General features: G+C 71.4%; 399 protein-coding genes, 8 tRNA genes, 3 rRNA genes, 1 other RNA gene, 1 pseudogene and 3 riboswitches (2 of these 415 running past the window's edge). Of the genes and pseudogenes, 165 read left to right on the forward strand and 247 right to left on the reverse strand.

Translation table 11 applies throughout. From position 1 onward, the window contains the following. Both OG462_RS17050 and OG462_RS17055 read left to right on the forward strand, forming a co-directional pair. On the forward strand, window positions 1–209 hold the 3' end of the coding sequence (locus OG462_RS17050) for a hypothetical protein (protein WP_406058455.1). The gene continues 2,089 nt to the left of window position 1, outside the view; 209 of the gene's 2,298 nt are visible here — the last part of the coding sequence; its start codon lies beyond the left edge, outside the window; its stop codon occupies window positions 207–209. Beyond that, entirely contained in the window at window positions 210–782 is a 573-nt protein-coding gene (locus OG462_RS17055; RefSeq protein WP_406058457.1) for a hypothetical protein, read from the forward strand. A 341-nt stretch (window positions 783–1,123) separates the two neighbouring features. Here OG462_RS17055 and OG462_RS17060 read toward each other — a convergent pair whose 3' ends face one another. Then, on the reverse strand, window positions 1,124–2,758 hold the full coding sequence (locus OG462_RS17060) for a beta-N-acetylhexosaminidase (RefSeq protein ID WP_406058458.1): 1,635 nt from the start codon (window positions 2,756–2,758) through the stop codon (window positions 1,124–1,126). 193 nt (window positions 2,759–2,951) lie between these two features. On the opposite strand from OG462_RS17060, the gene OG462_RS17065 reads away from it, so the two are divergent. After that, window positions 2,952–3,227 (forward strand): hypothetical protein, encoded by a 276-nt coding sequence (locus tag OG462_RS17065; protein WP_030210307.1) that lies wholly within the window; start codon window positions 2,952–2,954, stop codon window positions 3,225–3,227. Between the two features lie 70 nt (window positions 3,228–3,297). Continuing rightward, on the forward strand, window positions 3,298–5,115 hold the full coding sequence (gene glmS / locus OG462_RS17070) for a glutamine--fructose-6-phosphate transaminase (isomerizing) (protein WP_406058460.1): 1,818 nt from the start codon (window positions 3,298–3,300) through the stop codon (window positions 5,113–5,115). Between the two features lie 146 nt (window positions 5,116–5,261). On the opposite strand, the gene OG462_RS17075 is transcribed toward glmS, so the two are convergent. Further along, entirely contained in the window at window positions 5,262–5,825 is a 564-nt protein-coding gene (locus OG462_RS17075) for a GPR1/FUN34/YaaH family transporter (RefSeq protein ID WP_406058462.1), read from the reverse strand. A 175-nt stretch (window positions 5,826–6,000) separates the two neighbouring features. Next, complete coding sequence (locus tag OG462_RS17080; RefSeq protein WP_055643330.1) at window positions 6,001–6,522, reverse strand: universal stress protein; 522 nt, start codon at window positions 6,520–6,522, stop codon at window positions 6,001–6,003. Between the two features lie 343 nt (window positions 6,523–6,865). Here OG462_RS17080 and OG462_RS17085 point away from each other — a divergent pair, with 343 nt between their 5' ends. From OG462_RS17085 to OG462_RS17100, 4 genes are all read left to right on the forward strand, one after another. Beyond that, entirely contained in the window at window positions 6,866–7,252 is a 387-nt protein-coding gene (locus OG462_RS17085; protein WP_406058464.1) for a hypothetical protein, read from the forward strand. 482 nt (window positions 7,253–7,734) lie between these two features. Next, complete coding sequence (locus OG462_RS17090; protein WP_406058466.1) at window positions 7,735–8,904, forward strand: helix-turn-helix domain-containing protein; 1,170 nt, start codon at window positions 7,735–7,737, stop codon at window positions 8,902–8,904. Window positions 8,905–9,085: 181 nt separating this feature from the next. Beyond that, window positions 9,086–9,688 (forward strand): oligoribonuclease, encoded by a 603-nt coding sequence (gene orn, locus OG462_RS17095; protein ID WP_015033785.1) that lies wholly within the window; start codon window positions 9,086–9,088, stop codon window positions 9,686–9,688. Window positions 9,689–9,806: 118 nt separating this feature from the next. Continuing rightward, window positions 9,807–9,879, forward strand: a tRNA-His gene (locus tag OG462_RS17100). A 64-nt stretch (window positions 9,880–9,943) separates the two neighbouring features. On the opposite strand, the gene OG462_RS17105 is transcribed toward OG462_RS17100, so the two are convergent. Then, window positions 9,944–11,284, reverse strand: a complete 1,341-nt coding sequence (locus OG462_RS17105) for an endo-1,4-beta-xylanase (protein ID WP_406058468.1) — start codon at window positions 11,282–11,284, stop codon at window positions 9,944–9,946. Next, a complete protein-coding gene (locus OG462_RS17110) occupies window positions 11,269–11,568 on the reverse strand; it encodes a cellulose binding domain-containing protein (protein WP_406058470.1) in 300 nt (99 codons plus the stop codon). Before OG462_RS17110 ends, OG462_RS17105 begins: the two co-directional genes overlap by 16 nt. A 102-nt stretch (window positions 11,569–11,670) precedes the next feature. On the opposite strand from OG462_RS17110, the gene aspT (OG462_RS17115) reads away from it, so the two are divergent. The 3 genes from aspT (OG462_RS17115) to OG462_RS17125 are packed head-to-tail and all read left to right on the forward strand — an operon-like array spanning window position 11,671 to window position 16,749. Then, window positions 11,671–13,353 (forward strand): aspartate-alanine antiporter, encoded by a 1,683-nt coding sequence (aspT, locus tag OG462_RS17115; RefSeq protein ID WP_406058472.1) that lies wholly within the window; start codon window positions 11,671–11,673, stop codon window positions 13,351–13,353. Window positions 13,354–13,363: 10 nt separating this feature from the next. Then, window positions 13,364–15,067: an aspartate-alanine antiporter gene (aspT, locus tag OG462_RS17120; RefSeq protein WP_406058474.1), complete on the forward strand. Its 1,704-nt coding sequence runs from the start codon at window positions 13,364–13,366 to the stop codon at window positions 15,065–15,067. Between the two features lie 32 nt (window positions 15,068–15,099). Next, entirely contained in the window at window positions 15,100–16,749 is a 1,650-nt protein-coding gene (locus OG462_RS17125; RefSeq protein ID WP_406058476.1) for a bifunctional aspartate transaminase/aspartate 4-decarboxylase, read from the forward strand. A gap of 123 nt (window positions 16,750–16,872) precedes the next feature. Here OG462_RS17125 and OG462_RS17130 read toward each other — a convergent pair whose 3' ends face one another. The 3 genes from OG462_RS17130 to OG462_RS17140 all read right to left on the reverse strand — a co-directional run bounded on the left by OG462_RS17130 (window position 16,873) and on the right by OG462_RS17140 (window position 20,670). Beyond that, on the reverse strand, window positions 16,873–18,402 hold the full coding sequence (locus OG462_RS17130) for a cellulose binding domain-containing protein (RefSeq protein ID WP_406058478.1): 1,530 nt from the start codon (window positions 18,400–18,402) through the stop codon (window positions 16,873–16,875). Window positions 18,403–18,562: 160 nt separating this feature from the next. After that, a complete protein-coding gene (locus OG462_RS17135; protein WP_406058480.1) occupies window positions 18,563–19,972 on the reverse strand; it encodes an ATP-binding protein in 1,410 nt (469 codons plus the stop codon). Further along, window positions 19,969–20,670, reverse strand: a complete 702-nt coding sequence (locus OG462_RS17140; protein ID WP_406058482.1) for a response regulator transcription factor — start codon at window positions 20,668–20,670, stop codon at window positions 19,969–19,971. Before OG462_RS17140 ends, OG462_RS17135 begins: the two co-directional genes overlap by 4 nt. Window positions 20,671–20,749: 79 nt before the next feature. Between OG462_RS17140 and OG462_RS17145 the strand changes: the two genes are divergently transcribed. Next, the gene (locus OG462_RS17145; RefSeq protein WP_406058484.1) at window positions 20,750–21,328 is read left to right on the forward strand and encodes a hypothetical protein; all 579 of its coding nucleotides are present in this window, start codon (window positions 20,750–20,752) and stop codon (window positions 21,326–21,328) included. Window positions 21,329–21,392: 64 nt separating this feature from the next. Here the strand turns inward: OG462_RS17145 and OG462_RS17150 are convergent, their stop codons facing one another. Both OG462_RS17150 and OG462_RS17155 read right to left on the reverse strand, forming a co-directional pair. Next, entirely contained in the window at window positions 21,393–22,259 is an 867-nt protein-coding gene (locus OG462_RS17150) for a spermidine synthase (protein ID WP_406058486.1), read from the reverse strand. Between the two features lie 129 nt (window positions 22,260–22,388). Next, entirely contained in the window at window positions 22,389–22,862 is a 474-nt protein-coding gene (locus OG462_RS17155) for a hypothetical protein (protein WP_406058488.1), read from the reverse strand. A 223-nt stretch (window positions 22,863–23,085) separates the two neighbouring features. Here OG462_RS17155 and OG462_RS17160 point away from each other — a divergent pair, with 223 nt between their 5' ends. After that, the gene (locus OG462_RS17160; protein WP_406058490.1) at window positions 23,086–24,372 is read left to right on the forward strand and encodes a tetratricopeptide repeat protein; all 1,287 of its coding nucleotides are present in this window, start codon (window positions 23,086–23,088) and stop codon (window positions 24,370–24,372) included. A gap of 96 nt (window positions 24,373–24,468) precedes the next feature. Here OG462_RS17160 and OG462_RS17165 read toward each other — a convergent pair whose 3' ends face one another. Then, entirely contained in the window at window positions 24,469–25,062 is a 594-nt protein-coding gene (locus OG462_RS17165; RefSeq protein WP_406058491.1) for a histidine phosphatase family protein, read from the reverse strand. Between the two features lie 145 nt (window positions 25,063–25,207). Between OG462_RS17165 and OG462_RS17170 the strand changes: the two genes are divergently transcribed. The 7 genes from OG462_RS17170 to OG462_RS17200 all read left to right on the forward strand — a co-directional run bounded on the left by OG462_RS17170 (window position 25,208) and on the right by OG462_RS17200 (window position 31,510). Further along, complete coding sequence (locus OG462_RS17170) at window positions 25,208–26,047, forward strand: phosphatase PAP2 family protein (RefSeq protein WP_406058493.1); 840 nt, start codon at window positions 25,208–25,210, stop codon at window positions 26,045–26,047. Beyond that, window positions 25,980–27,110 (forward strand): hypothetical protein, encoded by a 1,131-nt coding sequence (locus OG462_RS17175; protein WP_406058495.1) that lies wholly within the window; start codon window positions 25,980–25,982, stop codon window positions 27,108–27,110. Before OG462_RS17170 ends, OG462_RS17175 begins: the two co-directional genes overlap by 68 nt. Then, the gene (locus OG462_RS17180; RefSeq protein ID WP_406058496.1) at window positions 27,101–28,705 is read left to right on the forward strand and encodes a hypothetical protein; all 1,605 of its coding nucleotides are present in this window, start codon (window positions 27,101–27,103) and stop codon (window positions 28,703–28,705) included. Before OG462_RS17175 ends, OG462_RS17180 begins: the two co-directional genes overlap by 10 nt. After that, window positions 28,702–30,072, forward strand: a complete 1,371-nt coding sequence (locus OG462_RS17185) for an AAA domain-containing protein (RefSeq protein WP_406058498.1) — start codon at window positions 28,702–28,704, stop codon at window positions 30,070–30,072. The genes OG462_RS17180 and OG462_RS17185 overlap by 4 nt, the downstream gene beginning before the upstream one ends. Window positions 30,073–30,220: 148 nt before the next feature. Beyond that, on the forward strand, window positions 30,221–30,577 hold the full coding sequence (locus OG462_RS17190) for a hypothetical protein (protein ID WP_406058500.1): 357 nt from the start codon (window positions 30,221–30,223) through the stop codon (window positions 30,575–30,577). 242 nt (window positions 30,578–30,819) lie between these two features. Continuing rightward, window positions 30,820–31,446, forward strand: a complete 627-nt coding sequence (locus tag OG462_RS17195) for a hypothetical protein (protein WP_406058502.1) — start codon at window positions 30,820–30,822, stop codon at window positions 31,444–31,446. Beyond that, window positions 31,437–31,510, forward strand: a tRNA-Lys gene (locus OG462_RS17200). The genes OG462_RS17195 and OG462_RS17200 overlap by 10 nt, the downstream gene beginning before the upstream one ends. Window positions 31,511–31,588: 78 nt before the next feature. On the opposite strand, the gene OG462_RS17205 is transcribed toward OG462_RS17200, so the two are convergent. Further along, a complete protein-coding gene (locus tag OG462_RS17205) occupies window positions 31,589–32,878 on the reverse strand; it encodes a M6 family metalloprotease domain-containing protein (protein WP_406058504.1) in 1,290 nt (429 codons plus the stop codon). Window positions 32,879–33,204: 326 nt separating this feature from the next. Here OG462_RS17205 and OG462_RS17210 point away from each other — a divergent pair, with 326 nt between their 5' ends. Continuing rightward, window positions 33,205–35,172: a putative bifunctional diguanylate cyclase/phosphodiesterase gene (locus OG462_RS17210; protein ID WP_406058506.1), complete on the forward strand. Its 1,968-nt coding sequence runs from the start codon at window positions 33,205–33,207 to the stop codon at window positions 35,170–35,172. Between the two features lie 117 nt (window positions 35,173–35,289). Here OG462_RS17210 and OG462_RS17215 read toward each other — a convergent pair whose 3' ends face one another. Together OG462_RS17215 and OG462_RS17220 are read right to left on the reverse strand one after the other, a co-directional pair. Further along, the gene (locus tag OG462_RS17215; protein ID WP_406058508.1) at window positions 35,290–36,990 is read right to left on the reverse strand and encodes a glycosyl hydrolase family 18 protein; all 1,701 of its coding nucleotides are present in this window, start codon (window positions 36,988–36,990) and stop codon (window positions 35,290–35,292) included. 384 nt (window positions 36,991–37,374) lie between these two features. Further along, window positions 37,375–38,448, reverse strand: coding sequence for an LLM class flavin-dependent oxidoreductase (locus OG462_RS17220; protein ID WP_406058510.1), 1,074 nt, complete (start codon window positions 38,446–38,448; stop codon window positions 37,375–37,377). Between the two features lie 427 nt (window positions 38,449–38,875). On the opposite strand from OG462_RS17220, the gene OG462_RS17225 reads away from it, so the two are divergent. Both OG462_RS17225 and OG462_RS17230 read left to right on the forward strand, forming a co-directional pair. Further along, window positions 38,876–39,634: an IclR family transcriptional regulator gene (locus tag OG462_RS17225; protein WP_406058512.1), complete on the forward strand. Its 759-nt coding sequence runs from the start codon at window positions 38,876–38,878 to the stop codon at window positions 39,632–39,634. 102 nt (window positions 39,635–39,736) lie between these two features. Then, window positions 39,737–39,810 (forward strand) — tRNA-Lys (locus OG462_RS17230). A 61-nt stretch (window positions 39,811–39,871) separates the two neighbouring features. On the opposite strand, the gene OG462_RS17235 is transcribed toward OG462_RS17230, so the two are convergent. From OG462_RS17235 to OG462_RS17265, 7 genes are all read right to left on the reverse strand, one after another. After that, window positions 39,872–40,552, reverse strand: a complete 681-nt coding sequence (locus tag OG462_RS17235) for a response regulator (RefSeq protein WP_406058514.1) — start codon at window positions 40,550–40,552, stop codon at window positions 39,872–39,874. Then, window positions 40,465–41,787 carry a sensor domain-containing protein gene (locus OG462_RS17240; protein ID WP_406058516.1) on the reverse strand — a complete coding sequence of 441 codons (1,323 nt, stop codon included), beginning with the start codon at window positions 41,785–41,787 and terminating at the stop codon, window positions 40,465–40,467. The genes OG462_RS17235 and OG462_RS17240 overlap by 88 nt, the downstream gene beginning before the upstream one ends. Before the next feature lie 127 nt (window positions 41,788–41,914). Then, complete coding sequence (locus OG462_RS17245; RefSeq protein ID WP_406058518.1) at window positions 41,915–42,427, reverse strand: hypothetical protein; 513 nt, start codon at window positions 42,425–42,427, stop codon at window positions 41,915–41,917. 20 nt (window positions 42,428–42,447) lie between these two features. Continuing rightward, window positions 42,448–44,121, reverse strand: coding sequence for an AMP-binding protein (locus OG462_RS17250; RefSeq protein ID WP_406058519.1), 1,674 nt, complete (start codon window positions 44,119–44,121; stop codon window positions 42,448–42,450). A 68-nt stretch (window positions 44,122–44,189) separates the two neighbouring features. Beyond that, complete coding sequence (locus OG462_RS17255; protein WP_406058521.1) at window positions 44,190–44,783, reverse strand: lytic polysaccharide monooxygenase; 594 nt, start codon at window positions 44,781–44,783, stop codon at window positions 44,190–44,192. Between the two features lie 129 nt (window positions 44,784–44,912). After that, a complete protein-coding gene (locus OG462_RS17260) occupies window positions 44,913–47,588 on the reverse strand; it encodes an SPFH domain-containing protein (protein ID WP_406058522.1) in 2,676 nt (891 codons plus the stop codon). Between the two features lie 25 nt (window positions 47,589–47,613). Next, entirely contained in the window at window positions 47,614–48,993 is a 1,380-nt protein-coding gene (locus tag OG462_RS17265; RefSeq protein ID WP_406058524.1) for a peptidoglycan-binding protein, read from the reverse strand. A 184-nt stretch (window positions 48,994–49,177) separates the two neighbouring features. Between OG462_RS17265 and OG462_RS17270 the strand changes: the two genes are divergently transcribed. Then, window positions 49,178–49,251: transfer RNA gene (locus OG462_RS17270), tRNA-Lys, on the forward strand. A 92-nt stretch (window positions 49,252–49,343) separates the two neighbouring features. Here OG462_RS17270 and OG462_RS17275 read toward each other — a convergent pair. The 14 genes from OG462_RS17275 to OG462_RS17340 form a co-directional block, all read right to left on the reverse strand. Continuing rightward, the gene (locus OG462_RS17275) at window positions 49,344–49,640 is read right to left on the reverse strand and encodes a hypothetical protein (RefSeq protein WP_406058526.1); all 297 of its coding nucleotides are present in this window, start codon (window positions 49,638–49,640) and stop codon (window positions 49,344–49,346) included. Between the two features lie 207 nt (window positions 49,641–49,847). Further along, entirely contained in the window at window positions 49,848–50,516 is a 669-nt protein-coding gene (locus tag OG462_RS17280; protein WP_406058528.1) for a class F sortase, read from the reverse strand. A gap of 2 nt (window positions 50,517–50,518) precedes the next feature. After that, a complete protein-coding gene (locus OG462_RS17285) occupies window positions 50,519–51,169 on the reverse strand; it encodes a hypothetical protein (protein ID WP_406058530.1) in 651 nt (216 codons plus the stop codon). A gap of 74 nt (window positions 51,170–51,243) precedes the next feature. Further along, window positions 51,244–52,023, reverse strand: a complete 780-nt coding sequence (locus OG462_RS17290; protein WP_406058532.1) for an HAD-IIA family hydrolase — start codon at window positions 52,021–52,023, stop codon at window positions 51,244–51,246. Window positions 52,024–52,134: 111 nt separating this feature from the next. Continuing rightward, window positions 52,135–53,670, reverse strand: a complete 1,536-nt coding sequence (locus tag OG462_RS17295; RefSeq protein ID WP_406058534.1) for an alkaline phosphatase family protein — start codon at window positions 53,668–53,670, stop codon at window positions 52,135–52,137. Window positions 53,671–53,834: 164 nt separating this feature from the next. Next, on the reverse strand, window positions 53,835–54,893 hold the full coding sequence (locus OG462_RS17300) for a 2-aminoethylphosphonate ABC transporter substrate-binding protein (protein WP_406058536.1): 1,059 nt from the start codon (window positions 54,891–54,893) through the stop codon (window positions 53,835–53,837). A 33-nt stretch (window positions 54,894–54,926) separates the two neighbouring features. Next, on the reverse strand, window positions 54,927–55,724 hold the full coding sequence (locus OG462_RS17305) for an ABC transporter permease (protein WP_406058538.1): 798 nt from the start codon (window positions 55,722–55,724) through the stop codon (window positions 54,927–54,929). Beyond that, window positions 55,711–56,532 (reverse strand): 2-aminoethylphosphonate ABC transporter permease subunit, encoded by an 822-nt coding sequence (locus OG462_RS17310; protein ID WP_406058540.1) that lies wholly within the window; start codon window positions 56,530–56,532, stop codon window positions 55,711–55,713. The genes OG462_RS17305 and OG462_RS17310 overlap by 14 nt, the downstream gene beginning before the upstream one ends. A gap of 100 nt (window positions 56,533–56,632) precedes the next feature. Continuing rightward, the gene (locus OG462_RS17315; protein ID WP_406058542.1) at window positions 56,633–57,685 is read right to left on the reverse strand and encodes an ABC transporter ATP-binding protein; all 1,053 of its coding nucleotides are present in this window, start codon (window positions 57,683–57,685) and stop codon (window positions 56,633–56,635) included. Further along, window positions 57,682–58,368 carry a phosphonatase-like hydrolase gene (locus OG462_RS17320; protein ID WP_406058544.1) on the reverse strand — a complete coding sequence of 229 codons (687 nt, stop codon included), beginning with the start codon at window positions 58,366–58,368 and terminating at the stop codon, window positions 57,682–57,684. Before OG462_RS17320 ends, OG462_RS17315 begins: the two co-directional genes overlap by 4 nt. 5 nt (window positions 58,369–58,373) lie before the next feature. Further along, the gene (locus tag OG462_RS17325; RefSeq protein ID WP_406058546.1) at window positions 58,374–59,510 is read right to left on the reverse strand and encodes a TIGR03364 family FAD-dependent oxidoreductase; all 1,137 of its coding nucleotides are present in this window, start codon (window positions 59,508–59,510) and stop codon (window positions 58,374–58,376) included. 135 nt (window positions 59,511–59,645) lie between these two features. Next, entirely contained in the window at window positions 59,646–60,413 is a 768-nt protein-coding gene (locus OG462_RS17330; protein WP_406058548.1) for a GntR family transcriptional regulator, read from the reverse strand. 50 nt (window positions 60,414–60,463) lie between these two features. Then, on the reverse strand, window positions 60,464–61,414 hold the full coding sequence (locus OG462_RS17335; protein ID WP_406058550.1) for a hypothetical protein: 951 nt from the start codon (window positions 61,412–61,414) through the stop codon (window positions 60,464–60,466). Window positions 61,415–61,569: 155 nt separating this feature from the next. Next, on the reverse strand, window positions 61,570–62,634 hold the full coding sequence (locus OG462_RS17340; RefSeq protein ID WP_406058552.1) for an ROK family protein: 1,065 nt from the start codon (window positions 62,632–62,634) through the stop codon (window positions 61,570–61,572). Window positions 62,635–62,719: 85 nt separating this feature from the next. On the opposite strand from OG462_RS17340, the gene OG462_RS17345 reads away from it, so the two are divergent. Then, window positions 62,720–63,841, forward strand: a complete 1,122-nt coding sequence (locus tag OG462_RS17345; protein WP_406058554.1) for a Gfo/Idh/MocA family oxidoreductase — start codon at window positions 62,720–62,722, stop codon at window positions 63,839–63,841. Next, window positions 63,838–64,326, forward strand: coding sequence for a heme-degrading domain-containing protein (locus OG462_RS17350; protein WP_406058556.1), 489 nt, complete (start codon window positions 63,838–63,840; stop codon window positions 64,324–64,326). The genes OG462_RS17345 and OG462_RS17350 overlap by 4 nt, the downstream gene beginning before the upstream one ends. Before the next feature lie 22 nt (window positions 64,327–64,348). On the opposite strand, the gene OG462_RS17355 is transcribed toward OG462_RS17350, so the two are convergent. The 5 genes from OG462_RS17355 to OG462_RS17375 all read right to left on the reverse strand — a co-directional run bounded on the left by OG462_RS17355 (window position 64,349) and on the right by OG462_RS17375 (window position 68,729). After that, window positions 64,349–65,842 (reverse strand): choice-of-anchor A family protein, encoded by a 1,494-nt coding sequence (locus OG462_RS17355; RefSeq protein WP_406058558.1) that lies wholly within the window; start codon window positions 65,840–65,842, stop codon window positions 64,349–64,351. 88 nt (window positions 65,843–65,930) lie between these two features. Then, entirely contained in the window at window positions 65,931–66,788 is an 858-nt protein-coding gene (locus OG462_RS17360; RefSeq protein ID WP_030324860.1) for a fumarylacetoacetate hydrolase family protein, read from the reverse strand. A gap of 137 nt (window positions 66,789–66,925) precedes the next feature. Then, window positions 66,926–67,666: a YidC/Oxa1 family membrane protein insertase gene (locus OG462_RS17365; RefSeq protein WP_406058560.1), complete on the reverse strand. Its 741-nt coding sequence runs from the start codon at window positions 67,664–67,666 to the stop codon at window positions 66,926–66,928. A gap of 150 nt (window positions 67,667–67,816) precedes the next feature. Continuing rightward, window positions 67,817–68,113 (reverse strand): DUF6412 domain-containing protein, encoded by a 297-nt coding sequence (locus OG462_RS17370; protein ID WP_406058562.1) that lies wholly within the window; start codon window positions 68,111–68,113, stop codon window positions 67,817–67,819. A gap of 76 nt (window positions 68,114–68,189) precedes the next feature. Continuing rightward, window positions 68,190–68,729, reverse strand: a complete 540-nt coding sequence (locus tag OG462_RS17375) for a winged helix-turn-helix transcriptional regulator (protein ID WP_406058564.1) — start codon at window positions 68,727–68,729, stop codon at window positions 68,190–68,192. Window positions 68,730–68,825: 96 nt separating this feature from the next. On the opposite strand from OG462_RS17375, the gene OG462_RS17380 reads away from it, so the two are divergent. Continuing rightward, entirely contained in the window at window positions 68,826–70,298 is a 1,473-nt protein-coding gene (locus OG462_RS17380) for an MFS transporter (protein ID WP_406058566.1), read from the forward strand. Here the strand turns inward: OG462_RS17380 and OG462_RS17385 are convergent. Genes OG462_RS17385 through OG462_RS17395 form a run of 3 tightly spaced genes read right to left on the reverse strand, consistent with a single transcriptional unit; the run spans window position 70,261 to window position 72,757 of the window. Next, the gene (locus OG462_RS17385) at window positions 70,261–71,772 is read right to left on the reverse strand and encodes a sodium:solute symporter (RefSeq protein ID WP_406058568.1); all 1,512 of its coding nucleotides are present in this window, start codon (window positions 71,770–71,772) and stop codon (window positions 70,261–70,263) included. The genes OG462_RS17380 and OG462_RS17385 overlap by 38 nt on opposite strands. Then, entirely contained in the window at window positions 71,769–71,936 is a 168-nt protein-coding gene (locus OG462_RS17390; protein WP_406058570.1) for a hypothetical protein, read from the reverse strand. Before OG462_RS17390 ends, OG462_RS17385 begins: the two co-directional genes overlap by 4 nt. Before the next feature lie 14 nt (window positions 71,937–71,950). Then, a complete protein-coding gene (locus OG462_RS17395; protein ID WP_406058572.1) occupies window positions 71,951–72,757 on the reverse strand; it encodes a class E sortase in 807 nt (268 codons plus the stop codon). 63 nt (window positions 72,758–72,820) lie between these two features. Between OG462_RS17395 and OG462_RS17400 the strand changes: the two genes are divergently transcribed. From OG462_RS17400 to OG462_RS17425, 6 genes are all read left to right on the forward strand, one after another. Then, entirely contained in the window at window positions 72,821–73,816 is a 996-nt protein-coding gene (locus tag OG462_RS17400) for an SEC-C metal-binding domain-containing protein (protein ID WP_406058574.1), read from the forward strand. Between the two features lie 122 nt (window positions 73,817–73,938). Next, window positions 73,939–75,480 carry an ATP-binding protein gene (locus tag OG462_RS17405; protein ID WP_406058576.1) on the forward strand — a complete coding sequence of 514 codons (1,542 nt, stop codon included), beginning with the start codon at window positions 73,939–73,941 and terminating at the stop codon, window positions 75,478–75,480. Then, entirely contained in the window at window positions 75,477–78,425 is a 2,949-nt protein-coding gene (locus OG462_RS17410; RefSeq protein WP_406058577.1) for a Z1 domain-containing protein, read from the forward strand. Before OG462_RS17405 ends, OG462_RS17410 begins: the two co-directional genes overlap by 4 nt. 47 nt (window positions 78,426–78,472) lie before the next feature. Beyond that, complete coding sequence (locus OG462_RS17415) at window positions 78,473–79,444, forward strand: NaeI family type II restriction endonuclease (protein ID WP_406058579.1); 972 nt, start codon at window positions 78,473–78,475, stop codon at window positions 79,442–79,444. Window positions 79,445–79,451: 7 nt separating this feature from the next. Further along, complete coding sequence (locus OG462_RS17420; protein ID WP_406058581.1) at window positions 79,452–80,393, forward strand: NaeI family type II restriction endonuclease; 942 nt, start codon at window positions 79,452–79,454, stop codon at window positions 80,391–80,393. 6 nt (window positions 80,394–80,399) lie between these two features. Then, window positions 80,400–80,882, forward strand: a complete 483-nt coding sequence (locus OG462_RS17425) for a very short patch repair endonuclease (protein ID WP_406058583.1) — start codon at window positions 80,400–80,402, stop codon at window positions 80,880–80,882. Here the strand turns inward: OG462_RS17425 and OG462_RS17430 are convergent, their stop codons facing one another. Next, the gene (locus tag OG462_RS17430; RefSeq protein ID WP_406058585.1) at window positions 80,883–82,070 is read right to left on the reverse strand and encodes a DNA cytosine methyltransferase; all 1,188 of its coding nucleotides are present in this window, start codon (window positions 82,068–82,070) and stop codon (window positions 80,883–80,885) included. It abuts the gene before it with no gap. A 172-nt stretch (window positions 82,071–82,242) separates the two neighbouring features. Here OG462_RS17430 and OG462_RS17435 point away from each other — a divergent pair, with 172 nt between their 5' ends. After that, entirely contained in the window at window positions 82,243–83,001 is a 759-nt protein-coding gene (locus OG462_RS17435; RefSeq protein WP_406058587.1) for an HNH endonuclease, read from the forward strand. On the opposite strand, the gene OG462_RS17440 is transcribed toward OG462_RS17435, so the two are convergent. Further along, a complete protein-coding gene (locus OG462_RS17440) occupies window positions 82,977–83,636 on the reverse strand; it encodes an ATP-binding protein (RefSeq protein WP_406058590.1) in 660 nt (219 codons plus the stop codon). The genes OG462_RS17435 and OG462_RS17440 overlap by 25 nt on opposite strands. 193 nt (window positions 83,637–83,829) lie before the next feature. On the opposite strand from OG462_RS17440, the gene OG462_RS17445 reads away from it, so the two are divergent. The 3 genes from OG462_RS17445 to OG462_RS17455 are packed head-to-tail and all read left to right on the forward strand — an operon-like array spanning window position 83,830 to window position 85,474. Next, window positions 83,830–84,675, forward strand: coding sequence for a helix-turn-helix domain-containing protein (locus OG462_RS17445; RefSeq protein WP_406058592.1), 846 nt, complete (start codon window positions 83,830–83,832; stop codon window positions 84,673–84,675). After that, on the forward strand, window positions 84,676–84,903 hold the full coding sequence (locus OG462_RS17450; RefSeq protein WP_406058594.1) for a DUF397 domain-containing protein: 228 nt from the start codon (window positions 84,676–84,678) through the stop codon (window positions 84,901–84,903). It abuts the gene before it with no gap. 1 nt (window position 84,904) lies between these two features. Continuing rightward, entirely contained in the window at window positions 84,905–85,474 is a 570-nt protein-coding gene (locus OG462_RS17455) for an HD domain-containing protein (RefSeq protein ID WP_406058595.1), read from the forward strand. Here the strand turns inward: OG462_RS17455 and OG462_RS17460 are convergent. Both OG462_RS17460 and OG462_RS17465 read right to left on the reverse strand, forming a co-directional pair. Next, window positions 85,462–85,929, reverse strand: a complete 468-nt coding sequence (locus tag OG462_RS17460; protein WP_406058597.1) for an NUDIX hydrolase — start codon at window positions 85,927–85,929, stop codon at window positions 85,462–85,464. The two genes, OG462_RS17455 and OG462_RS17460, sit on opposite strands and share 13 nt — an antisense overlap. Then, complete coding sequence (locus OG462_RS17465; RefSeq protein WP_406058599.1) at window positions 85,916–86,692, reverse strand: XRE family transcriptional regulator; 777 nt, start codon at window positions 86,690–86,692, stop codon at window positions 85,916–85,918. The genes OG462_RS17460 and OG462_RS17465 overlap by 14 nt, the downstream gene beginning before the upstream one ends. A 98-nt stretch (window positions 86,693–86,790) precedes the next feature. On the opposite strand from OG462_RS17465, the gene OG462_RS17470 reads away from it, so the two are divergent. The 5 genes from OG462_RS17470 (at window position 86,791) to OG462_RS17490 (ending at window position 90,302) form a co-directional block, all read left to right on the forward strand. Then, a complete protein-coding gene (locus OG462_RS17470) occupies window positions 86,791–87,483 on the forward strand; it encodes an HAD family hydrolase (protein WP_406058601.1) in 693 nt (230 codons plus the stop codon). A gap of 108 nt (window positions 87,484–87,591) precedes the next feature. Further along, window positions 87,592–88,494, forward strand: coding sequence for a radical SAM protein (locus OG462_RS17475; RefSeq protein WP_406058602.1), 903 nt, complete (start codon window positions 87,592–87,594; stop codon window positions 88,492–88,494). Next, on the forward strand, window positions 88,487–89,125 hold the full coding sequence (locus OG462_RS17480; RefSeq protein ID WP_406058604.1) for a hypothetical protein: 639 nt from the start codon (window positions 88,487–88,489) through the stop codon (window positions 89,123–89,125). Before OG462_RS17475 ends, OG462_RS17480 begins: the two co-directional genes overlap by 8 nt. Then, window positions 89,043–89,690, forward strand: a complete 648-nt coding sequence (locus OG462_RS17485; protein WP_406058606.1) for a class I SAM-dependent methyltransferase — start codon at window positions 89,043–89,045, stop codon at window positions 89,688–89,690. The genes OG462_RS17480 and OG462_RS17485 overlap by 83 nt, the downstream gene beginning before the upstream one ends. Before the next feature lie 24 nt (window positions 89,691–89,714). Then, entirely contained in the window at window positions 89,715–90,302 is a 588-nt protein-coding gene (locus OG462_RS17490; protein ID WP_406058608.1) for a class IV adenylate cyclase, read from the forward strand. 977 nt (window positions 90,303–91,279) lie between these two features. Here OG462_RS17490 and OG462_RS17495 read toward each other — a convergent pair. Beyond that, complete coding sequence (locus OG462_RS17495; protein WP_406058610.1) at window positions 91,280–92,008, reverse strand: aspartate/glutamate racemase family protein; 729 nt, start codon at window positions 92,006–92,008, stop codon at window positions 91,280–91,282. 527 nt (window positions 92,009–92,535) lie between these two features. Here OG462_RS17495 and OG462_RS17500 point away from each other — a divergent pair. Further along, window positions 92,536–93,345: a hypothetical protein gene (locus OG462_RS17500; RefSeq protein ID WP_406058612.1), complete on the forward strand. Its 810-nt coding sequence runs from the start codon at window positions 92,536–92,538 to the stop codon at window positions 93,343–93,345. 37 nt (window positions 93,346–93,382) lie between these two features. Then, complete coding sequence (locus OG462_RS17505) at window positions 93,383–93,685, forward strand: hypothetical protein (RefSeq protein WP_406058614.1); 303 nt, start codon at window positions 93,383–93,385, stop codon at window positions 93,683–93,685. A 252-nt stretch (window positions 93,686–93,937) separates the two neighbouring features. Here OG462_RS17505 and OG462_RS17510 read toward each other — a convergent pair whose 3' ends face one another. The 5 genes from OG462_RS17510 to OG462_RS17530 form a co-directional block, all read right to left on the reverse strand. After that, entirely contained in the window at window positions 93,938–94,930 is a 993-nt protein-coding gene (locus OG462_RS17510) for an immunity 49 family protein (RefSeq protein WP_406058616.1), read from the reverse strand. Between the two features lie 252 nt (window positions 94,931–95,182). Beyond that, window positions 95,183–96,451: a DUF445 domain-containing protein gene (locus OG462_RS17515; RefSeq protein WP_406058618.1), complete on the reverse strand. Its 1,269-nt coding sequence runs from the start codon at window positions 96,449–96,451 to the stop codon at window positions 95,183–95,185. Window positions 96,452–96,463: 12 nt separating this feature from the next. Continuing rightward, window positions 96,464–97,444 carry an ATP-binding cassette domain-containing protein gene (locus tag OG462_RS17520; protein WP_406058620.1) on the reverse strand — a complete coding sequence of 327 codons (981 nt, stop codon included), beginning with the start codon at window positions 97,442–97,444 and terminating at the stop codon, window positions 96,464–96,466. A 6-nt stretch (window positions 97,445–97,450) separates the two neighbouring features. Beyond that, window positions 97,451–98,356: an ABC transporter permease gene (locus tag OG462_RS17525; RefSeq protein ID WP_406058622.1), complete on the reverse strand. Its 906-nt coding sequence runs from the start codon at window positions 98,354–98,356 to the stop codon at window positions 97,451–97,453. A gap of 1 nt (window position 98,357) precedes the next feature. Then, window positions 98,358–99,158 carry an ABC transporter permease gene (locus tag OG462_RS17530; RefSeq protein ID WP_406066581.1) on the reverse strand — a complete coding sequence of 267 codons (801 nt, stop codon included), beginning with the start codon at window positions 99,156–99,158 and terminating at the stop codon, window positions 98,358–98,360. A gap of 155 nt (window positions 99,159–99,313) precedes the next feature. Between OG462_RS17530 and OG462_RS17535 the strand changes: the two genes are divergently transcribed. Then, a complete protein-coding gene (locus OG462_RS17535) occupies window positions 99,314–101,590 on the forward strand; it encodes a transglycosylase domain-containing protein (protein ID WP_406058624.1) in 2,277 nt (758 codons plus the stop codon). Here the strand turns inward: OG462_RS17535 and OG462_RS17540 are convergent. From OG462_RS17540 to OG462_RS17550, 3 genes are all read right to left on the reverse strand, one after another. Then, complete coding sequence (locus tag OG462_RS17540; RefSeq protein WP_093800677.1) at window positions 101,584–101,904, reverse strand: multidrug efflux SMR transporter; 321 nt, start codon at window positions 101,902–101,904, stop codon at window positions 101,584–101,586. The two genes, OG462_RS17535 and OG462_RS17540, sit on opposite strands and share 7 nt — an antisense overlap. A gap of 32 nt (window positions 101,905–101,936) precedes the next feature. Further along, a riboswitch (guanidine-III (ykkC-III) riboswitch) is annotated at window positions 101,937–102,006 on the reverse strand. A gap of 46 nt (window positions 102,007–102,052) precedes the next feature. Then, entirely contained in the window at window positions 102,053–102,391 is a 339-nt protein-coding gene (locus OG462_RS17545) for a co-chaperone GroES (RefSeq protein WP_015033852.1), read from the reverse strand. A 46-nt stretch (window positions 102,392–102,437) separates the two neighbouring features. Beyond that, window positions 102,438–102,758: a DUF3618 domain-containing protein gene (locus OG462_RS17550; protein ID WP_406058626.1), complete on the reverse strand. Its 321-nt coding sequence runs from the start codon at window positions 102,756–102,758 to the stop codon at window positions 102,438–102,440. A 125-nt stretch (window positions 102,759–102,883) separates the two neighbouring features. On the opposite strand from OG462_RS17550, the gene bcp reads away from it, so the two are divergent. The 4 genes from bcp (at window position 102,884) to OG462_RS17570 (ending at window position 104,923) form a co-directional block, all read left to right on the forward strand. Next, a complete protein-coding gene (gene bcp, locus OG462_RS17555; RefSeq protein ID WP_406058628.1) occupies window positions 102,884–103,351 on the forward strand; it encodes a thioredoxin-dependent thiol peroxidase in 468 nt (155 codons plus the stop codon). Window positions 103,352–103,499: 148 nt separating this feature from the next. Next, window positions 103,500–104,141 carry an HNH endonuclease gene (locus OG462_RS17560; RefSeq protein WP_406058630.1) on the forward strand — a complete coding sequence of 214 codons (642 nt, stop codon included), beginning with the start codon at window positions 103,500–103,502 and terminating at the stop codon, window positions 104,139–104,141. Further along, window positions 104,138–104,818, forward strand: a complete 681-nt coding sequence (locus tag OG462_RS17565; protein ID WP_406058632.1) for an HNH endonuclease — start codon at window positions 104,138–104,140, stop codon at window positions 104,816–104,818. The genes OG462_RS17560 and OG462_RS17565 overlap by 4 nt, the downstream gene beginning before the upstream one ends. 20 nt (window positions 104,819–104,838) lie before the next feature. Continuing rightward, window positions 104,839–104,923: transfer RNA gene (locus OG462_RS17570), tRNA-Leu, on the forward strand. A 56-nt stretch (window positions 104,924–104,979) separates the two neighbouring features. Here OG462_RS17570 and rdgB read toward each other — a convergent pair. The 4 genes from rdgB to OG462_RS17590 form a co-directional block, all read right to left on the reverse strand. Further along, the gene (gene rdgB, locus OG462_RS17575; RefSeq protein ID WP_406058634.1) at window positions 104,980–105,582 is read right to left on the reverse strand and encodes an RdgB/HAM1 family non-canonical purine NTP pyrophosphatase; all 603 of its coding nucleotides are present in this window, start codon (window positions 105,580–105,582) and stop codon (window positions 104,980–104,982) included. Window positions 105,583–105,590: 8 nt separating this feature from the next. Next, window positions 105,591–105,971, reverse strand: coding sequence for a hypothetical protein (locus OG462_RS17580; protein ID WP_209495048.1), 381 nt, complete (start codon window positions 105,969–105,971; stop codon window positions 105,591–105,593). Window positions 105,972–106,061: 90 nt separating this feature from the next. Continuing rightward, window positions 106,062–106,793 (reverse strand): ribonuclease PH, encoded by a 732-nt coding sequence (rph, locus tag OG462_RS17585; protein WP_189503640.1) that lies wholly within the window; start codon window positions 106,791–106,793, stop codon window positions 106,062–106,064. 249 nt (window positions 106,794–107,042) lie between these two features. Continuing rightward, a complete protein-coding gene (locus OG462_RS17590; RefSeq protein ID WP_073914414.1) occupies window positions 107,043–107,315 on the reverse strand; it encodes a glucose PTS transporter subunit EIIB in 273 nt (90 codons plus the stop codon). Window positions 107,316–107,511: 196 nt separating this feature from the next. On the opposite strand from OG462_RS17590, the gene OG462_RS17595 reads away from it, so the two are divergent. Both OG462_RS17595 and OG462_RS17600 read left to right on the forward strand, forming a co-directional pair. Then, window positions 107,512–108,810, forward strand: a complete 1,299-nt coding sequence (locus OG462_RS17595; protein ID WP_406058637.1) for a PTS transporter subunit EIIC — start codon at window positions 107,512–107,514, stop codon at window positions 108,808–108,810. 288 nt (window positions 108,811–109,098) lie between these two features. Continuing rightward, window positions 109,099–110,364 carry a PTS transporter subunit EIIC gene (locus tag OG462_RS17600; protein WP_406058639.1) on the forward strand — a complete coding sequence of 422 codons (1,266 nt, stop codon included), beginning with the start codon at window positions 109,099–109,101 and terminating at the stop codon, window positions 110,362–110,364. Window positions 110,365–110,435: 71 nt separating this feature from the next. Here OG462_RS17600 and OG462_RS17605 read toward each other — a convergent pair whose 3' ends face one another. Further along, window positions 110,436–111,188, reverse strand: coding sequence for an MBL fold metallo-hydrolase (locus OG462_RS17605; protein WP_406058641.1), 753 nt, complete (start codon window positions 111,186–111,188; stop codon window positions 110,436–110,438). 204 nt (window positions 111,189–111,392) lie between these two features. Here OG462_RS17605 and OG462_RS17610 point away from each other — a divergent pair, with 204 nt between their 5' ends. Continuing rightward, window positions 111,393–111,878, forward strand: a complete 486-nt coding sequence (locus OG462_RS17610; protein ID WP_406058643.1) for a type II toxin-antitoxin system PemK/MazF family toxin — start codon at window positions 111,393–111,395, stop codon at window positions 111,876–111,878. Window positions 111,879–112,034: 156 nt separating this feature from the next. Here OG462_RS17610 and OG462_RS17615 read toward each other — a convergent pair whose 3' ends face one another. From OG462_RS17615 to clpS, 10 genes are all read right to left on the reverse strand, one after another. Further along, a complete protein-coding gene (locus OG462_RS17615) occupies window positions 112,035–112,985 on the reverse strand; it encodes a PLP-dependent cysteine synthase family protein (RefSeq protein ID WP_266892318.1) in 951 nt (316 codons plus the stop codon). Between the two features lie 5 nt (window positions 112,986–112,990). Then, complete coding sequence (locus tag OG462_RS17620; RefSeq protein WP_406058645.1) at window positions 112,991–113,269, reverse strand: MoaD/ThiS family protein; 279 nt, start codon at window positions 113,267–113,269, stop codon at window positions 112,991–112,993. A 92-nt stretch (window positions 113,270–113,361) separates the two neighbouring features. Then, the gene (locus tag OG462_RS17625; RefSeq protein WP_406058647.1) at window positions 113,362–113,478 is read right to left on the reverse strand and encodes a putative leader peptide; all 117 of its coding nucleotides are present in this window, start codon (window positions 113,476–113,478) and stop codon (window positions 113,362–113,364) included. Window positions 113,479–113,522: 44 nt separating this feature from the next. Then, window positions 113,523–114,308: an ABC transporter ATP-binding protein gene (locus OG462_RS17630; RefSeq protein ID WP_406058649.1), complete on the reverse strand. Its 786-nt coding sequence runs from the start codon at window positions 114,306–114,308 to the stop codon at window positions 113,523–113,525. 46 nt (window positions 114,309–114,354) lie between these two features. Next, window positions 114,355–115,440, reverse strand: coding sequence for a FecCD family ABC transporter permease (locus OG462_RS17635; protein WP_406058651.1), 1,086 nt, complete (start codon window positions 115,438–115,440; stop codon window positions 114,355–114,357). After that, the gene (locus OG462_RS17640; protein ID WP_406058653.1) at window positions 115,437–116,408 is read right to left on the reverse strand and encodes an ABC transporter substrate-binding protein; all 972 of its coding nucleotides are present in this window, start codon (window positions 116,406–116,408) and stop codon (window positions 115,437–115,439) included. The genes OG462_RS17635 and OG462_RS17640 overlap by 4 nt, the downstream gene beginning before the upstream one ends. Before the next feature lie 61 nt (window positions 116,409–116,469). Beyond that, window positions 116,470–116,543, reverse strand: a riboswitch (cobalamin riboswitch). A gap of 31 nt (window positions 116,544–116,574) precedes the next feature. Next, window positions 116,575–117,003: a Mov34/MPN/PAD-1 family protein gene (locus OG462_RS17645; protein WP_406058655.1), complete on the reverse strand. Its 429-nt coding sequence runs from the start codon at window positions 117,001–117,003 to the stop codon at window positions 116,575–116,577. A gap of 123 nt (window positions 117,004–117,126) precedes the next feature. Beyond that, window positions 117,127–118,554 (reverse strand): amino acid permease, encoded by a 1,428-nt coding sequence (locus OG462_RS17650; protein WP_406058656.1) that lies wholly within the window; start codon window positions 118,552–118,554, stop codon window positions 117,127–117,129. Between the two features lie 334 nt (window positions 118,555–118,888). After that, the gene (locus OG462_RS17655) at window positions 118,889–119,470 is read right to left on the reverse strand and encodes a DUF2017 domain-containing protein (protein WP_406058658.1); all 582 of its coding nucleotides are present in this window, start codon (window positions 119,468–119,470) and stop codon (window positions 118,889–118,891) included. Beyond that, on the reverse strand, window positions 119,470–119,775 hold the full coding sequence (clpS, locus tag OG462_RS17660; RefSeq protein WP_030222252.1) for an ATP-dependent Clp protease adapter ClpS: 306 nt from the start codon (window positions 119,773–119,775) through the stop codon (window positions 119,470–119,472). The genes OG462_RS17655 and clpS overlap by 1 nt, the downstream gene beginning before the upstream one ends. A gap of 146 nt (window positions 119,776–119,921) precedes the next feature. Between clpS and OG462_RS17665 the strand changes: the two genes are divergently transcribed. Then, window positions 119,922–121,250, forward strand: a complete 1,329-nt coding sequence (locus OG462_RS17665; protein WP_406058660.1) for a nicotinate phosphoribosyltransferase — start codon at window positions 119,922–119,924, stop codon at window positions 121,248–121,250. A gap of 114 nt (window positions 121,251–121,364) precedes the next feature. After that, the gene (locus OG462_RS17670; protein WP_406058662.1) at window positions 121,365–121,964 is read left to right on the forward strand and encodes a nicotinamidase; all 600 of its coding nucleotides are present in this window, start codon (window positions 121,365–121,367) and stop codon (window positions 121,962–121,964) included. A gap of 110 nt (window positions 121,965–122,074) precedes the next feature. Here the strand turns inward: OG462_RS17670 and OG462_RS17675 are convergent, their stop codons facing one another. Together OG462_RS17675 and OG462_RS17680 are read right to left on the reverse strand one after the other, a co-directional pair. After that, a complete protein-coding gene (locus OG462_RS17675; protein WP_406058664.1) occupies window positions 122,075–122,386 on the reverse strand; it encodes a hypothetical protein in 312 nt (103 codons plus the stop codon). 133 nt (window positions 122,387–122,519) lie between these two features. Next, on the reverse strand, window positions 122,520–124,958 hold the full coding sequence (locus tag OG462_RS17680) for an immune inhibitor A domain-containing protein (protein WP_406058666.1): 2,439 nt from the start codon (window positions 124,956–124,958) through the stop codon (window positions 122,520–122,522). 323 nt (window positions 124,959–125,281) lie between these two features. Between OG462_RS17680 and OG462_RS17685 the strand changes: the two genes are divergently transcribed. After that, entirely contained in the window at window positions 125,282–125,560 is a 279-nt protein-coding gene (locus OG462_RS17685; protein ID WP_406058668.1) for a hypothetical protein, read from the forward strand. 54 nt (window positions 125,561–125,614) lie between these two features. Here the strand turns inward: OG462_RS17685 and OG462_RS17690 are convergent, their stop codons facing one another. Together OG462_RS17690 and OG462_RS17695 are read right to left on the reverse strand one after the other, a co-directional pair. Next, window positions 125,615–126,355 carry an RDD family protein gene (locus OG462_RS17690; RefSeq protein WP_406058669.1) on the reverse strand — a complete coding sequence of 247 codons (741 nt, stop codon included), beginning with the start codon at window positions 126,353–126,355 and terminating at the stop codon, window positions 125,615–125,617. Window positions 126,356–126,453: 98 nt separating this feature from the next. Beyond that, entirely contained in the window at window positions 126,454–128,007 is a 1,554-nt protein-coding gene (locus OG462_RS17695; protein WP_406058671.1) for an RDD family protein, read from the reverse strand. Window positions 128,008–128,306: 299 nt separating this feature from the next. On the opposite strand from OG462_RS17695, the gene OG462_RS17700 reads away from it, so the two are divergent. Further along, window positions 128,307–128,798, forward strand: coding sequence for an SsgA family sporulation/cell division regulator (locus OG462_RS17700; RefSeq protein ID WP_406058672.1), 492 nt, complete (start codon window positions 128,307–128,309; stop codon window positions 128,796–128,798). 149 nt (window positions 128,799–128,947) lie between these two features. Here the strand turns inward: OG462_RS17700 and OG462_RS17705 are convergent, their stop codons facing one another. After that, window positions 128,948–130,315, reverse strand: coding sequence for an FAD-binding oxidoreductase (locus OG462_RS17705; protein ID WP_406058674.1), 1,368 nt, complete (start codon window positions 130,313–130,315; stop codon window positions 128,948–128,950). Between the two features lie 98 nt (window positions 130,316–130,413). On the opposite strand from OG462_RS17705, the gene OG462_RS17710 reads away from it, so the two are divergent. Beyond that, on the forward strand, window positions 130,414–131,838 hold the full coding sequence (locus OG462_RS17710; protein WP_406058675.1) for a tetratricopeptide repeat protein: 1,425 nt from the start codon (window positions 130,414–130,416) through the stop codon (window positions 131,836–131,838). Window positions 131,839–131,903: 65 nt separating this feature from the next. Here OG462_RS17710 and hppD read toward each other — a convergent pair whose 3' ends face one another. After that, entirely contained in the window at window positions 131,904–133,049 is a 1,146-nt protein-coding gene (hppD, locus tag OG462_RS17715; protein WP_406058677.1) for a 4-hydroxyphenylpyruvate dioxygenase, read from the reverse strand. Window positions 133,050–133,170: 121 nt separating this feature from the next. Here hppD and OG462_RS17720 point away from each other — a divergent pair, with 121 nt between their 5' ends. The 4 genes from OG462_RS17720 to OG462_RS17735 all read left to right on the forward strand — a co-directional run bounded on the left by OG462_RS17720 (window position 133,171) and on the right by OG462_RS17735 (window position 135,945). Then, window positions 133,171–133,638: an Lrp/AsnC family transcriptional regulator gene (locus OG462_RS17720; protein ID WP_406058679.1), complete on the forward strand. Its 468-nt coding sequence runs from the start codon at window positions 133,171–133,173 to the stop codon at window positions 133,636–133,638. A gap of 120 nt (window positions 133,639–133,758) precedes the next feature. Next, the gene (locus tag OG462_RS17725; RefSeq protein ID WP_406058681.1) at window positions 133,759–134,340 is read left to right on the forward strand and encodes an ArsR/SmtB family transcription factor; all 582 of its coding nucleotides are present in this window, start codon (window positions 133,759–133,761) and stop codon (window positions 134,338–134,340) included. Between the two features lie 19 nt (window positions 134,341–134,359). Beyond that, window positions 134,360–134,572, forward strand: a complete 213-nt coding sequence (locus OG462_RS17730) for a hypothetical protein (protein ID WP_406058683.1) — start codon at window positions 134,360–134,362, stop codon at window positions 134,570–134,572. Continuing rightward, window positions 134,569–135,945, forward strand: a complete 1,377-nt coding sequence (locus tag OG462_RS17735) for an MFS transporter (protein WP_406058685.1) — start codon at window positions 134,569–134,571, stop codon at window positions 135,943–135,945. Before OG462_RS17730 ends, OG462_RS17735 begins: the two co-directional genes overlap by 4 nt. Here the strand turns inward: OG462_RS17735 and OG462_RS17740 are convergent. Beyond that, entirely contained in the window at window positions 135,878–136,672 is a 795-nt protein-coding gene (locus OG462_RS17740; RefSeq protein WP_406058687.1) for a S16 family serine protease, read from the reverse strand. The genes OG462_RS17735 and OG462_RS17740 overlap by 68 nt on opposite strands. 59 nt (window positions 136,673–136,731) lie before the next feature. Next, window positions 136,732–137,886, reverse strand: coding sequence for an alpha/beta fold hydrolase (locus OG462_RS17745; RefSeq protein WP_406058689.1), 1,155 nt, complete (start codon window positions 137,884–137,886; stop codon window positions 136,732–136,734). An 84-nt stretch (window positions 137,887–137,970) separates the two neighbouring features. Here OG462_RS17745 and OG462_RS17750 point away from each other — a divergent pair, with 84 nt between their 5' ends. Beyond that, window positions 137,971–139,002: a helix-turn-helix domain-containing protein gene (locus tag OG462_RS17750; protein ID WP_406058691.1), complete on the forward strand. Its 1,032-nt coding sequence runs from the start codon at window positions 137,971–137,973 to the stop codon at window positions 139,000–139,002. Between the two features lie 55 nt (window positions 139,003–139,057). On the opposite strand, the gene OG462_RS17755 is transcribed toward OG462_RS17750, so the two are convergent. The 5 genes from OG462_RS17755 to OG462_RS17775 all read right to left on the reverse strand — a co-directional run bounded on the left by OG462_RS17755 (window position 139,058) and on the right by OG462_RS17775 (window position 144,189). Further along, window positions 139,058–139,699, reverse strand: coding sequence for an IclR family transcriptional regulator (locus OG462_RS17755; protein WP_041129456.1), 642 nt, complete (start codon window positions 139,697–139,699; stop codon window positions 139,058–139,060). A gap of 445 nt (window positions 139,700–140,144) precedes the next feature. Beyond that, window positions 140,145–141,935, reverse strand: coding sequence for a DEAD/DEAH box helicase (locus OG462_RS17760; RefSeq protein ID WP_406058693.1), 1,791 nt, complete (start codon window positions 141,933–141,935; stop codon window positions 140,145–140,147). 104 nt (window positions 141,936–142,039) lie between these two features. Beyond that, window positions 142,040–142,432, reverse strand: a complete 393-nt coding sequence (locus OG462_RS17765; protein ID WP_406058694.1) for a type II toxin-antitoxin system death-on-curing family toxin — start codon at window positions 142,430–142,432, stop codon at window positions 142,040–142,042. Further along, complete coding sequence (locus tag OG462_RS17770; protein WP_030221768.1) at window positions 142,429–142,629, reverse strand: ribbon-helix-helix protein, CopG family; 201 nt, start codon at window positions 142,627–142,629, stop codon at window positions 142,429–142,431. The genes OG462_RS17765 and OG462_RS17770 overlap by 4 nt, the downstream gene beginning before the upstream one ends. 45 nt (window positions 142,630–142,674) lie before the next feature. Then, a complete protein-coding gene (locus OG462_RS17775; protein ID WP_406058696.1) occupies window positions 142,675–144,189 on the reverse strand; it encodes an MFS transporter in 1,515 nt (504 codons plus the stop codon). A gap of 213 nt (window positions 144,190–144,402) precedes the next feature. On the opposite strand from OG462_RS17775, the gene OG462_RS17780 reads away from it, so the two are divergent. From OG462_RS17780 to OG462_RS17795, 4 genes are all read left to right on the forward strand, one after another. Beyond that, window positions 144,403–144,474, forward strand: a tRNA-Cys gene (locus OG462_RS17780). A 328-nt stretch (window positions 144,475–144,802) separates the two neighbouring features. Next, complete coding sequence (locus OG462_RS17785; protein ID WP_406058698.1) at window positions 144,803–145,693, forward strand: serine/threonine protein kinase; 891 nt, start codon at window positions 144,803–144,805, stop codon at window positions 145,691–145,693. Between the two features lie 79 nt (window positions 145,694–145,772). Continuing rightward, on the forward strand, window positions 145,773–147,950 hold the full coding sequence (locus OG462_RS17790; RefSeq protein WP_406058700.1) for a protein kinase domain-containing protein: 2,178 nt from the start codon (window positions 145,773–145,775) through the stop codon (window positions 147,948–147,950). Window positions 147,951–148,039: 89 nt separating this feature from the next. Beyond that, the gene (locus OG462_RS17795) at window positions 148,040–150,139 is read left to right on the forward strand and encodes a protein kinase domain-containing protein (protein WP_406058702.1); all 2,100 of its coding nucleotides are present in this window, start codon (window positions 148,040–148,042) and stop codon (window positions 150,137–150,139) included. 6 nt (window positions 150,140–150,145) lie between these two features. On the opposite strand, the gene OG462_RS17800 is transcribed toward OG462_RS17795, so the two are convergent. The 16 genes from OG462_RS17800 to OG462_RS17875 form a co-directional block, all read right to left on the reverse strand. Then, entirely contained in the window at window positions 150,146–150,793 is a 648-nt protein-coding gene (locus OG462_RS17800) for a hypothetical protein (protein ID WP_406058703.1), read from the reverse strand. Window positions 150,794–150,809: 16 nt separating this feature from the next. Then, window positions 150,810–151,472 (reverse strand): hypothetical protein, encoded by a 663-nt coding sequence (locus tag OG462_RS17805; RefSeq protein ID WP_406058705.1) that lies wholly within the window; start codon window positions 151,470–151,472, stop codon window positions 150,810–150,812. Window positions 151,473–151,477: 5 nt separating this feature from the next. After that, complete coding sequence (locus OG462_RS17810; RefSeq protein ID WP_406058707.1) at window positions 151,478–153,796, reverse strand: hypothetical protein; 2,319 nt, start codon at window positions 153,794–153,796, stop codon at window positions 151,478–151,480. 61 nt (window positions 153,797–153,857) lie between these two features. Next, complete coding sequence (locus tag OG462_RS17815) at window positions 153,858–154,274, reverse strand: hypothetical protein (protein WP_406058708.1); 417 nt, start codon at window positions 154,272–154,274, stop codon at window positions 153,858–153,860. A 51-nt stretch (window positions 154,275–154,325) separates the two neighbouring features. Continuing rightward, on the reverse strand, window positions 154,326–155,567 hold the full coding sequence (gene mycP / locus OG462_RS17820; RefSeq protein WP_406058710.1) for a type VII secretion-associated serine protease mycosin: 1,242 nt from the start codon (window positions 155,565–155,567) through the stop codon (window positions 154,326–154,328). A gap of 17 nt (window positions 155,568–155,584) precedes the next feature. Continuing rightward, window positions 155,585–157,102, reverse strand: a complete 1,518-nt coding sequence (locus tag OG462_RS17825; protein ID WP_406058711.1) for a WXG100 family type VII secretion target — start codon at window positions 157,100–157,102, stop codon at window positions 155,585–155,587. Window positions 157,103–157,146: 44 nt separating this feature from the next. Continuing rightward, window positions 157,147–157,626, reverse strand: a complete 480-nt coding sequence (locus tag OG462_RS17830) for a hypothetical protein (RefSeq protein ID WP_406058713.1) — start codon at window positions 157,624–157,626, stop codon at window positions 157,147–157,149. 139 nt (window positions 157,627–157,765) lie between these two features. Next, window positions 157,766–160,090, reverse strand: a complete 2,325-nt coding sequence (locus OG462_RS17835) for a xanthine dehydrogenase family protein molybdopterin-binding subunit (protein ID WP_406058715.1) — start codon at window positions 160,088–160,090, stop codon at window positions 157,766–157,768. Continuing rightward, window positions 160,087–161,532, reverse strand: coding sequence for a (2Fe-2S)-binding protein (locus OG462_RS17840; RefSeq protein ID WP_406058717.1), 1,446 nt, complete (start codon window positions 161,530–161,532; stop codon window positions 160,087–160,089). The genes OG462_RS17835 and OG462_RS17840 overlap by 4 nt, the downstream gene beginning before the upstream one ends. Further along, on the reverse strand, window positions 161,529–162,404 hold the full coding sequence (locus OG462_RS17845; RefSeq protein WP_406058719.1) for an FAD binding domain-containing protein: 876 nt from the start codon (window positions 162,402–162,404) through the stop codon (window positions 161,529–161,531). Before OG462_RS17845 ends, OG462_RS17840 begins: the two co-directional genes overlap by 4 nt. A gap of 248 nt (window positions 162,405–162,652) precedes the next feature. Continuing rightward, entirely contained in the window at window positions 162,653–164,287 is a 1,635-nt protein-coding gene (locus OG462_RS17850; protein ID WP_406058721.1) for a beta-N-acetylhexosaminidase, read from the reverse strand. Between the two features lie 4 nt (window positions 164,288–164,291). Further along, entirely contained in the window at window positions 164,292–165,131 is an 840-nt protein-coding gene (locus OG462_RS17855) for a carbohydrate ABC transporter permease (protein WP_406058723.1), read from the reverse strand. Further along, window positions 165,128–166,090, reverse strand: a complete 963-nt coding sequence (locus tag OG462_RS17860) for a carbohydrate ABC transporter permease (RefSeq protein WP_406058724.1) — start codon at window positions 166,088–166,090, stop codon at window positions 165,128–165,130. The genes OG462_RS17855 and OG462_RS17860 overlap by 4 nt, the downstream gene beginning before the upstream one ends. 5 nt (window positions 166,091–166,095) lie before the next feature. Further along, window positions 166,096–167,439: an extracellular solute-binding protein gene (locus OG462_RS17865; RefSeq protein WP_406058726.1), complete on the reverse strand. Its 1,344-nt coding sequence runs from the start codon at window positions 167,437–167,439 to the stop codon at window positions 166,096–166,098. Window positions 167,440–167,690: 251 nt separating this feature from the next. Beyond that, on the reverse strand, window positions 167,691–167,978 hold the full coding sequence (locus OG462_RS17870; RefSeq protein ID WP_024761666.1) for a DUF3039 domain-containing protein: 288 nt from the start codon (window positions 167,976–167,978) through the stop codon (window positions 167,691–167,693). Window positions 167,979–168,030: 52 nt separating this feature from the next. Then, entirely contained in the window at window positions 168,031–168,591 is a 561-nt protein-coding gene (locus OG462_RS17875) for a YqgE/AlgH family protein (protein WP_406058729.1), read from the reverse strand. A 312-nt stretch (window positions 168,592–168,903) separates the two neighbouring features. Here OG462_RS17875 and murA point away from each other — a divergent pair, with 312 nt between their 5' ends. Further along, window positions 168,904–170,244: a UDP-N-acetylglucosamine 1-carboxyvinyltransferase gene (gene murA / locus OG462_RS17880; RefSeq protein WP_189829864.1), complete on the forward strand. Its 1,341-nt coding sequence runs from the start codon at window positions 168,904–168,906 to the stop codon at window positions 170,242–170,244. 169 nt (window positions 170,245–170,413) lie between these two features. On the opposite strand, the gene OG462_RS17885 is transcribed toward murA, so the two are convergent. The 6 genes from OG462_RS17885 to OG462_RS17910 form a co-directional block, all read right to left on the reverse strand. After that, window positions 170,414–170,695, reverse strand: coding sequence for an HU family DNA-binding protein (locus tag OG462_RS17885; RefSeq protein WP_017237029.1), 282 nt, complete (start codon window positions 170,693–170,695; stop codon window positions 170,414–170,416). Between the two features lie 312 nt (window positions 170,696–171,007). After that, window positions 171,008–172,438: an NAD-dependent malic enzyme gene (locus tag OG462_RS17890; protein ID WP_406058732.1), complete on the reverse strand. Its 1,431-nt coding sequence runs from the start codon at window positions 172,436–172,438 to the stop codon at window positions 171,008–171,010. A gap of 411 nt (window positions 172,439–172,849) precedes the next feature. Beyond that, on the reverse strand, window positions 172,850–175,198 hold the full coding sequence (locus OG462_RS17895) for a HelD family protein (RefSeq protein ID WP_406058734.1): 2,349 nt from the start codon (window positions 175,196–175,198) through the stop codon (window positions 172,850–172,852). Window positions 175,199–175,750: 552 nt separating this feature from the next. Then, the gene (locus tag OG462_RS17900) at window positions 175,751–176,887 is read right to left on the reverse strand and encodes a uroporphyrinogen-III synthase (protein ID WP_406058736.1); all 1,137 of its coding nucleotides are present in this window, start codon (window positions 176,885–176,887) and stop codon (window positions 175,751–175,753) included. 84 nt (window positions 176,888–176,971) lie between these two features. Further along, a complete protein-coding gene (locus tag OG462_RS17905; RefSeq protein ID WP_406058738.1) occupies window positions 176,972–178,330 on the reverse strand; it encodes a nitrate/nitrite transporter in 1,359 nt (452 codons plus the stop codon). Window positions 178,331–178,505: 175 nt separating this feature from the next. Beyond that, entirely contained in the window at window positions 178,506–179,504 is a 999-nt protein-coding gene (locus OG462_RS17910) for a LysR family transcriptional regulator (RefSeq protein ID WP_406058740.1), read from the reverse strand. An 83-nt stretch (window positions 179,505–179,587) separates the two neighbouring features. Here OG462_RS17910 and OG462_RS17915 point away from each other — a divergent pair, with 83 nt between their 5' ends. From OG462_RS17915 to OG462_RS17925, 3 genes are read left to right on the forward strand one after another with little or no spacing between them, the layout of a single operon-like run. Then, the gene (locus OG462_RS17915) at window positions 179,588–180,892 is read left to right on the forward strand and encodes an MFS transporter (protein ID WP_406058741.1); all 1,305 of its coding nucleotides are present in this window, start codon (window positions 179,588–179,590) and stop codon (window positions 180,890–180,892) included. Window positions 180,893–180,929: 37 nt separating this feature from the next. After that, a complete protein-coding gene (locus OG462_RS17920; RefSeq protein ID WP_406058742.1) occupies window positions 180,930–181,205 on the forward strand; it encodes a type II toxin-antitoxin system Phd/YefM family antitoxin in 276 nt (91 codons plus the stop codon). Continuing rightward, entirely contained in the window at window positions 181,202–181,459 is a 258-nt protein-coding gene (locus OG462_RS17925; protein WP_406058744.1) for a Txe/YoeB family addiction module toxin, read from the forward strand. Before OG462_RS17920 ends, OG462_RS17925 begins: the two co-directional genes overlap by 4 nt. A gap of 88 nt (window positions 181,460–181,547) precedes the next feature. Here OG462_RS17925 and ssrA read toward each other — a convergent pair. The 5 genes from ssrA to ftsE form a co-directional block, all read right to left on the reverse strand. After that, window positions 181,548–181,940, reverse strand: a transfer-messenger RNA (tmRNA) gene (ssrA, locus tag OG462_RS17930). 99 nt (window positions 181,941–182,039) lie between these two features. Continuing rightward, window positions 182,040–182,579 (reverse strand): SsrA-binding protein SmpB, encoded by a 540-nt coding sequence (gene smpB / locus OG462_RS17935; RefSeq protein WP_406058746.1) that lies wholly within the window; start codon window positions 182,577–182,579, stop codon window positions 182,040–182,042. Window positions 182,580–182,597: 18 nt separating this feature from the next. Further along, window positions 182,598–183,782: a S41 family peptidase gene (locus tag OG462_RS17940; protein ID WP_406058748.1), complete on the reverse strand. Its 1,185-nt coding sequence runs from the start codon at window positions 183,780–183,782 to the stop codon at window positions 182,598–182,600. Window positions 183,783–183,860: 78 nt separating this feature from the next. Further along, window positions 183,861–184,778 carry a permease-like cell division protein FtsX gene (gene ftsX / locus OG462_RS17945; RefSeq protein WP_406058750.1) on the reverse strand — a complete coding sequence of 306 codons (918 nt, stop codon included), beginning with the start codon at window positions 184,776–184,778 and terminating at the stop codon, window positions 183,861–183,863. Window positions 184,779–184,801: 23 nt separating this feature from the next. Then, window positions 184,802–185,491, reverse strand: a complete 690-nt coding sequence (ftsE, locus tag OG462_RS17950) for a cell division ATP-binding protein FtsE (RefSeq protein WP_030223113.1) — start codon at window positions 185,489–185,491, stop codon at window positions 184,802–184,804. 235 nt (window positions 185,492–185,726) lie between these two features. Between ftsE and OG462_RS17955 the strand changes: the two genes are divergently transcribed. Beyond that, window positions 185,727–185,912: a hypothetical protein gene (locus OG462_RS17955; protein ID WP_030324454.1), complete on the forward strand. Its 186-nt coding sequence runs from the start codon at window positions 185,727–185,729 to the stop codon at window positions 185,910–185,912. Window positions 185,913–186,030: 118 nt separating this feature from the next. Here the strand turns inward: OG462_RS17955 and OG462_RS17960 are convergent, their stop codons facing one another. The 4 genes from OG462_RS17960 to OG462_RS17975 all read right to left on the reverse strand — a co-directional run bounded on the left by OG462_RS17960 (window position 186,031) and on the right by OG462_RS17975 (window position 191,344). Continuing rightward, window positions 186,031–186,735 carry an LPXTG cell wall anchor domain-containing protein gene (locus tag OG462_RS17960; protein ID WP_406058752.1) on the reverse strand — a complete coding sequence of 235 codons (705 nt, stop codon included), beginning with the start codon at window positions 186,733–186,735 and terminating at the stop codon, window positions 186,031–186,033. Between the two features lie 392 nt (window positions 186,736–187,127). After that, window positions 187,128–188,231, reverse strand: a complete 1,104-nt coding sequence (prfB, locus tag OG462_RS17965) for a peptide chain release factor 2 (RefSeq protein WP_056558169.1) — start codon at window positions 188,229–188,231, stop codon at window positions 187,128–187,130. Between the two features lie 29 nt (window positions 188,232–188,260). Beyond that, the gene (locus tag OG462_RS17970) at window positions 188,261–189,499 is read right to left on the reverse strand and encodes a serine/threonine-protein kinase (RefSeq protein WP_406058755.1); all 1,239 of its coding nucleotides are present in this window, start codon (window positions 189,497–189,499) and stop codon (window positions 188,261–188,263) included. Between the two features lie 108 nt (window positions 189,500–189,607). Next, on the reverse strand, window positions 189,608–191,344 hold the full coding sequence (locus tag OG462_RS17975) for a serine/threonine-protein kinase (RefSeq protein ID WP_406058756.1): 1,737 nt from the start codon (window positions 191,342–191,344) through the stop codon (window positions 189,608–189,610). A gap of 547 nt (window positions 191,345–191,891) precedes the next feature. On the opposite strand from OG462_RS17975, the gene OG462_RS17980 reads away from it, so the two are divergent. The 4 genes from OG462_RS17980 to OG462_RS17995 all read left to right on the forward strand — a co-directional run bounded on the left by OG462_RS17980 (window position 191,892) and on the right by OG462_RS17995 (window position 199,668). After that, window positions 191,892–195,923 carry an FtsK/SpoIIIE domain-containing protein gene (locus OG462_RS17980; RefSeq protein ID WP_406058758.1) on the forward strand — a complete coding sequence of 1,344 codons (4,032 nt, stop codon included), beginning with the start codon at window positions 191,892–191,894 and terminating at the stop codon, window positions 195,921–195,923. Window positions 195,924–196,046: 123 nt separating this feature from the next. Next, entirely contained in the window at window positions 196,047–197,411 is a 1,365-nt protein-coding gene (locus tag OG462_RS17985; RefSeq protein WP_406058760.1) for an ABC transporter substrate-binding protein, read from the forward strand. Window positions 197,412–197,422: 11 nt separating this feature from the next. Next, complete coding sequence (locus OG462_RS17990; protein ID WP_406058761.1) at window positions 197,423–198,751, forward strand: carbohydrate ABC transporter permease; 1,329 nt, start codon at window positions 197,423–197,425, stop codon at window positions 198,749–198,751. After that, window positions 198,748–199,668, forward strand: a complete 921-nt coding sequence (locus OG462_RS17995; RefSeq protein WP_406058763.1) for a carbohydrate ABC transporter permease — start codon at window positions 198,748–198,750, stop codon at window positions 199,666–199,668. Before OG462_RS17990 ends, OG462_RS17995 begins: the two co-directional genes overlap by 4 nt. Window positions 199,669–199,675: 7 nt before the next feature. On the opposite strand, the gene OG462_RS18000 is transcribed toward OG462_RS17995, so the two are convergent. After that, a complete protein-coding gene (locus tag OG462_RS18000) occupies window positions 199,676–200,275 on the reverse strand; it encodes a TetR/AcrR family transcriptional regulator (protein ID WP_406058764.1) in 600 nt (199 codons plus the stop codon). A 151-nt stretch (window positions 200,276–200,426) separates the two neighbouring features. Between OG462_RS18000 and OG462_RS18005 the strand changes: the two genes are divergently transcribed. The 3 genes from OG462_RS18005 to OG462_RS18015 are packed head-to-tail and all read left to right on the forward strand — an operon-like array spanning window position 200,427 to window position 203,678. Further along, a complete protein-coding gene (locus tag OG462_RS18005; protein WP_406058766.1) occupies window positions 200,427–201,389 on the forward strand; it encodes an ABC transporter permease in 963 nt (320 codons plus the stop codon). A gap of 52 nt (window positions 201,390–201,441) precedes the next feature. Further along, a complete protein-coding gene (locus OG462_RS18010) occupies window positions 201,442–202,263 on the forward strand; it encodes an ABC transporter ATP-binding protein (protein WP_406066583.1) in 822 nt (273 codons plus the stop codon). 26 nt (window positions 202,264–202,289) lie between these two features. Continuing rightward, window positions 202,290–203,678, forward strand: coding sequence for a glycosyltransferase 87 family protein (locus OG462_RS18015; RefSeq protein ID WP_406058768.1), 1,389 nt, complete (start codon window positions 202,290–202,292; stop codon window positions 203,676–203,678). 58 nt (window positions 203,679–203,736) lie between these two features. Here OG462_RS18015 and OG462_RS18020 read toward each other — a convergent pair whose 3' ends face one another. After that, entirely contained in the window at window positions 203,737–208,710 is a 4,974-nt protein-coding gene (locus tag OG462_RS18020; protein WP_406058770.1) for an NAD-glutamate dehydrogenase, read from the reverse strand. A gap of 434 nt (window positions 208,711–209,144) precedes the next feature. Here OG462_RS18020 and OG462_RS18025 point away from each other — a divergent pair, with 434 nt between their 5' ends. Beyond that, a complete protein-coding gene (locus OG462_RS18025) occupies window positions 209,145–209,699 on the forward strand; it encodes a DJ-1/PfpI family protein (protein ID WP_229314013.1) in 555 nt (184 codons plus the stop codon). 58 nt (window positions 209,700–209,757) lie between these two features. Here the strand turns inward: OG462_RS18025 and OG462_RS18030 are convergent, their stop codons facing one another. Continuing rightward, entirely contained in the window at window positions 209,758–210,429 is a 672-nt protein-coding gene (locus OG462_RS18030) for an HAD family hydrolase (RefSeq protein ID WP_406058771.1), read from the reverse strand. A gap of 49 nt (window positions 210,430–210,478) precedes the next feature. Further along, window positions 210,479–210,985, reverse strand: a complete 507-nt coding sequence (locus tag OG462_RS18035; protein ID WP_406058773.1) for a DUF6912 family protein — start codon at window positions 210,983–210,985, stop codon at window positions 210,479–210,481. Between the two features lie 275 nt (window positions 210,986–211,260). Between OG462_RS18035 and OG462_RS18040 the strand changes: the two genes are divergently transcribed. Continuing rightward, window positions 211,261–211,818: an Rv3235 family protein gene (locus OG462_RS18040; RefSeq protein ID WP_406058775.1), complete on the forward strand. Its 558-nt coding sequence runs from the start codon at window positions 211,261–211,263 to the stop codon at window positions 211,816–211,818. Between the two features lie 69 nt (window positions 211,819–211,887). Here the strand turns inward: OG462_RS18040 and secA are convergent, their stop codons facing one another. Then, entirely contained in the window at window positions 211,888–214,701 is a 2,814-nt protein-coding gene (secA, locus tag OG462_RS18045) for a preprotein translocase subunit SecA (protein WP_406058777.1), read from the reverse strand. Window positions 214,702–214,940: 239 nt separating this feature from the next. Between secA and OG462_RS18050 the strand changes: the two genes are divergently transcribed. Together OG462_RS18050 and OG462_RS18055 are read left to right on the forward strand one after the other, a co-directional pair. After that, window positions 214,941–215,531 (forward strand): GNAT family N-acetyltransferase, encoded by a 591-nt coding sequence (locus OG462_RS18050; RefSeq protein WP_406058778.1) that lies wholly within the window; start codon window positions 214,941–214,943, stop codon window positions 215,529–215,531. 252 nt (window positions 215,532–215,783) lie between these two features. After that, complete coding sequence (locus tag OG462_RS18055; RefSeq protein WP_406058779.1) at window positions 215,784–216,947, forward strand: winged helix-turn-helix domain-containing protein; 1,164 nt, start codon at window positions 215,784–215,786, stop codon at window positions 216,945–216,947. Here OG462_RS18055 and OG462_RS18060 read toward each other — a convergent pair whose 3' ends face one another. The 6 genes from OG462_RS18060 to mtrA form a co-directional block, all read right to left on the reverse strand. Then, window positions 216,948–217,700 (reverse strand): response regulator transcription factor, encoded by a 753-nt coding sequence (locus tag OG462_RS18060; protein ID WP_030556504.1) that lies wholly within the window; start codon window positions 217,698–217,700, stop codon window positions 216,948–216,950. It abuts the gene before it with no gap. A gap of 208 nt (window positions 217,701–217,908) precedes the next feature. Next, a complete protein-coding gene (hpf, locus tag OG462_RS18065) occupies window positions 217,909–218,589 on the reverse strand; it encodes a ribosome hibernation-promoting factor, HPF/YfiA family (RefSeq protein WP_406058782.1) in 681 nt (226 codons plus the stop codon). A 295-nt stretch (window positions 218,590–218,884) separates the two neighbouring features. Further along, window positions 218,885–219,694, reverse strand: coding sequence for a ComF family protein (locus tag OG462_RS18070; protein ID WP_406058783.1), 810 nt, complete (start codon window positions 219,692–219,694; stop codon window positions 218,885–218,887). Window positions 219,695–219,864: 170 nt separating this feature from the next. Then, window positions 219,865–221,628, reverse strand: coding sequence for an LpqB family beta-propeller domain-containing protein (locus tag OG462_RS18075; RefSeq protein WP_406058785.1), 1,764 nt, complete (start codon window positions 221,626–221,628; stop codon window positions 219,865–219,867). A 172-nt stretch (window positions 221,629–221,800) separates the two neighbouring features. After that, window positions 221,801–223,819: an MtrAB system histidine kinase MtrB gene (gene mtrB, locus OG462_RS18080; RefSeq protein WP_406058787.1), complete on the reverse strand. Its 2,019-nt coding sequence runs from the start codon at window positions 223,817–223,819 to the stop codon at window positions 221,801–221,803. 1 nt (window position 223,820) lies between these two features. Next, window positions 223,821–224,498, reverse strand: coding sequence for a two-component system response regulator MtrA (gene mtrA, locus OG462_RS18085; RefSeq protein ID WP_010356958.1), 678 nt, complete (start codon window positions 224,496–224,498; stop codon window positions 223,821–223,823). Between the two features lie 330 nt (window positions 224,499–224,828). Between mtrA and OG462_RS18090 the strand changes: the two genes are divergently transcribed. Genes OG462_RS18090 through OG462_RS18110 form a run of 5 tightly spaced genes read left to right on the forward strand, consistent with a single transcriptional unit; the run spans window position 224,829 to window position 230,248 of the window. Continuing rightward, entirely contained in the window at window positions 224,829–226,049 is a 1,221-nt protein-coding gene (locus OG462_RS18090) for a hypothetical protein (RefSeq protein ID WP_406058789.1), read from the forward strand. Between the two features lie 4 nt (window positions 226,050–226,053). Continuing rightward, window positions 226,054–226,746: a DUF4129 domain-containing protein gene (locus OG462_RS18095; protein ID WP_406058791.1), complete on the forward strand. Its 693-nt coding sequence runs from the start codon at window positions 226,054–226,056 to the stop codon at window positions 226,744–226,746. Then, entirely contained in the window at window positions 226,743–227,945 is a 1,203-nt protein-coding gene (locus tag OG462_RS18100; RefSeq protein WP_406058792.1) for a DUF4350 domain-containing protein, read from the forward strand. The genes OG462_RS18095 and OG462_RS18100 overlap by 4 nt, the downstream gene beginning before the upstream one ends. Further along, the gene (locus tag OG462_RS18105; protein WP_406058793.1) at window positions 227,942–228,925 is read left to right on the forward strand and encodes an AAA family ATPase; all 984 of its coding nucleotides are present in this window, start codon (window positions 227,942–227,944) and stop codon (window positions 228,923–228,925) included. The genes OG462_RS18100 and OG462_RS18105 overlap by 4 nt, the downstream gene beginning before the upstream one ends. A 12-nt stretch (window positions 228,926–228,937) precedes the next feature. Then, window positions 228,938–230,248, forward strand: a complete 1,311-nt coding sequence (locus OG462_RS18110; RefSeq protein ID WP_406058795.1) for a DUF58 domain-containing protein — start codon at window positions 228,938–228,940, stop codon at window positions 230,246–230,248. Between the two features lie 98 nt (window positions 230,249–230,346). On the opposite strand, the gene rrf is transcribed toward OG462_RS18110, so the two are convergent. From rrf to OG462_RS18130, 4 genes are all read right to left on the reverse strand, one after another. Further along, a 5S ribosomal RNA gene (gene rrf / locus OG462_RS18115) occupies window positions 230,347–230,463 on the reverse strand. Window positions 230,464–230,537: 74 nt separating this feature from the next. Then, window positions 230,538–233,656, reverse strand: a 23S ribosomal RNA gene (locus OG462_RS18120). A 288-nt stretch (window positions 233,657–233,944) separates the two neighbouring features. Beyond that, window positions 233,945–235,470: ribosomal RNA gene (locus OG462_RS18125) — 16S ribosomal RNA — on the reverse strand. Together the 16S, 23S and 5S rRNA genes form the textbook arrangement of a ribosomal RNA operon. 589 nt (window positions 235,471–236,059) lie before the next feature. After that, window positions 236,060–237,067, reverse strand: a complete 1,008-nt coding sequence (locus OG462_RS18130; RefSeq protein ID WP_406058797.1) for a stage II sporulation protein M — start codon at window positions 237,065–237,067, stop codon at window positions 236,060–236,062. A 119-nt stretch (window positions 237,068–237,186) separates the two neighbouring features. On the opposite strand from OG462_RS18130, the gene OG462_RS18135 reads away from it, so the two are divergent. Beyond that, entirely contained in the window at window positions 237,187–238,113 is a 927-nt protein-coding gene (locus tag OG462_RS18135) for an RDD family protein (RefSeq protein WP_406058799.1), read from the forward strand. A 3-nt stretch (window positions 238,114–238,116) separates the two neighbouring features. On the opposite strand, the gene OG462_RS18140 is transcribed toward OG462_RS18135, so the two are convergent. The 8 genes from OG462_RS18140 to OG462_RS18175 all read right to left on the reverse strand — a co-directional run bounded on the left by OG462_RS18140 (window position 238,117) and on the right by OG462_RS18175 (window position 247,505). Continuing rightward, on the reverse strand, window positions 238,117–238,731 hold the full coding sequence (locus OG462_RS18140) for a hypothetical protein (protein WP_406058800.1): 615 nt from the start codon (window positions 238,729–238,731) through the stop codon (window positions 238,117–238,119). Between the two features lie 152 nt (window positions 238,732–238,883). Next, window positions 238,884–240,335 (reverse strand): adenosylhomocysteinase, encoded by a 1,452-nt coding sequence (gene ahcY, locus OG462_RS18145; RefSeq protein WP_406058802.1) that lies wholly within the window; start codon window positions 240,333–240,335, stop codon window positions 238,884–238,886. A gap of 305 nt (window positions 240,336–240,640) precedes the next feature. Beyond that, complete coding sequence (locus tag OG462_RS18150; protein WP_406058803.1) at window positions 240,641–241,606, reverse strand: cation diffusion facilitator family transporter; 966 nt, start codon at window positions 241,604–241,606, stop codon at window positions 240,641–240,643. Window positions 241,607–241,672: 66 nt separating this feature from the next. Continuing rightward, window positions 241,673–242,824, reverse strand: a complete 1,152-nt coding sequence (gene manA / locus OG462_RS18155) for a mannose-6-phosphate isomerase, class I (protein WP_406058804.1) — start codon at window positions 242,822–242,824, stop codon at window positions 241,673–241,675. Window positions 242,825–243,028: 204 nt separating this feature from the next. Further along, a complete protein-coding gene (locus tag OG462_RS18160) occupies window positions 243,029–244,177 on the reverse strand; it encodes an SIS domain-containing protein (protein ID WP_406058805.1) in 1,149 nt (382 codons plus the stop codon). Between the two features lie 1,151 nt (window positions 244,178–245,328). Then, the gene (locus OG462_RS18165; RefSeq protein WP_073915537.1) at window positions 245,329–245,508 is read right to left on the reverse strand and encodes a Trm112 family protein; all 180 of its coding nucleotides are present in this window, start codon (window positions 245,506–245,508) and stop codon (window positions 245,329–245,331) included. 94 nt (window positions 245,509–245,602) lie between these two features. After that, window positions 245,603–246,967: a phosphomannomutase/phosphoglucomutase gene (locus tag OG462_RS18170; RefSeq protein WP_406058807.1), complete on the reverse strand. Its 1,365-nt coding sequence runs from the start codon at window positions 246,965–246,967 to the stop codon at window positions 245,603–245,605. 103 nt (window positions 246,968–247,070) lie between these two features. Further along, window positions 247,071–247,505 carry a DUF3499 domain-containing protein gene (locus tag OG462_RS18175; RefSeq protein ID WP_073820099.1) on the reverse strand — a complete coding sequence of 145 codons (435 nt, stop codon included), beginning with the start codon at window positions 247,503–247,505 and terminating at the stop codon, window positions 247,071–247,073. Window positions 247,506–247,804: 299 nt separating this feature from the next. Here OG462_RS18175 and OG462_RS18180 point away from each other — a divergent pair, with 299 nt between their 5' ends. After that, entirely contained in the window at window positions 247,805–248,260 is a 456-nt protein-coding gene (locus tag OG462_RS18180; protein WP_406066585.1) for a metallopeptidase family protein, read from the forward strand. 205 nt (window positions 248,261–248,465) lie between these two features. Here the strand turns inward: OG462_RS18180 and OG462_RS18185 are convergent, their stop codons facing one another. The 3 genes from OG462_RS18185 to OG462_RS18195 form a co-directional block, all read right to left on the reverse strand. Then, the gene (locus tag OG462_RS18185; protein ID WP_406058809.1) at window positions 248,466–250,001 is read right to left on the reverse strand and encodes a DUF5719 family protein; all 1,536 of its coding nucleotides are present in this window, start codon (window positions 249,999–250,001) and stop codon (window positions 248,466–248,468) included. Continuing rightward, window positions 249,998–253,738 (reverse strand): glycosyltransferase family 2 protein, encoded by a 3,741-nt coding sequence (locus OG462_RS18190; protein WP_406058811.1) that lies wholly within the window; start codon window positions 253,736–253,738, stop codon window positions 249,998–250,000. The genes OG462_RS18185 and OG462_RS18190 overlap by 4 nt, the downstream gene beginning before the upstream one ends. A 298-nt stretch (window positions 253,739–254,036) precedes the next feature. After that, window positions 254,037–254,303: a WhiB family transcriptional regulator gene (locus OG462_RS18195; RefSeq protein WP_406058812.1), complete on the reverse strand. Its 267-nt coding sequence runs from the start codon at window positions 254,301–254,303 to the stop codon at window positions 254,037–254,039. Window positions 254,304–255,003: 700 nt separating this feature from the next. Here OG462_RS18195 and OG462_RS18200 point away from each other — a divergent pair. Genes OG462_RS18200 through OG462_RS18210 form a run of 3 tightly spaced genes read left to right on the forward strand, consistent with a single transcriptional unit; the run spans window position 255,004 to window position 257,871 of the window. Beyond that, entirely contained in the window at window positions 255,004–255,546 is a 543-nt protein-coding gene (locus OG462_RS18200) for a cysteine dioxygenase (RefSeq protein WP_406058814.1), read from the forward strand. A gap of 13 nt (window positions 255,547–255,559) precedes the next feature. Then, window positions 255,560–256,513 carry a 2-phospho-L-lactate transferase gene (cofD, locus tag OG462_RS18205; RefSeq protein WP_266892531.1) on the forward strand — a complete coding sequence of 318 codons (954 nt, stop codon included), beginning with the start codon at window positions 255,560–255,562 and terminating at the stop codon, window positions 256,511–256,513. Between the two features lie 50 nt (window positions 256,514–256,563). Then, window positions 256,564–257,871, forward strand: coding sequence for a coenzyme F420-0:L-glutamate ligase (locus OG462_RS18210; protein WP_406058816.1), 1,308 nt, complete (start codon window positions 256,564–256,566; stop codon window positions 257,869–257,871). Between the two features lie 139 nt (window positions 257,872–258,010). On the opposite strand, the gene OG462_RS18215 is transcribed toward OG462_RS18210, so the two are convergent. The 3 genes from OG462_RS18215 to OG462_RS18225 all read right to left on the reverse strand — a co-directional run bounded on the left by OG462_RS18215 (window position 258,011) and on the right by OG462_RS18225 (window position 261,844). Further along, the gene (locus tag OG462_RS18215) at window positions 258,011–258,967 is read right to left on the reverse strand and encodes a DNA-3-methyladenine glycosylase family protein (protein ID WP_406058818.1); all 957 of its coding nucleotides are present in this window, start codon (window positions 258,965–258,967) and stop codon (window positions 258,011–258,013) included. Between the two features lie 202 nt (window positions 258,968–259,169). After that, complete coding sequence (locus OG462_RS18220; RefSeq protein WP_406058820.1) at window positions 259,170–260,252, reverse strand: sugar phosphate nucleotidyltransferase; 1,083 nt, start codon at window positions 260,250–260,252, stop codon at window positions 259,170–259,172. 104 nt (window positions 260,253–260,356) lie between these two features. Further along, complete coding sequence (locus OG462_RS18225) at window positions 260,357–261,844, reverse strand: peptidoglycan recognition protein (RefSeq protein WP_406066587.1); 1,488 nt, start codon at window positions 261,842–261,844, stop codon at window positions 260,357–260,359. A 140-nt stretch (window positions 261,845–261,984) separates the two neighbouring features. Between OG462_RS18225 and OG462_RS18230 the strand changes: the two genes are divergently transcribed. From OG462_RS18230 to OG462_RS18245, 4 genes are all read left to right on the forward strand, one after another. Beyond that, window positions 261,985–262,737: a TIGR03089 family protein gene (locus tag OG462_RS18230; RefSeq protein WP_406058822.1), complete on the forward strand. Its 753-nt coding sequence runs from the start codon at window positions 261,985–261,987 to the stop codon at window positions 262,735–262,737. Between the two features lie 301 nt (window positions 262,738–263,038). Further along, window positions 263,039–264,253, forward strand: a complete 1,215-nt coding sequence (locus OG462_RS18235; protein WP_406058824.1) for an LCP family protein — start codon at window positions 263,039–263,041, stop codon at window positions 264,251–264,253. A 268-nt stretch (window positions 264,254–264,521) separates the two neighbouring features. Then, window positions 264,522–266,240: an LCP family protein gene (locus tag OG462_RS18240; RefSeq protein WP_406058826.1), complete on the forward strand. Its 1,719-nt coding sequence runs from the start codon at window positions 264,522–264,524 to the stop codon at window positions 266,238–266,240. 50 nt (window positions 266,241–266,290) lie between these two features. Further along, entirely contained in the window at window positions 266,291–268,057 is a 1,767-nt protein-coding gene (locus tag OG462_RS18245; RefSeq protein WP_406058828.1) for an LCP family protein, read from the forward strand. Window positions 268,058–268,129: 72 nt separating this feature from the next. On the opposite strand, the gene OG462_RS18250 is transcribed toward OG462_RS18245, so the two are convergent. Next, window positions 268,130–269,167 carry a glycosyltransferase family 2 protein gene (locus tag OG462_RS18250; RefSeq protein ID WP_406058830.1) on the reverse strand — a complete coding sequence of 346 codons (1,038 nt, stop codon included), beginning with the start codon at window positions 269,165–269,167 and terminating at the stop codon, window positions 268,130–268,132. A gap of 212 nt (window positions 269,168–269,379) precedes the next feature. Here OG462_RS18250 and OG462_RS18255 point away from each other — a divergent pair, with 212 nt between their 5' ends. Further along, window positions 269,380–270,777, forward strand: a complete 1,398-nt coding sequence (locus tag OG462_RS18255) for an LCP family protein (protein WP_406066589.1) — start codon at window positions 269,380–269,382, stop codon at window positions 270,775–270,777. A 130-nt stretch (window positions 270,778–270,907) separates the two neighbouring features. On the opposite strand, the gene OG462_RS18260 is transcribed toward OG462_RS18255, so the two are convergent. Continuing rightward, entirely contained in the window at window positions 270,908–271,441 is a 534-nt protein-coding gene (locus tag OG462_RS18260) for an acyl-CoA thioesterase (RefSeq protein ID WP_406058832.1), read from the reverse strand. Between the two features lie 130 nt (window positions 271,442–271,571). Here OG462_RS18260 and OG462_RS18265 point away from each other — a divergent pair, with 130 nt between their 5' ends. Further along, complete coding sequence (locus tag OG462_RS18265) at window positions 271,572–272,834, forward strand: LCP family protein (RefSeq protein ID WP_406058834.1); 1,263 nt, start codon at window positions 271,572–271,574, stop codon at window positions 272,832–272,834. A gap of 62 nt (window positions 272,835–272,896) precedes the next feature. Here the strand turns inward: OG462_RS18265 and OG462_RS18270 are convergent, their stop codons facing one another. Further along, window positions 272,897–274,075 (reverse strand): acyl-CoA dehydrogenase family protein, encoded by a 1,179-nt coding sequence (locus OG462_RS18270; RefSeq protein WP_406058836.1) that lies wholly within the window; start codon window positions 274,073–274,075, stop codon window positions 272,897–272,899. Window positions 274,076–274,195: 120 nt separating this feature from the next. On the opposite strand from OG462_RS18270, the gene OG462_RS18275 reads away from it, so the two are divergent. After that, entirely contained in the window at window positions 274,196–275,521 is a 1,326-nt protein-coding gene (locus OG462_RS18275; protein ID WP_406058838.1) for a UDP-glucose dehydrogenase family protein, read from the forward strand. Window positions 275,522–275,576: 55 nt separating this feature from the next. On the opposite strand, the gene OG462_RS18280 is transcribed toward OG462_RS18275, so the two are convergent. The 4 genes from OG462_RS18280 to OG462_RS18295 all read right to left on the reverse strand — a co-directional run bounded on the left by OG462_RS18280 (window position 275,577) and on the right by OG462_RS18295 (window position 279,531). Beyond that, window positions 275,577–276,509, reverse strand: a complete 933-nt coding sequence (locus tag OG462_RS18280) for a membrane dipeptidase (protein ID WP_406058839.1) — start codon at window positions 276,507–276,509, stop codon at window positions 275,577–275,579. A gap of 150 nt (window positions 276,510–276,659) precedes the next feature. Then, entirely contained in the window at window positions 276,660–277,862 is a 1,203-nt protein-coding gene (locus tag OG462_RS18285; protein ID WP_406058841.1) for a dipeptidase, read from the reverse strand. After that, window positions 277,859–278,356: a 5-(carboxyamino)imidazole ribonucleotide mutase gene (purE, locus tag OG462_RS18290; protein WP_406066591.1), complete on the reverse strand. Its 498-nt coding sequence runs from the start codon at window positions 278,354–278,356 to the stop codon at window positions 277,859–277,861. The genes OG462_RS18285 and purE overlap by 4 nt, the downstream gene beginning before the upstream one ends. 35 nt (window positions 278,357–278,391) lie before the next feature. Beyond that, on the reverse strand, window positions 278,392–279,531 hold the full coding sequence (locus OG462_RS18295; protein ID WP_406058843.1) for a 5-(carboxyamino)imidazole ribonucleotide synthase: 1,140 nt from the start codon (window positions 279,529–279,531) through the stop codon (window positions 278,392–278,394). A gap of 188 nt (window positions 279,532–279,719) precedes the next feature. On the opposite strand from OG462_RS18295, the gene OG462_RS18300 reads away from it, so the two are divergent. Continuing rightward, entirely contained in the window at window positions 279,720–280,235 is a 516-nt protein-coding gene (locus tag OG462_RS18300) for a GtrA family protein (protein WP_406058845.1), read from the forward strand. A 14-nt stretch (window positions 280,236–280,249) separates the two neighbouring features. On the opposite strand, the gene OG462_RS18305 is transcribed toward OG462_RS18300, so the two are convergent. Next, window positions 280,250–281,521 carry an ATP-binding protein gene (locus OG462_RS18305; RefSeq protein ID WP_406058846.1) on the reverse strand — a complete coding sequence of 424 codons (1,272 nt, stop codon included), beginning with the start codon at window positions 281,519–281,521 and terminating at the stop codon, window positions 280,250–280,252. A 66-nt stretch (window positions 281,522–281,587) separates the two neighbouring features. After that, window positions 281,588–282,265, reverse strand: a complete 678-nt coding sequence (locus OG462_RS18310; RefSeq protein ID WP_030690380.1) for a response regulator transcription factor — start codon at window positions 282,263–282,265, stop codon at window positions 281,588–281,590. Window positions 282,266–282,694: 429 nt separating this feature from the next. Here OG462_RS18310 and OG462_RS18315 point away from each other — a divergent pair, with 429 nt between their 5' ends. Continuing rightward, entirely contained in the window at window positions 282,695–284,215 is a 1,521-nt protein-coding gene (locus tag OG462_RS18315; RefSeq protein ID WP_406058849.1) for a peptide MFS transporter, read from the forward strand. Window positions 284,216–284,305: 90 nt separating this feature from the next. Here the strand turns inward: OG462_RS18315 and OG462_RS18320 are convergent, their stop codons facing one another. The 6 genes from OG462_RS18320 to OG462_RS18345 all read right to left on the reverse strand — a co-directional run bounded on the left by OG462_RS18320 (window position 284,306) and on the right by OG462_RS18345 (window position 289,386). Next, window positions 284,306–285,763, reverse strand: coding sequence for a hypothetical protein (locus OG462_RS18320; protein ID WP_406058850.1), 1,458 nt, complete (start codon window positions 285,761–285,763; stop codon window positions 284,306–284,308). 14 nt (window positions 285,764–285,777) lie between these two features. Beyond that, a complete protein-coding gene (locus tag OG462_RS18325; protein ID WP_406058852.1) occupies window positions 285,778–286,824 on the reverse strand; it encodes a hypothetical protein in 1,047 nt (348 codons plus the stop codon). Beyond that, window positions 286,821–287,672 (reverse strand): hypothetical protein, encoded by an 852-nt coding sequence (locus tag OG462_RS18330; RefSeq protein WP_406058854.1) that lies wholly within the window; start codon window positions 287,670–287,672, stop codon window positions 286,821–286,823. The genes OG462_RS18325 and OG462_RS18330 overlap by 4 nt, the downstream gene beginning before the upstream one ends. Then, a complete protein-coding gene (locus OG462_RS18335) occupies window positions 287,672–288,367 on the reverse strand; it encodes a peptidase (protein WP_406058856.1) in 696 nt (231 codons plus the stop codon). Before OG462_RS18335 ends, OG462_RS18330 begins: the two co-directional genes overlap by 1 nt. Window positions 288,368–288,501: 134 nt before the next feature. Then, window positions 288,502–288,921, reverse strand: coding sequence for an ATP-binding protein (locus OG462_RS18340; protein WP_406058858.1), 420 nt, complete (start codon window positions 288,919–288,921; stop codon window positions 288,502–288,504). Window positions 288,922–289,017: 96 nt separating this feature from the next. Next, window positions 289,018–289,386: an STAS domain-containing protein gene (locus tag OG462_RS18345; RefSeq protein ID WP_406058860.1), complete on the reverse strand. Its 369-nt coding sequence runs from the start codon at window positions 289,384–289,386 to the stop codon at window positions 289,018–289,020. A 221-nt stretch (window positions 289,387–289,607) separates the two neighbouring features. Between OG462_RS18345 and OG462_RS18350 the strand changes: the two genes are divergently transcribed. The 3 genes from OG462_RS18350 to OG462_RS18360 all read left to right on the forward strand — a co-directional run bounded on the left by OG462_RS18350 (window position 289,608) and on the right by OG462_RS18360 (window position 294,081). Then, a complete protein-coding gene (locus OG462_RS18350; RefSeq protein WP_406058861.1) occupies window positions 289,608–290,543 on the forward strand; it encodes an RNA polymerase sigma factor SigF in 936 nt (311 codons plus the stop codon). A gap of 215 nt (window positions 290,544–290,758) precedes the next feature. Continuing rightward, window positions 290,759–291,958, forward strand: coding sequence for a DegT/DnrJ/EryC1/StrS family aminotransferase (locus OG462_RS18355; RefSeq protein WP_406058862.1), 1,200 nt, complete (start codon window positions 290,759–290,761; stop codon window positions 291,956–291,958). A gap of 95 nt (window positions 291,959–292,053) precedes the next feature. Beyond that, the gene (locus OG462_RS18360; RefSeq protein ID WP_406066593.1) at window positions 292,054–294,081 is read left to right on the forward strand and encodes a lipopolysaccharide biosynthesis protein; all 2,028 of its coding nucleotides are present in this window, start codon (window positions 292,054–292,056) and stop codon (window positions 294,079–294,081) included. Window positions 294,082–294,097: 16 nt separating this feature from the next. On the opposite strand, the gene OG462_RS18365 is transcribed toward OG462_RS18360, so the two are convergent. From OG462_RS18365 to OG462_RS18390, 6 genes are all read right to left on the reverse strand, one after another. After that, complete coding sequence (locus tag OG462_RS18365; protein WP_406058863.1) at window positions 294,098–295,159, reverse strand: glycosyl hydrolase; 1,062 nt, start codon at window positions 295,157–295,159, stop codon at window positions 294,098–294,100. Continuing rightward, window positions 295,156–295,620 carry a hypothetical protein gene (locus tag OG462_RS18370; protein WP_406058865.1) on the reverse strand — a complete coding sequence of 155 codons (465 nt, stop codon included), beginning with the start codon at window positions 295,618–295,620 and terminating at the stop codon, window positions 295,156–295,158. Before OG462_RS18370 ends, OG462_RS18365 begins: the two co-directional genes overlap by 4 nt. Before the next feature lie 105 nt (window positions 295,621–295,725). After that, complete coding sequence (locus OG462_RS18375; protein ID WP_406058866.1) at window positions 295,726–297,759, reverse strand: hypothetical protein; 2,034 nt, start codon at window positions 297,757–297,759, stop codon at window positions 295,726–295,728. A 119-nt stretch (window positions 297,760–297,878) separates the two neighbouring features. Continuing rightward, entirely contained in the window at window positions 297,879–298,688 is an 810-nt protein-coding gene (locus OG462_RS18380; RefSeq protein WP_406058868.1) for a polysaccharide deacetylase family protein, read from the reverse strand. Further along, window positions 298,685–300,034: a glycosyltransferase gene (locus OG462_RS18385; RefSeq protein ID WP_406058869.1), complete on the reverse strand. Its 1,350-nt coding sequence runs from the start codon at window positions 300,032–300,034 to the stop codon at window positions 298,685–298,687. The genes OG462_RS18380 and OG462_RS18385 overlap by 4 nt, the downstream gene beginning before the upstream one ends. Before the next feature lie 244 nt (window positions 300,035–300,278). After that, entirely contained in the window at window positions 300,279–301,370 is a 1,092-nt protein-coding gene (locus tag OG462_RS18390; protein WP_406058871.1) for a GNAT family N-acetyltransferase, read from the reverse strand. 118 nt (window positions 301,371–301,488) lie between these two features. On the opposite strand from OG462_RS18390, the gene OG462_RS18395 reads away from it, so the two are divergent. Together OG462_RS18395 and OG462_RS18400 are read left to right on the forward strand one after the other, a co-directional pair. Continuing rightward, the gene (locus OG462_RS18395; protein ID WP_406058873.1) at window positions 301,489–302,169 is read left to right on the forward strand and encodes a phosphotransferase; all 681 of its coding nucleotides are present in this window, start codon (window positions 301,489–301,491) and stop codon (window positions 302,167–302,169) included. A gap of 97 nt (window positions 302,170–302,266) precedes the next feature. Continuing rightward, window positions 302,267–302,638: an ADP-ribosylation/crystallin J1 gene (locus tag OG462_RS18400; RefSeq protein WP_406058875.1), complete on the forward strand. Its 372-nt coding sequence runs from the start codon at window positions 302,267–302,269 to the stop codon at window positions 302,636–302,638. A 51-nt stretch (window positions 302,639–302,689) separates the two neighbouring features. Here OG462_RS18400 and OG462_RS18405 read toward each other — a convergent pair whose 3' ends face one another. The 5 genes from OG462_RS18405 to hutU form a co-directional block, all read right to left on the reverse strand. Beyond that, entirely contained in the window at window positions 302,690–303,427 is a 738-nt protein-coding gene (locus tag OG462_RS18405; RefSeq protein ID WP_406058877.1) for a hypothetical protein, read from the reverse strand. A 108-nt stretch (window positions 303,428–303,535) separates the two neighbouring features. Beyond that, on the reverse strand, window positions 303,536–304,783 hold the full coding sequence (gene hutI / locus OG462_RS18410; RefSeq protein ID WP_406058879.1) for an imidazolonepropionase: 1,248 nt from the start codon (window positions 304,781–304,783) through the stop codon (window positions 303,536–303,538). 26 nt (window positions 304,784–304,809) lie between these two features. Further along, window positions 304,810–306,150 carry a formimidoylglutamate deiminase gene (locus OG462_RS18415; RefSeq protein ID WP_406058880.1) on the reverse strand — a complete coding sequence of 447 codons (1,341 nt, stop codon included), beginning with the start codon at window positions 306,148–306,150 and terminating at the stop codon, window positions 304,810–304,812. Then, window positions 306,141–307,337, reverse strand: coding sequence for an allantoate amidohydrolase (locus OG462_RS18420; protein ID WP_406066595.1), 1,197 nt, complete (start codon window positions 307,335–307,337; stop codon window positions 306,141–306,143). The genes OG462_RS18415 and OG462_RS18420 overlap by 10 nt, the downstream gene beginning before the upstream one ends. A 17-nt stretch (window positions 307,338–307,354) precedes the next feature. Continuing rightward, complete coding sequence (gene hutU / locus OG462_RS18425) at window positions 307,355–309,049, reverse strand: urocanate hydratase (RefSeq protein WP_406058882.1); 1,695 nt, start codon at window positions 309,047–309,049, stop codon at window positions 307,355–307,357. Between the two features lie 103 nt (window positions 309,050–309,152). On the opposite strand from hutU, the gene OG462_RS18430 reads away from it, so the two are divergent. The 6 genes from OG462_RS18430 to OG462_RS18455 all read left to right on the forward strand — a co-directional run bounded on the left by OG462_RS18430 (window position 309,153) and on the right by OG462_RS18455 (window position 313,266). Further along, window positions 309,153–310,469: a diaminopimelate decarboxylase gene (locus OG462_RS18430; protein ID WP_406058884.1), complete on the forward strand. Its 1,317-nt coding sequence runs from the start codon at window positions 309,153–309,155 to the stop codon at window positions 310,467–310,469. A gap of 123 nt (window positions 310,470–310,592) precedes the next feature. Next, window positions 310,593–311,078, forward strand: coding sequence for an SRPBCC family protein (locus OG462_RS18435; protein ID WP_406058885.1), 486 nt, complete (start codon window positions 310,593–310,595; stop codon window positions 311,076–311,078). A 139-nt stretch (window positions 311,079–311,217) separates the two neighbouring features. Beyond that, window positions 311,218–311,616, forward strand: a complete 399-nt coding sequence (locus OG462_RS18440; protein ID WP_406058887.1) for a hypothetical protein — start codon at window positions 311,218–311,220, stop codon at window positions 311,614–311,616. Further along, on the forward strand, window positions 311,613–312,410 hold the full coding sequence (locus OG462_RS18445; RefSeq protein WP_406058889.1) for a transcriptional regulator: 798 nt from the start codon (window positions 311,613–311,615) through the stop codon (window positions 312,408–312,410). The genes OG462_RS18440 and OG462_RS18445 overlap by 4 nt, the downstream gene beginning before the upstream one ends. A gap of 41 nt (window positions 312,411–312,451) precedes the next feature. Further along, a complete protein-coding gene (locus OG462_RS18450) occupies window positions 312,452–312,844 on the forward strand; it encodes a roadblock/LC7 domain-containing protein (RefSeq protein WP_406058891.1) in 393 nt (130 codons plus the stop codon). A gap of 50 nt (window positions 312,845–312,894) precedes the next feature. Further along, the gene (locus OG462_RS18455; protein ID WP_406058893.1) at window positions 312,895–313,266 is read left to right on the forward strand and encodes a hypothetical protein; all 372 of its coding nucleotides are present in this window, start codon (window positions 312,895–312,897) and stop codon (window positions 313,264–313,266) included. A gap of 151 nt (window positions 313,267–313,417) precedes the next feature. On the opposite strand, the gene OG462_RS18460 is transcribed toward OG462_RS18455, so the two are convergent. Further along, window positions 313,418–314,263 (reverse strand): MurR/RpiR family transcriptional regulator, encoded by an 846-nt coding sequence (locus tag OG462_RS18460; RefSeq protein ID WP_406058895.1) that lies wholly within the window; start codon window positions 314,261–314,263, stop codon window positions 313,418–313,420. A gap of 539 nt (window positions 314,264–314,802) precedes the next feature. Between OG462_RS18460 and OG462_RS18465 the strand changes: the two genes are divergently transcribed. Next, on the forward strand, window positions 314,803–319,371 hold the full coding sequence (locus OG462_RS18465; RefSeq protein ID WP_406066597.1) for a hypothetical protein: 4,569 nt from the start codon (window positions 314,803–314,805) through the stop codon (window positions 319,369–319,371). A 157-nt stretch (window positions 319,372–319,528) separates the two neighbouring features. Here OG462_RS18465 and OG462_RS18470 read toward each other — a convergent pair whose 3' ends face one another. Both OG462_RS18470 and OG462_RS18475 read right to left on the reverse strand, forming a co-directional pair. Further along, window positions 319,529–320,086, reverse strand: a complete 558-nt coding sequence (locus OG462_RS18470) for an SMI1/KNR4 family protein (protein WP_406058897.1) — start codon at window positions 320,084–320,086, stop codon at window positions 319,529–319,531. Window positions 320,087–320,099: 13 nt separating this feature from the next. Then, window positions 320,100–320,663, reverse strand: coding sequence for a hypothetical protein (locus tag OG462_RS18475; protein WP_406058899.1), 564 nt, complete (start codon window positions 320,661–320,663; stop codon window positions 320,100–320,102). A 316-nt stretch (window positions 320,664–320,979) separates the two neighbouring features. Between OG462_RS18475 and OG462_RS18480 the strand changes: the two genes are divergently transcribed. From OG462_RS18480 to OG462_RS18490, 3 genes are read left to right on the forward strand one after another with little or no spacing between them, the layout of a single operon-like run. Then, entirely contained in the window at window positions 320,980–321,495 is a 516-nt protein-coding gene (locus tag OG462_RS18480) for a DUF2690 domain-containing protein (protein WP_406058901.1), read from the forward strand. An 8-nt stretch (window positions 321,496–321,503) separates the two neighbouring features. After that, complete coding sequence (locus OG462_RS18485; RefSeq protein WP_406058903.1) at window positions 321,504–324,581, forward strand: transglycosylase SLT domain-containing protein; 3,078 nt, start codon at window positions 321,504–321,506, stop codon at window positions 324,579–324,581. After that, window positions 324,581–325,345, forward strand: a complete 765-nt coding sequence (locus OG462_RS18490) for a hypothetical protein (protein WP_406058905.1) — start codon at window positions 324,581–324,583, stop codon at window positions 325,343–325,345. The genes OG462_RS18485 and OG462_RS18490 overlap by 1 nt, the downstream gene beginning before the upstream one ends. 321 nt (window positions 325,346–325,666) lie before the next feature. Here OG462_RS18490 and OG462_RS18495 read toward each other — a convergent pair whose 3' ends face one another. Continuing rightward, window positions 325,667–327,055 (reverse strand): cystathionine beta-synthase, encoded by a 1,389-nt coding sequence (locus OG462_RS18495; protein WP_406058907.1) that lies wholly within the window; start codon window positions 327,053–327,055, stop codon window positions 325,667–325,669. 163 nt (window positions 327,056–327,218) lie between these two features. On the opposite strand from OG462_RS18495, the gene OG462_RS18500 reads away from it, so the two are divergent. From OG462_RS18500 to OG462_RS18510, 3 genes are all read left to right on the forward strand, one after another. Continuing rightward, the gene (locus OG462_RS18500) at window positions 327,219–328,202 is read left to right on the forward strand and encodes an SGNH/GDSL hydrolase family protein (protein ID WP_406066598.1); all 984 of its coding nucleotides are present in this window, start codon (window positions 327,219–327,221) and stop codon (window positions 328,200–328,202) included. A 138-nt stretch (window positions 328,203–328,340) separates the two neighbouring features. After that, window positions 328,341–329,561, forward strand: coding sequence for an acetyl-CoA C-acetyltransferase (locus OG462_RS18505; RefSeq protein WP_406058908.1), 1,221 nt, complete (start codon window positions 328,341–328,343; stop codon window positions 329,559–329,561). 377 nt (window positions 329,562–329,938) lie between these two features. Next, a complete protein-coding gene (locus OG462_RS18510) occupies window positions 329,939–330,781 on the forward strand; it encodes a hypothetical protein (RefSeq protein WP_406066600.1) in 843 nt (280 codons plus the stop codon). 15 nt (window positions 330,782–330,796) lie between these two features. Here OG462_RS18510 and OG462_RS18515 read toward each other — a convergent pair whose 3' ends face one another. Continuing rightward, window positions 330,797–331,126: a hypothetical protein gene (locus OG462_RS18515; protein ID WP_406058910.1), complete on the reverse strand. Its 330-nt coding sequence runs from the start codon at window positions 331,124–331,126 to the stop codon at window positions 330,797–330,799. Between the two features lie 118 nt (window positions 331,127–331,244). Between OG462_RS18515 and OG462_RS18520 the strand changes: the two genes are divergently transcribed. Further along, the gene (locus OG462_RS18520; RefSeq protein ID WP_406058912.1) at window positions 331,245–331,475 is read left to right on the forward strand and encodes a DUF4287 domain-containing protein; all 231 of its coding nucleotides are present in this window, start codon (window positions 331,245–331,247) and stop codon (window positions 331,473–331,475) included. Window positions 331,476–331,559: 84 nt separating this feature from the next. Here the strand turns inward: OG462_RS18520 and OG462_RS18525 are convergent, their stop codons facing one another. Beyond that, the gene (locus OG462_RS18525; protein WP_406058913.1) at window positions 331,560–332,462 is read right to left on the reverse strand and encodes a Bax inhibitor-1/YccA family protein; all 903 of its coding nucleotides are present in this window, start codon (window positions 332,460–332,462) and stop codon (window positions 331,560–331,562) included. 189 nt (window positions 332,463–332,651) lie between these two features. Continuing rightward, window positions 332,652–332,736: transfer RNA gene (locus OG462_RS18530), tRNA-Leu, on the reverse strand. Window positions 332,737–333,110: 374 nt separating this feature from the next. Here OG462_RS18530 and OG462_RS18535 point away from each other — a divergent pair. Next, window positions 333,111–333,881: an ABC transporter ATP-binding protein gene (locus tag OG462_RS18535; protein ID WP_406058915.1), complete on the forward strand. Its 771-nt coding sequence runs from the start codon at window positions 333,111–333,113 to the stop codon at window positions 333,879–333,881. Window positions 333,882–333,967: 86 nt separating this feature from the next. Then, the gene (locus OG462_RS18540; protein ID WP_406058917.1) at window positions 333,968–336,499 is read left to right on the forward strand and encodes an ABC transporter permease; all 2,532 of its coding nucleotides are present in this window, start codon (window positions 333,968–333,970) and stop codon (window positions 336,497–336,499) included. A gap of 67 nt (window positions 336,500–336,566) precedes the next feature. Here the strand turns inward: OG462_RS18540 and OG462_RS18545 are convergent, their stop codons facing one another. From OG462_RS18545 to OG462_RS18585, 9 genes are all read right to left on the reverse strand, one after another. Beyond that, a complete protein-coding gene (locus OG462_RS18545) occupies window positions 336,567–337,874 on the reverse strand; it encodes a class I SAM-dependent methyltransferase (protein ID WP_406058919.1) in 1,308 nt (435 codons plus the stop codon). Window positions 337,875–338,063: 189 nt separating this feature from the next. Further along, window positions 338,064–339,443: an NAD(P)/FAD-dependent oxidoreductase gene (locus tag OG462_RS18550; RefSeq protein WP_406058921.1), complete on the reverse strand. Its 1,380-nt coding sequence runs from the start codon at window positions 339,441–339,443 to the stop codon at window positions 338,064–338,066. 369 nt (window positions 339,444–339,812) lie between these two features. After that, the gene (locus OG462_RS18555) at window positions 339,813–340,727 is read right to left on the reverse strand and encodes an exopolyphosphatase (RefSeq protein ID WP_406058923.1); all 915 of its coding nucleotides are present in this window, start codon (window positions 340,725–340,727) and stop codon (window positions 339,813–339,815) included. After that, a complete protein-coding gene (locus tag OG462_RS18560) occupies window positions 340,724–341,326 on the reverse strand; it encodes a DUF501 domain-containing protein (protein ID WP_406058925.1) in 603 nt (200 codons plus the stop codon). The genes OG462_RS18555 and OG462_RS18560 overlap by 4 nt, the downstream gene beginning before the upstream one ends. Before the next feature lie 32 nt (window positions 341,327–341,358). Continuing rightward, window positions 341,359–341,829 (reverse strand): septum formation initiator family protein, encoded by a 471-nt coding sequence (locus OG462_RS18565; RefSeq protein WP_015034100.1) that lies wholly within the window; start codon window positions 341,827–341,829, stop codon window positions 341,359–341,361. Window positions 341,830–341,933: 104 nt separating this feature from the next. Further along, window positions 341,934–343,220, reverse strand: a complete 1,287-nt coding sequence (gene eno / locus OG462_RS18570) for a phosphopyruvate hydratase (protein WP_406058927.1) — start codon at window positions 343,218–343,220, stop codon at window positions 341,934–341,936. A 334-nt stretch (window positions 343,221–343,554) separates the two neighbouring features. Next, window positions 343,555–344,268 (reverse strand): transglycosylase family protein, encoded by a 714-nt coding sequence (locus tag OG462_RS18575; protein WP_406058929.1) that lies wholly within the window; start codon window positions 344,266–344,268, stop codon window positions 343,555–343,557. A 3-nt stretch (window positions 344,269–344,271) separates the two neighbouring features. Beyond that, a riboswitch (cyclic di-AMP (ydaO/yuaA leader) is annotated at window positions 344,272–344,445 on the reverse strand. A 258-nt stretch (window positions 344,446–344,703) separates the two neighbouring features. Continuing rightward, window positions 344,704–345,804, reverse strand: coding sequence for a transglycosylase family protein (locus tag OG462_RS18580; protein WP_406058931.1), 1,101 nt, complete (start codon window positions 345,802–345,804; stop codon window positions 344,704–344,706). A gap of 150 nt (window positions 345,805–345,954) precedes the next feature. Continuing rightward, window positions 345,955–347,310, reverse strand: a complete 1,356-nt coding sequence (locus tag OG462_RS18585) for a cytochrome P450 (RefSeq protein WP_406058933.1) — start codon at window positions 347,308–347,310, stop codon at window positions 345,955–345,957. A 96-nt stretch (window positions 347,311–347,406) separates the two neighbouring features. Between OG462_RS18585 and OG462_RS18590 the strand changes: the two genes are divergently transcribed. Beyond that, window positions 347,407–348,606, forward strand: coding sequence for a globin domain-containing protein (locus OG462_RS18590; protein WP_406058935.1), 1,200 nt, complete (start codon window positions 347,407–347,409; stop codon window positions 348,604–348,606). Window positions 348,607–348,619: 13 nt separating this feature from the next. Here OG462_RS18590 and OG462_RS18595 read toward each other — a convergent pair whose 3' ends face one another. The 3 genes from OG462_RS18595 to OG462_RS18605 all read right to left on the reverse strand — a co-directional run bounded on the left by OG462_RS18595 (window position 348,620) and on the right by OG462_RS18605 (window position 351,355). Then, the gene (locus OG462_RS18595; protein WP_406058937.1) at window positions 348,620–349,591 is read right to left on the reverse strand and encodes a nucleoside triphosphate pyrophosphohydrolase; all 972 of its coding nucleotides are present in this window, start codon (window positions 349,589–349,591) and stop codon (window positions 348,620–348,622) included. Between the two features lie 19 nt (window positions 349,592–349,610). Next, a complete protein-coding gene (locus OG462_RS18600) occupies window positions 349,611–350,255 on the reverse strand; it encodes a SurA N-terminal domain-containing protein (RefSeq protein WP_406058939.1) in 645 nt (214 codons plus the stop codon). A gap of 80 nt (window positions 350,256–350,335) precedes the next feature. Further along, complete coding sequence (locus OG462_RS18605; RefSeq protein WP_406058941.1) at window positions 350,336–351,355, reverse strand: glycosyltransferase family 2 protein; 1,020 nt, start codon at window positions 351,353–351,355, stop codon at window positions 350,336–350,338. A gap of 126 nt (window positions 351,356–351,481) precedes the next feature. Here OG462_RS18605 and OG462_RS18610 point away from each other — a divergent pair, with 126 nt between their 5' ends. Further along, window positions 351,482–353,932: a YfhO family protein gene (locus OG462_RS18610; protein ID WP_406058943.1), complete on the forward strand. Its 2,451-nt coding sequence runs from the start codon at window positions 351,482–351,484 to the stop codon at window positions 353,930–353,932. Here the strand turns inward: OG462_RS18610 and OG462_RS18615 are convergent. From OG462_RS18615 to OG462_RS18625, 3 genes are all read right to left on the reverse strand, one after another. Further along, window positions 353,874–354,398, reverse strand: coding sequence for a GNAT family N-acetyltransferase (locus OG462_RS18615; RefSeq protein ID WP_406058945.1), 525 nt, complete (start codon window positions 354,396–354,398; stop codon window positions 353,874–353,876). The two genes, OG462_RS18610 and OG462_RS18615, sit on opposite strands and share 59 nt — an antisense overlap. Then, window positions 354,395–355,129 (reverse strand): DUF2625 domain-containing protein, encoded by a 735-nt coding sequence (locus OG462_RS18620; protein ID WP_406058946.1) that lies wholly within the window; start codon window positions 355,127–355,129, stop codon window positions 354,395–354,397. The genes OG462_RS18615 and OG462_RS18620 overlap by 4 nt, the downstream gene beginning before the upstream one ends. Window positions 355,130–355,255: 126 nt before the next feature. After that, window positions 355,256–356,278, reverse strand: coding sequence for an AraC family transcriptional regulator (locus OG462_RS18625; RefSeq protein ID WP_406058948.1), 1,023 nt, complete (start codon window positions 356,276–356,278; stop codon window positions 355,256–355,258). Window positions 356,279–356,571: 293 nt separating this feature from the next. Between OG462_RS18625 and OG462_RS18630 the strand changes: the two genes are divergently transcribed. Beyond that, the gene (locus OG462_RS18630; protein WP_406058950.1) at window positions 356,572–357,117 is read left to right on the forward strand and encodes a MepB family protein; all 546 of its coding nucleotides are present in this window, start codon (window positions 356,572–356,574) and stop codon (window positions 357,115–357,117) included. 6 nt (window positions 357,118–357,123) lie between these two features. Here the strand turns inward: OG462_RS18630 and eno (OG462_RS18635) are convergent, their stop codons facing one another. Then, window positions 357,124–358,455: a phosphopyruvate hydratase gene (eno, locus tag OG462_RS18635; RefSeq protein ID WP_406058952.1), complete on the reverse strand. Its 1,332-nt coding sequence runs from the start codon at window positions 358,453–358,455 to the stop codon at window positions 357,124–357,126. A 176-nt stretch (window positions 358,456–358,631) separates the two neighbouring features. Here eno (OG462_RS18635) and OG462_RS18640 point away from each other — a divergent pair, with 176 nt between their 5' ends. Beyond that, window positions 358,632–359,054 carry a MarR family winged helix-turn-helix transcriptional regulator gene (locus OG462_RS18640; RefSeq protein ID WP_406058953.1) on the forward strand — a complete coding sequence of 141 codons (423 nt, stop codon included), beginning with the start codon at window positions 358,632–358,634 and terminating at the stop codon, window positions 359,052–359,054. On the opposite strand, the pseudogene OG462_RS18645 reads toward OG462_RS18640, so the two are convergent. Beyond that, a pseudogene (locus OG462_RS18645) lies at window positions 359,051–359,997 on the reverse strand (IS481 family transposase). The gene OG462_RS18640 and the pseudogene OG462_RS18645 sit on opposite strands and share 4 nt — an antisense overlap. A gap of 40 nt (window positions 359,998–360,037) precedes the next feature. On the opposite strand from OG462_RS18645, the gene OG462_RS18650 reads away from it, so the two are divergent. The 3 genes from OG462_RS18650 (at window position 360,038) to OG462_RS18660 (ending at window position 362,601) form a co-directional block, all read left to right on the forward strand. Further along, on the forward strand, window positions 360,038–361,048 hold the full coding sequence (locus OG462_RS18650; protein ID WP_406058954.1) for a quinone oxidoreductase family protein: 1,011 nt from the start codon (window positions 360,038–360,040) through the stop codon (window positions 361,046–361,048). A gap of 230 nt (window positions 361,049–361,278) precedes the next feature. After that, window positions 361,279–361,872 (forward strand): GNAT family N-acetyltransferase, encoded by a 594-nt coding sequence (locus tag OG462_RS18655; RefSeq protein WP_406058955.1) that lies wholly within the window; start codon window positions 361,279–361,281, stop codon window positions 361,870–361,872. Window positions 361,873–362,073: 201 nt separating this feature from the next. Continuing rightward, window positions 362,074–362,601: an RICIN domain-containing protein gene (locus OG462_RS18660; RefSeq protein WP_406058957.1), complete on the forward strand. Its 528-nt coding sequence runs from the start codon at window positions 362,074–362,076 to the stop codon at window positions 362,599–362,601. A gap of 22 nt (window positions 362,602–362,623) precedes the next feature. Here OG462_RS18660 and OG462_RS18665 read toward each other — a convergent pair whose 3' ends face one another. Then, a complete protein-coding gene (locus OG462_RS18665) occupies window positions 362,624–363,562 on the reverse strand; it encodes a helix-turn-helix domain-containing protein (RefSeq protein WP_406058959.1) in 939 nt (312 codons plus the stop codon). A 314-nt stretch (window positions 363,563–363,876) separates the two neighbouring features. Between OG462_RS18665 and OG462_RS18670 the strand changes: the two genes are divergently transcribed. From OG462_RS18670 to OG462_RS18685, 4 genes are all read left to right on the forward strand, one after another. Continuing rightward, window positions 363,877–364,290: an ML domain-containing protein gene (locus tag OG462_RS18670; RefSeq protein WP_406058960.1), complete on the forward strand. Its 414-nt coding sequence runs from the start codon at window positions 363,877–363,879 to the stop codon at window positions 364,288–364,290. Window positions 364,291–365,100: 810 nt separating this feature from the next. After that, window positions 365,101–365,490 (forward strand): hypothetical protein, encoded by a 390-nt coding sequence (locus OG462_RS18675; protein ID WP_406058962.1) that lies wholly within the window; start codon window positions 365,101–365,103, stop codon window positions 365,488–365,490. Window positions 365,491–365,589: 99 nt separating this feature from the next. Continuing rightward, complete coding sequence (locus OG462_RS18680) at window positions 365,590–366,255, forward strand: RNA polymerase sigma factor (protein WP_406066602.1); 666 nt, start codon at window positions 365,590–365,592, stop codon at window positions 366,253–366,255. Then, window positions 366,252–366,692: a hypothetical protein gene (locus tag OG462_RS18685; RefSeq protein WP_406058964.1), complete on the forward strand. Its 441-nt coding sequence runs from the start codon at window positions 366,252–366,254 to the stop codon at window positions 366,690–366,692. Before OG462_RS18680 ends, OG462_RS18685 begins: the two co-directional genes overlap by 4 nt. A 78-nt stretch (window positions 366,693–366,770) precedes the next feature. Here the strand turns inward: OG462_RS18685 and OG462_RS18690 are convergent, their stop codons facing one another. The 4 genes from OG462_RS18690 to OG462_RS18705 all read right to left on the reverse strand — a co-directional run bounded on the left by OG462_RS18690 (window position 366,771) and on the right by OG462_RS18705 (window position 371,841). Beyond that, window positions 366,771–367,166 carry a hypothetical protein gene (locus tag OG462_RS18690; protein WP_406058966.1) on the reverse strand — a complete coding sequence of 132 codons (396 nt, stop codon included), beginning with the start codon at window positions 367,164–367,166 and terminating at the stop codon, window positions 366,771–366,773. Between the two features lie 127 nt (window positions 367,167–367,293). Continuing rightward, window positions 367,294–368,901: a protein kinase domain-containing protein gene (locus tag OG462_RS18695; RefSeq protein ID WP_406058968.1), complete on the reverse strand. Its 1,608-nt coding sequence runs from the start codon at window positions 368,899–368,901 to the stop codon at window positions 367,294–367,296. Next, the gene (locus OG462_RS18700) at window positions 368,898–369,500 is read right to left on the reverse strand and encodes a hypothetical protein (protein WP_406058970.1); all 603 of its coding nucleotides are present in this window, start codon (window positions 369,498–369,500) and stop codon (window positions 368,898–368,900) included. Before OG462_RS18700 ends, OG462_RS18695 begins: the two co-directional genes overlap by 4 nt. A gap of 193 nt (window positions 369,501–369,693) precedes the next feature. After that, window positions 369,694–371,841 (reverse strand): N-6 DNA methylase, encoded by a 2,148-nt coding sequence (locus OG462_RS18705; protein WP_406066604.1) that lies wholly within the window; start codon window positions 371,839–371,841, stop codon window positions 369,694–369,696. A 225-nt stretch (window positions 371,842–372,066) separates the two neighbouring features. Between OG462_RS18705 and OG462_RS18710 the strand changes: the two genes are divergently transcribed. Together OG462_RS18710 and OG462_RS18715 are read left to right on the forward strand one after the other, a co-directional pair. Further along, window positions 372,067–372,891: a DUF4352 domain-containing protein gene (locus OG462_RS18710; protein WP_406058972.1), complete on the forward strand. Its 825-nt coding sequence runs from the start codon at window positions 372,067–372,069 to the stop codon at window positions 372,889–372,891. 75 nt (window positions 372,892–372,966) lie between these two features. Further along, window positions 372,967–373,731 (forward strand): hypothetical protein, encoded by a 765-nt coding sequence (locus OG462_RS18715; RefSeq protein ID WP_406058974.1) that lies wholly within the window; start codon window positions 372,967–372,969, stop codon window positions 373,729–373,731. A 78-nt stretch (window positions 373,732–373,809) separates the two neighbouring features. Here the strand turns inward: OG462_RS18715 and OG462_RS18720 are convergent, their stop codons facing one another. The 3 genes from OG462_RS18720 to OG462_RS18730 all read right to left on the reverse strand — a co-directional run bounded on the left by OG462_RS18720 (window position 373,810) and on the right by OG462_RS18730 (window position 376,292). Then, the gene (locus tag OG462_RS18720) at window positions 373,810–374,556 is read right to left on the reverse strand and encodes an N-acetyltransferase (protein WP_406058975.1); all 747 of its coding nucleotides are present in this window, start codon (window positions 374,554–374,556) and stop codon (window positions 373,810–373,812) included. Between the two features lie 64 nt (window positions 374,557–374,620). Beyond that, the gene (locus tag OG462_RS18725; protein ID WP_406058977.1) at window positions 374,621–375,307 is read right to left on the reverse strand and encodes an HNH endonuclease family protein; all 687 of its coding nucleotides are present in this window, start codon (window positions 375,305–375,307) and stop codon (window positions 374,621–374,623) included. 112 nt (window positions 375,308–375,419) lie between these two features. Continuing rightward, entirely contained in the window at window positions 375,420–376,292 is an 873-nt protein-coding gene (locus OG462_RS18730) for an SCO6745 family protein (protein WP_406066606.1), read from the reverse strand. A gap of 132 nt (window positions 376,293–376,424) precedes the next feature. Between OG462_RS18730 and OG462_RS18735 the strand changes: the two genes are divergently transcribed. Further along, a complete protein-coding gene (locus OG462_RS18735; RefSeq protein ID WP_406058979.1) occupies window positions 376,425–377,105 on the forward strand; it encodes a TetR/AcrR family transcriptional regulator in 681 nt (226 codons plus the stop codon). A 29-nt stretch (window positions 377,106–377,134) separates the two neighbouring features. Next, a complete protein-coding gene (locus tag OG462_RS18740; protein ID WP_406058981.1) occupies window positions 377,135–378,406 on the forward strand; it encodes an SGNH/GDSL hydrolase family protein in 1,272 nt (423 codons plus the stop codon). Window positions 378,407–378,471: 65 nt separating this feature from the next. Here the strand turns inward: OG462_RS18740 and mfd are convergent, their stop codons facing one another. From mfd to OG462_RS18755, 3 genes are all read right to left on the reverse strand, one after another. Beyond that, window positions 378,472–382,011, reverse strand: a complete 3,540-nt coding sequence (mfd, locus tag OG462_RS18745; protein ID WP_406058983.1) for a transcription-repair coupling factor — start codon at window positions 382,009–382,011, stop codon at window positions 378,472–378,474. 292 nt (window positions 382,012–382,303) lie between these two features. Next, a complete protein-coding gene (locus OG462_RS18750) occupies window positions 382,304–384,877 on the reverse strand; it encodes an ABC transporter permease (protein ID WP_406058985.1) in 2,574 nt (857 codons plus the stop codon). After that, the gene (locus tag OG462_RS18755) at window positions 384,874–385,662 is read right to left on the reverse strand and encodes an ABC transporter ATP-binding protein (protein ID WP_406058987.1); all 789 of its coding nucleotides are present in this window, start codon (window positions 385,660–385,662) and stop codon (window positions 384,874–384,876) included. Before OG462_RS18755 ends, OG462_RS18750 begins: the two co-directional genes overlap by 4 nt. Window positions 385,663–385,947: 285 nt before the next feature. Between OG462_RS18755 and OG462_RS18760 the strand changes: the two genes are divergently transcribed. After that, a complete protein-coding gene (locus tag OG462_RS18760; RefSeq protein WP_406066607.1) occupies window positions 385,948–387,420 on the forward strand; it encodes an MFS transporter in 1,473 nt (490 codons plus the stop codon). A 39-nt stretch (window positions 387,421–387,459) separates the two neighbouring features. On the opposite strand, the gene OG462_RS18765 is transcribed toward OG462_RS18760, so the two are convergent. The 6 genes from OG462_RS18765 to OG462_RS18790 form a co-directional block, all read right to left on the reverse strand. Then, window positions 387,460–388,047 carry a GNAT family N-acetyltransferase gene (locus OG462_RS18765; protein ID WP_406058989.1) on the reverse strand — a complete coding sequence of 196 codons (588 nt, stop codon included), beginning with the start codon at window positions 388,045–388,047 and terminating at the stop codon, window positions 387,460–387,462. A gap of 286 nt (window positions 388,048–388,333) precedes the next feature. Beyond that, window positions 388,334–390,598: an FG-GAP repeat domain-containing protein gene (locus OG462_RS18770; RefSeq protein ID WP_406058991.1), complete on the reverse strand. Its 2,265-nt coding sequence runs from the start codon at window positions 390,596–390,598 to the stop codon at window positions 388,334–388,336. 72 nt (window positions 390,599–390,670) lie between these two features. Next, window positions 390,671–391,054 carry a VOC family protein gene (locus OG462_RS18775; RefSeq protein WP_406058993.1) on the reverse strand — a complete coding sequence of 128 codons (384 nt, stop codon included), beginning with the start codon at window positions 391,052–391,054 and terminating at the stop codon, window positions 390,671–390,673. A 70-nt stretch (window positions 391,055–391,124) separates the two neighbouring features. Next, window positions 391,125–392,213 (reverse strand): cellulose-binding protein, encoded by a 1,089-nt coding sequence (locus OG462_RS18780; protein WP_406058995.1) that lies wholly within the window; start codon window positions 392,211–392,213, stop codon window positions 391,125–391,127. A gap of 159 nt (window positions 392,214–392,372) precedes the next feature. Beyond that, window positions 392,373–394,952 carry an SUKH-4 family immunity protein gene (locus tag OG462_RS18785; RefSeq protein WP_406058996.1) on the reverse strand — a complete coding sequence of 860 codons (2,580 nt, stop codon included), beginning with the start codon at window positions 394,950–394,952 and terminating at the stop codon, window positions 392,373–392,375. Window positions 394,953–394,959: 7 nt separating this feature from the next. After that, window positions 394,960–395,958 carry an SMI1/KNR4 family protein gene (locus tag OG462_RS18790; RefSeq protein WP_406058998.1) on the reverse strand — a complete coding sequence of 333 codons (999 nt, stop codon included), beginning with the start codon at window positions 395,956–395,958 and terminating at the stop codon, window positions 394,960–394,962. A gap of 268 nt (window positions 395,959–396,226) precedes the next feature. Between OG462_RS18790 and OG462_RS18795 the strand changes: the two genes are divergently transcribed. Together OG462_RS18795 and OG462_RS18800 are read left to right on the forward strand one after the other, a co-directional pair. Beyond that, the gene (locus OG462_RS18795; RefSeq protein WP_406059000.1) at window positions 396,227–396,742 is read left to right on the forward strand and encodes a YwqJ-related putative deaminase; all 516 of its coding nucleotides are present in this window, start codon (window positions 396,227–396,229) and stop codon (window positions 396,740–396,742) included. A 10-nt stretch (window positions 396,743–396,752) separates the two neighbouring features. Beyond that, window positions 396,753–397,244, forward strand: coding sequence for an SUKH-3 domain-containing protein (locus tag OG462_RS18800; RefSeq protein WP_406059002.1), 492 nt, complete (start codon window positions 396,753–396,755; stop codon window positions 397,242–397,244). 3 nt (window positions 397,245–397,247) lie between these two features. Here OG462_RS18800 and OG462_RS18805 read toward each other — a convergent pair whose 3' ends face one another. Continuing rightward, entirely contained in the window at window positions 397,248–398,570 is a 1,323-nt protein-coding gene (locus OG462_RS18805) for a sensor histidine kinase (protein ID WP_406059004.1), read from the reverse strand. A gap of 131 nt (window positions 398,571–398,701) precedes the next feature. Here OG462_RS18805 and OG462_RS18810 point away from each other — a divergent pair. The 7 genes from OG462_RS18810 to OG462_RS18840 all read left to right on the forward strand — a co-directional run bounded on the left by OG462_RS18810 (window position 398,702) and on the right by OG462_RS18840 (window position 404,354). Beyond that, window positions 398,702–398,773: transfer RNA gene (locus tag OG462_RS18810), tRNA-Gln, on the forward strand. Between the two features lie 109 nt (window positions 398,774–398,882). Then, window positions 398,883–400,331, forward strand: a complete 1,449-nt coding sequence (glmU, locus tag OG462_RS18815; RefSeq protein WP_406059005.1) for a bifunctional UDP-N-acetylglucosamine diphosphorylase/glucosamine-1-phosphate N-acetyltransferase GlmU — start codon at window positions 398,883–398,885, stop codon at window positions 400,329–400,331. Between the two features lie 121 nt (window positions 400,332–400,452). After that, window positions 400,453–401,427, forward strand: coding sequence for a ribose-phosphate diphosphokinase (locus OG462_RS18820; RefSeq protein ID WP_266892749.1), 975 nt, complete (start codon window positions 400,453–400,455; stop codon window positions 401,425–401,427). A 251-nt stretch (window positions 401,428–401,678) separates the two neighbouring features. Then, window positions 401,679–402,266 carry a 50S ribosomal protein L25/general stress protein Ctc gene (locus tag OG462_RS18825; RefSeq protein ID WP_406059006.1) on the forward strand — a complete coding sequence of 196 codons (588 nt, stop codon included), beginning with the start codon at window positions 401,679–401,681 and terminating at the stop codon, window positions 402,264–402,266. Window positions 402,267–402,375: 109 nt separating this feature from the next. Next, complete coding sequence (gene pth, locus OG462_RS18830; protein WP_406059008.1) at window positions 402,376–402,972, forward strand: aminoacyl-tRNA hydrolase; 597 nt, start codon at window positions 402,376–402,378, stop codon at window positions 402,970–402,972. 41 nt (window positions 402,973–403,013) lie between these two features. Continuing rightward, window positions 403,014–403,457: a hypothetical protein gene (locus tag OG462_RS18835; protein WP_406059009.1), complete on the forward strand. Its 444-nt coding sequence runs from the start codon at window positions 403,014–403,016 to the stop codon at window positions 403,455–403,457. Window positions 403,458–403,592: 135 nt separating this feature from the next. Then, window positions 403,593–404,354 (forward strand): LPXTG cell wall anchor domain-containing protein, encoded by a 762-nt coding sequence (locus OG462_RS18840; protein WP_406059011.1) that lies wholly within the window; start codon window positions 403,593–403,595, stop codon window positions 404,352–404,354. A 70-nt stretch (window positions 404,355–404,424) separates the two neighbouring features. Here the strand turns inward: OG462_RS18840 and ppc are convergent, their stop codons facing one another. Continuing rightward, complete coding sequence (gene ppc, locus OG462_RS18845; RefSeq protein WP_406059012.1) at window positions 404,425–407,154, reverse strand: phosphoenolpyruvate carboxylase; 2,730 nt, start codon at window positions 407,152–407,154, stop codon at window positions 404,425–404,427. A 249-nt stretch (window positions 407,155–407,403) separates the two neighbouring features. Here ppc and OG462_RS18850 point away from each other — a divergent pair, with 249 nt between their 5' ends. The 4 genes from OG462_RS18850 to OG462_RS18865 all read left to right on the forward strand — a co-directional run bounded on the left by OG462_RS18850 (window position 407,404) and on the right by OG462_RS18865 (window position 412,846). After that, window positions 407,404–408,372 (forward strand): acyl-CoA desaturase, encoded by a 969-nt coding sequence (locus OG462_RS18850; RefSeq protein ID WP_406059014.1) that lies wholly within the window; start codon window positions 407,404–407,406, stop codon window positions 408,370–408,372. Beyond that, complete coding sequence (locus tag OG462_RS18855) at window positions 408,372–409,055, forward strand: TetR/AcrR family transcriptional regulator (RefSeq protein ID WP_318210955.1); 684 nt, start codon at window positions 408,372–408,374, stop codon at window positions 409,053–409,055. The genes OG462_RS18850 and OG462_RS18855 overlap by 1 nt, the downstream gene beginning before the upstream one ends. Window positions 409,056–409,275: 220 nt before the next feature. Beyond that, window positions 409,276–410,970, forward strand: a complete 1,695-nt coding sequence (locus OG462_RS18860; RefSeq protein ID WP_406059016.1) for an FG-GAP repeat domain-containing protein — start codon at window positions 409,276–409,278, stop codon at window positions 410,968–410,970. A gap of 166 nt (window positions 410,971–411,136) precedes the next feature. Next, window positions 411,137–412,846, forward strand: coding sequence for an FG-GAP repeat domain-containing protein (locus OG462_RS18865; RefSeq protein WP_406059018.1), 1,710 nt, complete (start codon window positions 411,137–411,139; stop codon window positions 412,844–412,846). Between the two features lie 104 nt (window positions 412,847–412,950). Here the strand turns inward: OG462_RS18865 and OG462_RS18870 are convergent, their stop codons facing one another. After that, window positions 412,951–413,793, reverse strand: a complete 843-nt coding sequence (locus OG462_RS18870) for a trans-aconitate 2-methyltransferase (protein WP_406059020.1) — start codon at window positions 413,791–413,793, stop codon at window positions 412,951–412,953. A gap of 163 nt (window positions 413,794–413,956) precedes the next feature. Between OG462_RS18870 and OG462_RS18875 the strand changes: the two genes are divergently transcribed. Further along, window positions 413,957–414,454 (forward strand): MarR family winged helix-turn-helix transcriptional regulator, encoded by a 498-nt coding sequence (locus OG462_RS18875; RefSeq protein ID WP_030315385.1) that lies wholly within the window; start codon window positions 413,957–413,959, stop codon window positions 414,452–414,454. Here OG462_RS18875 and OG462_RS18880 read toward each other — a convergent pair. The 8 genes from OG462_RS18880 to OG462_RS18915 form a co-directional block, all read right to left on the reverse strand. Beyond that, on the reverse strand, window positions 414,413–415,198 hold the full coding sequence (locus OG462_RS18880) for a LuxR C-terminal-related transcriptional regulator (RefSeq protein ID WP_406059022.1): 786 nt from the start codon (window positions 415,196–415,198) through the stop codon (window positions 414,413–414,415). The genes OG462_RS18875 and OG462_RS18880 overlap by 42 nt on opposite strands. 327 nt (window positions 415,199–415,525) lie before the next feature. Further along, window positions 415,526–416,665 (reverse strand): galactokinase, encoded by a 1,140-nt coding sequence (galK, locus tag OG462_RS18885; RefSeq protein WP_406059024.1) that lies wholly within the window; start codon window positions 416,663–416,665, stop codon window positions 415,526–415,528. Beyond that, window positions 416,662–417,657: a UDP-glucose 4-epimerase GalE gene (galE, locus tag OG462_RS18890; RefSeq protein WP_406059026.1), complete on the reverse strand. Its 996-nt coding sequence runs from the start codon at window positions 417,655–417,657 to the stop codon at window positions 416,662–416,664. Before galE ends, galK begins: the two co-directional genes overlap by 4 nt. After that, window positions 417,654–418,697 carry a galactose-1-phosphate uridylyltransferase gene (gene galT, locus OG462_RS18895; protein WP_406059028.1) on the reverse strand — a complete coding sequence of 348 codons (1,044 nt, stop codon included), beginning with the start codon at window positions 418,695–418,697 and terminating at the stop codon, window positions 417,654–417,656. Before galT ends, galE begins: the two co-directional genes overlap by 4 nt. A gap of 138 nt (window positions 418,698–418,835) precedes the next feature. Next, complete coding sequence (locus OG462_RS18900; RefSeq protein WP_406066609.1) at window positions 418,836–419,519, reverse strand: response regulator transcription factor; 684 nt, start codon at window positions 419,517–419,519, stop codon at window positions 418,836–418,838. Window positions 419,520–419,679: 160 nt separating this feature from the next. Beyond that, the gene (locus tag OG462_RS18905) at window positions 419,680–421,479 is read right to left on the reverse strand and encodes a PQQ-binding-like beta-propeller repeat protein (RefSeq protein WP_406059030.1); all 1,800 of its coding nucleotides are present in this window, start codon (window positions 421,477–421,479) and stop codon (window positions 419,680–419,682) included. A gap of 13 nt (window positions 421,480–421,492) precedes the next feature. Next, entirely contained in the window at window positions 421,493–423,376 is a 1,884-nt protein-coding gene (locus tag OG462_RS18910; protein WP_406059032.1) for a PQQ-binding-like beta-propeller repeat protein, read from the reverse strand. Window positions 423,377–423,488: 112 nt separating this feature from the next. Then, window positions 423,489–425,294 (reverse strand): ABC-F family ATP-binding cassette domain-containing protein, encoded by a 1,806-nt coding sequence (locus OG462_RS18915; protein ID WP_406059033.1) that lies wholly within the window; start codon window positions 425,292–425,294, stop codon window positions 423,489–423,491. Window positions 425,295–425,385: 91 nt separating this feature from the next. Here OG462_RS18915 and OG462_RS18920 point away from each other — a divergent pair, with 91 nt between their 5' ends. After that, a complete protein-coding gene (locus tag OG462_RS18920) occupies window positions 425,386–425,676 on the forward strand; it encodes a CopG family transcriptional regulator (protein WP_406059035.1) in 291 nt (96 codons plus the stop codon). Further along, entirely contained in the window at window positions 425,673–426,086 is a 414-nt protein-coding gene (locus tag OG462_RS18925; RefSeq protein ID WP_406059037.1) for a PIN domain-containing protein, read from the forward strand. The genes OG462_RS18920 and OG462_RS18925 overlap by 4 nt, the downstream gene beginning before the upstream one ends. On the opposite strand, the gene OG462_RS18930 is transcribed toward OG462_RS18925, so the two are convergent. Then, window positions 426,073–427,365, reverse strand: a complete 1,293-nt coding sequence (locus OG462_RS18930; protein WP_406059038.1) for an acyltransferase — start codon at window positions 427,363–427,365, stop codon at window positions 426,073–426,075. The two genes, OG462_RS18925 and OG462_RS18930, sit on opposite strands and share 14 nt — an antisense overlap. A gap of 214 nt (window positions 427,366–427,579) precedes the next feature. On the opposite strand from OG462_RS18930, the gene OG462_RS18935 reads away from it, so the two are divergent. Further along, complete coding sequence (locus OG462_RS18935; RefSeq protein WP_406059040.1) at window positions 427,580–428,551, forward strand: SMP-30/gluconolactonase/LRE family protein; 972 nt, start codon at window positions 427,580–427,582, stop codon at window positions 428,549–428,551. On the opposite strand, the gene OG462_RS18940 is transcribed toward OG462_RS18935, so the two are convergent. The 6 genes from OG462_RS18940 to rsmI form a co-directional block, all read right to left on the reverse strand. Continuing rightward, window positions 428,548–429,486 (reverse strand): 4-(cytidine 5'-diphospho)-2-C-methyl-D-erythritol kinase, encoded by a 939-nt coding sequence (locus OG462_RS18940; protein ID WP_406059041.1) that lies wholly within the window; start codon window positions 429,484–429,486, stop codon window positions 428,548–428,550. The genes OG462_RS18935 and OG462_RS18940 overlap by 4 nt on opposite strands. Next, a complete protein-coding gene (gene rsmA, locus OG462_RS18945; RefSeq protein ID WP_406059043.1) occupies window positions 429,483–430,355 on the reverse strand; it encodes a 16S rRNA (adenine(1518)-N(6)/adenine(1519)-N(6))-dimethyltransferase RsmA in 873 nt (290 codons plus the stop codon). Before rsmA ends, OG462_RS18940 begins: the two co-directional genes overlap by 4 nt. Before the next feature lie 139 nt (window positions 430,356–430,494). Beyond that, window positions 430,495–431,775: a ubiquitin-like domain-containing protein gene (locus tag OG462_RS18950; protein WP_406059045.1), complete on the reverse strand. Its 1,281-nt coding sequence runs from the start codon at window positions 431,773–431,775 to the stop codon at window positions 430,495–430,497. A 98-nt stretch (window positions 431,776–431,873) separates the two neighbouring features. Continuing rightward, window positions 431,874–432,743, reverse strand: coding sequence for a TatD family hydrolase (locus OG462_RS18955; protein WP_406059047.1), 870 nt, complete (start codon window positions 432,741–432,743; stop codon window positions 431,874–431,876). Between the two features lie 129 nt (window positions 432,744–432,872). Then, window positions 432,873–433,292, reverse strand: a complete 420-nt coding sequence (locus OG462_RS18960) for a hypothetical protein (RefSeq protein WP_406059049.1) — start codon at window positions 433,290–433,292, stop codon at window positions 432,873–432,875. A gap of 139 nt (window positions 433,293–433,431) precedes the next feature. Beyond that, window positions 433,432–434,319 (reverse strand): 16S rRNA (cytidine(1402)-2'-O)-methyltransferase, encoded by an 888-nt coding sequence (gene rsmI / locus OG462_RS18965; protein ID WP_406059050.1) that lies wholly within the window; start codon window positions 434,317–434,319, stop codon window positions 433,432–433,434. 52 nt (window positions 434,320–434,371) lie between these two features. On the opposite strand from rsmI, the gene OG462_RS18970 reads away from it, so the two are divergent. From OG462_RS18970 to OG462_RS18985, 4 genes are all read left to right on the forward strand, one after another. Next, window positions 434,372–436,126 carry a dolichyl-phosphate-mannose--protein mannosyltransferase gene (locus OG462_RS18970; RefSeq protein WP_406059052.1) on the forward strand — a complete coding sequence of 585 codons (1,755 nt, stop codon included), beginning with the start codon at window positions 434,372–434,374 and terminating at the stop codon, window positions 436,124–436,126. An 81-nt stretch (window positions 436,127–436,207) separates the two neighbouring features. Next, window positions 436,208–437,857: a penicillin-binding transpeptidase domain-containing protein gene (locus OG462_RS18975; protein WP_406059053.1), complete on the forward strand. Its 1,650-nt coding sequence runs from the start codon at window positions 436,208–436,210 to the stop codon at window positions 437,855–437,857. A 66-nt stretch (window positions 437,858–437,923) separates the two neighbouring features. Beyond that, window positions 437,924–438,418, forward strand: a complete 495-nt coding sequence (locus tag OG462_RS18980) for a YbaK/EbsC family protein (RefSeq protein ID WP_406059055.1) — start codon at window positions 437,924–437,926, stop codon at window positions 438,416–438,418. Beyond that, window positions 438,415–439,266: an EamA family transporter gene (locus OG462_RS18985; protein ID WP_406059056.1), complete on the forward strand. Its 852-nt coding sequence runs from the start codon at window positions 438,415–438,417 to the stop codon at window positions 439,264–439,266. Before OG462_RS18980 ends, OG462_RS18985 begins: the two co-directional genes overlap by 4 nt. Before the next feature lie 42 nt (window positions 439,267–439,308). On the opposite strand, the gene OG462_RS18990 is transcribed toward OG462_RS18985, so the two are convergent. Both OG462_RS18990 and OG462_RS18995 read right to left on the reverse strand, forming a co-directional pair. After that, on the reverse strand, window positions 439,309–439,572 hold the full coding sequence (locus OG462_RS18990) for a hypothetical protein (RefSeq protein ID WP_406059058.1): 264 nt from the start codon (window positions 439,570–439,572) through the stop codon (window positions 439,309–439,311). Continuing rightward, a complete protein-coding gene (locus OG462_RS18995; RefSeq protein WP_406059059.1) occupies window positions 439,569–439,994 on the reverse strand; it encodes an ATP-binding protein in 426 nt (141 codons plus the stop codon). Before OG462_RS18995 ends, OG462_RS18990 begins: the two co-directional genes overlap by 4 nt. Before the next feature lie 494 nt (window positions 439,995–440,488). Between OG462_RS18995 and OG462_RS19000 the strand changes: the two genes are divergently transcribed. Together OG462_RS19000 and OG462_RS19005 are read left to right on the forward strand one after the other, a co-directional pair. Further along, the gene (locus OG462_RS19000; protein WP_406059061.1) at window positions 440,489–441,277 is read left to right on the forward strand and encodes a GntR family transcriptional regulator; all 789 of its coding nucleotides are present in this window, start codon (window positions 440,489–440,491) and stop codon (window positions 441,275–441,277) included. Further along, entirely contained in the window at window positions 441,274–441,924 is a 651-nt protein-coding gene (locus OG462_RS19005; protein WP_406059063.1) for a YdcF family protein, read from the forward strand. Before OG462_RS19000 ends, OG462_RS19005 begins: the two co-directional genes overlap by 4 nt. A gap of 14 nt (window positions 441,925–441,938) precedes the next feature. On the opposite strand, the gene OG462_RS19010 is transcribed toward OG462_RS19005, so the two are convergent. Genes OG462_RS19010 through OG462_RS19020 form a run of 3 tightly spaced genes read right to left on the reverse strand, consistent with a single transcriptional unit; the run spans window position 441,939 to window position 443,714 of the window. Further along, window positions 441,939–442,337, reverse strand: coding sequence for a DUF6086 family protein (locus OG462_RS19010; protein ID WP_406059065.1), 399 nt, complete (start codon window positions 442,335–442,337; stop codon window positions 441,939–441,941). Window positions 442,338–442,380: 43 nt separating this feature from the next. Further along, a complete protein-coding gene (locus OG462_RS19015) occupies window positions 442,381–442,896 on the reverse strand; it encodes an HAD domain-containing protein (RefSeq protein ID WP_406059067.1) in 516 nt (171 codons plus the stop codon). A gap of 35 nt (window positions 442,897–442,931) precedes the next feature. After that, window positions 442,932–443,714: an SDR family NAD(P)-dependent oxidoreductase gene (locus tag OG462_RS19020; RefSeq protein WP_406059069.1), complete on the reverse strand. Its 783-nt coding sequence runs from the start codon at window positions 443,712–443,714 to the stop codon at window positions 442,932–442,934. 196 nt (window positions 443,715–443,910) lie between these two features. On the opposite strand from OG462_RS19020, the gene OG462_RS19025 reads away from it, so the two are divergent. Next, entirely contained in the window at window positions 443,911–444,648 is a 738-nt protein-coding gene (locus OG462_RS19025; protein WP_406059071.1) for a 2OG-Fe dioxygenase family protein, read from the forward strand. 138 nt (window positions 444,649–444,786) lie between these two features. Then, window positions 444,787–445,404: a LysE family translocator gene (locus OG462_RS19030; protein ID WP_406059072.1), complete on the forward strand. Its 618-nt coding sequence runs from the start codon at window positions 444,787–444,789 to the stop codon at window positions 445,402–445,404. Window positions 445,405–445,420: 16 nt separating this feature from the next. On the opposite strand, the gene OG462_RS19035 is transcribed toward OG462_RS19030, so the two are convergent. From OG462_RS19035 to OG462_RS19060, 6 genes are all read right to left on the reverse strand, one after another. After that, window positions 445,421–445,924 carry a YbaK/EbsC family protein gene (locus tag OG462_RS19035; protein ID WP_406059073.1) on the reverse strand — a complete coding sequence of 168 codons (504 nt, stop codon included), beginning with the start codon at window positions 445,922–445,924 and terminating at the stop codon, window positions 445,421–445,423. A 24-nt stretch (window positions 445,925–445,948) separates the two neighbouring features. Continuing rightward, window positions 445,949–447,025, reverse strand: a complete 1,077-nt coding sequence (locus tag OG462_RS19040; protein WP_406059074.1) for a helix-turn-helix domain-containing protein — start codon at window positions 447,023–447,025, stop codon at window positions 445,949–445,951. A 132-nt stretch (window positions 447,026–447,157) separates the two neighbouring features. Next, a complete protein-coding gene (locus OG462_RS19045) occupies window positions 447,158–448,333 on the reverse strand; it encodes a serine hydrolase domain-containing protein (protein WP_406059076.1) in 1,176 nt (391 codons plus the stop codon). 124 nt (window positions 448,334–448,457) lie between these two features. Continuing rightward, complete coding sequence (locus tag OG462_RS19050) at window positions 448,458–449,204, reverse strand: energy-coupling factor ABC transporter ATP-binding protein (protein ID WP_406059077.1); 747 nt, start codon at window positions 449,202–449,204, stop codon at window positions 448,458–448,460. After that, window positions 449,201–449,962 (reverse strand): cobalt ECF transporter T component CbiQ, encoded by a 762-nt coding sequence (gene cbiQ, locus OG462_RS19055; RefSeq protein ID WP_406059079.1) that lies wholly within the window; start codon window positions 449,960–449,962, stop codon window positions 449,201–449,203. Before cbiQ ends, OG462_RS19050 begins: the two co-directional genes overlap by 4 nt. Before the next feature lies 1 nt (window position 449,963). Beyond that, window positions 449,964–451,016, reverse strand: a complete 1,053-nt coding sequence (locus OG462_RS19060; protein ID WP_406059080.1) for an energy-coupling factor ABC transporter permease — start codon at window positions 451,014–451,016, stop codon at window positions 449,964–449,966. 135 nt (window positions 451,017–451,151) lie between these two features. Here OG462_RS19060 and OG462_RS19065 point away from each other — a divergent pair, with 135 nt between their 5' ends. Next, on the forward strand, window positions 451,152–451,550 hold the full coding sequence (locus OG462_RS19065) for an SsgA family sporulation/cell division regulator (RefSeq protein ID WP_406059082.1): 399 nt from the start codon (window positions 451,152–451,154) through the stop codon (window positions 451,548–451,550). A gap of 27 nt (window positions 451,551–451,577) precedes the next feature. Here OG462_RS19065 and OG462_RS19070 read toward each other — a convergent pair whose 3' ends face one another. Next, a complete protein-coding gene (locus OG462_RS19070; RefSeq protein ID WP_406059083.1) occupies window positions 451,578–453,791 on the reverse strand; it encodes an MMPL family transporter in 2,214 nt (737 codons plus the stop codon). Between the two features lie 105 nt (window positions 453,792–453,896). Continuing rightward, window positions 453,897–454,469 carry a TetR/AcrR family transcriptional regulator gene (locus OG462_RS19075; protein WP_406059085.1) on the reverse strand — a complete coding sequence of 191 codons (573 nt, stop codon included), beginning with the start codon at window positions 454,467–454,469 and terminating at the stop codon, window positions 453,897–453,899. A 172-nt stretch (window positions 454,470–454,641) separates the two neighbouring features. Here OG462_RS19075 and OG462_RS19080 point away from each other — a divergent pair, with 172 nt between their 5' ends. Then, window positions 454,642–457,977, forward strand: coding sequence for a S41 family peptidase (locus OG462_RS19080; protein WP_406059087.1), 3,336 nt, complete (start codon window positions 454,642–454,644; stop codon window positions 457,975–457,977). 57 nt (window positions 457,978–458,034) lie between these two features. On the opposite strand, the gene OG462_RS19085 is transcribed toward OG462_RS19080, so the two are convergent. From OG462_RS19085 to OG462_RS19105, 5 genes are all read right to left on the reverse strand, one after another. After that, window positions 458,035–458,541: a GNAT family N-acetyltransferase gene (locus OG462_RS19085; RefSeq protein WP_406059089.1), complete on the reverse strand. Its 507-nt coding sequence runs from the start codon at window positions 458,539–458,541 to the stop codon at window positions 458,035–458,037. 123 nt (window positions 458,542–458,664) lie between these two features. After that, a complete protein-coding gene (locus tag OG462_RS19090; protein WP_406059091.1) occupies window positions 458,665–458,850 on the reverse strand; it encodes a hypothetical protein in 186 nt (61 codons plus the stop codon). Between the two features lie 133 nt (window positions 458,851–458,983). Next, the gene (locus OG462_RS19095) at window positions 458,984–459,865 is read right to left on the reverse strand and encodes an SDR family oxidoreductase (RefSeq protein ID WP_406059092.1); all 882 of its coding nucleotides are present in this window, start codon (window positions 459,863–459,865) and stop codon (window positions 458,984–458,986) included. Continuing rightward, the gene (locus OG462_RS19100; protein WP_406059094.1) at window positions 459,862–460,767 is read right to left on the reverse strand and encodes an alpha/beta fold hydrolase; all 906 of its coding nucleotides are present in this window, start codon (window positions 460,765–460,767) and stop codon (window positions 459,862–459,864) included. Before OG462_RS19100 ends, OG462_RS19095 begins: the two co-directional genes overlap by 4 nt. Then, on the reverse strand, window positions 460,764–461,373 hold the 3' portion of the coding sequence (locus tag OG462_RS19105; RefSeq protein WP_406059096.1) for a flavin-containing monooxygenase. It continues 968 nt past the right edge of the window; 610 of the gene's 1,578 nt are visible here — the last part of the coding sequence; its start codon lies off the right edge, out of view — the gene reads right to left on this strand; it ends in the stop codon at window positions 460,764–460,766. The genes OG462_RS19100 and OG462_RS19105 overlap by 4 nt, the downstream gene beginning before the upstream one ends.

Raw genomic sequence — 461,373 nt, forward strand, 5'->3', positions numbered from 1 at the left:
CGGGTGAGTCCCGCCGGGAGTCGTCCGACGGATACAGCCGTGCCGAGAGGGCGGCGAAGGATGCCGCCTCGGCGGCAGTGGCGGCCGCCGCGCGCGGCACGGATCTGAGTGCCACGGACATCAAGGACCTCCAGGGGGCGGCCTCGACGCAGACGGCGTCGGCTCACTCCGTGGGGCGGGACCTTGTGGCCACGGAAAGGGGTCACTAGATGACAAGGCGACGTACGCGGATGGTCGCCGTGGGTGCGGCCGCCCTCGTGGGCGCGGCACTGTTGGGCGGCTGTTCCTCCCCTCCGGAGAAGCGGCGGGCGGAGGTTCCGGCGCGGTTGTGCTGGGACGCGTTCGCGGGTTCGGAGGTGGATCCTTTCCTGCCTGACGGGGAGAGGGTCAGCTCTGATCCACGGACGCCGTTCGAGCTGTACGGAATCAGGAAATCGGCGACCTGTGTCGTCTATCTCGACGGCAACAACCACTTCATGGCCACCGCGCGCCGGCAGCTCGGGGCCTTCGACCTGGACTGGAGTACCTGGGAGAAGGCCGGAGGCACACCGCTCGACGTGGGGGAGCAGGGCCTGATCTGGGACTCCGGGACGGTGACGTACTTCTTCTGCGAGAAGCCCGACTCCCGGGACAAGATCGAACTCAGTCTCGACGGCTCCATCCGCGACGACGTCCCGAAGACCCGACGCCTCCTCACCGAACTGACGAAGAAGTATCTGGCCTTTGCCGAGAAGAAGTTGGGCTGTTCGGTGACTCCGGAAGCGAGTCCTTCGTCGCGGTGACGAACCGCTCCCGCCCGCGCCCCGCCTCACCACCCGACGAGGCCGACCGTCGACCCCGCCGCAGAGTCGTTCGAGGTCACCGGGTGACGACGAGAACCACGGCGAGAGCACCGACGACGCCCACGACCGTGACGGCCACGGCGTGGAACCTCACCGGGGGCCGTCCGTCACCAGGGCGATGTACTCGACCGTGACGGCGAAGGTGTCGTGCCCGGCAGCGACGGCGTGCGCCAGACACTCGACGTTCACGCCCGGCGGCACGGGGGTGGACTGCGTCTCCCGAGTGCACGCGGAACGCCCGGCCGGGAGAACCGGCCGGGCGTTCCGCGCGAACGGACCGGCTACTCCGAAGGCCAGGGCACCTGCGGCGACCGGTAGTAGTCGATGTCCATCGCGTCAAAGCGCGGTGCCTGTTCCGCGAGGCGGACCTTGTACGTCTCCCAGTCGTGGGTCTCCGCCGGCGACCAGCCCAGTTCGGCGATGCCCGGCAGGCGCGGGAAGGCCATCACGTCGAGGTCGTCCGTGGTGGCCAGCGTCTCCGTCCACAGCGGCGCCTCGACGCCCCGGACGGCGCTCTCCGGCGCCCCCGGCAGATAGGTGGCCGGATTCCAGTCGTACGACCTCTGCACCTCGACGTACCCGGCCCAGGCGAGGCCGAGCGGGGTGTCCTTGGTGTACTTCATGTCGAGGTACGTGCGGTCGGCGGGCGACAGGATCAGCCCGGTGCCGCCCCGCGCGGCCGCGGCGACCCGCTCCTTCTCGGCGGCGGGGGTGCGGTCGAGGCCCCAGTACTGGACGAGGGCGCCGGGCGCGGGGGTGGTGCCGGTCAGCTGGTGCCAGGCGACGACCTTCTTGCCGTACTTCGCGACGACCGGCTGCACCTTGTCCATGAAGGTCACGTAGTCCGCGTGGCTGGTGGAGTGCGCCTCGTCGCCGCCGATGTGGATGTACCGGCCGGGGGTGAGCGCGGCGATCTCGCGGATCACGTCGTCGACGAAGTCGTACGTGACGGGCTTCGGCACGCAGAGGGAGCTGAAGCCGACCTTGGTGCCGGTGTAGAGGGGCGGGGCGACGCCGTCGCAGTTGAGCTCGGTGTAGGAGGCGAGGGCCGCGTTGGTGTGGCCCGGCATGTCGATCTCGGGGATCACCTCCTGGTAGCGGGAGGCGGCGTACCGGACGATCTCCTTGTACTGGTCCTTGGTGTAGAAGCCGCCGGGGCCGCCGTCGACCTCGGTGGAGCCGCCGTAGGTGGTGAGGCGGGGCCAGGAGTCGACGGCGATGCGCCAGCCCTGGTCGTCGGAGAGGTGCAGGTGGAGGGTGTTGACCTTGTAGAGCGCGAGCTGGTCGATGTACCGCTTCACCTCGTCGACGGTGAAGAAGTGGCGGGAGACGTCGAGCATGGCGCCCCGGTAGCCGTACCGCGGGGTGTCGGTGATCGTGCCGCCCGCGATCTTCCAGGGCCCGTTCTGGACGCTCTTGCGCTCGACGGCGGAGGGCAGCTGCTGGCGCAGGGTCTGGACGCCGCGGAAGAGTCCCGCGGGTTCGCGGGCGGTGAGGGTGAGGCCGTCGGGTGCGGAGCGGAGCCGGTAGCCCTCGTCGCCGAGTGCGGTGTCGCCGGGGTTGAGGCGGAGCCGGATGCCGCCGAGGGCGGCGTTGTCGTCGACGACGGGCAGCGGGAATCCGGTGGCGGGGCGGAGCAGCCCGGCGAGGTAGCGGCCGAGGTCCCGGGTCTCGCGGTTCGTGGCGTCCACGCCGATGCGGGTGGCGTGGGAGAGGGTGTAGGGCTCGCCCTCGGGGGTGACGGAGGCGGGTACGGGCACGATGCGGCCGAGCGGGCGGACCTCGGGTTCGGCGGCGGCCGTGTCGTTCTTGTCGTCCGTCGTGCTGTCGGCGGCGGCCTCGCCGCAGCCGACGCCGGCGGCGACGACCAGGAGCAGGGATCCGATCAGGCGAGGAATCCTTCGGCGCTGTCTCACAGGCTTGGTCCCCTTCGGGCGTTGGACGCGTCTGTCGACTTGTATATCCGAACCGTCACCATGCGTACCGCCGGGACTCTCATCGGTCAAGGTCTGGACCAAGCCCCTCCATTCGAGGGCGGATCATGACACGCCTGCCCGATATCGGGCAGGATTCTTGCGAAAGGCGCGTAGAACCCCTCAGTATTCACGGGTGCTCGAACGCCGCCCGTCGCACGACGACCTCATCGACCACCTGGTCCGCAGCACCGCGCTCCAGCGCGGTGAGGCCGCCCGGGTGGTGCTCGACGTGCTGGCGTACTTCGACGAGACGACCGAGGAGTTCGTCCGCCGCCGCCACCGCGAACTGCAGTCCGGCGGGGCAGTGAACGCCGAGATCTTCGAACGGATCGCGGCCGAACTGCCGCACCGGGCCGTGGCGCCACCGGAGCTCTCGCTCCGGCAGCTGCGCCGCATCGTCTACGGCTGACACGGCCGAGGGCACGCCGGACCACCCGGACGGCCGAGTACATCCACTGACCTGGAGGGGTTTCACCTTTATGTGCGGAATTGTCGGTTACATCGGAAAGCGCGACGTCGCCCCGCTGCTCCTTGAGGGCCTGGCGCGTCTGGAGTACCGGGGATACGACTCCGCCGGCATGGTCATCACCAGCCCGAAGGCCACCGGCCTGAAGATGGTGAAGGCCAAGGGCCGGGTCCGTGACCTCGAAGCCCGCGTCCCCAAGCGCTTCTCCGGCACCACCGGCATCGCCCACACCCGCTGGGCCACCCACGGCGCCCCCAGCGACGTGAACTCGCACCCGCACCTCGACCCCGAGAACAAGGTCGCCGTCGTCCACAACGGCATCGTCGACAACGCCCAGGAGCTCCGCGCCAAGCTGGAGGCCGACGGCGTCGTCTTCGCCTCCGAGACGGACACCGAGGTCATCACCCACCTCATCGCCCGCTCCCAGGCCGAGAGCCTGGAGGAGAAGGTCCGCGAGGCGCTCAAGGTCATCGAGGGCACCTACGGCATCGCCGTGATGCACGCCGACTTCAACGACCGCATCGTCGTGGCCCGCAACGGCTCGCCGGTCATCCTCGGCATCGGCGAGAAGGAGATGCTGGTCGCCTCCGACGTCGCCGCCCTGATCGCCCACACCCGCCAGGTCGTCACCCTCGACGACGGCGAGATGGCCACCCTCAAGGCCGACGACTTCCGCACGTACACGACCTCGGGCGCGTCCACCACCGCCACCCCGGAGACCGTGGAGTGGGAGGCCGCCTCGTACGACATGGGCGGCCACGACACGTTCATGCACAAGGAGATCTCCGAGCAGCCCGACGCGGTCGACCGCGTGCTGCGCGGCCGCATCGACGACCGCTTCTCCACCGTGCACCTGGGCGGCCTGAACCTGGACCCGCGCGAGGCCCGCACCATCCGCCGGATCAAGATCCTCGGCTGCGGCACCTCGTACCACGCCGGCCTCATCGGCGCCGGGCTCATCGAGTCCATGGCCCGCATCCCCGCCGACGCCGAGCCGGCCTCGGAGTTCCGCTACCGCAACCCGGTCGTGGACCCCGACACCCTCTACATCGCCGTCTCCCAGTCCGGCGAGACCTACGACGTGCTGGCCGCCGTCCAGGAGCTGAAGCGCAAGGGCGCCCGCGTCCTCGGCGTGGTCAACGTGGTCGGCTCCGCCATCGCCCGTGAGGCCGACGGCGGCGTGTACGTCCACGCCGGCCCCGAGGTCTGCGTCGTCTCCACCAAGTGCTTCACCAACACGGTCACCGCGTTCGCGCTGCTCGCCCTGCACCTGGGCCGCATCCGCGACCTGTCCGTCACCGACGGCAAGCGGATCATCGAGGGCCTGCGCAAGCTGCCCGCGCAGATCCAGGAGATCCTCGAGACCGAGGACGAGATCAAGAAGATCGCCGCGGAGTACGCCGGCGCCCAGTCGATGATGTTCATCGGCCGCGTGCGGGGCTACCCCGTCGCCCTGGAGGCCTCCCTGAAGCTCAAGGAGATCTCCTACATCCACGCCGAGGCCTACCCGGCCTCCGAGCTGAAGCACGGCCCGCTCGCCCTCATCGAGCCGGCCCTGCCGACGGTCGCGATCGTCCCCGACGACGACCTCCTCGAGAAGAACCGCGCGGCCCTGGAGGAGATCAAGGCCCGCAGCGGCCGCATCCTCGCGGTCGCGCACCAGGAGCAGGCGAAGGCCGACCACACCATCGTCGTGCCGAAGAACGAGGACGAGCTGGACCCGATCCTGATGGGCATCCCGCTCCAGCTCCTCGCGTACCACACGGCGCTCGCCATGGGCCGCGACATCGACAAGCCGCGCAACCTGGCCAAGTCCGTCACGGTCGAGTAGCAGCGACCTCGGGGCCTGTCCCCCCGAGCCGCGCCGCCGGGCCTGTCCCCCGGCGGTTCGACCGGACACGAAAGCGGTCCCCCGTGCATCCCAGGTGCACGGGGGACCGCTTTCCTTTGTGCCCTACTTTCCTCTGTGCCCTACGGTCAGCTCGCGGCCGCGGCCCCACGGCCCGCGCGGGCCAGGGAGGTCGGCCACCCGGCGACGGCCGCCGTGGCGCCGTACCAGGCGATCAGACCGGCGACGGCCGCCACCCAGCCGCCGGCCTTCGCGAGCCCGCCGTTGTCGGCGAGCGCCCCGATGCCGAGCAGCAGGAGCGCGACGAACAGCAGCCCGTACACGCCCTGTCCGAACAGTCCGCCACCCGAGGCGGCCAGCGTCAGCGTGAGCGCCAGGAGCGCCCACAGGAGCAGGAAGACGCCCACGGCGTCGGCGGAGGCTCCGCCGCCGGCCGCGGTTCCCCAGGTGAACCAGAAGGCGCCGAGCGCCGCGAACGCCGTGCCCTCTCCCTTGTCGCCCGCACGGAGGGCGAGCAGGCCGACGAGGAAGAGCGTCACCCCGCCGACCCAGGTGGCGAGGCCCGCGGCATCCGCTGCCGCGACGTTGTCGATGACACCGGTTCCGCCCAGGCCGAAGGCCAGCAGGGTCAGTCCGAGTGCGAGGTGGCCGAGAGTGGAAGTGGTGTTTCCCGCGGCGACTTCGTTGTTCACGGCGGGCTCCCTTCAAGTGCGCAGGTGTGCTGCGTGAGCTGCTGTGTTCCGGTGACCTTTATGTACCCTTCACAAGCGCACAATTCACCTGAGGAAGGCCGAATTTATGGCGGGATGACGTCAGTTGAGGGAGGGACCTGACGGGTCGTACGGGACGGAAGGGGCGCCGTACGCGTTACGGGATGACGATCACGGGCCGCTGGGCGCGGCGCGCGAGACGCCCGGCCACCGAGCCGAAGATCCGGCCGACGATCCCGTGCGTGGAGCCGACCACGATCGCGTCGGCCGAGTACTCACGGCCGACCTCCTCCAGCTCGTGGCAGATGTCGCCACCGCGCTCGACGAGGATCCAGGGCACCTCGGAGAGGTGCTCGGCGCAGGCCAGCTCAAGGCCGAGGACCTCGGTCCGGTGATCGGGCACGTCGACGAAAACGGGGGGCTCGCAGCCGGCCCACACCGTGGTGGGCAGCCTGTTGGCCACGTGCACGATGATCAGGCCCGAGCCGGAGCGCCTGGCCATGCCGATGGCGTACGCGAGGGCGCGCTCACTGGACATGGATCCGTCGAAGCCGACGACGACCCCGTGCCGGAAGGCCGGGTCGCAGGCGTGACGTGGCTGTTCTACCGCGAGGGGGTCGACCGTGGAATCGGCGACGCGCTTGCGGTCCGCGGGTTCGGGGAATTCGTGACCGGCCATCGGTGTCTCGGCGAAGAGGGTCCTCGTGAGAAGGGACGGGAAACGGAGGGGCGGAACAACGGGTGGCGGCGGAGCTGTGTCCGGGAATCATCTTCCCAAGCCCATACCCCCAAGGGTACGGCGACACTCCTCTCCTGCCCAGAGCCCGCCGTGCCACTCCCCGGCGTGCGCCCCGCTCGCGCGCGGCGTTCCAGGGAGCATGCACGAGCGGCTCGGGATCTGGCAATGCCGGTTGTGCCCTACAGGCGTCCGTACGGGGGCCAAACGGACGTCGCCGAGAGTGACCGCAGGGTTCCGCTTCTCGTTGCCACAGGTCCAGCCCACCGTCGTAGGGAGACCGTCCGTGCCCGCACCATCGACCGCCGCCGGCCAGACCTCCACCGCCCCCGCCGCCGTGCTCGCCGCGCCCCGCGGCCGCCGCCGGGCACCCGTCCTCGCTCCGGCCGGCCCCGCGGACCCGGATCCGGGCAACGACCAGGGAGCGGCGGGGACGGTCCCGCGCGCGGGGGCCGGCGCTGGTGCGGCGGACCAGGCCGGTGACGTCGTCCGCTGGGCGGCCTTCTGCTGCGTGCTGGTCCCGGTGGTCCTGGTCGTCTACGGCACCTCGCTCGGCGGGGCCGCCGGGACGGCGCTCGGCCTCGTCTCGGTGACGGCGGTCTGCCGGGTGCTGCTGCGCCGCTCGGAGCAGGGGATGCGGAGCGAGGCGCCCCGCGGCAGGCGGCGCGGCTAGGGGCACGGCATGCCTCGCGGCAGGCGGCGCGGCTAGGGGCACGGCCCCTAGGGGCAAATCAGCCCGAAACGGGGTCCTGACGGCTCCCGCTCCTCGTGGAGTTGACAGGTTCGTACACGCGATCCCATATGTTTTCAGCCAACTTCCATCTGTCGGCGAGTCCTTGGCGGAACGGTTGCCCAACCCTGGTGCCGGCACCCGAGAATGCCCCGCCCCAAGGGCTCACACCCCCCGCGTACGGGGTGTTCGCCGCACCGCCCCTTCCCTCGGCGGCCGTCGGACGGAAGACTTCGCGATCGATCGCTTCACGCCAAGTGGCCTTGTCGACAATCCATCGGATGGAGAACTTGTCACGCCGGCGCCACAGGACGCAGTAGATTCGATCATGGGTACCGAAGACTGGGGTCTCGTGCAAAACCGAGGGGAAACGTGCAGGAGCGACACGACCAGGGAGACGCGAACACCGAGGGGGGCTTAGCGTCATGAGCCAGGACTCCACCGCACCGGAGGCCGCACGGAAGCTGACCGGGCGCCGCCGTCGCGAAGTCGTCGCGGTGCTGCTGTTCAGTGGCGGCCCCATCTTCGAGAGTTCCATCCCGCTCTCCGTGTTCGGCATCGACCGGCAGGACGCCGGGGTGCCCCGCTACCGGCTGCTCGTCTGTGCGGGCGAGGACGGCCCGCTGCGGACCACCGGTGGACTCGAACTGACCGCGCCGTACGGCCTGGAGGCCATCAGCCGTGCGGGCACCGTCGTCGTCCCGGCCTGGCGGTCGATCACCTCGCCGCCACCGCCGGAGGCGCTCGAAGCGCTGCGCCGCGCCCACGAGGAGGGCGCGCGGATCGTCGGTCTGTGCACCGGGGCGTTCGTCCTCGCCGCGGCCGGCCTGCTCGACGGCCGCCCGGCGACCACGCACTGGATGTACGCGCCGACGCTCGCCAAGCGCTACCCGTCGGTCCATGTGGACCCCCGGGAGCTCTTCGTCGACGACGGGGACGTACTGACGTCCGCCGGCACGGCGGCCGGAATCGATCTGTGTCTGCACATCGTGCGGACCGACCACGGCACGGAGGCCGCGGGCGCCCTGGCGCGCCGGCTGGTCGTCCCGCCGCGGCGCAGCGGCGGTCAGGAGCGCTACCTCGACAGGTCTTTACCTGAGGAGATCGGCGCCGACCCGCTGGCCGAGGTCGTCGCCTGGGCGCTGGAGCACCTCCACGAGCAGTTCGACGTGGAGACCCTGGCTGCGCGCGCGTACATGTCACGGCGGACCTTCGACCGCCGGTTCCGCTCGCTGACCGGTTCGGCCCCGCTCCAGTGGCTGATCACCCAGCGGGTGCTGCAGGCGCAGCGGCTGCTCGAAACCTCCGACTACTCGGTCGACGAGGTCGCGGGCAGGTGCGGCTTCCGCTCCCCGGTGGCGCTGCGCGGCCACTTCCGGCGCCAGCTCGGCTCCTCGCCGGCGGCCTACCGGGCGGCGTACCGTGCGCGGCGGCCGCAGGGTGAGGCCGGTACGGCGGTGCTCGACGCGGTCGTGCCCGCCCAGGTCGCGGCCGGTATCCGGCGCCCGGCGTCCCTGCTGGACCCGGGGAAGCCGCAGTCCGACGTCTACGCTCCGGGGCGCCCGTCGCTGCCGGGCCAGCGCAGCGCGCCGTAACCAGAAGACCGCCGCCGCCACAAGCGGCGCGACGCAGGACCGAAGGGCCCTCGGGGACACCTCCCCCGGGGGCCCTTCGGCCTGCGTCCGCCCGAACCCGCCTCACGCCGCACGGCACCCGACTGGACCACGGGCGCCGCGAGCCCGGCCTGATCGGCGAGACACCCCCTAAGGTGGACGCATGAACGATCGCATGGTGTGGATCGACTGCGAGATGACCGGGCTCTCGCTGACGGACGACGCACTCATCGAGGTGGCCGCACTGGTCACCGACTCGGAACTGAACGTGCTCGGCGACGGAGTGGACATCGTGATCCGCCCGCCGGACGCGGCCCTGGAGACCATGCCCGAGATCGTGCGCCAGATGCACACGGCCTCGGGGCTGCTCGACGCGCTCGCCGGCGGCACCACGCTCGCCGACGCGGAGGCCCAGGTCCTCGCGTACATCCGCGAGCACGTCAAGGAACCCGGCAAGGCACCCCTGTGCGGGAACTCGGTCTCCACGGACCGCGGCTTCCTCGCCCGGGACATGCCCGCCCTGGAGAGCCACCTGCACTACCGGATCGTCGATGTCTCCTCGGTCAAGGAGCTGGCCCGCCGCTGGTACCCGAGGGCGTACTTCAACAGTCCGGAGAAGAACGGCAACCACCGGGCGCTCGCCGACATCCGCGAGTCCATCGCGGAGCTGCGCTACTACCGCGAGGCGGTCTTCGTCCCGCAGCCCGGCCCCGACTCGGAGACCGCGAAGCAGATCGCGGCCCGCCACGTCGTACCGGCCGAATAAACCCCTCCGCGCAGGGCCGCTCGTGCCCGCGATCAAAAGCGGGCGCGAGCACCCTCCAGGACCCTGTAGACTTCTTCTCGGCCGGTCAGGGAAACCTTCGGGAAAACCGCCGGTCATGGTGGGTATAGCTCAGACGGTAGAGCACCTGGTTGTGGTCCAGGATGTCGCGGGTTCGAGTCCCGTTACTCACCCTGTTGACCGAGGCCCTCAGTTCGAAAGAACTGGGGGCCTCGGTCGTTCTCGCATGTCCGGGTGTCACTGCCCCGGTGTGCAGGTGAGGGTCGTCGGAGGCGGGTTGGTGCCGGACCAGGTGCCGTTGAGGCCGAAGGCGGTCGAGCCGGCCGGGGGGATCGTCGCGTTGTACGAGAGGTGGGTGGCCGTCACCTCCGCCGTCGTCTGGGTCACCGTCGCGTTCCAGGCCTGGGTGACCCGCCGGCCCGCGGGCTGGGTCCAGCGGACGGTCCAGCCGTTCAGCGGGGCCGTACCCGTGTTCCTGAGGGTGACCTGGGCCGTGAAGCCGCCCGTCCACTGACTGGTGACGGCGTATGTGACGGAGCACACACCCGGGGTCGGTGGGTTCGCCGGGGCGAGGGTCTCGGCGATCCCGGCGTACGCGGGCTTGGGCCGGAGGTTCTCGTCGTACGGCGTCGCCGCGCCCTGGCCCGGGAAGAAGTCCGGGATCCAGGAGTCCGCGTCGGTGAAACCCCAGACGGTGACGCCCGCGCAGCGGGTGACGGCGAGGCAGGCGCGCAGGACGGAGGCGTAGTCCGCCTTCTGCTGGGCGAGCTTCGCCTCGGTCGCGGGCAGGGCCGTCCTGATGTCGAGTTCGGTGATCGCCACGTCCACGCCGAGGTCGGCGAAGCGGCGCAGGTTGGTCTCCAGGGAGGCGGGGACCTGGCCCAGGACGAGATGGGCCTGGAAGCCGACCCCGTCGACCGGCACGCCCTGCGCGAGGAGCCGCGTCACCAGGGCGTACATGCCGTCGCTCTTCGCGCCGACGGCATCGGTCGAGTAGTCGTTGAGGTAGAGCTTCGCGGCCGGGTCGGCGGCCCGGGCCGCGCGGAAGGCGTCCGCGATGTACGACTCGCCGAGGGCCGCGCCCCAGAGGGACGGGCGCAGGGTGCCGTCCTCGGCGAGGGGTTCGTTGACGACGTCCCAGTGGTCGATCCGGCCCTTGTAGCGGCCGGCCTCGGCGGTGACGTGGTCGGTCATGAGGGTGCGCAGCTGGGCTGCGGTCCAGCTGCCGCTCGTGAGCCAGCCGGGGAGCTGGCTGTGCCAGACGAGGGTGTGGCCGCGCACCCGCTGGCCGTGGGCCTCGGCGAAGGCGACGACGCGGTCCGCGCCGGTCCAGTCGTACGCGCCCCGGGCGGGCTCCACCGCGTCCCATTTCATCTCGTTGCCGGGGGTGAGGGAGCCGAACTGGGCCCCGGCGACGTCCGCGTACCCACCGGTGAGTCTCCCGGCGGTGACGGCGCTGCCGAGGTAGACGCCCCGGGCCTCGGCGAGGTCCCGCAGCGGGGTGTCGGCGGCGGAGGCGGGGGTGGTGGTGAGGACCGCGGCGAGCAGGGCCGCGCCGGTGATCAGGCGGCGGAGCATGTCGTACCTCCGAGGGTGAAGGCGGCCGGTACGGGGTTGGTGCCGGTCCAGGTGCCGGTGAAGCCGAAGGAGGCGGAGGCTCCGGCGGCGACGTGCTGCGCATGGATATCCCGTCGAAGAGCGATGGGAGCGCTCCCACTATTGGGGCGCCACCAGAACACGGTCAAGGTCCGGGAATCGTCGAAGACGTTCGACGGGAGGCGGCGCGGCCGATCGGTCGACGGTGACGGCGGAGGCCCCCCTCGGCGCGCCGCCGGGAAATCGAACTCCTGGGCCACGCTCACCCGTTCGGGCGAGGCGTTGATCCACTTCGCCGTTCACCCTGTTAGCGTCCCTTTATGTCCAATATCCTCACATTTAGCTCTGCTTGGGCAGGGTGACGGCGGATGGGAATCCTGACGGACTCTCCCGAACTCACCCTCTTTCTCTGCCTCGCGGCCGGCTATCTCGTCGGCAAGCTCCGGGTCGGACCCATCACCCTCGGGGGCATCTGCGGCACCCTGATCGTCTCGCTGCTCATCGGCGCCTGGACGAAGGTCACCATCTCCGACGACGTGAAGACGATCTTCTTCGCACTCTTCATCTTCTCGCTCGGTTACATGGCGGGACCGCAGTTCTTCTCCAACCTCAACAGGAAGAGCCTGCGCTTCTTCGCCCTCTGCCTCATCGAGGTCGTCTGCGTCGTCGGTATCGCCCTCGGTCTCGCCGAGGCCTTCGATCTGGACGTCGGCACCGCCGCCGGCATCCTCGCCGGCGCCGCCACCGAGTCGGCCGTCGTCGGTACGGCCACGGAGGCCATCGGCAACCTCTCCGACCTGACGCAGGAGCAGATCACCCAGTACCAGGGGCATGTGGCCACCGCCTACACGGTCTGCTACCTCTTCGGCCTCATCACCATCGTCATCTACACCAGCCAGATCATGCCGATGATGCTGCGGATCAACCTCCGCGACGCCTGCCGCGAGCTGTGGGAGAAGATGCGCGGCTCGGGCGGCGGTCTGGAGTCCGACGAGCGCGAGGCGCTCCCGGGCATGGTCGGCCGGACGTTCCTGGTGACGCTCGCGGACGGCGCCGAGGTCGGTGAGCTCGAACGGCGGCTCGGCGGCCGGGTCACGGTCGAGGCGGTGAAGCGGGGCAGCAAGATCCTCACCCCTCCTCCGCCGGACTTCGAGCTGACCCTCTCCGACCTGGTGCTCACGGTCGGCCGGCGGGCCAACATCATCGAGGCGGGGCGGATCATCGGTCCCGAGACCCCGGCCGTCCCCGGCCTGGACACCCCGCTCGCCACCACCGAGATCTCGCTGACGGACAAGGGCATCGTCGACAAGTCCCTGGACACCCTCGCCAAGGAGCACCCGGAGTTCTCCTCCGGCGGGGTGTACGTGACGGACGTCCTGCGGAACGAGCAGCACCTGCCCGCGACCCCGGAGACCGTCGTCCACCGCGGTGACGTACTCACCCTGGTCGGCTCCCGCTCGGGTCTCGGGAAGATGGCGTCCAAGATCGGCGCGGTCGTGAAGAACGACGCCACGGACTTCATCTACCTGGGTCTCGGCATCGTCTGCGGTTCGCTCCTGGGGCAGGTCGTCGTCACCTTCGGCGACGTCCCCATGTCGCTCGGCACCGGTGGCGGCTGCCTCATCTCCGGCCTGCTCTTCGGCTGGTTCCGCTCCCGGACGCAGACCTTCGGCGCCTTTCCGCCTCAGGCCGCCTCCACCCTCAAGGACATGGGCCTCGCGATCTTCATCGCGTGTACGGGTCTGGTGTCCGGCCCGCAGGCCTGGCCGCTGCTCAAGGAGTACGGGGCGCTGCTGCCGTTCGCGGGGATCGCGATGGTCCTGGTGCCCGCGACGATCTCACTGTTCGTCGGCCGCAAGTTCCTGAAGATCGAGAAACCGGTGCTCATCGGCGCCATCGCCGGCCAGCAGTGCTCGACCCCGGCGATCACCTCGGTGACACAGGTCGCCGAGAGCTCGGTCCCGATGCTCGGCTACACGGTCACGTACACGCTCTCGAACTTCCTGCTTCCGCTGACCGGCCCGCTGCTCGTCGGCATTCTCGGAGCGTGAGAGGACGCCCATGATCGACTTCCTCGACCGGAACATCTTCCAGCCCCACCCCGAGCTGCTGATCTTCATCACCGTCGCGCTCGGCTTCCTCTTCGGCAAGCTCCGCTACAAGGCGATCGCGCTCGGCGCCGTCACCGGCTGCCTGGTGGCCGGACTGCTCCTCGGCGCGCAGTTCGAGGTCACGATCGACGGCACGGTGAAGAACCTCTTCTTCACCATGTTCCTCTTCGCCCTCGGCTACAAGGTCGGCCCCCAGTTCTTCCGCGGCCTGAAGAAGGACGGCCTGCCGCAGGTCCTCAACGCGGTCGTCGTCTGTGTGACGGGCCTCCTCGTCTCATGGGGCTTCGCCGTGATGCTCGGCTACGGCCCCGGGCTCTCCGCCGGCCTGCTCGGCGGCGCGCTCACCCAGTCCGCGGTCATCGGTGTCGCCCAGGACGCCATCGGCAACCTGCCGGGGCTCTCCGCCGACCAGATGAAGAACGAGGAGAACCTGGTCGCGATCGGCTACGCCGTCACGTACCCGCTCGGCACCATCCTCTGCGCCATGCTCCTCGCCAACGTCCTGCCCAAGCTGTACAAGCGGGACCTGGCCGAGGAGTCCGCGCGGCTGGCCAAGGAGCTGGACGCCCCGGGAGACAACCCCGACCTGGCCGAGGGCTACTACGAGGTCGTCCTCCGTGCGTACGAGATGGATCATTCGCCGCTGGTCGGCCGGACCATCGACGACTTCGAGAACCAGCAGAAGGAGCTCGGGCACCGCATCTACATCACCCGGGTGCGGCGCGAGGGACAGGTCCTCGCCCACGACCAGCGGACGGTGCTGCGCTCGGGCGACGTGGTCGCCGTCAGCGCGCTGCGCGGCTCGCTCGTCGACTTCGACGCCCGCACCCGCATCGGTCCCGAGACGGACGACGTGGAGCTGCTCGGCTACGAGACGGAGACCCTGCACGTCGTCGCCTCGAACAAGAAGCAGCTCGGCAGGACCGTCGCCGACCTGCGCCGCGAGCCGTTCATGGTCGGCGTCTACATCGACAAGATCTACCGCTCGGGTGCGGAGTTCCCGTACCGGCTCTCCACGACGCTGGAGCGCGGCGACACGGTGATCCTCACCGGCCCGAAGCGCCTGGTGGACCCGGCGGGCAAGGCGATCGGCAAGCCCGTGCCGACCTCCTTCGCCACCGACATGCTCTGGGTGGGCCTCGGCATCTTCCTCGGCGGCTGCATCGGCATCCCGGCGCTGACCGTGTCGGGCGTGCCGATCTCGCTGTCCACCTCCGGCGGCGCGCTGATCATGGGTCTGGTCTTCGGCTGGATCCGCGGCAAGTACCCGACGTACGGCAATGTGCCGCCCGGGGCCCAGTGGTTCATGGACACCCTCGGGCTCTGCCTCTTCGTCGCGGTCGTCGGCATCAACGCCGGGCCCAGCTTCACCAGCGGCCTCTCGACGGCCGGCTGGGGGCTCCTCGTCTGGGGCGCGGTGGCGACGGTGATCCCGCTGCTCGTGGGCTTCGGCGTCGGCCACTACGTCCAGAAGATCCGCTTCCCGATCCTGATGGGCGTCCTGGCCGGTGGTCAGACGACGACCGCGGCGATCGGCGCGATCAACGAACAGTCCAAGTCCCAGATCCCCACGCTCGGTTACACGATCCCCTACGCGGTGGGCAACGTCCTGCTGACCATCTGGGGCGCCGTGATCGTCATCCTCAACCACTGAGCCGCAGCCCTCTCGTACGTAAGGAAGTCACCGTGCCCAAGACCACCTTCACCCGCGAGGAGATCCAGTCCTTCGCGCAGCTCTCGCCGTTCGAGCTGAAGGACAAGTTCATCCAGATCGCGCAGGCCGCGCAGGCCGACAAGCCCGGCCAGAAGGAGAAGTCGCAGGCCCAGATGCTCAACGCGGGCCGCGGCAACCCGAACTGGGTCGCCACCGGGCCCCGCGAGGCCTTCTTCGCGCTCGGCTACTTCTCCCTCTCCGAGTCGCGCCGCGTCTGGACCGCCGACAACCTCGGCGGCATGCCCGAACTCCGGGGCGCCGGCGACCGCTTCGACACCTTCGTACGGCGGCACCCGGACCTGCCCGGGATCGAACTGCTGCAGAGCTGTGTGGAGTACGCGGTCGAGCGCTTCGGCTTCGACAAGGACGCGTTCGTGCACGAGCTGACCGACAGCACGATCGGCGACAACTACCCCGTACCGGACCGGATCCTGCCGCACACCGAGCAGATCGTGCGCGGCTACGTGAACGACGAGATGTTCGGCGGGCGGCCGCCCGCCGGGAACATGTCGCTCTTCGCGACCGAGGGCGGCACGGCCGCCATGTGCTACATCTTCGACTCCCTGTTGAAGAACGGGATCCTGAAGAAGGGCGACCGGATCGCCCTGATGGTGCCGGTCTTCACCCCGTACATCGAGATCCCCGAGCTCGACACGTACGACTTCGACGTCGTGAACGTCAACGCGAGTCTCTTCGCGGAGACGGGCGTGCGCGAGTGGCGCTACCCGACCGAGGAGGTCGCCAAGCTGGCGGACCCCTCGGTGAAGATGGTCTGCGTCGTGAACCCGTCGAACCCGCCGTCCCTGGCACTGAGCGAGCGGGTCACGAACCAGATCAAGGACATCGTCGCCACCACGAACCCGAACCTGCTGCTCGTCACGGACGACGTGTACGGCACCTTCGTCGAGGGCTTCCGCTCGCTCGCCGCCGACCTGCCGCGCAACACGCTCCTCGTCTACTCGTACTCCAAGCACTACGGCTGCACCGGCCACCGGCTCGGCGTCATCGGCCTCCACGACGACAACGTCATCGACGAGATGATCGCGAACCTGCCGCAGGACGTGAAGGCGCGCCTGAGCAAGCGGTACGGAACGCTCTCCCTGGAGCCGGAGAGGATCCGCTTCGTCGACCGTCTGGTCGCCGACTCCCGCCAGGTCGCCCTCAACCACACGGCCGGGCTCTCGCTCCCCCAGCAGGTCATGATGTCGCTGTTCTCGCTCTTCGACCTGCTCCCCGAGGGCCAGGCGTACAAGGAGAAGATCCGCGGCATCGTGCGCCAGCGCCTCGACCTGCTCCTCGAAGGCGCCCAGATGAAGATCGCCGAGGACCCGAAGCGGGCCGGGTACTACATCGAGCTCGACCTGCTCGCGGAGGCCGAGCGGGTGCACGGGAAGGACTTCGCCGACTTCCTGGAGAAGAACTACGAGCCGGTCGACCCGCTGTTCCGTCTCGCCGAGCAGACCAGCGTCGTCCTCCTCAACGGCGGCGGCTTCGACGGCCCCCAGTGGTCGGTCCGGGTGTCGCTCGCCAACCTCGACGACCTGGACTACCTGAAGATCGGCCACCATCTGCGGGCGATCTTCAACGACTACGCGGAGGAGTGGAGGGTCTCCCGGGCCTGACGGCCGACGGGCACAGGGGTGCGCGCCCCGGCCGGGAGGTGGGGTGGCCCGGCCGGGGCGCGCGGTGTGGGGGGCGCGATGGCTCCTGGGGTGGGACGTACGGAGTGGGGCGTGCGGGATGGGCTACTTGTAGGCGGCGAAGGCCTTCGTGAAGGCCAGCGGCTGCTGGAGGATCGAGGAGCAGGTGGCGTCCGCGTAGTTCACCGCGCCGGCCGCGCACTGCTTGTCCCGGGTCGAGGACCACATCGACAGCCAGCCGATCCCCTTCGACTTCGCGAAGTCGACGAGCTGGGTGGCGTCGTCGACCTTGAAGATCTCGCTGGCGACGTCGTTGACGCCGATCATCGGGGTGACGGCGACGGCCTTCCAGGCGGCCGCGTCGGAGAGCCCGAGGACACCCTTGATCTGGGCCTGTGTCGCGGTCGCGGCCTGGATCGCGTACGTGCCCATGTCGGCGCTGTAGGCCGGCCCGTAGTCCATCGCCATGATGTTGACGGCGTCGATACGGACCCCGTTCCGCTTGGCGTCGGCGAGCAGGTCGACGCCCGGCTGGGTCAGGCCCTCGGGCATGACCGGCAGGGTGAAGGAGACGTTCAGGCCGGGGTGGGACTTCTGGAGCTGGGCGATCGCCTGCGAGCGGCGGGTGTTGGCGGCGGTGTCCGGCAGGGCGGCGCCCTCGACGTCGAAGTCGACCTTGGTGAGCTTGTACTGGTCGATGACCTTGCCGTACGCGGCGGCGAGCGCCGAGGAGGACGAGCAGTTCAGGGCCAGCTCGTGACCGGCGGCGCCGCCGAAGGAGACCCGGACGTCCCCGCCCTTGGCGCGCAGGGCGCCTATCTGGGCGGCGACCTTGTCGTTCGCCAGGTCGGTGACCCCGCCCCACAGCGGGGCGCAGGAGCCGCCGGAGGTGATGAAGGCGAGGTTGAACTCCTTCACGCCGGTGGCGTCGGCGGTCGCGAGCAGGTCGTACGTCGGGTAGAGCGAGGTGTCGACGTACGGGGCGTACTGGGCGGCCGTGACGGGGGCGCCGGTCGCGGTCGCCGTGGGCGTCGGGGTGGGGGTGGGGGTGGCGGTGGGTGTGGGCGCCGTGGTCGCGGTGGCGGTCGGCCTGGGGCTCGTGGTGGCCGTGGCCGTCGGCTTGGGCGTCGCGGTGGCCGAGGGGGAGGCCGTGGCGGTGGGCTGCTCGGTGGGGCGGCCGCTGGGGGTGGGGGCGGTGCCTCCGGCGGAGCAGGTCGCCTTGTTGATGAGGCAGTTGGCGGGGTCGCCGGCCTGCCCGGCGGCGGAGGTGACGAATCCGACGGTGACGGACTGGCCGGGGGCGAGCTGCTTGTTCCAGCTCGCGGGCTTCACGGTGACGTGGCTGCCGGAGACGGTGTGCTCGCCGTTCCAGAGGCTGCCGATGGTCGTCCCGGCCGGGAGGTCGAACTCCAGGGTCCAGTCGGACTGGGCGGCGGAGGTCTCGTTGGTGACGACGTACTGGCCGGTGTAGCCACCGGTCCAGGAGCTGGTCCTGGTGTACGCGGCGCCGACCGCTGCGGCCTGGGCCGTGCCGGTGAGCACGAACGCGGCGCCGCCGACGACCGCCGCGGCGACGACCGCTCCGACGACCTTGGTCCTGGTGCTCGCCCTGCGCCGGTGCGAACTGGTGCCCATCGCGTGCCTGCCTCTGCGTGCTGGGGGTGGGGTGGGGGTGCGGCAGCACGCTAGCGACCGGAGAACGGACAAAAAGGCGTCCGGGGGCGCGGGCGGGGATCCTTAGGGTCCGCTTAAGGAGGGCATCGGAACCACGAAAGGTTGGGGGGCTGGGGGCGGCTCAGCCTTCGGCGGCCCGGCGGGTGCCCGTGCCGCCGCGTCGGCGGCGGGGCGGGCGGTGACCCCTGCGGCCGGCCGCGCCGCCCGTGCGGCGCCCGTCGAGGCCGATCCAGATCCTGACCTCCGTACCGCCGAGGACCGAGTGCCCGATGCGGACGTCGCCGCCGGTGACCTCCGCCATCCGCCGCACGATGTCCAGGCCGAGGCCCGTGGAGCCGTCCCGGGCCCCGCTGTTGCCCCGGGCGAGCGCGGCGGCGGGGTCGGCGATGCCGGGGCCCGCGTCGGAGACGAGGACGATGACGGCGTCGTCGCCGTTGTGGACGTCGATCGAGAAGGCCGTGCCCTCGGGGGTGTGCCGGAAGACGTTGCCGAGCAGGGCGTCGAGCGCGGCGACGAGTTCGGGGCGGGCGACCGGGATGCGGACCGGGCGCTCGACGCCCGCGACCCGGACCCGGCGGCCCTCGTCCTCGGCGAGCGCCGACCAGAACTCCATCCGGTCGCGCACCACTTCGGCGGCGTCGCAGCCCGCGCCGGGCCCGGTCGCCTGGGTCTGCGGCTTCGCGTCCCGGGCGGTCCGGATGATGATGTCGACCTCGCGCTCCAGCTGCTCGACGGCCGCGCGGGTCTGTTCGGCAGCCGGACCGGAGCCCAGCGAGGCCGCGTTGAGCCGGAGCACGGTGAGCGGGGTGCGCAGCCGGTGGGAGAGGTCGGCGGCCAGTTCCCGTTCGTTGGTGAGGAGTTGGACGACCTGGTCGGCCATGGAGTTGAACGCGACGGCGGCCGACTTGAGTTCGGGCGGGCCCTCCTCGGGGACCCGCGCGCCGAGCTTGCCCTCGCCGAGGTCGTGGGCGGCGCCCGCGAGCCGCTGGGCGGGCTGGACCATCCGGACGCCGAGCCGGTCGGCGACGGCGACGGAGCCGACGATCAGGGCGATGCCGACCCCTGCGAGGACCAGCCAGGCGGTGGCGACACCGTTGGACACCTCGCCCTCGGGGACGAAGAGTTCGACGACGGCGACCTTGCCGCTGCTGAGCGCGGTGGGCTGGAGCAGCGCGAAGCCGCCCGGGACCTCGGCGATGGACGCCCGGCCGAGCCGGCGGGTGGCGGAGAGCTCCTCCTCGCCGGCCCGCCGGGTGCCGATCTCCAGGCCCGTGTCGCCGGGTTCCGCGGCGGGCACGTGGACGGCGAGCCGCCCGGCCGCCCCGTCCTCGGTGGTGGCGACGGCCTTGTCGAGTTCGTCGCGGTCGGTGGTGATGGCGAGCACGGGGGCGAGGCCGGCGGCCCGCCGTTCGGCGTTGGAGAAGGCCCGGTCGCGGGCCATCTCCTTGACGACGAGCCCGAGGGGGACGGCGAAGGCGACGACGACCATGGCGGTGACGGCGAGCGACACCTTGACGAGCGCCCATCTCACGGCTGCGGCTCCCGGGGCGGCTCCAGCTTCACGCCGACCCCGCGCAGGGTGTGCAGATAGCGGGGGCGGGCGGCCGTTTCACCCAATTTCCGCCGTAGCCATGACAGATGTACGTCGATGGTCTGGTCGTCCCCGTACGACTGCTGCCACACCTCGGCGAGCAGCTCCTTGCGCGGGACGACGACTCCGGGCCGCCCGGCGAGGAACGCGAGCAGGTCGAACTCGCGCCGGGTGAGGTCCAGGGGCGCCCCGTCGAGCTCCGCCTGACGGCGCAGCGGGTCGACGGTGAGCCCGCCGACCTGGATCGCCCTGGACGGCGGCGCCTCGCCGGCGGCGGACCGGGCCCGGCGCAGGACGGCGGCCATCCGGGCGGACAGGTGGTCGACCGAGAAGGGCTTCACGAGGTAGTCGTCGGCCCCGGCGTGGAGGAGCCGTACGATCTCCGCCTCGTCGTCCCGGGCGGTCGCGATGATCACCGGTACGTCGGTGATTCCGCGCAGCATCTTGAGCGCCTCGGACCCGTCCAGGTCGGGCAGTCCGAGGTCCAGGATGACCACGTCGAAACGGAAATGGGCGACCTCGCGCAACGCCTCCAGAGCCGTACCGACGCTCCGTACCGTGTGGGAGGCCTCGGAGAGCTGGCGGATGAGGGCGGAGCGCACGAACTGGTCGTCCTCGACCACGAGCACACTTGCCATGGGCCGCACCGTACGCCATTCGGGGGAATGTGAAGGAGGGGAGCACCCTCCGGTGGGGGTCCGCCGGGAGTGGTGCAGTATGGCCCCGATGCGAAGAGGACTCGTTCACGCCCTGGCCTGGTCGCTCGCCACCGGCGCGGCGGTCACCCTGTCCTGGTGGGGAGTGCACACGGTGCTGTCCGGCACGGTGTACGACCCCCCGCGGGCACTGCCCCTCCCGGCCGGCAGTGCCGACGAACCGGTCACGGCCGGCAGCGATCCGCTGTCCTCCTCGACCCGGCGGCCCCGGACCGTCGAGCCCACCGGGTCCGTCACGAAGAAGCCCACGCCGAGCGGTGACCGTTCGGCCCCGTCCACCCCGTCGGCGCCCCCGTCACGGACGACGAAGCCGACGCCGCAGGCTCCCCCCGCCACCGCTCCCCCCACGGACTCGAACGTGAAGAGCTACACCGTGGACGGCGGCCGGGTGACCTTCGACCTGGGCGCGACCTCGGCCGAGCTGGTCTCGGCGATCCCCGCCTCCGGCTGGCAGATGCAGGTGTGGAAGCAGCCGAGCTGGATCCGGGTCACGTTCACGGCGGACGGCCGCGAGCTGTCCGTCTTCTGCGTCTGGCACGACACCGCGCCCCGCGTGGAGATCGACGACCGCGCGGTCTGACCCGGCGACCGGACGACCGGACGACCGGACCACCAGGCGATCAGGCGATCAGGCGACCACGCGATCAGCGGAAGACGGACGCGGGCGGTACGGGTGAGGGCTTGGCGCTCGCGTCGGTGACCGGCGCCGCTCCCCCGGCGAAGTCGGCGAGGGCCCGCCCGTGTTCGACCCGGCCCGGGTGCGGGTCGGTGGCGACCCGGCGGGTCAGCTCGGCCACCGGCAGCTCCCGGTCGGAGGCGAGCAGCACCGCGTTGCCGAAGCGGCGACCGCGCAGCACCGTCGGGTCGGCGGTCAGCGCCAGCTCGGGGAAGACGGCGGCGGCCGTGGCGATCTGGCCGCGCAGATGCGTCAGGGGCGGTCCGTCGGCGAGGTTCGCGGCGTAGAAGCCGCCGGGCCGCAGCACCCGCCGCACCTCGCCGAGGAACTCGGTGCTGGTCAGATGCGCCGGGGTGCGGGCCCCGCTGAACACATCGGCGATGACGAGGTCGGCCCAGCCGTCCTGGACCTTGGCGAGCCCCGCACGGGCGTCGGTGGAGCGGACCCGGATCCGGGCACCGGTGTCGAGCGGCAGTTCCCGGCGTACGAGCTGCACGAGGAGCCCGTCGAGTTCCACGATCTGCTGCGTGGAGCGGGGCCGGGTCGCGGCGACGTACCGGGCGAGGGTGAAGGCGCCGCCACCGAGGTGGACGACCTGCAGCGGCCGGTTCGGCGGGGCGGCGAGGTCGGCGATGTGGCCGAGGCGGCGCTGGTACTCGAAGGTGAGGTGCGCGGGGTCGTCGAGGTCCACGTGGGACTGCGGGGCGCCGTCGATGAGCAGCGTCCAGGCGCGCGGGCGCTCCCGGTCGGGTATGAGTTCGGCGAGCCCGCCGTCGACGGTCTCGACGACGGAGGCGGCGGACGCCGCCCGGTCGCGCTGTTTGTTCCTGGCCACGGGCCCATTATCGGGGCATTCTCGACGGACCCGCCCGACAGCCCCGGCCACCCCGACGGCCCCGACACGGGAGCCCGGTCCGGTCGGCGGCCCGAGCGACGGCGAGAGCGACGGCCCGGCGGCCGGGCCTCAGTGGCAGCCGTCGGCCGCCTCGATGAGCCGGGCCGCCTCGCCGAGCGCCTCGCGCAGGACGACGGGGTCGGTGACGGGGTCGGTGTCGCCCGGGGGCAGCAGCCAGCCGGCGGGGCGGGGCGCGTCCCCGGCGGGTTCGGGCAGCTCCGGCAGCTCGGGGAGGCGAAGGCCGCGCCCCGAGGTCCGCGTACACGCGCTGCCGGGCATGTCCCAGGCGGCCGCCGTGCCCGGCGGGACGAGGAAGCCCAGGGTGTCGCAGGAGCCGTCGTGCACGACGGGGCCGACGGCGGGGGCGGCGCCGCGGCGCAGGATGTCGACGGCCTCCAGGCCCTGCCGGACCGGCACGGTCACCAGGTCCCAGGGTTCGGCGGCGGGCTGGGGCCCGGCCGGAACCGGCGCCTGGGGATGGGACGCGCAGGCGTCCGGGGCGGGTGCGTGCCACGTGGCCGACTGCGAACCGATCTCCGACATGAGACCCCTCCTCGCTCCTGAGGAGACACGTTCCGTCTCTCCCTTACGGTTCAACGCCCGTGCGCGTCAACGGCTACGGCGCCATGCCGCCGCAAAGGATGGCAGTTCATGGCAGATCGCAGGCGAGATATCCGATTTGTAGCCAAACTCTGCGTACGCATCCAGTCACAGCAGGTACGTTCTTGCCGCCGGACCACCCGGCAGCACAGGAGAGGGCTCGGCCATGGCGACGTCACGGGCAGTTCCCAATCTCGCCTTCCGCCGGCTCCGCGGACAGCATTCGCCGGCGGAGTTCGCCGCGGCGGTCCGCCGGGCGGCGCGGGAGATCGGCGAACAGGTCGCGTGCGACGCCCGCTACATCGGGCGCGTGGAGGCGGGCGAGATCCGCTGCCCCAACTACGCGTACGAGCGGGTCTTCCTGCACATGTTCCCCGGTCTGGGCCTCTCCGACCTGGGCTTCTCCGCGCGGGAGACGGTGCGCGGCCGGCGGCAGCCGGTCGCGGCCGGGGCTCCGCCTCCCGCCGCCATCTCGACCCGGAACGATGAGGAGAGCGACGTGCTGCGTCGCGCATTCATGACGAGCGGCTCCGCCACCCTGGCGGCCGCCTCGCTGGGACTCGGCGGCCCCGCCGTCGCGATCCCCGCCCCCCGCGGCACCCACCGGATCGGCGACGCCGAGGTGAGGGCCGTCGAGGACGCAGTACGGCAGATCCGTCTGCTCGACGACCGGCACGGCGCCGACGGGCTCTACAAGGTCGCCGCCCAGCCGCTCCGAGCCGCGTACGCGCTGCTCGACACCGGCACCATGACCCGCCGCTCCACCGAGGACCGGCTGCACGCGGGCGCGGGCGAGCTCTCCCTCTCCGTCGGCTGGCTGGCCCACGACTCGGGCCGGCACGAGGACGCGCGCTCGCACTACGCCGAGGCCCTCGCCACCGCGCGCGTGTCGGGGAACGCGGCCCTGGAGGCGCACGCCTTCTGCAACACGTCCTTCCTGGCCCGGGACACCGGCCGGTACCGCGAGGCGGTGCGGGCGGCGCAGGCGGGCCTGCGGGCCGCGCAGCCGCTGGACTCGGCCCGGCTGCTCGCCCTGCTCTCGCTGCGGGAGGCGGGCGCGTGGGCGGGACTCGGCGACCGCTCGGCCTGCGAGCAGGCCCTCGGCCGCGCCCACGGCTTCTTCGACCGGGGCGCGGCGGACGACGACCCCGAGTGGATGTCGTTCTTCGGGGAGCCGGAGCGGGAGGCCCTGGAGGCGCAGTGCTGGTCGGCCCTGGGCGACTGGGGCCGGGCCGCCCGGCACGCCCACCGGGCCACGGTCCTGCAGAACCCGCACTTCGCCCGGAACCTCGCGCTCTACCGCGCTCATCTCGCCAAGGACCTGGCGCACGCCGGACGCCCGGACGAGGCCGCGGCCGAGGCGAAGCGGGTGGTGGACTCCCTGGAGGGCATCGCCTCGGCGCGTATCCGCGGGATGCTCTCGGACACGCGCCAGGCCCTGGCCTCGTACTGAACCGCGGCCCGGGGGCGCGGTTCAGGATTCGCGACCCTGGGCGCGTACGGAATCCGCGACCCGGCGGCGCGTACGGGATCCGCGGCCCGGGGCCTGCTACTCCAGGTGCCCGGTGTCGTTCCAGCGCTCGACCGCCGGGGCGCCGTACGCCCAGCCGAGGACCGACAGGCTCGTCGGGTCGAGGCGGATGCGGGACGCGAAGGAGACGTCCTCGCCGAGCCAGCGGGCGCCGATCGAGCGCAGGATGTGCCCGTGGGCGAAGACCAGGACGTCACGGTCGGCCGAGCGGGCCCAGTTCACGACCTCGTCGGCACGGTCCGAGAGCTGCGCCATGGTCTCCCCGTCCCGGACTCCGTCGCGCCAGATGAACCAGCCCGGCTGGATGTCCTGGATCTGCGGCGGGGTCAGCCCCTCGTACGCCCCGTAGTCCCACTCCATCAGCGCGTCCCACGGCTCGGCCCGCTCGCCGAAGCCGGCGATCTCACAGGTCTCGCTCGCGCGGACCAGCGGGCTGGTGCGCACCTCCACGCCGGGCAGCCCCTGCCAGGGGCCGCGGTGGAGGCGCTCTCCGAGGAGCTTCGCGCCGCGCCGCCCCTCGTCGAGCAGCGGGATGTCGGTCCTGCCGGTGTGCCGGCCGAGAAGTGACCACTCGGTCTGGCCGTGCCGGGCGAGCAGGATGCGCGGTGCCATGGGAAGGATCTCCAGGGGTTCACGGTGCGGACGTGCCTCTCTCCCATCATCGCCCACGTGGATTCGGGGTGACGTCCGGGCAACCTCCGGTCGGCGTCCGGCGTCCACTCCCCTGGGGCGATCACCGGTCGGGGGGACTTTTCGTATGCGCAAGCCACGCTGGTGGGCCGAGTTGTCGCTGATCGCGGTCGTGTACGCGGCCTACTCGTGCGGCCGGCTGCTCGTGCGCGGCGACGAGGCCTCGGCCGTCGAGCACGGGCTGGCGATCCTGCGTCTTGAGGAGCTGCTCGGGATCGACGCCGAGCACCCGCTGAACCGGCTGTTCACGGACGTGCCCGCGCTCGGGATCCCGGCGGACTTCGCGTACGCCTCCCTGCACTATCTCGTCACCCCGGCGATCCTGATCTGGCTCTTCCGCCGCCGCCCGGCGCACTACCGGGCCGCCCGGACCTGGCTGATGGCCTCCACGCTGCTCGGTCTGGTCGGCTTCACGCTGCTGCCCACCTGCCCGCCCCGGCTGCTCGACCCGGCGTACGGCTTCACCGACACGATGGCCCACTTCAGCGCGTACGGCTGGTGGGGCGGCGAGGCCAGTGCACCGCGCGGACTCGGCGGTCTCACGAACCAGTACGCGGCCATGCCCAGCCTGCACGTCGGCTGGGCGCTGTGGTGCGGGGTGATGCTGTGGCGGTACGGGCGGACGCCTGCGGCGAAGGCCCTCGGGGTGGCGTATCCGCTGGTCACCACGCTCGTGGTGATGGGGACCGCCAATCACTATCTGCTGGACGCGGTCGCCGGTGCGGCCGTGATGGGCGCCGGTCTGCTGCTGACCCCGTACGTGCTGCGGCTCGCCCGGCGACTGCGCGGGACGGCGGAAGCGCCCCCGGTTGTCAGTGGCGGATGCGAGACTTCCACGGGTGAGCGCATCCCTGGACAGCGGTCTGTCCCGACCTCCGCAGACGACACGTCGAAAGCTGCTCGCTGAGCTGCGCGGACCGGCCACTCCGCCGCGTCCGCTGGACGCGCGGGCCCTCGCGGCACTGGCCGCCAACCCCGGCTGCCGACGCCGGGCCCTGCTCGACGGCGCCGGGGTCGACAAGTCCGCGCTGGCCGCGAAGCTCGGCTCGCCGGCCCCGTTCGGGCAGTCCCAGTTCGCGATCGTGCGGGGCAACTCCTTCGAGGCGAAGGTCAAGGCGGACGGCGGCCGCGAGCTGCTGCGCCTGATCGGTGTCGACGAGCCGGGCACGGTGTCCGTGCCCGATCTGGCGGCGGCCGGGCCCGAGGGCCGGGTGGCGCGCACGGCGCTCGCCCTGCGGGAGGCGACCGCGGCCGAGGGGTGGGCGCTGCTCGACCATCCGCTGCTCGCCCTCGAGGTGGCCGGTTCTCCGGTGTACCTGGAGCCCGACGCCGTGGTGGTCCGCCCCGACGGCGGGTGGACGGTCGTGGAGATCAAGTCGTTCCCGATGGTCGACGGCGCGGCCGACGCGTCGAAGGTGGGAGCGGCGGCCCGGCAGGCCGCCGTGTACGTGCTCGCGCTCGAACGGGTGGCGGCGGTGACCGAGGGCGCCAGGGTCGCGCAGTCGGTGCTCCTCGTCTGCCCGAAGGACTTCTCGAACGTGCCGACGGCCTCGGTCGTCGACGTCCGCAAACAGCGGTCGGTCACCCGGCGTCAGCTCGACCGGCTGACCCGGATCGACGAGATCGCGGCCGCCCTGCCGGAGGGCGTCAGCTTCGATGTGGCGGAGCGCTCGGCGGAGGAACTGACGGCCGCCGTGGAGTGCGTGCCCCATCAGTACGCGCCGGAGTGCCTGGCCGCGTGCGAGCTGGCCTTCCACTGCCGGTCGCGGGCCCGGGAGGCGGACGCGGTGGAGACCCTCGGCCGTTCGGTACGGGGTGAGCTGGGCGGCCTGTCGACGGTCGGCGCGGTGCTCGCGGCCTCGCGGGGCGAGGAGGGCGACCCGGAGGACCCGGCGGTGGCGGCGCTGCGCCGGGCGCGGGCGCTGCGCCAGGAGGCGCTGACGGAGACGGGGGCCCCCGGATGTCGCTGATCTCCACGCTCGCCCGGATGGAGGCCGTCGAGTCGGGCCGCGCGCAGCCCCTCGCGACCGTCCGGCACCGGCGGCTCTCCGAGCGGCCGCTCGTCCTCGTCCCGCTGACCACGGCCGGTGAGGCGGGGGCCCCGTTGGGCGCCCTCGTCGGCACCGACCCCGAGGAGCCGCGGCTCCTGGTGGTGGCTCAGCCCCGGGACCGGGACCTGAGGTTCGCGTTCCTCGCCGATCTGGCCGAGGAGGTCCTGCCGTACATCGACTCCTTCGCGGCGGTCGTCGAGGCGGCGGAGAAGAGCGAGGTCGACCCGGAGACCGGCAAGAAGGTGAAGGTCGAGGTCGAGCTGTGCGCGGACGCGCCGCAGCTGATCGTGCCGAGCCGGGCCGGCATCGAGTACGTACGGCTGCTCGGGCGGTCCACGCGGTTCCGGCGGACGGCCGAGCAGGACCCGGAGACGCCGTTCCCCGCGCCGCCGCGCGTCCCGCTGCTCGGGCGCTGGCTGACGCACTTCGGCGACCGGGCCCGGGTGCCCGGCTCCTCGCTGCTGCTGTCGGCGACGGATCTCCTCAACCGGCACTGGGCGACCGGGCAGTCCTCCCTGGAGGACCAGCACCTGGGCGCGCTGCTCGCCTGGATCGATCCGTCCGACGCGGCGCGGGGCACTGCGGAGCCGGGCGCCGAGGCGGCCCTCCGGGCCGAGACGGGCCGGGACTCCCAGGGGCAGCTGCTGTGCCCGCCCGCCGGGCCCGCCACCGACCCCGCCTTCGACAACCGGCTCCTCGCGCCCGCGATCGAGCGGTACGACCGGGCCCGGCAGGCCGTCGGCGCCGCCGAGGACGGCGAGGCCGCCGAGCGCGGACTCGGCGAACTGCACGGGGCCGAGCGGGAGCTGCGCCGGCTCGTCGCCTCCCAGATGAAGCCGACCTGGGACGCGGTCTGGCGGGCGATCGGCCTGCTTCGGGAGCTGCCGGAGGGCGCCAGGGTCGAGGACCGCTGGACCCGCGACCGCTGGTCCTTCACCGCTCACCGGGACCGGGTCACGGCCGGTGAGCCGCCGCAGCCGCGCCGGGACGACGCCGTGACGGCGGCCCGGAAGCTCGCCGCGCGCGAGCAGGCGCAGGGTCAGCTGGAGGCGCAGGAGGCCCTCGACGATCCCCTGGTGCTCGCCGGACGGCGGCTGTCGGGCGAGGCGTTCACGGGCGAGGTGGTCGAGGTGACGATGGCGTGGACGGAGTCCAAGCGGCCCGCGCCCCGTCCGCTGCTCACCGTCCGCACCGAGGACCGGCCGCACCTGGGCGAGAAGGTGAAGGTGTACCGCTCGCTCGACGGGAAGCCGCAGTCGGCGGAGTTCGTGCGGTACGAGGAGGACGGGGCGCTGCTCCTGCGGCTCCTCGACAAGATGGGCCGTTCGAAGGAGCCCGTGGAGGGCTCGGTGCCGGAGAAGGGCGAGCGGATCGCCTGGACGCTGTTCGAGCACGACCAGCGGGTCGGGCCGCAGCTGCCGGAGGCGGAGGAGACGCCCTGGACGCACGGCGGTCCGCCCCGGTCGGACGCCGTGGAACTGCCCGACGCCGTGACCGCGGAGGACGTGCTGTGACCGTGTTCGACCTGTCGACGCCGCCCTTGGACGGTTCGGCGCCCTTCGATCCTTCGGCGGAGGCCGGCAGGGCCACCGCCGGCATCCTGGCCGACACCCTGCACGGCACCGCGCGCGGTGTCGTCGTGGACTCCCCCCCCGGCGCCGGGAAGTCGACGCTGGTGGTGCGGGCCGCGCTCGAACTCGCCGCCGCCGGGCGCCCCCTCATGGTGGTGGCCCAGACGAACGCGCAGGTGGACGACCTGGTCCTGCGGCTCGCCGAGAAGGAGCCGGACCTGGAGGTCGGCCGACTGCACTCGAACGACAGCGACCCGTACGACAAGACGCTCGACGACCTGGAGAACGTACGGAAGTCGGCGAAGGCCGGTGAGCTGGCCGGGCTGCCGGTCGTCCTCTCCACGGCGGCCAAGTGGGCGCACGTGAAGAACGTCGAGCCCTGGGCGCACGCGATCGTCGACGAGGCGTACCAGATGCGCTCCGACGCGCTGCTCGCCGTGGCGGGGCTCTTCGAGCGGGCGCTGTTCGTGGGCGACCCCGGGCAGCTGGACCCGTTCTCGGTGGTGGGCGCCGAGCAGTGGGCGGGGCTCTCGTACGACCCGTCGGCGAGCGCGGTCTCCACCCTGCTCGCGCACAACCCGGAGCTGCCGCAGCACCGGCTGCCGGTGTCCTGGCGGCTGCCCGCCTCGGCGGCGCCGCTGGTCTCGGACGCCTTCTACCCGTTCACGCCGTTCCGCAGCGGCACCGGGCACGGGGACCGAAGGCTCTCCTTCACGGTCGCGTCGGACGGTTCGGGTCCCGACCGGGTCCTCGACGAGGCGGCGGAGTCGGGCTGGGGCCTGCTCGAACTGCCCGCCCGGCACACCCCGCGTACCGACCCCGAAGCGGTCGGCGCGGTCGCCCTCGTGGTGCGCCGGCTCCTCGACCGGGGCGGGGCGGCGGTCTCGGAGCGCTCGGAGACCCCCGTACCCCTGACGCCCGACCGGGTCGCGGTCGGCACCGCCCACCGCGACCAGGCGGCGGCGATCCGGGCGGCCCTCGCCGAACTGGGCGTCACGGGCGTGACCGTGGACACCGCGAACCGGCTCCAGGGGCGGGAGTACGACGTGACCGTCGTCCTCCACCCGCTGTCCGGGCGCCCCGACGCGACGGCCTTCCACCTGGAGACGGGCCGGCTGTGCGTCCTCGCCTCCCGGCACCGGCACGCGTGCGTCGTGGTCTGCCGGGCGGGCGTGACGGACCTGCTCGACGCCCACCCGTCGACGGAGCCGGTCCAGCTGGGCGCCGCCGTGTCGTTCCCGGACGGCTGGGAGGCGAACCACGCGGTCCTCTCCCATCTGGAGGAGCACCGGGTGACCTGGACGCCGTGAGCCTCCGGCCCGGTCGAAACCGGGGTGTGGGGGTGGACCCGGGGTGGACCGGGGGCGTACGGGGGAAAGTACGCGCTCTTGCGGGGCGCGGGACAATGGAAGACGGCCCGGGATTCCGGGCCGTGCCTGTGCGAGGAGGAGAAGAACGATGGCGGAACCCGCGGAACGAAGCGGACAGCGACGGCTCAGGCCGGCACCGTTGATCTTCGAGCCTGCCGAGGCGACCGCCGACCCGGAGCACTTCTTCGACCTGGAGTCGATAGACGATCCGCGCGAGCTGCTGTCCCGCGCGACGGAGCTGACGCTGGCGTTCCGCGCGGCGACCGACCGGGCGACCGAGTTCCAGGCGATCGCGGCGGCGCAGTTGGCGGATCCGCGCCGGTTCGACCGCCTGACGGCGGCGGACGTCGCCGAGCGGGCGCAGTGGACCGAGGACTACGCCCGGAAGATGATCGAGTTCGGCCGCGACCTGATCAGGACGAACGGCCGGCCGGCGGAGGACTGACCGGAGGACTGACCGGAGGGCCGAGCGGGGGAGGCCGGACCGAGGTCGAGCCGGGGCCTAGCGGGGGGCCGGACCGGGGCGCCGGACCGGAGTCGAGCCGGGGTGGACCGGCATCCCCCGAGTGGCCTAAAAAGCACCTCTGGCATATGCCGGGGGTGCACGATACTCCCCTCCCTCCTCTTCTGTCCGGGATTCCATGAACTCTCGGCGACCGTCGCGTGACAGCCGGTAGACCTGGAGTCATGACGACGTGGCTGCGCGACGAGACCCCGCACGACATCTTCCGGTTCCTCCGGGAGGGCGACGAGGGGCGGCACCAGACCGCTCGGGTGACCGCCGACGGGGCCGCCTGGCTCGCCTCGGCCGCCGGGGGCCGTGAGGCCGCCCTCACCCGCTGGGAGGCTCGGCCGACCTCCCCGGCGGCGCTGCCCTGCGGGACGGTCTTCGACGTCGTCAACGTGGACCCGGTCTTCGGGCGCCGGATGCTGGACCGACTGTGGGAGGAGGGCCCGGGTTCGGGGCCCGTCGCCGTGCACCGGGGCCGGATGATGCTGTTCACGGCGCCCGGCACGGCCCAGCGGCTGCCGGCCCTGCTCGACTGGGAGGAATGGGGCGAGGCGGTCCCCCGGCCGCTCTGCCACGGGGTCGGGGACGCGGTGACCGTGCCGCCGCTCGTGCCGTCCGACGCCTCCGGGCCCCGCTGGCTGGTGGCGCCCGACACCCGGAGCCCCTGGCTGCCGGGACCCGAGGTCGTGCTCTGGGCCTGCGTGCGGGCCGTCCGGGCGGCTTCCGCCGCCGACGTGCGGGTATCGATTTTTCCTCCCGCCGATCCGGGTGCTAATGTCTACGACGTCAGCAGGCGCCGCTAGCTCAGTTGGTTAGAGCAGCTGACTCTTAATCAGCGGGTCCGGGGTTCGAGTCCCTGGCGGCGCACAGACGGAAGAAGCCCCTCGCGGAAGCGAGGGGCTTCTTCGTGTTCCCGGTCTCTGCCGTCTCTGCCGGTTCTGCCGCTCAGCCGTCCCTGTCGACGGCGGGCGGGGTGATCCTGACCGTCCAGGCACCCGTTCCGGTGCGTTCCGTGACCTCCACCCGTACCCCCGTTCCGGGCACGGTGAGCGTCTCGCCCTCCTCCAGCGGGGCGTCCGCGAGCGGCGGGTAGACGGAGCGGTCCCAGCAGGCGTCGGTGCGCGGGTGCGCGTCGACGACCTCGACGGGGCCGTCGCCGGAGGCCGTGCCGCCGCGGACCCGGTAGACGAGGACGCCTTCGGTGCAGGTCTCGGCGTCGTTCCCGGCGCTGCTCCGGGCCTCGACCGCGAGGGCGCTGTCGGGGCCCGTACGGACCACGGCGAGCCGGGTGCCGAGGCTGGCGCCGGCGACCGGCTGGGCGTCGGTCGGCTCCAGGCTCACCATCCGGGGACCCGCGCCCTGGACGCAGGCCACCTGGGCGCGGGAGAGCCAGCCGAGCTTCCACTTGTGCCAGCCGAAGAGGTCCGGGGAGAGCCCGAACTGGCTGCCCATGACGTCCCAGTCACCCACATGGGTGTCCCAGTCGCCCTTGCCGTCCGCCGGGCGGTGATAGAGGTCGGGCAGGTCGAAGACGTGCCCGGTCTCGTGGGCCAGGACGTTGCGGTCGGGCGGGTGCCGCTCGAAGACGGTGACGACCCGCTTGATCTCGGTGCCGTCGACCTCCATCGGCCGATCGAGGTTGACGACCTTGGTCGCGTCGGAGTCCACGCCGGGCGCGTCCGGGTCGGCGACGAGGTAGACGATGTCGTACCGAGAGAAGTCGACGCTCGCGTCGGCGGCGCCGATCGCGTCCCGGAGGTAGGCGGCGCGCTGTCCGGCGTCCCAGTCACGCCGTATGCCGTACGCGCTCGACTCCTTCGGCATCGGGGTCCAGACGCGCTGGGGGTGCGGGCGCAGGGTGAAGCGCCCGTAGGAGGCGCGGCTGAAGAACTCGCTGGTGGCGGGGAAGTGGTCGGCGGTGAGTTCGGCCGGATCGGTGAGAGGTTCGGCGTCCGGGAAGGACAGGAAGATCATGACCGCGTCGAGGGCGCGGTCGGGGCGTGGATACGACCTGTTCCAGGTGTCGAGGCCGAGCGAGTGATGGGCCGCGGTACGGGGCAGGGCGCAGGGACTCGCCGAGGGGGCACCGACGGCGGGGCCGGCGACGAGCCCGGTGGCGGCGAGTGCGGCGAGCGAGGTGAAGGCCGCCGCCCCGGCACGCAGCCGCGAGCGTTCCACTCCCCCGGGTGGCTGCTGACCCCTCACGTGGACCTCCGGATCGGGAATGCGGGACACCTCACCCACCTTGTGATGGTTTGCGGCATTTCGCATGTTTCCGCTGCCCCGGTCGGGTGAGGGCGCGCCATGGGGTCGACGCGACACGAGCGCGCTTCAGCTCACGGAAAGTCACATTCGGTCACGTCGCCATCGACCCGTGTCAGACCTGAGCAGAAACGATCGGGCGGGGTGTGACGGTGGGAGGTCTCACAGCGGCGGAGGCCCACCGGAGAGGCCCCGGAGCTGGAAGGCTCCCCCGCACGGGCTCTATGATCGGCACACTCTTCCTTGGCCGACCGTCCCGACCACATGTGACCGGCCCGACTGCACTACGGGAGCGAGCGGTGAGCGGAACCCCCGAAGGACCGGTGCACCCAGAGCCGCCGGAGACGCACGCGGCAGAGCCCGCACTCACGGAGCGTCACCCCGCGCAGCACTCCGAGCAGTACGCCGAGCGTCACTCCGATCACCCCGTCGAGGACCGGACCGACCGCACCGACCGGCGCGCCGACCGCCTCGCCGCCGAACTCCGCGACTACCGCGCCGCCTTCCGGGTCGCCCAGCTCGCGATGGCCGTGGTCGACCAGGACGGCGTCGTCGTCTCGGCCAACGACTCCTTCGGCACCCTCCTCGGCACCGAGCCGGAGGCGCTCCGGGAGCAGGCCGCCGCCGATCTCGTCGACCTCGCGTCCGACGGGCGGACCTGGCACGCGTACCGCGAGGTGCTGCGCGGCCGCCGCTCGCGCTTCCGCTGCACGCGCCGCCTCAAGCACGCCGACGGGCGTTCGCTGTGGGCCGAGGTCACCGTCGCCCCCGTGCCCGACAGCCGGCGGGTCCTGCTGTCGATCGCGGACATCAGCGACCGGCGCGAACTCCAGGCGCGGCTGCGGCACCTCCAGATGCACGACCCGGTGACCCGACTGCCCAACCGCGCCCTGTTCTTCGAGCGCCTCTCGGCGGCCCTGGAGGCCTCCGCACAGGACGCCGCGGACCATGCGGACACTGCGGGCACGGTGAGCGCGGGCGAAACGATCAGCTCGTCGTACGAGTCGTACGGGTATGGCAGAATAGGGCGGATCGGTCTCTGCTATCTCGATCTCGACGGCTTCAAGGCGGTCAACGACACCCTCGGCCACCGCGTCGGCGACCGGCTTCTCGCCGCCGTCGCCGCCCGGCTGACGGAGTGTGCGGACAGCGACGGCTACACCCGCAGCGGCGGCCATCTCGTGGCGCGCCTCGGCGGGGACGAGTTCGCGATCCTGGTCGAGGACTCCACGGGAACGGAGCAACTGGCCGATCTGGCACGCTCGGTGCTGTGCGCGCTCCAGCAGCCCTTCGACCTGGGCGGCCAGCGGCTCTCGGTCTCCGCCTCGATCGGCGTGGTCGAACGCTCCGGGTCCGGCACGACGGCCACCGCCCTGATGCAGGACGCGGACACCACGCTGTACTGGGCGAAGGCGGACGGCAAGGCCCGCTGGACCCTCTTCGACCCGGAGCGCAACGCGCACCGGATGACCCGGCAGGCGCTCTCCTCCACCCTGCGCCCGGCCGTGGAGCGCGGGGAGTTCGCCCTGGAGTACCAGCCCCTCGTGGATCTGACGGACGGGGCGGTGCGCGGGGTGGAGGCGCTGGTGCGCTGGAACCACCCGCAGTTCGGCCCGCTCGCGCCGAATCGGTTCATCGGGATCGCCGAGGAGGACGGCTCCATCGTGGAGCTGGGCCGCTGGGTGCTGCGCACGGCCTGCCGGCAGGCCCGGCAGTGGCAGAAGGACCATCCGCGCGAGCGCCCGATCTTCGTCAGCGTCAACGTGGCGGTCCGTCAGGTCTGGGACTCCGACCTGGTCGCCGACGTGGCCGGCATCCTCGCGGAGACCGGTCTCGCCCCGCACCTGCTCCAGCTGGAGCTCACCGAGTCCGCCGTGATGGGCTCGGCCGGGCGGCCGCTCCAGGCGCTCCAGGCGCTGAGCGACATGGGGGTGCGGATCGCGATCGACGACTTCGGCACCGGCTACTCGAACCTGGCCTATCTGAGCCGACTGCCGGTCTCCGTGCTCAAGCTGGACGGTTCCTTCGTCCGCGGCTTCCAGGACGAGGAGCACGCCAACCCGGCGGACGAGCTGATCGTCGAGGCGCTCGTGCAACTGGCGCACCGGCTGGGGCTCACGGTCACCGCGGAGTGCGTCGAGACCTCGGGGCAGGCGAGCCGGCTGCGCAGGATCGGCTGCGACACGGGGCAGGGCTGGCTGTACTCGCGGGCGGTGGCCCCGGACCGTATCGCGGAGCTGATCGGCACGGAGCCGCTCCCGGTCTGAGGCCCGTGCACCACCGCACGAGGGCATGGAACTGCCCCCGGCCGGAGGGACATTCCGGGCGGGGGCAGCGGTTCATGAGGGGTTCAGCCGGTCAGGGGGACTCGGCCGGTCGGGCACTCAGCAGGCGCCGAGGTCCTTCCAGACGCCCCACTCGCCGGTCGTGCCCGGCGTCTCGTTCTGGGTCCACCACTGGGCCTTGTACTTGCGGCCGTTGTGGGAGACCTCGTTGCCCGCGTTGTAGATCGTGCCGGCCACGTACGCCGGGACCGAGCCGCAACCCGTCGGCGGCGTCGTCGGCGGGGTGGTCGGAGGCGTGGTGGTCGGGGGCGTCGTCGGCGGGGTGGTCGGAGGCGTCGTGGTGGGCGGGGCGGTCGTGCCGCCGAGCGCGGTGTTGATCTGCTTCAGCAGGGTGGCGTTGTCGTCCAGGCCGAGGAGCGAGTACATCATCGCGCCGGCCAGGCCGCGCTGCTTGGCGTAGTCCACCCGGGCCTGGATGGACCGCTGGTTGAGGCCGGTGAAGAACTCGCCGTCCTTGTAGAAGTACGAGGCCTTCGCCTGGTCGTCCCAGAAGGTGGTCGACGCGTTGTCGACGATGCCGCCGAGCTCCTTGTAGTGCGCGATGCCCGCCTGCTGGCTGAGCGGGCGGACGTTGGAGCCGCCGGTCGCGGTGCCCGCGAGGCCGTTGGCGGTCCCGGCCGGGACGCCCTTCCAGCCGCGGTAGTAGAACTCGTAGCCCAGGGTCAGCTTGTTGGCGGGGAAGCCGCCGGCGATGCCGTAGGCGGGCTTGCCGTCGATCCAGGAGTCGATCGCGTTGTCGATCGAGTACTTCTCGGTTCCCGGCGCGATCACGTCGGTCGGGTCGTTCGCACCGGAGTAGAGCGGGGACTGGTGGTACGTCGGCCCGTCGCCGTCCCAGGCGCCGTGCATGTCGTACGTCATGATGTTGGCGTAGTCCAAGTACTGGCCGATCTTGTCGGTCTCGATGTACTTGATCTTGTCCTGGCCGGCCGGGAGGGCCGAGGTCAGCAGGTACTTCTTGCCGCCGTTGGCCGCGCCGTACTCGTCGAGCTGCTTGCGGAACTCGGCGAGGAGCAGCGTGAAGTTCTGCTTGTCCTCGGGGGCGTAGTGGTTGCCCAGGTGACCGCCGGAGGAGCCGGGGTACTCCCAGTCGATGTCGATGCCGTCGAAGATGCCGGCCGCCGTGCCGGCGCCGCCGAAGCCGCCCTCGACGGGCAGGTTGCCCTTGATGTACTGGTCGATGCAGGAGGAGACGAGCTTCTTGCGGCTCGCGTCCGTCTTCGCCGCGTCGCTGAAGAACTTGGAGTACGTCCAGCCGCCGAGCGAGATGTTGATCTTCAGGTGGGGGTACTTCGCCTTCAGTTCCTTGAACTGGTTGAAGACGCCCACGATCGGCTGGTTCCACGTGTCGGCGACGCCGTCGACGCTGTCCGCCGCGCTGAAGGACTTCTGGTAGTCGGCGTACGAGTCGCCCGCACCGTCACCCGCGTTGGGGTTGTTGTCGTCACCGGCGGCCTTGTTGGCCTCGAAACAGGTGAGGTTGGTGGGGTGGATGTTGCCGAACGAGTAGTTGATGACGTCCAGCTGGCTCGCGATGCCCCGGGTGTCGAGGTGCTTGGGGTAGAACGCGTTGCCGTAGACGCTCCACTGGTCGTAGTACGCGATGCGCACACCACCCGCAGCGGCAGTGGTCGTCGTGTCGGCCGCCTGGGCGGAGCCGAGGCCGACGGTCGCCGCGAGGGCGCCGGCGGCGAGGGCCGCGCTGAGGAGCGCGGCGATCAAGGGCTTACGGGGGTGCACGTGCGGCCTCCATCGGGGAGTGCGGGGGTGGTGCCGTACAGGAGCTGGAGCAGTGATAACCGGCACGTGAACAGTGCGTCAATGGTCTGAACCAGATTGAGGACTAGACCAATTCGAGGAGGAAAGGCCTTGTCAGAGGCGCGCAGCACAAAACGGAACCGCCCGCCACCATCGGTGACGAGCGGTTTAAGGTTCACTTAGGGGTGGAGCGGGCCGGATCCGTGCAGGAACCAACCGGTCGCGGAAACCAGGGTTTTTACCCGGCCGCCCCCGGCCCGGAATGCGGCGCCCCGCTTCGCTGCCACCCGGCGCCCCGCTTCGCCGCCACTCGGCGCCCCGGTTCCCCGCCACCCTGCCGGGGCCTCCATGACCCCCCTTCGCGCCCTACTCCTCCGGGAGCTCCGGGAGTTCGTACGCGTCCGCGATGAGCTCGTAGCTCCTCAGCCGCGCCTCCCCGCCGTGCGCGTTGGCCGTGATCATCAGCTCGTCCGCGCCCGTCCGCTTCCTGAGGTCGTCCAGGCCGGTACGGACCTCGTCCGGGGTGCCGTACACGATGTTCGCGAGCCAGTCGTTCACGAACTCCCGCTCGGCGGAGCTGAATCCGTACGCCTCCGCCTCCTCCGGTGTCGGGACGAGACCGGGCCGGCCGGTGCGCAGCCGCAGCATCGCGAGGGCGCCGGACAGGACCTGGCGGCGGGCCTGCGCCGCCTCGTCGGCGGCGAGCGCCGAGACGCCGATCATCGCGTACGGCGCGTCGAGGATCCCGGAGGGCCGGAAGGATTCCCGGTAGAGGTCGAGCGCCGGGATCGTGTTCCTCGCCGAGAAGTGGTGGGCGAAGGCGAAGGGCAGCCCGAGCAGGCCGGCGAGGCGCGCGCTGAAGCCGGAGGAGCCGAGCAGCCAGATCGGCGGGCGGCCCTTCGGGCCCTGCACCGGGCCGGGCACGGCGTGGATCCTGGCGTACGGGTGGCCGTCCGGGAAGTCGTCGTCCAGGAACCGGGTCAGCTCGGCGAGCTGCTCCGGAAAGTCGTCGGCGCCCTCGTTCAGGGTGTTGCTCCGGCGCAGGGCGGCGGCCGTGGCCCCGTCGGTGCCGGGCGCCCGCCCGAGGCCGAGGTCGATCCGGCCCGGGGCGAAGGCCTCCAGGGTGCCGAACTGCTCGGCGATGACGAGCGGGGCGTGGTTGGGCAGCATGACGCCGCCCGAGCCGAGGCGGATGCGCCGGGTGTGGGCGGCGAGGTGGGCGAGGATCACCGCCGGCGACGAGGAGGCGACGCCGGGCATGGAGTGGTGTTCGGCCACCCAGTGCCGGTGGAAGCCGCGCCGCTCGGCGAGCCTGCTCAGCTCGACGCTGGTGGCGAGCGCCTGGGTCGCGGTCCTGCCGCTGCCGACGGTCACCAGGTCCAGTACGGACAGCGGTACGGGCGCGGAGCCCCGCGCCTCTCCTCGAATAGCGTCGGTCACCTTCGGGACCCTCCTCGGCAGACGTACGGACTACGGACTCATGCATCGACCAAAACGGCTGAAACGACCGGATCGGCTTCGACTGGGTGACAACAGGAGGGTGTCTCCGTTTATTCCGGAGGACGCCCGATGGTTCTCGGCCACCGGACGGAGGCCGGAAGGCGACCGGAACAGCCGCTACCGCGTCCGTTTCCCCATAAAAAATCTCAGGTTCCCCCAGGGCCGAACGCCTGCGCGAGCACCCTCGCGCACGGCCCTGACCTGAGACTCTGCGGAGCACTCATGACCAGGGCATATGCCAGGGTGGTGCGCCCCAGCCCAGGGCCCGGATGCTCCGCATCATTCTCGCCAACAGCCGCCCCGTAAACGGTGCTTGGCGGCTATCGTGGTACGAAAGCTTGCGGTCACAACCTGGTAGGGGGAAACCGTGGCGCTGAAGCCCGAGCCCACCGCGCCGTTCCACTCGGTGCAATACGCCTTGCGCGTCCTGGAGACGATTTCACGGCACGGTGGCGGAGTGACGGACGTCCAGATCGCGCGCGAATCCGGCCTGCCCGTCGCCCACCTGTCCTCGCTGCTCCTCATGCTCCGCCGTGAGGGGTACGTCGAGCAGGTCGCCGACGGCGCGTACGTGATCGGGGATTCCCTCGTCCTCCTCGGCTCCGGCATGACCCGCCGCGAGGCCCTGGAGGCGAAACTCCAGGAGACCCTGACCGAGCTGCGCGACTCCGTCGGCGCGGCGGTCTACATCAGCCGGTACATCGACGGCGAGGTGAAGATCACCCAGTTCGCCGACGGTCCGCGCACACCCAAGGTCAACGAGTGGGTGGACTTCCGCTCGGCGGCGCACGCCAGCGCGGTCGGCAAGTGCCTGCTCACCCAGCTCGACCAGAACGGACGGCGGGACCACCTCTCCCGGCACAAGATCGCCCGGCTCACCTCCCGGACGATCACCAGCGAGCGGATCCTCTTCTCCAAACTGGACAGCCAGCCGGCGACGGTCCCCGTCCTCGACCTCCAGGAGTACGCGGTGGGCACGGTCTGCGCCGCCGTCCCGCTGACGGCGGGCTCGGCCGTGGGCTGCCTCGCACTCTCCCTGCCGATCGAGCACGCCCACCGGCTGCGCGCGGCGGCCGACACGCTGAACCGCCGGGCCGCGCCGGTGGTCATGGCGCTGGCGCTCTGAGGAAACCGGGGAATCCGAGCCATTCGAGGGTCCCGACGGCCCGGTCGCGCGAGGTGGTCATGAGCACCCCGCGGGACCGGGTAGTATTTTCTCTGTCAGCAGGCGCCGCTAGCTCAGTTGGTTAGAGCAGCTGACTCTTAATCAGCGGGTCCGGGGTTCGAGTCCCTGGCGGCGCACAGACGGAGAAAGCCCCTCGCGGAAGCGGGGGCTTTTTCGTGTGCCCGCCCCTCCCCCTTCTCAGGCCCTGAGGTAGGTGAGCACGGCGAGGACGCGGCGGTGGGTGTCCTCGGCCGGCGGCAGGTCCAGCTTCGCCAGGATGTTGCCGATGTGCTTGCCGACGGCGGCCTCGGTCACGACCAGCCGACGGGCGATCGCCCCGTTCGAATGGCCCTCCGCGACCAGGCCGAGGACCTCGCGCTCGCGCGGGGTCAGCGCCGCCAGCGGATCGCGGTGCCGGCGGAGCAGCTGCCGTACGACCTCGGGGTCGACGACCGTCCCGCCGTCCGCGACCCGGGCGAGGGCGTCCAGGAACTCCTCCACCTGACCGACCCGGTCCTTGAGCAGATAGCCGACGCCGGTGCCGTCGCCCGCGTCGAGGAGATCGGCGGCATAGCTGCGCTGCACGTACTGGCTGAGGACGAGGACCGGCAGGGCGGGGCGCTCGGCACGGAGCGCGACCGCGGCGCGCAGCCCCTCGTCCTGGAAACCGGGCGGCATCCGGACGTCGGTGACGACGATGTCCGGATCGTGGGCCGTGACCGCCTCGCGCAGGGCGTCGGCGTCCCCGACGGCGGCGACGACCTCGTGGCCGAAACGGGCCAGGAGCCCGATCAGTCCCTCCCGGAGGAGGACGCTGTCCTCGGCGAGGACGACGCGGAGCTTGCGGCCGGTGCCGAGCCGGTGGTCAGTGCGGGACACGGGATCTCCACTCGGAGGAGGGTCGGCCCGCCCGGCGGGCTCATGATCGTCAGTGTGCCATCGAGGACGGCGATCCGGTCGGCCAGGCCGGTGAGACCGGTGCCCCCGGCCGGGTCGGCGGCGCCGCGCCCGTCGTCCTCGACGTCGATCCGCAGGACACCGTCCGCGTGCCGGGCGGTGATCCTGGCCCGGGTGGCGCCGCTGTGCTTGCCGATGTTGGCGAGGGCCTCGCAGCCGGCGAAGTAGCCCGCGCTCTCGACGGAATCCGGCAGCCGGGGCAACTCGACGTCGGTGGCGACGGGCACGGCGGACCGGTCGGCGGCGTCGGCGAGGGCCGGGCCGAGTCCGTAGTCGGCGAGGACCTGCGGGTGGATGCCGTGGATCAGCTCGCGCAGCTCGGTCAGGACCTGCCCGGCCTCCGCGTGGGCCTTCGCCAGCTGGTCGGCGAGCGGGCCGTCCGGCGGGGCGTCGAGGCGGGCGAGACCCAGGGTCATGGTGAGGGCGACCAGGCGCTGCTGGGCGCCGTCGTGCAGATCGCGCTCGATCCGGCGCCGCTCGGCCTCGAAGGCGTCGACGAGCCGGGAGCGGGAGGCGATGACCTCGCCGATCGCGCCGTGCTGTCCGGTCTCGCGGGGGGTGAGCAGGGCGCGGGCGAGGGCGGCGCGGGCGCCGGCGAAGGCGGCGAGGGGGTAGAGGAGGGCGACGAGAAGGGCCGCGCCGAGGAGGGCGGCGGCGAAGGCCTCCGGGTAGGAGGTCACCAGGTACGCCTTGACGACCTTGGCCTCGTGGCCGTCCACGGCCAGTTGGACGGGGGCGCCGAGGAGCAGGACGGGCAGGCCGATCCCGACGGCGACCGCGAGGAGGTCGAGCGGCCACAGGACGGTGGCGAGGAGCAGGGCGTACGCGAACTCCCGCCAGGTCGCCTGCTCCCCCGCCCGGAGCCGGAGCCAGGCGGCGAGGCCGGGTGCGGTGGGGACGCGGTGCGGGTCGGGGGCGGGGTCGAGGTCGACGAGGCGGAGGCGGCGGCGCTCGATGCCGCCGAGGGCGAGGCCGGAGAGCAGGAGCAGGGGCAGCCCGACGAGCAGCACGGAGAACAGCCCGAGCAGCAGGAACACGGCGCAGGCGGCGGCCCCGACGAGCCCTCCGCTCACCAGGTACGCGACGGCCCGCCAGGGCCAGGGCCCGAGGGGGAACCGGAGCCGGGTGAGCGCCTGCCAGAGAGTACGGGCTTCCATGCGGCCCCACGTTAGGCCCGCCGTCCTGGGCGGGGCGATGGGGCTGGGGGGTGGGGCGGGGGTGGGGCTGGACCTACCCCCCCCCCACCCCGTTGTGGGCCCTGTGCCGGGACGCTCCGGGCACGGCCTAGGGCTGGTCGAGGGCGTGTTCCTTGAGGAAGGCGCCTGCGTGGGCTGCCGCCTCTTCCCTCGTCGCATACCCGTCGTCGCCGGCCGCCGGGCCGCTCGTTCCGTCGGCGCCCTTGCCGGTCCAGCCCCAGCCTCCGGACGAGGGTGTCAGTTCGGCCGTTCCGCCCCACAGTTCGAGTGCGACGCTCGCCGAACGGGTGACGGCATCGGGCCATTTCTTGCGGGCGCCCTGCCGGGTGATGCCCCATACGGCGCCCAGCTGTTCGTAGCTCGCGCCGTAGGACCCGGCGGTTCCCGCCGCGATGGCCGTCAGCCGCTTGACCTCCGCGTCCACCACCTTCCAGGCGGCCAGTACGGACAGAGCCACGTCGACCGGGTCCGCCGCCCACATGCGGTCCGCCGGCAGTCCTGACGCTCGCTGCCGCAGGGCCGACGCGAGCGGGTTGAGGGCGTCGTAGAGGGCGTTGTCGAGCTCGACCTGTTCTTCGGGGGTGATCTCAGAGGAGGTCATGCGGCAACTTTAGTTAACGCTCAGCGGTTTGTAAACTTTGGTTTCCGGCCGTGGCGGGCGTACTCCGCTTGGAGCGCGGCGGCGGCCGTGGGGGTCAGGGGCTCGTACGGCGCGCCCGGCGTGGGGCGCCACCAGACCGGGTCCTGACAGAGGAAGGACGCTCGGCGGAGGGCCACCCGGTGGATCTTGTTCGTCGCCGTCAGGGGGAGCTCCTCCGTCACCCGGACGAACCTCGGCGGCATCTTCGTCCCCAGGTCCTGCTGCGCGGCCAGGAACGTCGCGAACTCCGCCGGATCGAAGACCGCCCCCTCACGCAGGGCCAGCGCCGCCATCACCTGGTCCCCCGCCACCGGGTCCGGTATCGCGTAGACCGCCACCCCCGCGGCCCGGTCCCATCGGGCCAGGATGTGTTCGATCATCGCCGCCGCCAGGTTCTCGCTGTCGACCCGCAGCCGGTCGTCCGTACGGCCCGCGAAGTAGAGGTATCCGTCCGCGTCCCGGTAGAAGAGGTCACCCGTCCAGTACCAGCCGTCGCGCAGCCGGGCCGCCTCCGCCTCCGGGTTGCGCCAGTAGCCCTCGAAGGGGCTGCGGCCCCGGTTGACGAGCTCGCCGACCGCCTCGGAGGCGTTGAGGAGCCGGCCGGTGGATGAGAAGCGGGCCGCCTCGCACTCCCGGCCCGTCTCCGCGTCCACCACGGCCAGGTCGTCGCCCGGCGCCGCCCGGCCTATCGCCCCCGTCGGCGTGTCCGGCGTCCGCTGGATCGCCGCGCCTCCCTCGGAGGAGCCGTACCCCTCCACGAGCGGCACTCCGAAGCGCTCGCGGAAGCGGGCCGCGTCCACCGCCCCCGCCTCGGTGCCGAAGCCGAGCCGCAGCGGGTGCGCGCGGTCGTCCGGGCCGGGCGGGGTGGCCAGGAGGTACTGCACCGCCCGGCCGACGTACGTGAAGTACGTGGCGCCGAAGCGGCGTACGTCCGGCAGGAACCGGGAGGCCGAGAAGCGGGCCCGCAACGCCACCCCGGCCCCGGCGGCGAGCGCCGGCGCCCAGTCGGCGATCACCGCGTTGCCGTGGAACATCGGCATGCAGATGTAGTGGACGTCGTCCCGCCCCACACCGAAGTGGGAGACGAGGGAGGCCCCTGCGGCCGCCAGCCGCCCCTGGCTGCAGAGCGCGGCCTTCGGTGCGCCCGTCGAACCGGAGGTGAAGGAGAGCAGGAAGCGACTGTCGGGACGTACGGGCCCGAGCCGCGCGTCGCCCGGGCGGGCGGACCCGTAGGGGGCGAGGAGTTCCCGGTACGCGTCGGTGTCCGTGACCAGGATGCGCAGGCCGGGCAGCGGGAGGCCGTCGAGGAGCGGCAGGTGGGCGCGCTGGGTGACCAGGACCCGGCACTCGGTGTGCCGGATGTCCCGGGCGAGTTCGGCCCCGCGCCGGGTGGGGTTGATCCCGGCGACGGCGGCCCCCGCGAGGGCCGCCGCGCTGAGCCAGAGCGGGTACTCCGGCGTGTTGTCGAGCAGGATGCCGAGGTGCGGCTCGCCCCCCGGCAGGGGTGGCATCAGGTCCACGAGCAGTGCGGCCCGCGCGGCGGCGCCGGCGGCGACCTGGTGGTGAGTGAGGGTGTGGTGCTCGTCCCTCAGACCGATCCGGTGGTCGCCCCATTGGCGCCGTACGAGTTCCGCGACGGTGTCCGCACCCCTCATGGGCCGGACTGTAACTGACGACTCATCAGAAATGAACGGTCAGGAACGGTCACCGGGCCGCCCGGCCGTCAGAACTTGACGTCCGAGCACGCGTAGAACGCGTTCGCGGTGTCCGCGATCGTCCACACCGCCAGGATCAGGTGGCGGCCCGTCTTGCCCGCCGGGATCGTCCCGGAGTGCGAGAGGGTCGCCGGCGGCTGCTGGTTGTTGTAGGGGACGGTCAGGAACGGCTGGGGGTCCAGCATGGCCCGGGTGAGCTTCTGGGTCCCGTTCCAGCCGTTCTTGGTGATGTAGTACTTGAAGTCGGTGGTGGCGTGCCGGGCCGTGAACTGCCAGCGGAAGCTGTAGCTCTGCCCCGACGTGAGCTGCGTCGTGGGCCACGCACCGCCTCGGGGGTCGTCCAGCTGGGCGAACTGCGTGAGCCCGGCGGAACAGATCTTGCCGTCGGCGGGACCGGCGGCGGGGAAGCCCTTGGGGCCCTCGACCGACTGGGGCTCCCACTGTATGGAGCCGCAGTTGGTCACGGTGCCGTTGGCGCAGAGCTTCTGACGGCTGATCGGCGAGTCGGTGTAGCCGTGGCTGCCGGCGCTACCGGTGGCGAAGAGGGTGACGCCGGCGACGCCGAGCGCCACCACCGCCGCCCCGACTGACTTTTTGCGCATGCTGTCGCTCCAGGAGAACGTGGGGGAGTTCCGTTGGGCCGTGCGCGCACGCGTGCGGTGGTACGTCGTACCGATTTTGGTCTGGACCAAGTACCAAGGTATGGACGGAAGTTGAACATGTCCATCCCTTCACGCCCCCTCTACAGGACCCGTCCGACCCGTGTAGAACGCCACCGTCAGGTCCTTGACCAGCGACTTGCGCTCATAGTCGTCGAGCTCCACCAGACCACGACTGGTCAGCCGGTGGACCACGTCGTCCACCGCGTCCACCACCGAGGTGAGCACGCTGTCCCGGTGCTTCGCGTCGATCGCCGCGATCCGACGCCTGCGCATCGCCGCCGCCACGTCCGGCGCGTACTCGATCCGCGTCGGCTGCGCCGAGAACACGTCCACACCGACCGGGGCGCACTCCGCCGACAGCATCCGCGTCAGGGCCTCGCCGACGGCCTCCGCGTCCCGGAGCGTCGGAGCGTCCTCGTGGAAGGCGTCCGCCGGAAGCTGCGAGAGCACCCGGGCCATGGCCGCCTCCACCTGCTCCCGCAGGTAGTCCTCGTGCCCGTCGACACCGAGCGCCGCCCGGACCGTGTCCCGCACCCGCCACACCACGAGCACGGTGACATCGAGCGCGGTGCCCTTGGCGTCCACGGCCGAGAGCGGCTCACTGCGCCAGTGCCGGAGCCGTACGTCGACCCGGCGGCGCAGCAGGAGCGGGCTGACCCAGAGCAGACCGGTACGGCGGACCGTGCCGCGGTAGTCGCCGAACAGGGTCAGCACCCAGGCGTAGCCGACCCGGCCCCGGCCGAGCCCGCCGAGCGTGAACAGGGCGAGGACGACACCGAGGGCGAGGAGCGCCCACTGGCCGAGATGGATGCCGTTGTACGGGCGTTCCGGCAGCCGCAGCATCCGGGCGGCCTCCTCGGGCACGGCCCCGGCCCACCACACGACGGCCGCGCACCCGGCGAGTGCGAGGGCTCCGCCGACCACGCCGACCCAGCCGGGCAGCACCGGCCCGGGCCGCTCGACGAGGGCGGGGTCGGCGGTGGGAGCGGGCCGGGCGGTGGGAGCGGGCCGGGCGGTGGTGGCCTTGGCCTGCGCCCTGGGCTGGACCTTGTCCTGCGTCTTGTCCTGTGCCCTGGCCTGCGCTTTGGGTTGCGCCTTGGGCAGGGGCTTGGGCCTCTGCTTGGACTTGGCCCGGCTCGCGGCCTCGGTGCCGGCGGCGTCCGCCTGGGTCTGGGCCTGGATCTTCGACGGGCCGGGGATGGCGGGTCCGTTGCCGGTCCTGGACAGGGTGGGTGCCGCCATGGAGACGGTGTCGGGACCGCCGTCGTCGCCACCTGGCGCGCGGGGAACGGCGGTCTCCGGCTCGTCCCGGAAGAGCAGATGCACCGGGATGGAGCCGGTGGTCTCGGCCCCGATCACGTTCTTCCGCCGCGCGACCCGCACGACGGCGGCGACGGGCACGGCGACGGCTCCGACGCCGGCACCGGCGATCCGCCCGAAGTCGGGCGTGTCGCTGCGCTCGGCGGGACGGTCGGACGTGTCGCCGGGCTCCGCGCCTGTCGGGGCGGTCGGGGCGGTCGGCGCGGTGACCGCGACGGGGACCGGCGCGGGACCACCGGACCGCACGGTGACGGCGGGAGCCTTCGAGGAGGAGGGAGCGGAGGCCGCGGGGCGGGCGTGCTTGCCCCCGCCCGAGGGTGCGGTGCCGTCGACCGCCTCCGGCCGAACGGCCGGGGCGGATCCCGAAGTGGCCGGCGCCCCCGTGACCGTACCGGCAGCGGACCCGACCGGGCGGACCGGCAACGCACCGGAAAGCCCTGCCGGGTCGCCCGGCCGCGTACCGGGGTAGGCGGGCGCGACGGGCTGGATTCGGGTGACCACAGGGGCGGTTCCCGGGGTGGCCGGCGCCCCCGTGGCCGTACCGGCAGCGGACCCGACCGGGCGGACCGGCAACGCACCGGAAGGCCTCGTCGGGTCGCCCGGCTGCGTACCGGCAGGTCCCGCCAGGTGTCCCGGGGACGTGCCGGCAGAGCCGGCCTGGGCGCCCGGCCGCGTACCGGCGGGGGCGGAAGTCGACCCGCCCTGCTGAGCCGTACCGGCGGAGTCCCCGGACGGCCCGGGTGTCGCCGGGACGGTGCGCTCGGCCGGGGCCTGGCCCGCGCCCGTCGGGGCGGTTCCCGAGGCGGCGGGCGGCCCCGTCGTCGTACCGACGACAGCCGTGGCCGACTCCCCCGACTGCCCCGACCGCGTACCGACAGGCGTCGTCCCGTGGCCCGGTGACGTGCCGTCGGGTCCCGTCGGGTCGTCCGGCCGTGTCGCCGCCTCCGCGGCGCTGCCGCCTCTCGCGCCCGGCTCGGGCCACACCAGGACCCTGCGCCGCGTGGTCCCCGGCTCCCCGGCCCCCGCGGACACCGCGGTGCCGTCCTGGGCCGGAGCCGGCTCCCCCACCGCAGGGGGTTCCGGCGCGGGAGCCGACACACCGGGCACCGCGCCCGACGTGACGCCCTCCGTGACGCTCGACGTGACGCCCGCGGGCACGGGCGCTCCGTCCCGGGCGGACGCCGGCGCGTCACCCCCGGTGGGTGCCGGAGCGGCATCGGCCACCGCACCCGCACCCGCACCCGCCGCACCGTCCGCCGCGGGCTCCGGCGCCGCGCTCTGCCAGGTCGGCGGGGTGCCCGGGGGTGCGCCCTGGGGAGGGGACGTGCGGGGGAGGGTGCCGTCCGTCAGGCGGCGGGCCGTGCGGGCCGCGTCACGTGAGGCCGCCGCGCCGGAATCCGCGGGGTTGGGGGTCGATGCCGTCATTCGGGTCCACCTCATGCTCTCGGGGTCATCGGAACAAGCGCCGCCAGGTCTCCGGGCCCGGGTAGCCGTCGGCCGCTGCGCCGCGCCAGCCCTGTGCCCGCTGGAACGCCTCGACGTTGCGGCGGTCCGCCTCCGTCCAGCGCGGACCGGGTCCCGACAGGTAGTGCTTGCCGAAGCCCCGCTTCACCAGTTGTTTGCCCAGCTTCTCCACATATGCGTTGGATTGGCCCGGACGGAAGGAGCCACGCCCGGGAAACCCCGTCGCATTCGCACTCGACCCGCTCGAACCACTCGAACCGCCGATGCCCTTGCCCCCGCCGGTCACCAGGAGCTTCCACGTCGCCGGGCCGGGCAGGCCGTCCGCCTCCTTGCCCTTCCAGCCCTGTGCGAGCTGGAACGCCTGGGTCGCGCGCCGGTCCGCGTCACCCCACTTCGGGCCGGGTCCCTTGCTGTAGTACTTCTTGCCGCCGCGGTCGACGAGGAGCCGCCCGAGCTGGGTGATGTACGCGTTGTCCGCGCCGGGACCGAACATCGCCACGCCGGGGTACGGCGTCGCCGTGGGCGTCGCCCCGCCGCCGATGCTGCCGGTAGCTCCGCCGCTGACGACGCCCTTGTAGCGGTAGGCCACGTACCGGCTGGAGTTCTCCCAGTACGCCATGGGCGTCGCCTGCTTCCGCGTAAGCGGCTTGGTCTGCTCGTACGCGACGTAGGAGGTGTGGGTGTAGTCGGTCCAGCCGCCGAAGATCGTGACGTGCGAGCCGCGGGTCGGGTTGGCCGGGTTGTGGAAGAGCAGGATGTCGCCGGGCTGCAGCTCGGTGCGGTCGATGCGCTCGGCGAAGCGGTCGAGACTGCCGGTCCACTCGTTGCTGCGGAGGTTCCAGGCCATCGAGATGTAGCCGGAGCAGTCCTGGCGGTAGCCGTCCGACCAGTACTTCTCCATGGAGTACGGGACCTGGGCGGTCACCCACAGCTTGGCGCGGTTGATGATCTCGGCCCGGGTCGTCTGCCGCAGGGTGCCCGTCGAGATCTGACTGGTCGTCGGAGTCGCGTTCGGGGAGGGCTGCCCGCCGGGGCCCGGCGCTCCGTGCAACGGCTCCCGGCCGCCCTGCGGGGTGTCGGCTCCCGGGTCGGCGGCCCGCACCGACCCGTCCGCCAGGTCCGTAAGGTCCGCGGGGGTGAACGGGACCGTCGGCGGGGGGAGAGCCGTCGCCACCGCTGCCCCGCCTCCACCCAGGACCACGCCCGCCGCCGTCACCAGGACCAGGGCGCGGCGGGCGCCGTGCGCCGCCGGATGGCCGCCCGCCCGGACCGGCAGACCAAGCGCGAGGTCACGCCGCTGCCGGGCGCACCCCGGGCAGCCGCAGTCGGCCGCGGGTTCGAACTCCTCGAAGACCGGCACGCTCATGCGATTCCCCTCCACACTCGTCAAGATCTTTTGACCCTTGGTTTCGGGCGTCAGTGTCTCAACTGTCTGGACAAATCGCATTTTGACGGATCGAAGGCCTGATACGACCATCCGACAGGCCGGAGGTGACCGTTATTGGTCAGGAGCACACCTGCACGTCGGGTAGAGTTCTCTCTGTCAGCAGGCGCCGCTAGCTCAGTTGGTTAGAGCAGCTGACTCTTAATCAGCGGGTCCGGGGTTCGAGTCCCTGGCGGCGCACGCAGAGTCAAGACCCCCTCACCGATGGTGAGGGGGTCTTGGTCGTTCTCCGACCTCTGCGACCGGCCGAACTACCGTGCGTCGCGGGCCAGTTACTTGAGCGGGACCCGGAGGTCGGCCGGCTTGCCCCAGCCGGCCTTGCCCGCGTCGAGGCGGACGGTGGTGGCCGAGTGCCGCTTGAGCCGCTGAACCGCGGCCCTGAGCAGCGCCGCCCGCCGGGTGCCGGCCGCAGTCGCGGTTCGGGATGCCGCGGAGGACGAGGAGCGCCTCGCGCCCGGCGCGGGTGGCGGCCTCGGTGGTATGGCCGGGAGCGTGAACCCGGCTCGGCACGCGGTCGGACGTGCGGACATGCGGGGCCCGTCGGGCACGTGCGGAGCGGTCGCGGCCATCGGGACACGACAGCCCTCTGGGCCGGGCGGGGCGGGGCCTCTACAGTGTCCGGAACCCAGACCTCCCGCGGTGGCGCCGGGCTCCTCCCGCGCCTGTGAGCCCTGCGGTCGAGGACCGGTCCGGTCGGCGGCGACTGCGGGACGTGGTGCCGCCGACCGGGGCCAGGTCCGCGTGCGGGGCCCTTGCGGGGCGGGGGCAGGCGGGCGTCAGGTCTTTTCCGCTGCTGTCAGGTAGGCCGAGACGACGACGTTGGCCGTGTAGGCGTTCGACTTCCGGTCGAAGGTGCCGCCGCAGGTGATGAGGCGGAGTTCCGCGCGGTGGGGGTCTCGCGCGCCGTAGACCTTGCGGGCGTCGAAGTGCTCCCGGGGGTAGACCTGGACGTCGTCGACCGTGAATTCGGCGACCGATCCGTCCGTTCGGGTGATGCGGACCTTGGCTCCGGGGCGGGCCGCGCTCAGGCCGTAGAAGACCGCCGGCCGGGTCTCGGTGTCGACGTGGCCGACGAGGAGGGCCGGGCCGGCGGCGCCCGGCCGGGTGCCGGAGCCGAACCAGCCGACCGTGTGCGGCATCTCGTACGGCGGCGGGTCGATCGCCCCCGTGCTGTCCAGGCCGCGCGCCACGACGGGCGCGGTGATGCCGAGGGAGGGGATCTCCACCCGCCGGGGTTCGACGGGCGCGAGCGGGTCCCTGGCCGGGGGCAGCGCCACGCCGAGCGGGCGGCCGACGGCGGCGATGTCGCCGGTGGTCGGCGCGGAGCTGCCCCCGGGGCCCTCGGTGATGTCGCGACCCCAGAGCCAGAGCCCGGAGAGCAGCAGCGCCCAGGCCACGCCGGTGACGAGTCGCCCGTTGCCCGCCGGGCGGGATCCGGACGACACCGTCACTCCGTGCCCGTGCCCGTGCCCGTGCCCGTACCGGAGTCGGCGGCGCGGCGGCGGGAGCTGCGGAAGGCGACCGCCACGGCGGCGATGGCCGCCATGCCGAGGCCGAGCAGGGTGTACGGGGTGCCGAGGCCGCTCTCGCTGGTGGTCTGGGCGACTCCGGGGGCGGCCGGGGCGGCGAAGGCGGCGGTGCCGCCACCGCCGGCGCGGACCGGGGCGACCGGGCTCGGGTGGTGGGTCGGCTGGTGGGTCGGCTGGTGGGTGGGCTGGTGGGTCGGCTCGTGGGTCGGCTTCTGGCGCTCGACGCGCACGGTGCCGACATCCGGGTGGTCATGGCCGTCGCAGGTCACGCTGACCTTGTACGTGCCGTTCTCGAGCCGGGATTTGATCGTGGTGTCGCCGAACAGCGGGGCGCCCCCGCCGTCCCGGCCGGTGAGTGCCGCGTCGGCGACGAACGCCTGGGACTTCGCGGCACCCGTCGTGCCCTTGCAGCCCTGGACGCGGACGTCGACGTCGGCGCCGGGCGAGGCGGTGGACGGGGTGACGGTGACCTTCACCCCGTCGTGGGCGTACGCGCTACCGGCCGTGGGTGCCAGTACGAGCACCAGGGTCGCCCCTGCGGCACGGAGAGCAATGGAACCTGAACGCATCGTGACCTCCTGATACTGGCAGGGTCACCCGGATCGGGGCTCTTCGCATCCGCAGGGGCCCGCGGGTCGGCCGGCTACACCCGGTCGACGATGTCCGCGATCGACTTGACGATCTTCGAAGGGCGGAACGGGAAGCGGTCGATCTGGTCCTCGCCGGTCAGGCCGGTGAGGACCAGGAAGGTCTGCATGCCCGCCTCCAGGCCCGCCAGGATGTCGGTGTCCATCCGGTCGCCGATCATGGCGCTCGTCTCGGAGTGGGCGCCGATCGCGTTCAGGCCGGTGCGCATCATGAGCGGGTTCGGCTTGCCCGCGAAGTACGGCTCCTTGCCGGTGGCCTTCGTGATGAGCGCGGCGACGGAGCCGGTGGCCGGGAGCGGGCCTTCGAGGGAGGGGCCGGTCTCGTCGGGGTTGGTGCAGATGAAGCGGGCGCCGGCGTTGATGAGCCGTACGGCCTTGGTCATCGCCTCGAAGGAGTACGTGCGGGTCTCGCCGAGCACCACGTAGTCCGGGTCGTGGTCGGTGAGGACGTAGCCGATGTCGTGCAGCGCGGTGGTCAGACCGGCCTCGCCGATGACGTACGCGGTGCCGCCGGGGCGCTGGTCGTCGAGGAACTTGGCGGTGGCGAGGGCCGAGGTCCAGATGTTCTCGACGGGGACTTCGAGACCCATCCGGGCGAGGCGGGCGTGCAGGTCACGAGCCGTGTACATCGAGTTGTTCGTGAGGACCAGGAAGGGCTTCCCGGTCTCCCGCAGCTTCCTGATGAACGCATCGGCGCCGGGGATCGGCACGCCCTCGTGGATGAGGACGCCGTCCATGTCGGTCAGCCAGGATTCGATCGGCTTGCGCTCTGCCATGGGTGCGGGACTCCTGCCGTACAGATGTGCGGTGTGCTGGGGGCGCCGCGACAGCGCTGTGGCGACGCCCCCAAGACTAGGCCCAGCCTGCGCGGGCGGGCAGGGCCTGAGTCAGGAAGCCGTGACCTTGACCCCGTCGATCACCCAGTACCAGTTGTTGGAACCGGTGTAGCGGAAGCGGAAGCTCACGCTGGACGCCCCGGCGGGGACGTTCACGGTGAGCGACTGGGGCTGCGAGACGACGTCGGAGGTGTAGCTCTTCACGACGGTCGGGGTGCCGCCGTTGAAGACGGCCTGGACCTGGGCTGTCTGGCTGCCTTCCTGGCGGTAGAAGGTGGTGAAGTCCAGGGTGACCCGCGTCGCGCCGGAGACGCCGTACGCCGGCGTGACCAGGGTCGAGTCGTACGTACCGGAGAAGGTCTTGTCGGCCCACTCGTCGGAGTCGGCGACGGCGAAGACGCCCCGGGCGCGCACGTTGAGCTCGCGGGACTGGTCGCGCTGGGAGCGGGACCAGAACTCGTCGGTGGCGAAGGACCAGCCGCGCCACTCGGTCATGCCGCCGGTGCCCATGGCGTTGTTGATGACGGACCAGCCGCTGGGCGCGGTGCGGGTGAAGCCGAGGACCCCGGCGGGGATGCCCGTCTCGTCGACGCGGCCGGTCAGCGACCCGTACAGGCTGTCGAAGGGGTCGGTGGAGCGGTCCTGGATCGGCTTGCCGTCGAGGCCCCAGGACGCGGCGGGGGTGATGCCGAGCTGGCGGAACACGGTGGCGGCGACGTCGACGAGCCGGGTGTCGATGGGGCGGGCGCCGGCGGCGATGCCGGGGCCCTGGGCGAGGACGAAGGTGCGCCGCTCCTCGATGGAGGAGCCGCCGTGGCCGCCGCCGTCGGTGTGGCCGTGGTCGGTCGTGACGATGACCGTCCAGCGCTCGGTGGCGTACGCGGGGCGGGCCTTGATCCCGGCGAGCAGCCGGCCGAGGTAGCCGTCCTGGACGTCGATGGCGTCGGTGTACTTGGGGCTGGCGGCGCCGTGGTTGTGGCCGATCTCGTCGGTCTCGCCGAAGTAGACGAAGAGGACGTCGGGGTTCTGGTTGCGCAGGATGTCCTCGGTGGCGTCGGTGATCACGAGGTCGTTGACGGCGTAGTCGTTGTTGTGGACGAGCTTGGCGTCGGCGCCGGGGGTGACGGTGCCGTGGGTGTCGAGCTCGGGCCAGTCGACGGCGGCGAAGAGCGAGAGCTCGGGGCGGACCTGGTTCAGGCGGGCCAGGAAGCCGGGGTACTGGCCGTAGTTCTTGCCGGTGAAGGTGTTGTCCTTGACGCCGTGCTTGTCGGGCCAGACGCCGGTGGAGATCGTGGACCAGCCGGGGCCGGAGGAGGTCGCGGCCATCGGGTTGGCGTAGAGCAGGGAGCGGCCGAAGGTGCCGTTCGCCATCAGGGACTTGAGGTTCGGGGCCTGGGCGGCGTCGATCCGGTCGTAGCGCAGGCCGTCCATGCCGACGACGAGCACCTTGTCCTTGCTGGTGCCGTTGGGCAGCGTGGGCGAGGCCGCCTGGGCGGCGGGGGCGGTCGCGAGGCCGGTGGCGGCGACGGCCGCGGTGGCACCGGCGGCGGCGAGCACGGTGCGGCGGGAGATGCCGGTGATCGGCATGTCGGAGTCCTCCGTGGAAGTCCGTGGAAAGAAGCTCGGGCATGCCAACGCCCCTGATTTCTCAGGGGCGTTGGTCCGTACCCGTTATCTTTCCGCGATCAACGGAGGCTTTCCAGAGTCGTACGGTGAACTCTTGGTGCCGTTGAGTGGCCCGTCGGCCCCGGTCAGCTTCCGGTCGCGGACTTCCACGCGTCGACGTACGTCTTGAGGTTCTTGTCGACGTCGGCCCAGTCCGGCTCGAAGACCTCGACACCCTCCATCAGCTTGGCCAGTTCGATGGCGTTGGCGTCGGTCGCCTTGACGTCCTTGCGGGCCGGGAAGCCGCCGCCGACCGCGCTGACCTCACGCTGAGCACCCTCGGTCAGCATGAAGTCGAGGAGCTTCTTGCCGTTCTCGGTGTGCGGGGCCTTGTCCACCAGGCCGGCCGCGTACGGCAGGGCGAAGGTGGTGGGCTTGCCCGCGCCCTTGGCCGGGAACCAGATGCCGAGGTTCGGCATGGACCTGGACTGGGCGAAGTTCATCTGCACGTCGCCGTTGGCGACGAGGAGCTCTCCCTTGTCGACCTTGGGGGCGAGCTTGGAGGTGGAGGAGGACGGGCCGACGTTGTTGGCCTGGAGCTTCTTCAGGTACTCCATGGCCGGCTCCTGGCCGCCGAAGTCGTGCATCGCCTTGATGAGGACGGCGGTTCCGTCGCCCGCGACGCCCGGGGTGGAGTACTGGAGCTTGTTCTTGAACCTGCCGTCGAGCAGCTCCTCCCAGGACCTGGGGGCGGCCGGCAGCTCCTTCTTGTTGTGGACGAAGCCGAAGTAGTTGTTGACGACGGAGGTCCAGGTGCCGTCGCTCGCCTTGTCGCCGCCGCCGACCTGGTCGGCGCCCTGCGGCGTGTACTTCTGGAGCAGGCCCTTGGAGCCGGCCTGCTGGATGAAGGGCGGCAGGGTCACGATGACGTCGGCCTGGGTGTTGCTCTTCTCGCGGAGGGCGCGCTGCACCATCTCCCCGGAGCCGCCCTCGACGTACTTGACCTTGATGCCGGTCTTCTTCTCGAAGTCGGCGAAGACCTTGTCGTACCAGCCGTCGCCCGCCTCGCCCTTGAGGCCGTCGGCGCTGTAGACGGTGACGATCTTCTCGTCGGAGGCGGCGGAGGAACCACCGCAGGCGGTGAGGCCCGCGGCGAGGACGAGGGAGCCGGTGACGGCGGCGATCGGCTTGGCGTACGTACGCATAACGTCGTTTTCTCCTGAGGATCTTGAGGATCTCTAGCGGAAGGAAGCCTTGGTACGGATACGGGAGACGGCGAGCAGGGCCAGCAGGGTCGCGGTCATGAGGACCACGGCGAGCGCCGATCCGGTGAAGAGGGAGCCGCGGTCGGTGGCCGTGAAGATGAGCACCGGGAGCGGCATCCAGTCCGGCGGGTAGAGCATCATCGTGGCGCTCAACTCGCCCATGGACAGGGCGAAGCAGAGTCCGGCGGCCGCGTTCACGGACGGCAGCAGGAGCGGCAGCTTCACCCGGAGCAGGACGTACGAGGGGCGGGCGCCGAGACTGGCCGCCGCCTGCTCGTACATCGGGTCGAGCCGCTGGATCGCGGCCGAGACCGACTGGTGGGCGAACGCCGTGACGAGCACGGTGTGCGCGAGGATCACGATCCAGCGGGTGCCGTTGAGGAGCACCGGCGGCTGCGAGAACGCGACGAGGACGGCCAGGCCGACGACCACGGACGGCACGGCGACCGGCAGCATGAACAGCGCGTCGAGGATCCGCTTGCCCTTCTTGCCGAGCGCGGCCCCGGCGAGCGCGGCCCAGGTGCCGACGGTCAGCGCGATCAGGCTCGCGGTGACGGCCGTGATCAGGCTGGTGGTGAGTGCCTGGAGGGACTCCCCGCGGACGGCCGCCGCGTAGTGCCCGGCGGTCGGCCCGGAGGGGAAGGCGCCGGACCAGTTCGTGGAGAACGAGGCGGCGACGATGACCAGGAGGGGGAGGGCGAAGAGCGGGACGAACAGGACGGCGAACGTGACCCAGGCCGTCCACCTGCCCGTACGGCTATGCACCAGCACGGCGGCTCACCCCCCGGTACAGGACGTAGAGGCCCACGGAGAGCGCGACGTTGACGACGGCGACGACACAGGCGGCCGCGTAGTCGGATTCGAGGATCGCCTTGCTGTAGACGAGCATCGGGAGGGTCGTGACGCCCTTTGCGCCGGTGAAGAGCACGATCCCGAACTCGTTGAGGCACATGACGAGGACGAGACTTCCGCCGGCGGCCAGCGCGGGCAGCGCCTCGGGCAGGATCACCTGCCGGACGATCCGCAGCGGCCGCGCGCCGAGCGAGGAGGCCACCTCCAGCTGGGCCGTCTCCATCTGCGAGAAGGCGGCGAGCAGCGGCCGCATCACGAACGGGGTGAAGTACGTGATCTCGGCGAGGAGGACGCCCCACGGGGTCGTCAGGAACCGGAACGGGCCCGAGGGATCCCCGGTGACATCCGTCCAGACGCCGTTGGCCATGCCGACCGTGCCGTAGAGGAACAGCAGGGCGAGCGTGATCAGGAAGGACGGGAAGGAGAGGAAGACGTCGATGAACTTCGACACCGCCTTCCCGCCGGGGAACGGCACGAACGCGATCACGACCGCGAGCACGAAGCCGAGGACCAGACACCCGACGGTGGCGGCGACGGCGAGCCACACCGTGGTGACGAGGGCCTCGCGGAAGGACGCGGAGGCGAAGACGTCACCGTAGGCGCCGGGCGCCAGGGACTCCTGGACGACGAGCGCGAGGGGGTAGAGAAAGACGACGGCGAGTACGGCGACGGGGGGAAGGGCCCAGACCCATGCGGGGGTTGATCGCCGGGACCTCGTTGCGGGCATCTGTTCCGCAGGGGCGATGGGGGTCCCCCCGGACGAAGCCTGGGGGAGGGTGGGCACAACGCCGGTTGCGGAGTGCTCCTTGACGGAGCCTGGAGCCCGACTAGCCATCGTTCACCCCTGCGGCCAGCAGCACCGCGTCCTCGGGCGCGAAGTGCAGCGCGACCTCGGCCCCGAGCAATGGCGTCTCCCGCAGCTCCCGTACGTCCGCCTTCACGCGGTGGCCGCCGATCTCGACGTACAGCCGGTGCGTGGACCCGCGCCACTGGACCTCGACGATCCGTCCCCGGAGCGGGTTCGGGCCCTCGCCGAGGCCGACCAGGTGGGGGCGGAGGCAGAGCGTGGCGGCCGACCCGGGGGCCGCGCCGGAGACCGCGACCTTCAGCTCGGTCCCTTCGAAGACGACCCCGTCCGTGCCGACCGTCACCGGCAGCAGGTTGGCGTTGCCGACGAACGAGGCCGTGAACTCCGTACGCGGCCTGCGGTACAGGTCCTGCGGGGTGCCGCAGTCCTGGAGCCGGGCCTTGTCCATGACGGCGATCCGGTCCGCGAGGGTCAGCGCCTCGACCTGGTCGTGGGTGACGTACAGGATCGACACGTCGGGCAACTCACGGTGGAGGCGGGCGAGTTCGGCCAGCATCCCGGAGCGCAGCTGGGCGTCGAGCGCGGAGAGCGGCTCGTCGAGGAGGAGGACCTTGGGCCGGATGGCGAGCGCCCGTGCGATGGCGACGCGCTGCTGCTGGCCGCCGGAGAGCTCCCGGGGGTACCGGTGGGCGTAGGCCGCCATGCCGGTCATCTCCAGGGCCTCGGCGACCCGGCCGGGGATCTCGCTCTTCGGCACCTTCTGCGCCTTCAGGCCGAAGGCGACGTTGGCCTCGACCCGCAGGTGCGGGAACAGGGCGTACTGCTGGACGACCATGCCGATCCCCCGCTTGTACGGCGGGAGTCCGGTGACGTCGCGGTCGCCGATGAGCACCCGCCCGGAGGCCGGCCGCACGAACCCGGCGACGGCCCGCAGCGCGGTGGTCTTGCCGGAGCCCGAGGGCCCGAGGAGGGCCATGACCTCACCGGGCTCGACGGTCAGGTCGAGGCGGTCGAGAACGGTGGTGCCGCCGTACGCGACGGACACGGCGTCGAAGCGGATGCCGCTGGTCATGCGTCCGACTCCCTGATCAGCGCGGGGAGTTCGGCGACCGAGGCCAGTACGTGCGTCGCGCCGTGCTCCTTGAGCGCCGCCTCGTCGTGCGCGCCCGTCAGGACGCCCGCGACGATCCCGGCGCCCGAGCGGACCCCGCTGAGCATGTCGTACGAGGTGTCGCCCGCGACCACGAGCTGTCGGACGTCGTCGACGACTCCGGTACGGAGGAAGGCCGCGAGGACCATGTCCGGGTACGGGCGCCCCCGGCCGCCGGCGTCGGCCGGGCAGAGGGTCAGCTCGACCAGGTCGCGCCAGCCGAGCGCGTCGAGGATCGCGTCCTGGGTGACCCGGGCGAACCCGGTGGTGAGGACCACCGTCCGGCCCTGGTCCTTCAGCTCGGCGATCGCCTCGGCCGCGCCGGGTATCGGGGCGATCCGGCCGGCGGAGACCAGCTCTCCGTATGCCGCCTCGAAGGCGAGGTTCGCCTGCTTGGCGCGGGTCTCGTCGCCGTCGAAGAGGTGGCGGAAGACGGAGATCTTGGACTCGCCCATGGTGGCGCGGACGTAGTCGATCATCGTGGCCGGGTCTTCGCCGAGGCGCTCGGCGGCGGCGGTGAAGGCCTGCTCGACGAGGCCGCCGTCGGCGACGGTGGTGCCGGCCATGTCCAGTACGACGAGGGTGTGCTTGGGGTTCTCGGTCACGGTGTTCACCAGCCCAGTTCGTTCGCGGTCGTCTCGGCGATGGCGGGCGAGCAGGTCATGCCGCGGCCGCCGGGCCCGGTCACCAGCCACACGCCGTCGCGGACCCGCTGGCGGTGGACGACCCGGCTGGGGTCGACGCACTGCGCGTACACCCCGGCCCAGCGGCGCTTGATCTTCGGCAGCGGGCGGCCGAGGAAGGACTCGACGACGCGGGTGAGGTGCTCGTAGGGGTCTTCGAGGGTGTCGAACGCGAAGGGGTGCTCGTACTCGTGGGTGTCGCCGATGGTCAGTCCGCCGTCGAGGCGCTGCACCATGAGCAGCTGCATCTTGTGGGCGGCGGCGGTCGGGTCCTGCGGCTGCGCGGCCTGGAGGGCGTCCAGGGCCTCGGAGGCGTAGGCCGGGTAGTAGCGGAAGGAGTCGGCGTCGGCGACGGAGGTGGTGAGCGGCTCGCCGAGGGGCTCGGTCTGCATCATCTGCAGCCGGACGCGGCGGACGGGTATCTCGCCGGCGACCTCGCGGACGAGGCCGGAGAGCGCGGCGCCGGTGCACAGGACGACGGCGTCGCCGGTGTGGATCTCGCCCCGGTCGTCGCGGACGGCGTCCTCTCCGACGACGTCGCGGACCTCTCGGTTCGGCAGGAAGGTGTACTTCCCGGTGGCCAGGAGCGTTTCACGGAGGGCGAGTTGCGCGAGGCGGGGCTCGACGGCCGCGTCCCGCTCGCACCAGAGCGCCGCCTCGGCCACTCCCTTTTCGAACGCGCCCCGCAGGGCCGGGTTGACCGCGAGGGCCTCGCCGGCCGTCAGCAGCTTGTAGCCGCGGGCGGCGGCGTCGGGGCGGGCCACGGCGGCCTCGGCGACGGCGAGCTCCAGCTCGTTCCGTACGGGGGTGAGGGAGCCGATGGCCCGGAAGCCGAGGCCGGGGACCCGGGCCCCGATGCCCTCCCAGAGTTCCCGGGCGCGCAGGGCGGTGTCCAGCTCCTCTCCGCCCGCCCGTCCGCTCACCCAGATCTGGCCGAAGTTGCGGAGGGATGCTCCGCGCGCCTCGGCCTCGCGCTCGATGTGTACGACCTCGTGGCCGCGTTCCACTGCGTGCCAGGCGTGCATGGTTCCCACCACGCCGGCTCCTACGACGATCACCTTCATGCCGTCGACGGTCCTGGGATCGGGTGACCCGGACGGGGCCGGTGGGCGACGGGACGGTGAACGGACCGACAAGCTTGGACCAGACCCGTTATCGTTTCGTGATTTACCGTGCCCGGCTTGTGGTCTTGTGGGGGCTCAGCCCTGCTGCCCCAGGTGGGCGGTGAAGCTGAAGCGATCGCCCCGGTAGAGGGTGCGGACGCGCTCCAGGGGCCGTCCGGCGGTGTCCCGGGAGACGCGGTGGAGCAGCAGCATCGGGAGCGCCGGCGGGGTGCCGACGAGGAGGGCCTCGCGGGGGGTCGCGAGCACCGTCTCGATGCGCTCGTCGGCGTCGCCGAAGGAGATGCCGAGGTGGTCGTGGAGGTAGGAGTAGAAGGAGGAGTCCGGGTCGAACTCGGTGTCCAGGTGGGGTGCGCGGGCCTCGGAGACGTACGTGCTCTCCAGGCCGACCCGCTCGTCGTCGGCGAGGAGCACCCGCTCCATGTGCCAGACGGGCTCCCCGCGTTCGGCGCCGACCTCGGGGGCGAGGGCCTCCGGACAGGGGAACCGGTCGAGCGAGATCAGGGTGCGGCCGGGGCGGCGGCCCTGGCGGCGGACGCCCTCCGTGTAGCTCGCGAGCGAGAGCGGCTGTTCGAGCTTGGGTCCCGCGACGACCGTGCCCCGGCCCTGGCGGCGCAGCCGTCCCTCCAGGAGGAGTTCGCGCAGCGCCTGCCGGAGGGTCTCGCGGGACACCTCGTACCGGACGGCGAGGTCACGCTCGGTGGGCAGCAGCCCACCCTCCCCCAACTCGTCGACCATCAGGGCGAGTTTCGCCTTCACGGCGTAGTACTTGGGCACGCGTCCGTGCTCCGGGATGCCGGAGTTGACGGGGGCACCGGGGGTGCTGGGGGCGTTCTGGTAGTTCACCGGGGGATGGTCGCAGACGGGTATGAACGGGAAGGTGTACGCAACGTGGCTCACCGGTGCCGGGCGCGACGGCGGGCGGATCGGAAGAGGACGACGCCCAGGGCGACGAGCGCGGCGGCGAGCGGGGCGAGGAGCTTGGCGTACTCCTCCGACTCCCGTCCCGTACGGGCGAGTTCGTGATCCGAACCTGCGAGTACGGGGTCCCGGGGGCCCACGGTGGTCGAGCCCGGCGGGCTGGGCGCGGTCCCGGGGGGCCGGGCGGGGTCGACCGGGGCCGCTGTGCCGGATGTGTCAGGTGCGGGGTCGTCTGGGCCGGTCGGGTCGGCCGGGCCGACGGTCAGGTGGTAGTCGCCGGACTCGCCGACCCAGTCGCCGTCGGCGCCCCGGCGCTGCACGACCGCCGCGTTCACGACGACCTCGTCGGGGGCGGTCCCGGCGCGGAAGGCGAGGCGTACGGGGACGGTGAGGGTGTGACCGGCGGGCACCGTGAAGCCGCCGAAACCGGTGAACGCTCCCACGTTCTCCGCCTCTTCGGTCGCCTCGAAGGTCACGGGCCGCCAGCGCGCGGACCCGTCGTCGTAGAACTCGAACCGGATCTGCTCGGGCCGCAGGACCCGCTCGCCGTCGGTGAGGACGAGGACGGGGTGGATGCCGGAGCAGGAGGCGTCGGTGGTGTTGGTGAGGTCGAGCTTCCACTCCTGGAGGCGGCCCCCTGCGGGGTAGTCCACCGGCCCGTCGTGGATCCGGGTGTCCAGGGGGAAGACGGACCCGGAGGGGGTGCCGCAGGTGGGGGCGGGGGGATCGGGGGCGGGGATGGCGGGCGCGGCCTGCGCCGGGGCGGGGGCCGTGGGCGCGGGCGCGGGCTCCGACCGGGCGGGGACGGCCGGGGCGGGCGCGGCGAGGGCGGGCGCCGCGCAGGTCAGAGGGCCGATCGCGGTGGCCGCCAGCGCGGCCGTGGTCAGGGCGCGGGCGCGACGCGGTCGCAGGGGGGCGGATGCCATGGGGCGGGCCTTTGCTGCTCGCGGGCGTACGGGTCGGCCGCGACGCTGCCATGGCGGCGAGGGCGGGCCCGGGAGCGACGCCGGGCGCGCACTCGGACGGGTAGGCAGATCCGTCCGATCGGCCTACTTTCACATCTGCCTCTTTACCTCTCTGTCTACTTTCCGAAGACCGGGGCGAGGATCAGCCACGCCGCCCCCTCCGCCACCGCGTCCCGCTCCCCCGCCACCCCCACCGGCGCCGTCAGCCCGAGCCCTGCCAGGACCTCCCGCACCCCGTCCGCGAACACGTCCGGCGCACCCAGGACCACACGGCCGCCGAGCAGCACCTGGTCGATGTCGAGGAGCCGTACGACGTTGGCCGCGCCCGCGCCGAGGACGCGCGCGGCCTCGGCGACGTCGCCGCGCGCGACCGCCGCCAGACACAGGACCTCCAGGCAGCCGCGCCCGCCGCAGCCGCACGGGGGCCCGTCGAGCTGCACGGTCTGGTGGCCGAGTTCGCCCGCGCCCGTCCTGTCCCCCCGTAGCGGCGCCCCGCCGAGGACGAGACCCGCACCCAGACCCGTACCGAGGTGGACGTACGCGAAGGAGCCCGGGGCGGCGGGGCGGACGGCGAGGCCGAGGGCGGCGGCGTTGGTGTCCTTGTCGAGGACGACGGGCAGCCCGAGGCGCCCGGCCAGCTCCTCGCGGACGGGGTGGCCCTCCCACTCGGGGAAGCCCGTCACGCGGCCCGGCACCCCCGCGCGGTGGTCCAGCGGTCCGGGCATCGCGACCCCCACGCCGAGGACGGGGGCGGGCGCTTCGGCACCGGCTCGCGATCCGGCTATGGCCGGCAGGTCCCGCACCTCCTCCGTCACCGCGTCCAGGACGGGCCCCGCCCCCTCGCCGAGGTCCACGGCGCGCGTGCGCCGGGCGACGACCGTGCCCGCGAGGTCGGTGAGGAGGGTGGTCAGCTCGTCGCGGTCGAGGTGGACGCCGACGGCGTACCCGGCGGAGGGGACGAGCCGCAGGACCGTACGCGGTTTGCCGCCGGTCGAGGCGCGCTGGCCGGCCTCCGTGGCGAGACCCTCGGCCCGGAGCCGCGCGGTGATCTTGCTGACGGCCTGCGGGGTGAGCCCGGTCCGCTCGGCGAGTTCGAGGCGGCTGATGCCGGCCTCCCCCGCCGTGCGCAGCAGGTCGAGCACGAGCGCCGCGTTGGGGCTGCGCAGGGCCGGCACGTTCACTCCACCACTCCACTCAGGTCCGTCTTCACCTGCCCATTGTCGCTGTCGCTTGCACTTTGGCAACACCGTTGCTTAAGTGAGAAGCATGACTGGCACCGACATGACCGGCCCGGACGCGACCGGCACCTCCCCCCGCACCCCCCTCCGCGTCGGACTCGTCGGCTACGGCCTCGCGGGCTCCGTCTTCCACGCCCCGCTGATCGCCGCCTCCGAGGACCTCGTCCTCGCCGCCGTCACCACCGGCAACCCCGAGCGGGCCGCCGAGGCCCGCGCCGCGCACCCCGGCGTCCGGGTCGTCGCCACCCCCGAGGAGCTGTGGACGGAAGGCGCGGCGGACGAGCTCGACCTGATCGTCGTCGCCTCCCCGAACAAGACGCACGTGGCGATCGCCACAGCCGCCCTGGAGGCTGGCCTGCCGGTCGTCGTCGACAAGCCGCTGGCGGGGACCGCCGCCGAGGCCCGCGCCCTCGCCGCGCTCGCCGAGGAGCGGGGCCTGCTGCTCTCCGTCTTCCAGAACCGCCGCTGGGACAACGACTTCCGCACCCTCCGCCACCTCCTCGACGAGAAGGCGCTCGGCGAGATCCAGCGCTTCGAGTCCCGCTTCGAGCGCTGGCGTCCGCTCCCCAAGGGCGGCTGGCGCGAGTCCGGCGCGGCGTCGGAGATCGGCGGGCTGCTCTACGACCTCGGCAGCCATGTCGTCGACCAGGCCCTGGTCCTCTTCGGTCCGGTCGTCTCCGTCTACGCCGAGTCCGACGTCCGCAGGCCGGGCGCCGAGGCCGACGACGACACGTTCCTCGCACTCACCCACGCGAACGGCGTCCGCTCGCACCTGTACGTGAGCGCCACCACCGCCCAGCTCGGCCCCCGCTTCCGGGTGCTCGGGCAGCGCGCGGGCTTCGTGAAGTACGGCCTCGACCCGCAGGAGGCGGCCCTCCGCGAGGGGCTGCGGCCCGTGCCGGGCACGGTGTGGGGCGCGGAACCGGAGGAGCTGTGGGGCAGGCTCGGCGCCGGCGAGTCGCCGCTGACCGGCGGCGGGACCCCGGTCGAGTCGCTGCCGGGCGACTACCCGGCGTACTACGCGGCCGTCGCCGCCGCCCTGCGCGGCACCGGCGAGAACCCCGTGACGGCGCACGAGGCCGCGGCCGCGCTCGACGTCCTGGAGGCGGCGAAGAAGTCCGCCCACGAGGGAATCACGGTGACGCTGTGAGTGACCAGGAGGTGAGCGGCCAGGAGGTGAGCGACATCGAGGCCCAGGAGGCCCGCCTCGTCCTCCCCCGCTTCACGTACGAGGACGCCTGGACGCTCGGCACCCTCCTCGTCGAAATGGCACGGGAACGCCGCGCACCGGTCGCGATCGACATCCGGCGCGGGCCGCAGCAGCTCTTCCACTGCGCGCTGCCGGGGTCGAGCGCGGACAACGACGCCTGGATCGACCGCAAGCGACGGGTCGTCGAGCGGTACGGCGTGAGCTCGTTCCTGGTCGGCGCCCGGTTCCGCGCGAAGGGGACGACGTTCGAGGCGTCCTCACGCCTCGACCCCGACCGGTACGCGGCGCACGGCGGCGCGTTCCCGGTCGCGGTCGAGGGCGTGGGCGTGATCGGCTCGGTCACGGTCTCGGGGCTGCCGCAGGCCGAGGACCACGCCATGGTCGTCGAGGCGCTGGACCGCCTGCTCGCCTCGCTCTCCGGCTGACGACGCCGGCCGGTCCGTACGCTCAGCCCAGCCGCCTCCGCCGGCGCCGGCTCACGACGACGAGCGCGCCGCCACCGAGGGCGAGACCGACGGCGGTGGCACCCATGACGATCTGTCCGGTGCCCGCGCCGGTCTCGGGGAGTTCGCCGTGGGGGCCGTGGTGGCCGCCGCCGGAGCCCCCGTACCCGCCGGAGTCCCCGTACCCGCCGTCGTCGCCGTATCCGCCGTCACTGCCGCCGTTCGTCGACCCGCCGGTCGTGGGATCGGTGGGGGTGGGGGTGGGGGTGGGATCGGTCGGTGTCGGGGTCGGGTCCGTCGGTGTGGGTGTCGGGTCGGTCGGGGTCGGCGTGGGGTCCGTAGGAGTGGGCGTGGGGTCGGTCGGGGTCGGCGTGGGATCCGTCGGCGTCGGGGTCGGGTCCGTCGGTGTGGGGGTGGGCGTGGTGTTCACACAGGACGGCAGGTCGCCGTTGAACGGGTAGGCGTGGATCTCCTGGCCGCCTCCGCCGGTGGTCTCCGAGGCGTGCGTCAGGTTTCCGGTGGTGAAGAACCGGCCGTTCATACCCGGCATGGTGATCGTCGTCGTGCTGGCCTGGTCGCCGACCAGCACGCTGCCCGCGAACTGGGCCGTGCCCTCGAACTTGACGGCGGTGGCGTCGGGGAAGTTCCACAGGACCCGCTCGCGCAGGCCGTCCGGCAGCTGGTTGATGTACGAGTCGACGGTGCGGTCGGCGCCGAGGACGTTGACGAGGACGGTCGCGTCGGCCGGGATCCTGTCGAAGCGGATGCCCTGCTGGCCGCCGCTCGTGGACTCCAGGTCGAACTCGACGGTGAACACCTGGAGCTTCGACGTGCCGTCACCCGTGAAGACCGTCTCGGTGCTGTTGTTCACGGCGGTGCCGGTGGGGGTGCGGGAGGCGCCGTTCACGTACGCGTAGCACTGGCTGGCGTCGGTGAGCCGGTCGCGGAGCGCGGCGTACGGAGCGGCGGCGTCGGCGTCCTTCACCGGGGTCGGGTTCACCGTGCCGGAGAGCGCGCCCCCGTACCGTACGACGCCGCTGACCTTGCCCTCCTCGGCGAGCAGCCGCTGGTCGGTGGCGACGGTCAGGTTCTTGCCGACGGTGAGGAAGTCGGTGCCGTTGTCCGGCGGGACGCGCGAGCCGACACCGGCGACGCCGACGTTGTAGACGCTGGAGACGCCGGCGCGCTTGTTCATGTCGAAGCCGCCCAGGACGACGACCTTGCCCTCGGCCTCGGCGGCGGCCTCACGGACGAGCATGTCGCCGCCGACATAGATGTTGATGTTGTTGTCGCGGTACTTGACCTCACCGCTGCCGATGTCGGGGTAAGGGCCCGTGGGGCAGTTGCCCGGCAGGCAGGGGCCGAGGCCGCCCGGGAGCGGGTCGGCCCAGCCGTTGACGGCGAGCGCGCCGACCAGCGCGGTGGCCGCGACCGTGGAGGCGGCGATGACGGCGAGACGGCGCCGGTCGCCTCGTCGCTCGTGCGTGATGGGTTCCATATCCGGCAATATGCAAAAAACGATATGAAAATGGCGACGCCCCACGCGGGGCGTCGCCGTTTTCCCGGAGGAAGGATGCAATCGGGGATCAGGCGCTCTTGAGCTCCTGCCGCTGCCGGCCGAGCCCGTCGACCTCCAGCTCGACGACGTCACCGGGGCGCAGGTACGGCTTGGGCTCCGGCTGCCCCATGGCGACGCCCGCGGGCGTGCCGGTGTTGATGATGTCGCCCGGGTAGAGGGTCATGAACCGGCTGACGTACCGGACGACCTCGGCGACCGGGAAGATCTGGTCCGAGGTGTGACCGTCCTGCTTGAGCTCGCCGTTGACCCAGAGCCGCAGGCCGAGCGCCTGCGGGTCGGGTACTTCGTCGGCGGTGACCAGCCAGGGGCCGAGCGGGTTGAAGGTCTCGCAGTTCTTGCCCTTGTCCCAGGTACCGCCGCGCTCGATCTGGAACTCACGCTCGGAGACGTCGTGGGCGACGGCGTACCCGGCGACGTGCGCGAGGGCCTCCTCGTCCGTCTCCAGGTAGCGGGCGGTGCGGCCGATGACGATGGCGAGCTCCACCTCCCAGTCGGTCTTCACCGAGCCGCGCGGGACGAGCACGGTGTCGTCCGGGCCGACGACCGTGTCGGCGGCCTTGAGGAAGACGACGGGCTCGGCGGGGGTGGCCTGGCCGGTCTCGGCGGCGTGCCCGTGGTAGTTCAGCCCGATGCACACGACCTTGCCGATCCGGCCGACGGGCGGGCCGACCCGCAGCCCGGTGGCGTCGAGCGCGGGCAGCACACCGGCACCGGCGGCGGCCCGTACCCGGTCGAGGGCGGAGGCGTCGGCGAGCAGACTGCCGTCGATGTCGTCGACCAGCGCGGACAGGTCGCGAAGCGTCCCGTCCTGGTCGAGCAGGGCGGGACGCTCGGCTCCCGGCGGGCCGACACGCAGCAGCTTCATGGACTTCTCCCTGTGGTCGAGGCGGGCCCGGGAAGGGCCCTGAGGTACCCCGGCCGATGGAGTGCGGCCATCGGAGGATTGGTCGATCCTCCAAGAGAACGGGTCACTCTGCAAGACCCCGTTCAGCCACTGGACCCTTACGCGCGAGTAGCAACGGGCGCGGGACTCTCCTTCTCGCCCTTCTCCCGGAAGAGCAGGGCCCGTTCGACGGCGGTCCAGGTCGTGCTGGTCACGACGTAGAGGGCGGCGGCGAGGGGGACGACGGCGACCGTGATCAGGGTGGCGAAGGAGAGCAGCGGCATCACCTTGGCGATGGCGCCCGCGCCCGGTGTGGGCTGCCCCAGGTCCAGGGGCTGGGCGGCGAGCTGCGCCTTGGTGCGCCGGTACGTGAACGTCGCCACGGCGGCGACGAGCGCGAACAGGACGAGGTAGACCCGCCCGGCCGGGCCGAGGAGGCCGCCGTGGGAGAGGGCGTCGGCCCAGTGGTCGCCGAGCGGGGCGGCGAGGAGGGTGTGCCCGGCCATCCGGTCGCCGGCGAACAGGTGGTACATGAGCAGGAACGCGGGCGCCTGGAGCAGGCTGGGCAGGATCCCGGCGAACGGCGAGACCTTCTCCCGCGCGTGCAGCTCCGTCACCGCCTTCCGCAGCCGCTCGGGGTTCTTGGCGTGCTTCTTGCGGAGCGCGGCGAGCTCCGGCGCGATCCGGGTGCGCGCCTTCTGCCCCCGGGCCGAGGCCCGGGACAGCGGGTGGATCGCGAGCCGTACGAGCATCGTGAAGAGGACGATCGCGGCGGCCGTGGCGGTGGTGGCGAAGAGCGGCTGGAGCAGGTCGGCGAGCCGCTCGACCAGGGAGCCGAAGGCGGAAAGGATGACGGACAAGGGGAGCCCTCCGTGGGGTCTCGTCGTGCCGGGGAGATGTCGGGTCTCGGCATGACGGATCCGCGTGGGGGATGCCAGGTGAGCGTGTCCGGGAGCACTCCCGGTGAGCACTCCGGTGAGCGTGCCCGGGGTGATGTGGTGCGGGGCTCCCTACGCGGCCGTCAGGAGGGGACGGCCGGGAGCGCGGGGTCTGCGACGCCCTGCGGCGTCGGGGTCGCGCTGGGGCAGGAAGGCGGTGCGCCGCTCACGGTCGCGGATGGCGGTACGGACGGCGGTGCGTGGCACGGCCGGGGCCGTACGGGCTCCGAACAGGGCGCAGACGACGCTGGTCACGGCGAGCGCGACGGCGGCGGAGACGCCACCGCCGTCGGAGAGCAGCAGATCGGCGAGGGCGAGGAGGAAGAACAGCGGCGCGAGGACGCGCAGAGCAAGGCTCCCGGTCGTCATTCCGCTCCCCCTCTCCTCACATGTCACGTGGTGTCTCACCGTGAGGACGTGCGAGGCGCGCCAGGAGTTCCCGAGTTCAGGACTTCGCGTGTTCCAGGGCGACGAGGAGGCGGCGGGGGCCGAGGAGAGCGCGGCTGACCGGGTCGGCGGGGTCCCGGTCGAGCCCGGCGCCGGGCCGCATCTCGACGTCGGCGGGCGGTACGGGAACGCGACAGGCCGGGCATTCGCCGTACGGGCCGAGTTCGGTGCCGCAGTCGGCGTGGTGGAAATGGCGTACCGGTACGGCGCCGGGGACCTCGGCCCGCCCCCAGGCGCCGAGCGAGCGCAGCACGGGCCAGAGGGCGAGCCCGCGTTCGGTGAGCACGTACTCGTCGCGCGGGGGCGACTCCTGGTAGCGGCGCCGGTCGAGGACCCCGGCCTCGACGAGGGCCTGGAGGCGGGCGGCGAGGACGGCGCGGGGGGCGCCGAGGTGGGTGAGGAAGTCGTTGTAGCGGCGGACGCCGTAGAAGGCGTCGCGGACGACGAGAAGGGTCCAGCGCTCACCGACGACTTCGAGGGCGCGGGCGATGGAGCACTGCTGGTGGGCGTAGTCCTTGCCGAGAGCCATGGGATCCATCGTACCCAACCCAGGTTCATTGAGTGAACCTTGCTGGTACCTTGGGTCCCTCACGAATGAGTTCATTCACCGAACCGACGGGTGGAGGTCCCCGCCATGTCCCAGCTCGCGCCCACCGCCGACACCTCCGCCCCACCCCGCGGCACCCGCCCCGGGGCCGCACTCGCCGTCACCGCCGCGGCCACCACGGTCGCGCTGATGAACTACACGGCCCCGATGCTCACCCTCCCCGACATGGCCGCGGCCTTCTCGACCCCGGCCTCCGCCCAGGCCTGGCTGCTCAACGGCACCCCGCTCGGCCTCGCCGTCCTCCTCCTGGTGGCCGGCAGCCTCGCCGACGCGCACGGGCGCCGCCGGGTCTTCCTCCTCGGCACCCTCGCCCTCGGCCTCACCACCGCCCTCGGCGCCTTCGCGGGCTCCACGGCCACGTTCACCGCGGCCCGGATCGCGCAGGGCGCGGCGAGCGCGGCGGTCCTCGCCGGCAGCCTGGGCCTGCTCGCCCACGCGTACCCGGCGGGCCGGGACCGGATCAGGGCGACGGGGATCTGGGGCGCGTCCGTCAGCGCCGGCATCGCGCTGGGCCCGCTGCTCGCGGGCGCGCTGAGCCTGGTGGACTGGCGGCTCGCGTACGAGGTGCTGGGCGCGGCGGCGGTGGTGATCGCGGCGGTGGGAGCGCGGCTGCTGAGGGCCGACGAAGCGGCACCGGACGGGTCCGGCTCCCTCCCGGAGAAGCTGGACAGGTCCCACTCCCTCCCGGGGAACGCGGCACCGGAGAGGTCGGGGTCCGGGCCGGGCTCCCGCCGACCGCGTCCGGACATCGCGGGCGCGACAGCCCTCGGCCTGGCCCTGGCGGCCCTGCTCACCGCGCTCACCCTCGGCCGGGACGGCTGGCTGCGCCCGCAGGTGGGCCTCCTTCTGCTCGCCTCCCTCGCCCTGACGGCCCTGTTCGTGGTGGTCGAGCACCGGAGCCGTACGCCCATGGTGGATCTGGCGCTGCTGCGGCGACCGGCGTTCCTGGCGTCGACGCTGGGGGCGCTGTTCACGGGCCTGGCGGTGATCGGTCTGTTCAGCGTGGTGCCGGCGCTGCTCCAGGGTGGTGCGGGGATGTCACCGCTCGGGGCGGCGTGGCTGTTCGTGCTCTGGTCGGGCACGGCGTTCGCGGTGGCCCTGCAGACGCGCCGGCTCGCGGGCCGGCTCTCCGCCCCGTACCAACTGGCCCTGGGCTTCGCCCTGTCGGCGGCGGGTGTCCTGGCCCTCCTCGGCGCCCTGGACGGCCCGGCCGGCTCCTGGCCCCGCCTGCTCCCCGGCCTCCTGGTGGCGGGAGCGGGCAGCGGCCTCCTGAACGCCGCGCTGCCGCGCCTCGCGGTCGACTCCGTACCGCCGGAGCGGGCGGCGATGGGCTCGGGCGCCAACAACACCGCCCGCTACATCGGTTCCTCGGCGGGCGTGGCGCTGATGCTGGCGCTGGCGACGGCGGGCCCGGACACGGCGGTCCTGGCGTCGGCGGCGCTGGCCCTGACGGGCGCGGGGATCACACTCGTTCTGGGACGACGACGGCCGCGTCGGTGAACTCCTCCAGGGCGAGGACGTCCTCGTCGTCGCGTTCGTCCCCGGCATCCGGAGCCCCGTACAGACTGACGACCACGCTCACGAGGAGATTGACGACGAGGGCGAGCAGCCCGGCGTTGACGCCCCAGAGGGGATCGTTCCCGGAGAAGACGAGGGCGCAGACGAGGGCGACCCCCACCGCGAGCCCGCACACCCCACCCACCACGGTCATCCGGCGCCACATGAGCCCGAGCAGCAGCAGGGGAAGAAGCTGCGCCATCCCCTCGTAGGAGATGAGGGAGAGGCGTACGAGCGTGTTGGGCGCGGTGTACGTCATGGCGAGCGCGAGCGCCCCGGCGACGACCACGACGGCCTGGGAGAGCCCCTTCTCGCGGGCCCGGAGCCGTGGCGCGAGACTCAGCACGCTCCTCCCCCACATGGTGCCGATGACCAGCATGAACACGGCCATCGGCACGATCGAGGAGAGCGCGGCGGCGACGCCGACGACCCCCACGGCCCAGGCGGGCAGCGCGTCCGTGATCAGCTTGAACAGCGCGAGGTTCGACTCGGCGCCGACGAGCCCGGGGACGACGAAGAGGGCGGCCATGCCGAGCAGCATGGGGATGAAGAGAAGGACGTTGTACGCGGGCAGCCAGACGGCGTTGCGCCGGAGGGTGTCGGCGTCGCGGGCTCCGAGGTAACCGGCGACGGTGGTCGGGAAGATGACGACGGTGAGGGAGTTGAGCACGGTGGTGGAGGCGAACCAGCCGACCCCGTACCCGCTCTGCTCGCCGCCGTGCCCGGGCAGCTTCAGCCACTCGCTCTTCTCGTCGACGAGCCGCCCGAAGAACTCCCCGAACCCACCGAAGTAGTGCAGGGGCACGTACACGAACAAGAACCCCAGCGTAAGGACGACAAGCGCGTCCTTGAGCACGGACACCCAGGCGCTCCCCCGCAACCCGCTCACCACCACGAACCCGGTGGTGACGGCGAAGGCGAGGAAGTAGGCGAGGTCGAGGCCGATGGTCCCGTACGAGATCGTGGACACGACCACGCCCATGCCGGTGATCTGGAGCTGGATGTACGGCAGGAGGAAGACGGTCGCGAGAACGGCGACGACCGCACCGAGCCAGGGCCGGCGGTACCGGTGGGCAGCCATGTCGCTGAGGGCGACGAGCCCGTGCTTGCGCGCGTACCCCCAGAGCATGGGCCCGACGACGTAACCCACGGCGTAGCCACAGGACATGTACGCGACGACGTAGAGCACGGGGGCGCCGTAGTTGTACCCCCACCCGGCGGCGCCGAGATAACTGAAGCTCGTGTACCCCTCACCGGCCATCAACACCCAGATGAAGACAGGCCCGAGCGAGCGCCCGCCGACGGACCAGGCGTCGAGCCCACCGGTCTGATGCCGGCGCACGGCGAGCAGCCCGAGGACGACGGTGAGCACCATGAAGACCGCGAAGACGGAAACGGCGACAGCGGCGGGGCTCATCGTCGGTCCCCCCTCCGGGCGAGGCCGACGGCGACGGGGGTCAGCAGGGTCGCCCCGAACAGCCAGAGAACGAACAACGGCACCCCGTTCACGAACGGCAGCGCGACGACGAACAGGAGGTACGGGAGAAGGAGCCACAACAACTGGGGCCGACGTCTGATCACCCGGTCGAGCCTAACTACGAGACCAGCTTCGCCCAGACGACGAGCCGGTAGGCGCTGCTGAACTCGGGGGTGCAGGTGGTGAGGGTGAGATAGGCGCCGGGGGCCTCGTACCCGTACGAGGGCTTGACGAGGGACCGGGGCACGGCCCGGATGACCCCGACGTCACGGGGAGCGGTCTGCCGCAGGACCTGGTCGACGCGGTAGACGTACGTACGCGCGCGCGTACGTACGGAGATCTCGTCCCCGGTCGCGAGCCGGTTGATGTACCGGAAGGGCTCGCCGTGGGTGTTGCGGTGCCCGGCGAGAGCGAAGTTCCCGGTACGGCCGGGGGCGGCGGTCCCGGGATAGTGCCCGACGTACCCCTTGTCGAGGACGGACCGCTTGGAGACGCCGTGGGCGACGGGAACGGTGAGACCGAGGCGGGGGATGCGAAGGACGGCGAAGGCGGCGGAGGAGGACGGGGACGTGTCGCGCGCGCCCGGGGCGGGATCGGCGGTGGGACGGGCCGGCTCTCCGGAGGATGCGGCGGGAGGGACGACGGGCTCAGCGGACGGTCTGCCGGCACGGGAGGGACCACCAGTACTACCGCTACTGCTGGGGGGAGAGATGTCCCACTCCCGCTCAAGGACAAGCACCTGCTCACGGGCCTCGGCGCGGGCCTGCTGGTTGGTCCACCAGAGCTGGTGGACGACAAGAAGAAGGACAACAACCCCGCAGGTGACGACGGCCTCGGCGCACACCCACAGCACGCGGGCACCCGTACGGCGCCGCCCTCGCGACTGGACGACGACCGGCACCCGCTGCCCCACCCTGGCCCGCACGCGGGGCACGATAAGCGCTGAGGCGCCAACTCTCCAGGCCCGTACAGCAGTACGGTGGAGAGCATGCGCCCCGACACGCCTGCCGCCCACACCACCGAAGCCGAGCGCCTGCTGCGCACGGCAGCGCAGTACCCGGGAGACCAGGAACCCCTGTACCTCCAGGCCGCGGCACACCTGGAACTGGCGGGCGACCGCCAGGCGGCAACGGCCCTCTACGACACCCTCCTCTCCGCCTCGCCGGCGAACCCGCTCCTGATCAGGGCGCTGAAGGCGGCGAACCTGTGGGAGTACGGCCACGAGGCCGAGGCCCGCGCGATCATCGAAGGCGTCCGGAGCGCACGGCCCTCGGACGCGGCGCCGTGGGAGATCGCGGCGGAGACGCTGGAGGCGCACGACGAACTGGAGGCGGCGGAGTCGACGCTGACGGAGGCGGCGGCCCTGCTGGCCACGTCACCGGAACTCCCCCACGCGACCCAGTCCCTCCTGATCACCCGCCACCGCATCCGCAGAATGCTGGCGCTGCCGCACGACGACGAGGACGTCCTGGCGGACCGCCTGCACACGGCAGACGTCCCCCTGGACGAACTCCACGACCCGAAGCGCCTGTGGTCACTGGGCTCGGAGGACCCGGCGGAACTCCAGGCGGAGATCACCCGCCTCCGGTCGGAACTCGGCACCTACCGCACGGCCCTCTCCCGCCCGTTCCCGGTGGCGGTCCTGCACTGGCCGGAACCGGAACTGGACGAGCTGCTCGCGGCGTACCCGGAACTGGAGGCGGAGTACCCCACGTACCGCGCCCACCTGACGGACATCGAGGCCTCCCTCCGAGAACTCGCCCAGGCGGGCACCCCGAACCTGGGCATCGTCCGCGCGACGGTCCCCTCTTACGAAGCCTTCGCAGCCTCGGAATCCACCCACCCGTCGAACGCGGACCTGCTGCCGCAGTACGCAACGACACTGGCGGCCCGGGGCAGGGCGACGGGGTGGCCGCCGGCGCGGTCGGCGGAGTGCTGGTGCGGGTCGGGTAGGACGTACGGGGAGTGCCACGGGGAAGACTGACCTCCGCCCCTTCGGGCTGCTCCTCGCGCCGTGTCAGCCGGTTGGAGTAACGTCACGGTTGTCACATTGCTGTCCGACTGGCCCCCTCATGCCCAGGTCAGTCCTGTGTGCGAGGAAGACGATTGCCCTACGAGTCCGGTCCTGACTGGCAGTTCGATGTGCCCACGAGCGGAAGCAAGCGTCTTCCGCCCTCCGCCCGATATGTGGAGTCACTGACCCACCAGGGCTACGGCTTCGAAGCAGCCATCGCAGACCTCATCGACAACTCGATCGACGCCGGCGCCCAGAACGTTGTGGTGAGCTTCCTGCGCGATGACGACCGGCTCGTGAGCCTGCTGATCGTCGACGACGGCCACGGCATGAACGACGAGACGCTCGACGTTGCCATGACCGTCGGCGGACAGCAGGAGTACTCCGCCCACGCATTGGGCCACTTCGGCGCCGGGCTCAAGGCGGCGTCGTTGTCGCATGCAGATGCGCTGACCGTCATCAGTCGCACCAAGCGAAGCCCATCGACAGGCCGACGGTGGCTCACCTCCCAGGCACAGCATGACTTCACGTGCGACATCGTCGAGGCCAGGTACTGCCAGGATCTCATCGATCGCTACGACGGGGTGATCGGCTGGCACGGCACCATCGTCCGGTGGGACGGGGTCCGCGCCTTCGGGACCATCACGGCGGGGCAGACAGATCGCTTCCTCAACGAAACGATTGAGCGCCTGGAGACGCACCTCGGGCTGTACCTCCACCGATTCCTCGACCGGGATGACTTTCACATCGACATCGTCGTCGAGGACGTACGGACCCGCGAAGAACTCGATCACCGGGGCGTCGAGGGAATCAACCCCTTCGGATACCGCATCCCGGGCCGTGCAGGTTTTCCGCGTACGTACAGGGCGCCGATCGAAGGCCTTGGCGAACTGGAGCTGGAGGCCCACATCTGGCCGCCCAAGGCTCCCCTCGTGGCTTTTCGTGGGATCGGTCCGCTCGCCGAGCGTCAAGGGTTCTACGTCTACCGGAATGACCGACTGGTACAGGCAGGCGGCTGGAACGGAACCCGCAGCGGCGAGGCGCACCACAATCTCGCCCGGATTGCCATCAACCTGCCGCCGCAGCAGAACCAGGTTTTCTCCCTGACGGTGAAGAAGGACGGAGTCAACGTCACCCCTGCCTTTGCCCGTGGTCTGGAACAGGCCAGGGACAGGGACGGGGGCACCTTCGTGCAATACCTGGGCGAAGCCGAGAAGGTCTACCGAGACGCCGCCCGCCGGTCGACCGAAGTCCAGCGCAAGGAGGTCATTCCGCCTGGCAAGGGAGTTGACCCGAAACTGAAGCGGACGCTGCGCGACGAGCTCCCCGCACTTGAAGGTGAGGATCCGATCACCTTCCGTTGGGAAGCGATGCCGACCGATGTCTTCTTCGACATCGACCGCGAAGATCATGTCGTACGCCTCAACAAGGAATACCGCCAAGCATTCAACTCCGGCCGCCGGGCCGGGTCGAATGATGCACCGGTCCTCAAAGGCATGCTGTATCTGATTCTGGAGAAGAACTTCCGCATGGGCCGCTCAAGTGCACAGCGAGATGACGAGATGGCTCTCTGGAACAGCGTTCTGCTCTCCGCTGCCCGCTGCGAGATGACGCGCGGAGAGGAATCCCAGTGAACGACCGCCTGCTGAATCTGCACATCGATGTCCTGGGGGCGATGAGCCGTGGCCCCAAGAGCTTTGCCAAGATCGCCTTCGCAGTGTCCGAAGCGGAAGAGCCCGCAGACGAAGACCTGCAGGGGTTCCGTGAGCTTCTCCTCGACAGACAGTCCGATCTGACAGCTCTCTGGAACCAGAAGCTGACGTCTTGGGACACAGCGGATACCGCTCCCTGGTCCAATGCCCCGGCACGCAGCGAACAACGACGAGCGGACACCTACGCACAGCTTGGCTTCGATGACGACGTGCGCAAGGCACTCGACGCCGCGGTGCCTCTCGTCACCGGTCCTCAGCCCGTCGTCATCAGCGGAGACTTCCAGCGGTGGTACTCCAAAGAGAAGGCAGCCGCACATACCTTCTATTGGTCGGCGTATGAGCGAGTACTCCGCAAGAAGGGGTGGAGCGAGACCGCCATCGCCAGTCTCGACCAGGCCTCGCACAGCGTCGTTGAGCGCTTGTCTGACCCCACCCGCACCGAGGCGTACAGCGCCCGCGGCTTGGTGGTCGGCTACGTTCAGTCGGGCAAGACAGCGAACTTCACGGGTGTCATCGCCAAGGCCATCGATGCCGGATACCGGCTCGTCATTGTCCTGGGCGGCACACTGAACCTGCTGCGCGGCCAGACTCAGCGCCGGCTGGACATGGAGCTGATCGGCAGGGAGAACATCCTCCGTGGCATCAGCCCTGACGACATCGATGCCTTGATCGGCATCGACTACCAGGACGACGAGGACTGGCCCCACAAGTTCGTCTCCCACGACGGTCGGCCGTCGGGACAGGGCGCTTTCAATATCGAGCGGCTCACCACGCGCGACGAGGACTACAAGGGGCTCGGCCAGGGGATCAGCACCCTGGACATCCCGAAGCTCGACCGGGCGCGGCCCTTGCACGACCCCGTGAATCTGCACCCCGCGGCAGCCCGCGTCATGATCGTGAAGAAGAACAAGGCTGTCCTCAGCAAGCTGGTCATGGACCTCAAGCGGGTGGGCGGCATCCTGCACGAGCTCCCCGTTCTGATCATCGACGACGAATCAGACCAGGCATCCGTGAACACCATCGATCCGGCCAAGCAGACAGAGGGCAAGGAGAGTCGCACCGCCATCAACGGCCTGATCTCGCAGCTTCTGCAACTGCTTCCCCGGGCACAGTACGTCGGCTACACGGCGACCCCGTTCGCCAATGTCTTCGTCGACCCGGATGACAGCCAGGACATCTTCCCCCGGGACTTCCTGATCTCCCTGCCCCGCCCGGTGGGCTACATGGGTGTCCAGGACTTCCACGACCTGGACGGGGCAGTCCCCGCTGTCGATCGCACAGTCGCCAACTCCCAAGAGGAGGCGCATGTCCGGGGCGTCTTCGACGGTCCGGACGACCGGCTGCTCGAATCCTTGGACGCGTTCATCCTCTCCGGCGCCGTCAAGCTCTACCGCGTCAGCCAGGGCATCCCCGAAACCAAGTACCGACACCACACCATGCTTGTCCACGACTCGGTCCGCATGGCAGATCACTCGGCTCTCGCCTCGCGGCTGAATTCGATGTGGCACGAGCACTACGGCAGCAGCTCGTCTCACGAGCGACTGGCGCGACTGTTCACCGAGGACTTCATGCCCGTCTCCGACGCGCACGCCCAAGGCGCACCGGTTCCAGGGTCGTACGACGTGCTCAAGCCCTACGTCAGCAGAGCACGTCAGCTCATGAGTGCGGGTGGTAACCCGGTCATCATCGTCAATGGCGACAAGGAGCGCGACTACGAGCAGGCGGCTCTCGACTTCGACCGAACCAAGAACGTCTGGAAGATCCTTGTCGGCGGCACGAAGCTCTCCCGCGGTTTCACCGTCGAAGGTCTGACCGTCACCTACTACCGCCGCAAGACGCAGCAGGCCGACACTCTGATGCAGATGGGCAGGTGGTTCGGCTTCCGTGACGGCTACCGGGATCTGGTGCGCCTCTACATCGGCCGCGAGGAGCCATACGGCAAGGGCAAGACCCTCGATCTCTACGAAGCCTTCGAAGCCATCTGTCAGGACGAAGAGGCGTTCCGCGCCCAGCTCGCACAGTACGCAACCATGATCGATGGCGAGCCGCAGCTGACGCCCGAGCGCGTGCTGCCTCTCGTCTCCCAGCACCTGGCGTTGATCAAGCCGTCGGCGCGGAACAAGATGTTCAATTCCGAGCTGGTCGAGATCCGGTCGCCGGGCAAGGCAATCGAGCCAGCCGCCTACCCGATGAGTGCTGAGCAGACCGCACGCAATACGGATCGCTGGCGTCCGTTGCTGCCCGTGTTCGATGCTCCAGCAGTCACACTGGCGCTGCCTCCCGACAGCAGTAGTCCACTCACGCGGACCTTCCAGGCGACGACCACTGTCGTCCCTCACGCGTCGCTGATCGGTGTACTGAGCCAGCTGGAGTGGGAGGGGCACAATCACTTTGCCCCCCACCTCAACTACCTTGCGCAACTGGACGGTTCACTCGCCACTGTCGACGACTGGCTCCTCGTCGCCCCGCAGACCACGCCCGCCCGGCGCGTTGAGGCAAGCATCCTGGGACACGGCCCCGCCGCTCTTGTCCGACGTAATCGCCAGCTGGGAAAGGTGTCGTTCGGACGTATCTCCGGTCTTGAGCACCGCCGATGGGCTCAGCGTCTCATCGAGGAGGCACAGCCTGGCGCACTGCTCCCCAGTCCTCATGCGCTAGGGAGTCGCACGGGCGTTGTGCTGCTCTACGCGGCGGTCGAGAAGGCGGAGGACGACGCAGGACTCCGCGCGGCCGCCCCGCACGGGATAGCCGACCCGTCCCGGGTGTTTCTCGCCTTCACCCTTATCCCGCCGACAACGGCGAACGACGCCTCCCTCCGGCTGCTCCGCTACCAGGCCAAACGGTCTGGAACACGCGAGTTGCCGTAACCGGACGGCGTGGCTTGGCATTCAACCGATCGGACAGGAGCTCTCCCTTGTTTCCCCTGGACATCACAGCTGCAGCCAATATCCATGCCGAGGACCTCCGCCGCGAGGACGCCGGCCTGGCCGCCGTGCACGGGAAGCTCCACGAGCTCGACCCCGGGGGGCTCCGCTTCGCCGCTGTCCTGCGCGACACGATCGACCAGTTACTCAACGGCGAGATCACCGGACGCTACGACTGGCAGACCCTCTTCAAGACGGAGAAGACACACGCAGGAACGCTCGTCGAGATCAATCTGCAGCGTGAGTTCGGGTTCGACGACGGTATCGACATGGATTACCAGATCTCGGACATCGACGTGGACTGCAAGTACTCCCAGCAGCTCGGTGGCTGGATGATCCCGCCAGAGGCGCTGGGTCATCTGTGCCTGCTCGTGTGGGCGGATGACTACACGAGCCAGTGGAGTGCCGGCCTGCTGCGCATAAGGAAAGAATGGCTGAACGCGGGAAACAACCGCGACAAGAAGCTCACAGTCAAGGCCGAGCACCGGAACAAGATTCTATGGCTGTGGCACAAGCAGGAGCTTCCGGAGAACACGCTCCTGCACATGGATCCCGTCCACCGTGCTGCAGTGTATGAAGCCGGTTCAGGACAGGCCCGCCTCAACGAGCTGTTCCGCCGATGCCAGCAGCGGCGGATTGGCCGCAACGTCGTCCGTACTGTCGCCCAGCAGAAGGACTACATGAAGCGCGTCAGGGGAAACGGGGGATCCAGGTCCTCACTCAAGGACGAGGGCATCATCATCCTGGGCGACTACCGGTCCCACCAGGAGATCGCCGACCAGCTCGGCGTTCCCATTCCCCGGGAGGGCGAGTTCGTCAGCGTCTGCGTCACACCAGCAGACGGGATCCACGCAGGACCCCGCACCGTCATTGACGGGTCACTGTGGACAGTCGCCACTGCGGGAGATGCCGTAGTTGCCGCCCCGACACTCCCCTCCCCCAGCTCTAAAGCAAAGCAGTAGTAGCCCCATGAAGAACTACGACGTCACCGCCGACTCCGCTCTGCAGGAGGTGCGGACCTGGATTCTCGACCAGCAGAACCGTGACAACAGGTTCAGGCAGGCGCTCCGCACCGCGATAGACGAAGTTCTCGACGGAAAGCGGACAGGCCGGTACTCGATTGCCGACCTCAGGAAGACAGAGAAGACATACATCGGAACCAAGGTCGAAATCGTACTGCAGGACACCTTCAACATTCCGTCAGGCCCCCAGAAGGGGATGGACTATCTGATTAGCGGTCACCAGGTTGACTGCAAGTTCACGAGCCTGGCGACTTGGGAAATCCCCACAGAAGCGATCGACCAGATCTGCCTGCTCACCCGGGTGGACGAAAAGAAGGAAACCTTCGGCGTGGGGCTGCTGCGGGCGAGGTCAGAATTCCTGACCGGAGCACCCAACAAGGACGGGAAGCGCAAGGTCTCAGCACTGGGGAAGACGAAGATCACGTGGATCGCAGACGGGGCTGCCTTCCCGAGGACGCTGCTCCTCTCCTTGCCCGAGGCGCAGGTCCACCACATCTTCACGTCCGGACTGTCCGGCCAGGAGCGGCTGAACCGGTTCCTCCGTCTTGTCCAGAACCGGCTCATCGACAGCGAGACCATCGATACCGTAACGCAGCAGCGTGACGGCAACGCACGACTGCGCAAGGGAGAAGGGCGCTCAAGGACGGAGCTCCGAGGCGACGGAATCCTGATCGCCGGACACTGGAAGAAACACCAGGCGGTCATGGAACAACTTGGTGTTCCCCTTCCGAGAATGCCGCGCAGTGGCGAATTCGTCAGCTTCAGGGTCGTGGAAGCCGCCGGGCATCATGGGGACCGGCCCAGGGCTACGCTGGACAACAAGGAGTGGGTCCTTGCCGACGACACGGACCTCCCCCAGGTCGGCCCGCTTCTCCCTGCACTCAAGTGAAGCGCTATGACCGATGACTGGACACCGCCTGCCGGATCGTGGGCCTCTTCAGCTGCCCGCCGCCGGAACATGCAGGCGATTCGCAGCCGGGACACCAAGCCGGAGCAGCAGGTCCGGCGGCTCCTTCACGCCCAGGGACTGCGGTATCGCGTCGCCGCTAAGCCGCTGCCCGGCCTCCGCCGGACCGCTGACATCATTTTCAGACCCGTGAAGGTCGCCGTCTTCATCGATGGCTGTTACTGGCACGGCTGCCCCGAGCATTACGTGGCGCCCAGGACGAACCCTGGCTACTGGTCCGACAAGGTCGCACGGAACATTGCACGTGACAGCGACACCAATCAGCAGCTGAAAGAAGCCGGCTGGACTGTCCTTCGGTTCTGGGAACACGAGTCCCCGGAGGAAAGCGCGATGCGCATCGCAGCCGAGGTGGCAAAGCACCGTGCCCTTGCACGAAGCAAGGGCACGGTGGACTCCAGTGAGGCCGACTGATCAGGACTTCGCGTCCCGCTCGCGGGCGGCCCTCAGAACATCCATGATCGACCGCCCCACAGCCTCGGCAACCGGCGGCGGGAAGGCGTTGCCCACCTGCCGGTACTGGGCCGTCTTACCGCCGTCGAAGATCCAGTCTCCCGGGAAGCCCTGGATGATCGCCGCCTGTTCCACAGTCAACATCGGCCCGTCGACACCGAAGAGGTCGCGGTCCTCGGACCCCTTCTTCTTGCAGGTCTCGACGTCGTTGGCCACACCGAGGCCGGAGACACCCAGTTGCTTCCAGGCCGCCTTGGCCCGGCTGGGGCCGAGGTCGGCCCCGCCGTGCTTCTTCGACCCGCCCACAAGCGTGGGGGCGATGCCCGCACCGTCCTTGGCCTCCAGCTCCTCGTGACGCTCCGTTGCCCTCGCCTGCCATCGCGCATAGGCAGTGCGAGCCTCCTGATCACGCGGGCCGTCGTAGTACGCCTCGTACCGCGCCTTCATCGACTCCCCAAGCGCCTCGACAACGCTCACCGGGTGCTCGTGCGTCGATGTCGGCCACTCGTACTTGACGTCCTTGAGAACGTCCTTGCGGATGGCCACGAGAATCGCGCGGGGCCGAAGCTGCGGTACCCCGAAGTCACTGGCCTCCAGAATCCCCCAGTGACACACCTCATACCCGAGTCCGTCATCGGTCACGAGAGAGCCGTCGTCGGCACGGTAGGTGCCGCTCTGCAGCTTGGCCTTGATGTAGTCCCGGTAGTCCGAGAACTTCGGGTCCAGAATCCCTCGGACGTTCTCGATCATCACGGCGCGCGGCCTCAGCTGCTCAACGAGGTGGAGCATGCGCGGAAACAGGTCCCGCTCGTCATCCTTCCCCAGCTGCTTTCCCGCGTGAGAGAAGGGCGGGCATGGTACGCCGCCAGCGAGAAGGTCCAGCTCCTCAGGCTCAAGCAGCTTCCCGTCCCTCTTCACGTCCTCAAGCGGCTCGAATGTGGTGGCATCCGCATGGCTGAGGTCGCAGTGCCGCTCCTCCCAGACCCAGTCCGGCCGCGCCTCGATGTTCCGTCGCAGCGTTTCCCTTGCATGCTTGTCGATCTCCACAAGCGCGAGGTGCCTGAACCCGGCAGCGTGCAGCCCAATGGCCTGCCCACCGGCTCCAGCACAGATCTCGATTGAAGTGAACTCCGCCTCAGTGCCGGTCATGCACCCTCCTTCGACCACGTAACTCGCCGACGCCTTGCCCGCCAGACATCACAGAGAGTGACAGACACCACTGACAACGCCCTCCAACCGACAAACGCCTTCCAAGTGTGCGTCATCCCGTAGCCTCCTCCGGCACTCCACACACACGGGGAACACTTGTACGATCAGCCGCATGGCGCAAATCTCGTGGGTGAGGGACGAGCTGCTGCTTGCATGCGCGCTCGTCGTGGAGAACGGCTGGCGTGAGCTGCGGCAGAACGACATGCGCGTCCTGGGTCTCTCCGACCTGCTCCGCGCACTCCCCCTGCACGAGAACACCACGGCCGACCCCCGGTTCCGGTCGCCGAACAGTGTCAGCCGCAAGACCACTGACATCGCCACCGCTCACCCCAACCACACGGGAAGTGCGACCAAGGGCGGGCGCCCCACGCAGAAGATCGTCGCAGACTTCCTGGCCAATCCGCAGGAGATGCTGGCTGCCGCTCACGCCCTGCGCGCAGGGATCGCCAGTGGCGAGCTGTACAACGCCCCCGTCCACCCCGACGAAGTGGACGAGGACGGGCAGACGAGCGCACGCGAAGGACGTCTGCTGGTTCGCCTGGCCCTCCACCGCGAGCGCGACCGCGGCCTCCGCAACCGCAGGATTCAACAGGTCCGGAGGCTGAACAAGCCCATTCAGTGCGACGCGTGCACGTTCGACTTCGGCGCCACCTACGGACCGCTCGGCGCCGACTACATTGAGGTCCACCACGTCACCCCCCTTCACGTCGCCGGCCCCAGCGAGACTCGGCTGGAGGACCTCGCACTTTTGTGCGCGAACTGCCATCGCATGTGCCACAGGAACTACGCGGGGGAAGCCTGGCGCACGCCCGACGACCTTCGCGAGAAAATGCGCGCGGTCGCCCGTCACGCAGCTTCGCCGGCCTCGTAGAGCTGCTGCGCGCGGCAGAGCGCCTCGTCGGGGTCACTGCCCTGGAGCGCGAGCCACACGAGGAGGTCGGCAATCAGCGTGACGGCAGCTTCCTGGTTCACCCTGGAGCGCGAGGCCTGAAGCGGCACCCTCACCCCGAGAAGCTCCCGATAGCTGCCGAGAACCGAGCACGCACGCTGAGCCCGCACGCACGAGGCGTCAGCAACCACCGACACCTCACACCAGACGGCCTTGCCCGTCCCTGTAAGCAACGTGCCCCAGTCGACCGACATCGACGCCACGAGATGCAGCCCTCGGCCACACTCCTGCTCGCCATCGACCACGCCATCCTGCTTCGGCACCACCGGGCTCTTGTCGTGCAGCTCAACCCTGAGGCGACTCCCCCGCGGTTCGAGTACGAGGGTCGCCGATGCGCCTTCGCCCACGTGCTTCATGACGTTCGTCGCGAGCTCCGTCACCACCAGCTCGACCTCATCCACTGCACTCAGAACACCCCACTGCCCCAGTGTCGAGCGGACGGCCCTGCGCAACAGCCTGAATTCACCAGGCGCCGCTTCGAACGGCAGGACGCAGCGAAGCGTCCCTCCACTGTCTCCCCTAAAAGCCACAGCGAGACTCCCCTTCTCTCCGGCCACTCCAGCAGCACACTCACCGCATCCATGCGGAGACGCTGCGTGACCCGGATGAAGCGAGTATGGCAGCGAGAATTCCCGCTATGTAACTTCTCGCGGGACTCGATCGGGTGAATCACGCGATACCAACACCCCGGCCGCATAGCCTGATTGGGCCCAGAGGACGGGCAATGAACAGCTACGAAGGGCAGCCGCCTTGCCATCGAGGACGACGACCCGCCGTCGCCAGCTCGGCTCGACCATGCGCAAGCTGCGAGCACGTTCGGGCATGACCTTGGAGGAAGCCGGCCGCCGTGTCGGCGTATCCAAGGCGACGGTGAGCCGGTACGAAACCCAGTCCGGCCCCGTGAAATGGCCCATCGTGGATGCCCTGTGCCGCGAGTACGCCGCGAGCGACGCCGAGCGGACGGCGGTGGTCGCTCTGGCCAAGGACGCCAAGCAACAAGGCTGGTGGAGCACCTTCGCCGATTCCATCCCAGAGAGCATGAACCTGCTGCTCACCCTGGAAGACGAGGCCGTCCGCGAAGATCACTTCTGCTGCGTCTACATCCCTGGCCTGCTCCAGACCCGGGACTACAGCACCGCCTTGCAGCAGGCGAACGAACTGCGCCTGGATCAAGGGGAAGTCGATCGACTGGTCGACATCCGCATGAAGCGACAGGAGATCCTGAGGCGACCCAAACCACCCCACCTCTGGGCCATCCTTGACGAGTCTGTCCTGCGTCGGGTCGTCGGCTCCCCAGGAGTGATGCGGGCACAGCTCGACCGTTTGCTCGAAGCGAACGAAGCCACCCAGATCACACTGCAAGTGCTGCCCTTCTCCAAGGGTGCGCATGCTGCGGCGCTGGGAAGCTTCGTCATCCTTGGAGCAGCTGAGCCGGCCCTCGACGTCGTCTACGTGGACCTGCACACCGGCTCGCTCTTCATGGAGACAGACGACGAACTGGATCGATACAGACTTGCGTTCGAGTACCTGCGGGCACAAGCGTTGGACATGGAAGCTTCGTCATCCCTGATCCATCGCATCCGCAAGGAGCTCTAGGTGCCCTCTCCGCAGCCTTCAGAATCGACTCGGTATTGGTTCAAGTCGTCCTACAGCGGCGGCAACACAACCGAGTGTGTGGAGTGCGCCTACGCGGCCACAGGCGCGTTCGTGCGGGACTCTAAGCGTCCGGAGGGGCCCATGCTCACCCTGAAAGCAACGGCCTGGCAAGATTTTGTTGACAGTGTCTCCGTCGGCCAGCTCACACCTCCTTCCCCAGGGCTCTGAGATGCTGGGCCGCGGACTAACGGCGGACTTGGCCAAGCAGGTCGCACAAGCCGAGCTCGTTGAAGCGCTCCCTAAGCGGTGGGCACACAGCTGGGGAGTCGCATCCCGGGCGGCCGACGTCGGGCGGATCTTGGGCAAGGATGCCGATCTGCTGGTCGCCGCCGCAATACTGCATGACGTCGGCTACGCGCCCCGGCTAGCCGTGACGGGCTTCCATCCGCTCGACGGGGCGCGGTTCCTTCGCGACGAGCACGCGGCCGATGAGCGGCTGATGCGGCTGGTTGCGAACCACTCGTTTGCGCTTTTGGAGGCTGAGGAGCGCGGGCTCCGGGAGGAGCTGGCGGCGGAGTTCCCCCTGCTTGATGAGCCGCTGCTGGTGGACTCGTTGGTCTACTGCGACATGACGACCACTACCGACGGCGGTCAGACCACCGCCGAGGAGCGTGTCGCGGAGATCCTGAGCCGCTACGGAGACGACAGCGTCGTCGGACGGTTCATCCGTCGGGCTGCGCCGGAGATCTTCGCCGCCGTGGGGCGGGTGGAGGCGGCGTTGGCGGCTCAGCCGAGGTAGGGGTAGGTGCCGGCGAGGTAGTCGCCGATCTGCTGGCGCATGCTGGCGTGGATGTCGTACTGGTCAAGGTCGGCAGGCTGAACGAAGCGGACGCCGTCGGCTTCATCGTTGATCGTGGGCTCGCCGCCGACCGGGCGGCCGATGTAGGTGTTCTCGTACTGCTGCCGGATCTCACCATCGGTGTAGGCGACGATGTGGCGGGGGTTCGTGTAGACGCCCAGGAAACCCGTGATCTCGGCGACGATCCCCGTCTCCTCCAGGCATTCGCGCACCGCGCACTCGGCCGCCGTCTCACCGATGTCCTGGGCCCCGCCCGGCAGTGCCCACTGACCGGTGTCACGGCGACGCTGGAGCAGGATCGCGCCGCTGTCGTCGATGACCAGCAGGTTGCTGGCTGGGATGAGGGTGTTGGCCTTGGGGGCGTTGGGGTCGTTGTAGTACTCAGTCCTGCCCATGTGCGGCGGTCCCCTCGTGATCGGGCGTCCAGGGCCGTGCGCCGGCCCAGACGGCGTCGAAGCTCTGAGCGTAGTTGTCGAACCAACTGGTGGCATCCACTCGTCGGAGGTGGAACAGGGGGTTGGCGCTCGCCGGCTGGCCCCAGACATGTGGGTTGACCAGCAGATCGTCGTCATACCGGAAGAGGGAGTTGTAGAGCGTGGTGTCGTGCAGCCGTACCTCGCATCCGGCTTCGGGTAGCAGCGGGCGGTAGTAGGTGAGGGAGGCTCGGATCTTGGCGGCGAGGGTGTCGCCGATGCCCTCCTCGCGGCCTCGGGTGGCGGCTGCGTTGCCGCTCGGGTCTCCGAAGCACAGGCGTACACGCACCCCGGTGGCCGCGCGCTCGGCGAGCATCTTGGCGACGTGGGGGTTGGTCTGGGCGAAGAAAGTGCCGGAGAAGATCAGGACATCGATCTGCCTTTGGGCGCCCTGGAGGAGAGTGAGCCATGTGTCTCTGGGGACGCTGGCCCGGTTCTGGTAGGTGCCGATGATCTCGCCGCTGCCTAAGCCGGTGCCAGGCCGACCGCTGCGCGCCAGCGGTACGGGCCAGAGGAAGGTCTCCTCGACACGCAGGTGCTGGGCAACGCTGAAGCGGTGCCGCGGGTGGGGCACGCGTCCGCCGAGCCATCGACCGACGGTCTTGGGGTCCACTTCGCAGGCTTCGGCGAGCGATTCGGGAGATACGCCGCGCTGGGCGAGTACGGAGTGAAGTCGCTCGTTCACGGAAGCCATACAAGCCGAGTCGCGAGAGGGAGGGCAAGGACGTCGTGGGACGTTTCCGCGGCGCCGGGCGACATCGAGCCAGTGCTTACGCTGGCGGTATGCAGCTCAGCGTCCTGTGGGACATCGACCACACGCTCATCGACAACGCGGGGGTGAGCAAGGAGATTTACTCCGCTGCGTTCGCCGCGCTGGCCGGCTTCGCGCCGACCGAGCCCGCACGCACGGAGGGGCGCACAGACCGCCTGATCATGCGGGAGATGCTCGTGCGGCATCACGTTCCGGAGCCGGAATGGGGCCGGATCCGGGATGCCCTGGCCCATGCCGGGCGGGAGCGGTTCGCGGAGCTGCGGGCACGTGGAACGGCAATGCTGGGCGCCTGGGGCATCCTCAAGTGCGTTGCGGAGCGGGAGGGATGGGTGTCCTCGATCCTCACGGGCAACATCGCGGCGAACGCCGAGGTCAAGCTCGCCTCCTTCGGTCTCGACTCTCTGCTTGATCTCTCCGTCGGCGCCTACGGGGCTGACGGGGTCCAGCGTCCCGATCTTGTGGCGGTGGCACGAGAGCGAATCCGCCGCGTCTACGGAGCGGAACAGGATGTCCCCGTCGTGCTCGTGGGGGACACACCGCGGGACGTCGAAGCCGCGCTCTCCACCGGTTCTCACGTCGTCGCCGTCGCCTCAGGCATTCACAGCCAGGAGGAACTGGCCGCAGCCGGCGCGGTAGTCGTGCTGCCTGACCTTTCGGACACCACAGGGCTGATGAGCCACTTTGAATGCATCGCCGCGAGCTGAAAACGTCCCAGGACGTCCTCGGACCGTCCGCCTACGCGGTGACGCCGTCCACACCCACACGGCCACGATCGGATCCTCCCCGCCAGTCAACTGAGCCAGGAGGCCCGCGTGATCCGCGATGTCACCGGAATCTGCAGGATCCGAATGCTGTACTTGCAGCTGCTGTACCGCTGCAATTTCTCCTGCCTGCACTGCTTCCACGGCGAGCGCCTGAAGCAGGCCGACGCCTTCACCGCCGAGGAGGCAGTCGGACTCATCCGGCTCATGCGCGAGGAGTACGGCACCGAGGCGGTGACCCTGCTCGGAGGCGAGCCCTTCCTCTACAAGGAGCTCGCGCAGGTCGTCCGCTACACCCGGCAGGAGCTGGGGATGCGGGTGGAGATCTGCACCAACGGCTATCGGATCGAGCGTCGCCTCACCGAAATTGCTCCCTACGTGGACCTGCTGCGGGTCTCGTTGGAGGGTGTCGCCGGCACCAACGACGACATCCGCAGGCTGGGCAGCTACCACGCCGCGCTCAGCACGCTGAACCTCGCTCGGGAGCTCGGCGTCATGACGGCCGCGACGATGACCGTGACCTCGCGGAACATCGACGAGGTGCTGCCACTGGCGCGGGTCATGCAGAGGTTCGGCGCCCGTCAGCTCAAGCTGCACTGCCTCCGCCCGGTCGGCAACGCCACCCACCACCCCGAGCTCCTGGTCGGCGACCCGACCGCGTACACCCGCCTCCGCGAGGGCCTCCGGACGGCCGGGCTCTCCATCGAGGTCATCCTCGACGAAGACCTCGCCGAGGGCGGGGCGCCGGAGATCTGCGCGCCGGCCGGCGGCCCTCGCGAGATCGAACGGATCGAGGCCGATCCGCGCGGCGCGCTCACCATGTCCTGCAAGGCCGTGGGCAAGGACTCGCACGCCTTCTGGTACGAGAAGACCGCCAACCACATCGTCCATCGGCCCTCCGCCACCGACGAGCTCACCCTCGCCGTCCCGGACGTGGTGTACGCCCGTGCCTGACCGCCCGGTCTTCGAGGCGCTCGAAGGCTTACGGGGATGCGGAAAGTCCACCGTCGCGCCACTGCTCGCGGCGGCTAGGGGCGCGGTCCTGGTCCCCACCGTGCCGCTCTTCTACCAGCCGCTGCGGCGCCAGGTGGATCTGCGGGAGAGCGTCGAGGCCCGCCTGTGCTTCTACCTCTCGGCCCTATTCACGGCCGCCGAGGAGATACGAGAGCACCTCGCCGCGGGCACCCCGGTCGTCGTCGAGAGCTACTTCGCCCGGTGTCTCGCGAACCACCACGCCTTCGGGGCCCGCCTCGGCGTCGCCCTCCCGCCAGACCTTCCCCAGCCCACGACGTACCACCTGCTGTGCACGGAGGACGAACGGCAGCGGCGCCTCGCCCGACGGATCAAGCCCATCTCCCGGTGGGACGCCCTGAGCGAGGAAGGCGCAGACCGAATCTCGACCGCCTACGCCCAGTTCCCGATGCATCGCATCGACACCACCGGCCGTGCCCCGGAGCAGATCGTCCAGACGATCCTCACCACCGCCCAGGAAGGACATCACCGTGCAGACTCAGAGCCTGTGGGAGCACACCCTCACGTTCTTCCCCCAGTTCCTCGCCACCCTGAAGGAACGCACGCCTCCTGACGCCACAGTCGCAGTCGTCGGTGCGAGCGACGGCAAGTTCGTGCTGCCCCTCGCCGTCGCCGGATACCGCGTCATCGCCATCGAGCGCGACCCCTTCGCCCTCCACGGAGGCGAGGTCAGCCTTCCGGGTGACACCCAGGCCCACGCCCCCGGCCTCATCGACCGCCTCAAGGCCGAGGAGCTCCACGAGCGGGTCCAGATCATCGGCGAGGACTTCCTGACTGCCGAGCTCCCAGGGGGCCACTGCGACGCCGTCTGGACGAGCTGCTCCTGGCACTACAGTGCCAACCACCAGAGCCCGCTCGCCGACTTCGTCCACCGCATGCAGTCCCTCGTGCGCGAAGGGGGCTTGTTCGGCGCGGAGTTCATGATGCCCGTCGAAGAGCGCCACGAGTTCATCGAGCACTACACCTCGCCCGAAAGACTCACCCGCCACTTCGCCCCCGGCTGGGACGTCCTGCTCACGCTGCGCACGAACCCGTTCGTCGAGCGCCCGCACCTCGGCCAGCCCCACGACCACACGCACCGCATGGGCCTGCTCATCGCGGCCCACACCCCCAGGTAATCGCACCCAACGAGGAAGACGAACATGAAGCACGAGTACGAGGCCAAGTTCCTCAACGCCGACGTCACCGCCCTCCAGGACAAGCTCACCGCCCTGGGCGCCACGCGAGCGTTCCCCCGCACCCTCCTCACCCGCAAGATCTTCGAGAACGACGCCCTCGACAGCGGCGCGTGGATCCGCCTGCGCGACGAGGGAACCCGCTCCACCCTCACCCTCAAGCAGGTCACCGACGCGACGACCATCGACGGCACCACCGAGATCGAGACCGAGGTCACCGATCTCCACGCCATGGCCGACATCCTCCGCCGCCTCGGCCTCACCGAAGTCCGCTACCAGGAGAACTACCGCGAGGAGTGGCACCTGGGCGAGGTCGCCTTCGACTTCGACACCTGGCCCGACCTCCCCACCTTCGTCGAGATCGAAGGCCCCGACGAGGCGTCCGTCCGCCAGGCCGCCGCCCTGCTCGAACTCGACTACACGGAAGCCCGCTTCGGCAGTGTCGACGAAATCTACAAGAGCGAGGCCGGCCGCGACATCCTCGCCGAGCCCACGCTCCTGTTCTCCGACGAGGAGAAAGACAGGCCGAACTCGACGGCGGCCGCGAGGCGATAGGCACGACCGGCAAAGCTCAGGCCCTTGGGGCGGGCCCACTTCGCAGGCCTCGGGTGGGACCGCCCTCTTTCCGAGAGTCGCTCCTTCCGGCGGTGCGTCAAGGGCGCTCCTTCGTCGCGTCGGCTTCGCCGATTTCGCTGCGCTCCACCCTTGACCCACCGTCTCCAGGAGCGAAAGACCTCTCGGAGGGCGGTCCGGGGGGCGGGGTCATCGCCGGGCTTCGGGCAGCATCCGGGGTCGGCGTGCGTCCGCTGGCCGGTGGGTGGGAGCTTGGCTCGTTGCCAGGGTCGGCGGGTCCCCACCGCGTCGGTTCGGGGTGCGCAGTTGTTGAATGGGGCGGCCCGGCTCCGGTTTGGCGGCCGGCGGGAGTTCGGGGTGGGGCTTCAGGCCCCGGTGGGTGGGAGGGGTGAGTAACCCTGCATTTCTCCGAGTAACAGGCCCCGGATTAAGCCCCATAGGGGACGCATGCCCTATTCCGGGCGGAGAAACTGCACGAAACACTCGCCGACAGCTCCCACCACCCACGAACACAGACCAGCGGGGCCTGAAGCCCCACCACGGGCCACCGCAACTCGCTAAGCGCCGCCCGGCTGCCCCATTCAACTGCCGCGCACCCCCGACCAGCGGGACTTCACCCACCCACCCCCGCTACGAACCCAGCCCCCACCCACTCACCGACACAGCCAAACCGACCGCAACCGATGCCCGGCCTCGCCCCACCCACCGACCCGACACCCGCCCACGGCGCCCGGCAACACACGGGCAAGTCGCGTAGGCCACGCCCCCGGCCGCCCTCCGAGTGTGAAAGGCGGCCTCCGCCGCCGGGTCAAGGGTGGGCGCAGCCCATCGCGCAGCGACGCCGCAGGCGCCCTTGACGCGGCGGCGGAGGCCGCCACACTCGGAAAGAGGGCGGCCGCACCCGAGGTAGACCTGTACCGCAACCCCGAGCAGCCGCCCGTTGCGGGGCAAGTCGGCTGTCAGTGGGATGCGGATTTGGTCGGGCCGTCGTTCTGGGTGTCGGACAGAGCTGCGTGCACGGCAGCCGCAGCGTGAAGTCGTGTGGTGGGGAAGACCGGAACGGGACTGTCCTCGGAACCGATGAGAAGCTCGATTTCGGTGCAGCCCAAGATGATGCCTTCCGCTCCGCCGGCGACCAGGTCCATGATGACCTTCTGGTAGGCGCCGCGGGACTCTTCCCGCACGATGCCCAGGCAGAGCTCCTCGTAGATCACGCGGTGAACGATCGCGCGCCCCTCAGCGTCCGGGATGCGTACATCGAGTCCGCCGACTTCGAGACGGCCTCGGTAGAAATCCTGCTCCATGGTGAACGCCGTGCCCAGCAGCCCGACTTGACGCAGACCCGACGCCCGTACAGCCTCCGCGGTGACGTCGGCCAGGTGCAGCAGGGGGATGGAAACCGCCGCCTCGACATGGTCGGCGACCTTGTGCATGGTGTTGGTGCAGATCAGCACCATGTCTGCGCCGGCTGCCTCGAGAGCCTGAGCAGCCGCAGCAAGGATCTTGCCTGCCTCTGTCCAACGGTCTTGGACCTGCAACTGCTCGATCTCCGCGAAGTCCACCGAGTAGAGCACGCACCGCGCCGAGTGGAGTCCGCCAAGGCGGTCGCGCGTGAGCTCGTTCAGCAACCGGTAGTACTCCGCTGTCGACTCCCAGCTCATCCCACCGATCAGCCCGATCGTCTTCATCGCCACGCCCCTCACATCGACTCCGAGCGGCCCCGCGTTCACCACCGGATGCTTCTATATAAGGAGTTGAGCATGACAGACCACCACGTATAAGCCCCGCTTGGAGTCAGCGGAGCCCCCACGCCCAGTGACCGTTCGCCGCGGGGGGGGCTGAAGCACGCACCTGAAGGTCACCCACACGGGCGGTCTTCACTCACCGTGCCAGCCCAGACACATTGAGTGCGGTACGTTCGCGCAAAACGGCCCCCGTCGACGGTTGCAGCCATCGGCGAGGGCCTGAACCACTAGTGGAATTGGACTCCACCGTGATCTACCGGCACTTTAACGCGCCCTCTCGCGCCTTCAGCCAGTTCTCGCACGAGCTCATCCGGCACCCTCGGCTCAATTCCGACGCCGTTCGGCTTTTGACCTGGCAGCTCTCCCTTCCCCAGGACGCGCGCGAGTCTCTCTCCGCGACCGCCGAACGTGCCCGTATCGGGGCATGCGCGTTCACTCGCGCCAAGCGGCAGCTCAAGGAGGAGGGATTCGTGCATGATCGGCGAGTCCAGGCGGCCGGTGGTCGCTGGGTCACCCAACAGCTCGTCTCCAGCATCCCGTTGACCTCCGACGAGGCCACCAAGCTCCTTGCACGGACACCCGCTCTCACCTGCACGGATCGCGTAGCCCCGCAGGTCGTACCGAGTCCCCGGAAACCGGTCGCCGGTACCCCGGCCGCCGGTGGGCCGGTGACCCCGTCCACCGACCGTCATCCAAAGAAAGACCTGAAGGAAGACACCTCCAACCTTCCGGCCGAGACGGCCGAGACGGCCGAGCCTGGCGACGTGGGCCAGGTGGGCGAGGCCGTCGAACCCAACGACGAGACCGAGACCGCCGACGGCACACCCACCAGCCCCCACCTCGAAGAGGCCCGCGCCCTCATCGGCGCGCTGCCCCTCCTCTCCCCCGCCCTCCGCCACATCCCTCCGGGCATGCGCGACGAACTCACCCGCCTCGCCGCTCGCTGGCTCGACGCCGGGCACATCTCCACCGCCATCCACGAGCACGTCCTCCGCGGCATGCCCGGCGCCGGAACACCCGTACACCGGCCCGGCGGCCTCGTCCGCTACCTCCTCCGCGACGTACCGCCACGTGCCCTGCCGACCCCGCCCACACCGACCCCCACCCGGACCCGGCTCTCCGTCCGCCTCGAAGGCACACGAGAGTGCACCGGCAACCACACCCAACCCATGCTGTTCCGGCCGCTCGCCGACGAGACCCTGTGCGCCGAATGCGCCACACCCACCCCGAACGAGCCGATGTCGGTGCCCGGCGGGGAACACGTCCACACCCCCTCGTAGGCTCGAAGGACGAACCCCTGACAGGAAGGCCCCCGCCATGCCCCGCATCCCCACCCCCGCCATAGCTGCTGCCGGACTCGTAGGCGGTTACGCCGTCGCTCGGTGGACCAAGAAGCGGCCGCTCGGTGGGGTTGTGCTTGCGGGGGCCGGGGTCGTGGCTGCTCGGGAGTGGCAGCAGGTGGGTGGGGTCAAGGCGTCCGTCGGACTCACGACCGCCTACGTCGCCGCGTTCGCCGGGTCCCATCCGCTCGCCAAGAAGATCGGGGCCTGGCCCGCGGTGTTCTCCGTCGCCGGGGCCGTGGCCGCCGCCTCCTGGGCCGTCACCCGCGACCGGGGCTGAGTCCGAGCGGGCCCTGGGCTAGGCCGTGTCTTTCGGATCATCGCGAAAGACACGGACTGAGGCTCGGCGCCGTCGGGGCTACCGGGGTCGCAGGGCGTGGAGATCCGGCAGATGGCGTTCGCCGACGTGGGGCAGGTGGTCTTCCGTCCTTGGCTACCGCACAGACGTACGCGCTGCCTCGGTGGGGGCGAGTCCGTCTCCACGACGATGTCCTGGATGTCGGGCCAGACCCACTTCCGCACCCCGGGTGGCCTACTTGGCGGCCCAGCAGCCCAAATCGTTCCGCTTCCCCTCCGCCGCCCGGCGCGGCGCGTCCGGCGATCCCAGCAGACCGTACGGCAGATACCCGGACCGGACACCGAGTTCCCACCCATGGACCTGGACGGCGAGGCAAGCCAGGGCGAGGGTGCCGAGGGGCAGGAGGGACCGGGGCGCGGGATCACCGGCATCGGCCTCGACGCTCTCCCGGTACGCGACCAGCCGGGCGACGAGGGCGTCCTCGAAGGCGTGCTGGTCGTCGTCGAGGAGTACGCGGAGCAGCTGCTGGTCCGCGCTCAGCGCGTCGCCGACCTCGTCGAGCCGCCGGGCGGCCTCCGTGCGCTCCCCGGCGTCCGGCTTGCGCAGCGGAACCGTAGGCCAGTCGCGGGGCAGATGCCCGGCCGCCTCGGTGAGATAGGGACACAGGGCGTCCATGGCGGCGAGGTCGGCGGGGTCGGAGACGGAGGTGTACCGGTTGTAGGGCACGCCGTCACGGATGGCGGGCGCGTAGTCGCCGCGCAGCAGCAGCCCATTGACCCGCTCCCAGTCCCACACATGCCCGCTGACGACACACATCTCGAACATGTCGAGCCAGGTCCGCGCGGTGGGCGCCTCCTTGACGACGTCCCGGAAGGTGATGGGCCCGTCCCCGAACTCGTCGTCGTCCGGGTCCGTGCTGATCCGCTCCCCGACGAGGGGGAACCGGAGTTCCTGGTCCCCGCTCGGGAAGCACATGATGCTCAGCACTCCGTGCACACACTCCGCGGCGGTGACGGCGACCGTGCCGGCCGCAGCGTCGAGCCCCGGCTCCGTCACCGTTCGCGCGGCGACATGGTCGAGCAGTTCGTCCGCCATGGCCCGGATCAGCGTCGGCGAGATGCTGCCGTACCGCAGCGAGTGCCACCGCGTGTAGGCCCGCCCGTCGATGTCGTCGAGCGCCTCGGCCAACCGCTGCCCGCCGACTTGATGGCAAGTCACATTCCGCACGTACCCCGTCCCTTCATGAACTCCACGACTGGACGAAGCACATTATCAACGGGCACTGACAGCACTAGAGCGCTTCTTTCGGATCACCTCGCCGACCAGATGATGATGGCGGCGATGTGGAGTCCGGCAAGGTGATCCGAAAGAAAACGTCCTAGTCCTCCGCCTAGGGCCGACCTCGCACCCGCGACCAGGGCTGAGCCCAGACATCTGGCCGGCCGGCGCTGACCCCGCCGGGGGCGGATACTCCCCCCCTCAGCCCCCCACCCCATGGCTCACCGTATAGATCAGCAGGCCCGCCAAGGCGCCCACCACCGTGCCGTTGATGCGGATGAACTGGAGGTCGCGGCCGATGTTCGCCTCGATCTTCTTCGAGGTCTGCGTGGCGTCCCAGCCGGCCACCGTGTCCGTGATCAGGGACGTGATCTCCGTGCGGTACGTCGTGACCACGTAGGCCGCCGCGTCCTCCGCCCAGCCCTCCACCTTCGACTGGAGGCGGGCGTCCGTCGACAGGCGGTTGCCCAGGGAGATCAGGGAGGCGCGGGCGCGGAGGCGGAGTTGGCTGCGGTCGTCCTCCGCCGCCGCGATGATCAGGTTGCGGACCGAGGACCAGGCCGAGGCGATGATGTCCTGGACCTCCGGGCGGGCCAGGAGGTCCGACTTCAGGCGTTCGATGCGGGCCCGGGTGTCCGTGTCCGCCTGCAGGTCGGCCGCGAAGTCGGTCAGGAAGCGGTCGATCGCCCCGCGCGCCGGGTGCCCCGGCATGTCCCGCATCTCCGTCACGAAGCGGAGGAGTTCCTTGTAGACGCGTTCGCCGATGCGCTTGTCCACGAAGCGGGGGGTCCAGCCGGGTGCGCCGCCCTGGACCGCGTCCATCACCGACTCGCCGTGGGTGACCAGCCAGTCGTGGGCCCGGGTGCACACCAGGTCGACGGCCCGGTGGTGGGCCCCGTCGGCGACGATCTTCTCCAGGGTCTTGCCGAGGCCCGGCGCGATCTCCGCCGCCTCCGCCCGCCGGGTGATCGCCTCCCCCACGACCGCCTGGACGTCGGAGTCGCGGAGGACGGTGAGCGCGCCTCGGAGTGCTGTGGAGAGTTCCGCCGTCACGCGGTCCGCGTGCGCCGGGTTCGCCAGCCACCCGCCCAGACGGCTCCCGATGCCCAGGGCCGCCAGCCTGCCCCGTACGACGTCCGCCGACAGGAAGTTCTCGCCCACGAACTGGCCCAGCGACGCACCCAGCTGGTCCTTCTTCGTCGGGATGATCGCCGTGTGCGGGATCGGCAGGCCGAGTGGGCGGCGGAACAAGGCCGTCACAGCGAACCAGTCCGCGAGCGCGCCCACCATGCCCGCCTCCGCCGCCGCCGCGACATAGGCCGTCCAGGGCCCCCAGCCCGCGTTCCGCGCCCAGGTCGCCAAGGCGTAGATCACCGCCACGGCGAGCAGCAGCGCCGTCGCCAGCGACTTCATGCGGCGGACGCCTCTGCTCTTCTCCTCGTCCGCCGCCGTGTACGAAAAACTCACCATGGGCCTGACCTCCTACATCAGGGACTCCCGGCGCTCTTCCCGAGTTCCCCCGTACATCTTCGCGATCACCGTCTCGATGTCGGGTTCCCGCACCGAGAGGTCGAGAAGGGGGTACTTCGCCGCCACCGCCGCCACCAGCGGGGCCGCCGAGGTCGTGGCCGGGAAGGCCAGCCACTGGCGGGGGCCCTCCGACCGTACGAAGCGGGCTCCCGGCACGTCGGTGATCGGCGGCAGTTCGCGCTCCAGGTCCACCATCAGGAGGCGTTCGCTCTCGCCCACCGCGTGCAGGCCTCCCAGCTCCCCGTCGTACATCAGGCGTCCGTGGTCGATGACCATCACCCGCGAGCAGAGTTGCTCGATGTCCGTGAGGTCGTGGGTGGTCAGGAGGACGGTGGTGCCCTGTGTGGTGTTCAGGTCGCTCAGGAACTCCCTCACCCTCGCCTTCGACACGACGTCCAGGCCGATCGTCGGCTCGTCCAGGTACAGGACCTCCGGGTCGTGCAGCAGCGCCGCCGCGATGTCCCCGCGCATCCGCTGCCCGAGGGACAGCTGGCGTACCGGCACGTCGAGCAGCTCCCCCAGCTCCAGGAGCTCCACGCACCGGCCGAGGTTCTCCCGGTAGCGGGCGTCGGGGATCCGGTACATCCGGTGCATCAGCCGGTACGAGTCCTTCAGCGGCAGGTCCCACCAGAGCGTCGTCCGCTGGCCGAAGACCACTCCTATCCGTTGCGCCAGGCGGGTGCGCTCGCGCGAGGGATCGATGCCCGCGACCCTCAGCCGGCCGCCGGTGGGGGTGAGGATGCCGGTCAGCATCTTGATCGTCGTCGACTTCCCCGCGCCGTTCGGGCCGATGTAACCGACCATCTCCCCGCGCTCCACGGTGAAGCTGATGCCGTCGACCGCCCGGACCTCCCTCCTCTCGCGGCGGAGGAGGCCCGCCCTCCGGCGGACCGTGAAGACCTTCTCCAGTTTCTCCAGTTCGATGAAGGGCATGTCCGTTCAGCTTCCTGTCGATCGGTACGAGCGGATTCCGGCCCGCCACGCCAGCCCCGCCACCCCGCAGCACACCGCCGCCACCAGCGGCGACGCGAACGCCGCCCACTCCGGCACCCCCGCCGGAGCCGGCCGGCCGAGGACGTACAGCGCGGGCAGCCAGTTCACGAACGCCAGCGGTACGACGTACACGACACCCTTCACCAGGTCCTGCGCGAAGATCGTCGGCGGGTATCCGAGGAGGGTGTTCCCGCCGTAGGTGAAGGAGTTCGTCACCTCCGCCGCGTCCTGCATCCAGAAGAGCGTCGACGCGCCGAGCACCATCACCGCGGCGAAGATCACCGCCCCGGACACCACTGTCACCGGCAGGAGCACCAGCTTCACCGGTGTCCACGCCACGTCCAGCAGGCACAGGCTCCACACCAGGACGAACAACCCCTGGAGCACACGGCCGAACCGCCGCAGCGCGAACTTGTCCGCCGCCACCTGCGCCAGCAGCGGCGCCGGGCGCATCAGGAACATGTCGAGCGAGCCGTCCCTGACCCGCTTCCCCATCCGCTGCAGCGAACCCATCGTCAGATCCGCGATCCCGAACGCCGTGCCCGCCGTCCCGTACAGGAGAGCGACCTCCGCGAACGCGAAGCCGCCCAGGCCCTCCACCTGACCGAACATCAGGAGGATGACGACGAAGTCGAAGAAGGTGACGCAGAAGCTCGTGACGAGCGTGAGCGCGAAGGACGCCCGGTACGTCATCGTGGAGCGGATCCACATGCCCGCCACCATGCGGTACGTCCGCCAGGAGTCACTCAGAAAGCCGGGAGCGGGACCCGGATCCGGACCATATGCGGAACCCGGCCGCGGACCCGGACCCTGCCCGTACGCACCTCCGGACCCAACGCGCGTCCGCGTCACCTCACCCACCCTGCACCACCACCTTCCGCGTCGCCGCCGCCTGCACCGCCCGTCCCGTGCCGAGGAGCACCAGCGCCCAGCAGCCCTGGAAGGCGTACGCCCCGGCAAGCCCCCAGCCCTCGTACTTCCCCAGGTACACATCGGCCGGCACCTGGAGCAGCGACGCCCACGGCAGCACCCGCGCGACCTCGCCGAGCGCGCCCGGGAAGACGTTCAGCGGGAGCAGCATCCCCGAGAAGAACAGGCCGCCCAGCCAGGCCACCTGCACCACGCCCTGGCCGTCGAGCAGCCAGAACGCGCTCATCGCCACCAGGTACCAGATCGCGAAACCGACCATGGAGCCCAGCGCCACGGCCACCAGGAAGGCGAGCCAGGACCCCGGCCCGGCCGGCAGCGTGAAACGGAAGGCCAGCCAGCCGACCGCCATCGGGACGACCCCGCGGCCGATCAACTGGTAGGCGGACCTGCCCAGGTTGGCCGAGAACCACCAGGTCTGGAGGTCGGCGGGGCGGTAGAGGTCGACCGCGATGTCCCCGGTCCTGATCCGCTCGATCAGCTCGTCCTCGAAGCCGCCGCCCATCATCCCGCAGACCGTGATCAGCGCCTGCCCGATCCAGACGTACGCGAGCGCGTCGTCCATCGAGTAGCCGCCGAGCTGCGGGCGTTCGTCCCAGAGGGCGATGTACGTGTACGACAGGATGAAGCCGAAGACGGAGTTCGTGAACACCCCCGCCGCCGTCGCCACCCGATAGGTGGCATGGCGCCGGAAGCCACCCGCGGCCACCGTCGCGTACAGCCGCAGCATGCCGCTCCCTCCCCGTACGCCCGCCGCAAAGCACGGAAAAACACCGAAGCGCACGACCCTAGCGAGGTGAGCCCGCGACCCGCGACCGGATTTTCCGTCACCTTCGGGTCGCATTCAGGAGTTTCATCGCCTTAGGGGCAATATGGGTTGCCATGCCCCCTTCCTCCGGTACGAGCGACTCCGACGCCCCCCGGCCAGCCCGCCGCACACCGGGCTGGGAACCGAGGGACCCCACCCTCGCCACACCCCCACCCCCCGCGCCGAAGCGCCGCCGTCCCCGCCGCGTCCTGCGCACCCTCTTCGGGCTCCTGCTCCTCGGCACCCTGCTGCTCGCCGGCGCCTTCGTCGCCGGCTACCTCCTGGTGGAGATCCCGCCCGCCAACACCGCCGCCCTCGCCCAGTCCAACGTCTACCTCTACCGGGACGGCAGCACGCTCGCCCGCGACGGCGAGGTCAACCGCGAGAACGTCCGGCTCGCCCGCGTCCCCCTCACCGTCCGGCAGGCCGTCCTCGCCGCCGAGGACCGCGACTTCCACACCTCGCGCGCCGTCGACCCCAAGGCGATGGTCCGCGCATCCTGGAACACCGTCACCGGCAAGGGCCGCCAGTCCGGCTCCACCATCACCCAGCAGTACGTCAAGAACTACTACCTCGGCCAGGAGCAGACCCTCACCCGCAAGGCGAAGGAGTTCTTCATCGCGATCAAGCTCGGCCGCGAGAAGAGCAAGGAGGAGATCCTCCAGGGCTACCTGAACACCAGCTACTTCGGACGCAACGCGTACGGGCTCCAGGCCGCCGCCCGCGCCTACTACGGCAAGGACGTCGAACGCCTCGACACCGCCGAGGGCGCCTACCTCGCCTCCCTCCTCAAGGCCCCCAGCGCCTACGACGTCACCACCCACCCCGAGAACCGCGCCAAGGCCGTCGCCCGCTGGAACTACGTCCTCGACGGCATGGTCACCGAAGGCTGGCTCACCCGCGCCGACCGCGCAGCCGCCCGCTTCCCCGCCCCCCAGACCGCCCGCCCCGCGACCGGCCTCTCCGGACAGCGCGGCTACCTCGTCCAGGCCGTCGAGGAGTACCTGACCGGGCACGGGATCGTCGACGAGAAGACCCTCGCCGGCGGCGGCTTCCGCATCACCACCACCCTCGAACCCGCCAAGCAGGACGCGCTCGTCCAGGCCGTCGAGGAGCGTGTCATGTCCCGGCTCGACCCGGCGAGCGCCCCCGCCGACCGGTACGTACGGGTCGGCGCGGCGGCCGTCGACCCGGCCGACGGCAAGGTCCTCGCCCTGTACGGCGGCGTCGACTACACCCAGCAGTACGTCAACAACGCCACCCGCCGCGACTACCAGGTCGGCTCCACTTTCAAACCCTTCGTCTTCACCGCCGCCGTCCAGAGCGGGGCACAGACCCAACAGGGCGAACCGATCACCCCGTACACCGTGTACGACGGAAGCAACCGGCGCCCGGTCGAGGGCTGGAACGGCAACCCGTACGACCCCGCCAACGAGGACGACGAGAGCTACGGCGAGATCCCCGTCGGCGCCGCCACCGACCTCTCGGTGAACGCCGTGTACGCGCAGATGGCCGTCGACGTCGGCCCCGGGCACGTGCGACGCACCGCCATCGCCCTCGGACTGCCCGACTCCACCCCCGACCTCACCGCCTCCCCCTCCATCGCGCTCGGCCCCGCCACGGCCAGCGTCCTGGACATGGCCACGGCGTACGCGACCCTCGCCGCGCACGGCCGGCACGGCACGTACTCCCTCGTCGAACGCGTCAGCAGGGACGGCCAGGAGGTGGCCGTACCGGCCTCCGAGAGCCGGCAGGCGGTGAGCCGGGAGGCCGCCGACACCACCACGTCCATCCTGCGGAGCGTCGTCGAGACGGGCTCGGGAACGGCCGCGCTTGCCGCCGGACGCCCGGCCGCCGGCAAGACGGGCACGGCGGAGGACGACAAAGCCGCCTGGTTCGCCGGATACACCCCGGAACTCGCCACGGTCGTCGCCCTGATGGGCCAGGACCCCGAGTCGGGCCGGCAGGAACCGATGTACGGAGCCCTGGGACTGCCCCGGATGAACGGGGGCGGGGCACCCGCCGAGATCTGGGCACAGTTCACCCGGGAGGCGCTGGCGGGAACGGCACCGCGGGACTTCGAGCTCCAGGTGATGCCGGGGGCGGAGGAGCTGCCGCCGATCCCGCCGGTCCCCGATACCCCGGATGCCTCTGTTGCCCCCGATGCCTCTGATGCCTCTGTTGCCCCTGAGGAGTCGTACGAACTGGGCGAGGCGGGACCGGGAGCGGGAGCCGGGGCAGGCCCGGGAGCGGGGGCAGGCCCGGGAGCCGGCGCAGGAGCGGGCGCCGGGGCGGGACCGGGAGCGGCGTCACGCAGCCCCCGGCCGCCTCTCAGCACACCCGGTCAGTGACCCGAGGTCGCCTTCAGACCCACCACGGCGACCAGCAGCAGACAGACGAAGAAGATCCGGGCGGCGGTCGCCGGCTCACCGAGCACCACCATGCCGAGCACCGCCGCACCGGCCGCGCCGATCCCGACCCACACGCCGTACGCCGTACCGATCGGCAGCGTCTTGGCGGCATGCGACAGCAACACCATCGAAGCGACGATCCCGGCACCCGTGAACACGCTCGGCCAGAGCCGCGTGAAACCGTCGGTGTACTTCATCCCGATCGACCAGCCGACTTCCAGCAGACCCGCGACGACAAGAAGAACCCAGGCCATGACGACAACACCTCCGCGAGACGGAACAACAGGGTGCGTCGTCTTGTCGGAATCCCGGTACGGCGCGTCTCGTCGGGTGTCTCCAGGCTAGCAAAAAACGGCGGAAGGCCCTGGTGACAGTGGTCACCAGGGCCTTCGCCAAGCACTGCTACAGATAGAGCCCGGTCGAATCCGTCGTCCCCTGGAACCGGTCCGCGGCCACCGCGTGCAGATCGCGCTCCCGCATCAGGACGTACGCGACACCCCGCACCTCGACCTCGGCGCGGTCCTCGGGGTCGTACAGCACCCGGTCACCGATCTCGACCGTACGGACGTTCTGGCCGACCGCGACCACCTCGGCCCAGGCAAGACGACGACCGACGGCTGCGGTCGCCGGAATCAGGATGCCGCCGCCGGAACGCCGCTCCCCCTCCGGGGAGTCGGTGCGGACCAGGACCCGGTCGTGGAGCATCCGGATGGGCAGCTTGTCGTGCGTGTTCTCGCTCACGGAGTGAACCTACCCGCCCGGGTGCGCCACCCGCGGCAGGGAGGGGTCATCCCTTGTGCCTGCGGGAGGACGCGGCAAGCAGCCCGATGACCGCGACCGCCACGAGCGCCGCCGGCACCACGCGCTCCAGGCGGGGGGCGCCGTCCTCATGGGTGAATCGTGCCTTCACGTCCGAGACGACGCGGTTGACGGCGACGAAGGCCCGTCCGGCGGTCTGGTCGACCGTCGAGGCGACCTTGGCCTTCGCGTCCCCGATGATCGTCTTCGGGTGCACCCGAATGCCGATCTCGTCGAGAGTGACGGCGAGCTGCTCGCGCCGGCGGACGATGTCCGCCTCGATCTGCGCAGGGGTCCTGGCCTCCGACACCGCGCTGCCTCCGTAGTCGTGATCCGGTCGTTGTGGACAGTCTGTCAGCTCCATCACCATCGGGCTCTCCCCGACCCCCATTAGGCTCTGAATGCGTACGCGAACCATCCCGAGGAGAGCCAGCCATGAGCGAGCGACTGCAGCCCGGCGACACCGCCCCCGCCTTCACCCTGCCCGACGCGGACGGCAACGAGGTCTCCCTCGCGGACCACAAGGGCCGCAAGGTCATCGTCTACTTCTACCCGGCCGCGCTGACCCCCGGCTGCACGAAGCAGGCCTGCGACTTCACGGACAACCTGGACGTACTGGCGGCGGCCGGGTACGACGTCATCGGCGTCTCCCCGGACAAGCCGGAGAAGCTGGCGAAGTTCCGCGAGAAGGAGAACCTGAAGGTCACGCTGGTCGGAGACCCGTCGAAGGAGACCCTGGAGGCGTACGGCGCCTTCGGCGAGAAGAAGCTGTACGGCAAGACGGTGACGGGCGTGATCCGCTCGACGATCGTCGTCGACGAGGACGGCAACGTGGAACACGCCTTCTACAACGTGAAGGCCACGGGCCACGTAGCCAAGATCATCAGGGACCTGGGCGTCTGAGCCCTGGCCTCCCCCTGGACGGCCCGCACCCCCGAAAGGGCGGTGCGGGCCGTTCCGCATTCCGTACGCGTTATGACGTGACTGTCCGATATTCGGCTCGTTACTCCGTGCGAGGCTGCGAACGGGTGGCCGGAGCGGAGGGGGTCCGATGGGGACGAGCGCGTACACGAAAGAACGGCTCGACGAGGCGGCGCGGGGAGCGCGGACGCTGACGGAGGCGCTGGAGCGGCTGGGGGTGGATCCGAAGAGCTCGACGCGACGATACGTGCGGGAGCGGATGCGGAAGCTCGGGGTGGACATCTCGCACTTCGAGCAGGAGGGGACACGGTGGACCCGTGAAGTCCTGGCGCAGGCCGTGGCCGCCTCGACGAACATGTGCGAGGTGCTGCGGCAGCTCGGGGTGGAGGTCGTCGGCGGGCAGCACACCCACATCAGCCGACGGATCAAGGCGTACGGCATTGATACCTCGCACTTCCGTGCGCCCTCCCGGCGTGGCGAGACCCGGAGGCGCCGGACTCCCGGGGATGTACTTGTCCAGCAGGACGGCCCGCACCCCCGCCGCGTCCCGAGCGACCGGGTTACGTGGGCGATGACTGCGTCCGGGGTGCACAAGCAGTGCGCCATGTGCGGTAACGAGGCCGTCTGGCGCGGTCGCCCCCTCCCGCTGGAGGTCGACCACATCGACGGAGACTGGCGCAACAACCGGATCGAGAACCTGCGGTTCCTCTGTCCCAACTGTCACTCGACCACGGACACATATCGGGGCCGGGGCAAGGGACGTGCCCGATGACGAGTGGCACGCGGTACACACGCGAGCGGCTGACTGAGGCGGCGGCGCAGTGCACGGACATCGACGAGGTCATGGACTTCTTCGGCACCCCGCCGCACGTCAAGCTCCGCCGTTACCTCCTGAAGCGCTTCGCCCACTACGGCATCGACATCTCGCGCTTTCCGCACCGGCGACGGCGTAGCGGGCCGTCAACACGCCCTACCCCGGCTGACTTGCAGAGCGCGGTCGGAGCCGCAGTCTCCATCGCCGGAACCCTGCGCGCCCTTGGTCTGCCGGACACCGGACAGATGCGTTCACTGTTCCGCCAATGGACTGCGGAGGACGGGCTGAACACGTCCCATTTCCTGGGCCAGGCGCACCAACGTGGAAAGCAGGGCCCTACTCCGTTCAAGCAGGCGGAGGAGATTCTGCTCCGGCACGACGGCAAGTACCGGACCAGAACACGCCTGCTCCGGCGGGCGCTCTGTGAGGTGGGCGTGCCCGAGGAGTGCTCCGAATGCGGTGCCGGTCCCGAATGGCTCGGTAAGCCGATGACTCTGGAGGTCGATCACATCAACGGGGACTGGCGCGACGACCGGCGCGAGAACCTGAGGCTGCTGTGCCCCAACTGCCATGCGACCACCGACACCTGGTGCCGGGGAGGACGTCGAAGTACCTCTCCAACGGGCGCAAGGTGACCGCTACCATGGCTATGCAAGCGGCCGTGGCGAAATAGGCAGCACGCGCGGGCCTTAGAAGCCCGTGGGAGAAATCCCGTGAGGGTTCGAATCCCTCCGGCCGCACGAAAAACGGCCCTGCGAATCGAAGGATCGATTCGCAGGGCGTTCGCATGTGGACCTCAGCCCAGCAGCTCCCGTACCACCGGTACCAGCGCCCTGAAGGCCTTGCCTCGGTGGCTGATCGCGTTCTTCTCCGCCGGGGTCAGTTCCGCGCAGGTGATCTCGTGGCCCGCCGGCTGGAGGATCGGGTCGTAGCCGAAGCCGTTCGTGCCCACCGGCGCGTGGCGGAGGGTGCCCTCCATGCGGCCTTCGACCACTCGTTCCGTGCCGTCCGGGAGGGCGAGGGCCGCCGCGCAGGCGAAGTGGGCGCCGCGGTGTTCGTCCGCGATGTCGGACAGCTGGGCCAGGAGCAGGTTCAGGTTGGCGCGGTCGTCTCCGTGGGTGCCCGCCCAGCGGGCGGAGAAGATGCCGGGCGCGCCGTTCAGGACGTCGACGCAGAGGCCGGAGTCGTCGGCGACGGCCGGCAGGCCGGTGGCCTGGGCCAGGGCGTGGGCCTTGAGGAGGGCGTTCTCGGCGAAGGTGACGCCGGTTTCCTTGACGTCGGGGATCTCCGGGTACGCGTCCGCGCCGACGAGTTCCAGGTCGAGACCTGCGTCGGCGAGGATCGCGTGGAGTTCGGTGATCTTTCCCGGGTTGCGGGTGGCGAGGATCAGACGGGTCATGTCACCGATTATCCCGGGGTGCAGACCTTGCCGATCTCGGTGGCCGCGTCGGTGACCGGGGTGATGTCCGGCGTGGTGTCGCCGTTCTTGACGGCGGTGCGCACGGTGTCGACGCCCTTGGTGAGGTCGTCGACCGCCTTGGAGAGGTCGGCGTTGTCGGTGGTGTTCTTGAGGTTGCCCAGCTCCGTGGAGATGGAGTTGAGGGACTCCTCGATCTGTGTGGCGTCGTTCGACGCGTTGGAGACCGCCTGCTGGAGGTTGCTCACCGAGGTGGCTATCGCGTCGGCGGTCTTGACGCAGTCCATTGCTTTGTCGAGGGCTCCGCAGCCGCTCAGGACGGTGGTGAGTGCGGCGGCCGTGGCCACGGCGAGTGCGAGACGGCGCTTCAAGGCGGGTCCTCCCCCAGATACGTACAGACGAACGACGGACGGGCGCACGGAGCTTATCCGTACGCCCGCCCGTCAGGACGCAGCCAGGTGTCAGAGGGTTCCTTCGAGGGCCTTGCGCTGGATCTCGGCGAGTTCGGCGCAGCCGCCGGACGCGAGGTCGAGGAGCGCGTTGAGCTCCTTGCGGTCGAAGGGCTCGGCCTCGGCGGTGCCCTGGACCTCGACGAAGCGGCCGTCGCCGGTGCAGACGACGTTCATGTCGGTGTCGGCGCGGACGTCCTCCTCGTAGCAGAGGTCGAGGAGGGGGACGCCGTCGACGATGCCGACGGAGACGGCGCCGACGGTGCCGGTGAGGGGCTTGCGGCCGGCCTTGACGAGCTTCTTGCCCTGGGCCCAGGCGACGGCGTCGGCGAGGGCGACGTACGCGCCGGTGATGGCGGCGGTGCGGGTGCCGCCGTCGGCCTGGAGGACGTCGCAGTCGAGGACGATGGTGTTCTCGCCGAGGGCCTTGTAGTCGATGACGGCGCGCAGGGAGCGGCCGATGAGTCGGGAGATCTCGTGGGTGCGGCCGCCGATCTTGCCTCGGACGGATTCGCGGTCGCCGCGGGTGTTGGTGGCGCGCGGGAGCATGGAGTACTCGCCGGTGACCCAGCCTTCGCCGCTGCCCTTGCGCCAGCGCGGGACGCCTTCGGTGACGGAGGCGGTGCAGAAGACCTTGGTGTCGCCGAAGGAGATGAGGACGGAGCCCTCGGCGTGCTTGCTCCATCCGCGTTCGATGGTGACGGGGCGGAGCTGTTCGGGGGTACGGCCGTCGATACGAGACATGGGACGAGCCTAGCGGGATACGGGGAAGGGGCCGTTCCCGTCACGGGATGGGGCCTGTTTCCGTCGGGTGGGGAGGGGCTCCGCTCCCGTCGCAGGAAGGGGCTCGCTCCCGTCGCGGGAAGGGGCTCGCTCCCGTCGCGGGAAGGGGCTCGCTTCCGTCGTGGGGAGGGGCCCGTTTCCGTGGCGGAGCCGGGCATGACGAAGGGCCCGTTCCCCTGCCGGAACGGGCCCTTCAGCTGATGCGGCTGCTTACATCATGTCTTCGATGTCGGCGGCGATCGGGTCGGCGTCGGTGCCGATGACGACCTGGATCGCGGTGCCCATCTTGACGACGCCGTGGGCGCCGGCGGCCTTGAGGGCGGCCTCGTCGACCTTGGACGGGTCCACGACCTCGGTGCGCAGGCGGGTGATGCAGCCTTCGACCTCTTCGATGTTCTCGATGCCGCCGAGGCCGGCGACGATCTTCTCAGCCTTGCTGGCCATGTGTTTCTCCCTGTCCGTTCCGTTCGCGCGAACGCGAATCTCGGCGCACCTGTGGTCCGCTTTGTCACGGTAACTCACGGTTGGCCCAACTTCGCGAGCGAGTGCCGCCGTTCTGTCGAATGATGACGATCACCGGCGGCCTGTCCTCAGCGGGCTCCCGGAGCCTATCGCAACTGGTCTACACCAGTGTGCAACGAGACGCGGACCCGGATCGTTCCGGGCAGGGAGGTCGCCGATGAGTACGGACAGCGCCGCGGCGCGGCCGCAGAAGTCCCTGTGGGGCGGGCTCTTCCAGGGGCTGCAGAAGATGGGGCGCAGCCTTCAGCTCCCCATCGCCGTGCTGCCGGCCGCGGGCATCATCAACCGGCTCGGCCAGCCGGACGTCTTCGGCGCGGAGGGTCTCGGCTGGGACAAGGTCGCCGCGGTGATGGCGGGCGCCGGTGGCGCGCTCCTCGACGGCAACCTCGGCCTTCCGCTGCTCTTCTGCGTCGGCGTCGCCATCGGCATGGCGAAGAAGTCCGACGGCTCGACCGCGCTCGCGGCCGTCGTCGGCTTCCTCGTCTACTACACGGTCCTCCGTCAGTTCCCCAAGGACTGCCCCTCGGGCACGAAGGACATCGGGGGCGCCTGCCTGGCCCCCGGGGACGTCTACGCCGCCTACACGTACCAGAACCCGGGGGTCTTCGGCGGCATCGTCATGGGCCTGCTCACCGCGTACCTGTGGCAGCGGTACCACCGGACGAAGCTGGTCGACTGGCTGGGCTTCTTCAACGGCCGCCGCCTGGTCCCGATCATCATGACGTTCGTGGCGATCGCGTTCGCCTCGCTGTGCCTGTGGGTCTGGCCACCGATCGGTCAAGGTCTGGAGAACTTCAGCGACTGGCTGGTCGGACTCGGCTCGTGGGGTTCGGGCATCTTCGGCCTGGCGAACCGGGCGCTGCTCGTCATCGGCCTGCACCAGTTCCTGAACGTGCCGATCTGGTTCCAGTTCGGCACGTACGAGAAGCCGGACGGCACGACGGTCCATGGCGACATCCCCATGTTCCTCGCGGGCGACCCGAACGCCGGCCAGTTCCTGACGGGCTTCTTCCCGATCATGATGTTCGCGCTTCCGGCGGCCGCGCTGGCGATCACCCACTGCGCCAAGCCGCACCGGCGCAAGGAGGTCGGCGGCATGATGCTGTCGGTCGCGCTGACCTCGTTCGTCACCGGCATCACCGAGCCGATCGAGTACTCGTTCCTCTTCATCGCCCCGCTGCTCTTCGCGATCCACGCCGTGCTCACGGGTGTGTCGATGGCCGTGACCTGGGCGTTCGGCGTGAAGGACGGTTTCAGCTTCTCGGCGGGTCTGATCGACTACGTGATCAACTGGGGCCTCGCGACGAAGCCGTGGCTGATCATTCCGATCGGTCTCGCCTTCGCGGTCGTCTACTACGCGATCTTCAGGTTCGCGATCACCAAGTTCAACCTCCAGACGCCCGGCCGCGAGCCGGACGAGGTCGGGGACGCGATGGAGCGGGAGAACGTCAAGTGACCCCGTGAGCACCCTCCGCGGCCTGACCGATACGGGGCTTTCGCCCCCCTCGTAAGGCTCGAAAAAGGCCCCTGGACCTGACGGTCCGGGGGCCTTATGTCGTGCATTTCCAGCTATGGCTGAGCACACAAAATTCGCAGGTTCCTTATCTAAGTCTCACGTGCTACAACTGGTCTACACCACTCATTGGTGTAGACCACGCGGTCCAGACCACCGCGTTCCACGAGACGTCGCCGTCCCCCCTTTTCACTGTCCTCTGGCGGCGCCTTGCCTTACTGGAGGAAGTTGATGAGTACGGCCACCGCCCAGGCCGCCGCTCCCGCGAAGAAGCGCGGATCCGGCCTGTTCCAGGGCCTGCAGAAGGTCGGTCGCAGCCTGCAGCTGCCGATCGCCGTTCTGCCGGCCGCGGGTATCTTGCTCCGTCTCGGCCAGCCCGACGTGTTCGGCGCCGAAGGCCTCGGCTGGGGCAAGGTCGCCACGGTCTTCGCCTCTGCCGGCGACGCGGTCTTCCAGAACATGCCCCTGCTGTTCTGCGTCGGCATCGCGATCGGCTTCGCCAAGAAGGCCGACGGCTCCACCGCTCTCGCCGCCCTCGTCGGATTCCTCGTGTACTCGAGCGTCCTGAAGGCGTTCCCGGTCAGCGAGGCCGTCATCAACACGACCGCGAACAAGGGTGTCGACGTCGCTGCGACGTACAACGACCCCAAGGTCTTCGGCGGCATCATCATGGGTCTGCTCGGCGCCGTCGTCTGGCAGCGGTTCCACCGCACCAAGCTGGTCGACTGGCTCGGCTTCTTCAACGGCCGCCGTCTCGTCCCGATCCTCATGGCCTTCGTCGGCACCATCATGGGTGTTCTCTTCGGTCTCCTCTGGGAGCCCGTCGGCAACGTCATCACCGACTTCGGCAACTGGATGACCAGCCTCGGCGCCCTCGGCTCCGGCATCTTCGGCGCCATCAACCGCGGTCTGCTCCCGGTCGGCATGCACCAGTTCGTGAACACCGTCGCCTGGCAGGAGATCGGCACCTTCACCGACTCCACCGGCGCCGTCTGGCACGGCGACCTGCCCCGCTTCTTCCACGGTGACCCGTCCGCCGGCCAGTTCATGTCGGGCTTCTTCCCGATCATGATGTTCGCCCTGCCGGCCGTCGCCCTGGCGATCACCCACGCCGCTCGCCCCGAGCGCCGCAAGGTGGTCGGCGGCATGATGTTCTCGCTCGCCCTGACCTCCTTCGTCACGGGTATCACCGAGCCCATCGAGTTCGCGTTCATGTTCCTCGCGCCGCTGCTGTACGTGATCCACGCGGTCCTCACCGCCGCCTCGATGGTCATCACCTCGGCCCTCGGCGTGCACCACGGCTTCACCTTCTCCGCCGGTGCGCTGGACTACTTCCTGAACTGGACGTACGCCTCCAAGCCCTGGCTGATCATCCCGATCGGCCTGGTCTTCGCGGCGATCTACTACGTGGTCTTCCGCTTCGCGATCACCAAGTTCAACCTCGCCACCCCGGGTCGCGAGCCCGAGGAGGAGATCGAGGACCTCACCAAGGCGTGAGCCTCGCCCCGCATCAAGAAGGGCCCCGGAACCGTACGGTTCCGGGGCCCTTCCCGTTGTCCGTGCGAGGCTCAGATCTCGTAGACCGCGCCCGGCCTCGCCAGTTCCGACGGGCCCGAGTACACCTGGCGCGCGTCCGCCAGGTTCTGTTCGCCGTCCGTCCACGGCGGGATGTGGGTCAGGACGAGTCGGCCCACCGACGAGCGGGTCGCCTCCGCGCCCGCCTCGCGGCCGTTGAGGTGGAGGGCCGGGATGTCCTCCTTGCCGTGGGTGAAGGAGGCCTCGCAGAGGAAGAGGTCGCTGCCCTCGGCGAGCTTGTGCAGCGACTCGCAGACCCCGGTGTCCCCGGAGTACGTGAGCGAGCGGCCGTTGTGCTCGACCCGGATGCCGTACGCCTCGACGGGGTGGCACACCTTCTCCGTACGGACGGAGAACGGGCCGATCTCGAAGGCGCCCGACTTCAGGGTGCGGAAGTCGAAGACCTCGCTCATCGAGGTGGGGGACGGGGTGTCCGCGTACGCCGTGGTCAGGCGCTGCTCGGCGCCCTCCGGGGCGTAGACGGGGATCGCGTCGCAGCGTCCGCCCTCGTGCCGGTAGTAGCGGGCGACGAAGTACCCGCACATGTCGATGCAGTGGTCGGCGTGCAGGTGACTGAGGAAGATCGCGTCGAGGTCGTACAGACCGATGTGTCGCTGCAGCTCGCCCAGGGCGCCGTTGCCCATGTCGAGGAGCAGCCGGAAGCCGTCGGCCTCGACGAGGTAGCTCGAACAGGCCGATTCCGCGGACGGGAACGACCCGGAGCAGCCGACGACGGTGAGCTTCATGGAGCGTGAACCTCCGTGGACGGATACGGAAAGCGCGCTGAGGAAGGGGGGAGGCTGTGCGGTCTGTCGAGCGTAAGGCGCACCAGGGCCTGTCGCTCCTTTGCGGTGGCCCGTTGTGGGCGAACTCACGGGCTCTGTCACCGGTTCGGATGGATGGCGGGCCGTTGCGGCGGAGTGAGCCGCGCGCCGGTACCGTCTTGAGGTATGGACACGTCGTGGTGGCCCGCGCTGGTCGCGGTCGTGGTGATCGCGCTGGTCGTGGCGCTCGCCGACGGGTGGAAGCGGTCGAAGCGGAAGCCGTCGGGCCGTGGGCCCTCGGGGCGGACGCGCCCGCCCTCCCGTCCCCCGCGCGGTCCTTCTCGGCCGAAGGTCCCGGCGCGGCTGCCGAAGCCGACGGAGATCTGGTGGGCGGACGTGCCCTTCGAGGACGGGCCCGGGTCGAAGGACCGGCCCTGTCTGGTGCTGTCCGTACGGGGGAACAGCGTGCTCGTCGCCAAGATCACCAGTAAGTACCACGACGAGCGGCCGGGTGTGATCGCGCTGCCGCCGGGTGCGGTGGGTGACGCGCAGGGGCGGCCGAGCTTCCTGGAGACGGACGAGCTGCGGGAGGTTCCCGTGGGGGACTTCCGGCGGAAGGTGGGAACGGCGGACCCGGTCGTGTGGGACCAGGTCCGCCATCTGGCGCGTTAGCGGGCTGCGGGCCTTCGGGCTGCGGGGCCTGCTGGTGCGGGTCCAGGCGCTGGGAGCCCAGGCCCGGCAAGGGGCGCCGTCCGTTGTGCCCACCCGTCCCGCCCCTGGCGGACGATTGCCCACAACGCGGGGGCGGGGGGCGGGAGGGCTGGGGGGCTAAGCCCAGAGCTGGCCCTGGACCGCTGCGATCGCCTCTTCCGTGGTCGCCGCCGTGTAGAGGCCGGTCGACAGGTACTTCCAGCCGCCGTCGGCGACGACGAAGGCGATGTCCGCGCTCTCGCCCGCCTTCACCGCCTTGTTGCCGACGCCGATGGCGGCGTGCAGTGCCGCGCCCGTGGAGACGCCCGCGAAGATGCCCTCCTGCTGGAGGAGTTCGCGGGTGCGGGTGACGGCGTCGGCGGAGCCGACGGAGAAGCGGGTGGTGAGGACGGAGGCGTCGTACAGCTCCGGCACAAAGCCCTCGTCGAGGTTCCGGAGGCCGTAGACGAGGTCGTCGTAGCGCGGCTCGGCGGCGACGATCTTGACGTCGGGCTTGTGCTCGCGCAGGTAGCGGCCGACGCCCATGAGGGTGCCGGTGGTGCCGAGGCCGGCCACGAAGTGGGTGATGGAGGGCAGGTCGGCGAGGATCTCGGGGCCGGTGGTGGCGTAGTGGGCGCCCGCGTTGTCGGGGTTCCCGTACTGGTAGAGCATCACCCAGGACGGGTTCTCGGCGGCGAGTTCCTTGGCGACGCGTACCGCTGTGTTCGATCCGCCCGCCGCGGGGGACGAGATGATCTCCGCGCCCCACATGGCGAGCAGTTGGCGGCGCTCCTCGCTGGTGTTCTCGGGCATGACGCAGACGATGCGGTAGCCCTTGAGCTTGGCGGCCATGGCGAGGGAGATGCCGGTGTTGCCGCTGGTCGGCTCCAGGATGGTGCAGCCGGGGGTGAGGCGGCCGTCCTTCTCCGCCTGCTCGACCATGTGGAGCGCGGGGCGGTCCTTGACCGAGCCGGTCGGGTTGCGGTCCTCCAGCTTCGCCCAGATGCGGACGTCGTCCGAGGGCGAGAGCCGGGGGAGGCGGACGAGCGGCGTGTTGCCGACCGCCGCCAGCGAGGAGTCGTAGCGCATGTGGATCAGACCATGCCACCGGCGACGGCCGGCAGGATCGTGACGTTGTCGCCGTCGGTGAGCTTGGTGTCGATGCCGTCGAGGAAGCGGACGTCCTCGTCGTTGAGGTAGACGTTGACGAAGCGGCGGAGCTTGCCGTCGTCGACGATGCGGGCCTCGATCCCGGTGTGGCGGGACTCCAGGTCGGCGAAGAGCTCGGCGAGGGTGCCGCCGCTGCCCTCGACGGCCTTCTCGCCGTCGGTGTAGGTGCGGAGGATGGTCGGGATGCGGACCTCGATGGCCATGGCGTGGGCTCCTGTCGGAAGTGGCGTGATGGGCGCGCTGCTGGGGCCCCCGCGCGGAGGGGGGTCGTACGTAAGTGCGCTCGGCCGGTCGCTCAGAGCGCAGCGCGGGTCGAACAGATCGCGCTGGCGAGGCGGCACAGGTCGACGTGCAGGCGCGCGACGAGCAGCACACTGCTCGGAGTCTCTTCGCTCACGTCGTGGGAAACCATGGGCTCATCGTATCGATTCCCGGTCCGGGTTTCGGAATGTGATCTCACATGGTGGATGATTCCCGCCCGCCTGACGGACGGTGCTGGTAGAGGACGGTGGGGCTGCCGGTCCTCGGATGCGGGATGACCTCGGCATCCACCCCGTAGACGGCCGCGAGGAGGGCGGGGGTGAGGACCTCGGCGGGGGTGCCGCCGGTGACGAGCCTCCCCCGCTCCAGGACGTAGAGCCGGTCGCAGTACGCCCCCGCGAGGTTGAGGTCGTGGAGCGCGAGCAGGTTGGTGGTGCCCAGGCTGCGGACGAGGGCGAGGGTGTCCAGCTGGTAGCGGATGTCCAGGTGGTTGGTGGGTTCGTCGAGGACGAGGAGGGCCGGGTCCTGGACGAGGGCGCGGGCGACGAGGGCGCGTTGGCGTTCGCCGCCGGAGAGGGTGGGGTACGGGCGGTCGGCGAGGTCCGCGAGGCCGACGCGGGCGAGGGCGGCCTCGGCGCGCTCGCGGTCGGCGCCGGTGTCGCCCTCCCAGAACCGTTTGTGCGGGGAGCGGCCGAGGGCGACGAGTTCGCCGACGGTGAGTTCGAACTCGACGGCGCTGTCCTGGGGGACGGTGGCCACGCGGCGGGCGCGGGCCTTGGGGCCGAGGGTGTGGAGGTCGTCGCCGTCGAGGAGGGCCCGGCCGGCGGTGGGGGCGAGGGTGCCGTAGACGCAGCGCAGGAGGGTGGTCTTGCCGCTGCCGTTGGGGCCGATGAGGCCGACGGTCTCGCCGGGGTGGACGGTGAGGTCGACGGCGCGGAGCCGGTTCTCGTACGAGAGGCCGTGCAGGCGCAGTTCGGTCACAGCAATGCCCCTTCCGGGCGGCGGCGGCCGTGCAGGCGCAGTTCGGTCACAGCGGTGCCCCTTCCGGGCGGCGGCGCATCAGCCAGAGGAAGAACGGGCCGCCGGTGAGCGCGGTGAGGATGCCGACGGGGATGTCCTGGGGCGCCGCGACGGTCCGGGCCGCGAGGTCGGCGAGGACCAGGGCGAGCGCTCCGCCGAGCGCGGCGACGGGGAGGAGCCGGCGGTGCGGGGCGCCGACGGCGAGCCGGGCGGCGTGCGGGGCCATCAGGCCGACGAAGCCGACGGCTCCGCTCGCGGCGACCATGACGGCGGTGACGAGGGAGGCGAGGACGAAGACGGCGGCCCGGAAGCGGGCGGTGTCCAGGCCGAGGACGGTGGCGCTCTCCTCGCCGACGAGCAGCAGGTCGAGCGGGCGGGCGAGGGTGAGGAGGGCGCCGACGCCGAGGGCGAGGACGGCGGCGGGCAGGGCCAGGGTGTCCCAGCGGGCGCTGCCGAGGCCGCCGAGGGACCAGTGCATGGCCTCCTGGAACTGTTCGGGGCGTCCGGCGACGACCAGGAGCAGGGTGGCGAGGGCGGACAGGATGTAGGAGACGGCGACTCCGGCGAGGACGAGCCGGGTGCTGGTCAGTGTGCCGCCGCGGCGCGCGAGCCCGTAGACGAGGACGAGGGAGAGCAGTGCGCCCGCGAAGGCGCCGGCGGGCAGGGCGAGGGTGGTCGTCACCCCGCCCACGAGGCCCGCTCCCCCGCCCACGACCAGGACGAGGACGGCTCCGGCGGAGGCGCCGGAGGAGATCCCGAGGAGGAAGGGGTCGGCGAGCCGGTTGCGGACGAGGGCCTGGAGGACGGCGCCGACGACGGCGAGTCCGGCGCCGACGATCGCGCCGAGCAGGACCCGGGGCAGCCGTACGTCGAGGACGATCGTCCGGTACGGGGAGGGGCCGGCGCGCCCGGTGAGGGCGTCGAGGACCTGGCCGGGCGGGATGCGGACGGAGCCGAGGGCGAGCGAGGCGGTCGCGGCGGCGGCCAGGGCGAGGATCAGTCCGGCGACGACCAGGGCGTACCGGACTGGGTGCGCGGGGGCCGGGGCCCGGACGGGGGTCCGGGGCCCGGCCTCGTGGAGGGCCGTGGTCACCGGGCGGGGTGGAGCTGGGCCGCCAGCTTGTCGACGGCGGTGGGGACGCGGACGCCGAGGACGGTGTCGGAGAGGGGCAGCACGGCGAACCGGCGGTTCTTGATCGCGGGGACGTCCTTGAGGGCCGGGTCGTCGAGGAGGCGCTTCTTCTTCTGTTCGACGGTGGTGGAGCCGTAGTCGTAGATGACGACGATCTCGGGCCTGCGGGCGACGACCTGTTCCCAGGTGGCGTCGCCGAAGGCCTTGTCGAGGTCGGCGAAGACGTTCCGGCCGCCGGCGCGGGTGATGAGCTCGTTGCCGATGCCCTTCCCGCCTGCGGTGAACGCGGTCTTGTCGCCGCTGTCGTAGACGAAGACGGGGACGGGTGCGGTGCCCTTGAGTCGCTTCTCGGTGGCGGCGACGGTGGTCCGCGCCTCCCGGATCCAGGTCTCGGACCGGTCGGGGACGCCGAACGTCCGGCCGATCTCGCGGACTTCGCGGTAGAGGTCCTCGACGGAGGGTGAACCGGACGGGCAGTACTCGGTGTTGAGGCGGGTGTGGATGCCCGCCTGCTTCAGGTCGTCGCGGCTGCGGCCGTCCTTGCTCGCGAAGGCGGAGGAGTAACCGCCGTACACGAAGTCGGGGTTCGCGGCGAGCAGGGCCTCCTTGGAGGGGTACTCCTTGGCGAGGACGGGGACGGAGTCGTACGCCTTCTTGTATGCGGGGAGGATCGCGTCGTCGAGGTAGGCGGTGCCGACGAGCGACTTCTCCAGGCCGAGGGCGAGCATGATCTCGGTGACGTGCTGGTTCATGGTGACCGCGCGCTTCGGTGGGCTCGTGTAGGTCGTCTTCTCGCCGCAGTTGGAGACGGTGTACGGGAATCCCGGGGCGGCCTTCGCGGCGGGGGTCTCCGCCGCGGGGGCCGAGCAGGCGGCGAGCAGCGGGAGCAGGGCCGCGGCGGGCAGCAGGGTACGGCGGGGCCAGGACATGGCGGAACGTGCCTCCTCCGGGGATTTCCACGTCCCCGATCGGTGGTGGGAGGCGGCAGGTCAGTTCCTGGCTCCCAGCGCCCGGAGGCGCTGGTCACAGTGGCGGGACCGTGCCGGATTCGCACCGGCTTCCTGGGTCCTGCCGCCCGGGTGTCGCGCCAGTCTGTCAGGCCTCGTACGCCTCGACGACCTTGACTTCCTCTTCGGTCACGACGCCTTCGACGATGGTGAAGGAGCGGAACTGGAAGGGTCCCGCGCCGTCGGTGTCGGCGGTGGAGACGAGGACGTAGTGGGCCTGGGGCTCGTTCGCGTACGAGATGTCCGTGCGGGACGGGTGGGCCTCGGTCGCGGTGTGCGAGTGGTAGACGATGACGGGCTCCTCGTCCCGGTCGTCCATCTCGCGGTAGAGCTTGAGCAGGTCCGCGGAGTCGAACTCGTAGAACGTGGGCGAGCGGGCGGCGTTGAGCATCGGGACGAACCGCTCGGGGCGGCCGGTGCCGGCCGGACCCGCGACCACGCCGCAGGCCTCGTCGGGGTGGTCCGCGCGGGAGTGTTCCACGATCTGGTCGTACAGGGCCCGGGTGATGGTCAGCATGCCGACAGGATATGCGGACGGGCCGTCCCGTACCGGGGAGTGGTACGGAACGGCCCGAATGCCGAGACGGTCGAGGTCAGGGCCGCTTGGGGACGACCTGGGGCGACCGCTCGCGGGAACCTGTCAGGACCGCTTGGCGAAGGCGGCACCCTCGGGGTTGCGGGACTTCAGGACCAGGTAGGAGACACCGAGGATCAGACCCCAGACCGGGGCGGCGTACAGCGAGACCCGCGCGCCCTCGTCGATGCCCATCATCACGATGACCATGAGGATGAAGGCGAGCGCGAACCAGCTGGTGTACGGGGCGCCCGGGGCCTTGAAGGTCGACTCGGGGAGTTCACCGCGGTTGGCCTTGGCCCGGTAGCGGATCTGGCAGACCAGGATCATGATCCAGGCCCACATGCCGGAGATGGTGGCGAAGGAGACGACGTACTCGAAGGCCTTGCCCGGGGCGACGTAGTTGATCCAGACGCCGACGAGCATCAGCGAGGCCGAGAAGGTCAGGCCGAGCAGCGGGGTGCCGCTCTTGGTGAGCTTGGTGAAGGCCTTCGGGCCCTGGCCGTTGAGCGCGAGGTCGCGCAGCATGCGGCCGGTGGAGTACATGCCCGAGTTGCAGGAGGACAGGGCCGCGGTCAGCACCACGAAGTTGACGATGGCGGCGCCGACGCCGAGGCCCATCTTCTGGAAGGCGGCGACGAACGGGGAGACGCCCGGCTGGAACTCGGTCCACGGGACGACCGACAGGATCATGATCAGCGCGCCGACGTAGAAGACGGCGATGCGCCACGGCACGGTGTTGATGGCCTTGGGCAGGACGGTCTTCGGGTCCTTGGACTCGCCGGCGGTGACGCCGACCAGCTCGACGGCGAGGAACGCGAACATGACGATCTGCAGGGTCATCAGCGTGTTGCCGATGCCGGTGGGGAAGAAGCCGCCCTGGTCCCACAGGTGGGTCACGGAGGCGGTGTCGCCGGCGTCGGAGAAGCCGATGGTGAGGATGCCGGCGCAGATCAGGATCATGCCGATGATCGCGGTGACCTTGACCATGGAGAACCAGAACTCCAGCTCACCGAAGAGCTTCACGGAGATCAGGTTGGCGCCGTAGAGGACGAACGTGAAGACCAGCGCGGAGATCCACTGCGGGATGTCCCACCAGTACGTCATATAGGTGGCCGCCGCGGTGACTTCGGTGATGCCGGTGACGACCCAGAAGAGCCAGTACGTCCAGCCGGTCACGAAGCCCCAGAACGGGCCGACGAACTCGCGTGCGTACTCCGCGAAGGAGCCGGACACGGGGCGGTACATGAGGAGCTCGCCGAGGGCGCGCATGATGAAGAAGATGACCAGGCCCGCGATGGCGTACGCGAGGATCAGGCTGGGTCCCGCCTTGGCGATGGCCTTGCCGGCGCCGAGGAAGAGGCCGGTGCCGATGGCACCGCCGATCGCGATCATCTGGATCTGCCGGGCGCCGAGGCCACGCTGGTAGCCCTCGCCGCCGTCCACGGCCCCGTCGGTGCCGTCGTGCTGCTTGTCGACCTGCACAGAGGTCATGGTGGTGCGCCTTTCTCCATGCTGATCCGCGCGACTGCGAGTGCGTCTGTCGCGGATCAGATCCTGATCCCCCCGGATGTGGATGGAGTGCTACCGGCGGTCAGCCGGCCAAAGCGCCCTCGGGAACAGGGGTGGCGTCCCCGAGCGGTCGTGAAGATTTATCACGGGGTGGGACGTGATCGAGGGAGTTACGTGTGGCGCACGCCACAGAAATCGCCAGGCAAAAGGGGTACAAGACGGCAAAGCGGACGCTCTGATAACGCATTCGTTATCCGGATTTGAGCGTCCGCTGAGCGAACACCCCGCCGCGGCAGGGTGTCCGGAGGAAGTGCCGTTACGACATCAGGGTCTCGACGAGGGACTCCTGGAGCGCCCCCAGCCAGAGGTACGCCATCACCATCGGCTTGCGCGGGTCGGAGTCCGGCAGCCGGTACAGCTGCTCACCCTCCTCGTCCGTGACCTCCAGACGGGTGCCGATGGTCAGCCGGAGGTCGTTGAGCGCGCCGAGCCAGGCCCGGGACTCGTCCGGGGTCAATTTCAGGACGGCGCCGCCCTCGTCCGTCACATCGGCGGAGAGCGCGTCCAGGGCGCGCACGACGAGGAGGGCGTCCTCGCGCTTGCGGGCCCGCAGGTCGTTCTCGGTGTAGCGGCGGAAATCGGAGGCGGCCGCCCGCAGCTCCTCGCTGTCGTCCCCGTACGCGTCGGGGAAGAGGCGCTTGAGCGCGGGGTCGGACGGCGGCTTGCTGGGGCCCTCGGCGAAGAGCGCGGCCAGCGGGTCGGCGTCCTTGGCGGGCTCGTCGCCCGGCCCGATCAGCTCCAGGAGCTGGACGGCGAGGGAGCGGAGGATGGAGATCTCGACGTCGTCGAGGGCGACGGCCGCGCCGCCGCCGGGCAGGTTCTCGAAGCGGCCGGCCATCAGCCGCGGTCCTGGGTGAGGGTCGCCCAGAGGCCGTAGCCGTGCATGGCCTGCACGTCGCGCTCCATCTCCTCGCGGGTGCCGCTGGAGACCACCGCGCGGCCCTTGTGGTGCACGTCGAGCATCAGCTTGTGCGCCTTGTCCTTGGAGTAGCCGAAGTACGCCTGGAAGACGTAGGTCACGTAGCTCATCAGGTTGACCGGATCGTTGTGCACGAGGGTCACCCAGGGCACGTCCGGTTCGACGACCGCGGAGACCTCCTCGGCGGATTCCGTACGTTCGATCTCAATAGGCGCGACGCTCACTCACCCCATGCTGCCACCCCGGAGGGCCCGTCGCACAAACGGGTCACCCCTGTCCGCGCAGACGGGCTACCCGCTCGGCCCACGATGCGTCACCCACCCGGGCCCCTATTCGTCAGTCTGACGATTTCTGCGCTAGCATCGCTGACATGAACGCTGCGGACCTTGGGCTGCCGGTGGACGTGCCGTCGACCGCGCTCTTCACCGATCAGTACGAGCTGACCATGCTCCAGGCGGCCCTCCGGGGCGGCACCGCCGACCGACGCTCGGTCTTCGAGGTCTTCACCCGGCGGCTGCCCGAAGGCAGGCGCTACGGCGTCCTCGCCGGCGTCGGCCGGGTCCTGGACGCCGTCGAGAACTTCCGCTTCGACCCCGCCGTCCTCGGCTTCCTGCGCGAGCGCGGCATCGTCGACGAGCCGACCCTCGCGTGGCTCGCCCGCTACCGGTTCACCGGCGACATCTGGGGCTACCCCGAGGGCGAGGTGTACTTCCCCGGCTCGCCCGTCCTGCGCGTCGAGGGCTCCTTCGCCGAGTGCGTGCTCCTGGAGACGGTGATCCTCTCCATCCTCAACCACGACTCCGCCATCGCCGCCGCCGCCTCCCGCATGTCGGCCTCGGCCGGCGGGCGCCGCCTGATCGAGATGGGCGCCCGGCGCACCCACGAGCTGGCGGCCGTCGCCGCCTCCCGCGCCGCGTACGTCGGCGGCTTCGACTCCACCTCGGACCTCGCGGCCGGCTTCCGCTACGGCATCCCGACCGTCGGCACCTCCGCCCACGCCTTCACGCTCCTCCACGACAGCGAGCGGGACGCGTTCCAGGCCCAGGTGGAGACCCTCGGCCGCGGTACGACCCTGCTCGTCGACACCTACGACGTGGCCGAGGCCGTCCGTACCGCCGTCGAGGTGGCGGGGCCCGAGCTCGGGGCCGTCCGCATCGACTCCGGCGACCTGCTGCTCGTCGCCCACCGCGTACGGGCCCAGCTCGACGAGCTGGGCGCGCGGGACACGAAGATCGTCGTCACCTCGGACCTCGACGAGTACGCCATCGCCTCCCTCGCGGCGGCCCCGGTCGACGCGTACGGCGTGGGCACCCAGCTGGTCACCGGCAGCGGCCACCCGACCTGCTCCATGGTCTACAAGCTGGTCGCCCGGGCCTCCTCGGCCGACCTCAAGGCACCCCTCACCCCGGTCGCCAAGAAGTCGCTCGGCGGCAAGGCCTCGGTCGGCGGGCGCAAGTGGGCCGCGCGCAGGCCCGACGCGACCGGGGTCGCCGAGGCGGAGGTCCTGGGCACCGGCCCCGTCCCGCCGGAGCTCGCCGACCACCAGCTCCTGGTCGAGCTGGTCAAGGGCGGTGACGTGGTGGCCAGGGAGCCCCTGGAGGCCGCGAGGTCCCGGCACATCGCGGCCCGCGCCGGACTGCCGATGTCGGCGATCCAGCTCTCCCGGGGCGAGCCGGTGCTGCCGACGGAGTACCTGTAGGGAGACGGAGTGCGTGCAGGGAGTACGCGTACCCCTGCCACGCCCCCTCCCCGTGGGAGGGGGAAGTCTCTAGGCTCGATCCCACCCCTCCCCGACGCGCTAAGGACACCCGCCATGCACCGCGCATTGATCGTTGTGGACGTTCAGAACGACTTCTGCGAGGGCGGCAGCCTCGCGGTGACCGGCGGCGCGGACGTCGCCGCCGCCATCACCGACCTGGTCGGCCAGACGGCGGGCACCTCCTACCGGCATGTGATCGCCACCCGCGACCACCATGTCGATCCGGGCGCGCACTTCGCGCCGGCCGGTGAGGAGCCGGACTACGTCACCTCCTGGCCGGTGCACTGCGTGGCCGGTACGGAGGGGGTGGGCTTCCACCCGAACTTCGCGCCGGCCGTCGCCAGCGGGGCGATCGACGCCGTCTTCGACAAGGGCGCGTACGACGCGGCGTACAGCGGCTTCGAGGGGCGCGACGAGAACGGGCGGACGCTCACGGAGTGGCTGCGCGAGCGGGACGTCACCGAGGTCGACGTGGTGGGCATCGCCACCGACCACTGCGTCCGGGCGACGGCCCTGGACGCGGCCCGTGAGGGCTTCCGCACCCATGTGCTGCTCGACCTGACGGCCGGCGTCGCGAAGGAGACGACGGACCGGGCCCTGGAGGAGCTGCGGACGGCGGGCGTGGAGCTGACAGGCAAGCCCGTGGTGGCCTGAGAGCCCGTGGTGGCCCGAGCGGCCCCGCGGGTGGGGCCTCAGCCCCCGCCCGAGCGGTCCCGCGGGTTTGCTCCCTCAGGCCCGGCCGGAGCGGTCCCTCAGGGGCCCTCTCAGGCCGCCGGTTCCCTGGGGAGGGACCGTACGGGGTGCCAGAGCTCCTGGGCGGCGCCGGGGGCGGATCTCCACAGCAGGCCGTCGGGGTGGTGCAGGACGGCCGTGACCTCGTCCGGGGTGGGCGGCTCGGTGTTGCCGCGGAGGTAGACCGCCCGCAGCCCGAGGTTCCGCAGCCGGGTCAGGGCGCGGGCACGGTTCGCGGCGTGGACCAGGAAGCGGACGCTGGCGCCGTCGCGGGCCGGGCTGGGCAGCCCTATGGCGACGACCACGCTGCCTCCCGGCAACTTGCAGAACCCTCCGTTGGGCATGCGGAACCACTCCCCCGTGGATCGACTGTCAATAAGAACATCGGTCTGAACTGTCAGACGCACCTAAACACGATCGGCCGCCGCCCGCTAGAGGGGCGACGGCCGATCACGCTTTGACCTGCAGTTTTACCGATTACTTCGTGGACGGACCCACGCGAACCGTGATCGTCTCGCCGTTCTTCGGCTCCTTGACGACCTGGATCTTGGTGTTGGTGTCAGTTACCTGGACACCGGCGCGCTCGGTCTCCTTGAGCCAGTAGGTGCCCTTGCGGTCGTCGAAGACCGGGTTGCCCGGCTGCGACGCGACCCACGCCGCGACGTCGGCCTTGTGGAGCAGGAGGCCGTCGGTCCGGTAGGTGCCGAAGGTGGAGTCGTACGCCTGAACGCGGTTGCGCATCAGGGTGCCGTCCTTGAACTTCAGCGGGGTCGGGTGGGAGTCGACCGGAAGGATCAGACCCTGGCCCGGGTGGACCGCGGTGTTGTTGTCCTTCTGGGAGAGGTCCCACTTCCAGATGAGCAGGCCGTTCTGGTACGGGTAGTGCTCGACCCAGCTCGACTTGTCACCGGTGAACCCGAAGTTGTACGGGCCGACCTTGAGGGTGGCGTCGTACGAGACGTACTGGCGGTTCTCCGCGATGTAGTACTGGTCGTACTCCTTCGTGAAGCCCTTGCCGACCCGCGAGAAGCCCTTGGCCGCCCAGCCGTTGTCACCGTTCTCGGCGTTGTCCGAGAAGACGGTGGCACCGTCGGCGGTCAGCGTGATGGCGTCGGCCGTGAAGCCCTTGCCGCCCGCGCCGCCGTCCGTCTGGTAGCGGAAGCGGAGGTCGAACTTCTTGCCCGCGTAGGCGTCGAGGCCGTAGACGAGCTCCTTGTGCGTGCCGGAGACGTCGGTCAGCGCCGGGGCGCCGCTGGCGTCGCGCGGGAGCGGCTTGCCGTCGGCGGTGCCGTCCAGGGCCGTCCAGTTGGCGCCGCCGTCGGTCGACACCTCGGTGTAGAGGTAGTCGTAGTCGAGCTCGATGTCGTACCAGCCCTTGAGCTTCAGGGAGGCCGACGTCTTGCCCGTCAGGTCGACGGAGCGGGTCAGGGTGTTCTTGAGGTCGTCACCCATGTTGCTCCACCACTGCGCGGCACCCTCGGCGGGCGCGACGACATCGGTGGTGACGGGCTTCTTCGGCAGCTCGACGACGAGCGCCTGGGGGTTCTTGGTGTTGTACTCGGCCACACCCAGCTTGTGGGTGGAGTTCCACTTCCGGCCCTCGTTGGCGACCTTGGTGTAGTTCAGCCAGCCGAGCTGCAGCTTGTCCCAGGCGTTCATGTCGCCGGGCAGGTCGCCGATGGCGTCCTTGCCGCGGCCGAGCCAGGAGCCGGAGGACATGAGCGACCAGAAGCCGGTCGAGTTCTCGGCGCCCTTGAGGCCGGAGGTGTCGTACAGGTCCGGCAGACCGAGGTCGTGGCCGTACTCGTGCGCGAAGACGCCGAGGCCGCCGTTCTCCGGCTGCATCGTGTAGTCGCCGACCCAGATGCCGGAGTCACCGATCTGCGTGCCGCCGGCCTTGTTGTTGGCCGGGCCGGTCTTGCCCGCGTTGGTGCCGTAGGCGTACCAGCGGTGGGCCCACAGGGCGTCGCTCGCCTGGGCGCCGCCGCCCGCCGACTCGTCCTCGCCCGCGTGGACGATCTGGAAGTGGTCGATGTACCCGTCGGGCTCGTTGAAGTTGCCGTCGCCGTCGAAGTCGTACCGGTCCCACAGGTCGTACTGCGCCAGGTCGGCCTTGATCTGGGCGTCGGTACGGCCCTTGGCCTTCTGGTCCGCGGTCCACGCCGTGACACCGTCGCGGACGGCGTCCCAGACGTTGGCGCAGTTGCTGTTGCCGCAGTAGTTCGAGCCGTAACGGGCCTCGTTGTAGTCGACCTTGACCCAGTCGGAGACGCCGCCGTCGACCGAGTAACGGCCGGACGAGGTCTTCTCGTAGTAGGTCTTCAGCGACTGCTTGGGCTGTCCCTTGGCGTCCTTGCCGGTGCCGAAGTACAGGTCCTGGAAGTGCTGCTGGTTGTAGTCCGCCTGCCACGCCGTGGAGTTGTCGTTCGCACGGTCCGGCTCGGCTATCTGGTTGTGCAGGGGGCCGGGCGTGCCGCCGAACTTCGGCTTCGGCTCGGTCGTGTCGTCGTCGGCGCGGTCGACGAGGGTGGTGTTGTCCACCTTGTCGCCGAACTCGACGAGGATCGTGAAGATCTTGTCGGTCTTCTCGCGGCCGAGCTCGACGTACTTCTTGCTGTCGAGCTTGACGACCTGGGAACCGCCGCGGCGCTCCACCTTCGACTCGCCGCTCAGCACCTGCTCCAGGGCAGCCTCTCGCTGCTGCGCCTGCTGCTTGCTGAACGGACCGTCGAGGTCGTGGTCGACCGCCGTCTTGTCGATCCCGGCACCAGGCGCCGGGTCGTGACGGACATCGGCCGACGGCACGCTGCCGTGATTGTCGGCCCAGGCGGTGGTGAAGGTCGAGGCGGTAGCGGCGGTGGCCGCGAGCGCCACAACAACTGCGGACGCTCTGATCGCCCGTCGTCTGTTGGTCACTTGATATGTCCTCCCCGGCGCCCGCGCTTCGGACCGAAGGTGGGGTGTCCGTCCGGCGGGTCGCGCGTCACAAGTGACGACATTTGACCGGAGGTACGCAAGAAAAGACAGATCTTGACTTGCGCATACCAACTGCACTATGCGGGAGGTGAATTCCGATTATCGGACGATCAACGGGCACCTTACGGGGAAAAATCACAAGACCCGTGACTCCGTGCGCCCCCCGTGCATCCCACCGTGGGTGAGGTCACGCTTACTTCGGCCCCGCTCGGGCATCCACGGTCTTAGAGTCGAACCGTTGTCCTGAGAGGGCGGTACGTGTCATGCAGCGTCCGAACGCCGCGCAGCTCGCCTACGGTTCGGCCACCGTCGCCCTCGCGACCGTCGCCCTCCTGCTGCTCTCCGGTACGACGACCACGCTCGGGATCACGGTGATCAGCCTCGCCGGCCTGCTGCTCGGACTGCTCGTGGCGGTGACGATGCCGGTGCGGACGGCGGGCGTCAAGACCACGGCACCGAGTCCGGCACCCGCCGTGCACGAAGAAGTCCGGGTACCGACCGCGCGCGTGGGCGCGGGGGCCGATACCCGGACCGGTTCGTGACACTTCGTCCGTAATGGCTTCGGTACTGGCGTTTCGGTACCGAAGCCGGTTCCGCTACTGAGGGACGGAGACGACCACCGTCTTCGCCGCCTTGTCGTGCAGGCCCTGCTTGTAGGGCTTGTCGACCAGGATCAGGATCAGCAGGAGCAGCGGCCACAGGCAGGCGCAGCAGATCAGCGCGGGCAGCCACAGGACGATGGCGCGCAGCAGCGACTGGCTCATCGGGGGCGTCGAGCCGTCGTTGAGCATCGCGACCCGCAGCTTCATCCACTTCTTGCCGAGGGTCTGGCCGTTCTTGGCCACCATCACCGTGTCGTACGCGACGAACGCGACGATCGTGATCAGCTGGAAGACCAGCTGGCTCCCGCCGTTGAGGCTGTTGACCGTGTCACCGAAGTCGTTTCCGTCCTCGGTCGCCCGCGAGTAGATGTGGAACGGGATGCCGATGAGCGCCAGCGGGATCGCGACGATCAGCCAGTCGATGATCCGGGCGATGATGCGCTTGCCGGACTCGGCGAGCGGCGGCATCCCGGAGAGCGGATCGGTCCCGCCGTAGCCGGCGCCGTAGCCGCCGTACGGGGGCGGGGGCGGGGGCGCGCTGTCGTACGGGGAGCCGCCCGAGGAACCGTACGGGGAACCGCCGGTGGGTCCGTACGGGCTCCCCGGCGGGGGACCTCCCGGCGGAGGCCCTTCCGGGGGCGGCTGGCCGGCAGAGGGCGGCGGGGGCTCCTGCGGCCTCTTGAGGAACGGGTCCTCCTCGGGCGGCTGGCCGGGCGGCGGCTGATCGGTGCTCATGGGGGCAGTGCATCCCGGGTACGGCGCCCCCGCAAGGAATCACCGCCCGTTCGGGGGACCCCCGGCCGTCGGGGGTCCCCCGACGGTCCGGCCGCGGCTCAGCGCGCCACGAAGGTACGGGCGGCCTTGTCGTGCCAGCACTGGCGCCAGGGGCGGTCGAAGAGGCACCACAGGACGTTGAGGACGCCGATGGCCAGGAGCCCCAGGACGCTGTAGACGAGCCAGCGGCGCAGGGCCGCCCCGAACCTCGGCGGCTGGTGCGCCTCGATGTCCCGCACCTCGATCCCGCACAGCTTCTTGCCGAGGGTGCGGCCCCACTTGGCGGTGGGCAGCGCCTCGTACAGGACGCCGATGACGAAGAACGCGGCCAGGGCGATGCCGAACTGGACGGAGGTCGTGGCGTCCACCAGCCAGACCTGGACGGTGACGCCGGACTCCTTGGCCGCCTCGATCTTGCCGTTGATGTGATCGAGCGCGGCGGTCACGAACGGGAACGAGGCGGCGCCGACGAGCGCGCCCAGGACGACGGTGTCGATGAGCCGGGCGAGCAGCCGCCTGCCGTGCCCTGCGGGGCGCGCGGAGGCCTGCGCGCGGGCCGCCTGGACGAACAGGTCGTCGACGGGCGGCTTCCAGGGGACGACCGGCTGCTGTTCCTGAGGCTGGTGCGCCTGGGGCTGCGGCTGTTGGGCTTGCGGCTGGGGCTGCTGGGCCCAGGAAGGTGTCGCGGGCGCCGGGGCCGGGACGGGCGCCTGGTGTACGGGCGCGGGGGCGGGCGCCGGGGCCGCCGCCGCGGGCTCGGGGGCCGGCCGGGGCCGAGGGGCCACCGGAGCCGGCTGGGGCTGCTGAGGGGCCGGGGCGGGCGTGGGGATCGGCGTGACCGGCATCCCGCCGAGGCGCGCGGCTCCCCCGGTCGCCCGGGGGTCCGCCGCCGGGGCGGCCGACCGCGCCTCCTCGGGTTCGCTCGCACCGGCGACCGGCCAGTCCGCCGGGGTGCGCGGATCAGGGGTACGGGGCGCGCCCCAGGAGACCTTCTGGTCGCGGTCGCCGCCGAAGCCGGTCTGGCGGGAGGTGTCCGCCTGCCAGGCGGAGGCGGGTTCCGCGGCGGCCGGCTCCTCGTCGAAGAAGACGGGCCCGGTCTCCTCCACGGCGGGTACGGGTGCGACGGCGGGCGTCCGGTCCTGCGCGGGGACGTGCGCGGGCGCCTGCGCCTGTGCCGGTACGGAGGCGGCGGGACGCACGGGTTCGAGCTCGGAAGCGGGCTGCGGCTGCGGCTGATGCGGCTCGTGGTACTGCTGCGGCTCGTGGTGCTGCTGCACGGGCTGATGCGGCTGCTCGTGGTGGTGCTGTGGCTGCTGGTGCGGCTGATGCGGCTGCTCGTGGTGGTGCTGCTGCGCAGGCTGTACGGGTTCCGGCTCGGGCCGGGACGGCTGTACGGCGGCCGGCGCGGGTGCCGGGCCGGAGGCCAGGATCGGGCCGGCCGGGATCGCCGAGGCCGGCGGACCCTGAGGAACCTCACCGTCCGTGGGGGCCGGCCTGCTCGTACCGGGAACCCAGGCGCCCCCGTTCCAGAACCGGATGTACCCGGGAATGGACGGGTCCGGGTAGTACCCCGCCTGCGGTACCTCTTCGCCGCCTCCAGGAGGAGTAGCCACTGCCCCGACTCCGTTCAGTCACAACGCCTTTGATCCGCACGGCCGCGTGCCGGGCATGCCGCGCCCAAGGAGGACAGTAACGAAGAACGTCCCCGAGGGAACAAAGAGCCCGCGAGAAAGCCCGCCTTCGGGGGGACACGTACCGGAATCGATCACTCCCGGTGATGTTCGGGCCGGTACATCCGGACCTGAAAAAACTTCCCGAAAAAACTTCCCGAAGTCGCGTAATGAACCTCGGTCACCCCGCTCTCTCCCTGTGAAGGCCCGCACGGGGCCGGTCAGCGAGAGGGAGTACGACCATGCAGAACACCGACAACACCACCGTCGAGCGCGAGCTGGAGCTCAAGCTGGTGCTCTCGCCCGAGCGCGCCGTACCCGTCCCCGCCCGGCTCGCCTACCGCACCGACGACCCGTACGCCGTCCACATCACGTTCCACATCGGCACCGACCACCCGGTCAACTGGACGTTCGCGCGCGAACTCCTCGTCGAGGGCGTGTTCCGGGCCTGCGGGCACGGTGACGTGCGGATCTGGCCCACGAAGGTCGACGGCCGCAGCGTCGTCCTGATGGCGCTCTCCTCCCCCGACGGCGACGCGCTCCTCGAAGCCCCCTCCGCGCAGGTGTCCGCCTGGCTGGAGCGGACCCTGCGCGCGGTGCCGCCGGGCACCGAGTCCGACCGGCTCGGCATCGACGACGGGCTCGCCGAGCTCCTGGCGACCACCGTGATCGCCGACGAGCTGTGGCTGCGCGACCCGTGGCCGTCGGACGAGTCGCGGGACGGCGAGCTGTGAGCCCGCACCCCCTCGGGAACCCCGTACCCCTCAGCACCGGCGGACCCCTCAGACCCGACGGATCCCTCAAGCCCGGCGGACCCCTCAAGCCCGACGGATTCCTCAGGCCCGGCGGACCCCTCAGGCCCTGCGTACATCGCCTCGTGGGCTCAGAAGAGCTTTCCGGGGTTGAGCAGCCCCAACGGGTCGAACGTGGCCTTGATCCCGCGCTGGAGCTCCAGACCGACCGGCCCCAGCTCCCGTGCCAGCCACTCCTTCTTGAGGACGCCCACGCCGTGCTCGCCGGTGATCGTGCCGCCGAGCGCGAGCCCGAGCGCCATGATCTCGTCGAAGGACTCACGCGCCCGCCGCGACTCGTCCTCGTCGGTGTGGTCGAAGCAGACGACGGGATGCGTGTTGCCGTCGCCGGCGTGCGCGCAGACGCCGATGGTGAGGTCGTACTTCTCCGCGACGGCCGCCGTGCCGTCGAGCATCTCGGCGAGCCGCGTCCGCGGCACGCACACGTCGTCGATCATCGTCGCGGACTTGATCGTCTCCAGGGCCGTGAGGGAGAGCCGACGTGCCTGGAGGAGGAGTTCGGACTCGGCGGTGTCCGCGGCCGGGACGACCTCGGTGGCGCCCGCCGCCGCGCACAGCTCCCCGACGGCGGCCAGATCGGCTGCCGGGTCAGGGGTGTCGAAGGCGCACAGGAGCAGCGCCTCGGTGGTGTCGGGCAGACCCATGCGCGCCAGCTTGTTGACGGCCTGGACGGTGGTGCGGTCCATGAGTTCGAGCAGCGACGGGGTGTGGCCGCGCTCCATGATCGTGCAGACGGCCGCGCAGGCGGCGGCCGCGGAGGGGAACTCGGCGACGAGCGCGAGCTGCGCCGGAGGCTGCGGCCTGAGCGAGAGCACGGCCCGGACGACGATGCCGAGGCTGCCCTCCGAACCGACGAAGAGCCTGGTCAGGTCATAGCCGGCGACGCCCTTGGCGGTGCGGCGGCCGGTGGTCAGGAGCCGGCCGTCGGCGAGGACGACGTCGAGGCCGAGGACGTACTCGGCCGTCACCCCGTACTTCACACAGCACAGACCGCCGGAGGCCGTGCCGATGTTCCCGCCGATGGTGCACGTCTCCCAGCTGGACGGGTCCGGCGGGTAGTACAGGCCGTGTTCGGCGACGGCCCGTGACAGCACGGCGTTGACGACACCCGGTTCGACGACGGCGATCCGGTCGACCGGGTTGATCTCCAGGATGCGGTCCATCTTGACCAGGGAGAGCACGATGCAGCCCTCGGAGGCGTTGGCGCCGCCGGAGAGGCCCGTGCGGGCTCCCTGGGGGACGACGGGGACGCGGAGTTCGGTCGCGGTACGCATGACGTGCTGCACCTGTTCGACGGTGCGCGGGAGCACGACGACGGCCGGGGCGCCGGCCTCGCAGAAGCTCGCCATGTCGTTCGCGTAGGAGGCGGTCACGTCCGGATCGGTGAGCAGCGCCTCGGCGGGGAGCCCGGCACGCAGCCGCGTCAGAAGATCGTCCATGCCTCCAGCGTGGCACTCGGGGCCATCGGTGTGAACCCGCCGGGGCGGGCGCTTCGTGTGCTCTTCGTACAGGTGCGGGCGGGCGCACAGTGAGCGCCATGAAGACGCAGAACGTGTCGAGGACGGTCCTGGCGGCCGGAGTGGGCGCGGTGCTCGCGGCGACGGCGCTGCTGTACGTCCCCGAGCTCTTCGGCCAGGGGCCGGCGGGCCCGCCGGGTCCGGCGGAGCGGGCGACGATCGCGGCCCACGCGGGCGCGCAGGCCTCGCTCCCGGACCTGGCCGCGCTGATCACCGACCGGGAGAAGTGGCTGCGCGCCCACCCGGACGACGACGCGTCCTGGGCGGAGCTCGGTGCGGCGTACACGGAGCGGGGCGCGCGCCTCGGCGACGTACGGGACTACCCGCGCGCCGAGACTGCCTTGCGGCGCTCGCTCGCCGAACGGCCCGCCGCGCGCGGCAACACGGCCGCCCAGCTGGGCCTCGGGGCGCTCGCGGGGGCGCGCGGCGACTGGAAGTCGGCCAAGGAGTGGGGCGAGAAGGTCCGGAAGGCGGATCCGCGCCGCTGGCCGGCGTACCCCGTCCTGATGGACGCGTACAACGGTCTCGGGGACTACAAGGGGACCCAGAAGGCGATGGAGACCCTGGAGGGCCTCCACGCGGGCGCGGCGGTGCGGACGAGGGCCTCGCAGACCTACCGCGACCGGGGCTGGCGCGAGGACGCCGACGTGGCGGCCCTCGACGCGGTGGCGCTCGCGGAGACGGGCGCGGACAAGGCGGCCTCGCTGGCGCGGCTCGGGGACCTGGCGTGGGAGCGGGGCGAACCGGACGAGGCGCTCGCGGGGTACGGGGCGGCGCTCGTGCTCGTGCGGGACCACGGGCCCTCGCTCGCGGGCCGGGCGCGGGCGCTCACGGCGCTCGGCCGCACCGACGAGGCGCTGCGGGACTGGCGGGCGGCGCTGGCCCGGCTGCCCCTGCCGGAGTACGTCCTGGAGGCGGGCGAGCTGTACGAGTCGCTGGGCCTGGACGGGGACGCGCGGGCCGCGTACGAGCGGCTGCGGACGGGCACGTGGGCACAGGGCGAGGTGCCGCTGGCGCTGCTCGACGCGGACCACGGCGACCCGGCGGCGGCGGTCACCCGGATGCGGGCGGAGTGGGCACGCGGGCACCGTTCGGTGCGGGCGGCGGACGCGCTGGGATGGGCGCTGTACCGGGCGGGTGCCCCCAAGGAGGCGCTGGGGTACGCGAAACTGGCCACGGAAGAGGGCCTGCGGAGCGCGCTGTTCACGTACCACCGGGGCGAGATCGAGCGGGCCCTCGACGCGTTCGGCCCGGCCCGGCGCCACCTGGCGGAGGCGCTGCGGATCAACCCGCACTTCTCGCCGCTGCTCGCGCCGAAGGCGACGGAGGCCGTGACGGCCCTCGGCGAGCCCTCGGACGAACTCCCGAAGGAACTCCGCCCGGAGCCGCCCGCGAAGGCAGCGAAGGCAGCGGGCACGACGGCGTCGAGGGCGACGCGGGAGTAGCGCGCACGCCGCGGGGCGGGGTCCCGGCCCACCCCCCGTGTGGGCCGGGACCCCGCGCCGTGTGGCTAGAGGTTGCCGCGCTTCTCCTGCTCGCGCTCGATGGCCTCGAACAGCGCCTTGAAGTTGCCCTTGCCGAAGCCCATGGAGCCGTGACGCTCGATCATCTCGAAGAAGACGGTCGGGCGGTCCTGGACCGGCTTGGTGAAGATCTGCAGCAGGTAGCCGTCCTCGTCGCGGTCGACGAGGATCTTCAGCTCGCGCAGGGTCTCGACGGGCACGCGGGTCTCGCCGGCCCACTCGCCGAGGGTGTCGTAGTACGAGTCGGGGGTGTCGAGGAAGGAGACGCCGGCGGCCCGCATCGCGCGCACGGTGGCGACGATGTCGTTGGTGGCGAGGGCGATGTGCTGGACGCCGGCGCCGCCGTAGAACTCCAGGTACTCGTCGATCTGCGACTTCTTCTTCGCGATCGCCGGCTCGTTGATCGGGAACTTCACCTTGAGGGTGCCGTCCGCGACGACCTTCGACATGAGGGCGGAGTACTCGGTGGCGATGTCGTCGCCCACGAACTCCTTCATGTTCGTGAAGCCCATGACGTTGTTGTAGAAGCCGACCCAGTCGTTCATCTTGCCGAGCTCGACGTTGCCGACGCAGTGGTCGATGGCCTGGAAGGTGCGCTTGGCCGGCGGCTCGACGATCGGGTTGGCGGCGACGAAGCCCGGGAGGTAGGGGCCGTCGTAGCCGGAGCGCTCGACGAGGGTGTGGCGGGTCTTGCCGTAGGTGGCGATGGCGGCGAGGACGACGGTGCCGTGCTCGTCCTTGAGCTCGTACGGCTCGGTGAGGCCGGTGGCGCCGTGCTCGACGGCGTAGGCGTACGCGGCTCGGGCGTCCGGCACCTCGATCGCCAGGTCGACGACGCCGTCGCCGTGCTCGGCGACGTGCTCGGCGAGGAAGCGGCCCCGGTCGGTGGAGACCTTGATGACGGAGGTGAACACGAAACGGGCGGAGCCGTTGGTGAGGACGTAGCTGGCGGTCTCGCGGGTGCCGTTCTCCGGTCCGGAGTAGGCGACGAGCTTCATGCCGAAGGCCGTGGAGTAGTAGTGCGCGGCCTGCTTGGCGTTGCCGACGGCGAAGACGACCGCGTCCATTCCCTTCACGGGGAAGGGATCGGCCTGCCGCGCCGTGGAGGGGGTGTGATCGATGGTCTCAGTCATGGCAGCAATGTCCCGCCGTTCTGCAAGGTGCGCAAGAGTTCGCTGATCCACTGGTCATGTTGCACAGCAGCGGGCGAGTATGGCCGTGCGACTTGTACATCCTGACCATGAGGAGACCGCTGTGGCGATCGATCATTTGGACGGCCGGCTGATCACGCTCCTCGCGCGCGAGCCGCGCATCGGGGTCCTGGAGGCCTCCCGGCGGCTCGGGGTGGCGCGGGGGACGGTGCAGGCGCGGCTCGACCGGCTCCAGGCGAGCGGGGTGATCCGCGGCTTCGGACCGCAGGTGGACCCGGCGGCGCTCGGGTATCCGGTGACGGCGTTCGCGACCCTGGAGATCAAGCAGGGGCAGGGAGCGGACGTACGGGGGCACCTGGCGACGGTGCCGGAGGTGCTGGAACTGCACACGACGACGGGCCACGGCGACATGCTCTGCCGTCTCGTCGCCCGCTCCAACGCGGACCTTCAGCGGGTGATCGACAAGGTGGTGGGGTTCGAGGGGATCGTGCGGGCGTCGACGGCGATCGTGATGGAGAACCCGGTGCCGCTGCGGATCATCCCGCTGGTGGAGCAGGCGGCGCAGGAGTAGCGGAGCCGATCCGGGAAGGGACGGCGAAAGAGGCTGTGAAGGAGACCGCGAACGAGACTGCAAAGAACTACTTGCAAAGAACCCCTTGCAAGTAGTTCTTTGCAACTCTACGCTCGGACCATGCCCGAGCCCGAAGGTTTCCCGACCCGCCCCCTGGACCCGCGCACCCTGCGCGGACTCGCCCACCCCCTCCGCATCCAGCTGCTGCGCGCCCTGCGCACCCACGGCCCGGCCACCGCCTCCCAACTGGCGGAGCGACTGGGCGAGTCCAGCGGTGCGACCAGCTACCACCTGCGCCAGCTGGCGGCCCACGGCTTCGTCGTGGACGACCCGACGCGGGGCAAGGGACGGGAGCGATGGTGGAAGGCCGGCCAGGAGGGCGTGATCGTCGACGAGTCCCTCTCCCGGAACCCGGACCCCGAGGTCCGCGGCGCCCTCGACCTCTACATCCACGAGATCGCGACCATCCACACACAGGAACTGAGCACCTACCTCGGCAACCGGCACGACTGGGACGACGCCTGGCTCGGCGCGTCCGACATGAGCGACTTCACGCTGCGACTGCCCCCGGACAAGCTCCGCGAGCTCGACAAGAAGATGCACGCCCTCATCGAGACGTACCGGGACATCGAAGAGGCGGGCGCGCCGGACGCCGAGCGCGTACGGATCCATCTGCACGCGTTCCCCGAGCGCGAGAACTGACGGAAGGAACCACCGAGTCATGCACGCCGACATTCACCTCCAGCTCCACCAGCTGCACGCCGCCGAACTCCACCGCGAGGCCGCCGGCCGGCGACACCCCGCCCCTCGGCCGTCGACCTCCGCCTCGACCTCCACCTCCACCCTTCGCGTCCAACTCGGCTGGCGACTGGTCGAGTTGGGCCTGCGCCTGGCCACGCCCGCGCACCGCCGTCCGGTCACCCTGGCCGCATGACCGCGCCGGGGGGACACGACGCGGGTACGGCGAAGAAAGATGCGGCGCGGGGGGACCGGGTCCCGCTCGCGACCGTCCTCACCGCCAACGCCGTATCCATCACAGGGAATTCACTCACGCTCATCGGCGTCCCGTGGTTCGCGCTCGACACCACGGGAAGCCCCGGCAAGGCCGGGCTCGTCGCCTTCTGCGCGGCCGTCCCCGTCCTCGTCTCCGCGATCGCCGGCGGTCCGGTCATCGACCGGATCGGGCGGCGCCGGGTCTCCATCGTCTCGGACCTCGTCTGCGCCGTCGCTCTCGCCGCGATCCCGCTGCTCAACCGGGCCGGACTCCTGCAGTTCTGGATGCTGTGCGCGCTGATGGCCGTCACCGGCCTCTTCCACGCACCGGGCGAGACCGCCCGCAGCGTCCTCATCCCCGACCTGGCGCGGCGCGCCGGCACCCCGCTCTCCCGCGCCGCCAGCCTCTACGACGCCGTCTCGCGCGGCGCCCGGATGACCGGCGCAGCCCTCGCCGGCCTCCTCGTGGCGTTCATCGGCGCCGACACCGTCCTGTACGTCGACGCCGTCACGTTCGCCGCCTCCGCGCTCCTCGTCCTCGCCGGCCTGCGCGGCATACCCTCCGCCGAACCCCTGCGCGGAGCCCCGCCGCTCTCCGCCGCCGCCTACCGGGCCGATCTGCGCGAGGGCTACGCGTTCCTGCTGCGCACCCGGCTGCTCCTCGGCATCAACTTCGCGGTGATGATGACCAACGGTCTGGCGCAGAGCTGGAGTTCGGTCCTCCTCCCGCTCCACGCCCGCGAGGACCTGGGCGGTTCGGCCTCGCTCGGCCTGCTCGTCGCCGTCTCCGGCGGCTGCGCCCTCGTCGGGGCACTGGCCTACGGGGCCGTCGGCCACCGCTTCCCGCGCCGTCCGGTCTTCGCGGCCGGATTCCTGCTCACCGGCGCCCCCGCGTACCTGACCGCGGCCTTCACCGACACCACCGCGCCGCTGCTCGTGGCGATGGCTCTCGGCGGGCTCGGGGCGGGGGTGCTCAACCCCATCCTCACCACGGTCTTCTACGAGACCGTCCCGGAGGAACTGCGCAGTCGCGTCGGCGGCGCCAGCACGGCCTCCGTGCTGCTCACCGCCCCGCTCGGCGGGCTCGCCGCCGGATTCCTGGTGGAACGCACGGGGCTCACCACGGCGCTCCTCACGATCGGCGGGGTGTACTTCCTGGCCAGCATCTCACCGCTGGTGTTCCCCGCCTGGCGGGGAATGGACGCCCCGGCCACCCCACCGGCCGCCCCCACGCACCGTGCGACGGTCAGCAGGCCGGAACCTTCGACTCCTGCCCCTGCTCCAGCGCCCGGAGGGACTCCACCGCGTCACTGAGCGCGGTGACGGGGATGAGCCGCAGGCCCTTCGGCAGCTCGGCCCGGGCGTCCGAGCACTCGGCCTTCGGTACGAGGAAGACGGTGGCCCCGTCGCGGGCGGCGGCCTGGGTCTTGAGGGAGACCCCGCCGACGGCGCCGACCGTGCCGTCCGCGTCGATCGTGCCCGTGCCGGCGACGGTCCGGCCGCCGGTGAGGTCACCGCCGGTGCCGTCACCGTCGAGCTTGTCGACGATGCCGAGGGAGAAGAGCAGCCCGGCGCTGGGCCCGCCGATGTCGGCGAGGTGCAGGTTCACCTTCACCTTCTCGGGATCCATCTTGAGGTAGTCGAGGGCGGCCAGCGTGGCCGAGTCCTGCGACTCCTTCATCTGACCGAGGTTGTGCTTCTCGATCTCGGCGTCGGACTTCCCCGAGGGGTAGACGGAGTCGTGCGGCAGGACGGCCCGGTCGGTACGGAACCACGCGTCGGTCACGTCCCCGAGGTCCACGTCCGTGGACGGCCCGGTCGCGACGATCGTCGTCATCCGCAGCTGCCCCTCGGTGGGCCGGACCGGGGCGCCGGTGATCGTGATGATCTCCTGCCCCTGGTCCTTGCCGAGCACGTCGGCGGTCGTACCGGGCTGCGCGATCGCGTACGGCAACGGCGCGAGCCCGACGACGGCGAAGAGCGCGGCGACGGGCAGGGCGCAGACCGCGAGAGCACGGGGACGGGAGAGACTGGAGAGCACGCACCCAATCTACTGGGACGCGCCTCCGGGGACACACGAGCTCTCCCGGGACACACGAGCTACCGGGGCACGGGCAGGTGGCGGGCGAAGAAGCACCGTACGAGCCTCCGTACGGCGGGCACCGAGACACGGGGGTCGACGGTGCCGATCATCTCGGCGCGCCCGGCGGCGGTCGTCAGACCGGCGGCCCGGAGCTGCGGGACCAGGGCCGCGTAGTCGGTGAAGACCCAGTGGGCGCTGTCGGCGAGCTGCCGGCGGGCGACGGGCCCGCCGTGCGCGAGCAGCGCCGACCAGGAGCGGTCGAGGCGCTCGTCCCGGTAGCCGTCGGTACCGGCGAGGAGCAGCGGCCGGTCCGTCCCCTCGCGAGCCACCGGGAGGAGTGCGCCGTCCATCAGGTCCAGGTATCCCTCCAGGTTCACGGCGGCGGCGATCCTCGGGTCCTCGTGGAGCGCTTGGGCGACGGCGGTGCCGCCGGCGGAGTGCCCGTAGACCCCGACCCGGTCGAGACCGAGGGCGTCGAGGACGAAGCGGAGATCGGCGACCCGGGTGTCGATCATGGTGTGGAAGGTCTCGGCGTCGAGGTCGGGACGGAGGACGGTGGTCCGGACCGCGTCGCGTCCCGGCCGCACGTCGGGGAACTCCACCTCGGACGCGTCGCCGGGGTGGTCGACGGTGACGACGGTCCAGCCGTGCGAGGCGAGGTCGATCGCGAGGGAGCTGCCCATGGCGCGGGAGTCCCCGCCGCCGGGGCTGTAGAGCAGCACCGGGCGCCGGGCGGGCAGCGGCGGGGCGTCGGTCCGGGCGTGGGTGAGGGTGGCCGCCCAGTCGACCCCGGCGGCCGGAAGGTGCGGGCGGACCAGCCCGGCGAGGACGGTGAACACCTCGGCGGCGCCGGGAGAGAGCTGGGGCATGCGCGGGAAGCCCCGGCCGGTGGCGGTCGGCCGCAGCACGGTGACCATCAGCTCCCGTACGCCGATCGCGGGGGCCCACGGGTCGTTGCGGGAGGTGTCGACGAGATGCCGGACGGTGGCGCCGACGGCGTACGGGCCGGTGGGCGCGGGCAGCCGGAGAACGAGCCCGCGGGAAGGAGCGGGGGGAGCGGAGAGGGCGGGGGGAGCGGCACCGAGCAGCAGGGCGGCGGCCCCGGCGAGGGCCCCTCTGGCGACGGTCCGGCGGGCGGGTGCCTGGTTGTCCAGTACGTGGTCAGGTGTCATGGCCGTCATCCTGGAATCGGCGGAGCGCCGGCGCGAAGGTTACGGTCCTGCCCGAAAGGCTGGCGGCAGACGGGGGTCGGTGCGGTGCTCCACATCCATTTCACGGCGGACGACATGACCCGGGTACGGTTCGCGCCCCACCCCTTCCCCGTGCCCGAGCTGCACGCGGCCCTGCTGATGCTGGGCGCCCCGCACGAGGCGCTGCTCTTCGGCCGCTGGCGGGGCAGGCTCCTGCGGGCCCTGCCGGGCGCGGCCGAGCCGCTCGCGGGGCTGGTGCCGGGCGGGACGGCCCCGTACTTCCTCGATGTCCTCGGCGGGACGCGGGAGGAGGGCTTCGCGCTGATCCGGTCGGCGCGGCCGGAGTTCGTCCGGTCCGAGCTGGAGCGGGTGTACGCGGGGCAGGGCCCCGTCCCGCCGTGGATCCGGGCCCTGCACGACGGGGACGCCGATGCCTGGGGCACGCTCGACCGGGCCCAGCGGACGGCGTACGAGACGGTCCTCGCGCCGGTGTGGCCGCTGGTCCAGGACCTGCACCGGGCGGAGTTCACCCGGTACGCGCTGACGGCCGCGGAGCAGGGCCTCGCCGCCGCCCTGACGACGGTGGCGCCCGGCTCACGGCTGCGGGACGGGGTCTGGGAGTGGCCGGCGGGCCCGGCGGGCCGTGAGGTCCGGCTCGACGGGCGGGGCCTGGTCCTGCTGCCGACCTTTCACTGGCGGGGTGCGCCCCTGGTCCAGGACCTGCCGGACCGGCCGGTGGTCCTCACGTATCCGGCGGGCCGGGGCGTTCCGCTCGCCCCGGACATCCGGGGCGAGGGCGGGGGCCTGGCGGCCGCCCTGGGCCGTACGAGGACCGAAGTCCTCCACGCCCTCACCGAACCCCGCACCACCACGGAACTGGCCCGCCGCACGGGCATCAGCAATGCCACGGCGTCAGCCCACGCGGCAGCCCTGAGAACGGCGGGCCTGATCACCACGACCAGAACGGGCAGATCGGTCCAACACGAACAAACCCCCCTGGGCAGGTTGTGGGCATGCGTTCCTCCCCCGGACTCCGTCCGGGGCATCGCAGGGGCGGAACGGGCGGGCACAACCCGACAGCACGGTGCCGACAACTGAAAGCCCCGCCCCAGGCCCGTAACCCAGGCCGCCGTGCGCGCAGGCGCAGCGCGCCCTAGCGCAGCGCGTCGGCGACCTCCCGCGCCGCGTCGACCACCCGCGGCCCGACCCGCTCCGGCACCGCGTCCGCGAGCATCACGACCCCGACACTGCCTTCCACGCCCGTCACGCCGACAAGAGGCGCGGCCGCACCACTCGCCCCCGCCTCCAGCTCGCCGTGGGTGAGCGTGAAGCCCGGTTCGGTCAGGCCGCCCTGGCGGGCGGCGAGGATGGCGCGACCGGCCGCGCCCCGGTCGAGCGGGTGACGGAAGCCGGCCCGGTAGGCGACGTGGTAGTCGGTCCAGGTCGGTTCGACGACCGCGACCGCGAGCGCTTCCGCCCCGTCGACCAGGGTCAGGTGGGCCGTGGCCCCGATGTCCTCGGCGAGCGAGCGCAGCGCGGGGAGCGCGGCCTCCCGCACGAGGGGGTGGACCTGGCGGCCGAGCCGGAGCACGCCGAGGCCGACGCGGGCGCGTCCGCCGAGGTCTCGGCGGACGAGGGCGTGCTGCTCGAGGGTGGCGAGCAGGCGGTAGACGACGGTCCGGTTGACACCGAGTTTGTTGGACAACTCGGTGACGGTCAGGCCGTGGTCGGTGTCGGCGAGCAGTTTGAGGACTCTGAGTCCCCGGTCGAGCGTCTGGGAGGTCTCCGCGGTCACGACGCCCTCTCCTTCGGAGTGAGTGACGGCGGGCTCTCACGGGGTTGCGTCACCGGTCCCGTCGGCGACACACGTCAGAGGCCGCCGGCAGGAAGGGGTACACCGGCTGCGCTCCGCGGCGGCGCTGCCACGGGGCGATTGCTTTTGAGCCGGGACAGTAGCGACCCGCTCCGCTCAGCGGAAGACCTCGTCCAGAATCCGGGCGTCGGCGACCGTATAGAGACGGTTCGGGACCTTCGTCGGTCGCACGAGGGACTTTGGCGGACAAGATCGGCTTTGTCGTGCCCGTAGCGTGGAAGGGCGCGGAGGCCGACCGTGGGGGCCGGTCTCCGACGCCGGTCCCGCGGCCGCTCCTTCACCGGCCGCACCGCCGCGGGACGAGTGAGGCCCGTACGAACGCCGTCGTACGGGCCTCAGCCACACCTGCCACGGGGCGATGCGGGGGTCACCGCATCCGGGTGGCCCACTCCTGCACCTTCTTGATCCGTTCCCGGATCTGGCCGGCGGTGGCCTCCGCGCTCGGCGGCCCGCCGCAGACCCGGCGGAGCTCCGTGTGGATCACGCCGTGGGGCTTGCCGGTCTGATGGACGTACGCGCCGACCATGGTGTTGAGCTGCTTGCGCAGCTCCAGGAGCTCCTTGTGGGAAACGACAGGGCGCCGCTCCGCGGGAAGTTCGAGCAGATCCGCCTCGTCGTCCGGCTTCTTGCGGCTGTGCGCGATCTGCCGGGCCTGGCGCTTCTGGAGGAGCAGCTGGACCTGGTCGGGTTCGAGGAGGCCCGGGATGCCGAGGTAGTCCTGCTCCTCCGCGCTGCCGGGGTGGGCCTGCATGCCGAACTCGGCGCTGTTGTAGAGGACGCGGTCGAAGACGGCGTCGGACTCCAGCGCCTCGAAGGGAAGCATGTCCTGCTCACCGGTGTCCTCGTCCTGCTGCCGCTCCGCTTCCGCGAGTTCCTTCTCGGACTCGGCGTACGGGTCCTCCTCGCCCTGCTTCTTGGGCTTGTCGAGGACGTGGTCGCGCTCGACCTCCATCTCGTTGGCGAAACCGAGGAGGCTGGGGATCGTGGGAAGGAACACGGAGGCCGTCTCGCCGCGCCTGCGCGAACGCACGAAACGGCCGACGGCCTGGGCGAAGAAGAGCGGGGTCGAGATCGTCGTCGCGTACACGCCGACGGAGAGGCGGGGCACGTCGACGCCCTCGGACACCATGCGGACGGCGACCATCCAGCGGTCGTTGTTCTCGCTGAACTCGTCGATGCGGTTCGAGGCGCCGGTGTCGTCGGAGAGGACGACGGTGGCCTTGGTGCCGGTGATCTCGCGGATCAGCTTGGCGTACGAGCGGGCCGAGTCCTGGTCGGAGGCGATGACGAGCCCGCCCGCGTCGGGAATGGACTTACGGACCTCGGTGAGCCGCTGGTCGGCGGCCCGGAGCACGTTCGGCATCCAGTCGCCCTTCGCGTCGAGGGCGGTCCGCCAGGCCTGCGAGACGGCGTCCTTCGTCATCGGCTCGCCGAGGCGGGCGGCGATCTCGTCGCCCGCCTTGGTGCGCCAGCGCATGTTGCCGCTGTAGGAGAGGAAGATGACGGGCCGGACGACGCCGTCGCCGAGGGCGTTGCCGTAGCCGTACGTGTAGTCGGCGGAGGACCGCCGGATCCCGTCGTTCCCCTCCTCGTACGTGACGAAGGGGATGGGGTTCGTATCGGAACGGAAGGGCGTACCGGTCAGCGCGAGCCGCCGCGTGGCGGGCTCGAAGGCCTCCAGGCAGGCCTCGCCCCAGGACTTGGAGTCTCCGGCGTGGTGGATCTCGTCGAGGATGACGAGGGTCTTGCGCTGCTCGCAACGGTTGCGGTGGAGCATCGGGCGGACGCCGACACCGGCATAGGTGATGGCGACCCCGTCGTACTCCTTGCTGAGCGGCCCGGCGCTGTAGTCCGGGTCCAGCTTGATCCCTATCCGCGCGGCGGCGGCGGCCCACTGCTTCTTGAGGTGCTCGGTGGGCGCGACGACGGTGATCTGCTGCACGACGTGGTGGTGCAGCAGCCAGGACGCGAGGGTCAGGGCGAAGGTCGTCTTGCCGGCGCCGGGGGTGGCGACGGCGAGGAAGTCACGGGGCTGCTCCTGGAGGTACCTGTCCATGGCCCCTTGCTGCCAGGCACGCAGCTTGCCGGCGGTACCCCACGGGGCCCGGCCGGGGAAGGCGGGAGAAAGGTGATGGGAGGAGGTGGCGGTAGTAGTCACGATCTCCGGGTTCGACGCTCGTCCAGATATGACAACCGGGCCACCTTACCGGCGGCCCGGCCGGAACGTCGTACGAAACGGGGTGGGTGCGACCCAGTTGGGATTCAGCTCACGTCGGTGGCGATCAGCTCGCGCAGCCCGTGGGAGATGACCTTCACCTCGTCGGCCTCACCGGTCGCCACGGAGATGACCAGGCGCTCCGCCGCGTCGATGTCGGGGCGGAGCTGGATGCCGTTCATGGCGAGGAAGGTGACGCAGGACAGCCAGGCCGTGCGCTTGTTCCCGTCGAGGAACGGATGGTTGATCGCGAGCGACTGGAGCAGTGCGGCAGCCTTGTCGAGGAGGTCGGCGTACGCCTCCTCGCCGAACATGGCGGCGGCCGGCCGGTGCACCGCCGATTCGAGCAGTCCCGCGTCGCGTACGACGACGTCCTGGTCGTCCACCGCGTACTCGGCGATGACCAGGACGTCCTCGGCGGAGAGATAGACGCAGCTCACTTGAGCCGCTCCATCAGCTCATGCCACTTGGCGGCCTGCTCCATGGCGGTCTTCCGAACGATCGCCTGCTGGGCGGTGCGGGCGAGGTAGTCGTCGACGGCCTGGAGCAGTATGGCGTGCATGCTCGTGCCCTCCTGCTCGGCGCGCAGCTTGAGTGCCTCGGTCTGGTCGTCGCGAAGACGCAGGTTCATGGCCATACCAAAACGGTACCATCGGGTGGGGCCAGAGTGGTACCGATCGCGTCAGTCCCGCGCCCCGGTACCGTGCAGCCGCGTCGCGACCCACGCCCCCACCGCCGCCACCGCCGCCATCGGCAGGAAGACCGCCGCGAAGGCCCCCGGGTGGGAGCCCGTGGCCGCGGAGGACGTGACCGCGTGGCCGACCGCGCCGCCGCCGAGCGCCGCGAAGGCCGCGCCGCCCGCGGCGAGGAGCAGGACGTTGGAGAGGCCGTCGGAGATCTGGAGGGCGGCCGAGTTCGCGCCCACCTCCTCGGGCGCGGAGAGCTTCATGAGCAGCACGCTCGTCGAGGCGATCACGGCCCCCATGCCGAGACAGCCGAGTCCCCAGGCCACCGCGAGCACCCACACCGGCACCGCCGTGATCAGCACGCTCGGCGCCGCCGCGATGGCGAGCGCGACCAGGACCATGCCCAGGACGACCAACCTCTCCCGGTACGGCTCCGTCCACGGCCGGGCCTGGATCCAGGAGCCGAGCGCCCAGGTGAGACCGCCCGCGGCGAGGGAGAGCCCGGCCAGGGTGGGGCTCAGACCGCGCTGGGTGACCAGCATCAGCGGCACGAAGGACTCGGCCGCGATGAAGGCGCCCGCGGCGATGCCCCGCAGCAGGACGACGGACGGCAGACCGCGGGCGGCCCGGCAGGTGCCGTGCGGGAGGAGCCCGCGGACGGCGGGCACGAGGAGGGCCGCGCCCGCCGCGGCCGGGAGCAGGGAGAGCCAGCGCAGCTCCTGACCCGCGTACTGGAGGAGCGCCGCGCCCGTCGAGATGCCGAGCGCGAGCCGGATCCGGCGCCGGTCCCAGGGGGCGACGGGCGCGGTCGGGTCAGCGGGCCCTGAGGCCGTGCGGCGTATCGCGGGGAGGGCGAGGGCCAGCGGGAAGACGACGAGGACGGGGATGCCGACGAAGACCCAGCGCCAGCCGAGGTGCTCGGTGATCGTTCCGGCGGCGAGCGGTCCGACGACGGAGGGGACGACCCAACCCGCGGCGAACGCGGCCATGATCGCGGGTCTGAGGTGTTCGGCGTAGGCCCGGCCGACGACCACGTACAGCGCGACGATGACGAGGCCGCCGCCGAGGCCCTGGACGGCCCGGCCGAGGATGAACATCCACATGGCGCCTGCGGTCCCGGAGAGCAGCAGTCCGGCGGCGAAGGCGCTGATACCAACGGTGAGCGGCGCGAGCGGCCCGCGGCGGTCGGACCACTGCCCGGCCAGGACCATGGCGAAGAGGCTGGTGGTGAAGTAGGCGGAGAAGGCGAAGGCGTAGAGGGGGATGCCGTTCAGCTCGCGGGCGGCGACGGGCATGGCGGTGCCGACGGCGGTCGCTTCGAAGGCGATGAGCAGGACGACGGAGACGATGCCGATGCTGAGCGCCCGGTGGGCCGGGTCGAGGACGGACCCCTTGGTGTCGGCGGTGCCGGCGGTGCCGGCGCCTTGCGCGGCAAGGGATCCGGGTCTCCGGGCGACGTCGGCGGCTATGTCTGCGTCCGCTTCGGCGTCGCGGGGTTCGAGGGCGCTCATTCCCCCAGAGTAAGAGGTGAAGAGGTAAATGACCCCTGTCAGGAGTCCCGGTGCGACTCAGCCCTTGGACGTACGACGCACGCATGACGCACGCACGACCGCCGTACGACTGTGAACGCGGCGTGGCAGCGGCATTGCAGTCGCATGGCACGACCCCGGAACCCCTTGAGCCCCTCCCGGCCCCCGCCTACGGTCGTACTCGTTGCACCACATGACCGTGTGCCCGAGTGGTTGAGGGGCTCGCCTGCAAAGCGAGTTACGTCGGTTCGATTCCGATCACGGTCTCTAAAAGGCCTCTGCGGGTCTTCACACCTCACAACACCTCACACCCCGGCTGCCCAGGTGATCCCCATCGCCCCCTCGGGCCGCGTCCCCGCTCTTCCCCCTCCTCCCCCCGGCCGCCCTCGGCCTCGCAGGCTTCGCGCGTAGCCCGTACTGACCGTGGAACCGACGGTCTCCATCACGAGCGGCACCGCGGTCGCCGCCGCGAGTCCGGCGACCGCCCGCACACCGCCTCCCGCGCACCTCCCGGGCACGGCCCCTCACCCCCGTCTCGGTAGGCTCGTCCCGCCCCCGTCACCACGGGGTGCACGGACGACGGGGGGCACGAGCGGTGGAACAGTCGCGCACACAGCAGGAATCCGCGCGGCGGATCGGCCCGTTCCGGCTGATCACCCGCCTCGATCCGCCCCACTCCGCCCTGCCCTGCCGCCGGTTCGTGGCCCGCACCGAGGACGGCGAGAACACCGTGCTGCTCAGCACCCCGCTGCCCGGCACCGATCCCGCGCGCTTCGCCGCCGAGGCCGATGCCGCCCGCTTCCTCCTCGGCCCCTGGATCGCCCCGGTGACGGGCGTGGCCGGCCCCGGCGAAGCCCCTTGGTACGCGAGCCCCTACGTCCCGGCGCTCCCGCTCCCCGTGGCGCTCGCCGTCCACGGCGGCCCCCTGCCCGAGACCACCGTCCGGGCGGTCGGCGCCACCCTCGCCGAGGCACTGGCGGCCGCGCACGGGCAGGGCCTCACGCACGCCGGGGTGTCCCCGGCCGCCGTCCTGCTCACCGCGGACGGCCCCCGGCTGACCTGCTTCGGCGCGGTACGGGCCGCCTCGGCCGACGGCGTGCCGCGCACCGGGTTGCCCGGCCTCGACCCGGGGGCGCTCGCCCCCGAGCAGGCCTCCGGGGGCCGGCCGCGCCCGCCGGGTGACGTCTTCGCGCTCGGCGCCGTCCTCGCGTACGCCACCACCGGTCACACCATGCCCGAGCGGGACGAACTCCCGCCCGCCCTGCGCCCGGTGATCGCCTCCTGTCTGGCCCGCGATCCGGCCGACCGGCCCACGGCAGCCGCCCTGATGACCACCCTCGCCCCGCCGACGCCGCACGGTACGGTCCTGAACTCGGCCGGCACCCTGCTCGCCCCGGGCTGGCTCCCGGGCCGGGTGGTCGCCGCGCTGGCCCGCCAGTCCGCGGAACTCCTCGCCGCCGAACTCCCCGAGCCGGCAAGGGCCTGAGAACCCGCACGAAACCGGCCCCTTCCCCTTCCCCGTTCCCTTCCCCTTCCCCTCCCCCCGGACCTGACGGACCTCATCCATGCTGTCGCCCCTGACCCACGACGACCCGGCCGCGGTCGCCACGTACCGACTCATCGCCCGCCTCGGCTCCGGCGGCATGGGCACCGTCTATCTGGCGCGCACCCCCGGCGGTCGTACCGTCGCGCTGAAGACCGTGCACGCGCGCCTCGCCACCGACCCCGCCTTCCGGGCGCGTTTCCGCCTGGAGACGGACGCGGCGCGGATCATCGGCGCGCGCCACGGCGCGGCCGTCGTCGACGCCGATCCGCTGGCCGAGACGCCGTGGCTGGCCACCGAGTACGTCCTCGGTCCGCCGCTCGACGACGCGGTCGCGCTCGGCGGCCCGCTTCCCGAGCCGACCGTCCGCGCCCTCGGCGCCGCGCTCGCCGGGGCGCTGGCGCAGCTGCACTCCTCGGACGTGGTCCACCGCGACCTCAAGCCCTCGAACGTCCTCGTCACCGCATACGGCCCGAAGATCATCGACTTCGGCATCGCGCGCGCGGCCGGAGACGACCACCTCACCCGTACGGGCGCGGCGGCCGGCACACCCGCCTTCATGTCGCCGGAACAGGCGAGCGGCCAGGAACACCCGCCCGCGGGCGACGTGTTCGCGCTCGCCGGCGTCCTCGTCTTCGCCGCGACCGGCCACGGCCCCTTCGGTACGGGCTCCGCCGCCGACCTCCTCTACCGCGTCCGCTACGCCGACCCCGACCTCACCGGCGTACCGGAAGCACTGCTCCCCCTCCTGACGGCCTGCCTGTCCAAGGACCCGGCCGCCCGCCCCACCACCAGCACCCTGGTCGACCGACTCCACGACGGCCACGGCGAGTTCGCCGACCACCTCCCGCCCCTGCTCCTCACCGACATCGCCCGCCGCGCGACCGACGTCTGGCTCCACGCCCCCCACCGCCTGCCGGCCCCGACGGACTCGGCGGTGGCGGAGACCGTGGCGAGCACTCCGCTCTCGCGGCGACGGCTGTTCTCGGTGGGCGGCGCGGCACTGCTCGGGGCGGCGGGAGCGGGCGTCGGGGTGTGGGCCTGGCTGGGTTCGAACAACGACGCCGACGGTACGGCGGGCAAGGGCGGCGCCACCGCAGGCCCCACCGCCATCCCCGCCACCACCGCCTCGGACGGCGCGCCCGCCGCGCTGTGGCGGGGCGAGTCCCTGGACCGCGAGGAGAGCGTCACGCCGCTGCTCGCCGGGGGTGTCGTGGGGTTCGCGGAGACGGCATCGTTCCGGGCATTCGATCCGCAGAGCGGGGCGGTGCTGTGGGAGGACACGATGGCCTCCGACCCCAAGCAGATCACCACGGACGGCACGAACTTCTACACGTCCACCTACCCGGTCGAGGGACCGTCCGCCCTGCAGATCGGTACGCTCGCCGCCCGCACCGGCAAGGCGGCCGCCGGGACGATCACGCTCAAGGGCTTCGAGGGCTCCCAGTTCGGTACGGAACTCCTCACCGCGGCGGGCGGCGTGCTCTACGCCTCGTCCCGGGTGGGCGGCAGGAACGACGAGGACAGCAACACCGGCTGGCATCTGATCGCCGTCAACCTGCGCACGGGCAAGGAGGCATGGCGGCAGCCCCACACGGACACCAATGCCCGCCCCTGGCTGTCGCGGATCGTCGGCAACCGGCTGGTGCTCGGCAAGAACAGCGAGGACCTGCTGTCCTTCAACGTCCAGGCGAGGGACCTGCGCACCGGTCACCAGTTGTGGCGCCGGAACATCCCGCTCGAGGAGTCCCAGGGCTACCGCCCCGGCCAGCTCGCCACCGACGACCAGCACCTCTACCTCGGCGGTGACCGCCTCCGGGCGCTGCGCCTCACCGACGGCGGTGTCGCCTGGGAGTACGGCAAAGGCTCCGCGTTCGGGCTCCCCGCCGTCTCGGGCGGTCTCGTCCACGCGAACGCGGCCGGCCGCGGACTCGTGGTCGTCAGCGCCGACAAGGGCGTCAAGCGCTGGGAGGAGGCGCTCTCGGGCCGCAGTCTGACCCCGGAGCTCTACACGGTCCCGGTGGTCGGGACGAAGTACGTGTACGCGCCCGTCCGCGGCGGTCTGAGTGCCATCGACCGGGTGACCCGCCGCTCGGCCTGGGTGTTCCCCACGGAGGCCACCCGGTACGTCGTCGACACGTCGCGGACCCGGATCGTCGGGGCGGGAGCGTCGTCCGTCGTGGCCCTCCCCTTCGCCTGACCACCGGGCCCCGCGCCTCCGGCCTTCGTCCCACAGCCCAACCCGCCCTCGACCCTCGACCCTCGATCCCAGCATCCCGGAGACACCCCGTGACCACGCAGCCCCTCGCCACCGGCGACCCGCTCCGGCTCGGCCCCTACCGCCTGCTCGGCGTCCTCGGCGAGGGCGGCATGGGCAAGGTGTACGTGGGCCGGGACGGCGCCGGAGCGCCCGCGGCCGTCAAGGTCCTGCGCCCCGAACTCGCCCACGACCAGCACCTCGCGCAGCGCTTCGTCCGCGAGGCCGACATGGCCCGGGCCGTCACCAGCAAGGGCGTCGCCCGGGTCCTCGGCGCGCAGACCGAGGGCGGACGGCCGTGGATCGCCGCAGAGTTCCTCGCCGGGCCGACGCTCGACGAGGCCGTCCGGGCGTACGGGCCGATGGACGTGCCGACGGTCCGCGCCCTCGCCGCCCAGCTCGCCCGCACCCTGCACGACATCCACGCGGCCGGCCTGATCCACCGCGACCTCAAGCCGGCGAACATCGTGCTCACCTCCACCGGCCCCCGCATCATCGACTTCGGCATCGCACGCCCCGAACACGGCCTCACCCTGACGACGACGGGCCAGATCCCGGTCACCCCGGGGTACGGGGCTCCCGAGCAGGTCCTCGGACAGCGGGTCGGACCGGCCTCGGACGTCTTCTCGCTCGGCGCGGTCCTCGCGTACGCGGCGAGCGGCCGGCGCACCTTCGACGGCGCCCACGTGCCGGCCGTCCAGTACGAGGTCGTGCACGGCACCCCGGACCTGAGCCTCGTCCCGCCGGAGCTCCAGGAGCTGATCGGGCCGTGCCTCGCGAAGGACCCGGCGTACCGCCCGGCACCCCCGCAGGTCGCCGAGGCCTTCGCCCCGCCGAAGGGCGCCGACCGCGCCTGGCGCAAGGGCCCGCTCGCCGAGGACATCAAGCGCCGGGAAGCCGCCACGAAGCGCCTGGCGGCGCCGGCGGACACCGTCGTCACCTCCTCCGCGCCGTCCCGGCGCCGCTTCCTCACCGGCGCCGCCGTGGGCGTGGCGGTCCTGGGTGCAGGGGGCGGGGCGGGCGCCTGGTGGCTGAACCGCGGCGAGGAGAAGTCACCGACGGCCGATGTGCCACCCGCCGTGGCAACCCCCGAGGCCGCGTTCGTCTCGGCCATCGACATGAAGCCGGGCGAAGCCCCGAAGGCCCTGTGGGGACCGCTCGACGTGATGGCGGCCGACGGCGAACTTCCGCTGCCCGTACGGGACGTGGTGATCGTGCAGGCGAAGACGGGCGGTCTGCTCGCCCTGTCCGTCACGAACGGCAAGGAACGCTGGCGCGCCAAGGACATCGACGCGGACGCCGGATTCGTCTCCGTCGCCGACCGGCTCGTCGTCGGTGTCGACAAGAACGGCGTCCTGAACGCGTTCGTCGCCTCCACCGGCGCCCCCGTCTGGCAGACCCAGTCCGACGTCGACGACGTCCTCGCCGCGGACGACACGCACGTCTACCTGGTGACGAAGGACAACGAACTGCGGGCCGTCGATGCCTGGACCCTGGCCACCACCTGGACGCGCCCGATGACGTCCCCGCGCTCCCAGAACGGACCGGCGAAGGCGGTCGTGGGAAGGAAGCGGCTCGTGATCCACGGCAGGGACGGCCTGTGCGCCGCCCTGTACACGGCGACGGGCGAGACGGACTGGGAGCTCAAGGGCCAGGGCACCGACGGCCAGGCCCCCGCACTCGGCGACAACAACGCCGCCTACTTCGGCGGCCGCAAACTGACGGCCCGCCGCCTCGACCGCGGCGACTCCCTGTGGGAGGAGGAGGCCAAGAGCAGCGCGGGCGTCTGGGGCACGCCCACCGCCACCGGTGGCCTCGTCTTCGCGATGAACAGCTACAACGCCTACCGGTACTCCACCATGCGGGACGTCAGCTTCCCCGTCTCCGACTGGTACGAGGTCATGGACGGAACAGGCCCCGGCACCGTCAACCCGCCGGCCGTCGAGGGCGCGACGGTCTGGCTCCACTCCCCGGACATCAGCCACGTACAGGTCGTCCACAAGGCCACCCACGCGCGCCTCTTCGTCATCGAGATGCAGCGCCAGGGCACCTACCAGCTGGCGAGCGGCGGCAACCGCGTCTTCATCGCCCGGGGCGGCCGGATCGGGGCGTTCCCGGTGCTCGGGGTGTAGGTCGCCTCACGACCGCGCCTTCGCCGGCACGCCCTTGACCAGCCCCGTGCCCGCACACCCCAGCTCGGCGGCGACGTACTGGGCCGCCGCGTTGGCGAGGGTGATCTGCTGGTCCCTGATCCCCGGATGGTCGGCCTCGTTCTCGTCCGCCCGCTCCAGCTCGGCGGCGAGGAGGATGTCATGGGCCGGCGCCTTCACCCGGCACGTGAAGTAGAGCGAGGCGAAGAGGTCGGACGAGGTCGCCAGCCGACCGGTGGCGTAGGTCGTCACGAACTCCTTCGAGGCATCGGACACGGGGACGGCGAGAGCCTCACGGAGGGTGATGCTCAGAACATTCTTCTCGTCCCCGGCCGTCTCCAGCGTGCAGAACGGGATGCCCTTCATCCGCTGCTTGCCGCTCTGCGGCGTCCGGGCCGCCTTCCGCAGGTCGGTGACGACCCTGTCCGGCTCGGACCCGTCACTCGTCAGCGAGGCGCCCTTGCCTGCGATGGCCTCCAGGGCGGCGGCCGCGGCGGGGTCTGCGGCGAATCCGCCGCAGACCTCCGATGCCGACTGCCCCTCGGAGGTCGCGCTGTCGGAGCCCGGAGTGCAGCCGACCGCCGCCATCACGAGAACGGCGGCCGACAGCACGAGCTTGTGGACGGTGGATCGCATGGAGTGAAGGGCCTTCTCAGGACGTCGGATTCGCGGTGGGCGAGGGCACGCCCGTCGCGAGCCCGTCCTTCTCGCAGCCCAGTTCCTTGGAGACCTGCCGGGCCGCCGCATTGGCGAGGGTGATCAGGCGGGTCCGCTGCTCCAGATCCGTCTCCGGGACGCCCGCCGGGCCCCAGATGGTCGTCTCGACGACGATCTCGTGGGCGGGTGCCTTGAGGCGGCAGGAGAAGTAGACAGAGCCCAGACCGGAGGAGGTGAAGGCCTCAAGTCCCGAGGTATAGGAGGTCACCTTCGGGGCAAGCTTCGAGCCCAGGTACGGGCCCTTCCCCACCGCGCCCACCTCGATCTTGAGGTCCTTCGGTCCACCCTCGACGGGCCGGAGGCCGCAATAGCGCACCGCCTGCGGCCGGTAGGAGTCGTCCCACGGCGCGGCAGCATCGTCACGCAGCCCGGCGAGAGCCTTGTCCGGCTTCGACAGGTCGTCCTCAAAACGCTCGCTGCCCAGGACGGCCTTGAGCGCCGTCGCGGCCGCCCCGTCCTTGGCGAAGCCGCCGCAGACCTCGGCGGCCGCCAGGCCCTTCGCTTCCTCGGCGCCGCCGTCGTCGTTCCCTCCGGAGCAGCTCGTGAGGAGGGCGGCCACGGCCACAGCCGCCCCAAGTCGCGTCAGCGCAGACCGCATGTCCGTCACTTCTTCTCGTACGGGTCGGGGAGCGAGTTGTCGCGGGAGTGCATGCGCGAGTCCCGGACGTACTTGACCAGCTCCTCGTCGAGGTAGTTCCGGTCCCGCTCGCTCCAGCCGGGGGCGTTCGCGTAGGCGATGCCCGGCCTGAGCGAGTTCTCCTTGCCCATGGCCAGTGCCTCGTCCTTCAGGTCGTCGGACTTCTTCTTGAGCAGGTCGTCCTTCTCGTACTTCTCGGCCATGTCGTCGGCCTCCATGCCGATGAAGGTCGTCACGGCCCCGCCCACCGTCTCGGCGGCCAGCGGTACGAGTACGCCACCGGCGCCGCCCGTCAGGGCGACGACACCGCCCGCGGCGGCCGCGCCGACCCCGAACTTGACCCATTCGGTCGTCCTGCCGACGGCCTTCTTGTGCTCCTCGGAGTCCTTCTCGTAGTCCTTGTCGATCTGCGCCATGCGGGACTCGTCCATGATTCCCTGCGCCTCCGACCCGATGCGCAGGGTCGTCCGGGCGTCGGTGAGGTCACGGTCGTCGAAGGTGGATCCCGGCTTGGGGCCGACCTCGTCGAGGACGCTCGTCGTGTACAGCGTCTCGGCGGCCGAGAGCGTCGAGTGCCCCGTCTCGCTCTGCGACACGATGCCCATGAAGTTGACCGCGTCGCCGCGGTTCCAGAGCAGCCCGGTGTCGAACTCCTCGCCGAACCGGGACTTGCCCTTGTCGTCGTTGTTGCCGAAGGGCGAGTTCTTCTTCTCCTCCATCGTCGTGTCGCTGTCCGTCTCCAGGGAGCGGTTCAGCTCGTCGATGTAGGCGGCACCCATCTTGCCGAGGCTGTCGTCGATGCCCGGCTGCTTGTGCATGTACTTGGGGTCGTCGCCGTACCGCTCGACGACCTTCTGCATGACCTCCGCGTTCTCCTTGGTCCGTACGTCCTTGAGGCCCTCGGTCTCGGCGTCGTACGGGTGGCCGGTGGTCGCGGACTCCAGGGCGTGGCCGAGCGCGTTGTAGCCGGGCTCCTTGGTCCTGTCACCCTTGTCGTTGAGCTCCTCGGGCCACTCGCGGTCCTTGGTGAAGTAGTCGAACGGGTCGATCTTCTTGTCGTCCTTGGCGTTCTCGGGCGTGAGGTCGATGCTGCTGTTGAAGAAGTCCGTCGACGCCTTGGGGTTGTGCCCGAGCCCCTCCATGAAACCGATCATGGGGTCGTTGCCGAGGTCGCCGCCCTGCCAGTTCAGGTGGGACGGCATGCCGTTCATCGCGTGCCAGGCGCGGTCGGCGGGCAGCCGGCCGTCGTGCGTCATCTTCCGCTCGGTGATGACGAGCCCGTTGCCGTAGTCCTTCAGGAACTTGTCGTCGTAGTCGCCGACCCGCATCAGGTTGCTCATGACCTGGAAGCCGTACGGGCTGGTGCCGCGCGTCTGGATGGGCTCGCCGCCGGCCTTGATGACGTCGGCCTTCCACTGCTCCATCTCGGGGCTGGTGGAGTGGGTCGCGGTGGCGAGCGTCATACTCCAGTTCGTCTGGAGTTCCTTCAGCTTGTCGCGGTGGTCGACACCGAGGCGCGAGCCGTCGCTCGGGTCGCCCATGTCGGCCCAGTACTCCATGGAGCCCTTCGGTCCGACCTCCAGGGCGAACTTCTCGGCGAAGTACGGGTCCTTCTGGTTGGCCTTGAAGAGGGCGTTGAGCTTGTCGATCTCCGCCGGGGTGGCGTCGTCGCCCTTCTTGTACAGCTCGTAGGCGGCGTGCGCGTCCTCGGCGTCCTGCACCTTCGAGGCGGCGGCGAGCGAGTCGTAGCTCGTACCGGAGAAGTTGTTCTTGTCCGTGCCGACGAGGCCGCGCAGCGCGCGCGATGCCACGTCGTCGGCGTTGTTCGCCCGGTCGATCGCGGCCTTGATCGCCGACCGCATCGCCTCGAAGTCGGCCTGTTCGGGCTTGGGGCCGTCGTAGTCCTTGGCCCGGCGGTCGGGGTGGATCAGGTAGCTGACGACGCCGTCCTGGTCGATGCGGATGCCCTTGCCCGGGGCCTGCTCGACCAGCTTCTCCAGCTCGCTCTTCGCCGCCTGGAACTCGGTGTGGGCGTCACGCAGGATGTTGCGGATACTGGTCGCCCCTATGAGGGCGTCGCCGAACTCCTTGGCGGTCTTCCTGACGAACGCCTGGGTCACCCCGGCGTTCTCGCCCTTCCAATCGGCCTTCTCCGCCTTGCCCTTGAGGCCGGTCTCGGCCTTGTCCTTGCTCTTCTCCAGCTTGGACACCGCCTCCGACCAGACTGAGGAAGCCTCCTGGAGGCTTCCGAGCCGAGCGTGGAGTACCTGGTCGAACTTCAGCATCTAACGTCCCTCGTCAGCCGTTTCCGTACCGCGCCGTGCCATGCCGTGCCGTGCCTTCGGCTTACTTGAAGTGCTCGTCGATCGTGGACATGGAGAAGTTCGTGATCAGCACTTCTTCATGGTTGGCGTGGCTGGTGACCGTGTCCTCAAGGTGGTTGTGGATGTGCGCACAAGCACTGATGAGCGTCTCGGCCTGGTCGCGCCACATGTCCCACATGGTCCACATCGCCGACCCGGTCTGGAACCCGTCGCCATCAAGGCTCTTGGCCGCCGCATCGGTCTGGGCGCCCGCGTGGAAGGCGTCCCGCTCGAACCAGTGGAAGAGCTCCTGGGCCTCGTTGCCGATGGCCTTGAGATCGGCGGAGGTCACCTTGTAATCACTGGGACCACCACCACCGCCACCCTCGGCGGGCACGCTGTTGAGCCTCATCGCCGCGCTCTCGCTGCGGACTTGGCTCCATTCCTCGTCGAACGACATCTACTTCCCCCATGTGAGTCACGGATGGTCAGCGGCAGTGCAGGGATGAACTCAGCTCCGCCGCGAACGGAGTACGGGTACGGCGACGGCGGCACCGATCAGCACGGCCGCGCCGATGCCGAGGCCGATCCAGAGGCCGGTGTTGCCGCCGTCTTCGCTCGCGGCCTGGGTTGCGGCCGGTGCAGGGGCGGGGGCGACGGAGGACTCCGCCGGAGCCGGGTCCGCCGAGGCGGAGGCGGAGCCGGACGGCGTCACGGTCTCGCTGAGGTCGTCGATGGGCCGGACGCCGGCCGGACCGGGGTCACCGGGCGTCTTCAGCGCCCGGAGCGGCCGGATGGCCCCGAAGCCGATGTAGTCGCTGCGCTTGCCGCCGCCCTCGGTAGGCGCGGCGATGGTGTTGAGCATGACCTTCAGGACCTGGTTGTTGGTCCAGTCGGGGTGCTTCGACCAGATGAGCGCGGCGGAGGCGGAGGCGAGGGCGGTGGCGTTACTGGTACCGCTGGAGGTGCAGACGCGGCTGCCACTGCAGGCGGCGACGGTGTCCTTGCCAGGGGCCACCATGTCGACCTGCGGGCCGTACTGGGACATGGGAAGACGCGCCAGCTTCTTGTCGATCGCGCCGACACCGACGACACCGGGGGTCGCGCCTGGGTACTCCACTCTGTTGGACTTGTCGCCCGTGTTGCCGACGGAGGCGAAGACCAGGGAGCCCTTGTCCAGGGCGTACTTCACGGCGTCCGTGAGCTGCTGGGAACCTGCCGTGGCACCCTGCGAGATGTTGAGGACCTTGGCACCGGAGTCGACGGCGAAGCGGATGGCTTCGGGCATGACCGTGTTGAACTCACGGTCTGCCGCCGCCTGGCTCTTCTTGCCGCCCTCCGCTCCCGGCACCCGTACGGAGAGGATCTTGGCCTCGGGAGCGAGCCCGAACGCGCCCTTGCCTCCGTTGGCCTTGCCCGTGCCCGCGATGAGACCGGCCATGTCCGTGCCGTGTCCGGTGTAGTCCGTGAACTCGTCACCGGTTTCGTCCGGCGCGAAATCCTTGCCCTTGAGTACCTGGCCCGTGAGGTCCGGGCCCTGCTTCTCCACTCCGCTGTCGATGACGGCGACAGTGACGCCCTTGCCCGTGCTGAGCTGCCAGATCTTCTCGGCGCCGAAAGTGTCCAGGTGCCACTGCCGGTCCCGGACGCCCTCTGCGTGGGCGGGTACGGAAGCGATGCCCACCAGCAGCATCCCCAAGGCGGCCGAGGCGGTGACTCGGGCACGGCTCCGACGAATACTGCTGGTACGCATCTGCTTCCTCGCGCTGATCAGTCGATGACGGGCGGCGCCACGCGGCGCCCCTGCTGCCAGGTCTCCTCGTCCTCGACAAGGTAGTCGGGACGCTCTCCGTTCGTCTCCTCGCGGTCGCCGGGCTGCGTGGAGCCTCCGCGCACGAGGCCGGAGCCACCGGGCGTGAAGGGACGCGCGGCGCCGCCGGCGGCGCCTGCGCGCTGCGCCTTGCCGCCGACGACTCCGCCGGTCTCGCCGGCGAGACGGCGGCCGCCGGTGATGCCGTTCTGTCCGGCGCCCATGCCGCCGCCCATCGGGCTGCCCATACCGCCGCCCATGCCGCGACCCATGCCTGTGCCGTTGCGTCCGCCCTGCTCATTGCCGATGACGGTGCTGCGTGGGAGGCCGGTCTGGGGACGCCCGTTCGTGTTGGGCACCGCCTTGCCGCCGCTGATGCCCTCGCGGGGGCCGCCCAGCGGGCCGGGACCGGTCGGAAGGCCGCGCGGGCCGGTGTTCATCGGGTTGCGCGTGCCGCCGGTGACGGGGCCGGTGGGAGGCGGCGTTCCCGGGCCACCCTTCGAGGGGAGCGGGGGCATGCCGGTGGTGGTCACGAACGGAGGCGCACTGCCGTCCGGCTTGGTGATCGGCGGCGGAGAGCCCGGGGGCTGCGTCGTCGGTCCGGTCGTGGTCGGCGGCGTCTTGGTGTCGACGCTGTCGATGCCGAGGTCCACGGGTACGTCGGGGCGGACCCCGGGGCGTACGACATGTGTGGGCCCGGTCGGGTCGCCCGTGGGCTGGACGACGTTCGAGTCGGGGGTGGTCCGGGTCTCGGGCTGCGAGCGTGTGGTGCGCGTCCCCGTGCTCGTCTCCGTGTTCGCGGAGTGCCTCTCGCCCTGTGACGTGTAGCCGCTGGAAGTGGACCCGGTACCGCGGTCACCTGCGTCCGCCGGCACAAAGTCACCCGGCGGCGGCGGGAACGTCGGCGGCTTGAGGTTCGTCATGTTGAAGCTCGACCACTGGTACGAGGAGGAGAGCTTCTCCATTTCGGCCGCCGCCGCCTGCTGGTTCGCCTTCTCCTTGGCCTCGATGGCCTGGAGTTCCTCGCTGGCGGCCATCTGGCTCTTGGCGTTGCGCGCGATGGTCTGCGAGTCGGGGTCGTTGCGGTACTTCTGCGCGGCTGCGAGGTTCGCCTTGGCCGACTCGTGGGAGGTGTAGCGCGGAGTGGCGCTCTGCGCGGTGGCGATGGCCTCGGCTGCGTTGTCCATCCACGTGGACGCATCCGTGCTGTAGTCGCCGAGCGCGTGTGTCGAGCTCACGACACTGTCGGCCCACTCGTTGAACGCCTTCTCCGCCTCGCCCTCCCACTCCACGCGGCCGGAGCGGTTCTTGAGCTGCGCGGCGATGCGATGCATCTCCGCGGCAGCCGTCTTCAACCGCCCCGCCGCGTTACCGACGTAGAACGTACTGGCTTCGTCCAGCCACTCCAGCATCTGCTTGTGGGACATCGAGCGGAAGTCCGTTCCGCCGCCGCCTCCGCCGCCCTCTGCAGGCCTCATCCTTCGCCTCTTCCCCGTGTCCCCGACATTCCGTCCGCACCCACCTACTGGAGGGAGCCGTCGCCCCTGGCCGTCTGGCCGGCCCCGTCGTCCGGGGCGGTGCGGCCCGCTTCGCGGTCCGCCTTCGTCTTGGCGTCGTCAGTCCGCTGGTGGATGTTGATCATCTTCCGCTTGACGTCGTCGTCCATCTGCTCGAAGCCGTCCTTGGACGCGATGACCGCGATGCCAAGGCCCTCCAGGCAGTCCTGCAGCAGACCGGAGAGCTCCGTCAGCTGCCGAAGGACGGTGTTGTACGAGTCGTAGACGCCTGATGCCTCGGCCCAGGCGCCACCACCCCCGCCGAACTGATTGCGCACCACCGGGTCCGACTTCATCTTGCCCTTGTCGGCCTCGGAGGAGGTGAGCATCTCGATCAGACCGTCGATGCTCGTCTTGAACTCCGACATCGATTCCGTGTTGTAGCGCACCGCATCGGCACTCATCGGCCGCATCCCGTACGCGCCCCCGCCCACGTCGGCTTCCATGCCCGCGCTCCTCCCCCGTGTACCACCATGCCGTGACGTCGAACTACCTGACGTCTACTACCGAGTCTAGAAGTCCACTGTAGTCAGGAACGACGACAGTGCGCACCTCCAGGTTGCACAAGCAACGGACATCACATGGTTACGAATTGGGCACGGCCACGGCCGCCTGCGGGCGGATCGGGAGGCGGTTGACCGGGCGGCCCGTCGCCGCGCGTACCGCTGAGGCCACTGCGGCGGGTGAGGTGACGACCGGGATTGCGCTCGCGGCCTTCGCGCCGAAGGGTGCGACGACGTCGCGTTCCTCGACCAGTTTCACGATGCGAATGTCCGGGGCGTCCAGGGATGTCGGGAGTGCGTAGCCCGTGAAGTCGGGGTGGCGGACCAGGCCGCGGGCGGTGCGGAGGTTCTCCGTGAGGGCCGCGCCGACGCCCTGGGTGACGCCCGCCTCGATGCGGGTGGTGAGCTGGGCCGGGTTGAGGACGCGGCCGACGTCCTGGGCGACGGCCATCTCCACGACGCGTACGGCGCCGAGTTCGATGTCCACGTCGACCACCGCGCGGATCGCGCAGAACGCGAGGCCGACGAACGCGTCGCCCTGGCCCGCCTCGTCGAGCGGCTCCGTCGGGTGCGGGCGGCACTGGGCGGTGGCCCAGAGTTCCTTGCCGTCCATCGCCTCGGTGACGGTCGTCGAGAGGACTCCGTCGTACGAGGTGATCTTGCCGTCGGTGATCTGGAGGAGCTCCGTCGACATGCCGAACTGGTGGGCCAGCGGCTGGAGGAGCTGGGTGCGGACCATCTTCGCGGCCCGTTCCACGGCCCCGCCGGAGACCCAGGTGTGGCGGCCGTGGGCGGCCGGACCGGCCGGCGGCTGGTCGGTGTCGACGGGGGCCACGTGGACCTCGTCGATGCCGAGGGTGTCCTGCACGATCTGGCGGGCGAGCGTCGAGAAGCCCGAACCGGTGTCCACGGCCGCGCAGATGACCGTCGCCACGCCCTCCTGGACCCGTACGGTGGCGGTGGAGACCTCGTCGGCGCCCTCCGCGCCCAGCATGTGCACCATGCCCAGCGCGTAGCCCACGCCCCGCCGTACCGCGCCCGGTTCGCCCGCGCCCTCGGGGCCGCCCGGCAGCAGCCATTCGCCCTCGGGGGTGTCCTTGGGGAGCGGAGGCAGCGGGAAGTCCCGTACAGCGGCCAGGAGTTCGGCCACCGGGGCGGGGCATGTCACCGTCTGGCCGGTCGGCAGGATGTCGCCGGTCGCCATGACGTTCCGCATGCGCAGCTCGGCCGGGTCCACGCCCAGTTTCGCCGCCAGTTTGTCCATCTGCGCCTCGTACGCCGCGCACACCTGCATCGCGCCCTCGCCCCGCACATGGCCGGACGGCGGGTTGTTCGTACGGACCGCCCAGCCCTCGACGAAGGCGTGCGGGACGACGTACGGGCCGCAGGCGAAGGCCACGGCCGCCGCGAGGGACTCGGAGGAGGAGTCGGCGTACGCGCCCGCGTCGAGCAGGATCTGCGCCTCCACCTTCACCAGGCGTCCTTCCGCGTCCGCGTGGTGGCGGTAGCGCAGCAGGGTGGGGTGCCGGTGGGCGTGGCCGAGGAAGGACTCCTCGCGCGTAGCGGTGAGCTTGACCGGGCACCCGGTACGCAGCGCGAGGAGGCCCAGCGGGATCTGGAAGCCCGGGTCCTCGCGGTCGCCGGTGGCACCGGGGACGCCGGTGACGACCAGTTTGACCTGCTCGGGCGGCAGCCCGAAGCAGGCGGCGGCGAGGTCCCGGTCGGTGTGCGGGTCGGTCGAGGCGGTGTAGAGCTCCACTCCGCCGTCGGGGCGCGGTACGGCGAGGCCCGCCTCGGCGCCGATCGGCGCCGGGTCCTGGCGGCCGATGCGGTACAGGCCCTCGACGACGATCTCGCCCACCGCGTCCGGGTCGCCGAAGCGCAGCGGAATGTGCCGGATCAGGTTCCCGTCGGGGTGCAGCGCCTCGGCCGCGAACGCCTTCTCCGGGTCGGTCACCGGGTCGAGCACCTCGTACTCGACGCTGATCGCCGCGGCGGCCAGCCGTGCCGTGTCGGGGTGGTCGGCGGCGACGGCGGCGAGCGCCTCGCCGTGGTGCCGGACCAGGTCGGCGGCGAAGACCGGACGGTCGGCGACCCGGCGGCCGTACGTCGCCGCGCCCGGCACGTCGGCGGCCGTCACCACGGCCCGTACGCCCGGCATGGCGGTGGCGGCGCTGGTGTCGACGGAGACGATGCGCGCGTGCGGGTGCGGGGAGCGCAGGATCGCGGCCCAGAGCAGCCCCTCGGCCCAGAGGTCGGAGGCGTACGGGAAGGTGCCCTCGGTCTTCGCCCGCGCCTCGGCCTGCGGAAGCGAGGTGCCGAGGCCGTGCGCGGCCGGCTCCTGGTCCAGGGCCCCGGGGGTGTCCAGGGCGGGGACCGTGGGAACGGCGGTGATCGCGTCGCTCACGCCATGCCTCCGTCGTGCGGGTGGGGAATCTGGTGCGGGACCCGGGGCTCGTCGGCGGCCTCGGACGCGGTGGCCGCGGCGCTCGCCTCGCGCTCGGACACGACGTCCCGTACGGCGTCGAGGACGCCCCGGTAGCCGGAGCAGCGGCACAGGTTGCCGGCGAGTGCCTGGCGGGCCTCGAGTTCGGTGGGGGCGTGGTTGCCCTCCAGGAGGTCGTGCACGGTCATGCACATACCGGGGATGCAGAAGCCGCACTGGACGGTGCCGCACTTCGCCATGGCCCGCTGCACGTCCGAGGGCTCGCCGTCGACCGCGAGGCCCTCGACCGTCCGCACCTCGCTCCCGGCGGCGGTCGCCGCGGGGACCAGGCAGGAGGCGACGAGCCGGCCGTCGACCTGCACGTTGCACGCGCCGCACTCGCCCTGCGAGCAGCCGTCCTTGGCCCCGGCGAGGCCGAGGCGCTCGCGCAGGACGTAGAGCAGGGACTCGCCGATCCAGGAGCCGGTGACGGGCCGGTCGGCGCCGTTGACGCGGAGGGTGTACGAGGTGTGGGGGTGCTCGTCGCTGTCCGTGGAGGCGTAGGCGTTCGCGCCCGCCTCGGGCTCGGGAGCGGGGGCGGGCTCAGGGTCGGGCTCATGGGCGGGGTCGGGCTCCGACGTCTGGTCGGACGCGTCGGAGGCGTCGGCAGCGCCCGGCTCGCCGGCCGTCTCCCGCGCCTCCGCCTCGGCCGCCTCAGCCGCCTCGGTCGGCTCGGTCTGTTCGACCGGCTCGGCCTCCGCCGCCGGCTCCGCGGGAATTGCCCACGGCGCCGGGGCGCCGCCCGGCAGGGTCGCCGGGGCCTCCGCGTACGGCCTGACGGCCGAGGCGGCGAACTCGCCCGGCTCCTCCCCCGTCCCGGCCTCTTCGGCCGCGTCCGGTACGACCGGGATCTCCCACTGGCCCGTGGTGCCGGAGGCGGCGGGCGCCGCCCCCTCCGTGAAGCGCCACTCGGCCGTCGCGTGCGGGTCCTGCTCGAAGTGCTCGGCGTATTCCGCGTGCCCGGTGTGCCCCGTGTGCCCGGCCTGCTCGAAGTGGCCCTGCCGCTCCGCGTACCCGGACCGCTCGACGTACTCCGCCGGCTGCTGGAACTGCTCGGCCTGCTGGAAGGACCCGCCCTGCTCGGCGTACTCCGCCCCGTCGAAGTACTGCGTCTGCTCCGCCTGCGTCGGCACGTGCACCGTCCACGTGCCCGTCGCCGCGGCCGGGGTGAGCGGCTGCAGCGGGGTGATCATCGGCGGTACGTAGCCGTGTCCGGGCGCCTCCAGGGGGACGCCGTCCAGCATGAAGTCGGGCGGCAGCTGGACGAACGCGGTGGCGTCCCCGTCGTACCCCTCGCTCTGCGGGATCGGCTCCCAGCCACCCGGGCTCCCGCCCTGGTTCCCGTGCTGTTCGTTGCTGCTCACGACAGTGCCCTCCCCAGTGCCCGTCGGGCGAGTGCGGCGACGGTGCGCCGCAGGTGCAGTACGGCCGGGGGCAACACTTCGTCGCCCGGCGGGTCCGGGATGCAGGCGGCGGCGACGTACTCGCCGAACGCCGCGAGCGCCTCGGGGGCGAGGCCGCGGTCGTTGTCCCAGTCGATCAGCGAGGCGATCCAGCGCTCCGCCTCCAGGGGGCGCAGCGGCATCGGCGCGACGGCGCCGACCGCGCAGCGCACCCCGCGCCGGGCCGGGTCGAGGACGACGGCGACGGAGGCGGTGGCGCGGGCCGGGCCGGTGCGGCCGGTGGCCTTGACGAAGACCTGGGGGGCGTGGAGCAGCGGGACGCGGACGAAGGCGACGAGCTCGCCGGGGGCCAGCAGGTCACGTCCTGCCAGCAGGTGGGAGACGGGGATCTCGCGGCTGCCCAGCGGCCCGAGGACGACCAGGTCGGCCTCCAGGGCGGCGAGGACGGGCAGGGAGTCGCCGGTGGGCGCCGCGGTGACGACGTTGCCGCCGAGGGTGCCCGCGTTGCGGATCTGGGGCGGTCCGGCTGCGCGGGAGGCGGCGGCGAGGGCGGGGATGAGGGCGGCGAAGTCGGGGCGGCCCATGCGCGCGTGGGTGAGGCCCGCGCCGAGGAGGGCGTGGCCGTCCTGGTACTGCCAGCCGCGGATCTCGTTGATGCGGCTCAGACCGACGAGTCCGGCGGGGCGGAGCTGCCCCTTGTTGACGGCGGCCATCAGGTCGGTGCCACCGGCGACGGGGACGGCGGCCGGCATGGCCGTGAGTGCCGCCACGGCCTCGTCGAGCGAGGCGGGCAGCGTCACGGACTGCGCCGTCTGTGGTGCGTGCGTGGTCAACCCGCTGCCCCTTCCCGGTGTCCCGGTGGTCCCCGAATGTGCCCGGCGGTCGCGCCTGCGTGTGGGCGTACCGTACGTGCTCACAGGCCGGACGTGGCAACTCTGGCACATCTTCCGAGCGGTCCGGCGCGAGGGTCCGCGAAGGACTGTTCCGTCCGGGACGCCCCGCTGAGCGACGGTAACTTCCGTTTCGTCGCTCTTGGGTGAAGGGGACGCCGGGCCGGCGGGCGGGGGTGGCGGGGCGTCTCTCACACGATCGGGGGCGTGCCCTCCAGGGGGCGTCCGACGACCCCCGGGCGCTGCTGCCGGGGGTGGGGTCCGGCGGGCGGCCGGTAGTCCACGCCGAGGGCGTCGAGGCGCCGGTAGTGGGTGCTCATCCGGCGCTCGAAGCCCGGGTAGTCGCGCGCCTCGGGCGCGGGCAGCGCGGACCAGGCGACCTCGGCGAAGGCGGCGAGGCGCGGGAAGACCTGGTAGTCGACGCGGGACCGGTTCTCCATGACCTCGGTCCAGACGTTGGCCTGGGTTCCCAGGATGTGGGCGGCGGCCTCGGGCGAGAGGCCCGGCGGGACGGGCTCGAAGCGGTAGACGTCCTCCAGGGTGCGGACGTACCCGATGGGCATCGGCTCGTCCTCGCCCGGCGCCTGACGGTGGTCCAGGTACACCTGCTGCTCGGGGCACATGACGACGTCGTGCCCGGCTTCGGCGGCGGCGATCCCTCCGCCGTACCCCCGCCAGGACGACACGGCCGCGCCGTCGGCGAGGCCGCCTTCCAGGATCTCGTCCCAGCCGATGAGCCGCCGTCCGCGGGCGGCGAGCCAGCGGTCGAAGTGGCGGATGAACCAGGACTGGAGCTCGTCCTCGTCGGCGAGACCGAGTTCCTCGATACGGGCCTGGGCGGCCGGGGAGGCCTTCCACTGGTCCTTGGGGCACTCGTCGCCGCCGACGTGGACGAAGGTGGACGGGAAGAGGTCGAGGACCTCCTCGAAGACGCCCTCGTAGAAGCGCAGGACGGCCTCGGTCGGGGCGAGGACGTTGGGGTTGACGCCCCAGGTGTCCCAGACGGTGAGGGCGGCGGTGTCGACGACGTCGGTGTTGCCGAGTTCGGGGTACGCGGAGATGGCGGCCTGCGAGTGGCCGGGGATGTCGATCTCCGGGACGACGGTGATGTGCCGCTCGGCGGCGTACGCGACGATCTCGCGGATGTCGTCCTGGGTGTAGAACCCGCCGTGCGGGGTCTCGTCCCAGAGGGGCGAGGCCCGGTGTCCCCACTTGCTGCGGGACCGCCAGGAGCCGACCTCGGTGAGCCGGGGGTGCCGCTTGATCTCGATGCGCCAGCCCTGGTCGTCGGTGAGGTGGAAGTGGAAGACGTTGAGCTTGTGGGCGGCGAGCAGGTCGAGGTGGCGCAGGACGTCGTCCTTGGGCATGAAGTGCCGGGAGACGTCGAGCATGAGGCCGCGCCAGGCGAAGCGCGGGGCGTCCTCGATCGTCTGCGCCGTCACGGCCGCGACCGCCCCCTCCTTCACGGGTGCCTTGCGGAAGGCCTCCGGGCCGAGGAGCTGACGGAGGGTCTGGGCTCCCCAGAAGACGCCGGCCGGGCCGCCGCCCGTGATCACGGCCACCTGGTTCATCAGGACGTCGAGCCGGTACGCCTCGGGGGCGAGGGTGTCGTCGATGCGCAGCCGGACGGCGTTGGTGGCGTTCTCGTCGGTGGTCTCGCGCAGGGGCAGGCCGAAGGCCGCGCCGAGCGTGGTGCGCAGCCAGCGTTCGGTGGTCCCGGTGCCGGCGGCCGCGCTGAGGGTCGTCCGCCGGTCCAGGGCGAAGCCGCAGCGGTACGGCCCCTCCACGCGCGCGGGCGCCGGGATCAGGTCCATGGGGTGGGTCATCGCGTCAGTCCTTCACCGCCCCGCCCAGTCCCGAGACCAGGCGGCGCTGTACGAGTACGAAGAAGACGAGCACCGGGACGGTCATGACGGTCGAGCCGGCCATGATGCCTCCCCAGTCGTTCTCGTCGGGCTTGAAGAAGACGAGCAGGGCCATGGGGAGGGTCGACTGCGAGGTGTCGCTGATGATGAACGACTTCGCGAAGAGGAAGTCGTTCCAGGTCGAGATGAACGAGAAGACGCTCGTCGCCACGAGGCCCGGGAAGACCAGCGGGAAGAGGATCTGCCACAGGAACCGCGTGCGGCTCGCCCCGTCGATCTGGGCCTGCTCCTCCAGCGCCTCCGGCACCGCCTTGACGAAGCCCCGCAGCATCCAGATCGCGAACGGCAGCGAGAAGGCGATGTGCGGAAGGATCAGGGCGCCGAGGGTGTTGAGCTGGCCGGCGTCCCGCATGAGGAAGAACAGCGGGATGGTCAGGGCCTCGACCGGCACCATCTGGGCGACCAGGAACATGATGAGGAGCGTCGTCCGGAACCTGAAGCGGAACCGGGTGACGGCCGTCGCCGCCAGGAAGGCGATCAGCGCGGAGGCGAGGACGACCGTGCCCGCCACGATCAGCGAGTTCAGGAAGTAGCGGCCGAAGTCCTGCTGTTCGAAGACGCGCCGGAACGAGTCGAGGGACGGGGAGAGCGTCCAGGGCCGTGGCTCGGTGGACTGGATCTCGCCGGCCGGTTTGAAGGCCGAGAGGACCATCCAGTACAGCGGGAAGGCGACGGCGGCGGCGACGAGCAGGGTGACGGCCTCGGCGGCGAGCCGCCCGGGCCGCCGGACACGGAAGGTGGTCACAGTTCTTCTCCCTGACGTCGCAGCAGGCGCAGGTAGACGAGCGTCACGGCCAGCAGGATCAGCAGCATGACGACGCCGATCGCCGAGCCCAGGCTGTACTGGGACGAGGCGAAGGCCTTCTGGTAGGCGTACACGTTGAGGACGAGGTTCTGGCCGGCGATGCCGCCGCCGTTCGTCATCACGTAGATCTGGGTGAAGACCTTGAAGTCCCAGATGATCGACTGGATCGTGACGACGACCAGGATGGGCCGGAGCACCGGCGCCATGACCGAGCGCCAGATCCGCCACTGCGAGGCGCCGTCGAGGGCGGCGGCCTCCAGGACCTCGGACGGGATGGCCTTGATGCCCGCGTAGACGGTGACCATCACGAACGGGAAGGAACACCAGACGACTTCGAGGAGGACCAGGGCGAAGGCGCTGTACCGCCCGTACGTCCAGGAGAAGTCGCCGAGCCCGAGCAGCTTGTTGACGGGGCCGAAGTCGGGGTCGAAGAGGAAGACCCAGACCGTCGAGCCGGTGATCGCGGGCGTGGCCCAGGCGCCGAGCGCGGCCATCATCAGGATGAACCGGGGCAGGGCACGCACGCGCGTGAGGAGTACGGCGAGTGCGCAGCCGACGGCGAGCGTGGTGACGACGCAGGCGGCGGCGAAGAGGACGGTGGCGAGGAGGACCTGCCAGAACTGGGGGTCGGCGAAGAGGGTCGTGTAGTTGCCGAAGCCCTTGAAGGAGGTGGGCTCGCCGCCGCTGACCTGGGCCTGGGTGTACTCCAGGAAGGAGATCAGGCCGAGCTGGTAGACGGGGTAGACGAGGAGTCCGCCGAGGACGGCGAGGGCGGGCAGGAGGTACAGCCAGGGGGTCCACGGGCGGTGGCCCCTGGGGCCGCCGCGGCGCGCGGGCCGGGGGGCCGGGGGCGCGATCGCACCCGGCCGCTCCTCCGGGGCGGTGAGCTGGGTCGTCATGCGTCTCAGCCCGCCGGCGCGAAGGCCGCGTCCATCTTCTTCGCGGCGTCGTCGGCCGCCGCCTTGACGTCCTTACGGCCGCTGACGACCTCCTGGAACATCGTGGGCAGCACGAGGGAGGCGTCGATCTGGCCCCAGCCGGGGGACGCCGGGACGAACCTGGTGCCCGCGCCGAGGGTGTCGATGAAGGGCTTCACGAAGGGCTGCCGCTGCGCCGCCGCGGTCCGGACGTCGGTGTACGTGGGGAGGAAGCCCATCGCGTCGAAGAGCCGGCCCTGGGTCTCCTTGCCGGTCAGGGACTTGAGGAGGTCGACGGCGAGGCTGCGGTGCGAGGTGCTCTTGAGGACGCCGATGTTGTTGCCGCCGGCGAAGGCGGGGGCGATGGAGCCGGGGGTGGTGCCGGGGAGCGGGACGACGGCGTACTTGCCCTTCACGGTGCCGGCCTCGACGGCGGCGTGACTGAAGTCGCCGCCGATGGCCATGGCGGCCTTGCCGGAGGCGAAGGCGGTGACGGTCGCGTTGCCGCCCATCTGGGCGCACTTGGCTGCGGGGCAGTTGTCGTCGCCGAAGAGCGAGGTGTAGGTGGTGATGCCCTTGCGGGCGGCCTCGCTGTTGACGGCGGCCTTGTACGAGTCGCCGTTCGCGGTGGCGAGTTCGCCGCCGGCCGCCCAGACGAAGGGCATGGCGCCGTAGGTGTACGCGCCGCCGACGGCGATGCCGTACAGGTCGGGCTTGGCCTTACGGATCTTCTTCGCGGTGGAGACGAGTTCGGCCTGGCTCTTGGGGGCGGTGAGGCCGAGTTCCTTGAACACGTCGGTGCGGTAGTAGAGGGCGCGGACGCCGACGAAGAGCGGGGCGCCGTAGACCTTTCCGCCGACGGTGACGGACTGCTCGGCGGTGGGGTCGGTGTCCTTGGCCTCGTCCCAGGCGCCGAACTCGGCGCTGATGTCGGCGAGTCCGCCGTCCTTGACGTAGCCGGCGGTGTCGGTGTTGCCGTACTCGATGAGGTCGGGGGCCGACTTGGGGTCGTTGAAGGCGGCCTTGACGCGCTGGGCGCGGGTCTCGACGGGGATGTACTCGACCTCGACCTCGGCGCCCTGGTGCTTCTTCTCGAAGGCGGCGACGGCCTGCTCGACGACCTGTTCCTTGGGCTTGTTGCTCACCTCCTGGAAGAGCCAGACCCGCAGGGTGCCGGTCTCCTCGTCCGTCGTGGCCTTGCCGTCGGACGTCTGGGGCGCGCAGGCCGTGGCGGTCAGGCCGGCCAGCAGGAGTGCGGCGGCCAGGGCGGTGATGGGGGTCCCCCCTGCTCGAGCGAAGCCGAGAGCTTGGGGGAGGGCAGGAAGCTTCATGACGGATCCCCTCCAGGTGCGTGCGTTGCAGCATGCGCAATGCGCGTTTCGTTCTGCACAACACGCGTGAGGTTAGGCGCGCCTCCGGTGACCCGACAAGAGGTCTCGACCACCTCAACCACTCCGTGACCGGCGGATGCACCCTGCGCAACGCGTACCGAAGGGCCCCACCACGCGAAACGGCCCCCGTCCCACGTACCGAAGTACGCGTGACGGGGGCCCCCCCGAGATCGCCGGACGTCAGGACACCGCTACTTGTCCTTGCCGCCCTTGTCCTTGTCGCCACCGCCGGCGCCCATGGACTCGTAGATCTCCTTGCACATCGGACAGACCGGGTACTTCTTGGGGTCGCGCCCCGGTACCCAGACCTTTCCGCACAGCGCCACGACGGGGGTGCCGTCGAGGGCGCTCGCCATGATCTTGTCCTTCTGGACGTAATGGGCGTAGCGCTCGTGGTCGCCGTCACCGTGGGACACCTGCGGCGTCGGCTCGACGAGGGTTCCCGTACCTGCCCCGCGCTCGGGCTCGAGAGTGCTCATAACCGCCAAGGGTACTGAAAGCCGGGGCCCTCGGTTGAGGGACGGGTCGCCCTCAGTTCAGGGACGGGTCGTCGGGGTACGTCGCGACCATCGCGAGGTCGCCGCGCTGCCGTCTGAGCACCTGCCGCCAGAGCGTCTCGGGCTGCGGAGAGGAGACGTCGCCGGGCTCCGACTCGACCACGTACCAGGCCCCGTCACCGAGCTCGGACTCCAGCTGGCCGGGGCCCCAGCCCGCGTACCCGGCGAAGATCCGCAGCGAGCCGAGGGCCGGTCCGAGCAGCTCGGGCGGGGTCTCCAGGTCGACCAGGCCGATCGCCCCGTACACCCGACGCCAGCCGAGCGGGCCCTCGTCGCCGGGGATCACGGCGACGCCGAGGGCCGCGTCGAGCGAGACGGGGCCGCCCTGGAAGACGACGCCGGGTTCGCCGGCGAGTCCGGCCCAGGGGGCGAGGATGTCGCCGACGGTCACCGGCGTCGGCCGGTTGAGGACCACGCCGAGCGAGCCCTCGTCGTCGTGGTCGAGCAACAGCACCACCGCACGGTCGAAATTCGGGTCCGCGAGGGCGGGGGTGGCGACGAGCAGCCGTCCTGTGAGCGAGGACACCTCGGTCATGCGACACATGATCTCGCATCTTCGGCGTTCGCGGGGGTTGTCGGACGGGACGGAGGGGCGCGATGGCGGGAAGTCGCCGACCACCGCAGATCAGCTCGGTGACCGCCGCGAGGGAGGAGGGACGGAGAGGGGCCCGTGGGCCGTTCCGGTGAGAGAAGCGGACGGTGACGCTCCGCAAGATCACGGGAACAGAGGGTGTTGTGCCGAATTCATTACATCTGACAGGCCCCCCAAGGCACCCGATGGAGGTCTCATGGCCCCTTACCCTTTTCACTGGCCACCCGACCGACCCCACTCCGGAACGCGAGATTCATGACCGGCACAGACGATGTCCTGCTTGTCCACGGCGGAACCCCGCTGGAGGGTGAGATCCGCGTCCGCGGCGCGAAGAACCTCGTGCCCAAGGCGATGGTCGCCGCACTGCTCGGCAGCGGCCCCAGCCGCCTGCGCAACGTGCCCGACATCCGTGACGTCCGCGTGGTCCGCGGGCTGCTCCAGCTGCACGGTGTGACGGTCCGCCCGGGCGAGGAGCCCGGCGAACTCGTCCTCGATCCGACGCACGTCGAGTCCGCGAACGTCGCCGACATCGACGCCCACGCCGGCTCGTCCCGTATCCCGATCCTCTTCTGCGGCCCGCTGCTGCACCGCCTCGGCCACGCCTTCATCCCGGGCCTGGGCGGCTGCGACATCGGCGGCCGGCCCATCGACTTCCACTTCGACGTGCTCCGCCAGTTCGGCGCCACGATCGAGAAGCGGGAGGGCGGGCAGTACCTGGAGGCCCCGCAGCGTCTTCGCGGTTGCAAGATCCGGCTGCCGTACCCGTCGGTCGGTTCGACCGAGCAGGTGCTGCTGACGGCGGTGCTCGCCGAGGGCGTCACCGAGCTGTCGAACGCCGCCGTGGAGCCCGAGATCGAAGACCTCATCTGCGTACTGCAGAAGATGGGCGCGATCATCTCCATGGACACCGACCGGACCATCCGGATCACCGGTGTCGACCGCCTCGACGGTTACACCCACCGGGCGCTCCCGGACCGCCTGGAGGCGGCCTCCTGGGCGTCGGCGGCGCTCGCGACCGAGGGCAACATCTACGTGCGCGGCGCCCAGCAGCGCTCGATGATGACCTTCCTCAACACGTACCGGAAGGTGGGTGGCGCCTTCGAGATCGACGACGAGGGCATCCGCTTCTGGCACCCGGGCGGCTCGCTCAACGCGATCCACCTGGAGACGGACGTGCACCCCGGCTTCCAGACGGACTGGCAGCAGCCGCTGGTCGTGGCCCTGACGCAGGCCTCCGGCCTCTCCATCGTCCACGAGACGGTGTACGAGTCCCGGCTCGGTTTCACCTCCGCGCTCAACCAGATGGGCGCTCACATCCAGCTGTACCGCGAGTGCCTCGGCGGCTCCGACTGCCGCTTCGGCCAGCGCAACTTCCTGCACTCGGCGGTCGTGTCCGGCCCGACGAAGCTGCAGGGCGCCGACCTGGTCATCCCCGACCTGCGCGGCGGCTTCTCCTACCTGATCGCGGCGCTCGCGGCCCAGGGCACCTCCCGGGTGCACGGCATCGAGCTGATCAACCGCGGCTACGAGAACTTCATGGAGAAGCTCGTCGAGCTCGGCGCCAAGGTCGAGCTCCCGGGCAGCGCGCTGGTGTGATCGGGCGGTACGCGGGTGCGTGGCCCCTTCACAGGGCGCCACGCACGCGCGTACACCGGCCTCCGAAGGCGTCCTTGCCCGTCTGACGGGCAAACGAAAGGGCGGCCACCCCCTGACAGGGTGGCCGCCCTTTCTGCGCCTCCAGGCTGCTTACGCGGCCTTGGGGGCCTTACTTGCCCTTGGCGGCTTCCTTGAGCTTCGAGCCCGCGGAGACCTTCACGCTGTAGCCGGCCGGGATGTTGATCGGGTCGCCGGTCTGCGGGTTACGAGCGGTGCGAGCGGCACGGTGGGTGCGCTCGAAGGTCAGGAAGCCGGGGATGGTGACCTTCTCGTCGCCCTTGGCGACGACCTCACCGACGGTCTCGGCGAGAGCGGCCAGCACGGCGTCGGCGTCCTTGCGGGTCACCTCGGCGCGGTCGGCCAGGGCGGCCACCAGCTCACTGCGGTTCATGTTGTTACTCCCGTGTTCTTCTTGCCTGTGAGGCGTGCCACGCGGCGGAAGCCGCGTGATTGGGTACAGCGAAGCCGATGCTGCCAGGGCCTTCGGACAGTCCCCGGACCCGGGTCTAATGACAGACCCTCGCGCCCAAACACGCATCCTGCCCCCACCAGCGGCGGGAACGCCAATCCGGCACCCCCTGGGGTCACACGAAAAGCGCCAGAGCCCCGTGGTGGTGACGTTCTGTCGACTCCGCGAAAACCACGCGGAGCCGAAAAGCCACCCTAAAGGCGGGTTTACGCCTCCGCGAATCGCGACGCGCCGTCAGCGCCCGGTCGCCGCAGGGCCGCCGGCCGCCGCCTTCGCCGCGTTGCGCACGGCTCCGGCGACCGCACCCGCGACCTTGTCGTTGAAGACCGACGGGATGATGTAGTTCGGGTTCAGCTCGTCCTCGGTGACGACGTCGGCGAGGGCCGTGGCGGCCGCCAGCATCATCTCCGTGTTGACCGTACGGGACTGGGCGTCCAGGAGGCCGCGGAAGACACCCGGGAAGACCAGCACGTTGTTGATCTGGTTCGGGAAGTCCGAGCGGCCGGTGGCGACGACTGCGGCCGTCTGGCGGGCGGCGGCCGGGTCGACCTCCGGGTCGGGGTTCGCGAGCGCGAAGACGATCGCGTTCTCCGCCATCGCGGCGACGTCATCCGCGCCCAGCAGGTTCGGGGCCGAGACGCCGATGAACACGTCGGCGCCGACCACGGCCTCCTTGAGGGTGCCGGTGACGCCCTCGGGGTTGGTGTTGTCGGCGATCCAGCGCAGCGGAGTGCCGGGCGCGGCATCCACGAGGTCCTCGCGGCCCGCGTGCACGACGCCGTGGATGTCGGCGACGACGGCGTGCTTGACGCCCGCCGCGATCAGCAGCTTCAGGATGGCCGTACCGGCCGCGCCGGCACCGGACATGACGACCCGTACGTCGCCGATGCCCTTGTTGACCACGCGCAGCGCGTTGGTGAGGGCGGCGAGGACGACGATGGCGGTGCCGTGCTGGTCGTCGTGGAAGACGGGGATGTCGAGGGCCTCGCGCAGCCGGGCCTCGATCTCGAAGCAGCGCGGCGCGGAGATGTCCTCCAGGTTGATGCCCGCGAAGCCGGGGGCGATCGCCTTGACGATCGCGACGATCTCGTCGGTGTCCTGCGTGTCGAGGCAGATCGGCCAGGCGTCGATGCCGGCGAAGCGCTTGAAGAGGGCGGCCTTGCCCTCCATGACGGGCAGGGCGGCCATCGGGCCGATGTTGCCGAGGCCGAGGACGGCGGAGCCGTCGGTGACGACCGCGACGGAGTTGCGCTTGATGGTGAGGCGGCGGGCGTCCTCGGGGTTCTCGGCGATCGCCATGCACACGCGGGCGACGCCCGGGGTGTAGATCATCGAGAGGTCGTCACGGTTGCGGATGGGGTGCTTGGACGCCATCTCGATCTTGCCGCCGAGGTGCATCAGGAAGGTACGGTCGGAGACCTTGCCCAGGACGACGCCCTCGATCGTGCGCAGCTGCTCGACGATCTCGTCGGCGTGCGCGGTGGAGGTCGCGGCGATGGTGACGTCGATACGGAGCTTCTCGTGGCCGGAGGCGGTCACGTCGAGGCCGGTGACGGATCCGCCGTGGGACTCCACCGCCGTGGTGAGCTGGGAGACCGCGGTTCCGCTCGCGGGAACCTCCAGCCGGACCGTCATCGAGTACGAGACGCTGGGCGCCGTTGCCATGGCCGAGTTCCTCTGCTTTCCCTGAGCTTCGTTGCTACGCCGCCCCGGCTGGTTGCCCGGCGGCGCCCTCCGATGGTCGCACCTACCTGCCGGTAGCAGGTAATGCGGTCATTTTGTTTTCGGAAAGTAGTTTCCACCATACGAGAAGTGCTGGGGAAACAGAAGAGGCCCCCGTCACCAGGGGTGACGAGGGCCTCAACTTTGTACATACGTCTAAGTGGCACCGACCCGCCATGCTCGCCTCGCGGCAAGTGGTCCCTCAGAGGGACGAAGGTTGGGCCCGGGGGCTTGGATCGAGCCGGTGCCACGACAAGGCTAACAAACCACCCTGGTTGGTGATTCCAGCGCCACAGGTTGACTGGAAATCGGCCCTCGTACGGCACCCCCGGCCCTGCCCCGGGCCGGGGGAGGTCAGTCCCGCAGCAGGTCCGGCACCCCCGCCTCGTCCGGCATGTCCGCCGCGCCCGCGACCACCGTGAGCTGCTGCGTAGCCCGGGTCAGGGCCACGTAGAGCACCCGCAGACCGGCCGGGGACTCGTCCGCGATCTCCGCGGGCGAGACGACCACCGTGGCGTCGTACTCCAGGCCCTTCGCCTCCAGGGAACCGAGCGCCACGACGCGGTCGCCCAGCTCGGCGAGCCAGCGGGCCGCCTCCTGACGCCGGTTCATGGCCACGACGACACCGACCGTGCCCTCGACCCGCTCCAGGAGCAGCCGCGCCTCGGACCGTACGGTTTCGGCCAGATCCGGCTTCCCCGCCGTCTCCCGCACCGGCACAAAACGGGGCTCGACGCCCGTGGAGCGGACCGCGCGCGGCGACTCCTTGCCCGGCATGGCGAGGGCGAGCACCTTGGCGGCGAGCTCGGCGATCTCGGCCGGGTTCCGGTAGTTCACGGTCAGCTCGAAGCGGCGCCGCGGCCGGGTGCCGAGGGCCTCGTCGCGGGCCTCGGCGGCCTCGTCCGGGTCCGACCAGGAGGACTGCGCCGGGTCGCCGACGACCGTCCAGGTGGCGTGCCGGCCGCGCCGCCCGACCATCCGCCACTGCATGGGCGTGAGGTCCTGCGCCTCGTCGACGATCACGTGCGCGTACTCGGTGCGCTCGGCGGCGAGCCGCTCGGCCCGCTCACGCTGGGTCTCCTCCCGTACGGGCATGAGCTCCTCCAGGCCCGTGAGCTGGTCCAGCGGGTCGTACTCGCGCTTCCTCCGGGGCCTGGCCGGCGCGCCGACCAGGGTGTTCAGCTCGTCGAGGAGCGCCACGTCGTGGACGGACAGCTCCTTGCGGCGCAGCGAGCGGGCGAGCCGCCGCACCTCGCCCGGGTTGAGGATGCGGCGGGCCCAGCGGCCGAGCCGCCGCTCGTCGGCCATCGCGTCGAGGACCCGGCGCGGGGTGAGCTCGGGCCACCAGGCGTCGAGGAAGCCGAGGAAGGAGTCCTCGGTGGAGACGTCCTCGTCGAAGGAGGAGCGCAGTTCGGCGGCGAGCTCCGGGTCGCTGTGCCGGCCGACCGCGCCCGACTTGGAGTACAGCGCGTCGAGGAGGAGCCGGCGGGCGCGCGGGCGCAGCAGGTTGACGGGCGCGGCGCCGCCGAGAACGTTGTGGCGGATACGCCGCAGCTCGTCGGCCTCCAGCTCCAGACGGCGCCCGAAGGCGACCACACGCAGGCGCGTGGGGGTGCCGACGGGCGCGGCGGGCTCGTCGTCCTCGCCCAGGGCGAGCTGGGCCTGGGCCCGGGGCGCGGGGGTCTCCAGGGCGCCGCGCGCGGCCTTGCGGAGGACCGCGAGCATCCGGGAGGAGCCCTTGATCCGGGCGACGGCCGGGTCGTCGTAGGCGGTCGCCTCGACGCCGTCGACCAGCGAACCGACCGCACGGATGGCGACCTGCCCCTCCTCGCCGAGGGAGGGCAGGACGCCCTCCGTGTACGAGACGAGGAGCGGGGTCGGCGAGACGATCAGGATGCCGCCCGCGTACCGCCGCCGGTCCTGGTAGAGCAGGTAGGCGGCCCGGTGCAGCGCGACCGCCGTCTTCCCCGTCCCCGGCCCGCCCTCGACGTACGTGACGGAGGCGGCGGGCGCGCGGATGACGAGGTCCTGCTCCGCCTGGATGGAGGAGACGATGTCCCGCATGGTGTGACTGCGGGCCTGGCCGAGGGCGGCCATCAGGGCGCCGTCGCCGATCACCGGCAGTTCCCGCCCGTCCAGGGTGGCCCGGAGCTCGGGACGCATCAGGTCGTCCTCGACACCGAGGACCTGGCGGCCCTTGGAGCGGATGACCCTGCGGCGTACGACCCGGCCCGGATCGACCGGCGTGGACCGGTAGAAGGGCGCGGCGGCGGGCGCGCGCCAGTCGATGACCAGCGGCGCGTAGTCGGAGTCGAGGACGCCGATCCGGCCGATGTGGAGGGTCTCGCCGATCTCGGCGGTGTTGTCGGGCCGTACGGCGTCCTCGGCGGGCTCGATCGAGGTGTAGGCGCCGTCGGGCCCCTTCTTCCCGTCCTTCCCGTAAAGGAGGTCGATCCGGCCGAAGAGGAAGTCCTCGAACTCGTTGTTGAGCCGGTTGAGGTGGATGCCGGCCCGGAAGACCTGGGCGTCGCGCTCGGCGAGGGCGCCGGGCGTGCCGACCTGGCCCCGCTGGGCGGCGTCGTTCATCAGGAACTCCGCCTCGTGGATCTTCTCCTCCAGTCGGCGGTAGACGTGATCCAGATGTTCCTGCTCGACACCGATCTCACGGTCTCTGACCGTGTCCACGGCTTCCTGCGCGGCCACCTAAGGCCCCCTTCTGACGTGCACTGGGCAGCCGTCGAGCGTACGCCACCGAATGGCACCGTGTCAGGCGAGATCACCGTACGGGGCGGGTCGTCGTTCAGAAGGCACCGGAAGGGGCGGCGGTCACGCCACTCCCCGTCGATGTGCTACCGCCCCCGTTGTGGGCAACTGTTCCTCCCCCAGACTCCGTCCGGGGGGACCCCCAGGGCGGAACGGGTGGGCACAACGGACGGCGCCCCTTGCCGGGCCCAGGCTTCCGCGCCCCGACCCGCACCACAGGCGCGCCGCACTCGATGGTGCGGGTCCAGGCACAAGGAGCGGAGGCGCCGCCAGAGCGCGCCGTCCCGTGTGCCCACCCGTCCCTCCCCCAAGGACTTCGTCCAGGGGACCCCCATGCGGGACGATTGCCCACACGGCGGGCGGCGGGGCGCGGGCCCCACGGGCCACGGCCCAGGCGGGGCGAGGGCGAGGCGCCAGGGCCACGGCCCGCGCGGGAAGAGGCGCCCAGGGCCACGGCCCGTGCGGGGCGAGGTGCCAGGCCCGGTTCTGGGCCTACTCGGCGTATTTCTCGTCCGCCGTGGGGTCCAGCGCCAAGCGGTAGCCGCGTTTCACCACCGTCTGGATCAGCTTCGGCGTGCCGAGCGCCGCCCGCAGCCGCGCCATCGCCGTCTCCACCGCGTGCTCGTCCCGCCCCGCGCCGGGCAGCGCGCGCAGCAGGTCGGCCCGGGAGACCACCCAGCCGGGGCGGCGGGCGAGCAGCCCGAGGAGGGCCATTCCGGCGGGCGGGACGGGCCGCAGGAGGCCGTCGACGAGGACGGCGTGCCCGCGGACCTCCACCCGGTGGCCGGCCACGGGCAGGACCCTTGAGCGGGCCGGCAGTTCCTTGCAGAGCAGCTGGACGAGCGGGCCGAGCCGGAACCGCTCCGGCTGGTACGTGTCGATGCCCTCGGCCTGGAGCGGGAGGGCCGTCACGGGCCCCACGCAGACCGCGAGGACGTCGTGCCGGAGCGCGGCGACGAGAGCGTCCCGTACGCCCTTCTCCGCGGCCCGGGAGAGCAGCGAGGCCGCGGCAGGGGCGCTGGTGAAGGTGACGGCGTCCAGGCCGCCCGACAGGACCCCGTCGAGCAGCCGGTCGAGCGGCCCGGTGTCCTCCGGCGGCATCCACCGGTAGACGGGGACGCCGACGACCTCCGCGCCGCCGGCGGTGAGCGCCTCGACGAAGCCGGGCAGCGGCTCCCCGTGCAGCTGGAGCGCGATCCGCCGGCCGTCCACCCCTTCGGCGAGGAGCCGGTCGAGGACCTCGGCCATGGACTCCGAGCTGGGCGACCAGGACTCGGTGAGTCCGGCGGCCCGTACGGCCCCCTTGACCTTGGGTCCCCGGGCGAGGAGTTCCACGTCCCGCAGGACGGCGAGGAGTTCCTCGCCGTATCCCCAGCCGTCGGCGGCCTCGACCCAGCCCCGGAAGCCGATCGCCGTGGTGGCGATGACGACGTCCGGGGCGTGACCGATGAGTTCCTTGGTGGCGGCGAGGAGTTCGGTGTCGTCCGCGAGGGGCACGATCCGCAGGGCGGGGCCGTGGACGACGGCCGCGCCGCGCCGGCGCAGCAGCGCGATGAGTTCGTCCGCGCGCCGCGCCGCGGTGACGCCGACCGTGAAGCCGGCGAGGGGGCCGTGTTCTTGCTCGTCCATGGGGCCAGAGCCTGACGGGGACGCGTGACGGTCTCGGTTCGCCCGTATTTCCTGGTCGTTACGGTCCGCGCCGGGCACTGGGGATCACACCTTCGCGTAGCCGGGCCGGGGCTCCGGCGCGGTGACGGCTTCGGCGTTCTCGGGGACCGCGGCCGGCCGCCGAAGGTATACCGCCCAGGTGACGACCATGCAGGCCCCGTAGAAGGCCAGGAAGGCGACGAAGGCCGCCGTGCCGGTGCCCGAGGTCTGGAAGGACTGGCGGAAGGCGAGGTTGATGCCGAGGCCGCCGAGTGCGCCGACCGCCCCGATGAGGCCCATGGCGGCCCCGGAGAGCCGCCGCCCGTAGGCCTCGGCGGCTTCTCCCGCGAGGCCCTTGCCGTGCCCCTGGGCGAGGAAGATCGCCGGGATCATCTTGTACGTGGAGCCGTTGCCGAGGCCGCTGAGGACGAAGAGTCCGATGAAGCCGATGAGGAAGACGGTGAGGGATTCGATCACGGAGGCGTAGATCACCACACCGGTCGCGGCGGCCATCGCGGCGAAGGTCGCCAGGGTGATGCGGGCGCCGCCGTGCCGGTCGGCGAGCGCGCCGCCGACGGGCCGGATGAGGGAGCCGAGCAGGGGGCCGATGAAGGTGAGCGAGGCGGCCTGCAGCGGGGTGCGGCCGAACTGGGTCTGGAGCACGAGCCCGAAGGCGAAGCTGTAGCCGATGAAGGAGCCGAAGGTGCCGATGTACAGGAAGGCCATGATCCAGGTGTGGCGGGCCCGTACGGCCTCCTTGGCGGCCCCGGTGTCGTTCTTGACGGGGGCGAGGTTGTCCATGAAGAGCGCGGCGCAGGCGGCGGCGATGATGATCAGCGGCAGGTAGACGCCGAGCACGATCCTGGGGTGCATGGCGCCGGCGGTGCCGATGACGAGGAGGCCGACGAGCTGGACGACGGGGACGCCGATGTTGCCGCCGCCCGCGTTGAGCCCGAGCGCCCAGCCCTTCTTCCGTAGCGGGAAGAAGGCGTTGATGTTGGTCATGGAGGAGGCGAAGTTGCCGCCGCCGACGCCGGTGAGCGCCGCCACCAGGACGAGGGTGGTGTACGAGGTCCCGGGCTCCATCACGGCGAAGGCGAAGCCGGTGGGCAGTAGGAGCAACAGGGCGCTGAAGATCGTCCAGTTACGGCCGCCGAAGCGGGCGACGGCGAAGGTGTACGGGATCCGGATCAGCGCGCCGACGAAGGTCGCGGTGGCGATCAGGAAGAACTTGCCGGCCGGGTCGACGCCGTACTGCGGCCCCATGAAGAGCACCATGACCGACCACAGGCTCCAGATGGAGAAGCCGATGTGCTCGGAGAGCACGGAGTAGAGCAGGTTCCGCCGCGCGATCCGCTCTCCCTTCTCGCGCCAGAAGGTCTCGTCCTCCGGCTCCCACTGCTCGATCCACCGGCCGCCGCCCATGTCGTACCTCCGCGGGTGTCGGGTCCTGGGGCGTCCACAGCCCCGGTCCACCTGCCACTGACACTAGGGAGGTCGCGTTTCAGCCTGGTGCCCCGAGGTGACGGCAACGGAACCTTGCTCTCACCCGGAGTGCGGAGGCCCTGTGAGCGCCGGGGAACGCGCCACCCGGACCCGCTCAGGCGCCCGGCAGCCCCGGTTCGCCCTCCGGGAGCCAGGAGTCGGCCGGGCGGGCGTGCCAGCCCTCCCTGGCGCCGATCTCGGCGGCGGCGGTCCGCAGCGCGTCCAGACCGGGGTGGCGCAGCCCCTTGCGCCACACCAGGCTCACGGGTGACAGGGGTACGGGGTCGACGAGCGGCCGCAGCACACAGCCCGGCATGGGCGGGAAGTCGACGACGGCGAGCACCGGGTTGCGGTGCTTGGCCATGATGCGGCGGAACTCCTCCTTGCCGACGGCGAGCGGCGCGGGCGGGGCGATCTCGATGCCGCGCCCGGCGAAGAGCCGGGCGGCGAGGTCGGTCCATTCGGGTGTGCGGTCGTTCCCCGCGCCCGCGTAGATCCGTTCCCCGGCCAGTCGGGCGAGCGGCACCTCGGGCAGGGCGGCGAGCGGGTGGTCCTCGGGGAGGACCACGGCCATCCGCTCGTACCGCACGAACTGGGAGTCGAGCCGCGCCCGCAGAGCGGCGTCGAGTCCGCCGTACCGGCCGAAGGAGGTGTCGAGCCGCCTGGCGAGGATCTCCCGTGCGGCGCCGGTGAGTCCGCTCTCGTAGCGGGCCATCAGCTCCTGGTCCGGGGCGAGTTCACGGGCCCGGCGCAGGACGTCCTCGGCGGCGAGGCCGGGGCTGTTGAGGTCGACGAGGAGCGGCCGGGGTGCGGCCCGGAAGGCCTCGGTCAGTTCGTCGTGGGCGGCCAGCACCCGGAGTGCGTACGGGAGGAGGCGCTCGCCGTCCGGGGTGAGGGAGACCTGCCGGGTGGTCCGTACGAAGAGATCGGCGCCCACCTCGCGCTCCAGGCGCCGGATGTCACGGCTGAGGGCCTGCTGGGCGACGTAGAGGCGGGTGGCGGCACGGGTGAAGTGGAGCTCCTCGGCGACGGCGGTGAAGGCGCGCAGGAGGCGGGGGTCGATGTCGCGCGGTGCGGGGGATGCCGACGCGGTGGATGATGCCGGGGAGACCATCGCCGCATTTAACAACACAGATGCGTGAATGGCCACCGAACAGGTGTTGGACCCAACCCGGCCCCTCCCGCGAGCCTTGATCCATGCCGCAACCGGACCTCACCCTGACCCCGGCGGGCCCGGCCCTCGCCCCGCGCTACCGCGACCGCGCACCCGTCGGCCTCCGCCACGGCGACGGACCGACACGCACCCCCCGCAACCCGTACCTCCGCCTCTTCACCCTCCCCGGCACCCGCGCCTTCACGGCCGGCAATCTGATCGCCCGACTGCCCATGGGCATGTTCGGCGTCAGCGCCGTGATCATGATCGCGGCGGCGTACGACTCCTACGCCCTCGCCGGCGGCGTGACCGCCACCGGCATGGCCGCCGGAGCCCTCACCGCCCCCTGGATCGCCCGGCTCGTCGACCGGTACGGCCAGGCGCGGATCGCCGTCCCCGCCACCGCCTACGCGGTCCTCGGCCACCTGGTCCTGCTGCTCTGCGTCCACGGGAACGCCCCCGCCTGGGCCCTGTTCGCCACCACCGCGCTCACCGCCACCGCGCCCAACACCGGCGGCATGTCCCGGGCCCGCTGGGCCCATCTCCTCAAGGGCGACCGGGACGCCCTGCACACCGCCAACGCCTTCGAGCAGGCCACCGACGAACTCTGCTTCACGCTCGGGCCGGTCGTCGCCGCGCTGCTCTGCTCGACCCTCTTCCCCGAGGCCGGCACCCTCGCCGGCGCCGTCCTGTTCCTCACCGGCGTCCTGATCTTCGCCGCCCAGCGCTCCACCGAACCGCCGGTCGGGCCCCGCACCACCGCGGGCTCCCCGCTGCGGGTCCCCGGCATGGCCCCGCTCCTGGCGGTCTTCCTCGCCACCGGGGCGGTCTTCGGCTCCATGGAGGTGGTGACCGTGGCGTACGTGGACGGCCCCGTCGCCGGTCCGGTACTGGCCCTCCAGGCCGCGGGCTCCTGCGCGGCCGGCCTCCTCTACGGACGGGCCCGCCACACCGTCCGGCTCCGCACCTGTCTGGCCGCGATGGCCGTCCTCATGACGATGCCGCTGCTCGCCGCCTCGACCGGCTCACTGCTCGCCCTCGCCGGCGGACTGCTCCTGGCGGGCATGGCGACGGCCCCGACGCTGGTGACGGGCATGGGCCTGGTGCAGCGCCTGACCCCGGCACCCCAGCTCAACGAGGGCATGACGCTGGCCGTGACCGCTCTTCTCGGCGGCATCGCGGCCGGCTCCGCCACCGGCGGCTGGGCCGCCGACCACGCCCCCTTCGCCGCCTTCGGCTTCCTGATCCCGGCCACCGCGGCGACCCTGGCACTCGCCCTCTGCGCGGCGACCATGACGATCACAGGGCCCCCATCCACCAAACTTGTACGAGTTTCCGGTACCATCTAGGTACCATAAACTCGCACGAGCCGGAGGAGCGGACGCCATGTCCATAAGCGCCAGCGAAGCCAGGGCGACCCTGTTCCCCCTGATCGAGCGCGTCAACACCGATCACGACCCGGTGCGCATCACCTCCAAGAACGGCGACGCCGTCCTCATGTCGGCCGACGACTACGACTCGTGGCAGGAGACCGTCTACCTGCTCCGCTCTCCCGCCAACGCCCTGCGCCTGATGGAGGCCGTGGCCCGCGACCGCGCGAGCGCTCCGACGGTCGCCAAGACCATGGACGAACTGAGGGACCTGGCCGGGGGCGAGGAATGAGAAGCGTCCACTTCGACCCTGCCGCCTGGGAGGACTTTCGGTTCTGGCTCGCCTCGGACCGGAAGACGGCCCGCAGGATCACCCGCCTGATCGGCGTGATCCAGCGCGACCCCTTCAGCGGGATCGGCAAGCCCGAGCCGCTGAAGGGTGACCTGTCGGGCTACTTGTCGCGCCGGATCGACGACGAGCACCGACTCGTCTACCGGGCGGACGACAAGGAAGTGAAGATCCTCAAGGCCCGCTATCACTACTGACGCATGACAAAGGCCCGGCAGTCCGAAGACTGCCGGGCCTCTGCCCACATGGGATGAGGTGTCCGAGGGGGCATGCCACTCGGACGCTCGGTGGAGATGGCGGGAATCGAACCCGCGTCCAACGGTACGGAAACAGGGCTTCTCCGTGCGCAGTCCGCTACGAGTTTCTCAGCCCCGGAGATCACGCGGACAAGTCTCCGACGGGCTCAGTCACTGTTTGATTTCCCTCCAACCCCCGTGACCGGGGCTAGAGGTTTAGATCCCTAAATGACGCCAGGATCCGGGTCGGGACCACCCCCGGGCTGACGCTCCTCACAGAGGCTTCTTGTCGTTACCTAAAATTAGGCAGCGAGGGCGAAGCGGGAGTTATCGCTCTTGGAGTTGGCGATTATTGGTTGCGACATATGGTTAACGAGATCATTGCCGCTTCCTCGACACGCTTCCCCTGCATCGGTATCCGCTGTCGAAACCGATCATCCCCATGTTTATTTTTCAAGTGCACACCTACTGCGAGGCGGGCACGACCCATCGTACGTGACCGACGGGTGCCGTCGCCAGCGTATTAACCCCGACCGCGCCGCTAGGCGGCCTGGGCCGCCCGCTGCTTGCGCTTGGCCGCCGCGATGGCCCGGTTCGTCTCGCGGGTGTCCTGCTGCTCGCGCAGGGTCTGGCGCTTGTCGAACTCCTTCTTGCCCTTGGCGAGCGCGATCTCGACCTTCACCCGGCCGTTGAGGAAGTACAGCGCCAGGGGCACGATCGTGTGACCCGTCTCCTGCGACTTCGCCTCCAGCTTGTCGATCTCCTCGCGGTGCAGCAGCAGCTTGCGCTTCCGCTTCGCCGAGTGGTTGGTCCAGCTGCCCTGCATGTACTCGGGCACATGGATGTTGTGCAGCCACGCCTCATGGTTGTCGATCTGCACGAAGCCGTCGGCCAGCGAGGCGCGGCCCATCCGCAGCGACTTCACCTCGGTGCCCATGAGCACCACACCGCACTCGTAGGTGTCGACGATGTGGTAGTCGTGGCGCGCCTTCTTGTTCTGCGCGATGATCTTGCGCTCGGGCGCCTTGTCCTGGTTCTTCTTCGCAGGCTTGCCCTGCACGTTCACGAGTCCCTTTGCCATAGTGCGGTCATTTTCGCACTACGAGCCCCCTCCGAGGCCACTCAATACTGTCTTCGCCCGTTCTTCCGCCCGTTCACCGGCCGCGAGGTCGGGGACGATGCCCCGGCCGTCCACCGCGTGACCGGCCGGTGTGCGGTAGTGGCCGACGGTCAGCTCGGCGACGGAGCCGTCCGGCAGCGTGCTCGGCATCTGGACCGAACCCTTGCCGAAGGTGCGCGAACCGACCGTGACGGCTCGGCCCCGGTCCTGGAGGGCGCCGGTGAGCAGCTCGGCCGCGCTCATCGTGCCCCCGTCGATCAGTGCCACCAGGGGCCGGCCGGTGTCGCCGCCGCCCTCCGCGTACACGGCCCGCTGTTCGCCCTGCACGTCGTACGTGGCGACCAGACCGCCGTCGAGGAAGGCGGAGGCGGCCACGGCGGCCTCGGCGACCAGGCCGCCGGCGTTGCCCCGCAGGTCCAGGAGGACTCCTGCGCCTGCCGGGGCGGCCCGTACCGCGTCACGTACGCGCGTGCCCGCGCCCTTGGTGAAGGCGGCGACCCGGATCACCAGGGTCCCGTCGTCGAGGCGGCGGACGGTGACCGGCTCCGTGGCGAGCCGGGCCCGGTGCAGGGTCTGTGTCCAGGCGGCGCGGCCGCGCTCGACCCGGAGGGCGACGGTGGAGCCGGCGACGCCGTCGCCCCGCAGGAGGGCGACGACCTCGGAGACCGAGAGCCCGTCGACCGGGCGCCCGTCGACGGAGACGAGCCGGTCGTCGGCCCGGATTCCGGCCCGCTCGGCGGGGCCGCCGGACTGCACCCGGGTCACCCGGACCCTCCCTTCGGCGGCCCGGCCGGCGGAGAGCCCCACACCGGTGTAGGCGCCGTCGAGGGCCTGCTCGAACTCGGCGTACTCCCTCTTGTCGTACACCGCGCCCCAGCGGTCGCCGCTGCGGCTGACGAACTCCTCGGCGGCCTGCTTGCCCGACTTGCCGTCGGCCATGGCGTCGGCGGCGGCCCGGCTCAGAGCGGCGCTGTCGACGGTCGTACGCGCCGTACGGTCGGGAGGCCGCTCCCCCGCGCGTGCGGAGGCGCCGGCGGACTCCTGCCGGGGCAGTGAGCCGGTGGCGGCGGCGGTGGCCAGGACTCCCGTGAAGACCAACGTCAGAACGGCCCCACGGAGTACTCCGCGGGGCCGGATACAGAACTGGTCGGTGCCGGCCGGCATGGCGCCCACTCTAGGACAAGGCAATGGCGCCGCACGGGCTTTGCCCGTACGACGCCATCCGCCGTCAGAGGTGTCTTGTCACACCTTCAGGTACTTGCGCAGCGCGATGAAGGCAGCCACGGCCGGCATCAGCAGACCGATGGCGATCACCAGCGGCAGCTTGGCGAGGACGGCGTCCCAGCCGATGAAGTTGACCAGCTGCATCTTCTCCGCGAGCGCGATGCCGTGGTCGATCAGGAAGTACCGGCCGACGAGCAGCAGTACACAGGCGACCGCGCCACCGAGGAGGCCGGCGAACGCGGCCTCCATGATGAACGGCATCTGGATGTAGAAGCTGGACGCGCCGACGAGCCGCATGATGCCGGTCTCACGACGGCGGCTGAAGGCCGAGACGCGGACCGTGTTGACGATCAGCATCAGCGCGATGACCAGCATCAGACCCATGACACCGAGGGCGGCGATGTTCATGCCGTTCATCAGGTCGAAGAGGTTCTGCAGGATGTTCCGCTGGTCCTGCACCGACTCGACGCCGTCACGGCCGGCGAAGGCGGTGGCGACCACCTTGTACTTCTCCGGGTCGTCGAGCTTGACCCGGAACGACTCCTGCATCTGATCCGGCGTCACGACGGAGGCGATGGCGGTGTCGCCGTACTGCTCCTTGTAGTGCTTGAACGCCTCGTCGGCCGTCTCGTGCATGACGGACTCGACGATGTCCATCTTCCTCAGATCGGCCTCGATCTGCTCCTTCTGCTGCGCCGTGACCGCGCCCTTGGCGCACTTGGCGGCCGAGGCCGCGTCGGCCTTGTTGCAGAGGAAGATGGAGACGTTGACCTTGTCGTACCAGTAGTCCTTCATCGTGCTGACCTGCTCGCGCATGAGCAGCGCACCGCCGAACAGGGCGAGCGAGAGGGCCACGGAGACGATGACGGCGAACGTCATCGTGAGATTGCGCCGGAGACCGACGCCGATCTCGGAGAGCACGAACTGAGCGCGCATGGTGTGTTCTGTCCCCTACCTGCTCAGTGCTGGTAACCGTAGACGCCGCGGGCCTGGTCGCGGACGAGGCGGCCCTTCTCGAGCTCGATGACGCGCTTGCGCATCTGGTCGACGATGTTCTGGTCGTGGGTCGCCATGACGACGGTGGTCCCTGTCCTGTTGATGCGGTCGAGCAGCTTCATGATGCCGACCGAGGTCTGCGGGTCGAGGTTGCCGGTGGGCTCGTCGGCGATCAGCAGCATCGGGCGGTTGACGAAGGCCCGGGCGATGGCGACGCGCTGCTGCTCACCACCGGAGAGCTCGCCCGGCATCCGGTCCTCCTTGCCTCCGAGGCCGACCAGGTCGAGCACCTGCGGCACGGCCTTGCGGATCTCGCCGCGCGGCTTGCCGATGACCTCCTGGGCGAAGGCCACGTTCTCGGCGACGGTCTTGTTGGGAAGGAGGCGGAAGTCCTGGAAGACGGTGCCGAGCTGACGCCGCATGTGCGGCACCTTCCAGTTGGAGAGCCGGGCCAGGTCCTTGCCGAGGACGTGCACCTGGCCTTGGCTGGCGCGCTCCTCGCGGAGGAGCAGCCGCAGGAAAGTCGACTTTCCGGAGCCGGACGAACCGACGAGGAAGACGAACTCCCCCTTCTCGATCTCCAGGGATACATCCCGGAGCGCGGGGCGGTTCTGCTTCGGATAGGACTTGGAGACGTTGTCGAATCGGATCACGGATGCACCACGGTCGGCCGGGAGTAGGTGTGCGTGACCTTACGCGACCGGGGAAGACCCGCGCAGTCGCGGTTCCGGCTTGCGACGTTTATCCTTTTCGCCCTTCCGGACGGAACGGGCGCAATCCGGTGGGGCGCGCCGAAACGCCGTCGAGCTGGCAGAGTGGTAGGGGGAACGTCCGGACCCCACCGGACGTTGTCCTGGTGTGAAGCCCAGTGCGGGAGGAGGAGAGCGCATGACCTACGACCGACTGGTGTGCGCCAACTGCGCGGCCCCGGTCGCCGAGGGCCGCTGCCCCGTCTGCCGCGCGAACCGGGAGCGACTGACCCCGCAAGGCGGTCTCTCGCCCGCGATGCTGCTGACGCTGGCGATCGCCCTGCTGGCCGCGATCGCGCTGCTCGCTGCGGTCCGTACGGTCTAGCGCGACCGCGCGGCGTCCACACGAGCCGGAACCATGAGGAAGGGCCGGGGAGCATCTCCCCGGCCCTTCCTCATGCTCTGCACGTCATGCGCTGCACGCATCCACGCACGCGGGTGGATCAGACGGCGGTACGACCACCGGCGACGAGACGCGGCAGCATGCGGAAGCCGATGCCACCGGCGATCATGGTCGCGGCACCGATGATCAGGAACGAGGTCTCGGCCGCACCGGTCTCGGCGAGCTCCTCCTTCGCCTGACCCTGCTGCACGGGCTGCGAGCCGGCGTTGTTGGTGTCGGTGTTGTTGTTGCCGGTGTCCACGCACTCGGCGCCGTCGAGGTCGACGGTGCAGGTACCGGCGTCACCGTTGTCGGTGTTGTCGTCGCCCGGGGTGGTCGGCGGCTGGGTCTGGCCCGGGCCGTCCGTGTCGCCCGGCTCCGGCGAGGTCGGCGGCGTGGTGACCGGCGGCTCGGTGGTGGGCGGCTCCGTCGTGGGCGGCTCCGTGGTCGGAGGCTCCGTGGTGGGCGGCTCCGTCGTCGGGGGCTCCGTGGTCGGAGGCTCCGTCGTCGGCGGCTCGGTGGTCGGAGGCTCGGTGGTGGGCGGCTCCGTGGTCGGAGGCTCCGTCGTCGGCGGCTCGGTGGTCGGAGGCGCCGTCGTCTCACAACCGAGGTCACCCGGTATGCACGTGGGCGTCGGCGTCGGGCCGTCGCTCTCGCCGAAGGCGCCCACGGCCTGCGCCGCACCCGCCGCGGTGAGCGACGCGCCGGCGGCGATCACGGCACCGGCGGCGATGCGCGCGATACGGACTCGCAACTGCTTGGTCATCTGGCTGCTACCCCCAGTAGCTCATCTCGTCATGGGGCAGCGCTCGGGGCACGCGACAGAGGCGGCTCACTACTGGGCCGGCCCCCGTTCGCACGCGCCCCAGAAATGCGCATGCCAGTACGCCACCCTTCCGACTTTCCGATGAAGCGTCAAGGTCGTTGCGCGTGCGATGCCCGAAAGATCACCAGGTGTCCCACATGCGACGATGCAACTGTGATGTAAACCCGGAACTCCGGGCCCCACACCACCAGTTACCTTGTCGACAAAGCGCCCTCACGGACCTGATTCCGCTTGCGCCAGCGAATCCGCCGACCGGACGGACGCGGCAGGACACGACGACGACGGGCCCCGCACCGTGACGGTGCGGGGCCCGGACATGCCGTGCCGCGGGGTTACTTGTCCTGCTGCTTGCGCCAGCGGATGCCGGCCTCCAGGAAGCCGTCGATCTCGCCGTCCAGGACGGCCTGCGGGTTGCCGACCTCGAACTCCGTCCGCAGGTCCTTGACCATCTGGTACGGGTGCAGGACGTACGAGCGCATCTGGTTGCCCCAGGAGCTGCCGCTGTCCTTCAGGGCGTCCATCCTGGCCCGCTCCTCCTGGCGCTGACGCTCGAGCAGCTTGGCCTGGAGGACGTTCATGGCGCTCGCCTTGTTCTGGATCTGCGAGCGCTCGTTCTGGCAGGAGACGACGATGCCGGTCGGGAGGTGCGTGATGCGCACGGCCGAGTCGGTCGTGTTGACGCCCTGACCGCCCGGACCCGAGGCGCGGTAGACGTCGACGCGCAGCTCGGACTCGTCGATCTCGACGTGGTCGGAGGACTCGACGACCGGCAGGATCTCGACACCGGCGAAGGAGGTCTGGCGACGGCCCTGGTTGTCGAAGGGCGAGATGCGGACCAGGCGGTGGGTGCCCTGCTCGACGGAGAGCGTGCCGTAGGCGTACGGCGCCTTCACCACGAAGGTGGTCGACTTGATGCCGGCCTCTTCCGCGTACGAGGTCTCGTAGATCTCGGTCGAGTAGCCGTGGCGCTCCGCCCAGCGCAGGTACATGCGCTGGAGCCGCTCGGCGAAGTCGGAGGCGTCGACGCCACCGGCCTCGGCTCGGATGTTGACCAGGGCCTCGCGCTCGTCGTACTCGCCGGAGAGGAGGGTGCGGACCTCCATCTCGTCGAGGGCCTTGCGGACGGAGACGAGCTCCGTCTCGGCCTCGGCGAGGGTGTCCGGGTCGTCCATCTCCTCGGCGAGCTCGAAGAGCACCGCGAGGTCGTCGATGCGCCCGCGCAGGGTCTCGGCCTTGCGGACCTCGGCCTGGAGGTGCGAAAGCTTGCTCGTGATCTTCTGCGCCGCCTCCGGGTCGTCCCACAGGGACGGCGCCGCGGCCTGCTCTTCGAGCACGGCGATGTCGGCCCTCAGCTTCTCGAGGTCCAGGACGGCCTCGATCGACCCCATGGTCGAGGAGAGGGACTTCAGCTCTTCGGATACATCGACGACTGCCACGCGTCCAGCGTAACGGCTCGCCGCCGCTGCTACGGCAGTGAGGACTGCTTGGAGTCCTGCGGCGGGGTGTCCGCGTCCCCCGAGGCCGCGAGGTAGCCGCCCGCGCCGAGCGCGCCCGCGACGACGACCGCCGCGATGGTCAGGGTGATCCGGCGCTTGCGGACCGCCTCGGCCTTGTGGCGGGCCGAGCCGGGTCTGCGGGCGCCCGCGGGGCGCGGGGCGCGGGCCGTGCCCAGGGGGCCGCCGGAGAGCTCGTCGGGGGCCGGGACCCGCATGGAGGTGTGGGTGTCGCGGTTGGAGTCGGCGGAGGCGCCGGGGACGAGCGGGACGGCGGCCCGGCGCGGGCCGGGCTCACCGGCGCCCGTACCGGTCGCGTACGTGTCCTCCTCGTACGGCTCCGGCGCCGGCTCCGCGTCGGGCTCGTCCACGTCGAGCGGCGGGATGCCCTTGAGCAGCGGCAGGACGTCCTTGAGGCGGGCAGCCAGCTCGGAGGCGCGCAGCCGGGAGGCCGGCGCCTTCGCCAGGCACTGCACGATCAGCTGCCACAGCTCCTCGGGGATGCCGGGCAGCGGAACGACGGTCTCGGTGACGTGGCGGCGCAGGACCGCGCCGGGGTGGCCGCCGCCGAAGGGCGTGAAGCCGGCGAGCAGCTCGTACAGGACGGTCGCGAGCGCGTAGATGTCGACGGCGGCGCGCGGCGGGAGGCCCTCGACGATCTCGGGGGCGAGGTAGTCGGGGGTGCCGATGATCCGGGTGGCCTTGGTGCGGCCCGGCGTGTCGATCAGCTTGGCGACGCCGAAGTCGGTGAGGAGGGCGGGGTGGGCGCCGCCGGGCCCGAGGGGGCCCTCCATGTCGAGCAGGATGTTCTCCGGCTTGACGTCCCGGTGGACGACCCCGGCGGCGTGCGCGGCGGCGAGGGCGTCGGCGACGTCGGCGATGATCGCGACCGCGGCCTCGGGGGCGAGCCGCCGTTCCCGGTCGAGCCGGGTGCGCAGGTCGGTGCCGCGCACCAGGTCCATGACGAGGGCCAGGTCGTTGCCGTCGACGACGAGGTCGCGGACCTTGACCACCCGGGGGTGGTCGAGGCCGAGCAGGGCGGTCCGCTCCTGCACGAAGCGGCCGACGAGCTCCTGGTCGGAGGCCAGGTCCTCGCGCAGCAGTTTGACGGCGACGGGACCCTCGGGCCCCTCGCCGAGCCACACCGTTCCTGCACTGCCCCGCCCCAGAATCTGGTGGGTGGTGTAGCGGCTGCCGATGTTCCGTGCCAAGACTGCTCCCTCAGCGGCTGCGGTTCGCGTGCAAAGTTACGCGTCCACGGCCGCCGGTCGTCACTTCCGAGGGGAAATCACCCCTCGGAAGTCGATAAATCGGCAGCATTACTGTCCCGTACCGCCGGTAGTACCCCCGGAGCCGGTGCTTTCGCCGAACGAGGAGAACCAGTCGGTGACCTTCGCGATGCCGTCGCCGATGGCCTCCCAGTAGCCCTTGCCCTCGGCGATCCAGTCCTGGAGCGGGGTCAGCTCCCAGACGAGCCAGCCGGCCACGACGAACAGCACGATCATGACCAGGCAGCCCTTGAGGCAGCCGAGGCCGGGGATCCGCACCGGGTTGGCGCTGCGCTGACGCGGCGGACGCGGCTCGCGCGGGGCCGGCGGCGGGGCCTGGGGTGGCGACTGCGGCGGGTTGTACTGCTGCTGGGGCGGCGCGTACTGCTGCGGGGCGGGCGGCGGCGCGTACTGCTGCGGCTGGTGCTGCTGCTGATGCTGCGGCGGGTACGGCTGCTGGGGCCGCTGCTGCGCAGGCCGCTGCGGCGGGTACTGCCGCGGCTGCTGCTGCCCGTACTGGCCGGGCTGCTGGTTCTGCGGGGGCTGCTGCTGCCGCTGCGGGCGGCGGCGCAGCGGGTCCTGGCTCGGGTCCAGGTACTGCACCTGCGTCTGCTCGTTGCGGTCGCGGGCCGCGCGGAGCTGGCTCTGCCAGGGGTGCGGCTCCTCGGACTGCGCGCCCTGTCCGGACTGCGGCGGCTGCGGCGGTACGGGGGGCATGACGGCCGTCGGGTCGGCGGCGCCCGCCGTGCCGCCGGTCGGCATGACGCTGGTCGCGCCGGCGGGGTCGTACTGCGGCGGCATCCCGGCGCCGCTGGGCAGCACCTGGGTGGGGTCCGCGGCCCCCTGGGCCTCCGGGGTCTGCGGGACCGGTGCGGGCGCCGGATCCGGGGCGAGGAGCGCGCCGACGCCGTCGGCCGCCTCGATCTGGGCGGGCGGGGAGTGCACGCCGATGCCGGCGGCGACCGCGCGCAGACCGCGCGCGAGGTTCACCGCGCTCGGCCGCCGGTCCGGGTCCTTGCTGAGGCAGCGCTCTATGACCGTCCACAGCGGTCCGGGCACGGTCGAGGGCCGGCGCGGCTCCTCGCTGAGGTGCCGGTGGAGGACCTCGAGGGCGGTGCCGCCCGCGAACGGGGGCCGGCCGGTGACCAGCTCGTACAGCAGGATGCCCGCGCCGTAGATGTCGACGGCGGAGGTCTGCGGGCGGCCCTCGGCGGATTCCGGCGCCACGTACGCGGGCGTGCCGACGAACTCGTGGGTGCGGGTCAGGCCAGGGGAGTCCGCGAGGCGCGCGATGCCGAAGTCGGTGAGCATCGGGTGCATCTGGCCGCCCTGCTCGGCGAGCAGGACGTTGGCCGGCTTCAGGTCGCGGTGGACGACGCCGTCGGCGTGGCTGGCGGCGAGCGCGTCGGCGATCTGGGCGGTCAGGAGGGCGGCGGCGACCGGGGTGAGCGGGCCGTTGTCCCGGATGTACCGGTGCAGGTCGGGGCCGTCGACGAGGTCCATGACGAGCGCGAGGACATCGCCCTCGACGACCAGGTCGCGGGTGCGCACGATGTTGGGGTGGGTGAGCCGGAGCAGCACGGACCGCTCGCGCAGGAAGCGCATCACGATGTCCGCGTCGTTGGCCAGCTCCTCCTTGAGGACCTTGATCGCGACGGTCTCGCCGGGCTGGCCGGCCACGGCCGCCTCGGAGCCCGCCGTCTCCCGCTGGCGGGCTCGCCAGACGGTGCCCGTGGCGCCGCGGCCGAGCGGCTCCTCGAGCAGGTACTTGCTGCCGATAGGCCGCACGTCACGCGCTCCCTGCTGATCGTGGTCCTGGGTGATCCGGTGCTGTTTCCCGGGGTCCCTGTCCTCAGTTGTGACCCGTCCGGGTGTCCGACCCACTTTAGTGCCGCCGGACGAGGTACAGGCCGGTCGTCCACAGGCCGGTTCCGCTGCCGGTGGACGGGGCCGGTGGGGGGCCGGCACCTGTCGGGCGCGGGCCGGGCCGGGTCCGCCGCGGACCGGAGGCGCCCGGACCGGACCCGTGTTTCCGCCCGGCTTCTGTCCGGAAGAAGACGCTCCTGGAGGCGCGACGGTTGCCGGGCAAGTTCCGAAGGCATGCTCAACCAGGCACTTTTGCGTTCACAGCCGACCATTCAAGATCACTTCCGGCCGACCCGGGGGCGGGTTGTCGGTGGCAGGTGCGAGGATGCCTCCAGCACGTCGCATCGGAGGGGTCGGGAGCCCCCGCGCCGTGCCGACCTGTACCGGGCGACGCGTCCGTGCCGGGTGGGGGGAGTCACAGGGCGGTTCCCCTGCCGGGCATCTCGCGCAGAAGGGACCGCTGACGGCGATGCAGATCCGGCTGACCGTCCTCGCGCCGTACGCCGGCCATGGCGCCGGGCGTACCTGCGACGTGCTCGTCACGGCCCCGGCCGGGACGGCTCTGGCCGCCGTGGCCTCGAATCTCGCCGCCGCCGTCACCGGCCCCGACACCTCCGCCTCGGGCACCACCGTGCTCTACGCGGGCGCGGAGCGGCTCGACAGCCGGCGCTGCGTGCTCGGCGAACCCCCGCTCGTCGACGGCGCGGTCCTCTCCCTCCAGGTCCCCGGCCCCGACGACCGCGTCGGCGAGACGGCCGCGGCCCGGCTGCACGTGGTGGCGGGCCCGGACGCGGGTGGAGTGCACCTGCTGCACGGCGGACCGATCAGAATCGGCCGTTCCGTGGACGCCGATGTGCCGCTCGACGACCCGGACGTCTCCCGCGCGCACTGCACGGTGACCGTCGGCGAGGACGGCCGGGTCACGGTCGCCGACCGGGGCTCGACGAACGGTACGACCCTCGACGGCGTGCCGGTCGGCGACCGCCCGGTCCGCTTCCTCCCGGGCGCGCTGCTGCGCCTCGGCGAGTCCGCCCTCCGCCTGACCGGCCCCGGCGACGACCTCGGCGGTACGGACACGAGGACGACGGCCCCCGACGGCGAGGGTCACCTGCGGGTCGCGCCCGGAGCGGACGACCGGGACGCGGCGGACCGGGCGGCCGTGACCGACCGTCCCGGCCACGCGGGCGTGCCCCGGACGGCTCCCGGCGGACCGGCGGACGACACCACCCACGGCGGGGCGCGCGGCGTCCCGTTCGGCGCCCCCGAGAGCGCGTACGACGACCCGTACGGCCCCGGCCGCGGTGCGGGCTCCCCCGGCGCCGGTCGCGGCGCCGACTCACCCGGCCACGCGCGCGCGGGCGACCACGACGGCTACGACCGCCACGACGGGCCCGGCGGCGGCGAGGCCCACAGCAGGACCCGCCCGTCCCGCGCCGACGCGCCCTCGGCACCGGCCGACTCCCCGCGCCCGGGCGGCAAGCGCGGCCTCGGCGCCTGGGCCCGGCGTCTGGCGGGCGGGCGCGAGGAGCTCCCGAACCCCACCGCCGACCCCCGGACGGCACCGGAGACCCACGCGGGCACCCGGACGGGCACCGGCGCCCGGGACGGCTCCCCCGCGCCCGTGCCGGTGGCCGACACCTGGCCCGACCCGGCCACCGTCCTGCTCACCGCCCTCGGTCCCGGCCCACGGCTCTGGGAGCGCGGCCAGGACCACCCCGAATCCCTCGTGGTCCGGCTCGGCACGACCGACCGCGCCGACCTCTCCGGCGTCCCGGTCACCGTGGGACTGCGGGAGGCCGGTTCGCTGGGCCTCGCGGGCCCCGCCGACCGGCTCGCCGGTCTCGCCCGCTCGGTCGTCGCCCAGCTCGCCGCCCTGCACTCCCCCTCCGACCTGGAGATCGTGCTCATCAGCGCCGACCGGAACCGTTCGCTCGACGAGCGGCGCCGGGCCTGGGGCTGGCTCGGCTGGCTCCCGCACGTCCGGCCGGCCCACGGCCAGGACTGCCGGCTGCTCCTGGCGTACGACCGCGAGCAGGCCCAGGCCCGTACGGCGGAGCTGACCCGGCGGCTCGACGACGGCCCGCTCGGCCCCGGCTGGCCCAGCGCCGACCACGCGTCCGTCGCCGAGGCGGCGGCCCGCCACGAGGGGCCGACGACGGTCGTGGTCGTCGACGGCGACCCCGGTTCGGCCGCCCTGCGCGAGACGGTGGCGCGGCTGGCCGGAGCCGGAGCGGCGGCCGGCATCCATCTCCTGTGCCTCGCCGAGGCGCCCTCGGCCTCCCCGGTCTCCCCGGTGGCCGCCACGTACGAGACGGCGTGCGCCGCCTCGCTCGCGTTCCGCGAGTGCGGGGCCGCCGCGCTCCTCAGCGGCGACGTGGCGACGGCGCTGCGGCTGCTCCGGACCTCCGGCGGGCGGGTCGCGGGCCACGGCACCGTCGGCGTGGTCGACGCGGTCTCCGTCGCCTGGGCCGAGCGGTTCGGCCGCGCGCTGGCCCCGTTGCGTACGGACACGACGGCAGCGCCGGGCACGCGTGCCGCCGCGCTGCCCCCGTCGGCCCGCCTCCTCGACGAACTGGGGCTCGCCCGTGCCACCCCCGCCTCCCTCATGGCCCGCTGGGCCTCCGCCGGGGACGGCACGGCCGTCCTGGGCACGGGGCCGCGCGGCCCGCTGGCCGTGGACCTCACCCGCGAGGGCCCGCACCTGCTGATCGAGGGCCCGGCCGGAAGCGGACGGACGGAGCTGCTCCGTTCGATCGCCGCCTCCCTCGCGGCCGGTGGCCGCCCCGACCGGCTCGGCCTGCTCCTGGTGGACGGGGCGGGCGGCGACCGCGGCGAAGGACTCGCGGTCTGTACGGAGCTGCCGCACGTCACCGAGCACCTGGTCGCCTCGGACCCGGTGCGGATGCGAGAGTTCGCGCAGGCGCTCGGCGCGGAGCTCAAGCGCCGGGCGGAGATCCTGGGTGACGGCCACTTCGCCGACCGCCGGGGCACGCGCGCGGCGCCCGCCGCCGACCGGATGATCGGCCAGCGCGCGCCGAGCGCGGCGGAGTCCGTGCCCCAGGGCGCCCGCGCGACCGTCCGTCTCCAGGACTCCGGCGACCTCACGGACCGCCCGAGCGGCCGCACCCTCCGCACCGGCGACGGCACGATCGGCTCCCTCCCGAGCACGAGAAGCGGCCGCACGGACGGCCCGTACCCCCCGGCGGACGACCTCGGCGGCCGCCCCAGCGGCCGGATCACGTACTCCGGCGACCTCGACAGCCGCCCCAGCGGGCGAAGCGCGTACCCCGGCGACCTCGACGGCCGGGCGAGCGGGCGGAGCGCGTACCCCGGTGCCGATGACCTCGGAGGCCGATCGAGCGGCCGGGGCACGTACTCCGGGTCCGAGAACCCGGCCGGGCGCACCAGCGGCCGGACCCTCCGCACCGGCGACGACGACCTCACCGACCACCCGGGCGGCCGCATGGCGCGCACGGGCGCGGAGGACCTGGGCGGCCGCCCCAGCGGGCGCGTACCCCGCGCCGGGGCCGAGGACCTCGGCGGCGGGCGCGTGTCCCGACCCGGCGACGGCGACCTCGGCGGGTACGCCGGCGGACGCGTACCCCGTTCCGGCGACGGTTCGCTCGACGAGCGGTCCAGTGCCCGGACACGGGCCGGCGGTGACGCCTTCCTGACCGATACGCCCAGTGGGCGGCTGCCGCGCCGGGACGGCGACGACCGCCCCAGCAGTCGCACCCTCCGCACCGGCGACGGGGACCTCACGGACCGCCCGAGCGGGCGCATCCCCCGCGCCGGAGACGCCGACCTCGGCGGATACCCGAGCGGGCGCGTGTCCCGACCCGGCGACGGCGACCTCGCCGACCGCTCCAGCGGGCGCGTGCCCCGCGCCGCCGGTGAGGAGACGGCCGGGCGGATCCCCCGGCCCGCCACCGGTGAGCACTCCCCCGCCCGCATCGCGGGCCCCGTCCACCTCCCCCGGCTCGTCGTGCTCGTCGACGACTTCGACGCCCTCGTCGCGCCCGCGCTCGGCGCCTCGGGGCGGCCCGCCGCCGGGTCCGTCGTGCGGGCCCTGGAGGCCGTCGCGCGGAACGGTGAGCGCCTCGGCGTACACCTCGTCGCGACCTCCGCGCGTCCCGACCGGACCGCCGACACGGAGCTGGCCCACGGGGCCCGGCTGCGGATCGTGCTCGACGCGCCTCCGGTGACCGCGGGACCGGACGTACCGGCGGCAGGGCGCGGGCGCCTCGGGCATCCTGACGGCCGGGTGACCCCCTTCCAGGCGGGCCGCGTCACCGGCCGGATCCCCCGGACGGCGACGCTCCGGCCCACCGTCGTGCCGCTGGAGTGGGAGCGGATGGGCGATCCGCCCACCCGCCGCCCCGTCCGCGAGCTGGGCAACGGACCGACGGATCTGGCCCTCCTCGCGAGCGCGCTGGACCGGGCCGCCCGCTCGGTCGAGGCGACCCCCGTGCCCCCGCTGACCCCCGCGACCCACGGCTGACTGCACGTCACGAGGGCGTCACGATCGCCCACTTGACACGGAAGGCGGTATTGCGGGGCTCCGTCACCGGGCGTAGACCTGTCGGCACGGGACAGCGAAGCGCACGGGAGAGACGGGGCAGCAATGCGTACAACTCTTCGTCCACGCAGCAGGACCGCGGTGACCATCACGGCGTTCACCGCCATCACCGCGCTCACCCTCGCCGCCTGCGGTGGCGGCGGGTCCGAGAAGGATCCGGGGGAATCCGGGCCCAGCGGGGCCCTCCCCCTCAAGGGCGAGAAGATCGAGGTCGCCGCCGTCTGGACGGGCCCCGAACAGGAGAACTTCACCAAGGTCCTGAAGGAGTTCGAGAAGCGCACGGGTGCGACCGTCACCTTCGTGCCCGCCCAGGACCCGATCGTGAACTTCCTCGGTACGAAGATCGCGGGCGGTTCGCCGCCGGACATCGCGATGCTCCCGCAGGTCGGCGCGATCCAGCAGGCCGCCGCCCAGAAGTGGCTGAAGCCGGTCGGCCCGGAGGCCGAGGCCCAGCTGGCCGCCAACTACTCGCCCGGCTGGCAGCAGCTCGGCGCGGTCGACGGCACCCAGTACGGGGTCTACTTCAAGGCCGCCAACAAGTCGCTGGTCTGGTACAACTCCGCCGTCTTCGAGAGCGCCGGCGCCACCGAGCCGAAGACCTGGAAGGAGTTCCTCACCACCGCCGAGACGATCTCGGCCTACGGCGTCACCCCGGTCTCGGTCGGCGGCGCGGACGGCTGGACCCTCACCGACTGGTTCGAGAACGTCTACCTCTCCCAGGCGGGCCCGGCCAAGTACGACCAGCTGGCGAAGCACACGATCAAGTGGACCGACCCGTCCGTCACCGCGGCCCTGACCACGCTCGCCGAACTGTTCGGCAAGCCGGCGCTGCTCGCGGGCGGCACGAGCGGCGCGCTGCAGACGGAGTACCCGGTGTCGGTCACCCAGACCTTCACGGGCGGCGACACGCCCAAGGGGGCGATGGTCTTCGAGGGCGACTTCGCGTCCGTCAACATCGCCCAGACGAAGGCGAAGATAGGTACGGACGCGAAGGTCTTCCCGTTCCCCACCGTCGGCACGGGCACCACTCCCGTGGTGACGGCCGGCGACGCGGCCGTGGCCCTCAAGGACACCAAGGGCGCGCAGGCGCTGCTCGCCTTCCTCGCGTCCCCGGACGCGGCGAAGATCTGGGCGGCCGAGGGCGGTTTCCTCTCCCCCAACAAGAACCTGGACCCGTCGGCGTACCCGAACGACGTCCAGCGCGAGATCGCCAAGGCGCTGATCGGCGCCGGTGACGACTTCCGCTTCGACATGTCGGACCAGATGCCGCAGTCCTTCGGCGGGACGCCGGGCAAGGGCGAGTGGAAGGCGCTCCAGGACTTCCTGAAGAACCCGAAGGACATCGCGGGGACGCAGGCGCGTCTGGAGAAGGACGCGGAGAAGGCGTACCGGGCCGCGGCGAAGAGCTGAGGCAGCGCCACATGCCCCGGAACACTCCCCGTCCCCACAGGAGCGGAAGCAGGAGCAGGACGGTCGCGGCGGGGTTCCTGCTGCCCGCCCTGCTGCTGCTCGGCGCGCTCGTCGTCTACCCGATCGGGTACTCCGTCCAGCGCTCGTTCTTCGACCGCTCGGGCTCCTCGTTCGTCGGCCTGGACAACTACCTCTCCCTGGTCACCGACGACTCGCTCCGCACCGCCGTCCGCAACAACGTGATCTGGCTGGTCGTCGCCCCGGTGGTCGCGACCGCCCTCGGTCTGATCTTCGCCGTGCTGACCGAACGCGTGCGCTGGGGTACGGCGTTCAAGCTGGTCGTCTTCATGCCGATGGCGATCTCGATGCTCGCCGCCGGCATCATCTTCCGGCTGGTCTACGAGCAGGACCCGGACCGTGGCGTCGCCAACGCCGTGTGGGTCGGCGTCCACGACACCTTCGCCGAGTCCTCCGGCTTCCCCCGGGCCCGGCCGCTGCCCGTCCATCCGCTGAAGGCGGCCGACGGCGGCGCGTTCGTCACCAAAGAGCCGGTCCGTGCCGGGGAGCCCGTACGGCTTCCGCTGATCGGGGTGGCGCCGGGGCAGATGCCGAAGGAGGCCCGCCCGGCCCGGGAGCCCGCGCCCGCCGGGGGTTCCGCCGGGGACACGGTCACCGGTACGGCCTGGCTGGACTTCACCCGGGGCGGCGGCGGGCGGCAGAACGTCGTCGACCCGGCCGAACTGGGCCTCGCGGGGCTGCGGATCGAGGCCGTACGGGACGGAAAGGTGGTCGCCAGGGCCACGGCGGCGGCCGACGGCACCTTCACGCTGCCCGCCGACCGCGCGGACGGAGCCGTACTGCGCCTGCCCGCGAGCAACTTCCGGGAGCAGTACGACGGCGTGGAGTGGCTCGGCCCCTCGCTCGTCACCCCGGCCGTCATCGGCGCGTACGTGTGGATGTGGGCCGGGTTCGCGATGGTGCTGATCGGTGCCGGGCTCGCCGCCGTCCCGCGCGAACTGCTCGAAGCGGCGCGGGTGGACGGGGCGAACGAGTGGCAGGTGTTCCGCCGGATCACGGTGCCGCTGCTCGCCCCGGTCCTCGCGGTCGTCCTCGTCACCCTGATGATCAATGTGCTCAAGGTTTTCGACCTGGTCTTCGTCATCGCGCCGGGCTCCGCCCAGGACGACGCGAACGTGCTCGCGCTCCAGCTGTACCGCTCGTCCTTCGGTACGGACGCCGATCTCGGGGTCGGCTCGGCCATCGCCGTCCTGCTGCTGCTCCTGGTGGTCCCGGTGATGGTCCTCAACATCCGCCGCCTGCGCCGGGAGGCCCGCCGATGAGTTCCTCCGCCACCCGCACGCGTGCGCGTACCGAGGTCTCCACGGAGCTCGCGGGTCCCCCCGCTCCCCGGACGCTCGCCGCGCGCGCCGCCGCCCGTGCCGCCGGGGGCGCGGTCCGGGTCTTCCTCGTCCTGGCCGGTCTGTTCTGGCTGCTGCCGACGGTGGGGCTGCTGCTCTCCTCGCTCCGCTCGCCCTCCGACATCGCGGCGAGCGGCTGGTGGCGGGTGTTGACGGCCCCGGCCCAGCTGACCACCGAGAACTACACCCATCTCCTCGCGAACGACACGATCACCGGCTCCCTGCTCTCCACCGTCCTGATCACCGTCCCGTCCACGCTGCTCGTCCTGCTCCTCGGCTCGTTCGCCGGGTACGCGTTCGCGTGGCTGGAGTTCCCGGGCCGGGACTGGTGGTTCCTCGGGGTGGTCGCCCTGCTCGTCGTCCCGGTGCAGGTCGCCCTCGTCCCGGTGTCGAAGCTCTTCGGGGCGGTCGGCCTCTTCGAGACGACGCTCGGGGTGGTCCTCTTCCACACGGCGTTCGGACTGCCGTTCGCGATCTTCCTGCTGCGGAACTTCTTCGCGGAGATCCCGCGCGAGCTCCTGGAGGCGGCGCGGCTCGACGGGGCCGGCGAGGTGCGGCTCTTCACCCAGGTGGTGCTGCCGCTCGGCGGTCCCGCCATCGCCTCGCTGGGGATCTTCCAGTTCCTGTGGGTCTGGAACGACATGCTGATCGCGCTGATCTTCGCGGACTCGCAGTCGCCGCCGATCACGGTGGCGCTCCAGCAGCAGGTACGGCAGTTCGGCAACAACGTCGACGTGCTGGCGCCGGGGGCGTTCGTGTCGATGGTGGTGCCGCTGGTGGTCTTCTTCGCGTTCCAGCGCCAGTTCGCGTCGGGGGTGATGGCGGGCGCGGTGAAGTAGGACCCTGTTACGCGCTCAGCGCCGCCACGGCCGAGCGCGCCAGATCGTCCACGTACCCCGGGGGCAGCGGCGTACGGACCACGACGACGCGCCAGTAGAGCGGCCCGACGACCAGGTCGAGGACGCGGCCCGGGTCGGTGCCCTCCGGGAGTTCGCCGCGCGCGACGGCCTCGCGGACGATCTGGGTCACGACGCCCTGCTGCCCGTCGAGCAGCGCGGCGGTGACGGCCTCGGCGATCTCGGGCTGCCGGGCCGCCTCGACGAGCAGGTCGGGGATGACCTGTGAGGCGACGGGGTGGCGGAGGGCGTGCGAGGCCACTTCGAGGAGCGCGCGCACGTCCCCGTGGAGGGAGCCGGTGGCGGGCGCCGGCAGGCCCTGGGCGGCGAAGGCGCCGACGAGGTCGAGGACGAGGGCGAGCTTGGACTTCCAGCGCCGGTAGACGGCAGTCTTGCCGACTCCCGCGCGGCGCGCGATGCCCTCGATGGACATCCGGGCGAAGCCGACGGCCGCGAGCTCCTCGAAGACGGCGGCGCGGATGGCCTCGGTCACGTCCTCGCGGAGTACGGCTGCTCCGGCGGGGGCGCGGCGGGGGGTCGGATCGGTCATGAACGGCATCCTAACCAACCGCGACGCCCCGAGGGCGTCACGACGATACGGTTGCGTTCCGACGTGCGATCGCCCTAGTCTCCCCGTAGCGACGATACGGACCCGTTCCATCGCCGACGATGCCCGCACCCTTCGTCGAAAGCGCCCACCCGTGACGACCCAGACGCTCCTCCCGCCGACAGCGGCACCCAAGACCCTCCATGGCCACGACGGCACCGACGGCACCGACGGCACCGACCGCCACGGCGACGACCTGGGCGCGCTCGCCCGGCGCCACGGACTCACCGTCAGCGGCGCCCGTCCCTCACTGCCCGCCTACGCCCGGCAGATCTGGTCCCGCCGCGACTTCATCGCCGCCTTCGCGACCGCCCGCCTGACCGCGCAGTACAGCCAGGCGCGCCTCGGCCAGGTCTGGCAGGTGATGACTCCGCTGCTCAACGCGGCCGTCTACTACCTGATCTTCGGCGTCCTCATGGACGCCAAGCAGGGCGTCGCCGACTACGTGCCCTTCCTGATCACCGGCATCTTCGTGTGGACGTTCACGTCGAACACGATCCTGGCCGGCACCCGGGCGATCAGCGGAAACCTGGGCCTGGTCCGCGCCCTGCACTTCCCCCGCGCGAGCCTGCCGATCTCGCTGTCGCTCCAGCAGCTCCAGCAGCTGCTGCTCTCGCTCGCCGCGCTCGCCATGATCCTGTGCGGTCTCGGCGAGTTCCCGTCGTGGAGCTGGCTGCTCGCCGTCCCGGCGCTGCTCTGCCAGGCGCTGTTCAACACGGGCGTGGCGCTCGTCCTCGCCCGGCTCGCGGCCCGCACCCCGGACATCTCCCAGCTGATGCCGTTCGTGCTCCGGACCTGGATGTACGCCTCGGGCGCGATGTGGTCGATCCAGCACCTGGCGAGCAGCGGACGCTTCCCCGACGCCGTGGTGCTGGCCCTCCGGTGCAACCCGGCGGCGGTCTACATCGACCTCATGCGCTTCGCGCTCATCGAGAGCTACACCTCGGCGCAGCTGCCGCCGCACGTCTGGGCACTCGCCGTCGGCTGGGCCCTGCTGGCCTTCGGGGGCGGCTTCATCTGGTTCTGGAAGGCGGAGGAGACGTACGGCCGTGGCTGACACACAGAACACCCCCACCCTGTGGGCCGACCCACAGAGCACCGCCACCCCGGTGGCCGACCCACAGAGCACCGCCCCCTACACCCCCACCCCCACCCCCACCGTCGTGGTCGACGGCGTCCACATCACGTACACCGTCCACGGCGGGCACACCGGCGGCCGAGGTGCCGCGACGGCCGCCCTGAGCCGCATGCTCCGGCCCGGCCGAGCGCGACCGGCCGGCCGCCGGGTCCACGCCGTGAAGGGCGTCAGCTTCGTCGCGTACCGGGGCGAGGCGATTGGCCTGATCGGTTCGAACGGATCTGGGAAATCCACCCTCCTGAAGGCCATCGCGGGCCTCCAGCCCGTCGAGCGGGGCCAGGTCTACACCCACGGGCAGCCCTCGCTCCTCGGTGTCAACGCGGCCCTCATGAACGACCTCACCGGCGAACGGAACGTGATCCTGGGCGGGCTCGCGATGGGCATGAGCCGCACGGAGATCCGTGAGCGCTACGACGAGATCGTGGACTTCTCCGGCATCAACGAGAAGGACGACGCGATCTCCCGCCCCATGGGGACGTACTCCTCCGGGATGGGGGCGCGGCTGCGCTTCTCCATCGCCGCCGCGAAGAGCCACGACGTCCTGCTCATCGACGAGGCCCTGTCCACCGGCGACGCGCGCTTCCGCCGCCGCAGCCGGCAGCGGATCGACGAGCTGCGGGCCGAGGCGGGGACGGTCTTCCTGGTCAGCCACTCGAACTCGACCATCACGGAGACCTGCGAGCGGGCCCTGTGGCTGGAGGCGGGCACGCTGCGGATGGACGGCCCGGCGAAAGAGGTGGTCGCGGCGTACGAGGAGTTCACCGCGACAGGGTCCAAGAAAAAGGGCAATTAGTGCAATAAGGACTACAGTGCGGAGGGATGACGAACGATCACCCTCAGTCGCCACAGGGAACCGCGTCCGACACCGACACCGACACCGGCTCCGGAGTCGCGCGAGGCCGGCACCGGACCGGCGCCTCGGGAGGCCGGCGCCGGACCGGCACCGAGCTCCCCCGCCTCACCGGGTCCCCCTTCGACTCGGACACCTTCACCTCCGCCACCTTCGTCACGGTCGGCCGCGGCCCCTACGTCGCCGTCGCCTCCGTCTGGCTCCTCACCCGTGTCGGCATGGTGCTGCTGCTCCTCCGCGACACCCTGGGCATCGGCGGTGTCGGCCGCGAGGTGGACCTCTACCAGCACTGGTACGAGCAGTTCGCGCAGGGCACCTTCCCGCCCGGCGACGTCACCTGGCAGTACCCGCCCGGCGCGGGGCTCGTGATCATGTCGCCGGGCGTCCTCCCCTGGCTGCCGTACTTCCAGGCGTTCGTCGCGCTCACCCTGCTGGCCGACGCGGTCATCACCGTCGCCCTCGCCCGCGCCGACAGCGCCCGCCTCACCCACGGCGCCTGGATCTGGGTCTGCGGCCTGCCGCTGCTCCTGCATCTGCCGCTCGCCCGGTACGACGTCCAGACCACCGCCCTCGCCGTCCTCGCGCTGCTCGCGCTCAACGCCCGCTCGACCGCCTCCCACCAGCTCGGCGGGGCGCTCGCGGGCATCGGCGCGATGGTCAAGGTCTGGCCGGCGCTCGCCCTGATCGGCACCCCCCGGGGCCGCACCACCCGCGAGGCCTGGACCGCCGCGGTCGTGGCGGCCCTCGCGCTCCTCGCCACCCTCGCGCTGCTCTTCTCCGAGTCCCTCGGCTTCCTGCGCCAGCAGGGCAGCCGCGGCATCCAGATCGAGTCCCTGGGCGGCACGGCCCTCGCGCTGGCCAAGGCCACCGGCGTCTGGCCGGGCAGGGTCGAGTTCCGTTACGGGGCCTTCGAGTACGTCGGCCCGTACGTCTCCAGCCTCGGCCACCTCGCCCTGCTGCTCACCGTCATCGCCTTCGGCTGGCTGCTCCTCTGGCGCGTACGGGCCCACCGCTGGACCCCGGCCACCCCGCTCGACGCGGCCTTCGCCGCCGTCCTGCTGTTCACCGCCACCAGCCGGGTGATCAGCCCCCAGTACATGATCTGGCTGCTCGGGCTCGCCGCCGTCTGCCTCACCTCGCGCAGCACCGTCATGCGCCCGGTGGCGCTGCTCCTGCTCCCGGCGGCCGCGCTGAGCTCCCTCGCGTACCCCGTCCTGTACGACCAGGTCATCGTCGGCACCACCCAGGGCCTGACCGTCATGGTGCTCCGCAACGGCCTCCTGCTCGGCGCGGCCCTGCTCGCCGCCCGCCGCCTGTGGACGTCGACGGTGACGGGACCCCCCGAAGAGACCGCGTGAGGCGCACAACGGGAAGGGCCCCGCCGGAGAACCGGCGGGGCCCAAGCCATTCACACGACTAGCTGTGCGTACGAAGCAGCGTGCGCATCGTCCGCATCGCCACCGACAGGTTCGCCAGGTCGAAGGTGTCCGAGCCCTGGATCTCCTCCAGGGTCGTCCGCGCGCGGCCCAGGATCGCCGCGTTCTTCTCCTCCCAGTCCTTGAACCGCTGCTCCGGGCTCGACGTGCCGTTCCCGGCCGTCAGGACGTCCGCGGTCAGCGCCGAGTGCGCCGCGAACAGGTCCTCGCGGATCGACGCGCGGGCCATCGACTGCCACCGGTCGCTGCGCGGCAGCTCGATGATCCGGTCCATCAGGTCGGTGATCCGCAGCCGGTCGGCCAGGTCGTAGTAGACCTCGGCCACCGCCAGCGGGTCCTTGCCCATCCGGTCCGCGATCGCGACGACGTCGAGGATCGGGAAGGCGGAGGAGAAGCCGGCGACCCGCAGCGCGACCTCCTCCGGCACGCCGACCTCGGTCAGCTCGTCGACGATCGACTGGTACCACTCCAGGTCCGCGCCGCGCAGCAGGTTCGGCAGCTGCGCCCAGACCTGCTCGACGCGGTCGCCGAAGAACTCGATGTTCTCGGTGAGCTGGAGCGGCTGCGGCCGGTTGTTGAGCAGCCAGCGCGTACCGCGCTCGACGAGCCGACGCGAGTGCAGCCGCATCCGCGTCTGGACATCGGCCGGCACCTGGTTGTCCAGGGCTTCGACGGCGTCCCAGACCTGGCCGAGACGGAAGATGGCACGGGCGGCGGTCTGCGCCCGGACGATCTCCTCGATCGACGCGCCGGTCTCCTCGCGGAGGCGGTGCAGGAAGGTCGAGCCACCGGCGTTGACGGTGTCGTTGACCAGGACGGTGGTGATGATCTCGCGGCGCAGGGCGTGGTTGTCGACGGCCTCGGTGAACTTCTCGCGCAGCAGCGTCGGGAAGTACGCGTGGAGCAGCCCGCGCAGGTACGGGTCGTCCGGCAGCTCCGTACCGATGAGCTCGTCGGCCACCGTGATCTTGGTGTACGCGAGGAGGACGGCGAGCTCCGGCTGGCTCAGGCCGCGGCCGTTGTTGAGCAGTTCGCGGATCTGCCGGTCGTTGGGCAGGAACTCCAGGGACCGGTCGAGGGCCCCGTCGCGACCCAGGCGGCGCATGAACCGCTGGTGGGCGTGGAGCAGGGACGGCGACTGGGCGACGGCGTTGGCCAGGGCCGTGTTCTGCGCGTAGTTGTTGCGCAGGACGAGCGTGCCGACCTCGTCGGTCATCTCCGCGAGGATCTTGTTGCGCTGCTTGACGGTCATGTCGCCCTCGGCGACGAGCCCGTTGAGCAGGATCTTGATGTTGACCTCGTGGTCGGAGGTGTCGACGCCGGCGCTGTTGTCGATGGCGTCGGTGTTGACCTTGCCGCCCCGGCCCTCGGGGCCGCCGGTGCGGGCGAACTCGATACGGCCCAGCTGGGTCGCGCCGAGGTTGCCGCCCTCGCCGATGACCTTGGCGCGAACGTCCTGGCCGTCGACGCGGATGGCGTCGTTGGCCTTGTCGCCGACGTCGGCGTTCGACTCGGCCGAGGACTTGACGTACGTACCGATGCCGCCGTTCCACAGCAGGTCGACGGGCGCGTGGAGCACGGCCTTCATCAGCTCGGCCGGGGTCATCTTGGTGATGCCGTCCTCGATACCGAGGGCGGCCCTGACCTGCGCGTTGACCGGGATCGACTTGGCGCTGCGGGGGTGGATGCCACCGCCCGCGGAGAGCAGCGACACGTCGTAGTCGGCCCAGGAGGAGCGGGGCAGCTCGAAGAGCCGGCGGCGCTCGGCGTACGAGACGGCCGCGTCCGGGTTCGGGTCGATGAAGATGTGGCGGTGGTCGAAGGCGGCGACCAGACGGATGTACTCGGAGAGCAGCATGCCGTTGCCGAAGACGTCGCCGGACATGTCGCCGACGCCGACGACCGTGAAGTCCTCGGTCTGGGTGTCGTGGCCCAGCTCGCGGAAGTGGCGCTTGACGGACTCCCAGGCGCCGCGGGCGGTGATGCCCATGCCCTTGTGGTCGTAGCCGGCGGAGCCGCCGGAGGCGAAGGCGTCGCCGAGCCAGAAGCCGTACGCCTCGGCGACCCCGTTGGCGATGTCGGAGAAGGTCGCGGTGCCCTTGTCTGCGGCGACCACGAGGTAGGTGTCGTCCTCGTCGTGGCGGACCACGTCGAGCGGCGGCACGACCTCGCCCGCGACCAGGTTGTCGGTGATGTCGAGCAGCGCCGAGATGAAGGTCTTGTACGAGGCGATGCCCTCGGCCAGCCAGGCGTCACGGTCCACGGACGGGTCCGGGAGCTGCTTGGCGACGAAGCCGCCCTTGGCGCCGACCGGCACGATGACGGTGTTCTTCACCATCTGCGCCTTGACCAGGCCGAGGATCTCCGTACGGAAGTCCTCACGGCGGTCGGACCAGCGCAGACCGCCTCGGGCGACCTTGCCGAAGCGCAGGTGGACACCCTCGACGCGCGGGGAGTACACCCAGATCTCGAAGGCCGGGCGGGGCGCCGGGAGGTCCGGGATGGCCTGCGGGTCGAACTTCATCGACACGTACGAGTGCGGCGTACCGTCCGCCGTCAGCTGGAAGAAGTTGGTCCGCAGCGTGGCCTTGATGACCGTCAGGAAGGACCGCAGGATCCGGTCCTCGTCCAGGCTCGCGACCTGGTCGAGGGCGCCGTCCAGCTCCTCCAGGATGCCGTCGGTCAGCTCGGTGCCGGCGCGCTGGCGCTCCGGGGACATCCGGGCCTCGAAGAGGGAGACGAGCAGCCGGGTGGTGTGGACGTTGTTACGGAGGGTGTCCTCCATGTAGTCCTGGCTGAAGGTCGCACCGGCCTGGCGCAGGTACTTGGCGTAGGCGCGCAGCACCATGGCCTCGCGCCAGTTGAGCCCGGCGGAGAGGACGAGCGAGTTGAAGTTGTCGTTCTCCGCCTCGCCGGTCCAGGTGGCGGCGAAGGCCTCCTGGAAGCGCTCGCGGGCGTCGTCGCCGACGTAGTCGCCGCCGTTGCCGGTCGGGGCGGGCATCCGCAGGCCGAAGTCGTAGATCCAGGCGTGCGTACGGTCGGCGCAGCGCAGCTCGTACGGGCGCTCGTCGGTCACCTCGACGCCGAGCCGGTTGAGCACCGGGAGCACGGCGGAGAGGGAGATCGGGTCGCCCGTCTTGTAGATCTTGAAGCGGCGCTCGCCGGGGCCCGCGCCGACCGGCTCGTAGAGCGAGAGCGCGAAGTCCTTGCCGCCGCCGGTACGGGCGAGGGCCTCCAGGTGGACCAGGTCGGCGACGGCCGCGCGCGGCGAGTGGTCGGCCTTGTAGCCCTCGGGGAAGGCGTTGCCGTAGCGGCGCAGCAGCTCGGCGGCGCGCTCCTCGCCGCACTCGGCGTTCAGTGCCTCGCCGAAGCCGTCGGACCAGGAGCGGGCGGCCTCGACGAGGCGGGCCTCGATGCGGTCGACATCGGCGTCGGTGAGCTTGGCCAGCTCGGTACCGGGCTTGACGCGGACGACGAAGTGCAGCCGGGACAGGATCGACTCGGTGTTCCAGGCGGTGAAGTCGACGCTGATGCCGTCGAGCTCCTCCTTCAGGAGGTCGATGATCCGCAGCCGGACGCGGGTCGTGTAGCGGTCGCGCGGCAGGTAGACGAGGGCCGAGTAGTAGCGGCCGTACTCGTCCTGGCGCAGGTAGAGCCGCAGCCGGCGCCGCTCCTGCAGGTACAGGACGCTGGTGACGACGGACTGGAGCTGGTCGGCCGGGGTCTGGAACAGCTCGTCGCGCGGGTACGTCTCCAGGATCTGGAGCAGGTCGCGGCCGTCGTGGCTGTTCGGCGAGAAGCCGGCGCCCTCCAGGACCTCCTGGACCTTGCGCTTCACGACCGGGACCCGGCGGACGGACTCGGTGTACGCGGCCGAGGAGAACAGGCCGAGGAAGCGGCGCTCGCCGATGACGTTGCCGTCGGCGTCGAACTTCTTCACACCGACGTAGTCGAGGTACGAGGGGCGGTGCACGGTCGAGCGGCTGTTGGCCTTCGTCAGGATCAGCAGCTTGTGCTCGCGCGCCTTGGCCCGGACGTCCTCGGGCAGCCGGCTGAACGAGGGCGAGACGGGGTGGGCGTGGTGGCCCTCGTCGTCGCCCCCGTGCTGCGGGTCGGAGCGCAGGATACCGAGGCCCGTACCGGGCACGGCGGACAGTGCGTCACCGTTGACCAGCTCGTACTCGCGGTACCCGAGGAAGGTGAAGTGGTCGTCGGCGAGCCAGCGCAGCAGCTCACGGGCCTCCTCCACCTCGGTCGGACGCAGATCGGAGGCGGTGGGCTCGGCCGGCAGGCCCTCGGCGATCCGCATGGCGGCGTCGCGCATCTTGTCCCAGTCCTCGACCGTCTCACGGACGTCGGACAGGACGCGCAGCAGATCGGCGGTGATCTGCTTGAGGTCGGCACGGTCGGTCTCACGGTCGATCTCGACGTGGATCCAGGACTCGGTGAGCGCGTCGTGCGGCAGGTCGCCCTGGATCTGCGCCGACAGGACCTCGATGAGCCTGCCGGTGACATCGCGGCGGACGAGGACCTGCGGGTGGATCACGACGTGGATGCCGCGGCCCTGGCGCGAGAGCTCGTTGGTGACCGAGTCCACGAGGAACGGCATGTCGTCGGTGACGACCTCGACGACGGAGTGGCTGCTAGTCCAGCCGTTCTCCTCGACCGTCGGAGTGTGGACACGCACGTTCGCCGTGCCCTGCGGACGGTTCTCCGCGAGCCGGTAGTGCGAGAGCGCGGCACCGAACACGTCGACCGGGTCCCGGTCGCCGAGGTCCTCCGGCGCGGTGTGCAGGTAGTAGCGCTGGAGGTACTCGAGCACCGTGTCCCGGTCCGGGCGCTCCCCGGCACCCTCCGGGCCCGTCGGAAGTCGCCCCCCGACCGGGCTGTGCTCAGCTACCCGAGCGGCCCTTTCGAGCAGCTCGGCCTTGGCTTCGTCCAGCTTGGTCTGCATGTCCTCTGACTCCTGTCGCGCGCCGTTGCGTGACGTCGGTGGAAGAAAGGACACAACGACGCCTCGACGCGGTGATTCCGGTCGAAGACGACGCTATGCCCGAATGAGAGATGCCCGGGTCGTTATCGGCCACGGAGAGCGGCGCGCCCGGACGGAAGGGATCGGCGAACGCACGGTCGGCCCGGCCGCTGTCGCGGACCGGGCGGCAGCCGGGGGCTTCACTGCCCCCTCGGCGTATCGCGCTGATCACGGGAAAAGCCTATCTCCCCCGACCCCCGAACCGTCATGAGCCGTATGTGTACAAAAGAGGGGGTGGAAGTTTGACGTTATGGACAGCGACACATGTCCTCTTGGCAAAGCGCCCCGACGCGGGCAGCGTGTACGCGAGCATGGGCGCAGCACGGCAGACCGACCATCTGTGATCTGGGAGAGCCATGGCGAAGATCCTGATCGTGACCGGAGACGCGGCGGAGTCGCTGGAGGTGATGTACCCCTACCAGCGGCTGCTCGAGGAGGGTTACGAGGTCGACATCGCGGCCCCGGCCCGCAAACAGCTCCGGTTCGTCGTCCATGACTTCGAGCCCGGCTTCGACACGTACACGGAGAAGCCCGGCTACACGTGGCCCGCCGACCTGGCCTTCTCGGAGGTCGACCCGGGTGCGTACGTGGCTGTGGTGATCCCGGGCGGCCGGGCGCCGGAGTACCTGCGCAACGACCCGGAGCTCCGCAAGATCCTCAAGGCCTTCTTCGACGCGGACAAGCCGGTGGCCCAGATCTGCCACGGACCGCTCCTGACGGCGGCGGTCGGCGGTCTGGAGGGCCGCCGGGTCACGGCGTACCCGGCCCTGGAGCTGGACATGCAGGCGGCCGGTGCGACTTTCCAGGACAGCGCGGCGGTCGTCGACGGCCTCCTGGTCTCCTCCCGGGCCTGGCCGGACCACCCCACCTGGATGCGCGAATTCCTGAAGGTCCTCCGCGCGAAGGCCTGACCGGGGCCACTGCCCCAGGGATGGCTGCGGCCGGTGCGCCGGCCGCAGCCGTGAACGACTAGACCAGCTCCTCCGCGACAGCGACGGCCTCCTCCAGGGAATCCACCACCGGCACCCCCACCCGCGACAACGACGCCCGACTGTGCGACCCCCCGGTGAAGAGCACCGCCTTCGCCCCCACGTGCGCCGCCGCCACCGCGTCATCGGCGGCGTCGCCGATGACGACGACCCGCTCCGCCGGGACACCCTCCAGCGCCGCCAGGTGCCGGACCATGTGCCCGGACTTCCCGTCCGTCGAGGCGTCGACCCGCCCGTCCATCCGCACGAACCGCTCCGCGATCCCGTGCCGGCGCACCAGCGGTATCAGCTCCGCGTGCGGCGCGAGCGACAGCAGCGACTGCGTGAACCCGGACTCCTGCCGCGCCGCGAGCAGCTCCGCGGCCCCGGAGGTCAGCCCGCAGGCCTCGGCCCGCTCCCAGTAGTGCCGATGGAAGGCGCCGTCCATGACGGACCACTCGGCGTCGGTGGGCAGCCGCCCCATGAGCCGCTCGTAGAACTTGGGCACCGGCACCGTGTAGAGCTCGCGGTACTGCTCAAGAGTGATCGATTCGAGCCCGAGCTCGGCGAACGCGGCGTTGGTCGCCCCGATGACCGCGCCGATGTCGTCGAGCAGTGTGCCGTTCCAGTCCCAGACCAGATGCTTGCCGCGCAAGCCGTCGTGCTTCCCCATGAGAAAGACCGTACCCGGCGACGCCGACACTCAAGATTCCGGAGAGGGCTCAGCCCAGCAGCCCGGGAATCTCCTGCACCCCGAACCACAGCAGCTCATGGTCCTCGGCCCCGTCGACGACGAACCGCGCGTCGTCGTCCCCCTGGTCCGCGGCCCCCAGCGCGTCCGCCGCCGCCGTCACGTCCGCCGCCGCGTCGTCCGCGTCCGCGTGCACCGCCGCCGCCTTGGCGAGCCGTACGGGCCCGGCGATCCGCACCTCGCCGATGGAAGCGGCGTCGAGCCCCCGGTCGGGGTCGGTCGCCGCGTCCTTGTCGGCGACGTCGACGGCGACGACGATCCGGCGCCGGGGTGCCTCGGGATCGCCGGCCAGGAGGCGCAGGGAGGCGGACGCGGCCCGGTTGAGCGCCGCGTACTCCAGCTCCTCGATGTCGTCGGAGACGTACCACTCGCGCAGGGCGGGGGTGACGGCGTAGGCGGTCAGCGGACCGGGGCCCAGCTCGCCCGCCTTGTGCGCCTGTGCGAGACCGGGGAGGGTCAGGGGGACGTACACGCGCATGGCTGGCCGCTTTCGTAGACGGAGAGGCCCTCAGGATACGTGCGGAGTCCCCCTTCGGGGTGGCCGACCGACGTCGGCGTACGTCCACCGCAGAAGGCGGCTCCCGGGACCCCGGAGAGCCGGTTTTCCCTCGCGTCACCCGGATAGGTGATTCGGTTTTCGACCGGTCACGTCGCGGCGGACTCCTTGCGGGCCCGCGGAGCCCACCCGTACAAGATCCCCAACGGAAAGTTACCGACCGGTATCACTTGGTTACGAAACGACAGGGGCCCGCCATGACCGCCGCACTCACGACGCAGCCGCAGACCCAGCCGCAGCCGCCGCACCCCGCCACGGCGACCACCCGCCCCCGCACGCCCCGCCCCCGCACGGCCCCGGGCGGCCCGGCAGGCACCCGCCCCCGCGGCCCCGCAGGCACCCACCCCCGCACGAGCAGCCCCCGCACCCTCCCTCCGCACACCGTCTTCGCCGAGCGTCTCCTCGCCGTGCTCAGCGGCGAACGCCCGGTCCACTGGATGCTCGGCCACACCGTCGGAGACGCGTACGAGCAGCTCGTCCGGATCGCCCCCGAGACGCCCCTGCGTTCGCTCGGCCCCCGCCCGGTCCTGCGCCGCTGCTCGGTCCAGCTGGACGACGACCGGACCGCGGTGGAGGCCTTCGCGACGATCGCCACCGGCCCCCGCGTCCGGGCCATGGCGTTCCGGCTGGAGCGCGGCGCCGACCAGCGCTGGCGCTGCGCCGCCGTGGAACTCGACGGCCTCGGCACGACGACCCGCCCCACGGACCGCCCCACGACCCGCCCCACGGCCCAGCCCACGGACCGCCCCGCATGACGAAGGGGCCGGCCGCCCACCGGGCAACCGACCCCTCCGCGAAGAACTCACCGCGTCAGCGGCTCCAGGTCACTTCTTGCGGCGACGCCCGCCGCCACCCGCGTTCTTCTGCGCCTTGCGACGCTCCGCACGCGTCATCCCGTCACCGGAGTCGACGTCGTCCGAGGCGAAGTCGCCCTCGACGACACCGCCGTCACCGTCCACCGTCGGCGCGGAGAAGTGCAGCCGGTCCGGCCGCTGCGGGGTGTCGAGCCCCTTGGCGCGGATCTCCGGACGCCCGGCCCCGGCCGGAACCGCGTCCTCCTTGTCGAGCGACGGACCGCTCGCCTGCACCGGGACCTCCTCGACCTGCTGCTCGACCTGGACCTCCAGGTTGAACAGGTAGCCGACGGACTCCTCCTTGATGCCCTCCATCATGGCGGTGAACATGTCGAAGCCCTCGCGCTGGTACTCGACCAGCGGGTCCTTCTGCGCCATGGCGCGCAGGCCGATGCCCTCCTGGAGGTAGTCCATCTCGTAGAGGTGCTCGCGCCACTTGCGGTCCAGGACGGACAGGACCACGCGACGCTCCAGCTCACGCATGATCTCCGAGCCGAGCTGCTTCTCCCGCGAGTCGTACTGCTCGTGGATGTCGTCCTTGATGGACTCGGCGATGAACTCGGCGGTGATGCCCGCCCGGTCCCCGGCCGCGTCCTCCAGCTCCTCCACGGTGACCTTCACCGGGTAGAGCTGCTTGAAGGCGTTCCACAGACGGTCGAGGTCCCACTCCTCCGCGAAGCCCTCGGCGGTCTCCTGGCGGATGTAGTCGTCGATCGTGTCGTCCATGAAGTGCTGGATCTGCTCGTGCAGGTCCTCGCCCTCCAGGACGCGGCGGCGCTCGCCGTAGATGACCTGGCGCTGCCGGTTGAGCACGTCGTCGTACTTCAGGACGTTCTTGCGCGTCTCGAAGTTCTGGGTCTCGACCTGCGACTGGGCGGAGGCGATCGCCCGCGTGACCATCTTGTTCTCGATCGGCACGTCGTCCGGCACGTTGGCCATGGCCATCACGCGCTCGACCATCTGCGCCTTGAACAGGCGCATCAGGTCGTCGCCGAGCGAGAGGTAGAAGCGGGACTCGCCGGGGTCGCCCTGACGGCCGGAACGACCGCGCAGCTGGTTGTCGATACGGCGGGACTCGTGGCGCTCGGTGCCGAGCACGTACAGCCCACCGAGGTCCTTGACCTCCTCGAACTCCGCCTTCACGGCCTTCACGGCACGCTCCAGGGCGGCGGGGAGGGCCGCGGCCCACTCCTCGACGTGCTCGACCGGGTCGAGACCCGCCTGGCGCAGCTCGGCCTCGGCGAGGTCGTCCGGGTTGCCGCCGAGCTTGATGTCCGTACCGCGACCGGCCATGTTCGTGGCGACGGTGACGGCGCCGCGGCGGCCGGCCTGGGCGACGATGCTGGCCTCGCGGTCGTGGTGCTTGGCGTTGAGGACCTCGTGCTGGACACCGCGCTTGGACAGCTGCTGCGAGAGGTACTCGGACTTCTCGACGGAGGTCGTGCCGACGAGGATCGGCTGACCCTTCTCGTGCTTCTCCGCGATGTCGTCGACGACGGCGGCGAACTTGGCGACCTCGGTCCGGTAGATCAGGTCGGACTGGTCCTTGCGGATCATCGGCCTGTTCGTGGGGATTGGGACGACGCCCAGCTTGTAGATCTGGTGGAACTCGGCGGCCTCGGTCATGGCCGTACCGGTCATGCCCGAGAGCTTCGAGTACAGCAGGAAGAAGTTCTGCAGGGTGATCGTGGCGAGGGTCTGGTTCTCGTCCTTGATCGCCACCCCTTCCTTCGCCTCGATCGCCTGGTGCATGCCCTCGTTGTAGCGGCGGCCGGCGAGGATACGGCCGGTGTGCTCGTCGACGATCATGACTTCGCCGTCCATGACGACGTAGTCCTTGTCCTTCTTGAACAGTTCCTTCGCCTTGATGGCGTTGTTCAAGTAGCCCACGAGCGGGGTGTTCACCGACTCGTAGAGGTTGTCGATGCCGAGCCAGTCCTCGACCTTGGCGACACCGGCCTCGTGGATGGCGACGGTGCGCTTCTTCTCGTCGACCTCGTAGTCGCCGGTCTCCTCGATGCCCTTGAGCTGGTTGCCGGGCTCGCCCTTGGAGAGGCGGGTGACGAGCTTGGCGAAGTCGCCGTACCACTTCGTCGCCTGGTCGGCCGGGCCGGAGATGATCAGCGGCGTCCGGGCCTCGTCGACGAGGATGGAGTCGACCTCGTCGACACAGGCGAAGTTGTGGCCGCGCTGGACGAGCTCGTCCTGGGACCACGCCATGTTGTCGCGCAGGTAGTCGAAGCCGAACTCGTTGTTCGTGCCGTACGTGATGTCGCAGCTGTACTGCTCACGGCGCTGGGCCGGCGTCATGTTGGCGAGGATGCAGCCGATGGACAGACCCAGGAAGCGGTGCACCCGGCCCATGAGCTCGGAGTCACGCTCGGCCAGGTAGTCGTTGACCGTGATCAGGTGCACGCCCTTGCCGGAGAGCGCGTTGAGGTACGCCGGGAGGGTACCGACGAGGGTCTTGCCCTCACCGGTCTTCATCTCGGCGACATAGCCGAGGTGGAGCGCGGCTCCACCCATCAGCTGGACGTCGTAGTGGCGCTGACCGAGGACACGCTTGGCGGCCTCGCGCACCGTCGCGAAGGCCTCGGGCATCAGGTCGTCGAGGCTCTCACCGTCGGCGTACCGCTGCTTGTACTCATCGGTGAGCGCCCGCAACTCGGCGTCGGAGAGGTTGACGAAGTCCTCTTCGATGGAGTTGACCTGGTCCGCGATGCGGTGCAGTTTGCGCAGGATCTTTCCTTCGCCTGCACGCATGAGCTTGTTGAAGACGGACACTGAGGCTGGTCTCCTTGCCGATCGGGCCTGGCACTGGGTCTTGTCATGGACGCGAGCGCGGGCACGGCAGGTGGTCCCCACCGCAACGGCCATCGTAAGCGAGACCGCCCTCGCGAAGGGAGGCCCACAGTGCCGGAGCCGTACGTCCGCCCGGAAAGAGAACGCACGAGGTGGGCGGAAGGTGCCGCCCCACCCGAAAAGTGTTCGCATCCAGCCCGGCGGCTCACCAGAATCCAGACATGGAGCCGATCACCCTCACCACCGAACGACTGCGGCTGCGGAACTTCGTGCCCGCGGACGCCGACGCGGTGTACGCCATCTGTCAGGACCCGGACATCCGGCGCTGGACCGTCGTCCCCGACCCCTACACGCGGCAGGACGCCGAACTCTTCCTGAACCGGCTCGTGCCCGACGGCTGGCGTGAGGACACCGAGTACACGTTCGCCGTCGAACCGCTGGCCGGCGGCCCGCTGCTCGCCGCCGTCACCCTCAGCAGTCGCGGCATGGGCGTCTGGGAGGTCGGCTACTGGCTGGCCCGCGAGCACCGCGGCAGCGGCTACATGACGGAGACCGTCCGGGCCGTCGCCCACTGGGCCTTCACCGGGCTCGGCTGCACCCGCCTGGTCTGGCGCGCCGAGCTCGGAAACGCCGGCTCGCGCGCGGTGGCCGAGCGGGTCGGCTTCGTCGTCGAGGGCGCGCAGCGCGCCGGCCTCACCAACAAGGGAACGCTCCGGGACAGCTGGATCGCCGCCCTGCTCCCCTCCGACTTCGGCCTCCCGAGCCCCCTGCCGTACCTCCCGTCCCGCGAACTGCCCGCCTCGAAGTCCTAGGGGGTGTCTTGTCGATCACGCCGCTCGATCGCGCCGCGAGCCCGGCCCGATCGGCAAGACACCGCCCAGGTCGGGTCCGGCGGATCAGCGCCGCGGCCCCGGCCATGATCCGCCGGACAGGCCCGGATCAGCGCCGCGGCCCGGGCCAAGATCCGCCGGGCAGGTCCTGGGCCCACCGGCGCCCGGCTCGGGGCCCTGCCCTGACCTGCGACGCGAGCTCGACTGTCAGTGCCGGGGCCTAGGGTGCCGTCCATGACGACTGTGCCGCGCCCCGCCGCCGAACTGTCCGCCGACGAAGCCCGCCGGATCGCGCTGCGCGCCCAGGGCTTCCTGGGCGCGCCCGATCGCCGCGCCGGGGTGCGCGGGGTGCTGCGCGGGCTGGGCCAGGTCCAGCTCGACACGATCTCCGTCCTCGCCCGCTCCCACGAGCTCATTCCGTACGCGCGCCTGGGCGCCGTCGGCCGCAGGACGGTCGAGGACGCCTACTGGACCGGGGCGCACGCCTTCGAGTACTGGTCGCACGCGGCCTGCGTGCTGCCCGTCGAGGAGTGGCCGCACTTCGCCTTCCGCCGGCGCGCCTACCGTGACCGCCCGCACTGGGGCCACGAGCTGTCGGCGGGGGCGTACGACAAGGTGATCGACCAGCTGCGGGCCGAGGGGCCGCGGACGGCGACCGAGCTGGGCGGCGCGAAGAACAAGGGCGAGTGGTGGGACTGGTCCGACGGCAAGATCGCCGTCGAGCGGGCGCTGATGTACGGCGAGGTGGTCGTGGTCGAGCGGCGCGGCTGGAAGCGGGTGTACGACCTGGCGGAACGGGCGATCCCGCAGACGCTGCTCCACGACGACCTGGACGACACCGAGTGCGTGCGCCGGCTCGTCCGGCAGGCGGGCGAGGCACTGGGCGTGGGCACGCGCGCGGACATCGCCGACTACCACCGGCTCAAGGGGGAGCAGTTCGACGCGGTGGTCGAGGCGGCGGGCCTCGTGCCGGTCACGGTGGCGGGCTGGGGGAAGCCCGCCTGGGCGGACCCGGCGGCGCTGGCCTCGGAGCCGCGCGGGCGGCACCGTACGACTCTGCTGTCGCCGTTCGACTCGCTGATCTGGGAGCGGGCCCGCACGGAGCGGATCTTCGGCTTCACGCACCGCCTGGAGGCGTACGTGCCGAAGCAGAAGCGGGTGCACGGCTACTTCGCGATGCCGGTCCTCGCCGGCGGCCGTCTGGTCGGCCGGGTGGACCCGGCGCGGGAGGGCGGGACGCTCGTCGCCCGCCAGGTGACGCTCGACGGCCCGAAGGCCGTGCCGGCAGTGGCGCGGGCGCTGCGCGAGGCGGCCGAATGGGTGGGCTGCGACGCGGTGAAGGTGGAGCGGGTGGACGCCCCTGAGCTGGCGAAGGACCTGGTGGCGGCGCTGGGCTAGCTACCGGATCTCCAGGATCTTCTCCCGCATCGCGTAGACCACGGCCTCCATCCGGGAGTGGAGCTGCAGCTTCTCCAGGATGTTCCGGACGTGGTTCTTCACCGTGTTCTCGGAGATGAACAGCTCCTTGGCGATGTCCCGGTTGTTCATTCCGGTCGCGACGAGCTTGAGGACCTCCAGCTCACGGTCGGTCAGCCGGGGCGCGGGCACGAGCCTGCGCTCGTCGGTGCGCTGGATCATCGACTTGAACTCGGTGAGGAGCTTCGACGCCATCGAGGGGCTGATCTGCGACTGCCCGTCCGCGACCGCGCGGATGGCCGTCGCGACCTCGTCGGTGGAGATCTCCTTGAGGAGGTAGCCGGTGGCACCGGCCTTGATCGCGTCGTAGAGGTCGGCCTCCTCGTCGCTGATCGTCAGCATGATGATCTTCGCGCTGGGGGCCACCTCCTTGATGGAGGTGCACGCCTCGATGCCGCCGCGCCGGGGCATCCGTACGTCCATCAGGACGATGTCGGGCAGCAGATCGGCCGCCTTGTCGACGGCCTCCGCCCCGTCTCCGGCCTCCCCGACGACCTGGATGTCCTCCTCCTGCGCGAGGACGATCTCGAGTCCGCGGCGGAAGAGGGCATGGTCGTCCACGACGAGCACCCGGATCGGCTCCTTGCGGAATGCACCGCTGTCCGAATCCGATCCCTCCGGGACCGCACTGCCGTGCTCGCGCCCGCTGAGCACCGGCCCGAAGCTGTCCGCCATCGTTCCTCCCCCTGAAGGCCGTGGCCTGAATTCGTTTCCGGTCCTTCAACCGATACTCAGGGAGCACCGGTTGGCGTGCACTCCATGCTTTCATGCCCCGGCGGCAATGGCGTGATCCGTGGGCGCACGGGGGTGCCCCTGGGGGCGCGAAGGGCGCTCCAGGGGCACCGTGAGGGGTAACTGGGGTATGGGGGGCGCGGGGCGGCCGTCAGCCGCCGAGCGCACCGCCGGCGCCGCCACCCTCGGCGAGCGGGTCGCTCTCCACGTGGATGACGCCGTAGTCGTAGGCGTGTCGGCGGTAGACGACGCTCGGCTGCTTCGTGTCGGAGTCGACGAAGAGGTAGAAGTCGTGTCCGACCAGCTCCATCTCGTAGAGAGCCTGGTCGAGCGTCATCGGTGCGGCCCGGTGGGTCTTCTCGCGGACCACCAGCGGGCCTTCGCCCTGGACTTCGATCGAGCCCATCATCGTGGTGGGCACCTTGTCGGCCTCGTCGGCGACGAGCTGGCCGTCTCCGTTGAGCTGGGCGGCGCCGGGCACCACGTCCCCGACCTCCGCCGCCGAAAGCCTGCCGTTTCCACGGCGGGTGTACCGCTTGTCGTGCTGCTTCCGCAGTCGTGCCTCGAGCTTGTCGCTGGCGAGGTCGAGCGCCGCGTACGGGTCCGCCGCCGCGGCTTCGGCCCGGATCACCGGGCCTCGGGAGTGGAGGGTGATCTCCACGCGGTCGGACCTGTCGGCCTGCCGCGGGTTGTGTTCCTTGGACACCTCGACGTCGAGGCTGATCACCTTGCCGTCGAGCTTCTGGATCCTCTCCAGCTTCAGCTTCTCGGCCACGTGCTTACGGAACCGCTCGGGCACCTCGGTCTTGCGGCCCTTGACGACGATGTCCACGCAGAACTCCGTTCCCGGATCGCCCTGATCGGCTCTCTCGGCCGCCGGGCATCTCCCTTTGCACCAGACTCCGGTGGTTACCGGAGCTCGGACTTGGCGACTTTCACCTCCTCCTCCCCAGTCGACAAGATCCCCACCCCATCGACAAGAGGTTAATTCGCCCTGAACTCCTGTCCTGTAGGCGCAACCATGTATTCGGTGAGGCGATGGCTTTCGCCATTCCTCACAACCGAACATAGCCCCTTCGGACGGGTGTCGGCACCCGCTACCGCGACATACCTCCGTTCGGGCGCTTTCACCTCTCACCACCTGCAACGATCCAAGTTCCTGGCGAGTTCCGGTTTATTTCGAACGAAGCGGGAGAGGATGCGATCACAGCCGCCGCCCGCTGTTCGAATCCGCGCTGCGCCGAACCAACCGGTAAGCCGTGCGGTATTCCAGGAATGAACGGACGGTGTACGGCTCCGAGGGCGCGCGCCGCTTCCGCCAGCGAGGCGCCCGTGGTCATCAGATCGTCGACGAGGATCACCTTTCCCGCCCCGAGAAGTCGCCCGCCGCCGGGCACGACCTCCAGCGCGCCGGAGATGTTCGCGAGCCGTCCGCGCGCCCCGAGACCCGCCTGGTCCGCCACGTACCGCCGCTGCCGCAGCACGGGCACGACCCGCGCCTGCCGTCCCGCGCACCGCAGCCGGGCCGCCGCGGCCAGCGCGATCCGGCGCGTCGGATCGTGGCCACGCGCCCTTACGGAGCGCCGTGAGGACGGCACCGGTACAAGGAGCAGCGGTCGCGCCGCGAGGCCGTCACTGCCCCCGGCAGCGGCCTCCACGGCGACGGCCAGGGCTCCGCCCAGGGGCCGGGCGAGGGTGAGCGCGCCGCGTTCCTTGTGGGCGAGGAGCAGTTCCCGTACGGCATCGGCGTACGGCGCGACGGCATGGACGACGGGCAGCCCGGCCGGCTCGGGCGACGGCCGCACCCTGCGCGGCCCTTCCCCCGCCCCGGTCAACGCGGCCTCGCACGACGGGCACAGCTCGGTGCGCGGCCTGCCGCAGCCTCCGCAGGCGACCGGCAGCACCAGCCCGGCGATCTCGCGCCACCACCCCCGCATGGCTCCACTGTGCGCCTTCCCGAACGCCCCGGCCACCCCTGTGGAAAACCCTGCGGGAGCCCCCCGAGTACGTCAGGTACGCGCCGTCACGGAGTCCACGCGCGGGCGGGCGGGACCGCTGCCCCGGCTACGCGTGCGGGGCTGCTGCCCCGGATGGGCCTGCAGGGCTGCTACCCCGGATAGACGGGCGAGGTCCCGGTCTTGACCACCGGCTGCCAGTTCGTACCCGGCACGAGCCGCACGATGCCGTCGTTTCCGGAGTCGGCGACCACCGGCACGGAGTCGCCGTGCGGCGCGGCCACCGAGGTCACCCCGTTCAGACCGGGGAGCACCGAGGTCGCCGAGGTCGAGCCGTCGGTCTGGAGGTAGCGGATCTGCTGGACGCCGCCCGCCTCCTTGCCGACGACGACGAGCCTGCTCGGCCCGGCCCAGGAGACGGCCGTGACCGACTCCATCCGGGGCGCGGCAGGCTGGAGGTCGAGCACGGAGACGACCCGTTCGTCGCCCGATGTCTGCCGCTGGACCCGGCCGATCTGCAGGGTCGTGTCCCCGTCCCGGGTGACCACCAGCGCGATCCTGACCCCGTCGGCGGAGACCCGCAGCGACTCGATCCTCGTGTCGTCCTCCAGCCACGGTGTCCGCACCTTGACGGGGTCACCGGTGCCGTCGGGCACCATCCACAGCTGGGGGGCGGCCGGGTCCCGGTCGGCGATCCACAGGTCGCCCCGGCCGTCCCAGCTGGGCGCGGACAGCCGGTCGGCGGGCTTGGCGGCCCTGCTGCGCAGGATCGCCGGCGCCCCCTCCTGCTCGGTGGTGATGGAGGCGACGAACAGCTCGCGGCCGCTCTCCCCGACCCCGGCGGCGCGGGTCTCGCCCCGGTCGACGGCGACGGACCCGAGCCGCGTGGTGCCCTTCCCGAGCGGGCCGGGCACCTCGGAGGGCGCGTTCGCCTCCTTGCCCGCGCCGACGAGCTTCATCAGCTTGTGGTGCTCGTCGACGAAGTACGGGTTCTCCTCCCGGTCCGTGGGCCGGACCGCGGCGAACTCGGCCGCCTGCCCCTTTCCGAGCCGGCACAGCGACCGGTCGTTCGTCCCCTGGAGCTCCACCTGCTCGACGCGTACGGAGGTGAGGTCCCGCAGCGTGAACAGCAGCTGCGCCGCCATCCGCCGGCACGGCTCGCCGCCCACCAGGTCCGCCTTGGCGTTGAGCGGCACCTTGAGGGTGGACTGGTCGTCGGTCGTGAGCGTGGTGACGCCCTTCTTCAACTCCGTACCCGAGGGGAAGCTGGAGTCGACGGCCGGCTTCAGCCAGTTCGTGGGGCCTTCGAGGAGCGCCTTGACCGTCTGCGTCACCGGGTCCATCCGGGTGACGGGGTCCTGGCGCTGCCGGATGTAGACCGGGTCGGCGACGACCCAGTCCTCCCCGGAGGCGAAGTAGTACTTGTTGACCGACCGGTAGTTGCGCAGGAAATCGGCCTCGCCGAGCACCAGACCGGGCGGCAGGCTGTCGATGCGCCATTCCTTGCCCTTGCCGTTGGCCGAGGGCTGCTGCACGACATGGATCGACTGCAGGTACGTGGCGGGGCTGATCGGCTGGTACGCGTGACGGGCGTCCACGGTCGCGATCTTGCGGCCGGAGAGCGGATAGGAACGGCCCTGGTTGTCGGGGTCGGCGTTGCGGTCGGCCTGGTCACGGTTGGGCGCGGTGGTGAGCACGGTGATGCTCTGCTCCGGCTTCCACGTCCGCGTGGCCTGCTTCGTCAGGTACTTGCGGGCGGTGGCGAAGCCGGGGTCGTCACTGGTCATGGCTTCGAGGAAGCCGTCGACGATCTCGTCCGGGTCCGCGTTCTCCCTGGGAGCGACGGCGTAGACCCGTACCTGCGAGTCGCCCTGGTTGGCGCCTCGGACCGCCTGCACGTCCCCGCTGTCGGGCATCGCCGCGCACCCGGTCACCAGGAGCCCGCCGCACGCGGCGACCACCACCGCGCGCGTACTGCGGCCCTGCCCCGGGCGGAGCCCCTGATCCGTGCGGCCCTCTCGGAAGCCTGGGAAGCCCCACACCACGTGCCCCACTCGGAAGCCCCGCCCCGCCTGCCCCTTTCGGGAGTCAGCGCCCACGCGTCCCGTCCTCCCGCTCCGCGTTCCCGTGTGCGTCGGCCGTGGCCGGACCCGCCCCACCGCCGTCGTTCTCCGCCGCCGCACGCGCCACGACCCGGGCACCGCTGCCGGGCAGGGCCGTCGGGTCGACGGTCGCCCGCGGCGGCGCGGGCAGCCTCGGCGATACGGGGAGCTTCGGCCGGTCGCCGACGGGCTGCGCCGGCACCGCCGCGAGGCGGGCGTTGTCCTGGGCGCGTCCGGCGGCGGCCTGCTCTCGGTTGCGCCGGGAGTCCTCGGGCTCCAGGGGTATCGGGGAGCCCCGCAGGGGCTCGTCCGCGGTCCGCGGCAGGGTGAGCCGGAACTGCGATCCGCCGCCGGGCTCGCCCCAGGCCTGGAGCCAGCCGCCGTGCAGCCGGGCGTCCTCGACCGCGATCGACAGGCCGAGGCCGGTGCCACCGGTGGTGCGCGCGCGGGCCGGGTCGGCGCGCCAGAAGCGGTTGAACACCCGGGTCGCCTCGCCCGGCTTGAGTCCGACGCCGTAGTCGCGTACCGCGACGGCGACGGCCCCACCGGCCGCGGCCAGCTTCACCACCACGTCCCGGCCCTCGCCGTGCTCGACGGCGTTGACGACGAGGTTGCGCAGTACCCGCTCGACCCGGCGGGCGTCCGCCTCGGCCACGACGGGCTGCTTGTCGCCGACGACCACGATCCGGGTGCCCTTGCGTTCGGCGAGGGGTTCGGCGCCCCCGATGACCCGGCGCACGACCTGGCGCAGGTCTATCGGCTCGGCCTCCAGCGCCGCCGCTCCCGCGTCGAAGCGGCTGATCTCCAGAAGGTCGGAGAGCAGCGACTCGAAGCGGTCGAGCTGGTCGCCGAGGAGTTCTGCGGAGCGCGCGGTGATCGGGTCGAAGTCGACACGGGCCTCGTGGATGACGTCGGCGGCCATCCGGACCGTGGTGAGCGGGGTGCGCAGCTCGTGCGAGACGTCCGAGACGAACCGCCGCTGCATCCGCGACAGCTCCTCGAGCTGCTGGATCTTGAGCTGGAGGTTCTGGGCCATCTTGTTGAAGGCCTCGCCGAGCCGGGCGATGTCGTCCTCGCCGGTGACCTTCATCCGTTCCTGGAGGCGGCCGGCCGAGAGCCGCTCGGCGATCCCGGCGGCCATCCGCACGGGTGTGACGACCTGGCGCACCATGAGCCAGGCGATGGCGCCGAGCAGCACCATGACGAACAGCCCGGCGGTCGCCAGGGTGCCCTTGACCAGGGTGAGGGAGTCCTCCTCCTGGGTCAGCGGGAAGAGGTAGTACAGCTCGTACTGGTCACCCTCGGCGTCGTTGAGCCGCTTGCCGATCACCAGACCGGCCTCGGACGCCTTGCCGCTGGTGTAGTGGATGCGGGTGAACTTCTGGAAGGTGTCCGTGCCCTGGGCCACGGAGTGCCGTAGTTCGGCGGGGATGCTGGTGGTCGGGTCGACCTCGCCGGAGGCCCGGGCGCCGCGGCTGGCGGCGTCACCGGTGTCGAGGGAGAGCGCGACCACGTTGAAGGCGCTCTGGCCACCGCTGGCGAGTTGCTCGACCAGTGTGGAGCGCCAGTTCACGGAGGCACCTGCCCGCCCGCCGTCCTGCTGCCCGGGGGCCGGAGGGGTCGTCGCCGCCCGGTCCTGGGCGGCGGAGAACCCGCCGGCGGCCTGGCTCTGGGCGGCCCTCTCCTTGGCGTCGAGCAGACCGTTGCGGACCTGACCGATCACGACCAGGCCGAGCAGCAGCACCACTCCGAGGGACATCAGCAGGGTGCCCGCGACGATCCGCAGCTGGATGTTCCGCCGCCACAGCCGCACAGCGGGCAGCAACGGCCGGCGCACCCAGCGCGCGAAGAGCCGGAGGACCGGTCCACCCGGCGCCCCGTCCCTGAAGAGCCTTCCACCCCGCGGCGGACGGCCGGAACGCGAGCCCCCCCGCCCCGGTCCGGCAGCCCGCCCCGTACGGTCTCCCGGGTCCCCGGGCTTCGGAGCAGCACTGCCTGTACTCATGTCAGCTCGGCCCCGCCTTGTATCCGACGCCACGGACGGTCACCACGATCTCCGGCCGCTCGGGATCCTTCTCGACCTTCGAGCGCAGCCGCTGGACGTGCACGTTCACCAGCCGGGTGTCGGCCGCGTGACGGTAGCCCCAGACCTGCTCGAGGAGCACCTCACGGGTGAACACCTGCCACGGCTTGCGCGCCAGCGCGACGAGCAGGTCGAACTCCAGCGGGGTCAGGGCGATGGACTGCCCGTCCCGCTTCACGGAGTGCCCTGCCACGTCGATGACCAGGTCACCGATGGTGAGCTGCTCGGGCGCCGGCTCCTCGGACCGCCGCAGCCGCGCCCGAATACGGGCCACGAGCTCCTTCGGCTTGAACGGCTTGACGATGTAGTCGTCGGCCCCGGACTCCAGACCCACGACCACGTCGACCGTGTCGCTCTTCGCGGTGAGCATGACGATCGGCACACCCGACTCGGCCCTGATCAGGCGGCACACCTCGATGCCGTCCCTCCCGGGCAGCATCAGGTCGAGCAGCACCAGGTCAGGCTTGGCCTCCCGGAATGCGGCAAGCGCCTTGTCACCGTCCGCGACGAACGACGGCTCGAACCCTTCACCCCGCAACACAATGCCGAGCATCTCGGCCAGTGCGGTGTCGTCGTCGACGACAAGAACGCGTCCCTTCATATCGACATCATCCCATTAGCCAATCGTTACCTGCCGTGACCTGCCCCACAGCGTCTCCCCCAGCCCGGACCGCGATCCCGTCGATCGCGCCCCGCTCGGCCCGTCACCGCACGGTTCGCGCGTGATGATCGGGTATCCGCACAGTGTGCCGCCTGCCGCTCGCACAATGAAGGTCCGGACAAAGGTACGAAGGACAAGGCAGCTCCCGCCCACGGGTGGGTCCCGCGTGGCACGATGGCACCCGGCCCGCCGCCGTGTCAGGTGTCGGCCGCCGTGACCGAGCCGGTTCGCCGATCCGGCACCGCGACCATTCCTCCGAGGTGGACGACCGTGAACGACACTCCGGGCTGGACCTCGCCCGGATCCGCCCCCTCCGACGACCAGAACGGCTCCGGGGTCCCCCGACCCGCCGCTCCGTCCGACGCGAACGGTTCCGCCCCTCAGTGGTCCAAGGACCAGCCGCCCGCCGGCCAGTGGTCCCCGCCGACCGGCCAGACTCCGCCCCCTGCACCCGGCCAGGGCCAGGGCTGGGGCGCCCCTCCCCCGAACGCTCACTGGGGCAGGCCGCCGGCCGCGAAGCCCGGGGTGATCCCGCTGCGCCCGCTGGGCATGGGCGAGATCCTCGACGGCGCGGTCAAGACCCTCCGCACCTACTGGCGCACCGTGCTGGCGATCACCGTCACGGTCGCGGTGATCTCCCAGATCGCCGACATCCTGGCCCAGCGGTATCTCACCCCCGACGTTCCGGCGACGAGCCCGGACGCCACCCCCGCCGAGGCGCTCGAGCAGTCCCTCGACGCGGCCCAGTCGTCCCTGATCGGTCTGGGCCCCGCCCTGCTCGTGACGCTGATGGCGTCCCTGGTCAGCGCCGCACTGCTGACCGTCGTCATCAGCCGCGCCGTCCTCGGCCGCCCGGTCTCGCTGGGCGCCGCCTGGCAGGAGGCCCGCCCGCGGCTCCTCCAGCTCATCGGCCTGACCCTGCTGCTCGGGGCGATGAGCGCGGCCATCGTCATGGTCGGTCTACTCCCCGGCCTCCTGGTCGGCGGCGGCGCAGGCGTGGCCCTGACCCTTCTCGGCGGTCTCGGCGCCCTGGTGGTGGCCGTCTGGCTGATGATCCGCTTCAGCCTCGCCTCCCCCGCCCTGATGCTGGAGCGCGGGGGCGTGATCCCGTCGCTGAAGCGCTCGGCGAAGCTGGTGCAGGGCGCGTGGTGGCGGATCTTCGGCATCACGCTCCTCACCCAGCTGCTGATCTTCATCTTCGCCATGATCATCGCGATCCCGTTCACCATCCTCGGTATCGCGGTCGACGGCGAAGGCTTCTCGGGCATGCTCTCCGGCACCTCCCCCACCTTCGGCTGGCCGTTCCTGATCATCACGGGCATCGGCGGCGTGATCACCAGCGCGATCACCTACCCGATCTCGGCCGGTGTGACGGTCCTCCTCTACGTGGACCAGCGCATCCGTCGCGAAGCCCTGGACCTCGAACTGGCACGGGCCGCAGGCCTCCCCGGTTACGACCCCACCCCGGGTGACCGGACCGTCGGAGGCTGATGCCGTGACGGTCACGGGGGGAACGACCACGGCACTGGCGCGGCTCCGTGCCGACGGCGACATCCCGGTGGACAGCTCCCGCGTCCCCGCCCGCGAGGCGGCGGAACGGGAGCTGTCCAAACCGATGTACCACGAGAACGACCCGAACCTCCTCCAGCGCGGCCTCGACCGCTTCTGGGAGTGGGTCGGCGACCTCTTCGACGCCGCGTCAGGCGCCACCCCCGGCGGCGTGATCGGCCTCGTCGTGGTCGTCCTGTGCGTGATCGCCGTCGTCGCCGCCCTCTGGTGGCGCCTCGGCACCCCCCACCGGACGCCGGGCACCGCCGGCGACTCCCTCTTCGCGGACGGCCCCCGCACCGCCGGCGACCACCGGGCGGCCGCCGCCCGCCATGCCGCCGCAGGCCGCTGGAACCAGGCCGTCCAGGAACGCACGCGGGCCATCGTCCGCTCCCTCGAAGAACGCACCCTGCTCGACCCCCGCCCCGGCCGCACCGCGGACGAGGCGGCCGCCGAAGCCAGCCGTTCCCTGCCGTCCCACGCGGACGACCTGCGCCTCGCCGTCCGCGTGTTCGACGACGTCACATACGGCGGACGCACCGCCGACGAGCCCGCGTACCGCCGCATCGAGGAACTGGACACCGCCCTGGAGCGCACCCGTCCCATCCTCGACACCGCCTCCACGGGGATGCCCGCATGAGCCGCCCGGCCACGAGCCCCACGTCGACCGCCCCCTCCGCCCGTCGGCTCTGGACCCGGGCCCGCGGCGCGGCCCTCGTCCTCGCCCTGATCCTCATCGGTGGCCTCGTCCTCGCGACGGTGCGGTCCTCCGGCGCCCACGGCGCCCTCGACCCCCGCTCCGCCGACCCGAACGGCAGCCGGGCCGTCGCCGAACTCCTCAAGGCCCGCGGAATCACGCTCACCGTCGTCACCACCCTCGACGAGGCCACGGCCGCGACCGGCACCGACTCGACCCTCCTGGTCACGACACCCGACCTGTTGACGGAGACTCAGCAGTCCACACTCCGCCGGGCCATGACGGACTCCGCCGGCCGCACTGTCCTCGTCGGTGCCGGGCGATCCTCCCTCCCCACCCTGGCCCCGGGAGTCACCAGCGCCACCAGCACTCCCGTGGAGAACCGCGCCCCCTCCTGCACCCTGGCGGCGGCCACCCGCGCCGGCAGCGTCGACCTCGGCGGCGAGCGGTACCGCGCCGCCCCCGACACCTCCACGGACTCCTGCTACCTCTCCGACGGCCTGCCGACCCTGCTCAGCATCCCCGGCCGAGGAACGACCGACACCGTCCTCCTCGGCTCGCCCGACATCCTCTTCAACGAGCGTCTCGACCAACAGGGCAACGCCTCGCTCGCCCTGCAACTCCTCGGCTCCCGGCCCCATCTCGTCTGGTACCTCCCCTCCCTGACCGATGCCTCCGCCACCGCCGACGCACCCGACGACGACACCACGGGCAACTTCCTCGCCCTCATCCCCTCCGGCTGGCTGTGGGGCGCACTCCAGCTCGCGATCGCGGCCCTGCTCGCCGCCATCTGGCGCGGCCGCCGCCTCGGCCCCCTGGTGACCGAACGCCTCCCCGTCGCCCTCCGCGCCTCCGAGGCCACCGAGGGCCGCGCCCGCCTCTACCGCAAGGCGAACGCCCGCGACCGCGCCGCCTCGGTGCTGCGCACCGCGACCCGCACCCGGATCGCCCCGCTGCTCGGCGTCCCCGTCCAGGACGCCCACTCCTCCGATCGTCTCCTCCCCGCACTCTCCGTCCGTCTCCCCGAGACCACCGCGGACCCCATGAACCTCCTCTTCGGCCCGGCTCCCGCCGACGACGCCGCTCTCATCCGCCTGGCGGACCAACTCGACGCCCTCGAAAGAGAGGTACGCACCTCATGAGCGCCCCGACCCCCGAGACCGCTACGAACTCGGACAGCGCCCGCGCCTCCCTGGAGGCCCTGCGCACCGAGATCGGGAAGGCCGTGGTCGGCCAGGACCCCGCCGTCACCGGTCTCGTCGTCGCCCTGCTCTGCCGGGGACACGTCCTCCTCGAAGGCGTGCCCGGCGTCGCCAAGACCCTGCTGGTCCGCTCGCTCGCCGCCGCACTCGAACTCGACACCAAGCGCGTCCAGTTCACCCCCGACCTGATGCCGAGCGACGTGACCGGCTCCCTGGTCTACGACACCCGAACCTCCGAGTTCTCCTTCCAACCCGGTCCGGTCTTCACGAATCTCCTGCTCGCCGACGAGATCAACCGCACGCCCCCGAAGACCCAGTCCTCCCTCCTGGAAGCCATGGAGGAGCGTCAGGTCACGGTCGACGGCACCCCGCGCCCCCTGCCCGAGCCCTTCCTTGTCGCCGCGACCCAGAACCCCGTCGAGTACGAGGGCACCTACCCTCTCCCCGAAGCCCAACTGGACAGGTTCCTCCTGAAGCTGACGGTCCCTCTGCCCTCCCGCGCGGACGAGATCCAAGTCCTCACCCGTCACGCCGAGGGCTTCGACCCCCGCGACCTGAAGGCCGCCGGAGTGCGTCCCGTCGCGGGCCCCGCCGAGCTCGAAGCCGCCCGGGCCTCCGTCGCCAAGGTCTCGGTCTCCGCCGAGATCACCGGCTATGTCGTCGATATCTGTCGTGCCACGCGTGAATCCCCCTCACTCACGCTCGGGGTCTCCCCCCGAGGCGCCACCGCCCTGCTCTCCACCGCCCGCGCCTGGGCCTGGCTCACCGGCCGGGACTACGTCACCCCGGACGATGTGAAGGCCCTCGCTCTCCCCACCCTGCGTCATCGCATCCACCTGCGGCCCGAGGCCGAGATGGAAGGAGTCACCCCCGACTCCGTCATCAACTCGATCCTCGCCCACGTCCCCGTCCCCCGCTGAGAACGGCGCCCCATGGCCCTCACCGGACGAACCGCGCTGCTCGCCGCCCTCGGATCGCTCCCCGTCGGCATCCTCGCCCCCAGCTGGGCAGGGATGCTCGCGGTGAACGCGCCCCTCTCCCTCGCAATTCTGTGCGACTACGCCCTGGCGGCGCCAGTACGAACGCTCCAATTCACCCGAAGTGGTGACACATCCGTTCGACTCGGTGACGCGGCAGACGTCCAGCTCACGGTCACCAACCCGTCCCGCCGTCGCCTCCGCGCCCAGCTCCGCGACGCCTGGCCGCCCAGCAGTTGGCTCCCCGGCACCGAACAGACCGCCTCACGCCGACGCCTGACCGTCCCCGCCGGCGAACGCCGCCGTCTCACCACGAGCCTGCGCCCGACCCGCCGCGGCGACCGCCGGGCCGAGCGGATCACGGTCCGCTCGTACGGCCCCCTCGGCCTGGCGGCCCGTCAGGGCAACCACGAGGTCCCCTGGACCGTGCGCGTCCTACCCCCGTTCACCAGCCGCAAGCACCTGCCGTCCCGCCTGGCCCGGCTCCGTGAACTCGACGGCCGCACCAGCGTGCTGACACGCGGTGAGGGCACGGAGTTCGACAGCCTCCGCGAGTACGTCCCCGGCGACGACACCCGCTCGATCGACTGGCGGGCCACCGCCCGCCAGACCACGGTCGCCGTCCGCACCTGGCGCCCCGAACGCGACCGCCACATCCTGATCGTCCTCGACACCGGCCGCACCTCGGCCGGCCGCGTCGGCGACATCCCCCGTCTGGACGCCTCCATGGACGCGGCTCTCCTTCTCACCGCGCTCGCTTCCCGAGCCGGTGACCGCGTGGATCTCCTGGCCTACGACCGCCGGCTCCGCGCCCAGGTCCAGGGCCGCTCCGCCGGCGACGTCCTGCCCTCCGTGGTCAACGCGCTCGCCCCGCTCGAACCCGAGCTCGTGGAGACCGACGCCCGAGGTCTGGCGGCCACGGCCCTCGCTCGCGCTCCCCGCCGCTCACTGATCGTCCTCCTGACGAGCCTCGACGCCGCTCCGATCGAGGAGGGTCTCCTCCCGGTCCTGCCGCAGCTCGCCCAGCGCCACACGGTCCTGCTCGCCTCGGTCTCCGACCCTCACATCGCCCGTATGGCCACGACCCGCGGCACGATCGAGGGCGTCTACGAGGCCGCGGCGGCCACGCAGACCCAGTCCCAGCGCGCCCGCACCGCGGAACAGCTCCAGCGCCACGGCGTGACGGTCGTCGACGCCTCGCCCGAAACCCTCGCTCCGGCCCTGGCCGACGCCTATCTCGCCCTCAAGGCAGCCGGCCGCCTCTGACCGCCGACCACAACATGGCCGCCCTCCGCGAAAGGGTTCCGGCCCGTAAACGCAGAAAAGCCCCGCACCATGAGGTGCGGGGCTTTCCCACAATGATTGTTCGGCGGCGTCCTACTCTCCCACAGGGTCCCCCCTGCAGTACCATCGGCGCTGAAAGGCTTAGCTTCCGGGTTCGGAATGTAACCGGGCGTTTCCCTAACGCTATGACCACCGAAACTCTATGAAGTTAACCAACCGGAAATCGGCACAGTTCGTTACTTCAGAACTAACACAGTGGACGCGAGCAACTGAGGACAAGCCCTCGGCCTATTAGTACCGGTCAGCTCCACCCATTACTGGGCTTCCACATCCGGCCTATCAACCCAGTCGTCTACTGGGAGCCTTACCCTCTCAAGGAGGTGGGAATACTCATCTCGAAGCAGGCTTCCCGCTTAGATGCTTTCAGCGGTTATCCCTCCCGAACGTAGCCAACCAGCCATGCCCTTGGCAGGACAACTGGCACACCAGAGGTTCGTCCGTCCCGGTCCTCTCGTACTAGGGACAGCCCTTCTCAATATTCCTACGCGCGCAGCGGATAGGGACCGAACTGTCTCACGACGTTCTAAACCCAGCTCGCGTACCGCTTTAATGGGCGAACAGCCCAACCCTTGGGACCGACTCCAGCCCCAGGATGCGACGAGCCGACATCGAGGTGCCAAACCATCCCGTCGATATGGACTCTTGGGGAAGATCAGCCTGTTATCCCCGGGGTACCTTTTATCCGTTGAGCGACGGCGCTTCCACAAGCCACCGCCGGATCACTAGTCCCGACTTTCGTCCCTGCTCGACCCGTCGGTCTCACAGTCAAGCTCCCTTGTGCACTTACACTCAACACCTGATTGCCAACCAGGCTGAGGGAACCTTTGGGCGCCTCCGTTACCCTTTGGGAGGCAACCGCCCCAGTTAAACTACCCATCAGACACTGTCCCTGATCCGGATCACGGACCGAGGTTAGACATCCAGCACGACCAGAGTGGTATTTCAACGGCGACTCCACCATGACTGGCGTCACGGCTTCAAAGTCTCCCACCTATCCTACACAAGCCGAACCGAACACCAATATCAAACTGTAGTAAAGGTCCCGGGGTCTTTCCGTCCTGCTGCGCGAAACGAGCATCTTTACTCGTAGTGCAATTTCACCGGGCCTATGGTTGAGACAGTCGAGAAGTCGTTACGCCATTCGTGCAGGTCGGAACTTACCCGACAAGGAATTTCGCTACCTTAGGATGGTTATAGTTACCACCGCCGTTTACTGGCGCTTAAGTTCTCAGCTTCGCCCTGTCGAAACAGAGCTAACCGGTCCCCTTAACGTTCCAGCACCGGGCAGGCGTCAGTCCGTATACATCGCCTTACGGCTTCGCACGGACCTGTGTTTTTAGTAAACAGTCGCTTCTCGCTGGTCTCTGCGGCCACCCCCAGCTCACGGAGTAAATCCGATCACCAGACGTGGCCCCCCTTCTCCCGAAGTTACGGGGGCATTTTGCCGAGTTCCTTAACCATAGTTCACCCGAACGCCTCGGTATTCTCTACCTGACCACCTGAGTCGGTTTAGGGTACGGGCCGCCATGAAACTCGCTAGAGGCTTTTCTCGACAGCATAGGATCATCCACTTCACCACAATCGGCTCGGCATCAGGTCTCAGGCTATGTGCTGTCCGGATTTACCTGGACAACGCCCTACACCCTTACCCCGGGACTACCACCGCCCGGGTTGGACTACCTTCCTGCGTCACCCCATCGCTTACCTACTACCACCTTGGATCAGCGGCTCCACCACTTTCCTTTCCCCGAAGGGTCCGGAACGGCTTCACGGCCTTAGCATTAATGGGCTCGATATTGGGCGTTTCAAAGCGGGTACCGGAATATCAACCGGTTGTCCATCGACTACGCCTGTCGGCCTCGCCTTAGGTCCCGACTTACCCTGGGCAGATCAGCTTGACCCAGGAACCCTTAGTCAATCGGCGCACACGTTTCTCACGTGTGTATCGCTACTCATGCCTGCATTCTCACTCGTGAACCGTCCACAACTCGCTTCCGCGGCTGCTTCACCCGGCACACGACGCTCCCCTACCCATCACAGCGGGCGTTGGCCCTATTGCTGCAATGACACGACTTCGGCGGTACGCTTGAGCCCCGCTACATTGTCGGCGCGGAATCACTTGACCAGTGAGCTATTACGCACTCTTTCAAGGGTGGCTGCTTCTAAGCCAACCTCCTGGTTGTCTCTGCGACTCCACATCCTTTCCCACTTAGCGTACGCTTAGGGGCCTTAGTCGATGCTCTGGGCTGTTTCCCTCTCGACCATGGAGCTTATCCCCCACAGTCTCACTGCCGTGCTCTCACTTACCGGCATTCGGAGTTTGGCTAAGGTCAGTAACCCGGTAGGGCCCATCGCCTATCCAGTGCTCTACCTCCGGCAAGAAACACACGACGCTGCACCTAAATGCATTTCGGGGAGAACCAGCTATCACGGAGTTTGATTGGCCTTTCACCCCTAACCACAGGTCATCCCCCAGGTTTTCAACCCTGGTGGGTTCGGTCCTCCACGAAGTCTTACCTCCGCTTCAACCTGCCCATGGCTAGATCACTCCGCTTCGGGTCTTGAGCGCGCTACTGAATCGCCCTATTCGGACTCGCTTTCGCTACGGCTTCCCCACACGGGTTAACCTCGCAACGCACCGCAAACTCGCAGGCTCATTCTTCAAAAGGCACGCAGTCACGAGATACAGCAAGCTGTATCCGACGCTCCCACGGCTTGTAGGCACACGGTTTCAGGTACTATTTCACTCCGCTCCCGCGGTACTTTTCACCATTCCCTCACGGTACTATCCGCTATCGGTCACCAGGGAATATTTAGGCTTAGCGGGTGGTCCCGCCAGATTCACACGGGATTTCTCGGGCCCCGTGCTACTTGGGTGTCTCTCAAACGAGCCGTTAATGTTTCAGCTACGGGGGTCTTACCCTCTACGCCGGACCTTTCGCATGTCCTTCGCCTACATCAACGGTTTCTGACTCGTCTCACAGCCGGCAGACTGTGAAAGAGAGATCCCACAACCCCGCATGCGCAACCCCTGCCGGGTATCACACGCATACGGTTTGGCCTCATCCGGTTTCGCTCGCCACTACTCCCGGAATCACGGTTGTTTTCTCTTCCTGAGGGTACTGAGATGTTTCACTTCCCCTCGTTCCCTCCACATGCCCTATGTGTTCAGGCATGGGTGACAGCCCATGACGACTGCCGGGTTTCCCCATTCGGAAACCCCCGGATCAAAGCCTGGTTGACGGCTCCCCGGGGACTATCGTGGCCTCCCACGTCCTTCATCGGTTCCTGGTGCCAAGGCATCCACCGTGCGCCCTTAAAAACTTGGCCACAGATGCTCGCGTCCACTGTGTAGTTCTCAAGCAACGACCAGCCACCCATCACCCCACCCGACAAGCAGATGAGTTCACTGGGGCCGGCATCGCGAAGATACAAACCTTACGGCCGTACCCTCAGATACCCAACAACGTGCCAAGCACAGTCCGTTCCTCGATCCCGTTTTCCACGCCGAAGCAGTACTAACGATTTCTCGGAGAGAGACTGTGCCAACTAATCAACGTTCCACCCATGAGCTGACCGTGCAGAACATTTGCCTGCAATCGGTACTGTGCTCCTTAGAAAGGAGGTGATCCAGCCGCACCTTCCGGTACGGCTACCTTGTTACGACTTCGTCCCAATCGCCAGTCCCACCTTCGACAGCTCCCTCCCACAAGGGGTTGGGCCACCGGCTTCGGGTGTTACCGACTTTCGTGACGTGACGGGCGGTGTGTACAAGGCCCGGGAACGTATTCACCGCAGCAATGCTGATCTGCGATTACTAGCAACTCCGACTTCATGGGGTCGAGTTGCAGACCCCAATCCGAACTGAGACCGGCTTTTTGAGATTCGCTCCGCCTCGCGGCATCGCAGCTCTTTGTACCGGCCATTGTAGCACGTGTGCAGCCCAAGACATAAGGGGCATGATGACTTGACGTCGTCCCCACCTTCCTCCGAGTTGACCCCGGCGGTCTCCTGTGAGTCCCCATCACCCCGAAGGGCATGCTGGCAACACAGGACAAGGGTTGCGCTCGTTGCGGGACTTAACCCAACATCTCACGACACGAGCTGACGACAGCCATGCACCACCTGTATACCGACCACAAGGGGGGCACTATCTCTAATGCTTTCCGGTATATGTCAAGCCTTGGTAAGGTTCTTCGCGTTGCGTCGAATTAAGCCACATGCTCCGCTGCTTGTGCGGGCCCCCGTCAATTCCTTTGAGTTTTAGCCTTGCGGCCGTACTCCCCAGGCGGGGAACTTAATGCGTTAGCTGCGGCACCGACGACGTGGAATGTCGCCAACACCTAGTTCCCAACGTTTACGGCGTGGACTACCAGGGTATCTAATCCTGTTCGCTCCCCACGCTTTCGCTCCTCAGCGTCAGTAATGGCCCAGAGATCCGCCTTCGCCACCGGTGTTCCTCCTGATATCTGCGCATTTCACCGCTACACCAGGAATTCCGATCTCCCCTACCACACTCTAGCCTGCCCGTATCGGATGCAGACCCGGGGTTAAGCCCCGGGCTTTCACACCCGACGTGACAAGCCGCCTACGAGCTCTTTACGCCCAATAATTCCGGACAACGCTTGCGCCCTACGTATTACCGCGGCTGCTGGCACGTAGTTAGCCGGCGCTTCTTCTGCAGGTACCGTCACTTTCGCTTCTTCCCTGCTGAAAGAGGTTTACAACCCGAAGGCCGTCATCCCTCACGCGGCGTCGCTGCATCAGGCTTTCGCCCATTGTGCAATATTCCCCACTGCTGCCTCCCGTAGGAGTCTGGGCCGTGTCTCAGTCCCAGTGTGGCCGGTCGCCCTCTCAGGCCGGCTACCCGTCGTCGCCTTGGTAGGCCATTACCCCACCAACAAGCTGATAGGCCGCGGGCTCATCCTTCACCGCCGGAGCTTTTAACCAGCTTCCATGCGGAAGCCGGTGTTATCCGGTATTAGACCCCGTTTCCAGGGCTTGTCCCAGAGTGAAGGGCAGATTGCCCACGTGTTACTCACCCGTTCGCCACTAATCCACCCCGAAGGGCTTCATCGTTCGACTTGCATGTGTTAAGCACGCCGCCAGCGTTCGTCCTGAGCCAGGATCAAACTCTCCGTGAATGTTTACCCGTAATCGGGTGACACTCGCGTTGAGCGGGACAGCCAGGCCGGAATAAGGCCGACTGTCCACAGCGTCCTCGCTGTGTATGTTGCCTACCCGCCACAAGGGCCAGCAGGACTTTCAAAGGAACCTCGCCATCCGAAGATGGACGGGGTATCAACTAATCTGGCGTTGATTTTTGGCACGCTGTTGAGTTCTCAAGGAACGGACGCTTCCTTTGTACTCACCCTCTCGGGCTTTCCTCCGGGCTTCCCTTCGTTCTTGCGTTTCCGACTCTATCAGATCTTTCCGATCCGATTTCCTCGGTGCTTTCCGGTCCCTTTTGTTTTCACTCCGGGGGCCTTTCGGCGGTTCCGACTTTATCAGAATCATTTCGGCCGACCTAATCGGTGGCTTTCTTGATTCGAATGAGAATCGGGGTGACTCCGTGGAATCGAATTCCCGACCGGAGTGAGTGAGACTCTACTTGATTGCTGCCGAACTGTCCAGTTCCAGGCAACCGTTTGAATCTACCTCCCCACGACCACCATGTCAATGGTTTTTGTGGGCACCGGAGGACACTAGCAGGTCAGCGGGGCCGTACGCACATCAGGCGGCGGTGGGGAGCTCCGCGCTGCGGTCGGGTTCTTCGAGGTCGCCCTGGTCTCCGGCGCGGGCGGCTCGGCCGCCGAGGACGTAGACGTAGGCGAGGAAGACCAGCTCAGCAGCGATGCCGATGGTGATGCGGGCCCAGGTGGGCAGGCCGGACGGGGTGACGAAGCCTTCGATCAGGCCCGAGACGAAGAGGACCAGGGCCAGGCCGATGGCCATGCCGACGGCGGCTCGGCCGCGTTCCGCGAGGGCGGCGCGGCGGGTGGTGGGGCCCGGGTCGATGACCGTCCAGCCGAGGCGGAGGCCCGTGCCCGCGGCGACGAAGACCGCGGTCAGTTCGAGCAGGCCGTGGGGAAGGATCAGGCCCAGGAAGACGTCGAGACGGCCGGCGGACGACATCAGGCCGATGGCGACGCCCACGTTCAGCATGTTCAGGAAGAGGATCCAGAGCACCGGGATGCCCAGGAACGCGCCCAGGACCAGGCACATGGCCGCGGCCTGGGCGTTGTTCGTCCAGACCTGAGCGGCGAAGGAGGCCGCCGGGTGGCTGGAGTAGTACGTCTCGTACTGGCCGCCGGGGCGGGTCATCTCGCGGAGGTCCGTGGGGGCTCCGATCGCGGCCTGGACCTCCGGGTGCGTACCGATCCACCAGCCGATCAGGACGGCGAGCAGGGTGGAGAGGACGGCGGTGGGGACCCACCAGTGGCGGGAGCGGTAGACGGCAGCGGGGAATCCGGCCGTGAGGAAGCGGGCAGCGTCGCGCCAGGAGGAGCGGCGGGTGCCGGTGACGGCGGCGCGGGCGCGGGCCACGAGCTGGGTGAGCCGGGCGGTGAGCATGGGGTCCGGGGCGCTCGACTGGACGATCGAGAGGTGGGTGGCCGTGCGCTGGTACAGGGAGACGAGTTCGTCGGCCTCGGCGCCGGTGAGCTTGCCGCCCCGGCGCAGGAGGTGCTCGAGGCGCTCCCACTCGGCGCGGTGGGCGGTGACGTAGACGTCGAGGTCCATGATCGGCTGCTGCTCCAGGCATCGGCTGCGGACGGGTCCGTACTGCTGCGGCGCGCTGCGGGTCAGCTTGGCAGACTGGCGTTCGGAGGGGTCGGGAAGGGCGGAGAAGGGTGGGTGCCGTGAGTGGGTTGGTGACGGGGGACGCCGTCGTATTGGGGTTGCAGCCCGCGCGGCTGCCGAGTCGCGCGCTGGCGGTGCTCATCGACCTGGTGGTGGTGTGGGCCGCGTATCTGCTGGTCACGCTTGTGCTGGCGGTCGCCACCGCGTCGCTCGACGAGGCGGCGACCATGGCGATGTCCGTCGCTTCCTTCCTGCTGATCCTGGTGGGGGCGCCGATCGCGGTGGAGACGCTGTCCCACGGGCGGTCGCTGGGGAAGATGGCCTGCGGACTTCGTGTGGTGCGGGACGACGGCGGGCCGATCCGGTTCCGGCACGCCCTCGTGCGCGGGGCGATGGGGGTCGTCGAGATCCTGATGACCTTCGGGGTCGTCGCCTGTGTCGCGTCGCTCGTGTCGGAGCGGGGGCGGCGGCTCGGGGACGTCTTCGCGGGGACGCTGGTGGTGCGGGAGCGGATACCCGCCGCGCGGGTGCTTGCCGTGCCTCCGCCGCCGCCGTGGCTGGTGGGGCGTTTCGCCGGGCTCGATCTCTCGACGGTGCCCGAGGCCCTGTGGCTGGAGATACGGCAGTACCTCACGCGGGCGCGTGATCTGGATCCGGCCGTGGGGCGGCGGCTCGCGGAGCGGCTGGCCGACGAGCTGGTGGCACGGACGGGGACGCCTCCGCCGCCGGGGGTGCCCGCCGACGCGTATCTGGCGGGGGTGGTGGCCGAGCGGCAGGCGCGGGACGCCCGGCGGGCGTTCGGCTCTCCGGCGGGGGTGCGTGGGGCGATGGCGGGGGCGGCCGGATCTGCCGGGCCCGTGGGAGTGCCGACGCCGGCTGTCGCTCCGCCGGCCGCCCCCTCCCCCGTCGCGTCGCCGGTTGCTCCGCCTTCGGTCGGGGGCGAGGAGTCGCGGGCTCCCGCTACCGGGTTCGCTCCGCCCGCCTGATCGTCAGGGGAAGACCGACGGTGGGGTTTCCAGGGCTTCGAGTTCGATGCCGGGGGCTGCGAGGACCACGTCGCCGGCGATGTGGACGGTGTGCCGTTCGCCCGTGTCCAGGGCGCTGACCTGGTACTCGTCCACCATCAGGGGGCCGTTGTCAGTGGCGTGCGCTTCACTTCTCAGCAGGGCCCAGGACTGGTCGACCGTGAGGGGGGCGAGCACCGGGTCCGTGAGGGCGACGAGCCGGACACGGGTCTCGGGGGAATCGGGGGTGAGCCGCAGGAGTCGCGTGAGCGCGACGAGGAACGCCGGGGACGTGCCGGTGAAGGCGTGGGCGCGCACATTGCCTTCGGTGGCGTGGGTTCCGGTGGGGTCCGTGCGGACCCAGGTGACGCCGTCGAGGGCCGCGCCGCGGACCTGCCAGCCGGCGGCGTGGAGTTCGAGGCGGATGGGGCGGCCGAGTTCGTCGACGGCCAGGTCGACGGAGCCCTGGTGGTCGCCCGAGGGCGTGGTGATCTGCGAGACGTAGCGCCAGCCGGAGGGGCCGGGCGCGCAGTGGAAGTGTTCTTCACCGAGGGGGGTGTGGTCGTGCGGGTCATGGAGCGAATAGCGGCCGCGGGGCATGGATCGGTCCTCGGGAGGGGGCGCTTCCGGAAGCGGTGGCGGGGGCTGGACGGGGCAGGCCCCCCGGCACGGGGGTGCGGGGGGCCTGCCTGTTCCTCTACGGGTGTCCGGGGCGGCGTCGCGTCAGCGCGCGGGCGCCGCCGGCCGGGGCATCAGTAGCGGTAGTGGTCCGGCTTGAACGGGCCCTCGACGTCGACGCCGATGTACGCGGCCTGCTCGGGGCGGAGGGTCGTCAGCTTGACGCCGAGCGCGTCCAGGTGGAGGCGGGCGACCTTCTCGTCCAGGTGCTTCGGCAGGACGTAGACGTCGGTCGGGTACTCCTGCGGCTTCGTGAAGAGCTCGATCTGGGCCAGGGTCTGGTCCGCGAAGGAGTTCGACATCACGAAGGACGGGTGGCCGGTCGCGTTGCCGAGGTTCAGGAGACGGCCCTCGGAGAGGACGATCAGGACCTTGCCGTCGGGGAACTTCCAGGTGTGGACCTGCGGCTTGACCTCGTCCTTGACGATGCCCTCGATCTTGGCGAGGCCGGCCATGTCGATCTCGTTGTCGAAGTGACCGATGTTGCCGACGATGGCCTGGTGCTTCATCTTGGCCATGTCCCCGGCCATGATGATGTCCTTGTTGCCGGTCGTGGTGATGAAGATGTCGGCCGTCTCGACGACGTCGTCCAGGGTCGCGACCTGGTAGCCGTCCATCGCCGCCTGGAGGGCGCAGATGGGGTCGATCTCGGTGACGATGACGCGGGCGCCCTGGCCGCGGAGGGACTCGGCGCAGCCCTTGCCGACGTCGCCGTAGCCGAAGACGACCGCGGTCTTGCCGCCGATGAGGACGTCGGTGGCGCGGTTGATGCCGTCGATGAGCGAGTGGCGGCAGCCGTACTTGTTGTCGAACTTCGACTTCGTCACGGCGTCGTTCACGTTGATCGCCGGGAAGAGGAGGGAGCCGGCCTGCTGCATCTCGTACAGGCGGTGGACGCCGGTGGTGGTCTCCTCGGTGACGCCGCGGATCTCGGACGCCAGCTGGGTCCACTTCTGCGGGTTCTCGCCGAGGGTGCGGTTGAGGAGACGGAGGATGTAGCCGTACTCCTCGCTGTCCGCGGTGGCCGGGTCCGGGGCGGAGCCGGCCTTCTCGAACTCGACGCCCTTGTGGACGAGGAGGGTGGCGTCACCGCCGTCGTCGAGGATCATGTTCGGGCCGCCGGTGGGCGTGTTCGGCCAGGTGAGGGCCTGCTCGGTGCACCACCAGTACTCCTCCAGGGTCTCGCCCTTCCAGGCGAAGACCGGGACGCCCTGCGGGTTCTCCGGGGTGCCGTTCGGGCCGACGGCGATGGCCGCGGCGGCGTGGTCCTGGGTGGAGAAGATGTTGCAGGAGGCCCAGCGGACCTCGGCGCCGAGGGCGACCAGGGTCTCGATGAGGACGGCGGTCTGCACGGTCATGTGCAGGGAGCCGGTGACGCGGGCGCCGGCGAGCGGCTGCTGCTCGGCGTACTCGCGGCGGATCGACATCAGGCCGGGCATCTCGTGCTCGGCGAGGGTGATCTCCTTGCGGCCGAAGGTGGCCAGGGAGAGATCGGCGACCTTGAAGTCCTGGGCGACAGTCGTCATGACTGAGCTGCTCCTCGTGTGTTTCGGGTGCGAGGGTCGGTTGGGGCGCCGGGCACCACGAAGGCTCCGGGGCACACGAATGCCCGGGATTTCCCACGGTGCCGTCGTCGGAGGCCCTCTCTCCCTCGGCCGGTCCGCGAGGACCGCCCGACCGCCATCAGCAGCGACGTCTGGCTGGTCACGAATCTACACCGGACAGTGCGGCGAGCCACAGTCCACATCGGGCGGCGAGGCGTGGCCGAAAACCGCCGCACATGCACGAGGCCCCCGGGACCGTGGGGTCTCGGGGGCCTCGTGGAGTGGGGTCAGTGGCCGTTGCCGTCCAGGCTCTTGGCCGGATTGGTGCCGGTCGAGGCGGCCGTCTCGTTGTAGACGTCGGGCTCCAGGTAGATGACCCGGGCGATCGGGACGGCGGCGCGGATGCGTTCCTCGGCGGCGTTGATGGCGTGCGCGACGTCGGCGGCCGAGTCGTCGTGCTGGACGGCGATCTTGGCGGCGACGAGGAGCTCCTCCGGGCCGAGGTGGAGCGTACGCATGTGGATGAGGCGGGTGACGGTCTCGCCGTCGACGACCGCGGCCTCGATCTTCCTGACGTCGTCGATGCCGGCGGACTCGCCGAGCAGCAGCGACTTGGTCTCGGCGGCCAGCACGATCGCGATGACGATCAGCAGGATGCCGATGCAGAGGGTGCCGATGCCGTCCCAGATGCCGTCGCCGGTCAGCAGGGCGAGGCCGACGCCGCCGAGCGCGAGGATGAGGCCGACGAGCGCGCCGAGGTCCTCCAGGAGGACGACGGGCAGCTCGGGGGCCTTGGCGCGGCGGACGAACTGCGTCCAGGTGAGGCCGCCGCGGATGAGGTTCGACTCCTTGATGGCGGTGCGGAAGGAGAAGGACTCGGCGATGATCGCGAAGATCAGGACGCCGACCGGCCAGTACCAGGCCTCGATCGGGTGCGGGTGCTTGATCTTCTCGTAGCCCTCGTAGATGGCGAACATGCCACCGACGGAGAAGAGCACGATGGAGACGAGGAAGGCGTAGATGTACCGCTCGCGGCCGTAGCCGAAGGGGTGCTGCGGGGTCGCCTCGCGCTGCGCCTTCTTGCCGCCGAGGAGCAGCAGGCCCTGGTTGCCGGAGTCGGCGAGCGAGTGGACGCTCTCCGCGAGCATCGACGACGAACCACTGAAGAGGAACGCCACGAACTTGGCTACGGCGATCGCCAGGTTGGCGGCGAGTGCCGCCACGATCGCCTTGGTTCCGCCTGACGCGCTCATGGGTGTACGTGGTCCCTTCGTCGATGCACCGGCTGTGTCGCCGTGGTTCGGCCGGTCATTGTCGCATCAGGCCACGACGGTGGCGCGGAAGACCGTCCCCGTACCGGAGAGTTCGGTCCTCTCGCCCGCCGGCACGAAGACGGACTCGCCTGCGGCGAGCGTCACCTCGCCCGCCTTCGGGCGACCCGCGACAGCGAGCAGGATCTGCGGGGCCGGGCTGGTCAGGTCGGTCGGGGCAGCACCCTCGGGCCGTACGAAACGGGACAGACGGAACTCGTCGATCGGGGTGTCGTAGACCTCTTCCCCGGTCTCGGAGGCCTCGGGGCGCAGGACGGCCGGATCGGTCGGCTCGAAGCGGACCACGCGCAGGAGTTCGGGGACGTCGATGTGCTTGGGGGTGAGTCCGCAGCGCAACACGTTGTCGGAGTTGGCCATGATCTCGACGCCGAGGCCGGAGAGGTAGGCGTGCGGGACGCCCGCGCCCAGGTAGAGGGCCTCGCCGGGCTGGAGCACGACCCGGTTGAGGAGCATCGCGGCGATGACGCCGGGGTCGCTCGGGTAGTGGTGGGCGAGGCTCGCGTACGGGACGTGGGCGCCGCCGAGACGGTCCGCGGCGGCGGCGGCCTCCGCGACGGTGTGCGCCATCTCCTCCGGGTCGGCGGTCAGCAGCGCCGTCAGGACCTCGCGGAGCGCGGCCTCTTCGGGGTGGGCGTGGAGCAGGTCGACGTACGGCTTGAGCGAGTCGACGCCGAGCGCGGCAAGGAGGTCCGCGGCCTCGGCGGGGGCGCGGAAACCGCACAGACCCTCGAAGGGGGTGAGCGCGCAGATCAGCTCGGGCTTGTGGTTGGCGTCCTTGTACGTGCGGTGCGCGGCGTCGATCGGGATGTCGGCGGCCTCCTCGGCCGCGTACCCCGCCCGCGCCTGGGCCAGGTCGGGGTGGGCCTGGAGGGAGAGCGGGGCGCCGGCGGCGAGCACCTTCAGCAGGAACGGCAGCCGCGGTCCGAACTTCTCGACGGAACGCTGCCCCAGTTCGCGTACGGGATCGGCGGCGATCAGCTCGTTCAGCGAGCCGCGCTCGGTGCGGGAAGGCGCGCCGGGGTGGGCGCCCATCCACATCTCGGCCTGGGGCTCGCCGGTCGGAGCGACTCCGAGCAGCTCCGGGATGGCCGTCGTGGATCCCCAGGCGTAGGGGCGAACGGTGTTGACGAGGCGGTCCATGGTGCCTGCCAGCTCCTCGGGATGGTGACGGATGGTGAGGGGTGTCGGGAGACAGGTGACAGGGGGCGGGTGACGGGTGGGTTACGGGGTGATGGACGGGTGGATGGGTGGGGTGGGGCGTGAGGGGTGGGGCGTGAGGGGTGGGCGTGTGGGGTGGGGGTTGCTCGGTGGTTGTTGGGTGGGGGCGCGCTTTGTGCGGCTCGGTCAGAGGGCCGTGCGGCCCGGGGTGGCCAGGGAGAGATAGACAGCCGCGAAGTCGGTCACCGCGAGCAGTTCCGCCAGTGTCTCCAGGTCATCACCTTCCTCCGGTTCCAGCTCGCTGATGGCCGTCTCATGGCTGAGTGCCAGTTCGCGGGCCGCGTGTGCGGCGGTGAGGCCGTCCGACGGGCGGTCCCTCAGCAGGACGACCCTGGCCCGGAGAGCCTGCGGCTCGTCCACCCGGTCCCGGAAGAAGTCGTCCGGGTCGGCACCCGCCGCATAGTCACCCGCGAGCAGGACGCCATGGGCCGGCAGAGCCTCCGGCAGCTCGGCCGCCAGCGCCGGCAACCCCGCCAGCTCGGCGAGGACCGCGGCGAAACGGCGGCCCGCCGGGCCCGCGGCCGCGCCCTCCGTCCAGATCAGCGGCAGCGTGTCCGCGAGCTCGGCGGCGAGCGTCTTCGCCGGGTTGCTGTACGTGGCGATGGCCGGGCCACAGCGCTCAGCCGTACGGTCCAGACGGTCGGCGACCTTCTCCAGAGCCTCGGGCGGGGCCTCCAGAAGACCGACCCGGTCGAGAAGCATGAGCAGCGGGGTGAACAGGGCCCAGAGAGTGCCCGGGCTGGCCGCGATGTTCTCGGCGTACTCGTTCGGCGTCTCGTTCGGGGCGATGGCCATCGGGACGAACAGACCCCGTGAACCACTGACGGCCTCGGCGAGCGGCGAGGCCTTCGGGGCCACGGCGACGACGGTGATACCGCGGCGGTACGCCTGCTCGGCGAGGAGGGCGAGGCCCGGTTCGGAGCCGTCCGTCGTCGGCAGCAGCAAGAGGTCCACGGAGCCCGCCCAGCCGGGCAGCGCCCAGCGCAGGGCGCCCGCGGCGGGGGCGACGCCGGTCGGCTGAAGGCGTACGACGGGAGCCGAAGCTCCTGCCAGGGCGCCGATCAGGTCCGCGACGGCCGCGGCAGCGGTGCCCGGACCGGCGACCAGTACGGCGCGGGGGCGGCCCTCGGGGCGGAGGTCCGCGATGCCGGCCTCGGCGGCGTGCCGGGCCGCCGTCCTTACCCGGGCTCCGGCTTCGGCGGCGCCGCGGAGAAGACCGCGGCGGTCCGCCAGGGCGAGGTCGTCCGGGGCGTCGAGGAGGGTCTCGTCGAGCATGGGGCGGGTGCCTCCGGTCGCGGTCGTCGTCGCGGGCCCCTGCGGGGGGCTTGGGGGGTGGCTCTTGGTGCGGGTGCTGTTGGTGCGGGTGCTTTTAGTGCGGGTGCTTTTAGTGCGGGTGCTTTTAGTGCGGGTGCTGTTGGTGCGGGCACCTTCAATGGTGCGCGGCTTGGGGTGCGGGTGCGGGGTGGTGTGGGGCTTGGGGTGCGGGTGCGGGTGCGGGTGCGGGTGCGGGGTGGTGTGGGGCTTGGGGTGCGCCCGGCCTTCGGCCGTGCTTGTCGGTTCCCACCCGCACCACCCGTGCAGGTGGGATGACAGAGGTGCGGGGCTTCCCGTGGGGGGTGCTCGCCGTTGGCGGCGGACCCTTCGGGGAGGGGCGGGTCGGGTCGGGTCGGACAGGGTGGGAAGGGGGGCGGGGGCGGTCGGGGAGCTGCGTCGCGCGCGTCGCACCCGCGGTCGGAACCCGTGCAGTGTGACGCGAGTACCGAGCCTGGTCTGTGTGGGCTGGAACCCGTACTGCAAATCGCGGCGTGGCCAGGCGTAGAACGGAGCCCGTGCCGTACTGCGCGGCGCGGAGCAGATCCGTGCCATGCGGCGTGAGCCAGCACGCGTGCTGCCCGGCGCGGAACAGACCCATGCCGTGCGGCGTGAGCCAGCACCCTTGCTGCCCGGCGCGGAACAGACCCATGCCATGTGACGCGGGCCAGCACCCTTGCTGCCCGGCGCGGAACAACCCGTGCCGAGCTCCGCGGCGCGGTCCCTGCCAGGTGGCGCGGGCCGGCGCCCTTGCCGTGCGGCGCGGAACAGACCCTTGTCGTGCTGCGCGGGCCGGCACCCGTGACGTACCGGACGGTCCCGGCGCGGGACGGTCCGTGCTGCACTGCGGCGCGGGCCGGCACTCGTGTTGCGCGGCTCCCCTGCGGCGCTGTGCCGCCCTGGCTGTCGGACTGCTGGCACCGGCCCTCCCTGTCGCCGTCAGGCGGCTCGGTGCTGCCTTCGGGCGGTTGCTGTCGCCCTCCAGTGGCTCCGTACTGCCTTCGGGCGGTTGCCGTTGCTCCCCGGTGTGACCCGCCTGCCGTCGGCGTTCGTGCTGCCTCCTGCCGGTGGAGGGGCCCTGGGCGTCGTCGCCTGCGGGGCCCCGGCTCGCCGGGTTACGGGCGGCGGGCCTCGTCCGTCAGGAGGACCGGGATGTTGTCTCGGACCGGGTAGGCGAGGCCGCAGTCCGGGCTCGTGCAGATGAGTTCGGGGGTCTCGTCCGCCGTGCGGTCGTTCAGTGGAGCGTGGCACGCGGGGCAGGCCAGGATCTCCAGGAGGCCGGCTTCGAGCGGCATGGGGTGTCCCTTCGAACAAGCGGTTTCGGGCCAGGTCAGCCTACCGCCGGGGGACGGGGGGTGCCCCGTCCCCCGGCGGTGGGTGGCAGGCGGGTCAGGCCGTGGCGCGGACCAGGGCCAGGACCTCGTCGCGGATCTTGGCCATCGTCGTCTCGTCGCGGGCCTCGACGTTCAGGCGGAGCAGCGGCTCCGTGTTGGAGGCGCGGAGGTTGAACCACCAGTCCTGCGCCGTCACGGTCAGGCCGTCGAGGTCGTCGAGGGTCACGCCTTCACCCTCGTACGCCGCCTTGACCTTCGCCGCGCTTGCCTTCTGGTCCGCGACCGTCGAGTTGATCTCGCCCGATGACGCGTAGCGGTCGTACGCCGCGACCAGGGCGGACAGGGTGCCCTCCTGGCCGCCCAGGGCCGCCAGGACGTGGAGCGCGGCCAGCATGCCCGTGTCCGCGTTCCAGAAGTCCTTGAAGTAGTAGTGCGCCGAGTGCTCGCCGCCGAAGATCGCGCCGGTCTTCGCCATCTCCTCCTTGATGAAGGAGTGCCCGACGCGCGTACGGACCGGCTCGCCGCCCTTCTCGCGGACGACCTCCGGCACCGACCACGAGGTGATCAGGTTGTGGATGATCGTTCCGCCGGGGTGCTTCGCGAGCTCGCGGGCCGCGACGAGGGCCGTGATCGCCGACGGCGAGACCGGCTCGCCGCGCTCGTCGACGACGAAGCAGCGGTCGGCGTCGCCGTCGAAGGCCAGACCGAGGTCGGCGCCCTCGGCCAGGACACGGGCCTGGAGGTCGACGATGTTCTTCGGGTCCAGCGGGTTCGCCTCGTGGTTCGGGAACGTGCCGTCCAGCTCGAAGTACATCGGGACCACGTCCAGCGGCAGGCCCTCGAAGACCGTGGGGACCGTGTGGCCGCCCATGCCGTTGCCCGCGTCCACCACGACCTTGAGGGGGCGGATCGTCGTCAGGTCCACCAGGGACTTCAGGTACGTCGCGTAGTCCGTGAGGGTGTCTCGGTGCGTGACCGTGCCCGGGGTCGGGGCGGCCTCCGGCGCGCCGGTCTCCGACCAGCGTTCCGCCAGCTCGCGGATCTCCGCCAGGCCCGTGTCCTGGCCCACCGGGGCCGCGCCCGCGCGGCACATCTTGATGCCGTTGTACTGGGCCGGGTTGTGCGAGGCGGTGAACATCGCGCCGGGCAGGTCGAAGCTGCCGGAGGCGAAGTACAGCTGATCGGTGGAGCAGAGTCCGATCAGGGTGACGTCGGCGCCGAGGCGGGCCGCGCCGCGCGCGAAGGCGTCCGCCAGGCCGGGCGACGAGGGGCGCATGTCGTGGCCGATGACGATCGCGTCCGCGTCCGTCACTCGTACGAAGGCGGCGCCGAAGAGCTCGGCGAGCGTCTCGTCCCACTGGTCGGGTACCACTCCGCGGACGTCGTACGCCTTCACGATCTGCGACAGATCGACAGTCACGGATCCACCCTCCTGAGTTCTCGGCACGCGTGTGCGGCGCGTGTACGGAACGCCAAAACTACCCGGAGCGGGGAGGGGGTACGCGGACGGTGGCCGGTTGCGCTCAGTTGTCGGGGGACCGCAGCACCCTCAGGTGCCCTCGGCGCCCGACTTCCATGGGGTCGCCGCCGCGTCCTCCGCCGCCCTTGCCGCCGGCGCCGGCCGCGCGTTCCTGGGGGCGGGCCGCCTCCCGAACCGCGTTGGCCAGGGCTTCGAGGTCGTCGCCGCTGGGGCGGGGCGGGGCGGAACCGTCGGTCAGCCGCACGACCTCCCACCCTCGCGGGGCGGTGAGGCGCTCGCTGTGCTCGGCGCACAGGTCGTAGCAGTGGGGCTCGGCGTAGGTGGCGAGCGGGCCGAGGACCGCAGTCGAGTCGGCATAGACGTACGTCAGTGTCGCGACGGCAGGGCGGCCGCACGCAGTGCGCGAACAGCGACGTACAGGGCTCACGACGTTGGACGGTACCGCACTCTTGAGCGGGCCGCGACGACTCTCCCTCAGGTCACTCCACCGTGTCGCGCTGTGACCTCCGCCACCCCCCTTCGGGTGGCGGCTGCTCTGACCTGCGCGGGAGGGGGCACAAGGGGGTGGCGTCCGGAGTCGATCCGGACAGTCCTGGGTACAGATCCGGTCAACCGCGGCCAGATGGCCGATCGCGAGGGGCTGTCGAATCGGGCGGACGGTTGGCCGGAATGTTCAGGTTTCGACATGGGGTGGGCTGGTGGGGCCGGGGCACCCGGGAAGGTGGCGAGGGTGCGCCACGGTGCGCGGACACCGATGAGGGTTACGCTGCGTCAGTGATGGACAGTCCTGTGCCGCCGAGCCCCCCGCACCACTCCACGGAGCCCCCCGCGGAGCCTCGGGTGCGCCGCCGCGACCGGCACGGCCGCGGGATGCGGGGACCGGTCGCCCCGCCGCAGGTGCCGCTCTCCTCGAGCCGGGCCGACACGTTCCGCGATCTCGTCCTCGACTCGGTGGAGCGTCTGGAGCGGCGCTGGCCGCAGCTCGCCGACGTCGAGTTCCTCGTGATGGAGGTGCCGCCGTCCGTGTCGGGCGAGACGGTGCCGCTGGGCGGCTCCGCGCCCGCCGAGAAGAACGATCCCGCCCGCGTGGTCGTCTACCGGCGGCCCGTCGAGATCCGGTCGAAGAACCGGGACGAGCGGGCGCTCCTCGTCCACGAGGTGGTCGTGGAGCAGGTCGCCGAGCTGCTCGGGCTCTCCCCCGAGTCCGTCGATCCCCGGTACGGGCAGGACTGACCCTCGACCGGATCACCCGACACCCCTCGGAGGGTCTCTGCCGGCCCTCGGAGCGTCCCCCTCGGCCTTCGGAGGGTCTCCCCCGGCCTTCGGAGGGGCGCCCGCGGTCCCTCGGAGGATCACCCCCGGCGCTCGAAGGATCGCCCCCGAAGGATTGATTCCTTCGTACGGGCGGGGTCGGTCCCCCGCCCGTGACCCCAGGCTCCTAGTCCAGGACCCCCAGGTCCTGGCGGGCCCACGGGACCTCGACCGTGCCCCGGTCGTCGACGAAGGTCTGGACCGTGAACATCGGAGTGCCGTCCAACGGCAGCGCCAGCGTCCGGGACGCGTAGACCTTGCCGCCCGAGACCGGTTCGACGGTCAGCGCGTAGGAGCCCTTGAGGCCCTCGGGGACCAGGTCGCTGAGGGCCTTCGTCGTGCCCGCCTTGACCGCGACCGTCTTCGAGACCGGCGTCCCCGCGCCGGAACCGGCCGAGGCCGTGACCTTGACCTGGGCGTCGGCGCCGACGGCGGTCAGGGCGAGCGTCGTGCCCTTGGCCCGGTTGTCGGCGATCGTCGCGCGCGCGGAGATCGCCCCGGTCGCCGGCACGAAGGCGACCTCGGTGTTCTCACCCTTGCCGCGGACCACCCGGAGGGCGGCCACCACCGGGGTGGGCTTCTTCGGGTCGCTCGGGGTGAGCATCAGCGAGCCCACCTCGCCGCGGGTGAGGTCGGGCAGTTCGACGGAGGCCGTCATCCCGGACTTCACGTGCAGGGAGCCGGCGCTCGCGGGGACGATCGTGCCGTTCTGGGTGACCAGCTGGATCTTCAGGTCGGCGTCGTCCTCGCCCGGGACGAAGGCCACCAGGCGTACGGAGGTGGCGTCGGCCGGGATGCCGGGGAGCAGGGCGGTGCTCGCCGGGTCGGCCGAGGCCGCGATCCAGTCGCTGCCGAGCTTCTCGTCGGCGGAGCCGATGGCCGCGCCGACGCGTCCGCTGCGGGTGGTGACGTGGACGGTGACGGACTCCTTGGCGGCTTCGCCCGTGAGGGTGGAGAGCAGGACGGGGACCGTGGAGCGGGCGGGGACCGGGATGCCCTCGGTGAACTGGGACTTGAGGACGCCCTCGGGGCCGTACAGCTCGATGTCGGCGACGGCGGCCGTGTCGTCCGGGTTGGTGAGGTGGACGTAGTCCTGGCGTTCCTTGGCGGTGGAGGCCGCGGGGAACCAGAAGTCGGTGTCCGGGGCGCCGCAGCTGAGGCCGAGGAGGCCGCGGGCGCCGCCCGCCGGGACGACGGTGGTCTGCTGGACGGTCCAACCGGGGGCGAGGGTGCCGGTCGCCGAGCCGGTGAGGGCGGGTACGGCGGGGCCGTCCGCCTCGGCGGTGACGGGCTTGCCGGGGGCGGTGACGGTGGCCGGGGCCTTGGGGGGCTTCTTGCCGCCCTTGGTGGCGCCGCCGGCGGTCGTCGTGCTCGCGGCGGTGCGCAGCTGGGCGGTGGGGGCGGAGGACTTCCCGGCCGTGCCCGAGCCGCTCTTCGCCGTGTCCGTACCGCCGCTGGTCGGGGTGTACGAGGTGTAGAGGGTCTCGGCCAGCTCGGAGGTGCTGGGCATCGGGCAGGCCAGGCCGGCGCGCTCGACCGGCAGCCGGGTGGCCGCCTTGACCTCGGGAGCGGCTGCGCCGTCCGGGGTGGTGAGGGCGGCGAAGCCGGTGACGGCGGCCAGCGCCGTGGCGCCCGCGATCAGGGAGAGGGTCGTGCGCTTCACTGGTTGCTGCTCCCGTCGGGACGCTGCTCGGTCTCGTGGCCCTGGGGGTGCCCGTAGCCGTAGTTGTACGGGTCGTACTGCTGCGGGTCGTACTGCTGTTGCGGGTCGTACTGCTGCTGCTCGTACTGCTGCGGGTCGTAGCCCTGCTCGGCGTACGGCTGCTGGTCGTACTGCTGCGGCTGCTGCTGGTCGTAGCCCTGCTGGGGGTACGCGTACGGCTGCTGCTGGTACGGGTCGGCCGCGTACTCCTGGTAGTAGCCCTGGTCGGCGTAGGCCTGGGGCTGGGGCTGCTCCTGGTGGCCGCCCTGGGGCTGCTCCTGCGCCTGGGCGTAGGCGGGGTCGTAGCCGCCGCCGTGTTCCTGGGGCTCGTACGCCTGCTGCTCGGGGATCGGGGCCGGTGCCGCTTCCGGTGCGGGGCCGGTCTCGGCGGCTTCGGCGGCCTCGGCCTCCGCGTCCGCCGCGGCGCGCAGCCGGCGGGCCCGGCGGCCGTCGCCCTCGGTCGCCTGGGCGGGGATCGCGAGCTCCTCCTCGGGCAGGTCGTCGTCGATCTCGCGGCGGCGTCCGGGCAGGGCGAGGACGAGCAGGACGACGGCGAGGCCGACCTGGGCCCAGATCCACGCGCTGTGCGTGAGCGGCTGGTCGTACGTGACGTCGAGGCGGCCGCCCTGGGCGGGGAGTTCGAAGCCCTGGGCCCAGCCGTCGACGGTGGTGCGCGTCAGCTCCTTGCCGTCGAGGGTGGCGGTCCAGCCCTCGTCGGCGCGGTCGGCGAGGCGCAGGACGCGGCCCGTGGGGCCGGCCGGGATCTCGGTGTGCGCCTCGACGGGGCCGGCGGCGACGGCGACCGGTGCCGAGTCCTTCGCGGCGTCGGCCGGCTTCGCCGTCGCCCCGTCCGTCGTCCCCTCCGCGGCCTTCGCGGCCGGCGGGACGATCATGACGCGGGCGATCTCGCGGTCCACGCGCCAGAGCGCGCTGCCGTCGAGCTGGCTGAGGCGGCTGAGCCCGGGGGTGGAGTCGAGGACGCGGCTCATCTGGCGCGGTGCCCCGTCCCGTACCAGGACGTAGCGGATCGCGTAGCCGCTGAGCTGCTGGGTCTGGTCGGCGCCGGAGCCCGCGACCAGGTGGGCGACGACGTCGTCGAGGCGGGGGTCGTCCTCGGCTCCCGCGGTGAGTTCGGCGTCGCCGAGGCGCGCACCGGAGCCGCGGACCAGGGTGTACGTGACCTCGCCGGGCGAGGTGCCGCCGAGGACGAGGGTGCGGGGCTGGTCGCGGGTGCCGGACTCCTCGGCGACGAACGCCGGGACCTGGACCGGGTCGCGTCGGGTCAGCGGGCCGTCGGCGCCGTCGATCATCCAGCCGGCGGCGGCGACGGCGGGACCGAGGGCGCAGCCGAGGGCGATGAGCGCGGCGACGGGCTGGCGCCAGCCGAAGCCGTGGGCGGCGACGCGGGTGCGGCCCCCCTCGGCGCCGATCATGCCGGCGGCGATGAGGGCGGCGCCGTAGACGAGGGTGGCGGGTCCGGCCCAGCCGGTGCCGCCCGCGCCGTTGGAGAGGACTGCGAAGAGGAGTCCGGCGAGGCCGGCGGCCCAGGCGGCGCGGACCGCGAGCTGCCGCTCCTCGCGCAGCAGTCCGGCCAGGCCGGCGAGGACGAGGCCGGCCAGGAGGAGGCCGCCGGTGGTGCCGGGGCCGCCCGGGCTGGTGCCGAGCAGGTCGAGCGCGGTGGCCGTGCCCGTACGGATGTCGAGGCCGGCCTCGCGCAGGAACGCGGCCGGGTCGGTGAGCAGGGTCAGCGACCAGGGCGCGAGGACGAGGAGCGGGGTGCCGACGGCGGCCAGGAAGCGCAGCCCGTAGGCGGTGATGTCGGAGCGGCGTACGACGAGCACGCCGAGGCCGAGGAGGACGGCGAGCGGCCAGACGACCGGGGTGAACGCGGTCGTGAAGGTCAGCAGGAAGGTGTACGCCCAGGTGGCGCGCCAGCTGCCCCGGTCCGGCCGGTTGAAGCCGTGGGCGGCGACGGCGGCGCGGGCGGTCAGCGGCAGCAGGATCGCGAGGACGGCGGTGCCGAGCCGGCCGGTGGCGAGGGCCCCGGTGGCGGCGGGCAGGAACGCGTACGCGATGGCGCCCCACGCGCGCAGGAGCCGGGACTCGACGATGCCGCGGGCGGCGAAGTACGCGGTGAAGCCGGCGAGCGGGACCGAGCAGACGAGCAGCAGGGTCAGCGCGGTGGAGGTGGAGCCGAGGAAGAGCGCGGAGAGTGCGGCGAGGACCGCCAGGTACGGCGGGGCGGTCTGGGTGCCGCCGGTGCCGAGGGCGTGCCAGCCGTCGGCGTACCGCGACCAGAGTTCGGAGACGGTATCGGGCGCGGGCAGCAGGGTTCCGCCGGCGAGGGAGCCGCCGGCGAAGAGGTTGCGGCAGGCGACCAGGGAGATGAGGAGCAGGAGGGCGAAGAGGACCGGGCCGGGCTTGCGGGCGATCTTCTTGAGCCGCGCGAACTGCTCGATCTCCAGGTAGTCGGCGTCGTCTCCGCCGGGTCCCGACTCGGCGACGCCGTGGCGGGAGCCGCCGGATTCGGCCTCGGAGCCGCCGAAGTTGGCGGTGAGCTGTTCGACGGCGGCGCGCACGGTGGCGCCGGGCGGCGGGAACAGCGGGCGGAGTTCGCTCGCCGGAACGACGGGGTTCTTGCGGCGCTTGCGGGCGGCGAGGATCTTCTCGGGGCGCAGCAGCGTGGCGAGCAGGCCCATGACCTCGTCGACGGCCTGACCGGGGACCTTGCCGACGAGATAGGCGAGGGTGCGGAGCAGGGTGCTGACGACGAGCCGTGCGAAGACGTACGGGAGGGCGGCGCCGCGGGTGTTGACGAGGAGGGTGTAGACGGCGCCGGCCTTGTCGACGCGGTGCGGGTTGGCCGCGGTGCGGCCGGCGCAGTCGACGGTGCGGCGCTCGCGGGCGGAGGCCTCGGCGTGCCGGAGGATGGCGTCGGGGGCGATGAGGACGCGGTGGCCGGCGGAGTGGGCGCGCCAGCACAGGTCGACGTCGTCGCGCATGAGGGGCAGTCGTCGGTCGAAGCCGCCGAGCTCCTCGAAGACGTCGCGGCGGACGAGCATGCCGGCGGTGGAGACGGAGAGGACGGAGCGGACCTGGTCGTGCTGGCCCTGGTCCTGCTCGCGGCGGTCGAGTCCGGTCCAGCGGCGGCCGCTGCGGGCGATGGAGACGCCGGTCTCCAGGAGCTGCTTCCTGTCGTACCAGCCGCGCAGCTTGGGGCCGATGACGGCGGCGTCCGCGTCGGAGTCGGCGACGCGCAGGAGTTCGGCGAGGGCGCCGGGCTCGGGTGCGCAGTCGTCGTGGAGCAGCCAGAGCCACTGGACCGGTTCGCCGTGCGGGAGTTCGGGGAGGTCGTAGGCCTCGTCGTTCCAGCTGCGGCTGACCGGGTCCCAGCCGCTGGGGCGCTTCAGATAGGCCAGGTCCTCGGGTCCGAGCACGGGCGCGGTGCGGGCGGCCTCCTCGACGGCGGCGCCGAAGCCGGTGCGGCGCGCGAGGTGCAGGACGCGGTCCGTGCCGATGGCGTCGGCGAGGAGCTGCGCCGAGTCGTCGGCGCTGCCGGTGTCGGCGGCGACCACGTTCTGCACGGGGCGTTCCTGGGCGAGCAGCCCGGCGAGGGCGTCCGGCAGCCAGCGGGCGCCGTCGTGGGTGACGAGCACGGCGGTGACGACGTGTCGCGGAAACTCAGGAGTTGAGGACATCGAGCTACGGGCCCTCCGGCCGGGGTCGCCCGCGGGGGGCGTGGGGAGCGTCTCGGACGGAGGCCCACACTAACGGCTGCACGCGGAGCGGTCCGCCGCCCTGTGGACAGAGCGGGAGGAAGGGGCCTGCCGCCTGCGGACGGAGGGGGCGGGGCGGTTCCGGGGCGCTTTCACACGGAATACGCAGAACGGTCCGCCATCTGTGGGTGAACCACAGGGGGCGGACCGTTCGTCTTGTCCTCGGGTGCGCGCCGTGGCGCGCGGGGCCCGGCAGGTTTCGGGCCTCGCCTGCGGCGGCTCAGACGGCGGCCTTCTTCAGGCGGCGTCGCTCGCGCTCGGAGAGGCCGCCCCAGATGCCGAACCGCTCGTCGTTCTGCAGGGCGTATTCGAGGCATTCGGAGCGGACCTCGCAGGCGAGGCAGACCTTCTTGGCCTCTCGGGTCGAGCCGCCCTTCTCGGGGAAGAAGGACTCGGGATCGGTCTGGGCGCACAGCGCGCGCTCCTGCCAGCCGAGTTCTTCGTCCGCCGCGTCCTCGACCAGCAGTTCCTGGAACAACTCGGTCATGTGCGCCCCTCGTCTGTTCTGTGCGTCCCCGTGGTGTTGCCGTTGCGAACCCGGCCGAACGACACGAGTGAAATTACAAGTTCGTGCTCTGCGCGAGTCAAGCCGAGATCTGCTATTGGGCCTCGTATTCACTCTGCGGAACCAAGCCTATGCGGAAAGTGTTCAAATCACCAAAAACCGTGACACATGCCACCGGCTTGGGCGCACCGTGCGCGACCCTCGTAAGGGAGGACGTCCGAGACTTGGATCTTGTTGCGATCCAGCCATGGAAGCGATCCGGATCACAGTCCGATCACGGACCGGCCGGGGTCCACGTGGTGACCGAGCGTGGTCGATCACGCGGGCGCCGCCATGTTTACGGGCACGGTTGAAGCGCCATCTCTCCTGGTCCGCGGCTGAACAAACCTTTCTCCGCGCACTGTAACCGGATGAGGTGAAACATTACCCCCAAATCGGGCATTGGGTTGACAGTCGGGTGCCGTTCCGGCCACCTTTGGTGGCATGCCAGCGACCGCAGTGCTCTCCGCGACCCACAGCCGTGGGTTCCGCAGCGCTGTCCAGGCGCGCTGTTGCTGTTGCTGTCCCAGCTGTTGATGCCGTAGAGCTCCAGCCTTTCTCCCAGCGTCACCCTGCGTCACTCGCGTCACCTCGTCTCCGTGACCCCCACCGCTTCTGTTTCTGCTGAGGAACCTCCCCACCCATGAACATGGACAGCGACCTTCAGATCGCCGGCGACATCCTCGAGGTCCCGCACCTCCTCCAGCCCGAGCGCGCCCACCCCGTGACCGTGGCCGAGTTCGCCGGCCTCGCGCGCTCGATCGCCGACGACCGCGCCCAGTGGGCCCCGTACGTCGAGTACGACGCCACGACCCGCTGGTACCACCGGCTGCGCACCGGGCCCGGCTACGAGGTGTGGCTGCTCTCCTGGGTGCCCGGCCAGGGCAGCGGGCTCCACGACCACGGGGTCTCCTCCGGCGTACTGACGGTCCTGGAGGGAGAACTGACGGAGCGCACGAGCGGGGGCGCCCCGGCGCTCACCGACGACGCGCGGACGCTCGCGCCGGGCGCGCAGCGCGTCTTCGCGCCGGGGTACGTCCACGAGGTCGTCAACGACTCCCTCGAACCGGCCGTCAGCCTGCACGTCTACTTCCCGGGTCTCACCGAGATGCCGATGCACGAGTCGCTCCAGGCGCAGTGCGCCCCGGTCGCCGCCCCTGTCACCACCGGGGTGGTCGTCGCCTGAGAGACTGCTGTGCATGCGCATTGTGGTTCTGGCCGGCGGTATCGGTGGTGCCCGTTTCCTTCGCGGCCTCAAGCAGGCCGCGCCGGACGCGGAGATCACGGTCATCGGCAACACCGGTGACGACATCCATCTCTTCGGGCTGAAGGTCTGCCCCGACCTGGACACGGTGATGTACACCCTCGGCGGTGGCATCAACGAGGAACAGGGCTGGGGCCGTCGCGACGAGTCCTTCACCGTCAAGGAGGAGCTCGCGGCGTACGGCGTCGGACCCGAGTGGTTCGGACTCGGCGACCGGGACTTCGCGACCCACATCGTCCGTACGCAGATGCTCGGCGCGGGCTACCCGCTGAGCGCCGTCACCGAGGCGCTGTGCGCCCGCTGGCAGCCGGGCGTACGCCTCCTCCCCATGTCCGACGACCGCGTCGAGACGCATGTGGCGATCGAGGTCGACGGCGAGCAGCGCGCGGTGCACTTCCAGGAGTACTGGGTGAAGCTGCGCGCCTCCGTGGACGCGAAGGCGATCGTGCCGGTCGGCGCGGAGGCCGCGAAGCCCGCGCCGGGCGTCCTGGAGGCCATCGCCGAGGCGGACGTCATCCTCTTCCCGCCGTCCAACCCCGTGGTGAGCGTCGGGACGATCCTGGCCGTGCCCGGGATCCGTGAGGCGATCGTCGCGGCCGAGGTGCCCGTGGTGGGCCTCTCCCCCATCGTCGGCGACGCACCCGTGCGCGGGATGGCCGACAAGGTGCTCGCGGCGGTCGGCGTGGAGTCGACGGCGGCGGCGGTCGCCAGGAACTACGGCTCCGAGCTCGTCGACGGCTGGCTCGTCGACACCGTCGACGCGGGCGCGGTCGCGGACGTCGAGGCGGCGGGCATCCGCTGCCGGGCGGTCCCGCTGATGATGACCGACGTCGAGGCGACGGCCGCGATGGCGCGGGAGGCGTTGGCGCTCGCGGAGGAGCTCCGGTGACCTCGGTGACTGATGTGACTGCTGGGTCCGCGGGGTCTGTTGAGACCGGGGTGGCCCCGGAGGCTCCCTCGTACCGGGTCTGGGCGCTGCCCGGGCTGCCGGAGGTGACGGCCGGGGACGACCTGGCCAAGCTGATCGCCTCCGTCTCGCCCGAACTCGTCGACGGGGACGTCCTCCTCGTCACCTCCAAGATCGTGAGCAAGGCCGAGGGGCGGGTGATCGCCGCCGACGACCGCGAGGAGGCCATCGACGCCGAGACGGTACGGGTGGTGGCGCGGCGCGGCGCCCTGCGGATCGTCGAGAACCGGCAGGGCCTGATCATGGCCGCCGCCGGGGTCGACGCGTCCAACACCCCTGCCGGGACGGTGCTGTTGCTGCCCGAGGACCCCGACGCCTCGGCGCGGCACATCCGTTCGGGGCTGCGCGAGGCGCTCGGCGTCGACGTGGGCGTCGTCGTCACGGACACCTTCGGGCGCCCCTGGCGCGGTGGGCTCACCGACGTGGCGATCGGGGCGGCCGGAGTGCGGGTCCTCGACGATCTGCGCGGCGGGACCGACTCGTTCGGCAATCCGCTGAGCGCGACCGTGGTCGCCACCGCCGACGAACTCGCCGCCGCGGGCGACCTGGTGAAGGGCAAGGCCGCCGGTCTGCCGGTCGCCGTCGTCCGCGGACTGGCGCACGTGGTGGCCGGGGACGAGGAGCCGGGGGCGCGGGCGCTGGTGCGCGGCGCCGCCGACGACATGTTCCGGCTCGGCACCTCGGAGGCCGTACGGGAGGCGGTGACGCTGCGGCGGACCGTACGGGAGTTCACCGACGACCCCGTAGACCCGGGCGCGGTACGGCGTGCGGTCGCGGCGGCCGTCACGGCGCCGGCCCCGCACCACACCACGCCGTGGCGGTTCGTGCTTCTGGAGTCGGCGGGGTCGCGGATGCGGCTGCTCGACGCGATGCGGGACGCGTGGATCGCGGACCTGCGGCGGGACGGCAAGTCCGAGGAGTCCATCGCGAAGCGGGTCCGGCGCGGGGACGTCCTGCGCAACGCCCCGTACCTGGCGGTGCCCTGTCTCGTCATGGACGGCTCCCACCACTACGGCGATGCGCGCCGGGACGCGGCCGAGCGCGAGATGTTCGTGGTGGCGGCGGGCGCGGGCGTCCAGAACTTCCTGGTGGCGCTGGCCGGTGAGCGGCTGGGCTCCGCGTGGGTGTCCTCGACGATGTTCTGCCGGGACGTCGTACGGGAGGTCCTCGACCTGCCGGCCGGGTGGGACCCGCTGGGCGCGGTGGCGATCGGCCACCCGGCGGGGGCGCCGAGGGAGCGGGCGGCGCGGATGGCTTCGGAGTTCGTCGAGGTGCGGTGAGCCTGCGCCTTCGGGAGCGTTCCGTGCGTGGTGCGGTGAGCCTGCGACGCGGGGAGCGTTCCGTGGTGCGGTGAGCCTCTGTGGCGCCTTGTCGTGGTGGGGCCTTGTCGTGGTGGGGCCTTGCTGTGGAGGGGCCCGATCAGAGCGCCGTGATGTTGCCCGGGGTCATGCGGGGTGCCCTGCGGGGCGGTACGCGGCCGCTGAGGAGGATCAGGCGGGCCGCTCGGTGGCGTTGGCCCGCGTAGGGGGCCAGGAGGTCCAGCATCGCCTCGTCGTCGGTCGTACGGTCGCCCGCGAGGGCCCAGCCGACGATGCCGGGGAGGTGGAGGTCGCCGGTGGTGACCTCGTCGGGGGCGCCGTTGCTGCGCTGGATCGTCTCCGCGCTCGTCCAGGGGCCGATGCCGGGGATCAGTTCCAGGCGCACGCGGGCCGCCGGCGGGTCCATGTGAACGGCCTCCTCCAGGCGGGCCGCCACGCGGGCCGCGCGGACGATCGCCGCCGAGCGTTTGCCGTCGACGTTCGCGCGGTGCCACTCCCAGGACGGGATCTGCGTCCACGTGCGGGCGTCCGGCATCACGTACATCCCCTCGGGGGCCGGGCCCGGCGCGGGCTCCCCGAACTTCCGTACGAGCAGCCGCCAGGCCCCGTAGGCCTCGGTCGTCGTGACCTTCTGCTCCAGGACCGTCGGGATCAGCGACTCGAGGACCAGGCCCGTACGGGTCAGGCGGAGGCCCGGGCGGCGACGGTGGGTCGCCAGGACCAGCTTGTGGCGGGGGACGAAGGCGGTGGGGTCGTCCTCGGCTCCGAGCAGCGCGGGGAGGTTCTCCCGGAGCCAGGTCGCGCCCGCGCCCCAGGCCTCGGCCGCGACCTGGCCGTCGCGGACGGCCACCCGGAGGGTGCCGGGGCCGTCGGGGGTGCGGCTGGCCCGCCAGACGGAGCCGTCGGGGGTCACGCGGAAGGTGGGGTCGGCGGGGCCGCGGCGGAGGGGGCCGAGGGTGAGGCCGAGGTCCAGCGGAGCGTCTTCCGTCACGGGTACGGGGACGTGGCCGCCGCGCGTCGTCGTGCGCGTGGGTTCGGGTACGAAGCGGCCGGCCATGGATACGAGCGTAGCCGGGCGGGTGCGCCGGGGGCGGGGTCGTGCGGATCCCGGGGGCGTGCGTGCGTGCGAGCCCTGTGGGTGGGCGCGCGGGGAGCGGGCGGCGCGGGGAGCGGGCGGCGCCCTGAGGGGCTGTGCCCACCCGTTCCGCCTTGGCGGACGTATGCCCACAACCGGGCGGGCATACGTCCCGGCGTGCTGGTTACTGGTCCGAGGAGAAGCGGACCGCTCCTGCGGGGAGGGTGGCTTCGCACCAGATTCTTATGCCGTCGCGGAGTTCGTTGTCGGGGCCCACCTGGGCGCCGTCGCCTATGACCGCGCCCGTCAGGACCGTGCGGGCGCCGATGCGGGCGCCCGCGCCGATCAGGGAGTCGGTGATCACCGCGCCGGGTTCGACGACCGCGCCGGCCAGGAGCGTGGAGCCCGTGATGCGGGCGCCCTCGCCGACCACCGCGTCCGCGCCGACGACCGTGCCGCCGGTCAGCTTGGCGTCCGGGGCGACACGCGCCGACGGCAGGACCAGGCGGTCGCCGCAGCGGCCCGGGACGGCCGGGGAGGGTGCGCGGCCCAGGACCAGGTCGGCTGAGCCGCGGACGAAGGCCTGCGGGGTGCCGAGGTCCAGCCAGTACGTGGAGTCGACCATGCCCTGGAGGTGCGCGCCGGAGGCGAGGAGCTCGGGGAAGGTCTCCCGCTCGACCGAGACGGGGCGGCCGGCGGGGATCGTGTCGATGACCGAGCGCCGGAACACGTACGCGCCCGCGTTGATCTGGTCGGTGACGATCTCCTCGGGCGTCTGCGGCTTCTCCAGGAAGGCCGTGACGCGGCCGGTGGAGTCCGTGGGGACCAGACCGAAGGCCCGCGGGTCGTCGACCCGCGTGAGGTGGAGCGAGACGTCCGCGCCGGAGGAGGAGTGGGTGGCGACGAGGGCCTGGATGTCGAGGCCCGTCAGGATGTCCCCGTTGAAGATCAGGACCGGGTCGTCGGGGCCCGAGTGCAGCCGCGAGGCCACGTTGCGTATCGCGCCGCCGGTGCCCAGCGGCTCCTCCTCGGTGACGTACTCCAGGCTCAGGCCGAGGGACGAGCCGTCACCGAAGTGCGGCTCGAAGACCTCGGCCAGGTACGAGGTGGCGAGCACGATGTGCTCGACGCCGGCGGCGCGGGCGCGGGCCAGCTGGTGCGTCAGGAAGGGGACGCCTGCTGCCGGGACCATGGGCTTGGGCGTGTTGACCGTGAGCGGTCGCAGCCTTGTTCCCTTGCCACCGACCAGGAGGATCGCTTCAGTCACCTTGTCGTCTCTGCTTCCTGTTCGGGGCCGGTCGGCTCGCCCGTCTCGGTCGTCCGTGCGATATGACCGGTCAGTTTAGGCAGATCGTTGCCCCGATGACCCCATCAGCTCCTTCCCTGGTACTTCGCCGAGCTCGCGCGGGCCGTTCCGAGCTTGCCGTACAGCCGTGCGCCGGGGCACTCCGTGGCGAATCCGTCACGGTGTCCCGCGATGGCGTTGAACTTGACCGTACTGCCCTTCTTGTACAGGTTTCCGCCGCCTGAGACGAGATACGCGGCGCCCTTCGGGTTCACCCCGTGCAGCCCGAGCTTCCAGGCCGTCAGACGGGCGACGGCGGTCACCACGGCGGCCGGCGGGGCGCTCTTCGTGAACGTGCCGAGGACGGCGATGCCCATGCTGTTGGTGTTGAAGCCGAGGGTGTGCGCGCCGAGGACGGGCTTGGCCACGCCCCCCGCACGTCCTTCGTAGATGTTTCCGCACTTGTCGACGGCGAAGTTGTAGCCGAAGTCTCGCCATCCACTGCTCTGGACGTGGTAGCGGTAGATACTGCGCAGAACGGAGGGGGCCTGGGCGCAGGTGTAGTTGTTGCCGGTGGCGCTGTGGTGCACGAAGGCGGCCTTGATGCTCTTGGTGTAGACGAAGCCCTTCTCGCGGATGCGCTCGTCGGCGCCCCAGCCCTTACGGGTGATGATCTTGGGACGGGGGCCGATGTACGGCTTCGCCGCGGCCGGGGCCGCCTGAACCTCGGCGGGGGCCTGAGCCTCGGCGGGCGCCTTCACCTCCTGCGACCTCGGCATGTACGGGAGCGTGATCTCCGTCGCTTCCTTCGACAGGGCCGGGATCCAGGCCGCACCGTACGGGGCCAGCTGGGCGTTGACGCCGCTGACGGCCGCCTCCGCGGCGCTCAGACCGGCCAGGGCCAGTGAGGCCGCCGCCGTACGCGTCTCGGGCGCGGGCGTCGCGGGCGCGGTCACGGTGGTGGGCGTCATCGCCGTCGTGGGCGTCGTGGGCGTCATCTCCGCCGTGGTCTCCGTCGGGGCCTCGCCCGGGTCGACCAGTTCGAGCCGCAGGCCCGTGGGGAGCGATTCCTCCCCCCGTACGCGGATCTCCACGCCGTCCGAGTCGCCCACCCACAGCGGGGCCGTGGAGCCCTTGAGCGCCCGCCCGTGACCCTCCGCGGTGTCCGGGTCGGCGCCGTGCTCCTCGTTGTGGGTCTCCACGTCCTGCCACTCGGACCAGGCACCGCCGCCGGTGGCCCGGGTGCGGACCTGCACGACGCCGTGCAGGGCGGCCGCCGGGTCGTCCCACACGACGCCGACGAGCGAGAAGGGCCTGACGTCGCGTCGGGTGAGTCCCTGTACGCCGGCGTCGTCCGCCCCGCCGCCCAGGGCCCGGTCGGTGCCGTCCAGTGGCCCCAGTGGCAGGGACTGGGTGGCGCCTGGCAGTTCGGGCGCGGGTGGCTGTGCGGAGGCCGCCGGTGGCAGCCCGAGCGCCGAAGGCACCGCGGCCGCCACGGGTGCGGCAAGAGAGACCGGCAGGGCGAGGGCCGCCGCGCAGGTGACGGCGATCGAGGAGGCGAGTGAGGCACGCATCATGGGCCGATCGTGCGTACCCCGGGGCCGTTCCGCGCGCCGGGAACCCGCCCGGAAACTGACTCCCCGTCGGGCCGACCGGTGGACGGCGTCACCGGTACGGCGGACCCCCGTGCGGCGGCGCGCGTACGCTGTCCGGCGTGAACGCCAGCGACCGCACCCCCGCCGACCTGCTGCGATCCGCGCTCGCCGCGGACCCCGCCCGCCCCTTGGTCACCTTCTACGACGACGCCACCGGTGAGCGGGTGGAATTGTCCGTCGCCACCTTCGCCAATTGGGTGGCCAAGACGGCGAACCTGCTCCAGGGCGAACTGTCCGCCGCGCCCGGCGACCGGCTCGCGCTGCTGCTGCCCGCGCACTGGCAGACCGCCGTCTGGCTGCTCGCCTGCTCGTCCGTCGGGGTGGCCGTGGAGGTCGGCGGCGACCCGGCGGACGCGGACCTCGTGGTCGCGGGGCCGGAGACGCTCGAAGCGGGTCTCGCCTGTTCCGGGGAGCGGATCGCGCTCTCCCTGGCCCCGCTGGGCCGCCGCTTCCCGGCCGTGCCCGCCGGGTACGCGGACTACGCGGTCGAGGTGCCGAGCCAGGGCGACCGGTTCGCCCCGTTCGTGCCGGTCGATCCGGCCGAGCCCGCACTCGTCGTCGACGGTACGGAGCGCAGCGGCGCACAGCTCGTCGAGCAGGCACGGGCGGACGCGGAGGCACTCGGCCTCACGCCCGGCGCCCGGCTGCTCTCCGGACTCGGGTACGAGGACTGGAAGGGCCTCTCGACGGGCCTGTACGCACCCCTCGCGGCCGGCGGCTCCGTGGTCCTCTGCCGGAACCTGGACCAGCTGGCTCCCGAGTCCCTCGCCAAGCGCGTGGAGAGCGAACGAGTGACGACCACCGCGGCCTGAACCACAACCGCCGAACACGCCTCATCCCGTCCCGGCCCGCGGGCGCCCACCCGCCTCGGCCGAGCGTCCGTTCAGACTCATCCGGCCTCAGCCCCCGCCGACCCGGGCGCCGGATGACCGCCAGGACCCCCTTTCGGCCCAACGCCGCGCCGAGTCCCCGGGTCCCTGCGCCCCGTCCGGTACATGATCGGCCGGGGGGAGTCGACTCCTTCCGCACAACCATGCGTGGGGTTCGGCCGTCTCCTTCTACGACCGGCTGCCGCCCGGCGCGCCGCCGACGCCATGAAGGACGGACTCAGACGTGACGGACCGTGCGGGCACACCCGCCGAACCGGATCCCTCCGCGACGGAGGGCACGGCTCCCGGGGCTCCGGAGGAGCCGCGCCGACGCCGCCACTGGCTGCGGTGGACGGCACTCGGCGTCTCGGTCGTGGTGCTGGCCGCGGCCGGGGTCGGCTGGTGGTTCTACCGCAAGCTCGACGGCAACATCACCACGGACACCACCGCCGCCGCCGAGCTCCAGAAGTACGAGAAGGAGCGCCCGGCGGCCGTCGTCTCGGCCGCCCGCAACATCCTGCTCATCGGCTCGGACACCCGGGCCGGCGCGGGGAACCGCAAGTACGGCAAGGACAAGGGCACCCAGCGCTCCGACACGACGATCCTGCTGCACCTGTCGGCGGGGAAGAAGAGCGCGACCGCCGTCTCCCTCCCCCGCGACCTGATGGTGACGATCCCGAGCTGCCGCAAGGCCGACGGGACCCGGACCCGTGAGCAGTTCGCGCAGTTCAACTGGGCCTTCGAGTTCGGCGGGGCGGCGTGCACGATCCGTACCGTCGAGAAGCTGACCGGGATCCGGGTGGACCACCACATGGTGATCGACTTCCGGGGCTTCAAGAAGATGGTGGACGCCGTCGACGGCGTGGAGGTCTGCCTCAAGGAGCCGGTGAACGATCCCGACGCGAAGCTGAAGCTGCCCGCGGGCCGCCAGACGCTCCACGGGGAGCAGGCCCTCGGCTTCGTACGGGCCCGGAAGTCGATCGGCAACGGCAGCGACACGGAACGCATGGACCGCCAGCAGCAGTTCCTCGGCGCCCTGGTCAACAAGGTGCAGAGCGACGGGGTGCTGCTGAACCCGACCAAGCTCTATCCGGTCCTGGACGCGGCCACCAAGGCGATCACGACCGACCCGGGGCTCGACTCGCTGCGGGACCTGTACGACCTCGCGCGCTCGATGCGGGCCGTGCCGACCGAGAAGGTGCAGTTCCTCACGGTCCCCCGCCGCTCGTACCGATACGACGCGAACCGGGACGAACTGGTACAGCCGGCGGCGAGTCAACTCTTCAAGCAGCTACGGGAGGACAGGGCCGTCGTGGTGACCCCCGGCGACGAGAAGAAGGACGGGGCGCAGACGAACGGGAACGGGGCGGACGGCAAGCCCGACGACGCGGACAGCCCGGCGCCCTCCGTCACCCCCACCTTCACGGGGCGGAACGCGGCGGAAGGAGTGTGCACCTAGAACGGCCTCCGGAACGCGCCGCGGGGGCGGTGGGTAAAGGGCACACCAAGGGGAGGGCTGGGAGCGATGAGGTTTGAGCAAATTGCCCGGTTGTAAGCGGCGTGGAGTTTGTCACGCGCGTCGCCCCACACTGAACTGGGCGGATAGTGTGACGCGATCCGGTGCACCCCGACCGCGTGGTCGCACCCATCAAGGATCGAACGACCGAGAGAGCGGCGCCCACTGGGGGAGGCGCCTCGCGTGGCACCGACGGAGGACTCGAGTAACCGTGGACGCGCACAGCCGTGGACGGGCGGAGGAGATCGACCCCGCCGACCAGTGGGTGCTCAACCCGCAGACGGGCAACTACGAACTGCGACTGGACCACTCCGCTGGGCAGCCGCAAGCACCGTCCAGGCCCCGTAGATCCACCGTTCCCGCGCCCGCGCCCGCCGACACCCCCGTCGACGCACCCGTACCCGGCCAGCGCCAGCGGCGGGTCTCCGAGCCGGGCGGCGGACAGCAGTCGCCCGCGAGCCGCCGCAAGCGCAAGCAGGGCGCGTCCCGCAAGAAGAAGGTCCTGCTGTGGACCGGCGGCACGATGGCCTTCGTCCTCGTCGGCGGTGCGACCGGCGCGTACCTGCTCTACAACAAGCTCGACGGGAACATCGACGTCGTCGACCCCGTGGGCGCCGAGAACAAGGGCTTCCGCGAGGGCGAGGCGTTCAACGTCCTGATCATCGGCACCGACAAGCGGACCGGCGAGGGCAACTCGGGCTACGGCGACAACAACAGCCCCGGCCACGCGGACACCACGATCCTCTTCCACGTCTCCAAGGACCGGACGAACGCCACGGCGCTCTCCATCCCGCGCGACCTGGTGACGACGATCCCGGAGTGCCAGACGCGGCAGCCCGACGGTCAGATCCTGACGATCCCCGGCCAGCAGAAGGCCCGCTTCAACGTGAGCCTCGGCCAGGACGGCCGCGACCCCGGATGCACCATGCGTACGGTCAAGGAACTGACCGGCCTGACCGTCAACCACTTCATGATGGTCGACTTCAACGCCGTCAAGGAACTGACCACGGCCGTCGGCGGCGTGAAGGTCTGCGTCGAGAAGCCGGTGGACGACCCCAAGTCGCACCTGAAGCTGCCGGCCGGCGAGTCGGTCATCGAGGGGGAGAAGGCGCTCGCCTTCGTCCGTACCCGCTCCAGCTTCGGCAACAAGAGCGACCTGGACCGGATCAAGGTCCAGCAGCAGTTCCTCGGCTCGATGATCCGGCAGATGAAGTCGGACGAGACGCTCACCAGCCCGACGAAGCTGTACGACCTCGCCGAGGCGGCCACGAACGCGCTCACCGTCGACAAGGGCATAGGGTCCCTCGGCAAGCTCCAGGACCTGGCCAAGGAGCTCTCCGGGATCGACACGAAGAACATCGCGTTCGCGACCCTCCCGGTCATCGACAACCCGGACGAGCCCAAGCCGATCACCGTGGTGCCGCATCCGACGCAGGCACCGCAGCTCTTCGCCGCGATGCAGGCCGACACCTCGCTCACCGAGGTGAAGAAGAAGCAGCAGGACGCCAAGAACGCCCAGACACAGGCGCAGGCCGCGCTCCTCAAGGGCGCACGCGCCGAGGCCGTCGACGTACGCGTCGACGTCTTCAACGGCAGTGGCATCCAGGGCGCGGCCCAGTCGACCATCAACTGGCTGCAGAACGACCAGGGCGTGACCCGCTCCACCAACAAGAGCAACGCCCCCGAGAAGGCGGCGAAGACCACGCTCACCTACGCACCGAACCAGGCCGATCAGGCCCGCACACTCGCGGACATGATGGGGCTGCCCGCCACGGCGCTCAAGCCGGGCACGCAGAACGCAGGGGAACGCGAGCCCATGACGCTCGTCCTCGGCGCCGACTTCAAGGGCGCGGGGGTGCCCATCACCGGTCCGGCGAAGGCGCCGGACGTCGAGAAGGTAGAAGCTGACAAGCAGGTGTGCGCCAAGTAGTCCGGAAACATCGGGACTTGACGCACTCCTGACTGACGAGGGGACCTGGGGTGGGACAGAACAGCGTGCGTGGGGAGGGAACGCGTGGACGCGTTCCGCGCGCCCGTGAACTGGGCTGGGACGACGAGCTGTACGACGCCGGTGCCGCCACCGGCGCCGGGGCCGACGCTCCCGAGGAGACCGAGGGGACCGGGGCTTCCGGTGCCACGACCCGCGCCGAGCGCCGGCGCGGCACCGGAAACGGCAGCGGTGGCGGCGCCGACGGACGGACGGGCCACCGCCGTGGCGGCTCCCGCCGGCGCGCCAAGAAGGCCGGCAAGCGCAAGGCGCTGCGTTGGATCGCGATCACGCTGTCGGTGCTGATACTCGGCACGGCCGGCGCCGGATACCTGTACTACGAGCACCTGAACGGCAACATCCGCAGCGGCGGCCGCGCGGGCGGTGAGAGCGGTGTGAAGAAGGCCCCGCCGAACGCGCTGGGCGACACCCCGCTGAACATCCTGCTGATCGGATCCGACAGCCGGGCGGACGAGAAGAACATCGCCCTGGGCGGCGGCCGGAACGACAAGGACCGCCCGCCGCTCGCCGACGTACAGATGCTGCTGCACGTCTCGGCGGACCGCGAGAACGCCTCGATCATCTCCATCCCGCGCGACACGGTCGTCCACATCCCCGCATGCAAGGGCGAGGACGGCACGCCCTACGCGGCCACGGACAACCGGCCGATCAACGAGAGCCTCCAGCGCGGCGGCCCCGGCTGCACCCTCACCACCTGGGAGAGCCTCACCGGCGTCTACATCGACCACTGGCTGATGGTCGACTTCGCCGGTGTCGTGGCGATGGCCGACGAGGTCGGGGGTGTTCCGGTCTGTGTGAGCGACGCCGTCTACGACAGGTCGACCCGGGCGGCACCGGGCGGTTCCCAGCTGAAACTGCAGAAGGGCACCACCGACGTCAAGGGTGAGAAGGCCCTCCAATGGCTGCGCACCCGGCACGCGTTCGGCAGCGACCAGAACCGCGCCAAGGCCCAGCACATGTACATGAACGGGATGATGAAGAAGCTCCAGGGCCAGAACGCCTGGAGCGACACCGGTCGCCTGATGGGTCTTGCCGAGACGGCCACGCGTGCCCTCCAGGTCTCCGACGAGCTGAAGACCGTGGCAAAGCTCTTCGACCTGTCGATGCAGCTGAAGAACGTCAAGCTCGACCGCCTCACGACGGCCACGGTCCCGACCTCCGAGTACCCGCCGAACCCCAAGGCCTGGCTCCAACTCGTCCCGTCCTCCGCCGCCAAGATGTGGTCGATGCTCCGTGACGACGTCGCCTTCGACAAGAACGGCGACAAGGCCGGCACCAAGCCGAAGCCCTCGGCCTCCGCGAAGCCGAAGACGGCCGCCGAGGCCCCGGGCTCCTTCGCCGTGACCGTCGCCAACGGCACCGCGGGCACCGACGAGGCGCCCGTCGAGGGCCGCGCCAAGGACATCACCGCGGTCCTCACGGGCAAGGGCTTCACGCAGGCCGAGTCCTCCAGGGAGGCGCAGCCCCGCGAGGACACGGTCGTCCTGTACCCGAAGGACGCCGGCGACCAGGGCAAGGCGAACGCCCTGTCCGTGGCGAAGGCCCTCGGGCTGCCCGACGCCAAGGTCCGGGCCGACGCCAAGGCCGAGGGCATCGCCCTCGTCGTCGGAGCGGACTGGCGCGAGGGCACCGTGTACAAGAGGCCGACGGCCGTCGCGGGCGACCTGCCCGAGGGCGCCGACGACAAGGCGGCCTGCATGGACGTCTACTCCGTCTACAAGTGGGACGGGAAGAGCTGACCCCTCCCCCGCGTACGAGAACGGCGGCCGGGCCCCGAAAGGGACCCGGCCGCCGTTCTCGTACGGGAGTCGTCAGACCGACTCGGTCTCGCCGGTCTTCACGGCCGGGCGGCGGCTCGCGATGACCTTCTTCGCCAGGGAGCGGGGGCTCGTCAGGAAGCCGTATCCCCACGACATGTGCATCGTCGCGAGGGCCACCGGGATCTGCAGGCGGGCCTTGAGCGAGAGGCCCTTGCCGGCGGGCAGCGAGCCGGCCGTGATCGCGGCGAGGTAGCCGGCCGGGATCACGAAGCCGAGCGGGGTGAGGACGGCGCCCACGACCAGGCCGGCGGCGATGGCGCACACGGCGGTCGGCGGGGCCAGGTAGCGGAGGTTGATGGAGCCCTCGTGGTAGCGGGCCACGACGTGGCGCCAGCGGCCGTAGTCCTTGTACTGCTTCGCGAGGGCCTTCACGGACGGCCTCGGGCGGTACTGGACGCGCAGCTCCGGCGAGAACCAGATCAGGCCGCCGGCCTCGCGGATGCGGAAGTTCAGCTCCCAGTCCTGGGCGCGGATGAACTCCACGTTGTAGCCGTCCTGCTGTTCGAGCGCCTCGCGCCGGAAGACACCCAGGTACACGGTCTCGGCGGGGCCCGCCTCGCCGCCCGTGTGGAAGGCGGCGTTGCCCACGCCGATCTTCGAGGTCATCGCGGCGGCGACCGCGTCCTCCCAGGCGTTCTCCCCCTCGGCGTGCATGACACCGCCGACGTTCTGCGCGCCGGTCTCCTCCAGGAGCCGGACGGCCGTGGCGATGTAGTTCGGGGAGAGCATGCCGTGACCGTCCACGCGCACCACGATCGGGTGACGCGAGGCCTTGATCGCCGCGTTGAGCGCGGCGGGCGTACGGCCCGTGGGGTTCGGCACGGTCTTGACGCGGGCTCGTTCGGAGGCGGTCTCACGGACGAGTTCGGCGGCGATCTCGTCGGTGCGGTCCGTGGACGGGCCGAGCGCGATCACCACCTCCATCTCGCCGTCGTACTCCTGCTCCAGGATGTGACGAACCGAGGTGCGCAGATACCGCTCCTCGTTGAGGACCGGCATGATCACGGAGACGGGGGGCGTGGCGTTCATTGCCCGCCACGTTACCGCGAACGGGGGACAGCGGGCGCGCCGCCCGGGTGGTGCTGCCTTGCGCTGATCGTATGGGCCTACCGTGCTCACGGTTCCCTTTGTCACACCCGCGGAGGTGTCCGTCCGTGCCCACACCGCCCCGCACGCCCCGTCCCCGGCCCACCGCCCGTGCCGTACCGGTCCGCCGGCGGCGCAGGCGCCCCCGGTGGGGGATGCGGATGGCGACGGCGCTCTCCGTGACGGTGCTCGCGGCGGGCGGGATCGGGCACGCCGTGGTGACCGGCCTGGACACCGGGATCACCCGGGTCGACCCCTTCAAGGACATGAAGAACCGGCCCCAGGCCGGGCACGGGATGAACGTCCTCGTCGTCGGCACCGACGGCCGGGACCGGATCACCCCCGAGGAGAGGGCGAAGTACCGGCTCGGCGGCGCGCCCTGCCACTGCACCGACACCGTCATGCTCGTCCACATCTCGGAGGACCGGGAGCGGGCCAGCGTGGTGAGCCTGCCCCGTGACTCGTACGCCGAGATGCCCGAGCACACCGATCTGACCAGTGGAAAGAAGCACCACGCGCATCCGGTGAAGCTGAACGCGGCGTACGCGGAGGGCGGGCCCTCGCTGACCGTACGGACCGTCGAGTCGATGACCGGCGTCAAGATCGACCACTACCTGGAGGTCGACTTCGCCAGTTTCATGCGGACGGTGGACGCGGTCGGCGGGGTGCAGATCTGTACGACCCGGCCGGTCAAGGACTCACACACCGGGCTGGACCTGACGGCCGGCACCCACGAGCTGGACGGCGGGCAGGCGCTGCAGTACGTGCGGTCCCGGCACATCGACGGGGCCGCCGACATCGGGCGGATGCAGCGGCAGCAGCGGTTCCTGGCGGCGCTGATCGAGCGGATCACGAGCGGCGGGGTGCTGTTCAACCCGGTGCGGTTCCGTGAGGTCGCCACGACGATGCTGAGCTCCGTCCGGGCCGACGAGGACTTCGGTACGGATCAGCTGCTCGCCCTCTCCAAGGCGATGCGCGGCTTCACGCCGGCGTCGTCGGAGTTCGTGTCCGTGCCGATCGGGGACATGAGCTTCCCCGTGAAGGGGATCGGGTCGACGGTGAAGTGGGACGCGGCGAAGGCGCAGAAGCTGTTCCAGGCGTTGCGGGAGGATCGGCCGTTGGCGCCTGCGTCGTCCTCGGCCTCCTCCTCGTCCTCGTCCTCGGCCAAGGCGCCGAAGGCCGTCGTGGTGGATGTGGCGCCGCGGACCGTGCGGGTGCAGGTCTACAACGGGACCCGGACCGACGGGCTCGGCCGGAAGGTCGACGACGCGCTGCGCGGGACCGGCTTCGACACCACCCGGACGCCGATGACCGGGGCCGGGAAGGAGCGGGCGCGGACGCTCGTGGAGTACGACCCGCGCTGGGACCGCTCGGCGAAGACCCTCGCGGCGGCACTGCCGGGGGCGGAGCTTCGGGCGGTGGCGCGGCGGGGCGGGACTCTGCGGGTGACTGTGGGGGCGGACTACAAGGGGGTTACGGCGGTGCGGGCGGAGGATGCGGGGCGGGCGGGGCCCTTCGAGGCGGTGACCGGGGACCGGGTCGTCTGTCCGTGACCCGGGGGCCGGGCTGGGGTTCAGGCACAAGGGGCGGAGGCGCCGCCAAGGGCGCCGTTCCGTTGTGCCCACCCGTTCCGCCCTGCGGAACGATTGCCCACAACGGGCCGGGGGCGCCGTCCAGGCCGTCCTAGTCCTCGTAGCCTTCGGCGGCTCGGCGTTCGCGGAGTTCCTTGATGGCTTGGCGGCGGGCCAGGCGGTGGGTCCGGCGGATCTGGGCTTCCTGGTTGCGGCGCTTGTCCTGTTCCGTTTCCGGGACGACCTGGGGAACCGCGCGCGGCTTGCCGTCCGCGTCGACCGCGGCGAAGACCAGGTACGCCGAGCCGACCTGGGTCGCGGGCGTGGACTCGTTCCAGCGCTCCGCCAGGACCCGTACCCCGACCTCCATCGACGAGCGGCCGGTCCAGTTGACCTGGGCCTTCACGTGCACCAGGTCACCCACCCGTACCGGCTCCAGGAAGGCCATCTCGTCCATCGAGGCGGTGACCGCCGGTCCGCCCGAGTGCCGGCCCGCGACGGCGCCCGCCGCGTCGTCCACCAGCTTCATGATCACGCCGCCGTGCACCGTACCGAGGAGGTTGGTGTCGTGGCTGGTCATGATGTGGCTGAGGGTGGTGCGGGAGGCGGAGGTGGGCTTGCCCGGGATATCGCCCTGATCTGTCATGCCCTCCACCATATGCCGGGTCTCGTGGCCGTCGCCGTTCGGTCCGCTTTGCATCAGCTTGGCAACAGCACCGGTCCGATCTTCCACCCGGCCTGTCGCGCGTAAAGGCCTGCCCGGCACACTGGTCCGCATGAATGACTGGCCCGAAGACGGCGGCTACGGCCGTGGCAACGCGAACTCCCAGCCTGAGGGACCTCGCCGGATGAGCCATGTGCAGCGTCCGCAGGTTCCGCAGCAGCCGCCTCGGCACGACCAGGGCTACAACCCGAACTTCACCCAGGCGCAGGGCTCGGGTTACGACTCCGGTTACAGCTCGGGCCAGGTCTACGGCGGCCAGCAGGGCGGAGGGCACGGGACCGTGCCGCCGCAGTACGCGCCGGGCCCCGGCGGCGGAGGTCCCGGCCGCCCCGCCCCGAACTGGCGCAAGCGCATCAAGGTCGGCTCGATCGTCCTGGTCGTCGGCGTCCTCGCCTGGGGCATCGGCACCTACGCCTGGGCCAGCTCGCAGATGCGCAACGAGGTCGACCTCTCCAAGGTCATCGAGCGGCCCTCCGAGGGCGACTGCACGACGTATCTGATCGTCGGCTCCGACAGCCGTGAGGGCATGTCCGCCGAGGAGAAGAAGAAGCTCCACACCGGCTCCGCCGAGGGCAAGCGGACCGACTCGATGATGATCCTCGCGGCCTGCTCCAGCGGGAACACGATGGTCTCGCTCCCCCGTGACTCCTGGGTGACGATCCCGAACTTCGTCGGCTCCGAGTCGGGCAAGTCGTACCCGGCGCGCGGCGGCTCCAAGCTGAACGCCGCGTACGCGATGGACGGCCCCGAGCTGCTCGTCCGTACCGTCGAGTTCAACACCGGCCTCCGCATCGACCACTACGCCGAGATCGGCTTCGCCGGCTTCGCGAACATCGTCGACGCGCTCGGCGGGGTCGAGCTGAACATCGACAAGGGCTTCAAGGACAAGAAGTCCGGCGCCGACTTCCAGGCCGGCACGCAGACCCTCAACGGCGAGCAGGCCCTGGCCTTCGTCCGCACCCGGTACGCCTTCGCCCAGTCGGACCTCCAGCGGACGAAGAACCAGCAGAAGTTCCTCTCCGCCCTGGCCAACCAGGCGGCGACGCCGGGCACGATCCTCAACCCGTTCGAGCTGTACCCGACGCTGGGCGCCGGTCTGGACACGCTGGTCGTGGACAAGGACATGTCGCTGTACGACCTCGGGAAGATGTTCTTCGCCATGAAGGGCATCAACAGCGGCGACGGCAAGTCGATGAACATGCCGATCTCGGGCAAGGCGCCGCAGAACTCCCTCAAGTGGGACATGCCGAAGGTGAAGCAGCTGGTGCAGCAGATCCAGAACGACGAGAAGGTCACCGTCGAGTCGGATCGCTGACCCGGTCACCGCACGAGAAAGGGCGCCCTCTTCGTCCGGGGGCGCCCTTTCTCGTGCCTCCCCTACGGGAGGTTGCGGGCCATGACGATGCGCTGGACCTGGTTGGTGCCTTCGTAGATCTGGGTGATCTTGGCGTCGCGCATCATGCGCTCGACGGGGTAGTCGCGGGTGTAGCCGTAGCCGCCGAGGAGCTGGACGGCGTCGGTGGTGACCTCCATCGCGACGTCGGAGGCGAAGCACTTGGCGGCGGCGCCGAAGAAGGTGAGGTCCTCCTTGTCGCCTCCGGCGGAGACGCGCTCGGACTTCGCCGCGGCGGCGTAGGTGAGCTGGCGGGCGGCTTCGAGCTTCATGGCCATGTCGGCGAGCATGAACTGGACGCCCTGGAAGTCGGCGATGGGCTTGCCGAACTGCTTGCGTTCCTTGACGTAGCCCTTGGCGTAGTCGAGAGCGCCCTGGGCGATGCCGATGGCCTGGGCGGCGATGGTGATGCGGGTGTGGTCGAGGGTCTTCATGGCGGTGGCGAAGCCGGTGCCCTCGGCGCCGATCATGCGGTCGGCGGGGATGCGGACGTTGTCGAGGTAGACCTCGCGGGTCGGGGAGCCCTTGATGCCGAGCTTCTTCTCCGGGGCGCCGAAGGACACGCCCTCGTCGGACTTCTCCACGACGAACGCGGAGATGCCCTTGGAGCGCTTGTCGGGGTCGGTGACGGCCATCACGGTGTAGTACTCGGAGACGCCGGCGTTGGTGATCCAGCGCTTGACGCCGTTGAGGACCCAGAAGTCCCCGTCACGCACCGCGCGGGTCTTCATCCCGGCCGCGTCCGAGCCCGCGTCGGGCTCGGACAGGGCGTAGGAGAACATCGCGTCGCCCTTGGCCAGGGGGCCGAGGTACTTGTGCTTGAGCTCCTCGGAGCCGGACAGGATCACCGGCAGCGAGCCCAGCTTGTTGACCGCCGGGATCAGCGAGGAGGAGCCGCACGCGCGGGCGACCTCCTCGATCACGATCACCGTCGCGAGCGCGTCCGCGCCCGCGCCGCCGTAGGCCTCCGGGACGTGCACGGCGTGCAGGTCGCTGGCGACCAGCGCGTCCAGGGCCTCCTGCGGGAAGCGGCCCTCCTCGTCCACCGCGGCGGCGAACGGCACGATCTTCGCCTCCGCGAGCGCACGCACCGACTCCCGGAGCATGTCGTGCTCCTCGGAGGGCCGATACAGGTCGAAATCGGAAGAACCCACGACGCTCACTCACTCCCACTTTTGCTAACTACCGTTAAGTAACCCAAATGGTAGGGCGTGCCGGGGCCACGGACCAGGGCACGACTATGCTCGGGCAGGCATTCCGCCCGACGTTCACTGGAGACCCGCATGGCCCTCAAGATCACCGTGATCGGTACCGGCTACCTCGGCGCCACGCACGCCGCGGCCATGGCGGAACTGGGCTTCGAGGTCCTGGGGCTCGACGTCGTCCCCGAGAAGATCGAGCTGCTCTCCTCCGGCCGCGTCCCGATGTACGAGCCCGGTCTCGAGGAACTCCTCGCGAAGCACGTGGCCGGCATCGAGGGGTCGAGCGGGCGACTGCGCTTCACCACCTCCTGGGAGGAGGTCGGCGCCTTCGGCGACGTGCACTTCGTCTGTGTGAACACCCCGCAGAAGCACGGCGAGTACGCCTGCGACATGAGCTACGTGGACGCCGCCTTCGCCTCTCTCGCCGGGGTCGTCCGCGAAGGGGCTCTGGTCGTCGGCAAGTCGACGGTGCCCGTCGGCTCGGCCGAGCGGCTCGCGGGCGTGCTCCCGGAGGGCGTCGAGCTGGCCTGGAACCCGGAGTTCCTGCGCGAGGGCTTCGCCGTGCAGGACACCCTGCACCCCGACCGGATCGTCGTCGGCGTCGCCGGCGAGCGGGCGGAGAAGCTGCTGCGCGAGGTGTACGCCGGGCCGGTCGGCGACGGCTCGCCGTTCGTCGTGACCGACTTCCCGACGGCCGAGCTGGTGAAGACGTCCGCGAACTCCTTCCTCGCCACCAAGATCTCCTTCATCAACGCGATGGCCGAGTTGTGCGAGGCCGCCGGCGGCGACGTCGCCAAGCTTGCCGAGGCCCTCGGCCACGACGACCGGATCGGCCCCAAGTTCCTGCGCGCCGGCATCGGCTTCGGCGGCGGCTGCCTCCCCAAGGACATCCGGGCCTTCATGGCCCGCGCCGGCGAGCTGGGTGCCGACCAGGCGCTGACGTTCCTGCGCGAGATCGACTCGATCAACATGCGGCGCCGCGGCCAGATGGTCGAGATGGCGCGGGAGGCCCTCGGCGGGAGCACCTTCCTGGGCCGCCGGGTCGCCGTCCTCGGCGCCACCTTCAAGCCGGACTCGGACGACGTCCGTGACTCCCCCGCGCTGAACGTGGCCGGTCAGATACACCTCCAGGGCGGCCAGGTCACCGTCTACGACCCGAAGGGCATGGACAACGCGCGCCGCCTCTTCCCGACCCTGGGCTACGCGGACTCGGCGCGCGAGGCCGTGCGCGGGGCGGACGTGGTGCTGCACCTGACGGAGTGGCGCGAGTTCCGCGAGCTCGACCCGGCGGAGCTCGCCGAGGTCACCGCGTCGCGGGTGATCCTGGACGGCCGCAACGCGCTGGACCCGGAGCGCTGGCGGGCGGCCGGCTGGACGTACCGGGCGATGGGCCGCCCGCGCGCCTGAGGGGCGGACACGGGGAAGAGGGGGCGCTTCGGCGCCCCCTCTTCCCGTCGTACCGTCAGGCCGCCGCCGGCCGGATGCGGTTGGTCCGGGACAGGAACTCCGTCTCGCGCAGCGCACGGGTGACGTTGGCGTGCGCGAGGCCCACCAGCTCCTGGGCGGTCCAACCCCGGCGGAGCAGCTCCGCGAAGAGCGGGACGTAGCCGACGGCCGGGACGGTGGTGTGGGAGACACCCACACAGTGCGCGCCCGCCTGCGTGCGCACCCGGTCCAGGACGTCGGCGACGGCGGCCGGTTCGTCCGTGACGGTGACCATGCAGACGGCGCCGTTCTCGCCGAGGAGGGCCAGGACGTCGTCGGGCAGGCCTTCCGGGGCCGCCCTGGTGAGCAGGGCGGGGGCGCGGGTGACCGCGAGGGTGCGGCGGACCGTGTCCTGGTCGGCGCCGGACAGGTCCACGGCCAGGCCGATGCGGTTCATCTCCCGTACCGCCTCGCGGGCGAAGCGGTCGAAGCGGGTGACGTTGACGGCCCGTACGCCCAGGGCGTGATAGGCCCGCAGGGTCGCGGCGGAGGCGCCGAGCGCCGTCCAGCTGACCGGGCCGAGCAGGGCGGCGACACGGCCGCAGTTGCGGGCGTGGGCCATCTCGGAGGTCGTGTGGGCGAGGCGCAGGTCCTCGGGGCAGGCAGCGACGAGCGCGCGGATGGCGTCGATGCGCCGCAGGGTCCCGACGACGCCCGCCGCGTCTTCGCCGGGTCCGACGTGCAGCGACCAGAACTGGGCTCCGGCCTCCCCGGCGCGGGTGGGCGGGAGGTCCTCCGGGTCGAGGGCCCGGGGCAGTTCGGTGTGTCCCTCGACGACGGGCTGGGCGGCCAGGATGGCGCGGGCGCGGGACGTCTCGTCGAGCGGCGGCGGTGGCTCGGGGGGGTCGAGCTCCCCGGCGGCGGCAGGGACGGTGGAGAGGCTCTGATGATCGTCTAGCAGTTCCGCCATGGTCTTACTCCAACTCGGTGATGCAGTACCGCCCCGCCGAGTTCGGCGGGGCAGTACCGTCCACCGTGCCACCGGGCCCGTGCGGGGGCTCGGTGGACTGCGCCGTCCGGGTGAAGCACACCGAGCGCGGAGCAAGGTCGTGCCGGGCCGTCAGGCCCCCTGCGCGTCCAGGGAGTCGATCGTCGCGTTCGACGGTGCCGTACGGCTCCGCAGGTCGCGCGAGACCGCCTCCGCGTCACGGAGGGCGCGGACCGCGTTGGACCAGGTCAGCTTGGCGAGGTCCGGGTGGGACCAGCCACGGTGCAGGAGTTCCGCGACCAGGTTCGGGTAGCCGGCGACGTCGTCGAGGCCGGCCGGGGTGAAGGCCGTGCCGTCGTAGTCGCCGCCGATGCCGATGTGGTCGATGCCGGCCGCCTCGCGCATGTGGTCGAGGTGGTCGGCGACCGTCGCGGCGGTGGCGATCGGGCGCGGGTTCGCCTCCTCGAAGGCGCGGTGCAGCTTCATGGCCTCGGCGGTGGTGTCGAGGTGGTCGAAGCCGTGCGCCCGGAGGTTGTCGTCGGCCCGCGCGGTCCACTCGACGGCCGCGGGGAGGATGAACTTGGGCACGAACGTGGCCATCGCGACGCCGCCGTTGGCGGGCAGCCGCTCCAGGACGTCGTCCGGGACGTTCCTCGGGTGGTCGCAGACCGCCAGGGCCGAGGAGTGCGAGAAGATCACCGGCGCCGCCGAGGCGTCGAGCGCGTCGCGCATGGTGGTGGCGGCGACGTGCGAGAGGTCGACGAGCATGCCGGAGCGGTTCATCTCGCGGACGACCGCGCGACCGAAGGCGGAGAGCCCGCAGACGCCGGGCGCGTCGGTCGCCGAGTCCGCCCAGTCGTTGTTGTCGTTGTGGGTGAGCGTCATGTAGCGCACGCCGAGGGTGTGCAGGGCGCGCAGGGTGGCGAGGGAGTTGTTGATCGAGTGGCCGCCCTCGGCGCCCTTGAGGGAGGCGATACGGCCCTCCTTGCGGGCCGCCTCCATGTCGTCCGCCGTCAGGGCCGGGGCGAGGTCGCCCGCGTACCGCTCCAGGAGCTGGTCGACGATGTCGATCTGCTCCAGGGTGGCGCTGACCGCGTCGTCGCCGGCGAGCCGGCAGGGCACGTACACCGACCAGAACTGGGCGCCGACGCCGCCGGCCCGCAGCCGCTTGAGGTCGGTGTGGAGCGCGCCGGTCTGGTCCGCGCCGATGTCCATGCGGTCCAGGTCGTAGCGGACGTGCTCGCGCAGCGCCCACGGCAGGTCGTTGTGGCCGTCGACGACGGGGTGGCCCGCGAGCAGCTCGCGGGCCTCCTCCAGACGGTCCGCCGCGCTCACTTGCCGAAGCCGAACGAGTCCGCGCCCTCGACCTTGGCCCGCAGGCGCTTGCCCTTCTCCGTGGCCTGGTCGTTGAGCTCCTGGAGGAACTCGTTCATCCGGGTCTGCAGCTCGGGGTCGTGCGCGGCGAGGATCCGGGCGGCGAGCAGGCCCGCGTTCCGGGCGCCGGCGACGGAGACCGTGGCGACGGGGATGCCGGCCGGCATCTGCACGATGGAGAGCAGCGAGTCCATGCCGTCGAGGTACTTCAGCGGCACCGGGACGCCGATGACGGGCAGCGGGGTGACGGAGGCGAGCATGCCGGGCAGGTGGGCGGCGCCGCCGGCGCCCGCGATGATCGCCTTGAGGCCGCGGCCGGCGGCCTCCTCGCCGTACGCGATCATCTCGCGCGGCATCCGGTGCGCGGAGAGGACGTTGACCTCGTAGGGGATCTCGAACTCGTCGAGGGCCTGCGCGGCGGCCTCCATGACGGTCCAGTCGGAGTCGGATCCCATGGCGATGCCGACGGCGGGGGAGGTGCTGATGCTGCTCACTCGGTGATCGTTCCTCGCAGATAGCCGGCGGCGTGACGCGCGCGCTCCAGCACGTCGTCCAGGTCGTCGCCGTAGGTGTTGACGTGCCCCACCTTGCGGCCGGGCTTCACGTCCTTGCCATACATGTGGATCTTGAGCTGCGGGTCCCTGGCCATGCAGTGCAGGTACGCGGAGTACATGTCCGGGTAGTCGCCGCCCAGGACATTGCACATCACGGTCCACGGTGCGCGCGGGCGCGGATCGCCGAGGGGCAGGTCCAGGACCGCCCGGACGTGGTTGGCGAACTGTGAGGTGATCGCCCCGTCCTGGGTCCAGTGGCCGGAGTTGTGCGGGCGCATCGCCAGTTCGTTGACGAGGATGCGGCCGTCCGTGGTCTGGAACAGTTCGACCGCGAGGTGGCCGACGACGCCCAGCTCCTTGGCGATGCGGAGCGCGAGCTCCTGCGCCTGCCCGGCGAGCTCGCCGTCGAGGTCGGGCGCGGGCGCGATCACCGTGTCGCAGACGCCGTCGACCTGCCGGGACTCGACGACCGGGTAGGCGACGGCCTGGCCGTGCGGGGAGCGGACGATGTTCGCGGCGAGCTCGCGCGTGAAGTCGACCTTCTCCTCGGCGAGGACCGGGACGCCCGCCAGGAAGGGATCGCGGGCGTCCTCCGGCGTACGGACGAACCAGACGCCCTTGCCGTCGTAGCCGCCGCGCACCGTCTTGAGGATGATCGGGAAGCCCCCGACCTCGGCGGCGAAGGCCGCCGCGTCCTCGGGGTCCGCCACGATGCGGTGCCGGGGGCTGGGTGCGCCGATCTCGTCGAGCTTCGCGCGCATCACCCCCTTGTCCTGGGCGTGCACCAGCGCGTCGGGCCCCGGGCGGACGGGGATGCCGTCCGCCTCAAGGGCCCGCAGGTGCTCCGTGGGGACGTGCTCGTGATCGAAGGTGATCACGTCACATCCGCGCGCGAAGTCACGCAGCGTAGCCAGGTCGCGATAGTCGCCGATGACGACCTCGCTCACCACCTGCGCCGCAGAGTCCTGCGGGGCGTCGCTGAGGAGCTTGAACTTGATGCCGAGGGGGATGCCCGCCTCGTGGGTCATTCGGGCGAGCTGACCGCCACCGACCATGCCGACTACCGGGAACGTCACCCTCTTAGGGTATCCGCACCATCCGTGAACACTCGTCCGGCTGTGGTTTGGCACAAGGACAGTGCAGGTGAGGGCTGGGTTTCCCCATGGTTTACGAGGTACCCGGGCGGGTGACAGGAGCGCTGGTTAGCATGGTTGGGTTGACGTCGCCCGGACGTCACCCGGACGGACGGGACAGAGCCATCACCATGAGTGAACCCGGCGCGCTGCGCACGCGACTCGACCGGCTCGTCCGCGAGGTCGCCAAGTTCGGGGTGGTGGGCGGTCTCGGCGTCCTGGTCAACCTGGGCGTCTTCAACCTGGTCCGCGGTGCCACGGACATTCCGATGGTGCGGGCCAGCCTGATCGCCACCGTGGTCGCGATCGTCTTCAACTACGTGGGGTTCCGCTACTTCACGTACCGCGACCGTGACAAGTCCGGCCGCACCAAGGAGATGTCGCTGTTCCTGCTGTTCAGCGTCGTCGGCATGGTGATCGAGAACGGTGTGCTCTACGCGGCGACGTACGGCTTCGGCTGGGACGGCCCGCTCGCGAGCAACTTCTTCAAGTTCTTCGGCATCGGGATCGGAACCCTGTTCCGCTTCTGGTCGTACCGCACGTGGGTGTTCCGCGCGCTGCCGGCGAAGGAGGCGGTGCAGACCGCCGAATCGTTCCTGGAGCAGGCACCCCGCCAGGCGACCCGCCGACAGCCCGACCGCGTCTGACACCGGCCGCTTTCTTACCGTACGGGGCGGTCCGGCGTCTCCTCCGAGACGCTCCTGACCTCCCGGCTCAGGAACAGCGCGAAGACCGGCGGCTGCTGCTGGAGCAGCTCCAGACGGCCGCCGTCCGCCTCCGCCAGGTCGCGGGCGACGGCGAGGCCGATCCCCGTGGAGCTGCGGCCGCTCACCGCCCGCTCGAAGATCCGCGCGCCGAGGTCGGCCGGGACGCCCGGGCCCTCGTCCGTGACCTCGATCACCGACTGGTTGCCGGTGACCCGCGTCCGCACGGCGACGGTGCCGCCGCCGTGCATGAGCGAGTTCTCGATCAGGGCCGCGAGGACCTGGGCGACCGCGCCGGGGGTGCCGACGGCCCGCATCCCCTGCTTGCCCGAGTGGACGATGGCCCGCCCCGCGCTGCGGTAGGCCGGCCGCCACTCCTCCAGCTGCTGCTTCACGACCTCGTCCAGGTCGAAGGCGACGGCGGAGCCCGTACGCGGGTCCCTGGAGTTCGTCAGGAGCCGCTCCACGACGTCGGTGAGCCGCTCGACCTGGGTGAGCGCGATCGTCGCCTCCTCCTTGACCGTGTCCAGGTCGTCGGCGAGCGCCACCTCCTCCAGACGCATGGAGAGGGCGGTGAGGGGCGTACGGAGCTGGTGCGAGGCGTCGGCGGCCAGGCGGCGCTCGGCGGTGAGCATCCGGGCGATGCGCTCGGCCGAGGCGTCGAGGACGTCCGCGACCCGGTCCAGCTCCGGCACCCCGTACCGCTTGTGCCGGGGACGCGGGTCGCCGGAGCCGAGGCGCTCGGCGGTCTCCGCGAGGTCCGTGAGCGGGGACGTCAGCTTGTTCGCCTGCCGTACGGCGAGGAGGACGGCGGCGATGACGGCGAGCAGGGCCACCGCGCCGATGATCATGAGGGTGCGGCCGACCTCGGCGGTGACCGCCGAGCGGGACTCCTCGACGATCACTGTCTCGCCGCGCTCGCCCTCGGCGAGACCCCGGGTGACGTCGCCCTCGGGGCGGGTGCCGATCTCGATCGTGTCGCGGCCGGGGATGTGGATCTGCGCGTACCGCTTGGCGCCGCTCTGCTCGGACAGGATGTCCGGGTTGACCGGCTCGCCGCCGATGAGCCGGCTGTCGACGATGGAGACGATGCGCAGCGCCTCCAGGTCCACGCTCTCCTGGGCGCTGCTGGAGATCGTGCGGGTCTCGACGATGACGAGCGAGACGCCGAAGACGGCGATGACGACGAGCACCACGGCGAGGGTGGAGTTGATGAGGCGGCGACGCACGGTTGCCCTCCGGGCGGGGGGACGGGGAACTCGTCCGAGCCTACGGGCCTTGAGCCGCCCGGCCCGTCAGCTCTTCTCGAAGCGGAAGCCGACGCCTCTCACGGTGGCGATGTAGCGGGGGTTCGCCGCGTCGTCGCCGAGCTTCTTACGGAGCCAGGAGATGTGCATGTCGAGGGTCTTGGTGGAGGACCACCAGGTGGTGTCCCAGACCTCGCGCATCAGCTGGTCGCGCGTGACGACCCGGCCCGCGTCCCGGACCAGGACCCGCAGCAGGTCGAACTCCTTCGCCGTGAGCTGGAGCTCCTCGTCGCCCATCCAGGCCCGGTGCGACTCGACGTCGATCCGTACGCCGTGGGTCGCCGGGGCGACGGCGGGCTCGGTGGAGCCACGCCGGAGCAGGGCCCGGACGCGGGCGAGGAGTTCGGCGAGCCGGAAGGGCTTGGTGACGTAGTCGTCGGCGCCGGCGTCGAGCCCGACGACCGTGTCGACCTCGTCGGCGCGCGCGGTGAGCACCAGGATCGGGACCGTGTGGCCCTCGGCGCGCAGGCGCCGGGCGACTTCGAGGCCGTCCATGCCGGGCAGTCCCAGGTCGAGCACGACGAGGTCCACGCCGCCCTGGAGTCCGGCGTCGAGGGCGGTCGGGCCGTCCTCGCGGACCTCGACCTCGTACCCCTCTCTCCGCAGGGCGCGGGCCAGCGGTTCCGAGATGGATGCGTCGTCCTCGGCGAGCAGTACACGGGTCATGGGGTGATGGTAGTCCGCACGGGTGGGAGGCCGGGGCATGATCCATGGGGAGGGAGGGAACCCTGGGGATCTTGTGGGTATCTTGCACATGACCTTCGAATGACCTTGCGTGGTTGCACCCTCACCTGTGATCCATCTCTCAAGTCCTTCCATATCCGGCCCTGTCGTGTCGTATGGTGGCTCGACGTCTGTAGCGGTAATCGGGGACCTTTGGCCAGCTTCACGCGCCAAGGTCCTCTTTCTGCGTGAGGTCGGCTCAGCCGAACCTTGAGGACAGTGAATGACCTGTGGGCCGGGTCCCGGGACGCGCATACGCGACTCCAGGGGCGTGGATCCCGGTGGAGTCCACTCCGATTCCGCCGGTGCCGGCCTCCCCCACCGGGCGCATCACGCTCACAAGGCGCGCGTCCCGACAGAGCAAGGATCGACATGGCGTCCAGCCTGACGAAGGACTCGGCCGAACCCCTCGGCTACGAGAAGACCTTCCTCGGCCACCCCCGTGGTCTGGCCACTCTCTTCATGACCGAGATGTGGGAGCGTTTCTCCTACTACGGCATGAGGGCCCTTCTCGTTCTGTACCTGGTCTCCGGCGGCGTGGACGCCGCTACGGGCAGCCAGGGCGGCGGCCTCGCGATGACCGCGGCGACGGCGACGGCGATCTACTCCGTCTACGTCTCGATGGTCTACCTGATGGCCATGCCCGGCGGCTGGTTCGGTGACCGCGTCTGGGGCGCCCGCAAGACCGTCGCGATCGCGGCCTCCGTGATCATGCTCGGCCACGTCTCGCTGGCCATCCCCGGCCAGGCGATGTTCTTCGTGGGCCTCGCGCTCGTCGCGGTCGGCTCCGGCCTCCTGAAGGCCAACATCTCGACGATGGTCGGCCACCTCTACAAGGGCGCGGACGACCCGCGCCGTGACGGTGGCTTCACGCTCTTCTACGTCGGCATCAACCTCGGCGCGTTCTTCGCCCCGCTGGTCATCGGCACCGTCGGCGAGAAGGTCAACTGGCACCTGGGCTTCGCCCTCGCCGCCGTCGGCATGGGCCTCGGCCTCGCCGTCTTCCTGCTCTTCGGCAAGACGCTGAACCCGAAGAGCAGCGAGGTCCCGAACCCGCTGTCCGCCGCGGAGCGCAAGGCCGTCATCACCAAGGCCGCCGTCGTGGCCCTCGTGGTCGCCGTGTTCTACGGCGCCGTCGTCGCCATGGGCATGTACACCCTGAACTGGGCGATGGTCCCGATCACCCTCGCGGGCCTGATCATCCCGGTCGCCGTCCTGGCCCGCATCAAGCGCGACAAGGACCTCGACTCCGGCGAGCGGTCGCGGGTGACCGGCTACATCTGGTTCTTCGTCGCCGCCGCCATCTTCTGGATGATCTACGACCAGGGTGGCTCGACGCTGTCGCTGTTCGCCGACGACAAGACCGCCAGCACGATCTTCGGCCTCGGCTTCCCCGCCACCTGGTACCAGTCGCTGAACCCGCTGTTCGTGATGGCGCTCGCCCCGGTCTTCGCCTGGATGTGGCTGTGGCTGGCCCGCAAGAACCAGGAGCCGAACACCATCGTGAAGTTCGCGATGGGTCTGGTCCTCGTCGGTGCGTCCTTCTTCGTCTTCATCGTCCCGATGAACATGGCGGGCGACGGCACCAAGGTCTCCCCGATGTGGCTGGTCACGATCTACATGATCCAGACCATCGGTGAGCTGTGCCTCTCCCCCGTCGGCCTCTCCGTCACCACGAAGATGGCGCCGAAGAAGTACGCCTCCCAGATGATGGGTGTCTGGTTCCTCGCCGTCACCGCCGGTGACTGCACCACGGGTCTGCTGTCCATCGCGGGCGTGGACCTGAACGGAACAGGGATCATCGCGATGCAGGCGACGCTCGCCGTCGCGGCGGGCTTCGCGATCTTCATGTACCGCAAGAAGGTCCAGGGGCTCATGGGCAGCGTCCACTGACGTCTCCCGCGCCGATGATGTCTCCCGTACGGCCGTGAGGGCCGCCGCACCGATCCGGTGCGGCGGCCCTCCGCCGTTTCCGCCCCCGCGTCAGCGCCTGAGGCGCGCCCACGGGGTGAAGGTGAACACCGCGCCGCCGAGCAGGATCACCGTGCCGGCGACCAGGGCGAGGGCGCGCAGGGCGCCGTCGCTCTCGGCGCCGGTCTCGGCGAGGTTCCCGCCGTCGGAGCCGCCGGAGCCGCTGCCGGAGCCGGAACCGCTGCCCGAGCCCGAGCCGCTGCCGGAACCGCCCGACGCGCCGCCCGCCTGCTTGCTCGTGTCCAGTTCGAGGGAGGCCTTGACGGCGCCCTTGACCTGGCACGGGATCTGCATCTGCGAGCTGCCGAGGGTGACCGTGATGGTCAGCGTGCCGGGGCTGAGGGTGGACTTGCCGGTCGCTCCCGGCTTGTAGGTGCCCTTCATGTCCGGCAGGTTCACCGGGTCGCCCAGCTTCAGATCGGTGGGGTTCGGGGGCCCGGTGACGTTCACCGTGCCGCTGTCGGATCCGCCGATCCTGACCGCCATGGAGGCCTTGAGTGCCCCCTTGGGGAGGGCTGCGGGGCTGTCCATGACGCCCTTGGCCGTCTTGACCGTGAGGTCGTAGACGCCGCCGTTCTTCTTGGCGTCGATCGTCACCTTGGACTTGATGTCGGCGGGGCCGGGGGCCTGGCAGCCGAACGTGACGGAGACCTGTTCGCCGGGGAAGGACGTCTGGCCGCCGCCACCGCCGCTCGTACCGCCGCTGGACGATCCGCCGGAGTCCGAGCCGGAGCCCGAGCCCGAGGATCCGCCGGTGCCGCCCGAGGAGGTGGTCGAGGAGCCGCCGGTGTTGTTCGAGCCCCCGCCGGTCGTGGTGGACCCGCCGGTGGTCGTCGTGGAGCCACCCGTCGTGCTGCCGCTCGCGTTGCCGCCCGACGTCGTGGTCGTACCGCCGGTGGTCGTCGTGGACCCGCCGTTCGTCCCGCCGGTCGTCGTACCGCTGCCGTCCGTGACCTTGATCGTCGCGGCGACCGGCACCGACTCCTTCGGTGCGCACTTCGTGTCCGTCGACAGCGGCTTGGACACGTTGATCGTGTACTTGTCGGGCGTGAGGGTGAACTCGCCCGCCTTCGTCAGCTTCAGCTTCCCCTTCATGTCGGGCAGCACCATGGCGCTGTTCTTGGGGATCGGCGGGTTCTGCCGGGGTCCCTCCATCGCGACCGTGCCGGTCCCCACCCCGCCCACGGTGAGGGCGCCGGTCGGCTTGACCGTGTCCTGGCCGAGGTCGAGCACGTCGGGGTTCTTCGACGCGGCCTGGACCGTCTTCCAGACGATCTCGACCTCGTCGCCGACCTTGGCCTCCGCCGGTGCCGTGATCAGCACCTTCGTCGTGCCCTGCACGGGCGGAAGTCCGGAGATGGACGGCGGGATGCACTCCGTCTTGTACGAGACCTCGGCGGCCTGGGCGGGGCCGGCGGAAATCAGGATCCCCGCGCCGCCGAGCATCAGCGCGACTCCGGCCGCGCTCATCCTCCGTTGCGTACTCACGCATGTCCCTTCGTCGTCGGGCTGCTCTCTGGGGCTGACGGTGCGGAGTCAGGACTGAACCACGGCAGGGCCGCGGTCGGTTCGTCGTCCCCCGGGTCCCGCAGCGCGGGGCCGGAGGCACGTGTGCGGAGGCCGGCCCGGGGCCGGGCCGGGGGCCGTGGCCGGTGCCGGGCGGGGCTCGTCGCCGGGCGGGCGCGGTCCACCACGGCCATCCCGATCCGGAACAGCGCCGCCGGTACGACCACGGCGAGCAGCAGCCAGAAGAGCGTCACGCCCCAGGGCCGGCCGACCCCCCACGGCTGCTCGACCAGGACCTTGCCCGCGTACCGCACGGAGACCTGGTAGTCGCCGTGCGCGCCCGCCGTGAGTTCGACGGGAAGCCGGACGAGGGCCTTCTTGCCGGGGTCGACCGTGCCGCGCCACTGCCGTTCCTCGTACTGCGGCGCGAACACGCCGTGGCTGGAGCCGACCTGGAAGACCGGGTCCTTGACGGGTGCGGAGCCGAGGTTGCCGACGGTGAAGACGATCTCGCGGGACGGCGGCGCCCCGAACCAGGTGAGGAGGCCGCTGGAGCCGTCGAGGCGTACGGCGGCGAGGACGGCGAGCCGCCCGTCGCCCGAGGCCTCGGGGAGCGGGGCGGTGGGATGCCCGGCGACGGTGAACTCGCGGTCGACGGCGTCCTGTTGGCCCGTGACTCCGGCCACGTGCACCACGCAGGGGCAGGGCTTGGGCGGTTCGGCGACCGGGAGCTTCGCACTGAAGCCGCCCCGGGCGTCGACGGTGGCGGCCCGGCCCTCGGTGTTGGCGCAGGAGTTGGTGCCGCCGATGACGCCCTTGCCGGGGGCGGCCTGGCCGCAGATCAGCAGCATGAGCAGCGCGCCCGGTTTCCAGCCGCTGCCGCTGACGTTGATCTCGCCGCCCTTGCCGCCCTCCGCCTGGGAGAGCTCGACGGCGGGGCCGGGGGCCGCGGCGACGGGGGCCGCGGGGAGCAGGCCGAGGGCGAGCGCGGTCATGAGCGCCGCCGCTGTACGTATCCACCTCATGTGTTCGCTCCCGCGGAGGCTCGCTGGGTACGGGACCTTCCGCGCCGCCGTACGGCGTATCCGCCGCCCGCCGCCGCGAGCAGCAGTCCGGTCGCCCCGGCGAGCGCCGGGCCCGAGGCGAAGGAGGCCTCGGCGCGGGCGGTGGCGGGGGTCGCCCCGTCGGCGGTGGCGGTCAGCCGGACGGTGACGGAGTCGAGGGCGGGCGGGTCGGGCCAGGGTTCGGTACGGGTGGCCCGCTCGCCGGGCCTGAGGGTGAGCGGCAGGGGCCGGCCCGGCCGGTCGAGGACGGTGCCGAGGACGCCTTCGGCGTGCACCGCGAGGTGCGGGGCGAGGACGGTGGTGCCCCGGTTGACCAGGGTGTACCGGAGTGCGCCGGTCGCGGTGTCGACGCGGACGTCCTCGACGGTGAGCGCGGCGAGCCTCGGGCCGCTGACCCGCAGCCGCAGGTCGACGCGTACCTCCCGGCCGGCCGCCGTGGCCCGTACCGCGCCCCGGTGTTCGCCCGGCGGGGTGTCCGCGGTGACGGTCACGGCGAACGGCACGTCCGCGCGGGTCCTGGCGGGCACGGTCACGGTCCGGGCGGCGAAGGACACGGGTGCGCCCTCCCCGCCGAGCCGTACGGTGAGCGGCCGCGCACCCGGGTTGGTCAGCGACAGGGTGTCCTGGAGGACGCTGCCGGCGGGGCCCTCCAGATAGGCGTACGGCCGTCCGGCGGCGGGCGCCGCCGTCCAGGCCTGCGCGCCGGGGGAAGCCGCCGTGGGGGCCTGGGCGCCCGAGGGGGCCGCCGCGACCGCGCCGACGAGGGCGGTCGCGGCGGCCACGAGCCCGGTGCGTGCCACCGCCCGCATCAGCGTGCCGTGCGCCGCGTGAGCCAGAGGACTCCGGCCGCGCCGGTGAGGAGGACGGTGCCGCCGAGGGTGCCGAGGGCCAGGGCGGAGTCGAGCGGGCCGGTCTTGGGCAGCTCGGCGCCCGTGTCCTCCTGGTCGTCGGAGGGCGGTGGGGTGTCGGAGCCGCCGGAGAGGCCGGTCACCTCGAGTTCGAGGGCGGGCGCGGGGTTGTTCTTCGGGGTGCAGACGGCCGCGTCCATGCCGAGGGCGTGCACCGTGAGCGTCCCGGCCGTGAAGGTGACCTTGCCGTTCTTCTTCGGCGTGTACGTGCCCGTCAGCGTGCCGATCCTGATGGGGGTGTCGGGCGGGATGGCGGCCGTGTTCGGCGTCCCCTTGACCTTGACGGTGCCGGAGTCGGCGCCGCCGAGGACGAGGTCGGCGCGCGGGGTCATGACGCCCTTGGGGAGCTCGACCGGGCTGTCGGAGACTCCCTTCTCGAACGACATGGTGATCGTGTACGCGCTGCCGTTCTTGACGGCCTTGATGTCGACGGGCGAGACGGCGCCCTTGGGCCCGATCTTCGTCTCGCAGGCGTAGTTGACGTCGACGACGGCCGCCTGGGCGGCCGGTGCGCCGGCGAGCACGGCCGCGCCCGCCACCGCGACCGCCGCCGTGAGCGCGGCGGTCCTTCTCCTCCGGTTCGGCTCCTTGGACACCCCGAGCACCCCTCACCGCAACGTAACTGACGGTCTTTCAGATTGGGCGTCAAGGTACGCCCGAGGCCTTACGGAGGGAAGAAGAGAGACGGTGAAAGTCCTGGGGAGTGCCTTGCCGGTCAGGCGGACACGGCCTAGGCAGGTGCGGCGAGTTCGGCCCAGACCGTCTTGCCGGGGGCGCCGGGGGTGCGCTCGATGCCCCAGTCGAGGCAGAGGCGCTGCACGATGAACATGCCGTGGCCGCCCGGGCGGCCGGACCGGTGCGGGGTGCGGGGCGCGGGTGCTCCGGCGCCCCGGTCGGTGACTTCGAGGCGCAGGACCTTGGGCAGCCGCAGGACACGGAGGCGCTCGGGGCCCTCGGCGTGCAGACAGGCGTTGGTGACGAGTTCGGAGACGACGAGCAGGACGTCCTCGGCGGCGGCCCTGCGGTCGGCGGTGGCGGCCGGCAGCCAGCCCCACTCGTGGAGGGCGGACCGCGTGAAGTCACGGGCGAGCGGCACGGTGCCGCTGGTCTCGCCGAGGGCGAGCGTACGGACGTCGGAAGCTTGGTCCATCAGCGCTTCACCTCACCGATCGACGGGACAGAGGGCGGGACGTACGGGCCGTGCGGGCGGGGCCGGGTCATGAGGGCGGGCCCGGCCGGGGCGGGATCAGCCGGGAAGGGCTGTGGCGAGTGTCTCGTGCACGGTGAAGACGGCCTCCGCGCCCGTGATGTGGAACACCCGGGCCACCGCGGGCCGCATCCCCACGAGATGGACGCCACCGCCGGCGGCGTCCGCCCTCAGCCGGGCGCCGAGGAGCACGTTGAGCCCGGTCGAGTCGCAGAACTCCAGGCCCGAGCAGTCGACGACGAGCCGCGAACGGCCCGCGTCCAGCGCCTCGTCCAGAGGGGAACGCAGTAGTTCGGCGGTGTAGTGATCGAGCTCACCCACCGGGGCGAGGAGTTCACTCGCGTCCACGGTCCGGACCTCGACCCGCAACCGCGCGGGCGGTGCGCTGCCGATGTTCTCGCGGTCCATGGCCGTGCCTCTTCTCGCTCTCGCGGATGCCGACTGACGTGCCTCGAACCCTACAAGCGGGGCACCCTCCGATGCACACGAGGTCCACCACATAACGGGGCAAAGCGGATTATCGACACTTGCGACCTTCGGCGTCGAGCAGGTAGGGCTAGTAGGGAACACCCGACACGACCGGCTTCGGAGGCGCCGCAAACCGCAGCAAAGAACCACGAAGGAGACCCATGTCACCCCGGCTCGACGCCCCGCGTACCCCCGACGCGCCGTCGGCAGCAGTCCCCCTCGACCGACCGCTCGACCCCACCCCCGACCTCACCGCCGCCCCCTCCGACGAGCGCGCCGTCCGGCTCCCGGAGCAGCTCACCGACCGCCCGCTCGTCCACATCGGACCGGTCGACGCGCGCGCCCTGTCGAAGCAGCTCTTCGCCCGGCTCGCGGAGCTCGAAGAGGGCACCCACGACCACGCGTACGTCCGCAACACCCTCGTCGAACTCAACCTGGCCCTGGTCAGGTTCGCCGCCGCGCGCTTCGGCACCCGCAGCGAGCCGATGGAGGACATCGTCCAGGTCGGCACCATCGGCCTCATCAAGGCGATCGACCGCTTCGAGCTCACCCGCGGCGTGGAGTTCCCCACCTTCGCGATGCCCACGATCATCGGCGAGATCAAGCGCTTCTTCCGCGACACCTCCTGGTCCGTGCACGTGCCGCGCCGACTCCAGGAGCTGCGGCTCGACCTCGCCAAGGCCGGTGACGCGCTCGCGCAGCGCCTCGACCGCGCCCCGACCGTCGCCGAGCTCGCCGAGGAACTCGGCATCTCGCCGGAGGAGGTCGTCGAGGGCATGACCGCGAGCAACGCGTACACCGCGAGCTCGCTCGACGCGCAGCCCGACGAGGAGGAGGGCGGCGGCGGTGAGGCCACGCTCGCCGACCGGCTGGGCTACGAGGACAACGGCCTGACCGGGATCGAGTACGTCGCCTCCCTGAAGCCGATGATCGCCTCGCTGCCCGCCCGCGAGCGGCACATCCTCTCCCTCCGTTTCGTCTCCGGCATGACCCAGTCGGAGATCGGCACGGAGCTCGGCATCTCGCAGATGCACGTGTCCCGGCTGCTCGCCCGCACCCTCGCCAGGCTGCGCCGGGGTCTCACTCTGGAGGAATGACCTCCACCGGCTTCCCCGAGCCGCCAAGATGGCTGCGGAAAGGGCCCGTTCACGGTCTTTCGACCCGTGACGGGCCCTTCCGCACGGCGCGTTCGGGGCCGGGTCGGGCGCCGTGCGCGCGGCCGGTCCCACGACCAACCGCGGCACAGGGGGGCCTTGTTGACGCGGCGTCCGGAATGGGCCACATTGAGCCCGGGGGTTCAGGGGGGAATCACATGTTTTCTGCGTACGCGGAACTGGAAGAACGCATGCGCGCCCGGCTCGGGGGCAGGGAGTGCCTCTACGTGCCGTCGTGCCGCTTCGGCCTCTATCTCGCACTGCGCCACTGGTGCAGACCCGGCGGCCGGGTGCTGATGTCACCGGTCAACGACGACGTCATCTTCTTCGTCGTCCTGGCCGCCGGGCTCCGCCCCGTACAGGCACCGCTCGACCCCCGGGACGGGTCGATCGACACGGCCGCCGTGCCCGAGTCCGTCTGGCGGGACCTCTCCGCCGTCCTCACGACCAATCTGTACGGGAACCCCGACCCGGCTCCGGAGCTGCGGGGCCGCTGCGACCGGCTCGGCATCCCGCTGATCGAGGACGCGGCCCACGCGATCGGCTCCACCGTCGACGGACGCCCGGTCGGCACGTACGGCGAGGCGTCCGTGTTCAGCCTCTCGAAGCACACCGCCGCCAAGACCGGCGGCTTCCTCGCCCTCGCCGACCCGGGGCTCCGCGAGGAACTCGCCGCCGCCCGCGACGCGTTGCTGCACCCGACCCGTACCACCGCCGAACTCGCCCATCTGGTCCGGCCGTACGCCGAGTCCACCCTGCGCGGACTACGCCTCGTCGGGGCCGCGCGCGCGGCCGTCCGGCGGCTCGGTCTGGAGGAGCGGGAGGAGATACGGATGCCGCTCCGCGCCGAGGAGCTGAAGCAGGCCCTCACGGCGGCGCCCGCGCTCGAACCCTTCCACTCCTGGGTCCGGGTCGACATGCACGACTACCGGCTGCGGCCCGGCTCCGGCCGGCTCCGGCGCACCACCCGCAGGTTCGCCCGGCTCGACGACGTCCTCGACGCGCACACGGCGGGCACCGTCCTGCTCCTGGCGAGCGAGTACGGCGCGCCGGAGGCGTCCCCGGGCGGCGCACCACAGCCGCTGTACCGGGTGCCCCTGCTCGTCGAGGACCGGGACGCGGCCGTCGCCGCCCTCGCCCGGCGCCGGATCACCACCGGCTACCTCTACGACCCGCCGCTCGACAGCTACGCGGGCGAGGCCTTCACCGACCCCTCCCCCGCTCCGGGGCCGGCCGCCTGGTTCGCCCGGCACGCCCTGCCCGTGGACCCGCGCCGCGCGGACGAGGCCCTCGGTGTGCTGCGCGGCGCCGGGATCCGCCCGGCCAAGCCGTCGTTGGTCCCCGGCGGCACACGGTGACGGACGCGGTACGGCTGCGGGGATCCGACTCGGACGCCGCGGAGGTCCACGAGCCGCCGCCGACCGAGGCGAAGGACGACGGCGGCGACAACTCCATGTTCCGCAACGCCTACGCCCTGATGCTGTCCACCGGCGTCTCGGCGGCCCTCGGGCTCGGCTTCTGGCTGATCGCCGCCCGCTACTACTCGGAGGAGGCCGTCGGGCAGGGCTCCGCCGCCATCGCCGCGCAGCGGATGCTCGCCTCGATCACGGCGACCACGCTGTCCGGCGCGGTCGTCCGGTACGTGCCCCGGGCCGGCCGGGCCACCGGGCCGCTGGTCGTGCGCCTGTACCTGTTCAGCACGGTCGTCGTCGCCGTGGCCTGCGGTGTCTTCCTGCTCACCCTCGACCTGTGGGGCCCCTCGTACGCCCCCCTCGGCACCGTCTCAGCCGGGATCTTCTTCACCGCGTCCTCGGTCGGCTGGGCCCTGCTCACCCTCCAGGACGGGGTGCTCACCGGTCTGAGACGGGCGATCTGGGTCCCCGTCGGCAACGCGGTCTTCTCGCTCGGCAAGCTCGTCCTGCTCGTCCTGCTCGCGACCGCCGTGCCGCTCCTCGGCGTCTTCGTCTCCTGGGCGGCGGCGATCGCACTCTCCGTCCTGCCGCTGGGCTGGCTCGTGTTCCGCCGGCTCATCCCCCAGCAGGCCCGTGCCGACCGGGACCGCGAGCCGCCGAGCATGCGGGAGATCGGCCGGTTCGTGGCCGGGGACTCCGTAGGCGCGTTCTTCAGCCTCGTCATGATCAGTCTGCTGCCGGTGATGGTCGCCGTCCGCTTCGACGCCGCCCACAACGCCTTCTTCTACACGGCGTACACCGTCGGCGGCACGATGGAGTTCATGGCCATCAACATGGCCTCCTCGCTCACCGCGCACGCCTCGCACAGCCCCGAGTCCCTCGCCGAGGGGGTGCGCGGCGCGCTGCGCCGCATGGTGCTGCTGCTCGTCCCCGTCGTGCTCGTCCTCGTCGTCTTCGCCCCGCTGATCCTCTCGCCCTTCGGCCAGGGGTACCAGGACAACGGCTCCACCGTGCTGCGGCTCCTCGCCGCCGCCGCGCTCCCCCGGGTCGCCGTGGAGCTCTACATCGGCGTGCTACGGGTCCAGGGCCGTACGGGCATGCTCGCCGCCCTCCAGGGCGCGATGTGCCTCCTCGTGCTGGGCGGCGCGGCCGTGCTGATCGGCCCGTACGGCATCAGCGGCGCCGGGATGGCCGTCCTCGGCGGGATGACCCTGATGGCGATCGCATCCGTCCCGGGCCTGCGGGCCACCCTCAAGGGCCGGGCACCGGCCGAACGCCCCCGGGCGGCGGCGCGGGTGAAGGAGCGCGCGGAGGACGGGTACGGCACCAACTGGGCGCGGGAGAGCGCCTATCTGCGCGGGGCGCACGAGTCGGTGACGCCGGCGTTCGGCATCCCGGTGTACGTACCCCGGCAGCGTGACGACGAGCCCGCGGGCCCTCTCGCGGGACCTCTCGCGAGGCCTCTGCCGCCGCCGGTGTCACGGACGGAGGCGCCGGACACCCCGGACCGGTGGACGACCTGGCTGTGGCTGGTGCTCGGCCTGGCGGCCGGGCTGTTCTGGTTGCCGCTCGCCCGGTCCGGCGAGCTGGACGTGGCGACGCTGTCCGGCACCGGGCTGCTCGCCGCGCTGCCCCCGGTCACGCTCCTCGCCGGGCTGATCCTGGTCGCCCTCCAGGGCGCCGCCGTCGGACTCCGGGTCTTCCGGCCCGCGTTCGCCGGAACGGTCCTGCTCGCCACCTTCCTCGCCCTGCACACCGCGCCGCCCCTGCTCGGCCTGCGGCCGGCCGACGCCGGCGGTCCCGGCGCGACGCTCCTGGGCGACGGGGTGGAGCGGGCCGTCGCGCCGATCGCGCTCCAGGCGCTGAGCCTGGTGCTCACGGCCGTGCTGCTGCGGGTGGTCGGGGTGGGCGCGCGGGTCACGGCCGGTGTGGTGTGGGTGCTCGTCTGGGCGGGCTGGGCGGGGCAGCAGGCCTTCGCCACCGCCCCGCTCCCGCTCTTCCTGGGCCTGGCCGGCGGCACGATGGCGGTGTGCGCCTTCCGGGGGCTGACGTCGGGCAGCCGCCCCTAGGGTCGTGTCCGGCGGGTCAGCGGTTCGGTACGTCCTGGCGGAAGTACGGGTCCTGGCCGGCGATCCGGTAGCCGTCGAGGCCGGGTCCGGAGTTGATGGTCAGGTCGCAGCCGGGTCCGGGAACGGCCCGGTTCCAGTGCACGTACGCGCGTGCCTTCGGCAGGCTCGGCGCCACCTCCGGGATCGCGGTGTACCAGTCGCGCTGCCGTTCCGGCTGCTCCGGGTCGGGGGCGGTGGAGAATTCGGAGAGCATGATCGGCTTGTCGGCGGAGATGTTCTTCCGGAGCCAGTCGTAGCCGGGGCGCTGGCTCTTGTCGAAGTCGAGCCAGTCCGGCGACTTGTGGCAGAGGTAGTAGTTGTACTGGTCCATGCCGATCCAGTCGACGTAGTCGTCGCCGGGGTAGAGCGCCTTCATCTGCTCGGCGTTGCCGAGGTAGCCGGAGACCGTCCACACCCACACCACGTCGGTGACGCCCAGCTTCTCGAAGCGGTCGTGGAGGTGGCGGTAGGCGGCGACGTACTCCTCGGGGGCCCCGGCGCCCTCGGGGATGCGGAAGTCGGCCTCCTGGTCGAAGGAGAAGAAGACCCGCTTCCCGTACTCCTTGATGCGCTTGGCCTGGGGGTCGATGACGGAGGTGTCGTACGTCCCCGCGGCGATGTTCTTCCAGCCGAGCTGCTTCTCGGTCCAGCCGGCGTGGTGCTTCTCCGTCCACACCGTGGACTCCCAGGCGAGCATGAGGAGCCGCTCGCGGCCGAGTTCGCGCTCGTCGGGGGTGAGCAGTTCGCCGTCCGCCCTGCTCCCCGACATGTCGTGGTACGTGTAGACGAGGTCGAGCTTGCGGCCGATCTTCTTCTCGAAGGCGTACACGGGCCGGGTGAGCGAACTGTCCTCGTCGTGCGGGATGTACGCGCCCCACCAGGCCCCGCACGGGGCGACGAGGGTGGCGTCGGGAGTACAGCGGTCGTCGCCCTCGTCGAGGGTCGCCCAGACTCCGATCCCGGCGGTCAGCGCGCCCACGGCCGCGAGCGCGATCACGAGCCGGATCCAGGGACCGCCCTCGGCGCGCCGAGCGGTCATCCGCCCCCACCGGTCCCCCGTTCACGGAACCGGGGCGACCGGATCCGGAGCGTACGGGTCCCGGAGGGCCGGGCGCCGTCGCGCTCGACAGCCCCGCGCGTGGCGGCCGGCAGCGGCACTCCGGGCAGGGTGGCGACGACGCTCACGAAGAGGGCGAGGACGACGAGGAAGACGGTGAGCGAGAAGGACTTCGTCAGGAACAGGGTGGTCGCGACGAGGGTCGCCACGGACAGGCTGACGGGCGCGGCGAGCGCCAGGGCCTCAAGGCGGGCGCCGGGGCGCAGTCCGAGCGGCTGCGGGAGCAACAGGGCGAGGCCGGGCGCGAGGACGACGAAGGCGAGGACCGGGATCCAGCGCACCGGGGAGCCGCCCGGGAAGGCGGTCGCCGCGAGGGCGAGCCATCCGGAGGCCGCGAGGGCGGCTCTGCGCTGGACGCGTGGGGTCAGGCGTGGGTGGGCCATGGCGTACCTGCTCCTCGTACGGGTGGTCGCGTGGGTCGCGTGGGGTGTGGCGGGCGGGTCGTCTGACGGGCGGGTGGCGTGACGGGCCCGTCGTCTGTGGGGGGTTCAGCCGGTGGTGGTCGGCTTGTAGCGGAGGACGAGCCCGTGCTCGTTCTCCTCCACGACCGCGAACAGCGGGGACGCCTTGAGCGCCTTGCCGAGGGAGTCGAAGCCGCCCTCCGGGAGGTAGCCCTCGCCGATGACGGCCTCGCCCTGGGTGGGCGTGAGGATCACATAGGCCGGTCGGCCCGGGGGGATGCCGCCGGCCAGGTAGCCGGCCGGATCCTTCAGCATGCGGAGGTTCTCGTCGACCTCCTGCTCGGTGAAGAACCAGCGCTCGTAGTGGTCGTAGCGGTAGTACGAGTCGGCGAAGGCGCCGGTCGCGGCGAGGATCAGCGCCCCCTCGGGCGCCCGGTCGAAGGCGCGGCGGGTGAGCGCCGTCTCGCCGGGCGGCGCGTAGTGCATGCCCTCCTTGCCGTAGTACGAGGGCAGGAAGCCGGCGAGCATGGCGACGAGGGTGACGGGCAGGGCGACGGCGGCCGTCCGGCGGGCGACCGCGGCGGCGCGGCTCGCGGCCCCGGCGGCGGGGACGAGCGCGGCCGCGGCGAAGAAGGCGGCACCGGGAAGACCGAAGAGATAGACCCGGAAGATCATCTCGCCGCCGTAGTCGTTGACGGCGAACATCGGGAGGGGGGCCGCGGCGGTCAGCAGGAGCGGCAGTGCGCTGCGGACCAGCTTGCGGCGGAGGAGTACGGCGGCGACGGCGAGACCGCCGAGGGCGAGCACCATCAGGACGTTGGCGCTGCCGACGAGTTCGGGGCCCGGCCCGGTGGGGTCGCCCGCGAAGCCGGGACGGGAGTTGGCGAGCAGGTCGCCCGCCTTCTCCCGCAGGGTGCCGAGGGTGTCGAGGAACAGCTCCCGGCCCATGGTGAGGTTCCAGACCAGCATGATCAGGCCGCTGGTGGCGAGGAGCCCGAGGTTGCGGTAGCGGCGGGTGAGGCAGAGCGCGAAGAGGCTCGCGCACAGCATCACGGGGGTGAGCTGGTGCGAGGCGTTGATGGTGGCGATGATCGGGACGAGGAAGAGGACGGCGATCACGCGCTGCCGGGTGGTCGTGGGCGGCGGTACGGCCGCGGCGGCCGGGTCGAGCGCGGAGCGGTCGCGGAGCGCGCCCGCCGAGCCGGGCAGGACGAAGTGCCGGACGACGACGGCGAAGACGGTGAGATAGAGCAGGTACGAGAACCCCTGCGGGGAGAGGTAGTCCTGGCCGACCCAGTTCGCGAGCTGGAAGATCCACACGCCGGTCCACACGAGGCGCCAGTCGTCGCTGAACGTGCGATAGACCAGGATCAGGACGGGGACGGTGAGCAGACCCAGCGCGACCGGCGCCCAGTTGATGAACGAGGCGGCGGCGTCCACCCCGAAGGCGCGGACCAGGGCGGCGTCCAGCGAGAAGAAGCCGGGCCACTGGTCGTAGGCCGACATGCCGCCGGAGATCTCGCGCCCGGGGTGGACGGTGCCCTCGGTGAGCAGCCGGCTGATGATCGCGTCGTGCTTGGACGCCCAGGCGTAGCGGACGGAGTCGTAGAGGATCGCCGGCGGCGCCTTGAGGGCGACGAGCATCGCCGCGCAATAGGTGGCGGGCCAGAGGGGCGCGGTGCCGGCACGGCGCAGGGTGATGACGAAGCCGCCGGTCAGGACGGTGAGGGCGGCGTAGAAGGTGAGGGGGAAGCGGTCGAGGAGCCCGTAGTCGTCCATGGTGCGGAAGTCGATGCGGGGCAGCGCCCAGAGCCAGAGGGCCCCGGCGACGAGGAGGGCGAGGAGGTTGAGGGCCGAGGGGGAGCGGAGGGCGGTGACGAGACGGCCCCGGGGCGCAGTGACTCGGCCGACGCCATCGCCACGGCCGACGCCTCGGCCGTCGCCACGGTCAAGGCGGGGGCGGGGCGCCTTGGCCTCCCGCCCCGCCGTCTCCCGGCTCTCCGCCTCGCGGTCCTCCGCCTCGCGGTCCTCCGCTTCCCGGCCCTCCGTGTCCCGGTCCGTGGCGGAGGGCTGCGGCGGCACACCGCTCCCGGTCACCGGTGCGGGCCCCTGACGCTGCACGGCCTCTCCCCCCACGAACTGTCCCTTTCGGCGAAGTACAGGAACGTACTTCGGTTTTGTTCGGGCTTTCAACTCCCGGGCGGATCGCCGGAGTTGTCGATCTTCGGATGGTCCGTCGCTCAGCCGGCGAACTCGGGACCCTTGAGCAGGGCACGGGCCCTGCGGTACATCCGCCAGCCGACCGTGGGCAGCGAGTCCGGGTACGGCGCCGCCTTCGCGCCGCGCCCCTCCATCCACTGCTCGATGTCGGCGACGGTGTGGCCACGGCGCAGGATGAGCCGGGCGATGCGGTAGATCTCGTCGGCGCCGGAACTGAGTGCGTGCCGGACGGCGACGGCCGAGGTGTACCCGGCGGCCGCGGCGGCCCGCCGTACGGCCGGGCTGTTGTAGCCGTGCGGGTAGGCGAGATGCCGCACCTCGCGCCCGAGGACGTCCTCCAACACCGTCTTCGACTCGCGCAGTTCCCGCCGCAGGGCGCCCGGCGCGAGGGTGTCGAGCTGCGGGTGGGTGGCGGTGTGCGCGCCGACCTCCATCCCGTACTGCTCCAGGAGCGGCGCCTGGGCGAGGGTCATCATCGGCGCGGGCGGCAGCAGACACGGCCGGCCCCGGGTGATGGCCCCGGTGGTGAGGTACGCGGTGGACGGCAGGCCGCGGGAGGCGAGCGCCTCGGCGGTCGGCCCGACCAGGTCGGCGAAGCCGTCGTCGAAGGTGAGGACGACGGGCCGGGGCGGCAGCGGGGCGCCGGTGGCGAAGTGCGCGGCGAGGGTGCCGACGGTGACGGCGGTACGGCCGCTGGCGGCGATCGCGTCGAGCTGGGAGGCGAACTCCTTGGGGGAGACGGTGAACTCGGCGATCCAGTCCGGGGGGTCCTCCATCACGGCGTGGTAGAGGAGGACGGGTATCCGGGTGTGGAGGGGCGCGTTCGTCATCGGGTGTTCCTCCCCTGCCGCGCTCGCGCACCGGCCTGGGCACGGACCTTGGCGCGGGCCTGGGCACGGGCCTTGGCGTATCCGATCGGGCCGTAGAGCATGCCGCGCCGCTCAAGCCGGGACAGCGAGGCGGGCCAGGGATGGCGCTGGGTGCCGTGCTCGCCGGGGACCCCGTCGTCGCCCTCGCCCCCGTCCCCGCCGCCCCGCTGGGCGGTCATGGTCCGGGCGTGCGCGAGGCCGCGCGGCAGCCGGGCGAGCAGGGCGGGCAGCAGGCGGGGGCTGCGGACCAGGGTCGCGGTGAGGTACGCGGTGAGGCCGGCGCCGTAGCCGTACGCCTGGTTCCGCAGGTCCTGCCAGGTGTCGCGGTGGTGGTGCCAGACGAGGGCCTCGGAGGTGTAGCGGAGGCGGAAGCCGGCGGAGAGGACGGCGACGAAGGCGTACAGGTCGTCGCCGCCCTTCGCCGCGGTCCCGGTGCCGGTCGCCGGGTCGAAACCGCCGGCCCGGCGGAGGGCGTCGGCACGGAAGGCCATGTTGGCGCCGGAGCCGAAGCTGCCGGCGGTGAACGGGAAGAGCGGCTCGTCGGCGGGCGGGTGCGCCGGGTCGTACACCCGGGGGGCGAAGCCCTTGGCGAAGCCGCCGTGCGATTCGAGGAGGATCTGGGCGGGGGTCCGCAGCCGGGCGGGCAGGATCAGACCGGTGACGCAGCCGAGGCCCGGGTCGGCAGTGAAGGGCTCGCTGAGGGCGGTCAGCCAGTGCGGGTCGGCGATGACGTCGTCGTCGGTGAACGCGACGACGACCCCGTCGGCGGCGGCGAGACCGGTGTTGTGGGCGGTGGCGAGGCCGGGGGTGTCCTCACGGACGTACCGGACGCGGTCGGCGTACTTCCGGGTGACGAGCTCGTGGGTGCCGGAGGTGCGGGGCGCGTTGTCGACGACGATCAGCTCGAAGTCCGGGTGGTCCTGGACGAGGAGCGAGTCGAGGGCGCGGACGAGCTGCTCGGGGCGCTCGCGGGTGGCGACGACGACGGAGGTACGGGGCGGGGTGAGCGTGCCGGAAGCGTCCCCCCGGGCGGCGGCGAGGCGTTCGGCGTCGGTCCCGGGCTTCCCCTCCTCTGCGAGCCGCCGCCTGGCGAGGGCGGCGAGCACCTCGGCGGGGTCCTCACCGGCGGGGACGGTACCGACGACGGTGGCGGCGGGCCGGCCCCGGAGCCGTACGAGCGCGTAGACGTCACCGGGCACGACGGCCGGACCGCCGGGCGCGGGCCGGAATCCGATGACGGGCCCGTCGGCCGCGTCGAGATCGAGCTCGGCGACGGAGAGGGGCCGGGGGGCGGCAGTGCTGCTCATCGGGGGTCTCCCCAGAGACGTACGAGATCGGGGTACGGCGGGCAGGACGGGTGCGGCGCATGCGGCGGGTGCCAGCCCGGTGGGGGCGGACGCGATCGCCAGCGCGGGTGGCGGCGCGACAGGGGCGGACGCGGTCGCCGGCGCGGGTGGCGGCCCGACAGGGGCGGACGCGGTCATCGGCGCGGGTGGCGGCCCGACAAGGGCGGACGCGGTCATCGGCGCGGGTGGCGGCGCCGTGGGGTGGCTAACGGTGACCCCGCAGGCGAGCGAGGCCGTTGAGGACGGCGCGCCCCCGGGCCGCGAGGGCCGGCCGGGTCCGGACGAAGCGGTGCACGCGCAGCGGGGGCTCCCGTCGCAGCCAGTGCAGGGCGCCCAGTACCCCCGGGCGGACGACGGCACCCTCGTACACCGTCACTTCCCCCGTCTTCAGGGCGTCCTTGTACTCGGCGTCGCCGCGCCCCAGGTCCAGCATCCCGATCCCGGCGGCAGCCGCGCCCTCGGCCATCCGCAGATGAAGGACGAGTCCCGGCGAGTACTTCGCGAACTCGGGGTCGTACGCCGGGAACCAGCAGGACAGCACGGTCTCGGACCGCAGGCCGAAGTGAGCGGCGATAGGGCGCTGCCCCACGTACAGCACGGACAGGACGCCGGAGCAGCCGGGCGTGCGGAGCTCGTGGAGGCGGCGGACCAGGGTGCTGATCCACTCCTTGGCGAAGCGGTCCCCGCGGCCGGTCCTGCGGTACTGGGCGGACTTCCACTCCATGAGGGTGCGCAGGGCCGCCGGATCGCGCTCGTCGAAGACGAAGCGCACCTCGCCGTCGGCCTGGCGGCCGAGCTTGCGCTCCTTGGCGAGGGTGGTCCTGAGGAACTTGGGCGACTGGACGCGCAGGAGGGCCTCATAGGCCGCGTACCCCTCGCCGACGTCGATCACGGGCGAGCCGAACGACTCGGCGGCGGCACCCTCGAAGACCGGCTGCCCGTCCTCCAGGTTGTCGAACTCCCAGACGGCGAGACCGCAGGCACGCAACAACGCCCGTGCACCCGGCCGCAGTCCGGACCGCAGGACCGCTCCCTGGCTGTCGGAGACCCCGAAGCCGATGGCGCGGCCCCGGCCGAGCGGTTCCTTCTCGTACGGGAAGAAGCCGACCGGTTCGTCGCCCTCCCACCAGACGGCGACCCGCGACCGCGGGCGCACCTCGGCGACCGCGCGGGTGAACTCCGGTTCCATGAAGGGATTCGCGGGCCCGTCGGCTTTGGCGCGCAGCTCGCGCCAGGCCTCGATCTCGGGCTCGCTCAGCTCCCCCGGCCTCACGATCCGCACACGAAAAGCACTCACCCGCCGACCCCCCGGTCTACCCCCTGAGCACTACCAGGACAGGACGGTACCGGTCCGTGGTCGTCGGCGGCAGGGATACTGGGTCTTTCCGTGACCAACCCGTGAAGGAGGGGACATCGTGGGGAACAGCGGTGATCAAGGGGCCGGTGCGGTCGATGAGTTGGAGATCATCGGGTGGGGCAGGACGGCGGACGTGTACGCGCTGCCCGGGGACGGGGCACGGGTCCTGCGCCGGTACCGGAACGGCGGCGACGCGACGCGGGAAGCACGGCTCATGACACGGCTCGCACGCCAGGGCTACCCGGTCCCGGCGGTCCTGCGCGCGGAGGGCCCCGACCTGGTGATGGAGCGCCTCTCGGGACCGTCGCTCCTGGACGCCCTGCTGGCCGACACGTACGAACCGGAACCGGCGGGCGCGCTGCTCGCGGAGCTGCTCGGCAGGCTGCACGCGCTGCCGGGGACGCCGCCGGCACACCTGGACCTGCATCCGGGGAACGTCCTGCTGACCACCGACCGGGGTCCCGTCGTCATCGACTGGCACACGGCGGAGGAGGGCCACCCGCCGGGCCTGGACCACGCGATGTCGGCGCTGATCCTCGCGGAGGTGGCGGTCACCCCGGCCCCGTACGCCCCGGGCGCGCACGCGGGCCTGGCCGCATTCCTGTCGGCCGCCACCACTCCGGTCCTGCCGCACGTCGGGGCGGCACGGGAGCGACGGGCGGAGGACCCGAACCTGACGGAGGGGGAGGTGGCGGCGCTGGACGAGGCGGCGGAACTGGTCGCGGAGCTGGCCGCGTAGCCGACGACGAAACCCGCTGGCCGCGGTGTGGGACCGCGGGTACGGTCGGGCCCCCGGCAGACCGCACCCGCGGTGGCCCCACCAGAAGAGCGAACCCGTGACCGCCCGACGCCCCACGACAGTTCCCGCAGCCACGACCACCTTGTGGCGCCCCACCGGCCCGACCGAGCTGGGCCTCGTACAGGAGCTCGGGTGGCGCGCCTGGCCGCCGCGGTTGCCGGAGCAGCCGATCTTCTACCCGGTCCTCAACGAGGAGTACGCGGTGCGGATCGCGCGCGACTGGAACGTCAAGCACGACGGCGCCGGGTTCGTCACGCGCTTCGAGGTCGACACGGAGTTCCTGCGCAGGTACCCGGTCCGGCAGGCGGGTGGGCGGACGATCCTGGAGCTGTGGGTGCCGGCGGAGGAGCTGGACGAGTTCAACGCGCACATCGTGGGCGGGATCCAGCTTGTCCACGAGTTCCGCTGACGCTCCACCGCTTCGGGATGCGGGCCGTGACGGGATGCGCGGCGGCGGCCGTCAGGAGGTGCGGGATTCCCGGCTCGGCTTCCGCTTCACCTTGGTGACGTCCACGTACTTCTCCACGGGGGCTCCGAAGGGGTCGGCGGTCACCCCGCGGTCGGTGGCGGTGACCTCCACGGCCAGATCGCCGCTGATGCTCTGCTCTCGGAAGTCGATCCGGGCCTGGGGCCTGCCCCCGCGGTCCGGCATCCGGTGAATGATCTCCGGCAGGTAGTCCAGGGCCGTCAGCCTCTTTCGCAGCTCCGCGTAGTCGTCCGGGCTCGCGCCGTCGAGCGCCTTCCGGATGCGCTCGGCGTGTGCGTCCCCGACGCACTTGCCGAGGGAGGACAGCGGGACTTCCTCGGCCGCCGTGGGCTCGGAGGAGGGCGGCTCGGGGGCGTCCGTGGGGAGCGGGACCGGCTCGGGGCTCCGTGTCGGCTGCTCTTCCGGCCCCACCGTCTCGGAGATGTCGTCGACCGCCGGGAGTGCGGGCAACTCGGGCATGGTGCCCGGCGCGCACTCGTTCGTGATGCGGGTCTCCAGCGCCAGGAACCGGACCTCCGGGTCGGGGTGCGTCGCCAGGGCATCCGACGGGACCGTCCGCGTCGGGGCCGGTTCCGTCGAGGCGGTGGCGCCGCCGGCGGACACCTTCCCGGGGGCCCTGCCCGTGGAGTCCTCGGTGCCGCAGGCGGTCAGGGCCATGCTGCCGAGCGCGGCTGCCAGGACGATCTTCGTGAAGCGGGTCGCTTTCCTCATGCGGGAATCATGCGAGCGGACGGTGCCCGCCCACATGAGCACCCGTACTCACCGCACCCTGTGATCAACCGGACTGCTCGGCCTCACTTTTGACGCTTCATCATGCCCTCAGACCACCCGCACGCCCGCCCGCCAGACCTCCGTCACCAGCGGGACGCCCGGGCGGTACGCCAGGTGGACGTGGGACGGGGCTTCCAGGACGGTCAGGTCCGCACGGGCGCCGACCGTCACCCGGCCGATGTCCGTGCGGCGCAGGGCCGCCGCGCCGCCCGCCGTGGCCGACCAGACCGCCTCGTCCGGGGTCATCCCCATGTCCCGTACCGCCAGCGCGATGCAGAAGGGGACCGAGGACGTGAAGGACGAGCCCGGGTTGCAGTCCGTGGACAGGGCCACCGTCACGCCCGCGTCCAGGAGACGGCGGGCGTTCGGCCACTGCGCCCGGGTGGAGAACTCCGCGCCCGGGAGGAGGGTCGCGACCGTCGACCCGTTCGCCAGCGCGTCCACGTCCGCGTCCGTGAGGTGCGTGCAGTGGTCCGCGCTCGCCGCGTCCAGCTCCACCGCCAGCTGCACGCCGGGGCCGTACGTGAGCTGGTTCGCGTGCACCCGGGGGTGGAGGCCCTTCGCCTTGCCGGCCGTGAGGATCGCGCGCGCCTGGTCGCCGTCGAACGCGCCCTTCTCGCAGAAGACGTCCACCCAACGGGCGTACGGGGCACAGGCGTCCAGCATCTCGCCCGTCACCAGCTCCACGTACGCGGCCGGGTCGTCGGCGTAGTCCGGGGACACGATGTGCGCGCCGAGGTACGTCACCTCGTCCGTGTGCTCGGCCGCGATGCGCAGGGCGCGGGCCTCGTCCTCGACCGTGAGGCCGTAGCCGGACTTCGTCTCGAAGGTGGTCGTGCCCTGGCGGAGGGCCTCCGCCATGAACCGGGCCACGTTCGCGGACAGCGCCTCGTCGGACGCCGCGCGCGTCGCCGCGACCGTCGTGCGGATGCCGCCCGCCTTGTACGGCTGGCCGGACATGCGCGCGTTGAACTCGGCCGTGCGGTCGCCCGCGAAGACGAGGTGCGAGTGGGAGTCCACGAAGCCGGGGATCACCGCCCGTCCACCGGCGTCGACCCGGTTGTCAGTGGCCGGTGCTTTGCTGGATTCACCGACCCAGACCAAGCGGTCGCCGTCCATGACGACGGCCGCGTCCTGGATCAGGCCGAGAGGGGTTCCATCACCGAGAGAGGGGTCGTTGGTGACGAGACTGGCGATGTTGACGATGGCGGTGGCGGTCGTCGCCACGGCGCTGTTCGCGCTCGTGGGGGCGGAAGTCGCCGCCGGGTTGTTCGTCGCCGCGGGGCCCGTGTTCATGGTGCGAGGTGTCTCCTTCAGGCGCTTCAGCCGCGCAGTGCGGCAATCGATTCCGCGAGGGCCCGGGGCACGTCCGGCACGGACTGGTGGACCCCGTCCCGCACGACGTGACGTCCGCCCACGATCGTGTGCCGCACGTCCGCGGCCGACGCTGCGAATACCGCCGTCTCGGCTGCCAGACGCGGCACCGGTCCCGCTGTCCTGACCGAGTCCAGGGCGATCGTCGTGAAGTCGGCGAGGGCGCCGGCCTCCAGCGTGCCCGCGTCCGTCCAGCCGAGGGCCGCGTGGCCGTCCGCCGTGGCCGCGCGCAGCAGTGCCGCCGCCGTCCAGTGGCCTCGGGTGCGGGTGCGCAGGCGCTCGTCGAGTTCCATCGCCCGTGCCTCCTCCAGGAGGTCGATCACGGCGTGGCTGTCGCTGCCGAGGGACAGCGGGGAGCCGGCCTGCTGGAGGGCGACGGCCGGGCCGATGCCGTCGGCGAGGTCCCGTTCCGTGGTGGGGCACATGCAGGTGCCGGTGGACGTCGAGCCGATCAACGCGATGTCCGTGGCCGTCATGTGGGTGTTGTGGACGCCGGTGGTCCGCGCGCCGAGCACGCCGTGGTCGGCGAGGAGCTGGGTGGGTGTGCGGCCGTGGGCGGCCAGGCAGGCGTCGTTCTCGGCGGTCTGCTCGGAGAGGTGGACGTGGAGGGGGGCCTGCCTGTCCTGGGCCCAGCGGGCCACCGTCGACAGCTGGTCGGCCGGGACCGCCCGTACGGAGTGGATCGCCGCCCCGATGCGTACGCCTTCCCTCTCCTTGAGCCCGCTCACCCGCTCGGCCCAGGCCTCCGCCGTGCCGTCGGAGAAACGGAGCTGGTGCTGGTCGGGGGCGGCGCCAAAGCCGGCGGAGAGGTACGCGGTGTCGAGGAGGGTGATGCGGATACCGGCGTCGGCGGCGGCCGCGATCAGGGCCTCGCCCATGGCGTTGGGGTCGGCGTACGGGGTGCCGCCGGGCGCGTGGTGCAGGTAGTGGAATTCGCCGACGGCCGTGATGCCCGCGAGCGCCATCTCCGCGTAGACCGCGCGGGCGAGGGCGAAGTAGCTGTCGGGGGTGAGGCGCTGGGCGACGTTGTACATGACCTCGCGCCAGGTCCAGAACGTGCCGGAGCCGACCTGGACGGTGCCGCGCAGGGCGCGGTGGAAGGCGTGCGAGTGGGCGTTGGCGAGACCCGGGATCGTCAGGCCACGGAGGACGGCCGCGCCGGGGGGCGGGGCGGCGAGCCCCGTCCGTACGGCCGCGATCCGGCCGCCGGAGTCGACCTCCAGGGCCACGCCCGGCTCGACGTTCGTGTCGAGCCAGGCGTGTTCCAGCCAGTACGTCGTCAGCGGCACGCCAGCTCCTCCAGTACGTCGGCGAGTGCGAGGACCCCGGCCACGCAGTCGTCCTCGGCCGCGAACTCGGCCGGGGAGTGCGAGACCCCGGTGGGGTTCCGTACGAACAGCATGGCGGTCGGGATCGATTCGGACAAAATACCCGCGTCGTGTCCCGCGCCGGTGCCGAGGACCGGCACCTTGCCCTCGGTGCCCAGGATCCGGGACAGCTCGTCGCGCAGGGCGTGCGAGAAGTCGACGACCGGGGTGAAGGACTCCTGGACGACCGTGAGGTCGATGCCGTGGCGTTCGGCGTAGGCGCGGGCCTCCGCCTCGATGCCCGTGACGACCTTGTCCAGGGCGCCCTGGTCGGCGGCGCGCGCGTCGAGCCAGCCGCGGACCAGGGACGGGATGGCGTTGACGCCGTTCGGCTCGACCGCGATCTTGCCGAAGGTGGCGACGGCGCCCGCGAGCTCGGCCTCGCGGCGGGCGGCGAGGACCGTCTCCGCGTAGGTGAGCATCGGGTCGCGGCGGTCGACGAGCCGGGTGGTGCCGGCGTGGTTGGCCTCGCCGGCGAAGTCGTACCGCCAGCGGCCGTGCGGCCAGATGGCGGAGGCGATGCCGACGGAGTCCCCGGACAGGTCGAGGGCGCGGCCCTGCTCGACGTGGAGTTCGACGAACGCGCCGATACGGGCGAGCCGTTCGGGGTCCGGCCCGATCCCCGAAGGGTCGTACCCGGCCGCCTCCATGGCCTGCGGAAGGCTGGTCCCGGAGGCGTCGCGGAGCTCGTACGCCTGCTCCTTCGTCAGCCGGCCCGCGGTGAGGCGGGAGCCGACGCAGGCGAGGCCGAAGCGGGCGCCTTCCTCGTCGCCGAAGTTGGTGATGGCGAGGGGCCGCTTGAACACGACCCCGCGGGAGCGCAGTTCGTCGAGCGCGGCGAAGGCGGACACGACGCCGAGGGGGCCGTCGAAGGCTCCGCCGTCCGGAACGGAGTCCAGGTGCGAGCCGGTGACGACCGCGTCCCCGGCGGTCGGATCGCCGAGCCAGGCCCACTGGTTGCCGTTGCGGTCGGTCTCGACGTCCATGCGGCGGGCCTCGGCCTGCATCCGGAACCAGAGGCGGCAGTCGGCGTCGGCCTCGGTCCAGGCGTAGCGCCGGTAGCCGCCGGAGGCGGCGCTGCGGCCGATGGGCCGCAGCGACCGCCACATGGCGTGGAAGGTCGCGCTCACGCCGAGCCCTCGGATGCGGCGGACCCGGCCACCGAGTCGCCCTCGCGCATCGGGACCCGTACGCCCTTCTCGTCCGCGACCCGCTCCGCGATGTCGTAGCCCGCGTCGACGTGGCGGATGACGCCCATGCCGGGGTCGTTCGTCAGGACGCGGCGGATCTTCTCGCCCGCGAGCGCCGTGCCGTCCGCCACCGAGACCTGGCCCGCGTGGATGGAGCGGCCCATGCCGACACCGCCGCCGTGGTGGATGGAGACCCAGGAGGCGCCGGAGGCGACGTTGACCATGGCGTTGAGGAGCGGCCAGTCGGCGATGGCGTCGGAGCCGTCGAGCATGGCCTCGGTCTCGCGGTACGGGGAGGCCACCGAGCCGCAGTCGAGGTGGTCGCGGCCGATCGCGAGGGGCGCGGCGAGGGTGCCGTTGCCGACCATGTCGTTGAACATGTCGCCGGCCTTGTCGCGCTCGCCCTGGCCGAGCCAGCAGATGCGGGCCGGGAGACCCTGGAAGTGGACCCTTTCCCCGGCCATCTTGATCCAGCGGTGGAGCGACTCGTTCTCCGGGAAGAGGTCGAGGATCGCCTTGTCCGTCTTGTGGATGTCCGAGGCCTCGCCGGACAGGGCGGCCCAGCGGAACGGGCCCTTGCCCTCGCAGAACAGCGGGCGGATGTACGCCGGGACGAAGCCGGGGAAGGCGAACGCGCGGTCGTAACCGGCCAGCTGGGCCTCGCCGCGGATCGAGTTGCCGTAGTCGAAGACCTCGGCGCCCGCGTCCATGAAGCCGACCATGGCCTCGACGTGCTTGGCCATCGACTCGCGGGCCCTCACCGTGAACCCGGCCGGGTCCTTGGCGGCGGCGTCGGCCATGTCGTCGAAGGCGACGCCGACCGGGAGGTAGGCGAGCGGGTCGTGGGCCGAGGTCTGGTCGGTCACGATGTCGATCGGGGCGCCCTCGGCGAGCATCTGCGGGAGCAGCTCGGCGGCGTTGCCGAGGAGGCCGATGGAGAGCGGCTTGCGGGCGTCGCGGGCTTCCACGGCCAGCGCGAGCGCGTGGGCGAGGTTGTCGGCCTTGACGTCGAGGTAGCGGTGCTCGATGCGGCGCTCGATGGCGCGCGGGTCGACGTCGATGCAGATGGCGACGCCGTCGTTCATGGTGACGGCGAGGGGCTGGGCGCCACCCATGCCGCCGAGGCCGGCGGTGAGGGTGATCGTGCCGGCCAGGGTGCCGTTGAACTTCTTCGCGGCGACGGCGGCGAAGGTCTCGTACGTGCCCTGGAGGATGCCCTGGGTGCCGATGTAGATCCAGGAGCCGGCGGTCATCTGGCCGTACATGGTGAGGCCGAGGTGCTCCAGGCGCCGGAACTCCTCCCAGTTGGCCCAGTCGCCGACCAGGTTGGAGTTGGCGAGGAGGACGCGCGGGGCCCACTCGTGGGTCTGCATGACGCCGACGGGGCGGCCGGACTGGACGAGCATCGTCTCGTCCTGCTTCAGCGTCCGGAGCGTGCGGACCATGGCGTCGAAGGAGCGCCAGTCGCGGGCGGCCTTGCCGGTGCCGCCGTAGACGACGAGCTTGTCGGGGTGCTCGGCGACCTCGGGGTCGAGGTTGTTCTGGAGCATCCGGAGGGCGGCCTCCTGCTGCCATCCCAGGGCGCTCAGTTCCGTACCGCGTGCTGCTCGTACGGGGCGGGGTCCTGACATGGCGGTGCCTCCTCGAATGTCGTTCAACTATTCACATCCTGGCGGTATGAATAGTCTTAGTCAACAGCTGCGGGGCCGACCGTCCCGGTGATGGGATGGACACATGGCCTCATCCCGCCGCGATCTCGCCGTCCGAGCCTCCGTCGATCAAGGACTCCTCTCCCCCGCCGAACCGGTCGTCGCACTCCTCGACACCGCCGGCATCCGCGCCTCCGCAGCCGCCCTGACCAGCGCTTTCGCCGCCGTCACCGACGCGCCCGTACTGCACGCCTTCGCCGTCAAGGCCGCCCCGCTCGTCCCCCTGCTGCGACTGCTCCACGAGGCCGGGCTCGGCGTCGAGGTCGCGAGCCCCGGCGAGCTGGCCCTCGCGCGCGCCGCCGGAGTCCCGCCCACCCGCACCGTGCTCGACTCCCCCGCCAAGACCCCCGCCGAGCTGCGCCAGGCCCTCGCGCTCGGCATCGCCGTCAACGCCGACAACCTCCAGGAGCTGGCCAGGCTCGACGCGCTCGTCGCCTCCGCGCCCACCGCCTCACCCCTCGGGATCCGGGTGAACCCGCAGGTCGGAGCCGGTTCCATCGGCGCCCTCTCCACGGCGACGGCCACCTCCAAGTTCGGCGTGGCGCTCCGCGACGAGGGCGCGCGCAAGGCCGTCGTCCAGGCCTACCTGGAGCGGCCCTGGCTGACCCGGCTGCACACCCACACCGGCTCGCAGGGCGTCCCGCTCGCCCTGATGGCCGAAGGGATCGGGGAGGCGTACGCACTCGCCGAGGAGATCAACCGCGCGGCCGGCCGGCAGCAGATCGACACCCTCGACATCGGCGGCGGCCTGCCGGTCGACTTCACCTCGGACGAGGAGCAGCCGACGTACGCCGAGTACGCCCGGCTGCTCGCCGACACCGTCCCCGGACTCTTCGACGGCCGCTACGGCCTGGTGACCGAATTCGGCCGCTCGCTGCTCGCCAAGCACGGCACGGTCCTCGCCCGGGTGGAGTACACCAAGACCTCCGGGGGCCGCCCGATCGCCGTCACCCACGCGGGCGTACAGCTGGCCACCCGGACGGTCTACGCCCCCGACGCCTGGCCGCTGCGTGTCCTCGCGTACGACTCCGAGGGCCGCCCCCGCACCGGGGAGGTCACCGTCCAGGACGTGGCGGGCCCCGCCTGCTTCGCCGGGGACCTGCTCGCCACGGGCCGGGCGCTGCCGCTGCTGCACCAGGGCGACGTCGTGGCCGTCCCGGACACCGGCGCGTACTACTTCGCCCACCACTACGCGTACAACAGCCTGCCCCGGCCGGGCATCCACGGCTTCACGGTGGGCGAGGAGGACGTGGTCACGTTCGCCACGGTGCGGAAGCCCCAGACGCTCGCGGAGATCGTCGCCGAGTCGGGCGGCGGGCAGGCGGACGCGCTCGTCCGGTGACGCGGACGCGCTACCCGACCGGTGACGCGGACGCGCCCGTCGGGCAGCGCGGACGCGCCCGTCGGGCAGCGCGGACGCGCCCGTCGGGTAGCGCGGGCCCGGCGTCGCGGCTTCGATGAAGCCATGACTGGAACGGGAAGCGGTTCGAACACCACGACCGTCGTCGTCGAGCGCCGGGTCGACGCCTCCCCCGGGCGGGTCTGGGAGTCGATCACCGACCTGCGGGACATGCCCCGCGTCCTCTCGGGCGTCGAGCGGGTCGAGGTGCTCACCGAGGGCGGCTTCGGCGTGGGCACCCGGTGGCGCGAGACCCGCCGGATGCTCGGCAAGGAGGCCACCGAGGAGATGCTGGTGACGGAGTCCGAGCCGCCGGACCGGTACGTCACCGTCGCCGAGTCGCACGGCATGCACTACGTCTCCGAGATCACCCTCACTCCTGACGGGGCGGGGGCGAGCATCCTGCGGATGACGTTCTCCGCCCGGCCGGCGCACGGCCGCAGGGCGGGGTTCCTCGGCCGGCTGATGGCCCGCTTCGGCGCGAAGGCGGTCGCCAAGGCACTGGCGAAGGACCTGTCCGAGATCGCGCGCGCGGTGGAGTCCAAGACCTGACACACAATCCGGCGCGATTGCCGTCAGACGCTGGCAAGTACCGATGGAAAATGCCAGAACGCCCTCCCGGGAGCGCTGCGTTCAGTAACGTCGCCGTCACTGCCGCACGTCCGCACGCCGCATCGGGAGGGGAATCCGCGTGCCCGGAATCGACGAGTGCCTTCTGGAGGCCATGGCCCTGCCGGGCGCTCGCGGAGCCTCCCTGGTCGACTGGACCAGCGGGCTCGCCCTCGGGACGGCGGGCGACTCCCCGGTCGGCGACCACGAGACGACGGCCGCCGAGACCGCCGAACTCGCCCGCTCCGCCGCCGAGTTCGACTCGTTCATCGGCACCGGGGACGGAACCGGAGCCGAGGCCGGGCCACCCGTCGAGGACCTGATCGTCACCACCCGCGCCGGCTACCACGTCCTCCGCTTCGTCGAGACGTCCTTCGACAGCAGCGTCTTCCTCCACCTCTGGCTCGACCGCGACACCGGCAACCTCGCCCTCGCCCGGATCCGGCTCCGCGACCTCGCCGAGAGACTGGTCCTGGGATGAGCGGCCCTCCCCCGGCAGGCGCGGTCGCCACCCCCGTCTCCCCGATGCTGGTCCGGCTCGCCGCCGAGAAGGCCACCGGCGCCCTGCTGCGCGACCACGGCACGCTCTACCTCGTCGACGGCCGGGTCGTGCACGCCGAGAGCCCCGCCGCACCCGGCGTCGACGTCCTCCTCACCACCGGCGGGCGCCTGCCCCGCGAGGGCTGGGACGAGGCCGTCGACCGGGCCGGCGCCCACCGCGCGGTCGGCCGCTTCCTCGTCGACAGCGGCCGGCTCCACGACGGCGAGCTGGAGATCTGCCACGTCGGCGCCGTCTTCGACGCGGCCTTCTTCGCCCTCTCCCCCACCAGCGGACCGACCCGGTTCCGGTACGGGGTGGGGCACTGGTTCGGGACCGTGCGGCCGGTGTCGGCCGAGGCGGTCGAGCGCGAGACGATGCGCCGCCGTGAACTCCTCGACGCCGTCTGGCCGTACGCCGCCGTGGACACCGCCCCCGTCGTGCCGCGCCCCGCCGCCCCCGGCCAGACCGTGGGGGCGCGCCAGCGGGCCCTGCTCGCCGTCGCGGACGGGAAGCGGACCCCGGCGGAGCTGGCCCGGGTGCTCGGCCGCCCCGCCTTCCACACCCTCCTCGACGTACGGCGGCTCGCGGCCGCCGGGCTGGTCGAGACGCCGCTGGACCCCACCCCCGTACCGCCGCCACCGCCCCCGCCCGCCCTGTTACCGGCCCTGCCGGTGACCGACCCCGACATCGCCCTGCTGCGCCGGCTCCGTGACGCCCTGGAGGCACACCTGTGATGAGGCGTGCCCTGCGCCTGCGCGCCGAAAGGAAACAGCTCATGACGGCAGAAGCCGAGGTCCTCGGCGAGCTCAGACGGCTGCGGGCCCGGCTGCCCCAGCTGACCGGCGCCCTCGCGGCCAGTGCCGACGGGCTCGTCCTGGCCCACGACACCGTGGACGGCGAGGCGGAGAGCGTGGCCGCGCTGACCGCGGCGGCACTCGGCGTCGGCCAGCGGCTGACCGACACGACCGGCCAGGGCCGGTTCCGGGAGCTGCTGGTACGCGGTGAGAACGGCTACGTGGCGACGTACGCGGCGGGCGGCGCGGCCGTCCTGACGCTGCTCGCCGAGCCCCGGATCAATGTCGGGCGGCTCCATCTGGAGGCCCGCAGGTCCAGCGTCCGGATAGGCGAACTCGTCGACGGCGCGCTGGAACGCAAAGACCTGAACTGACGCAGCGAACCACGAAGAAGACACGTACACGAAAAGGAAGTGCGACACCCATGGCGAACACCGAGACCTCCCTCAAGGAAGCAGCCTCCATCGACGGCGCCATCGGCGCCGCCCTCGTCGACTACACGAGCGGCATGGCGCTCGGCACGATCGGCGGCGGCAAGGAGCTCGACCTGAACGTCGCCGCGGCCGGCAACACCGACGTGGTGCGCGCCAAGGTCCGGGCGATGGAGATGCTCGGCCTCGGCGACGAGATCGAGGACATCCTGATCACCCTCGGCCGGCAGTACCACCTGATCCGGCTGCTCAAGGGGCAGGGCAAGAACGGCCTGTTCCTCTACCTCGCCCTCGACAAGGACCGGTCGAATCTGGCGATGGCCCGCCACCAGCTGAAGAAGATCGTGTCGGAGCTGGAGGTCTGACCCGGCCCACCCGCCCTCGCGGTCGGGGGCCCTCTTCGCCGAGGGCCCGTTCGACAGGGGTCCCTTCGGCAGTGGTCCCTTCGGCAGGAGCCCGTTCGACAGGGGTTTGTTCGGCAGGGGTTTGTTCGGCAGGGGTTTGTTCGGCAGGGGTCTATTCGACGAACAGGCCCCGCGCCGCCGCCTTCGCGTCGAACTCCTCCAGGCGCGCCTGCGCGTCCGGGAGTTCGTCGGCCATGGCCTCCAGGAGGACCCGGCCGAGCATCATCGGCGCGCAGACGGTGTCGAAGGCGAGTCCGGTGCCGACGGCGGCCGGGATGAGCAGGTCGCTGTGGGCGGCGACGGGCGCGAACGCCGACTCGGCGACGGTCACGACCGTGAGCCCGACCGCCCGCGCGTACTCCAGGGCCTCGACGACCTCCCGCGGGTGCCGGGGCAGCGCGAAGCACAGCAGGGCCGTGGCCCCGGCGCGTACGGCGGCGTCGACGCGGTCCGTGAGCATCGAGCCGGCCTCGTCGAGGAGCCGGACGTCGGGGTGCACCTTGGCGGCGAAGTAGGCGAAGCCACGCGCCTGCGAGGAGGCGGCCCGCAGCCCGAGCACGGGCAGCGGGCGGGAGCGGGCGAGCAGCCGGCCGGCCCGCTCGACGGGCGCGGGGTCGGCGAGCAGTCCTGCGAGGTGCTTGAGGTTCTCGATCTCGGCGAGCACGGCCTGCTGGTACTCGTTGAGCGCCTCGCCCTGCCCTTCGGCGGCGCCGGGCTCGGGGGGCGCGACCTCGCGCAGATGGCGGCGGAGCGCCGGGTACCCGTCGAAGCCGAGGGCGACGGCGAAGCGGGTGACGGAGGGCTGGCTGACCCCGGCGAGCTCGGCCAGCTCGACGCTGGACAGGAAGGGCACGTCGGCGGCGCGGCGCACCATGCTGTGCGCGATCCGCCGCTGGGTCGGTGTCAGCCGGTGCCCCTCGAAGAGCGCCTGCAGCCGACCGGCCGGGCTGTCGCTCATGCCGTCCCCCTTTCGTCTATTCACCCGCGAATGATTCTGCATAACGATATGCAGACAGACCAGGGGAGGGCCACCCTGCGAGACGGGCACGGTGATCTGAATCACACTCCGACCGACCGGGGGCATTCGCCCTCGCGACCCCCCGATCGGGGTGCCCGACGCCCGACTCGCACCAACCCCCGCCGCGACCAGGGAAGTTGATCACCCCCCGGGCCGCACACCCCCCTCCGGCGCCCTCGTCACGTATCCGCCATGGTCACGTCAATCGCGAAAAACCCGGCAACTCCCGAGCCGATCAAAGGGCTTGGCCCCCTCCGGACAGCCGAGTACCGTCTGCCGCGTCCCGAACCCCCAGGCCCGAACTGTCCGTACGCGTAAGGGAGTCACGGCCACCGAGCCGAGGCGTGGGGCGGAGACCCCGGGCAGCTCTTCCCGGATACGGCCGAGGCGCCACGCGCCCCCCTTCAAGCGGCACGGACCGGACGGTCCGACGGTGCGCCAGCACCACCCGATGAAGGAAGAGTGTGAAGCACATACCCATGCGGCTCGTGGCGCCGCTCACGGTCGCGCTGGCAACAGCGCTGGCCGTACCGCTGGCGATGCCCGCGCTGGCATCCGAATCCGCACCACCGACACACGCCGCCCAGGGGCAGACACCCGCCACCACGGACGTGGACAGACCCGGCGCCGTCGCGCCCTCGGAGCGGTCCACCGTCCTCGGCGCCGGCTACCAGAAGTCCACCGACACCGCGTTCACGACCTCCGGTGACGGGACGGGCTTCCACCTCCTCGTCGCCGACGAGAGCGCCGGCTACGCCTGGAAGACCGCGGCCACCCTGTCCGAGCCGGGCTTCGAGGCCGACACCTGGATCGGCAACGCCTGCCTCACCACCTCCGGAAAGCGCGCGGCCGTCGCGTACGCGCCGCGCACCTTCACCAACAAGCCGGAGCTGATGGCGCGCGGAGCCTTCGCGGCCACCGTGGACCTCACCACCGGCAAGGTCACCAAGCTCCCCTTCCAGGCCTCCCTCGCCTACTTCAGCCCCGGCTGCGGTACGGGCGAGCAGGCCGTCTTCACCCAGCTCTCGCACGAGGCCGACGCCGCGCAGCGGACCCGGCTGATCACCGTGGACGCCGCCACGGGCAGGACGGGCGCCCCCACCGCGTACCCGGGCCAGGTCACCTCGGCCGTGCCGACGGCGGACGGCGTCGTCGCCGCCCACGGCAACCGGCTGGTCGCCGCCGGCGCCAAGGGCAGGCTCCGGGAGATCACCCGCACCCGGACGGTCCCCTTCCGGCTGACCGTGGACTCCTCGGGCGGTCTCACCTACATCGACCGCGCCGAGAACGCCGACGTGAAGGCGGTGCCGACGAGCTACGCCCACCACCTGGGCGCCGCGCAGCTCCGCCGGAACGGGACGAAGGCGGCCACAGTGGCCTCGGGCCCGCTCACCGCGTGGGACCTCGCCTCCTCGGCCGACGGCACCGTCTACGTCACCGGCGAGGCCGCCACCGAGGGCGCCCCGCCGAAGACCGTCAGGAACCCCGGCGGCATCGCCAAGGACGCCCTGCTCTCCAGCCACGGCCACGCCGCGGTCACCACCGCCTGGGCGGACGGCAAGGACACCCGTGTCCGGCCCGACGAGGCGCTGACCGAGCGCACCGCGCGCACCACGCTGCGGCTCCTCGGCACGGCGCGGACCGTCACCCTGGACGCCGTGCCCGGCAAGGACCGGATCGGCGGCCGCACGGCGCAGGAGCAGGGTCGGAAGACCTCCCCGGCGCTCCCGCAGCCGAGGAAGGGACCCGAGGCCACCACGAAGTCCGGAGCGGCGAAGTCCGAGGCCGTGAAGTCCGGGACCGTGAAGTCCGCGGCCACGGCGAAGTCCGGGGCCGCCGAAGCGACGCCCGCGACCGGTGCGACCGCGCCCTCCGCGCGTACGGCCGATGCCCAGGCCCTCTCCGGCTCGCCGACCGATCCGAGCGAGGACGCCTCCGAGCGCACCTGCTCCGTACCGCGCAACAACGTGAAGAAGCAGGCCTTCCAGCCGACCCCACGGCAGGTCGAGTGGGCGGTCGACCAGGCCGTCATCGGCCGCCTCGACTTCTACCGGAACCCGGACTGGAAGAACACGGGCATGGGTGGCTACCAGCCCCAGGGCCTGTTCCCGCCGATCGTCCTCGCCGGTGACCCCAACGGGAAGCTGGACACCGAGGACGGCACGAACGACCGCTGGCACATCCCGTCCCAGATCCTCCTCGGCGTCACCGCCCAGGAGTCCAACATGTGGCAGGCCACCCGGTACGCGGTCCCCGGCGTCACCTCCAACAGCCTGATCGGCAACTTCTACGGCGTCGACTACAACCCGAGCGGCACCCAGGTCGACCCGTGGTCGATCGACTGGGCCGATGCCGACTGCGGTTACGGCATCACCCAGGCCACCGACGGCATGCGGCTCCCGGGCCACGACCAGCCGACCAAGTCGGTCCTCCAGCAGGAGGCCGTCGCGCTGGACTACACGGCCAACATCGCGGCCGGTGCCCAGATCCTGTCGGAGAAGTGGAACCAGACGTACAACGCGGGGATGAAGGTCAACGACGGCCACCCCAAGTGGATCGAGAGCTGGTTCTTCGCCCTGTGGGCGTACAACTCGGGCTTCTACCCGCAGTCCGAGGCGGACTCGGCCGGCCACTGGGGCGTGGGCTGGACCAACAACCCGGCCAACCCGCTGTGGAAGGCGAACCGCACCCCGTTCCTGGAGAACATGCTCGGCCTCGACGACTACAGCCACGCGGCGCACCCGCAGGACTGGCCGTACGAGGAGAAGGTCATCGGCTGGGCCGCCCGCCCCCTCACGGCCATGTTCGCCCCCGGTGACATGAAGGCCGGGTACGTCTCCGCCAACTGGACCACCAACGGAGACCGGACGCGCGCCAAGCCGCCGATCGGCCTGTTCTGCGACGCGTCCAACTCCTGCGACTTCGGCAAGATCGGCGACGGCGACTCCAACGACCCCGGCCAGGGTGCCTGCACCCTGGACGCCGGCAACAAGGACACCAACCCCCACTGGCTGCACTGCTGGTGGAACAAGCCGGTGACGTGGAAGAACTGTGGCTCCGGTGCCGAGTGCGGCAACCAGGTCCACCGGTTCAACACCTCGTACCCGGAACAGCCCGACGCCAACTCCTACCCGCCGCGCTGCTCCAGCGGGCTGCCGGCGGACGCGCTGATCGTCGACGACGTGCCCAACGGCGTCATACCGGCAGGATCCGCGTCACGGAGCTGCGGGGCGGTGAAGTCCGACGGCACGTTCAACCTGAACTACTACGTGTGGAGCGACGGCACCTATCCGGGGAAGATGGACACCCACCAGATCGGTGCCGCGTACGGCAACCACTTCTGGTTCACCCACACCCGCAAGCCCGACCCGGACTACGGCCACCGGCTGTACATCGACGGTGTGTGGAAGCTGAACCAGCCGGTCCCCGGCGGACAGGCCAAGGTCTACGCGCACATCCCGGACCACGGGGCCCAGACCAAGATCGCCGACTACCGGATTCAGACCGTCGACGGCACGGTCACCAAGACGATCTCCCAGACCGACAACGCGTCGAACAAGTGGGTCGACCTGGGCGCCTACCAGTTCGGCGACACGCTTCCCCAGGTCAGCCTCTCCAACTTCACCAGTGACGGGAACGGCGACAAGGACATCGCCTGGGACGCGATCGCCTTCGTCCCCGGCGACTACTCCGGCATCCCGGCCGATCTGACCTTCGGCGACCCGGACCCGAACGCCCCGGAGCCGGCGAAGGTCGAGCCGCCCCAGGACGTCGACGAGCCGTTCTTCCCGACGCTGACGGGATTCTCCGCGCTGCGCGCCGCTCCGTCGGCCGACGCGTCGGCGAAGACGGGCACGGCGAAGGCCGGCGCCGCCGGGGCGACCGCAGTGCTGTCGTCGGGCGAGCAGCTGTCGGGCGCCCTCCTGCGGTCGTCCGCGGCCGCCGCCACGACCGCCGGCACCGGGGAGACCGCGAGCTGCTCGGTGGCCGCGGACTCGATCACGTACACCCGTACCGACGCATGCGTCGTGGACGACCTGAGCGTCGTCTGGCTGGAGAACAACGTGCCCAAGGGCACGGCCACGTTCATCTTCCGGCTCGAGGTCGACACCGACGTCAACACCGACACGACGACGCAGACCGCCTCTCTGCGGCTCAAGTCCATGGACGCGAGCATCAGCACCGCGACCATCAACCTGGACTTCCTGTGCCGCGGCTACTGCACGACGAACACCAGCGCGTGGACCGGCAGCACCACGTGGACCAAGGGCGACGCCCACTCGGCGATCGTCACGTCCCGGATGAAGTGGGCGCCGACGGCGGGCACCGAGCGGGGCCGTATCACTCCGTACTGGAAGTTCAACGGCTCGGTCAACAGCACCCCGATCGCCAACCCGCTCGAAGTGGAGAAGTCGCCGCTCGACGTCCGGTGCGACATCGAGGTCAAGACGACCCCGGGCTGTGTCTTCTCCTGGTACAAGCCGACGTACAGCATCAACTCCAAGAAGTTCCCCGCCGCCGCGGCGCACATCCGGCTGGTGCAGCAGAAGCTCCCTGGTGGGTACGGCCTGCGGGGCAAGGAGCCGCTCACGTTCCTGTCCAACGACGTCTACGTGCCGGTTCCGCCGAGCAACCCCAAGCTCCTGGTGGACCACAACCGGGACACGATCTGCCCCGACTCGTGGGTGCGCAGCCCGCTGGCCACCATGTCGCCCGAGCTGGGTTCCGGTGACGTGCCCAGCTGCGACGAGTTCCCCTTCGCGGCGAGCTGGCAGAGCGCGGCGGTCAAGAAGTCCTGGGGCGGCAAGAACCTCGGCGAGGTCACGAACGGCAGGGAGTGCGCGAACACCATCGCGCAGCGTGACTCCGCCGGCCTGTGGCACATGATCCCGGACCCCCGGGAGCACCTGCCGACCTGGACCGAGCCGTGCGGCCGCGCCAGCATGTCGAACCATCAGAACACCCAGTCCATGAGCCTCTTCCCGACCTTCCGGAAGAACGAGCGCGTCCTGGAGGGTGACGACTACTGGGTCGACGCGCCCAAGTAGCAGGAGTGCGACAGCACGACGGCGGGGCCCGGTGATTTCTCACCGGGCCCCGCCCGTGCGTGTGCGCCCGAATCCGTGCCGCCGACCAGTCCCGGTCGAGCCGGCCGCCGGTTCCGGTCTAGCCGTGTCCCGGTCGAGCCGTGTCCCGGTCGAGCCGTCAGTTCCAGTCGAGCCGGCCGTCCCGGACGAACGGGTTCCGTCCGCGGGTGAGGGCGCCTGCTCCGCCGCCCTGCTCCAGTACGTCGGCGACCGCGGTCAGGACGTGTCCGAGCGACGGGGCGTGGACCCCGGCGTGGTCGGTCTCGCGGAAGGCCAGGACCGGGGCCGGCGCACCGCTCTCGCTCCTCCCGGCGTCGAGAAGGAGTCCGTAGTGGGCGTCCGCCACGGCGAGGACGGGGATCCACGACGGCAGCCACCAGTCCGCGTCGCCGATGTCCTCGGCGATCCGGCGGTGGTTCCGGTAGCGGTCCGCGATGCGCGCGCAGTCGAGGAACACCTCCGCGCCGGGAAAGAGCCCGGCATCCGCGCTGCCGTTGTTCCGGCGCAGCCAGGATTCCAGTTCCGCAGGGACCGGGAAGCCCAGGGCGTTGTTCAGAGTCCGGATTTCGGCGTCCCCGGCAGGCTGGTTGAGCGCCCGCGCGGTGACGGGGGCGTTGTTTTCCAGCCAGCAGACGATCCTGCCCCAGGAGGAAACGACTCCGTCTGTCCGCACCATGGACCTCTCCCGTTTACGGCGCCGGGTGGAAGATGTCGACCACGAGGCGGTTGGGGGCCGTGAGCTTGAAGACCTTGTAGGAAGAGTAGTCGTCGAGCGCGAGGCCGATGGGGAACGCCCGGCTCTCGGGGTCGTTGGTGCCGTACTGGCCCTGGCCCTTCAGGCTCGGGAAGGCGTACGTCTCGTGGCGCGGGCTCGTGTAGACCACGGTGTTGGTGCTGAAGTCGAAGGTCGTGGCCGAGGACAGCAGGATCTTCAGGTACGACGTGCCCGTGATCGGGACGACCTTGGGCTCCGGGTCCGCGCAGCAGGTCAGCGGCTCGGTCTGGACGCTGGTCGTCCAGCTGGGGATCGTGCCCTCACCGAGGTCGACGACGAAGCGGTCGTACGTGGGGTGGGTGGCGGCGCGTACGCCGAGCACACAGATCCCCTGGCAGTCCGGCGTCGTGGCGGCGGTCGCGGAGGTGCCGGCGGCGGTCGCGGCGGCGGCCTGGGCCTGGGGCGCGGCGACGCCCAGCGCGGCCAGCGCGAAAGCGGCGACCGCTCCGCCGAGACGGAGTTTCCCTGGTGCGCGCATGACGATGCCTTTCCTCGGCACAGCGGAGTTCGATCTTGCGGAGCGTTGTGACAGTAATGCCCGACCGGAATCTTGACCAGGGCATGATCACCAGCCGAGAACCGATCATTTTCAGCCACACTCACCGTCCGCTCTAGCCCACGGGCCGGGTCCGCGACCTACGCTCCGGGAGAATTCCGCTTCCCGTCGGGCCTCGTATCCGAAATCGCCCGTGACCAGCGGCTATTGGGTGTCATGCACCGATCAGACACACCTGGATCGGGCATCACCATTCGAACTCCTTTTCGCTGAACATTCCCTCCCCAAGGAGACTTTGGTGCACAGAAGACGATGGGGTCGGGCAGGTGCCGCGCTGGCACTCCTCTGCCTGGCCCAGCTGATGACGGCGCCCTCGGCGTCGGCCGGCGCGACCGCCGGTTGCTGGCGGGCGACCTGCACGGGCGAGGACCCGTACGCCATGGGCTGCGCCGCCGATGCCGAGGTCCTCCACCAGATCAACGTCGGCACGGACATCGAGGTGAAGCTGGTCTGGTCGCCGCTGTGCCAGGCCACCTGGGCCAAGGTGACGATCGACCCGGCCTACCCGGAGCAGGTGTACGGCACGCTCTGGCACACGCCGACCCTCGGCGGCGTCGAGCACGCCTACGGCACCTCGGTCCTCAGCGCCGGCTCCCCCAGCGGGACCTCGCTGATGGGCAACTGGAAGGCCACCAACAAGGCCTGCTGGAACATCCAGAGCGACAGCTGGGACCCGGAACCCCTGGTCTACGAGAGCGACGGCCACGTGGTCTCCCCGCCGCTCGTCAACGGCAGCTGCACGGACTGGATATGAGAGGGCTCATGCTGAAGCGCATCCAGACCCCGCGGCGGCGGCTCGCCGGCCAGGCGGTCGCGACCGCGGTCCTGGCCTCCTCGGTCGCGCTGGTCCCCGTGGTGGCGCAGAACGCCCCCGCCGAGGCCGCGGACGCCACGTCCAGCACGCTCTTCCCCGCCGCGCAGAAGGCGCTCGGCGCCGGCTACGAGGCCTCCGGCGACCTGATGGTCAGCGGTACGGGCGACTCGGACGGCTTCCACATCATGGCGGCCTCGGAGCAGGACGGGTACACCTTCCGCGAGGTGGCCTCCCTGCGGCGCAAGGACATGGACGTCGGCCCCTGGACCGGCTACGTGTGCACCACCGGTTCCGGCAAGTACGCCGCTGCCGTCTACATGCCGTCGCTGTGGGTCAACAAGCCCGGCGCGACCTACCGCGGCGCCTTCGCCGCGGTGGTGCGGCTCAGCGACGGCAAGGTCACCGAGGTCGCCCAGGGCGTCCAGCTCGCGTACTTCTCGCCGGGCTGCGGCGAGGACGACCGGGTGCTGTTCTCCTCCAGCACGGCCACGGACAGCTCCCCCGGCACGACCACGGTCATCGAGGCCGACGCCGCGACGGGCCGGATCACCTCGGACCGGAAGATCAACGGCCGGGTCACCCACCTGCTCCCGACCGCTCGCGGGGACTACGGCGTCCTCGGCGGCGACCTGGTGAAGCTGGCGGCCAGTGGAAAGACCCTCAAGGCCCGGAAGCAGACGAAGCTCCCCGGACCGGTCTTCGCGCTGACCTCCTCCGCCGACGGCGCCCTCGACCTGGGTCTGGTGAACCAGAAGAAGAGCGTCATCAGCCGCTGGCAGGGCGGAAAGCTCACCGCGCTCGGCTCGGCTCCGGTCGGCAAGCTCAAGCTGTTCCCCCGCAAGGGCGGCTCCCTCGCCGTCGGAGACGTGGGCGACGTCGACACGTCCCACGCCCCCGGCCTGAAGACCCAGCCCTTCACGGGGCAGCCGATGGGCGTCTCGCGCGAGGGCCACCTCGTCACCACCTCGGTGGTCTCGGACGAGCTGAAGGGCGTGACCACGCCGGAGGGCTCCGGTCCCGGCGCGGCCTCGGCCGACGGCAAGGCCGCGGGCCTGATCCGTATCAAGGCCACCGCCGTCCGTACGGGCACGAAGGCGTCCGTCGCCTTCGACACCGACGTCGAGCGGGTGAAGCCGGCGAAGGGCACGGCGGGCAGTCCCGCGATGGGCCCGGCGGCCTTCACGACCGCGACCGGTCCCACCGCGGGCCCCGCCACCTTCGGCGCCGCGGCCGTCTCGGCGGGCCGCGACGACGTCGACCCGCTCACCTGCGGAGAGGGCGCGGCGGAGTCGCTGTGCCTGTCCGGTTCGGGCGCGGCGGTCTACGGCGAGATCCCGGCCATGGAGATTCCCTGCCTGGTCAAGCGGAACGACCCCAAGCGGCAGGCGCTCCAGCCGAGCGCCAACATGGTGGAGTGGGCGGTCGACCAGGCCGTGCACGGCAACCTGACGACACAGCGGCCGGCGAACTGGCACGACACCGGCCTGCCCGCGTACAGCCCGCAGGGTCTCTTCCCCAAGCCGGCCCTGTCCGGCGGCGGCAACATCCCCGCGCAGGTCGTCCTCGGCATCCTGGCCCAGGAGTCGAACTTCAAGCAGGCGTCCTGGCACTCGGTGAACGGCGCCGCGGGCAACGTCCTCCAGGCCGACTGGTTCGGCAACGAGGCCTCCATCCACTACTACCCGAACCGTGACAAGGGCGACTGCGGATACGGCATCGCCCAGGTCACCACCGGCATGTCGGAGAAGCACCCGATCCGCTTCGACGCCACCCGGGCCGGCGCGATCTCCACCGACTACGCGACGAACATCGCGGCCGGTATCCAGATCCTCGCCGAGAAGTGGAACCAGCTGTACGCGCTGGGCATGGAGACCAACAGCAACGACCCCCAGTACCTCGAGAACTGGTACATGGCCCTCTGGGCCTACAACAGCGGTGTCTACACCGACCCGTCCGCCCCGCGCGGCCTGGGCTACTTCAACAACCCGGCGAACCCGAGCTACCCGCCGGACCGGGCCGGCTTCCTCCGCCTCAGCTACGACGACGCCGCCCACCCGGCCAAGTGGCCGTACCAGGAGAAGGTCCTCGGCTGGGCGGAGACCCCGCACAAGACGTGGAACTGGGAGGAGTCCTACGAGACTCCGGACTTCCCGGGCCTCCTCAGCGTCCAGCTGAACCTTCCGCCGGACCCGTACCGGTTCTGCGCGCCCAACGTGAACAACTGCACCCCGAACACCGCCGACCCGTGCCCGGCCTTCAACGACACCTGCCGCTGGGCCGGCAGCGTCTCCTGGATCGGCGGCCAGAACTCGGACAACTCCTCGCGTGAGGACCTGACCTACGAGCTGGGTTCGGGCGAGCCCGCCCTGATCGCCAAGTACCCGTCGGGTCCGTGCCTGAGCAAGCCCAACAACAACCCGTACGCGATCGTCGTGGACGACCTCAACGAGCACGAGGACGTCTACGGCTGCGGGGACTTCGAGGGCGCCCCCGACGGCAAGTTCTCCCTGCAGCTCGGGGACAACCTCACGAAGCTGCGCACCGACGGCACGTTCCGTGCCACCCCGTACATCGCGCAGATCGACCTCCACCAGCTGGGCGCGGGCTACGACGGCCACGTGTTCTTCACGCACAGCTACCCGGAGAGCGACTTCTTCCACAAGGTGACGGCCCGCTGGGAGCTCAACCCGAAGTCCCTGCCGGCCGCCGACGACGTCGGCAACCGGTACAACGTGTGGGTCCACCTGCCCAACCACGGCGCCCAGGCGGTCGTCCGCTACACCGTCATCCCCGGGGCCAACTCGGAAGGCGCGGTGCCGGACACCTGCCGGGTGAACCAGGGAACCCGCAGCAACGGCAAGGACACCTGGTTCAAGCTGGGCAGCGTCCAGTTCTGGAAGGGCGGCCGGGTGGAGGCGGACAACCTCCACGACACCGGCACCGGTGACGCGAACGTGGCCTTCGACGCCGTCGCCTTCGTCCCCACCTCGATCCCCGACGCGGGCAACTGCGCCTTCGGATACTGATGGGCGGCGCGCACACCCTGCGCCGGGTTTCGGCGACGGTCGCTCTCGCGGCCGTCGCCGTCCTCGCCGGCTGCACGAAGCCCCCGGCGGCCCCGGCCCCGGAGGCCCGTCCCGCCACGGACACCCCGTCGAAGAGCCGCTACGGCTCGGACGATCCGTCCACCCCGGCGACGGAAGCCCCCGGTCTGACGACGCCCACGAAGGCGCCGTCCGCGGCCGAGTGGCCGGACAAGGCCGTACCGGCCGCTCAGGCGCCCCGTCTGGGCGACAGCAAGGTCATCGCCGCCGGATACCGCGTCGACGACTTCCTGAGCGGTCTCGCGGCCCGGTGGGACGTCGCCCTCGGTGAACAGAAGCTCATCGACGTCCCGGGCGACCGCAAGCGCTGGCACTTCTCCGGAGCGGTGTCGAACGGTGGCAGGCAGCGCCTCTCCATCGGCGGTGTCCCCGAGAAGAACGGCGACATCGTCATGTTCGCCTGCGAGGTGGACTCCGACCGGGAGAAGGCCGGCGCGTTCCTGACGGACTGCGCCGGGACCGGCATCCCGGGATGGGACCGCGAGCGCGCGGCCGCCTGGCTGAAGACGGCGAAGCAGCAGGTCGACGCCGTCTACGCGAACGAGAAGGGGAAAGGGGCCGTGACGAGCGCCCTGTACGTGTCCGACGGCGCGTACGCGTTCCTGACCAGGGCCCCGTACTCGACGAAGCCGCAGGGCATGTACGTCCTCAGGGTCTCGGGCGGCGGTATCGCCGAGAACTCCTGACCGCACCACCGCACGACACCGGGCCCCTCGCGAAGGCGAGGGGCCCGGTGTCGTGCGACGAGGTGTTCGGCGCGGGGACCGCCGCACCCCCGATACCGGGGGGCGGGACGACGGCGGTCCCCGCGAGGACACGGGCCCGGGTCAGGGCCGGTCTCCGCGTCCGGCGGCGTCTCAGGAGTCCGGGAGCCGCTCCGGAAGTCCGTGACGCCGACAAACATCAATGTGCCGGACGCGTGTTAAGCGGGTGCTGCGGGTACGTGTCGCGCTCGTACCGATTGCGCGAACGCACCCGCGAGCACCCCCACGCGCACGGTCCGGGTCCTACTTCGCGCCGCCGTTGGCCAGGAAGGCCAGCAGGTCCTGGCGGCTGACGACGCCGGTCGGCTTGCCCTCGACCAGGACGATCGCCGCGTCGGCGGCCTCGCCGAGGACGGCCATCAGGTCGGCGACGGGCTCGCCGGAGCCGACCTGCGGCAGCGGCGCGCTCATGTGGCGCTCCAGCGGGTCCTCCAGCGAGGCGCGCTGGGTGAAGAGCGCGTCGAGCAGCTCGCGCTCGACGACCGAGCCGACGACCTCGGCGGCCATCACGTCGGGGTGGCCGGCGCCGGGCTTCACGATGGGCATCTGGGAGACGCCGTACTCGCGGAGCACCTCGATGGCCTGCCCGACGGTCTCGTCCGGGTGCATGTGGACGAGGGAGGGCAGGACGCCCTCCTTGTGGCGCAGGACGTCGGCGACGGTGGCCGTGGAGGTGTCCTCCAGGAAGCCGTAGTCGGCCATCCACTCGTCGTTGAAGATCTTGGAGAGGTAGCCGCGGCCCGAGTCCGGCAGCAGGACGACGACGACGTCGTCCGGGCCCAGCTCCTTGGCGACCTCCAGGGCGGCCACGACGGCCATGCCGCAGGAACCGCCGACGAGGAGGCCCTCCTCCTTGGCGAGGCGGCGGGTCATCTGGAACGAGTCCTTGTCGGACACGGCGACGATCCGGTCCGTGACGTTCCGGTCGTACGCGGTCGGCCAGAAGTCCTCGCCGACGCCCTCGACGAGGTACGGGCGGCCCGAGCCGCCGGAGTAGACCGAGCCCTCCGGGTCGGCGCCGATGACCTGCACGGAGCCGCCGCTGGCCTCCTTGAGGTAGTTGCCGGTGCCGGAGATGGTGCCGCCGGTGCCGACGCCCGCCACGAAGTGGGTGATCTTCCCCTCCGTCTGCTCCCAGAGCTCGGGACCGGTGGTCTCGTAGTGGGAGCGCGGGTTGTTCGGGTTGGAGTACTGGTCGGGCTTCCAGGCACCGGGCGTCTCGCGGACGAGCCGGTCCGAGACGTTGTAGTACGAGTCCGGGTGCTCCGGGTCGACCGCGGTGGGGCAGACGACGACCTCGGCCCCGTACGCCCGCAGTACGTTGATCTTGTCGAGGGACACCTTGTCAGGGCAGACGAAGATGCATTTGTAGCCCTTCTGCTGGGCCACGATCGCCAGGCCGACGCCGGTGTTGCCGGACGTGGGCTCGACGATGGTGCCGCCGGGCTTGAGCGCACCGCTCTCCTCGGCCGCCTCGATCATCCGCAGAGCGATCCGGTCCTTGACCGAGCCTCCGGGGTTGAAGTACTCGACCTTGGCCAGAACGGTCGCCTGAATACCCGCTGTGACGCTGTTGAGCTTCACCAGCGGGGTGTTGCCGACGAGGCTGATCATCGAGTCGTGGAATTGCACCGTAATCTCCGGGGTCTCCGTAATGGTGTGGCCAGCGTATGCGTAGTCGGAGCGGGTTACGGGGCAGTTAGACCCTGAACGGCTTGAAGGGCCCGGCCGGTCCGGACGGTCCGAAGGGCCTGAACGGCTCGAAGGAGGTGACGGCCCCATGTCGAGGGCGAGGGTGGCGCGGCGGATCGCGGCAGGTGCGGCGTACGGCGGCGGGAGCATCGGGCTGCTGGGTGTGGCCGCGGTGGGTGTCCTGCTGGCCGAGATGCAGATCGCGAAGCGGACGGTGGGCGGCGGCGCGGCCCCCCTGCCGCCGGGAGCGGACGGCCTCTACGGCCGCGCGTTCGGCACGGACGACGCCCTGCGGCTGGCCCTTCTGGGTGATTCCACGGCGGCCGGTCAGGGGGTGCGCCGCTCGGGTCAGACGCCGGGCGCGCTGCTCGCCTCGGGGCTCGCGGCGGTGGCGGAGCGGCCGGTGGTGCTGCGGAACGTGGCGCTTTCCGGTGCCCGCTCGGACGATCTGGAGCGCCAGGTGTCACTGCTGCTCGCCCAGCCCCTCGGGCCGCCGGACGTCTGCGTGATCATGATCGGCGCGAACGACGTGACGCACCGGATGCCGCCGACGGAGTCGGTACGGCTCCTGGCGTCGGCGGTCCGGCGGCTGCGGACGGCCGGCGCGGAGGTGGTCGTCGGGACCTGCCCGGACCTGGGGACGATCGAGCCGGTCTACCAGCCGCTGCGCTGGCTGGCCCGGCGGGCCTCCCGGCAGCTCGCGGCGGCGCAGACGATCGTGGTGATCGAGCAGGGCGGGCGGACGGTGTCGCTCGGCGACCTCCTCGGTCCCGAGTTCGCGGCGAACCCGCGCGAGATGTTCGGGGTGGACAACTTCCACCCGTCGGCGGAGGGGTACGCGACGGCGGCGATGGCCGTGCTGCCGACCATGTGTGCGGTGCTCGGCGTCTGGCCGGAGACCGACCGTCTCGAACCCGCCCGGCGGGAGAACATGCTGCCGGTCGCGAAGGCGGCGGCCGAGGCGGCGAAGGAGGCGGGCACCGAGGTGACGGGCGCCCGGGCGCCCTGGGCCCTGCTGAAGCACCGCCGCCGGCGGCGCCTGCCGGTGCCCGCGGAGACCCCGGCCGCGGAGGACGCCCAGGCGTAGCCCGCCCCCGCGGGGGCGGGCGGCTGAGCGCCCGCTTAGAAAAGAGGCCACCGTCACACCGTCAGAGCGGTGACCCCTGCGGTACGTACGGGTAACTTCCCTTTCAGTCCGCTCACTCCGCACCCTCATGGAGCCGTGATGCCCGAAGCCGTGATCGTCTCGACCGCCCGTTCGCCCATCGGCCGGGCCTTCAAGGGCTCCCTCAAGGACCTGCGGCCGGACGACCTCACCGCGACCATCGTCCAGGCCGCCCTGGCCAAGGTGCCGGAGCTCGACCCGCGCGACATCGACGACCTGATGCTGGGCTGTGGCCTGCCCGGCGGCGAGCAGGGCAACAACCTGGGCCGGATCGTGGCCGTGCGGATGGGCATGGACCACCTGCCGGGCTGCACGATCACCCGCTACTGCTCCTCCTCGCTGCAGACCTCCCGCATGGCGCTGCACGCCATCAAGGCCGGCGAGGGCGACGTCTTCGTCTCGGCCGGTGTCGAGATGGTCTCCAGCTTCGCGAAGGGCAACTCGGACTCCCTGCCCGACACGCACAACCCGTACTTCGCCGAGGCCGAGGCCCGCACCGCCGCGGTCGCCGCCTCCGAGGGCTCCACGTGGCACGACCCGCGCGAGGACGGCATCGTCCCGGACGCGTACATCGCCATGGGCCAGACCGCGGAGAACCTGGCCCGCGTGAAGGGCATCAGCCGCCAGGAGATGGACGAGTTCGGCGTACGGTCGCAGAACCTCGCCGAGCAGGCCATCAAGAACGGCTTCTGGGAGCGCGAGATCACCCCGGTGACGACCCCGGACGGCACCGTCGTCTCCGCCGACGACGGCCCGCGCGCCGGCGTCACCCTGGAGGGCGTGCAGGGCCTCAAGCCGGTCTTCCGCCCCGACGGTCTGGTCACCGCCGCCAACTGCTGCCCGCTGAACGACGGCGCCGCCGCGCTCGTGATCATGTCGGACACGAAGGCCCGCGAGCTCGGCCTGACCCCGCTCGCCCGCATCGTCTCCACCGGTGTCTCCGGCCTCTCCCCCGAGATCATGGGCCTCGGCCCGGTCGAGGCCTCGAAGCAGGCCCTCAAGCGCGCCGGCCTGACCATCGGCGACATCGACCTGGCCGAGATCAACGAGGCCTTCGCGGCCCAGGTGATCCCGTCCTACCAGGACCTGGGCCTGGACCTGGACAAGGTGAACATCAACGGTGGCGCCATCGCCGTCGGCCACCCCTTCGGCATGACCGGCGCCCGCATCACCGGCACGCTGATCAACAGCCTCCAGTTCCACGACAAGCAGTTCGGCCTGGAGACCATGTGCGTCGGCGGCGGCCAGGGCATGGCGATGGTCATCGAGCGCCTGAGCTGAGCCGTAGCGAAGGGTAGGGGTCGCCCGAGGAACGAAGGCGGCACCTGCCCGCAGCGGTGGCGAAGCTCAGCGCGACCGAAGAAGCGAGCGCCTCTCCTGACCGCCTGGACGCGGGCCTGTGCGCGCCCGGCGCGTCTCCTCGCGCCGGGGCTCCCAACCGCTCCGCGTCCGAGCCGTGACCGAATCTCCCCCAGGATGTGACCTACGTCCCGGGGGAGTTCGTTTTCGCAGGTCAGAGCGGTTTCGGGACTAAACGCCTGGCAGAAATACCTGTCCAATTCGTGACGTAATGCACTGACAGCAGGCCCCACCCCAGGACAAGCTGATGTAGGAAGTCGGGGGATCGACTCGGAATCGGGAGTACGTCAGTGAGCGCCATGCCTCTTGCCCTGCTGCTGACCACGGCCGCTGCCACGGCCGTGGGCGCTGCCGCCCTGCACGCCGTCCACGGTCTCCGCAAGCAGGTCACCGCCCTGCGGAGCGAACTGGCGGCCGGGCACGGCGTCACCGTACCCGCGGCCCGTGCCACGCCCGCCGCCGAGATACGGGCCGCGGTCGCCGATGCGCTGGCCGAGGAGCGCGAGCGTGAGCTCGCCGAGGCGCGGGCCTTCTGGGCCGCGCAGGAGGCCCGGGACGCGGCCGACGCCCCGTCCCTGCTGGGCGGTCTCGGCGGCCCGGTCGACGAGGGCACCTTCTTCGTCCCGCGTCAGGCCGACTTCGTGGGCCTGGAGGCGATGGCCCTGGAGGCCATGGAGGCGGAGGCGGCCGCGCTCGACGGCGTCGACGCGCTGGACTCCCTCGACCCGATCGACGCGCTCGAGGAGTACCCGGAGGACTCGGCGGAGCTGGCCGCCGCCCGTCGCCGGCACCCCTCGCACCCGGACTTCGTGCCGGTGCAGACCCCCGTCGTCACCGACCACGAGCGGACGGTGGCGCGCCTGGAGGAGCTGGCCGACACCGCCACGGCGCTGACGGACGTGCGCCCGGGCCCGCTCGGCACGCTCGACGTGTACGTCTTCGCGGACGGCACGACGCTCTGTATGACCCCGGGGCACCGCGAGACCGCGGAGCGCCTGGCGGAGGCCCTGCGCTCCGGTCGTACGCCGGTGCTGCTCGGCGGCTCGGGCGTCTCGGGCGCCTTCGCCCTCACCTTCTCGTACGGCGAGTCGGACGAGGAGAACGTCTACATCCTGGCGGACCGCGTGATCGCCTCGCTGTAAGCCCCCTGGAGGGCCTTACAGCCCCGAGCGCTCCGCCGCCTCACGGACCAGCCCCACGGCCTCTGCCAGTTCCCCCTCGCGGGAGTCGGCCGGGGCCGTTCGCAGGATCTCGGCCAGATCGTTCCCGGCGACGACCAGCTGGTCGGCCACGGTGAAGACCCCCGCGTCCGGCATGGTCCTCGGCTCCCGCTCCGGGTCCTCGGCGCGCTGGGCGCGCACCGCGAGCTCGCGGGCGAGGGCGAGCCCTTCGGCCGCCGCACCGCGCTGGAGGCTGCTCTGCGGGGCGGCCCGCAGCCGGTCGGCGAAGCGTTCGACGGCGGCGGTCAGTTCACTCGTATCGCGCACCCCGCGACCCTACGCGCCGTCCCGGACCTCTTGCCAACGGGCGAACACTTGGGCACGGTGACGTGAAGAAGTGCCAGGAGTACGAGGAGCACACGGTACGACGCGTCCGGAGGCGCCGATGTCCCACACATTCTCCGAAGAGACCCACCGCAACATGCTGGCCCGGATCCCGGGCCGCACCGGTCGTGAGATCGCCGACTGGATGCGCACCGTCGAGGAGGGCCCTTCCCTCCTCCGTTTCGAGGAGCGGGTGAGCTGGCTCCGCGGGGCGCACGACCTGGCGTACGGCCACGCGAAGGCGATCCTGCACGAGTACGACCTGCGGAGGGCGGCCCGGAGACTGCTCTGAGCACCGCTTCCGCCCGCACGCGGAACGCGGAAGGGCCCGCCCGGCACGAAGCCGGACGGGCCCTTCCCCCCGAGTCGGGACGCGTCAGTCGTCGCCCTGCAGGATCGACAGCAGACGCAGCATCTCCAGGTAGATCCACACCAGGGTCATGGTGAGACCGAAGGCGGCCAGCCAGGCCTCCTCGCGCGGCGCGCCGTAGGTCACGCCGTCCTCGACCTGCTTGAAGTCGAGGGCGAGGAAGCAGGCGCCCAGGATGATGCCGATGACACCGAAGAGGATGCCGAGGCCACCGCTGCGGAAGCCGAGGCCGTCACCGCCGGCGAAGACGGCGAACAGCAGGTTGGTCACCATGAGGAGCATGAAGCCCATCGCGGCGGCCATCACGAAGCCGTAGAAACGTCGGTTGACCCGGATCCAGCCCATCTTGTAGGCGATCAGGACGCCGGCGAAGACCGCCATCGTGCCCAGGACCGCCTGGATGACCACGCCGTCCGCGATGTACGTCGAGACGGCGGCCGAGATCACTCCGAGGAAGACGCCCTCGAAGGCCGCGTAGCCCAGGATGAGCGCCGGCGACGGCTTGCGCTTGAAGGACTGCACGAGCGACAGCACGAGGGCGACCAGGGCGGCGCCGATGGCGATGCCGTAGGACTTGCCCAGGTTGGCGGGGTCGACCGGCAGGAGCAGCCAGGACAGGACGGCGGTGAGCACGACCGTACCGAGCGTCATGGCCGTACGGCTCACGACGTCGTCGATCGTCATCACGTTGCCGCGGGCCTGCTGCGGGGCGCCGAGCTGCGTGTCCTGCGGGGCGTACGGGTTGGTCGCGTACGGGTTGGTCGTACCCTCGGCATACGGGTTGCCGGTGGCGTACGGGTTGGTTCCGACGGCGGGGCCCCCGGCCTGCGGCTGCTGGCCGTTGAAGCCCGCGGTGCCGTTGTCGCGGCTGAATCCCCGTCGCGAGAAGACCGGGTTGCTGCTCCTCATCTCACTCCTCCATGGCGTGCCGCATGCGCGCGGCCTCGCGTCAAGAGTAATGGGTAGGCAAAAGAAACTCTCTAGTGCTCGGGGAGGATCTTTTCCCGTAAGTTTTCGATCTTCGCGCGGGGGCTCACGCGGGCTCCTGCGAGAGAGAGGGGCTTCACCGGGCCGCAGGCGTCGTACCTGGGGCCCGGGTGGTGCCCGGAACCGGACTCGAACCGGTACGGCCCGAAGGCCAGCGAGGTTTAAGCTCGCCGTGTCTGCATTCCACCATCCGGGCGTCGCGAAGCTCCGCGTTGGCACATGAGCCTATCGGGACGCTTCCCTCGTTCAGCGGAACGTCGGTCCGATGTTGTCTTATTTTATTGACGCCTGAGGGTGCGTCAGTGCAGGTGAGGCCCGTTTCGCCAAACTGTGACAGGGGTCGCAGGCGCAAAGCCGTACCCCCTGGAATGACGAAAAGTCGTCGCACTTCTGTCACGTCGGCGTGAACCCGTCTCTCAGGGGCGCCGTCATACCTCAGGAGGAGGATCGAGGCCTCCGGTCCGACTCGAGACTGCCCCGGGAACGGGCATGTGGACGGACGATCCGAGCGAGAACGCTCGACACGATGGAGGGGTTCCCGCAGCAGCCCCGCAGTGACAGGAGTCCCTCGTGACCACCACCCCCACCGTGTCCCGCGCCACCGCGGTGGCCGCCCGCGCCACGGATCTCTCCAAGGTCTACGGACATGGGGAGACCCAGGTGGTCGCGCTCGATCACGTCACCGTGGACTTCCGGCAGGGCGAGTTCACCGCGATCATGGGCCCCTCCGGCTCCGGCAAGTCGACGCTCATGCACTGCGTCGCCGGCCTCGACTCCTTCTCCTCCGGCTCGGTCCGGATCGGCGAGACGGAGCTCTCCACCCTGAAGGACAAGCAGCTCACCCAGCTGCGCCGGGACAAGATCGGCTTCATCTTCCAGGCCTTCAACCTGCTGCCGACGCTGACGGCCCTGGAGAACATCACGCTGCCGATGGACATCGCGGGCCGCAAGCCCGACAAGCAGTGGGTCCAGCAGGTCATCGACATGCTGGGGCTCTCCGCCCGGCTCAGCCACCGCCCGAACGAGCTCTCCGGCGGCCAGCAGCAGCGCGTGGCCGTGGCCCGCGCCCTCGCCTCCCGCCCCGAGATCATCTTCGGTGACGAGCCGACCGGAAACCTGGACTCCCGCTCGGGCGCCGAGGTCCTCGGCTTCCTGCGCAACTCGGTACGGGAGCTCGGCCAGACCGTCGTCATGGTCACCCACGACCCGGTCGCCGCCTCCTACGCGGACCGCGTGATCTTCCTCGCCGACGGCCGGATCGTCGACGAGATGCTGCACCCGACGGCGGACGGCGTGCTCGACCGCATGAAGGCCTTCGACGCCAAGGGCCGTACGAGCTGACGCGACGGCGCCGGACCGGACTCGAACCGGTACGGCCCGCGCAGCCCCGCCCCGCCCGCCGTCCCTCTTTCCTCCAGGACACACCCATGTTCCGTACCGCCCTGCGCAACGTGCTCGCGCACAAGGCGAGACTGCTGATGACCGTGCTCGCCGTGATGCTCGGCGTGGCCTTCGTCTCCGGCACCCTCGTCTTCACCGACACCCTCTCCCAGGCCTTCCGCAACCAGTCGGCGAAGAGCTACGACGACGTCGCCGTCGCCGTCGAGATGTACCCGTCCGCCGAGGAGGCCCGGAAGACCCCCGGCCTCTCCCAGCAGGTCGTCGACAAGGTCGCCGGGCTCGACGGGGTCGCCTCCGTCGCCCCCCGCGTCGACGGCTTCGCCGGTGTCCCCGACAAGGACGGCAAGCTGATCGGCGTCGGCTGGTCCAACAAGGGCACCAACTTCGCCCCCGGCAAGGACGGCAAGGACCGCGCGTACGCCTTCACGACCGGCAACGGCCCGGCCTCGGCCGGGCAGATCGCGCTCGACAAGGACACCGCCGACAAGGGCGGCTACAAGGTCGGTGACACCGTCCGCGTCGCCACCAACGGCCCGGTGAAGGAGTACGAGCTCTCCGGTGTCTTCACCACCGAGGACGGCGCCGTCAACGCCGGCGGCAGCCTGGTCGTCTTCGACTCCTCCGTCGCGCAGAAGCTCTACCTCAAGCCCGGCTACTTCCAGAACCTGACCGTCACCGCCGCGCCCGGCACGGACGCCGACAAGCTCCGCGACGAGGTTCTGAAGGTCGTCCCGAAGTCCGCCACGGCGCAGACCGGCACGGCCCTCGCCGAGCAGCAGGCCAAGGACATCGAGTCCGGTCTCGGCGCGCTCAACCAGGTGCTCCTCGGCTTCGCGGGCATCGCGCTCTTCGTCGGCATCTTCCTGATCTCCAACACCTTCACGATGCTGGTCGCGCAGCGCACCAAGGAACTGGCGCTGATGCGCGCGGTCGGCGCCTCGCGCAAGCAGATCACCCGCTCCGTCCTCGCCGAGGCCGGTCTGGTCGGCCTGGTCGCCTCGGCCGTCGGTTACGTGCTCGGCATCGGCCTGGCCGTCTCCCTCCGCTCGGCCATGAACGCCTTCGACATGAAGATGCCGGCCGGCGATCTCGTCCTCGGCACCACCCCGGTCCTCACCGCCTTCCTCGTCGGTGTCCTGATCACGATGTTCGCCGCCTGGCTGCCCGGCCGCCGCGCCGCGAAGATCCCGCCGGTCGCCGCCATGGGCAGCGTCCACGCGGCCGCGAGCACCAAGTCGCTCGTCGTACGGAACTCCATCGGTGCCGCGCTCACCGCCCTCGGTGCCGTGCTCATCGTGCTCGGCGCGGGCCAGGGCGGCGACGACGGCCGCATGCTCATCGCCGGCGGCGCGTTCCTCACCCTCATCGGTGTGATCGTGCTGATCCCGTTCCTGTCCCGGCCCGTGATCGCCGTGATCCGCCCGGTCTTCGTGAACCTCTTCGGGGTCTCCGGCAAGCTCGCCGGCCTGAACGCGGTCCGCAACCCGCGCCGCACCGGCGCCACCGCCTCCGCGCTCGCCATCGGTCTGACCCTGGTCACCGGTCTCTCGGTGCTCGGCGCCACGGTCGGCTCGGCCCTGGACAAGATGACGACCGACCAGATCAAGGCCGACTACATGGTCTCGATGGCCAGCGGCACCAGTCTCAGCGAGGAGGCCCTGGCGGCCCTGGAGAAGGCCCCGGGCGTCACCGCGGTCTCCCCGCAGCAGAACGGCGCCCTGGAGCTCAAGGGCTCGTTCGTCTCGGCCTCCGGTGTCACCCCCGGCGACATCGAGCAGGTCCTCAAGCTCACCGTCGTGAACGGCTCGATGGCCTCCCTCGGCGAGGGGAAGATCGCCGTCGACGACAAGACCGCCGCCAAGCGCGGCCTGAAGGTCGGCGACACCGTCCCCGTCGAGTGGCTCGACAAGCAGAAGGGCAAGCTGACCGTCGGCGCGGTCTACGAGGGCAGCGAGTTCGTCTCGCCGGTCCTGATCGACACCAAGCTGATCAGCGCCCACGACGAGCAGGCGGGCATCCAGCAGATCTTCGTCTCGACGGAGGGCGGCCCGAGCGCGGCCCACGAGAAGGCGCTGTCGAAGGCCATGGGTGACAACCCGGCGATCACGGTGATGGACCAGAAGGACATCCGTGACCTGTTCGGCGGCCAGATCAACATGCTCCTGAACATCGTCTACGGTCTGCTCGCGATGGCCCTGGTGATCGCGGTCCTGGGTGTCGTCAACACCCTGGCGATGTCGGTCTTCGAGCGTCAGCAGGAGATCGGCATGCTGCGGGCGATCGGTCTCGACCGGCGCCGCGTGAAGCGGATGGTCCGTCTGGAGGCCGTGGTCATCTCGGTGTTCGGCGCGGTCGTCGGCATCGGCCTCGGCTCCTTCCTCGGCTGGGCGATCGGCGAGACCTTCAAGAGCAGCCTGCCGGGCTACTCCCTGGTCCTGCCCTGGGACCGGATCGGGATCTTCCTGGTCCTGGCCGCCCTGGTCGGCGTCCTCGCCTCCCTGTGGCCGGCCCGGAGCGCGGCGAAGCTGAACATGCTCGCCGCCATCAAGGCCGAGTAGCAGCGGCAGGCAGAAGAGAAGGGCCGGGCTCCCCCTCCGGGGAGGCCGGCCCTTCGCCGTACGCGGGTCAGGCCTTCTCGTTCCAGACGCGCGGCCGCAGCGCCGTGCCGCTCTTCCCCGACAGAGGGGTCTTCACGGCGAGGAACTGGTTCACGCCGATCCGGTTGCGCTCGAAGGAGACGGCCGAGGCCGCCATGTAGAGCCGCCAGATCCTGGCCCGGCCGGGTGAGGTGAGCCGGACCGCCCGGTCCCAGTTCCGCTCCAGGTTGGCCACCCAGCGGCGCAGGGTGAGCGCGTAGTGCTCGCGGATCGCCTCGACGTCCCTGACCTCGAAGCCGGCGTCCTCCAGAGTGCTCAGCGTGCGGCCCATGGGGGCGAGTTCGCCGTCGGGGAAGACGTACGCGTCGATGAAGACGTCGACCTCGTACGCCTCCTCGTCGGGCTCGGGGCGCCGCGAGATCTGGTGGTTGAGGAGCCGTCCGCCGGGCCTGAGGAGCCCGTGGAGGATGTCGGCGTACTCCCGGTACTGAACGGCGCCGACGTGCTCGGCCATGCCGATCGAGGAGATCGCGTCGTACGGGCCGTCCGTGACGTCCCGGTAGTCCTGGACGCGGATCTCGATCAGGTCGGTCAGGCCCTCGTCGGCGATCCGCTTGCGGGCGTACGCGGCCTGCTCGCGGGAGAGGGTGATGCCGACGACCCTGGCCCCGTACTCCCGGGCGGCGTGGAGGGCCATGGAGCCCCAGCCGCAGCCCACGTCGAGGAGCCGGTCGCCCTCCTTGAGGTTCAGCTTGCGGGCGATGAGGTCCAGCTTGTCGCGCTGGGCGTCCTCCAGGGTCGCGTCGGGGCCGTCGGAGGCCCAGTACGCGCACGAGTAGACCATCGACGGGCCGAGGACCAGCTCGTAGAAGTCGTTGCCCACGTCGTAGTGGTGACTGATCGCCTGCTTGTCGCGGCGCCGGGTGTGCCGGCCGCCGCTGCGGCCGCGCATCTCCTCGGCCGGCGGCTGCGGCGGCAGCGGCGGTCCCGCGAGCTTCAGCAGGGCGCCTGCTGCGGCGCGCAGCCTGGGGTCGCGCGCGGACGCGAGCAGGCCCCTGGTGTCCTCGTCACGCTCCCAGAGCAGGCCCGAAAGCCCGTCGAGGAGCTCGTACAGGTCTCCCTCGACGTCGAGTTCCCCGGCCACCCAGGCGCGGGCCAGGCCCAGTTCGCCGGGCTTCCAGATCATCCTCCGCAGGGCGCGGCGGTCTCGGACGACCAGGACGGGGCCTCCCACGGGACCGGCCTCACTGCCGTCCCAGGCTCGCAGTCGGACCGGGAGCGGTCCTCCGAGGAGTTCCTCGGCGAGAGTCGTCAGCCGCGACGCGGCGTCGGCCATGGTGCACACCTCCGTGATCTCGTGCCCCAGAAATGCTCGTCACCAAGGGAACACCGTCCGTAGGCGTTTACAGTCCCGCCGCAGCGCAATCAGTCGGCAAAACACGCGAAGGGCCGTCCGCACCACGGATGGCGGACGGCCCTTTCGGGTACTGCGTGTACTGCTGCGCCTCAGGAGGCTGCCGGGACCTTAGGAGGCCTTGGCCTTCTCCTGTGCCGGGGCGGCCGGCGCGGGAGCGGGCTTGGCGGCCTCGTAGAACTCCTCGCGCGGCGTCTCCATGGCACCCAGGGAGACGACCTCGCGCTTGAGGAACATCGCGAGGGTCCAGTCGGCGAAGACGCGGATCTTGCGGTTCCAGGTCGGCATCGCCATGCCGTGGTAGCCGCGGTGCATGTACCAGGCGAGACGGCCCTTGAGCTTGATCTTCACCTTGCCCATGACGATCATCGCGACGCCCTTGTGCAGACCGAGTCCGGCCACCGCGCCCTTGTTGGCGTGGCTGTACTCCTTCTGCGGGAAGCCGCGCATGCCGGACACGACGTTGTCGCCGAGGACCTTGGCCTGACGCAGGGCGTGCTGGGCGTTCGGCGGGCACCAGGCGTTCGGGTTGCCCGCCTTGCGGCCGACCATGTCCGGGACCTGGGCGTTGTCGCCCGCGGCCCAGGCGTAGTCGAGGCCGTTGATCTGGAGCTTCTCGTTGCAGTCCACGTGGCCGCGGGGGCCGAGCGGCAGACCGAAGCGGGAGAGCGCCGGGTTGGGCTTCACGCCGGCGGTCCACACGATCGTGTTGGAGTCGACCTCGAGGCCGTTCTTCAGCACGACGTGGCCGTCGACGCAGGAGTCCATGGAGGTTTCGAGGTAGATCTCGATACCGCGGCCCTCGAGGTGCTCCTTGCCGTACTGGCCGAGCTTCGGGCCCACCTCGGGGAGGATCTTGTCGGCCGCGTCGACCAGGACGAAGCGCATGTCCTCGCGCGACACGTTCTGGTAGTACTTCGCGGCGTCACGGGCCAGGTCCTCGACCTCGCCGATGGTCTCCGCGCCGGCGAAGCCGCCGCCCACGAAGACGAAGGTCAGCGCCTTGCGGCGGACCTCCTCGTCGGTGGTCGAGTCGGCCTTGTCGAGCTGCTCGAGGACGTGGTTGCGCAGGCCGATGGCCTCCTCGATGCCCTTCATGCCGATGCCCTGCTCGGCGAGGCCGGGGATCGGGAAGGTGCGGGAGACGGCGCCCATCGCGATGACCAGGTAGTCGAAAGGCAGCTCGTACGCCTCGCCGACGAGCGGCGCGATCGTGGCGACCTTGCGGTCCTGGTCGATGGTGGTGACCCGGCCGGTGAGCACCTCGGCTCCGCGCACGACGCGTCGCAGCGGGACGACGACGTGGCGCGGCGAGATGCTGCCGGCGGCGGCTTCGGGGAGGAAGGGCTGGTAGGTCATGTACGACCGCGGGTCGACGACCGTGACGGTCGCCTCCGCGTAGCGCATCTTCTTGAGGATGCGCCGAGCTGCGTACAGGCCTACGTACCCGCCGCCTACTACGAGGATCCTGGGACGCTCCGTGGTGCTCATGAGATCGAGTATCCACCCCTCCTGAGGGGGGTGCTCGTGCGCCCCTTCACAAGGTCTCCGGGTACCTCTGCTACACTCCGCCGCCCACGTGATCCATGTCATGGTGCTGCAAAGGAACCGGGGTGCGGGGGCGGACGTTGTTCACCCCTTGTGAACTGGCCCGGAGAGCCTCCGTTAACGCTGAACCACGGTGCCCGTTCACGCGATGGAAACAACGAGCGAATCGGCCTCCACGCCTGCGAAAGGGCCCTGAGGCGCCCCTCGGAGGGCCCAATGACCCCCTTCAGGCGCCACCAGGGCCCTTTTCCTTGTGAAGAACTTCACGAACTTTCCCGACGGCATGTCGCCGGGGGCGTCGATAGATGCCCGCTATGCCACGGATAGGGCGATCCCATCGAGGATGTCGTGCTCACTGACGACGACCTCGTGGGCTCCGACACGCTCGACGATCTCCCTCAGGACGATGGCCCCGGCGATGATCACGTCGACCCGGCCGGGGTGGATGACGGGGATCGCGGCCCGCTCGGCGTGCGTGGAGGCGAGCAGCCGGTCGGTCACCTCGGCGACCTGCGCGGCGGAGATCCGGGCGTGGTGGATCTTCTCGGAGTCGTACTCCGGGAGCCCGAGGGCGATCGCGGCGACCGTGGTGACCGAGCCGGCGAGCCCCACGAGGGTCCCGGCGGTGTCGATCGGGACGGTCTCGGCGGCGAGGTCGAGCGCGGCCCGGACGTCGGCGCGGATCGCGTCGGCCTCCTCGGCGGTCGGCGGGTCGTGCCGGACGTGCCGCTCGGTGAGCCGGACGCAGCCGATGTCGACGGAGCGGGCGGCCTCGACGTGCTTGTTGCCGGTGACGAACTCGGTGGAGCCGCCGCCGATGTCCACGACGAGGTACGTCTCCGTGCCGTGCAGCTCACCGGTGGCGCCGGTGAAGGAGAACGCGGCCTCCTGGTCGCCGGTGATCACCTCGGGCTCGACGCCGAGGATCTCCACGACCCCGTTCACGAAGTCCTCGCGGTTCTCGGCGTCGCGGGAGGCGGAGGTGGCGACGAAGCGCAGCTTCTCGGCCCCCAGCTCCTTGATGACCTCGGCGTACTCGCGGCAGGCCGCGAAGGTCCGCTCCAGGGCCTCGGGCGCGAGCCGGCCCGTCCTGTCGACGCCCTGCCCGAGCCGGACGATCGTCATCCGCCGGTCCAGCTCGACGAGGTCACCCGTCTCGGGGTGGATGTCGGCGACGAGGAGGCGGATGGAGTTCGTGCCGCAGTCGATTCCGGCGACGCGGGTCACTTCTCCTCCTCGTCCACCGGCTTGACGGCGAAGTGGCCGCCCTCGGACTGCTCCACCGTCCAGCCGTCCTCTTCCTTCGGCGTCACGCACGGCGTCACGCAGGCGCCCTTCGCCCACCACTCGGGCAGCATCGCGAGCGCCTCGTCGCCGAACGGGTTGACGCCCGGTCCCGCGGCCAGCGAGTGGCCGACGAGGACGTGCAGGCACTTCACACGGTCCGGCATGCCGCCGGCGCTGGGGAAGCCCTCCAGGACATCGATGGCGTCACGGCGCGCGATGTAGTCCTCGTGCGCGGCCCGGTAGGCGGCGGCGAGCTCCGGGTCGGTGGCGAGCCGGGCCTGCATCTCCTTCATGACCCCGTTGGCCTCCAGGGTGCCGATCGCCGAGGCCGCCCGGGGGCAGGTCAGGTAGTACGTGGTCGGGAACGGCGTGCCGTCGGGGAGGCGCGGCGCGGTCTCGACGACGTCCGGGTTGCCGCACGGGCAGCGGTGCGCGATGGCGCGCAGGCCGCGGGGCGGCCGGCCGAGCTGCAGCTCGAAGGCGGCGATGTCCTGCTCGGTGGGCTCGGTGCGTTCGGTCTGCGGAGGGGGCGTTTCCATGTCTGCCTTGCTCGTCTGGTGCGGAGGAGGGGTCAGGGGCGGTCGGCGTGGTCGACGCCGTCCCAGAGGTTGTCGTACCAGGGGCGGTCCGCCGCGCCCTGGTCGCCGCGGGGCCGTTGCTCCGCGTCGGGGTCGTTCACGGTGAAGCCGGTCTCGCCGGGCAGCACGTAGTGGAGGTGCTCGCGGGCGAGGCGGCGGACGTAGGCCGGGTCCTGGAGGCGGGCCTTCTCGTCCCTGAGTTCCTCGACCCGCCGGGCGGCCTCGGCGGCCCGGCGCTCCTGCTCTGCGATCTCGCCCTGCTGGGAGACATAGCTCCGCATGGGGTAGGCGAGCGCCACGACGAGGGAGCAGACGACCAGGGCGAGGAAGGCCGCGCGGCCGGTGAGCCGGGAGCGGCGGGCCTGGCGGCGGGTCTGGGAGCGGTAGACACGGGCGGCGGTCTGCTCGCCGAGCAGCCTGATCCGGGTCGCGGTGGAGAACCGGTCCCGGTCCTTCGCGGCCATGTCGTGTCGCCTCCCCTGTTCACGCGGACGTCCCCGCACACGGTACGGGACCGAGTACGGGGACGTACGGAAGCTGCCCTGCGGTGAGGCTCAGCCCTTGAAGATCAGCCCTTGAAGCGCGGGAAGGCGCTGCGGCCGGCGTAGACCGCGGCGTCGTCGAGGATCTCCTCGATGCGCAGCAGCTGGTTGTACTTGGCGACGCGGTCCGAGCGGGCCGGGGCGCCGGTCTTGATCTGGCCGCAGTTCACCGCGACCGCGAGGTCGGCGATGGTGACGTCCTCGGTCTCGCCGGAGCGGTGGGACATCATGCACTTGAAGCCGCTGCGCTGGGCGAGCTCGACGGCGTCGAGGGTCTCGGTCAGCGAGCCGATCTGGTTGACCTTGACCAGGAGGGCGTTCGCGGTGCCCTCCTCGATGCCACGGGCCAGGCGCTCCGGGTTGGTGACGAAGAGGTCGTCGCCGACGATCTGGACCTTGGCGCCCAGCTTGTCGGTGAGGACCTTCCAGCCGGCCCAGTCGTCCTCGTACAGCGGGTCCTCGATGGAGACCATCGGGTACGCGGAGACGAGCTCCTCGTAGTACTCGGTCATCTCGGCGGCCGAGCGGGACTTGCCCTCGAACTCGTACTTGCCGTCCTTGTAGAACTCGGACGCGGCGACGTCGAGCGCGAGCGCGACGTCGGAGCCCGGGGTGTAGCCGGCCTCCTTGATGGCCTCGATGATGAGGTCGAGGGCCGCGCGGTTCGACTCGAGGTTCGGGGCGAAGCCGCCCTCGTCGCCGAGGCCGGTGGAGAGGCCCTTGCGCTTCAGCACGCCCTTGAGCGTGTGGTAGATCTCGGCACCCCAGCGGAGGGCCTCGGAGAAGGACTCCGCGCCGATCGGGGCGATCATGAACTCCTGGATGTCCACGTTGGAGTCGGCGTGCGACCCACCGTTGAGGATGTTCATCATCGGAACGGGCAGCAGGTGCGCGTTCGGGCCGCCGAGGTAGCGGAAGAGCGGGAGGTCCGAGGCCTCGGACGCGGCGTGCGCGACGGCGAGGGAGACGCCGAGGATGGCGTTGGCGCCGAGCGAGCCCTTGTTCTCCGTGGCGTCCAGGTCGAACATGGCCTGGTCGATCAGGCGCTGCTCGGTGGCGTCGTAGCCGACGAGCTCCGGGCCGATCTGCTCGATGACGGCGAGGACGGCCTTCTCGACACCCTTGCCCAGGTAGCGGTTCGGGTCACCGTCGCGAAGCTCGATGGCCTCGAACGCACCGGTGGAGGCGCCGGACGGAACAGCAGCACGACCGGTGCTGCCGTCGTCGAGGCCGACCTCGACCTCGACCGTGGGGTTGCCTCGGGAGTCCAGGATTTCCCGGGCTACGACGACGTCGATGGACGGCACGAGCATCTCCTTTTTGGGATGTGACGCTGGATGTGACGCAAGGTCGGTGCAGGGTCGCTCGGCCTTGCGACAAGAGCCTAACCGGCTCAGGGGCTCCGGTCGGCCTGGCGCCCGCCCGCTGGGACGAAAAAGGACCCAAGGGCATGCATCTCGGGACGAAGGACCCCGTATCTACCGGGCGGTAACCACGAGGTCCATCGGTCGGTGCCCACGCGTGGGGCTCGAAACGGGGGAACCCCGGACCGGTGCGCACGGGGGATGGGCGCGCCGGTCCGGGGTGGTCACCGCGGGAGGGTCGGAGGGGCCGCGTGAGCCGCCGGACTCACGCGGGCCGCCGGGCTCACTTCAGGTGAAGCTGCTGGCCCGGGTAGATGAGGTCGGCGTTCTCGACGACGTCCTTGTTCAGCTCGAAGAGCTTGGCCCAGCCGCCCTTGACGCCGTGCGCCTGAGCGATCTTGCTGAGGGTGTCGCCGGCCTTGACCTTGTACTCGCCGTCACCCTTCTTGACCTTCTTGCCGGTCGGGGTGGTGACGGTCTTCTTCGCGGCGGCCTTGGGCGCGGCCTGCTGCGTGGTCTGCTTCGGGGCCTGGCGCTGCTCGCTGCGGGTGGTCGGCTGCTCGGCCTTCCGCTCCGGCTGCGGGGCGCTCTGCTGCGGCGCGCTCTCGGCGGCACTCTCGGGCGAGGCGCTGGAGAGGCCCACACCACAGGACGGCCAGGCGCCCTTGCCCTGGCCCGCGAGGACCTTCTCGCCGATGGCGATCTGCTGGGCCTTCGTGGCCTGGTGGGCGTTCGGGGCGTACGCGGTGCCACCGAAGGCGGCCCACGTGGACGGCGTGAACTGCAGGCCGCCGTAGAAGCCGTTGCCCGTGTTGATGGACCAGTCGCCGCCGGACTCGCACTGGGCGACGCGGTCCCACTCGGAGACCGTGGCGGCCGAGGCGGTGCCCGCGGTCATCAGCGGGGCGGCGACGGCGACACCGGTGACGCCGACGAGCGTGACGACCTGGGTGGCCTTGGAGGGACGACGGTGTTTGCCCTTGCCGGAAAACAGCATGGAGATTCTCCTCACCGACGCCTACGAGGTGAGCTGTCGGGTTCGGGCCAATGAGTTGCCCGGCCGCGTGTCCTAGCACGCGGCTTCACCCCAAGCCGATCGTCGGCCGTCTGTCTCAACGGCCGGGGCCGGCACTTACCTTGGGTCCCCCGCTCCTGCCTTCGGCGCTTACGCGACGACAATTCCCATCGGCCGACGGCAGGATTCGGCGTTTCGGTCGACGGGGCCCGCGGTGGCGAGCGGTGACGACCGTAGACACAGACCCACCGGAAGTTCAAAGAGGCATATTGCGGAAATTTCGCCCCTACTTGCCTTCCGGTGGGGGGTGTTTGTGCAGGTGAGAGGTGACGGGAGCAAAGTTTGCGGGCGTGACACGCCAGTTGGGGCGAAGAGACCCATGTCTCACTTGCCTATAACCGGACATACGCCCCTGAATCACTCGGCCGCGATGGGCGAACCGTTCGTCAGGTCGAGGCTCTGACCAGGAAGGATGAGGTCCGGATCGATGCCCACGGTCTGCCGGTTGGCATCGTAGAGGGCGGTCCAGCCTCCGGGGAGTTCGTTCTCCTGTGCAATGTCGGACAGGCTGTCGCCGGGCTGCACGAGATACGCGCCCGAGTTGCCCTGACTGTCCGTTGCGTCCGATTCCTTCGAAGCGTCAGTCGACGGCTTCTCCAGGGGCTTTCCGGTCACCTTGCTATCAGATGAGGCGTGTCGACCTGATTCTGCCGAACTGTCCGAGTTGCCGCTTTCCTCCGGGGCGGCGTCGCCCCGGTGCTTCCCGCTTCCGGGAGTGGTCGGCGACGCGCCGTCCTCCGGCACGCCGGGCGTGGTGGGCGTCCCCGGAGCACCCGGGGTGACCGATGCATCGGGCGTGCCCGGGGTGGTGGGCACGGTCGCGTCGCCGGGGTCGGTCGACGCGGGAGGGCTCGCCGGGGTGGTCGACGTGACGGGAGCGGTCGGCGAGACGGGCGTGGCGGACGCGGCGGGCGTGACGGGAGCGGTCGGCGAGACCGTCCCCGTGGCCTTCTTCGTGGCCCCGCCGGAGGCGGTGGAGCCCGTCGAGGCCCCCGGAAGCCCCGAGGTCCGGTTCGACTCGGCGACCGGCCCCGTGGGGGCCTTGGGGATGCTCGTGGGGCCGGGGTCCACGCCGGGCGACGTGCCGTCGTTCGTCAGGCCGGCGATCGGCGCGCAGGTGGCCCACTCGGTGGAGCCCTTGGCGAGGGCCTTCTCGGCCACCGCGATCTGCTGGCCGCGACTGGCCAGGTCGGGGCTGGGCGCGTACGCCAGGCCGCCGTTCCGCTCCCAGCTGTCCTGGGTGAACTGGAGGCCGCCGTACATGCCGTTGCCGAAGTTGGCACTCCACTGGCCGCCGGACTCGCACTCGGCGACCCGGTCCCAGGTGGCGGCGTCGGCGGCGGAGGCGGATCCGGTGGCGAGCAGCGGCAGCGCCATGGCGGATCCGGTCACGCCCGCGGCGACGACGATTGCGGGGGCCTGACGGGGGCGACGGTGTCGTCCGTTCCCGGAACGCATAGGAGCGCCTTTCGCGTGACGGCTGTGATGACGGGCCGAGTTGTCGGACCGGGTCGAGTTACTCAACCAAGTTGACGAACTGAGCTGACGGGGAACGTAGCCGTATTCGAACGCTCATCACAAGTCGATGCACCCGCGATCACGTGAAGATCACAGTTCTGACGGTCCGTCATTCCGCGGGAGTCGTACGGAAGGGGAGAACTCCACCGGAAGCGTGCGCAAACCACGCATGATGAGCCCTCCGCGCCACCGAAGTTCGTCCGGATCGGCGGCAAGTCGCAGGTCCGGCAGCCGAGTCAGCAGGGTGGCGAGCGCCGTCTGCCCTTCGAGCCGCGCGAGCGGCGCGCCCAGGCAGTAGTGGATGCCGTGCCCGTACCCGAGGTGCTGGTTGTCGCGCCGGGCGAGGTCCAGGACGTCCGGCCCGTCGAACCGCTCCGGGTCCCGGTCGGCGGCGGCGAGCACCACGAGGACGGGATCGCCTGCCGGGATGTCCTGCCCGCCGATGGTCAGCGGCTCGGTCGCGTACCGCCAGGTGGCCATCTCCACCGGCCCGTCGTACCGCAGCAGCTCCTCGATCCCGGTCTCCAGGAGCCCGGTCTCGCCCGCCGCGACCGAGGCCTGGAGCCGCTCGCGCTGCTCGGGGTGGCGCAGGAGCTGGTACATGCCGTTGCCGATGAGGTTGACGGTCGTCTCGAAGCCGGCGAAGAGAAGGATGAAGGCCATGGCGGCGGCCTCGTTCTCGGTGAGGTGCTCGCCGTGGTCGGAGGCCTTGATGAGCCCCGAAATGAGGTCGTCGCCGGGTTCCTCGCGCTTGCGGTGGATCAGCTCGGCGAGATAGCCGCGCATCTTCTTCACCGACCGCGCGACCCCGCCGCGCGGGCCGCCGCCGTGCCGGATCATCATCCCGGCCCAGTCGCGGAAGTCGTCCTGGTCCTCCTCGGGCACGCCGAGCAGGTCGCAGATCGCGTAGATGGGCAGCGGGAAGGCGAACTCGTGGATGAGGTCCGCGCTCCCCTTCTCCACGAAGGAGTCGATGAGCCGGTCGGTCAGCTCCTGCACGCGCGGGGTGAACTCGGCGACCCGGCGCGGGGTGAAGGCCTTCGAGACGAGCCGCCGCAGCCGCGTGTGGTCCGGCGGGTCGATGTTGAGCAGATGGGTCATCAGCTCGGCCTTGCGCTCGCCCGGGATGCCCGTCTTGCCCTTGGCGTGCGGGGACTCGTCGTGGTGCGCCGGGTTCTTGGAGAGCCGCTGGTCGGCGAGGGCCTGCCGGGCGTCCCCGTACCGCGTCACGAGCCAGGCCTCGACCCCGCTGGGCAGCGTCGTCCGGTGCACGGGCGCGTGCTCGCGGAGCCAGGCGTACGCGGGGTACGGATCGCTCGCGAACTCCCAGGTGAAGAGCTCGGGCGCGGGCTCGCGAGCCGGGGTCGGTGCGGGGCCGGAGACGGGGTCCGAGGCGGGGCCGGAGACGGGGCAGGAGGCGGGGCCGGGCCCGGGGGTGGTGCTCACCCTCCGACCGTACAGGGCGGTCCGGAAGGTGAGGTCTGTCGGATCCTGCGATCAAGAAGGGGGCCGTGCCCTAGATTCTTGTCGGTGGATCCTCAGATGCTCAGAAGCACGTTCGCGGTCGTCGAGAGACGGGCCGAACACGCCGTCACCTTCTTCTACTCGCATCTTTTCTGGAACAACCCCGCCATGCGCGAGCTGTTCCCCGAGGACATGCAGCCCCAGCGGGACCGGCTCTTCGCCGCGCTCACCCATGTGGTGACCCACCTGGAGGACCCGGGGCTCGCGGAGTACCTGGGCCGGCTGGGCCGCGACCACCGGAAGTTCCTCGCCTCCCCCGCGCTCTACGCCGCCGTCGGGTCGAGCCTGCTCGCCGCCTTCGCGCACGCCGCCGGTGCCGCCTGGACGCTTGAGGCGGAGAAGGCCTGGACCGAGGCGTACGGGCACGTCGCCGACCTCATGCTGACGGGCGCCGAGGAGGCCTCGGAGGCCGGGGAGCCGGCCTGGTGGGACGCGGACGTCGTCCGGCACGAGCGGTACGGAGAGGATCTGGCCGTCCTCACCCTGCGGCCCCGGCAGCCGCTCGCCTTCCTCCCCGGGCAGTACGTCAGCGTCAGCTCGCTGCGTGTCCCGCGCGTCTGGCGCACCTACTCGCTCGCGGACGCGCCCCGCCCCGACGGCACGGTCGAACTGCATGTGAGCCGGATCCCGGGCGGCGCGATGAGCACGGCGCTCGTCGACGAGACGGGCCCGGGCGAGACCCTGCGGCTCAGCGCGCCCGGCGGCTGCCTGACCGCGTGTACGGAGCCGGGCGGACTCCGTACCTATATATGCGCGGGTACGGGCTGGGCGCCGGTGAAGGCGCTGCTCTCGGAGGCGGCGGAGGCCGAGCCGGAGCTGAAGGGCCGGCTGTTCGTCGTGGCGCGCGCGAAAGAGTATCTGTACGGGCGGCGGGACGCGGAGCGACTGAAGAAACGTCTCAGCGGACTCAGCGTCACCTACATCACCTCGGCCCCCGGCCACCGCAAGGACCAGGCGACCGAACGGCTCCTGCAGGCGCTGCGGGCCTGCGTCCACTGGCCCTCGCACGACGTCTACCTCGCCGGCCCGCCCGGCTTCCTGACGGAGGTCACGGAGGCGCTGCTGGAGCTCGGCACGGACCAGGCCCGGATCCACCACGACACCCTGCAGCCCGTGGGACGCTTCACGGTCCGCCCGAACACCGCGGCCGAACGCCTCCTGGGCCCGCCCGCACCGCTCTGGCACAACCCGGAGGCACGCGCGCCGCGCGAGCGCTGAACCGCACGCACTCCTACGCCTCGGCCGACACGCCCTCCGACGCGCGGATCGCGTCCCGGTACGTCTTGGCCGCCGCGCGCAGGGACGCCTCCGGGTCCACGCCCTCCGCCTCCGCCCGGACCGCGAGGGCCAGCAGGTCGTACCCGATGCCCTCGCCGGCCGGAAGGGGCACCGCGAGGCCCGCCGTTCGCACCCGGCCGCCGAGCTTCGCGGCGAGCGCGAGCCCCGGCTGGCCGAGCGGCACGCCGTCCGTCACGGACTCCCGCTGCTTCTCGATCGCCTTGGTGCGCAGCCAGTGGGCCCGTACCTCGTCCGGCGTCTCCGCCTTCTCGTCCCCGAAGACGTGCGGGTGCCGGTGGATCAGCTTCTCGACGAGGGTCCCGGCGACGTCGTCCACGGAGAAGGGCTCCTCCGGGTCGTCCTCGGCGATGCGGGCGTGGAAGACGACCTGCAGCAGGACGTCCCCGAGTTCCTCGCGCAGCTCGTCCCGGTCGCCGTTCTCGATCGCCTCGACGAGTTCGTACGCCTCCTCGATGCCGTACCTGGTGAGCTCCTTGTGCGTCTGCCGCGAGGACCACGGGCATTCGCGCCGGATGCGGTCCATGATCTGCACGAGGTCGAGGAGCCGGGCGCCGGGCAGGTCGTACGAGCCGGGCAGCAGCTCCAGGTCGGGCATCGTCAGGCGGCCCGAGCCGGCGAGCCGGGCGAGGCCGTCGGTCAGCGCCCGGTCGCCCTCGCCGGAGGGCAGCAGCAGGACCGTGCGGCCTCCGGCGCAGGCCTCGACGAGTTCCTCGGCGGTGGGCCGGAGGTGCTCGACGGCGACCCCGGCCTCCCGCAGGTACGGCAGCTGGGGGTGGTGCTCGTCGGGGCAGAGCACCCGGTCCGCGCCGTGCAGCGCCTGCCAGGCGGGCCAGGACAGCAGTCCGGGTGCCACGCGGTGGCTGGCGGTGAGCAGAACGATGCGGCCGGGGCTCTCAGAAGTCACCCCTCGAACTTACTCCGCCTCACGCACCGGCCGGGACGGCGCCCGGGTCCTGGCTGAGCTGGCGCAGCCAGGGCTCGGTGCTGTTCGCGAGCCGGACCTGGGCGTCGTCCCAGGCGCCGTAGCGCGGGTTCACGTCGATGCCGAGGTCCTTGGAGGCGGCGGAGAAGACCTCCGTCAGCTTCTTCTGGCCGTCGGGGGTGTCCGTGACGCCCAGCTTGGCGGCGATCTTGTTCATGAGGACGTTGCGGCGGACGAGGTCGTCGATCTGGCCGGGGGCCACGCCCTGCTCCTGGAGGAGGACGTCGGCGAGCCGCTCCTCGCCGCCGCTCTCGCGGACGAACGCGGTCCTGGTCTGCTGGAGCTCGGCGCGGGTGACGGTGACGCCGTTGTCCGCGGCGACCTTGTCGACGACCCGGTCGAAGATCATGACGTTGAGCTTGCGGCGGGGCAGGTCACCGGTGGCCTGGACGAGCTGGGCGGCCTGCGGGGAGCGCTCCTGTGCGGCGCGCACGTCCTGCACCTGTGCCTGCAGGCTGGAGACGTCGATCCGTTCGCCGCCGACGACGGCCGCCGCTCCTGGGTGGGCGTCACTGCCGCAGGCGGTGAGCAGCGGGGCCGCGGCGAGAAGCGCGGCGGAGACGGTGAGCGCAGTGCGGCGGTGCAAAGGAGCCTCCCGGGCTGGTCGTGCGTCAGTTGAACGACCTTGCGGTGATCGATGTTAGGGAGTCGCCCGGGCCGGAGCCACTACTTCGGTGCGACTGATTCCCACAACGACTCACCGGTACGCCGGGTGTCGGCCGGTACCACCTCTGTCTCCGCCCCCTCGCGCGTCCCTTCGTACGTCCCGCCGTGGGTCTCCTTGACCAGGTAGTGGGGCCGGCGCTTGACCTCGTAGTAGATGCGGCCGACGTACTCGCCGATCAGTCCGACCATCACCATCTGCACGCCGGCGAGGGCGGTGACGGCGACGAGGAGGGTGACGTATCCGGGGGTGTCGACGCCGTTGACCAGCGCGTCGCCGACGATCCAGGCCGCGTAGCCGAGGGCGACGAGGACGAGCAGGAAGCCGAGGTGGACGGCGGCCCTGAGCGGCTTGTTGTTGAAGGAGAGGAGGCCGTCGAGGCCGTAGTTGAGGAGCTTGCCGAAGGTCCACTTGGAGCGGCCCTGCTCGCGGACGGCGTTCTCGTACGAGAACGTCGTCGTCCGGAAGCCGACCCAGGAGAAGAGACCCTTGGAGAAGCGGTTGTACTCGCCGAGGCCGAGGATCGCGTCGACGGTACGGCGGGACAGCAGGCGGAAGTCCCCGACGCCGTCGACGAGCTCGACGTCGACGAGCCGGTTGATCGCCCAGTAGTAGATGCGGGCGGTCAGGGTGCGGGTGACGCGGTCGCCCTCGCGGGTACGGCGGGCGACGACCTGGTCGTACCCCTCGGCGTGCAGCGCGACCATGCGGTGCACCAGCTCGGGCGGGTGCTGGAGGTCGGCGTCCATGATCACGACGGCGTCGCCGGCGGCGTTGCGTAGGCCGGCCAGCATCGCCGCCTCCTTGCCGAAGTTCCGGCTGAAGGAGACGTACCGGACGTGGTGGGAGTCGCGCACGGCGAGCTCCTGGAGGAGCGGGAGCGTCCCGTCCCGGCTTCCGTCGTCCACGTAGACGATCTCGAACTCGCCGTCCAGCTTGGCGAGTTCACCGATCACGTGGTCATGGAAACGGGCGAGGACGTCTTCCTCGTTGAAGCACGGGACGACGATCGAGAGCAGCACGCGGACCACGACAACGGAGCCCGGTGTCCCGGCCGGTCCGCATGGATGGCCTTCAGGCGACCATTGAATGAACTGGGTGGCGGGGCCACGGTCTTCCCGGTCGGGCGCTGGCATATTCGAACCGTCATGTCGAACATCAAACGCCCGTGCCTCCTCGCCGCGCTCCTCACCGTCCTCGCCGTCTGCGGCGGGGACGCCGTCGCCCGGATCTTCCCCTTCGGGCCGCGCCACCGGGCCGTCAACGACCTCGCGAACCAGTTCGTGCCGTTCCACGCGCACCTGTGGGACCTGCTGCGCGGCCGGGCGGACGGCGGGCTGCTGCTCGACTGGCAGGCGGGCTGGGGCACGAGCTTCCTCCCCGACTACGGCACGTACGTGTCGAGCCCCTTCGCCCCGCTGGTCGCGCTCTTCCCGCGCGGGGACATCGAGTACGCGGTGTACGCGATCACCGTCCTCAAGACGGCGGTCGCCGCGGCGGCCATGACGTACCTGTTGCGCCGCCTCGGCCCCGGCGTCTGGTGGTGGGCTTCGGTCCTGGGCGCCTCGTACGCGCTCTGCGGCTGGTCGCTCGCGGAGGGCACGTACAACCCGATGTGGCTGGACGGCCTGATCGCCTTCCCGCTGCTCTGCCTGGTGGGCGAGTGGGTACGGGAGGGCAGGCGGCCGCTCCTCGGCCCGCTGGTGGTCGCGGTCTGCTGGGTGGCGAACTTCTACACGGCGTACATGGCGACGCTCGGCGCGGCCCTCGTCCTCCTCGTCCGGCTCGCGGTGACGGACCCGGAGGACGGCGCCGACGGCGACACGGCGTCGGGCAGCGTCGTCAGCCCCGTCCGCGGCACCATCCACAGCACCGCGTCGCGCGGCGCCGTCCGCACGGTGCTGCGGGCGGCGCTGACGACCGGCATCGGGATCGCCCTCGCCGCCCCCGTCCTCGTCCCCGTCTTCCTCGGCTCGCGCCACGCCCACCCGGGGCTGGTGAGGGAGTTCGACCCGGCGCCCGCCACCGACGTCCTCGCCCGGCTGCTCCCGGTGACGTACAGCTTCTCCACGCCGGCGGCCTTCGTCTCCACGGCGGTGCTGCTGCTCGTGGGCGCGCTGCTGTTCCGCCGCGAGATCCCTAGCCGGGAACGGTGGCTGTGGGCGGGCCTGTGCGGGGTGGTCGTGGCCTCGATGCAGTGGGGCCCGACGCACCTCCTGTGGCACGCGTTCGCGACGCCGAACGGCAGCCCGTACCGCCAGACGTTCGTCCTGTCCGGCGTCCTCGTCCTGGCCGCGTGGACGGGCTTCGCCCACGGTCTCCCGGACCGCCGGGCGCTCCTCGGCGGAACGGCGGTCGTGGCGATCCTGGCGGCGGGGTCGCTCCCGAGCCCCTTCCTCACGTCCTGGGCGCTGCTGCTCACGGCCGTGGGCCTGGCGGCGGTGGCCGGTGCGCTGCTGCTGCCGCGACGGGGGCGGTACGGGGCACTCGCCGCGCTCCTGGTCATCGGGACCGTGGTCGGCCAGGCCGCTGCGACGACGGCGTACGCGGACCGGGAACGTCTCGGCCGGCTCGACGACTACCCGCCGTGGGGCGCGGAGCACGAACGGCGGGCGGCGGCACTCGCGGAGGCGGACGGCTGGCCGGCGTACCGCACGGACTCGGGCCTGCCCCGGGTGGCGGGCAACGACCCGCTGCTCCTGGGCGGCCAGGGCGCCGCGTACTACAGCAGCCACACCCCGGCGGTCCTGACGGAGACGCTGACCGCGCTGGGCGGCGGCTGGACGTCCCGGGGCCGGAACCTGCTGAGCCTGGACAACCCGGTGACGGACGCGCTGTTCGGGGTGGGGGCGAGGTGGCGGGACGGCAAGATGGTCCGCGGGGAGCCCCTGCCGCTGGTGACGGTACGGCCGCCGGGCCCGCCCCCGGCCTACGGCAGGTCCCCCTTCCGCAACCAGGAACTCCTGCTCGGCACACGGGTGTACGAGGCTCCGCGGGCAGACGGCGCGTGCCCGGTCGGCACGGAGGTCTTCCTGTGGGCCCCCGACACGACGGGCACGGCCCGCCTGGGCCCGCACGAGACGCACCTGCTGGGCGGCCGGCCGAAGCGACGAGCGGCGATGACGTCACTGGGGATGCAGCGCGAGGCGGGCGAGAAGCCCACCGTCCCGTCCCCCGGCGGCGAGATCGCCTGCCTGAACCACGAACGCCTGCGGTCGGCGGTGACGGTCCTGCGCGCCCGTGCGGCGACGTCGATCGAGATCACGACGACGGGCGTACGGGCGGAACTCCCGCCCGGCGCCAGGGGCACAGCCGTGATGGCGGCCCCGAGCATCGCGGGCTGGCACTGCGAGAACGCGCCGGCGGAGTCGTACGGGGGGCTGCTCGCGGTCCCCGTCACGGAGGGGCAGAGGGAGATCTCCTGCACCTTCCGGCCTCCGGGCCTGCGCGCCGGACTGGGGGCGGGAGCGGGGGCGGGGGTGGCCCTGCTGCTCGTCCTCCTCTCCCCGCGATGGCGCCCGTACCGCATGTCGTCCCGCCTCAGCAGACCCGTCGCTCCCAGCGGATCTCGCCGTCCTCCACCCGGTCCGTCGGTGTGAGGCCGGCCGCTCGGGCCACCGCCGCCGAGGCCGTGTGGTCCGGGTGGACGTGGGCCACGATCGTGTGGGCGCCGTGCTCCAGCAGCAGGGCGACCAGGGCCTCCGCCGCTTCGCGCGCGATGCCCCGCCCCTGCCACTCCGTGCCGATCACCCAGGCGACCTCCGCGACCCGCCCGTCGTCCGTGAGCGTCGCCTGCACGGTTCCGGCCAGCCGGTTCTCGGTGCGGAGCCGGACGACCCAGTTGCACCAGACCGTCGCCGGGTCCGGTGAGCCGGCCGTCAACCGTTCGTACCGGGCCCGCAGTTCGGGCGCGGTCAGCGGGGCGCCGCCGATGAAGGTGTGCAGGGCCGGGTCGGCGAGGACCCCGGTCATCTCGTCGGCGTGCGCGACGGCGAGCGGTTCGAGGTCGAGGCGGGGCGTCCGTGCCGTGCGTGCGGTCACCGCCGCCCCCTCCCCGGCACTCATGCGTTCCCCAGGAAGCCCGGGTCCGTCTCGTCGAGCCCCGCGCCCGTCTCCCGCTCGAACTCCAGGAGTTCCGCCATCGTCACGACGCGCCGGCTGGTCGCGGCCAGGTCCCGGTGCGCCTCCTCCGACCACAGCGGCGGGTGGAGGGTGAGCCCCCGGTCTCCGTCCAGCCGACGGACCTCGTCCTGCCAGCCGGGCCAGCGCAGCCCCTCGTAGAACTCCTCCGTGCCACCGGACAGCATCCACGACAGCCAGGCCCCGTACCCGGCGCCCAGCGCGTCCCAGCTCAGCGAGTCGGGCGCGAAGTACACCATCTCGCCGGGCTGCCCCGGCAGCCCGACCTGCTCCGCGGGCCCGCCCTGGAGGACGAACACCCCGCCGAGGACGTCGTGGGCCACGACGAGACCCGCCTCGGGCCGCCACCCCGGGTCGGCCTCCGCGTCCGCCGGGTAGCCGTTGACCCGCGCGAGCGACGGCATCCGCCGGTCGTTGTCGGCGGCCGGGCTGCCGTACACCCGCAGCCAGCCGTCGTCGACGAACGCCCCGCCGCTGTACAGCACGAACGCCCCCAGGAACGACCGCACGGTCACCTGCGTCCGCAGCAGCGTGGCCGCACCCCCCGCCGCATCGGCGTCCAGCACCTCGACGCGTACGGGCGCCGCCCGCAGCTTCTCGCCGAGGACCGGCCACGCCGGGTCCTCGACCTCGATCAACTCACTCAGTTCACGCACCGGGGCATGCTCGCACGCCCGCCGCTGTCGTCCATGTCCCAGACCCCCTGATCGTTTCGCTTCCCCATGCCGCATCCCCCGTCTCGAACCGATCGAACGGCTCCGAGCCTAGGAAGCGCGTGATCATCAGGCTGTGCGCTCGGCGCGCACTTCCTTGACGCTCAGCGCACGCCCCGGCCGCCCCGCCGTCGCCCGCGCGCGGAATTCGGTCGGGCTCGCCCCGTACGCCTCCCGGAAGGACCGGCTGAACACCGCCGGTCCGCTGAACCCCCACCGCGCCGCGACCGCCTGCACGGGGTACGTGAGGAGCTCGGGCCGTTCGAGGTCGGCGCGGCAGCGTTCGAGCCGCCGCCGCCGGATGCGGGCCTGGACGGTCTCCTCCCCGGCACCCCTGAAGAGCTGGTGAAGGGTGCGGACGGAGAGGTTGTGGTGGGCCGCGACGTCGGCGGGGGTCAGCTCCGGATCGCCCAGGTTGTACTCGATGAAGGAGTGGATCCGGCGGAGCAGCGCCCGCGCGCGCACCTCGGCGGGGAGCTGCTTCTCGGTGTCCGTGTTCTGCGCCAGACAGGCCGCCGCGAGATCGATCGCGGTGGCTCCGATACGGCTCAGTTCGTCCGGCGTGCACGCGCCGCCGTGCGCGACGAGCGAGCGCAGGAAGTCGGCGAGGACCGCCCCCAGGCCGCTGCCGCCCGGCATCCGGCGGGCGAGCAGTCCGTCGAGCCGAGCGGCGCGCAACGGCAGTACGTCACGGGGCAGTTGGAGGATCACCAGCTGCCCGGGGTCGCCGTCGGAGACGTAACGGGCGTCGGAGGGCCGCGAGGTGTCCCAGAAGACGAGGTCCCCGACCTCGGCCTCGCAGCTGTTCCCGTTCTGGACGAGGGTCATCGCGCCCTTGGTCACCAGACCGAGCTGGTACTGCTCGGGGTCGCCCCGCCGGATCAGCGCGGGTGTGCGCTGCGAACGCAGCGGCGAGTAGGCGACCTTGGACACGTGCAGCTCCCCCAGGTCGAGGAGGGCCGCCTCGGCCGTGAAGTCGGCGGGCCGCTCGCTGGTGAGTCTGGTGGGCATCACCTCCCGCGAGATCATGTCCGCGAACCACTCGAACCGCTCCCCGTCGGGCAGCTCCCCCGACGACACCACCGACCACATCGATCGATTCCCCCGTTCCCCCGACGATCACGCCGACCCACGTCGGCCCATGCCGACCCATGCCGACCCATGCCGGCGCTGGCCAGAATGCATTGGCGGGAACGCAGTTGTCGCAGGGTTTCGTCACCGGCGTGGCGCGACGCTCCTCAGGGCCGCGACCGGCGTCACCCGCACGCGCCGCCGGGGCCGGTGCGATGCCGCCGCCGGGGCCGGTTTGCTGTGCCGCCGCCGGGGCCGGTGCAGTGCCGCCGCCGGGGCTGCCGCCGGGGCCGGGGCCGTGACAGGGTGGCCGCATGACGACCAGCCGTGCGCGTGCCTCCGACTCCGCCCCACCCCCCGGAGATCTCCTCGCGGCGCAGGCGCTCGTCTACGGCCCCTGCGGTCTCACCTGCTCACGGCCGGTGCCGGAAGCCGAGTCCGCCGATTACGCGGCCCACGCGTTCACCGTCGACGGCCGCTCCGTCCGGTTCCGGGTGGCGAGGACGACCCCCACCAAGGTCGGCCAGTTCGTCACCGTGTGGACGAGGTCGCCTGCCGGGCCGATCGCGCCTTTCGACACGGCGGACGGCATCGACCTGGTCGTCATCAGCTGCCGGGACCAGGACTCCGACGGCTTCGGCCAGTTCGTGTTCCCGGTGGAGGCGCTTCGCCGGCACGGCGTGGTCTCGGACGACGGAGCGGGCGGGAAGCGCGGGTTCCGCGTGTACCCGCCCTGGGTGACCACCACGAACGGCCAGGCCGCCCGTACGCAGACCTGGCAGCTGGACCACTTCCTGTACGTACCCGAGGACGGAACCCCCGTGGACCTGCCCCGGGCCCGCGGCCTCTACGCCCGCTGACACCCCCTAGGAGCCGAGCGCCCCCGACGTGGTGACGACGGCACGGTCCAGCACCGCTCCGCCCGCGTAGCGCGCGGACGCACCCAGCTCCTCCTCGATCCTGATGAGCTGGTTGTACTTCGCCGTACGGTCGGACCGGGACAGCGAGCCGGTCTTGATCTGGCCGCAGCCCGTCGCCACCGCCAGGTCCGCGATGGTGGTGTCCTCCGTCTCGCCGGAACGGTGCGACATGACGACGGTCCAGCCGGCGCGGTGCGCGGTGGCGACCGTGGCGAGGGCTTCGGTCAGGGTGCCGATCTGGTTGACCTTGACCAGGACCGAGTTGCCGACACCGGTGCGGATGCCCTCGCGCAGCAGATTCTCATTGGTGCAGAACACGTCGTCGCCGGTGAGCTGGCAGCGGTCGCCGACGCGGGCGGTCAGCTCCCGCCAGCCGTCCAGGTCGTCCTCGGCCATCGGGTCCTCGACGGAGACGATCGGATACGCGTCGATCAGCTTGGCCAGGTAGTCCGCGTGCTCGGTGGGCGTACGGCGGACACCCTCGCCCGCGTAGTCGTACACCCCGTCGCGGAAGAACTCCGAAGAGGCCGGGTCCATGACCAGGCCGATGTCCGTGCCGGGCCGGTAACCGGTGCGCTCGATGGCCGCCATGACGAAGTCCAGCGCCTCCTCGGCGGTACGGAGTGCGGGCGCGAAGCCGCCCTCGTCGCCGACGCCCGTGGCGTGCCCGGCGGACAGCAGATCGCGACGGAGCGTGTGGAAGACCTCGGAGCCCATACGGACTGCTTCCGCGAAGGTCTCCGCTCCGACCGGAGCGATCATGAACTCCTGGAAGTCCAGCGGGTTGTCGGCGTGGGCACCGCCGTTGACGATGTTCATCATCGGCAGCGGGAGGAGGCGGGCGTCGGCCCCGCCGAGGTACCGGTAGAGCGGCCGGCGGTGGGCCGCCGCGGCGGCCTTCGCGGCGGCGAGGGAGACGCCGAGGAGCGCGTTGGCGCCGAGCCGGGACTTGTCGGCCGTGCCGTCGAGCGCGACGAGCGCGGCATCGAGTCCCGCCTGATCGCCGGCGTCGCGGCCGACGACCGCTGCCGCGATGTCGCCGTTGACGTGGGCGACGGCACGGTCGACGCCCTTGCCGTGCCAGCGCTCGGGGTCCCCGTCGCGCAGCTCCACTGCCTCCCGTGCGCCGGTGGAGGCGCCGGAGGGGACGGCGGCGCGGCCGAGGGATCCGTCGGCGAGGAGGACATCGGCTTCGACGGTGGGGTTGCCCCGGCTGTCGATGACCCTGCGGGCGGTGACGGACTGGATGACGGTGGACTCAACTGCCGGGGAAACCATGGAAGGTCCTTCGCGTTGACGTACGCCGCGGCCCTGCTGCGACAGCGCTGGCGCGTGCCGCGACAGTTCTGACTCTACAGCAATGCTGTTCAGTTCAGCTGTTCAGTTCGGCTGTTCAGTTCTGCTGCACAGATGGCTGGCACGGCTTCGCCGGTGGTCGCCGGTTAAAGTGCCCTATGCCCACCCCGGAACCCGCCGCCGTCGCCACCGAACTGCGTACCGCGATGGGCAAGCTCACGCGGCGCGTGAAGCACGAGGACCGGATCCCGCTCGGCCACGTCTCCGTGCTCGGCACCCTCGATCGCGACGGGGCCATGACCACCAGCGATCTGGCGGCGGACCAGCGCGTACGACCCCAGTCCATGGCCCGCTCGGTCGGGCTGCTCATGGAACAGGGGCTCGTCGTCCGCCGGGCTCACCCCACGGACGGCCGCAAGTCCCTGGTGGAGCTCTCCCCTGCGGGACGGACCGCTCTCGAAGCGGAGCGCGGGCGCAGGGTGGGCTGGCTCGCCCAGGCCATCGAGCTCGAACTCACCGGCGAGGAGCGCGAGGTGCTGGCGCGCAGCGCCGCCCTGATGGAGCGGCTCGCCGCGCGCTAGGTGTATTGCCTCGTTGGGTTGGGGACGCGGCTTGCGGGTGGTTTGCCTGCGAGTGCGGTGTGTCCGCGGTGGTGATTGTAGGAGTGGAGCCAGCCGGGGAACGCTTCGCGGCGTTCGATGTCTGACCGGTAGGGGCGGGCGTAGGCCCATTCGTCGAGCAGGGTGCGGTTGAAGCGTTCGACCTTGCCGTTGGTCTGGGGCCGGTGGGGCCGGGTTCGTTTGTGGGTGATCCCGGCCGCCGCCAGGCTGTCGCGCCAGTCGCGTGAGCGGTAGCAGGAGCCGTTGTCGGTCAGAACCCGTTCGACGGTGATCCCAGCGCCGGTGAAGAAGGCGTGGGCCCGTTGCCAGAAGGCGGTGGCGGTCTCCTTCTTCTCGTCCGCGTGGATCTCGCTGTAGGCGAGGCGGGAGTGGTCGTCGACGGCGGTGTGCAGGTAGCTGTAGCCGGCGTTCCTGCGGGTCTTGCGGCCCGCTTGCCGGCCCAGGACCTTGTGTCCGCCGCCGTCGGGGATGTTGCCGAGCTTCTTGATGTCGACGTGCACGAGCTCGCCGGGTTTCTCGCGTTCGTAGCGGCGTATGACGTGCCCGGTCGCGCGGTCGAGGTGGGTCAGGCGGGCCGGTCGGTAGCGGGTCAGGACGCGGTGGACGGTCGAGGGGACCAGGCCGAGCAGGTGGGCGATACGGGCCGGTCCCCAGCGGCGCAGGAGGCGGACCTTGATGATCCGGCGTTCGGTCCGGGTCGGTGTCCGGCGCGGCGTGTGATGGGGACGGCTGGAGCGGTCACCCATGCCCGCTTTTCGCCCAGGGCGCGGTAGCGGTCGGCCCATCGCTGGGCGGTGGTCGGTGAGACCTGGAAGCGTTCGGCGGCCCGGCGCAGGGGCCAGCCGTCCTCGACCACACAGCGGGGGCGGCGGGCTGGTCTGCTTGCCGGGAATCGGATCGCCATCAACGGGGTTGGTGGGGGATGAGCCGTTAATTGGAGGAACATGCGAGCGATTCAGGTGTACGCAGTGGGCGGTCCCGAGGTGCTGCAGGAGGCCAAGGTGGACCAGCCGCGGCCGGGTCCGGGCGAGGCGATCGTGGAGGTCGCCGCATCGGGGGTCAACTTCCTCGACGTCTACCACCGCGAAGGCCGGTACAGCCTCCCGCTGCCCTTCACCCCGGGCGCTGAGGGCGCCGGCACGGTCGTCGAAGTTGGACCCGGCGTCGCTGACGTCGCAGTCGGGGACCGGGTCGGTTGGGTGGAGATTCCCGGCACGTATGCCGAGCGGGCCGTCGTGGACTCCTCCCGGCTGGTGCCGCTGCCCGACGATATCGGCTTCGAGACAGCCGCCGCCGTGCTCCTCCAAGGCATGACCGCGCACTATCTCGTCAAGGACGCCTACCCGGTTCAGGGGGGCGACACGGTGCTCGTGCATGCGGCTGCTGGTGGCATGGGGCTGCTTTTGACCCAGCTCATCACCCATCTCGGCGGCAGGGTGATCGGCACGACGTCGACCACGGCGAAGGCCGAGCTGGCGAAGCGTGCCGGGGCCGCTGAGGTGATCCTTTCCTCCGCAGTCGACGATCTCGCAGCCGAGGTGAGGCGGCTCAACGGCGGTCAGGGACTGCCGGTTGTCTTCGACGGCGTCGGCGCGCACACCTTCGATGCGAGCCTCGCCAGCCTGCGAACCCGCGGCCATCTCGTGCTCTTCGGCGCGGCAAGTGGTGCCGTGCCGCCGTTTGATCCGATTCGGCTCGCCCACGGCGGTTCGCTGACCCTGATCCGGCCCAGCCTCGGGGACTTCATCGCCGATCGGTCCGAACTGCTCCGACGGGCCGCCGATGTGTTCGAGTGGGTGCGCTCCAAGGCGCTTGAGGTCACCGTAACGGGCCGCTACGCATTGTCCGAGGCCGCCCAGGCCCACAGCGATCTGGAGGCTCGGCGTACCACCGGCAAGCTGCTCGTCATACCCGATGCGGCCGCTATTGGACGCCGCGAGGAGACGCAGAGCTGATCGCGGGTGACGAGGTCGGGGATCTTGGAGACTGAGATGTCGAGGGCATGGCCGACCGCCATCGCCAAGATCCCCGACAGCGTCAGGCACTCAGCAGGCCAAGATCAAGTTCTGGCGGGTTTCTGGCGTATCTGGGTCACACCCCTTCAAGATCCCTCAGCCGAGACCTGGCTCACCCGTCCACAACCTCCCGGGACAGAACAGCTAGGGCGGCCTATAGGTTGCCCGGTATGACTGGACCGGGAACCGTCACATGGCCGCCTGCCCCGATACGGACCGAACGGCTCGTGCTCCGCGAGTCCGAGGCCCGAGACCGTGCGGCGTTCGTCGAGCTGTTCGCATCGCCCGAGGTGGGCACGTACGTCGGCGGCTCCCGACCGCGTGACGAGCTCGAACGCGGGATGCCCGAGGTGCCCGGACGGCGCCCCGGCCTCTTCGTGATCGAGCTCGACGGAGCGATGATCGGCATGATCACACTCGATCGGCGCGACGCGGGACGTCCGGGGCACGTCCGTCCGGAGCACGTCCGTCCGGAGCACGTCCGTCCGGAGCACGTCCGTCCGGAGGCCGGGGAGGCCGAGCTCGGTTACATGTTCCTGCCGCAGGCGTGGGGGTGCGGGTACGCCGCCGAGGCGTGCGCGGCGGCACTCGACTGGTTCGCCGACACACATCCCGGCGAGCCGCTGGTGCTCTCCACCCAGACCGCCAACGAGCGCGCGATGCGCCTCGCGGCGAAGCTCGGGTTCACCGAGGTGGAGCGGTTCGAGGAGTACGGCGCCGAGCAGTGGTTCGCCGTGTGGTCCCCGGTCACGCCGTCCGGTTGAGCCAGGTCGTATGCACGACGCTCCGGGGCCACCTCCCCTCTCTCCCGCCCCCTTCCCCGTCCCGTCTCCCCCGTCCCGGGACGTCTCAGGGGTCACGGGGGCGGACGCGGCACGGTCGGAGCCGCAGGATGTGCGGCAGTGGCGCGGCCGGGCGGCGGCTCGCGCCGGGGCCGGAGCAGTTCTACGGGGAGGACCCACGTCATGCGCAAGAGATTCGCAGCGATCTTCACGGCGGCCACGGCGGTCGCCGGCCTGGGTCTGTCGACGGCCCCGGCGCAGGCCGCGAGCGTCTACAACATCGAGATCAACATCGGCAACGGCTACTGCCTGGACATCCCGAACAGCCAGGCCTACCCCGGGCAGTTCGTCCAGCAGTGGTACTGCAACGGCACCGACGCCCAGAAGTGGAACGTCGTCGACGCGGGCTCGCAGTACTTCAAGGTCCAGAGCAAGGCCTGGCCGCAGTACTGCCTGAACAACTTCGAGTCCACCGCCGCCAGTGGCGGGCACATCAAGCTCTACGACTGCAACGACCCCACCGACTCCCTGTTCAACCGCAAGGGCGTGGAGAGCTTCGACCACTTGTGGAAGTTCCAGCCGAAGCTGGCGGCGACGACCTGCGTGAACATGTGGGGCGGCGACCAGGTGGGCGCGGTGGCGCGGCTGTTCGACTGCAACGACGAGAAGACCAACTCGTACTTCGACCTGTGGAACGTGTCCTCCATGTGAGGGAGCCGGCACGGAGACTGACTCACGCTGCGCGCCGAAGCTCCGCCGCGTCTGCGGCGTCTGCGGCGTCTGCGGCGCAGTCCGGGCACTGGCCCGGTTCCGGGGCGCGGAAGGCCGTTTCGTCGCAGGTGACGCAGAACTGGATCGGGTACGGGCCGGTGGCGCGGGACGGCGTGGGCAGCGGGGGCGGCAGGAGGCTGGTCAGGCGGTGGGACAGCAGGCCCGCCGGGTGCCTGAGCGTCTCGGGGAGCGCCCCGAGCAGGGTCCGCCGTACGGCCTCCGGGCTCGCGCCCCGGGCGAACCAGGCATCCACGGCCGGGGCGAGGTGCTGGACGTCCCGCGCGGAGAGCAGCATGCGGGGATCGTGCCGCCGCAGATCGAGAAGGAGTCGGGCGGCGGGACCCTCGGGGAGGGGGCCGGCCGGGCTTTTGCGCGCCGGCTTCCGCTCGGACTCGGCCTCGATCTCGGTCTCGGTCTCGGTCTCGGAGCCCGACGTGAGCTCGCGCTCGGGGCCGGTGTCGGTCTCGGGGTCGGTCTCGGGCTCGGTCTCGGGCTCGGGGTCGGTCTCGGGCTCGGGGTCGGGGTCGGGGTCCGCGGGGTCGTCAGCCTCAGCCGCGACCGCTGACCCGCCCGGCTGGTTGTACGAAACCGTCCGGGTCTTGATCTCGCCGTTGGGCTGACGCTCGCGCGTCCGGGAGAGGTAGCCGTGCGCCTCCAGCTCGCGCAGCGCGGCGGCGACGCGGATCTCGCCCTCGGGGAAGCGCCCGGCCAACGCCTTGATGCCGACGGGCGTGCCGGCGGGCAACGACTGGATGTGGACGGCGAGGCCGATCGCGGTCAGCGAGAGGTGCTCGTGCCGGGCGAGGTGGTTGCCGACGATCGTGTAGCGCGTGGTGTGCGGCACGTTGGCGTGGATGACGCCCGTGCGGGAAGAGGGCGCGCTAGGGTGCTGAGCATCCATCGGGAAGGGTCTACTTCCTGTTTGGTCAGGCCCTCGCCAGGATTGCGACTCCCGGTCGGGGGCCGAACTATTTTCAGTTCGGATCGCCGCGAGCATATGCCAGGCAACCACCCCAAGATCCAGCCCAGTTGGCAGAGTTCGCTCGTGTGGGTGACGCACCCTCAGGGGAACCACTCACAGCAGGTGGGGAGGGGTGGGTACTTGCCCTCAGTACTTAAAAGGACGTCGGGACGAACCGCGTCGCGGCTCCGAACGACCCGGCCGGGGCGCTTCGATCGCACACGTTGAGCGATGCTGACGCTACGCTCCGCGACATGAGCACTTGGGATTACGAAGACGCGGGCCTGCCCACGGACGCGCTGCAGATCCAGAGCATCACCATCACCCCGGACCCGCCGCAGCCGGGCAGTCCGGCGAAGATGACCATCAAGGCGACCGTCCAGGAGGCCATCGAGGAGGGCGCCTTCTACAACCTCACGGTCAAACTGGGCCTCATCAAGCTGCTGCAGAAGCAGATCGACCTCTTCGAGGAACTGCGCAGCGGCACCCTGACCGTGACCCCGGACCCGGCGGGCGGACCGATCAAGCCGGGCGAGGTGGAGCTGACGTACGCCCTGAACCTCCCGAGGGAGGTCCCGAAGGCCAAGTTCAACCTGGATGTGGCCGCGTTCAACGCGAACGAGGAGGACCTGGCCACCCTCAAGTTCAGGTTCGACTTCACGCGCTGACCACCGGGCCCGCACCCACCGCCCGCCGCGCGGGCACACCCCGGTAGCCAGGCACCCGCACCCAACGCCCGCCGTGTGGGCACACCCACGCTGCCGAGCAGCCGCACCCAACGCCCGCCGCGCGGGCACACCCCGGTAGCCGGGCAGCCGCACCCACCGCCCGCCGTGTGGGCACACCCCGGTTGCCAGGCACCCGCGCCCGCCGCCCGCCGTGTGGGCAATCGTCCCGCGGGGCGGGACGGGTGGGCACACGGGACGGCGCCCTCGGCGGCGCCTCCGCCCCTTGTGCCTGGACCCGCACCAAGCAGTGGCGGCGCACCTGTGGTGCGGGTTCAGGCGCGGAAGTCTAGGCCCGGCAAGGGGCGCCGTTCCGTTGTGCCCACCCGTTCCGCCCCTGGGGGTCCCCCCGGACGGAGTCTGGGGGAGGAACAGTTGCCCACAGCGGGGGCGGCGGGGCACGGAAGGCGCGGGGGCGCAGCCAGCGGCGGGGCGGGCGCCGAAGGCCCAGGGGCGCAGCCACAGTGGCGGCGGGGCACCGAAGGAGCGGAGCCAGCGGCGGTGCGGGCGCGGGCAGGGCGTCGGCGAGGGCGGCGTCCGGGAGCGCGAGGCGCCGGATCCCCGGGTGCGGAGATCCGGGCGAGAGCGCCGGGGCGCCAGGCGCCGAGACCCTGGCGGGCGCACCGAGACCCCAGGCGCCGAGATCCGGTGGGAGATTTCTTGCTTCGGGTCGCAACCTCGGGGGGTGACGGACGTCTGGTGGGTTGAAGGCGCCCTTCAGACCGTGTCCGTCCCCTTCCTCGGGAGAACCCCATGTCCAGCCACGTCAAGCGGAACCTCCGCCCCCGCCCCCGGATCCTGGGCGTCGTCGCCGGTGCCGCGCTCCTCCTCGGCGGCGGCTTCGTCGCGCAGGCCGTCGCCGACTCCGGCCCGAAGCCCGCCCCGGCCGCGCCGAAGGTCGCAGCCCCCGACGCCGCCCCCGAGGCCGCCCCGGCCCCGGCCGTCGCCCCGAAGGCCGCCAAGCCCCTCGCCGCCCCGGCTCCGGCCGTCGCTCCGAAGGTCGTCGCGCCCGGCAAGCCGGCGCCCGCGCCCGCGTCCGCCCAGGGTGCCAAGCCCGTGGCACAGCCCGCCCCCGCCGCGGCCCCCGCGGCCAAGCCGGCGGCGGCTCCGGCCGGCGTCGCGCCCCGCGTCATCCAGAAGTAGCCCCACGCGGTAGCACCGTGGAGTGGGCGACCGGGTCGGGCTTGCGCAGGTTTCGGTCCGGTCGTCCCTCCTTCCCGCAACGGAACGAGGACCGTGCAGTTGTCGTACGCCATATCCGTACCCGCAGCCGTACCCGACGACCGGCCGTCGCCCTGGTGGGGCCGGCTGCTCGCCCGCATCTCCCGGACCCGGACCCGGTTCGACGACGACGCGCCCGCGACCGTACGGGGGCGGGGGCGGCATCTGCATGCCGTGGGCGACTCGTACGACCACGAGCCGCCGCCCACCCTGACCGAGCTCTACCGCGCGCGACGGCTCGACATGGTGCGGCTCGCGCTCTTCCTCGTCGACGACCTGCACACCGCCGAGGACGTCGTCCAGGACGCGTTCGCCGCCGTGTGCCGGACGTACGGCACCTCCCTGCACGGGCTCCAGGACCCGGGCGCGTACCTGCACACCGCCGTGGTCAACGCGGCCCGCTCCGTGCTGCGCAGGCGTCGCACCGCGCGCGCGTACACCCCTCCCCACCCGGTCGCCGGGCCGCCCGTCGACGAGGGTCTGCTGCTCGCCGAGGAGCACCGGCACGTGCTCGACGCGCTCGGCGGGCTGACCCGCCGCCAGCGCGAGGTCCTCGTCCTGCGCTACTGGTCGGAGCTGACCGAGGCGCAGATCGCGCAGACGCTCGGCCTCTCGCGCGGCACGGTGAAGTCCACGGCGAGCCGCGCGCTCGACGCCTTGGAGAAGAAGCTGGAGGCGGGCCGATGAGACCGCATGCCGAGGGCCGCCAGGATCCCCTCACCGTCACGGAGGAGCGGCTGCGGGCCGCGTTCGCCGCCCGCGCCGCCCTCGTCACGTACCGGGATCTGCGTCACGACGAGCCCCCTCAGGGGCGGAGTCGGGGGCTGCGGCGGGTGCGTGGCCTCGCCTTCGCCTCGCTGGGCGCCGTCGCCGCCGTGGCGGCCGCGTACCTGCTGGTCGTCCTGGTGCCCGGCAGCACGGTCGCCCCGACCCCGGCGCCGCCCGCCCGCCCCCCGGGTATCAGCAAGTCCCCGGTCACGCCGACGCCCGCCGTGGTCGCCCCGTCCGTCGCCGGACCCGGGGCGGAGCCGAAGCCCGGGGCGGAGGCGGGACCTGAGGCCGAGCCGAAGCCCGGGGCGCCCTCGACGCCCGGGCGCGGGCCGAAGCCCGTCGGGCAGCCGTAGCGCGTCTCGTCGGGCATGCGAGAAGGGCCGGAACCCTCACGGGGGTTCCGGCCCTTCTCGGAAGGCTGTTCGCGCGAACTACTTCGCGGGGACCTCTTCGAGGCACAGCACGAACTTGTCCGACTCCAGCTGCTGCGCGAGCGCCGACAGCTCCGTGCCGCACTTGTTCACGTCGAAGGTGTCGTCGATGACCTTGACGACCTTGAACAGGTCGGCCTTGCCCGAGGAGCAGTCCGTGGTGTCGACCTTGGGGTCGTTGTCCGGGCCCGTCACGGTGACGCACTCGCCGGCCTTGGCGTGCACGGGGGCGTCGCCGGTGAGGTACGGCAGGCCGAGCTTCACGCCGAGGGCGAGGGCGATCGCGAGGACGACACCGCCGACCTTCTTGAGGATGCGGCTGCCCTTCTTCGCGGGGGCGGGCTGCTCCGAGGCGGCGGGCTGCTCGGGGGAGAGGGGCGCGGGCGGCGTCGTCATGAGGGATTCCTTGGGGGCGCGGACATGATCAGACGCGAAGATTACATGCAACAAAACGGTCAAAAGGGATCATGAAGGCGCACGGGTCGATCAGTTGTCGAGTCGTGATCCTGGCGTTCCGTCAGGATCACGGCCCCAGCTGCCGCTGGTGCTCCAGCACCCTCCGCAAGTCCGCCGGAAGCGGGTGATACGGGCCGTACGCGCGCTCCGCGTCGAACAGCAGCCGCTGGAGCTGGTCCTGCCCGGCCGCGTGCTCCCCCGTCGCCACGAGGAGCAGGGCGACCCGCTGCCGGATGTCGAAGGCGCGCGCCGGATCCCCCTCGTAGTACGGCAGGACCGCGCGGAACTCGGTGAGCGCGGCAGCCGTTTCCCCGAGCTGCTCCAGGCACAGGGCGGCGTCGTACCGGAACTGCAGGGCCTGCGGATCCGCCGCGCCCGCCTCCGCGTCGCGGTCCGCCGCGAGGCGGCGCAGCTCGGGCAGCGCGCGCCGGTACTGGCCGTCGTCCATCAGCGTGGACGCGTACTGCTTGCGCAGGATGCGGACGACCGGCGACCGCTCGCCGTGTTCTGCGGCGGCCGCGGGCAGGATCGCGCCGAGCATGTCCACGGCCTGGGTGAGCGCCCCCTCGCCGAGCAACCGCTTCACCTCGTCCACGGCGGCGGCGACATCGGGGCGGGCGGGGGGCGGCGGATACGAGGTCCTCGGGTCGGCCCGGGGGACGGTGGGCGGCACGGGCGGCGCGGGCGGCGGGGCCTGCACCGGAACGGCCTGAACCCCTGCCGGAACGGCCGTCGTGGGAACCGCGGCAGCCGGCGCCGCCGCCGGGCGGTCCGGCCAGGGCGCGTGCGGGCGGAGGAACGGCCGGGTCGGGTCCATCGGGCCCGCCGGGGCCCCGCGCGCGGGAAGCAGCGGCAGCAGGTGTTCGTACACCTCGTGCGCGCCGGAGGGCCGCTCCCTCGGGTCCTTGGCGAGCAGCCGGAGGACGAGCGCTTCGAGGGGCTCGGGGACTTCGGGCCGCAGCTGTCGGAGCGGTACGGGAGCCTCGTACAGATGCCGGTGGAGGACCCCGAGCGCGGTGGACCCGGCGAACGGCACGTTCCCGCTGAGGAGTTCGTGCAGCAGCACGCCGAGCGCGTACAGGTCGGTGGAGGGTCCGACGGCACCGCCCATGGCCTGCTCGGGCGCCATGTAGGCCGGGCTGCCGATGGGGGAACCGGTGTGGGTGAGGCGGGTGGTGTCGCTGTCGAGGACGGAGGCGACACCGAGGTCGAGGACGATGACCGAACCGTCGGGGCGGACCATCACGTTCCGCGGTTTGAGGTCGCGGTGCACGATCGGCACGGCGTGGACGGCGGCGAGCACGGCACACAGCTGCGCGGCGACACTGACCGCCCACTCCCAGGGGTACGGGTCGTGCTCGGCGAGATGGTCGGCGAGGTCGGCGCCCTCCACGTACTGCATGACGAGATACAGGTCCTCGCCCTCGCTGCCCGCGTCGTGGACGGTGACCAGACCGGGGTGGTCGACGTGCGCGGTCACCCGGCACTCGCGCACGAAGCGGCGGCGCAGCTCGTCGGCGGCGGTGGCGGGGCCCGTCATGATGGCCGGCCGGAGCAGCTTCACCGCGACCCGGCGGTCGAGCCTCCGGTCGTACGCCGTCCAGACCTGACCCATGCCGCCCTGTCCGATGACGGTGGCGAGCTCGTAACGCCCGCCGATGACCCGCCCGTTCACGCCCGACCGTCGCCTTCCCCGGTGTGCCGGAGCAGGTCGCTGAGCTCGTCGAGCTCGGCGCGGACCTGGTCGATGCGGTCGGCGCGAGGGGTGTTGGGGACGTGGGGGGCGGGGACGGGGACGGACGGGGCTTCGCCGAGGTACGGGTTCTGGGGTGCGACCCCATGGGGCGCGGTGACGGCGGTGCCGTACGCGTACCCGAGCGGGTGGTGCTGCGCCGGCGGCGTACGGAGCCGCTCGAAGTGGCGGATCTCCGCGACCAGGTAGTACGCGATCGAGCCGGCCGACAGGATCACGATCGCGCCGATCCCGAGGAAGGCCTCCAGATCGCTGCCCACCTCCTCACCCGTGACGGCGATGTACGTGAAGAGCGCGGCCGACCCGAGCAGGGCGAGCCCGAACAGCGCCCAGTCCCACGCCTTGCGGGTGACGATCGCGAGCCGCAGCAACGGCGCCCAGCCGAGGAAACCGCAGCTGAGCAGGGAAAGCGCGCAGAACAGCACGCGCAGAGCGACGAGCCCGCCGGGGGCGGGTCCCTTCGGCGATTGCGACGGCTGAGGCGACTGCGGGGCGTGCGGGGCCTGCGGAGGGCCGTACATTCCTGCTGCTCCTGCTCGAACGGATCGGGTGCGGAGACGAGCGTATACACCCGTTCGGACAACGGATCCGGGATACCCCGAACCGTTGCGGAGCGGAGTCCCCTGCGCGGAGTCCCCGAACGAGCCGCCGAACGAGTCCCCGAACGAGCCGCCGCGCGGAGTCGCCGAGCGAGCCGGACGGATCACGTGGCCGTCAGGGCGCCACCGTGCCGTCGGCCAGTCCGTCGTACAGCCCCTGGACCAGCTGGTCGCCCAGGCGGGAGGTCTCGCGCAGGGCGTCCTCGAAGGCGCCAAGGGCGCGGAAGCGGTCGCCGAAGCGGCGCTGCTCCGACAGGGGCAGGCGCGGGAGCTGGAGACGGCGGACGTCCACGCGGGTCGCGGTCGAGGCGTAGCTGCTGGCCTGCCGGGTGTTGGCGGTGGCCCGGAGGAAACCCGCCAGGAACCAGGGGTCGAGGGCCGCCGGATCGGGGCGCAACAGCTGGAGGTTGCGGCCGAGCGCGGCGCCCGCCGCCGAGTCGTCGACGACCCGGACCATCGCGCCACCGCCCAGGACCGGGACGACCACGTCACCGGCGGCCAGGAGGACCGGCTCCTCGGGCGGGCCGTCGGGCAGCGCGCCCGACGGCGGCCGCACGGCCAGGACGTCGTGGTCGGTGAGGACGGCGACCGGGGCGCCGGCCGGGGCCGTGCCCGCGCCGCCCGCGCGCAGCGTCAGGGCCCCGGCGCGCGCGAGTTCGCCGACCGTCGTGGTGGGCCGGCCGACGCCGACGGCGCCCGCCGGGTCCGTCATGGGCGGCGGCGTCAGCTCCCGCGTACGGCGCAGGGTCTCCGTCAGCCGCTCCCGGACCCCCGTCAGCTGGGCCGCGCCCTCGGCGGCGGCCGGAGGCGGCAGGTGCCGGGCGGGAGCCAGGTCCACGTCGTCGTCCAGCAGCTCGATCACGGGGACGGAGCGGCTCGCCCCCGGCGCCCCGGCCACGGTCCCGTCCCGGTCGAACGGCTTCCAGGCCTCCAGTACGGCGGTGTGCACGGCCGGCCAGTCGAGCCGGTCACGGCCCTGACCGTCCCTGGCCTGACCGGTGTGCTCGGAGGCGGTGTCGACGAGGAGGAGTTCGGCGGCGTGGCGTTCGCCCTGGACCGGCTTGCGCAGCACCCACAGATGCAGCGGGACGCCGTACGGGGGCGCCGCGCCGGCCGGGAGCGCGACGACGGCCCGCAGGGCGCCCCGGCGGAGCAGATCGGCGCGGATCCGGCGGCCCGAGCGGCGGGAGGCGGCGGCCGGCGGCATGAGGAGGACGGCGGTGCCGCCGGGGCGGAGCCGGGCGAGGGCGTGCTGCACCCAGGCCAGTTCGGACTCCGTGCGGGCGGGGAAGCCGTACTCCCAGCGGGGGTCGTAGGCGAGCTCGTCGTGGCCCCAGTTGCGTTCGTTGAACGGCGGGTGGCACAGGACGGCGTCCGCGGCCAGCGTCGGGAAGGCGTCGGCACGCAGGCTGTCACCGGTCCTGACCCGGATGTCGGCGTCGGTGGAGAGCGCCAGGCGCAGGGCGGTCAGCGCGGCGAGGTCGGGGTCGGCGTCCTGGCCGCAGACGGCACCGGGGTGCTCGACCGCGCTCAGCAGGCTTCCGGTGCCGGAGGCGGGATCGAGGACGGTGAGGGGGGTGGCGGGCGCCTTCCGGGTCGCCTTCCGGTTCGCCTTCCCCGACTCTTCTCCCGTTGCCTCTCCCGTTGCCTCTCCCGTCGCTTCTCCCGTTGCTTCCATGCGGGTTCCGGCTCCGGCCAGCGCCGCCATGAGGGCCGCGGGCCCGGGGGGCGTCAGCGTGTACTGGCGCGGGTTGGCGTCGAGGTGACGGCCGAGCAGGAACTCGAAGGCCTCCCGGACACCCGTCTCGGCCGCGAGCTCGGCGGCTCCCCGCAGCAAGGGCACGGAGGCCTTCAGCGCGGGCGCGGTGGGGGTGAGGACGGCCCGCTCCGGGCCGATGCGCTCGGTGAGCGTCTCCTCCAGGGCGACCGGCAGCACCTCCACGAGCCGCTCGTCCGGAAGCTCGGCCAGCGACGGCCAGGCCGCCGACCGGTCCCGTACGAGAAGGAGCGCGCAGCCCGCGTGCACGAGGGCGGTGACCGCGCCGGCCGGATGGCCCGCGATCTGCTGCCAGACGCGCTCGCGGAGCGGGACCTCGGCCAGTTTGCCCTGGTCGCGGAGCCATCGTTCGACCTCGGCGAGGGCGAAGGACGGGCTGGTCTCCGTGCCGCCCACGGGCTTGGGGAAATCGGGATGGCGGCGGCGCCAGTTGCTGACGGCGGCCCGGCCGACCCCGGCGAGCCGGGCGATCCCGGCGGCGGTCACCTCTGTTGCGCCCGACTCTGCTGCGCTCTCCGGCACCTGACCCATCTCCCTGGCTCACCCGCTGACGCGTCCTCGTGTGACTCCGATCTTACTGACGAACGCACGCCGCACCACTTCACAGCGTGAGCCGATCTGTTTCTCGTGAACCGTGTTGACTCGGTTCACAGCCTCTGGTCTGATTGACCCATCGCGCCAGACATCTTCTCTGTCCGGGAGGACACACCCATGTCGTACGACACCCAGGTTCCGCCTGCCGCGCCGCTCACGCCGATGCGCAACGGACTCGGCACCGCCGCCCTGATCCTCGGCATCATCGGCACGGTCTCCGGGCTGATCCCGCTCCTCTTCTGGCTGGCCGGCATCCTCGGCCTGATCGCCCTGATCCTGGGCCTCGTCGGCAAGGGCCGCGTCAAGCGCGGCGAGGCGAACAACAAGGGAGTGGCGCTCACCGGCGTCATCCTGGGCCTCGTGTCCCTGGTCCTCTCGGTCGTCGGCCTGGTCATCACGGTCACGGCCGTCAGCAACGCGGTCGACGAGCTCGACAAGAGCATCAAGGAGACGGCCCCGAAGGACCCGTCGAGCGCCCCGAGCAGCACCGCCCCGGCGGGCAAGGCCCCCGCGGACTCCCCGTCGAAGCCCCCGGCGGCCGACAAGGGCGACAGCCTGGCGGACGGCGACACCCAGGTCTACGAGGACGACGTCGAGGTCACGGTCTCGAACCCCAAGCCGTACACGCCCAGCGAGTACGCGGCCGGCCACACCAAGGGCAACAAGGCCTACCAGGTCACCGTCGTCGTCAAGAACGCCGGCAAGGAGAAGTTCGACGCCGTGGCCGTCATGGTGAGCGCGCGGGCGGGTCAGGACGGCGTCACGGCCGAGCAGGTCTTCGACGAGAAGGCCGGCACGGGCTTCGAAGGCACCGTCCTGCCCGGCAAGAAGGCCACCGTCACCTACGTCTTCGACGCCCCGAAGGACGCCAAGAACCTGACCGTCGAGGTCACCCCGGGCTTCGCCTACGACGCCGCCCAGTGGGAGCTGAAGCTCGGCTGACCCGGGTCGGTCCGCACCCTCCGCCTCCCTGCCCCGCCCCTCCCCCGTACTTCCCTCCTCGGAGACACCACCACCATGCGCGCAGCCACCCACCCCCGCCCCCGGACCCGTCGTACCGCTGTCGCCGCCCTGCTGTGCGCGACCGTCGCGCTCGGCGCCGCCGCCTGCGGCCCGTTCGGCGAGGACACGAAGCCGGCGGCGGGCCCGTTCGGGGACCTGACGGGGTCGCAGATCGTCGACAAGGCCTTCGCGGCGACGAAGGCGGCGAAGTCCCTGACCGTACGCGTCGACCTGAAGTCCCCCGACGAGCCGACGAGCGGCTTCCTCGCCCTCGACACCCGGGGGAACTGCGCGGGCACGCTGACACTGGGAGCGACCAGCACGGCCGAGCTCATCAAGGCCGACGACAAGAACGTGTACATGCGCTTCGACGAGGCCTACCTGCGGGAGCAGGTCAAGGAGGAGAGCCCGGAGGTGCAGGAGGCCACGCTCAAGGAGCTCAGGGGCCGCTGGCTGGAGGCGCCGCTGTCCGACCCCGACGCGAAGGACATGCTGCAGCTCTGCGACCTGAAGTCGCTCCTCGACGGGTTCGAGCAGGGTGCGAGCGGCATCGTGAAGGGCGAGGAGACGACCGTCGACGGGCAGAAGGCGCTGAAGCTGACGGAGCCGGGGGACAAGGGCGAGTCGTCCACGCTGTACGTGGCCACGGAGGGCACGCCGTACGTCCTGAAGATGGTCACGGTGGGCGGCGACGAGCCGGGGACGATCGCGTTCTCGCAGTACGGGAAGCCGGTCGTGGCGAAGGTCCCGGCTGCCAAGAACATCGTCAGGACCGACTGACCGGATGACACACGCGTACGCGTGAGGGGGCCGCTACCGGGGAGCGGCCCCCTCACGCGTGCGTACGTGGATCGAGCGTCAGATGGCGTGCCGGACCCACACATTGGGCTCGACGTAGACCGCGTAGCCGCGCGAGGCTTCGCAGTGGACGGGGACGAGTGCGCCCTCGACCTCGACCGGGCCGTCCGTGTCGAACGGGAGGCCGGTCCACTTGCGCCACTGCTCGACCGATCCGGAGACGGTCATCGAGGCCGGGGCCACCGCCTCGATGACCCCGCCCGCGCGGACGTGGACGCGCAGCCACGCGTCGTGCGGCAGGCCGTCGGCCTCACGCGTACGGAAGGCGTACTCGTGGATGGAGGCCTCGGCCTCCAGGTGCTTGCCGTTCGGGCGGACCGGGGCGACCAGCTCGGAGAAGCCGCGCCGCCCGGCGTTGTCCCGCATCGCGGCGAGCATCCGGTGCGAGAGGCCCTGGCCCAGGGCGCTCGTGTCGACCGTGATCTCGATGGCGCTGACGGTGTCGGCCTCCCGGCCGTGCTTCAGGTCGGAGAACGCCCAGAGCAGCACCTCGTCCCAGCCGCGCGGGGGCAGCTCGCGGCGCCCGTCCACGTCGAGGCGGAAGGGCACGCTGAAGCCACGGGCGACGACCTTGCCCTCGGCGTCGGTGGCCACGAGGACGTACTCCGGCAGCTCACGCACGATCCGCCCGATGTTCGCCCAGCCCACCGGGTCGTACATCATGAACTCGGGCCAGAGGTCGCGCATGCCCCACATCGGCCCTTCCAGTTCGGGGCGCTCGGCAAGGGTCGAGATGTTCAGGTCCATGCAGGCAGCGTAAAGATCGTTTTCCGGATGGGCCAAACGTTTTTTCTCCGGGCCCCGGTACGCGCTACGGAAGCTTTTGCTGCGGGCAGCCGGCGAGGACCCGCTTCATCGCGTCCCGCTCACCGCCCGTCACCCACACCCCGTACTTCTTCTTCACCGCGATCTGCCGTGCCACATACGTGCAGCGGTACGCCTTGTTCGGCGGCAGCCAGGTCGCCGCGTCGCCGTCGGACTTGCGGCGGTTGGTGGAGGAATCGACGGCGAGCAGGTTGAGCGGGTCGTTGGCGAAGCGGCGCCGGGTCTCCCCGTCCCACTTCTGCGCACCCTTCTGCCAGGCGTCGGAGAGCGCCACGACATGGTCGATGTCGACCTTGCTGCGGCCCCGGACGTAGGGGACGGTGGTACCGGTGTACGGGTCGTCGGTGAGCGTGCCGGAGGCGACCTTGCAGCGGCCGTCCGTGAACCGGACGCCGGCCAGATCGCGCTTGAGGATGTCGTCGCGGGTGCCGCAGCCGTTTCCGTCGACGTCCACCCAGGCGCGGCCGAACTTCTCCCGCTCGTAACCGGTCTTCGGGGCGCGGCCCTTCACGGTGAGCGTGTCCACGGCGGCGAGCGCCGTCCCGCGCGCGGCGGGCTTGCCGGCCGCGCCACCGCCGGATTCCGGGCTGTCAGCTCCGGGTGAGCAGGCGGTGGTTATGAGCGCGGCGACGGCAAGCGCCGAGGCGGCCAGGGTCCTTCGATACGTCAGCACCCTGGAATCCTAGGCCGGACGGTACGGGGGCCTTCGCCCCCTTGGTCCCGAATCCGACGGACCGAAGGCCCTGGGAACCGATCGGCACGACACCCCTACGGCCTTTGCCGTGTCACACCTTGCCGATGCCGAGGGTGTTCTCGGAGGGCAGCAGGCCGGAGCCGATCGCGGCCAGCCAGGGGCCGCCGAGCAGCTCGGCGAGCCGGGCGGTGTCGTCCGGGCCGAGAGCGACCCAGGGGGCGGCGGCCAGCTCGTCCGTACGCCGCTCGACCTCGGCGCGCAGGGCACGGCCGGCCTCGGCGGGAGCCCCGTCCGGGTGGAGGAATCCCCGGGCGGCCAGGCGCTCCCGCGCCGCGGCCCACTCCGCACCGCTCCAGCCGCGGCTCTCGAAGACGGGCTCGGGCGCGGCGCCGATCGCCGCGAAGGAGACGAGCGCCTCGACGGGGTCGAGCCCGGCCTCGGCCAGGGCGGCGAGGTGCCCGTCGCCCCGGTGCTCGCGCAGGACCGTCGCGGCCTGCCAGAGGACGAGGTGCGGGGCCTCGGGCCAGGGCAGCTCGGCGTTGGCGGCGGCGAGGGGGCGGCTGGGGCGGCGCACATCGGAGTCCACGGTCGCCCCGGAGTCCGGGGTCGCCTCGGCGGCGCGGCGGGCGAGTGCGGCGGCCTCGGCGAGTTCGGCGCTCCCGACCGTCTCCTCCCCCAGGACCGTCCGGTACGTGCGGTCGACGGCGCGGAGCCGGGCGGCGAGGACCTCGGCCGGGGCGGCGGTCGCCCAGCCGGCGGGGACGTACCGGGCGACCATCGCGGGGCTGAAGCTGTAGAAGGTGTCGGCCACCCGGTCCGGGCCGGCCGTGCCGAGGGGCGCGGCGCGCCAGGCGAAGTAGGAGGGCCAGCGCTCGGCGGTGTCGTAGCCGAGGGCGGCGGCCTCCTCGAAGGCCTCGGGGGCGTAGTAGAGCAGGGCGTGCAGGGGTTCGAGCAGGTGCCACATCTGACGTACGCGTCCGGATTCCACAGCGTTCTCCTCTTCGTTCTCTTCGCCCGCTCGCTATCTTGTCACTGACTAGATAGTGAGCCGCCCCCTCGAACTTGTCAATGACTAGATGACGGCTAAGCTGCTGCCATGACGAGCACGAGTCGGGGCACGAGCACGGGTCAGGGCACGAGCCGGAGCTCCTACCACCACGGCGACCTGCGGCAGGCCGTCCTCGACGCCGCCCTCGACGTCATCGCCGCCGAGGGCCCCGGGGCGCTCAGCCTGCGTGACCTCGCGCGCCGCGCGGGCGTCTCGCACGCCGCGCCCGCCCACCACTTCAAGGACCGCACCGGGCTCCTCACCGCGCTCGCCACCGAGGGGTACGGGCTCCTCGCCGAGGCCCTCTCCTCCGCGCCCGAGCTGCGCGAACGCGGGGTGCGGTACGTGCGGTTCGCCGTCGAGCACCCGGCCCACTTCCAGGTCATGTTCCAGCCGGAGCTGCTGCGCGCCGACGACCCGGACCTGCTCGCCGCCAAGGAACGCGCCTCCGCCGAACTCCGCGCGGGCGTAGCCGACCTGACGGACGTCCCCGACGCCCGTACGGCAGGCATCGCGGCCTGGTCGCTCGCCCACGGTTTCGCGACGCTGCTCCTCACCCACAACGTGGCGGGCGCGGTGGGCGACCGGGACCCGGAGGAGTACTTCCGCTCGCTCACCGGCCTGCTCTTCACCACGCAACTCCCGCCCGCCGAGCCGCCCGTCGAGACGCCCGTGAAGCCCGTCGAGACGCCCATCGAGATGCCCATCGATACGAAGGCGCGGGAATAGCCCGCGTCGGTCAGCAATTGACGGATGACATGAGAACCACGAACACCCTCCGTCGTACCGCGCTGGCCCTGCTCACCACGGCCACCCTCGCCTTAGGGCCGGCCGCCACCGCCACCCCCGACCACGCGACAACGGGATCCGGAGCGTCCTGGCGCGGCGCCTGGGCCGCGTCCCCGCAGGCGCCGAGCGCACCCCTCGGACCCAACTGGTCGGGGCAGGGCTTCGACAACCACACCGTCCGGCAGGTCGTCCGCGTCACCGCCTCCGGTACGCGGGCCCGGATCGAGCTGAGCAACCGTTACGGCACCACCCCGCTGCGCATCACCGGCGCGACCGTCGCCCGTACGGCCAAGGGCGGCGCGGTGCAGCCGGGTTCGGTCCGCACCCTGCGCTTCGACGGGCGTTCGTCCACCACGATCCCGGTCGGCGGCACCCTCCTCAGCGACGGCACGCCGTTCCCGGTCAAGGCCCTCGAATCGCTGACCGTCACCCTCTATCTGGCGGGCGAGACCGGCCCCGCCACCTTCCACCAGTTCGCCGGTGCCACCAGCTACCGGGCCGACGGCGACCACCGCGCGGACGTGAACGGCACGGCCTTCAAGGAGACCGGCACATCCTGGTACTTCCTCTCCGGCGTCGAGGTCACGGGCGGCCGTGACAGCGGGCGCCGCGACGGCATCGTCGCCTTCGGCGACTCGATCACCGACGGCGTGGGCTCCGCGACGGACGCGGACAACCGCTACCCGGACGAACTCGCCGAACGCCTGGCCGCGGCCGGTCACCCGCGCGCCGTCCTGAACCAGGGGATCGCCGGCAACCAGGTCGTCAACGACACGACATGGGCGGGCGAGAAGGCGCTGACCCGCTTCCGCGAGGACGTCCTGAACGAGCGGGGCGTCCGTACGGTCGTCCTCCTCGAAGGCATCAACGACATCGGCGGCAGCACGGTGAGCTTCCCCGCCGAGCCCACCCCCGACGTCTCCGTGACCGAACTGATCAAGGGCCACCGCACACTGATCCGCCAGGCCCACGCGAAGGGCCTGAAGGTCATCGGCGCGACCCTGACCCCGGTCAAGGGCTCCTTCTACGACACCCCGGCCAACGAGGCGAAGCGGGACGCCTTCAACGACTGGGTGCGCACCTCGGGCGCGTACGACGCGATCGTCGACCTCGACCACGCGGTCGCGGACCCGACGGACCCGGACCGCATCCTCCCCGCGTACGACTCGGGCGACGGCCTCCACCCGAACGACGCGGGCTACCGCGCGATGGCCGAGGCGCTGGACCTGGACGAGCTGTAGTCCCCGGTCGGGGGTGCGCCCACGGCGCACCCCCACCTCCCCTACGCCTACGCCTACGCCTACGCCTACGACCCGAGGATCGTCGTCAGGAACTCCCCGGTCCACGCGAGCAGTTCGCGACCGACCACCGGCTTTCCGCCGATCTTGCCCGACGTCGGGCGCGGGACCAGGATCTGGTGGACCGCCGGCTTGATCACCGTGCGCGGGTACAACCGCTTCAGGCGCAGTTCCTGCGACTCGCGAAGCTCCACCGGGGCGAAGCGGATGTTCGCACCCTGGAGGACGATCTCGCCGACGCCGCACGCGCGGGCCAGCATGCGGAGGCCCGCCACCAGGAGGAGGTTCTCGACGGGTTCGGGCAACTTGCCGTAGCGGTCCGTGAGTTCCTCGCGCACGGCCCTGATGTCCTCCTCCGAGTTCGCCGAGGCGATCGAGCGGTAGGCCTGGAGCCGGAGCCGCTCGCCCGGTGCGTAGTCGTGCGGCATGTGGGCGTCGACCGGGAGCTCGATCTTGACCTCCAGGGGAGCCTCCTCCTCGACGCCCCCCTCCATCTGCGCCCGGTAGTCCGCGACCGCCTCGCCGACCATCCGTACGTACAGGTCGAAGCCGACGCCCGCGATGTGGCCGGACTGCTCGCCGCCGAGCAGGTTGCCCGCGCCACGGATCTCCAGGTCCTTCATCGCCACGTACATGCCCGCGCCCATCTCGGTGTGCTGGGCGATCGTCGCGAGCCGCTCGTGCGCGGTCTCGGTGAGCGGCTTCTCCGGCGGGTACAGGAAGTACGCGTAGCCACGCTCCCGGCCACGGCCGACGCGGCCGCGCAGCTGGTGGAGCTGCGAGAGACCGAAGTTGTCGCCGCGCTCGACGATCAGGGTGTTGGCGTTGGAGATGTCGATGCCCGATTCGACGATCGTCGTGGAGACGAGGACGTCGAACTTCTTCTCCCAGAAGTCGACGACGACCTGCTCCAGGGCCGTCTCGGACATCTGGCCGTGGGCGGTCGCGATCCGCGCTTCGGGGACGATCTCGCGCAGCCGCGCCGCCGCCCGGTCGATCGAGTCGACCCGGTTGTGGATGTAGAAGACCTGGCCCTCGCGCAGGAGTTCACGCCGGATCGCGGCGCCGATCTGCTTCTCCTCGTACGGGCCGACGAAGGTGAGGACCGGGTGCCGCTCCTCCGGCGGGGTGGTGATCGTCGACATCTCGCGGATGCCGGTGACCGCCATTTCGAGCGTACGGGGGATGGGGGTGGCCGACATGGTGAGGACGTCGACGTTGGCGCGGAGCTTCTTCAGCTGCTCCTTGTGCTCGACGCCGAAGCGCTGCTCCTCGTCGACGACGACCAGTCCCAGGTCCTTGAACTTGGTCTCGGACGCGAAGAGGCGGTGGGTGCCGATGACGACGTCGACCGAGCCCTCCCGCATGCCCTCCAGGGTCGCCTTCGCCTCCGTGTCGGTCTGGAAGCGGGACAACGCCCGTACCTTCACCGGGAACTGGGAGTAGCGCTCGCTGAACGTGCCGAAGTGCTGCTGCACGAGCAGCGTCGTCGGCACGAGGACCGCGACCTGCTTGCCGTCCTGGACCGCCTTGAACGCCGCCCGTACCGCGATCTCCGTCTTGCCGTAGCCGACGTCGCCGCAGATCAGGCGGTCCATGGGGACGGTCTTCTCCATGTCCTCCTTCACCTCGGCGATCGTGGACAGCTGGTCGGGCGTCTCCGCGTACGGGAAGGCGTCCTCCAGCTCGCGCTGCCACGGGGTGTCGGAGCCGAAGGCGTGGCCGGGGGCCGCCATGCGCGCCGAGTACAGCTTGATGAGGTCGGCCGCGATCTCCTTGACGGCCTTCTTCGCGCGCGCCTTCGTCTTCGTCCAGTCCGCGCCGCCGAGCCGGTGCAGGGTCGGCGCCTCGCCACCCACGTACTTGGTGACCTGCTCCAGCTGGTCGGTCGGGATGTACAGCCGGTCGCCGGGCTGGCCGCGCTTGGCGGGGGCGTACTCGACGAGGAGGTACTCGCGGGTCGCGCCCTGCACGGTCCGCTGGACCATCTCCACGTACCGGCCGACACCGTGCTGCTCGTGCACGATGTAGTCGCCGACCTCCAGGGTCAGCGGGTCGATGGTCTTGCGGCGCTTGGCCGGCATCCGCTGGCCGTCCTTGCCGGCCGCCTTCTGGCCGGACAGGTCGGTCTCGGTGAGGACGGCGAGCTTGAGGGCCGCGTCGACGAAGCCGAAGTCGATGGAGCCGGTCGACACGTGCACGACCGACGGCGAGATCTCCGCCAGGTCCGCGTCGAGACGGGCCGCGATGCCCTCGCCGCCGAGGACCTCGACCGTACGGGTCGCCGGGCCGTGGGCCTCCGTGACGTAGACCGTGCGCCAGCCGTCGGCCAGCCAGCCCTTGGTGTCGGCGAGCGCACGTGCGGTGTCGCCCCGGTACGACTCGGGGGCGTGCATCCCGAGCGTCAGGGTGTCCCCGTCGGAGCCGTCGGCCGTCGCGTCGGCCGCGAACGGCGACACCGACCACCAGGCCATGCCCAGCTCGCGCGCCCGGTCCCGGACGTCCGCGATCCCCCACAGCGAGGCCGCGCCGACGTCGATCGGGGCCTCGCCGCCACCGGCCGTGGCCGCCCAGGACGCCTGGAGGAACTCCTGGGAGGTCGCCACCAGGTCCGAGGCCCGCGTCCGCACCCGCTCCGGGTCGCAGACCACGGCCATCGCGCCCTTCGGCAGGACGTCGAGCAGCAGCTCCATGTCGTCGACGAGGACCGGCGCGAGGGACTCCATGCCCTCGACCGCGATCCCCTCCGCGATCTTGTTCAGGAGTTCGCCCAGCTCCGGGTGGGCCTCGGCGAGCGCCGCCGCCCGCTCGCGCACGTCCTCGGTGAGCAGCAGCTCACGGCAGGGCGGCGCCCACAGCCCGTGCTCGGCGACCTCCAGGGACCGCTGGTCGGCGACCTTGAAGTAACGGATCTCCTCGACGTCGTCGCCCCAGAACTCGATCCGGAGCGGGTGCTCCTCGGTCGGCGGGAAGACGTCCAGGATGCCGCCGCGCACGGCGAACTCGCCGCGCTTCTCGACCAGCTCCACGCGGGAGTACGCGGCGGCCGCCAGGCCCTCCACGATCTCGTTCAGATCCGCCGTCTGCCCGGACCGCAGCGCCACCGGCTCCAGGTCGCCGAGGCCCTTGACCTGCGGCTGGAGCACGGAGCGGATGGGGGCCACGACCACGCTCACGGGACCGGCCGCCGGGTCGTCGTCCCGGGGGTGCGCGAGACGGCGCAGTACGGCCAGACGGCGGCCGACGGTGTCGGAGCGGGGCGAGAGCCGCTCGTGCGGCAGGGTCTCCCAGGAGGGGTACTCGACGACCGTGTCCGGGTCGAGCAGTGACCGCAGCGCGGCGGCCAGGTCCTCGGCCTCCCGCCCGGTCGCGGTCACCGCGAGCACCGGCCGCCCCGAGTCCCGGGCGAGCGCGGCGACGGCGAAGGGCCGCGCGGCCGCGGGCCCGACCAGGTCCACGTGCGGGCGGTTCCCGTCGGCAGCGGCCTTCACCGCCTCGGCGAGGGCGGTGTCCTTGACGACTACATCGAGCAGGCCGTGCAGGCTCATGAAGCTTTCCATCCCGAGGGGTGACGGGGGCGGGCAACGCGAACAGCCCGACACGTCGCACGGGCCGGGGTGTCCAGCGTACGACGCGCCACGGACACCCGCTCCTGAAGCACGACCCGGCCGCCCCCGCGTGCGGCCATCCGCCCCACCCCCGTGTGGGCGGATGACCGCAGCTCTCACCCACCCCCGTGTGGGCAGTCGTCCCGCATGGGGGTCCCCTGCGGAACGAATGCCCACAACACGCGGGGTGGGCGCCGCCCCAGCGGGGCGACGCCCACAACGGGTGGGCGCGCTACTCGCTCGCGATCGCGTTCAGGACGTTCATCCGGCCCGCGCGGAACGCCGGGACCAGGGCCGCGAACAGGCCCACGAAGGCCGAGCCGACGAAGACCGTCAGGATCGTCGACCAGGGGATCTCCAGGACACCGAGACCCTCCAGGGCCAGCAGCTTCTGAGCGGCCGTTCCCCAGCCCATGCCCAGGCCGAGGCCGAGCAGCGCGCCGAACAGGGCGATCACCACCGACTCCAGGCGGATCATGCGGCGCAGCTGACGGCGGGAGAGGCCGACGGCCCGCATGAGGCCGATCTCCCGGGTCCGCTCGACGACCGACAGGGCCAGGGTGTTCACGACACCCAGGACCGCGACGACGATCGCCAGGGCGAGGAGCCCGTACACGATGTTGAGCAGCTGTCCGACCTGGTCCTGCAGCTGTTCCTTGTAGTCGGCCTGGTTGCTCACCTTGTACTGCGGGTACGGCGCGAGCGCGTCCTTGAGGGCCTGGTACGCCTGGGTCTCCTGGCCGTCCTTCGCGCTGGCGAGGATGAGCAGGCTCTGCGGCATCCGCTCGGCGGGGACGTACTCGGCGAGGGTGCTGATGTTGATGTACATCGCCCCCTTGTCGACCTGGCCGGTGTCGGCGGTGATCGCCGCGACCTTCAGCTTCGCCTTCTCGCCGCCCTTGAAGGCGAGGGTCAGGACGTCGCCGACCTTCACCGCGTGCTCGGTGGCGTAGTCGCTGCCGACCGACATGGCGCCCTTGCCGTACGCGTCGGTGAGGGTGCCGGAGGTGGTCTCGCGGCGCAGGTCCTTGACGTACGACGGTTCGGTGGCGGCCAGGTCGGCCTTCGTGGTCTTCCCGCGCGGGTCGGTGACGGTGGCGTCGACCCACTTGTACTCGGTGACGTGGTCGATGCCGGGGGCCTTCTCCAGTGCGGCAGCGGCCTGCGGCACGATCGGCTGCCCGGTGCCGGACTGCACGATGAAGTCGGCGCCGACGGACCGGTCCAGCTCGTCGGTGGCCGAGGCGACCATCGAGGAGCCGACGACCGACAGGGCGGCGACGAGCGCGAGGCCGATCATCAGGGCCGCTGCGGTGGCGCCGGTGCGACGCGGGTTGCGGAGCGCGTTCCGCTCGGCCATCCGGCCGACCGGGCCGAAGATCCGCAGGACGACGACGCCCAGGGCGCGGACGACCGCACCCGCGAGGAGCGGGCCGACGACGACGAAGCCGAGGAGGGAGAGGAGGACGCCGAGGCCGAGCCAGAGGGAGCCGGGACCGGCCTCCTCGGCGCGGGACGCCGCCACGAGCGCGGCCGCTCCCGCGGCGGTGAGGGCGAGACCGATGCCGCCGCGCACCCGGCCGGCCCTGCCGTCGGCGGGCGTGCCCGCGTCACGGAGGGCCGCCATCGGGGAGACCTTCCCGGCGCGACGGGCCGGGATGTAGGCGGCGAGGACGGTGACGACGATGCCGAGGGCGAGACCGACGGCCGGGGTCGTCCACGCCACCGTGAGGTCGCGGGTCGAGAGCTCCATGCCCACCGAGGACATGAGCTTCATGAGGCCGACGGCGAGCCCGATGCCCGCGCCGACACCGGCGACCGAGCCGAAGAAACCGAGGAGCAGCGCCTCGACGAGGACGGAACGGTTCACCTGCTTGCGGCTGGAGCCGATGGCCCGCATGAGGCCGATCTCGCGGGTGCGCTGGGCGACCAGCATCGAGAAGGTGTTGACGATGAGGAAGATGCCGACGAGGAAGGCGATTCCGGCGAAGCCGAGCATCGCGTACTTCATGACGTCGAGGAAGCCGGCGACGTCCTCGCGGCCCGCGTCGGCGACCTCGGCGGCGGTGTGCAGCTTGTAGCCGTCGCCGATCGAGGCGGCGATGTTCCGCTTGAGCGCGTCGTCGCTGACACCGGGCTTCGCGTCGGCCTGGACCTGCGTGAACAGGCCTTCCTTGCCGAGGAGTTCGCGCTGCGCGGTGGCGGTGTCGAAGTAGACGAGGGTGGCGCCGGGGTTGGTGACCTTGAAGTCGACGATGCCGGAGATCTTCGCGGTGAAGTCGCCGTCGACGGCGATGGTCCGCAGCTCGTCGCCGATCTTCAGGCCGTGCTTCTCGGCGGTGGCGCCGTCGACGACCACGTCGGTGGGGCCGCGCGGCTCGTGGCCGGAGACGAGCTCCACCGAACGGAGCTCGTTGGGGCTCCAGTTGAGGGCGATGGTCGGGGCGCCGCTGGTGGGCCCGACGTTCTTGTTCCTCGCGTCGACGACGGTGACGCTGGTGGAGGCGATCGCGCCCTGCGCGGCCTGGACGCCCTCCGCCTTCCTGACCTGCTCGACGAGCGAGGCGGGGAGGGACTCGGGGCGGCCGGACTGCGGGGTCTCGTCATCGGACGCCGCGCCCTTGGGGCTGACGCTGACGTCGGAGGCGGTCGACGCGAAGAGCTTGTCGAACGTCGTGTTCATGGTGTCGGTGAACACGAGGGTGCCGCTGACGAAGGCGACGGAGAGCAGGACGGCGATGGCGGAGAGCGCCATGCGGCCCTTGTGCGCGAAGAAGTTGCGCAGCGAGGTCTTCAGGACACTCATGACGTCCGCCCGCGCGCGTCGAAGTCCTTCATGCGGTCGAGGACGGCGTCGGCGGTCGGCCGGAGCATCTCGTCCACGATCCGCCCGTCGGCGAGGTAGAGGACCCGGTCCGCGTAGGAGGCGGCGACCGGGTCGTGCGTGACCATGACGATCGTCTGCCCCAGCTCGTCGACCGAGGTGCGGAGGAAGCCGAGGACCTCGGCGCCCGCCCGCGAGTCCAGGTTTCCGGTCGGCTCGTCCCCGAAGATGATCTCGGGCCGGGCGGCGAGCGCGCGGGCCACGGCCACGCGCTGCTGCTGACCGCCGGACAGCTCGTTCGGGCGGTGCTTGAGCCGCTCGGAGAGACCGACGGTGTCGACGACCCGCCGCAGCCACTCGGCGTCCGGCTTGCGGCCGGCGATGTCCATCGGCAGCGTGATGTTCTCGATCGCGCTCAGGGTCGGCAGCAGGTTGAACGCCTGGAAGATGAAGCCGATCCGGTCCCGGCGCAGCTGGGTGAGCTTCTTGTCCTTGAGGCGGGTGATCTCGGTCTCGTCGAGGTAGATCTCGCCGCTGGTGACGGTGTCGAGCCCGGCGAGGCAGTGCATCAGGGTCGACTTGCCGGAACCCGACGGTCCCATGATCGCGGTGAACTGTCCGCGGGCGATGTCGACGTCGACGGAGTCCAGCGCGACGACCCGGGTCTCCCCGGAGCCGTACGCCTTGACGACCTGACGCGCCCGCGCGGCGACGGCCGTACGCCCTCCAGTACCCCCGTGCCTGGGGATGGTCACAGCCGTGGTCACGGTTTTCTCCTTGGAGCAGTGGGTGGGTCGAGCTGGGTTTGTAAGTTCAAGTTAAGAAGCCGGAACGGCCCTTCTCCTCCTCCGCCGGGACGAACGGCCCCTGGCCCGTATGGGGGAGATGCCCCTAGGGGTTCCTCCACCCGTGGTCGGGGTGGGACCCTGACTCCGAACATTTAGGTGTACGAAGAAAGGAATGCCGCGGTGACGGAGCCGTACGTGAAAGGGGTCGCGACGGCAGGTCCGACCACCCCAGCCGCCCGCCGCGGACCCGTAGTGGCCGCCCTCATGCTCGGCATGGGACTCGCCGCCATCGACGGCACCATCGTGTCCACCGCCGTCCCCCAGATCGTCGGCGACCTCGGCGGACTCGCCGTCTTCTCCTGGCTGTTCTCCGGCTATCTGCTCGCCGTCACCGTCACCCTGCCCGTGTACGGAAAGCTCAGCGACACCTTCGGCCGCAAGCCGGTCCTCATCGCCGGAGTCGTCCTCTTCCTCATCGGCTCCCTGCTCTGCGCCGCCGCGTGGAACATGACCTCCCTCATCGCCTTCCGCGTCGTCCAGGGCCTCGGCGGCGGCGCGCTCCAGGGCACGATCCAGACCATCGCCGCCGACCTGTACCCGCTGAAGGAACGCCCCAAGATCCAGGCGAAGCTCTCCTCCGTATGGGCCGCGTCCTCGGTCGCGGGCCCGGCGGCCGGCGGCCTCCTCGCGGGCTACGCCGACTGGCGCTGGATCTTCCTGATCAACCTGCCGGTGGGGCTTGTGGCGTTGTGGCTGATCGTCAGGCACCTGAAGGAACCGGAGCGGGCGGCCCCCCGGGACCCCGGGACGCGCGTACGGATCGACTGGGCCGGAGCCCTCGCGATCTTCGCCACCGGAGCCCTGCTCCTCACCGCGCTCGTCCAGGGCGGCGTCGCCTGGCCCTGGCTGTCCGCCCCGTCCCTCGGCCTCCTGGCCGGAGCGGCCGCCCTCGGCGCCGTCACGGTGGTCGTCGAACGGCGCGCGGCCGAACCGATCATCCCCGGCTGGGTCTGGCGCCGCCGCACGATATCCGCCGTCAACCTCGCCCTCGGCGCGCTGGGCCTGCTCATGGTCGCGCCGACCGTCTTCCTGCCGACGTACGCCCAGTCCGTACTGGGCCTCGGGCCGATAGCCGCCGGATTCGTGCTCTCGGTGATGACCCTGAGCTGGCCCATCACCGCCGCGCTCTCCAACCGGGTCTACGGCCGGATCGGCTTCCGCCTCACCGCCGTCATCGGCATCTCCCTCGCGCTGCTCCTGCTGCTCGCGTTCCCGTTCCTGCCGTTCCCCGGGGAACCCTGGCAGCCCGCACTCCTCATGCTGCTGCTCGGCGGAGCACTCGGCCTCTTCCAACTGCCGCTGATCGTCGGCGTCCAGTCGACCGTCCCGTACGAGGAACGGGGCACGACCACCGCGTCGGTCCTCTTCTGCCGCCAGGTCGGCCAGAGCGTGGGCGCGGCGCTCTTCGGCGCCGTGGCGAACGGCGTCCTCGCCGCCCGCCTCGGCGGCGGCGACCTCGACACCCTGGCCCGCGCCCTAGACGCCCCCGACTCCCTGACGGCCGAGGCCATGGACCACCTGCGCCGGGCGGTCGACACGGCGGTGGACTACGTCTTCGTGGGCGCGGCGGGAGCGGCGGCCCTCGCACTCCTGGTCCTGCTCACCCTCGCGCCGCGCCGCTTCCCGGTCCTGAAGGAGGCGGCGGGGGGCGACCGGGGCGAAGAGGCACACGCCTAGTGCGGTGAATCGCGGCGGACCCGCGAGCCCGCCGCGGAATCAGATGTCGCCCTGGACCAGGGCGTGCAGATGCTCGTCGTGCCATCCGTCGGCGTGCAACAGCGCACTGCGCATGGTCCCTTCGATGGAGTAACCCGCCTTCTCCGCCACACGGCAGGAGGCCACGTTGGCCACCGAGTGGCACAACCGAAGGCGATGCAGGCCGAGATCGTCGAAAGCCCACCGACTGACACGCTCCGTCGCCTCGACGGCGACGCCCCCGCCCCGTGCCTCGGGCAGCAGCCAGTAGAAGATCTCGGCACCGCCCCCCGCGAGATCGATGTCGCCCCAGCCGATCAGACCCGCCGCCGCGCCGCCCGGCCGGGCGATGGCCCAGATCGCGCTGAGCTCGTCCTGCCACCGCCGGCACATGGCCTCGATCCTCCGATGCGCTGCCTCCGGGGAGTCCACCAGCAGACGGTTCCAGTGGCGGATCGCCTGATCCCGACCGGCGGCGAGCAGGGCGTCGGCATCGTCGAGCCGCCAGGGACGCAGCTCCCACCCGCTGGACAGTCCGAGTACGGGCTGCTCCATGTCGGCCAGACGGCCGGCGGGAACGACGGGCGGTATGGGCGAGGAAGAGATCATCGCGGCATCGTGCCACACCGCCGCAGCCGGAAAGAGCCCTGCCTGTCTCCTGCGGGTCACGGAGGCGCCACGGCCCGGTAGCCCGGATCGAGGTGGGCGACACCCGCGCCGAGCGCGTACCGCCCCGACCCGGACAGCTCACCGGCCCCCGTCCGGAACTCTCGGACGGGGGCCGGGGGTTGCTGCTCGTCGACGCGCTCGCCGACCGCTGGGGCTGGTGCCCGAGGCTCGGGGGCGCCGGGCAAGACGGTGGGGGCGGAGTGCGCCCTCACCTGAGGGGCAGGGGCTAGAAGGCGGTGTTGTAGGGCGAATCCTGAGTCAGGCTCACACGGGCGCCCGGCTTGAAGGGGGCCCGCCAGTCGCCCGTCCCCGCGTAGAAGACCTCGTCGCCGTTCGAGGCGACCAGGTCGGCGCGTCCGTCGCCGTTGGCGTCACCGACGGCGGTGAGGCCGCTGAAGCCGCCCCACCCGGCGCCCACCTTCGTACGGGCGGCGAACGTGCCGTCGCCCTTGCCGAGGTAGAGCCAGAGGACGCCGGCCTTGTCGCGGGCGACGAGGTCTCCGGCGGGGCCCCCAGCGAGGTTGCCGGTGGCGGTGAGCTGGTTGTAGACGCCCCAGCCGAAGCCGATCTTCTTGCGGGTGGCGAAGGGGGCGGTGGCCGATCCCGTGCCCTTGTAGAGGTACAGGTCGCCCGCCTTGTCGGTGGCGACCAGGTCCGCACGGCCATCACCGGTCAGGTCACTGCCGCCCGCCAGCTGGTCGTACGTCTGCCAGCCGCCGCCGATCAGCGTCCGGGCGGTGAGCGGCGCGTTCCGGTCGCCGGTGCCCCGGTACAGCCAGAGCGCGCCGGAGCGGTCGCGGGCGACGCTGTCGGGCTCGGAACCCCCCGCAACGTTCCCGACGGAGACGAGCCGGTCGTAGCTCCCCCAGCCGCCGCCGACGCGCGAGGCGCCCGTGTCCGTCAGGGATCCGCCCGGCGCGGTGGGCCGGGTACCGAAGCGCCACAGCACACCGGCGGTGTCCCGGACGAGGAGGTCCGCCGTACCGTCGTCGTTGTAGTCGTGCGGAGCGGCGGGCCGGGTCACGGTGAACCGACCGGTGGAGACCAGGTCGGGGCCGATGCCCTCGTCCGGGCGGGCGGTGAGCTTCCACTCGTACGCGCCGTTGGCAGCGGGACTCCCCCAGTCCTTGCCCTCCAGGTCCTTGCCGTCCCAGTGCCAGGTGATCCGGCGCGGTGTCCCGGCGGCGACGCCGTTCGGGACGGGCCACCCTTCGTACACCGTCTTCCGGCTGCGGACGTGGGTCAGGGTCAGCCACACCCTGCTGTCCGCCCGGGACAGGTCCCAGCTGAAGTCGACCCCGCGCGCGACCTGGTCGCCGGTGAGCGTGGTCGGGGTGGCGGAGTCCGTGAGGGTGACCAGGGTCGACTGCCCCGTGGACGCGACCAGTTCGATGTCCGGCTCGCCGCCGTCGGCGCGCGGCGAGATCCGGTAGAGGCCCTCGCCCTGCTCGGGGGTGCCGCCGCGCACCAGGAGGATGCCGCCGGGTCCGGCGACGGCGGAGGAGAACGCGGTGAGGAGGACGGCCTTCTCGCCGGTCTCGATCGACTGGACGGTGAACGGCCGCTTCGTCGGGTTCGCCGCGCCGTCGGCGTAGGTGGACGCGTCGATGTGGGCCTTCTGGCCGGTCGCCATCCAGCCGCCGACCAGGTGCAGCGGGTCGGCGATGTCGTCCGTCGGGAACCAGCGTTCGACGGAGGAGCCGCGACGGTGGGCGACGATCCCGTCCCCCGACAGCCGCATCTCGCGCCAGGCCACGTGGGTGGCGGAGACCGCGCCCTGCTGCGCGTACTCGTTCTGGTCCTGCAGGTACATGGGCGAGTTGCCCGACCCGAGGTCGACGGCGACCTTGGAGTGCGTACTCGGCTCGCCGATCCAGCAGTCGTAGAGCGCTGATCCGGTGTCGGTCCAGCCCTCCTCGCCCCCGTAGCAGTCGAGCCCGGGCCCACCGAGCACCCAGCGGACCTTCAGCGTGCCGGCGTCGATCGTGCCGGCGTACTGCTTCCAGTGATCGCCCTCCTCCCGCGTGAGGAGGAGGGTGCTGCCGGCCATTCCCGTGAGGTGGTAGCCACCGAGGGCGTCGAGATCGACCTCCACCGGCGCCGCGGCGGCCGTGGCGGGCGTCGACAGGTCGTGGACCGTCAGCCGTCTGCTGGTGTAGGCGATGGGCTTGTCGCCGGTGACGACGAGGTCCGAGCCGCCGCCCACGGCGTAGGCCCCGGGCAGCACGGTCGACGAGCCGTCGGCGTATCGGGTCCAGCGGAACTCGGGCGCGTTGCCGCGGGTCTTCGACAGGAAACCGCTCGGCCCCGCGCCGACGACGTCCGCGTTGAGCGGGAACCGCGCAGTGGTCTGCTGCGGGTCCTCCTGCGTGGCGGCCGGCGCGGTCGCGGCCGTGGCCGGGAGCGCGGTGAGCGTGCCGCCCGTGGCGGCGAGGACGACGGTGACGGCGGCGGCCGCGAGACGGCGGCCGGGTATGCGTACGTGCTTCAAGTACTTCCCTCCCCTAGAGGAGAGGAGGCTAACGTTCCCGCTCGCCGCGCCTCCCGGCGGCCCGGGGGATCGTCAGGGGGCCGGCCTCGGGGTCGTGAGGCAGAAGGGGTGCCCCGCCGGGTCCAGGACGACCCGCCACCGTTCGGGGTGCGGCTGGACGGAGGGGAGGGTCGCGCCCAGGGCGACGAGCCGGTCCGTCGCAGCGTCCAGGTCGTCGACGTCGAAGTCGAGGTGCAGCTGCTGCGGGACGTCCTGGGCGGGCCAGGACGGAGGGCGGTAGCCGTCGACGCGCTGGAAGCCCAGGAAGAGGCCGGACGCCCCGGGGCCCCGGGCGAGGCCCGCGAACTCGGCGTCCGACCGCTCGTGGAGCGGCAGGCCGGTGGCCCGGTGGTAGAAGTCGGCCAGGGCCAGGGGGTCGGCGCAGTCGAGCGTGACGGCCGTCAGTGTCATCAGCATGGAAGGGAACCTAGCCAGCCCACCCGATGGCGTGCGATCCGATTCCGTGTGGCGGTCCCAGGCGGCCCTGTTACCGGTCGCCCGTCTCCGACCCCGGTCCCGAGTCCGACTCCGCTCCCGAGTCCGACTCCGGTCCCGTCTCCGACTCCGGTCCCGCCTCCGGCTCCGCTCCCGAGTCCGACTCCGGTCCCGTCTCCGACTCCGGTCCCGCCTCCGGCTCCGCTCCCCGCTCCGGATCCGGCTCCGGTCCCGATCCCGACTCCGCTCCCGTCTCCGGCTCCGCTCCCCGCTCCCGCTCCGGCGTCGCCGCCCGCCCCGTCAGCGCCGCCAGCGAGTTGCGGATGTGGTCCATGTGGCCGTGGATCTCGTCCCGGGCCTCCTCGTGCTCCCGCAGCACCCGTTCCGTCTCGCGCTCGACCCGTTCCGCCTTCATCCGGGCCTCCGCGAGCAGCTCCCCCGCCCTCGCCTCCGCGTCCTCCTGGCCGTGCCGGGCCTGCTCCTCGGTCTGCGCCAGCGACCGCTGCGCCTCCGCGAGCCGGCCCTCCGCCCGGGCGAGCAGCTCCTCGTGCCGGGCGTCGAGTTCCGCCGCCTGGCCCTCCGCCGTACGCTCCGCCTCCTCCCGTACGGCCGTCTGCTCCGCGCGCTGTTCCGCAAGGAGATCCGCCGCGCGCCGCTCGGTCTCCTCGAAGACCTCCCGCGCCCCGGTCAGCCGCTGCTCCGCCTCGCGCCCCGCGTCCGTCGTCAGTTCCTCGGCCCGCGCCCGCGCCGCCGCCAAGGTCGCGGCCGCCGCCGCGTCGGCCGCCGCCCGGACGCCGTCCGCGTACGCCCGCGCGGCCGCCGCCGCCTCCCGGCCCGCCGCTTCTGCGGCCTCCGCGAGGGACTGCGACTCGGCCTCGGCGGCCCGTACGAGCGTCTCGTCCTCCAGCTCGGCCAGCTCCAGGATCTTCCGCGCCCGGTCGCCGAGGGCTTCGTACCGCTGCGGCGCGAGCGCCTCGACGGCCGCGCGCAGCCGGACGGCCTCGGCCTCCATCTCCTTCGCGAGGACGGTGAGCCGCGCGGCCCGCTCCCAGGCTCCGTCGCGGTCGCCGGAGAGCGCGGCGAGGTGGCGGTCGACCTGTTCGGGCCGGTATCCGCGCCCCCGTCCGACAGCGAAACTCATCCCTGGCGCCCCTTCCCTCTGACCCGACCCGAACGTCCAGGATGCTGCATCAGAACGGACAAAAGGCGCCCAACGTGCATACACGTCGAGCGCCTTTCATCACATTCTGTCCAGCACAGTCTGTCCAGCGGTGTCAGCGGGAAACCCCGGCCACTCCCCTTACAGCAGGCCGTCCCACATCTGCTCCAGGAGCACCGACCACCAGTTCTCCGGCGACGACAGCGCCGCCGGGTCCAGCATCACCAACTGGGCCTGGAAATCGACCGTCCAGCGGCCCGCCTGCTCCGGGTTCAGCCCGAACCGCAGCCGCCACATCCGCCCGAGCAGCGCCAACGCGCGCGTGAACTCCGGCAGTCCGCTGTTCACGAACTGCGGCGGCACCGACTGCCCGCCCGGACCGGCCTCCACCGGCACCGCCACGATGTGCGCGGTCCCGTACTGGACACAGATCGCCCGGCCGAAGTCCGAACCGAGCACCAGGTACGAACTCGCGTCCGGCGCCGGCTGGACCTGCCGCTGCGCGGCCAGTTCGGCCAGCGTCGGCACCACCGGCACCGCGGGCTGCGCCCAGAAGAACGGCCCGAAGTCCGCCGGAAGACCCGCCCACACCAGCGTGCGCGCCACCAGCTCCGGAACGCCCTGCCGCGACACCGCGCGCTGGTCGAAGCGCAGGACGCCCGGACCGAACGCCCCGGCCAGCTCCTGCGCGATCGCCTCCGGCGGAACCGGCGGCGCCGGCTGCACCTGCGGCAGCGGCGCCCGCACCGGGGCGGGCCGCGCGGGACCGTCCGCGACCTGGTGCAACTCACCCTGATGGGTGAGGAGTTGCCGCATGCCCTGCTGACGGCCCGCGTGATCACGACCGTACGGGGCGATGCTGGTGATCCGCGCCTGCGGCCAGGTCTCACGGATCATCCGCGCACAGTAACCACCCGGCAGCTCACAGGACTCCAGCTCCGTGTGCAGTTCGAGCACCTGCTGCGGCGGCACGTTCATCGCGCGCAGCTCGTGCAGGATCTGCCACTCCGGATGCGGGGTGCCCGGCGCCGAACGCCGGATGATCTGCGTCTCGGAACCGTCGGGCGCGCGATAGCGCAGCACCGCCTGGTAGCCGGGACCGACCGTCGGCTGACCCGCCGGCTGCGGATACCCGTACGCGGGGGGTACCTGACCGGGTACGGGACCCGGCGCGGGCGGCGGCGTGTGCCCGCCGTGCAGGGGCGGCGGCGGAGCCGGCGGCCCCGGGGGCTGCGGCGCCGTCGGACCGGCCGGACCCGGGTGGGCCAGCATCGTCGCGGCGTGCTCGATGCCGCCCGCGGGCGTACCGGGCACACCCGGCGGCGGCGGGGGCGGCGGCGGCGCGCCCGGACCACCCTGGTTCGGGTGCGCCAGCATCGTCGCCGCGTGGTGCACGGGCTGCGGCGGCGTCGGCGGGGCCGGAGCGGGCGGCGGACCGGGAGGACCCGGCTGCGCGGGCGGCTGAAGACCCTCGGGTCCGAGCTGCGACACCAGCTGCGTGGGGATGTACGCCCCCGCACCCGACGACCCGCCGGGAACGCCCGGAGCGGCCGGGACGCCCGGAACACCGGGGGCTCCCGGCGGCGGAGGCGGCGTCGCCGGACCGCGCCCGCTCTTCGGCGGCAGCGCGGCCTTGCTCGTCGCCGCGTCCGCGATGTCCCCCGCACCCGGCGCCGACGGCGCGGGCGCGGGAGGAGGCGGCACACCGGGACCCGCCTGCGGCGGCACGGGTGCCGACGGCGCGGACGGGCGCGCCGGAACGCCACCCGGCGGCGGCGCGGCCGGGTCGAGCCGGCGGGCCACGGCGGTCGGCGGCAGCGCGCTGCCGCCCTTCATCAGAGCGGTCGGCGCGTCGGCACCCACCTGCGGCGGCGGGGTGTCCTCGTCGTCCGCCCCCGACAGCGCCGGCGCGAACACGGTCGCGGGCAACGGCACCGCCCCGTCCACACCACCGGAACTCGCGTTGGCATCGACCCACGGACTGGGCGCGGGCGACGGAGTCGAAGCGGGGCCAGGCGCAGCTACAGGAGCGGGCGCAGCGACAGGGGCAGGAGCAGGCGTCGGGAGGGGCGCAGGCGCCGGCGCGGGCGGAGCCTGAGCCGCGACCGAAGCAACCGGCGCCGGCGCCACGGCAACCGCCGGCGTCTCCGCCGGAACCCCGTCCATCGCGGTCGGCTCGTACGCGACGGCACCCGCCACCGCGGCCACCCCCGCACCCTCCGACGAAGAGGACGACGAAGCCACCGAAGCCGAAGGCCCGGTCGCCCCCGCCGCCACCGGCTCGGACGCGTCGTCCACCGACGACGACGAACTCCCGCTCTCCTGCGACGCGTTCGGCTGCTTCGGCAGCCCGATCCGGTCCGCCGCGTCCTGCAGCCACTCCGGCGGACTCAGCAGGAACGACGTCTGGTTCAGATCGATCCGGGCCGCGGGCACGGCAGCCTGCGCCGGAACGTCTTCCGCGGCCCCGTACTCCTCCTCGTACCGGCGGATCACCTCACCCACCGGCAGCCCCGGCCACAGCGTCGCCTCACCGCTGTCCCTGGCGATCACGAGCCGCTGACGCCCGCCGTCCGACGTCGGACCTCCCTCGCGGTCCTCCGCCCACACCACGAAGCCCAGTTCGAACTCCCGCACCCGCACCTCACGGTGCTGGTACGACGGCAGTTCGCCGTTGATCCATTCCTCGGCGCGCTCCTGCGCCTGCGCGAACGTCACCACAGCCCACTCACTCCCCCACCGGGACCACGGGCACCGCACGCGCGAAGCCACCGTCCACCATCAGGTTCGCCACCGTCTCCAGCTCCGGCGGATTGCCCGCAAGACGCTGCAGAAACGCGTCGAAGTCCGCACCACAGGGCAGCAGCAGCCGCTGCACCCGATCGGCCACCGTCCAGCCCGCCGCCACCTCGCCGGAGTCCCGGGCGTCGTCGTACGCGCAGAACCACACCGAACCGACCCCCTCACCCCGCACCTTCAGCGCGATCAGACCACCCTGGACGAACGCGACGCCCAGATAGTCCTTGGTCAGATGGTCACGGAGGCACTTGTTGACGTAGACGAGGTCATTGACGCCCGCCTCCTCCCGCACCGTGAAGAACGGCTGGTCGACCAGGAGACCCAGCTCCGCGTCGAGCGCCGCACCCACCGGGGCACAGCCGCCCGCCGCCCTCAGGAACGAGCGGTACGCCCCCGGAAGCCGGTAGCCGAGATCCTCCTCGACGCCCTGGAGCTGCTGCTCCGACACCGACACCAGACCCTTCGGCAGCCCGAAGTGCGCCGGCCGGGTCTCCTGCAACGGGCGCGTGCCCCGCTTCGCATGGTCCACGGCGGCCGTCGCCACCCCGCCGTGATGGCGCAGCAAGGCCTTCACCTCGACCGGGACCAGCTCCATCCGGCGACTGCGCGCCACGTGGTGCCAGGTCCAGCCGTGCGGCGTCGCCACCGCCGGAATCGTGTCCCACAGCTCATGACCGGTCGCCGCCATCGCCGCGTTCGCCGACACGTAGTCCGTGAGCCGCAGCTCGTCGACCCCGAAACCCTCCGGCGGGTCGGCGATCTCCGCCGCCGCGCGCGCGTACGGCGAGAAGTCCGGGTGACCGAACTCGTCCACCCGTACCCCTCGCGGGTGACGGGAGGCGCGGACCGGGTCCGGGAAGTGCACGACCTGCCCGGCATAGGCCGCGTTCGGTGGCGCGGTGTCCTGCCCGAGCCGACCTGTCGTCATGGCGGTTGCCCCCTGCACTGGCGTCGCTGACTGCTACTACCCGCAGCCGCTGGCTGCATCCTGACTGATGCCGCACAGCCTATGCGCTGCCACAAGAGGCCGAACCGGCCCGATCCGACGGTGACCAACTGTCACGACGCCATGACAGGTGCACCATGATTCCGACACACCGAAGCCACGTTTGGGCGCCCCAGCTTCCCCATATGGCTCCCTATTTGGCAGGCTGTCCCCGCAACTCGGGGGATTGCAGGAGGGGAAGACGAGCACCATGCACGCAGCACCGACACCCACACAGGGTGACCCACGCCTCAACTGGAGCAGCAGCGCCGACGCCACGCGCGCGCCGTTACTGGTTCAGCGCCGCGACGGCATCCTCCCCACCGTCGGGGCCGCCCTCTCCGTACGCGGCGAGACGACCCTCACGTGCACCGCCGGCCGCGGCGACCGGCCGCCCACCCTGCACGCCCTCGTCCAGGACTTCCTGGACACCCTCACCAGCAGCCAGCGCGAACGCTTCACCGGACGATGTCCCGAGGCGATCCTGCTCTCCCGGCACCTCACCGCCACCGAGAACGCACGTTCCAAACGCGCCCAGCGCAAGCCGCTCACCCACGGCGAGGCCCGCCGCTCCCTCAAGCACGCCAAGCTCACCGCGCGGCACATCCGCGAGGACGGCGACCCGCTGCACGGCGGCTACGCCGCACCCTGCCGCTCCTGTACTGCGATGCTCGCCCACTTCGGTGTCCGCACCGTCGACCCCACCACGCCTGTCGAGAACGGCTGACCGCGCCCTCATGTCCGACCACCTCAGCACCACCCGGTTCCCGGTCAACGTCGATGCCGCCCTCCGCGAGGCCGGCTGGCAGCCCGGCCGCTGGGACATCAAGCTCGCCGAAGAATGGGCCGACACGCTGCGCGCCCATCTCTCCCCCGCCGGACACCGGCACAGCGTGTTCCCCGCCGCCGTCGAGGCCTGGGCCGAATTCGGGGGCCTGCGGATCACCGCGCCCGGCCACGGACGCCAGATAGCACCGGCGGCCGTACGCTTCGACCCGCTCGCCGGACTCCATCTCTCCCGCACCCTCGCGGACCTCGGACGCGCCCTGGACACGGAGCTCGCGCCGCTCGGCGAGGAGGGCGACCACCAGGCGATCCTCGCCATGGACATGGAGGGACGGGTCTACAGCCTCGACCACGCGGGCGACTGGTACCTCGGCAAGGACATCGACGCGGCGCTCTCGACGCTGATCACGGGCGCGCAGCCGCCCCGCCTGACGGCGGGGTGACCGTCACTCCCCCGTAGCGGCGGGCAGCACGGCCGACACCTTGAACCCACCGGCGTCGGTCGCCCCCGACACGAACACGCCGCCGAGCCGCAGCACCCGCTCCCGCATCCCCACGAGCCCGTTCCCCCCACTCGGCAGCCGGACGTCCGCGACCCCCGCGTCCGAAGGACACGGACCGTTCTCCACCTGCATGGCGACCTCGGCCCCCCGGTGCGCGAGCCGCACCACGACCGCGGCCCCCGCCGCATGCTTGTGGACGTTGGTCAACGCCTCCTGCACCACCCGGTACGCCGTCCGCTCCACCTCCGGCGGATACGCACGCGCCTCACCGATCACCACGAGCTCCACGACGGCCCCCGCGAGCCGCGACTGCTCACACAGGCCTTCCACCGCGTCCAGACACGGCCCGTCCTCGGCGGCGGCCTCCGCGGCAGCGGCAGCGGCCCGCCCCACAGCGGCCAGCGGCACCAGAGCGGGCCCCACGGGAGCGGACCCCTCCCGCAGCACCCCCAACATCTCCCGCAGCTCGGTCAGCGCCTGCCGCCCCATGTCCCCCACCAGCGCGGCGTTGCGCACCGCCTTCTGCGGATCCTTCAACGCCACCGCCTGCAAGGCCGCCGCGTGCACCACCATCAACGACACCCGGTGCGCCACCACGTCGTGCATCTCCCGCGCGATCCGCGTCCGCTCCTCCTGCCGCGCCCACTGCGCCCGCTGCTCCGCCCGGTCCGCGAGCAGCGACAGCTCCTGCTCCAGACTGTCCGCCCGCTCCCGCAGACTCTCCATGAGCCGGCGCCGCGCCCCTATGTAGAGGCCGAAGAGCAACGGCGGCGCGTTGAGCCCGAGCGTCATGAACAACGCCACGACCGGCACGTACCAGCCGCTGGGGTCGATGTCCGGCTGCCCGACGTCGGCCTGGGCGACGTCCTGCCGCATGCGCACCACGGTCACGACGAACACGGCCACGGTCGACATCCCGGCCAGCAGGGCGGTGATCCGCCGGGGCACGTCGGAGGCGGCGAGCGAGTACAGCCCGACGATCCCCATGAGGAAGCCCATCTCGGCGGGCGTCACGGCGATCGACACGAGCACGACCCCGATGGGCCACCGCCGCCGCACGAGCAGGACGGACCCGACGATCAGCCCGAACAGCACCCCGACGGGCACGGGCAGCGAGGCCTGCTCGGCGAACCCGACCCCTTCGAGCCCGCATTCCACGGCGGACACGAGGGCAAGCCCCACATCAAGGACGACACTCCGCCGTCTCCCCCACCACCACCAACTCCCGACGCCCTCAGCGTCCCGATCCGCCCCCGTTGTGGTCATACCCACCACCCTACGGGCGAGCCCCCGTGTCGCCGCGGCGAACACCGTCGCATCGAAGGCGCCTGGTACGGCATAGTGGAGGCCGCCGGGGCACGGGACTGACGTGATGTCCGTTTCAACCCTGTACGCCATCCCCTGTGGTGTAATTGGCAGCACTGAGGCTTTTGGTGCCTTATGTCCGGGTTCGAGTCCTGGCGGGGGAGCTTCTTCACTCGGGTCCTGACCATCACGGTCAGGACCCGCGCTCATGTCCGCACCCCGACCCCCCGGTATCCTTCGTGCGTCCACCACCCAAAGCCGAAGGGCATTCCCGTGAGCGCCAATCGCCCGGCAGCCGTCGTCGTCCTCGCAGCGGGTGAGGGCACCCGCATGAAGTCGAAGACCCCCAAGGTCCTGCACGAGATCGCCGGGCGGTCGCTCGTCGGGCATGTCGTGTCCGCCGCCCGGGAGTTGGAGCCCGAGCACCTCGTCGTGGTCGTCGGGCACGCCCGTGAGCTCGTGCGGGGGCACCTGGAGGAGCACTACGCCGGGACCCGCACCGCCGTCCAGGAGGAGCAGAACGGCACCGGGCACGCGGTGCGGATGGCCCTGGAGGAGCTCGGGCAGGCGCCCGACGGGACCGTCGTGGTCGTGTGCGGCGACACCCCGCTGCTGTCCGGTGAGACCCTGCGCGCCCTGGCCGACACGCACGCCGCCGACGGCAACGCCGTCACCGTGCTGAGCGCCGAGGTCCCCGACTCCACCGGGTACGGGCGGATCGTGCGGGACGCGGCGACGGGCGCCGTGACGGAGATCGTCGAGCACAAGGACGCCTCCGACGAGCAGCGGGCGATCCGTGAGATCAACTCCGGCGTGTTCGCGTTCGACGGGCAGCTGCTCGCGGACGCCCTCGGCAAGGTGCGGACGGACAACAGCCAGGGCGAGGAGTACCTCACCGACGTGCTGTCGATTCTGCGTGAGGCCGGGCACCGGGTCGGCGCCTCCGTCGCCGGCGACCACCGCGAGATCCTCGGGATCAACAACCGCGTGCAGCTCGCCGAGGCCCGCGCCCTGCTGAACCGGCGGCTGATCGAGCGGGCGATGCTCGCCGGTGTGACCGTGGTCGACCCGGCGTCGGTGTTCGTGGACGTGACGGTGACCTTCGAGCCGGACGCCGTCGTCCTGCCCGGTACGCAGCTCCTCGGCGCCACCCACCTCGGCGAGGACTCCGTCGTCGGGCCGAACACGCGCCTGAAGGACACCCGCGTCGGCAAGGGCGCCCGGGTGGACAACACCGTCGCCGACTCCGCCGTCATCGGCGAGCGCGCCTCCGTGGGGCCGTTCGCGTACCTCCGTCCGGGCACGAACCTGGGCGCGAAGTCCAAGGCCGGCACGTACGTCGAGATGAAGAACGCGACGGTCGGCGAGGGCACCAAGGTCCCCCACCTGTCGTACGTGGGTGACGCCACGATCGGCGAGTACACGAACATCGGCGCGGCGAGCGTCTTCGTGAACTACGACGGTGAGGCGAAGCACCACACCACGATCGGGTCGCACTGCCGGACCGGGTCGGACAACATGTTTGTGGCTCCCATCACGATCGGGGACGGCGCGTACACCGCCGCCGGGTCCGTGATCACGAAGGACGTGCCGGCGGGTTCGCTGGCCGTCGCCCGGGGCCAGCAGCGGAATATCGAGGGTTGGGTCGCCCGGAAGCGTCCCGGCAGTGCTGCCGCACAGGCCGCTCAGGCCGCGGCCGAGGACTCCGCCGGCGCGAGCTGACCGGAAACGGGTACGTCGAACTCGGCGTACCGTGATACGTGCACACAAATTCGGCTGGCTCGCACACGCGCACGACAGCTCGTGGATGGCGACCAGACAACACGTCTGAGGAGACAGTGCTGTGACCGGGATCAAGACGACCGGCGAGAAGAAGCTGATGCTCTTCTCCGGCCGCGCCCACCCCGAGCTGGCCGAGGAGGTCGCGCACCAGCTGGGTGTCGGCCTCGTTCCGACCAAGGCGTTCGACTTCGCCAACGGTGAGATCTACGTCCGCTTCCAGGAGTCGGCCCGTGGCGCGGACTGCTTCCTGATCCAGAGCCACACGGCTCCGATCAACAAGTGGATCATGGAGCAGCTGATCATGATCGATGCCCTGAAGCGGGCCTCGGCCCGGAGCATCACCGTGATCATCCCGTCGTACGGCTACGCCCGTCAGGACAAGAAGCACCGCGGCCGTGAGCCGATCTCGGCGCGTCTGGTCGCGGACATGCTCAAGACGGCGGGCGCGGACCGCATCCTGACGGTGGACCTGCACACGGACCAGATCCAGGGCTTCTTCGACGGCCCGGTGGACCACCTGTCGGCGCTGCCGGTGCTCGCGGACTACGTGGGTGCGAAGGTCGACCGCGCCAAGCTGACGATCGTCTCCCCGGACGCGGGCCGCGTGCGGGTCGCCGACCGCTGGTGCGACCGGCTCGACGCCCCGCTGGCGATCGTGCACAAGCGTCGCGACAAGGACGTCGCCAACCAGGTCACCGTGCACGAGGTCGTCGGTGACGTGAAGGGCCGCGTCTGTGTCCTGGTGGACGACATGGTCGACACCGGTGGCACGATCTGCGCCGCGGCGGACGCGCTGTTCGCGCACGGCGCGGAGGACGTCATCGTGACGGCCACCCACGGCATCCTGTCGGGTCCGGCCGCGGACCGTCTGAAGAACTCCAAGGTGAGCGAGTTCGTCTTCACGGACACGCTGCCGGTGCCGGGCGCCCTCGAGCTCGACAAGATCACGGTGCTGTCGATCGCGCCGACGATCGCGCGCGCGGTGCGCGAGGTGTTCGAGGACGGCTCGGTGACGAGCCTCTTCGAGGAGCACTGAGCCGTAGCTCGGTAGACATGAGGGCCGTTTCCCCGTTCGGGGGAGCGGCCCTCGGTCGTGTTTCGGTGATCGAATTGGGTGGTAGGGCGGTGGGCCGGTAGACTGCCGTAGTTGCTCGGCGAGGGAGGCCGTACCCGTACGGATGTACAGGGTCACGGCGGTCCGTTATCGACGCGCTCTTCGTAGCAGGCCATCGCCAGTCGTGGCCGGGTGACCCAGGTTTTTCGTCACCTTTCTACGAGGAGTGCACCATGTCCGAGGTCAAGCTCGCCGCTGCCGTCCGTACCGAGTTCGGCAAGGGCGCCGCCCGCGCGATCCGTCGTGCCAGCCAGGTTCCCGCGGTCGTCTACGGCCACGGCTCCGAGCCGGCGCACGTGACCCTCCCGGCCCACGAGCTCGCCCTTGCGCTGCGTACGCCGAACGTCCTGCTCTCCCTGGACGTCGACGGCAAGAACGAGCTGGCGATCCCGAAGGCCGTCCAGCGTGACGCCATCAAGGGCTTCCTCGTCCACGTCGACCTGCTCCTGGTCAAGCGCGGCGAGAAGGTCACGGTCGAGATCCCGGTCCAGGCCGAGGGCGAGCTCGCCGCCGGTGGCAACCTGCTCGAGCACGTGCTGAACACCCTCTCCATCGAGGCCGAGGCCACCCACATCCCCGAGGCCGTCACGGTCTCCGTCGAGGGCCTGGAGGCCGGTACCTCCATCCTCGCCAAGGACATCACCCTCCCCAAGGGCTCGACCCTGGTGACCGACGCCGACGCCGTGGTCCTGCAGGTCCTGGCCGCGCAGGCCGAGGAGCCGGCCGCCGAGGCCGAGGCCACCGAGGGCGAAGAGGCCTGAGCCGTAGGCTCTGCCTGACGTGACGGGGTGACGGGCCGCACGGCCCGTCACCCCGTTTTTTCGTATCCGGACGTGTCTGGATGCATCTGGACGAGGAGACGTGGAACGGATGACCGACGACGCGAACGCGCCCTGGCTGATCGTCGGCCTCGGCAACCCCGGCCCCGAGTACGCGGCCAACCGGCACAACATCGGGTTCATGGTGGTGGACCTGCTCGCCGACCGGATGCGCGGCTCGTTCAAGCGGGCGGGGAAGGCGCAGGCGCAGGTCGTCGAGGGCCGGATGGGTCCTCCGGGGCCGGCGAGCCGCCGAGTGATCCTCGCGAAGCCGATGTCGTACATGAACCTGTCGGGCGGTCCGGTGACGGCGCTGCGCGATTTCTACAAGGTGCCGACGGCGAACATCGTCGCGATCCATGACGAGCTGGACATCGACTACTCGGTGCTGCGGCTGAAGATCGGCGGCGGTGACAACGGGCACAACGGTCTGAAGTCGATGACGAAGGCGATGGGTGCGGAGTACCACCGGGTGCGGTGCGGGATCGGGCGTCCACCGGGCCGGATGCAGGTGGCGGACTTCGTCCTGAAGGACTTCTCGTCGACGGAGCGCAAGGACCTGGACTGGTTCGTGGACCGGGCGGCGGACTCGGTGGAGTGCCTGGTGGCGGAGGGGCTGGAGCGGGCGCAGTCCGCGTACAACGCGTAGGCCCGTTGCCACTGGAACGTACGACTGTACGATCGCGGGTCATGACGCACGTCCGTAACGCCGCCATGGCCCTGGTCGCCCTCCTTCTCGTCGTCGCGGGCGCCTGGGCCTCCTGGAACTCGGCCCAGCACGTCCTGCTCGCCAAGGGGCGGGAGCACGGCACGCTGACGGTGACCGGCTGCACCGAGGAGACGTGCGACGGCCGCTTCGCGCCGGAGGACCCCGCCTCGACCCGTCGGACGCTGACGATCGAGCGGTCGGTCGCGGCGGAGGAGGGCGCGACGATCCCGGTGGTGGTGAAGCCGGGTACGGACGAGGGCGTGCGGACGGGCTGGGGCGGCGGTCTGCACGCGTGGCTGCCGCTGGGCGGGGCGCTGTTGCTCGCGGCGCCGCTGGTCGGGGGCGGTCTGCGGCTGCCGAGGACGGCGTGGTCGGCAGCCGGGGTGGGCGGGGCGCTGCTCGTGGCGGCGTTCTTCGCGCTCTGAGGGTTGTGGCCGGATTCCATCAGTTCCTGGCGCAATCGTTATGGGGCTCTGCCATAAGGCTGACGTAAAGAGATGGATAGGCTGCCCCCCTGCCACCCCCCACGGCATCCCTCATTCATAGATGGACGACTGCACATGCGACGTTCCCTCATACCCGCCGCCGCGCTTGTCGCGGCCATGGCAGGTTCCCTCGCGCTGGCGCCGGTGGCCTTCGCGTCGAACGGCCCCAAGGGCGACAACGGCACGGTCAAGATCCACGACTCGAAGACCGGCGAGGAGATCAAGGCCAACGAGCCGAAGGTCTGCGCGTTCTACCTCGACGCGTTCAACTTCGACGCCGGGCAGAAGGCGATCTGGCGCATCGAGGCCTGGGCGAACAACGACCAGGACAAGGGCACCGAGGTCGAGAAGGGCGCCATCACCCTCGACGCCGAGGGTCACGGGCGCACCGAGGACCTGAAGCTCGCCGACGGCCAGTACAAGCTGTTCTGGAACTTCGACGGCGAGAACGGCTCGGCCAAGCACAAGGTCTTCAAGGTCGACTGCCCGGACGAGACGCCCGGCACGGAGACCCCCGGTACGCCCGGTACCGAGACCCCGGGCACGGAGACCCCCGGTACCGAGACCCCCGGTACCGGGACTCCGGGCACGGAGACCCCCGGTACCGAGAGCCCCGCTCCGTCGGAGACCCCGGGCGCCTCCGAGACCCCCGGTGGCACCGAGTCGCCGTCCGCGACCGCCCCCGCGGGTGAGACCGGCGGCACCGGCAGCACGGGCGGCAACCTCGCCGAGACCGGCTCCGGCGCCCCCGTCGGCGTCCTCGCCGCCGTGGCCGTCGCCCTCGCGGGGGCCGGCGCGTTCCTGGTGACCCGCCGTCGCAAGGCCCAGCAGCACTGACGTACCCCGTCATGACGGTGCCCCCGTGGAGAAGACTCCACGGGGGCACCGTCTTGTGTACGGCCAGGCGTCAGCCGGTGTTGCGCAGGCCCGCCGCGACGCCGTTCACGGTGAGGAGCAGGGCCCGTGCGAGCAGCGGGTCCGGGTCCTCGCCGCGCTCGGCGGCGCCGCGCTGGCGGGCGAGGAGGGCGACCTGGAGGTAGGAGATCGGGTCCAGGTAGGCGTCGCGGATCGCGAAGGTCTGCTGGAGGACCGGGTTGGAGTCCAGGAGCTTCTCGCCGCCGGTGACCTTGAGGACCTCGGCGACGGTCAGCGCGTGCTCGGCCTCGATGGTGTCGAAGACGTGCTTGAGGTCGTCGGGGACCAGGGTGTCGACGTAGTGACGGGCGATCCGCAGGTCCGTCTTCGCGAGCGTCATCTCGACGTTGGCGAGGAAGTTGCGGAAGAAGTGCCAGTGCTCGTACATCTCGCCGAGCACCGGGTCGAGACCGGCCTCGCGCAGGGCCTTGAGGCCGGAGCCGACGCCGTACCAGCCGGGGACGATCTGGCGGGACTGGGTCCAGCCGAACACCCACGGGATCGCCCGCAGTCCGTCGAGCCCGGCACCGGAGTCGGGTCGGCGCGAGGGGCGCGAGCCCAGGTGGAGGTCGGCGAGCTGGTCGACCGGCGTGGCCGCGAAGAAGTACGAGGGCAGGTCCGGGTCCTCGACCAGCTCGCGGTACGCGGTGTGGGCGGCGTCCGAGACGGTGTCCATGGCCGCGTCCCAGCGGGCGAGGGCCTCGTCGGACTGGCGCGGCGCCGTGTGGAGGGCGGAGGCCTGGAGCGTGGCGGCGACCGTCAGCTCCAGGTTCTCCCTCGCGAGGGACGGGATCAGGTACTTGTCGGAGATGACCTCGCCCTGCTCGGTCACCTTGATCTCGCCCTCCAGGGTGCCCCAGGGCTGGGCGAGGATCGCGTCGTGCGAGGGGCCGCCGCCGCGGCCGACGGTGCCGCCGCGGCCGTGGAAGAGGCGGAGCCGTACGCCGTAGCGGTGGGCGACGTCGCGCAGCCGCCGCTGGGCGCGGTGGATCTCCCACTGGGAGGTGGTGATGCCGCCGAACTTGGAGGAGTCCGAGTAGCCGAGCATGACCTCCTGGACGTCGCCGCGGAGCGAGACGAGGCGCCGGTAGGAGGGGTCGGCGAGCATCCCGTCGAGGATGACGTCGGCGGCCTTGAGCTCGTCGGTGGTCTCCAGGAGCGGCACGATGCCGATCTTGGCCCAGCCGCCGTGCAGGTCGATCAGGCCGGCCTCGCGGGCGAGGACGGCTGCGGCGAAGACGTCGTCGGCGCCCTGGCACATCGAGATGATGTACGACTCGATGACCTCCGGGCCGAAGCGCTCGAAGGCCTCCTTGATGGTGTGGAAGACGCCGAGGGTCTTCTGCCCGGCGGCGTCCAGCGGGGCCGGGGTCGGCGCGAGCGGGCGGCGCGAGCGCAGCTCCTTGGCGAGCAGCTTCTGCCGGTAGTCGCGCGGCATGTCGGCGTACCGCCAGGACTCCTCGCCGAGGCGGTCGAAGAGCTGCCCGAGGGCGTGGTGGTGGGCGTCGGCGTGCTCGCGCACGTCCATGGTGGCGAGCTGGAGGCCGAAGGCCGAGAGGGTGCGGATGGTGCGGTCCATCCGGCCGTCGGCGAAGAGGGCTCCGCGGTGCTCGCGCAGGGAGGTCTGGATCAGGGTGAGGTCGTGGACGAGCTCGGCGGTGCCGAGGTAGTCGCGGCCGTCCTGGTGGGGGGTGCCGGAGGCGAGGCGCTCGCGGGTGTTGACGAGCTTCTGCCGGATGCAGGTGGCCTTGAGGCGGTACGGCTCCTCGGCGTTGAGGCGCTTGTAGCGGGGGCTGATCTCCGGCAGGAGCTCCAGGTCGCGCTGGAGGGAGTCCAGGAGTTCCTGGGTGGCTCCGGCGTAGCGGATGGAGTTGGAGAGGAGTCCGCGCAGGTAGTCGACGAGTTCGAGGGCGTCGGTGATGCCGTGCTCGTGCTGGAGGATCAGGACGTCCCTGGTCACCTGGGGGGTGACGTTGGGGTTGCCGTCGCGGTCGCCGCCGATCCAGGTGCCGAAGGTGAGCGGGCGGGTGCCGGCGGGCAGTTCGACGCCGACGCGCTCCAGCTCGGCGGCGAGGTCCTCCAGGACGTCGCCGACGGCGCCGGCGTGCAGCTCGTCGAGGTAGTAGATGGCGTTGCGGGCCTCGTCGGCGGGCTCGGGGCGGACGACCCGGAGTTCGTCGGTCTGCCAGATGAGGTCGATGTTCTCGGCGAGCCGCAGGTCGTGGCGGCGCCGGTCGGCCTCGATGACCGGGGTCTCCAGGAGGGCGGCGATCCGGCGCAGCTTGTTGAGGACGGAGCGGCGGGCGGCTTCGGTCGGGTGCGCGGTGAAGACCGGCCGGACGTTGAGGTTCTTGACCGTCTCGCGGACGTGCTCGGGGTCGCCGTCCTTGAGCATGTCGGCGGTGCGGGCGAGGAGGCCGCCCTCGGCGGCGCGCTTCTCGCGCATCTCGCGGCCGCGGTGGACCTGCTCGGTGACGTTCGCGAGGTGGAAGTAGGTGGAGAAGGCGCGCACCAGCTTGGCGGCCGTCTCGAGTTCGACGCCACGGAGCAGCTCGGCGGCGGCCTCGCCGTTCTCGCGGGTGAGGCTGCGGACCCGCTCGACGAGGTCGAGGAGCTCGTGGCCTTCCTGGCGGACGAGGGTCTCGCCGAGGAGATCGCCCAGTCGGCGGATGTCGGCGCGCAGCTCGGTGCTGGCGGTGGGGGTCTGGTCGGCACTGCTCACAGGTGCGGCTCCTTGCAGTGTTTGAGCACGTCTGGAGGGGTTCTGGAGGCTTGCGGACCGCGCTGTCCGACGCACCCAGGATAGGTGTCCATCTACCGGACAGCGGTCAGGGTCCTCTTGTGCCCCCTTGCCGCGTGCCCCGGCGCTGCCATACTTACGACGCCGTAGGTTACGGAAGCGTAGCCACGCGCTCTTTTCCTACCGTTCCGCTCCTTTTCTTCCTCATCCCTTCATCCCCAGGGGACACCCATGACCACAAGCCCCGAGTTGCTCGAAACCGAACAGGCCCTGCCCTCCGGCACGCTCGGCGGGGACAAAAAGCGATCGATCGAGCAGATCACGCTGCTGTTGTTCATCACGGTGCCCTTCGTCGCCCTGGTCGCGGCCGTGCCGCTGGCCTGGAGCTGGGGCGGCGTGTCCTGGCTCGATCTGGGTCTGATGGTGGCGATGTACTACATCGGCTGCCACGGCATCACGATCGGCTACCACCGTTACTTCACCCATGGTTCCTTCAAGGCCAAGCGGCCGCTGCGGATCGCGCTCGCGATCATGGGCTCGCTCGCCGTGGAGGGCCCGCTGGTGCGCTGGGTGGCGGACCACCGCAAGCACCACAAGTTCTCGGACGCGGAGGGCGACCCGCACTCGCCGTGGCGTTTCGGTGAGACGGTGCCGGCCCTGATGAAGGGGCTGTGGTGGGCGCACATCGGCTGGATGTTCGACGAGGAGCGGACGCCGCAGGCCAAGTACGCACCCGATCTGATCAAGGACCCGGCGATCCGGCGGATCTCCCGTGACTTCATCTTCTGGACGATGCTGTCGCTCGCGATCCCGCCGCTGGTGGGCGGTCTGGTGACGATGTCCTGGTGGGGCGCGTTCACCGCGTTCTTCTGGGGTTCGCTGGTGCGGGTCGCACTGCTGCACCACGTCACCTGGTCGATCAACTCGATCTGTCACGCGGTGGGCAAGCGGCCGTTCAAGTCGCGGGACCGTTCGGGCAACGTGTGGTGGCTCGCGGTGCTGTCCTGCGGCGAGTCCTGGCACAACCTGCACCACGCGGACCCGACGTCGGCGCGGCACGGGGTGCTGCGTGGCCAGGTGGACTCCAGCGCGCGGCTGATCCGCTGGTTCGAGCTGGCGGGCTGGGCGACCGACGTGCGCTGGCCGGCGAAGGAGCGCATCGAAGCCCGCCGCCAGAGCGCCTCCGCAGACGCGGCATGATGGAAGACGTGGCGATCGACGGCAGGACCAGTGGCACCGGCAGTGGCGAGCAGAAGCCCCGGCGGGGTCGCCGGGTGCGGATGACGGGTGCCGAGCGCCGGGAACAGTTGCTGGATATCGGCCGCACGCTCTTCGCCGAGAAGGGTTTCGAGGGCACGTCGGTGGAGGAGATCGCGGCGAAGGCCGGGGTCTCCAAGCCGGTGGTGTACGAGCACTTCGGGGGCAAGGAGGGGCTGTACGCGGTCGTGGTCGACCGGGAGATGCGCCAGCTTCTCGACGGGGTGACGGGCGCGCTGACGGCGGGGCATCCGAGGGAGCTCCTGGAGCAGGCGGCGTTCGCGCTGCTCGACTACATCGAGAACTACACGGACGGTTTCCGGATTCTCGTACGGGACTCCCCGGTGGCGCAGTCGACGGGGACGTTCGCGTCGCTGATCAGTGACATCGCCACGCAGGTGGAGGACATCCTGGGCCTGGAGTTCAAGGCGCGCGGCTTTGACCCGAAGCTGGCGCCGCTGTACGCGCAGGCCCTGGTGGGCAGTGTGGCGCTGACGGGTCAGTGGTGGCTGGACGTCCGCAAGCCGAAGAAGGCTGAGGTCGCGGCGCATCTGGTGAACCTGGCGTGGCACGGTCTGGACGGTCTGGAGCCGAAGCCTCGCTTGATAGGGCACCGCAAGAGCTGACGGGAACCGGACGGTCGGATTCACGAAGTAAAGCTCTGGCGTAGGACGCGTGCGCGGGTAGAATCGCGTTCAACATCCGGGGGGGTGTTCCGACCTTCGAACGCGGTCGTTTCCGTGTGCCCAGTGGCCGTGTGCCCAAGGGCCCGCGATGACGCCGTTCGATGCTGTGCGAGCCCCCCTGTTTGGTTCTGTCGAACCTCTGATCCCTGGGGGGGATCTCTTGATTTTCACGCACTCCCAGCGCGCCCGCCGCGTGGCCGCCTGCACCGCGCTCGTCCTTTCCGCCGGCATGCTGCTCACGGGCACGGCGTCCGCCGACTCCCCGGCGCCGCGTCCGTCGGTCGAGAAGAAGGCCCCCGCCTTCACTCTGCCGAAGCTGACGCTTCCGCAGCAGGACGGCGCCCGTGCGGGCGTCGCCGCGGCCGACGCCACGCCTCTGCCGCTCTCCGACTTCGACGGCGACGGCGTCGACGACCTGCTCTTCCGCGCCCTGGACGGCAACCTCTACTCGATCACGTCCACGGGCAACGGCGCCGCCTTCGACCTCTACCGCACCGAGGTCGCGAAGGACATCATCCCGATCGGCGACCAGGGCGGCTCCACCACCGAGCCCGAGGTGCTCGTCCTCTCCGAGAACGGCACGCTCACCCTGTACGGCGACGCCTCGTCGACCGGCACCCCGTACGAGACCACGGTGGGCGGCGGCTGGCAGATCTACAACAAGGTCGTCTCGCCCGGCGACGTGAACGGTGACGGCCGGGCCGACCTGGTCGCCCGCACGCAGTCCGGCACCCTGTTCCTGTACCTGGCGACCGGCAACACCGGCCGGCCGTTCGGCGGCCGGATCGAGGTCGGCGGCGGCTGGGGGATCTACGACCAGCTCGTGGGCATCAGCGACGGCAACGGCGACGGCCGGGGCGACCTGTACGCCCGCGACACCGCCGGCACGCTGTGGTTCTACGCCGGTACGGGCAACACCACCAGGCCCTTCGCCACCCGGAAGTCGGTCGGTGGCGGCTGGAACATCTACAACCAGATCCTGGCCGGGAGCCAGGGGCGGAACCTGATCGCCCGGGACAGCGCCGGCACCCTGTGGTCCTACGCCGGCCGCGGCGACGGCACGGTCGCCGGTCGCGTGCCGGCGAGCGACCCGGGCGGCTTCAAGGGCGTCGGGCAGTTCGCCGGCGGTGGCGGCAACCCGTACACCGGCAAGGAGGGTGTCATCGGCCGGACCGGCTCCGGCACGCTCTTCTGGTACGGCAACACCACCACGGGCATCCTGGGCGCCCGGCAGCAGATCAGCGAGGAGGGTGAGTGGTACGGCGCCACGTTCGCCCACCTCTCCTCGATGAACCCGGACGCCTCGTCCGACATCGCCCAGGTCGTCGACGGCGATCTCTACATCGACAACGCCTACCTCGGCGCGGGCTGGGGCATCTACAACGCGTACGTCGGCCCGGGCGACCTGAGCGGCGACGGCAAGGGCGACCTGCTGGCCCGTGACCGCTCCGGCCACCTGTACCTCTACCGGGGCAACGGCCAGGGCACGTCGGTCGCCTCACGCATCAAGATCGGCGCCGGCTGGGGCGGGTACGACAGGCTCGTCGGCGCGGGCGACCACACCGGCGACGGCCGCTCGGACATCGTGGCCCGCACCCCGGGCGGCGACCTGTACCTCTACGCGGGTACGGGCGTCGCGACGTCCCCCTTCAAGGCGCGGCAGAAGATCGGCTACGGCTGGAACGCGTACTCCAAGCTGATCGCCCCGGGTGACGTGAACGGCGACGGCAAGGCCGACCTGCTGGGCGTGACCTCGGGCGGCGACCTGTACCGCTACCTGAACACGGCCCCGGGCAAGTTCACCTCGCGGGCCAAGATCGGCTACGGCTACGGGATCTACAACGCCCTGTCGTAACAGCCTGAAGCGCACGCATACCGCCCCGCACCGGACCTCCGGTGCGGGGCGGTATGCTCCCCACATCCGGGGGGGTGTTCGCCCTTCGTACGCGCTTTCTGTCGTACGACGGTGTCGCGGACCCCCGTTCCCGGTCCGATGACATCTGATCCCTGGGGGGGATCTCTTGCGTTCTCTGCACTCCACGCGTGCCCGCCTCGCCGCATGCACCGCTCTCGTCCTCTCCGCGGGCATGCTGCTCGCGGCCCCGGCCTCGGCCGACGGGCCCGCGCCGCACCCCGCCGTCGAGAAGCCGGCGCCCACGTTCACCCCGCCGTCGCTGACGCGTCCGCAGGCCGCCGCCCGAGCGGGTGCCGCCGCGGCCGAGGGGTCCAGGGTCGCCGCGCCGCTGTCGGACTTCGACGACGACGGACAGAGCGACCTGATCTACCGCGCCTGGACCGGCGACGTCTACACCGCGACGACCACGGGCGAGGGCGGTCTCTTCAACGGGACGGCCTCCGAGCCCCCGAAGGACATCATTCCGATCGGCAACCAGGACGCGGTCGGCGGCGGCCCCGAGGTCCTGATGCTCTCGGAGCAGGGCGCCCTCACGATGTACGCGGACGCCACGCCCACCTCCGCGACCTACGCGTGGCGGGGCAACGGCTGGCAGATCTACAACAAGGTCGTCTCGCCCGGCGACGTGAACGACGACAACCTGGCGGACCTGCTCGCCCGCGACCTCAGCGGCAACCTGTACCTGTACTACGCCACCGGCAACCGCAACGCGCCGTTCTCGGCGCGGGTGAACCTCGGCCCCGGCTGGAACATGTACGACCAGCTCATCGGCTTCGGCGACAACAACGGCGACGGCTGGTCCGACCTGTACGCCCGTGACACCGCCGGCACCCTGTGGTTCTACGCCGGCCAGGGCGACAAGGGCAGGCCGTTCGCGGCACGGGTGAAGGCCGGCACCGGCTGGAACATCTACAACCAGATCATTCCCGTGGGCGACGACAACGGCGACGGCAACGGCGAACTGCTCGCCCGCGACGCCAAGGGCACGCTCTGGTACTACACCGGCAAGGGTGACCGCACCCTGGCGACCCGTGTGCAGGCCAGCCAGACGGGCTACTGGGAGGGCATCCCGCAGTTCGGCGGGGCGAGCAACAACCCGGTCGCCGGCACCAAGGAAGGCGTCCTGGCACGGGACGCCGCCGGGACGATGTTCTGGTACGGCAGCAAGACCACCGGTCAGCTGGGCGCCCGCAGCCAGTTCGGCAACACGGGCGGGTGGAAGGGCGCCGACTTCGCCCACCTGTCCTCGATGGACCCGGACGGCTCCTCGGACACCGCGCAGCTCTTCGACGGCGGCCTCTACATCGACGGCGTCTACCTCGGTGCCGGCTGGGGCGTCTACAACGCGCTCATCGGCCCCGGCGACCTGAGCGGCGACGGCAAGGGCGACCTGCTGGCCCGTGACCGCTCCGGCTACCTGTACCTCTACCGGGGCAACGGCCAGGGCACGTCGGTCGCCTCGCGCATCAAGATCGGTGCCGGCTGGGGCGGGTATCGCAACATCCTCGGCGCGGGCGACTACACCGGCGACGGCCGCACGGACATCGTGGCCCGCACCCCGGGCGGCGACCTGTACCTCTACGCGGGTACGGGCGTCGCGACGTCCCCCTTCAAGGCGCGGCAGAAGATCGGCTTCGGCTGGAACACGTACGCCAAGGTGCTCGCCCCGGGCGACCTGAACGCAGACGGCAAGGCCGACCTGCTGGGTGTCACCTCGGGCGGCGACCTCTACAACTACCTGAACACGACCCCGGGCAAGTTCACCGCCCGGACCAAGGTCGGCTACGGCTTCCAGATCTACAACACCATGTCGTAGCACCGTCGCCGCAGCACCGTTCCACGCACGCGGGCGCCCCGCACCGGAGTTCCGGTGCGGGGCGTCCGCGTGTGTCGGGCCGTGCGTGAGCCCGGCCGCGCCGGTCAGGAGGGCTTGCGGGCGACGGCGAAGATACGGCGGAACGGGAAGACCGTCCCGTGCGGGCCCGGCGGGTAGGCCTCGCGGAGGCGGTCGCGGTACTGGACGAGGAAGGCGTCGATCGCCTCCTGGTCGTCGCCCAGGGTGGTGAGGACGGGCCGCAGGGCCGTGCCCTTGACCCAGTCGAGGACGGGGTCCTCGCCCTGGAGCAGCTGGCAGTACGTGGTCTCCCAGACATCCGTCTCGCAGCCGAGGTCGGTGAGGCGGGTGAGGTAGTCGGGGGCGTCGAGGATGTGGACGAAGCGCCGGCCCTGGTCGCCGAGGCGGTCGCGCCACTCGGGGGTGTCGCACAGTTCGCCGAGCAGGGCGTGGCTGGGCGAGGTGAAGTTGCCGGGCACCTGGAAGGCGAGGGTGCCCCCGGGCCGGAGCCCGTCGATCCAGCGGGAGAAGGACTCGGGGTGGTTGGGCACCCACTGGAGGGCGGCGTTGGAGACGATCAGGTCGTAGGGCTCGTCGGGGGTCCAGTGGGCGGCGTCGGCGGGCCGGAAGTCGATCCAGCCGCCGCCGCGGGTGGTGCCGGACCAGTCCTTCTCGGCCTGCTCCAGCATGTCGGGCGAGAGGTCGAAGCCGGTGATGTGGGCGTCGGCCCAGCGGTCGGCGAGGAGGACCGTCACGTTGCCGGGGCCGCAGCCGAGGTCGGCGATGCGGGCGGGCCGGTCCTGGGCGGGCAGGTGCGGTATTCGGGTGAGCAGGTCGAGGAAGGGCCGGGTGCGGTGGCCCGAGTGCCGGAGGTATTGCTGCGGATCCCATGTCGGTGCGGATGGTGCCGTGGATTCCACGGAATGCATGTTCGAAGCCCCCTTGCTGGAACGAGTTGCCGAAGCGGAACGGAGTTCCGGCCGGGTCCCTTCCCCATAGTCAAGGGAAATATATCTTGAAATCAAGATACTCGACATAGAGAAACTTGACCCCAAGAGACTTTATGTCAACAGACCCTCTACACTGATCGTCATGGAGGACGAGGTCGACCGACTGGTCGCAGCATGGCGCCGCGAGCGCCCCGACCTCGACGTGGAACCGCTCGAGGTGCTCAGCCGCGTGTCGCGGCTCGCCCGGCACCTCGACCGCGCCCGTCGGCTCGCCTTCTCCGAGCACCAGCTGGAGCCCTGGGAGTTCGACGTCCTCACCTCCCTGCGCCGCGCCGGAGCGCCCTACCAGCTCTCCCCCGGCCAGCTCCTGACCCAGACCCTGGTCACCTCCGGCACCATGACCAACCGCATCGACCGGCTCACCAAGAAGGGCCTCGTCGAGCGGCTGCCCGACCCCAGCGACCGGCGCGGCGTCCTGGTCCGGCTCACCCCCGAGGGCCGCGACCGCGCCGACGAGGCGCTCGCCGGGCTGCTCGCCCAGGAGCGGGCCATCCTGGCCCAGCTCTCCCGGGGCCAGCGCGGCGAACTTGCCGCGCTGCTACGCCAGCTGACCGCCCCGTTCGACAACGTCCCCGGATAGCCCGGGCAGCGGCGCCTCGCCCAGCTGCGCCGGCCCCACCCCCGCCCGGCGGGCCAGGGCCACCGCTGCCAGGGTCGAGTGCACACCCAGCTTTCCCAGCACGTTCTGCATATGCGTTCGGACGGTGTGCGGGGACAGGAAGAGGCGCTCGGCGACCGCCTTGCGGCCCAGGCCCGCGACCATGCAGCGCAGCACCTCCCGCTCGCGCGGGGTCAGCGACTCCACGAGCCGCTCGCCGTCCGTCCGGTGCTTGCGGGCCGCCGTCAACTCCCGCAGGACACCCGTGAGCAGCGCGGGCGGCAGGTGCGTCTCGTCCCGCAGCACCCCCCGGACCACCGCGAGGAGCCGCTGGAGCGAGCAGTCCTTCGCCACCCAGCCGGAGGCCCCGGCCTGCAGTGCGAGGGCGGCCCGGTGCGGGTCGTCCTTCTCCGCCAGGACGACGGTACGGACCGCGGGCTGGATCCCGCGTACCCCCGCGACCAGGGAGATCCCGTCGACGGCGCCCTCGGCGTCGTCCGGCACCGCACGGGCCACGGCGCCCGGGGGCCCCGCGCCCAGCTCGGCGTCGACGAGCAGCACGTCGAACCTGCGCCCCTCCGCGGCGCCGCGCTCCAGGCAGCGCAGGGCGGCCGGGCCGCTTCCCGCGGCGGCGACGTCGACATCGGGCTCGGCCGCGAGTGCGGCGGCCAGCGATTCGGCGAAGACGCGGTGGTCGTCCACCACGAGGACACGGATACGTGCCACGGACACCCCCAAGTGTCGAGGAACGGAACCGACGCGGGTACGGCGCCGGAGGCGGGTCCGTCATACGCGCGGCCGCCGCCGTGCGTTGACTGTTACCCCGCTTCCGGCGCCGTACCCGACCGGGTCTCGCCCCCTGAACAGCACCGGCCCCCACCGGCGCTGCCCCTCAGAGTAGGGGCGGGGCGTCACGGCGGGGGCCGATTCACGGAACTGTCCGAAGTCGTACGGGAGTACGGGGGGTGTCGGCGGCTCCGTACGCGGGTGTCGGAGGCCCCGTACGGGGTGTCAGAGGCCCCGTACGGGGTGTCAGAGGCCTCGTACGGGGTGTCAGAGGCGTCGCGCGCCCTCCGAGGCGACGGCCGGGAAGATGCCGGGGGCCGCGTATCCCGCCGCGGCGAAGGCCTTCTCGACGGCGGCGGCGACCGCGTCCGCCCGGTCGGTGTCGACCAGGACGAGGGCGGAGCCGCCGAAGCCGCCGCCGGTCATCCGGGCACCGAGCGCCCCGGCGGCGTTCGCCGCCTCGACGACCAGGTCCAACTCCGGGCAGGAGACCCTCAGATCGTCCCGGAGCGAGGCGTGGCCCTCGGTGAGGACGGGGCCGACGGCCCGGGTGTCCCCGGCGTCGAGCAGGGCGATCGTCCGCTCCACGCGGGCGTTGTCGGTGACGACGTGCCGCACATAGCGCAGAATCGTCTCGTCGCCCAGAAGTGCGAGGGATTCGGATAGATGCGCGGCGCTCACGTCGCGCAGGGCCCGGGCGCCGAGCGCCCGCGCACCGGCTTCACAACCGGCGCGCCGTTCGGCGTACGCGCCGTCCCCGAGCGCGTGCTTCACCCGGGTGTCGACGACGAGCAGCCGCAGCCCCTCGCCGGCCAGGTCGAAGGGGACCTGACGGAACGAGAGGTCCCGGGTGTCCAGATGGAGGGCGTGGCCCTCCTCGGCGCAGGCGGAGGCCATCTGGTCCATCACCCCGCAGGGGACGCCGACGAAGGCGTTCTCGGCGCGCTGGGCGAGCCGGGCGAGCTCGGGCCGGGAGAGCCCGAGGCCGAAGAGCTCGTCCAGGGCGAGCGCGGTGACGACCTCCAGGGCCGCCGACGAGGAGAGCCCCGCGCCGGTCGGCACGGTCGACGTGAGGTGGATGTCCGCGCCCGTCACCGGGTGCCCGGCCTCCCGCAGCGCCCAGACGACGCCGGCCGGGTAGGCCGCCCAGCCGCCGCCGGAGAGCGGTTCGAGGGCGTCGACCTCCAGCTGGACGATGCCGCCGTCGACGTCGGCGGAGTGCAGACGCAGCACCCCGTCGTCGCGGCGGGAGACGGCGGCGACGGTGGTGTGCGGCAGCGCGAGCGGCAGCACGAAGCCGTCGTTGAAGTCGGTGTACTCCCCGATGAGGTTGACCCGCCCGGGGGCGGCCCAGACACCGTCGGGGGCGGCGCCGTAGAGCGCCTCGAAGTCGGCGGCGAGGCTCATGCGCCCCCCTCCTGACGGAGACGGGCGAAGGTCCAGGCGTCGGCGACGACGTCCGCCAGGTGCGGGCGGGACGGCGTCCAGCCGAGCCGTTCGCGGGCGGCCTCGGCGGAGGCGACGAGGACCGCGGGGTCGCCGGCGCGGCGCGGGGCGGTGATCTCCGGGATCGGGTGCCCGGTGACCTTCCGTACGGTCTCGACGACCTCGCGGACGGAGAAGCCGTTGCCGTTGCCCAGGTTGCAGATCAGGTGCTCGCCGGCCGGCACGGCGTCCGCCGTCATGGCGTCGAGCGCGAGGAGGTGGGCCTCGGCGAGGTCGGCGACGTGGATGTAGTCGCGGACGCAGGTGCCGTCGGGGGTCGGGTAGTCCTCGCCGTACACGGAGATCGCCTCGCGTCGGCCGAGGGCGACCTGGAGGACGAGCGGGATGAGGTGCGACTCGGGTTCGTGCCGCTCGCCGAGCGAGCCGTACGCCCCCGCCACGTTGAAGTAGCGCAGTGAGACGGCGGCGAGGCCGTGGGCGGTGCCCTCCCCGGAGATCATGTGGTCGACGGCGAGCTTGCTCGCCCCGTACGGGCTGGTGGGGGCGGTCGGCGCGGTCTCGGTGATCGGCACGGTCTCCGGCTCGCCGTAGGTCGCGGCGGTGGAGGAGAAGACCAGCTTGCGGACCCCGGCGGCGCGCATCGCGGCGAGCAGGGCCATGGTGCCGCCGACGTTGTTCTCCCAGTACTTCTCGGGCTTGGCGACGGACTCGCCGACCTGGGAGAAGGCGGCGAAGTGCAGGACGCCGTCGTAGGAGCCGTCGAGCCACTTCGCGGCGTCCTGGATGCGGCCCTCGATGAACTCGGCGCCCGCCGGGACGGCCTCGGCGAAGCCGGTGGAGAGGTCGTCGAGGACGGTGACCCGGTGGCCCCGCTCCAGGAGGTGGGCGGCGACGACGCTGCCCACGTATCCGGCCCCGCCGGTCACCAGGTACTTCTTCACGGCCTCGGTCACTTGCTTGCCACCTCTCGGAGTCGGCGGGCCGCCGTCTCCGGCGGCACGTCGTTGCTGAACGCGCTCATGCCGGACTCCGTGCCCGCGAGGTACTTGAGCCTGCCGGACGTCCGGCGGACGGTGAAGAGTTCCAGGTGCAGCCCGAACTCCTCGCGGTCCTCACCGGTGAACGGAGCCTGGTGCCAGGCGGAGATGTACGGCGTCGGCGGCTCCCCCGGACCGAAGATCCGGTCGAAGCGCCTCAAGAGTTCCAGATAGATCTGTGGGAACTCTGTGCGGGCCTCCTCGTCGAGCGCGCGCAGGTCGGGCACCCGGCGGGTCGGGTAGAGGTGGACCTCGTACGGCCAGTGGGCGGCGTACGGCACGAAGGCGATCCAGTGCTCGCTCTCCAGGACGACGCGCTCGGCGTCGGCGCGTTCCCGGGCGACGACGTCGTCGAAGAGGTTGCCGCCGGTGCGGGCCCGGTGCTCGGCCGCCCGGCGCTGCATGAGGGCGGTCCGGGGCGTGGCGGACGGGTAGGCGTAGATCTGTCCGTGCGGGTGGGCGAGGGTGACGCCGATCTCCGCGCCGCGGTTCTCGAAGCAGTACACCTGCTCCACGCCGGGCCGCCGGGCGAGTTCGGTGGTCCGGTCGATCCAGGCGTCGAGCACGAGCGCGGCCCGCTCGGGGGTGAGGTCGGCGAAGGAGGCCTCGTGGTCGGCGGTGAAGCAGACGACCTCGCAGCGGCCCGAGTCCCCGGCGAGGGTGGGGAAGCGGTTCTCGAAGACGGCGACCTCGTAGTCGGGGGCCGGGATCTCGCTCTGGCGTCCGTCGCCGGAGGGGCAGAGGGGGCACTCGCCGACGGGCGGGTGGTACGTCCGGCCCTGCCGGTGCGAGGCGACGGCGACGGAGTCCCCGAGGAGCTCGTCGTACCGGAGCTCGGTGGCGGAGGTGACGGGGTCGAGCGGCCGGGTGTCGACGGCGGTGCGGACGGCGTCCTCACGGGTGTCGTAGTAGATCAGCTCGCGCCCGTCGGCGAGTGTGGTGACGGTCTTCTTCACGGGGCCCCTCCGGCGGGATCAAACATAACCACGCACAAGGAATCACATTCCAACATTACCGTCAACGGCGAAGCCCGGCCCCTCTCCCGGAGGGAGGGGCCGGGCTTCGATAGAACGGCTCGGATCAGCGCCGACGGGTCAGAGGGATCCCCGCGGCCCCGGCAGCGCGCGGTCGAGCAGCCCCGTACGGGCCGCCAGGGCCGCCGCCTCCAGGCGCGACCCCACCCCCAGCTTCATCAGGACCCGCTGCACGTGCGTCCGCGCGGTGCTCGGCGCGATCCCCATCCCCGCCGCGATCAGCCGGGTGTCCTCCCCCTCCGCGACCCGGACGAGGACCTCCACCTCCCGCTGCGTCAGGAGCCGCAGCAGCCGCTGGCCCTCGTCGTCGGGCTGCGCCGAGGGGTGGAGCAGCTCCGCGAAGGCCGACCGGAGCAGCTGCGGCGCCACCGCCGACTCCCCCGCCCTGGCCTTCACCAGGGCGCGCTCGACGCCCTCGATGCGCTCGTCGTGCCGGACGTAGCCCGAGGCGCCGGCCGCGAACGCGGCCGCGATACCGCGCGGCGAGGGCACCGGGCCGAGCACCACGACCGCCACCTGCGGCCGCTCCCGCTTGATCCGTACGACCACGTCGAAGGCCCCCGGCTCGGCCGGGGCGGCCGTGCCCAGGAGGCAGACCTCCGGCGCACGGCTCACCACGAGCTCCGCCGCCCCCGCCACCGGCGCGGCCGCCGCGAGCACCCGGTGCCCGCGCAGCTTCAGCGCCGAGGCGAGTGCCTCCGCGAGCAGGCGGTGGTCGTCCACCACCACGAGCCGTACGCCCATCCCGGTCATCCCCCATCCTCCGGGCAGCCGTCCACCGGCCGCCCGCTCGACCCCGAATTCCTCACCCACCGGCACCCTGCGCAAACGGCCCGGCGCGTCGGGGTGAACCGACGCGCCGGGCCGCGCGAACCTCACGGACATCCGTGCGATGTCAGAGAGTTCAGTGGGTGCTGAACGACACCGCCAGATACTCCTTGTCCTCCGGCGACGCCGACGCCCGCGGCTTGGAGAGCATCATGTCGGACATGAACACCCGGCCGTCGCGGTACAGGATCTCCGAGTAGTCCGGGGAGAAGCTGTTCTCCACGTCGTGGATGGTCTTGTCCGCCGGGTTCTCCAGGAGCAGCGTCTCCTTCATCGTGCCGCCGTCGATCGAGACGATCCGTCCGCCCTTGTCGTAGGGCGGCTCCTTGTACGCGATGATGTTGCCGCCGTCCATGCGGAGCGGGATCAGGGTGTACTTGTCACCCGCGTCCGCCTTCTCCGGCGCCGTCTTCCCGGTGGTCAGGTCGAAGCCGATGATCTCGTTCGTCTCGTCGCCGTACTCCCCGGTGGAGCCCTCGTGCTCCTCGGTCGGCACGTACAGCCGGCCGTTGGCGACGAGCGCCTTGGTGCACGCCTCGACCTTGGTCGAGCGGCAGCGGGCCGCGTACTGGTCGGCGTCCGCCGTGATCTTCGCCTTCAGCTTGCCGGTCTTCTCGTCGAGGGAGAAGAAGTCCGAGATGCCGCTGCCGTCGCCGGCGCTGTCGCCGACGTCGGCAGCGATGACCAGCGGCTTGCTGGAGATCACCGACGCGTACTTCACCCCGTCCGGCATCTTGAACTGCGAGATCGGGGCGCCCGACATCGGGTCGAGGTTCTGGATCAACACGTACTGGGTGTCGTACGGGCCGCACTTGCGGACCGCGACGAGGCCCTCGCCGCCGCCGTACCCCAGGTCGAAGCAGTTCTGGTCGTTGGCCTGCGGCTTCCAGCGCGGGTTGCCGTTGGCGACGTCGAAGGCGGCGCCGCCGTCGGTGCCGCCGGCCGCGACCGTCTTCCCGCTGAGCGTGACCTCGCCGAACCGGACCTTCTGGTCGCCGGCGGTGCCGCCGGTGACCGAGGTGGACCACAGCAGCTTTCCGGCGTTCAGGTCGACCAGGCCGACCTCGGTGCACTGCTGGTAGTAGCGCGGCGCGACCCGCTTCGTGGCCTCGAAGAGGATCGGCATCTTGTTGTCGGCCGTCACGTGGCGCGAAGTGCCGCAGACCTGACCGGTCAGGGGCAGCGTCCACAGGACGGAGCCCTTGTCGCGGTCGTAGGCGACGATCGAGTTGACGCCCGTCTTCACGTACGCCTTGTCGGTGATCCAGGAACCGGAGACGTCGGTGACGTCCGGGACCGCCGGCTGCTCGACCTGGAAGCCCATCTTCGCCCGGGTGTTCGCCGGCGGCTGCTCCTTGCCACCGCCGCCGATGCCCTTGGTGTCACCGGACCCGCCGTTGCCGCCGGTGCCCTGCGAGGTGCCGCCGGTGCCCTTGGCCTCGTCGTCCTTCCCCCCGCCGTCACCGGAGTTGGCGTACCAGATGCCGGCGCCGACGATCAGGACGACGGCGACGACCGCCGCGATGACGATCTGGAGCTGGGCCGACAGCTTCTTGCCGCCGCCCGGCGCCGGGGGCGGGGTGGGCTGCTGGTACCCGCCGTAGGGCTGCTGCTGGGGCGGATAGCCGTACGGGGGCTGGGCCGGCTGCTGGTATCCGGCGCCGTAGGGCTGCTGCGGCTGGGTGGGCGGCTGCGCCGGGTAGCCGTAGCCCGCGTCCGGCGCCTGCTGCGGCTGGCCGTACGGCTGCTGCGGCGGTGCCTGCTGCGGATAGCCGTAGCCGGGCTCCGGCTGCTGCGCCGGGGGCGGCGTCGGCGCGCCGAAGCCGCCCTGCGGGTCCGGGGGCTGGTTCGGCGGGGGTGGGGGTGGCTGCGTCATCGGTCCGTGTACCTCACTTGCTGAAGGCCATCATCGTCTTGACCAGCTTTTCTTCCTTGTCGTTCGAGGCGGAGACGCGCCCGCTCGCCACGACGAAGGTGCCGGCGCCGTACGCGTAGCCCGGGCTGTAGAAGTTGTTCTCGACCTGGGCCGTCGACGCCGGGTGCTGGAGCAGGATCTTCGGCGCGCCACCGGCCGGGGCGATCGTCGCGACCGCGCCGCCCTTGTCGTACGACGGGTCCACGTACACCAGGACCTCGCCGCCCTCCATGCGCAGCGGGATCATGGTCTGCTCACCGGGCGCCTTGGAGCGCCACTTGGCCTTGCCGTTCTTCAGGTCGAAGGCGACGACCTCGTTGGGGGTGCCGTACGAGGTCTCGGTGGCCATGTAGAAGGTGTTCGCGTCGGCCGCCACTCCCGTGCAGCCCTGCAGGTTCTTGCCGAAGATGACGAAGCCGCCGCCGCACGACGGGGCGAACTTGTCCTTGCCGCCCTGGATCTGCGAGCGGAGCGAACCGTTGGCGTTGAGCGCGAAGATGGTCCACTTCTTCTGCTCGCGCTGGGTGGCGGAGACGACCAGGGGGTCGATCGAGTAGACCCGGTCCACCTCCCAGTCGGCCTCCAGCTTGAAGGTCCACTTGGCCTTGCCCGTGTTCGGGTCGACCTGGCTGACGCCCTGGATCTTCTTGGTGGTGCTGCCCGACGGGCAGTCCACGGCGGCGATCAGCTTGCTGCCGCCGGCGTACGCGAAGGGCTTGCAGCCGGTCGTGGCGCCGGTGAAGAGCTGCCTGCCGTCGGCCATGGAGAAGCCGTACGAGCTGCTGGTGCCGGCGACGGTCAGCGTGTTGCCGCTGATGGACAGGGTGTTGTCCGAGAAGGCGAACAGGCCCTTGGGCTTCGGTACGGCCTTCTTCCAGCCCGCCTTGCCGGTCTTCAGATCGACCTGCTGGAGCGCGGTGCACTTGGCGCCGTCCTTGGCGCTCTCGGCGTACGCGAAGACCATCAGGCCGGTCGCCGAGGGGCTCGCGGGCGCCGCGCACAGCGGGAACGGCACGTCGATGTGCCACTTCGGGGAGCCGTCGCTCAGGTTGTAGCCGGAGATGCCCTTGTACATGGCCTTGACGACGGTGTCGCCCTGGATCCACGGGCCGAGGACGTCGGAGCCGTTGCGGGGCAGGTCGACGTCGTTCTTGAGCAGCCAGTTGACCTTGGCCTCGCCGTCCTTGCGGCCGGCGTTGAGGTCGTCCTCGCCGTTGGAGCCGTCACCCGTGCCGTCGCCCTTGTCCACCGACTCGGTGGGCTTCGGGGCGGCGGAGGAGGAGGTGGCGGTGGCGGTCGGCCCGGCGATCGGGTCCTTCTCGTCGTCACCGCCGACGACGGCCCAGGTGGTGACGGCGGCCACCAGGACGGCGGCGGCGGCCACGGCCGCGACGAGACCGGTGCGGCCCTTGAGGGGTCCGCCGCCGGAGGACGGCGGGGTGGGGCCGCCCTGGTACATCGGCTGGGTGGGGTACCCGCCGTAAGGGTTCTGCTGCTGCTGACCGTACGGTCCCGGCTGCTGCGGCTGGCCGTAGCCGGGCTGCTGGCCCTGCTGCGGGTAGCCGTACGGCTGCTGCGGAGGCTGCTGGCCGTACGGGCCGGGCTGACCGGGCTGGCCCGGCTGGCCGTAGCCGGGCTGGCCCTGCTGCGGGTAGCCGTAACCGGGCTGCGGCTGCTGGCCGTACGGGCCGGGCGCGGCCGGCGGCGCGGTCGGCGGCGGGCCGGCGGGCGGCGGCGGAGTCTGCGGTGCCTGCGGCGGGACGGGCGGCACGGGCGGCGTGCCCTGGTGCGGGCCCTGGTTCGGATCCTGGGGAGCTCCGAAGCCCCCCGGCGGCTGGTTGCTGGGCGGCTGGGTCATCAGCAGTTCCCCCTTGACGTGAGCGGGTTTTCTTTCTACCACTCACGCGTCGGCGCAAAAGCGACCGGTCCGCCCCTTGTACCCAAGGGAGGACCGGCCTGTGATGCCCTCGTTATGCGTCCTCGGCCAGTTCGAGCCAGCGCATCTCCAATTCCTCGCGTTCACCCACGAGTTCCCGGAGCTCCGCGTCGAGCTTCGCGACCTTCTCGAAATCGGTCGCGTTGTCGGCGATCTGCGCGTGCAGCTTGGCCTCCTTCTGGGAGACCTTGTCGAGCTGTCGCTCGACCTTCTGCAGCTCCTTCTTGGCGGCGCGCGTGTCCGCCGCGGAGACACCGGGCTTCGACTGCGCGGGCGCGGACGCGGGCGTCGGGACGGACGCCTCGATCATCTTGCGGCGCCGCTCCAGGTACTCGTCGATGCCACGCGGCAGCATCCGCAGGGCCCGGTCGCCGAGCAGCGCGAGCGTCCGGTCGGTGGTGCGCTCGATGAAGAACCGGTCGTGGGAGATGACGACCATGGAGCCCGGCCAGCCGTCGAGGAGGTCCTCCAGCTGGGTCAGGGTCTCGATGTCGAGGTCGTTGGTGGGCTCGTCGAGGAAGAGGACGTTCGGCTCGTCCATGAGCAGGCGGAGCAGCTGGAGGCGGCGGCGCTCACCGCCGGAGAGGTCGCCGACGGGCGTCCACTGCTTCTCCTTGGAGAAGCCGAACTGCTCGCAGAGCTGCCCGGCAGTCATCTCACGGCCCTTGCCGAGGTCGACCCGGTCGCGGATCTGCTGGACGGCCTCCAGGACCCGCAGGGTGGCGGGGAGTTCGGTGACGTCCTGCGAGAGGTAGGCCAGCCGGACGGTCTTGCCGACGGTGACGCTGCCGGCCGCGGGCTGGATCTCGCCCTGGCTGACGGCGGCGTCGGCGAGTGCGCGCAGGAGGGAGGTCTTGCCCGCGCCGTTGACGCCGACGAGGCCGATGCGGTCACCCGGGCCGAGCTGCCAGGTGAGGTGCTCGAGAAGCATCTTGGGACCGGCGGTGACGGTCACGTCCTCCAGGTCGAAGACCGTCTTGCCGAGCCGGGCGTTGGCGAACTTCATCAGCTCGGAGGTGTCGCGCGGCGGCGGCACGTCGGCGATCAGCTCGTTGGCTGCCTCGATGCGGTAGCGGGGCTTGGAGGTACGGGCGGGGGCGCCGCGCCGCAGCCAGGCCAGCTCCTTGCGCATCAGGTTCTGCCGCTTGGACTCCTCCGTGGCGGCGATGCGCTCGCGCTCGGCGCGGGCGAAGACGTAGTCGGAGTAGCCGCCCTCGTACTCGTGGACGGCACCGCGCTGCACGTCCCACATGCGGGTGCAGACCTGGTCGAGGAACCAGCGGTCGTGGGTGACGCAGACGAGCGCGGAGCGACGCTCCTGGAGGTGCTTGGCGAGCCAGGCGATGCCCTCGACGTCGAGGTGGTTGGTGGGCTCGTCGAGGACGAGCAGGTCCTGGTCGTCGATGAGGAGCTTGGCGAGCGCGATCCGGCGGCGCTCGCCACCGGAGAGCGGGCCGATGACGGTGTCGAGACCGTTCTCGAAGCCGGGCAGGTCGAGCCCGCCGAAGAGCCCGGTGAGCACGTCGCGGATCTTGGCACTGCCGGCCCACTCGTGGTCGGCCATGACGCCGATGACCTCGTGCCGGATGGTGGCCTTCGGGTCGAGCGAGTCGTGCTGGGTGAGCACGCCGAGGCGCAGCCCGCCGCTGTGGGTGACACGGCCGGTGTCGGCCTCCTCCAGCCTGGCGAGCATCCGGATGAGGGTGGTCTTGCCGTCGCCGTTGCGGCCCACGACACCGATCCGGTCCCCCTCGGAGACGCCGAGCGAGACGCCGTCGAGCAGTGCACGGGTGCCGTACACCTTGCTGACAGCCTCGACATTGACCAGATTGACGGCCACTTTGACTCCTGTACGGGGGATCGATCGATCTCCCAGAGTACGTTGCCGCGCACACCCCGCAGCGGGTGGCATCAGCAGTAGCATAAGGAGCATGAGCGAGCCCACTCAGAAGTACTCGATCAGCATGCCGCGCGACATCGCGGAGGCCGCACGGGCCCGCAGTGGACCCTCGGGACTCTCGGCCTATGTGGCGGCGGCGGTCGCCCGGCAGATAGAGCGCGACGATCTCAACGAGCTCATCGCGGTGGCCGAGGCCGAGCACGGACCGGTCACGGACGCGGAGATCCAGGCACGACGCGAGCAGCTGCGCCGGGCCCGCGAGCAGCAGGGCGGCCCGGAAACGACAGGGGCGCCCGGGGCGAGTGGGGCGAGCGCGGCGTGACGCGCCCCGAGGCCGCCCCGGGCGGCACGCTGGTCCTCGACAGCGAGGGACTGGCCAAGGCCGTGCGGCGTGACCGCGAGGTGACCACCTGGCTCGCGCTGGCCCGCGCGGACGACCTACGCGTCGTGACGAGCGCCGCCACTCTGGTGGAGGTGATGCACCCGCGCATCAATCGCGCGGCCCTGGAATGGACCCTCTCCCGCCTCGTCGTCGAGCCCGTGACAGACGCCGTCGCGCGCCGTGCGGCGGCACTGCTGGCCGAGAACGGGCTGCACGGCCACACGTACGCCATCGACGCGATGGTCGCCGCGACAGCCCTCGCGGCACCGGGCCCCGTCACGGTACTCACCTCGGACCCGGAGGACCTCGTCGTCCTGTGCGGAGGCCTGGCAACCGTCATCGCGATCTGATCCGCCCCGCCCTCTCGACGAGCAGCCAGCCCGCCAGGGCCAGGGCGACAGCCGCCGGGGCCGTGACGGGGACGGCGACCAGGGTGGCGGAGTGACCGTCGAGGAGCCCGGCGAAGCCCGTCATGGAGAGGCCCAGGACGCCGAAGAGCGCGAGGGTGATGCCGAGGGCGGCGAGGGGGCCGCCCGCGTCGGTCGCCGGGACGGCCGGGACCGGGGCCTCGAAGCGACGGAAGGCGGCCACGAGCAGCGCCGTGAGGAGACCCGCCGCCGCGAACCTCAGCGGGACCTGCGCCCACCAGGCGCCCGTCGCCGGGGCCGGCAGCTCCACGCCGAGGCCGAGCATCGCCCCGTACACCCCGAGCATGGCCGTCAGGTGCCAGAGGAACGCCGTCATCGCGATCCCGTTGGCGGCGACCACCCCGCGCCACACCCCGGCGCGGGCCACGAGCCGCGCCCCCGGCCCCTTGAGCAGCTCGACCGCACCGACCAGCCACAGGCCGTGGCAGAGCAGGGCGAGGGTCGGCGGGGCCATGTTGGAGACCTTCTCGCCGGGCATCCCCACCATCGACAGCGGGTACGGCCCCAGGGCGACGAGCGCGGTCGCCCCGAGCAGACCGGCAGCGGCCGGCAGGGCCGGGCGGCGGATCATGCCGTCGGCGCGCAGGAAGCCCAGCTGGTGGACCGCGAGCCACACGAACGCGAAGTTCAGGAACTCGACGAACGGCACGTCCGCCGCGAACCGCAGCACGTCCACCACGACCGCACCGCCCACGAGCGCCGCGAACGCGCCCCAGCCCCACCGCTCGTGCAGCCGCAGCAGCGGCGGCGTGAACGCGACCATCGCCAGGTAGATCCCTATGAACCAGAGCGGCTGGGTGACCAGCCGCAGCGCCACCCCGGTGAGCCCTCCGTCCGCCCCGGACAGCTGGAGGACGAGCGCGGCGGCGCCCCAGACCCCGACGAACACCATCGTCGGCCGCAGCAGCCGCTGGAGCCGGGCCCGCAGGAAGGCCGCGTACTGCGGACGGGAGCGGTGGGCGAGGGCGTGCGAGAAACCACCGACGAAGAAGAACACCGGCATCACCTGGAACAGCCAGGTCACCACCTGGAGTTCGGGCACGACGGCGAGCAGGTTGCCGACGTCTCCGCCGGCGGTGACGGCCGCCATCAGCCAGTGCCCGAGCACGACGACGCCGAGCGAGGCGACCCGAAGCAGATCGACGTACCGGTCCCGCGTCGCGGGGGTGGCGGCGGCGAGTTCGCGAGCGCTGAATCCCATGCGGGTACGGTCCCGCGGCCGGCCGTCGGGGCGACAGGGCGCGGATACTCAACCGGCCGCTGAGTACGCGTACCGGCGCCCGGCGCGTGCCAACCGGCCCCATGCCCTCGGCCACGCGGGCGACCCCCCGGCCCCGGCTGCCGGGCCCCGCGACTGACGACCCGTCATGTTCTCCTCAGGTCACCACCCCGAGTCACCGCCCAAGGAGAGACCCATGAAGAGACACCCACGCCTGGCCGCCGTCGCCACCGCCACCACCGCCCTCGCCATGCTCGCGGCCGGACCCGCGTCGGCCGGCGATCCGACCGTGTCCGATCCCCGCGTCGTCGACCACTTCGACTTCGCCGCCGGGCAGACCCCGGAGAACATCGCCCTGGAGCCCGACGGCTCGGCGGACCTGACCTTCGCCTTCGCCCGGCAGGTCGCCCGGGTCACCGAGGACGGCACCACGACGGTCCTCGCCACGCTGCCCGAGATCACCGACCCGCAGACCCCGAACCTCGGCGCGGCGATCGTCAGCGGCATCGCCCGCGCCCACGACGGCACCCTGTACGTCAACTACGCCACCGGCACCGCCGAGACCGGCGTCTGGCGCATCGGCCCCGACGGCGGCGCGCCCGAGCAGATCGCGCAGCTTCCCGCCGACGGGTTCCCCAACGGTCTCGCCCTCGACGAGAAGTGCCGCACCCTGTACGCCGCCGACTCGGCGCACGGCGTCGTGTGGAGCGTGCCGCTGGACGGGGGAACCCCCACGGTGTGGGCCGACGACGCGGCCCTCCGGCCGACCGCCGAGCTCCCCTTCGGCGCCAACGGCCTCAAGATCCACGGTGGTGCCGTCTGGGTGTCCAACTCCGCCCACGCGACCCTGCTCCGCATCCCGGTCGAGGAGGACCGGACCGCCGGCCCCATCGAGACCAGGGCGACCGGGCTCACCGGGATCGACGACTTCGCCTTCACCGGGCACGGCGACACCGCGCTGGCCGCGCGGGCCATGGACAGCAAGCTCGAACTCGTCCGCTCCGACGGCACCCACAAGACCGTCCTCACCGGCGCGGACGGCCTCGCCAACCCGACGTCCGTGGCGGTCCGCGCCAAGACCGTCCACGTCCCCAGCGCGGCCTACTTCGCCACCCAGGACCCGGACCCGAACCTGCTCCTGGCCCGGATCTCCAAGAACAAGAACTAGCGGACCGCGGCGCCCGGCGCCGGGGACGTGGCCGCGCGGGCCGTGCGGCAGGTGCCCGAGGCGATCAGGGCGGCGGCGACCGTCGCGGCCGCCTCCGCGTCCTTCACCAGGAACGCCGTCGTCGGGCCCGAGCCGGAGACCAGGGCCGCGAGCGCGCCCGCCTCGGTGCCCGCCGTCAGGGTCTCGGCGAGCGACGGCCGCAGGGAGAGTGCCGCCGCCTGGAGGTCGTTGGCGAGGGCGGCCGCGAGCGCGGTCGTGTCGCCGGTGCGCAGGGCGTCCAGGAGGACCGGGGAGGCGGTCGGCTCGGGGACCTCGACGCCCGAGGTGAGCCGGTCGAACTCGCCGTACACCGCCGGGGTCGAGAGCCCGCCGTCGGCGACGGCGAACACCCAGTGGAAGCCGCCGCCGACGGGCAGCTCCGTCAGCTTCTCGCCGCGCCCGGTGCCGAGCGCCGCCCCGCCGACCAGGCTGAACGGCACGTCGCTGCCGAGTTCGGCGCAGATCTCCAGGAGTTCCTCGCGGGAGGATTCCAGGCCCCACAGCGCATCGCAGGCGAGCAGCGCGCCCGCGCCGTCCGCGCTGCCGCCGGCCATGCCGCCGGCGACCGGGATGTCCTTGGCGATGTGCAGGTGCACGTCCGGGGAGATGCCGTGCCGGGCGGCGAGCAGCTCGGCGGCCCGCGCGGCCAGGTTGGTGCGGTCGAGCGGCACCTTGTCGGCGTCCGGGCCCTCGCAGGTGACGGTCAGCTCGGCGGCCGGGGTCGCGGAGACCTCGTCGTACAGCGAGACGGCGAGGAAGACGTTGGCCAGGTCGTGGAAGCCGTCGGGGCGGGGCGCGCCGACCGCGAGCTGGACGTTGACCTTGGCGGGGACGCGGACGGTGACACTGCGGGGCGCACCGGACTCCACGCCCTGGGGCTCCGCACCGCCGCTCACGCCTTCGCCTCCGCGATCCGCGCGAACTCCTCCACCGTCAGCGCCTCGCCGCGCGCCTGCGGCGAGATCCCGGCCTTCACCAGGGCCTCCTCCGCCGCCGCGGGCGAGCCCGCCCACGTCGCGAGGGCCGCGCGCAGGGTCTTGCGGCGCTGCGCGAAGGCCGCGTCGACGACCGCGAAGACCTCCTGCCGGGTGGCGGTGGTCGGCAGCGGCTCGGTGCGGCGGACGAGGGCGACGAGACCGGAGTCGACGTTCGGCGCGGGCCAGAAGACGTTGCGGCCGATGGACCCGGCGCGCTTGACCTCCGCGTACCAGTTGGCCTTCACCGACGGCACGCCGTACACCTTGTTGCCCGGCTTGGCGGCCAGCCGGTCGGCGACCTCGGCCTGGACCATGACGAGGGTCCGCTCGATGCTCGGGAACCGCTCCAGCATGTGGAGCAGGACGGGCACGGCGACGTTGTACGGCAGGTTGGCGACGAGCGCGGTCGGCGCCGGGCCCGGCAGCTCCTGCACCTGCATGGCGTCGGAGTGGACGAGCGCGAAGCGGTCGGCGCGCGCGGGCATGCGGGCGGCGATCGTGGCCGGGAGCGCGGCGGCGAGCACGTCGTCGATCTCGACGGCCGTCACCCGGTCCGCGGCCTCCAGGAGGGCCAGGGTGAGGGAACCGAGTCCGGGCCCCACCTCCACGACCACGTCGTCGGGCCGGACCTCGGCCGTGCGGACGATCCGCCGGACGGTGTTGGCGTCGATGACGAAGTTCTGGCCCTTCTGCTTCGTGGGGCGTACGCCGAGGGCGGCGGCCAGCTCACGGATGTCGGCGGGGCCGAGGAGGGCGTCGGGGCTTTCGGGGCCGGTGGTGGTGCTCACCGGTACAGCCTACGGGGCACCGGTAGGCCCGACCTACGGCTCACCCCTACCGCCCTGGCCACGCCCGGTGCGCACACCCCTACCGCCCGGGCCACGCCCGGTGCGCACACCCGTACCGGGCGTGGCCCGCCCGGTGCGCTCACCGGTACAGCCGCCGCCCGCAATGGGGCCAGGGACTCGCCCCCCGCTGCACGTACAGCTTCTTCGCCCGGAACGTCTGCTCGGCGGCGGGCGCGTTCTGGGCGGTGCCGCTGCCGCCGAGGGAGCGCCAGGTGCCGGGGTCGAACTGGTAGAGCCCGCCGTACGTCCCCGAGGGGTCGACGGCGCTCGGGCGGCCGCCGGACTCACAGGCGGCGAGCGCGCCCCAGTCGAGGCCGTCGGCTCCCGCGACGGAGGTCGGCATCGGCCTGGTGCCGACCCGGACCTGGCGGCTGACGGGTTCGCGGACGATCTTCTCGCCGATCCGGCGGGGCTTCTGCCTGACGCCGTTGACCGTGCGCAGGCTGTACGTGACGCGGCGGACGCCGGCCACGCCCTGCCGTTCGACGACCTCGGTGCCGGTGAACAGCTCGGGGTCGCGGGTCCGCTCGACGGCGTACGGCACGGCTTCCTCGCGCGTCTGCTTGGAGCCGGTGATCCGCAGCACGGTGACCGTCTGGCCGTCGCGCGGGAAGGAGCCCGGGGCGACGGAGGTGGCGTCCTGCGCGGAGAGGGTGATCCCGGCCTCGGCGAGGGCCTCGCGGACGGTGGCGGCGTTCGTCCGGACGGTCCGCTCGCGCCCGTCGGCGAGGAAGGTGACCGTCCGCTCGGTCCGTACGTCGAGGGCGAGGCCCTGGCGGGAGATGGGGGCGCCGCGGGAGACCGAGAGGAACGCGCCCTCCGCGCGGACCCCGAGCTGGCGCAGTGCCCCCTCGACGGTCCGGGCGGTCGTCCACACCTGCCGGCGCTGCCCGTCGAGGGTGAGGGCGACCGGGCGGCCGTACCGGACGACGACCTCGTCGCCGCTGGCCAGGGCCTCGGCGGGGGCGGGCGCGACGATGTCGTGGTCGCCGACGGCCAGGCCCTCGTCGGCGAGCAGCTCGTCGACGTCGTCGGCGAAGGTGTGGAGGGTGCGCGGGACGCCGTCGACGGAGAGCCGGACGGCCTTGTCGTCGGCGACGAAGGCGCTGGTGCCGCCGGCGAGGAAGGCGACGACGAGGGCCTGCGGGACGAGCCTGCGCAGTCCCTCCCCGGCGGGCCGGGACGCCTTGCGGCGGCGGGCGGCGCGCCGGGACCCGGCCCGGGTCCCCTGCCCGGGGACGAGGCCGGGCACGGCGCCCGGGGTGGGGGCGACGAGGGGCGCCACCTGGGTGGGCTGTTCGTGGACGGGGACGGCCGTGCCCCGCCGTCCGGCGCGGTGACTGCCCTGGGAAGTGCTCACGAGGCCGGGACACTAGCCCCGGCGGCGGTCACCCTGCCGATCGACGCGACTACTACACGTAATCGTTATGGATCAATGGATCGCCCGTCACGGGCGGCTCAGTAGTCGAAGGCGCGGGCGGTGTTCACCGCGATCGCCTCGGCCAGCTCGTTCTCCCCGATGCCGCGCACCTCCGCCATCGCCCGGAGGGTGACCGGGATCAGGTAGGGGGCGTTCGGGCGGCCCCGGTAGGGCGCCGGGGTGAGGAACGGTGCGTCGGTCTCGACGAGGACGAGGTCGAGCGGGGCGACGGCGAGCGCGTCGCGCAGGTGCTGGGCGTTCTTGAAGGTGACGTTGCCGGCGAAGGACATGTAGTAGCCCTTGGCGGCGCAGATCTCGGCCATGGCGGCATCGCCGGAGTAGCAGTGGAAGACGGTCCGCTCGGGGGCGCCCTCTTCGTCCAGGACGCGCAGCACGTCGGCGTGGGCCTCGCGGTCGTGGATGACGAGCGCCTTGCCGTGCCGCTTGGCGATCTCGATGTGGGCGCGGAAGGAACGCTCCTGCGCGGCGATGCCCTCGGGGCCCGTACGGAAGAAGTCGAGGCCGGTCTCACCCACGCCGCGGACGTACGGGAGGGCGGCGAGCCGGTCGATCTCGGAGAGGGCGTCGTCGAGGGCGGTGTCGCCGCCGCCCTCCCGCGCTCCCTGCCGGGACCAGCCGTCGGGGTCGCCGAGGACGATCCGGGGGGCTTCGTTGGGGTGCAGGGCGACGGCCGCGTGCACGTGCTCGTGGGCGGCGGCGGTCTCCGCGGCCCACTGGGAGCCCTTCACGTCGCAGCCGACCTGCACGACCGTGGTCACCCCGACGGCGGCGGCCTTGACCAGCGCCTCCTCGACGGTCCCGGACTGGAGGTCCAGGTGGGTGTGCGAGTCCGCGACCTCCACGAGAAGGGGTTCGGGCAGCGGCGGCGGGGCGTCCTTGGCACTCATGACCCCGATCGTACGAGGGTCATGAGTGCCGGCGCGCGGGGATATGCCGGGCCTGGGGCGGGACGACCCGGGCCTGGGCGGGGGCTGCTCCGGGACCGGAGCGGGACTACTCCCTGACTGCTCCGGGGGTTACTGGTGACGCCTGAAGGGGCGCAGGAGGTCGGACAGGTGCCAGTGGTGCGGCACCGGGGGCTGCTCGGGGGCGTCCTCGGTCAGCTCCTGACCGATGGGGCCGGCCATCGATACGGGCTTGGTCGCCCTCGCCCCGCTCTGGTGCTTCTCCGTCGCGGCGATCAGGTCGAGCACCGACGACACCTGCCCCGCGCGCATGATGCGGACGACGTGGCCGCCGCAGTTCATGCAGGTGGGGCTGGACAGCGGGGACGGGACCCGCTCTCCGTCGGCCTTGTAGACGACGAATTCGTGGCCGGCGGCGTCGACGTGGTGCTCGATGTCGTACGCCTGCTCCCAGCCGTATCCACAGCGCATGCAGGCGAAGGCGTATGCCTCATGGGCGACGGATATGCCGGTGCCGGTGATCTCGGTCATGCCAGCTCCTCTCCACTGATCCAGTGGACGCCTTTTCGGGCCGGAGCGCATCAGCACGGGTCGAACCATGGAAGGCTTTTGGCTCTTCCCTTGCCAAGGGCCCTGCGGAGAGTCCCGGCGCCGGGTTCGGCTTTGCCTTTCAGATTAGTCCTTTGCCGTTTCCAGGGCCCGGTCCAGCCGCATTCTTTGCCGCCACGACGGCATCGAACACCTCGCGCTTGGGAAGCCCCGCGTCGGCGGCGACCGCGGCGATCGCCTCCTTGCGCCGCTCGCCCGCCTCCTCGCGCACCCGCACCCTGCGCACCAGCTCCTCGGCGTCGAGTTCGGCCGGTCCGGTCTCCGGGGCGCCCTCGACGACCACGGTGATCTCGCCCCGTACGCCCTCGGCCGCCCAGGCCGCGAGATCGGCCAGCGGGCCGCGCTTGACCTCCTCGTACGTCTTGGTCAGCTCGCGGCAGACGGCGGCGCGGCGCTCGGCGCCGAAGACCTCGGCCATCGCGGCGAGGGTGTCGTCGAGCCGGTGCGGGGCCTCGAAGTAGACGAGGGTGCGGCGCTCGTCGGCGACCTCGCGGAGCCGGCCGAGGCGCTCGCCCGCCTTCCTGGGGAGGAAGCCCTCGAAGCAGAAGCGGTCCACGGGCAGGCCGGAGAGGGCGAGCGCGGTGAGCACGGCGGACGGACCGGGGACGGCCGTCACCTTGATGTCCTGCTCGACGGCGGCGGCGACGAGCCGGTAGCCGGGGTCCGAGACGGACGGCATGCCCGCGTCGGTGACGAGCAGCACACGGGCGCCGCCGACCAGGGCCTCGACCAGTTCCGGCGTACGGGCGGACTCGTTGCCCTCGAAGTAGGAGACGACCTTGCCCGTGGTGTGGATACCGAGGGCGCGGGTCAGTCCGCGCAGCCTCCGGGTGTCCTCGGCGGCCACGATGTCCGCGTTCACCAGTTCGGTGGCGAGTCGGGGCGGAGCGTCCGCGATGTCACCGATGGGGGTCCCTGCGAGTACCAGCGTTCCTGTCACACGGCCCATCCTCCCAGCCCGGAGAGGCGACGTGCACAGGCGCGTTCCCTACGATGGCGCGGTGACCAGTACCGCACCCGAGGCCCTGGAGGGCCAGCACCCCATGGCAGAGCCCGTGGCAGAGCCCTCTTCGTGGCAAAAGCGGCTGCGGCGTTTCGGCTATGTGCCGCCCGCCGGAAGCGCCGCACCCATCGGGCTGCGGGAGCGGCTCGTCCCCTCGTACGTCCGTCCGTCCCCGCGCGTGATGTCGCTCCTCGGCATCGGCCCCGACCGGTCCGAGCGGCTGTGGCGGCTGCTGGCCTGGGGCGGTCCGCTCCTGGTCACGGCGGTCGCGGGGCTGCTGAGGTTCTGGAACCTGGGCAAGCCGAACGCGGTGATATTCGACGAGACGTACTACGCCAAGGACTCCTGGGCCCTGATCAACCAGGGGTACGAGGGGGCGTGGCCGAAGGACATCGACAAGACGGTCCTCAGCGACCCCGGCTCGGTCCTCGTGCCGACCGACCCCGGCTATGTCGTCCATCCCCCGATGGGCAAGTGGGTCATCGGTCTCGGCGAGAAGCTGATCGGCTTCGAGCCGTTCGGCTGGCGCTTCATGGTCGCGCTGCTCGGCACGCTGTCGGTCCTGATGCTGTGCCGGATCGGCCGGCGCCTCTTCCGCTCGACGTTCCTGGGCTGTCTGGCGGGTCTGCTGCTCGCCGTCGACGGACTGCACTTCGTGATGAGCCGTACGGCGCTCCTCGACCAGGTGCTGATGTTCTTCGTCCTGGCGGCCTTCGGCTGTCTGGTCCTCGACCGCGACCGGACCCGGAAGCGGCTCGCGGGCGCGCTGCCGGAGGACGAGGAGGGGGTCCTGCGGCCCGACGCGGAGATCGCGGAGACCCTGCGACTGGGGTGGCGGCCGTGGCGGATCGCGGCCGGTGTGACGCTGGGCCTGGCGGCGGCGACCAAGTGGAACGGTCTGTACGTCATGGTGGGCTTCGGCCTGATGACGGTGCTGTGGGACGTCGGCGGGCGCCGTACGGCCGGCGCGGTCCGCCCGTACCTCGCGGTGATCAAGAAGGACCTGGTCCCGGCGTTCGTGTCGGTGGTCCCGGTGGCGATCGTCACGTACCTGGTGACCTGGACCGGCTGGATCGTCAGCGACAAGGGCTACTTCCGGAGCTGGGCCGCCGACCAGGACAAGCTGGACGGCAGCGGGACCTGGGGCTGGCTGCCGCAGTGGCTGCGCAGCCTCTGGCACTACGAGTCCGAGGTGTACAGCTTCCACGTGGGCCTGACCTCGCCCCACACGTACGAGTCGAACCCCTGGTCCTGGATCGTCCTCGGCCGCCCGGTCTCGTACTACTACGAGTCCCCCGCGCCCGGCACCGGAGGCTGTCCGGCCGGCGCGAAGGAGAAGTGCGCGGCGGAGGTCCTGGCCCTCGGCACCCCGCTCCTGTGGTGGGCCGCCTGCTTCGCGATCCTGTACATCCTCTGGCGCTGGGCCTTCCGCCGCGACTGGCGCGCGGGCGCGATCGCCTGCGGCATCGCGGCCGGCTGGGTCCCCTGGTTCCTCTACCAGGAACGCACCATCTTCCTTTTCTATGCGGTGGTCTTCGTTCCGTTCCTGTGTCTCGCGGTGGCGATGATGCTGGGCGCGATCGTCGGCCCCGCGGGTTCATCGGAAAGACGCCGCACATTCGGCGCGGTGGCGGCGGGCTGCATCGTCCTTCTCATCGTCTGGAATTTCATCTATTTCTGGCCGATCTACACGGGCACTCCGATTCCGCTGGACCAATGGAGAAACCGGATGTGGCTCGACACCTGGGTGTGACAGAGGATTCCGAAGGCGCTCGACACACGCCTGTGACGCCTGCTTGACTCGTGGGTCCACCTGGGGAGGGGAACCGCAGTCATGCGCAGTGGAGCCAAGGTCGCGATAGTCGGAGGCGTGTTCGTCGTCGTGGCGAGCGGGGTCGGGTACGGGGGTTACAACCTCTGGAACGGAGTCACGGGCGGCGACGCGGCCCCGGACCCCAAGTCCGCCCCTGCGCCGAGAACCGGGCCCGTCACGGGCGACGAGATCACCACGACCGCGCGGGACTTCCTGGCGGCCTGGGCCGCCGGAGAGCCGGAGAAGGCCGGGCAGCTGACGAACGACCCGGTGACGGCCGGGCCGGCCGTGGCGGCCTACCGGGACGGCGCGAAGGTCTCGAAGGCGGTGATCACGCCGGGGGCGGCGGTCGGGGCGACGGTGCCGTTCACCGTGAAGGCGACGATCTCGTACGAGGGCGTCACCAAGGACCTGTCGTACGCCTCCGAACTGACCGTGGTGCGCGGGCAGACCACCGGCCGGCCGCTGGTGAAGTGGCAGCCGTCCGTGCTCCACCCGAAGCTGCTCACCGCCGACGCGACCCTGCGCACGGGCGTCGCGAAGACGGCCTCCGTGAAGGCCGTCGACCGCAACAACGTCGAGCTGACCGCGGAGAAGTACCCGTCGCTCGGGCCGGTCCTGAACGAGCTGCGCAAGCGGTACGGCTCCAAGGTCGGTGGGTCCACCGGCGTCGAGACCTGGATCGACTCGGGCAGCGAGACCGTCGCCGACGCCCCCCTCCTCGTCCTGCGGAAGGGGACGCCGGGCACGCTGAAGACCACCATCGACGCGGGCGTGCAGGCGGCGGCGGAGAAGGCGGTCAAGGCGTACGGCCAGGCGTCGGTGGCGGCGATCGAGCCGTCGACGGGGGCGATACGGGCCGTTGCCAACAGTCCGGCGACGGAGTTCAACACCGCCCTCCAGGGCCAGTTGGCCCCCGGCTCGACGATGAAGATCGTCACGGCGACGATGATGATGCAGAACGGTCTGGCGAAGCCCGACAGCCGCGTCGAGTGCCCGGACCATGTGATGTGGGACGGCACCCGCTTCGAGAACCTGAAGAGCTTCAAGATCGACAACGGCACCCTGACCGAATCGTTCCTCCGCTCCTGCAACACCGCCTTCATCAAGGCGATCGGCCCCCTCAACAAAAAGCACATCGAGGGGACCGCCCTCGGTGACACCGCCCGCCGCTCCTTCGGCATCGGCCTCGAATGGAACGTCGGTGTCCCGGCCGCGAACGGCAGCGTCCCCGAGTCGACCGGGTCGGAGACCGCCGCCTCGTACATCGGCCAGGGCAAGATCACGATGAGCGCCCTGAACGTCGCCTCGCTCTCCGCAACCGCGAAGAACGGCGCTTTCCTCCAGCCGTACCTGGTGGCGAAGGACCTCGACGACCGGGAGTTCGCCACCGCCGACCCGCTCTCCGGCGACGTGGCCAAGGGGCTTCGGCGGATGATGAACGCGGCGGCGACCGGGAACGGCACCGCGGCCACGTCGATGGCGGGGGTGCCGTCCCCCAAGGGCGCGAAGACCGGCTCGGCGGAGCGAGACAACCAGGCCACCTCCGACAGCTGGTTCACGGGCTACTCGGGCAACCTCGCGGCGGCGGCGCTCGTCCAGGCCGGCGGCCACGGGAGCGACGCGGCGGGGCCGGTGGTGGCGCAGGTACTCAAGGCGGGGCGACAGTAGCCACACGGCGCCCGAGGGGCGGAAGTCGGTCGCGTGCCCCGTACACGGACCGCTAGCGTGCGGGCCATGACCGCTGACGACATCACGTCCCTCGCCCACCCCCAATTCGCCGCCGCACTCCACGAACTGGGCCTCGACGTCGAGATCCGCCGCTTCCCGGACGAGACCCGTACCGCGCAGCAGGCCGCCGAGGCGATCGGCTGCGAGGTGTCGGAGATCGTGAAGTCGCTGATCTTCGCCGCCGACGGGGTGCCGGTCCTCGTGCTGATGGACGGCGCCTCGCGGGTGGACGTCGAGCGGGTACGGGAGGAACTGGGCGCGGAGAAGGTGACCCGGGCGGACGCGAGGGTGGTCCGGGAGACCACGGGGTACGCGATCGGGGGCGTCCCGCCGTTCGGGCACCGCACCGAGACCCGGGTCCTCGCGGACCGGGGCCTGCTCGACCACGCGCTGGTGTGGGCGGCGGCGGGCAACCCGCACACGGTGTTCGCCCTCGACCCGAAGACGCTGGTCGCCCACGCCGGCGGCACCCTGGTGGACGTCCGCGAGCCCTCGGCGTGACCCCGCTCGTCACCCTCGCCGTCCTGATCGCCGCCGTCACGCACGCGAGCTGGAACGCGATCGCGCACCACATCAAGGACCAACTGCTCTCGTTCACGCTGATATCGGGCGGCGGCGCCCTGATCGGCCTGGCCACGGCCTGCTTCGTGCCGCTGCCGGCGGCGGAGGCCTGGCCGTACCTGGTGGCGTCGGCGCTGCTGCACGTGGGCTACATGGCGCTGCTCATGCGCTCGTTCTCGCTGGGCGACTTCGGTCAGATGTACCCGATCGCACGCGGTACGGCCCCGCTGGCCGTGACGGCGCTGGCGGCGGTGTTCGTGGACGAGATACCGGACGGCTGGCAGCTGCTGGGCGTCGCGGTGGCGTGCGCGGGCCTGACGGGCCTGGCGGTGTGGGGCATCCGGGGCAAGGGGGCCCAGCCACAGTGGCCGGCGCTGCTCGCGGCGGGCGCGACGGGTCTGGCGATCGCCCTGTACACGGTGGTGGACGGCGTCGGAGTCCGCGCCTCGGGCACCCCGCTCGGCTACATCGCGTGGCTGATGATCCTGGAGGGCGTGGCGATCCCGGCGTACGCGCTCTGGACCCGCCGGGCGGCCCTCCTCCCCCAACTCCGCCCGTACGCGGGGCGGGGCCTCCTGGGCGCGGTGCTGTCGGTGGCCGCGTACAGCCTGGTCCTCTGGGCCCAGACGAAGGCCCCTCTGGCCCCGATCGCGGCGCTCCGGGAGTCCTCGATCATCGTGGGCGCGGCCATCGGAGCCGTCCTCTTCAAGGAACGCTTCGGCGGCCCGAGGATCGCGGCGGCGGGCCTGATGGTGGCGGGCATCGGACTGATGCTGCACGCGGGTTGAGCCGCCACACCCCCGTACACGGGAGACGCGGCGGTTCACCTGTCAGGAGCCGACGGCTCCCGCTCCACCCGGACTGTCGCACAAGGCGCGGAAGAAGTCCGTGCGGATACGGCGGAAGCCGGCGTGACCGGTCGCCTGGGCATGGGCCAGGCACCAGACGGCGGGACCTCGCCCGTCGTCCGCCGCGCCGGAACCGTCCAGGCAGGTGGTGCACTCGGCCTCGGTGATCGGCCCGCTCCCCGCCCGGTCCTCACGCAGCGCCCGGAGCCGGGGGCGGCGTGCGGCCCGGCCCTGGGTTCCCGTCACCAAAGCTCACCGCCCACGACCAGCTCCGCCCACACGAGCTTGCCGGGCCCGCGCCGGTCATCGATGCCCCACTTCGCGGCGAGAGTGTCGACCAGCGGGAGCCCCCAGCCGCCGTCGGCACCGTCGACCGGGAGAGCCATCAACGGCCGCTTCTCCGAGGCATCGTGCACTTCGATCCGCAGGGCGCCCGCGACTCTGGCGAAGTGCGTCTCGATCTCTCGACCGGGCACCCTGCCGTGCCGTACGGCGTTCGTCAGCAGCTCCGAGAGCACCAACGCGGCGGCGTCCTCGACGGCACCCCACTCCCACCGCTCCAACGTCCGGCGCAACTCCCGCCGGGCCAGCGGCACGCTCCTGGCGGCCTGCCCCCAGCGCAGTACGACCGCGTCGTCGTCCCGTGGGTTCGTCGGTACGGACTCCATCAGGCCACCTCCACGCCGTGAATCAGGCGCGGCCCCGCGTCGACCCCGTGCACGGCCAGCCACAGGGCCCGCTGCCGCTGCGCCCGGCTCCGTTGTCGGGCCGCTTCGTGCGCGTCGAGATAGGGGCGGACGAGTCGATTGCCCTCTCCTCGGAGGAGGGGAACGCGGGTACGGCAGCGGATGGTTGTCACCGGTGCGGCGCAGGGGCGGATGAGCGGCACAGGCAAGGGCATAGCCACACTCAGACGCCGACGCCCCGACGGGGGCAGTAACAGCCGCAGGACCAGACCGACAAGTCGGACGATAGGGTTGCTCATGTTGACGCTCCTCTAAAGCGTTGGCCACGCCCCCGGACCGGTCACTCGGTCGCGGGGGTTTGTTCACTCCTCCGCGCAATCCCACAAGGCACTGTCCCAGGACTGCGAGATCACCATGAGTAACTGTGACCCACAGTCCCGAGACTGTGCTTGACTGAAGTGTCGAAAGGAGCCGGCGTGACACCGAAGTGGCGGGAACTGGCAGACAAACTGGCCGAGCGCATCACGAGCGGCGAGTACTCCGAAGGCCAGCAGCTTCCGCACATCCGGGACCTCGTGGAAGCGGGTGAGGGCTCGAAGTCCACCGTCCACGCGGCCTACAAGGCTCTGGAGGCCGCAGGCCTGGTGACCTCATCCCGAGGGCACGGCACCGTCGTTCGGCGGCAGCCTCCGCTGAAACGGCTCGGCATCGCCCGGTACGACAAAGCGAAGTGGCGCGACGGCGACGAGGTCGCGTTCATCGCCGACCGCGTCGCTTCCGCTCGCGCATACAAGCGCGGAGAGCAGACCCAGACGGTCGGCCACGTGGCGGCGCCGGCGATCGTCGCCTCCGCACTCGGCCTGGCCGAGGGAGTCGATGTCTACGCAAGAGCGCGCCTGGTCAAAGAGGGCAGCCGGCCGACGCACACGCTGACCAGCTATTACCGTCCCGAGCACGTCGAGGGCACGCGGCTCGTCGACCCGGCCCCCGGGCCTGCCGGACGTGGCGGTGGCTTTCGCGTGCTCTACGACGCGGGGTACGAGATCGACCACATGCGCGAGGAACTACGCGCTCGGGTCCCCTCCCCCGAGGAAGCCGCACAACTACAACTGGCCCCAGGGGAATGGGTTGTAGAGCTGCACCGGACCGCGTACACCGCAGACGGCACCGTCGTGGAGTTCGCCATCGGCGTCCACTCGGCCACACGGTTCACCTGGACGTACGACTTCAAGGTCCCCGACGCCGCACAGGAGGACGCCCGGTGATCTCGGCCCAGGCCTGGTCCGATGCTCAACTGCTCTGGGACTTCCAGCAGATGCGCCACGAGCCCCGTCCCTGCTCCGTGGGGATCGGGCTCGGGAGTCATGATCTCGGTGTCGCCGACGTGGCCGTCGGGGCGTATCAGCGCGGGCTGGTGCCGCTTCTCGTCTTCACGGGGGCCACCAGCCGTACGACGCGGGAGCGGATGCCCCGGGGCGAGGCGGAGCACTACCGGGATCGGGCACTGGAGTTGGGGGTGCCCGAGGCGGTGGTGTTCGTCGAGCCACGGGCTCGGAACACCGGGGAGAACATCCGGTTCTCGCGCGAGCTGCTCGCCGAGCGGGGCGTCGGCGTCTCGTCCGTACTGCTCGTCAGCAAGCCGTACGAGGAGCGCCGGGCGTACGCGACCGCCCGCAGGCTCTGGCCGGAGGTGGAGGTCGTCAGCGCGTCCTCCGCCATGACGCTCGCTGAGTACGTGGACTCGATCGGGGACCCCCGTCTCGTCCTCGACATGCTCGTCGGGGCCGTACAGCGACTGATCGTCTACCCCGGGCTCGGGTTCATGGTCGAGCAGGAGATCCCAGGACCCGTCGCCGCCGCCTACGAGCGGCTCGGGGATCAGGGGTTCACGAGTCGTCTCGTCGGCCTGTAGGTCCGCGGCGGCGGTCAACGGTCCATGCACCGGTCCAGGTCCCGGGCCTTCTCGCGCACTCGCTCGGCCCAGGCTTCGCCTTCCGGCAGGGTCCCCGGGGTGGGGCCGGGCCGGGCCCAGTCCACCCTGATCCCGGCGTGCGCCGCGAGGGCGACCGCCATGGCGGCGAAGCCTTCGGACAGGGCGTGGATCACGGTGTGGTTCATGCCCGCGTATCGCGTCACCAGAGCGTTGACGAAGGTCTCGAAGACCACCAGGTCGATCCGTGCCTCGTCGTTGTCCTGCATCGGTTCGATGCCCGACGGCAGATCCAGCTCCGCTTCGTAAAGCGCGACCTGGCGCTGGAACATGACGGCGGCCCCGTTGGACGGGTTCCAGAGGTATCTGTCTCCGGCTTTGAAGTACTGGCTCATCGCGGGTCCTCCCACAGTGCCCCGCACGCCCGAGTTCGGTTGGTCACGGCGTGCTCCAGTGTTGCAGGAGCCATGCGTCGACGGTGGCGAGGTCCATGGTCGTGAGGCCGGTCGTGGAGTTCACCCGGTGGAGGAGGGATTCGCCCCTGTGGTGGGCCGACACCCACGCGCGGTCGAGGTCGCCCAGCTCGTCGTCCACCCAGACGAAGGGGCGGCCGGCCGCCAGCTCCACCAGGGCCTCCGTCTTCCAGTGGAGGACGCCCGGCTCGTCCCCCTCCGGGGCCTCCGGCAGAGGGGCGACGGGGAGATCCGGCAGGCCCAGGAGGGGGGCCATCACCTTGTTGGCGTCGTGCATCCACGCCGTGGCCCACACCAGTTCGCAGGGCAGGGCGGACAAGCGCGGGCCATGTTCCCGTACCACCTTGGACAGTTGGGGGTTGGTCGGGCGCTGCCACAGGTCCCACTCGTCGAGAGTCGACGGCAGCTGCGCTCCCTCGTACGGCAGAAGCGTTCCGTCGACATCCAGGAAGAGCAGCGGGCCCCGCGGTGAGGTGGTCATGACGGCACCGTATCGACAGGACCCCTCGCCCCCCCTCAGTCCCCCAGCACCTCCGCGAAGTGGGTGTTCACCGCGAGCAGGCCGCCGTCCACGCGGAGGACCGTGCCCGTGATCCAGGACGCGTCCGGCGAGGCGAGGAAGGCGACCGCCGCGGCCACGTCCTCCGGGGTGCCCACCCGGGACAGGGGGTAGACCCGGTCGGCCAGGGCCTTCAGTTCGTGGTCCTTGCCCGCCCACGCCGTCGTCGCGATCGTGCCCGGGTTGATCTGGTTCACCCGGACCCCGCGCGGCGCCGCGTCGCCCGCGAGTGTGCGGGTCAGGGACGCCAGGCCCGCCTTCGCCGCACTGTAGGCGTGGTTGCCGAAGTCCGTCTCGGCGTTGACCGAGCCGATGTTCACGATCGCCCCGCGCCCGCCGGCCGCCGCCAGGTGCGGCAGCGCCGCCCGCGAGCAGCGGACCGCGCCCATGAACGTGATGTCGTGCTGGCCGGTCCACACCTCGTCCGGCTCGTCCTCGAAGCGGTCCCGGTCGGGCGTCACCGGACCGAGGGCGTTGTTGACCAGGACGTCCAGGCCTCCGAAGGTCCGCACGGCGTACGCCGTCGCCCCGTCCACCGAGGACTGGTCGCTCACGTCGCAGTACCGGTACTCCGCGCCCGGGATCTCCCCCGCCGTCCTCCGCGCCGCCACCTCGTCCACGTCCGTGACCAGGACCTTCGCCCCCTCCGCCGCGAGCCGTCGCGCCGTCGCCGCGCCGATGCCGCGCGCCGCGCCCGTGATGAGTACCGCGTATCCGCCGAAGCGTTCCCTCAGGTCCATGTCTCCGATCTCAGCATCCGGGTCCCTCCCGGCGCCAGCCGTGCGTAACATCCCGTTCATCAATGGGCGCCTCCTATATGTGTGAAGAAAGCGCAGCTACGGCAATTCGGCCAGGGCCGAAAGGCTTTGACACACCCCTGGCGCGAATACCACGATCTACTTCGCCGACGACCACGCTTTCAGCAGGGGGAGAACCATGTCTTCGTACCAGTCCGGCGTCGAGGAAATAGCCGAGTCCCTTTCCTCCCGGAGCTACGACCTGATCTCCGGCGAGCAGGTGAAGCAGCTTCTGATCCAGCGGTCCGAGACCGCCCTCGACGACCTGGAGCCGTTCCGCGACAGCTGGTCCCGGATGCCGCTCGACAGCTACATGGCGGACGGCGGCCGCTACCGCCGTCGTCGGCACGCCACGCTGAGCGCACCGCGGGCGAGCGTCGACTACCGCATCGAGGAGCACCAGCCGCACTACCAGGGGCTCGACTACAACACCCTCAACGGTGGCGTGGCCCGGCACTACGAGCCGTTCGAGGACCAGATCCTGCGCGGCCGCACCATGGACAGCCTGCTGACCCTCGGCTGCGACATCTTCGGCCGGCTCGCCCCGTACTCGGGCTGGCACATCGAGGCCCACCAGTTCCGTATCGAGGTCAACGGCGAGGAGGTCGGCCTGCCCACGCCGGAGGGCGTGCACCGTGACGGTGTCACGTTCGTCCTGATGGCGATGATCGGCCGCTCGAACGCCACCGGCGGCGAGAGCACCGTCTTCAACCTGGACAAGCAGCCGGTCGAGAAGTTCTCGCTGACCGACCCGCTCGACCTGGCCCTCGTCAACGACGAGCGCGTCTACCACGGCGTCTCGCCGATCGAGCAGATCGATCCCGCCGCCCCGGCCTCGCGCGACGTGCTGGTCATCACCTACCGTCACAAGCCCTGATGTCAGGTGCGGGTGGGAGGGGACGAGGTCCTCTGCGGCGCGGCGTCCTCAAGGGCGCCGCATCCGCGAGGGCGTGACCCCTCCCATCCGCTCGCCCCTTGAGTGAGTACGTGAGCGAGAAGGCGGGAATTCGGGTACATGGGTCAGCTCATCGCCGTGGCGGTCATCACCATTCTGGCTGTCATCAGCCCGGGCGCGGATTTCGCGATGACCGTCCGCAACAGTTATCTGTACGGACGGACCGCCGGCGTTCTCGCGGCCGTCGGAATTGCCCTGGGCGTTCTCGTCCACGTCACCTACACGATGCTGGGCGTGGGACTTCTGGTCTCCCGGACCCCGATGCTTTTCACGGCGATGAAACTCATCGGCGCCGCCTATCTCGTGTACATCGGCTACAAGACGTTCGTCACCAAGGCCCAGGTGGACATCGACCTCTCGGAGGACGGCGGCCTTTCGAAGGCCGGCGCGCTGCGCACCGGCTTTCTGACGAACGCGCTCAACCCGAAGACCATGCTGTTCGTGCTGAGCACGTACACGCAGGTCGTCAGCGCCGACACCCCCGTCTTCCAGCAGGTCGGCTACGGCCTCTTCATGTCCTTCGCCCACCTGGTCTGGTTCGCCCTCGCCGCGATCCTCTTCTCCAACCAGAGCCTGCGGTCCCGGCTGTTGAAGCGGCAGACCGTGCTCAACAAGGTCATCGGGACCGTGCTCGTCGGCCTGGGCATGGTGCTCGCGCTGACGCCCTCCATGGCGTGATCCCGAACCGGAGGGCTCAGTCGGTCGAGACCCGCTCCACGCGCGGCTCCGCGATCGTCTTGTAGTCCTCCGCCGACAGGGCGATCGAGCGGTCGAGCCGCGCCGCGTTGAAGTAGAACTCCTGGTGCGTCAACAGGTCCGGGTCCACGAGGAGTTCGAGACGCTCGTCGAAGGCGAACGGCAGGATCGTGCCGCTCGGCGAACCGGCGAGCTCCTCCGCGATCTCCGGGGACGCGAAGGAGACGTACGTGCCGCCGTACAGCGCCTTCACCGCGTTCAGGTCGATCCGCCGGTCACCGGGGACGACGACCAGCGCGAAGCGCTTCTCCTTCTTGCCGATCTTCACCATGGCGATGATGCACTTGGCCGCCTCGGCGAGCGTGTGCCCCCGCAGTGCACTGACCGCCTCGGTGCCGCCCTCGGCGGCGTGCTCGATCACCCGGTAGGCGGCCCCGCGCTCGTCGAGCAGGGCGAGCAGCTTCTCGTACGTCTCCATACCGGTCACGGCGTCGGCGGTCATGTGGTTCCTCCTTGTTGCGGCATTTCAAGTGGTTTCGTATGACGGCGCGTCGACCCTACGCCTGTTGTCCAGGTGCCTGAGCAACGCGACGCCGGAGCCGTCCAGTTCGTACAGCACGCGTACGCCCGCCCGGCGCCGCCGCACCACCCCCGCGGCCACCAGCGACGTGAGGTGTTCGGAGACGGTGCTCGGGGCGAGTCCGAGCGTCGCCGCCAGGTCGGAGGTCGTGGTCGGCGCGACGAGGCCGCGGACGACGCCGGCCCGGCTGCGGCCGAGCAGGATCTCCAGCCGGTCGCCGCGCGCGGGTTCGTCGGGCCGCCCGTCGGCCCGTCCGCCGGCCCGCGGGCCGGGCCGGCTCTCGCAGGCGAGCACGGCGGCCCCCTCGGCCTGGTACGACACGGCGGTCACCCCGTTCGGGGCGGAGTTGAGGAGGGACGCGCCCCGGCCGAACACCAGGGGTACGAGGACGATGCGGGAGACGTCGGCCTTCGCCGCGATCCTGCCCGGCGGCCCGGCGTGCAGCCGCAGGACGTCACCGCGCCGCGAGACGCCCCCGTGCAGGGTGCCGAGGAGGCGGTCCGGGCCCTGGGTGGCGAGCACGCGGGCGCGGAGCAGGATGTCGTCCTCCGTGACCGCACGCAGGGAGGCCTCGTACGGGGCCAGGGCGGCCCGTACGTAGCGCGGGAGGAAGGCGCACAGGTCGGCGATCCGCGCCCCCGGATCCGCGTACAGCGGGCGTACCTCCGGGGGAACGCCCTGCGGGAACCAGCGCTCCAGCTCCTCGCGCACCCGGGCCGGGGACACGGCGCGGAGCAACGCGGTCTCCTCCGCCAGGTCGGCCTGCCTCGCCGAGGACGGGACGGGGAGGAGGAACGACGGCAGGGTGCCGCCGCCGGCCCGGTAGAGGTGGACGAGCCACCCGGGGATGGTCACGTCGGCCCGTAACAGTGAACGGCGGGCCGCCCTGCCCCAGTTGGTGTACGGCCACGGCGCGAGCCCTCGGTGCGAGGACAGCAGCCCGATACTGCCGAACGTCTCCCACAGTCGGCTGTCGGCGATCCGAAGGGCGCCGGCATGGGTCCCGCGTTCGGACGTCGTCAACGGAATCTCGATCACATGCGCCCCCGTGCGCCTGGTCCACCGAACGGTGGAGCGGCCACACCGTAACTCCCGGGTGATCACCGATCCGCGCGCCGGACGCCAGAATGTCAGGTCCGGGACGGCTCGATCCGCTCAGTGGGCCGCGTCCACCACCGACCGCACCGCCCTCACCAGCGACTGCGCGCGCGGGTCCGCCGTCACCGTCTTGCGCATGCCGTTCGTGACGTACCCGAAGGCGATCTCGGCGTCGGGGTCGGCGAAGCCGAGCGAGCCGCCGCGGCCCGGGTGGCCGAAGGAGGACGGGCCGAAGAGCGGGGAGGCCGGGCCGTGCAGCATGTGGCCGAGGCCGAAGCGGGTCCCGACCAGCAGCACCTTGTCCGCGCCCGCCGACTCCTCGGTCCGCGCGAGCGTGCGGGTGTCGGGGGTGAAGAGGCGCTCGGCGCCGTCCACGGGGCCCAGGGTGGCCGCGTAGAAGCGGGCGAGGGCGCGGGCGGTCGCGACCCCGGCCGAGCCGGGCAGTTCGGCGGCCCGGTAGACCGGGTCGTTCTCGTCGGGCTTGGGGTCGATGACCCCGAAGGCGCGCCGGGTCAGGGAGCTCGGGTCCTTGTACGCCTCGGTGACGGAGCGCCTGGGGCGGAGCTTGAGGGCGCCGCTGCCGGGCGGTTCGATCTCCTCGACGGGCCCGAGCCGGCCGACCCGGTGGGCCTCCGCCTCGGGGAGCCCGATCCACAGGTCGAGGCCGAGCGGGTCGGTGATCTCCTCGGCGACCCAGCGGCCGATGGTGCGGCCGGTGACCCGGTGGACCAGGCCGGAGAGCAGCCAGCTGAAGGTGTGGGCGTGGTAGCCGTGTGCGGTGCCGGGCTCCCAGACGGGGGCCTGGGCGGCTATCGCCCGGGTCGCGGTCTCCAGGTCGACGGCCTCGGCGAGGGTCAGCGGCCGGTCGAGGACGGGGACGCCGGCGCGGTGCGCGAGCAGCTGCCGTACGGTCACGCGGTCCTTGCCGGCCGCCTTGAACTCGGGCCAGTACGCGGCGACCGGGGCGTCCAGGTCGAGCAGGCCGCGCTGGTGCAGGAGCAGGGGTACGGCCGCGGCGACGCCCTTGGTGGCCGAGCGGACGACCTGCGCGGTGTCCTCGGCCCAGGGGGCCTCCCCGTCGGCATCCTTCACGCCCGCCCACAGGTCGACGACCTTGACGCCGTCGCGGTGTACGGCGACGGCCGCCCCGCGCTCGCCACGCTGCTCGAAGTTGCGCAGGAACGCGTCCCTGACCGGCTCCCAGCCCGCCGCCACCGTGCCCTGGACGTCCACGTCCCCACTCCCTCACTCGTTGCTCCGACCCTCCATGGTGCAACGCGGCCGGAGAAGGACGGATTCCGGGGCCGTCAGGCCAGGGATGAGGTGGGGGCCTCAGGCCAGGGATGAGGCAGGGGCCTCAGGCCACCGACTGCGGTACGAAGCCGAACGGCAGCTCCAGGCGGTGCCTGGCCATCAGCTCCTCGTCGGCGAGGATGTCGCCGGTCCGCCCGTCGGCGGCGATGACGCCCTCGCTGAGGATCACCGCGCGCGGGCAGAGCTCCAGGGCGTACGGCAGGTCGTGGGTGACCATGAGGACGGTGACGTCGAGGGAGCGGAGGATGTCGGCGAGCTCGCGGCGGGAGGCCGGGTCCAGGTTGGACGAGGGCTCGTCGAGGACGAGGATCTCCGGCTCCATGGCGAGGACGGTGGCCACGGCGACCCGGCGGCGCTGCCCGAACGACAGATGGTGCGGCGGCCGGTCCGCGTACTCCGCCATGCCGACGCGGTCGAGGGCCTTCCGCACGACGGCCTCCAGTTCGGCGCCCCGGAGGCCCGCCGCCGCCGGGCCGAAGGCCACGTCCTCGCGGACGGTCGGCATGAACAGCTGGTCGTCGGGGTCCTGGAAGACGATGCCGACCTTGCGCCTGATCTCGGCGAGGTGCTTCTTCCCGACCGGGAGCCCGGCGACGGTGACCGTGCCCGCGCCGCCGGTGAGGATGCCGTTGAGATGGAGGACGAGGGTGGTCTTGCCGGCGCCGTTGGGGCCGAGGACGGCGACCCGCTCGCCGCGCCCGACGGTCAGGTCCACCCCGAAGAGGGCCTGGTGCCCGTCGGGGTAGGCGTACGCGAGGCCGGACACATCGAGCGAAGGGGCGGCGGTCATAGGGTCCATCCCAGGATGCAGATCAGAAGTGCGGTGAGCGGGAGCGCGGCCGCGTACGTCCACTGGGCGCGGGTCGCGGTCACCTCGTCGATGACGGGCATCGTGCCCGTGTAGCCACGGCTGACCATGGCGAGATGGACCCGCTCCCCGCGCTCGTACGAGCGGATGAAGAGCGCGCCCGCAGACTTGGCGAGGACGCCCCAGTGGCGGACGCCCCGCGCCTCGAAGCCGCGCGAGCGGCGGGCGACGGACATCCGGCGCATCTCGTCGGTGATGACGTCGCCGTACCGGATCATGAACGAGGCGATCTGGACGAGCAGCGGGGGCAGCCTCAGCCGCTGGAGCCCGAGGAGCAGGGCGCGCAGCTCGGTGGTGGAGGCGAGGAGCACGGAGGCGGCGACGCCGAGGGTGCCCTTGGCGAGGACGTTCCAGGCGCCCCACAGTCCGGGGACGCTCAGCGACACCCCGAGGACTTCGCATCGCGAGCCGGGCACCACGAAGGGCATGAGCAGCGCGAACGCGACGAACGGCACCTCGATGAGCAGCCGCTTCAGCAGGAAGCCGGCCGGGACGCGGGCCTTCGCCGCCACGACCGCGAGGAGCACGGCGTAGAGGGCGAAGGCCCAGACGGCCTCGCGGGGCGTCGAGACGACGACCACGACGAAGCCGAGGACCGCGGCGAGCTTGGTGTGCGGGGGCAGCTCGTGGACCGGCGAGTGCGCGTGGCGGTAGAGCTTGTGGGTGTGCCCCGCTCCCATCTCAGACCGTCGTTTCCGCGTGCGTACGGGGTTCCGTGTGCGCACGGCGGCGGCGGACGACCCAGAACGCGCCCGTGCCGACGGCGAGGGTCGCGCCCACGCCGATCGTGCCGGCCAGGCCGCCGGAGAGGCGGGCGGTCTCGATGCCCCTGACGCCGTAGTCGGCGAGCGGGGAGTCGGCGGCCGCGTGGTCCTCGACCTTGCTGTCGATGCCCTTGTCGGCGGCGACCTTCTCCAGGCCGTCGGGGCTGGCGGAGGCGTAGAAGGAGACGAAGCCGGCGAGGACGAGCGCGGTGACGAGACCGCCGATCCACAGCTTCTTCGGAGAGCGGGCGGGGGCGGCTGCGGGCTCGGTGGCAGGGACGGCGTCGACCAGCTCGCCGCCGACCCGGAGCTTGAGCGGGGCGGTCAGGCCGCGGGCGCCGTAGACCAGGTCGGGGCGGACGGCGACGACCGCGCCGACGGTCAGCATGGTGATGACGGCCTCGCCGATGCCGATGAGGGTGTGGACGCCGACCATGGCCGTGAGGACCTTGGAGACCGGGACGTCGGTGGTGCCGCCGACCGCGTAGATGAGGGTGAAGACGGCGGCCGCGGCCGGTACGGAGACGAGCGCGGCGACGAAGGAGGCCGCGGTCACCGAGGCGCGGGTGCGGGGCAGCAGCAGGACGAGGCCGCGGAAGAGCGCGTAGGCGACGACGACCGTGACGACACCCATGACCGTGATGTTCACGCCGAGCGCGGTGAGGCCGCCGTCGGCGAACAGGATGCCCTGCATGAGCAGGACGACGGCGATGCACAGGACGCCGGTCCATGGCCCGACGAGGATCGCCGCGAGCGCGCCGCCGAGGAGATGTCCGCTGGTCCCGGCCGCGACCGGGAAGTTCAGCATCTGGACGGCGAAGATGAAGGCCGCGACGAGCCCGGCGAGCGGAGCGGTCCGCTCGTCCAGCTCCCGCCGTGCCCCACGCAGACTTACGGCGACGGCGCCGGCGGCGACGACACCGGCGGCGACCGATACGGGGGCGTTGATGAATCCGTCAGGTACATGCACGTCCTGAATGATGAGCGCTCCTGCAAAGCCCTTGCAAGAGCGCACAGGTCACAGAAAAGCGGCGCATGGTTCGTGCGCGCGCCGGGAAGGAGTGGGACATTAGTCGATAAGAGGACAAACTGTGAGGAGCCCCCGATGGCCGCCGCAGACGATCGCGAACCCGACCACGAAGCCGACCACGAAGCGGACCGCGCGGTCGAGGACCACGCCAGGGGACGCATCATCAGCGACGCCCCCCTCTCCCGCCCCGTCCCCGTCGACCTCCGCTACGACCCCGAGTTCTCCCCCGCGACCGTCCGCTTCGTCTTCCCCGGCGACATCGAGTGGTCCTTCCCCCGCGTCCTCCTGGAGACCGGCCTGCGGGCCCCGACCCGCCGCGGCGACATCGGAGTCTGGCCCTGCGGCCGCGTCCAGACGGTCGTCGAGCTCCACAAGGACGACGGGGTGGTCACGGTCGTCCAGTTCGACACGACGGCGCTGACCCGCTTCCTGAAACACACGTACGCCGCCGGCACGTCGTTGACGACGAGCTGACGGCGTACGCGCCGGGCGACTTCGGGATCAGACCTTCACGAGGTCCGGCTTCGAGCCGGAGGCCCCGCCGTCGGCCTCGCCCGCGGGCGAGGCCTTGGCGAGACCCTCGCCCTCCACGTCCACGTTCGGCAGGATCCGGTCCAGCCACTTCGGCAGCCACCAGGCCTTGTGGCCGAGCAGTGCGAGGACGGCCGGGACGATCGCCATCCGGACCACGAAGGCGTCGAAGAGGACCGCGACGGCCAGGCCGAAGCCGATCATCTTGATCATCTGGTCGGTCATGCCGATGAAGCCGGAGAAGACCGCGATCATGATCACCGCGGCGGCGGTGACCACCCGGGCGCTGTGCCGGAAGCCGGTCACGATCGCCTCGCCGGGCCGCTCCCCGTGGACGTACGCCTCACGCATGCGGGTGACGAGGAAGACCTCGTAGTCCATCGCGAGACCGAAGACGACACCCACCATGAAGATCGGCATCATCGACATGATCGGGCCGGTCTGCTCGACCCCGAAGAGGCTTCCGAGCCAGCCCCACTGGAAGACCGCGACGACCGCGCCGAGGGCCGCGACCACCGAGAGCAGGAAGCCGAGGGCCGCCTTCAGGGGGACGAGGATCGAGCGGAACACCAGGGTCAGGAGCAGGAAGGCCAGGCCGACGACGAGGGCCAGGTACGGCACCAGGGCGTCGTTCATCTTCTGCGAGAAGTCGATGTTCATCGCGGTGGCACCGGTGACGAGCACGTCGTCGCCGGTGGCGTTCCGGATGTCGTGGACGAGGCTCTCGGTGGCCTCCGAGGACGGGCGGTCCTTCGGGACCACCGTGATCATCGCGGCGTCGCCGGCCTTGTTCGGGGTCGCCGGGGTGACGGCGGCCCAGCCTTCGAGGCCCTTGATCGTGGAGACCGTCCTGTCGGCGGTCGCCTTGTCGCCGTCGACGACGACCAGCAGCGGGCCGTTGAAGCCGGGGCCGAAGCCGTCCGAGAGCGTGTCGTACGCCCGGCGCTCGGTGGTGGAGGTCGGCTTGACGCCGTCGTCCGGGAGGCCCATCTCCAGGGAGGCGGCGGGCAGCGCGATCGCGCCGAGGCCGAGGACGCCGATCAGCAGCACCATCACGGGGCGGCGGATGACGAAGCGGGCCCAGCGGGTGCCGCCGTTCGGCTTGTCGGCCTTCTTGGCGCTCGCCGAGGCGGCATCGCCGGCCTTCGCGGCCTTCGCGGCCTTGCGCTGCTTGCGCCCGACGACCTTGTCGCCCGCGAAGCCGAGCAGCGCCGGGATCAGGGTCAGTGCGATCAGTACGGCGATGACGACCGTGCCGGCGGCGGCGAAGCCCATCTTCGTCAGCATCGGGATGTTGACGACGGCCAGGCCGACCAGGGCGATGACGACGGTGAGTCCGGCGAAGACGACGGCGGAGCCCGCCGTGCCGACGGCGCGGCCCGCGGCGTCCTCCTTGTCGCGGCCGTCGGCCAGCTCCGCGCGGTAGCGGGAGACGATGAAGAGGGCGTAGTCGATGCCGACCGCGAGGCCGATCATCATCGCGAGGGTGGAGGTGGTGGAGCCGAGGTCGAGGACGTTCGCGAGCGCGGCGATCGACGAGACGCCGATGCCGACGCCGATGATCGCCGTGAGCAGCGGAAGTCCGGCGGCGACGAGCGAGCCGAAGGTCAGGACGAGGACGATGCCGGCGATGACGACGCCGACGATCTCGCCCGAGCCGGTCTCGGGCATGGTCTGGAGGGCGTCACCGCCGACCTCGACGGTCAGCCCCTTGCCCTGCGCGTTGTGGCCGGCCTGGGTGAGCGCCTCGCGCGTCTCGTCGGTCAGCTCCATCGCGTTGACCTTGTAGGCGACGGAGACGTAGGCGGTGGAGCCGTTCTGGGACACGGCCTGCGCGGTGTACGGGTCGGTGACCGAGACGATCTGGTCCGAGCCGGACTTCAGCGCGGCGACGGTCTCCTCGACGACGGCCTTGTGCGCCGGGTCGGTCATCTTCTGGCCCTCGGGGGCCTTGAAGACGACGCGGGCGGTGGCCCCGTCGGCGCCGGCGCCCGGGAAGCGCTCTTCGAGCAGGTCGAAGGCGCGCTGGGCCTCGGTGCCGGGGATCGAGAAGGAGCCGGAGGTCGGCGCGGGTGCGGTGGCGGCGCCGATCCCGGCGACCGCCAGGAGGGCCACCCAGAGGAGGGCGACGAGCCGTCGGCGCCGGAAGGCGGAACGGCCCAGCTTGTACAGGAACGTGGCCACGGGGGCGTACTCCCATTTCGTGGTGGGACAGGGCATGGGGAGCCGGCCCGACGGCGTGAGCGGTTCGACGTCAGGTGGAGAAGGGTGGAGCGGGTACTGCTGGGGTCAGACGCCGAGTGAGGGGAGCACGACGGCGTTGACGTACGCACTGAGGAACGCGCTGTCGACCGGCTGATCGTCGATCAGAGGCCGGGCGATGAACGCACCGATCAGCATGTGCGGGATGAGCTTCAGCGCCGGGTTGTCGGCGTCGACCTCGCCCCTGCGGACCGCTCGGCGCAGTACTTCGTCGAGGCCGTTCATCTCGGGTTCGATGAGCAGCTCGCGCAGCGCCCGGTGCAGTTCGGGGTTGGTGTGGACGGCATGGGCCAGGCCCCGCATCAGCGCGGAGTCCTTCTCCATCTGGCAGTCGTCGGTCCGCGCCATCAGTTCGTTGAAGTCGCCGCGCAGCGAGCCGGTGTCGATCTCGGAGAGATCGGCCGGCTTGTTGGCGCGCAGCGCCCTGGCGACCAGTTCGGGCTTGCTCCCCCACTGGCGGTAGAGGGTGGCCTTGCTGGAGTGGGTGCGGGCGGCGACGGCGTCCATGGTGAGGGCGTCGTAGCCGACCTCGCGGAGGAGGTCGAGCACGGCTCCGTACAGCTCGGACTCACGCTCTGGGGTGAGCCTGCTGCGGGCCATGTCGAACCTCCGGACCGAACGAAACGGTTTCGTACAGTACGAAGATACCCCCGCCCCCATCGAAACGAAACCGTTTCGTACGTGTCCTGGGCCACATCGACTCCACAGCCACGAAGACGCCCGCAAACACGTACGAGTTGCCGCACCCCCTTCGCGCGGAAAGCATAAGGAGGTGAGTGACGACGTCGCGTATCTCCGATTCCCGCACCTCCACGACGACCTGCTGTGCTTCGCCGCCGAGGACGATCTGTGGATCGCCCCGCTCGTCCCCGGCGGCCACCGCCCCGGCCGGGCCTGGCGGCTCACCGTCGACCGGACGCGGGTCGGCCACCCGCGTTTCTCGCCGGACGGCCGGCAGATCGCGTACACGAACTGGCGCAGCCTCGACCCAGAGATCCATCTCGTCCCCATCGAAGGCGGGTCCGCCCAGCGGCTCACCTACTGGGGCTCCACCGACACCCGCGTCTGCGGCTGGACACCCCCCGACAAGGACGGCCGCTCCGACATCCTCGCCGTCTCCTCGCACGGGCAGCCCTTCTCGTACTACTCCTGGGCCTACACCGTCCACACCGACGGCTCCCCCGGCAGCCGCCTGCCCTGGGGCCCGGTCTCCGACATCGCCGTCACCGAGCACGGCGGCGTGTACGGCGGCGCGGGCGAGGGGGAGCGCCGCCCGCCCGAGGGTGAGCGCCGCACCCTCCTCCTCACCGGGAAGCCGCCGCACGAGCCGGCCGCCTGGAAGCGCTACCTCGGCGGCGCCACCGGACGCCTCTGGCTGCACGGCGAGCGGCTGCTGCCCGACCTCGGCGGGCATCTCGACTGCCCCATGGCCGTCGACGGCCGGGTCGCCTTCCTCTCCGACCACGAGGGCGTCGGCAACCTCTACTCCTGCCTGCCCGACGGCACCGACCTGCTCCGGCACACCGACCACGACGAGTTCTACGCCCGGCACGCCTCCAGCGACGGGCGCCGGGTCGTCTACCAGTGCGCCGGCGAGCTGTGGATCGTCGACGCGCTCACCCCCGACTCCCGCCCCCGGAAACTGGAGGTGCGGCTCGGCGGCCAGCGGGTCGGCCGGCGCTCGTACCAGGTGCCCGCCGCCCATCACGTCGACGCCGTCTCCGTCGACGAGACCGGCCGGGCCAGCGCCGTCTCCGTGCGCGGCAGCCTCTACTGGCTGACCCACCGCGACGGCCCGGCCCGCACGATCATCGACACCCCGGGCGTACGGGTCAGACTGCCCGAGATGCTGGGCAGCGGCGGGCAGGTCGCGTACGTCACCGACGCCGACGGCGAGGACGCCGTCGAGGTCGCCTATCTGCCGCGCGCCAGCGGCGACCGGCCGCCGCGCCGCCTCGCCTCGGGCGATCTCGGCCGGGTCGAGGAACTCATCGCCGACCCGGCCGGCGAGCGGCTCGCCATCGCCTCCCACGACGGCCGGCTCCTCCTCCTCGACGCGACGGAGGACTCCAACGGCGAGGTCACCGAACTCATCCGGTCCGTCAACGGACCCGTCCGCGACCTCGCCTTCTCCCCCGACGGCGGCTGGCTCACCTGGTCGCATCCGGGCATCGGCCGCTCCCTGCGCTCGATCAAGATGGCCCGGATCTCCGGCCCCGGCGCCCGGACCGTCATCGACGTCACCAACGGGCGCTTCGAGGACGAGAACCCCGTCTTCACCCGGGACGGCCGCTACCTCGCCTTCCTCTCCTGGCGGGGCTTCGACCCGGTCTACGACGTGCACACCGGCGACCTGTCCTTCCCGCTCGGCTGCCGCCCCTATCTCGTACCGCTGTCCTCCGCCACGCCCTCCCCCTTCGCGCTGCTCCCCGACGGGCGGCCGGCGGCCGGCGGTCTCGACCCCGCCGACGACGACACGGAGACGGCCGACGGCACGGTCACCGTCGAGATCGAGGGGCTCCCCGAGCGGGTCACGCCCTTCCCCGTCACCGCCTCCAAGTACTCCGCCCTGCACCCGGTCAGCGGCGGCGGCCTGGTGTGGCTGCGCTGGCCCATCTCGGGCGCGCTCGGCGAGACCTTCGCCAACCCGGCCGACACCTCGGGCCGCCCCACCCTGGAGTACTTCTCCATCACGAAGGCCCGCAAGAGCGAACTCGCCAAGGACCTCGACTGGTTCGCGGTCAGCGGCGACGGCACCCGGCTCGTCGTCGCCGACGAGGGCGACCTGCGGGCCGTGCCCGCCACCGAGTCCGGGGACAGCGACTCCACCGTCTACCTCGACCTGCGGCGCATCCTCCACGAGGTCGACCCGGGCGCCGAGTGGCGGCAGGCCTTCGACGAAGCGGGACGGATCGTCCGCGCCTACTTCTGGGAGCCCGGCATGGGCGGGGTCGACTGGACGGCCGTCCTCGACCAGTACCGGCCGCTCGTCGAACGGGTCTCCTCCCCCGACGAGTTCGCCGACCTGCTCCGCGAGGTCCTCGGCGAACTGGGCACCTCCCACGCGTACGTCACCCCCGCCCGCCGCAACGAGGGACCACCGCACTACCAGCGGCCGATGGGCCTCCTCGGCGCGAACCTCGTTCCCCGCGAGGCCGGCTGGACCGTGAAGCGCATCCTGCCCGGCGAGTCCTCCGACTCCAAGGCCCGCTCCCCGCTCGCCGGTACGGGCATCCGCGAGGGCGCCGTCCTCACCCATGTCGACGGCCGGCCCGTGGACCCGGTCACCGGCCCTTACCCGCTGCTCTCCGGCACCGGCGGCACCACCGTCGAACTCACCTTCACCCCCGCCGAGGGCGAGGGCCGGGCCCGCCGCGTCGCCGTCGTCCCGCTGGTCGACGAACGCCCGCTGCGCTACCAGGACTGGGTCGCCAAACGCCGGGCGGTGGTACGGGAGATCAGCGGCGGCCGCTGCGGCTACCTCCACATCCCCGACATGGGCGGCTCGGGCTGGGCCCAGTTCAACCGCGACCTGCGCATGGAGGTCTCCCGGCCGGCCCTCATCGTCGACGTACGCGGCAACGCCGGCGGCAACATCAGCGAGCTCGTCATAGAGAAACTCACCCGCAAGATCATCGGCTGGGACCTCACGCGCAACGCCCAGCCCGTCGCGTACGCCTCCAACGCCCCGCGCGGCCCGGTCGTCGCCCTGGCCGACGAGGCCACGTCCTCCGACGGCGACATGATCACCGCCGCGTTCAAGCTCCTCGGCCTCGGGCCGGTCGTCGGGCAGCGCACCTGGGGCGGAGTCGTCGGCATGACCGGCCGCCACCGGCTCGGCGACGGCACCCAGATCACGGTCCCGATGAACGCGGCCTGGTTCCCCGAGTACGGCTGGTCCCTGGAGAACCACGGCGTCGAACCGGACCTCGCGGTCCTGCGCACCCCGCTCGACTGGGCGGAGGGCCGGCACGCCCAGCTCGACGACGCGGTCGAGGTCGCCCTCGCGCTCCTCGCGGAGACCCCGGCGGCGAGCCCCCCGGGCTACGAGGGCCTCCCGGACCGCTCCCGCCCGAAGCTGCCGCCGAGGTCGGAGGGGGACGGCTAGTCGCCCACAGGCGCGGCGGCGGCCCGGGACCCTCCGGAACCGCCGCCCGCGCCTCCCTCAGGCGGCGTTCCGCCCCACGGCATCGCCCAGATCCAGCTCGTACGAGGTCCCCGGCTGCCCGTCGAGCGTCACGCTCCCGACCGCGCCGAAGCCGACCCGCCCCAGCACGGCCCTCGACCCGTCGTTGTCGAGGGTCGTGACGGCGGTCAGCCGGCTCAGCCCGTACTCCTCGCGCGCCAGCCGGCACACCTCCCGGACCCCGGCCGTCGCCACGCCCCGCCCGGTCGCCTTCTCGGCCACCCGGTACCCCAGCTCGGCGGCCCCGTCGACGACGTCGACGAGGTTGAACCGCCCGAGTATCTCGCCGTCCTCCCCCACCAGCACGTGGAAGTGGATCTCCCCGGTCTCCTGCTCGTCGAGCAGCGCCTGGTGCCGCTCCTCGAAATCGGTGAAGTACGCGTCCCCCCGGTCGGGCACGGACGCGGCGAAGTACCCCCGGTTCTCGCGCTCGAAGGCGAGCAGGGCGGGGGCGTGATCGGATCGCAAGCGCTCAAGTACGGCCATGGGCGCCACCGTACGAAGATCCGGCGACGCGCGCGCGTGACTTACGAGCCAAGATCCGCCGGCGGGCACGCGCGAAGGCGCACCCGGTGTCCCGGGTGCGCCTCCTTCAAGGACGGACCGACGTCAGGCGTCGTAGTCCTGGTCCATGCGGTCCTGGGCCTCCTGCTGGGCCCGGCGGGTCTCCTCGTCGGAGCGGTCGCGGCCCTGGGAGGCGCGCTCGGACGCCTGGTCCTTCGCCTTGCCCGAGGCCTGCTTGGCCTGCTCCTTGAGCTGCTCCGCCTTGTCCTTGAACTTGTCTTGCATGCCCATGAAAGTTCACTCCTAGCAGGGTGTGAGGGGGGCCGGGGCGGTGTACCCCTCCGGCCTCGACCAGCCTTGCACGGGCGAACATTCCACGCATTTCGATCAGTTACGGACTGTGCCCACCGTACGGTTCCGGCCGTCAGGCCTTCTCCGTCCGCGCCTGCTCGTCGGCCGCGCCGCCCGCGCCCACGAGTCCCTTGGAGACCGAGCCGAGGCGCGGCTCGAAGCGCTTCATCTCGCGCTGCCCGACGGTCGCGATCATCCCGGGCAGGTAGCCGCGGACCGACTGCATCCCGCGCAGCCACCACTGCGCGTACACGTGCGGGGAGCGCCGCTCGATGCCCGCCACGATCCGGTCGACGGCCGGGCCGAGGGGGTACGTGCGGTTCGCCGGCCACGGCAGTCGCTGCCGCAGCTCCTTCATCACGTCGTCCTGGTCCGCGCCCCGGACCATGTCCGTGTCGGTCCAGGAGAGGTAGCCGACGCCGACCTTCACCCCCTTGTACGCGACCTCGGCGCGCAGGCTGTGCGCGAAGGCCTCGACGCCCGACTTGGAGGCGCAGTACGCCGTCATCATCGGGGCGGGGGTCAGGGCGGCGAGCGAGGCGATCTGGAGGAAGTAGCCCCGGGACTCCATGAGGACCGGCAGGAACGCCCGTCCCGTCACCGCGCCGCCGATCAGATTGACCTCGATGACCCGGCGCCAGGCGCCCGGGTCGGACTCGACGAACGGTCCGCCCGCCGCGACACCGGCGTTGGCGACGACGATGTCGACCTTCCCGAACCGCTCCTTCACCTCGGCCGCGACCTTCGCCATCGCCTCGTGGTCGGTGACGTCGGCGTGCCACCAGTCGGCCTCGGTGTGCAGCCGTCCCGCGACCTCCTTGAGCTGCTCCGGCTCCAGGCCGACGAGCGCGATCTTCGCGCCGCGCGCGGACAGCTTGCGGGCGAGGAGCTCCCCGACGCCGCGGGCACCTCCGGTGACGACCGCGACCTGTCCTTCCAGGCTCACCCGGCTCATGCCTTCTCCTTCACTTCCAGGTACGTGTCGGTCAGTTCGCGGATCCGCGCGGTGACGGCCTCGGGGGCCTCCACCGGCGTCATGTGTCCCATACCCGCCAGTTCGAGCAGCCCCACGCACTGCGGGAGCGCCTCGGCCATGGCGCGGGAGTGGACGGGCGGGGTGAGCCGGTCGGCGGTGCCGACGACGACCGCGACCGGCAGGTCGAGCGCCCGCAGGCCCGCTTCCAGGTCGAGCTCGGACAGGACCTTGGACCAGCCGACGCGGGCCCCGCGCGGGCAGGCGTGCACGATCCGGGCGCAGGCGTCGACCCGCTCGGGCGCCGAACCGGGGCCCATCGTCGCGTACTTGAGGATCTTCCTGGAGACGGCGTTGACGGGCCCGAGCGGGGCCTTCGCGCCGAGGACGCCCCGGGTGAGCCGGGTACGCCGGTCGCTCGGCCGGCCCGGTACGACGGTGGCCTCGGCGGTCAGCCGCGAGGGCCCGGTGGAGCAGAGCAGCGCGGCCGCCGCGTGCTCCCGGAAGCCGGGTCGGTCGGCCGCCGCCATGAGCGTCATGCCGCCCATGGAGTGCCCGGCCAGGACTGCCTTCTCGCCGGGGGCGAGAGTGCCCGCGAGCACCGCTTCGAGGTCGTCGGCGAGCGCCCGGGTGGCGTACCCGGCGGGCCCTGCGGGGGCCGGGGACCGGCCGTGGCCGCGCTGGTCGTAGGCGATGACCCGGTGGTCGGCGGCGAGGGCCCGTATCTGCTCGGCCCAGAAGGCGATCGAGCAGGTCCAGCCGTGGGCGAGGACGACGGCGGGCGCGCCGTCGGGGCCGTACACCTCGGCGTGGATCCGGGCGCCGTCGGCGGAGACGGCGGTGAGTTCGCGAGAGGTGGGCAGCGAGGTCAGGTGCCGGCTCACTGGGCGGCCTCCTTCTTGCGTGAGGTGGTGCCGCGGCTCTTCGCCGCGGCGGCGGACGGGGCCGACTCGGAGGCCTGGGCCGACTCGGCGGGCTCGACCGGCTTGGGCGCGCGGACGACCTCGTACTCGGAGAGGTCGACCTGCCGGGTCTCGCGCCGGAACTCGCCCGTCGTGCCCGGCCACAGCGTGGTGTTGCGGCCGTTGGCGTCGAGGTACCAGCTCTCGCAGCCGCCCGCCTTCCAGACGGTCCGCTCCATCCGGGCCTGCACCTTGCGGTTCCAGGCGCCGACGGCGGAGGGCCGGACGGCGAGGGCGGCACGCCCGCCGAGCACGTCGAGCTGGCGCAGGTAGTCGGCCATGTAGTTCAGCTGGGACTCGATCATCAGGATCATCGAGGAGTTCCCGAGGCCCGTGTTGGGGCCGATGACCGTCATGAAGTTCGGGAAGCCGGCGGCGGTGGCGCCGCGCAGCGCCTCCATGCCGCCCTTCCAGGACTCGGCGAGCGTCTTGCCCTCGGCGCCGACGACCCGCTCGGCGATCGGCATGTCGGTGACGTGGAAACCGGTGCCGAAGATGATCGCGTCGACCTCGGTCTCGGTGCCGTCG

Source organism: Streptomyces sp. NBC_01077, from assembly GCF_045162855.1.
GTDB lineage: Bacteria > Actinomycetota > Actinomycetes > Streptomycetales > Streptomycetaceae > Streptomyces.

Bases quoted from the DNA above. Each gene is read 5' to 3' on its own strand.
- OG462_RS17685 (WP_406058668.1), top strand. From the start codon at position 125,282: ATGCAGCGTCCGAACGCCGCGCAGCTCGCCTACGGTTCGGCCACCGTC.
- OG462_RS17105 (WP_406058468.1), bottom strand. From the start codon at position 11,284: ATGCTCCGCCGCCTGATCACCGGCGCGGCCCTGCTCGCCGCGGTCCTC.
- OG462_RS17375 (WP_406058564.1), bottom strand. From the start codon at position 68,729: ATGGATCCCATGGCTCTCGGCAAGGACTACGCCCACCAGCAGTGCTCC.
- OG462_RS17560 (WP_406058630.1), top strand. From the start codon at position 103,500: ATGGGGACGAGCGCGTACACGAAAGAACGGCTCGACGAGGCGGCGCGG.
- OG462_RS18365 (WP_406058863.1), bottom strand. From the start codon at position 295,159: ATGACCGCTCGGCGCGCCGAGGGCGGTCCCTGGATCCGGCTCGTGATC.
- OG462_RS19095 (WP_406059092.1), bottom strand. From the start codon at position 459,865: ATGAGCCGGGTGAGCCTGGAAGGACAGGTCGCGGTCGTCACCGGAGGT.
- OG462_RS17790 (WP_406058700.1), top strand. From the start codon at position 145,773: ATGCTGTCGCCCCTGACCCACGACGACCCGGCCGCGGTCGCCACGTAC.
- OG462_RS18540 (WP_406058917.1), top strand. From the start codon at position 333,968: ATGTTCCGTACCGCCCTGCGCAACGTGCTCGCGCACAAGGCGAGACTG.
- OG462_RS17540 (WP_093800677.1), bottom strand. From the start codon at position 101,904: ATGGCCTGGGTTCTTCTTGTCGTCGCGGGTCTGCTGGAAGTCGGCTGG.
- OG462_RS18525 (WP_406058913.1), bottom strand. From the start codon at position 332,462: ATGAGGAGCAGCAACCCGGTCTTCTCGCGACGGGGATTCAGCCGCGAC.
- OG462_RS18250 (WP_406058830.1), bottom strand. From the start codon at position 269,167: ATGAACGCCACGCCCCCCGTCTCCGTGATCATGCCGGTCCTCAACGAG.
- OG462_RS18110 (WP_406058795.1), top strand. From the start codon at position 228,938: ATGGCCCTCACCGGACGAACCGCGCTGCTCGCCGCCCTCGGATCGCTC.
- OG462_RS18310 (WP_030690380.1), bottom strand. From the start codon at position 282,265: ATGACCCGTGTACTGCTCGCCGAGGACGACGCATCCATCTCGGAACCG.
- OG462_RS17670 (WP_406058662.1), top strand. From the start codon at position 121,365: ATGCACCGCGCATTGATCGTTGTGGACGTTCAGAACGACTTCTGCGAG.
- OG462_RS18265 (WP_406058834.1), top strand. From the start codon at position 271,572: ATGAATGACTGGCCCGAAGACGGCGGCTACGGCCGTGGCAACGCGAAC.
- OG462_RS18140 (WP_406058800.1), bottom strand. From the start codon at position 238,731: ATGCCCCGCGGCCGCTATTCGCTCCATGACCCGCACGACCACACCCCC.
- OG462_RS17865 (WP_406058726.1), bottom strand. From the start codon at position 167,439: ATGAAGCTTCCTGCCCTCCCCCAAGCTCTCGGCTTCGCTCGAGCAGGG.
- OG462_RS17850 (WP_406058721.1), bottom strand. From the start codon at position 164,287: ATGACCCACCCCATGGACCTGATCCCGGCGCCCGCGCGCGTGGAGGGG.
- OG462_RS18420 (WP_406066595.1), bottom strand. From the start codon at position 307,337: ATGTGGCGGTCGCTGCGGCCCATCGGCCGCAGCGCCGCCTCCGGCGGC.
- OG462_RS18360 (WP_406066593.1), top strand. From the start codon at position 292,054: ATGTTCCGCAACGCCTACGCCCTGATGCTGTCCACCGGCGTCTCGGCG.
- OG462_RS18825 (WP_406059006.1), top strand. From the start codon at position 401,679: ATGTCCGAGGTCAAGCTCGCCGCTGCCGTCCGTACCGAGTTCGGCAAG.
- OG462_RS17370 (WP_406058562.1), bottom strand. From the start codon at position 68,113: ATGACGACCGGGAGCCTTGCTCTGCGCGTCCTCGCGCCGCTGTTCTTC.
- OG462_RS18150 (WP_406058803.1), bottom strand. From the start codon at position 241,606: ATGAGCGCGTCAGGCGGAACCAAGGCGATCGTGGCGGCACTCGCCGCC.
- OG462_RS19090 (WP_406059091.1), bottom strand. From the start codon at position 458,850: ATGGGCATGCAAGACAAGTTCAAGGACAAGGCGGAGCAGCTCAAGGAG.
- OG462_RS18130 (WP_406058797.1), bottom strand. From the start codon at position 237,067: ATGGACCTCGACGTCTACGTCACCGCCCACCGCGCCGAGTGGGAGCGC.
- OG462_RS18000 (WP_406058764.1), bottom strand. From the start codon at position 200,275: ATGACCGATCCGACCCCCCGCCGCGCCCCCGCCGGAGCAGCCGTACTC.
- OG462_RS17620 (WP_406058645.1), bottom strand. From the start codon at position 113,269: ATGGCCATCGAGGTCCGCATCCCGACCATCCTCCGCACCTACACCGAC.
- OG462_RS18700 (WP_406058970.1), bottom strand. From the start codon at position 369,500: ATGTACGGCCCTCCGCAGGCCCCGCACGCCCCGCAGTCGCCTCAGCCG.
- OG462_RS17745 (WP_406058689.1), bottom strand. From the start codon at position 137,886: ATGACACCTGACCACGTACTGGACAACCAGGCACCCGCCCGCCGGACC.
- mtrA (WP_010356958.1), bottom strand. From the start codon at position 224,498: ATGAAGGGACGCGTTCTTGTCGTCGACGACGACACCGCACTGGCCGAG.
- rsmI (WP_406059050.1), bottom strand. From the start codon at position 434,319: ATGGGCCGTGTGACAGGAACGCTGGTACTCGCAGGGACCCCCATCGGT.
- OG462_RS18020 (WP_406058770.1), bottom strand. From the start codon at position 208,710: ATGCAGACCAAGCTGGACGAAGCCAAGGCCGAGCTGCTCGAAAGGGCC.
- OG462_RS17870 (WP_024761666.1), bottom strand. From the start codon at position 167,978: ATGAGCACTCTCGAGCCCGAGCGCGGGGCAGGTACGGGAACCCTCGTC.
- OG462_RS18260 (WP_406058832.1), bottom strand. From the start codon at position 271,441: ATGACAGATCAGGGCGATATCCCGGGCAAGCCCACCTCCGCCTCCCGC.
- OG462_RS18655 (WP_406058955.1), top strand. From the start codon at position 361,279: ATGACTGGACCGGGAACCGTCACATGGCCGCCTGCCCCGATACGGACC.
- OG462_RS18715 (WP_406058974.1), top strand. From the start codon at position 372,967: ATGCGCGCAGCCACCCACCCCCGCCCCCGGACCCGTCGTACCGCTGTC.
- aspT (WP_406058472.1), top strand. From the start codon at position 11,671: ATGGGAATCCTGACGGACTCTCCCGAACTCACCCTCTTTCTCTGCCTC.
- mtrB (WP_406058787.1), bottom strand. From the start codon at position 223,819: ATGAGTACAGGCAGTGCTGCTCCGAAGCCCGGGGACCCGGGAGACCGT.
- OG462_RS18180 (WP_406066585.1), top strand. From the start codon at position 247,805: ATGGACAGTCCTGTGCCGCCGAGCCCCCCGCACCACTCCACGGAGCCC.
- OG462_RS18355 (WP_406058862.1), top strand. From the start codon at position 290,759: ATGTTTTCTGCGTACGCGGAACTGGAAGAACGCATGCGCGCCCGGCTC.
- OG462_RS18910 (WP_406059032.1), bottom strand. From the start codon at position 423,376: ATGACCCAGCCGCCCAGCAACCAGCCGCCGGGGGGCTTCGGAGCTCCC.
- OG462_RS18625 (WP_406058948.1), bottom strand. From the start codon at position 356,278: ATGTGGTCGGTGGTGTCGTCGGGGGAGCTGCCCGACGGGGAGCGGTTC.
- OG462_RS18050 (WP_406058778.1), top strand. From the start codon at position 214,941: ATGGAGCCGATCACCCTCACCACCGAACGACTGCGGCTGCGGAACTTC.
- OG462_RS18280 (WP_406058839.1), bottom strand. From the start codon at position 276,509: ATGGCGGAACTGCTAGACGATCATCAGAGCCTCTCCACCGTCCCTGCC.
- OG462_RS18960 (WP_406059049.1), bottom strand. From the start codon at position 433,292: ATGACCGAGATCACCGGCACCGGCATATCCGTCGCCCATGAGGCATAC.
- OG462_RS18710 (WP_406058972.1), top strand. From the start codon at position 372,067: ATGTCGTACGACACCCAGGTTCCGCCTGCCGCGCCGCTCACGCCGATG.
- OG462_RS18740 (WP_406058981.1), top strand. From the start codon at position 377,135: ATGAGAACCACGAACACCCTCCGTCGTACCGCGCTGGCCCTGCTCACC.
- OG462_RS18215 (WP_406058818.1), bottom strand. From the start codon at position 258,967: ATGGCCGGCCGCTTCGTACCCGAACCCACGCGCACGACGACGCGCGGC.
- OG462_RS18460 (WP_406058895.1), bottom strand. From the start codon at position 314,263: ATGAGCGACAGCCCGGCCGGTCGGCTGCAGGCGCTCTTCGAGGGGCAC.
- OG462_RS17985 (WP_406058760.1), top strand. From the start codon at position 196,047: ATGCGTACAACTCTTCGTCCACGCAGCAGGACCGCGGTGACCATCACG.
- ftsX (WP_406058750.1), bottom strand. From the start codon at position 184,778: ATGCGCGCTCAGTTCGTGCTCTCCGAGATCGGCGTCGGTCTCCGGCGC.
- OG462_RS17600 (WP_406058639.1), top strand. From the start codon at position 109,099: ATGAGTACGGCCACCGCCCAGGCCGCCGCTCCCGCGAAGAAGCGCGGA.
- OG462_RS17170 (WP_406058493.1), top strand. From the start codon at position 25,208: ATGCGCAAGCCACGCTGGTGGGCCGAGTTGTCGCTGATCGCGGTCGTG.
- OG462_RS18790 (WP_406058998.1), bottom strand. From the start codon at position 395,958: ATGACGACAGGTCGGCTCGGGCAGGACACCGCGCCACCGAACGCGGCC.
- OG462_RS17705 (WP_406058674.1), bottom strand. From the start codon at position 130,315: ATGGACGATCTTCTGACGCGGCTGCGTGCCGGGCTCCCCGCCGAGGCG.
- OG462_RS17815 (WP_406058708.1), bottom strand. From the start codon at position 154,274: ATGTCGTTCGACGAGGAATGGAGCCAAGTCCGCAGCGAGAGCGCGGCG.
- OG462_RS18640 (WP_406058953.1), top strand. From the start codon at position 358,632: ATGCCCACCCCGGAACCCGCCGCCGTCGCCACCGAACTGCGTACCGCG.
- OG462_RS18385 (WP_406058869.1), bottom strand. From the start codon at position 300,034: ATGAGCAGCACTGCCGCCCCCCGGCCCCTCTCCGTCGCCGAGCTCGAT.
- OG462_RS18735 (WP_406058979.1), top strand. From the start codon at position 376,425: ATGACGAGCACGAGTCGGGGCACGAGCACGGGTCAGGGCACGAGCCGG.
- hppD (WP_406058677.1), bottom strand. From the start codon at position 133,049: ATGACTGAGACCATCGATCACACCCCCTCCACGGCGCGGCAGGCCGAT.
- OG462_RS18750 (WP_406058985.1), bottom strand. From the start codon at position 384,877: ATGAGTGTCCTGAAGACCTCGCTGCGCAACTTCTTCGCGCACAAGGGC.
- OG462_RS17905 (WP_406058738.1), bottom strand. From the start codon at position 178,330: ATGGGCGGCGGCCGGTGGATCGAGCAGTGGGAGCCGGAGGACGAGACC.
- OG462_RS17535 (WP_406058624.1), top strand. From the start codon at position 99,314: ATGCCCCCTTCCTCCGGTACGAGCGACTCCGACGCCCCCCGGCCAGCC.
- OG462_RS17625 (WP_406058647.1), bottom strand. From the start codon at position 113,478: ATGGTTTCCCACGACGTGAGCGAAGAGACTCCGAGCAGTGTGCTGCTC.
- OG462_RS17920 (WP_406058742.1), top strand. From the start codon at position 180,930: ATGTCCATAAGCGCCAGCGAAGCCAGGGCGACCCTGTTCCCCCTGATC.
- mfd (WP_406058983.1), bottom strand. From the start codon at position 382,011: ATGAGCCTGCACGGCCTGCTCGATGTAGTCGTCAAGGACACCGCCCTC.
- OG462_RS17520 (WP_406058620.1), bottom strand. From the start codon at position 97,444: ATGCCCTTCATCGAACTGGAGAAACTGGAGAAGGTCTTCACGGTCCGC.
- OG462_RS18060 (WP_030556504.1), bottom strand. From the start codon at position 217,700: ATGGCGGACAGCTTCGGGCCGGTGCTCAGCGGGCGCGAGCACGGCAGT.
- OG462_RS17145 (WP_406058484.1), top strand. From the start codon at position 20,750: ATGGCCCCGATGCGAAGAGGACTCGTTCACGCCCTGGCCTGGTCGCTC.
- OG462_RS17455 (WP_406058595.1), top strand. From the start codon at position 84,905: ATGCTGGGCCGCGGACTAACGGCGGACTTGGCCAAGCAGGTCGCACAA.
- OG462_RS17775 (WP_406058696.1), bottom strand. From the start codon at position 144,189: ATGAGCGCCCTCGAACCCCGCGACGCCGAAGCGGACGCAGACATAGCC.
- OG462_RS17055 (WP_406058457.1), top strand. From the start codon at position 210: ATGACAAGGCGACGTACGCGGATGGTCGCCGTGGGTGCGGCCGCCCTC.
- OG462_RS18560 (WP_406058925.1), bottom strand. From the start codon at position 341,326: ATGGAAACGCCCCCTCCGCAGACCGAACGCACCGAGCCCACCGAGCAG.
- OG462_RS18475 (WP_406058899.1), bottom strand. From the start codon at position 320,663: ATGCGCGCACCAGGGAAACTCCGTCTCGGCGGAGCGGTCGCCGCTTTC.
- OG462_RS18025 (WP_229314013.1), top strand. From the start codon at position 209,145: ATGGCGAAGATCCTGATCGTGACCGGAGACGCGGCGGAGTCGCTGGAG.
- orn (WP_015033785.1), top strand. From the start codon at position 9,086: ATGAACGATCGCATGGTGTGGATCGACTGCGAGATGACCGGGCTCTCG.
- OG462_RS18675 (WP_406058962.1), top strand. From the start codon at position 365,101: ATGTCCAGCCACGTCAAGCGGAACCTCCGCCCCCGCCCCCGGATCCTG.
- OG462_RS18805 (WP_406059004.1), bottom strand. From the start codon at position 398,570: ATGACCACAACGGGGGCGGATCGGGACGCTGAGGGCGTCGGGAGTTGG.
- OG462_RS17925 (WP_406058744.1), top strand. From the start codon at position 181,202: ATGAGAAGCGTCCACTTCGACCCTGCCGCCTGGGAGGACTTTCGGTTC.
- OG462_RS17190 (WP_406058500.1), top strand. From the start codon at position 30,221: ATGGCGGAACCCGCGGAACGAAGCGGACAGCGACGGCTCAGGCCGGCA.
- OG462_RS17490 (WP_406058608.1), top strand. From the start codon at position 89,715: ATGAAGCACGAGTACGAGGCCAAGTTCCTCAACGCCGACGTCACCGCC.
- OG462_RS18035 (WP_406058773.1), bottom strand. From the start codon at position 210,985: ATGCGCGTGTACGTCCCCCTGACCCTCCCCGGTCTCGCACAGGCGCAC.
- OG462_RS18840 (WP_406059011.1), top strand. From the start codon at position 403,593: ATGCGACGTTCCCTCATACCCGCCGCCGCGCTTGTCGCGGCCATGGCA.
- OG462_RS17645 (WP_406058655.1), bottom strand. From the start codon at position 117,003: ATGCTGACCATCACCCGGGCCCTGTACGACCAGATCGTGGAACACTCC.
- OG462_RS18995 (WP_406059059.1), bottom strand. From the start codon at position 439,994: ATGGAGTCCGTACCGACGAACCCACGGGACGACGACGCGGTCGTACTG.
- OG462_RS18565 (WP_015034100.1), bottom strand. From the start codon at position 341,829: ATGGCCGCGAAGGACCGGGACCGGTTCTCCACCGCGACCCGGATCAGG.
- OG462_RS17710 (WP_406058675.1), top strand. From the start codon at position 130,414: ATGAAGACGCAGAACGTGTCGAGGACGGTCCTGGCGGCCGGAGTGGGC.
- OG462_RS18340 (WP_406058858.1), bottom strand. From the start codon at position 288,921: ATGGACCAAGCTTCCGACGTCCGTACGCTCGCCCTCGGCGAGACCAGC.
- cbiQ (WP_406059079.1), bottom strand. From the start codon at position 449,962: ATGGGAGCGGGGCACACCCACAAGCTCTACCGCCACGCGCACTCGCCG.
- OG462_RS19020 (WP_406059069.1), bottom strand. From the start codon at position 443,714: ATGGACCTGAGGGAACGCTTCGGCGGATACGCGGTACTCATCACGGGC.
- OG462_RS17955 (WP_030324454.1), top strand. From the start codon at position 185,727: ATGACCTACGACCGACTGGTGTGCGCCAACTGCGCGGCCCCGGTCGCC.
- OG462_RS17830 (WP_406058713.1), bottom strand. From the start codon at position 157,626: ATGGAAGCCGACGTGGGCGGGGGCGCGTACGGGATGCGGCCGATGAGT.
- OG462_RS17140 (WP_406058482.1), bottom strand. From the start codon at position 20,670: ATGGCAAGTGTGCTCGTGGTCGAGGACGACCAGTTCGTGCGCTCCGCC.
- OG462_RS17355 (WP_406058558.1), bottom strand. From the start codon at position 65,842: ATGGAACCCATCACGCACGAGCGACGAGGCGACCGGCGCCGTCTCGCC.
- OG462_RS18930 (WP_406059038.1), bottom strand. From the start codon at position 427,365: ATGGGATTCAGCGCTCGCGAACTCGCCGCCGCCACCCCCGCGACGCGG.
- OG462_RS18520 (WP_406058912.1), top strand. From the start codon at position 331,245: ATGTCCCACACATTCTCCGAAGAGACCCACCGCAACATGCTGGCCCGG.
- OG462_RS17900 (WP_406058736.1), bottom strand. From the start codon at position 176,887: ATGGACGAGCAAGAACACGGCCCCCTCGCCGGCTTCACGGTCGGCGTC.
- OG462_RS17240 (WP_406058516.1), bottom strand. From the start codon at position 41,787: ATGGAAGCCCGTACTCTCTGGCAGGCGCTCACCCGGCTCCGGTTCCCC.
- OG462_RS18660 (WP_406058957.1), top strand. From the start codon at position 362,074: ATGCGCAAGAGATTCGCAGCGATCTTCACGGCGGCCACGGCGGTCGCC.
- OG462_RS17310 (WP_406058540.1), bottom strand. From the start codon at position 56,532: ATGCCCGCAACGAGGTCCCGGCGATCAACCCCCGCATGGGTCTGGGCC.
- OG462_RS18405 (WP_406058877.1), bottom strand. From the start codon at position 303,427: ATGAGGAAAGCGACCCGCTTCACGAAGATCGTCCTGGCAGCCGCGCTC.
- OG462_RS19030 (WP_406059072.1), top strand. From the start codon at position 444,787: ATGGGTCAGCTCATCGCCGTGGCGGTCATCACCATTCTGGCTGTCATC.
- OG462_RS18505 (WP_406058908.1), top strand. From the start codon at position 328,341: ATGCCCGAAGCCGTGATCGTCTCGACCGCCCGTTCGCCCATCGGCCGG.
- OG462_RS18800 (WP_406059002.1), top strand. From the start codon at position 396,753: ATGTCCGACCACCTCAGCACCACCCGGTTCCCGGTCAACGTCGATGCC.
- rph (WP_189503640.1), bottom strand. From the start codon at position 106,793: ATGTCTCGTATCGACGGCCGTACCCCCGAACAGCTCCGCCCCGTCACC.
- OG462_RS17505 (WP_406058614.1), top strand. From the start codon at position 93,383: ATGCCCCGCATCCCCACCCCCGCCATAGCTGCTGCCGGACTCGTAGGC.
- OG462_RS17080 (WP_055643330.1), bottom strand. From the start codon at position 6,522: ATGGCCGGTCACGAATTCCCCGAACCCGCGGACCGCAAGCGCGTCGCC.
- OG462_RS17165 (WP_406058491.1), bottom strand. From the start codon at position 25,062: ATGGCACCGCGCATCCTGCTCGCCCGGCACGGCCAGACCGAGTGGTCA.
- OG462_RS17265 (WP_406058524.1), bottom strand. From the start codon at position 48,993: ATGAGCGTGCCGGTCTTCGAGGAGTTCGAACCCGCGGCCGACTGCGGC.
- OG462_RS17885 (WP_017237029.1), bottom strand. From the start codon at position 170,695: ATGAACCGCAGTGAGCTGGTGGCCGCCCTGGCCGACCGCGCCGAGGTG.
- OG462_RS18315 (WP_406058849.1), top strand. From the start codon at position 282,695: ATGGCGTCCAGCCTGACGAAGGACTCGGCCGAACCCCTCGGCTACGAG.
- OG462_RS17615 (WP_266892318.1), bottom strand. From the start codon at position 112,985: ATGCGCTACGACTCCTCGCTGGCGGCGGTCGGCAACACGCCGCTCGTC.
- OG462_RS17565 (WP_406058632.1), top strand. From the start codon at position 104,138: ATGACGAGTGGCACGCGGTACACACGCGAGCGGCTGACTGAGGCGGCG.
- OG462_RS18445 (WP_406058889.1), top strand. From the start codon at position 311,613: ATGAGCGGCCCTCCCCCGGCAGGCGCGGTCGCCACCCCCGTCTCCCCG.
- OG462_RS18730 (WP_406066606.1), bottom strand. From the start codon at position 376,292: ATGTGGCACCTGCTCGAACCCCTGCACGCCCTGCTCTACTACGCCCCC.
- OG462_RS18455 (WP_406058893.1), top strand. From the start codon at position 312,895: ATGGCGAACACCGAGACCTCCCTCAAGGAAGCAGCCTCCATCGACGGC.
- OG462_RS17990 (WP_406058761.1), top strand. From the start codon at position 197,423: ATGCCCCGGAACACTCCCCGTCCCCACAGGAGCGGAAGCAGGAGCAGG.
- OG462_RS18610 (WP_406058943.1), top strand. From the start codon at position 351,482: ATGTCGAACATCAAACGCCCGTGCCTCCTCGCCGCGCTCCTCACCGTC.
- OG462_RS17335 (WP_406058550.1), bottom strand. From the start codon at position 61,414: ATGGCATCCGCCCCCCTGCGACCGCGTCGCGCCCGCGCCCTGACCACG.
- OG462_RS17385 (WP_406058568.1), bottom strand. From the start codon at position 71,772: ATGAGCCCCGCCGCTGTCGCCGTTTCCGTCTTCGCGGTCTTCATGGTG.
- OG462_RS17825 (WP_406058711.1), bottom strand. From the start codon at position 157,102: ATGAGGCCTGCAGAGGGCGGCGGAGGCGGCGGCGGAACGGACTTCCGC.
- OG462_RS18575 (WP_406058929.1), bottom strand. From the start codon at position 344,268: ATGCTGTTTTCCGGCAAGGGCAAACACCGTCGTCCCTCCAAGGCCACC.
- OG462_RS18665 (WP_406058959.1), bottom strand. From the start codon at position 363,562: ATGGATGCTCAGCACCCTAGCGCGCCCTCTTCCCGCACGGGCGTCATC.
- OG462_RS17770 (WP_030221768.1), bottom strand. From the start codon at position 142,629: ATGGCCATGAACCTGCGTCTTCGCGACGACCAGACCGAGGCACTCAAG.
- OG462_RS18350 (WP_406058861.1), top strand. From the start codon at position 289,608: ATGTCACCCCGGCTCGACGCCCCGCGTACCCCCGACGCGCCGTCGGCA.
- OG462_RS18470 (WP_406058897.1), bottom strand. From the start codon at position 320,086: ATGGTGCGGACAGACGGAGTCGTTTCCTCCTGGGGCAGGATCGTCTGC.
- OG462_RS17130 (WP_406058478.1), bottom strand. From the start codon at position 18,402: ATGGGCACCAGTTCGCACCGGCGCAGGGCGAGCACCAGGACCAAGGTC.
- OG462_RS17725 (WP_406058681.1), top strand. From the start codon at position 133,759: ATGCCCGAGCCCGAAGGTTTCCCGACCCGCCCCCTGGACCCGCGCACC.
- pth (WP_406059008.1), top strand. From the start codon at position 402,376: ATGACCGACGACGCGAACGCGCCCTGGCTGATCGTCGGCCTCGGCAAC.
- OG462_RS18325 (WP_406058852.1), bottom strand. From the start codon at position 286,824: ATGAGGTGGATACGTACAGCGGCGGCGCTCATGACCGCGCTCGCCCTC.
- OG462_RS17890 (WP_406058732.1), bottom strand. From the start codon at position 172,438: ATGGCAACGGCGCCCAGCGTCTCGTACTCGATGACGGTCCGGCTGGAG.
- OG462_RS17735 (WP_406058685.1), top strand. From the start codon at position 134,569: ATGACCGCGCCGGGGGGACACGACGCGGGTACGGCGAAGAAAGATGCG.
- OG462_RS18300 (WP_406058845.1), top strand. From the start codon at position 279,720: ATGAGTGAACCCGGCGCGCTGCGCACGCGACTCGACCGGCTCGTCCGC.
- OG462_RS18780 (WP_406058995.1), bottom strand. From the start codon at position 392,213: ATGAGTTTCGCTGTCGGACGGGGGCGCGGATACCGGCCCGAACAGGTC.
- OG462_RS18905 (WP_406059030.1), bottom strand. From the start codon at position 421,479: ATGACGCAGCCACCCCCACCCCCGCCGAACCAGCCCCCGGACCCGCAG.
- OG462_RS17300 (WP_406058536.1), bottom strand. From the start codon at position 54,893: ATGCGTACGTACGCCAAGCCGATCGCCGCCGTCACCGGCTCCCTCGTC.
- OG462_RS18765 (WP_406058989.1), bottom strand. From the start codon at position 388,047: ATGATCTCTTCCTCGCCCATACCGCCCGTCGTTCCCGCCGGCCGTCTG.
- OG462_RS17980 (WP_406058758.1), top strand. From the start codon at position 191,892: ATGCAGATCCGGCTGACCGTCCTCGCGCCGTACGCCGGCCATGGCGCC.
- OG462_RS17860 (WP_406058724.1), bottom strand. From the start codon at position 166,090: ATGACGACCCAGCTCACCGCCCCGGAGGAGCGGCCGGGTGCGATCGCG.
- OG462_RS17255 (WP_406058521.1), bottom strand. From the start codon at position 44,783: ATGCGCAAAAAGTCAGTCGGGGCGGCGGTGGTGGCGCTCGGCGTCGCC.
- OG462_RS18450 (WP_406058891.1), top strand. From the start codon at position 312,452: ATGACGGCAGAAGCCGAGGTCCTCGGCGAGCTCAGACGGCTGCGGGCC.
- OG462_RS17090 (WP_406058466.1), top strand. From the start codon at position 7,735: ATGAGCCAGGACTCCACCGCACCGGAGGCCGCACGGAAGCTGACCGGG.
- OG462_RS19075 (WP_406059085.1), bottom strand. From the start codon at position 454,469: ATGGCCCGCAGCAGGCTCACCCCAGAGCGTGAGTCCGAGCTGTACGGA.
- OG462_RS18105 (WP_406058793.1), top strand. From the start codon at position 227,942: ATGAGCGCCCCGACCCCCGAGACCGCTACGAACTCGGACAGCGCCCGC.
- OG462_RS17420 (WP_406058581.1), top strand. From the start codon at position 79,452: ATGAAGAACTACGACGTCACCGCCGACTCCGCTCTGCAGGAGGTGCGG.
- OG462_RS17800 (WP_406058703.1), bottom strand. From the start codon at position 150,793: ATGCGATCCACCGTCCACAAGCTCGTGCTGTCGGCCGCCGTTCTCGTG.
- OG462_RS18275 (WP_406058838.1), top strand. From the start codon at position 274,196: ATGGCCCTCAAGATCACCGTGATCGGTACCGGCTACCTCGGCGCCACG.
- OG462_RS19025 (WP_406059071.1), top strand. From the start codon at position 443,911: ATGTCTTCGTACCAGTCCGGCGTCGAGGAAATAGCCGAGTCCCTTTCC.
- hutI (WP_406058879.1), bottom strand. From the start codon at position 304,783: ATGAACACGGGCCCCGCGGCGACGAACAACCCGGCGGCGACTTCCGCC.
- OG462_RS18900 (WP_406066609.1), bottom strand. From the start codon at position 419,519: ATGGGCGTACGGCTCGTGGTGGTGGACGACCACCGCCTGCTCGCGGAG.
- OG462_RS18195 (WP_406058812.1), bottom strand. From the start codon at position 254,303: ATGACCGAGTTGTTCCAGGAACTGCTGGTCGAGGACGCGGCGGACGAA.
- purE (WP_406066591.1), bottom strand. From the start codon at position 278,356: ATGGGATCCGACTCCGACTGGACCGTCATGGAGGCCGCCGCGCAGGCC.
- OG462_RS17640 (WP_406058653.1), bottom strand. From the start codon at position 116,408: ATGTCCTGGCCCCGCCGTACCCTGCTGCCCGCCGCGGCCCTGCTCCCG.
- OG462_RS17400 (WP_406058574.1), top strand. From the start codon at position 72,821: ATGCGCCCCGACACGCCTGCCGCCCACACCACCGAAGCCGAGCGCCTG.
- OG462_RS18055 (WP_406058779.1), top strand. From the start codon at position 215,784: ATGACGACTGTGCCGCGCCCCGCCGCCGAACTGTCCGCCGACGAAGCC.
- eno (WP_406058927.1), bottom strand. From the start codon at position 343,220: ATGCTCGTGCCGTCCATCGACGTCGTCGTAGCCCGGGAAATCCTGGAC.
- OG462_RS17430 (WP_406058585.1), bottom strand. From the start codon at position 82,070: ATGACCGGCACTGAGGCGGAGTTCACTTCAATCGAGATCTGTGCTGGA.
- OG462_RS18330 (WP_406058854.1), bottom strand. From the start codon at position 287,672: ATGCGGGCGGTGGCACGCACCGGGCTCGTGGCCGCCGCGACCGCCCTC.
- eno (WP_406058952.1), bottom strand. From the start codon at position 358,455: ATGGTTTCCCCGGCAGTTGAGTCCACCGTCATCCAGTCCGTCACCGCC.
- cofD (WP_266892531.1), top strand. From the start codon at position 255,560: ATGCGCATTGTGGTTCTGGCCGGCGGTATCGGTGGTGCCCGTTTCCTT.
- OG462_RS17245 (WP_406058518.1), bottom strand. From the start codon at position 42,427: ATGACCTCCTCTGAGATCACCCCCGAAGAACAGGTCGAGCTCGACAAC.
- OG462_RS17180 (WP_406058496.1), top strand. From the start codon at position 27,101: ATGTCGCTGATCTCCACGCTCGCCCGGATGGAGGCCGTCGAGTCGGGC.
- hutU (WP_406058882.1), bottom strand. From the start codon at position 309,049: ATGTCAGGACCCCGCCCCGTACGAGCAGCACGCGGTACGGAACTGAGC.
- OG462_RS18510 (WP_406066600.1), top strand. From the start codon at position 329,939: ATGCCTCTTGCCCTGCTGCTGACCACGGCCGCTGCCACGGCCGTGGGC.
- OG462_RS17650 (WP_406058656.1), bottom strand. From the start codon at position 118,554: ATGACCTCTGTGCAGGTCGACAAGCAGCACGACGGCACCGACGGGGCC.
- OG462_RS18430 (WP_406058884.1), top strand. From the start codon at position 309,153: ATGGCCTCATCCCGCCGCGATCTCGCCGTCCGAGCCTCCGTCGATCAA.
- OG462_RS18370 (WP_406058865.1), bottom strand. From the start codon at position 295,620: ATGGCCCACCCACGCCTGACCCCACGCGTCCAGCGCAGAGCCGCCCTC.
- OG462_RS18200 (WP_406058814.1), top strand. From the start codon at position 255,004: ATGAACATGGACAGCGACCTTCAGATCGCCGGCGACATCCTCGAGGTC.
- OG462_RS18855 (WP_318210955.1), top strand. From the start codon at position 408,372: ATGGAAGACGTGGCGATCGACGGCAGGACCAGTGGCACCGGCAGTGGC.
- OG462_RS18380 (WP_406058868.1), bottom strand. From the start codon at position 298,688: ATGACGAACGCGCCCCTCCACACCCGGATACCCGTCCTCCTCTACCAC.
- OG462_RS18850 (WP_406059014.1), top strand. From the start codon at position 407,404: ATGACCACAAGCCCCGAGTTGCTCGAAACCGAACAGGCCCTGCCCTCC.
- OG462_RS18465 (WP_406066597.1), top strand. From the start codon at position 314,803: ATGCGGCTCGTGGCGCCGCTCACGGTCGCGCTGGCAACAGCGCTGGCC.
- OG462_RS17940 (WP_406058748.1), bottom strand. From the start codon at position 183,782: ATGCCGGCCGGCACCGACCAGTTCTGTATCCGGCCCCGCGGAGTACTC.
- smpB (WP_406058746.1), bottom strand. From the start codon at position 182,579: ATGGCAAAGGGACTCGTGAACGTGCAGGGCAAGCCTGCGAAGAAGAAC.
- OG462_RS19085 (WP_406059089.1), bottom strand. From the start codon at position 458,541: ATGGCCGTACTTGAGCGCTTGCGATCCGATCACGCCCCCGCCCTGCTC.
- OG462_RS17195 (WP_406058502.1), top strand. From the start codon at position 30,820: ATGACGACGTGGCTGCGCGACGAGACCCCGCACGACATCTTCCGGTTC.
- OG462_RS17160 (WP_406058490.1), top strand. From the start codon at position 23,086: ATGGCGACGTCACGGGCAGTTCCCAATCTCGCCTTCCGCCGGCTCCGC.
- OG462_RS17155 (WP_406058488.1), bottom strand. From the start codon at position 22,862: ATGTCGGAGATCGGTTCGCAGTCGGCCACGTGGCACGCACCCGCCCCG.
- OG462_RS19010 (WP_406059065.1), bottom strand. From the start codon at position 442,337: ATGAGCCAGTACTTCAAAGCCGGAGACAGATACCTCTGGAACCCGTCC.
- OG462_RS17495 (WP_406058610.1), bottom strand. From the start codon at position 92,008: ATGAAGACGATCGGGCTGATCGGTGGGATGAGCTGGGAGTCGACAGCG.
- OG462_RS17995 (WP_406058763.1), top strand. From the start codon at position 198,748: ATGAGTTCCTCCGCCACCCGCACGCGTGCGCGTACCGAGGTCTCCACG.
- galK (WP_406059024.1), bottom strand. From the start codon at position 416,665: ATGAGCCTCGCCGCCGACTTCGAGGCGCTCTACGGCGCCGCCCCCGAC.
- OG462_RS17700 (WP_406058672.1), top strand. From the start codon at position 128,307: ATGCAGAACACCGACAACACCACCGTCGAGCGCGAGCTGGAGCTCAAG.
- OG462_RS18690 (WP_406058966.1), bottom strand. From the start codon at position 367,166: ATGACGACGCCGCCCGCGCCCCTCTCCCCCGAGCAGCCCGCCGCCTCG.
- OG462_RS18580 (WP_406058931.1), bottom strand. From the start codon at position 345,804: ATGCGTTCCGGGAACGGACGACACCGTCGCCCCCGTCAGGCCCCCGCA.
- OG462_RS17730 (WP_406058683.1), top strand. From the start codon at position 134,360: ATGCACGCCGACATTCACCTCCAGCTCCACCAGCTGCACGCCGCCGAA.
- OG462_RS18935 (WP_406059040.1), top strand. From the start codon at position 427,580: ATGAAGAGACACCCACGCCTGGCCGCCGTCGCCACCGCCACCACCGCC.
- OG462_RS18975 (WP_406059053.1), top strand. From the start codon at position 436,208: ATGCGCAGTGGAGCCAAGGTCGCGATAGTCGGAGGCGTGTTCGTCGTC.
- OG462_RS18015 (WP_406058768.1), top strand. From the start codon at position 202,290: ATGACGAACGATCACCCTCAGTCGCCACAGGGAACCGCGTCCGACACC.
- ahcY (WP_406058802.1), bottom strand. From the start codon at position 240,335: ATGACGACTGTCGCCCAGGACTTCAAGGTCGCCGATCTCTCCCTGGCC.
- OG462_RS17690 (WP_406058669.1), bottom strand. From the start codon at position 126,355: ATGAGCACCGATCAGCCGCCGCCCGGCCAGCCGCCCGAGGAGGACCCG.
- mycP (WP_406058710.1), bottom strand. From the start codon at position 155,567: ATGCGTACCAGCAGTATTCGTCGGAGCCGTGCCCGAGTCACCGCCTCG.
- OG462_RS17610 (WP_406058643.1), top strand. From the start codon at position 111,393: ATGGACACGTCGTGGTGGCCCGCGCTGGTCGCGGTCGTGGTGATCGCG.
- OG462_RS18070 (WP_406058783.1), bottom strand. From the start codon at position 219,694: ATGCGGGGGTGGTGGCGCGAGATCGCCGGGCTGGTGCTGCCGGTCGCC.
- OG462_RS17470 (WP_406058601.1), top strand. From the start codon at position 86,791: ATGCAGCTCAGCGTCCTGTGGGACATCGACCACACGCTCATCGACAAC.
- OG462_RS17910 (WP_406058740.1), bottom strand. From the start codon at position 179,504: ATGGTCTCCCCGGCATCATCCACCGCGTCGGCATCCCCCGCACCGCGC.
- OG462_RS18870 (WP_406059020.1), bottom strand. From the start codon at position 413,793: ATGCATTCCGTGGAATCCACGGCACCATCCGCACCGACATGGGATCCG.
- OG462_RS17275 (WP_406058526.1), bottom strand. From the start codon at position 49,640: ATGGCCGCGACCGCTCCGCACGTGCCCGACGGGCCCCGCATGTCCGCA.
- OG462_RS19035 (WP_406059073.1), bottom strand. From the start codon at position 445,924: ATGACCGCCGACGCCGTGACCGGTATGGAGACGTACGAGAAGCTGCTC.
- OG462_RS17595 (WP_406058637.1), top strand. From the start codon at position 107,512: ATGAGTACGGACAGCGCCGCGGCGCGGCCGCAGAAGTCCCTGTGGGGC.
- OG462_RS18075 (WP_406058785.1), bottom strand. From the start codon at position 221,628: ATGCCCGACAGCGGGGACGTGCAGGCGGTCCGAGGCGCCAACCAGGGC.
- OG462_RS18630 (WP_406058950.1), top strand. From the start codon at position 356,572: ATGACGACCAGCCGTGCGCGTGCCTCCGACTCCGCCCCACCCCCCGGA.
- OG462_RS17515 (WP_406058618.1), bottom strand. From the start codon at position 96,451: ATGGTGAGTTTTTCGTACACGGCGGCGGACGAGGAGAAGAGCAGAGGC.
- OG462_RS18165 (WP_073915537.1), bottom strand. From the start codon at position 245,508: ATGCCGCTCGAAGCCGGCCTCCTGGAGATCCTGGCCTGCCCCGCGTGC.
- OG462_RS18835 (WP_406059009.1), top strand. From the start codon at position 403,014: ATGACGCACGTCCGTAACGCCGCCATGGCCCTGGTCGCCCTCCTTCTC.
- OG462_RS18720 (WP_406058975.1), bottom strand. From the start codon at position 374,556: ATGGACCTGAACATCTCGACCCTTGCCGAGCGCCCCGAACTGGAAGGG.
- OG462_RS17295 (WP_406058534.1), bottom strand. From the start codon at position 53,670: ATGCCGATCACCGGCATCTCCCGCCGCACCGTGCTCGCCGCCGCCGGT.
- rdgB (WP_406058634.1), bottom strand. From the start codon at position 105,582: ATGACCCGTCTGATCCTCGCCACCCGCAACCCGGGAAAGATCACCGAA.
- OG462_RS18545 (WP_406058919.1), bottom strand. From the start codon at position 337,874: ATGGCCGACGCCGCGTCGCGGCTGACGACTCTCGCCGAGGAACTCCTC.
- OG462_RS18980 (WP_406059055.1), top strand. From the start codon at position 437,924: ATGACCGCTGACGACATCACGTCCCTCGCCCACCCCCAATTCGCCGCC.
- OG462_RS17915 (WP_406058741.1), top strand. From the start codon at position 179,588: ATGCCGCAACCGGACCTCACCCTGACCCCGGCGGGCCCGGCCCTCGCC.
- OG462_RS17345 (WP_406058554.1), top strand. From the start codon at position 62,720: ATGACTGGCACCGACATGACCGGCCCGGACGCGACCGGCACCTCCCCC.
- OG462_RS17875 (WP_406058729.1), bottom strand. From the start codon at position 168,591: ATGACCGAGGTGTCCTCGCTCACAGGACGGCTGCTCGTCGCCACCCCC.
- OG462_RS18255 (WP_406066589.1), top strand. From the start codon at position 269,380: ATGCGGATGGCGACGGCGCTCTCCGTGACGGTGCTCGCGGCGGGCGGG.
- OG462_RS18875 (WP_030315385.1), top strand. From the start codon at position 413,957: ATGGAGGACGAGGTCGACCGACTGGTCGCAGCATGGCGCCGCGAGCGC.
- OG462_RS17425 (WP_406058583.1), top strand. From the start codon at position 80,400: ATGACCGATGACTGGACACCGCCTGCCGGATCGTGGGCCTCTTCAGCT.
- OG462_RS17315 (WP_406058542.1), bottom strand. From the start codon at position 57,685: ATGACCAGCGGCATCCGCTTCGACGCCGTGTCCGTCGCGTACGGCGGC.
- OG462_RS17360 (WP_030324860.1), bottom strand. From the start codon at position 66,788: ATGAAGCTGCTGCGTGTCGGCCCGCCGGGAGCCGAGCGTCCCGCCCTG.
- OG462_RS18550 (WP_406058921.1), bottom strand. From the start codon at position 339,443: ATGAGCACCACGGAGCGTCCCAGGATCCTCGTAGTAGGCGGCGGGTAC.
- glmS (WP_406058460.1), top strand. From the start codon at position 3,298: ATGTGCGGAATTGTCGGTTACATCGGAAAGCGCGACGTCGCCCCGCTG.
- OG462_RS17810 (WP_406058707.1), bottom strand. From the start codon at position 153,796: ATGCTGAAGTTCGACCAGGTACTCCACGCTCGGCTCGGAAGCCTCCAG.
- OG462_RS17960 (WP_406058752.1), bottom strand. From the start codon at position 186,735: ATGACCAAGCAGTTGCGAGTCCGTATCGCGCGCATCGCCGCCGGTGCC.
- aspT (WP_406058474.1), top strand. From the start codon at position 13,364: ATGATCGACTTCCTCGACCGGAACATCTTCCAGCCCCACCCCGAGCTG.
- OG462_RS18920 (WP_406059035.1), top strand. From the start codon at position 425,386: ATGAGCGAGCCCACTCAGAAGTACTCGATCAGCATGCCGCGCGACATC.
- OG462_RS18650 (WP_406058954.1), top strand. From the start codon at position 360,038: ATGCGAGCGATTCAGGTGTACGCAGTGGGCGGTCCCGAGGTGCTGCAG.
- OG462_RS18225 (WP_406066587.1), bottom strand. From the start codon at position 261,844: ATGCGTGCCTCACTCGCCTCCTCGATCGCCGTCACCTGCGCGGCGGCC.
- OG462_RS18100 (WP_406058792.1), top strand. From the start codon at position 226,743: ATGAGCCGCCCGGCCACGAGCCCCACGTCGACCGCCCCCTCCGCCCGT.
- OG462_RS17665 (WP_406058660.1), top strand. From the start codon at position 119,922: ATGAACGCTGCGGACCTTGGGCTGCCGGTGGACGTGCCGTCGACCGCG.
- OG462_RS19065 (WP_406059082.1), top strand. From the start codon at position 451,152: ATGGCCGCCGCAGACGATCGCGAACCCGACCACGAAGCCGACCACGAA.
- OG462_RS19015 (WP_406059067.1), bottom strand. From the start codon at position 442,896: ATGACCACCTCACCGCGGGGCCCGCTGCTCTTCCTGGATGTCGACGGA.
- OG462_RS18670 (WP_406058960.1), top strand. From the start codon at position 363,877: ATGAGCACTTGGGATTACGAAGACGCGGGCCTGCCCACGGACGCGCTG.
- manA (WP_406058804.1), bottom strand. From the start codon at position 242,824: ATGGACCGCCTCGTCAACACCGTTCGCCCCTACGCCTGGGGATCCACG.
- OG462_RS18345 (WP_406058860.1), bottom strand. From the start codon at position 289,386: ATGGACCGCGAGAACATCGGCAGCGCACCGCCCGCGCGGTTGCGGGTC.
- OG462_RS18030 (WP_406058771.1), bottom strand. From the start codon at position 210,429: ATGGGGAAGCACGACGGCTTGCGCGGCAAGCATCTGGTCTGGGACTGG.
- OG462_RS18485 (WP_406058903.1), top strand. From the start codon at position 321,504: ATGCTGAAGCGCATCCAGACCCCGCGGCGGCGGCTCGCCGGCCAGGCG.
- OG462_RS17285 (WP_406058530.1), bottom strand. From the start codon at position 51,169: ATGCGTTCAGGTTCCATTGCTCTCCGTGCCGCAGGGGCGACCCTGGTG.
- OG462_RS18320 (WP_406058850.1), bottom strand. From the start codon at position 285,763: ATGAGCGCGGCCGGAGTCGCGCTGATGCTCGGCGGCGCGGGGATCCTG.
- OG462_RS17435 (WP_406058587.1), top strand. From the start codon at position 82,243: ATGGCGCAAATCTCGTGGGTGAGGGACGAGCTGCTGCTTGCATGCGCG.
- OG462_RS18160 (WP_406058805.1), bottom strand. From the start codon at position 244,177: ATGCTCGACGAGACCCTCCTCGACGCCCCGGACGACCTCGCCCTGGCG.
- OG462_RS17325 (WP_406058546.1), bottom strand. From the start codon at position 59,510: ATGAAGGTGATCGTCGTAGGAGCCGGCGTGGTGGGAACCATGCACGCC.
- OG462_RS17460 (WP_406058597.1), bottom strand. From the start codon at position 85,929: ATGGGCAGGACTGAGTACTACAACGACCCCAACGCCCCCAAGGCCAAC.
- OG462_RS18760 (WP_406066607.1), top strand. From the start codon at position 385,948: ATGCTCGGCATGGGACTCGCCGCCATCGACGGCACCATCGTGTCCACC.
- OG462_RS18685 (WP_406058964.1), top strand. From the start codon at position 366,252: ATGAGACCGCATGCCGAGGGCCGCCAGGATCCCCTCACCGTCACGGAG.
- OG462_RS17380 (WP_406058566.1), top strand. From the start codon at position 68,826: ATGTCCCAGCTCGCGCCCACCGCCGACACCTCCGCCCCACCCCGCGGC.
- murA (WP_189829864.1), top strand. From the start codon at position 168,904: ATGACCGGCACAGACGATGTCCTGCTTGTCCACGGCGGAACCCCGCTG.
- OG462_RS18955 (WP_406059047.1), bottom strand. From the start codon at position 432,743: ATGAGTGCCAAGGACGCCCCGCCGCCGCTGCCCGAACCCCTTCTCGTG.
- OG462_RS18615 (WP_406058945.1), bottom strand. From the start codon at position 354,398: ATGAGTGCCGGGGAGGGGGCGGCGGTGACCGCACGCACGGCACGGACG.
- OG462_RS17675 (WP_406058664.1), bottom strand. From the start codon at position 122,386: ATGCCCAACGGAGGGTTCTGCAAGTTGCCGGGAGGCAGCGTGGTCGTC.
- OG462_RS19050 (WP_406059077.1), bottom strand. From the start codon at position 449,204: ATGACCGCCGCCCCTTCGCTCGATGTGTCCGGCCTCGCGTACGCCTAC.
- OG462_RS18190 (WP_406058811.1), bottom strand. From the start codon at position 253,738: ATGTCCTCAACTCCTGAGTTTCCGCGACACGTCGTCACCGCCGTGCTC.
- OG462_RS17260 (WP_406058522.1), bottom strand. From the start codon at position 47,588: ATGACGGCATCGACCCCCAACCCCGCGGATTCCGGCGCGGCGGCCTCA.
- OG462_RS18490 (WP_406058905.1), top strand. From the start codon at position 324,581: ATGGGCGGCGCGCACACCCTGCGCCGGGTTTCGGCGACGGTCGCTCTC.
- OG462_RS18435 (WP_406058885.1), top strand. From the start codon at position 310,593: ATGACTGGAACGGGAAGCGGTTCGAACACCACGACCGTCGTCGTCGAG.
- OG462_RS17290 (WP_406058532.1), bottom strand. From the start codon at position 52,023: ATGGCAGAGCGCAAGCCGATCGAATCCTGGCTGACCGACATGGACGGC.
- OG462_RS17655 (WP_406058658.1), bottom strand. From the start codon at position 119,470: ATGGCCGGCCGCTTCGAGAACCTGCCCGGCGGCGGCGCGGCCGTCGCC.
- OG462_RS18775 (WP_406058993.1), bottom strand. From the start codon at position 391,054: ATGCTGATGACACTGACGGCCGTCACGCTCGACTGCGCCGACCCCCTG.
- OG462_RS18795 (WP_406059000.1), top strand. From the start codon at position 396,227: ATGCACGCAGCACCGACACCCACACAGGGTGACCCACGCCTCAACTGG.
- OG462_RS17605 (WP_406058641.1), bottom strand. From the start codon at position 111,188: ATGAAGCTCACCGTCGTCGGCTGCTCCGGGTCGTTCCCGTCCGCGGAA.
- OG462_RS18040 (WP_406058775.1), top strand. From the start codon at position 211,261: ATGACCGCCGCACTCACGACGCAGCCGCAGACCCAGCCGCAGCCGCCG.
- bcp (WP_406058628.1), top strand. From the start codon at position 102,884: ATGAGCGAGCGACTGCAGCCCGGCGACACCGCCCCCGCCTTCACCCTG.
- OG462_RS17805 (WP_406058705.1), bottom strand. From the start codon at position 151,472: ATGCGGTCTGCGCTGACGCGACTTGGGGCGGCTGTGGCCGTGGCCGCC.
- OG462_RS18590 (WP_406058935.1), top strand. From the start codon at position 347,407: ATGCTCAGAAGCACGTTCGCGGTCGTCGAGAGACGGGCCGAACACGCC.
- OG462_RS17250 (WP_406058519.1), bottom strand. From the start codon at position 44,121: ATGAGGGGTGCGGACACCGTCGCGGAACTCGTACGGCGCCAATGGGGC.